This is a genomic window from Sorangium sp. So ce426 (assembly GCF_051475585.1).
GTDB lineage: Bacteria > Myxococcota_A > Polyangia > Polyangiales > Polyangiaceae > Sorangium > Sorangium cellulosum_B.
The window spans coordinates 7,689,709-8,151,081 of record NZ_CP150341.1 but is presented as its reverse complement, the minus strand read 5'-3'; the positions used below and the strand labels follow the sequence as shown (position 1 = coordinate 8,151,081).

Annotated in this window: 325 protein-coding genes and 4 pseudogenes (2 of these 329 cut by a window edge); 156 read left to right on the top strand and 173 right to left on the bottom strand. The window is 71.1% G+C overall.

Features of this window, described 5'->3' with window-relative positions; all coding sequences use genetic code 11:
- Both WMF44_RS30155 and WMF44_RS30150 read left to right on the top strand, forming a co-directional pair.
- On the top strand, positions 1-388 hold the end of the coding sequence (locus WMF44_RS30155) for a beta-propeller fold lactonase family protein (RefSeq protein WP_437293510.1). The gene continues 2,372 nt to the left of window position 1, outside the view; 388 of the gene's 2,760 nt are visible here — the last part of the coding sequence; its start codon lies beyond the left edge, outside the window; it ends in the stop codon at positions 386-388.
- Between the two features lie 291 nt (positions 389-679).
- A complete protein-coding gene (locus tag WMF44_RS30150; protein ID WP_437293509.1) occupies positions 680-2,038 on the top strand; it encodes an LLM class flavin-dependent oxidoreductase in 1,359 nt (452 codons plus the stop codon).
- A gap of 51 nt (positions 2,039-2,089) precedes the next feature.
- Here the strand turns inward: WMF44_RS30150 and WMF44_RS30145 are convergent, their stop codons facing one another.
- Complete coding sequence (locus tag WMF44_RS30145; RefSeq protein ID WP_437293508.1) at positions 2,090-2,260, bottom strand: hypothetical protein; 171 nt, start codon at positions 2,258-2,260, stop codon at positions 2,090-2,092.
- A gap of 677 nt (positions 2,261-2,937) precedes the next feature.
- Here WMF44_RS30145 and WMF44_RS30140 point away from each other — a divergent pair.
- Positions 2,938-4,683 (top strand): CHAT domain-containing protein, encoded by a 1,746-nt coding sequence (locus tag WMF44_RS30140; RefSeq protein WP_437293507.1) that lies wholly within the window; start codon positions 2,938-2,940, stop codon positions 4,681-4,683.
- Between the two features lie 240 nt (positions 4,684-4,923).
- On the opposite strand, the gene WMF44_RS30135 is transcribed toward WMF44_RS30140, so the two are convergent.
- Positions 4,924-5,583 carry a TetR family transcriptional regulator gene (locus WMF44_RS30135; RefSeq protein WP_437293506.1) on the bottom strand — a complete coding sequence of 220 codons (660 nt, stop codon included), beginning with the start codon at positions 5,581-5,583 and terminating at the stop codon, positions 4,924-4,926.
- A 47-nt stretch (positions 5,584-5,630) separates the two neighbouring features.
- On the opposite strand from WMF44_RS30135, the gene WMF44_RS30130 reads away from it, so the two are divergent.
- Both WMF44_RS30130 and WMF44_RS30125 read left to right on the top strand, forming a co-directional pair.
- A complete protein-coding gene (locus tag WMF44_RS30130) occupies positions 5,631-6,512 on the top strand; it encodes a CPBP family intramembrane glutamic endopeptidase (RefSeq protein WP_437293505.1) in 882 nt (293 codons plus the stop codon).
- A gap of 139 nt (positions 6,513-6,651) precedes the next feature.
- Positions 6,652-8,355, top strand: a complete 1,704-nt coding sequence (locus WMF44_RS30125) for an AAA family ATPase (protein ID WP_437293504.1) — start codon at positions 6,652-6,654, stop codon at positions 8,353-8,355.
- Between the two features lie 54 nt (positions 8,356-8,409).
- Here WMF44_RS30125 and lysA read toward each other — a convergent pair whose 3' ends face one another.
- The 4 genes from lysA to WMF44_RS30105 all read right to left on the bottom strand — a co-directional run bounded on the left by lysA (position 8,410) and on the right by WMF44_RS30105 (position 12,522).
- Positions 8,410-9,717 (bottom strand): diaminopimelate decarboxylase, encoded by a 1,308-nt coding sequence (gene lysA / locus WMF44_RS30120; RefSeq protein ID WP_437293503.1) that lies wholly within the window; start codon positions 9,715-9,717, stop codon positions 8,410-8,412.
- Between the two features lie 206 nt (positions 9,718-9,923).
- Positions 9,924-11,480, bottom strand: a complete 1,557-nt coding sequence (locus tag WMF44_RS30115; RefSeq protein WP_437293502.1) for a phospholipase D-like domain-containing protein — start codon at positions 11,478-11,480, stop codon at positions 9,924-9,926.
- A gap of 13 nt (positions 11,481-11,493) precedes the next feature.
- Positions 11,494-11,715: a hypothetical protein gene (locus WMF44_RS30110; RefSeq protein WP_437293501.1), complete on the bottom strand. Its 222-nt coding sequence runs from the start codon at positions 11,713-11,715 to the stop codon at positions 11,494-11,496.
- A gap of 264 nt (positions 11,716-11,979) precedes the next feature.
- Entirely contained in the window at positions 11,980-12,522 is a 543-nt protein-coding gene (locus WMF44_RS30105) for a hypothetical protein (protein WP_437293500.1), read from the bottom strand.
- A gap of 127 nt (positions 12,523-12,649) precedes the next feature.
- On the opposite strand from WMF44_RS30105, the gene WMF44_RS30100 reads away from it, so the two are divergent.
- Positions 12,650-13,018 (top strand): hypothetical protein, encoded by a 369-nt coding sequence (locus WMF44_RS30100; RefSeq protein ID WP_437293499.1) that lies wholly within the window; start codon positions 12,650-12,652, stop codon positions 13,016-13,018.
- Between the two features lie 271 nt (positions 13,019-13,289).
- On the opposite strand, the gene WMF44_RS30095 is transcribed toward WMF44_RS30100, so the two are convergent.
- The 4 genes from WMF44_RS30095 to WMF44_RS30080 all read right to left on the bottom strand — a co-directional run bounded on the left by WMF44_RS30095 (position 13,290) and on the right by WMF44_RS30080 (position 18,114).
- A complete protein-coding gene (locus tag WMF44_RS30095) occupies positions 13,290-14,072 on the bottom strand; it encodes a hypothetical protein (RefSeq protein WP_437293498.1) in 783 nt (260 codons plus the stop codon).
- A gap of 618 nt (positions 14,073-14,690) precedes the next feature.
- Complete coding sequence (locus WMF44_RS30090; RefSeq protein WP_437301632.1) at positions 14,691-15,755, bottom strand: glycoside hydrolase family 11 protein; 1,065 nt, start codon at positions 15,753-15,755, stop codon at positions 14,691-14,693.
- 529 nt (positions 15,756-16,284) lie between these two features.
- Complete coding sequence (locus WMF44_RS30085) at positions 16,285-16,437, bottom strand: hypothetical protein (protein WP_437293497.1); 153 nt, start codon at positions 16,435-16,437, stop codon at positions 16,285-16,287.
- 309 nt (positions 16,438-16,746) lie between these two features.
- Positions 16,747-18,114, bottom strand: coding sequence for a sigma-54 interaction domain-containing protein (locus tag WMF44_RS30080; RefSeq protein WP_437293496.1), 1,368 nt, complete (start codon positions 18,112-18,114; stop codon positions 16,747-16,749).
- Between the two features lie 187 nt (positions 18,115-18,301).
- On the opposite strand from WMF44_RS30080, the gene WMF44_RS30075 reads away from it, so the two are divergent.
- Together WMF44_RS30075 and WMF44_RS30070 are read left to right on the top strand one after the other, a co-directional pair.
- Entirely contained in the window at positions 18,302-18,643 is a 342-nt protein-coding gene (locus tag WMF44_RS30075; protein WP_437293495.1) for a 4Fe-4S dicluster domain-containing protein, read from the top strand.
- 70 nt (positions 18,644-18,713) lie between these two features.
- Positions 18,714-19,394, top strand: coding sequence for a hypothetical protein (locus WMF44_RS30070; RefSeq protein WP_437293494.1), 681 nt, complete (start codon positions 18,714-18,716; stop codon positions 19,392-19,394).
- On the opposite strand, the gene WMF44_RS30065 is transcribed toward WMF44_RS30070, so the two are convergent.
- Positions 19,391-19,867, bottom strand: a complete 477-nt coding sequence (locus WMF44_RS30065; protein ID WP_437293493.1) for a helix-turn-helix domain-containing protein — start codon at positions 19,865-19,867, stop codon at positions 19,391-19,393. The two genes, WMF44_RS30070 and WMF44_RS30065, sit on opposite strands and share 4 nt — an antisense overlap.
- Before the next feature lie 395 nt (positions 19,868-20,262).
- On the opposite strand from WMF44_RS30065, the gene WMF44_RS30060 reads away from it, so the two are divergent.
- Positions 20,263-22,518 (top strand): DUF2169 domain-containing protein, encoded by a 2,256-nt coding sequence (locus WMF44_RS30060; RefSeq protein WP_437293492.1) that lies wholly within the window; start codon positions 20,263-20,265, stop codon positions 22,516-22,518.
- Positions 22,519-22,600: 82 nt separating this feature from the next.
- Here WMF44_RS30060 and WMF44_RS30055 read toward each other — a convergent pair whose 3' ends face one another.
- Entirely contained in the window at positions 22,601-23,308 is a 708-nt protein-coding gene (locus WMF44_RS30055; protein ID WP_437293491.1) for a hypothetical protein, read from the bottom strand.
- Between the two features lie 70 nt (positions 23,309-23,378).
- Between WMF44_RS30055 and WMF44_RS30050 the strand changes: the two genes are divergently transcribed.
- Positions 23,379-24,566 carry a DUF2169 domain-containing protein gene (locus WMF44_RS30050; protein ID WP_437293490.1) on the top strand — a complete coding sequence of 396 codons (1,188 nt, stop codon included), beginning with the start codon at positions 23,379-23,381 and terminating at the stop codon, positions 24,564-24,566.
- Positions 24,567-24,593: 27 nt separating this feature from the next.
- Here the strand turns inward: WMF44_RS30050 and WMF44_RS30045 are convergent, their stop codons facing one another.
- The 4 genes from WMF44_RS30045 to WMF44_RS30030 are packed head-to-tail and all read right to left on the bottom strand — an operon-like array spanning position 24,594 to position 32,921.
- Positions 24,594-24,908 carry a hypothetical protein gene (locus WMF44_RS30045; RefSeq protein WP_437293489.1) on the bottom strand — a complete coding sequence of 105 codons (315 nt, stop codon included), beginning with the start codon at positions 24,906-24,908 and terminating at the stop codon, positions 24,594-24,596.
- Between the two features lie 2 nt (positions 24,909-24,910).
- The gene (locus WMF44_RS30040; RefSeq protein ID WP_437293488.1) at positions 24,911-29,074 is read right to left on the bottom strand and encodes a DUF6531 domain-containing protein; all 4,164 of its coding nucleotides are present in this window, start codon (positions 29,072-29,074) and stop codon (positions 24,911-24,913) included.
- A 13-nt stretch (positions 29,075-29,087) separates the two neighbouring features.
- Complete coding sequence (locus WMF44_RS30035; RefSeq protein ID WP_437293487.1) at positions 29,088-30,086, bottom strand: DUF2169 domain-containing protein; 999 nt, start codon at positions 30,084-30,086, stop codon at positions 29,088-29,090.
- A gap of 6 nt (positions 30,087-30,092) precedes the next feature.
- Positions 30,093-32,921 carry a type VI secretion system Vgr family protein gene (locus WMF44_RS30030; protein WP_437293486.1) on the bottom strand — a complete coding sequence of 943 codons (2,829 nt, stop codon included), beginning with the start codon at positions 32,919-32,921 and terminating at the stop codon, positions 30,093-30,095.
- 520 nt (positions 32,922-33,441) lie between these two features.
- Here WMF44_RS30030 and WMF44_RS30025 point away from each other — a divergent pair.
- Complete coding sequence (locus WMF44_RS30025; protein WP_437293485.1) at positions 33,442-34,098, top strand: FMN-binding negative transcriptional regulator; 657 nt, start codon at positions 33,442-33,444, stop codon at positions 34,096-34,098.
- Positions 34,099-34,151: 53 nt separating this feature from the next.
- Positions 34,152-34,457, top strand: a complete 306-nt coding sequence (locus WMF44_RS30020) for a hypothetical protein (RefSeq protein WP_437293484.1) — start codon at positions 34,152-34,154, stop codon at positions 34,455-34,457.
- A 264-nt stretch (positions 34,458-34,721) separates the two neighbouring features.
- On the opposite strand, the gene WMF44_RS30015 is transcribed toward WMF44_RS30020, so the two are convergent.
- From WMF44_RS30015 to WMF44_RS30000, 4 genes are all read right to left on the bottom strand, one after another.
- Positions 34,722-35,903, bottom strand: a complete 1,182-nt coding sequence (locus tag WMF44_RS30015) for a DUF3556 domain-containing protein (RefSeq protein WP_437293483.1) — start codon at positions 35,901-35,903, stop codon at positions 34,722-34,724.
- 184 nt (positions 35,904-36,087) lie between these two features.
- The gene (locus tag WMF44_RS30010; RefSeq protein ID WP_437293482.1) at positions 36,088-36,255 is read right to left on the bottom strand and encodes a hypothetical protein; all 168 of its coding nucleotides are present in this window, start codon (positions 36,253-36,255) and stop codon (positions 36,088-36,090) included.
- Between the two features lie 207 nt (positions 36,256-36,462).
- Entirely contained in the window at positions 36,463-36,627 is a 165-nt protein-coding gene (locus WMF44_RS30005) for a hypothetical protein (protein ID WP_437293481.1), read from the bottom strand.
- Positions 36,628-36,705: 78 nt separating this feature from the next.
- Positions 36,706-38,196, bottom strand: a complete 1,491-nt coding sequence (locus WMF44_RS30000) for a serine/threonine-protein kinase (protein ID WP_437293480.1) — start codon at positions 38,194-38,196, stop codon at positions 36,706-36,708.
- Between the two features lie 136 nt (positions 38,197-38,332).
- On the opposite strand from WMF44_RS30000, the gene WMF44_RS29995 reads away from it, so the two are divergent.
- The 4 genes from WMF44_RS29995 to WMF44_RS29980 all read left to right on the top strand — a co-directional run bounded on the left by WMF44_RS29995 (position 38,333) and on the right by WMF44_RS29980 (position 46,365).
- Complete coding sequence (locus WMF44_RS29995) at positions 38,333-42,328, top strand: serine/threonine-protein kinase (protein ID WP_437293479.1); 3,996 nt, start codon at positions 38,333-38,335, stop codon at positions 42,326-42,328.
- 195 nt (positions 42,329-42,523) lie between these two features.
- Entirely contained in the window at positions 42,524-43,399 is an 876-nt protein-coding gene (locus WMF44_RS29990) for a hypothetical protein (protein WP_437293478.1), read from the top strand.
- Between the two features lie 219 nt (positions 43,400-43,618).
- Positions 43,619-45,205 carry an SNF2-related protein gene (locus tag WMF44_RS29985; protein WP_437293477.1) on the top strand — a complete coding sequence of 529 codons (1,587 nt, stop codon included), beginning with the start codon at positions 43,619-43,621 and terminating at the stop codon, positions 45,203-45,205.
- A gap of 245 nt (positions 45,206-45,450) precedes the next feature.
- On the top strand, positions 45,451-46,365 hold the full coding sequence (locus WMF44_RS29980) for a hypothetical protein (RefSeq protein ID WP_437293476.1): 915 nt from the start codon (positions 45,451-45,453) through the stop codon (positions 46,363-46,365).
- Positions 46,366-46,494: 129 nt separating this feature from the next.
- Here the strand turns inward: WMF44_RS29980 and WMF44_RS29975 are convergent, their stop codons facing one another.
- The 3 genes from WMF44_RS29975 to WMF44_RS29965 all read right to left on the bottom strand — a co-directional run bounded on the left by WMF44_RS29975 (position 46,495) and on the right by WMF44_RS29965 (position 50,200).
- Positions 46,495-47,874: a cytochrome P450 gene (locus tag WMF44_RS29975; RefSeq protein WP_437293475.1), complete on the bottom strand. Its 1,380-nt coding sequence runs from the start codon at positions 47,872-47,874 to the stop codon at positions 46,495-46,497.
- Between the two features lie 67 nt (positions 47,875-47,941).
- On the bottom strand, positions 47,942-49,408 hold the full coding sequence (locus tag WMF44_RS29970; protein ID WP_437293474.1) for a hypothetical protein: 1,467 nt from the start codon (positions 49,406-49,408) through the stop codon (positions 47,942-47,944).
- 225 nt (positions 49,409-49,633) lie between these two features.
- Entirely contained in the window at positions 49,634-50,200 is a 567-nt protein-coding gene (locus WMF44_RS29965; RefSeq protein WP_437293473.1) for a hypothetical protein, read from the bottom strand.
- A 281-nt stretch (positions 50,201-50,481) separates the two neighbouring features.
- Between WMF44_RS29965 and WMF44_RS29960 the strand changes: the two genes are divergently transcribed.
- Positions 50,482-51,111 carry a hypothetical protein gene (locus WMF44_RS29960; RefSeq protein ID WP_437293472.1) on the top strand — a complete coding sequence of 210 codons (630 nt, stop codon included), beginning with the start codon at positions 50,482-50,484 and terminating at the stop codon, positions 51,109-51,111.
- Here the strand turns inward: WMF44_RS29960 and WMF44_RS29955 are convergent.
- From WMF44_RS29955 to WMF44_RS29945, 3 genes are read right to left on the bottom strand one after another with little or no spacing between them, the layout of a single operon-like run.
- Positions 51,108-51,716, bottom strand: coding sequence for a hypothetical protein (locus WMF44_RS29955; RefSeq protein WP_437293471.1), 609 nt, complete (start codon positions 51,714-51,716; stop codon positions 51,108-51,110). The two genes, WMF44_RS29960 and WMF44_RS29955, sit on opposite strands and share 4 nt — an antisense overlap.
- Positions 51,713-53,035 carry a restriction endonuclease subunit S gene (locus tag WMF44_RS29950; protein WP_437293470.1) on the bottom strand — a complete coding sequence of 441 codons (1,323 nt, stop codon included), beginning with the start codon at positions 53,033-53,035 and terminating at the stop codon, positions 51,713-51,715. The genes WMF44_RS29955 and WMF44_RS29950 overlap by 4 nt, the downstream gene beginning before the upstream one ends.
- Positions 53,032-54,495: an N-6 DNA methylase gene (locus tag WMF44_RS29945; protein WP_437293469.1), complete on the bottom strand. Its 1,464-nt coding sequence runs from the start codon at positions 54,493-54,495 to the stop codon at positions 53,032-53,034. The genes WMF44_RS29950 and WMF44_RS29945 overlap by 4 nt, the downstream gene beginning before the upstream one ends.
- A gap of 143 nt (positions 54,496-54,638) precedes the next feature.
- On the opposite strand from WMF44_RS29945, the gene WMF44_RS29940 reads away from it, so the two are divergent.
- From WMF44_RS29940 to WMF44_RS29930, 3 genes are read left to right on the top strand one after another with little or no spacing between them, the layout of a single operon-like run.
- Positions 54,639-55,370 (top strand): hypothetical protein, encoded by a 732-nt coding sequence (locus tag WMF44_RS29940; protein ID WP_437293468.1) that lies wholly within the window; start codon positions 54,639-54,641, stop codon positions 55,368-55,370.
- Entirely contained in the window at positions 55,367-56,281 is a 915-nt protein-coding gene (locus WMF44_RS29935; protein WP_437293467.1) for a DUF4159 domain-containing protein, read from the top strand. The genes WMF44_RS29940 and WMF44_RS29935 overlap by 4 nt, the downstream gene beginning before the upstream one ends.
- A gap of 6 nt (positions 56,282-56,287) precedes the next feature.
- Positions 56,288-56,710 carry a hypothetical protein gene (locus WMF44_RS29930; protein ID WP_437293466.1) on the top strand — a complete coding sequence of 141 codons (423 nt, stop codon included), beginning with the start codon at positions 56,288-56,290 and terminating at the stop codon, positions 56,708-56,710.
- A 34-nt stretch (positions 56,711-56,744) separates the two neighbouring features.
- Here WMF44_RS29930 and WMF44_RS29925 read toward each other — a convergent pair whose 3' ends face one another.
- Positions 56,745-58,058 (bottom strand): PAS domain-containing protein, encoded by a 1,314-nt coding sequence (locus tag WMF44_RS29925; RefSeq protein ID WP_437293465.1) that lies wholly within the window; start codon positions 58,056-58,058, stop codon positions 56,745-56,747.
- A gap of 248 nt (positions 58,059-58,306) precedes the next feature.
- Here WMF44_RS29925 and WMF44_RS29920 point away from each other — a divergent pair, with 248 nt between their 5' ends.
- Positions 58,307-60,691 carry a glutamine amidotransferase gene (locus WMF44_RS29920; protein ID WP_437293464.1) on the top strand — a complete coding sequence of 795 codons (2,385 nt, stop codon included), beginning with the start codon at positions 58,307-58,309 and terminating at the stop codon, positions 60,689-60,691.
- 34 nt (positions 60,692-60,725) lie between these two features.
- Here the strand turns inward: WMF44_RS29920 and WMF44_RS29915 are convergent, their stop codons facing one another.
- The 5 genes from WMF44_RS29915 to WMF44_RS29895 form a co-directional block, all read right to left on the bottom strand.
- Complete coding sequence (locus tag WMF44_RS29915) at positions 60,726-61,778, bottom strand: SMP-30/gluconolactonase/LRE family protein (RefSeq protein ID WP_437293463.1); 1,053 nt, start codon at positions 61,776-61,778, stop codon at positions 60,726-60,728.
- A gap of 622 nt (positions 61,779-62,400) precedes the next feature.
- Positions 62,401-63,945 (bottom strand): hypothetical protein, encoded by a 1,545-nt coding sequence (locus WMF44_RS29910; RefSeq protein WP_437293462.1) that lies wholly within the window; start codon positions 63,943-63,945, stop codon positions 62,401-62,403.
- 136 nt (positions 63,946-64,081) lie between these two features.
- Positions 64,082-65,164, bottom strand: a complete 1,083-nt coding sequence (locus tag WMF44_RS29905; protein ID WP_437293461.1) for an ABC transporter substrate-binding protein — start codon at positions 65,162-65,164, stop codon at positions 64,082-64,084.
- The gene (locus tag WMF44_RS29900; protein ID WP_437293460.1) at positions 65,164-65,946 is read right to left on the bottom strand and encodes an ABC transporter permease; all 783 of its coding nucleotides are present in this window, start codon (positions 65,944-65,946) and stop codon (positions 65,164-65,166) included. The genes WMF44_RS29905 and WMF44_RS29900 overlap by 1 nt, the downstream gene beginning before the upstream one ends.
- 183 nt (positions 65,947-66,129) lie before the next feature.
- Positions 66,130-66,261 (bottom strand): hypothetical protein, encoded by a 132-nt coding sequence (locus tag WMF44_RS29895; RefSeq protein ID WP_269454198.1) that lies wholly within the window; start codon positions 66,259-66,261, stop codon positions 66,130-66,132.
- Positions 66,262-66,461: 200 nt separating this feature from the next.
- Between WMF44_RS29895 and WMF44_RS29890 the strand changes: the two genes are divergently transcribed.
- The 6 genes from WMF44_RS29890 to WMF44_RS29865 all read left to right on the top strand — a co-directional run bounded on the left by WMF44_RS29890 (position 66,462) and on the right by WMF44_RS29865 (position 72,412).
- The gene (locus WMF44_RS29890; RefSeq protein WP_437293459.1) at positions 66,462-67,103 is read left to right on the top strand and encodes an HAD family hydrolase; all 642 of its coding nucleotides are present in this window, start codon (positions 66,462-66,464) and stop codon (positions 67,101-67,103) included.
- A gap of 160 nt (positions 67,104-67,263) precedes the next feature.
- On the top strand, positions 67,264-68,229 hold the full coding sequence (locus WMF44_RS29885; RefSeq protein WP_437293458.1) for a hypothetical protein: 966 nt from the start codon (positions 67,264-67,266) through the stop codon (positions 68,227-68,229).
- Positions 68,230-68,427: 198 nt separating this feature from the next.
- Positions 68,428-69,015 carry an RNA polymerase sigma factor gene (locus WMF44_RS29880; RefSeq protein WP_437293457.1) on the top strand — a complete coding sequence of 196 codons (588 nt, stop codon included), beginning with the start codon at positions 68,428-68,430 and terminating at the stop codon, positions 69,013-69,015.
- A complete protein-coding gene (locus WMF44_RS29875) occupies positions 69,012-69,788 on the top strand; it encodes a hypothetical protein (protein ID WP_437293456.1) in 777 nt (258 codons plus the stop codon). The genes WMF44_RS29880 and WMF44_RS29875 overlap by 4 nt, the downstream gene beginning before the upstream one ends.
- A gap of 10 nt (positions 69,789-69,798) precedes the next feature.
- Positions 69,799-71,070, top strand: coding sequence for a glycosyl hydrolase family 8 (locus WMF44_RS29870; RefSeq protein WP_437293455.1), 1,272 nt, complete (start codon positions 69,799-69,801; stop codon positions 71,068-71,070).
- 238 nt (positions 71,071-71,308) lie between these two features.
- A complete protein-coding gene (locus WMF44_RS29865) occupies positions 71,309-72,412 on the top strand; it encodes a purple acid phosphatase family protein (protein WP_437293454.1) in 1,104 nt (367 codons plus the stop codon).
- Positions 72,413-72,451: 39 nt separating this feature from the next.
- On the opposite strand, the gene plsY is transcribed toward WMF44_RS29865, so the two are convergent.
- Positions 72,452-73,099 carry a glycerol-3-phosphate 1-O-acyltransferase PlsY gene (gene plsY / locus WMF44_RS29860; RefSeq protein ID WP_437293453.1) on the bottom strand — a complete coding sequence of 216 codons (648 nt, stop codon included), beginning with the start codon at positions 73,097-73,099 and terminating at the stop codon, positions 72,452-72,454.
- A gap of 116 nt (positions 73,100-73,215) precedes the next feature.
- On the opposite strand from plsY, the gene WMF44_RS29855 reads away from it, so the two are divergent.
- From WMF44_RS29855 to pgm, 6 genes are all read left to right on the top strand, one after another.
- Entirely contained in the window at positions 73,216-74,493 is a 1,278-nt protein-coding gene (locus WMF44_RS29855; protein ID WP_437293452.1) for a patatin-like phospholipase family protein, read from the top strand.
- A 141-nt stretch (positions 74,494-74,634) separates the two neighbouring features.
- The gene (locus tag WMF44_RS29850) at positions 74,635-76,740 is read left to right on the top strand and encodes a bifunctional serine/threonine-protein kinase/formylglycine-generating enzyme family protein (RefSeq protein ID WP_437293451.1); all 2,106 of its coding nucleotides are present in this window, start codon (positions 74,635-74,637) and stop codon (positions 76,738-76,740) included.
- Between the two features lie 284 nt (positions 76,741-77,024).
- Positions 77,025-77,690 (top strand): STAS domain-containing protein, encoded by a 666-nt coding sequence (locus WMF44_RS29845; protein ID WP_437293450.1) that lies wholly within the window; start codon positions 77,025-77,027, stop codon positions 77,688-77,690.
- Positions 77,691-77,767: 77 nt separating this feature from the next.
- Positions 77,768-78,964 (top strand): oxygenase MpaB family protein, encoded by a 1,197-nt coding sequence (locus WMF44_RS29840; RefSeq protein WP_437301631.1) that lies wholly within the window; start codon positions 77,768-77,770, stop codon positions 78,962-78,964.
- 121 nt (positions 78,965-79,085) lie between these two features.
- Positions 79,086-79,988 carry a hypothetical protein gene (locus WMF44_RS29835; RefSeq protein ID WP_437293449.1) on the top strand — a complete coding sequence of 301 codons (903 nt, stop codon included), beginning with the start codon at positions 79,086-79,088 and terminating at the stop codon, positions 79,986-79,988.
- 184 nt (positions 79,989-80,172) lie between these two features.
- Entirely contained in the window at positions 80,173-81,819 is a 1,647-nt protein-coding gene (pgm, locus tag WMF44_RS29830; protein ID WP_437293448.1) for a phosphoglucomutase (alpha-D-glucose-1,6-bisphosphate-dependent), read from the top strand.
- Between the two features lie 127 nt (positions 81,820-81,946).
- Here the strand turns inward: pgm and WMF44_RS29825 are convergent, their stop codons facing one another.
- Positions 81,947-84,283 carry a DNA polymerase II gene (locus WMF44_RS29825; RefSeq protein WP_437293447.1) on the bottom strand — a complete coding sequence of 779 codons (2,337 nt, stop codon included), beginning with the start codon at positions 84,281-84,283 and terminating at the stop codon, positions 81,947-81,949.
- 482 nt (positions 84,284-84,765) lie between these two features.
- Between WMF44_RS29825 and WMF44_RS29820 the strand changes: the two genes are divergently transcribed.
- The gene (locus tag WMF44_RS29820) at positions 84,766-85,401 is read left to right on the top strand and encodes a DUF4142 domain-containing protein (protein ID WP_437293446.1); all 636 of its coding nucleotides are present in this window, start codon (positions 84,766-84,768) and stop codon (positions 85,399-85,401) included.
- 33 nt (positions 85,402-85,434) lie between these two features.
- On the opposite strand, the gene WMF44_RS29815 is transcribed toward WMF44_RS29820, so the two are convergent.
- From WMF44_RS29815 to WMF44_RS29805, 3 genes are all read right to left on the bottom strand, one after another.
- Positions 85,435-86,604: a zinc-dependent alcohol dehydrogenase gene (locus WMF44_RS29815; protein WP_437293445.1), complete on the bottom strand. Its 1,170-nt coding sequence runs from the start codon at positions 86,602-86,604 to the stop codon at positions 85,435-85,437.
- A 2-nt stretch (positions 86,605-86,606) separates the two neighbouring features.
- On the bottom strand, positions 86,607-87,353 hold the full coding sequence (locus WMF44_RS29810) for a hypothetical protein (RefSeq protein WP_437293444.1): 747 nt from the start codon (positions 87,351-87,353) through the stop codon (positions 86,607-86,609).
- Between the two features lie 278 nt (positions 87,354-87,631).
- Positions 87,632-87,982: a hypothetical protein gene (locus WMF44_RS29805; protein ID WP_437293443.1), complete on the bottom strand. Its 351-nt coding sequence runs from the start codon at positions 87,980-87,982 to the stop codon at positions 87,632-87,634.
- On the opposite strand from WMF44_RS29805, the gene WMF44_RS29800 reads away from it, so the two are divergent.
- The 3 genes from WMF44_RS29800 (at position 87,969) to WMF44_RS29790 (ending at position 91,414) form a co-directional block, all read left to right on the top strand.
- Positions 87,969-88,571 carry a hypothetical protein gene (locus WMF44_RS29800; RefSeq protein ID WP_437293442.1) on the top strand — a complete coding sequence of 201 codons (603 nt, stop codon included), beginning with the start codon at positions 87,969-87,971 and terminating at the stop codon, positions 88,569-88,571. The genes WMF44_RS29805 and WMF44_RS29800 overlap by 14 nt on opposite strands.
- A 222-nt stretch (positions 88,572-88,793) precedes the next feature.
- Positions 88,794-90,317: a sugar ABC transporter ATP-binding protein gene (locus tag WMF44_RS29795; RefSeq protein ID WP_437293441.1), complete on the top strand. Its 1,524-nt coding sequence runs from the start codon at positions 88,794-88,796 to the stop codon at positions 90,315-90,317.
- Positions 90,314-91,414 (top strand): sugar ABC transporter permease, encoded by a 1,101-nt coding sequence (locus WMF44_RS29790; protein ID WP_437293440.1) that lies wholly within the window; start codon positions 90,314-90,316, stop codon positions 91,412-91,414. Before WMF44_RS29795 ends, WMF44_RS29790 begins: the two co-directional genes overlap by 4 nt.
- Positions 91,415-91,645: 231 nt before the next feature.
- On the opposite strand, the gene WMF44_RS29785 is transcribed toward WMF44_RS29790, so the two are convergent.
- The 7 genes from WMF44_RS29785 to WMF44_RS29755 all read right to left on the bottom strand — a co-directional run bounded on the left by WMF44_RS29785 (position 91,646) and on the right by WMF44_RS29755 (position 100,853).
- On the bottom strand, positions 91,646-93,577 hold the full coding sequence (locus WMF44_RS29785) for an ABC-F family ATP-binding cassette domain-containing protein (protein ID WP_437293439.1): 1,932 nt from the start codon (positions 93,575-93,577) through the stop codon (positions 91,646-91,648).
- 221 nt (positions 93,578-93,798) lie between these two features.
- Entirely contained in the window at positions 93,799-97,080 is a 3,282-nt protein-coding gene (locus tag WMF44_RS29780) for a CARDB domain-containing protein (protein WP_437293438.1), read from the bottom strand.
- A gap of 245 nt (positions 97,081-97,325) precedes the next feature.
- Positions 97,326-97,520, bottom strand: coding sequence for a type II toxin-antitoxin system VapC family toxin (locus WMF44_RS29775; protein WP_437301630.1), 195 nt, complete (start codon positions 97,518-97,520; stop codon positions 97,326-97,328).
- A gap of 72 nt (positions 97,521-97,592) precedes the next feature.
- Entirely contained in the window at positions 97,593-97,721 is a 129-nt protein-coding gene (locus WMF44_RS29770) for a type II toxin-antitoxin system VapC family toxin (protein WP_437293437.1), read from the bottom strand.
- A complete protein-coding gene (locus WMF44_RS29765) occupies positions 97,718-97,963 on the bottom strand; it encodes a type II toxin-antitoxin system prevent-host-death family antitoxin (protein ID WP_437293436.1) in 246 nt (81 codons plus the stop codon). Before WMF44_RS29765 ends, WMF44_RS29770 begins: the two co-directional genes overlap by 4 nt.
- Before the next feature lie 167 nt (positions 97,964-98,130).
- On the bottom strand, positions 98,131-98,964 hold the full coding sequence (locus WMF44_RS29760) for an ABC transporter ATP-binding protein (protein ID WP_437293435.1): 834 nt from the start codon (positions 98,962-98,964) through the stop codon (positions 98,131-98,133).
- Between the two features lie 104 nt (positions 98,965-99,068).
- Positions 99,069-100,853 carry an SUMF1/EgtB/PvdO family nonheme iron enzyme gene (locus tag WMF44_RS29755; RefSeq protein ID WP_437293434.1) on the bottom strand — a complete coding sequence of 595 codons (1,785 nt, stop codon included), beginning with the start codon at positions 100,851-100,853 and terminating at the stop codon, positions 99,069-99,071.
- 102 nt (positions 100,854-100,955) lie between these two features.
- Between WMF44_RS29755 and WMF44_RS29750 the strand changes: the two genes are divergently transcribed.
- Complete coding sequence (locus WMF44_RS29750) at positions 100,956-101,741, top strand: aldo/keto reductase (RefSeq protein ID WP_437293433.1); 786 nt, start codon at positions 100,956-100,958, stop codon at positions 101,739-101,741.
- A 13-nt stretch (positions 101,742-101,754) separates the two neighbouring features.
- Complete coding sequence (locus WMF44_RS29745) at positions 101,755-102,729, top strand: D-2-hydroxyacid dehydrogenase (protein ID WP_437293432.1); 975 nt, start codon at positions 101,755-101,757, stop codon at positions 102,727-102,729.
- A 33-nt stretch (positions 102,730-102,762) separates the two neighbouring features.
- Here the strand turns inward: WMF44_RS29745 and WMF44_RS29740 are convergent, their stop codons facing one another.
- The gene (locus tag WMF44_RS29740) at positions 102,763-102,999 is read right to left on the bottom strand and encodes a hypothetical protein (RefSeq protein WP_437293431.1); all 237 of its coding nucleotides are present in this window, start codon (positions 102,997-102,999) and stop codon (positions 102,763-102,765) included.
- 517 nt (positions 103,000-103,516) lie between these two features.
- Here WMF44_RS29740 and WMF44_RS29735 point away from each other — a divergent pair.
- The 12 genes from WMF44_RS29735 (at position 103,517) to WMF44_RS29680 (ending at position 117,502) form a co-directional block, all read left to right on the top strand.
- The gene (locus WMF44_RS29735) at positions 103,517-103,924 is read left to right on the top strand and encodes a hypothetical protein (protein ID WP_437293430.1); all 408 of its coding nucleotides are present in this window, start codon (positions 103,517-103,519) and stop codon (positions 103,922-103,924) included.
- Between the two features lie 80 nt (positions 103,925-104,004).
- A complete protein-coding gene (locus tag WMF44_RS29730; RefSeq protein WP_437293429.1) occupies positions 104,005-105,009 on the top strand; it encodes a hypothetical protein in 1,005 nt (334 codons plus the stop codon).
- 9 nt (positions 105,010-105,018) lie between these two features.
- Complete coding sequence (locus WMF44_RS29725; RefSeq protein WP_437293428.1) at positions 105,019-107,001, top strand: tetratricopeptide repeat protein; 1,983 nt, start codon at positions 105,019-105,021, stop codon at positions 106,999-107,001.
- A complete protein-coding gene (locus WMF44_RS29720) occupies positions 106,998-108,038 on the top strand; it encodes a sialate O-acetylesterase (protein WP_437293427.1) in 1,041 nt (346 codons plus the stop codon). Before WMF44_RS29725 ends, WMF44_RS29720 begins: the two co-directional genes overlap by 4 nt.
- A gap of 9 nt (positions 108,039-108,047) precedes the next feature.
- Entirely contained in the window at positions 108,048-109,505 is a 1,458-nt protein-coding gene (locus WMF44_RS29715) for an MBOAT family O-acyltransferase (protein ID WP_437293426.1), read from the top strand.
- A gap of 9 nt (positions 109,506-109,514) precedes the next feature.
- Entirely contained in the window at positions 109,515-110,822 is a 1,308-nt protein-coding gene (locus WMF44_RS29710) for an alginate O-acetyltransferase AlgX-related protein (protein ID WP_437293425.1), read from the top strand.
- 1 nt (position 110,823) lies between these two features.
- Positions 110,824-111,783 carry an NAD-dependent epimerase/dehydratase family protein gene (locus WMF44_RS29705; RefSeq protein ID WP_437293424.1) on the top strand — a complete coding sequence of 320 codons (960 nt, stop codon included), beginning with the start codon at positions 110,824-110,826 and terminating at the stop codon, positions 111,781-111,783.
- Positions 111,784-112,827: a TolB family protein gene (locus tag WMF44_RS29700; RefSeq protein WP_437293423.1), complete on the top strand. Its 1,044-nt coding sequence runs from the start codon at positions 111,784-111,786 to the stop codon at positions 112,825-112,827.
- A 17-nt stretch (positions 112,828-112,844) separates the two neighbouring features.
- The gene (locus tag WMF44_RS29695) at positions 112,845-113,903 is read left to right on the top strand and encodes an NAD-dependent epimerase/dehydratase family protein (RefSeq protein ID WP_437293422.1); all 1,059 of its coding nucleotides are present in this window, start codon (positions 112,845-112,847) and stop codon (positions 113,901-113,903) included.
- Positions 113,900-114,619 carry a glycosyltransferase family 2 protein gene (locus WMF44_RS29690; RefSeq protein ID WP_437293421.1) on the top strand — a complete coding sequence of 240 codons (720 nt, stop codon included), beginning with the start codon at positions 113,900-113,902 and terminating at the stop codon, positions 114,617-114,619. The genes WMF44_RS29695 and WMF44_RS29690 overlap by 4 nt, the downstream gene beginning before the upstream one ends.
- Positions 114,606-116,651: an alginate O-acetyltransferase AlgX-related protein gene (locus WMF44_RS29685; protein ID WP_437293420.1), complete on the top strand. Its 2,046-nt coding sequence runs from the start codon at positions 114,606-114,608 to the stop codon at positions 116,649-116,651. The genes WMF44_RS29690 and WMF44_RS29685 overlap by 14 nt, the downstream gene beginning before the upstream one ends.
- Positions 116,648-117,502: a transglutaminase family protein gene (locus tag WMF44_RS29680; RefSeq protein WP_437293419.1), complete on the top strand. Its 855-nt coding sequence runs from the start codon at positions 116,648-116,650 to the stop codon at positions 117,500-117,502. Before WMF44_RS29685 ends, WMF44_RS29680 begins: the two co-directional genes overlap by 4 nt.
- 171 nt (positions 117,503-117,673) lie before the next feature.
- Here the strand turns inward: WMF44_RS29680 and WMF44_RS29675 are convergent, their stop codons facing one another.
- Entirely contained in the window at positions 117,674-118,315 is a 642-nt protein-coding gene (locus WMF44_RS29675) for a metallophosphoesterase family protein (RefSeq protein ID WP_437293418.1), read from the bottom strand.
- Positions 118,316-118,686: 371 nt separating this feature from the next.
- Between WMF44_RS29675 and WMF44_RS29670 the strand changes: the two genes are divergently transcribed.
- Positions 118,687-120,561, top strand: coding sequence for an alkyl/aryl-sulfatase (locus tag WMF44_RS29670; protein ID WP_437293417.1), 1,875 nt, complete (start codon positions 118,687-118,689; stop codon positions 120,559-120,561).
- A gap of 423 nt (positions 120,562-120,984) precedes the next feature.
- Here WMF44_RS29670 and WMF44_RS29665 read toward each other — a convergent pair whose 3' ends face one another.
- The 3 genes and pseudogenes from WMF44_RS29665 to WMF44_RS29655 form a co-directional block, all read right to left on the bottom strand.
- The gene (locus WMF44_RS29665; RefSeq protein WP_437293416.1) at positions 120,985-121,728 is read right to left on the bottom strand and encodes a hypothetical protein; all 744 of its coding nucleotides are present in this window, start codon (positions 121,726-121,728) and stop codon (positions 120,985-120,987) included.
- A gap of 180 nt (positions 121,729-121,908) precedes the next feature.
- Positions 121,909-122,658: a hypothetical protein gene (locus WMF44_RS29660; protein ID WP_437293415.1), complete on the bottom strand. Its 750-nt coding sequence runs from the start codon at positions 122,656-122,658 to the stop codon at positions 121,909-121,911.
- Between the two features lie 262 nt (positions 122,659-122,920).
- Positions 122,921-123,052, bottom strand: a pseudogene (locus tag WMF44_RS29655) (sigma factor); the annotation flags it as partial.
- A 297-nt stretch (positions 123,053-123,349) separates the two neighbouring features.
- Here WMF44_RS29655 and WMF44_RS29650 point away from each other — a divergent pair.
- From WMF44_RS29650 to WMF44_RS29635, 4 genes and pseudogenes are all read left to right on the top strand, one after another.
- Positions 123,350-124,456 (top strand): hypothetical protein, encoded by a 1,107-nt coding sequence (locus tag WMF44_RS29650; RefSeq protein ID WP_437293414.1) that lies wholly within the window; start codon positions 123,350-123,352, stop codon positions 124,454-124,456.
- An 88-nt stretch (positions 124,457-124,544) separates the two neighbouring features.
- Complete coding sequence (locus WMF44_RS29645; protein WP_437293413.1) at positions 124,545-125,615, top strand: hypothetical protein; 1,071 nt, start codon at positions 124,545-124,547, stop codon at positions 125,613-125,615.
- Between the two features lie 115 nt (positions 125,616-125,730).
- The gene (locus WMF44_RS29640) at positions 125,731-126,843 is read left to right on the top strand and encodes a hypothetical protein (RefSeq protein ID WP_437293412.1); all 1,113 of its coding nucleotides are present in this window, start codon (positions 125,731-125,733) and stop codon (positions 126,841-126,843) included.
- 171 nt (positions 126,844-127,014) lie between these two features.
- Positions 127,015-128,277 (top strand): annotated as a pseudogene (locus WMF44_RS29635) (DUF6544 family protein); the annotation flags it as partial.
- Positions 128,278-128,347: 70 nt separating this feature from the next.
- On the opposite strand, the gene WMF44_RS29630 reads toward WMF44_RS29635, so the two are convergent.
- The 5 genes from WMF44_RS29630 to WMF44_RS29610 all read right to left on the bottom strand — a co-directional run bounded on the left by WMF44_RS29630 (position 128,348) and on the right by WMF44_RS29610 (position 135,817).
- Positions 128,348-129,334: a hypothetical protein gene (locus WMF44_RS29630; protein ID WP_437293411.1), complete on the bottom strand. Its 987-nt coding sequence runs from the start codon at positions 129,332-129,334 to the stop codon at positions 128,348-128,350.
- Between the two features lie 234 nt (positions 129,335-129,568).
- Entirely contained in the window at positions 129,569-131,530 is a 1,962-nt protein-coding gene (locus WMF44_RS29625) for a hypothetical protein (RefSeq protein ID WP_437293410.1), read from the bottom strand.
- A gap of 171 nt (positions 131,531-131,701) precedes the next feature.
- Positions 131,702-134,524 carry a cation-translocating P-type ATPase gene (locus WMF44_RS29620; protein ID WP_437293409.1) on the bottom strand — a complete coding sequence of 941 codons (2,823 nt, stop codon included), beginning with the start codon at positions 134,522-134,524 and terminating at the stop codon, positions 131,702-131,704.
- Positions 134,525-134,537: 13 nt separating this feature from the next.
- A complete protein-coding gene (locus WMF44_RS29615; RefSeq protein ID WP_012238103.1) occupies positions 134,538-135,374 on the bottom strand; it encodes a PspA/IM30 family protein in 837 nt (278 codons plus the stop codon).
- Positions 135,375-135,427: 53 nt separating this feature from the next.
- Positions 135,428-135,817 (bottom strand): hypothetical protein, encoded by a 390-nt coding sequence (locus WMF44_RS29610; RefSeq protein ID WP_437293408.1) that lies wholly within the window; start codon positions 135,815-135,817, stop codon positions 135,428-135,430.
- A gap of 387 nt (positions 135,818-136,204) precedes the next feature.
- Between WMF44_RS29610 and WMF44_RS29605 the strand changes: the two genes are divergently transcribed.
- Positions 136,205-137,755: a serine/threonine-protein kinase gene (locus WMF44_RS29605; protein ID WP_437293407.1), complete on the top strand. Its 1,551-nt coding sequence runs from the start codon at positions 136,205-136,207 to the stop codon at positions 137,753-137,755.
- Between the two features lies 1 nt (position 137,756).
- Entirely contained in the window at positions 137,757-139,148 is a 1,392-nt protein-coding gene (locus WMF44_RS29600) for a sigma 54-interacting transcriptional regulator (RefSeq protein WP_012238100.1), read from the top strand.
- 38 nt (positions 139,149-139,186) lie between these two features.
- Here the strand turns inward: WMF44_RS29600 and WMF44_RS29595 are convergent, their stop codons facing one another.
- A complete protein-coding gene (locus tag WMF44_RS29595; RefSeq protein WP_437293406.1) occupies positions 139,187-140,989 on the bottom strand; it encodes a monovalent cation:proton antiporter-2 (CPA2) family protein in 1,803 nt (600 codons plus the stop codon).
- A gap of 44 nt (positions 140,990-141,033) precedes the next feature.
- Here WMF44_RS29595 and WMF44_RS29590 point away from each other — a divergent pair, with 44 nt between their 5' ends.
- The 3 genes from WMF44_RS29590 to WMF44_RS29580 all read left to right on the top strand — a co-directional run bounded on the left by WMF44_RS29590 (position 141,034) and on the right by WMF44_RS29580 (position 146,333).
- Positions 141,034-142,437 (top strand): B12-binding domain-containing radical SAM protein, encoded by a 1,404-nt coding sequence (locus tag WMF44_RS29590; protein ID WP_437293405.1) that lies wholly within the window; start codon positions 141,034-141,036, stop codon positions 142,435-142,437.
- Positions 142,438-142,742: 305 nt separating this feature from the next.
- Entirely contained in the window at positions 142,743-144,248 is a 1,506-nt protein-coding gene (locus WMF44_RS29585; RefSeq protein ID WP_437293404.1) for a hypothetical protein, read from the top strand.
- A gap of 522 nt (positions 144,249-144,770) precedes the next feature.
- Entirely contained in the window at positions 144,771-146,333 is a 1,563-nt protein-coding gene (locus WMF44_RS29580; protein WP_437293403.1) for a hypothetical protein, read from the top strand.
- Between the two features lie 33 nt (positions 146,334-146,366).
- On the opposite strand, the gene WMF44_RS29575 is transcribed toward WMF44_RS29580, so the two are convergent.
- Complete coding sequence (locus tag WMF44_RS29575) at positions 146,367-146,888, bottom strand: hypothetical protein (RefSeq protein WP_437293402.1); 522 nt, start codon at positions 146,886-146,888, stop codon at positions 146,367-146,369.
- Between the two features lie 527 nt (positions 146,889-147,415).
- Here WMF44_RS29575 and WMF44_RS29570 point away from each other — a divergent pair.
- Together WMF44_RS29570 and WMF44_RS29565 are read left to right on the top strand one after the other, a co-directional pair.
- A complete protein-coding gene (locus tag WMF44_RS29570) occupies positions 147,416-152,269 on the top strand; it encodes a hypothetical protein (RefSeq protein WP_437293401.1) in 4,854 nt (1,617 codons plus the stop codon).
- Between the two features lie 423 nt (positions 152,270-152,692).
- The gene (locus WMF44_RS29565; protein WP_437293400.1) at positions 152,693-153,847 is read left to right on the top strand and encodes a serine/threonine-protein kinase; all 1,155 of its coding nucleotides are present in this window, start codon (positions 152,693-152,695) and stop codon (positions 153,845-153,847) included.
- Positions 153,848-154,002: 155 nt separating this feature from the next.
- On the opposite strand, the gene WMF44_RS29560 is transcribed toward WMF44_RS29565, so the two are convergent.
- Together WMF44_RS29560 and WMF44_RS29555 are read right to left on the bottom strand one after the other, a co-directional pair.
- On the bottom strand, positions 154,003-155,238 hold the full coding sequence (locus WMF44_RS29560) for a glycosyltransferase (RefSeq protein WP_437293399.1): 1,236 nt from the start codon (positions 155,236-155,238) through the stop codon (positions 154,003-154,005).
- Positions 155,239-156,056: 818 nt separating this feature from the next.
- Positions 156,057-158,312 carry a hypothetical protein gene (locus WMF44_RS29555; protein WP_437293398.1) on the bottom strand — a complete coding sequence of 752 codons (2,256 nt, stop codon included), beginning with the start codon at positions 158,310-158,312 and terminating at the stop codon, positions 156,057-156,059.
- A gap of 644 nt (positions 158,313-158,956) precedes the next feature.
- Here WMF44_RS29555 and WMF44_RS29550 point away from each other — a divergent pair.
- Positions 158,957-159,487 (top strand): GNAT family N-acetyltransferase, encoded by a 531-nt coding sequence (locus tag WMF44_RS29550; protein ID WP_437293397.1) that lies wholly within the window; start codon positions 158,957-158,959, stop codon positions 159,485-159,487.
- A 584-nt stretch (positions 159,488-160,071) separates the two neighbouring features.
- Here WMF44_RS29550 and WMF44_RS29545 read toward each other — a convergent pair.
- From WMF44_RS29545 to WMF44_RS29510, 8 genes are all read right to left on the bottom strand, one after another.
- The gene (locus tag WMF44_RS29545) at positions 160,072-160,806 is read right to left on the bottom strand and encodes a DUF7873 family protein (RefSeq protein WP_437293396.1); all 735 of its coding nucleotides are present in this window, start codon (positions 160,804-160,806) and stop codon (positions 160,072-160,074) included.
- A 107-nt stretch (positions 160,807-160,913) separates the two neighbouring features.
- Positions 160,914-166,979, bottom strand: a complete 6,066-nt coding sequence (locus tag WMF44_RS29540; RefSeq protein ID WP_437293395.1) for an AAA family ATPase — start codon at positions 166,977-166,979, stop codon at positions 160,914-160,916.
- Positions 166,980-167,147: 168 nt separating this feature from the next.
- The gene (locus WMF44_RS29535; RefSeq protein ID WP_437293394.1) at positions 167,148-173,153 is read right to left on the bottom strand and encodes an AAA family ATPase; all 6,006 of its coding nucleotides are present in this window, start codon (positions 173,151-173,153) and stop codon (positions 167,148-167,150) included.
- Between the two features lie 233 nt (positions 173,154-173,386).
- Positions 173,387-173,959, bottom strand: a complete 573-nt coding sequence (locus tag WMF44_RS29530; RefSeq protein ID WP_437293393.1) for a hypothetical protein — start codon at positions 173,957-173,959, stop codon at positions 173,387-173,389.
- 58 nt (positions 173,960-174,017) lie between these two features.
- Positions 174,018-175,094: a hypothetical protein gene (locus WMF44_RS29525; protein WP_437293392.1), complete on the bottom strand. Its 1,077-nt coding sequence runs from the start codon at positions 175,092-175,094 to the stop codon at positions 174,018-174,020.
- The gene (locus WMF44_RS29520) at positions 175,091-176,659 is read right to left on the bottom strand and encodes a FecR domain-containing protein (protein ID WP_437293391.1); all 1,569 of its coding nucleotides are present in this window, start codon (positions 176,657-176,659) and stop codon (positions 175,091-175,093) included. The genes WMF44_RS29525 and WMF44_RS29520 overlap by 4 nt, the downstream gene beginning before the upstream one ends.
- Entirely contained in the window at positions 176,635-177,282 is a 648-nt protein-coding gene (locus tag WMF44_RS29515; protein ID WP_012238084.1) for an RNA polymerase sigma factor, read from the bottom strand. The genes WMF44_RS29520 and WMF44_RS29515 overlap by 25 nt, the downstream gene beginning before the upstream one ends.
- Before the next feature lie 100 nt (positions 177,283-177,382).
- A complete protein-coding gene (locus WMF44_RS29510) occupies positions 177,383-177,514 on the bottom strand; it encodes a hypothetical protein (RefSeq protein ID WP_437293390.1) in 132 nt (43 codons plus the stop codon).
- A 1-nt stretch (position 177,515) separates the two neighbouring features.
- On the opposite strand from WMF44_RS29510, the gene WMF44_RS29505 reads away from it, so the two are divergent.
- Positions 177,516-179,759 carry a DUF3160 domain-containing protein gene (locus tag WMF44_RS29505; RefSeq protein ID WP_437293389.1) on the top strand — a complete coding sequence of 748 codons (2,244 nt, stop codon included), beginning with the start codon at positions 177,516-177,518 and terminating at the stop codon, positions 179,757-179,759.
- A gap of 377 nt (positions 179,760-180,136) precedes the next feature.
- Here WMF44_RS29505 and WMF44_RS29500 read toward each other — a convergent pair whose 3' ends face one another.
- The 4 genes from WMF44_RS29500 to WMF44_RS29485 all read right to left on the bottom strand — a co-directional run bounded on the left by WMF44_RS29500 (position 180,137) and on the right by WMF44_RS29485 (position 183,460).
- Positions 180,137-180,493: a hypothetical protein gene (locus WMF44_RS29500; protein WP_437293388.1), complete on the bottom strand. Its 357-nt coding sequence runs from the start codon at positions 180,491-180,493 to the stop codon at positions 180,137-180,139.
- Positions 180,494-180,926: 433 nt separating this feature from the next.
- A complete protein-coding gene (locus tag WMF44_RS29495; RefSeq protein ID WP_437293387.1) occupies positions 180,927-181,853 on the bottom strand; it encodes a hypothetical protein in 927 nt (308 codons plus the stop codon).
- 150 nt (positions 181,854-182,003) lie between these two features.
- Positions 182,004-182,891, bottom strand: coding sequence for a hypothetical protein (locus WMF44_RS29490; protein WP_437293386.1), 888 nt, complete (start codon positions 182,889-182,891; stop codon positions 182,004-182,006).
- Positions 182,888-183,460 carry an RNA polymerase sigma factor gene (locus tag WMF44_RS29485; RefSeq protein WP_437293385.1) on the bottom strand — a complete coding sequence of 191 codons (573 nt, stop codon included), beginning with the start codon at positions 183,458-183,460 and terminating at the stop codon, positions 182,888-182,890. The genes WMF44_RS29490 and WMF44_RS29485 overlap by 4 nt, the downstream gene beginning before the upstream one ends.
- Between WMF44_RS29485 and WMF44_RS29480 the strand changes: the two genes are divergently transcribed.
- Positions 183,459-184,139, top strand: coding sequence for a hypothetical protein (locus WMF44_RS29480; protein WP_437293384.1), 681 nt, complete (start codon positions 183,459-183,461; stop codon positions 184,137-184,139). The two genes, WMF44_RS29485 and WMF44_RS29480, sit on opposite strands and share 2 nt — an antisense overlap.
- A gap of 65 nt (positions 184,140-184,204) precedes the next feature.
- Here WMF44_RS29480 and WMF44_RS29475 read toward each other — a convergent pair whose 3' ends face one another.
- From WMF44_RS29475 to WMF44_RS29455, 5 genes and pseudogenes are all read right to left on the bottom strand, one after another.
- Positions 184,205-190,261, bottom strand: coding sequence for an AAA family ATPase (locus WMF44_RS29475; RefSeq protein WP_437293383.1), 6,057 nt, complete (start codon positions 190,259-190,261; stop codon positions 184,205-184,207).
- A gap of 147 nt (positions 190,262-190,408) precedes the next feature.
- On the bottom strand, positions 190,409-196,495 hold the full coding sequence (locus WMF44_RS29470) for an AAA family ATPase (RefSeq protein ID WP_437293382.1): 6,087 nt from the start codon (positions 196,493-196,495) through the stop codon (positions 190,409-190,411).
- 215 nt (positions 196,496-196,710) lie between these two features.
- Positions 196,711-202,755 (bottom strand): AAA family ATPase, encoded by a 6,045-nt coding sequence (locus WMF44_RS29465; protein WP_437293381.1) that lies wholly within the window; start codon positions 202,753-202,755, stop codon positions 196,711-196,713.
- Positions 202,756-202,882: 127 nt separating this feature from the next.
- Positions 202,883-208,933, bottom strand: a complete 6,051-nt coding sequence (locus tag WMF44_RS29460) for an AAA family ATPase (protein WP_437293380.1) — start codon at positions 208,931-208,933, stop codon at positions 202,883-202,885.
- A gap of 134 nt (positions 208,934-209,067) precedes the next feature.
- Positions 209,068-209,771, bottom strand: a pseudogene (locus WMF44_RS29455) (P1 family peptidase).
- 501 nt (positions 209,772-210,272) lie between these two features.
- On the opposite strand from WMF44_RS29455, the gene WMF44_RS29450 reads away from it, so the two are divergent.
- Positions 210,273-211,268: a quinone oxidoreductase family protein gene (locus WMF44_RS29450; protein WP_437293379.1), complete on the top strand. Its 996-nt coding sequence runs from the start codon at positions 210,273-210,275 to the stop codon at positions 211,266-211,268.
- Positions 211,269-211,334: 66 nt separating this feature from the next.
- Here the strand turns inward: WMF44_RS29450 and WMF44_RS29445 are convergent, their stop codons facing one another.
- The 3 genes from WMF44_RS29445 to WMF44_RS29435 all read right to left on the bottom strand — a co-directional run bounded on the left by WMF44_RS29445 (position 211,335) and on the right by WMF44_RS29435 (position 213,760).
- Complete coding sequence (locus tag WMF44_RS29445) at positions 211,335-212,321, bottom strand: HTTM domain-containing protein (RefSeq protein ID WP_437293378.1); 987 nt, start codon at positions 212,319-212,321, stop codon at positions 211,335-211,337.
- A 4-nt stretch (positions 212,322-212,325) separates the two neighbouring features.
- Entirely contained in the window at positions 212,326-213,114 is a 789-nt protein-coding gene (locus WMF44_RS29440) for a DUF5819 family protein (RefSeq protein ID WP_437293377.1), read from the bottom strand.
- Between the two features lie 235 nt (positions 213,115-213,349).
- On the bottom strand, positions 213,350-213,760 hold the full coding sequence (locus tag WMF44_RS29435) for a hypothetical protein (RefSeq protein ID WP_437293376.1): 411 nt from the start codon (positions 213,758-213,760) through the stop codon (positions 213,350-213,352).
- A 574-nt stretch (positions 213,761-214,334) separates the two neighbouring features.
- Here WMF44_RS29435 and WMF44_RS29430 point away from each other — a divergent pair.
- The gene (locus WMF44_RS29430) at positions 214,335-214,628 is read left to right on the top strand and encodes a hypothetical protein (protein ID WP_437293375.1); all 294 of its coding nucleotides are present in this window, start codon (positions 214,335-214,337) and stop codon (positions 214,626-214,628) included.
- A gap of 166 nt (positions 214,629-214,794) precedes the next feature.
- Here the strand turns inward: WMF44_RS29430 and WMF44_RS29425 are convergent, their stop codons facing one another.
- Positions 214,795-215,274 (bottom strand): YbhB/YbcL family Raf kinase inhibitor-like protein, encoded by a 480-nt coding sequence (locus WMF44_RS29425; protein ID WP_437293374.1) that lies wholly within the window; start codon positions 215,272-215,274, stop codon positions 214,795-214,797.
- Between the two features lie 51 nt (positions 215,275-215,325).
- Complete coding sequence (locus tag WMF44_RS29420) at positions 215,326-216,669, bottom strand: erythromycin esterase family protein (protein ID WP_437293373.1); 1,344 nt, start codon at positions 216,667-216,669, stop codon at positions 215,326-215,328.
- A gap of 1,292 nt (positions 216,670-217,961) precedes the next feature.
- Between WMF44_RS29420 and WMF44_RS29415 the strand changes: the two genes are divergently transcribed.
- The 5 genes from WMF44_RS29415 to WMF44_RS29395 all read left to right on the top strand — a co-directional run bounded on the left by WMF44_RS29415 (position 217,962) and on the right by WMF44_RS29395 (position 223,262).
- On the top strand, positions 217,962-219,077 hold the full coding sequence (locus tag WMF44_RS29415) for a glucuronyl esterase domain-containing protein (protein WP_437293372.1): 1,116 nt from the start codon (positions 217,962-217,964) through the stop codon (positions 219,075-219,077).
- Between the two features lie 479 nt (positions 219,078-219,556).
- Complete coding sequence (locus tag WMF44_RS29410; RefSeq protein ID WP_437293371.1) at positions 219,557-220,363, top strand: hypothetical protein; 807 nt, start codon at positions 219,557-219,559, stop codon at positions 220,361-220,363.
- A gap of 226 nt (positions 220,364-220,589) precedes the next feature.
- Positions 220,590-221,747 (top strand): sensor histidine kinase, encoded by a 1,158-nt coding sequence (locus tag WMF44_RS29405; RefSeq protein ID WP_437301629.1) that lies wholly within the window; start codon positions 220,590-220,592, stop codon positions 221,745-221,747.
- Positions 221,744-222,400: a response regulator gene (locus WMF44_RS29400; protein WP_437293370.1), complete on the top strand. Its 657-nt coding sequence runs from the start codon at positions 221,744-221,746 to the stop codon at positions 222,398-222,400. Before WMF44_RS29405 ends, WMF44_RS29400 begins: the two co-directional genes overlap by 4 nt.
- A 130-nt stretch (positions 222,401-222,530) precedes the next feature.
- Positions 222,531-223,262, top strand: coding sequence for a DUF2306 domain-containing protein (locus tag WMF44_RS29395; protein WP_437293369.1), 732 nt, complete (start codon positions 222,531-222,533; stop codon positions 223,260-223,262).
- On the opposite strand, the gene xylA is transcribed toward WMF44_RS29395, so the two are convergent.
- Positions 223,243-224,574 (bottom strand): xylose isomerase, encoded by a 1,332-nt coding sequence (xylA, locus tag WMF44_RS29390; RefSeq protein WP_437293368.1) that lies wholly within the window; start codon positions 224,572-224,574, stop codon positions 223,243-223,245. The genes WMF44_RS29395 and xylA overlap by 20 nt on opposite strands.
- 830 nt (positions 224,575-225,404) lie before the next feature.
- On the opposite strand from xylA, the gene WMF44_RS29385 reads away from it, so the two are divergent.
- The gene (locus tag WMF44_RS29385) at positions 225,405-226,958 is read left to right on the top strand and encodes a hypothetical protein (RefSeq protein WP_437293367.1); all 1,554 of its coding nucleotides are present in this window, start codon (positions 225,405-225,407) and stop codon (positions 226,956-226,958) included.
- Between the two features lie 175 nt (positions 226,959-227,133).
- Positions 227,134-229,566, top strand: coding sequence for a substrate-binding domain-containing protein (locus WMF44_RS29380; protein WP_437293366.1), 2,433 nt, complete (start codon positions 227,134-227,136; stop codon positions 229,564-229,566).
- Between the two features lie 40 nt (positions 229,567-229,606).
- Here WMF44_RS29380 and WMF44_RS29375 read toward each other — a convergent pair whose 3' ends face one another.
- Entirely contained in the window at positions 229,607-230,050 is a 444-nt protein-coding gene (locus WMF44_RS29375; protein ID WP_437293365.1) for a DoxX family protein, read from the bottom strand.
- Positions 230,051-230,222: 172 nt separating this feature from the next.
- Here WMF44_RS29375 and WMF44_RS29370 point away from each other — a divergent pair, with 172 nt between their 5' ends.
- Entirely contained in the window at positions 230,223-231,167 is a 945-nt protein-coding gene (locus WMF44_RS29370) for a LysR family transcriptional regulator (protein WP_437293364.1), read from the top strand.
- Between the two features lie 159 nt (positions 231,168-231,326).
- Here the strand turns inward: WMF44_RS29370 and WMF44_RS29365 are convergent, their stop codons facing one another.
- Positions 231,327-233,210: a vWA domain-containing protein gene (locus WMF44_RS29365; RefSeq protein ID WP_437293363.1), complete on the bottom strand. Its 1,884-nt coding sequence runs from the start codon at positions 233,208-233,210 to the stop codon at positions 231,327-231,329.
- A 297-nt stretch (positions 233,211-233,507) separates the two neighbouring features.
- On the opposite strand from WMF44_RS29365, the gene WMF44_RS29360 reads away from it, so the two are divergent.
- The 5 genes from WMF44_RS29360 to WMF44_RS29340 all read left to right on the top strand — a co-directional run bounded on the left by WMF44_RS29360 (position 233,508) and on the right by WMF44_RS29340 (position 241,304).
- Positions 233,508-234,761 (top strand): hypothetical protein, encoded by a 1,254-nt coding sequence (locus WMF44_RS29360; protein ID WP_437293362.1) that lies wholly within the window; start codon positions 233,508-233,510, stop codon positions 234,759-234,761.
- Between the two features lie 83 nt (positions 234,762-234,844).
- The gene (locus WMF44_RS29355) at positions 234,845-236,542 is read left to right on the top strand and encodes a DUF1592 domain-containing protein (RefSeq protein ID WP_437293361.1); all 1,698 of its coding nucleotides are present in this window, start codon (positions 234,845-234,847) and stop codon (positions 236,540-236,542) included.
- 191 nt (positions 236,543-236,733) lie between these two features.
- Positions 236,734-238,446, top strand: coding sequence for a DUF1592 domain-containing protein (locus tag WMF44_RS29350; RefSeq protein ID WP_437293360.1), 1,713 nt, complete (start codon positions 236,734-236,736; stop codon positions 238,444-238,446).
- A gap of 148 nt (positions 238,447-238,594) precedes the next feature.
- Positions 238,595-240,067: a protein adenylyltransferase SelO gene (locus tag WMF44_RS29345; protein ID WP_437293359.1), complete on the top strand. Its 1,473-nt coding sequence runs from the start codon at positions 238,595-238,597 to the stop codon at positions 240,065-240,067.
- A gap of 307 nt (positions 240,068-240,374) precedes the next feature.
- Positions 240,375-241,304, top strand: coding sequence for a YkgJ family cysteine cluster protein (locus WMF44_RS29340; RefSeq protein ID WP_437293358.1), 930 nt, complete (start codon positions 240,375-240,377; stop codon positions 241,302-241,304).
- Positions 241,305-241,314: 10 nt separating this feature from the next.
- On the opposite strand, the gene WMF44_RS29335 is transcribed toward WMF44_RS29340, so the two are convergent.
- From WMF44_RS29335 to WMF44_RS29325, 3 genes are all read right to left on the bottom strand, one after another.
- Positions 241,315-242,823 carry a DUF1552 domain-containing protein gene (locus WMF44_RS29335; RefSeq protein ID WP_437293357.1) on the bottom strand — a complete coding sequence of 503 codons (1,509 nt, stop codon included), beginning with the start codon at positions 242,821-242,823 and terminating at the stop codon, positions 241,315-241,317.
- Between the two features lie 4 nt (positions 242,824-242,827).
- Positions 242,828-244,534: a DUF1592 domain-containing protein gene (locus WMF44_RS29330; protein ID WP_437293356.1), complete on the bottom strand. Its 1,707-nt coding sequence runs from the start codon at positions 244,532-244,534 to the stop codon at positions 242,828-242,830.
- Between the two features lie 599 nt (positions 244,535-245,133).
- Positions 245,134-246,366 (bottom strand): hypothetical protein, encoded by a 1,233-nt coding sequence (locus WMF44_RS29325; protein WP_437293355.1) that lies wholly within the window; start codon positions 246,364-246,366, stop codon positions 245,134-245,136.
- A gap of 514 nt (positions 246,367-246,880) precedes the next feature.
- On the opposite strand from WMF44_RS29325, the gene WMF44_RS29320 reads away from it, so the two are divergent.
- A complete protein-coding gene (locus tag WMF44_RS29320; RefSeq protein ID WP_437293354.1) occupies positions 246,881-247,630 on the top strand; it encodes a helix-turn-helix transcriptional regulator in 750 nt (249 codons plus the stop codon).
- A gap of 210 nt (positions 247,631-247,840) precedes the next feature.
- Positions 247,841-248,194: a DUF1428 domain-containing protein gene (locus WMF44_RS29315; RefSeq protein WP_437293353.1), complete on the top strand. Its 354-nt coding sequence runs from the start codon at positions 247,841-247,843 to the stop codon at positions 248,192-248,194.
- Positions 248,195-248,248: 54 nt separating this feature from the next.
- Here the strand turns inward: WMF44_RS29315 and WMF44_RS29310 are convergent, their stop codons facing one another.
- From WMF44_RS29310 to WMF44_RS29300, 3 genes are all read right to left on the bottom strand, one after another.
- Positions 248,249-248,746 carry a hypothetical protein gene (locus WMF44_RS29310; protein ID WP_437293352.1) on the bottom strand — a complete coding sequence of 166 codons (498 nt, stop codon included), beginning with the start codon at positions 248,744-248,746 and terminating at the stop codon, positions 248,249-248,251.
- 38 nt (positions 248,747-248,784) lie between these two features.
- On the bottom strand, positions 248,785-249,156 hold the full coding sequence (locus tag WMF44_RS29305) for a hypothetical protein (protein ID WP_437293351.1): 372 nt from the start codon (positions 249,154-249,156) through the stop codon (positions 248,785-248,787).
- Positions 249,157-249,224: 68 nt separating this feature from the next.
- Positions 249,225-250,139, bottom strand: a complete 915-nt coding sequence (locus WMF44_RS29300; protein WP_437293350.1) for an AraC family transcriptional regulator — start codon at positions 250,137-250,139, stop codon at positions 249,225-249,227.
- Positions 250,140-250,241: 102 nt separating this feature from the next.
- Between WMF44_RS29300 and WMF44_RS29295 the strand changes: the two genes are divergently transcribed.
- Positions 250,242-251,273, top strand: coding sequence for an NADP-dependent oxidoreductase (locus tag WMF44_RS29295; RefSeq protein ID WP_437293349.1), 1,032 nt, complete (start codon positions 250,242-250,244; stop codon positions 251,271-251,273).
- Positions 251,274-251,374: 101 nt separating this feature from the next.
- Here WMF44_RS29295 and WMF44_RS29290 read toward each other — a convergent pair whose 3' ends face one another.
- Positions 251,375-252,358, bottom strand: coding sequence for an aldo/keto reductase (locus tag WMF44_RS29290; RefSeq protein ID WP_437293348.1), 984 nt, complete (start codon positions 252,356-252,358; stop codon positions 251,375-251,377).
- A 52-nt stretch (positions 252,359-252,410) separates the two neighbouring features.
- Here WMF44_RS29290 and WMF44_RS29285 point away from each other — a divergent pair, with 52 nt between their 5' ends.
- On the top strand, positions 252,411-253,022 hold the full coding sequence (locus tag WMF44_RS29285; protein ID WP_437293347.1) for a TetR/AcrR family transcriptional regulator: 612 nt from the start codon (positions 252,411-252,413) through the stop codon (positions 253,020-253,022).
- Positions 253,023-253,326: 304 nt separating this feature from the next.
- Here WMF44_RS29285 and WMF44_RS29280 read toward each other — a convergent pair whose 3' ends face one another.
- The 4 genes from WMF44_RS29280 to WMF44_RS29265 all read right to left on the bottom strand — a co-directional run bounded on the left by WMF44_RS29280 (position 253,327) and on the right by WMF44_RS29265 (position 259,437).
- Positions 253,327-253,725, bottom strand: a complete 399-nt coding sequence (locus WMF44_RS29280) for a hypothetical protein (protein ID WP_437293346.1) — start codon at positions 253,723-253,725, stop codon at positions 253,327-253,329.
- A gap of 170 nt (positions 253,726-253,895) precedes the next feature.
- Positions 253,896-256,367 carry a helicase HerA-like domain-containing protein gene (locus tag WMF44_RS29275; protein ID WP_437293345.1) on the bottom strand — a complete coding sequence of 824 codons (2,472 nt, stop codon included), beginning with the start codon at positions 256,365-256,367 and terminating at the stop codon, positions 253,896-253,898.
- 5 nt (positions 256,368-256,372) lie between these two features.
- Entirely contained in the window at positions 256,373-258,571 is a 2,199-nt protein-coding gene (locus WMF44_RS29270; RefSeq protein ID WP_437293344.1) for a hypothetical protein, read from the bottom strand.
- Positions 258,568-259,437 (bottom strand): hypothetical protein, encoded by an 870-nt coding sequence (locus tag WMF44_RS29265; RefSeq protein WP_437293343.1) that lies wholly within the window; start codon positions 259,435-259,437, stop codon positions 258,568-258,570. Before WMF44_RS29265 ends, WMF44_RS29270 begins: the two co-directional genes overlap by 4 nt.
- Before the next feature lie 22 nt (positions 259,438-259,459).
- Between WMF44_RS29265 and WMF44_RS29260 the strand changes: the two genes are divergently transcribed.
- On the top strand, positions 259,460-259,729 hold the full coding sequence (locus WMF44_RS29260; protein ID WP_437293342.1) for a hypothetical protein: 270 nt from the start codon (positions 259,460-259,462) through the stop codon (positions 259,727-259,729).
- A 91-nt stretch (positions 259,730-259,820) separates the two neighbouring features.
- Positions 259,821-261,371, top strand: coding sequence for an outer membrane protein assembly factor BamB family protein (locus WMF44_RS29255; RefSeq protein ID WP_437293341.1), 1,551 nt, complete (start codon positions 259,821-259,823; stop codon positions 261,369-261,371).
- A gap of 73 nt (positions 261,372-261,444) precedes the next feature.
- On the opposite strand, the gene WMF44_RS29250 is transcribed toward WMF44_RS29255, so the two are convergent.
- The 7 genes from WMF44_RS29250 to WMF44_RS29220 all read right to left on the bottom strand — a co-directional run bounded on the left by WMF44_RS29250 (position 261,445) and on the right by WMF44_RS29220 (position 268,448).
- Positions 261,445-262,533 (bottom strand): HisA/HisF-related TIM barrel protein, encoded by a 1,089-nt coding sequence (locus WMF44_RS29250; RefSeq protein ID WP_437293340.1) that lies wholly within the window; start codon positions 262,531-262,533, stop codon positions 261,445-261,447.
- Positions 262,534-262,543: 10 nt separating this feature from the next.
- On the bottom strand, positions 262,544-263,092 hold the full coding sequence (locus tag WMF44_RS29245; RefSeq protein WP_437293339.1) for a tyrosine-protein phosphatase: 549 nt from the start codon (positions 263,090-263,092) through the stop codon (positions 262,544-262,546).
- A 19-nt stretch (positions 263,093-263,111) separates the two neighbouring features.
- Positions 263,112-263,420: an exodeoxyribonuclease VII small subunit gene (gene xseB, locus WMF44_RS29240; protein ID WP_437293338.1), complete on the bottom strand. Its 309-nt coding sequence runs from the start codon at positions 263,418-263,420 to the stop codon at positions 263,112-263,114.
- Positions 263,421-263,424: 4 nt separating this feature from the next.
- Entirely contained in the window at positions 263,425-265,068 is a 1,644-nt protein-coding gene (gene xseA, locus WMF44_RS29235; protein WP_437293337.1) for an exodeoxyribonuclease VII large subunit, read from the bottom strand.
- Positions 265,069-265,269: 201 nt separating this feature from the next.
- Positions 265,270-265,893, bottom strand: coding sequence for a glutathione S-transferase family protein (locus WMF44_RS29230; protein WP_437293336.1), 624 nt, complete (start codon positions 265,891-265,893; stop codon positions 265,270-265,272).
- Positions 265,894-266,099: 206 nt separating this feature from the next.
- Positions 266,100-267,464 carry an MATE family efflux transporter gene (locus WMF44_RS29225; RefSeq protein WP_437293335.1) on the bottom strand — a complete coding sequence of 455 codons (1,365 nt, stop codon included), beginning with the start codon at positions 267,462-267,464 and terminating at the stop codon, positions 266,100-266,102.
- Between the two features lie 6 nt (positions 267,465-267,470).
- On the bottom strand, positions 267,471-268,448 hold the full coding sequence (locus WMF44_RS29220; protein WP_437293334.1) for a phosphotransferase family protein: 978 nt from the start codon (positions 268,446-268,448) through the stop codon (positions 267,471-267,473).
- Between the two features lie 178 nt (positions 268,449-268,626).
- Between WMF44_RS29220 and lepB the strand changes: the two genes are divergently transcribed.
- From lepB to WMF44_RS29205, 3 genes are all read left to right on the top strand, one after another.
- Positions 268,627-270,072 carry a signal peptidase I gene (gene lepB, locus WMF44_RS29215; RefSeq protein WP_437293333.1) on the top strand — a complete coding sequence of 482 codons (1,446 nt, stop codon included), beginning with the start codon at positions 268,627-268,629 and terminating at the stop codon, positions 270,070-270,072.
- Entirely contained in the window at positions 270,023-270,397 is a 375-nt protein-coding gene (locus WMF44_RS29210) for a TetR-like C-terminal domain-containing protein (protein WP_437301628.1), read from the top strand. The genes lepB and WMF44_RS29210 overlap by 50 nt, the downstream gene beginning before the upstream one ends.
- A 169-nt stretch (positions 270,398-270,566) precedes the next feature.
- Positions 270,567-271,712, top strand: coding sequence for a DUF3500 domain-containing protein (locus tag WMF44_RS29205; RefSeq protein ID WP_437293332.1), 1,146 nt, complete (start codon positions 270,567-270,569; stop codon positions 271,710-271,712).
- 14 nt (positions 271,713-271,726) lie between these two features.
- Here WMF44_RS29205 and WMF44_RS29200 read toward each other — a convergent pair whose 3' ends face one another.
- Positions 271,727-272,776: an iron-containing alcohol dehydrogenase family protein gene (locus WMF44_RS29200; protein WP_437293331.1), complete on the bottom strand. Its 1,050-nt coding sequence runs from the start codon at positions 272,774-272,776 to the stop codon at positions 271,727-271,729.
- Between the two features lie 119 nt (positions 272,777-272,895).
- Here WMF44_RS29200 and WMF44_RS29195 point away from each other — a divergent pair, with 119 nt between their 5' ends.
- Positions 272,896-274,020, top strand: a complete 1,125-nt coding sequence (locus WMF44_RS29195; RefSeq protein WP_437293330.1) for an ATP-grasp domain-containing protein — start codon at positions 272,896-272,898, stop codon at positions 274,018-274,020.
- 167 nt (positions 274,021-274,187) lie between these two features.
- On the opposite strand, the gene msrB is transcribed toward WMF44_RS29195, so the two are convergent.
- From msrB to WMF44_RS29180, 3 genes are all read right to left on the bottom strand, one after another.
- Positions 274,188-274,586 (bottom strand): peptide-methionine (R)-S-oxide reductase MsrB, encoded by a 399-nt coding sequence (gene msrB, locus WMF44_RS29190; RefSeq protein ID WP_437293329.1) that lies wholly within the window; start codon positions 274,584-274,586, stop codon positions 274,188-274,190.
- Positions 274,587-274,691: 105 nt separating this feature from the next.
- Entirely contained in the window at positions 274,692-274,958 is a 267-nt protein-coding gene (locus WMF44_RS29185) for a hypothetical protein (protein WP_437293328.1), read from the bottom strand.
- A gap of 103 nt (positions 274,959-275,061) precedes the next feature.
- Positions 275,062-275,325, bottom strand: coding sequence for an ATP-grasp domain-containing protein (locus WMF44_RS29180; protein WP_437301627.1), 264 nt, complete (start codon positions 275,323-275,325; stop codon positions 275,062-275,064).
- 168 nt (positions 275,326-275,493) lie between these two features.
- Here WMF44_RS29180 and WMF44_RS29175 point away from each other — a divergent pair, with 168 nt between their 5' ends.
- Positions 275,494-276,108 carry a hypothetical protein gene (locus WMF44_RS29175; protein ID WP_437293327.1) on the top strand — a complete coding sequence of 205 codons (615 nt, stop codon included), beginning with the start codon at positions 275,494-275,496 and terminating at the stop codon, positions 276,106-276,108.
- A gap of 49 nt (positions 276,109-276,157) precedes the next feature.
- Here the strand turns inward: WMF44_RS29175 and WMF44_RS29170 are convergent, their stop codons facing one another.
- The 12 genes from WMF44_RS29170 to WMF44_RS29115 form a co-directional block, all read right to left on the bottom strand.
- Complete coding sequence (locus tag WMF44_RS29170) at positions 276,158-276,787, bottom strand: SGNH/GDSL hydrolase family protein (protein ID WP_437293326.1); 630 nt, start codon at positions 276,785-276,787, stop codon at positions 276,158-276,160.
- Between the two features lie 33 nt (positions 276,788-276,820).
- On the bottom strand, positions 276,821-276,955 hold the full coding sequence (locus tag WMF44_RS29165) for a hypothetical protein (protein WP_437293325.1): 135 nt from the start codon (positions 276,953-276,955) through the stop codon (positions 276,821-276,823).
- A 183-nt stretch (positions 276,956-277,138) separates the two neighbouring features.
- The gene (locus WMF44_RS29160; protein ID WP_437293324.1) at positions 277,139-277,546 is read right to left on the bottom strand and encodes a VOC family protein; all 408 of its coding nucleotides are present in this window, start codon (positions 277,544-277,546) and stop codon (positions 277,139-277,141) included.
- A gap of 167 nt (positions 277,547-277,713) precedes the next feature.
- Positions 277,714-278,130: a DUF6210 family protein gene (locus WMF44_RS29155; protein WP_437293323.1), complete on the bottom strand. Its 417-nt coding sequence runs from the start codon at positions 278,128-278,130 to the stop codon at positions 277,714-277,716.
- Between the two features lie 157 nt (positions 278,131-278,287).
- Positions 278,288-278,899, bottom strand: a complete 612-nt coding sequence (locus WMF44_RS29150) for a hypothetical protein (RefSeq protein ID WP_437293322.1) — start codon at positions 278,897-278,899, stop codon at positions 278,288-278,290.
- Positions 278,900-278,968: 69 nt separating this feature from the next.
- Positions 278,969-279,343, bottom strand: a complete 375-nt coding sequence (locus tag WMF44_RS29145; RefSeq protein WP_437293321.1) for a hypothetical protein — start codon at positions 279,341-279,343, stop codon at positions 278,969-278,971.
- 155 nt (positions 279,344-279,498) lie between these two features.
- Complete coding sequence (locus WMF44_RS29140) at positions 279,499-280,929, bottom strand: SPFH domain-containing protein (protein ID WP_437293320.1); 1,431 nt, start codon at positions 280,927-280,929, stop codon at positions 279,499-279,501.
- Positions 280,930-281,207: 278 nt separating this feature from the next.
- Positions 281,208-281,762 (bottom strand): hypothetical protein, encoded by a 555-nt coding sequence (locus WMF44_RS29135; protein WP_437293319.1) that lies wholly within the window; start codon positions 281,760-281,762, stop codon positions 281,208-281,210.
- 128 nt (positions 281,763-281,890) lie between these two features.
- Positions 281,891-282,430, bottom strand: a complete 540-nt coding sequence (locus tag WMF44_RS29130) for a carboxymuconolactone decarboxylase family protein (RefSeq protein WP_437293318.1) — start codon at positions 282,428-282,430, stop codon at positions 281,891-281,893.
- A 75-nt stretch (positions 282,431-282,505) separates the two neighbouring features.
- Positions 282,506-282,970: a MarR family winged helix-turn-helix transcriptional regulator gene (locus WMF44_RS29125; protein ID WP_437293317.1), complete on the bottom strand. Its 465-nt coding sequence runs from the start codon at positions 282,968-282,970 to the stop codon at positions 282,506-282,508.
- A 121-nt stretch (positions 282,971-283,091) separates the two neighbouring features.
- Positions 283,092-283,832, bottom strand: coding sequence for a HEAT repeat domain-containing protein (locus WMF44_RS29120; RefSeq protein WP_437293316.1), 741 nt, complete (start codon positions 283,830-283,832; stop codon positions 283,092-283,094).
- Positions 283,833-283,914: 82 nt separating this feature from the next.
- Complete coding sequence (locus WMF44_RS29115) at positions 283,915-284,310, bottom strand: type II toxin-antitoxin system PemK/MazF family toxin (protein WP_437301626.1); 396 nt, start codon at positions 284,308-284,310, stop codon at positions 283,915-283,917.
- 316 nt (positions 284,311-284,626) lie between these two features.
- On the opposite strand from WMF44_RS29115, the gene WMF44_RS29110 reads away from it, so the two are divergent.
- Positions 284,627-285,994 (top strand): serpin family protein, encoded by a 1,368-nt coding sequence (locus tag WMF44_RS29110; protein WP_437293315.1) that lies wholly within the window; start codon positions 284,627-284,629, stop codon positions 285,992-285,994.
- Between the two features lie 7 nt (positions 285,995-286,001).
- Here WMF44_RS29110 and WMF44_RS29105 read toward each other — a convergent pair whose 3' ends face one another.
- From WMF44_RS29105 to WMF44_RS29095, 3 genes are all read right to left on the bottom strand, one after another.
- Positions 286,002-286,388 (bottom strand): DUF5615 family PIN-like protein, encoded by a 387-nt coding sequence (locus tag WMF44_RS29105; RefSeq protein WP_437293314.1) that lies wholly within the window; start codon positions 286,386-286,388, stop codon positions 286,002-286,004.
- Complete coding sequence (locus tag WMF44_RS29100) at positions 286,385-286,621, bottom strand: DUF433 domain-containing protein (RefSeq protein ID WP_437293313.1); 237 nt, start codon at positions 286,619-286,621, stop codon at positions 286,385-286,387. Before WMF44_RS29100 ends, WMF44_RS29105 begins: the two co-directional genes overlap by 4 nt.
- Positions 286,622-286,698: 77 nt before the next feature.
- Positions 286,699-288,216, bottom strand: coding sequence for a xylulokinase (locus WMF44_RS29095; protein ID WP_437293312.1), 1,518 nt, complete (start codon positions 288,214-288,216; stop codon positions 286,699-286,701).
- A gap of 136 nt (positions 288,217-288,352) precedes the next feature.
- Between WMF44_RS29095 and WMF44_RS29090 the strand changes: the two genes are divergently transcribed.
- Both WMF44_RS29090 and WMF44_RS29085 read left to right on the top strand, forming a co-directional pair.
- Positions 288,353-289,387: a zinc-dependent alcohol dehydrogenase gene (locus WMF44_RS29090; protein WP_437293311.1), complete on the top strand. Its 1,035-nt coding sequence runs from the start codon at positions 288,353-288,355 to the stop codon at positions 289,385-289,387.
- Between the two features lie 158 nt (positions 289,388-289,545).
- On the top strand, positions 289,546-290,304 hold the full coding sequence (locus WMF44_RS29085; RefSeq protein ID WP_437293310.1) for an SDR family oxidoreductase: 759 nt from the start codon (positions 289,546-289,548) through the stop codon (positions 290,302-290,304).
- 55 nt (positions 290,305-290,359) lie between these two features.
- On the opposite strand, the gene WMF44_RS29080 is transcribed toward WMF44_RS29085, so the two are convergent.
- The gene (locus tag WMF44_RS29080) at positions 290,360-290,629 is read right to left on the bottom strand and encodes a hypothetical protein (RefSeq protein WP_437293309.1); all 270 of its coding nucleotides are present in this window, start codon (positions 290,627-290,629) and stop codon (positions 290,360-290,362) included.
- A gap of 107 nt (positions 290,630-290,736) precedes the next feature.
- Between WMF44_RS29080 and WMF44_RS29075 the strand changes: the two genes are divergently transcribed.
- Positions 290,737-291,348, top strand: coding sequence for an RBBP9/YdeN family alpha/beta hydrolase (locus WMF44_RS29075; RefSeq protein WP_437301625.1), 612 nt, complete (start codon positions 290,737-290,739; stop codon positions 291,346-291,348).
- A gap of 141 nt (positions 291,349-291,489) precedes the next feature.
- Here WMF44_RS29075 and WMF44_RS29070 read toward each other — a convergent pair whose 3' ends face one another.
- Together WMF44_RS29070 and WMF44_RS29065 are read right to left on the bottom strand one after the other, a co-directional pair.
- Positions 291,490-292,614 carry a glycosyltransferase gene (locus tag WMF44_RS29070; RefSeq protein ID WP_437293308.1) on the bottom strand — a complete coding sequence of 375 codons (1,125 nt, stop codon included), beginning with the start codon at positions 292,612-292,614 and terminating at the stop codon, positions 291,490-291,492.
- Between the two features lie 635 nt (positions 292,615-293,249).
- Entirely contained in the window at positions 293,250-301,439 is an 8,190-nt protein-coding gene (locus WMF44_RS29065) for a CARDB domain-containing protein (protein ID WP_437293307.1), read from the bottom strand.
- A 211-nt stretch (positions 301,440-301,650) separates the two neighbouring features.
- On the opposite strand from WMF44_RS29065, the gene WMF44_RS29060 reads away from it, so the two are divergent.
- The gene (locus WMF44_RS29060; RefSeq protein WP_437293306.1) at positions 301,651-302,478 is read left to right on the top strand and encodes an SDR family oxidoreductase; all 828 of its coding nucleotides are present in this window, start codon (positions 301,651-301,653) and stop codon (positions 302,476-302,478) included.
- 241 nt (positions 302,479-302,719) lie between these two features.
- Here WMF44_RS29060 and WMF44_RS29055 read toward each other — a convergent pair whose 3' ends face one another.
- Positions 302,720-303,649 carry a hypothetical protein gene (locus WMF44_RS29055; protein WP_437293305.1) on the bottom strand — a complete coding sequence of 310 codons (930 nt, stop codon included), beginning with the start codon at positions 303,647-303,649 and terminating at the stop codon, positions 302,720-302,722.
- Between the two features lie 320 nt (positions 303,650-303,969).
- Here WMF44_RS29055 and WMF44_RS29050 point away from each other — a divergent pair, with 320 nt between their 5' ends.
- The gene (locus tag WMF44_RS29050) at positions 303,970-307,005 is read left to right on the top strand and encodes a PEP/pyruvate-binding domain-containing protein (protein ID WP_437293304.1); all 3,036 of its coding nucleotides are present in this window, start codon (positions 303,970-303,972) and stop codon (positions 307,003-307,005) included.
- Positions 307,006-307,021: 16 nt separating this feature from the next.
- On the opposite strand, the gene WMF44_RS29045 is transcribed toward WMF44_RS29050, so the two are convergent.
- On the bottom strand, positions 307,022-307,867 hold the full coding sequence (locus WMF44_RS29045; RefSeq protein WP_437293303.1) for a hypothetical protein: 846 nt from the start codon (positions 307,865-307,867) through the stop codon (positions 307,022-307,024).
- Positions 307,868-308,241: 374 nt separating this feature from the next.
- Here WMF44_RS29045 and WMF44_RS29040 point away from each other — a divergent pair, with 374 nt between their 5' ends.
- A complete protein-coding gene (locus WMF44_RS29040) occupies positions 308,242-309,282 on the top strand; it encodes a Gfo/Idh/MocA family protein (RefSeq protein ID WP_437293302.1) in 1,041 nt (346 codons plus the stop codon).
- 7 nt (positions 309,283-309,289) lie between these two features.
- Here WMF44_RS29040 and WMF44_RS29035 read toward each other — a convergent pair whose 3' ends face one another.
- Positions 309,290-312,841 (bottom strand): AgmX/PglI C-terminal domain-containing protein, encoded by a 3,552-nt coding sequence (locus WMF44_RS29035; RefSeq protein WP_437293301.1) that lies wholly within the window; start codon positions 312,839-312,841, stop codon positions 309,290-309,292.
- 274 nt (positions 312,842-313,115) lie between these two features.
- On the opposite strand from WMF44_RS29035, the gene WMF44_RS29030 reads away from it, so the two are divergent.
- Positions 313,116-313,766, top strand: coding sequence for a hypothetical protein (locus tag WMF44_RS29030; RefSeq protein ID WP_437293300.1), 651 nt, complete (start codon positions 313,116-313,118; stop codon positions 313,764-313,766).
- 51 nt (positions 313,767-313,817) lie between these two features.
- Positions 313,818-314,906 carry a Kelch repeat-containing protein gene (locus WMF44_RS29025; protein ID WP_437293299.1) on the top strand — a complete coding sequence of 363 codons (1,089 nt, stop codon included), beginning with the start codon at positions 313,818-313,820 and terminating at the stop codon, positions 314,904-314,906.
- A gap of 113 nt (positions 314,907-315,019) precedes the next feature.
- On the opposite strand, the gene WMF44_RS29020 is transcribed toward WMF44_RS29025, so the two are convergent.
- Both WMF44_RS29020 and WMF44_RS29015 read right to left on the bottom strand, forming a co-directional pair.
- Positions 315,020-315,337, bottom strand: coding sequence for a sensor histidine kinase (locus WMF44_RS29020; protein ID WP_437293298.1), 318 nt, complete (start codon positions 315,335-315,337; stop codon positions 315,020-315,022).
- Positions 315,338-315,599: 262 nt separating this feature from the next.
- A pseudogene (locus tag WMF44_RS29015) lies at positions 315,600-316,802 on the bottom strand (PAS domain S-box protein); the annotation flags it as partial.
- Between the two features lie 442 nt (positions 316,803-317,244).
- Here WMF44_RS29015 and WMF44_RS29010 point away from each other — a divergent pair.
- Positions 317,245-318,471: a sigma-54-dependent Fis family transcriptional regulator gene (locus WMF44_RS29010; protein ID WP_437293297.1), complete on the top strand. Its 1,227-nt coding sequence runs from the start codon at positions 317,245-317,247 to the stop codon at positions 318,469-318,471.
- 156 nt (positions 318,472-318,627) lie between these two features.
- Positions 318,628-319,407, top strand: coding sequence for a hypothetical protein (locus WMF44_RS29005; protein ID WP_437293296.1), 780 nt, complete (start codon positions 318,628-318,630; stop codon positions 319,405-319,407).
- Positions 319,408-319,488: 81 nt separating this feature from the next.
- Here the strand turns inward: WMF44_RS29005 and WMF44_RS29000 are convergent, their stop codons facing one another.
- On the bottom strand, positions 319,489-321,399 hold the full coding sequence (locus WMF44_RS29000) for a DUF4215 domain-containing protein (RefSeq protein ID WP_437293295.1): 1,911 nt from the start codon (positions 321,397-321,399) through the stop codon (positions 319,489-319,491).
- A 268-nt stretch (positions 321,400-321,667) separates the two neighbouring features.
- Between WMF44_RS29000 and WMF44_RS28995 the strand changes: the two genes are divergently transcribed.
- Positions 321,668-322,420: a TVP38/TMEM64 family protein gene (locus WMF44_RS28995; protein ID WP_437293294.1), complete on the top strand. Its 753-nt coding sequence runs from the start codon at positions 321,668-321,670 to the stop codon at positions 322,418-322,420.
- Positions 322,421-323,052: 632 nt separating this feature from the next.
- The gene (locus tag WMF44_RS28990) at positions 323,053-324,798 is read left to right on the top strand and encodes a glycoside hydrolase family 5 protein (RefSeq protein WP_437293293.1); all 1,746 of its coding nucleotides are present in this window, start codon (positions 323,053-323,055) and stop codon (positions 324,796-324,798) included.
- Between the two features lie 265 nt (positions 324,799-325,063).
- Here WMF44_RS28990 and WMF44_RS28985 read toward each other — a convergent pair whose 3' ends face one another.
- Positions 325,064-326,479, bottom strand: coding sequence for a right-handed parallel beta-helix repeat-containing protein (locus tag WMF44_RS28985; protein ID WP_437293292.1), 1,416 nt, complete (start codon positions 326,477-326,479; stop codon positions 325,064-325,066).
- A gap of 488 nt (positions 326,480-326,967) precedes the next feature.
- On the opposite strand from WMF44_RS28985, the gene WMF44_RS28980 reads away from it, so the two are divergent.
- Positions 326,968-327,975: a hypothetical protein gene (locus WMF44_RS28980; protein WP_437293291.1), complete on the top strand. Its 1,008-nt coding sequence runs from the start codon at positions 326,968-326,970 to the stop codon at positions 327,973-327,975.
- Between the two features lie 63 nt (positions 327,976-328,038).
- Here WMF44_RS28980 and WMF44_RS28975 read toward each other — a convergent pair whose 3' ends face one another.
- From WMF44_RS28975 to WMF44_RS28955, 5 genes are all read right to left on the bottom strand, one after another.
- Positions 328,039-328,413: a DUF4406 domain-containing protein gene (locus WMF44_RS28975; protein WP_437293290.1), complete on the bottom strand. Its 375-nt coding sequence runs from the start codon at positions 328,411-328,413 to the stop codon at positions 328,039-328,041.
- A 9-nt stretch (positions 328,414-328,422) separates the two neighbouring features.
- A complete protein-coding gene (locus WMF44_RS28970) occupies positions 328,423-329,457 on the bottom strand; it encodes an aspartate-semialdehyde dehydrogenase (RefSeq protein WP_437293289.1) in 1,035 nt (344 codons plus the stop codon).
- Positions 329,458-329,618: 161 nt separating this feature from the next.
- On the bottom strand, positions 329,619-330,881 hold the full coding sequence (gene glgC, locus WMF44_RS28965) for a glucose-1-phosphate adenylyltransferase (RefSeq protein WP_437293288.1): 1,263 nt from the start codon (positions 330,879-330,881) through the stop codon (positions 329,619-329,621).
- Positions 330,882-330,977: 96 nt separating this feature from the next.
- The gene (locus WMF44_RS28960; protein WP_437293287.1) at positions 330,978-332,648 is read right to left on the bottom strand and encodes a serine hydrolase domain-containing protein; all 1,671 of its coding nucleotides are present in this window, start codon (positions 332,646-332,648) and stop codon (positions 330,978-330,980) included.
- Between the two features lie 203 nt (positions 332,649-332,851).
- A complete protein-coding gene (locus WMF44_RS28955; RefSeq protein ID WP_437293286.1) occupies positions 332,852-333,679 on the bottom strand; it encodes a TIGR02452 family protein in 828 nt (275 codons plus the stop codon).
- Between the two features lie 660 nt (positions 333,680-334,339).
- Between WMF44_RS28955 and WMF44_RS28950 the strand changes: the two genes are divergently transcribed.
- From WMF44_RS28950 to yddG, 3 genes are all read left to right on the top strand, one after another.
- Positions 334,340-335,170, top strand: coding sequence for a matrixin family metalloprotease (locus WMF44_RS28950; RefSeq protein ID WP_437293285.1), 831 nt, complete (start codon positions 334,340-334,342; stop codon positions 335,168-335,170).
- 132 nt (positions 335,171-335,302) lie between these two features.
- Positions 335,303-336,103, top strand: coding sequence for a helix-turn-helix domain-containing protein (locus WMF44_RS28945; protein WP_437293284.1), 801 nt, complete (start codon positions 335,303-335,305; stop codon positions 336,101-336,103).
- Between the two features lie 139 nt (positions 336,104-336,242).
- A complete protein-coding gene (gene yddG / locus WMF44_RS28940) occupies positions 336,243-337,238 on the top strand; it encodes an aromatic amino acid exporter YddG (RefSeq protein WP_437293283.1) in 996 nt (331 codons plus the stop codon).
- 43 nt (positions 337,239-337,281) lie between these two features.
- On the opposite strand, the gene WMF44_RS28935 is transcribed toward yddG, so the two are convergent.
- Complete coding sequence (locus tag WMF44_RS28935) at positions 337,282-338,688, bottom strand: serine/threonine protein kinase (RefSeq protein WP_437293282.1); 1,407 nt, start codon at positions 338,686-338,688, stop codon at positions 337,282-337,284.
- A 184-nt stretch (positions 338,689-338,872) separates the two neighbouring features.
- On the opposite strand from WMF44_RS28935, the gene WMF44_RS28930 reads away from it, so the two are divergent.
- On the top strand, positions 338,873-339,757 hold the full coding sequence (locus WMF44_RS28930; RefSeq protein ID WP_437293281.1) for a hypothetical protein: 885 nt from the start codon (positions 338,873-338,875) through the stop codon (positions 339,755-339,757).
- A 7-nt stretch (positions 339,758-339,764) separates the two neighbouring features.
- Positions 339,765-343,772 carry a serine/threonine-protein kinase gene (locus tag WMF44_RS28925; protein ID WP_437293280.1) on the top strand — a complete coding sequence of 1,336 codons (4,008 nt, stop codon included), beginning with the start codon at positions 339,765-339,767 and terminating at the stop codon, positions 343,770-343,772.
- Positions 343,773-343,774: 2 nt separating this feature from the next.
- Here WMF44_RS28925 and WMF44_RS28920 read toward each other — a convergent pair whose 3' ends face one another.
- Positions 343,775-345,838 carry a hypothetical protein gene (locus WMF44_RS28920; protein ID WP_437293279.1) on the bottom strand — a complete coding sequence of 688 codons (2,064 nt, stop codon included), beginning with the start codon at positions 345,836-345,838 and terminating at the stop codon, positions 343,775-343,777.
- 445 nt (positions 345,839-346,283) lie between these two features.
- Here WMF44_RS28920 and WMF44_RS28915 point away from each other — a divergent pair, with 445 nt between their 5' ends.
- The 5 genes from WMF44_RS28915 to WMF44_RS28895 all read left to right on the top strand — a co-directional run bounded on the left by WMF44_RS28915 (position 346,284) and on the right by WMF44_RS28895 (position 351,996).
- Positions 346,284-347,018 carry an alpha/beta fold hydrolase gene (locus tag WMF44_RS28915; RefSeq protein ID WP_437293278.1) on the top strand — a complete coding sequence of 245 codons (735 nt, stop codon included), beginning with the start codon at positions 346,284-346,286 and terminating at the stop codon, positions 347,016-347,018.
- Positions 347,019-347,135: 117 nt separating this feature from the next.
- A complete protein-coding gene (locus tag WMF44_RS28910) occupies positions 347,136-348,644 on the top strand; it encodes an NfeD family protein (protein ID WP_437293277.1) in 1,509 nt (502 codons plus the stop codon).
- The gene (locus WMF44_RS28905; protein ID WP_437293276.1) at positions 348,641-349,114 is read left to right on the top strand and encodes an NfeD family protein; all 474 of its coding nucleotides are present in this window, start codon (positions 348,641-348,643) and stop codon (positions 349,112-349,114) included. The genes WMF44_RS28910 and WMF44_RS28905 overlap by 4 nt, the downstream gene beginning before the upstream one ends.
- Before the next feature lie 50 nt (positions 349,115-349,164).
- Positions 349,165-350,157, top strand: coding sequence for a flotillin-like protein FloA (floA, locus tag WMF44_RS28900; RefSeq protein WP_437293275.1), 993 nt, complete (start codon positions 349,165-349,167; stop codon positions 350,155-350,157).
- 180 nt (positions 350,158-350,337) lie between these two features.
- Positions 350,338-351,996: a hypothetical protein gene (locus WMF44_RS28895; protein WP_437293274.1), complete on the top strand. Its 1,659-nt coding sequence runs from the start codon at positions 350,338-350,340 to the stop codon at positions 351,994-351,996.
- Between the two features lie 273 nt (positions 351,997-352,269).
- On the opposite strand, the gene WMF44_RS28890 is transcribed toward WMF44_RS28895, so the two are convergent.
- The 6 genes from WMF44_RS28890 to WMF44_RS28865 all read right to left on the bottom strand — a co-directional run bounded on the left by WMF44_RS28890 (position 352,270) and on the right by WMF44_RS28865 (position 359,812).
- Complete coding sequence (locus WMF44_RS28890; protein ID WP_437293273.1) at positions 352,270-353,166, bottom strand: fatty acid desaturase; 897 nt, start codon at positions 353,164-353,166, stop codon at positions 352,270-352,272.
- 737 nt (positions 353,167-353,903) lie between these two features.
- Positions 353,904-354,875 (bottom strand): FAD-dependent oxidoreductase, encoded by a 972-nt coding sequence (locus WMF44_RS28885; protein ID WP_437293272.1) that lies wholly within the window; start codon positions 354,873-354,875, stop codon positions 353,904-353,906.
- Between the two features lie 151 nt (positions 354,876-355,026).
- Positions 355,027-356,373, bottom strand: coding sequence for a formylglycine-generating enzyme family protein (locus WMF44_RS28880; RefSeq protein WP_437293271.1), 1,347 nt, complete (start codon positions 356,371-356,373; stop codon positions 355,027-355,029).
- A gap of 229 nt (positions 356,374-356,602) precedes the next feature.
- Complete coding sequence (ilvD, locus tag WMF44_RS28875; protein ID WP_437293270.1) at positions 356,603-358,519, bottom strand: dihydroxy-acid dehydratase; 1,917 nt, start codon at positions 358,517-358,519, stop codon at positions 356,603-356,605.
- Positions 358,520-358,743: 224 nt separating this feature from the next.
- On the bottom strand, positions 358,744-358,980 hold the full coding sequence (locus WMF44_RS28870) for a hypothetical protein (RefSeq protein WP_437293269.1): 237 nt from the start codon (positions 358,978-358,980) through the stop codon (positions 358,744-358,746).
- Between the two features lie 100 nt (positions 358,981-359,080).
- Positions 359,081-359,812, bottom strand: coding sequence for a class I SAM-dependent DNA methyltransferase (locus tag WMF44_RS28865; RefSeq protein WP_437293268.1), 732 nt, complete (start codon positions 359,810-359,812; stop codon positions 359,081-359,083).
- Positions 359,813-360,752: 940 nt separating this feature from the next.
- Between WMF44_RS28865 and WMF44_RS28860 the strand changes: the two genes are divergently transcribed.
- The 3 genes from WMF44_RS28860 (at position 360,753) to WMF44_RS28850 (ending at position 364,392) form a co-directional block, all read left to right on the top strand.
- Positions 360,753-361,271 carry a hypothetical protein gene (locus tag WMF44_RS28860; protein ID WP_437293267.1) on the top strand — a complete coding sequence of 173 codons (519 nt, stop codon included), beginning with the start codon at positions 360,753-360,755 and terminating at the stop codon, positions 361,269-361,271.
- A gap of 204 nt (positions 361,272-361,475) precedes the next feature.
- Positions 361,476-363,320 (top strand): type IV pilus twitching motility protein PilT, encoded by a 1,845-nt coding sequence (locus WMF44_RS28855; RefSeq protein ID WP_437293266.1) that lies wholly within the window; start codon positions 361,476-361,478, stop codon positions 363,318-363,320.
- 1 nt (position 363,321) lies between these two features.
- Entirely contained in the window at positions 363,322-364,392 is a 1,071-nt protein-coding gene (locus WMF44_RS28850; RefSeq protein WP_437293265.1) for a type IV pilus twitching motility protein PilT, read from the top strand.
- Positions 364,393-364,473: 81 nt separating this feature from the next.
- Here the strand turns inward: WMF44_RS28850 and WMF44_RS28845 are convergent, their stop codons facing one another.
- Positions 364,474-370,494, bottom strand: a complete 6,021-nt coding sequence (locus WMF44_RS28845; RefSeq protein ID WP_437293264.1) for an AAA family ATPase — start codon at positions 370,492-370,494, stop codon at positions 364,474-364,476.
- A gap of 252 nt (positions 370,495-370,746) precedes the next feature.
- On the opposite strand from WMF44_RS28845, the gene WMF44_RS28840 reads away from it, so the two are divergent.
- Complete coding sequence (locus WMF44_RS28840; protein ID WP_437293263.1) at positions 370,747-371,562, top strand: arylamine N-acetyltransferase family protein; 816 nt, start codon at positions 370,747-370,749, stop codon at positions 371,560-371,562.
- Between the two features lie 96 nt (positions 371,563-371,658).
- Here the strand turns inward: WMF44_RS28840 and WMF44_RS28835 are convergent, their stop codons facing one another.
- Both WMF44_RS28835 and cysS read right to left on the bottom strand, forming a co-directional pair.
- Positions 371,659-374,340 (bottom strand): LamG-like jellyroll fold domain-containing protein, encoded by a 2,682-nt coding sequence (locus tag WMF44_RS28835; protein WP_437293262.1) that lies wholly within the window; start codon positions 374,338-374,340, stop codon positions 371,659-371,661.
- Positions 374,341-375,083: 743 nt separating this feature from the next.
- Positions 375,084-376,622, bottom strand: coding sequence for a cysteine--tRNA ligase (gene cysS / locus WMF44_RS28830; protein WP_437293261.1), 1,539 nt, complete (start codon positions 376,620-376,622; stop codon positions 375,084-375,086).
- 177 nt (positions 376,623-376,799) lie between these two features.
- Here cysS and WMF44_RS28825 point away from each other — a divergent pair, with 177 nt between their 5' ends.
- Positions 376,800-377,858, top strand: coding sequence for a class I SAM-dependent methyltransferase (locus WMF44_RS28825; protein ID WP_437293260.1), 1,059 nt, complete (start codon positions 376,800-376,802; stop codon positions 377,856-377,858).
- Between the two features lie 180 nt (positions 377,859-378,038).
- Here WMF44_RS28825 and WMF44_RS28820 read toward each other — a convergent pair whose 3' ends face one another.
- Entirely contained in the window at positions 378,039-379,598 is a 1,560-nt protein-coding gene (locus tag WMF44_RS28820; RefSeq protein ID WP_437293259.1) for a serine/threonine-protein kinase, read from the bottom strand.
- Positions 379,599-379,803: 205 nt separating this feature from the next.
- Between WMF44_RS28820 and WMF44_RS28815 the strand changes: the two genes are divergently transcribed.
- The gene (locus tag WMF44_RS28815) at positions 379,804-383,703 is read left to right on the top strand and encodes a serine/threonine-protein kinase (RefSeq protein WP_437293258.1); all 3,900 of its coding nucleotides are present in this window, start codon (positions 379,804-379,806) and stop codon (positions 383,701-383,703) included.
- Between the two features lie 202 nt (positions 383,704-383,905).
- Positions 383,906-384,820: a hypothetical protein gene (locus WMF44_RS28810; RefSeq protein ID WP_437293257.1), complete on the top strand. Its 915-nt coding sequence runs from the start codon at positions 383,906-383,908 to the stop codon at positions 384,818-384,820.
- Between the two features lie 51 nt (positions 384,821-384,871).
- Here the strand turns inward: WMF44_RS28810 and WMF44_RS28805 are convergent, their stop codons facing one another.
- The 5 genes from WMF44_RS28805 to WMF44_RS28785 all read right to left on the bottom strand — a co-directional run bounded on the left by WMF44_RS28805 (position 384,872) and on the right by WMF44_RS28785 (position 390,727).
- The gene (locus tag WMF44_RS28805; RefSeq protein ID WP_437293256.1) at positions 384,872-386,917 is read right to left on the bottom strand and encodes a protein kinase domain-containing protein; all 2,046 of its coding nucleotides are present in this window, start codon (positions 386,915-386,917) and stop codon (positions 384,872-384,874) included.
- 93 nt (positions 386,918-387,010) lie between these two features.
- On the bottom strand, positions 387,011-387,649 hold the full coding sequence (locus tag WMF44_RS28800) for a hypothetical protein (protein WP_437293255.1): 639 nt from the start codon (positions 387,647-387,649) through the stop codon (positions 387,011-387,013).
- 26 nt (positions 387,650-387,675) lie between these two features.
- Complete coding sequence (locus tag WMF44_RS28795) at positions 387,676-388,197, bottom strand: hypothetical protein (protein WP_437293254.1); 522 nt, start codon at positions 388,195-388,197, stop codon at positions 387,676-387,678.
- 83 nt (positions 388,198-388,280) lie between these two features.
- On the bottom strand, positions 388,281-389,378 hold the full coding sequence (locus WMF44_RS28790) for a fibrinogen-like YCDxxxxGGGW domain-containing protein (RefSeq protein ID WP_437293253.1): 1,098 nt from the start codon (positions 389,376-389,378) through the stop codon (positions 388,281-388,283).
- Positions 389,379-389,497: 119 nt separating this feature from the next.
- Positions 389,498-390,727, bottom strand: a complete 1,230-nt coding sequence (locus WMF44_RS28785; protein ID WP_437293252.1) for a PAS domain-containing protein — start codon at positions 390,725-390,727, stop codon at positions 389,498-389,500.
- 303 nt (positions 390,728-391,030) lie between these two features.
- Between WMF44_RS28785 and WMF44_RS28780 the strand changes: the two genes are divergently transcribed.
- The 8 genes from WMF44_RS28780 to WMF44_RS28745 all read left to right on the top strand — a co-directional run bounded on the left by WMF44_RS28780 (position 391,031) and on the right by WMF44_RS28745 (position 401,020).
- Positions 391,031-391,930, top strand: a complete 900-nt coding sequence (locus tag WMF44_RS28780; protein WP_437293251.1) for a 1,4-dihydroxy-2-naphthoyl-CoA synthase — start codon at positions 391,031-391,033, stop codon at positions 391,928-391,930.
- A gap of 197 nt (positions 391,931-392,127) precedes the next feature.
- Entirely contained in the window at positions 392,128-394,083 is a 1,956-nt protein-coding gene (locus WMF44_RS28775; protein WP_437293250.1) for a glycoside hydrolase family 9 protein, read from the top strand.
- 258 nt (positions 394,084-394,341) lie between these two features.
- Positions 394,342-396,270 carry a DEAD/DEAH box helicase gene (locus WMF44_RS28770; RefSeq protein WP_437293249.1) on the top strand — a complete coding sequence of 643 codons (1,929 nt, stop codon included), beginning with the start codon at positions 394,342-394,344 and terminating at the stop codon, positions 396,268-396,270.
- Positions 396,271-396,531: 261 nt separating this feature from the next.
- Positions 396,532-396,933, top strand: coding sequence for a DUF4398 domain-containing protein (locus WMF44_RS28765; protein ID WP_437293248.1), 402 nt, complete (start codon positions 396,532-396,534; stop codon positions 396,931-396,933).
- Between the two features lie 17 nt (positions 396,934-396,950).
- Positions 396,951-397,922, top strand: a complete 972-nt coding sequence (locus WMF44_RS28760; RefSeq protein ID WP_437293247.1) for an OmpA family protein — start codon at positions 396,951-396,953, stop codon at positions 397,920-397,922.
- 54 nt (positions 397,923-397,976) lie between these two features.
- Complete coding sequence (locus WMF44_RS28755; protein ID WP_437293246.1) at positions 397,977-398,819, top strand: CPBP family glutamic-type intramembrane protease; 843 nt, start codon at positions 397,977-397,979, stop codon at positions 398,817-398,819.
- 157 nt (positions 398,820-398,976) lie between these two features.
- Positions 398,977-400,311: a B12-binding domain-containing radical SAM protein gene (locus WMF44_RS28750; protein ID WP_437293245.1), complete on the top strand. Its 1,335-nt coding sequence runs from the start codon at positions 398,977-398,979 to the stop codon at positions 400,309-400,311.
- A complete protein-coding gene (locus tag WMF44_RS28745) occupies positions 400,298-401,020 on the top strand; it encodes a hypothetical protein (protein ID WP_437293244.1) in 723 nt (240 codons plus the stop codon). The genes WMF44_RS28750 and WMF44_RS28745 overlap by 14 nt, the downstream gene beginning before the upstream one ends.
- 53 nt (positions 401,021-401,073) lie before the next feature.
- On the opposite strand, the gene WMF44_RS28740 is transcribed toward WMF44_RS28745, so the two are convergent.
- Positions 401,074-401,835 (bottom strand): SDR family oxidoreductase, encoded by a 762-nt coding sequence (locus tag WMF44_RS28740; protein WP_437293243.1) that lies wholly within the window; start codon positions 401,833-401,835, stop codon positions 401,074-401,076.
- Positions 401,836-402,144: 309 nt separating this feature from the next.
- On the opposite strand from WMF44_RS28740, the gene WMF44_RS28735 reads away from it, so the two are divergent.
- Positions 402,145-402,342, top strand: a complete 198-nt coding sequence (locus WMF44_RS28735) for a hypothetical protein (protein WP_437293242.1) — start codon at positions 402,145-402,147, stop codon at positions 402,340-402,342.
- Positions 402,343-402,400: 58 nt separating this feature from the next.
- Here the strand turns inward: WMF44_RS28735 and WMF44_RS28730 are convergent, their stop codons facing one another.
- Complete coding sequence (locus WMF44_RS28730) at positions 402,401-403,657, bottom strand: SLC13 family permease (protein WP_437293241.1); 1,257 nt, start codon at positions 403,655-403,657, stop codon at positions 402,401-402,403.
- A 54-nt stretch (positions 403,658-403,711) separates the two neighbouring features.
- On the opposite strand from WMF44_RS28730, the gene WMF44_RS28725 reads away from it, so the two are divergent.
- Together WMF44_RS28725 and holA are read left to right on the top strand one after the other, a co-directional pair.
- Positions 403,712-404,263 (top strand): hypothetical protein, encoded by a 552-nt coding sequence (locus WMF44_RS28725; protein WP_437293240.1) that lies wholly within the window; start codon positions 403,712-403,714, stop codon positions 404,261-404,263.
- An 88-nt stretch (positions 404,264-404,351) separates the two neighbouring features.
- A complete protein-coding gene (gene holA, locus WMF44_RS28720) occupies positions 404,352-405,437 on the top strand; it encodes a DNA polymerase III subunit delta (RefSeq protein ID WP_437293239.1) in 1,086 nt (361 codons plus the stop codon).
- 42 nt (positions 405,438-405,479) lie between these two features.
- Here the strand turns inward: holA and WMF44_RS28715 are convergent, their stop codons facing one another.
- Together WMF44_RS28715 and WMF44_RS28710 are read right to left on the bottom strand one after the other, a co-directional pair.
- On the bottom strand, positions 405,480-406,463 hold the full coding sequence (locus WMF44_RS28715; protein ID WP_437293238.1) for a hypothetical protein: 984 nt from the start codon (positions 406,461-406,463) through the stop codon (positions 405,480-405,482).
- Between the two features lies 1 nt (position 406,464).
- A complete protein-coding gene (locus WMF44_RS28710; RefSeq protein WP_437293237.1) occupies positions 406,465-408,405 on the bottom strand; it encodes a MutS-related protein in 1,941 nt (646 codons plus the stop codon).
- Between the two features lie 121 nt (positions 408,406-408,526).
- Between WMF44_RS28710 and WMF44_RS28705 the strand changes: the two genes are divergently transcribed.
- Both WMF44_RS28705 and WMF44_RS28700 read left to right on the top strand, forming a co-directional pair.
- The gene (locus WMF44_RS28705; RefSeq protein WP_437293236.1) at positions 408,527-409,918 is read left to right on the top strand and encodes a cytochrome P450; all 1,392 of its coding nucleotides are present in this window, start codon (positions 408,527-408,529) and stop codon (positions 409,916-409,918) included.
- A gap of 24 nt (positions 409,919-409,942) precedes the next feature.
- Positions 409,943-411,403 carry an alkaline phosphatase D family protein gene (locus tag WMF44_RS28700; protein ID WP_437293235.1) on the top strand — a complete coding sequence of 487 codons (1,461 nt, stop codon included), beginning with the start codon at positions 409,943-409,945 and terminating at the stop codon, positions 411,401-411,403.
- 72 nt (positions 411,404-411,475) lie between these two features.
- Here WMF44_RS28700 and WMF44_RS28695 read toward each other — a convergent pair whose 3' ends face one another.
- On the bottom strand, positions 411,476-413,821 hold the full coding sequence (locus WMF44_RS28695) for a GMC family oxidoreductase N-terminal domain-containing protein (RefSeq protein WP_437293234.1): 2,346 nt from the start codon (positions 413,819-413,821) through the stop codon (positions 411,476-411,478).
- Positions 413,822-414,733: 912 nt separating this feature from the next.
- On the opposite strand from WMF44_RS28695, the gene WMF44_RS28690 reads away from it, so the two are divergent.
- From WMF44_RS28690 to WMF44_RS28680, 3 genes are all read left to right on the top strand, one after another.
- Positions 414,734-416,566 carry a hypothetical protein gene (locus WMF44_RS28690; protein WP_437293233.1) on the top strand — a complete coding sequence of 611 codons (1,833 nt, stop codon included), beginning with the start codon at positions 414,734-414,736 and terminating at the stop codon, positions 416,564-416,566.
- Positions 416,567-417,032: 466 nt separating this feature from the next.
- Positions 417,033-417,518, top strand: coding sequence for a sugar dehydrogenase complex small subunit (locus tag WMF44_RS28685; RefSeq protein WP_437293232.1), 486 nt, complete (start codon positions 417,033-417,035; stop codon positions 417,516-417,518).
- A 40-nt stretch (positions 417,519-417,558) separates the two neighbouring features.
- Positions 417,559-419,172: a GMC family oxidoreductase gene (locus WMF44_RS28680; RefSeq protein WP_437293231.1), complete on the top strand. Its 1,614-nt coding sequence runs from the start codon at positions 417,559-417,561 to the stop codon at positions 419,170-419,172.
- A 255-nt stretch (positions 419,173-419,427) separates the two neighbouring features.
- Here WMF44_RS28680 and WMF44_RS28675 read toward each other — a convergent pair whose 3' ends face one another.
- Positions 419,428-420,111, bottom strand: a complete 684-nt coding sequence (locus tag WMF44_RS28675) for an HAD family hydrolase (RefSeq protein ID WP_437293230.1) — start codon at positions 420,109-420,111, stop codon at positions 419,428-419,430.
- 1,282 nt (positions 420,112-421,393) lie between these two features.
- Between WMF44_RS28675 and WMF44_RS28670 the strand changes: the two genes are divergently transcribed.
- Both WMF44_RS28670 and WMF44_RS28665 read left to right on the top strand, forming a co-directional pair.
- Complete coding sequence (locus tag WMF44_RS28670; RefSeq protein ID WP_437293229.1) at positions 421,394-422,188, top strand: hypothetical protein; 795 nt, start codon at positions 421,394-421,396, stop codon at positions 422,186-422,188.
- 250 nt (positions 422,189-422,438) lie between these two features.
- Positions 422,439-423,236, top strand: coding sequence for a helix-turn-helix domain-containing protein (locus WMF44_RS28665; protein ID WP_437293228.1), 798 nt, complete (start codon positions 422,439-422,441; stop codon positions 423,234-423,236).
- On the opposite strand, the gene WMF44_RS28660 is transcribed toward WMF44_RS28665, so the two are convergent.
- Complete coding sequence (locus WMF44_RS28660; RefSeq protein WP_437293227.1) at positions 423,202-423,942, bottom strand: methyltransferase domain-containing protein; 741 nt, start codon at positions 423,940-423,942, stop codon at positions 423,202-423,204. The genes WMF44_RS28665 and WMF44_RS28660 overlap by 35 nt on opposite strands.
- 231 nt (positions 423,943-424,173) lie before the next feature.
- Here WMF44_RS28660 and WMF44_RS28655 point away from each other — a divergent pair, with 231 nt between their 5' ends.
- Together WMF44_RS28655 and WMF44_RS28650 are read left to right on the top strand one after the other, a co-directional pair.
- Complete coding sequence (locus tag WMF44_RS28655; protein WP_437293226.1) at positions 424,174-425,493, top strand: efflux RND transporter periplasmic adaptor subunit; 1,320 nt, start codon at positions 424,174-424,176, stop codon at positions 425,491-425,493.
- The gene (locus tag WMF44_RS28650) at positions 425,490-428,672 is read left to right on the top strand and encodes an efflux RND transporter permease subunit (RefSeq protein ID WP_437293225.1); all 3,183 of its coding nucleotides are present in this window, start codon (positions 425,490-425,492) and stop codon (positions 428,670-428,672) included. The genes WMF44_RS28655 and WMF44_RS28650 overlap by 4 nt, the downstream gene beginning before the upstream one ends.
- Here WMF44_RS28650 and WMF44_RS28645 read toward each other — a convergent pair.
- The 3 genes from WMF44_RS28645 to WMF44_RS28635 form a co-directional block, all read right to left on the bottom strand.
- The gene (locus WMF44_RS28645; RefSeq protein ID WP_437293224.1) at positions 428,649-430,013 is read right to left on the bottom strand and encodes a Vgb family protein; all 1,365 of its coding nucleotides are present in this window, start codon (positions 430,011-430,013) and stop codon (positions 428,649-428,651) included. The two genes, WMF44_RS28650 and WMF44_RS28645, sit on opposite strands and share 24 nt — an antisense overlap.
- Positions 430,014-430,173: 160 nt before the next feature.
- A complete protein-coding gene (gene mxcH / locus WMF44_RS28640; protein ID WP_437293223.1) occupies positions 430,174-432,732 on the bottom strand; it encodes a TonB-dependent siderophore myxochelin receptor MxcH in 2,559 nt (852 codons plus the stop codon).
- 86 nt (positions 432,733-432,818) lie between these two features.
- Positions 432,819-434,036: a hypothetical protein gene (locus WMF44_RS28635; protein WP_437293222.1), complete on the bottom strand. Its 1,218-nt coding sequence runs from the start codon at positions 434,034-434,036 to the stop codon at positions 432,819-432,821.
- Positions 434,037-434,592: 556 nt separating this feature from the next.
- Here WMF44_RS28635 and WMF44_RS28630 point away from each other — a divergent pair.
- The 6 genes from WMF44_RS28630 (at position 434,593) to ribA (ending at position 439,982) form a co-directional block, all read left to right on the top strand.
- Positions 434,593-434,760 (top strand): hypothetical protein, encoded by a 168-nt coding sequence (locus tag WMF44_RS28630; protein WP_437293221.1) that lies wholly within the window; start codon positions 434,593-434,595, stop codon positions 434,758-434,760.
- A gap of 101 nt (positions 434,761-434,861) precedes the next feature.
- Positions 434,862-436,466 carry a PepSY-associated TM helix domain-containing protein gene (locus WMF44_RS28625; protein ID WP_437293220.1) on the top strand — a complete coding sequence of 535 codons (1,605 nt, stop codon included), beginning with the start codon at positions 434,862-434,864 and terminating at the stop codon, positions 436,464-436,466.
- Positions 436,459-436,806, top strand: a complete 348-nt coding sequence (locus WMF44_RS28620; protein WP_437293219.1) for a hypothetical protein — start codon at positions 436,459-436,461, stop codon at positions 436,804-436,806. Before WMF44_RS28625 ends, WMF44_RS28620 begins: the two co-directional genes overlap by 8 nt.
- Positions 436,799-437,077 (top strand): hypothetical protein, encoded by a 279-nt coding sequence (locus WMF44_RS28615; RefSeq protein WP_437293218.1) that lies wholly within the window; start codon positions 436,799-436,801, stop codon positions 437,075-437,077. Before WMF44_RS28620 ends, WMF44_RS28615 begins: the two co-directional genes overlap by 8 nt.
- Positions 437,078-437,144: 67 nt before the next feature.
- Positions 437,145-438,947, top strand: coding sequence for an acyl-CoA dehydrogenase (locus WMF44_RS28610; RefSeq protein ID WP_437293217.1), 1,803 nt, complete (start codon positions 437,145-437,147; stop codon positions 438,945-438,947).
- A gap of 357 nt (positions 438,948-439,304) precedes the next feature.
- Positions 439,305-439,982 carry a GTP cyclohydrolase II gene (gene ribA / locus WMF44_RS28605; RefSeq protein ID WP_437293216.1) on the top strand — a complete coding sequence of 226 codons (678 nt, stop codon included), beginning with the start codon at positions 439,305-439,307 and terminating at the stop codon, positions 439,980-439,982.
- A 15-nt stretch (positions 439,983-439,997) separates the two neighbouring features.
- Here ribA and WMF44_RS28600 read toward each other — a convergent pair whose 3' ends face one another.
- The 4 genes from WMF44_RS28600 to glmU all read right to left on the bottom strand — a co-directional run bounded on the left by WMF44_RS28600 (position 439,998) and on the right by glmU (position 443,185).
- Positions 439,998-440,801 (bottom strand): family 1 encapsulin nanocompartment shell protein, encoded by an 804-nt coding sequence (locus WMF44_RS28600; protein WP_437293215.1) that lies wholly within the window; start codon positions 440,799-440,801, stop codon positions 439,998-440,000.
- A gap of 2 nt (positions 440,802-440,803) precedes the next feature.
- Positions 440,804-441,190 carry an encapsulin-associated ferritin-like protein gene (locus tag WMF44_RS28595; protein ID WP_437293214.1) on the bottom strand — a complete coding sequence of 129 codons (387 nt, stop codon included), beginning with the start codon at positions 441,188-441,190 and terminating at the stop codon, positions 440,804-440,806.
- An 18-nt stretch (positions 441,191-441,208) separates the two neighbouring features.
- Entirely contained in the window at positions 441,209-441,388 is a 180-nt protein-coding gene (locus tag WMF44_RS28590; RefSeq protein ID WP_437293213.1) for an FmdB family zinc ribbon protein, read from the bottom strand.
- A gap of 375 nt (positions 441,389-441,763) precedes the next feature.
- On the bottom strand, positions 441,764-443,185 hold the full coding sequence (gene glmU, locus WMF44_RS28585) for a bifunctional UDP-N-acetylglucosamine diphosphorylase/glucosamine-1-phosphate N-acetyltransferase GlmU (RefSeq protein ID WP_437293212.1): 1,422 nt from the start codon (positions 443,183-443,185) through the stop codon (positions 441,764-441,766).
- 168 nt (positions 443,186-443,353) lie between these two features.
- Between glmU and WMF44_RS28580 the strand changes: the two genes are divergently transcribed.
- Both WMF44_RS28580 and WMF44_RS28575 read left to right on the top strand, forming a co-directional pair.
- On the top strand, positions 443,354-447,214 hold the full coding sequence (locus WMF44_RS28580; RefSeq protein WP_437293211.1) for a hypothetical protein: 3,861 nt from the start codon (positions 443,354-443,356) through the stop codon (positions 447,212-447,214).
- Complete coding sequence (locus tag WMF44_RS28575) at positions 447,214-448,716, top strand: OmpP1/FadL family transporter (RefSeq protein ID WP_437293210.1); 1,503 nt, start codon at positions 447,214-447,216, stop codon at positions 448,714-448,716. The genes WMF44_RS28580 and WMF44_RS28575 overlap by 1 nt, the downstream gene beginning before the upstream one ends.
- Here the strand turns inward: WMF44_RS28575 and WMF44_RS28570 are convergent.
- The 3 genes from WMF44_RS28570 to WMF44_RS28560 form a co-directional block, all read right to left on the bottom strand.
- The gene (locus tag WMF44_RS28570; protein WP_437293209.1) at positions 448,682-449,182 is read right to left on the bottom strand and encodes a host attachment protein; all 501 of its coding nucleotides are present in this window, start codon (positions 449,180-449,182) and stop codon (positions 448,682-448,684) included. The two genes, WMF44_RS28575 and WMF44_RS28570, sit on opposite strands and share 35 nt — an antisense overlap.
- Before the next feature lie 270 nt (positions 449,183-449,452).
- On the bottom strand, positions 449,453-450,415 hold the full coding sequence (gene pip, locus WMF44_RS28565) for a prolyl aminopeptidase (RefSeq protein WP_437293208.1): 963 nt from the start codon (positions 450,413-450,415) through the stop codon (positions 449,453-449,455).
- A gap of 156 nt (positions 450,416-450,571) precedes the next feature.
- A complete protein-coding gene (locus WMF44_RS28560) occupies positions 450,572-452,416 on the bottom strand; it encodes an AMP-dependent synthetase/ligase (protein WP_437293207.1) in 1,845 nt (614 codons plus the stop codon).
- Between the two features lie 291 nt (positions 452,417-452,707).
- On the opposite strand from WMF44_RS28560, the gene miaB reads away from it, so the two are divergent.
- The 4 genes from miaB to WMF44_RS28540 all read left to right on the top strand — a co-directional run bounded on the left by miaB (position 452,708) and on the right by WMF44_RS28540 (position 456,521).
- Complete coding sequence (gene miaB, locus WMF44_RS28555; protein ID WP_437293206.1) at positions 452,708-454,198, top strand: tRNA (N6-isopentenyl adenosine(37)-C2)-methylthiotransferase MiaB; 1,491 nt, start codon at positions 452,708-452,710, stop codon at positions 454,196-454,198.
- 1 nt (position 454,199) lies between these two features.
- Positions 454,200-454,784, top strand: coding sequence for a gamma carbonic anhydrase family protein (locus WMF44_RS28550; RefSeq protein ID WP_437293205.1), 585 nt, complete (start codon positions 454,200-454,202; stop codon positions 454,782-454,784).
- Complete coding sequence (gene thiS, locus WMF44_RS28545) at positions 454,781-454,981, top strand: sulfur carrier protein ThiS (RefSeq protein WP_437293204.1); 201 nt, start codon at positions 454,781-454,783, stop codon at positions 454,979-454,981. The genes WMF44_RS28550 and thiS overlap by 4 nt, the downstream gene beginning before the upstream one ends.
- 100 nt (positions 454,982-455,081) lie before the next feature.
- Positions 455,082-456,521: a VanW family protein gene (locus WMF44_RS28540; protein ID WP_437293203.1), complete on the top strand. Its 1,440-nt coding sequence runs from the start codon at positions 455,082-455,084 to the stop codon at positions 456,519-456,521.
- A 97-nt stretch (positions 456,522-456,618) separates the two neighbouring features.
- On the opposite strand, the gene phhA is transcribed toward WMF44_RS28540, so the two are convergent.
- The 3 genes from phhA to WMF44_RS28525 all read right to left on the bottom strand — a co-directional run bounded on the left by phhA (position 456,619) and on the right by WMF44_RS28525 (position 460,089).
- A complete protein-coding gene (gene phhA, locus WMF44_RS28535) occupies positions 456,619-457,485 on the bottom strand; it encodes a phenylalanine 4-monooxygenase (RefSeq protein WP_437293202.1) in 867 nt (288 codons plus the stop codon).
- A gap of 494 nt (positions 457,486-457,979) precedes the next feature.
- Positions 457,980-458,942, bottom strand: a complete 963-nt coding sequence (locus tag WMF44_RS28530; RefSeq protein ID WP_437293201.1) for an MBL fold metallo-hydrolase — start codon at positions 458,940-458,942, stop codon at positions 457,980-457,982.
- A gap of 175 nt (positions 458,943-459,117) precedes the next feature.
- Entirely contained in the window at positions 459,118-460,089 is a 972-nt protein-coding gene (locus WMF44_RS28525) for an aldo/keto reductase (RefSeq protein ID WP_437293200.1), read from the bottom strand.
- A gap of 267 nt (positions 460,090-460,356) precedes the next feature.
- Between WMF44_RS28525 and WMF44_RS28520 the strand changes: the two genes are divergently transcribed.
- Entirely contained in the window at positions 460,357-460,926 is a 570-nt protein-coding gene (locus tag WMF44_RS28520; protein WP_437293199.1) for a hypothetical protein, read from the top strand.
- 64 nt (positions 460,927-460,990) lie between these two features.
- On the opposite strand, the gene WMF44_RS28515 is transcribed toward WMF44_RS28520, so the two are convergent.
- Positions 460,991-461,373, bottom strand: partial view of a LysR family transcriptional regulator gene (locus WMF44_RS28515; protein ID WP_437293198.1) — the end only. The gene runs 598 nt beyond the window's last position; 383 of the gene's 981 nt are visible here — the last part of the coding sequence; its start codon lies beyond the right edge, outside the window — the gene reads right to left on this strand; it ends in the stop codon at positions 460,991-460,993.

The window sequence follows — 461,373 nt, the reverse complement described above, 5'->3', positions numbered from 1 at the left end:
GCCGTCGAACGCGGCGGTGGCCGGCCCGCGCGTCGATCTGCTCATGGCGCGCGCCGACGCCGGCGACTGCGATCTCGTGGTCAAGGGCTGGTCCCATGGAGACGAGCTGGGCTTTCTGTACACCGGCGATGGCCGCTTCGACGCCGACCGCGCGCGCGCGCCGCGGCGGTGGGACGGCGAGCTCCGCTGGCTGGCCACGAGAGGCGGGAGCGAGCTGACGTATACCTGCGTGCCGCCCGGGTCGGGCGAGCGCATCGGCGTCGACCGCGACGGCGATGGCTTTCTCGACGGTGACGAGCGGGACGCCGGCAGCGACCCGGCCGACCCGGAGAGCGTTCCGCGGCGGGGACCGCACGGGCCGCACCCGCACCCGCACCCGCATCACTGAGCGGAACGATCGCGCCCGCGCGCTCACCCGCCCATCGACCGGTGAGCTGCCGTGGACGGGTGCTTCCCTGACAGCAATGCTTCCGCAGCGCTGGTGATCCGTTGCTGCCCTCGCAGCACGTCGCGGGGGCAGGGGAGGGGCGGCGCTTCGATCTCCGCCGCTGCGCCCGTGGCTCCGGCGCCGGGCACGGCCTTTGCGCTCTGGCGTGGTGAGCGCGCGGTGATCGCGTGCGGCGGTCGCGCGGCGACGTGCCCGCGCGCGCACGTGAAGGACCGAGACCGAGGACACCCCATGAGCGACAATCAGCGGAAGATCCGTTTGGGCGCCTTTTTGCCTGGCGCAGGCCACCACGTGGCGGCCTGGCGGCACCCGCAGGCGCAGGCGGACGGAGGCATCAACTTCGCGCATTACAAGCGCATCGCGCAGGCGGCGGAGCGGGCCAAGTTCGACGCCGTGTTCCTGGCGGACGGGCTCGCCTTGCAGAACCGGCCCGGAGCGCAGGGCCGCACCGCTTATGGGGCCAGCTTCGAGCCGGTCACCTTGTTCTCCGCGCTCGCGGTCGTCACCGAGCGCATCGGCTTCATCGCCACCGCGTCCACCACGTACGAGGAGCCTTACCTGCTGGCCCGCAAGTTCGCCTCGCTGGACCATATCAGCCAGGGGCGGGCAGGCTGGAACGTGGTCACCACCGGCGGGGGCGAGGCGGCGGGGAACTTCGGGCTCGACGCCCACCCCGACCACGCGCAGCGCTACGTCCGGGCGCGCGAGTTCGTCGACGTGGTCACCGGCCTCTGGGACAGCTGGGAGGACGACGCCTTCCTCCGCGACAAGGCGTCCGGGGCTTACTACGATCCGGCGAAGCTGCACAGGCTCGATCACAAGGGGAAGTTCTTCTCCGTTCGAGGGCCGCTCAACATCCCGCGCCCGCCCCAGGGACACCCGGTGATCGTGCAGGCGGGATCGTCGGAGGCGGGCAGGGAGCTCGCGGCCGAGACCGCCGAGGTGATCTTCACCGCGCAGCAGACGCTGGAAGACGCGCAGGCCTTCTACGCCGACGTCAAAGGCCGGATGGCCAGGTACGGGCGGCACCCCGACCAGCTGAAGATCATGCCGGGGGTGTTCCCCGTGGTCGCCAGGACGGAGTCGGAGGCCAGGGCGAAGTACCAGGAGCTGCAGGACCTCATCCTGCCGGAGGTCGGGCTGTCGCTGCTCTCGGGCCTGTCGGGCGGGGTCGATCTGTCCGCGTATCCGGTGGACGGCTCGCTCCCCGAGCTGCCCGAGACCAACAACAACAAGAGCCGGCAAGCGCTGATGTTCGACATCGCGCGCAAGCGCAACCTGTCCATCCGTGAGCTCTACCTCTGGGTGGCTGGAGCGCGCGGGCACTGGACGATCGTGGGCTCGGTGGAGCAGATCGCGGATCAGCTGGAGGCGTGGTTCACGCAGGGCGGCGCCGACGGGTTCAACGTGATGCCGCCGTGGCTCCCGGGCGGGCTGGACGACTTCATCGAGCTGGTGATCCCGGAGCTGCGGCGACGCGGGTTGTTCCGAACGGAGTACGAGGGCCGCACGCTGCGGGAGAACCTCGGTCTGGCGCGGCCGGCGAACCGCCACGCGGCCGGCGCGAAGCCGAGGGCCTCGGCGGCCTGAGGGCGCATTTTTCGTGCAAGGGGCGCCCTGCCGAGAGCCAGGGCCAGTCCCTCACTTCGCAGCCACGTAGCCAGCAGAAGGTGCGGCAAGCGCAACGAAGGCGGCGCGCTTGCAGGGCGCCTTCTTGTTGCGCATGGCGAAGCGGCGGAAACCCTCGAGCAGGTTGAACGTGCACTCGACGGCGAAGCGCTCCTTGTACCCGTGGCGGTCGTAGGGGAGCACGGGGATACGGCCAGAGTTGGGGGGATGACGACGACCGAGCCCACCGCCTCGATTTGGGTGCGGATGGAATTCGAGTCGTAGGTCTTATCGGCGATGAGGTATCCCGGCGCGGAACCCTCAATGAGCATGCGGGCTGGGGGTTGTGGCGTTGCCCCTCGGTGAGTTCGAACTCGAGGGGGCAAGCCCAGGGCGTCGACGAGCCGACGGATCTTGGTGGAGAAACCGCCTCGGGATCGACCCATGCCTTGCCGCAGCGGTCCCCCTTTAGCGCCGGCAGCGTGCAGCTGGGTGGGGGGGTGAAGGACCCTCTCGATGGAATGCGGTTGAGAACCCGGACGGCAGCCTCGCGTCGCGGCCTCGTGCGAACTGGGGACCGGCTTCCCTCGCCGGAGGCTTCCTCGGCGCCAGGCGAACCTTCCTCGACCGCGCTCGCCAGACGCGAAGATCGGCCTTCCAGACGCCACAGACCCCTGTAGTATCGTCCACATGCTGGCTGCTCAAGGGGCGGGGGGGCGACAGGCTGGCGGCGCTGTAGGCAGACCAGCGCCAGCAGAGCTGGACGGGGATGCCCTTCGGGGAACTCGGCATGGCCCGGGCGAACGAGTTCGGTCGGGCCATGCTTTGCGCGTTGGGCGGGTTGAGATGAACACGAAAGCTCTTACGATAGGCACTCCACGATGAAAACGCTCAAAGTTCTGCTGCTTGCGGCAAACCCCTCCGGCACGACCAAACTTGCCCTGGACGAGGAGGCCCGATCAATTGCTGAGAAGGTGCGTCTAGCGGAGTATCGCGATTCGATTGAGCTAGTGCCTGGCATGGCGACAAGGCCAGACGACTTGCTTCAACTTCTGAACGTTCACCGACCGCACATCGTTCACTTCAGCGGTCATGGTGGCTCCGGAGGGATCTTCTTGGTCGGTGACAGCGGTCAAGCCCAGTTGGTGTCTACTGCAGCTCTGAAGGCGCTCTTTCAAGCGCTCAAAGGTAATGTCCGTGTTGTGCTTCTGAGCTCATGCTATTCGGAGGCTCAGGCGAAGGCCATTACGGACTGTATTGATGTGTGTATCGGCATGAGTAGCTCGGTTGATGACAGGACTGCGATCGCCTTTGCTGCATCATTCTACCGAGGACTGGCATTTGGTGAGTCCATTGACAATGCATTTGATCAGGGTCGCGTTGCCATCATGTTGGCTGGTCTTCCTGAGCCAGATGCGCCCAAGCTCGCCACCAAATCCGGTGTAATTCCGAGTAGCATTGTTCTGGTCCAAGCCCCTGTCGCCTCCAAGTCTCACACCAGTTCGATCCCACATAGCGTACCGGCAGCGTCGCTTGCTCAAGAGATTCCGCGCGCTCCCGAGAGGGCGCGCCACAACGATTCGGGGTCTGAGGCCGGCGAAGCGCCAGGATCCACGGCGGTTGACGATGAGAACTGGCGCTACGAGGTTGTTCCATCGGCCGCACTCCGTCTCTATCGGCTGAGCTGGCAGCTCGAAGTGTGGCTTCGCACGCTTGTGTACGTCGAATTGCGTGCGGCAAGACTAGAATGGGGCGAGTTGCTGAAGCCACATGTTCAGGAGTGGCCACCCCAACCACAAGCGGGCGAGGCCGGCGTTTCTCACGTGGCCGCATCAGATCTCTGGGCGCTCTCTTCTCTCTCTTTTCACGACCTAGCCAGAGTCATCCTGGGCCCGAGCAATTGGCCTCTCTTTTCGCCATACTTCCCACCAAGGCGAAACACCGAGGTGAAGATGGAGGAGATTGGAACCGTCCGGGATCGTGTAGTGCAGTTCCGCGAACCGCAGGCACAGGATGAATCCCGCCTGAAGCTATTTCTCCAGGAATGGGATCCCGGACTCCAGCGCTTCTGTTCAAGGTACACAACGGGCAAGGTTCCACGAGGTCCGATAGACGATCCTGTGACAGAGTACCTATCAGCGAAGTGGAACCGAGTGGGCTACGGAATCGAGCTCAATCGGCCAGATCTCGATTGGCTCTATGCGCCGCCGCCATACCGGGGAAGACCAATGTTTCATGCGAGCCTGAGGCTCCTGACGCACGAGAGGTACACCGCCGGTTCAGCGGTAGGCGTTATCTATCGTTTGATCTGTCATCCGATGAGCGCCGGAAGGATGAATCTGGCTGACTTTCTTGACAGTACGCGTGCGTTGCACAAGCATATCATTCACATTGTGGTCTCGCCAGTGGATGACGAAGTCGCGGTCACGGTGCCCGCGGTGCATGGCGTCGAAGGAACTGGAGACATCCTGGGCGCCTTTCTCAACGCGGCCAGAGATTGCAGCAGATCGCACGTCGTTCCCAAGCTCACCAGTAAGCTCGATTGGCCGCAGTACGTCGTGTGGCCGAGTGACTTCTTGGCGCCTTTTGTTGGCGGCTACTCAGGCCCCGTCTTCGACTACGAATGAGTCGGAAATCGCCCAGCCAGAGATCGGATCTGGTGGTCGGCCTTTGTTCGCCTGAAGCTCAATTCGCACTAGGTGGAACCACGTTGAAGAAGTGACTGGGCTATCGAATGATGTTGAGCAGACGCAGTGCCGGGAGAGTGCGTGAGCGAATAGAATTTGGGGGGATTCGGAGAGTGTGACCCCTCGTACTATGCAGGCGCGCGCTGGGACCCCGATAATCCGTGAACCCGCCTCACCGCGTCACGCGCTCTCCCCTGTCCGGACCGCCGGCTCGATGTACGGCGCGAGGTAGCGGCAGACCGCCTTCTTCGCCTCCTCGACGTAGAGCGCGCCCTGCTGCTCGTCCTGCTGTGCGGCGAGGGCGAGCAGCGTCGAGGCCATGTACAGCGTGCTCTGCGCGACGATGCGCCGCCCGGCGGGCGCGAGCGCCGGCGTCAGCGGCGTGAGGATCGCCTCGACCCGCGCCGAGAACTCGTCCCCCCACGCCGCCGCCGTCGAGAGCAGCGCGCCGGACAGCTGCACGCCGAACCATAGCTCCCGGTAGCCAGGCTCCGTCCGGTAGAACGCTGCGAGCGCGTCGATCCAGCGCTCGGTGAACTCCGTCCACGAGCCCGGCGGGGCCTCCGCGAGCGCCGCCTCGGTGCGCGCCCGTAGCCGCTCCAGGTAACGCCCCGTCAGGGCGTGGAGCACGGCCTCCTTGTTCGGGAAGAACTCGTAAACCGAGCCGATGGACGTCCGCGCCCGCGCCGCGATGGCGTTCGTGGTGACTGCGTCGAGCCCGCGCGACGCGAGCAGCGCCGCCGTCGCGTCGAGGATCCGCTCCTTGCGCCGCTGGCTCCTCGCCTGCAGCGGCACCCGGCGGGGCGCAGTCGACGGCGGCTTCTTGCGCTTCGTGGCCATGGGCCGAGCGTACTTGACAACCTGAGCAAAAGCTCGACTATATCCGAGTGAAAGCTCAACTTCTGGAGCGGCTCGGCCAGGTGGGGCAGATGGAGCCGTCTGGCGCAGCGCCGGCCGGCGCTACGCCGGTCGGCGAGGCCGCCGGGCGGGTGGGGGCGCCTCGCCTTGGCTGGCCGGGGCTCTGCGCCGTCTCTGCCGCGACGCTCGCCTACACCGCGTACCCGTCTGCCGCGGCGGATCGCGCCCTCGGCCTGGCCTGCTTCGGCGTCGCGCTCGCCTCCCTGCTCGCCGTGGCGCGTGCGCCGGACCGGGCGGCGCTCCACGCGCCTCTCCTGGCGGTGCTCACGCTCGCGCCCGTCGCGGTGGGGCTCGCCGCGCCCTGGCCGCTCTCCCTGGCCGCGCCGCTCGTCGTGTTCGCGCTGCTCGCGCGCGCCGTGCCGGCGCTGCGGTCGTCGATGCCGCCGCTGCGGCGCGGGGCGTTCGGGCCCGTGGTCCTCGGCTGGATCGCGGCGGTCGTCCTCGTCTCCGCGCTCGCGCTCGTGCTCTGGGTCCGGCTGATGCGCCCCGATCTATCGCAGATGCGGGCCATGCTCCCGCCCGTCTCGCTGCCGCTGTTGCTCCTCGGCGGCCTGGGGTTCGCGCTCTTCAACGCGCTCCTCGAGGAGGCGGTCTTTCGCCTGGTGTTCCTCGGATCGCTGGACGCCGTGACGACCTCCGGCTGGACCGCGGTGCTCGTCCAGGCGGCCGCCTTCGGGCTCCTCCACCTGAGCGGCTTCCCGAGCGGGGCCGTCGGCGTCGGCCTGGCGGCCATCTACGCGGTGATGCTCGGCGTGCTGCGGCGCCGCGCGGGCGGCCTGCTCGCGCCGTATGTGGCGCACGTCGCCGCCGATCTCACCATCTTCGCGCTGCTGCTGACCTGGACGCGGTGAACCGCGGCTCCGTCGCTTCGCCGGCGGGCTCGGCGGAGGAGTAGGACGCCTGGCCGCGTGCGCAGGCCGCTCGGAGCCCTTGCCGCTGGCGGGCGGCGGAGTAGCGTCCGAGAGGGCACGCCGCCCCGCCTGAGGCACCATGAGCATCCAGGTCCCCATCGGCATCGACGACTTCCGCCGGCTCCGCGAGCTGGGGCTCGAATATGTCGACAAGTCGCACCTGATCCAGGAGCTCGTCGACAGGCCGGGCACCGAGGTCGTCCTGCTCCCGCGCCCGCGGCGCTTCGGCAAGACGCTCAACCTCTCGATGCTGCGCTGTTTCTTCGAGCGGCGCGCACAGGATCTATCCCCGCTGTTCCGTGATCTTCGGATCTGGCAGGCCGGCGAGCAGTACCGCGCGCACTTCCAGCGCTACCCGGTGCTCCACCTGACCTTCAAGGGCGTGAAGGCCGAGAGCTTCGATGCGTTCTGGGAGGGCGTGCAGGATAGGATTGCGCGCCTCTTCGACGAGCACCGTGACCTGCTCGGCAGCGGCGCGCTGAGCGAGCGGGAGGCCCGGCGGTACCGCGAAGTCCTCGACGGCACGGCCGGCAGGATCGCGTACGAGACAGCGCTGCTCGACCTGTCGAGCTACCTCCACCGCTCCCACGGCGAGCGCGTGGTCATCCTCCTCGACGAGTACGACGAGCCCCTCCACGCCGGGTATCTCCACGGCTACGCCGCGCAGGTCATCGGCTTCTTCCGCGCGTTCCTCACCGAGGGCCTCAAGGGCAATCCGCACCTGTTCAAGGCGGTGCTCACGGGCGTCCTGCGCGTGGCCCGGGAGAGCATCTTCTCAGGTCTCAACAACGTGGCTGTCTACTCGCTGCTCGCGCCGGAGTTCGACACCTGCTTCGGGTTCACCGAGCCGGAGGTCGAGTCGCTCCTCGCGAGGTTCGGCCGGCCCGAGCGGCTCCCGTCTCTGCGCGCCTGGTACAACGGGTATCTCTTCGGCGACACCGTCGTCTACAACCCGTGGAGCGTCCTGAACTTCCTCTCCCGCGAGGACGGCGCGCCGCAGCCTTACTGGGTGAACACGAGCTCGAACGATCTGGTGCGCGAGCAGCTCGAGCGGCGCGCGCTCGCGCTCGAGCCGGCGTTCGCGACGCTGCTCGACGGCGGCAGCGTCGAGCGCGTGCTCGACGAGAGCGTGCCGCTCGGGGAGCTCGACCGGAGCGATGAGGTGCTGTGGAGCCTCCTCGTCTTCACGGGGTATCTCAGGGCCGAGAAGCGCTCGCGCGGACCGATGGAGCAACCTTCGCACCTGCTCTCGATCCCGAACCGCGAGGTCCGGGGCGTGTACACGACGACGTTCCGGCGATGGCTCGGCGCGCGCCTCGAGCGGCAGAGCGGTGGGCTCGTTCGGCTCCTCGATGCCCTCCTCGCGGGCGATGCGGCGCGCTTCGAGGCGCAGCTCCAAGCGTTCGCGACCGACGTGCTGTCGTACCACGACACGGGCCGTCCCGATCCAGAGCAGGTGATCCAGGGCTTCGTGCTGGGGCTCCTCGCTGCGCTGGAGCCGGACTACCAGGTGCGCTCGAACCGCGAGTCAGGGCGCGGGCGGCCGGACGTGATCATCCGGCCGGCGCAGCCGGAGAGGCCGGGTGTGGTGCTCGAGCTGAAGGTGGCGCGAGCGGGCAAGACGCTGGAACAGGCGCTCGACGAGGGGATCGAGCAGATCCGGCGGAACGACTACACGGCGGAGCTGCGGGCGGCGGGGGCGTCGCCGGTCCTCGCGCTGGCGGTCGCGTTCGATGGGAAGGTGGTGCGGGCGGCGAGCGTCCCTTTCGCGGTCTCGCCGTGAAGCTCAGGTGCGCTGGAGCAGGGCGCACCCTCGTGCGCCCCGGCGATGTTCAGCTCACCCGCAGCCGCTCGCGCCTGGCGGCTCTCCCGCCGCCGCGCGCAGGCGCTCCTTGATGTCGTCGGACAGGCACATCCGCGAGACCATGTCCTCGAACGTGTCGCGCCGCCGGATCAGCCGGCTCTTCCCGCCGTCGATGAGCACCTCGGCCGGCCGCAGCCGGCCGTTGTAGTCGTAGCTCATCACGTGGCCATACGCGCCCGCGTCCATCAGGACGACAACGTCCCCCTCGGCGACGTCCGCGGGGAACTCGCGCTCCGGGATCCACATGTCCGTGTTCTCACAGACCTGGCCCGTCATCGCCATCGGGGCCGTCTGGCCGCGGCGGCCGTTGATCCGGACCTCGTGGTAAGCGCCGTACATCACCGGGCGCGCCATCGTGTTCATCGAGATGTCCGTGCCGATGATCGTCTTGTATCCCTGCTTGATCGAGATCACCCGCCCGAGCACGTAGCCCGCGTCCCCGACGAAGTAGCGCCCCGGCTCCATGACGAGGCGCGGCTCCTTCAGGCCGTGCTCCGCGCACTTCTTCCGGACCATCGCGGCGATCCCGCGGGCGACGGCCTCCACGTCGAGCGGCGGCTGCTCCCGCCGGTAGGGGATGCCGAGCCCGCCGCCGATGTCCACGAAGGCGAGGTCGAAGCCGAGCTTCCGGGCCACCGGGCCGATCAGGTCGAGCAGCTTGCCCGTGACGTGCGCGAAGTTCTCCGGCTTGTGCGCCTGCGAGTGAGGCATCATGTGCACCCCGAGCCGCTCGACCCCGTTCTCGAGCGCGGTGCGATAGGCCTCCTCCACGTGGCGCGGGTGGATCCCGAACTTCGCGGACGGGCCCGCGAACGGCTTCAGATCCGGGGTCGCGATGTCCTCGCCGCTCGGGTTGATCCGGAACGACATGCAGCGCGGCTTCCCGAGCGAGAACAGGCGCTTCAGGATGCCGTGATCATCCACGTTGAAGTTCACCCCGGCGCGCAGCCCCGCGGCCAGGTCCTCGTCCGAGAGGCTGTTGCCCGTGTAGATGATCCGCTCGCCCGACAGCCCGAGCGCCTGCGCCAGGCGGATCTCGTTCGGGCTCGCGGCGTCCACGCCCGAGCCCTCGTCGACCAGGAGCTTCGCTATCTCCAGGTTGTTGCACGCCTTGATGGCATAGAAGACGGACACCTCCGGGTAGTTGCCGCGCAGCGCCCGCGTGAGGCGACGGAAGTTCTCCCGGATGCGCTCGGCATCGTAGGCATAGAGCGGTGTTCCGTAGTGCTCCGCGAGGTCGCGGACCGAAATGCCCCCGATCTTGATCTCTGCCTCTTGCATACTCCTCGTGGCGTCAACGCTTCAACTTTGAGAGACAACCTGAAGAAACCGTTCGCAATTCCGCGGTACAGCCTACCATGCGCCCCTCTCGGCCGGAAGGGGCGCGCCCTGCCTCGGGGTCCGGGAAGGCCGCCGGTCCCGGCGACCGCGCGCCCCACCGCGCCCGCCCCTCCCAGGCGCGCTCGCCCGGAGCGCCTCGCGCGCGGCTACTTCGTGGGGTCCCGGCTGGTGAACAGGTGCCGCCAGAGCGCGCCCAGCCCGCCCACGAAGAGCGAGCCCTGGCGCTGGTCGATGTCCTCGACCGCGGCGGGGTCGAACGGCAGCTGCTGCGGGTCGATCACCGCGAGCAGGGCGCGCTCGTCCGCCGTGGGCGAGGGGTGGAGCCGGAGCCGGCACGAGCTCCCGGGCGTGCGCGGCCCGGTCGCCGGGCTCGCCAGCCCGTCGAGGCAGGCGACGAGGTCGTCCACCCGATCGAAGTCGGCGTCCCCCAGGTGCTCGCCGATGAGCGACGCGCGCGCCGCGCGGATCGAGCGGCCCAGCGCGTCGTCGGGGTCGTCGGTCTCGACCGAGGCGTTGATCTCCGTGTCGATCGACAGGCTGCGGTTCGTCATGTTGGCGGAGCCCACGGTGAGGAAGCGGTCGTCGACGATCATCACCTTCGAGTGGATGTACGTGGCGCGCTCGGCGGTCTCGTCCTCGCCGCACGCCGGCAGGGTGTAGTAGACGCCGAGGCGATGGCCTGTCTCGGCCGCCACGTCGCGCAGCCCGCCGAGCACCTTGGCCTGGGAGAGGCCGACGGCGATCTGCTCCTTCATCGTCTCGGCCTCCATGTTGAGAAGGAGCACCACGTCGAGGAGCGGCCGGCCTTCGGCGCGCATCCGCCGCGCGAGCCCCTCGGCGATGACGTGAGAGCTGAAGTACTGGGTCTCGATGTAGATGAAGCGCTCCGCGGCGTCGATGGCGTCGAGGAAGAGGTCGCGTATCTCCGTGCGGTGCGGGGCGCCGGTGGGCGCGCCGTGCGGATCGGTGCGGCTCAGCGTGACGCGCGCCGCCGCGAGCGGGATGCCGCCCTCGGGCCGGTAGTCGGGGAACGTCGGATCGGCCTCGTCGAGGTCCGGCAGCGTCATGTCCACGCCGCCCGCGCGCCGCCAGCGATCCGTGAAGATCTCGGTCAGCGCCCGCGCCACCGCGCGGCCGCGCAGGTACGCCTGCACGTCGTGAAACGGCTTGTGCGGCTCTCCTCGGCTGACGCGGAGCGGGTTCTTGTTCGCGTGGCTGCGGTCGTCCCAGCGGTGATCGCAGAGGTCGAGGCCGCCGAGGAACGAGAGCTCGCCGTCCACCACCACGAACTTCTGGTGGTGCGAGGCGCGCTCGACGTGGGTGGCGTCGAAGAGGAAGCGCAGGCGATGGTTCGTCCACTCGAAGACGAGCTGCTGGAGCCACTCGCGCTCGAGCGCGAACACGAGGTGGAAGTCCCACGCGAGGATGAAGATCTGGAGATCGGGGCTCTGCTCGCAGAGGTGGTTCAGGAACTTGAGCAGCGTGATCGGGCTCGACACCTGCTCCTCCCTCCCGCCCCGGAGCAGGGCGACGTCGCTGTCGAACTGCCAGCCGGCGAGGAGCAGGTACCGCCGCGCCCTGGACGCGACCCTGTAGAACTCGGGGTAATACTCGTCGGCGTCGACAAGCAGGCCGATGTCGTCCACCGGGGTGTCGCACCACGTGTGGCGACGCGGATCGATGATCGTCCGTGCGCTCGTCATCGCGATCGCGCGCCTACGGCTTCAGGTGCTCCTCGATGAGCCGCTTCAGGCCCGCGACGTCGGGCCGGCTCCCGCTCGCCTCGCCGATGGCGGCGAGCCGCTCCGCCTCGTCGCGCGAGAGATCGGGGCATATCCACTCCAGCAACGCTGCCCAGTCCGGCGCGCCGTCGCAGCTATAGCAGTCATCGGGGATGGGCGTATTGTCGGGGAAATTCCGGAAAACCAGGTACGGCATCACATCTACCTTCGTGCCGGGATCGCGGTCGCGTCGTCCTTGCATCGTCACCGCGGCGCGCGTCCGCCGAGCGCTCGCCACCCCGGCTATGGCGCCGGCGGCGCCAGGGAGCAAGCGTGCCCGGGGCCGCTCCGCCGGCGGGGCCGTGCCCGGAGTGGGGGCCGGCGCGTGTTCAGGGGAGAAGCTGGAGGGAGGCCACGTGGCGCGCGCGATGGCGGTCAGGCCATCGCGCTGGCATCACCCACGCGCCGGCGCTCGGCCGTGTCAGGGGGCGCAGCCGATCCGCTCCGGCGCGACCGCCACATCGTCATACCACATCGTCCGCGCCGGGCCGTGGAAGCCGAGGTAGCCGAAGCTGAACGACTTGTAGTCGAGCATCTTCCAGCCGGCCTTGTCGATGATCTTGGCGCCGTCGGCATAGACCTGGACGTCGCCCTTGGCCCCGTCGAAGTAGGCCTCCATGCAGTGCCACTGGTCCTTCGGGAGCTTCACTCCGCCGCTCCCGCACTGGGTCTGGCCGCCCGTGGACAGGACGACCTCGTCGTGGTGGTTCAGCACGATCTGGCAGTACTGCTCGGAGACCTCCATGTTGTGGCCCTCGTTCGGCTCGCCGCTGCCCGTCATGGCCTGGAAGTAGCTGTTGTGCCCGGACTGGCCGATATCGACGCTGCTGCGCACGTAGAGGCGGACCCAGAATGTCGGCCCGGGCGCCGGGACGGAGAGCATCCTCCAGTCGTAGCCGCTGACGCCGGGGTTCACGCGCAGCGCGCGCGTGCCGGCGTAGAACACCGAGGAGTCGATCGCCATGTTCTTCAGCGCATCTTGCGCCTGGTACGACGGGCGGTAGGTCGCGCCCGCGGGCAGCCCTTCGCCCTCGAAGTCGGCGCAGAACGTAGCGCTCGCCGGGCACCCGCCGGTCGGCGTCCCGCTGCCGGTGCTCGACGTTGCGCTCGTCTCGGGCGTCCCGGTGCTCGTGGTGCTGGTGCTGCTGCTGGCGTCGCCGCCGCCGCCGCTGCTGGTGCTGCTGCTGCTGGTGCTGCCGTTGCTGGTGGTGCTGCCGTTGCTGGTGCTGCCGTTGCTGGTGGTGCTGCCGTTGCTGCTGCTGGCGGCGGGATTGCCCGAGCTCACGCTCGAGGCGCCGCCGGTGCCCGCGCCGCTGCCGCCCGCGCCGCCGGTTTCCGAGGAGTCGCCTCCGCCGTCCGAGCAGCCCGCCGCCGCGGCGGACAGGGCCAGACAGGAGATCCCAACCCACGTGAAGCGTGCGATTTCGCGATGGAAAGTCATGTTGATGCCCGAAGGGTGAGCGGCCGTTCGCCGGGGCTGCGCGCTGCCGCAGCGCGGCACGTCCGCTGGTGATCTTTAAGGAACTGCTGCTGCGCCGGGGCGCGACCAGCGCCCGACGTGGCTCACAGCTCTAGCAGAATTCACCGCACGTCGGGAGGCGTTCTTCCGGGTCCAGAGAGGCCGTAAACTTCTGGCAGCGGTTCCGGCGACGTGGATGCGCGGAGCAGGGCCGCGGCGGGGGCGCGCTGCCTCGTCGAGCGCGGCGCTGCCCCGCAAGGCGCCGCGGCCCGTCACAGCATGCGGGACCTCAGGTGCACGGAGCGCACCAGATGATCGGCGTCGCCGTGCATCTGAACGACCACGGCCCCGACCGCGGCCTTGACCACGTAAGCTGTGCTGTGGACGTTGCCCATGCCACCGGGGACATTCACGTCGACGTTGCTCACCTTCCACGCTTCGATCGTCTGGCACAGCGGCTCGATCCGGTAAACCAGGGTGTCGACCCAGATGTTCATCCCGACCATGACCTGGCCCGCAGGGCAGATCACGCTGGCCGGCGATCCGCCGTTGCCGCCGGCGGTCACGGTCTGGAAGGCTGTGCCCAAGGTGCCGTCGCTGGCGAGCGGCGCGCAGATCAGGCCGATTTGATCGAGCGAGCCGCCGCTCCGGCCGTGGACGCCGACAGCCACGTTGCCGTTCCCACAGGCGATGTCGTAAGCGATGTCGCTGCCCGCGCCGCCCATGCCGCCAGCGCCGCCGATGCCGCCAGCGCCGCCGATGCCGCCAGCGCCGCCCATGCCGCCAGCGCCGCCGATGCCGCCAGCGCCGCCGGTACCGCCAGCGCCGCCGGTACCGCCAGCGCCGCCCATGCCGCCGCCGCCCGCGTCACCGCCGGCCGTACCGCCGCCGGCGCCGCCAGCGCCGCCGCCCGTCGCGCCGGCGGAGCCCGAGAAGTCGAGATCGTCGACCCCGGAGATCGCGTTGCATGCCGCGCTCCAGCACACGAGGGCGAGCGCCGCGGCCATGACCGTCGCGAGAGGCGTCGTCGTCCGGACTGCTGCGTGTTCTCTCATCGGAAGCTCCCGTGGCGGATGAGCTGGCCGGGCCGGAAGCTCGCCTGGAGGGCTGACGAGGCCGGGGGACCGAGGCGCGGGGTGGGATCAACCAGGGGGGGTCGGGTTGGCGGCATGAGGTCTGCCCTTCGGGGATCGAGGTCTCGGTGCGGGCGATGGTCTGCTTTGCCGAGGTCAGGCTGACCCGGAGGGTGCGGTCGTCATGGCGGGCGGTCAACGACGAGGGCAGCCAGGACGTCCGGCGTGACCATACCTGCGAGAATGGCCGGAAGGAACCTGAACCTCGCCCCGAAGGCCTTCGCGAAAGCGTTGCCGGCGAGCGGCAGGCCTTTGCCGGGGAGGCAAGGACCGGGGCGTGCGCGGGCGATGCCCCTCTCGCCGCAGATGCATGGCGATGCCGTGGCGGAGCTGCGACGCCGCGGGGAGCGGCGGGATCAGAGCGGCGAAGGGCCGGCTCCGAGGTGGGAGAGCCGAGCGCGCCCGCGCGCTGCTCGAGCGTGCGCCGCATGTCTGTCAGATGGGTGGGGAGTCATGCCTGGGGCTGAAGAAGCCCGGGCGCGTGGCGCGCGGGATGGCCATCCCGCGCGCGTTCATCCTGCGATGCTCAAGGCCGAGCGCTCACTTCATCGACACGTTCACGCTGGCGCTCCCGCTGCTCTGATAGCCCTCCACGACCATCGAGACCTCGTACAGGTTCCCGAGCTTCATCCCCAGGCGATCCCAGGCGTTGAAGTGGTTGGCGACGCTGATGGTCCCGCTCGTGCGCTTCTGCTGCCGGACGCTCCAGAACTGATAGAAGGTCTTGGTGCCTTCGATGGACGGCTGGTTGACCCGCTCGGTCCGATAGATGTCATAGGTGCCTCCGTCGCTGGTGACGGTGCCCATGAACCCCTGGCCGCCCGGCGGACGCCAGGTGCCCCAGCTGTCGATGATGTAATACTCGATGAGCGGGCCCTTCGTCCACCCGTAGACGCCCAGGTACGAGTTGCCGTTCGGCCGGTAGTCGGCCGAGTAGGTCACGACCTGGTTCTTCGACCCGGGCCTCAGGCCTTTACGGCCCAGCAGGTTGTTGATGTTGTTCCACTCGACGTTGAAGCCATTCGCCGTGTTGGTCTGGCATCCGTTCCCGTTGTCCTTCCAGTACTCGAAGGTGTAGCCGCAGTGGGTGCCCGTCTGATTGGCGCAGACCTGCTGGTTGGGCGACGTGCACGTGCTGCCGCCGCCGCCGGAGCCGCCCGACCCGCCGGAGCCGCCCGACCCGCCGGAGCCGCCGGCACCTCCCCCGCCCGAGCTGCTGCTCGACGCGCTCGAGCTGCTGGACGAGCTGGAGCTGCTAGACGAGCTCGAGCTGCTGCTCGACGATGAGGCCGAGTTCGAGCCGGTGATCGTGCCGCCGGAGCCGGTGACCGAGGCGATCGTGGGCCGCCCGCTGCCGTTCGCGCAGAAGCCCCACTGCGTCGAGGAGCCAAGGCCGACCGCGCCGTTGAAATCCACGTTCGTGGCGCTGAACTGGCCGTTCGACTCCGTGAACTTCACGTTCCACGGGGTGGGCTTCGTCGAGCCGTTGAGCGCGACGACGACGTTCCAGCCGGTGGTCGCCTGGCTGCGGGAGTTGTTCTTCACCGTCACGTTCGCGCAGTAGCCGCTTCCCCAGTCCGAGGTGACGGCGACGCTCGCCGACATCGAGCGGTCCGCGCTGTCCAGCGCGCCCTCCTGAGCCTCGATGTCCTCGTCGACGATGTTCTCGACGCTGCACGCCAGCAGGCCGCACGCGATCGAAGCGGATAGGTAGCCAAGTAAGGGAACGATGCGCATTTAAGATTCTCCATGATCGGTCCGGCGGAGTCGCGGGCCTCTGCTCGAGATGGATGGATGAACCATCGAGACAGACGCGAGCCCTCCGAGCCCTTGGTTAAAGTTCAACATTTCCGGCCAACGTGCTCGTGATCCGGAGATCACGGATGCGCCCGCGGGCCTGCGCCGACCACATGCCTGGCAATCACGATGTTTGTCGGACAGATGCTCACATGCAAACACCCCGTGTGACGGGGCCGGGCATCAACTCGGAAAAAGCAAGAACAACTCGAACGCGTAGCTGCAAGAAGCAAGTAGCCCCGGCAGATTCACCCGGAGTAGGCCCCTGTACGATCCTGCAACCGACTGCGGCCCCCGGCCGAGAGCGGTCCGGATCGTCAAGGGACGATTGGCATCTTCACACAAACAGGAGGGCAAAGTCAAGACTCTTTTCTAAGTCGCGTTTGCTTTTGCGTTGTTTGCCTGGCTGCCCGGCTGCGCGGCTGCCGGGCAGCGCCTTGGCGTGCTGCGGTTGTCCCGTGAGCGCGAGATCCAGCCACGTTGCGCGCATGGGTCCGAAGATGGAAACCAGATTTGTTCACCCTCCTGGAAAAGCGACGATCACTCGGAAAAAATACGGCATCCGGCCGATCCGGTTCATCCGATCTCGTCTCGCGGTGAAACTCCACGAGGAACAGGGCCTGACCGTCGTGGTCGAACTGATGCAGCACCTCTGGCACGACCCTCCTGGGGCGCTCCGGATCCAGCGGCGACTCTCGACAGCCGGGCCCGTCGGTGCGAGAGCGGAGCCGCCTGGAGACCATGTGGAACACAGTCCCACACCGGGTCTTGTCGCATGCTTTGACGAGCCTCTCGGCCGTCAGCCCTTCTCTCCGTCCTTCCGGATCCCGAGCTTCCGCATCTTGCTTTGCAGCGTCGTCGGCTTCAGCCCCAGCGCCGCCGCGGCCCCGTCCTCTCCGTAGATCTTCCCGCCCGCGGCCCGCAGCGCGTCCTCGATGCATCGCTGAGCCGCCTCTCGGTACGTCATCACGCGCCCTGTCGCGCCGGGCGCCGCGGAGAGCGGCGCTGACAGGATGAGCTCGTCTCCTGTCGACATCACCATCGACCGCTCGATCACGTTCTCCAGCTCCCGCACGTTGCCCGGCCAGCCGTGCGCCCGCAGCCGCGCCATCGACTCCGCGCTCACCCGCGGCGGCGTCCGGCCGAAGCTCGCCGCCACCTTCTCCACGATGACGCGCGTGAGCGGCTCCAGGTCCTCTGGCCGGTCCCGCAGCGGGGGGACGATGATCGGGAATACCTGCAGCCGATAATAGAGGTCCTCGCGGAACCCCCCGCTCGCCACCATGTCCTCGAGCGGCCGGTGCGTCGCGGCGATCACGCGCACCGAGACGCGCACCGCGCCCTCGCCGCCGACGCGCTCGATCTCGCCCTCCTGGAGCACGCGCAGGAGCTTCGCTTGCGCCGCCCTGGGCAGCTCGCCGACCTCGTCGAGCAGCAGCGTCCCGGCGCTCGCGCGCTCGAACAGCCCGTGGTGCCGCGCCGCGGCGCCCGTGAACGCGCCGCGCTCGTGGCCGAACAGGGCGCTCTCGACGAGCCCCTCGGGCAGCGCTCCGCAGTTGACCGCGAGGAACGGCCGCTCCGCGCGGCGCGACAGCGCGTGGATGCGGCGCGCGATCACCTCCTTGCCCGTGCCCGTCTCGCCGCGCACCAGCACGGTCGTGTCCTGCCGCGCGACGAGCGGCACCATCTGCTGGAAGATCGCCCGCATCGCCGGGCCCACCGCGACCACCTCCCTCGGCAGGGCGACGCGATCGAGCTCCTCCTTGAGCGTCCGCTTCTCCCCCTGCGCGCGGCGCGCGATGGCCGCGACGCGCCCGAGGACCTGCACCTGCCGCAGCGCCACGGCGAGCAGGCGGCCAATCGCCTCGAGCAGGGCGGGCGAGACGTCGAGCGCCGCGCCGCCGCCGAGCGCCATCGTGGCGCAGCCGACGGCGCCCTCCGCGTCGCGGAGCGCGAAGACGGCGATCGCCTCGCCGCCCGCGCCGCGCCGGACCTCCGGCGCGCCCGGCGCGGCCGCGCCGCGGCGCAGATCGAGCCGCCGCAGCGGGAGATGGCGGGAGAGCGCGGCGCTCACCGCGGGGACGAGCGTCGCCTCGGTGTGCGCGCGGGCCGAGGCCTCGCCGAGGTCGGCGAGCAGGAGCAGGGCGTGATCGGCGGAGGCGGTCATCGTGCGCGGAGCGAGGCCGACGAAATGGCGTTGCGCGGCACCGTAGGGGCGTTGCCTGGACCGCACAAGGCCGGCGAAAGCCCGGGAAAAGCCGCTCGGGCCGCGGGCACGCGCCCTGCTCCCTGCCCGAGGAGGGAGAGGAGAGCGCGCGGGCGACCGCGCGCCACGGAGAAGGAAAGGAACCCTCATGGCCTACGTCATCGCCGAGCCCTGCGTCGCCACGTGTGATACCGCCTGTGTCCCTGTCTGCCCCGTGGACTGCATCCATGGCCCGCTCGCGGCGGACGAGATCTCGCGCATCCCCGAGGGAGAGCGGAAGACACGCCTCGCCGGTCTCCAGCTCTACATCGATCCCGAGTCGTGCATCGGCTGCGGCGCCTGCGAGAACGAGTGCCCGGTGGGCGCCATCTTCGATGAAGACGAGCTGCCGGCCGAGTGGCAGCGCTACCGGGAGATCAACGCCCGCTTCTTCGACGATCGCGCGAAGGAGCGCGCTCCGGAGGAAGCGGGGCAGCGCGCCGGCGGGTAGCGCGCTGCAGGTCGTGGGATCGCGTCCGCGACGCGGTAGTAGGATGGCGCGCGATCACGAGGAGGCATCCATGAAGGCCGCGGCCGCGCTGGTGAAGGACATTCGCGAAGAGCTCCGGAGCATCGACGATCAGCTGAGGGCTCACCCCTATCCGGACGCCATCGAACGGGGAGAGGTCACCGTCGAGGGATTGAGGGCCTTCCCGGGCCACCAGCACCACGTGGTGCTCAGCGACCTGCGCTCGATGGCGATGATGCTCCAGCGCTTCGGGGACACGCCCTGGCGCGATTTCTGGAGCGGCGTCCTCCAGGGCGAGCTCGTGGCGCCGGACGGGATCGCCGCCATGGGCCGGAAGCTCGGCATGACGAAGGACGACCTGGATCGGTACGAGGTCACCGCGGAGGGGTTCGCATATGCCGTCCAGATGGCCTGGGCGGCGGCCAACGCCTCGGCGGCCGAGATCGCGTGCGCCCTGCTCATCAACTTCCCAGCCTGGGGGTTCAACTGCGGCAGGATGGGGAAGGCGCTCCGCGACCGGTACGGCTTCGGCCCGGAGCACACCGCCTTCCTGGACGCGTTCGCGGCCCTGCCATCGTTCGAGGACACCGCGGTCGCCATCGTGCAGGACGGGCTCGACCGCGGCGTGGAGCCCCGGGCGATCCGCCGCACGACCCGGCTATTTCAGGCGTATGAGAAGATGTTCTGGGACGCGATGATGGCGCTGGGAGCGCAGAAGCGCGCGGCCAGCTAGCGCCGCCCTTCCTCGCGTTCACACCCGTACTTCTCGCGGATCTCCACCGCCATCCGGTGAATCACCGCGCCGGCGTCGGCGCGCACGTGCAGCTCCAGCCCCGGCATCAGCTCCACGCGCCGCCACGCCCGGCCGAGCTCCGTGGCGTCCGCGCGCTCCCCGGCGCCGGGCGCTGCGCTCTCGGGCGGCTCCGGCGGCAGCACCTCCTTCGCCAGCTCCTCGAGCGGGATCGCGGCGAGCTTCCGCTTGATCTCCGGGAGCAGCAGGTTGTGCTCGCGCAGCTTCTTGATCGCGAGCGCCCGCACGAGGTGCTCGCGGCCGTACGTCGTGCGGCGGCCGTGGAACGCGGGCTTGTCCATCAGACCCTCCGCGAACCAGTGCTTGATCGTGCCGGTGCTGACACCGGCGGCGCGCGCCAGCTCGACGGCGCTGTAGCCGCGCGGGGCGACAGGGGGCGTGGGGACCAGGGGCATCGAGACATCCTAGCCAAAGAACAAGACAAATGTCGACAGAATCTAGGCAATAGTTTCTGGTTTCTAGGTGGATAAGGGCTAAATAGAGAGTTTTTTCGGCTGAATCTGGATAAATTCGGGCTGGATCCAGAAAATTGATTCAAAAAATGAGGTCCGATCACCCTGAATCTAGAAAAACAGCTCAGAAATCGAGCAAGTCGAACCGCTCTTCGTGCCCGCTGGACGAGGAACATGGCCCGGCTCGACTTCCGGATGCCGGCCTCTCGACGCGCTGCTGCCGTTGCCGAGTCGCGCGCCGAGCTCGGGCCGTCCGCGAGGATTTCCGCAGGTATCCTCTCGTCCTCGCCCGAAATCCCAGGCGCTCTCTCGGGGATAGGTCCTAAGCTCTCCGGCCGATGGATGTCGTCTCCGACGCTCCCCTGCGTGTCGCCTCCATTCTCTGGCAGCCCCAGCCAGGCGCGTTCGCGCTGACCGTCGTCTGCAAGGCGACGTTCTCGCTCCGGCCCGTCGCATCGCCGCTTGCGCTCGAGCAGGACGAGACGCAGGAGGCCGACGCGTTCTGGGGCGACGACGCGCGGCGCAGCCTGCGCGCGGCGAGCGATCTCGCGCCGTTCAAGCGGCGAGCGGACGTGCTGCTGGTCGGCCATGCCCGCGCGCCGTCGGGCAAGCCGGCGCGCTCGCTCGTGGTCGGGCTTCACGTCGGCGAGGTGCGCAAGGTCGTCGAAGTCCATGCCGATCGGGCCTGGACCGCCGACGGGCAGCTCCGGACCGGGGCGCCCTTCGTGCAGATGCCGCTGCGCTGGGAGCGAGCGGCGGGCGGGCCGGGGACGCCGAACCCCGTCGGGGTGGCCGCGGATACGCCGCGCGACGGCCGAGGGCTCCGGGCGCTGCCGAACCTCCAGCCGGCGGGCGTGGTGATCGCGAGCCCGAAGGACAGCATCGCGCCGGTCGGGTTCGGACCGATCGCGGCCGAGTGGCCGTGGCGCGTGGGCAAGCTCTACCGCCACGCCGCCGCGTGGGATCACCGCGCGTGGAACCTGAGGCCGCTGCCGCCGGACATCGACGCGGCGTACTTCAACGCGGCGCCGCCCGATCAGCAGGTGGAGCAGCTGCGGGGGGACGAGCGGATCGTGCTGGTGCACCTGCGCGCGGATCACGCCCGGCTGGAGACGCAGCTCGAGCGGGTGCTCCCGCGCGCCGTGGTCCAGCGGAGCACGGGCGCGGCCGGCGAGATCCGGCTGCGGTGCGATACGCTCTGCATCGACGCGGATCGCGGGACCTGCGCGCTGACATGGCGGGGCGTGGTGCCGCTGCAGCACCCGGCGGAGCGGGGGTGGGTGCGGATCTCCCTGGAGGGGGCGAAGGCGCCGCGGCTGCAGGGCGCTGCGCCTCCGCAGACAGCGGACACGCGGGCGCTGCCGGCTACGACGCACCAGCTGGCAGACGAGGAGGATGCGGATACACGGACGCTGCCGGTCACGGCGCGCGTGCTGTCGGATGGGGAGGGAGCGGTCCGCGAGGCGCCAGCGGGGCTGCCCTTCGTTCCCGGGGCATCGGCGCTCTGGCCGTTTCCGGATGCGGAGCGTGCCGCGAAGTCTTTTGCGGCGGCGACGCCGGAGCCTACCGACGAGGACGAGGGCACAGGTACTATCACCGGGCCGGTCGTGCGTGGGAACAGCGCGCTCCTTCCCTTCTTGCCGGCGCCGCGGCCGCTCGACATTGCCTCCGGTGGAACAGGGCTTGAGGGTGCGCGAGACGAAGCCGCCGGGCCCCGCGCAGCGCCGACCCCGGAGCAGCAGGACGAGGACGAGGCGGATGCCGGAATCTCCACCGTCCTGCTGCCACAGCTGTCTGCTGCGGCGCTTCAGGCTTTTCTGGCGCCGTTTCCCCTGCAGGCGCCGAGCGCCTCGGCCCCGGAGATCGCGGAGCCCGTGGACGACCCGCGTGTCGAGCGCGGCGCTGACCCGCGCGTCGAGCGCGACGCTGACCTCCGCGTTGGGCTCGACGCTCCGCGTCGGCGCCCCACCCCGCCGCCTCCGCCGCTGCTCGGGATGCCCCTTCTTCAGCAGCCCGCGCGCGACGAGCCCCAGGTGGCGCAGCCCGCGCCGGCACCGGATCTCGCGGCGGCGGCTGCAGCCGCAGAAGACACCGCGCCTGCGCTCGCGCCGCCGCCCTCGCCTTCACCAGGGGGGCGCTCGCAGCCAGGGCCGCCCCAGCCCTCCGTGAATCCGGCCGAGATCCCGGTCGAGCGCTTCGCGTCCCTCACCGCCGAGATCGCCGAAGGCCGAGCGCCGCGCGCCGAGGTGCTGCGTACCCATGACCTGAGCGAGCACGCGTGGACCGCCGTCGAGCGTCACTGGCGGGCGGCGCTCGATCAGGATCTCGCGCGCGGCGGCGGCCGCCTCAGCGGTGCCTACGACCTCGCCTACGTGGCTGCGGTCGAGCGCTTCCGCGGGCCCATCGCGGCGCCGGAGTACGCGCGGCTCGCCGTGGCCCAGGAGCGGGGGCAGGCAGGTGAAGCGCTCGACGCGCTCAGGATCCAGCGGCCTGCGCTGATGCCCATCCTTCGGCTCTGGACGAAGAAGGTGGCGCGCGATGGGAAGCTCGTCCGGGAGGTCACGGCGATGCTGGCGGCGCTGCGGGCAGAGTAGGACAGCAGGGCGGAACGTGCAGGGCGAGGCCGAGCAGGGCGCGCTCGATTCGCCGGGGCGCGGGGTGGTGCCTGCAGGGTCCTCAAGAGCCCGTGGCCTCGCCTGCCGCACCCCCGGGCTCGTCGGAGGCGTTCCGGGGCTTTTCTTCCGGGCCCCCGAGCGACGGCAGCGCGCCCCCTCCTCCGGTGTCCGGCCCCGCCCAGGCGAGCTGCGGCCGGGTCGCCGCGGCGGCGCGCCGTGCGCGGTGCTCCTCCCAGGAGAGCGGCATCGGCGGATCGTCGGAGTTGAGCCGGACGCGCTCGCCGGTGATGGCCACGTCGTCGTTCGCCTGGATCACGACGCCGCCCGGGGAAGCGTCGACCTGGACCTCCTGGGCCGAGATGCGAGCCGACCTCCCCGCGTCGCGCGCCACGCTGCCGCGGACCCGCTCGCGCAGGCTCCCGCCCACCTCGATGTCCGCGTCCTGCGCGGCCTGGATCCGGAGCGTGTCGCACGACAGCGCGAGCGCCTTCGTTGCGGCGATCTCCAGCGACGCCCCCGAGATCGAGAGGACGGGCCCCTCGTCGGTGAGCCGGATGGAGAGCAGGAGCTGACCCTCGGCGGAGCGGATCTGGACGCGCTCGGCGGCCTCGTCCTCGGCGATCTCGAGCGACCGCCCCGAGGCGAGCGGCACGATGCGGGCGGGGCTGGCGAGCGTGGTGGCCCCCGGGCCGAGCGCTGGCGGCGCGGCGCCCGGCTCGGCCGCGGTGCCAGGTGCCGGGGACAGGGGGGAATCGGGCGTGTCGCTCATGGCGGCATCCTATCTCAGAAGACCACGCTGGCGCTTGCGCCCGCCCGCCCCCTGCGGATACCGGTCAGCTATGGAGACGCCGAGGGACGCCACGAGCGAAGCCGAGCCCACGCCGCGCCTGACCGAGACCGTGCGCTGCATGAAGAGCGCCGACGGCAAGCTGTGGATGGTATGCGTGGCCAAGCGGACCTACTCCTTCGCGGGCGGCCGGGTGACGCTCGCGGACGAGCAGGCGCCGATCGTCCTCGATCCCGACATCGAGGCGGACGAGCATGATCGCTACCGGACGCTGCGGGACGACACGGACCTGTTCCCGCCGAAGCTCGCGACCGACGTCGTGGTGACGGGCCGCGCGCACGCGCCGGGCAAGGCGCGCGAGCTGACGGTCGGCGTTGCGTTGGGCCGGAGCGCGCGCGTGCTCAAGGTGCTCGGCGAGCGGCGCGCGGAGGTGTCGATCGAGGGGCGGGTGCGGTTCCCTGAGCCGGCGCCGTTCGAGAGCGTGCCGCTCGCGTGGGAGCTGGCCTATGGGGGCTACGACGCGTACGCGCACGACGAGCTCGATCCTCCCGAGCGGCGGAACGGGCGGCGGATCGAGCCTTCGCCGCGCGAGGAGGGGGTGTTCGCGTACCCGCGGAACAAGGTGGGCCGGGGCTACTTCCTCGACGTGGACCGCGACCGGGCGGACGGGGAGCTGTTGCCGCAGATCGAGGATCCGGGGGATCCGCTGACGCCCTCGCGGTTCTTCGTGCGCTCGCCCCTCGCGTGGATCGACGCGCCGGCGTCCGGTGGCTTCGGCTGGGTGGCGCACACCTGGTATCCGCGGATCATGCGGGAGCTCGGGGCGTTCCTGGAGCACGATCCGCCGGCGAAGCCGATCCGGGAAATGGCGTTTGCGGACGGGGAGGACCTCGCGGGGCCGTTTCGCAAGAACGAGGTGCTGCCGCGGCTCACGCAGGGGGCGGCGCCGGGGCTCGCCGTCGAGCGGCTGCGGGGGGATGAGCTGGCGATCTTGCAGAACCTGGTGCGGGGGCAGAAGGAGACGCAGGTCGCGCTGCCGGGGGAGCGGCCGGTGATGTCGGTGCGGCCGCCGGGATCGCCGAAGGCGTTTGCGCCGGAGGCGGCGCTGCAGACGGTGCGGATCGATGGGGAGAAGAGGACCGTGGCGCTGACGTGGTGCGGGGCGGTGAGGTTGATGGCGCCGATGGGGGAGGAGCAGCTCGCGGAGACGGTGCTCGGGGTGCAGTGGCGGCGGTGGTGATCCTGCGAAGGCGCGCAACCAGACCCCTTATTGCGTGCCTGTTTTGTACGAGATCCGGTTGTCTCGCGTGATCTGAAGATCGGTGATCGGCGTGCGCACGCCGGAGCCCTCCTCCAGCACACCGAGCCCGACAGCGTCAAGCTCGAGCTCAATTCTATCGAGGGCAGCAAAGACCTGGTTCTCGACAAGATCCTGATATTCGTCGCACAGCGCTCTGAGCTCGCTCGGAAAATCTTGCGGCTCGAATCTTCCCACGCGCAAATTGCCGTGTGAATGCTCGATCGTGATCTTCCCGAGTGCTCGCATGCTCTTATCGATTAGCAGCAACGCTTCGGTGCTCATGTCTAGTGACCCCCCGTCGTGGTGAACGCCTTCGAGAGAGCATCCAAATTTTTCGGCGTGAAACCGGCAGAACCCTCTGGATGGATGACGCGTGCATGATTCGGGAATTTTCGCGTCGGATCCGACATCACGTCGAACCCCGCCGCGCGGATGTCTCCCACCGTGGCAGTTCCGACTGTCCTCGAAGCTTCATGCAACCCGGTCGCGTTGGGAAATGCCTGTCTCATCGCCAGCGCAGCGTCGTCCGCCGTGCCTCCTGTGAGCACAGAGAATCCTGGCGGATTCAACTTCAGCTCCGCGGGCTTAAGTGTGAGGTTGCTCGCGTCGCCGCCACCAATACGATGGACGATGACGTCATCCGCGAACTCGCACTGTAGTCCGAGCGGGTCCACGACGACCCCAGGACTTCCGTTGAATCCGTAGATGTTTATGCCGCCCGCGATGCCCAGCGGATCCGGACTGCACCACCTCCCCACGTCCGCGTCGAAGTACCGGAACCGCGTGTAACAGAGCCTCGTCTCCTCATCCGCATACTGGCCCAGCAGCCGGAACGGCGACGTCACCGCAGGTTCGGGGCGTCCCTCTCGCTCCGGATCGACGACCACGTCCGTCACGTCCCCCCACGCCGAGTGAGCCGCCGACCAGGCGACCTTCCCCTTGCGGTCGATCAGCTCCTTCGGCACCCCTACGTGGTCGCAGACGTAGCTGAACACCTCCCCATGCTCCGCCTGGAGCAGCGGCGTGAACGTCCCCGGCGCGTGAACAAAGCACCGCGCCCCCTGCCGGCTGTCGATGTCCGCCGCCAGCACGTTCCCATCCCAGATGAACTCCACCGCGCGGCGTCGCGCGTTATCTTCATCGAAATTCTCCTTGCGCACGCGCCGCCCGAAGGCGTCGTACGCAAAGGCGACGCTCTTCCCGGACGGGAGCTTCACCTCCCGCAGCCGATCTCGTGCATCCCAGACGTACTCCGTCCGCTGCGCCTCCGGCCCTTCCCCTCCCACCAACTTCAGGACCCGCCGCCCCCGCGCGTCATAGGCGTACTTCTCCCGCTCCGTGCGCAGGAGCAGGTTGCCTTTCCCGATCTCCCACGGCTCCTGCTCTGCCGCTTGCTCCGGGCCGGCATCGAGCCCCTCCAGCATCTTCTGGAGCGAACCGGCCGCGTCGTAGGCGAACACCTCCCGCCGCCCGCCCCGACGCGCCTCGATGAGCCCCCCGATCGCGTCATGGCGGTAGCTGGTCGCTCCCCACCGCCGATCCTCGACCAGCTTCACTCGCCCCAGCGGGTCGTATTGCCAGAGCCGTTGCACCACGCAGTCAGGCACACCCCCGCCCGGCGCGCGCACATCGACCTGCTGCTCGATGACGCGGTCCATCGAGTCGTATTCGCTCCGGATCGAGAAGCGCCCTGCGGCATCCCCGCGCGAGATCTCTCGCCCAAGCTTGTCGCGCTCGAGGACGAGCTGGAAGCCGTCGTGCTCCACGCGCGTCAGATCGTTGAGCGCGTCGTACGCATACCGGGTCGTCGCCCCGTCCGGCATCACCCGCTCCGTGCGCTGGCCGCGCGCATCGTAGCGGTAGCGGAGCGTCCGGTCGCCCTGGGTCTCAGCGACCACCCGCCCGAGGGCGTCCCGCTCGAAGCGCGTGACGATGCGCTCTCCCCCGTGATCGACCTCCGCGCGGAGCAACCGGCCTGTCCGGTCCCGGTGGAAGCGGATCGGTCCATCGGAGGAGAGCTCCTCGAGGACGTTGCCGAGCGGATCGTGCGCGAAGGCGCGAAAGCTCCGATCCGGATAGTCGATGCGGGCCAGGCGCCCGCTCGGCGCGTAGCGGTACTCGAGCACGCGCCCATCGAAGGTGGCCTCCGTGGTGACGCGCCCCGCGGTGTCATAGGCGAACTCGTACGCCTCGCCCCGCGGGTTCTCGATGCGGCGGAGCTTCTCGCCCGCCGTGTACTTGAAGCGCCATTGCCGTCCATCCGGCTGTTTCGACGCCGCCAGTGTGCCGGTCCCGGCATACTCCATCTCGGTCGTCTGACCGAGCGCGTCGATGATCCGGATCGGGTTGCCGAGCGCGTCGTACTCGGAGTGCGTCACGGTTCCATCGGGTCGCTGGACAAGGAGCGGCTGCCCGAGGCGGTCGTACTGCACGGAAGTACGCCGTTCGAGCGCGTCTGTTCGCGATGTGGGGCGTCCCAGCAGATCATAGCCGTACGAGGTCCTCGCGCCACGCGCGTCCACCTCTTCGACGACGTTGTGCTGCGCGTCGACCGTGAACGACGCCAGGAGCCCCTCTTCTCCCTGGATCGCCCGCAAGCGACCGCGCTCGTCATAGGTCAGGTTGTAGTGCAGCTTCGACGGGTAGGTCACTCCGACCAGCGAGCCTCGACGGTCATGCTCGTACCGCGTGACGAGGCCGTCTGGCCTCACGTGGAGAACCAGCAGATCCTCCTCGTACTCCCACTGCATAACGTTGCCCGCCGGATCGACCTCCCTGATCTTGTTCCCCCGCGCGTCGTACTCGTACCGCGTCGCCTCGCCCGCGCCGTTCGCCTCGGCGATCAGGTATTGATCCTCATCGTACTCGCACGTCTTGAGCAGGATCCCGTCCAGGGTCTCCTCCCGGACGACGAGCCCATCCTCGTTCCAGTGTAGGATCCGCGGCTCGTCGTTGCCCGTCAGCCAGGTGATCCGCTGCTCGAGATCCACCCGGAGCTCGCCCGTGTGCAGCCCGCCGTCACCCCAGCTCCGCTTGCACCATCCGGTCTCGGGATCGTACTCGTAGTAGAAGCTGACGCCGTTCTTCAGCGTTTTCTTCACCATCCGATGGTCGTCGTCGTACGCATACTGCTGGGCGTGCCCGAGCGCATCGGTCGCGCTCATCAGCTCACCCATCTTCGTGTAGACGTGGTCGACCCACTGTTCAAGGCTGTCTCCGGCCCAGACCTCGAGACGAGCGATCCGCCCGCCGTGCGTCATCTTCACGCGAACTTCGCGTCCTGCCGTGTCGATCACCCGGTGAAGCCGCTCCCCGGTGTACTCGAGGGTGATCGCGTTGCCGTGCGCGTCCCGGATCGCTCGCAAGAGCGCCCTGCCTCCGGCCACCGCGGGCGCGAAGTGGCGCGTGAGCCGGGTCTCGTGGCCATACACCGTGAAGCCGCCGTCCTGGAGCGCGGTGAGCGTGAGCCGGTCCGGCCGATGGAAGCAGCGCTCGCCCGGCTGGAGCGCCGGGAAATAGAGGTCGCGCCCCTCCTCGTCGCGGAGCGTGAGCCCCTCCTCGTCCCGCTCGATCCACTGCTCGAAGCTGTGGGTCCACCCGCCGCGGCCGAGCGACGTCCGCTCCAGCGCGCGGCCGGAGGAGTAACTCCGTTGCCAGACGAGCGGGATCACGCCGGGGAGCGAGAGATCAACCTCATCATCGATCACCCGGCCCGCGGTCAGATCGACGGGCTCTAGGCCGACGGCGCACCTTATGCTTCTCAACGCCGACATCGCACGCCGGCCGAGCGACCGCGCCCCCCGCGCCAGCGACCGCCCCGCGCGCCTCAACCCGCGAACGGCTGCCCGAAGCCCCCTCGCGACGAGCGCCCTCACCCGCCTGAACAACGGCATCAGCAGCCTGCGGCCCAAGGCCCTGAGAAACCTGCCAGCGAGCCTGAACGCGCCCTGCAAGAGGAGATCGATGACCAGGTCGATCGCCAGCGTCACTGCCCCCATCAGGAAATCACCGAACGAGGGCGTCGTCTGCACCGTGCCCGGGTCGAGCACCATCGATGACGGCCATCTGCCAAGATCCCAGCAGTCGGCGTTGACCGAGCTCGACCCGAAGATCACGCAGCACGTCGCCTTCTCGCCGCAGATCTCGACCGAGCCCCGCGGCAGCCAGCACTTCTGCGTGCCGAAGGCGACGTGGAGCGGCGTCAGCAGATCGAGCGGATCGGGGATGATCCCGAGGTGAGGCCAGAGGTACTTCGGCGCGTGCTCGTGTGTGACCGAGGGCACCCCGTTGAAAAGGACCTTGGGCTGCTGCTTGTCCCCCATCGTGAACGGGTGGAGCAGCGTGATCTTCCAGAACTTCATCGGCACGATCGGGAAGGCGTGGAGGCCCTGGTGCATCTCGATGCCGAAGAGCAACCACCCGTTGATGTCGTGGAAGTTGTGCGGCACGGCGTTCCTCCGCTCACCCAGGGGGGAAATCGTCGGTCGGGACGAGCCGCGCCCGGCGAAGATCGTACTGGATCAGGCCGTAAGTGACCGTGGCCCGCCAGAGCAGGCGGACCTCGGCGGCATCGGCGTCGATGTCGACCGCATCGAGCGCCGGCAGGCTCCGCTCCGACGCGCGGCCCACGGCGATCTCGACCGCGACAGGGGCCCGCGGCGCCTCGAAGACGAGCGCCGCGCCGCCGGGCCGCATGCCAGCGAGGGCGACGCGGGTGCCCGGCGGGAGGGCATCGACGGTGGTCCGGGGGGCGGCGCGGCTCGCGAGCTTGCCGGCGCCGGCCAGGTCGAGCTTCTGGTCGTGCCACACGTGCACGGCGCGCAGGCCGCCCCACAAGGGATAGGGGGCGAAGCAGACGGGCTCGGGGTGGTCGTCCCAGCGGCGGATGCGCTGGTCGGGGTGCTCGAGCTGAGGCAGGGGCCGGTCCAGGGCCTGCCCCGGATCGGTGTAAAAGCCCTTGCCGTCGAAGTTCATCGGATAGCCGCTCTCGTGCTCGGGGACGAACGCCTCCTCGCCGTCGAGCTCGACGACGCGCGCGGGCTCGTCGTTCGTGCCGCCATAAGCGTTCTGCCAGGTCATGGCGACGCGATCGAACGGCAGCGGGCTGCTCGGCGTCAGGCCGCCCCCGATCCCGCGCTGCCAGACGCGCGGGCCGACCGCGACGATCGTCGCGTCGCGGTCGCCCACGCGCAGCGTGGCCGTCGCCTCGCGTGACTGACCTTGCGCCGGGTAGACGAAGCCGGTCGCACAGACCGAGGCGGCGGTCTTGAGGAACATGCCATCGTGCGGGTAAGGCAGGTTCGGATCGAGCAGCAGGGGGCGCTGGGCCGGAGCGACGGTCAGGCCGCCCGCGGCGACGCGGTAGGTGACGGCGCAGAGGAAGAGCGCCGTGATGCGGTCGTCCTCGTCGCCGTTCGGGATCATCGCCGCAGGCAGCGGGGTCTCGTTGGCGAAGCGCATGGGCCGTCAGTTCAGCTTGATCAGGCCGGCGGTCACGCTGACGTTGGCGCCGCCGTCCATCTCGATGGGCGATCCGTTCACCGTGACCTTTCCACCGCGGATGTTGATCTCGCCATCCTCGACGGTGACCTGACCGCCCTTGATCAGGATCTGGCCACCCTTGAGCTCGATTCGCGATCCGTTCACCTCGAATGTGGGCGTGTCCACCTTCATCTCGCTGCTGGCGTCCACGGCCAGGCGCGTCGATTTTAGCGTTTGCGTGCCGCCCGCCTTGATCTCCTGTTCTGGTGCCTCCATCTTCTGGCTCACCGTCGACGTCAGCGCCTGGGCTCCTATCGCCTCGAAGGTCTGCGTGCCGCCAGCGTGGATCTTCTCGTTGCCAGTCACGTTCACATCATGCGTGGCCAGGTAGGTGGTCGTCTGCGCGCGCGTGACGGTGATGGTCTGCGTACCGGTGACGGACTCCTCGTCGTTGCTGATGACCGTGATCTTGCGGTTGCCGGCCACGCACTCGGACTGATCCGCGCCGACGATGAGCGTCTGGTTTGTGGCGATCGAGGCCGTCTGGCTGGCGCCGATGAACACGTTCTGGTTGGCGCCCACGATGACCGACTCGTTGCCGCCGATCAGCTCGGAATTGTTCCCGCCGACCATCGTGCTCCGGTCCGCACCGGTGGACTCGTTCCGGTTGCTGCCGACCGTGGAGCTGGAATTCACGCTCACCTGCTCGCTCCGGTCGTTGCCGACCTCGCTGTTCCAGTCATGCGGCGTGTGCAGGAGGATCTGCTGCGCTCCTGCCGTGTCGTCGAACCGCAGCTCGTTGTGGCTGCCGCCGCCGGGGCTCGTCATGCTCTTCAGGGTGCTGACCGTCGGCGCGCCGCCCGGCGGCCGGTTCTTGCCGTTGTAGACGCGCCCGACGACGATCGGACGGTCGGGGTCGCCCTCTTCGAAGTCGACGATCACCTCGACGCCCACGCGCGGGTGCCACACTCCCCCTTCACCCGCGCCCGCAGAGACCTGGCTGACCCGCACCCAGCACGAGGTCGGCTCCTTGGCGTGGCGCTCCGTCTCCTTGTCCCAGTGGAACTTTACGCGCACGCAGCCGATCTCGGCGCCTGGCGGGCCGCCGACGTTGATCTCGGCGCCCTGCGCGCCGGGATCGGCCGTGACGAACGCGGTCTGCGTCCCCTGGACGCGCGGCTTCGGCGTGACGCGCGCGGGGCGAAAGCGTGAGTCTGCCACGGCGCCCTCCTTGCCACGGCGGGCGCACTCGAACGTGACCGCATAGGGCCTGTCGAGCGCGGCTGTCGACAAGGTCGCGGCGAGCGCGCCTGGCGGCAGCGCGCCGTCCTGGCGGGCGCGCACGTCGAGCTGCGTGACGAGGTACTCGCCGTCGTGGCGCGGCCTGAAATTCTCGAGCGCGAAGATGGAGCCAGCCGAGAGCAGCCGGCAGGACCCTTCGCCGACCGCGTAGCTCGCCTCGACGCCGAGCCTGTCCAGGCGCGCGGCGGCCAGCGGCTGGCCCTGGTCGGGCTTGTCCGGGTAGCGCCCCGGGTACTCATGGTCGACGAGCTCGGCCGGGCTGGGGCGCGCCGGGGCGGCGACGGACAGGTCGAGCCCGGGGTTCTTCCAGTTGTAGTCGACGAGCGAGACTTTCCTGGGGCGCAGGCGCGCGCCGAGCTTCATGCCGCTCACAGCGCGGCCGAGGACGTTGGGGCCGAGGGGCGTGGCGGGGTCGAGCGGCGCCCGACCTTGGTCCGTGTCGGCGAGGACGAGGAGACAGACGCCGTCACCGTGCTCGAAGTGGTAGGCGATCCCCTCCTCCTCGAGGAGGCGCGCGATGAAGGCGAGGTCGCTCTCGTTGTACTGGACGCAATAGGGCCGCGCTGCGACCTGGTCGATCCGCGACGTATCCGCGACGCGCCACGCGAAGAACTCGCGGGCCGGCGTGAAGAGGGGATCGACATCGGCGGCCGGCGCGGTGGCGTCGTCCTGGCGGCGGAGCTCGGGGTCGCCCTGGAGGACGGCGTCGATGATCTGCCGGGTGGTCTTCTGGTGGAAGATACGGCAGCGCGTGCGGTGCAGGGCGCGCGCGAGCGGCGGGACGAGGGCGACGCGGTAGACGGTCCCGCCCTGGACCCAGCCGAGCTCCTCGGCCTCGGCGATGATGCCGTGAACGAGGCGGACGCTGGGCGTGTCGTGCGTGACGATGCGCAGGGTGGCCCGCGCCTGGATGAGCTCCTCGGGGTCCACCTCGGGCGAGGGGTCGCGCGCGACGAGGACGATCTCATAGCGGTAGAGGCGCGAGAGCGCCTCGGTGCCTCGAATCTCGACGACCCGAAGGTGATCCCAGGGCCCGATCTCCTCGGGGGCGCCCTCCCACGCGAACGCGAAGTCGTCGACGCGGAGCGGGTCGAGGGCACCTCGGATCAGACCACCGGCGGCCTGGGCAGCGGCCGGGGCGCTCTCGAGGGCGCGGCGGGCGATGGAACCGCCCTGATCGAGGAGCTGTGAAGGCTCGCGGCTACCGAGGGCGGCAGCGGCTCCACGCACAGCGAGACCGGCGAGCTGAAGGGGGTTAACGTCGTCTCCCCTCATCAACCCGACAATGTCGCCGCTGGCGGCGAGCGCCGTGCTCAGGTCAGGGGTGGAGAAGGATTGAATGTCTTGACGCGCCACGAGGTGGTCGCCCGGAACCGGTCGTTGGGGGGGCTCTATTCCGCGTCGGGCGGTGACCAGCTCGCTCGGAGCTGGGATTCTGGGGGATTCCCGGTCGCTCGCTGCAACCTGGTCAAGCTCCTCGGGCTGCCCGGGTGATTTGGGAAAGGAAGTCATCCTGGAATCCTCGAGCGAACGGCAGGAGACAACCCCAAGACGCGATGTTCCTCGCCGAGACGCCCGCGGATCAGCGCGCCGGTGTTCTCCGTTGAGAGTGACTTGTTACAGAAAACACAGACGACAGTGGGCCGTCAAGAGCCCTCAGACGGCCGGTCCTAAAATAACCGGGGTGGCGCCTGGAGCTCGCCGCAAGCGTCCACATCGTTCAATGTAGACGGTATTCTGTCATCAAGTCTGGTGCATCCACGGCCGTACCGGTGGGCATCTCGATGGAGGACCAGAGCAACTCTCGCTCGCGCCCTGTCCTCTGCGCCGGGGGCTGGGCACGTCTTCGAAATCTGGGCCAGATGTTTCATGCGGCAGCAAGGTTGGATCGCCCATTCAATCCGTTAATCCGTGGGGCACAGGGCGAGGCGTACGGGATTCACAAGGATAGCACAGCTGTCGTCCCGGCCGGGAACGAGGAGAGCTTCGAGCTCCTTCGCCGTCGGCGCGGGCGGTGGTACACCCTGCCGTCATGACGACGACGGGCGCGCCGCGATCCATCTACCTCCCCAGAGCCTTCGAGGCACCCGACCTCGCCGACCTCCACGATCTCATCGACGCGCACTCCTTCGGCATGCTCATCGCGCCCGGGGAGGACGGCGTGCCCATGATCGCGCACCTGCCGTTCCTTCTGGAGCGCGACAGCGGCCCTCACGGCACCTTGCTCGCGCACGTCGCGCGGGCCAACCCGATCCGGCGCGCGCTCGACGGGAGCACGCTGGTCCTGGCCGTCTTCCGCGGGCCGCACGGGTACATCTCGCCCGGGTGGTACGCCTCGCGCGACGACGTGCCGACCTGGAACTACGCCGTCGTCCACGCGCACGGCGCGCCGCGGGCCATCGAGGACAAGGGCGCGCTCCTCGCGCTGCTCGCGCGCCTCTCCGACGTGAACGAGCGCGGGCAGCCCGAGCCCTGGAGCGTCGCGGAGCTCTCGCCGGAGAAGCGATCCGCGCTGCTCCCCGCGATCGTGGGCTTCTCGATGGAGATCACGCGGATCGAGGGCAAGCTCAAGCTGTCGCAGAACCGCCGCCCCGAGGATCGCGACGGCGCCATCGCCGGGCTGCGCGCGCGGGGCACGCCCGACGACCGCGCGCTCGCGGAGGCGATGGAGCGCGCCCGCCCCCGCTGAGCCTCAGGCTTTGCGCGCTTGCGACCCCCACGATCCGCGCGACCGGACAGGAAATGACGAAGCAGTACGTCAATGCGGTGATCCAAGGGGACTTTCAGGATGCCCAGCGCATCTTCGAGCGGCTCCCGCAGAAGGGGCGCCTGCGCTCGTTCGATCCCGGACAGATCCTGGTCGAGCACAGGGCCGACTACCACGATCGTGCACTTACCTGGCTTGGCGTCGAGGGAATGAAAGGCGCTTGGCGTGCTGCAGTGAATGGGAGGTGGGTCCTCTACGGTTTCGATGATGCTATCGCCTTGAGCCCATTCGCGTCCGCCGATGACCAGCAGGCCCTGGCGCGCCACGGGTTTGTGGATTGACCGGGCAAGGAACAATCCCCCGTGTGGGCGCCAGTAAACAGCAACCGTACCCCCCTACGCCCCGCGCCTCGAGGAGTTGACGAACACCGAGAATGGCTCGAGGAGAGGGCTCCCCTTCGCCCTCGGCGGCGGTCCGGTATGGGCGGACCGCCTCGGGCTGCGCGTGAGCAGTCGCAGCCTCTTGGCCAGATAGGGGTGAAAGCTGGTCGAGCCCATAGGATCGCAATCCGCTGCGCGGACCGACGACGGCGGCGTCCACGTCGGTCACGGGCCCGCCCACGGCTGGCGCCCGCGCAGCTCGCGCACGTCGAGCTCGCCGGCGTCGAGCAGGCCGGAGGCAGCGTCGTGGATCTGATACGCCATCTTCGCGCCGCCGAGCGGCTGGCTTTCGACGAATATGCAGCGCAGCTCGCCTGGGGCGAAGCCGCACTGGTCCTGGATCGCGCGCAGCAAGCCATCGCGGTGCAGGTGGCCGTCGCCGAAGTTCCAGCCGAGCGCGAGGCCGCCGACGAGCTCGCCGTCGAGGTACTCGTACTCGTGGAGCGGGCCCTCGATCGCCTTCGGCAGCAGGACCGGCAGCGCGCGGCCCTGGAGGTGCATGAGGCGGAACGCGAGCACCTTGCCGACGAGGCCGACCGACGTGGCGCGGTCGTAGAACCGGCCGAGCTGGTCGTAGATCCACGGCGCGGCCTTCACGAGCCGGTCGAGCTTTCGATAGCTGTCGCCGTGGAACAGCCACACGCTATAGGGCCAGTTTCCGGCGTAGTACCGCATCGCGAGCAGGAACGAGAGCCGCCCTGGCGCGATGTTGCCGAGGAGCGGAACAGCGACAAGCATGATCGCGAGGAGCGCGCCGAGCCGAGGTGGGCCGACGTCGAACGGGTACGCGCCGGGGTGGGCCCAGAACAGCGCGAACACGCCGTAGACCACCATCAGGTTCCACTCGATCGGCGCGCCCATCGGCACATTGCTCGTGATGAAGGCGTGGAGCGCGAGCGCCATCGCGATGCCGACGGCGATCGCCGTCTCGCCGGTCGAGCACGCGAGCACGACGGGCACGCCGAGCTCGAGCGCGGTGCCGGCGTGGCTCATCGCGAGCGCGAGCCGCGACGGGCGCAGGTCGTCCGGATAGCGGACGTACATGCGCCGCCGCAGCCATGCGAAGCGGGCGAACGGGCTATTGCTCGTCATCACGCACACGACGGTCGGGAAGTGGTGGTTGAGCTTCGAGACGCCGGCCCAGAGCCAGAGCGCGAGCTGGACCGCCTTTGCGCCGCCGATCCAGTCGGCGGTGGCCGCGAACACGACGACGGTGGTCCAGTAGTGTTCGGCGCGCAGCGCGAGGAAGATGGTGCGATCGGCGACGGCGAGGACCGGCACGAGCGCGGCGATCGGCACGAGGTGCGTGGCGCCGAGCGCGGGGGCGAGCGGACGCAGCAGGGCCACGGCCGCGATGCTAGCCGAACGCGTCCCCCGGCTCACGAAATCGCCGCGCGGCGGGCCTGCCATTCGTCGCGGGAGAGCTTGCGTTCCGGCGAGCCCCTTTTGTGGCTCGCCTGCGCTCCATCCTGCGAGCCCCTTTTGTGGCTCGCAGGAACGCAAGCCCCTCCGGTGAGCACCCCGCCGCCGGTTACTCGACCAGTTCGGCAGAGACGACAGCCGCCTCGCTGCAGAAGTGCGCCGGGTTGCCTCCGGCCGCCTTGGTAACGCAGTATCCTTTGCGGACCTTCTGGCCCTCGATCGATAGATAGGAGCGATCAAGATACGCTAACAGCGCTTCGCCAGAACGGCGGATCACGCCTGTATCCTTCGCCTCGCCGTACATTCTCCACATGTCTGCATGATGGCACCCTGGCCCGTCTCCGGGGGGCTCCTGGCATCCGTCGATCTCTCTCATGGGTCTTTTGTCCAAGTCCCGGGCCAATAGGATCTCTGCGGCTTTAAGATTTCGTCCGTGTCCACCTCATCGTCGCAGAGATCTTGGCGGGATTTCTGACGCGTGGAATCAGTCTCTCGGCTCCCACGACATCGCGAGGTCGCCGATGGCGAGCTCCACCACGCCGTCGAGGTCGATGATCCAGGTCGGGGTCGAGTGATCCACGAAGCTCCCCATCCCGAGCTGCCCCGCCTCGGCGCTGCCCCAGCAGGCGACGTGACCGTGAATGCCCACGACGCAGGTGTTGTCGCCGCCACGGGGAGCGCCGTGTCGGGTCCGCCTCGGCGCGGGCGCCGAAGGGTACGCCCGCTGCTAAGGGTCCAGCACCCGGAGCAGCGCGCTCGACCCCGGCGAGGTGGGCGCGGGGTGCGCGGCGACGCCGAGCCCGTCGAGCAGGGCGGGCGACGCGAAGAGCCCCTCCGCCGCTCCCTCGGGCACCCACCCCGAGAGCTCCAGCAAGTCGCCGCCCGTCAGCGCGCCTTCGCCGCTCGCCTGGAGCTCGCCGACGTGCACGCAGAGGCGGACGTGCACCCGCCGGTCGCGCCCCGCGCGCGCCCCGAGCCGCCGCCTCAGCGAGAGCGCCGCGCCGAGCGCATCGCGGCGCGCGGCCTCGTCGCCCGCCGGATCGAGGGGCCGGTCGGCCGTCACCAGCGCGGTCGTGCCCGTCTCGACCGCGGTCGAGAACCCCGCCTTCGCGAGCTCGGACAGCGCGAAGGGCAGGACGGACTCGAGGTCGTCGAGCAGCTCCGGCGTCGGCTCGTCGAGCGCGCCCGGGTCGGCCTGCACCTCCACGTGGATGCCGATGGCCGATCGCCGCGGCGCCGCGGCCGCCCCCGCCGCCCGCGGCGCCGCGACGGCCGCGCGCAGCTCGGTGAGCAGCTGCCCCGCCGACGGCTGGCGCTCCGCCGGGTCCTTGCTGAGCGCCCGCAGCACCACGTCGTCGAGCGACGGGCTCACGCGCGCCTGCGCGCTCGGGCGGGGCGGGCTCGCGAAGAGGTGGAGCTGGCGCAGCACCGGAAACGACGCGCCGGCGAACGGCGGCTCCCCCGTGAGCATCGCGTACGCCAGCGCGCCGAGCGCGTAGACGTCCGTCCGCGCGTCCACGGGGCGGCCCGTGAGCTGCTCGGGCGACATGCTGGAGGGCGAGCCCAGGACGTGCCGCGACGTGGTCAGCGCGGGCCCCGGCGCGTCGAGCAGCTTCGCCACGCCGAAATCGAGCAGGACCACGCGGGGGCCGCGTCTCTGCATGTCGCCCGAGCACAGGAAGACGTTGGACGGCTTCACGTCGCGGTGCACGATCGCCTGCGCATGGGCCGCGTCGAGCGCGCTGCAGAGCGGCTCCAGGACGGCGAGCGCCTCCTCCAGCGGGAGCCGGCCGCGGGCCTCGAGGTGCCTCTCCAGGCTGACGCCGTCGAGCAGCTCCATGACGAAGTAGGGGCGGCCATCCTCGAGCCTGCCGACGTCGAGCACCTCGACCACGTTCGGGTGCCGCACCCGCTGCATCACCACGACCTCGCGCTCGAAGCGGAGGCACACGTCAGGGTGCAGCGCGAGCTCGGCGTGCAGGACCTTGATCGCCGCCTTCGTGCCGCGCGTCGCGTGCTCGCCGCGGTAGACGACGCCGAAGCCGCCCTCGCCGAGGACGCTCTGGAGCACATAGTCTCCGGCGGGCGAGGGCACCTCGGCGCTGCGCCGGCCACGCGCGGTGGGTTCCTCCCCGGCCGAGAGGGTGACCGTCTCGTCGGTGGGGCTCACCACCCCGCGCGGCGCGCTTGGGATGGTGTCGTCATCGACGTGTACCATGCTGGCCCCCGACGATAGCATAGGCGTGGTGCGCGCTCGCGCTCGCGCGCGCGCCTTGCGTTAGCGCGCCCGTGCGCCTGCGTCAGAGAGAGGCCGAGTGCATCGCTGCCCTTTGTGTCACCGGCGTCGCGAGGGCGTGGCGCCGTGCCCCTTCGACGGATGGACGCCGCCGCCCGGCGAGCCGTCCGCGCCCGCTCCGCCGCGCGTCCCCGGTGTCTCGCTCGGCGAGCGCCTGGGGCAGGGCGGCTTCGCCATCGTGTGGGCGGGGGTCTCGGACGAGGACGGCGCCCCGGTCGCCGTCAAGGTCGGCATGTCCACCACGCCGATGCTGGAAGAGCGCTTCCGCCGGGAGGCCGACGCGCTCGAGCGCATCGGTCCGCCGCACGTGGCGCGGCTCCACGGGTGCGGCCGGCTCGACGATGGTCGCCCCTACCTCGTGATGGAGCGGCTCTTCGGCCGCACCCTCGCCTCGGAGCTCGCCGCCCTCGCCGCCCCGCCCCATCCGGGCTGGGTCGCGGCGCGGGCCGACGCCGTGCTCGCCGCGCTCGAGGCCGCTCACGACAAGGGCGCGATCCACAGGGATCTGAAGCCGGAGAACCTCTTCATCGAGCGCCGCTCCGCGGCGGCGGACGAGCGCGTCGTGCTGCTCGACTTCGGGCTCACGAAGCGCGCCGAGCGCACGCCCGGCGATGCGGCGCGCGAGGAGCTGCTCACCCGCAGCGGCGTGGTCCTGGGGACGCCCGAGTACATGGCGCCGGAGCAGTTCCGCGGCGAGGCGGTCGACGCGCGCGCCGACGTCTACGCGTTCGGCGTCATCCTCTTCGAGCTGCTCACCCTGCGGCTGCCCTTCGCGGGCGACGGCGCCTCGCTCGAGCATGGGCACCTCACGCTGCGCCCGGAGCGCCCGGGTAAGCTCGCGCCGGTGCCCGCCGCGCTCGAGGAGCTCACGCTGGCGTGCCTCGCCAAGGATCGCGAGCGCCGCCCGGCGGACGCGCCCTCGCTGCGGCGCGCGCTCGCCGCGGCGCGCGCCACCTTCGCGCCGGCCGAGCCGGGCGCGCCGGTCGAGCCGGGCGCGCCGCGCAACCGCGCCGCGACGCCGGCCGAGCCGGCCGAGCCGCCCGCGCGCGCCGCGGCGCCGGCGGACTCGACGGGCGCCAGGCTGATCGCCGGGGGGCGGAGCTCGGTCGTGCTGCTCGTCGCCGACACGACGGCCGCGGCGTCGCCCGTCATCGCCTCGGTGACCGGCCGCAAGGGGTTCGTCACACGGCAGCGCGGCAGCCGCTACGTGGCCGTCTTCTCCGGCAAGGACGCCGAGCACCCGGCGCAGGCCGCGCTCGCCGCCGCGCGTGAGCTCGCCGGGAAGCACGGCGCGCGCGCGGCGCTGCACCTCGCGTCGGTCACCCTCCGCCGCAGGGCGCGGGGCGCCGTCTCGGCGTACGGCGCCGCCGTCGAGCGACCCGAGACATGGCTGCCGCCGGAGCCGTGGTCGGGCGTCGCCCTCTCCGCCGAGATCGAGCGTGTCCTGCCGGCGCGCGAGGACAGCGACGGCCGGCCCGCCTCGGCCGAGGCCGAGCCTTCCGTCGAGATCGAGGTCCCGCTCGCGGGCCGCGACGACGTCCTCGCGGCGATCGCGGAGAGCGCGCGCGCGGCCTTCGACGGCACGTGCCCGGGGCTGTTCACGCTGATCGGCGATACCGGGCTCGGGAAGAGCCGCCTCGCGGCGGAGGCCGCCTCGGCGGCGCTCCGCTGCGACGCCGGGGCGCTCGTTGTCTCGCTCCGCGCGGCGCAGCCGCTGCTCGGCGACGCGGCGCGCGACGCGGCCGAGCTCCTCGGCCGTGTCCTCGACGCGCCCGCGGAGGCGCCGCCGGACGTCGCCGCGTTCTGCCGCGAGCGGCTCGGCGCCGCGCTCGGCGAGGCGACGTGGCCGTCGGTCGCGGCGGCGCTCGGCTGGTCGCCGCTGCCCGCGCGCGGCGCGCCCGCTTCGCTCCACCACGGCGTGGTCCAGGCGCTCGGCGAGGCGCTGCGCCGGCGCGCCCAGCGCGGGCCGGTGGCGGTGATCGTCGACGACGCGCACTGGGCCGACGACGCGCTGGTCGACGCGCTCGAGTACGCCACGCTCGACGGCTCCGGCGTCGCGCTGTGGGTGCTCGTCGCCGCGCACCCCCGCTTCGAGCAGGTGCGCCGCGCCTGGGGCGCGCGCACCCAGCGCCACGACCGCGCGGCGCTCGCGCCGCTCGACGACGCGGCGGCGATGGCGCTCGCCGCCGAGCTGCTGCGGCCGGCGGAGTACCCCCCTGCCGAGACGCTGCGCCGGCTCGCGCGCTGGGCGGGCAACAACCCGGCGTGCCTCGTGGAGCTCGTGCGCTCGCTCAAGCGCGCCGGCCTCGTGAAGCGCCGCGTGAACGCCGGCAGCCACTACGTCGCCACGGCCGAGCTCGACAGCCTCCCCCCGTCGCCCGCGTGGCAATGGCTCGCGGAGCGGCGGCTCGACGCGCTCTCGCCGGAGCTCGCGGCGTGCGTCCGGCTCTGCGCGGTGCTCGGCGACGCGTTCGCCCGCGCGGAGCTCGAGCAGATCCTGGACTCGATCGCCCGGGTGGGGGAAGCCGGCACGCCCATCGACGCGGGCTACGGCCTGAGCGCCCTCGTCGAGCACAGGATCCTGGAGCGCGGCGCGGGCGAGCGATACTCGTTCCAGAGCGCCGTCTTCCAGGACGCGGTGGTCGAGCTGCTCGATCCGGCGGAGCGCGCGCAGATCCACCGGCGCGCGCTCGCGTATTTCACGGCCAGGGCGGAGGCGGAGGGGCCTCGCCCGGAGCTCCTCGCGCCGCTCGCGCGGCACGCCGGCGGGTGCGGGGCGCGGGAGGCGGCGGCGGACGCGTGCCTCACGCTCGCCGATCTCGCGTTCGCGCGGCACCGCCACGTCGAGGCGGACCGGCACTACACGGCGGCGCTCTCGTTCGCGGCGGCGGACGACGCCCGCCGGCGGGCGCGCGCGCTGGCGGGGCGGGGCAAGAGCCGCTACCGCGTCGACCGGACGCGCGAGGCCACGGACGACCTCGCGGCCGCGCGGGCGCTGGCCGCGGAGCTCGGCGACGGCGCCTCCCTCGCGGACGTGCTGCTCGAGGAGGCGGCCGCGCTCGACTGGGCGGGCGAGTTCGATCGCTCGGCCGAGCGCGTCGGCTCGGCGCGCGCGCTCGTCGATCGGCTCGGCGCGCGCTCTCTCGAGGGCCGCGCGCTCGTCGCCGAGGGGCGCACCTGCTTCCGGCGCGGCCGGGTCGCCGAGGCCGTCGAGCTGCTCACGCGAGGCGCCGCCAGCGCGGAGGCCGAGGGCGACTACGGGACCAGGATCGTCGCGCTCCTCCTGCTGTCGCCCGCCTTGATGTGGCTGGGAGAGCTCGATCTCTCGAACGCCCGCTTCGACGAGACGTTCGCCCTGGCGTCGTCCGCCGAGGACTGGCCTCACCTCTGCGCCGCCTGCGCGTGCCGCATCCCGCTGAGGGCGATGCGGCGCGAGCTCGACCTCGCCATGGCGGACATGCGCCACGCCATCGCGCTGGCGCGCGAGCTAGGAAACCCTGTCCTGGAGCGCCACGTGACGCTGAACGCGGCGGAGCTGCTCCACGCCAGCGACCACGGGGAGGAGGCGCTGGAGCTGGCCCGCCGCGCGCACGTGCTCGAGCGGCGGTTCTTCGAGCACGCCGCGCCCGAGTGCTCCCTGCTCCTCGCGCGCATCCTCGTCTCGAGGCGCTGCCACGACGAGGCGAGCCGCCACCTCTCGTGGATCGAGCGGAGCTGCCCGCCCGACCCCTCGGCGCCCTCGCTGTGGGCGTTCTACCGCGCGCTCCACCTGGTGCTCTGCGAGCAGGGCCTCCGCGCGCGCGAGCCGTCCGCGAGCGCCGATCCGTGGGAGGACGTGCTGTCGCGGTGCCGGGGCGGGCTCCTGGCCATCGAGCTCGTCGAGCTGCTCTCGATGCGCGCCGAACTGGCGATCGCCGGCGGGCGGCCACGGGAGGCGGCCTGCGCTCTCCAGGAAGCGGCGGCGCAGCTCGACGACGCGCCGGGCTTCCGCGCCCGCCTGGCGCGGCTCGCGGCCCAGCTGGATCGGATGGCGGCTCCGGGCATCGGCGGGTGAGGGGCAGCGCCTCCACCCGATGCCCCGGGGCGCCCGCCCTCGCGCCGGAGTCGGTTTGTAAATAGTGGATATAATTGTGGATTCTTCATGAAAGGGCGCGCCGGCGTCCCGTGCGGGAGGGGGGTCGACCGCCTGGCACGAAACCTGGAATTAGCCGGTCAGAACGCGCCGCACGGCGTCGCTCAGGAGAAAATCATGTCGAGCTTTGGAGCCCCGGTGACAGCGCTGCTCGGTACGTGCCTGTTCGCAATTGGATGCGTGGTGACGCCGGCGGCGGATCACGACAGCGAGGAGGACCTCGCGGCCGAGGGCGATGTGGCGTCGGTCGAGCAGGCCTATGTCTTTCCCAACGGCGACGATCCGGAGTTCTTCTGGGAGCCGCGGACGATACAGATGCTCCAGCGGCTCGCCATGGCCCCGCTCGCGGACGGCGCTGGCAAGCTCGCGAGCACGCCGCTCCTGGAGACAGCGCAGGGCCGCAAGCTCCTCCACTATGTCGTGGGCTGCGCGCTCCGCCCGGACACGACGGTGACGGGCGTGGTGGGCGCGTCCTCCTACGTGTACAAGGGGGCGCTCGGCCTCGCGGCGCCGTGGCGGAGTCAGGCGCTGTCCTTCACGTCCCCGCAGCGCTGGGTGACGGCGTGTCTCCTCCAGACCTTGAACGGCTTCCTGGAGGAGGTGCCGATCCGCATGGTGGGCAAGCACCCGGGCCTCGCGGACGCGCCGTGGATGAGCCCGGCGCAGTACACGTTCCCGGACGCGACCATGTTCGGCAACATCTTCGTCCCGGGCCAGGAAGTCGCTTATGCCTGCGCGGATGAGGGCGCGCAGCTCGCGTGCGGCGATGTGTGGAGCCAGTTCGCGAAGCTGCGCATCTGCGACTCGTCGCCGACGTGCAAGCTCACCCTCCTCGGACCGTGCAAGGGCTCGCTCCCGAACGAGACGGACTGCACAACGAACGCCGCTGGTCATCCGACGTGCCACGCGGACGGTGTGTCGTACCTGGAGTCGATCTCGTCGAAGCTCGACGCGGAGGGTGTCTTCAACCTCTACCCGAGCTGCCCGCAATGAGGCGCGGCGGCCCTCCACGCCCTCGGACACGCCGCTCCAGATCCTGCACCTCGGCGCCGCCATGCGCGGCGTCTTCTAGCGCGGGCGCGCGTCCGCGCTGGTATCAGGGTCGTCATGACGACGATGCGTGCCAAGCGAACGGTGTCGGCCCCGCGTAGAGCTTCCGGAGCGGCCCCGCCAGCGGCCCCCGCTCCGCGTGCGGCGCCGGAGCGAGCCCATGTGCTCGACGTCCCGTTCGCGATGCGCGCGGTCGCGTCCGCGAGCGGCGCGCGCTGGGACGCGGAGCACGGCGTGTTCGTCGTTCGCGCAGAGACGCTCCCGCCGGCCCTCGCGCCGTTCCGCGCCGCGCCGTACTCGTGGGAGCGACGCATCGAGCACGAGCTCAACGACGACCCCGCGCCCGCGCCGGCCGCCCCCGCCGGGGCGGTGATCCTCCGCCCGCACCAGCTGGACGGCGTGCGGGCCATCGCCGCCGCGAAGGCCGCCAGGCGCGCCGGGTTCCTCCTCGCCGACGACGTCGGCCTCGGCAAGACGATCACCGCCTGGGCAGCGGTCCTCCAGATGCCGGACGTCACGACGGTGCTGATCGTCTGTCCGCTCGCCGTCGTCGCGCACTGGCGCCGCACGGTCCAGGCCATGGGCGACGCAGGCAAAGAGATCGTGATCATCAACTATGATCGGCTGGGCAAGCTCTTCGAGGTGACCCCGGAGGCGCGGCGGAGGATCCGATCGAAGAAGGGCCTCGCGCGCGCCGGCAGCGCCGCGGAGTTCGACGTGGTGATCTGGGACGAGAGCCATCGCTGCAAGAACCCGGCGGCGGCGCGCTCCAAGCTCGCGGTCAAGCTCAACGCACGCGCACGGTTCGTGCTGTGGCTCTCGGCCACCGCGGGGCAGAACCCGCTGGAGCTGTCGTATCTCGCGCCGCTCCTGGCGAGCGCGACCGGGAGCCGCTCCGCGGATCTGAAGGACTTCGAGCAGTGGTGCGAAGGCCAGGGGCTCGGGGTTGCGCGCGGCGCGTTCGGCAGGTGGGACTGGCGCGGCGATCCGGCGGACTGCGAGAAGGTGCGTGCCCTCCTGTTCGACGGCCGTCCGGCGGTCGGGATGCGGCGTCGGCCGGAGGACGTGGCCGGCTGGCCCGAGATCAACCGCATCCTCACCCCGCTCGAGCTCGACGCCTCCGCGCGCGAGCTCTACGCGCAGGCGTGGACCGCGTTCCGCCGGGAGATGGATCTCCTGCCAAAGGGCGCGAACCCGAGGTCGGCGCTCGCCGCGATGCTGCGCCTGCGACAGAAGAGCTCGCTCATCCGCGTGGCCGGCACCGTGGAGCTGGTGCGTGAGCTGCTCGACAACGGGCATCAGGTCGCGGTCTCCGTCGCCTTCATGGAGACGCTCGAGGCCGTGGAGGCCGCGCTGGCCCGGGAGCGCGTCCCGTGCGCGCTGATCCACGGCGCGCTGCCGGCCGGCGAGAAGGAGGCCGAGCGCCTCCGCTTCCAGCGCGGCGAGCCGCGCGTCGTGCTCTTCACCGTGGAAGAGGGGATCTCGCTCCACCAGGGCGAGCACAACGAGGTGCCGCGCTCGGCGGTGATCCACGATCTGCGGTGGTCGGCGATCCAGATGGCGCAGATCGAGGGCCGCTGCCACCGCGATGGACGCTTTGCGCAGGTCTACTGGGCGTATGCCGATGATACCGTTGAAGACAAGATCGCTGCGATCGTGTGCCGCAGGATCCGGTCGATGAAGGCGATGGTCGGCGATGACGTCGAGACGATGCACGAGATCGAGCGGTTGCTCGCCGGAGCCGAGTGAGAGACGCGCCACGTACCGTGGCCATGGTCGTCGCCTGCGAGCGAGAGACGAACACTTCGTGCTTGCCCTGCACGCTGCGCGCACCCACGCGCGGCAGAAGACCAAGTCGTTGGGTCGGGCTGCCATGGAGGGATGCGTCGTGGCCGCCTCCATCCGCCATGGCGCCGCCACCCCCTGAGGTGGATCTCTCCTCGCGTTTTCCCGTTGTTTCGTGTCGGCACGGGGTGTGCTCGAGGCCGAGCGTCATGCCGACGCTCGAGCACAACGCCCTCGTCGAGATGTTCCGTGAGCACCCCGAGCTCGCGCCCCACTGGCTCGCGACGCTCTTCCGCCTCGAGGTGCCGCCACACACCTCGGTCGGGGTCGTCGAATCGTCGCTCGACCAGCTCCTCCCGGTGGAGTTTCGCGCTGATCTGGTGCTCGAGCTTCGAGACGCGAGCGGCGCGCTGGTGCTTGCGATCGTCATCGAGGTCCAGCGCGACATGGATCCGGACAAGAAGTTCTCGTGGCCGACGTACGTCACGGTCGTGCGTGCCAGGAAGCGCTGCGGCACGGTCGTCCTCGTGATCGCGCCGGACGCCGGGGTGGCCGCCTGGGCGGCGGAGAACATCGACCTCGGCCTGGGCCTCGGCCACGTCGAGCCGCTGGTGCTCGGTCCGGCCGTCGTCCCCGAGATCACCGACCCAGCCGACGCGGAGAAGGACGCCGAGCTGGCCGTGCTCTCGGCGGTGGCGCACGGCAATGGGCCGAGCGGGCTCACCGTGGTCAAGGCCGCGCTCGTTGCGCTTGGGCGGCTCGACCAGGAGCACGCGATGGTCTACTTTCAGGTCATCTGGAGCGGGTTGCGTGAGCCCATGCGGCGGGCTCTGGAGGCGTTGGTCATGGAACGGCAGATCGAAGACGAGGCGAGGTTTCCGTTCGTGCGGGAGCTGATGGATCGCATCAAGCTCGCGAGCCTACGTGAGGGCGAGCTCAAGGGTCTACGTGAGGGCAAGCTCGAGGGCAAGAGGGACACGCTGCTGCGGCTGCTGGCGCGTGCAGACATCGCGCTCACCGAGAGCGAGAGCGCTCGCATCCAGGCGTGTACGGACATTGCGACCCTCGACCGCTGGATCGATAACGTCCTTGCGGCGAAGAACGCCGCCGAAGTGCTCTCCTGATGGTCAACAGATGCGGCCCGACAAGGCGATGAATCAGATGGGCTTTGCCAGCTGATCATCGCGGCCTGTACGATCGCGCCATCAACCGCGCAACGGACCGCTTGTCATGGTGTCGCCGGACGCGGCGCTTCAGCCGTCGAATCGGACGCGCGTGCCCCCCGACGGGCGGAGCACCGGGAGGTAGCGCGAGGCGGGGAATCCGCCCTGGAGCCTGGGGCCAGAGGCCGGGAGCTCCCGCCCGAGCGCGACGAGGAACTGGACGATCTCCATCCAGGCGAGGTGATAGCCGAGGCAGAAGTGCGCGCCGCCGCCGAACTGGGCGATCTCGAGCGGCGAGAGCGCCTCCTTGCGGCCGAGCCAGCGCTCGGGGCGGTAGCTGTCCGGATCCGGGTAGAGCTCGGGATCGCGCGAGAGCAGGATCAGCGGGATCGCCACGTGGGTCCCTGCGGGGACGGCGCGGCCGTCGAGCTCGAAATCGGCGACGGCGCGGCGGGCGTCGTGCGGCACCGGCGGGTGGAGGCGGAGCGCCTCGCGGAACACGGCCTCGGCGTAGGGGAAGCGGCGGAGATCCGCGGGGGAGCGCGGGAGATCCGGCGCGCTCGACGCCTCCTCGCGGAGCGCGCGCCAGACCGCGGGGCTCTCGGCGAGGTGGGCGACGCACCAGGCCATGACCGAGGCCGAGGTCTCGTGGCCGGCGAGGAGGAGCAGCCGGAGGTTGCCCACGAGATCCTGCTCCGAGAGCGGCTCGCCCTGCTCGTCGCGGGCCGTGAGCAGCGCCGGCAGGAGGCCCTTCGCGTCGCCGCGGGCGCGCACGCCGGCGAGGATCCGGCCGATGCGCTCGTCGAGCCAGGCGCGGGCGCGGAGGCCGCGGCGCCGCGGCGAGCCCGGCACGTCGAAGGGCAGGCTGAGGATCACGAGCATCAGATCCTCGTAATAGTGGCGCCACTCGGGCAGCTCGTCGTCCTCGACACCGGTGATCTTGAACATCACCTCCAGGGCCAGCTCGCGGGTCTCGCGCAGCAGCTGGACGTCGCGCCGGCCGAGCCACGAGCGGACCTTGCGCTCGACGCTGGTCGCGACGATCGCGCCGACCTCCGCGGCGTCGAGGCCCTTCGGCGAGAACGGCCCGTTCATCGCGGTGCGGAGGCGGCGGTGCGAGGCGCCGTCGTGGGCCATCAGCGTCTGACCGAAGAGGTGGCCGACGCCGCCCTCGGTCAGATACGAGGAGTCGACGGCCTTGCTCTTGAAGAGCGAGAAGGCCTCGTTCGATGCGTAGATGAGCTGCCAGGCGTCGACGCCAGGAGCCCAGAAGAAGAGGGAGCCGAAGCGGCGCTGGCCCTCGCGGAGCAGGCCGAGCTCGTCGACGGCGATCGCCGGCATGTGGCCCACGACCGGGAAGCGGCCGGGGAGGATGGGGAATCCATGCCGCGTCTCGATGCGGCGGGCGAGGGGGTTGCGGCCCTGAAGGAGCGGGAGATCGGCGAAGGAGGCGGGGAGGGCGGTGGTCATGGCGCGTGGGACCTCCACGTGTATCATCACGCTGGCGCGGCCTGGGCGCCCGGAGAGGGGCGCGCCGTCATCTCCGGATCTCGGACACGAGGACGAGCCGCCCGCCGTCGTATCGGGCGCACACATGGTAGTCGGGGTCGGTCCCGGGGCCCTGCTCGAGCACACGTGCGATCACGCCGAGCAGGTTCAGCCATGGGCCGCCGGCGGCGATCAGATAGGCAGACCAGCCTGCCTCCTCGAACGCGGTGACGACCTTCTTCGGGTCGTCGAAGCCCTTCCCCGGATCGCCGACCGCCGCGCGGAGCGCCGGCAAGAGCTCCTTGACCGCCGCGTCGCCGGCGGCGCATCGCTCGGCGGCGAACGCCCTCTCGACGCCGGCGCGCGAGGCGTCCGTCAGGGCCCACGACGCGACGAAGCGGCTCCGCTTGCCCTGCACGGCGATCCCGAGGGTGCCGTCGCTGGCGAGGCTGCGCGCCGGCGCGGCGAGCCGGAGGTTCTGCCGGGCCTCGGCGAAGCCCTGGGCGGCGATCGTCGGGATCACCCTTGGATCGACGTGGCCTCCGGAGAGCGCCCTCGCGATCTCGCCGTAGCCGTCGGTCGCGCCCAGCTCGCCCATCCGCTCGGGATCGAGGCACACCGACACCACGGGGCTCGCGTCGAACCTGGAGCACCTGCCCTCCGGGCCCCCGACCTCTTCGCTGAACGCGACGAGCGCCTTCAGGGCGGCCGGATCGCCGCCGGACCCGAAGAGCGACATCACGACGTCGAGCCGGAGGTCGGCGCCGTCCGCGTGGATCGCGACGGCGGCGATCCCGCCCTGCGCCACGCCGAGCGGCGCCCTGGCGCCGAAGCCGGCGCAGCGCGCGGCGCCCGGGCACGCCTCCAGCGGGGCGCCGCCGGCGAGGACGTCCACCACGCCCGAAAGGGCGCGCCGCGGGTCCGCCCCGCTCACGAGCGGAACGAGGAGCCGCACCCGCGTCACGTCCGCCGCGTGCTCGCGGACGACCTTCTCGAGCGCCTTGCCCGAGGCCCCCCTGGCCATGGCGTCGACGACCGCGCGCGCGCTCTTCTCGGACGCGGGCACCACGGCGCCCAGGATCGGCCTTCGCGGATCGACGCCGGCCTTCGCGAGCGTCACGTCCGGCGGATCCTGGCTGCCGAGCGCGCGGTTCGCCTCGATCAGGACCTCGGCGATCTGGGGCACGTACTGGACGGCGACGTCGAGGGCGCTGTTGCGAAGCGAGGCGTAGATCGCGGCGCCCGGCGGGAGCCGCGCGATCTGCTCGGCCGACGGGGGCGGCGGCTCGGGCGTCGCTCCCCCGGGCGCGGCCGGGTCGCTCGCCGCCGGTTGCGCCGGCGCCGCCGCGGGCGCGCTCGCCGGTGCGCTCGGTTGCGCCGGTTGCGCCGGTTGCGCGGCGGCGCTCGACGAGCTCGCGCCGGTCGAGCCTTGTCGCGCGGCGCAGGCCGCGCTCCCCGCCCCGAGCGCGATCCCTGCGCCGAGGAGGACGATGGGGAGGAGCTCTCGAAGGGGCATGAGCGGGCTTCATGTACTGGAGGAGCGGGGACCACCTGACAGTCCCGCCGCCCCGTCCAGGTTTGCAAGGTCTCGTACTGGACCGGCGTCGGCTCGGATACCCAGGTGAACGTGCAGTGCTACGACCATCTCGGCAACCCGGTCGACAGCCAGTTCTCGAGTACGTATCTCGGCGCGGAGATGTTCACGCCCTGCTGAGCGAGCGCTGATACAGGGAGGCCGAGATCACTCGCCCGTGTCGAACTCGCACGCGGCGACCTCCGGCGCACACTCGCCCTCCACCTCGGCGGCCGCGGAGGCGAGGCAGTCGTTGCACTCGGCGCTCCGCGCCTCGCCGGCGCCGCACGCGCCATAGCAGGGCAATTCCTCCACCAGGCCGCAGGCAAAGCAGAGACAGTCCATGAGCGCCTCGTAAATTTCGGCCGAGGCCTCGCACATGTCCGCCGGATCGTCGGTGTCGTACGGGGGCAACGAGCAGGTCGCGCACTCGGCGCCGCCACCGGCGCCGACCTCGCCGCCCGCGCCAGCGCCCGCCTCGCCTCCCGTCGAGCTGCTGGCCGCGCTGCCGCCGGCCTCGCCACCCGCCGAGCTGCTGGCCGCGCCGCCGCCGGTCCCGCCTCCCGTCGAGCTGCTGGCCGCGCTGCCGCCGGTCCCGCCTCCCGTCGGGCCGCCGCCTCCGCCCACCAGATGGTAGCTCTCGTCCAGCCCCGCCAGCGCGGTACACCCGCCTGCCGCCGCAAGCCCGAGCAGCGCCATCGCCAGGGACGCGTTCACACGCTTCGAGCCCGCCATGGCGCCGGAGCATCACTCGCTTACGCCTCCGGCGTCAAGTGACCGTACGGCTGGTTCGACCTGGGGCCGTGGCTCGATGCACGCACGACACGCGTGCTCGTCAAGTCTGTTACAATCGTAGTAATCGCATGTCCATGGACGACGGCACGCATGACCGCCGCCCCCGAACTCGGCCTGATCACCTTGCCGTGCGCTGCAACGTCGTGGCCCGCCATGGCACAGAAAACCAGCGGGTTTCTCTCGTGCCGGAGCAGGCATGTCCCGTGCTCGACGCGGCGGCCATGACACACAAGTGCTTTCTCTGGTTGGCTCGTGGTTCCTTCATTGCGTGGGCGACGCTGGGCGGCGCGGCGTGCGGCGAAGATGACCATGGACATGCGAGCGCGGAATCCATCAGCACCAGCGGCGCGGGCGCGGGCGCGAGCGGCAGCGCCGGCGCTGGCGGCTCCGGAGGCGGCGGCGGAAGCGCCGCGAGCGGCGGAGCCGGCGGCTCCGGGGGCGGGGGCGGCAGCGCCGCGAGCGCCGGCGCTGGCGGCTCCGGGGGCGGGGGCGGTAGCGCCGCGAGCGGCGGGGCTGGCGGCTCCGGGGGCGGGAGCAGCCATGGCCTGGCGTGCCGCGACTCGAGCTTTCCGGCGTTCAGCAAGGCCTGCGAACAGGCGAGCGACTGCATCGTGTTGCCGCACGTCACGACCTGCTGCGGAGATGTCCTGTTCGTCGGCGTGGACGCGGACGAACAGGACGCGTTCGAGGCCGCCGAGGCGGCGTGCCTCGCAGGATGGCCGCTGTGCGATTGCGCGCCGCGTCCGTCGCTCGCGGAGGACGGCCGGCGGCTCGAGAGAGAGAGCGAGCAGGCGGTCGCGGCGCGCTGCGACGAGGGCTCGTGCACGTCGGAGATCAGAGATTTGCCCTAGCTCGACCTTCGTTCGCGGGACACGGTGTCAGAGACGGATCGCTTCAGGCCGAGGCGAGAGAGCCGGGCCGGGGCGTCCCCGGGCGCGGGGTGCCGGATCGTCCCTTCCGGATCGAGCGGCGGCGCGGCGGGCTCGTTGCCGGTGATCTGCTTGAGGCCGTAAAAGCCGTTCATCGCCGCCGACAGCATCATGGCGCCGCGGCTCAGCGACCGCGCGCCGCGCGCCAGGCGCTCGAGCACCGCCGCGGGGCCGAAGGCCCGATTCCACATCTGGCGGTGGGCGGCGAGGAGCTCTTCGGGGGACATGCGCGCCGGCCGGAAGGCGACGCCGTAGCCGCTGTAATGGGGCCAGTCACGCTCCTCCAGGATGCGCCCGTCTCGCCGGTGCTCGTCGTACAGCGGCGTGCCCCGGAACGGCGTGAGGATGCTCAGGAACGGGACGTCGACGCCGATCTCGTTCAGCCGATCGGCCGTGGAGGCGATGACCTCCGGCGTCTGATCGTCGAAGCCCGAGATGAAGCCCGCCATCACGCAGATCCCGCGATCGTGCAGCTTCCGGATGGCCTCGCGGTACTCGCGCGCGCGGTTCTGGCGCTTGTCGCTCACCCCAGCCCCCGGACGCGGCGCAGCAGCGCCTCCGCCGGCTCGTAGCCCCGCCCCTCCGCGCGAGCCAGCGCCGCCTCGGTGGGGACGAGCTCTCCGGAGAACGCCCTCGCGAGGATCGTGTGCGGCAGCCTGTCGGCCCGGGCCGCGGCGCGGGCCACGCGCTCCTCCACCTCGCTGGCGAGCGCGAAGAGCGCCTCGGCGCGGCGGACGATCTCCGCCTGCTCCTCCGCCGGCGGCACCGGCACGGGGATGCCGTTGAGCGCCGCCTGCGTGAGCTTCGGCTGGGCCGAGCCGGTCACGTGGTGCTGCAGGTCGAGCGAGTTCAGGAGCAGCTCGAGGTACCCGAGGACCACGCCGGCCTTCGGCTGGACCACATGAGCATGGTTGTTCACCCAGAACCTCCCGCTCGCGGCGAACGCCACCCGGGTGTTCCTCGACAGGAGGTTCGCGCCGTCCTCGGCGATCAGCAGGTAATCGCCGTCGAACAGGTAGCTATCGATCGAGTCGATGACCCCCGACGCGCCGTAATACGGATACGGCCCCCGGCGCCTCGCTCGAACCGCGGAGCTCACGGGGACGCGTCGGCCATCGTGGTTGTCCACCAGGGCGCCGAACGGGCCGCGGACCCAGGACGGCGGCAGGGGACGCTCCGGACCGTCGCTGCGCGCCCCGGGCGCGGCCGGCGCCGGCGTCGAGCAGCGCGGCGGGGGCTCCGCCGGTCCCGCGGCCGGCGCGGCGGCGCCCGGCGCGCGCAGGTCCGCGGTGAGCCTCCCCGAGCACGCCGCCGCCAGCACGGCCTGCCGGAGCCGCCGGAGGAGCAGCGACGACCTCGCCAGCCGGGCCTTCGCCGCGTCCACCTCGCCGAGCAGGGCATCGGCCTTCGCGACGATGCGGCGCTGCTCGGGGAGGGGAGGCAGCGCGAACGGCCGCTCGAACGTCTCGCGCACCTTCACGAACGGCTGCGCGGAGCCGCCCTTCACCCAGAACCCCTCGTCGTTGAGGTGGAGGAACAGGTAGCCGACGTCGATGGCCCGCTCATCCGGCCAGACAACATGGGTGTTCGCGATCGCCGACCACCGCCCGCGCGCCTTGAACGCCTTCCCGCACCGCGTCCCCACGGCGGAGACGACGATCGCCTCGCCCTCGTGCTCCCAGCCGTCGCACCACACGTCGGGGCCGGCGGCGCTGAACCCCTGGTAGCGCCCTGGCCGCTGCTCGGCGTGGAGCTTCCCTTTGATGAGCTTCGAGCTCCCGCTCCGGTGCGAGCAGATCGACGCGAGCGTCGTCTCGGCCCACCCCTCGGGCAGCGGCCCGCTCACGCCTCCGCCGCCTTCGCCCCGCCCTCGAGCAGCGCGAGCACGCGGTTCAGCGCGGCGACCGCCTCCGTCAGCTCCTGGACGGCGTCGGTCGCCAGCTCCTCCGGCTCGGGCATCTCGCCGGCCTCGTCGAGCGACTCCTCCTTGAGCCACCTCAGCCCGTCGAGCTTGAACTCTCGCTCCTTCACCTCGCGGAGCTCGAAGCTGCGGAATCGACCCTCGCTGGAGCTCGCCGCCTCGCGCGCGCCGCGCCCGTCGGGGTCGCCGCCGTAGCACCGCTCGAACTCCGCGAAGTGCGCCGGGGAGAGCGGCCGGCCCTTCTTGGTGATCGACGGGACGCCCGTCCGGGCGTCGTAGATCCAGACCCTCTCCGTCGCGCGGCCCTTCGTGAAGAAGACGACGTTGGCCTTCACCCCGGCGCTGTACGGCGTGAAGGTCCCGTGCGGCAGGCGGAGCACCGTGTGCAGGTCGCAGCCCCTGGCGAGGATCTCCAGCACCGCGCCTGCCTGGTCGGCGAACAGGCAATGGTCCGGCAGGACCATCGCCGCCCGGCCGCCGGGCCTCAGGATCGTCAGCACGTGCTGGATGAAGTTGAGCTGCTTGTTCGCGGTCGCGATCGCGAAATCCTCGCGGCGCGGCGTCTCGTAGGCCCCCTTCGTGCCGAACGGCGGGTTCGTCAGGATCACGTCGAACCGCTCGTCCGGCGGCGGGGCGTCGAGCGAGTCGCCGAGGGTGATCCTCGGCTCGATCCCGTGGAGGACCAGGTTCATCAGGGCGAGCCGGCGGGGGCGCGCGACGAGCTCCTGGCCGAAGAACGCCCCGGCCTTGATCCGGCGCGCCGCCTCCCGGTCGAGCGCCCCCCGCGCCTCGGCCTCGATCCACTCCCAGGCGGCGACGAGGAAGCCCCCGGTGCCGCACGCCGGGTCGCAGAGCGCGAAGCCCGGCTTCCCCTGCGGATCGGGCCTGATGCACCGCACGATCGACTGGATCAGGGCGCGGGGCGTGAAGTACTGCCCCGCGCCCTTCTTGCCCTCGGCGGCGGCCTTCTCCAGGAGGCCCTCGTACGCCGCGGCCTGGATGTCCACGCCGAGGCGCGTCCACGCGATCTCGTCGATGAGGTCGACGAGCTTCCCGAGGCTCGCGGGGCTCTTGAAGCGCGGCTGCGAGCCCGCGTAGATCTCCCCGAGGACGCCGGGGGCTCCGTCGAGGGATCGGAGGACGTCGGCGTAGCGGTCGAGCAGCGCTTGCCCGCTGCGCGCGCGCAGCGCGGGCCAGGAGCAGTCGGTCGCGTCGACCTCGCCGCGGGGCGTCCTGTGCTCGACGCGCGAGAGATCGATGCCTCGCTCGGCGGCCATCTTCAGGAAGAGCAGGTAGGTGATCTGCTCGATGTAGTCCCCGTGGTCGATGCCGTCGTGGCGGAGCGTGTGGCAGAACCCCCAGAGCTTTCCAACAACGTCGATCATGCGGCGGCGGCTTCGTTCGGGTCGTGGAGCGGGAAGGCGAGGCGCGGGAGGAGCCGGCTTACCACGGCCGGGCGCCTCACGGCGGCCGCCGCGCTCGTCCATGGCGCTGGGACGCGCCGCCGCCGATGTACTAGGCTCGTCCCGTGCCGCGCGCCCTCACCTCGCTGCTCGCGCTTCTCTTGCCGCGATCGCTCCGATCGTCGCTGCCGTCGCTGCCGTCGCTGCCGTCGCTGCCGCCGCGGCTGCCGCTGCCGCTCCTGTCGCTCTTGCCGCTCTTGCCGCTGTCCGGCCTCGCCTGCGCGTCGCCCTCGCTCCCCGATCCCAAGGAGGCGGTGCAGGTCTACGCCGACGCGGCGGCGCGCGGCGACGCCGACGCCATCTACGGCATGCTGAGCGACAAGAGCCGCACCGCGATGTCGCGCGACGAGGTGCGGCGGCGCGTCGCCGAGGCGCGCGCCGAGCTCGCGGAGCAGGCGCGGAGCGTCACGGCGCCCGGGGTCGTGGTCAAGACCCGCGCCCGCGTCCGCTACCCGGACGGCGAGATCGCGACCCTCGAGCTCGACGAGCGCGAGCGCGCCTTCCGGATCTCGGCCGCCGACGCGCTGCCCGCGGGCGGCCGCACCCCCGAGCAGGCCCTCGAGCAGCTCCGCCGCGTCCTCGCGCGCCGCAGCTACGCCGGCCTGCTGCGCGTCCTCACGCCGGCCACGCGCGCCGCCATCGAGAGCGACCTCCGCTCGCTCGTCGAGGGGCTCGCTCAGCCCGAGGGGCTCGAGGTCCGGATTGCAGGCGACTCCGCGACGGTGCACATCCCGGGTGGGCACGAGGTGAAGCTCCGGCGCGAGGCGGGCGTATGGCGGGTCGAGGACTTCGATTGAGACGATGGCTCGTCCGGCTCGGCGCTCGCCGGCCGCGCGGCCGGGGCGGTGAGGCGGCGCCGCCGCCCGCGCGCCCCGCCGCCTCGGCCCGGCCGCGGCGCCTCGCCATGGCGCGGCCGCGGCGCCTCGCGGCGGCGGCGCTGGTGCTCGTCTCCGCGCTGCTCCTCCTCGCGGTGCCGCGCCCCGTGCGCGCCTTCGGCGAGGAGGGGGCGTGGAACCCGCGGCCGCTGCTGACGGGCGACGCGCGATGGGAGGGGGTGCGCGCCACCGCCCCCGCGCGCTGGTCGTTCGAGCTGGAGCGGCGGACGAGCGCGCCGGCGCGCCGCAACCCGACCACGGTCCGCGCCGACGACCCGGCGCTGCTCGCCGAGCCGTTCGCGCTCTGGGGCGGCGAGGGCGACCTCCCGCCGCTCACCGAGCGCGAGGTCTTCGGCCTGCGCCGCTTCCTCGCGCTCGGCGGCGTGCTCCTCGTCGACGACTTCGCCCCGGGCAGCGGCGCGTTCGGCCGCGCCGCGCGGCGCGAGCTCGCCCGCGTCCTGCCGGAGGGCTCTCCCATCCCGATCGGCACGGAGAACGTCGTCTTCCGCTCCTTCTATCTCCTCCCGCGCGCCGTCGGCCGCGTCGAGGGCCCGCCGAAGCTCTCCGCGATCGTGCGCGGCGGCATGCCGCAGGTGATCTTCTCCGACCACGACCTCGCCGGCGCCCTGGCGCGCTCGGAGGGCGGGGGGCCGAGCGTCGAGGTCACGCCCGGGGGCGAGGCGCAGCGGGAGCGCGCGTTTCGCCTGGCCGTGAACATCGCGATGTACGTGCTCTGCTCGAACTACAAGGACGACCAGGTGCACGCGCCGTTCCTGATGCGCCGCCGCGCCATCGACGACAACCGACCCCGCTCCGCGCCTGCGCGGCCGTGAGGCACGATGACCCCGGGTCGCCTCGCCGCTGCGCCGAAGCTGGTCTGGCAGGACGACCATTTCACCGTGCTGTTCGACGCGTCCCTGCGCGTCGTCTGGACCGTCCGCAGCTCCAGGCCGTTCGCCTCGCTGGAGGAGATCGAGGCCGTGATGGGCGAGCTCATCCGCGTCCTCGACAGGCTGGGCCGCGCCCATCACGCCCTCTTCATCGACATCCGCGCCGTCCCCGGAAGGAACGACCCGTCGTTCGAGGCGACGATGAAGCGCTTCCGGCCGCACTGGCTGCGGGGCTTCCGGCGGGTCGGCGTGCTCGTGCAGAGCGTCGCCGGCGCGCTCCAGATCCAGCGCTTCGCGAGGGATGACGGCATCGAGCGGCTGATCACGAGCGATGAGGCCGCGCTCCTCCAGTACCTCACGCAGGAGGGCTGAGCGGCCAGGAGCTCTGGTGTCTGGCCGCGCTCAGCTACCGTCTGGCGTGGCGGAGGGCGTGCGCGATGCCACTCTGCAGCGTGCTCAGCGTGGTGATCCCGGAGAGATCCACGCCGAGCGTGACGAGCGTCTGCGCCACCTCCGGGCGGACGCCGGTGAGCACCACGCGGGTGCCGAGCAGCTGGGCGGCGCGCGCGGTGCGCGTCAGCGCGTCCGCGACGTGCGTGTCGACGGCGCGCACGCCCGTGATGTCCAGGATCGCCGTGTGCGCGCCCTGGCTGCTGATGCCGGAGAGCAACGTCTCCATGATCTGCTCCGCGCGCCCGCTGTCGATCGTCCCGACGAGCGGCATCGCGACCACCCGGTCGGCGAGCGGGATGAGCGGCGTCGACAGCTCCCGGAGGGCGGTCTGCTGCGCGGAGATGATCTCCTCCTGCAGCGCGGCCCGCTCCGCCTCCGCGCGCTTCAGAGAGGTGATATCGGTCACGATGCCGCCCATGCCTATCGGCGCGCCGCGCTCGTCGTGGATCGGGAATTTGACCGTGAAGAAATGGTGTTGAGCGTCGCCTATCGGCACCACCTCCTCGAACTGCATGACCTGCCCGCCGGTCATCACCTCGCGCTCCTTCGCCACGATCATCTCGGTGGCCACGGCGTCCACGGCGGCCAGCTCGAACTCATCTCGGCCGATGACCTCGAGGACGTGCCTCTCCATCAGCTGCGCATGCAGCCGGTTGGCGAGGACGTAGCGCCCCGCGGTGTCCTTGACGAAGATGGAGCTGCGCGCGTTGTCCACCAGCTGCAGGAGCAGCTGGTACCGCCCCTGCACCGTCTTCTCCCTCCGCTGCCGGTCGCTGATGTCATCGACGAGCGCCGCGATCTCGTGCGCGTCGCCTCGGCCGTCGCGCAGCACGGCGTAGGTCCACCGGCAGAGGAACGCGTGACCTCCCTTCGTCCTGCACTCGCTCGTGGCCGCGGCGAAGCGGCTCTCCTCCCGGGCGAAGTCGAACGCCCGCGCCGCGGCGGCGGACACGGGGACCGCGCCCACGAGGTCGGCCAGCCGGCGGCCGACGGCCTCGCTCGCGCTCCAGCCGAAGAGGCGCTCGGCGCTGTCGTTCCAGTACGTCACCGCGCCGTCCAGGCGCCACTGGATCACCGCCGGCACCGCCGTGGGCAGCCCCTCGAGCGCGTCGAGGGCCTCCACGTCTGCCGTGCCTTCCGGCGCGGCTGCGCTCCGCGCATGACCGTTGGAGCGCTCCGCCAGCGCCTTCTCCAGCGCCTCGACGCGCGCGCGCAGCGCTGCGTTCTCTGCCCTGAGCCGCCCGGCCTCGTCCAGCTCTTCGCGCATCGTCACAAGAGTTCGAGCCTACGCGCGGCGCACCCGGCGTTTCAAGGTGGCGCATCGGTCGTTCGAGATCGCCCGAGAGGTCGCAGCAACGGCGCCGGGCTGGGACACCCCGCTCCGATGTACTAGGCTCCGCGCGTGTCACGCGCCCTCGACTCGCTGCCCGCGCTGTCGCTCTCCCGCGCCGGCGCGGCGAGCGGGACCCCCTCTCCTCGCGCGCTTCCCGCGCTCCTCTCGCTCCCGGAGCGGCCGTGACCCGGAGCTTCGCGCCCTCGGGCGACCTCTCGTCGCCCATCGTCGCCGTCGCCTGCGTCGTCGCGGCCCTGAGCTTCGGCCTGCTCGTGCTCGAGCTCGTCCGCGCGCGCGGCCGCGCCGCCGGGGCGGTGGGCGCCGCGCCCACGCGCGCGGCGCTCGGCACGGCGCTCACGGGCGCGCTCGCCGTGCTCGGCCTGCTCGCCGCCATCCTCCGCCCGGTCGCGGTCACGTCGCGCGGGAGCCTCGTCGGCCCCAAGGTCGTGGTGCTGGTCGACGGCTCCCGATCCATGGACCTGCCGGGCGTCGCGGGGACCCGCCGCGAGAGCGCCGAGCGCGCGCTCGAGGAGCTCGGGAAGCGCGCCGACGTCCGGCTCTCTCGCTACGTGTTCGGCGAAGGGGCGCCGCTGCCGGCCGACGGGCAGGCAGGCGAAGGCGGCGGCGCCGCGCCGGCGCCGGGCGCGAGCGCTGGCGCCGCGACAACGCCCGACAGGGACGCGGGGGCGCCGGCCGCCGCCTCCGGGCCGGCCGCGGCGCCCGCGTCGCCCGCGCGAGGCCGGCCGCAGCGCCGCTCGGATCTCAGCGCCGCGCTCGAGGCGCTCGCCCGCGCCGCCGACGAGCGGCCGTCGGCGTTCGTCGTCGTCTCCGATGGCCGGCTCGATCGCCCGGGCCCCGACGACACCGCCGCGGCGACGCGGGCCGCGCTGGAGGGGCTCGACGTCCCGGTGCACACGGTCGCGGTGGCGACCGAGTCCGTGCGCGACGCCGGCGTCCGCGCGGTCCGGACCTCCGGCGCCGCGGTCGCCCACCAGCCGCTCTCGCTCCGCATCGACATCGGCTGCAGCGGCGGCCTCGCGTGCGACGCGGTCCCTGTCGTGGCCCGCGAGCTGCGCGAGCAGGGCGCGCCCACGACGCTCGCCACGGGCACGGCGCACGTCGAGGGCGGCGTCGGCACGGTCGAGCTCGGCGTGACGCTCGACCGCGCCGGCACCCGCATCCTGGAGGTGTCGATCAAGGCGCCGGAAGGCGACGAGCTCCCCGAGAACGACGTCCGGTACATCACGCTCGACGTCGCGCGCGACCGCATCCGGGTGCTCCATGTGGCGGGCCGGCCGACGTACGACGTGCGCGCGCTCCGGATGTGGCTCAAGGCCGACGCCTCTGTCGACGTCGTGGCCTTCTTCATCCTGCGCACGCCCGGCGACGAGGTGAACGCGTCGTCGGACGAGCTCGCGCTGATCCCGTTTCCGGTCGACGAGCTCTTCAGCGTCCACCTCTCGAGCTTCGATGCGGTCGTCCTGCAGGACTTCGACGCCGCGCCGTACGGCCTGACCAAGCACCTCCCGGCGCTGGCCCAGTATGTCGACAAGGGCGGCGGGCTCATCATGGTGGGCGGCCCGAACGCCTTCGTGTCGGGCAACTATGCGCGCACGCGGCTCGCCCGCGTCCTGCCGGTGGATCTCGACATCGGCCGCGCGCCCAAGGTGGATCTCGGCGCCTTCGTGCCGCGCATCACCGCCGCCGGCCGCGCGGCGCCGGTGCTCGCGCCGCTGCTCGCGCTGATCGGCGACGAGATGCCGGAGATGCCGGGGACCAACGTCGTCGGCGATCCGCTCCCCGGGGCGACGGTGCTCATGACGCACCCGACCCGCACGACGGCCTCGGGCGCGCCGATGCCGGTGCTCTCGCTGGGCGAGCACGAGAGCGGCCGCACGATCGCGCTGACGCTCGACGGCAGCCACCGCCTGCTCTTCAGCGCGTTCGCCTCGAGCTCCGCGGGCCGCGCGCACGGCGCGTTCTGGGACGCCCTGCTCGGCTGGCTCATGCGCGATCCGCGCTTCGAGCCTGCCGCGATCGAGCCGCGCGGCGGATGCCTCGCGGGCGAGGAGACGGCGCTCGTGCTGCGCCCCCTCGCCGGGCAGCGCGGCGAGGCCAGGGTGACCATCGCGCGCCTCGGCAGCGGCGCGGTCGTGAAGACGTTGACCGCGCCGATCGGCGAGGGCGGCGAGCCGGTCGAGCTCGCCGCCGGTCGCCTCGAGCCCGGGGGCTATTCGGCCACGGTGGAGATCGTCCCGGAAGGCGCCGCTGGTGACGGAGGCGACCAGAAGCGGGCGACGACGCGGCGCGACTTCGCGTGCGAGCGCGGCGGCGACGAGTGGGCCGATCCCCGCCCCGACGTCGCCCGCCTGGAGGAGATCGCCCGCGCGACGGGCGGCGCGTCGGTGCTCCCGTCGGGCGCCGGCTCGCTGTCGCTGCCTGCAGCGACGCAGGTGGCGGCCGAGCGCCACGTCGCGCCGCTCCTGCCCCCCTGGGCCTGGACGCTGGCGGCGGCCGCGGCGCTCGGCGCGCACTGGATCGTGCGCCGGCGCGGGGGCCTCGCCTGAAGGGGAGGGCGCCGGCCGGCGCCCTGGTCTCGTCTCAAGGGAGCGACGGCTTCTCGAGCGGATCGGCCTTGTCGCCGACCCAGACCCGCAGCACCCCGAAGTGCGCGGGGTTCATGGTGAAGCTCGCGTGATTCACGATGAGCAGCGTCTGCGCCGGGTCGTTGAACGCCACGTTGGCGGGGGCGTCGAGGGGCATCTCGTCCCCTGGTGCGCTCTCGATGCGCGACACCTCGACCCCGTGCTTGTTGAGCACCGAGATCGCGTTGGCCGCCGCGAGCGTGACATAGAGCTTCCCCGACTTGCCGAACGCGAACCCGTCGGGCGCCTCGCCAGCATCGTAGTCGTGGACGAGCTCCAGATCGGCCTCTTCGGGGGCCTCGACGAGGGGGAGCCGGTAGATGGACCCCAGGCTCGGGTCCGACGGGGAGAACGACACCGAGAAATAGACGTGCTCCCGCTCCGGATCGAGCCGGATCCCGTTCACGCCGATCGGCACGTCGCCGCTGCCGACGAGGGCGGAGCTCTGGAACCAGATCTCCGGCGCGCCGCCCCCGGGCGGGTAGCGGAAGATCGTCGCCTGCATCGAGTCGGTCACATACGCATAACCCTCCTCGTCGAAGGCGATATCGTTCGGCAGCGGCGGCGCCGGGAAGGGCGCCGGCGAGCACGCCTCTCCCGGCGCGGCCATCACGCACGGAGGCAAATCCGGCAGCGGATCGCCGTAGCTCTCCTGGACATATCCGTGTCCAGTCTTCGTGAAGCGCAGGAGGCCGAGCTGCGTGCTGAGCGCGTAGACCCGGCCGTCGTCGTCGACGGCGATGCAGCTCAGCGCATGCTCCTCGGCGAGCATCTCGCCCGCCACGACGATCGTGCTCTTCTGGATTTTGGTGTCCCTGTCGAATACGATGATCTTCGACGGGCCTTGACCTGCGGTGCCGAACATCGCCGGGCCGGAGACGTAAACCCGATTCCCATGGACCGCGATGCCTTCGGGGAACCCCGGAGCCGCGGGGAACGTCGCGAACGTCTTGATCTCGCCGTAGTACCCCCCCTGCGCCAGCGCCGGACCCGGGATCAGCGGCGACACGGCGGAGAGGATCGCCAGCGCGCCGCAGGCCAACCATTTTCCGTTGGAGTGTGATGATTTTGACGTGACGGATTGCGACATGTGCCCTCCAGGGGTCCATGGTTGCCGGACCGGGGTTGTCGAAATAGGTCGCGTCCAGAAGCCAACGTGCAAATTGCCTGGCTTCGTCAGGCTGACGACGCGGCCATGATAGCTGGAGTATATGCGGTTGAGCTGATTGGCTGTCGAGTCGAAATTCTTCGGTTCATGAAATATCAGGGAGGCCGCTGCCCGGCTGACTCGTCCCGCGTCGCCCGACTCGGCCACGTCGGCCACGTCGCCCGCGTCGGCCACGTCGCCCGCGTCGGCCACGTCGCCCGCGTCATGTTTCACATGTGTGTCCGCGTAGTTGCGCGCTTGCGCCCTGCCTGCACAGCGCAGTCACGTCAGTCCAGGTTGGTCCACGTCAGTCCAGGTTGGTCCACGTCAGTCCACGTCAGTCGACGTTGGTTACGTAGTGCACGTGGCGACGAATGTGTGCAACGGTCGGAGCGCGCGTCCTGGTGGCGTGTTGGTGAGCGCTGCCGGATGTTCCCGAAGGCAGCCTCTGGCGCGCGGCGGTCCCCGCGGTCGACGTGTCGCGCTAAGGCTGCGCCGGCCAGGCGACGCGCGTCGGCACGAGCCGGGGCTCGACGGTCCCGTCGCCCAGCTCGCCGTTCGTGTTGTCACCCCAGCAGAGCATCTCGCCCGTGCGCTTGAGCGCGCAGCTGTGGTCATTGCCGAGGGCCAGCTCGACCACATCGGTCAGCCCGATCGGCTCCGGAAGGAGCACCGGATCCTGCGTGCCGTTGCCGAGCTGCCCCTTCGCGTTGTCGCCCCACATGAGCACCTCGCCGCCCGCCAGCACCGCGCCGGAGTGCCTCGCGCCGAGCGCGATCCGGGTCACGTCCACGAGGGCCGGGATCTTCCGGGGATTCGCCTCGGGGTTCACGACGCCAGTCCCGAGGCGGAACTGCTCTCCCTTGCCCCAGCAGGAGGCCACGCCGCGCGCCGGCGCGGCGCACGTGTGCAAGGCGCCCGCGGCCGTCAGCGCGACGCTGGTGAGGCCCGCGACGGGCTGCGGGGTGTTCTGCTGGTTGAAGGTGCCGAGGCCGAGCTGGCCGCTCTCGTTGTGACCCCAGCAGTTCATCGTGCGCTCGCCCATCCGCTCGATCATGCCCGCGCAGGTGTGCGAGAGGCCGGCGCTCACCGAGTCCACGCCGTCCAGCATCACGGTGGGCTCGACCCGATCGACCTCGTCGCCGTAGCCCAGCTGGCCGGAGCTGCCCTCGCCCCAGCAATAGAGCTCGTGCGACGCCGTCACCGCGCAGGTATGGGTCCCGCCGACGGCGACCTGGGTCGCGCCCGCGAGCTCCTTGGCGCGCACGGGGGAAGGGGAGTTCGTCGCCTCGCCGTCGCCGAGCTGTCCGCTGTTGCCCGCGCCCCAGCACGCCACCGCGCCGTCGGTCAGCACCGCGCAGGTGTGCGCGCGCCCCGACGAGATGCTCGCCGCGACCCTGGCAGCGCCGCTGAGGCCCATGACCGGCCTCGGGACGCGTCGATCCTGCTGCAGTGTCCCGTCGCCGAGGTTGCCCCAGGTGTTGCTGCCCCAGCACCAGACCGAGCCGTCGCTGAGCACCGCGCACGTGTAATCCGTGCCAGCCGCGATGTGCGTGGGCGCGACGCAGGCGCCCCGCACGCATTGGCCGCCGCAGGGCTTGTCGCACCTGCCGCAGTGCGCGGTGCTCGTGAGGAGGTCCACCTCGCACGCGTTCTCGGGGTCCTTGTCGCAGTTGCCGCGGTTCTCCTCGCACGCCGGCGACTGGCAGACCCCGTCCTGGCAGGTCGGCTCGCCGCCGAAGGTCGGGCAGGCGACGTCGCACGCGCCGCAGTGCTGCGCGTCCGTCATCGGGTCAACGCATGCGTCGCCGCAGGCCATGCCGCCTCCAGGACACCCGCCGCCGCTCCCGCCGCTCCCGCCGCTCCCGCCGCCGGTGCTCGAGCTCGTCGACGCGTCGGGCGGGCGCGCCGTGAACTCGTCGCCGCACGCGGCAAAGGCGATGGCGACGGCGGCAGGCACGTACGCCGCCGCGAGGGGCAGCGAGGCGAACGGGAGCCAGCTGGCCCGAGGTCGATGCGTGGAAGCCATGGAGGGCGCTCTTCCCTTGCGTTGAGGCGCGGCTGCGCCACGAGGCGCGGCGGCCGTGCGACATTCTAGACGAAGTCGCGCGCCGAGATCTCTCGCCGCGCGCCGCGCCTGTCGCGCCGCGCGCCTCTCGCGCCGCTCAGCGCGTCGCGACGAGCACCTCGTCGATCGGCGGCGCCTTCTCGAGCACGCCGAGGTCCACGAGCTGCTTCGCGAGCGTCTCCCAGCGCTCGCTGGTCATCACGCCGAGGCCCTTCTCCTTGGTCTCGGTGGTCTCGATCAGCGGCCGCTGCGCCTCGGCCGCGGCGACGAAGGTCTCCGCGTCCATCGAGGTGTTGAGCTTGGCCATGATCTCGTTGGACCGCGTCGGATCTTGGAGGTATGTGCGCCAGCCCTCGCGCGTCGCGCGGACGAACGCGCGGACGCGCTCCGGGTTCTCCTTCCAGAGGGCTGCGCGCGTGATCACGACCACGACGTACGGGTTGAACCCCTCGCTGGCCACCAGGAACGCGGCGGGATCGCTCCCCTTGCGCTTGGCCGCGATCGGCTCGGCGGTGATGAAGCACTGCTGGGAGAAGGCTTTGTCGGCGACGAAGCGGGCGACGCCGCCGTCGTACGGCACGACCTTCACCTTGTCGAACCCGTACTTCTTCTTGAGGTACGCGGCGTAAGGCAGCCCCGGCTCGATCGCGAGCGTGCCCGACTTGAGGATGTCGGCGATGCCCTTCGCGCCGCGGCTCTCGTGGGTCATGATGGCCTGCGGCGAGGTCTGGAACACGGCGAAGAGGGGGAGCACGTCCGCGCCGCGGGCGCGGGCGGTGAGCACCTCGTCGGCGCCGGAGATGCCGAAATCCACCTGCCCGCCGGCCACCATCTGGACGACCGGCACGCCGGCGCCGCCGCCGAGGATCTCGACATCGAGCCCCTCCTTGGCGAACGCGCCCGACTCGCGCGCGGCGTAGAACCCGCCGAACTCGGGCTCCGGGACCCAGTTGAGGGCGAGCTTCACCTTCGCGGCCGGCGCGCTGGGGGCAGCCGCGCCGGGCGCGCTCTGCGAAGGCGCGGCCGGCGCGCTTCCTTGCGGGGACGCGGACGAGGCGCGCCCGTCGCCCTCCGGCGACTGCGAGCGCGAGCAGGCGGGGGCGAGGAGGGGGACGGCGGCGAGGGAGGCGAGGCGTGCGAGGCGTCGGAGGAACGACCGGCGGCTGTCGGGGAAGTGCATCAGCGATTGATCTCCGAAGGATGCCAGCGCCGCAAGAGCCGCCTGCCGGCGAGGTCGACGGCGCCGAACAGCGCGAGGCCGAGCCCGGAGGCGAGCAGCACGGCGGCGAAGAGCAGATCCGTGCGCAGCTGGCGGTAGGCGGAGAGGACCAGGATGCCCAGGCCGGCGGCGTCCTCCGAGAAGCCGGCGACGAACTCCCCGACGATCGCGCCGATGACGGCGAGGCCCGCCGCGATCCGGAGCCCCGTCACGAGGTGGGGGAGCGCCGAGGGCAGCTCGAGCTTGCGGAGCGTGGCGAAGCGGCCCGCCCCGTAGAGCCGGAAGAGATCCCGCAGCGCGGGCTCGACGGAGCGCAGGCCCGCGAGCGTGTTCGCGATGACCGGGAACACGGAGACGATGAACGCCGAGACAGCGACCGCGCGCAGGCCGGGGCCGCACCAGAGCACGAGCAGCGGGGCGATGGCGACGATCGGGACGGTCTGCAGGAAGACGGTATAGGGATAGAGCGCCCTCTCGAGCGGGCGCGACGAGGCGAGCGCGATGGCGGCGAGCACGCCGACCGCGGCGCTGAGGACGAAGCCCGCGAGCGCGGCCTTCGCCGTCGTGACGGCGCCGGCGAGCAGGGTGGCGGCGTTCACCGCGCCCGCCCGCGCCACGTCCGAGGGAGGCGGCAGGAGGTAGGCAGGGACGCTGAGCGCTCGGGCGAGCGCCTCCCAGAGCGCCAGAAGGATCACGAGCGCGGCGAGCGGCGGCGCGACGGCTTGGAGCGGGGTGGGTCGCACGGCTCGGCCTTCTCTAGCGCGAGGCCGCCGCGCCAGGAAGATGCTGCGGTGGAAGAAATCAGGCTCGTCCGTGGCCCGGCGCCGAGCGACGCGCGCGCCGAGCCACGGGAGAGGCGAGGTGGGGTGGGGAGCTTTGTCGAAGCGGGGTGTGAACCGCGCGGAGCGCGGCCCCGCTCGATCCGGCTACTTGCCCTTCTTGGCGGGCGCGGCCGGAGCAGGCGACGCCTTGGCGGTCGCGGCTGCCTTCTTCTGGTTCTTCTCCGCCGTGTCCTGCTTCTTCTGTCGCTCTTTGGCCTTCGGAGATTTGTCACCCATGGGAGCACCGCCTCGGTGGATGTGTTGGTGTTATCCGCCTTGACCGAGGCTAGCACCATATCTCGTGGCGCCGTCACGAACTTTGTACTTCGCGAGCGCTTATGTCTCGGCTTCTCCGCCCGAGGCGTGTCCGAGGCGTGGCGCCCGCGGCCGCCGGGCTCGCTTGCCGGCATCGAGGGGCGGCGCTACGAAGGCGCCGCGTGTTCAAGGCCATCCTCTGGGACAACGATGGAGTCCTCGTCGACACCGAAGGGCTTTACTTCCAGGCAACGCGCGAGACGATTGCGTCGGTCGGCGTCGATCTCACCCTCGACGACTATCGCCAGCTGTTCCTCGTCGAGGCGCGCGGCGCCTGGCACCTCGCGAGCGCTCGCGGGGTCGACGAGGCGGGCGTGCGGCGGCTTGCCGACGAGCGGGATCGCCGGTACCTCGAGCTCGTCGCGGGCGGAGACACGCTGTTGCCGGGCGTGCGAGAGGTCGTCACGGAGCTCGCCGCGCGCTTTCGCATGGCGATCGTCACGAGCAGCAAGCCCGAGCCGTTCCACCGAGCGCACGCGGCGACGGGCCTCCTCGGGTGGTTCGAGTTCGCGCTCACGCGGGATCAGTACGCGCGCGCCAAGCCGGATCCCGAGCCGTACCGGATCGCCTGCGAGCGGCTGGGGCTCGCGGCGCGCGATGTCCTCGTGATCGAGGACTCCGAGCGCGGGCTCCGGTCGGCCAAGGCCGCGGGCCTGACGTGCTGGGTCGTCCCGTCGCCGCTCACGGCGCTGTCGGACTTCACCGGCGCGGACGCGGAGCTCGGATCGCTGCGCGAGGTGCTCGCTCGCCTCCGAGGAGCGTGAGCGCGACCTCACGTTCGCGCGATGAGATAGCTCACCGCGCCTGTGTGTGCGCGCCGCCACCGCGCTGCGTCGCCCCCTCCCTGGATTTTTGCACGCTGCACATCTGCTGGGTGCAGGAGCATCTGGCGGTTCACGAACGGTTCGTGGCACCTTCGGGCCCGTGGCTTCCGGTGACGGCATCTCGCTCATCGAGCTCGTCGTCCTCGGCTGGTCCTCGGCCACCGCGGCGCCGGCGCCGATCCCTATTCGCATCGACTTCGATGCCCCGGCGGAATGCTCGACCGCTGACCAGTTCTACGACGGCCTCCGTGCCCGGTCGGACCGCGTGCGCCTCGCGGCTGACGGAGAGGACGGCTGGGGTGTCCGCGTCCGGCTGAGCCGCGGCGGAGCCGGGGTCCACGGCGAGCTGCGCGTCGTTCACGCAGGCGGCGAGACCGACACGCGGATCGTCGATGCCACGTCGTGCGACGTCGTGGTCCAGGCGCTCTCGCTCACCGCGGCGCTCGCGCTCGACGAGGTGGTCGAGGTGACCGCGCCCCTCGCTCCCCCTGCGCCGCCGCCCGCTGTCCCCCCTGCGCCGCCGCCCGCCCCGCGAGAGGTGCCTCCGCTCAGGTTCGCGCTCGGCGCGCACGTGGTGGTGGCCCACGTCGTCGCACCTCATGCGAGCCTGGGCGCCGCCCTCGGTGCCAGGGTGACCCCGCACGTCGAGGGCCCATTGAGCCCTTCGTTCGGTCTCTCGCTGATGTACGCGCGGAACGACCTGCTGTCGGGCGGCGACAGCGCCCTCATCCAGTGGGCGGCCGCGGCCCTCTCCGCGTGCCCGGTGCGCTGGCAGCTCGGCCCTATCGTCAGCGCAGAGCCGTGCGTCGTCGCCGCCGGCGGCTGGCTCGCGGCGACGGGACGAGGTATCTCGAACCCGGAGTCCGCGGTGCGATCGTGGTGGAGCGCGGGAGGCTTTGCGCGCGCCGCTGCGCTCCTCGGCGGGGGCACCGCCCTCGAGCTCGAGGCCGGCGCCCTCGTGCCGCTCGTTCACCGGCGGTTCACCATGGGGTGGTCTGCAGAGACCGTCGGCGAGACGCCGGTGATCTCGCCGCTCGTTGGCGTTGGAATCGTGCACAACTTCTAAGCCAGGATTCTGTGATCACTCCGACTCGCGCTGGGAATTATGACCCATGGACGGCATCCGGAAGCTGGGCCGCAGGCACGCTGCCCCCCCCGACGCTAGCAATTTGTTCCGCTCCGGCTGTCGCCCATTGCTTCCCGGTAGTGTCCGTTCTTCACTGGTCTCATGCCTCGCCTCGCGGTGAGTATGGTCGCCGACGTCATGGCATCGCCTGCTTTGCCTGAAAGCGAGCCGGCGAGCGTGGCGCCATCGGCGGCCAACGTGAAGCAGCGGGACGCGCGTCTGCGACGGATGGTGGACGCTCATCTTGACTTCATCGGGCGGGTGCTCCGCAACGCGGGGACCCCTGCTGCCGAGATCGACGATGCGGTGCAGCGCACCTTCATCGCCGCCGCGCAGCGGCTGGACGACGTCCGGCCCGGCGCCGAGAAGAGCTTTCTTCTCCAGACCGCGCTTCACGTAGCCGCCCACGCGCGCCGCAGCGCCGCGCGCCGGCGAGAGTTCCCCGCGGCCGAGCCGCCGGAGGTTGTGGACGCTGCGACACCCGAGCAGCTCACCAGCCAGAAACACGCGCGACAGATGCTCGATCAGGTCCTCGACCAGATGGAGTCCGATCTGCGGACCGTGTTCGTGCTGTACGAGTTCGAGGAGATGAGCATGGTGGAGATCGCCGGCGTGCTGGGGATCCCGCAGGGCACCGTGGCCTCTCGGCTGCGAAGGGCCAGGGCCGATTTTCGTGAGCGCGTCCGCGCGCTGGAGCTCGTTTCGACGAGCGAGGTGAGACGATGATGGAACCACGTCGCCTACTGGAGGAGAGCGACAACCCGCTCGAACGCGCGCTGCTGAGCGCAGGCGCGTCGTATCCCACGTCACCGGAGACGCGCGCGAAGACGCTGGCGGCGCTGGGGCTCGCCGGCGCTGCCGCCCTGTCGGCCAGCGTGGCGGCGCCTGCGGCGCTCTCCGCGGCAGGCGGGGCCGCTACGTCCTCGTCGCTCGCCGTGAAGCTCGGCTGGACCAAGATCCTCGTCGCGCTCTCGACGGTGGGCATGCTCGCCGGCATCCCGGCGGGCTACCTCGCCTGGCGCGGGCAAGACGCGCCGGACGTCGCCGCGGCGCACCGCTTCGGCCCCGCGCTCGCCGACCCGGTCGTGCAGACGGCGGCGCGGCCCGTGCAGGCGCCTGTCTCGGCGCCAGCGCCGGTGGAGGCTCTCGCGGAGGAGACGATGGCCCCGGCGCTCGCGGGTGGCAGCAGCGCTGCGGCCACGAAGCTCGAGCCGAAGCCGTCCGGTGCGGGCGCCGCCCTGGAGGCGGAGCTCGGCGCGCTGGACGCGGCGCGCACCATGCTCGCGAGCGGGAACGCGCGAGGCGCGCTCTCGCTGCTGGACGCCTACTCCAGGGCGCATCCGCGCGGGCGGCTGAGCCTCGAGGCCGAGGTCCTGCGGATCGACGCGCTCGCGAAGAGCGGCCGCTCCGACGCTGCCTCGCAGCGCGCCGCGGCATTTCTTCGCCGGCATCCGAACAGCGTGCTTGCTTCCCGGGTACGGCGCTATGTAAACAACTAAACTCTGGGTCATGCGTTGCCCTGCCCTCCTCCGTTCGTTCCGCGCAGCTTCCGGCGTCGCCGGTGCCTGGATGGCGGTGTGTGTGCTGCCTGGGTGTGTGACCACGGTGGATTCGCTCGGCTACGACCGGATGAGCAGCGATGAGCTCGGCCCGCTGACGGGCCCTTCCGAGTATCCCAACGCGTTCCGCGACGTGCTCGGCAAGACGGACGAGGAGATCGCGGCGAAGATCGAGGACAGCTTCGATCAGCTCTTCTACGGCGATCGCGACGAAGAGACCGTCTACTACCCGGTGCCCGGCACCGAACAGGCCTACATCTGGGACGACTACCACAATAGCGTGCGCTCCGAGGGCATCGGCCTCGGGATGATCATCACGGTCGAGCTCGACAAGCGAGACGAGTTCGACCGGATCTGGAGATACGCCAAGTCCACTCTCCAGCTCAAGTCCGGTCCCGGCCAGGGATACCTCATGTCATGGTGCGACGTCCCGGGGGGCACGGCGGTGGCGTGCTTCGATCCCTTTGGCCTCCAGCAGGTCGCGATGGCGCTGTTCTTCGCCCATGGCCGCTGGGGGAGCGACACCGGGACCATCGACTATGGGCAGGACGCGATCAGCCTGCTCGAGGTGATGCGCCACAAGGAGGCCCTGAACGGGGGGGTCGCCTCGGGGGTGACCAACACGTTCGATTCGACGACGAAGCTCGTCTACGACTACCCGCACGTCTCGGCGGCGGACGTCACCCGTCCTTCCATCGAGATGCCAGCCTATTACGAGCTCTGGGCGCAGGCCATGCGCGACCCCTTCTGGTCCGAGGCTGCCGCCAGCGCGCGCACCCACTGGCAGGAGGCCGCGCACCCGAGCACGGGGCTCATCCCAGTGCGCACCCATTTCGACGGCACGCCGGTGCTCAACTGGGACTACTTCGGCTCCGAGGCCTACCGCACGCAGCTGAGCCTCGCGCTCGACCACGTCTGGTTCGGCGTCGACCCGTGGCAAGTGGAGGAGGCGGACCGGCTGCTCGGGTTCTTCTCGAAGCTGGGCATCGACAAATACGGCGCGGTCTTCAAGATCAACGGCGCGATGCTCAGCGCCACGCCGGAGTCGGCGCTCATCTTCATGAACGGGGTCACCGGGCTGATCGCGACGAACGACGATCGCGCCGCCTACATCGAGGCGGTGTGGACGACGCCGCCGGCGACCGGGGAGACCCGCTACTTCTCGAGGTTGCTCCACATGCTCTCGCTGTTGACGCTGAGCGGGCAGTTTCGCGTGTACTGATCCGGCGCGCGGGCATCTCCGCGCGGCGCGTTGGCTTTGTTGTTGATATTGAAAGTGATGTTCAACTTCAGTACACGGTGATCTCGCTGACGTCAAGCGAAAACGGGCACCGTCGAAAGGGCCGCTCCGATCGCGGGCGACGGCATGGGCGCCGGCGGGAGGATCATCGGAGACCGGCGTTGGTTACAATGAGCGCCAGATGAAGCCTCTCCGCGCAGATCGTCCTCTCGCGATCTCCATGAAGTCCGTTGTTGCCCTCGTCCTCTCCGCGTCGCCGGCCGTCGCGCTCGGCGCGGGCTGCGGCGTGGCGGACAGCGTGCCGATCCCGAGCGCCGGAGCGCACGAGGGGACAGGCCATGAGCCGACCAGCACGGGCGCCGCGAGCAGCGGCGCCGGGCCGAGCGGCGGGAGCGCCGCGGGTCCCGGAGCGAGCTCGGGCGCGGGGCGCGAACAGGTCATCGGGACCGTCGTCTCTCGCCATGATGTCGTCAGGATCATCGCGATCGGCGACACCGGCGAGGGAAACCTCGCGCAGAACCAGGTCGCCGATCGGATGAGCGAGAAGTGCATCGAGGTCGGGGGCTGTCACGCCGTGATGATGAACGGCGACAATTTCTACGACCACGGCGTGGTCGACACGATCGATGCGCAGTGGGGCCCCAAGTTCGAGCAGCCCTACGACAGACCGGGGCTGAACGGCCTCCCGTTCTACGCGGTGCTGGGGAACCACGACTACGGCCCCAGCAGCAGCGGCGTGCGGCAAGCGCAGATCGACTATTCGCAGCTGCCCGTGGGCGACGGGCCCGGCATGCGGCTGACCGATAAGTGGCACATGCCCGCCTCGTATTACGACGTTCGCGTCGGCGACGTCCATCTCTTCGGGATCGATACCGTCGACTTCACGTCCGATGACCAGGCGCGCTACATGAGCGCGCGGGTCGCCGCCTCGGACGCCACGTGGAAGATCGTCTTCGGCCATCACCCCCGCTACACGTCCGGAGCTCACGCCGCGGACAACCCGTCGCTCGGGATGAGCGGGATGTTCGCCATGCAGCAGGCCATCTACTGCGGGGCCGACATGTACATGGCGGGCCACGACCACAACCTCGAGTTCATCGACAAGGGGCGAGACGAGGGCTGCCCGAACACCTATTTTCCCATCAGCGGCGCCGGCTCGAAGACCCGCCCGGTCGCCTCCTCGATCCCGACCGAGCCGAGGCAGCTCTTCTTCACGGACAAGACCGAGGGCTTCGCGTATCTGCGGTTCGAGGGGAGGAGCCTGCTGTTCGAGTTCATCGACAAAGAAGGCGCGGTGATCTTCACGAAGATCATGACCAAGTGAGCGGGCGCCGCGCTCTGCGGCCGAGCGACGCCGCGGCCGTCAGCGGCGCTCGCCGTCGCGCGGCGGGCCGTCGTGCTCGTCGTGGCGCCGCCTCCCGAACGAGATCGTGCTCTCGGTGCCCGCGAGCATCCGCCGGATGTTCGGGATGTGCTTGAGCCAGACGAGCGCGGCGAGGAGCAGCGAGAGGCAGAGGGCCGGGGCGCCCCGCTCGCCGAGGAGCCAGAGGAAGAGGGGCAGGGCGAGGGCGCCGGCGAGGGAGCCCGCCGAGACCATGCGGGTCGCCCGAACGACGACCGCGAAGACGGCCAGCGTGGCGAGCGTGGACCGCGGCGCCAGCACGAGCAGGACACCGCAGGACGTCGCGACGCCCTTGCCGCCCCGCATCCCGAGGAAGACCGTGTAGTCGTGGCCCAGCACCGCGGTGAGGCCGCCCGCCGCGGCGACCCACCCGCCGGGCGCGACGGAGAGCCACGACGCGAGGGGCCCGGCGACGAGCGCGCCCTTCGCCACGTCCGCGGCGAGGACGGCCAGGCCAGGCCCCCAGCCGAAGGCGCGCAAAACGTTCGTCGCGCCGATGTTCCCCGAGCCGACCTCGCGGAGGTCGACCCCTTTGACGAACCGCGCGAAGAGGTAGCCTGTCGGGATCGCTCCGAGGAGGTAGGCAAGGGCCAGGTAGATTGCCGTCATCTGCCGTCACCGCGCGCCTCCATGCCCGCGCTCACGGCGGGTGTAGCACGCCGCGGCGACGCGTGAAGCGCGCCAAAGAGACCATGTCGCGACGGCGATCATGGTATTCTGCGAGCATGCCTGACCTGGCGCCCGTCTCGACCCGGAGTGGCCGCGCCCCCAAGATCGCGCTCGTCCTGGCCGGCGGCGCCGCGCGCGGCGCTTACGAGGTCGGCGTGGCGCAGCACATCCTCGAGGACGTCTCTCGCGATCTCGGCCGCGAGGCGCCGCTCGACATCCTGTGCGGCACCTCGGTCGGCGCCATCAACGTCTGTGGGCTCGCCGCGTTCGCGGACGAGGCGCGGAGCCGCGCGCGGCGGCTCGCCGCGGTGTGGACGCGCCTGCGCATCGACGACCTCGTGCGCCTCGACGTGCGCGGCGTGCTCGCGGTGGGGCACGACCTGCTCCGCGGGGGCGCCGCGAGCGCGCCCTCGAGCGGCGGCCGCGCCGCGCTCCTCGACACGTCGGGCCTCGAGCGGCAGATCGCGGAGGCCGTGCCCTTCGAGCGGATCGACGGCCACCTCGAGAGGGGCCTCCTGTCGGCGCTTACCGTGTCGACGACGCTGGTCAAGAGCGGCCGCACCGTCGTCTTCGTCCACCGCCGCGAGCCTGGCCTGCCGCCCTGGAGCCACGACCCGACGATCTCCCCGCGCGCAACCGCGATCCGCGCGCAGCACGCGCTCGCCTCGTCCGCGCTCCCCATCCTGTTCCGCCCGGTGAACATCGACGGAGAGCTCTACTGCGACGGCGGGCTGCGCCAGAACGTCCCGCTGTCGCCCGCGCGGCGCCTCGGGGCCGACGGCGTGATCGTGGTCAATCCGCGGTACATCGAGCCCGCGTCGAGCGCGGCCGAGCGCGACGCGCCGGGCCTCCCCGGGCCCCTCTTCCTGCTCGGCAAGACGCTGAACGCGCTGATGCTCGACCGGATCGACAACGACCTGGCGCGCCTCGAGAGCATCAACGGGATCCTGGAGGCGGGGCGGCGGCGCTATGGCGAGGGCTTCATCGACGGACTCAACGACGAGCTCGGGCTGCCGCCGGGGCGCGCGCTCCGGCCGATGCGGTCGCTGCTCATCCGCGCCTCCAAGGACATCGGCAGCCTGGCGGCGGAGTTCGTGCGATCCCCGGCGTTCCGCGCGCGGACCACGAGCGTGCTCGGCCGCGTGATGCGGCGCCTCGCCGAGGGAGACGAGCAGCGCGAGGCCGACTTCCTGTCCTACCTGCTGTTCGACGGGGAGTTCGCCGGGGCGCTCATCGAGATCGGCCGCGCGGACGCGCGCGCGCGGCACGAGGAGCTGTGTGCGTTCTTCGAGCGGGCGCTGAGGCCGGGCGGGTTCGAGGAGCGGGCGCCCTGAGGGGGCTCGGAGACACAGGGACGCTCTGGATCCGTCCGGATCCTCTCGGGCGCTGAGGCTCAGACGCCGTGGGGCGCTCGGCGCCTGGCTGGGCGCGAGCTCCGCGCGGCCGCGGCGCCCGGTGTAGACTCGCGCCGCGAGATGGCACCTTCGGATCCCTTCGGCTGGGTGGGCGCGACGATCGACGGCAAGTACCGGCTCGACGCCGTGGTCGGCGAGGGTGGGTTCGGCGTCGTCTACCGCGGCCAGCACCTCGGGTTCGACGAGCCGGTCGCGGTCAAGTGCCTGAAGCTGCTCGGATCGCTGGCCCCGGCGGAGCGCGCGTCGTTCCAGCGGATGCTCCTCGACGAGGGGCGGCTCCTCCACCGCCTCTCCCGGGCGAGCGCCGGCATCGTGCAGGCCCTCGACGCCGGCGCCGCGGTCTCGCCGTCGGGCGAGTGGACGCCTTATCTCGTGCTCGAGTGGCTCCATGGCGTGCCGCTCGACCGCGAGATCGCCGAGCGGCGCGCCCGCGGCGAGGCGGCGCGCCCGCTCGCCGAGGCGATCGCCCTGCTCGCGCCCGCTGCGTACGCGCTCGAGATCGCGCACGCGCAGGGCGTCGCCCACCGCGACGTCAAGCCGGCCAACCTGTTCCTCGCCGAGATCGGCGGCCGGCGCACGCTGAAGGTCCTCGACTTCGGGATCGCCAAGGTGCTCGGCGAGCTCTCGAGCATGACGCAGGCGATGGCCGAGACAGGGAGCGCGCTCCGGGCCTTCACCGTCCATTACGGCGCGCCCGAGCAGTTTCACCACCGCTTCGGCGCGACCGGGCCGTGGACCGACGTCTTCGCGCTCGCCCTGGTGCTCATCGAGGTGGCCTCGGGCAACCGCGCCCTCCTCGGCAGCGACGTCACGCAGCTGTACATCGCCGCGACCGATCCGGCGTTCCGCCCGAGCCTGGGCGGCGCGGGCGTGAGCGCGCCCGACGCCGTCGAGGCGGTGGTGCGCCGCGCGCTCGCGATCGACCCGCGGGAGCGCTACCGCACCGCAGGCGAGCTCTGGGGAGCGCTCGAGGCCGCGATGGCGACGGCCGCGCCCGCCGGCGCGGGCGCGCTCGCAGCGGGCAGCCCGCCAGCGGGCGCGGCGCCCGGCGCTGCGGCGCTGGGCACGGCGGGGACGGAGCGCGTGGCCGCTGGCCTACCCGCCGGCGAGCTGCCCACGTCTGTCGGCGCGCCGCCAACGTCCGCCGGCGCGCCGCCCACGCCGTCGCTCACGACGATTCGCGGCCTGGCGACGAGCGCGCCGCCGCAGGCTGCCCCGCAACCGGCGTCGCCCCCTCCCACGCCCCAGGCCGCCAGGGCCGCTCCGCGGCGGCGCCTGTTGCCCGCGCTCGTCTCGGCGGCCGCCCTGGCCGCGGCCGGCGCAGGCGCCGTCGCGTTCGTCCGCCACCGCGCCCCCGACGGCGCGCGGCCGGCGCGCGCGCTCGGCGGCCTGAGCGCGCCCCCGATGAAGGCGCCGTCCCCGCCCGACATGGTCCGGATGCCGGCGGGCCGCTTCACGATGGGCAGCGCGAAGGGCGGCAAATCCGAGCGCCCGCCCCACGAGGTGACGCTGACCCGCGCGTTCGACGTCGATCGCACCGAGGTGACGGTCGCCGCCTACCAGCGCTGCGTCGAGGCGGGCCGGTGCACGCCGAGCGGCCTGCACGGCCCCCGCGCGACCGACGCCGACGTCGCGCAGCGCGGCGCGCTCTGCACCGCGGCGGATCCCGCGAAGTCGCAACACCCGATCTCGTGCGTCGACCAGGCGCAGGCGGCCGCGTACTGCGCCTTCGCCGGCAAGCGGCTCCCGACCGAGGCCGAGTGGGAATACGCCGCGCGCGGCGCCGACGGCCGCGAGTATCCGTGGGGCAACGAGCCGCCAGGGTGCGCGCACGCGGTCGTGTCCCGGCCTCCTGGGCAGGGCTGCGGCGGGCGCGGCAGGGGCACCCAGGGCGTCGGCTCGGCCAAGGCCGGAGCGAGCCCGTCGGGCGCGCTCGACATGGCGGGCAACGTCTGGGAGTGGGTGGCCGACGGCTGGGACCCAGGCGTGTATGCCAGAGGCGCCCAGACAGATCCCCAGGTGCCGGCGACCGGCAGCAGGGGCGTGCTCCGCGGAGGATCGTGGGACTTCTCCGCCAGCACGGCAAAAGCGACGTTCCGGCTGGCGTATGATCGTGAGGCAGGCGACGTCTCGACCGGGTTCCGTTGCGTTCGCTCGGTCGATTGAACATGAGGTCCCGAGAGCGGGCAGCAGGGAAGCGCGGATCAGCCGCGCCGGGCTCATTTCAGCCGCGCCGGGGATAGGCTATCTATCCCATCTTGGTCGAACGTCGATTCACACGCCCGATCGCGAGGTAGGATGTTGGGATACGTAGAGCCGTGCGATCGGGCGCACAAGCCCAGGTCACCGCGAGCACGTCCTCCCGTGCGGGCCGGCGAGGTCCACCCCGCGCATGAGCCCGGTGACTCCGCTTCCTCACCGGTCAACCCCTGCTGCGCCCACAGGAGCCCATGCAAGAATCCGAGAAGTTGATCTCCATCGAGGAAGGCCGGATGCAACGCGTCATCGACGCGGTTGCGCTCGCGTCCACGGGAGAGGTCGAGCTCGCGCTGAAGCAGCTGGCGGCGGTCGAGCACGACGCCTTCGGGGTGATCGAGGAGGCGCTGCGCGTCTTTCTCTCCGAGCTCTCCGCGACCACGCAGCAGAAGAGCCAGGCGCTCGCCGCGCTCGCCGCCTCGAAGCGCGAGCTCGAGCATCAGCTGGACACCATCCAGCGCCAGGAGTGCGCGATCCGGGAGCTCTCGGTGCCGATCATCGACATATGGCACGGCATCCTCACGCTCCCGCTCGTCGGGCTGTTCGACTCGGTGCGCGCCGTCGAGGTGACCGAGCGGCTCCTCGTGCGCGTGGCGGAAGACAGCGACGTCGAGTGGGTGATCCTCGATCTGACCGGCGTCACGCTCATCGACTCCATGACCGCCCAGCACCTCATCAAGCTCGCTCAGGCGGTGCAGCTCCTCGGCGCGCGCTGCGTCCTCACCGGCCTCGGCGGTCATGTCGCGGAGACGCTCGTCACGATCGGCGTCGCGTTCGACGAGCTGAACCCGATGCGCAGCCTGCGGGAGGGGCTCAGGTTCTGCCTTGCGCAGCGGGGGCGCACGATCGCGCAGCGGTGATCCGCGGAGCTCCGCTTCGCGCGGCGTCGCCTTTGCGGAGCGCGGCCGGTGTGCCAAGGGATATCCTGTTGCAGCTCATGGAGAACGCGACGATCCCCGCTCGCTTCCAGGACACCGCAGACGCTCGCCGTCGCTTCGGCGACCAGCTCGATCGCCTGGGGCCCTTCCTGCTCCGCGTCGATCCGGTCGCCGACGCCGTCGTGGACGCGTTCGCGTCGATGCCGCCGGGCCAGGGCTTCCGCCTCCTGGAGGCCGCCCTCGCGCGCGGCATGCGCGGCATGGACGATGACCGCACGGCGAAAGAGGCCCCGGCCGAGCTGCGGGCGCTCTTCGCGTCGGTCGATCACGTGCCCCTCTGGGTGGACTGGGAGGCGGTGAACCGCGGCGGGGCGGCGTTCCTGCGCACGGGCGTCCTCGGCGGGATCCTGCTCGCGATGCAGTCGCTCATCCTCGGGTACGCGTCGCCCGGCGGGAACAAGCCGCTGGTCTTCTCGGGGAGGCTCCGCGAGCAGGCCGAGCGCCGCCTCGCCGAGACGAGCCGGTTCGTCTACGCCGTGAGCCAGGCGAACGGAATGCGCCGCTCCGGCGAGGGCTTCGCGATCACCGTCAAGGTGCGCGTCATGCACGCGCAGGTGCGGCGCCTCATCCGCGCGAGCGGCCGGTGGCAGGCGGCCCTCTGGGGCGAGCCGATCAACCAGCACGACATGGTGGCGACGGCGCTGCTCTTCTCGGTCGCGGTCATCGACGGCCTCGACAAGCTCGCCTACCGCTTCGCGCCCGCCCAGAGGGAGGACCTCGTCCACCTCTGGCGCTACGTGGCCCACGTCATCGGCGTCGAGCCGGAGCTCATCCCCGGGTCCTACGCCGAGGCGCGACGGCTGGCCGAGATGATCTTCGCGACGCAGGGCGCGCCGGACCACGACTCGCGCATGCTCGTGGACGCGCTGCTCACCCGCAGGGTACGCAGCGCGCGGACCGACGGCGAGCGCCGGAGCGCCGAGCGGTTCATGGCCATCTCTTGCGGCCTCTCCCGGGCCGTTCTGGGCGACGAGCTCGCCGAGCAGCTCGGCGTGCCCCGGCAGCGCTCGCCCCTCGTCGTGCCGCTGCTCCGCGCGATCGCCGCCGCGTCGAGCCGCGCGCACGCGCTGCCGCCCCTGCAGGATCTCGCGCTCGACCTCGGCGACCTCCGCTGGCGGCGCGTCATCTCGATGGGCCTCGGCGGCCGCCCGGCCGACTTCGCGCCCCCGGAGCGCCTCGCCGGCAGCGGCACCTGAGCGGTCGCGCCGCTCGCGGGGCGAGGCGGCGCGGCGCCGGATGTCCAGGGCGATGGCGCAGGAGCGGGCTCGGCAGTCGGGGTTGAACCGCCCTCCGGTTCTGCGCTACGAGACCTCCGGCATGGAGATCATCCCTTACGGCGGTTGGAAGCGCGCCGCGCGCCTCGTCTGCGGCGACACGGAGCTCGTCGTCACGCTCGACATCGGCCCGCGCATCATCCGGTACGGCGTCATCGGCGGTCCGAACGAATTCGCCGAGATCCCCGAGGACATGGGCGCGACAGGCGGGACCCACTACAGGTTCTACGGCGGTCACCGGCTCTGGATCGGCCCCGAGGACGAGCAGCGGACGTTGCAGCCCGACAACGATCCCGTGCAGCACCGGGAGGAGAACGGCGCGCTCGTGCTGCGGACCGCGCCGGACAGGTACGGAATGCAGAAGGAGGTCCGCATCGCGGCGGACGCGGCGGCGGGCAGGTTCGTCGTCGATCATGCGATCGAGAACCACAGCGCCTATGCCGTCGAGTTCGCCCCGTGGTCGCTCTCCGTGATGGCGGGCGGCGGCGAGTGCCTGTTCCCGCAGGCGCCGTTCGTCCCGCACCCCGATCGCGTCCTGCCGGCGCGGCCGCTCGTGCTGTGGTCGTACACCGACATGGCCGAGCCCCGGTGGACCTGGGGCAAGCGTGTGATCCGCCTGCGGCAGGTCGCGGGCAAGGGGCCGCAGAAGGTGGGCGCGCTCGTGACCCAGGGCTACGCGGCGTACGCGAACCACGGGAACGTGTTCCTGAAGCGGTTCCCGTTCATCGAGGGCGCCACGTACCCGGACATGGGGTGCAACTTCGAGACGTTCACGAACGCGGACATGCTCGAGATCGAGTCGCTCGGCCCGCTGCAGCGCGTTTCGCCCGGCGCCCGCGCGGAGCACCGGGAGGCCTGGTATCTCCTCAAGGGCGTTCAGCCGCCCGCCGAGGACGGCGCGTGCGCGGACTGGCTCGAGGCGGCGGCGAAGGACAGGCCGCTGTGAACCGCTGATCCTGAGCGCGTGGCGGTCGCGCCCTCCCCGCCGCCGCCACGGCCTCCCGCGGGGGGCGGCGAGGCGAGCGGCGCTCAGGCCTCCACCTTGCCGGCCCAGCCGCGCCCCTGCGCGGCGCCCGGGGCGCCCCGTGGAAGGGTTGGCTCGTCCCGCGCGCTCGACTATGCGGAGGCTCATGCCGCTACACCCCCTCGCAGGCCGCAAGGCCCCTCCCGATGTGCTGATCGATCCCGACGCGCTGCGCGCGCAGTACTACAGCGAGCGCCCCGACATGGCCGATCCGCAGCAGCGCGTCGCCTTCGGCACCTCCGGCCACCGCGGCTCGGCCGCGCGGCGCAGCTTCAACGAGGCGCACGTCCTCGCGATCGCGCAGGCCATCTGCGACTACCGCGCGAAGGAGGGCACGACGGGCTCGCTCTACCTCGGCATGGACACGCACGCGCTCTCGGAGCCGGCGCAGCGCAGCGTCATCGAGGTCTTCGCGGCCAACGGCGTCGACGTCCTCATCGCCGAGCGGAACGGCGTCACGCCGACGCCGGCCATCTCGCACGCGATCCTCACCGCCAACCGCGGGCGCACGTCGGGGCTCGCGGACGGCGTGGTGATCACGCCGTCGCACAACCCGCCCGACGACGGCGGCATCAAGTACAACCCGCCGAACGGCGGGCCGGCCGACACCGCCGTCACCGGCTGGATCGAGGCGCGCGCCAACGAGCTGCTCCGCGCCGACAACGCGGGCGTGAAGCGCACGCCCTACGAGGCCGCGCTGCGCGCGCCGACGACCCACCCGTACGATTTCATCGGCCCCTACGTCGCCGATCTCGGCAACGTCGTCGATCTCGAGGCCGTCCGCGGCGCGAAGCTGCGCATCGGCGTCGACCCGCTCGGCGGCTCGAACATCGCGTACTGGGCGCCGATCGCCGAGAAATTCGGGCTGGACATCACGGTGGTGAACCAGGCCGTCGACCCCACCTTCAGCTTCATGCCCCTCGATCACGACGGCAAGATCCGCATGGACTGCTCGTCGCCGCACGCGATGGCGAACCTCATCGCGCTCAAGGACGACTACGATCTCGCGTTCGGCAACGACGCCGACTCGGATCGCCACGGCATCGTCACGCGCAGCGCCGGGCTGATGAACCCGAACCATTACCTCGCCGTGGCGGTGTCCTACCTGTTCCGGAGCCGCCCGCTCTGGCGGCCCGACGCGGCCGTGGGCAAGACGCTCGTCTCGAGCAGCATGATCGATCGGGTGGCGAAGGACCTCGGCCGCCCGCTCCGCGAGGTGCCGGTCGGCTTCAAGTGGTTCGTCGACGGGCTGCTCGACGGCTCGCTCGGCTTCGGCGGCGAGGAGAGCGCGGGCGCCTCGTTCCTGCGGAAGAACGGCCAGGTGTGGTCGACGGACAAGGACGGTATCCTCCTCGACCTGCTCGCCGCCGAGATCCTCGCCCGCACCGGGCGCGACCCGGCCGAGCACTACCGCGACCTCACCGCGCGGTTCGGCGCGCCGATCTACACGCGCATCGACGCGCCGGCCACGCCGAGCCAGAAGAGCGTGCTCAAGAAGCTCTCCCCCGACGCGGTGCGCGCCGAGACCCTCGCGGGCGAGCCGATCACCGCGAAGCTCACGCGCGCGCCCGGCAACGGCGGCGAGATCGGCGGGCTCAAGGTCGTCGCGGAGAACGGCTGGTTCGCCGCGCGGCCCTCGGGCACCGAGGACGTCTACAAGATCTACGCGGAGAGCTTCAAGGACCAGGCGCACCTCGATCGCGTGCTCGACGAGGCGCGCGCGATGGTCACCGACGCGCTGTCGGCCAGGTGAGCTCCCCGGGCGCGCCCGGGAGCTATCGATCTCCCGGCGCTCCTCCGGGCTCTCGGCGCTCCTCCGGGGACTCCGCCACGCGCCCGCCCGCCCGCCCCCGGGTTCGCCTCGCGCGACGAGCGCCGGGTCAGAACAGCGAGAGCTGCCGCCGCGCGCCCGTCATCTCATCGAAATCGGCCCCGCCCAGCCACCGCAGCACCGAGTCCGCGATCGGCTTGAGCTGCTGCGACACGTAATGATCGTAGTCCGGCGGCGCCGTCGTCTGGCCCGCCGGCTCCGGGCCAGCGCGCGTGATCACATAGGCCACGATCCGCCCCGCGTCCCCGCCCAGCTTGCGGGCCGCCTTCACGTGCGGCGGCGTCGTCTTCGTGTAAGCGCCGAGCGGCTTCCTCAGCGCCTTCTTGTACACGAGCTCCGCGTCGAACCGTCCAGCGCGGAGCTCCGTCACGAAGCTCCGCACGAAGGCCTCCACCGGGCGATCGTGGAAGACCAGGTCGAGCAGCTCCCGCTGGAAGCGCCGCGCGACAGCGCTCGCGTCCCGCCGGACCGCCTCGAGCCCGACGATCTCGAGCTTGTCGCCGCCCTCCCCGGCGACGAGGCCCGCATAGCGCTTCTTGCTGCCCTGCGCGGCGCCGCGCAGCTCGGGCAGGAGGAAGCGCGCATAGACCTTCTCGAACTCGAGCTCCAGCCGGCTCTCGCAGCCGAACGTCCTCGCGATCTCGGCGGCGACCGCCCCGGAGATGGCGTCGCGCAGCTCCTCGGCCCGGGCGACGGCGCGCGCCGCGTCCGGCTCGCCGATGTCGACGAAGAGAGAGTCGGTGTCTCCGTAAAGCACCCGGTGCCCGGCCCTCCGCACCGCCTCGGCCGTGAGCCTGATGACGTGCTGCCCGGCACGCGTGATGGCGTTCGCGACCTCGGGGGAGAACAGGCGCGACGCGGGAGAGCCGAGCACGCCGAAGAGCGAGTTCATGAGGATCTTGATGGCCATCGCGCCCCGCTCGTCGCCCGCCCGCCGCGCCTCGGCCCGCTCGTCCCAGAGGCGCGCGACGAGCTCGGGCAGGATGCCCGGCTCGCCGCGCCGGAACGCCGCGCCGCCCGGCGTCACGATGAGCGCCTCGGGCGGCCCGTCGCCCCCGGCGACGAACGTCAGCGGGTCGATGTTGAAGGTGCGAATGAGGCTCGGATAGAGGCTCTTGTAATCGTACACCACGATGTTGCGGTAGAGCCCCGGCAGCGAATCGAGCACCAGGCCGCCGGCGATCTCCGCCCCTCCCTCCGACCCCTCCCTCGCTACCGAGGGCGCGACCTTGCCGCGGGCGCGGAGCGCGGGCAGGTAGAGGGAGTCGATCGCGGCGATCTGCGCCCCCACGCGGTCGAGCTGCATGCCGGTGAGCAGGCTCCTCCGCACCGAGAGCTCGATGAGCCCCGTCTTCTCCAGCAGATCCCGGACGAGGCGCGCGTCCTCGAGGTTGTACTCCGCGAGCCGCGCCGGGTCGTCGCGGTACGACGCCTCGATCTGCTCGCCCCGGTCGTCTGGCCCGAACAGCTTGCCGCGCCCGAGGATCGTCCGAGCGGCGGTCTCCAGACGGTAATCGTCGAGCCGCAGGAAGGCGCCGCGGAGGAGCGCGAGGCCGTCGAGCACCACCCGCCCCGGCAGGACGGCGCGCGCCTCGCGCGAGAAGCCCGGATCGCGCAGGATCGCGATCTCGTCATCGCCCCTCCCGAGCGCGCACCGGAGCCCGGCGCGCCGGCAATAGCGCTGGAGCGCGGGCAGATCGAAATCCGGGATGTTCCAGCCGGTGAGGACGTCGGGGTCCGCCTGCGCGACGAGCTCGAGGAAGCGCTCGAGGAGCGTCCTCTCGTCAGGGAAGCGCTCGACGAAGGCGGGGAGCCCGCCGGGCACCGGCTCGTCGCGGACGAGGAGGCAGCGCTCGCCGCCCGCGCCCGCCACAGCGATGGCATAGAGGTGCTCGCCGTCGAGGCTCGTCTCGATATCGAGCGAGAGCACGCGGAGGCGGGGGACGAAGCTCGCGGGGACGAGCGTTGGATTGCGGTACACGCGCCCGACACCCGGGTGGAGCTCGAAAGGCCCGGAGACAGCGAACGCCCCGCGGATGCCGCGATCGATGAGAAAGCGGTAGGGAAAGCGCACGTCCGCCTCGAGGGCGTCGGCGCCGGCCTCGGCCAGCCTGTCGCGCAGCGCCGCGACGTCCCGCGGGAGCGCGGCCTCGACGCGCAGGACCGGCTCTCCGTCGAGCGTCTCGAGCGCCTGCGCAGAGACGCGGCGGTCCGCGAGCCGCCGCGCGACGTCCTCGTCGCGGGCGCGCACGAAGAAGTAGGGCCTGAACCTGTCCTCGATGACGAGCGCCGGCGCGCCGTCCTCCATCACCGCGTGGAGATGGAGCTCCGGGCACCCGGCGACGACCCGGGTCGTGGGCGTGAGGATGAAGCCGCGGTCAGGCATGTGCGAATTCGCGGAGGCCTCCGGGCGAGCTCTTCGCCAGCGCGCGAGGCGGCCCGGGGGCCGCGCCACCCTGCACTTGACCACCGGGACCGGCGCCCCGCAAGCCCCTCTCGCCCCGGGCGCAGGGGATTTCCCGGAGGAGCGCGATTGCCGAGGGAGCCGGGCCTCCGCCGGAGAGGGCGCCTTTCGAGGAGGCGAGCGCCTTTGCAGGGTTGCACGCTCGATTCGACGGGGGATGGCGAGCCCTCTTGGCTTGACGTGGAATCCCGAGACGCGGCGCGGACGACTCCCCGGGTGTGCGGCGATCGCCCCGCGAGCGCGCCCGCGCGCAGCGCCATGAGCACGGCAGTCCCTCGGATGACGTCTCGGATTACGTCGAGAGCGGGTCCGCCGCTTGCTTGACGTTCGAGACGTCGTGAGCCGCGGGCATCCACGGATCGGCCGGTGATGCGCGCCGCGGAAATCCAGGAAGGAAATTCACCATGATGCGCCATCATTTCAAGCATCACGTCGCCGTGATCGCCGCGCTCGCCGCGAGCGTCATCGGCAGCTCCGCGCACGCGGCTGGGCGTGGAGGTCACGTCCATCAGGACGCGCAGATCTCCCAGCTGCAGCAGCGGCTGGAGGAGGTGAGCCCGCGGTCCGAGGAGACACAGATATCGGACGGCGCCCTCGCGAAGGTGATCTCCGCGGCCAACGACGTGGAGATCTCCCTTGCGATGATCGCCCGCAAACAGGCGCGGTCGCGCGAGGTGAAGGATTTCGCCAGGGAGATGATCGAAGCCCACACCCAGGGGGACAGCCGCCTGAGCGCGCTCCTCCGGCGTCTCCGGATCAAGGCGGAGCCGACGCGGGCGAGCGCGATGATCGCCGGGCACTCGTCCATCCTCGCGGCGTACCTCCAGAAGCAGCCGGCCGAGAAATTCGACCAGACGTACATGGCCATCCAGGTGAGGATGCATGCCCATGCCGTGCGGATGCTGGACGAGCAGGCCATCCCGAGGGTGAAGAACCGGGAGCTGAAGCAGGAGATCCAGCGCATTCGCGATGATGCGGCGAGCCACCTGAAGCGGGCGCAGGCCATCCAGGCGACGCTGGCGAAGGGGCGGGAGCGCTAGCGCTCGCGGTCGGGGGCGGCGGCCCCGCCAGGGTCAGGGGGCGAACACCGCGCGCACGCACGCCTCCGCGCGCGCCTCGAAGAGGCGGTATCCGCGCGGCCCGTCGTCGAGGCACATCCGGTGCGTCAGGAGGTACGACGGATCGATGTCGCCGCGCTGGATGTGATCGAGCAGCCGCGGGATGTACCGCTGTCCGTGCTGCTGGCCGGTCCTGACGATGAGCGCCTTGTTCATGAGCGCGCCGAGCGGGATCTTGTCGGCGAACCCGGAATAGACGCCCACGATGGACACCGTGCCTCCCTTGCGGCAGGCCAGCATCGCCTCGCGCAGCACGTGCGGGCGGTCGTTCTGCATCCGGAACGCCTGCTTCACCCGATCGACCGCGTGCTGCAGGCCCGTCCCGTCGGCTTCCATGCCCACCGCGTCGATGCAGGCGTCGGGGCCGCGCCCGCCCGTCATCTCGCGGAGCGCCTCCTGGACGTCGACCTCGGCGTAGTTCAGGGCGTCGGCGCCCCCGTGCGCCTTCGCCATCGCCAGGCGGTCCGCGATCCGGTCGATCGCGATGACGCGCTCGGCGCCGAGGAGATAGGCGCTCTTGATCGCCATCTGACCGACGCCCCCGCACCCCCAGACGGCGACGACCTGGCCCGGGCGGATGTCGCAGAGCTCGGCCGCCATGTAGCCCGTCGAGAGCGCGTCGGAGGCGAACAGCGCGCTCTCGTCCCGCACCCCGTCGGGGACCTTGAACGCGCCGTGATCCGCGAACGGCACGCGCACGTACTCGGCGTGGCTGCCCGCGAAGCCCCCGAGGGCATGCGAGTAGCCGAAGATCGCGGCCGTCGTGTCCCCGAACAGCCTGTCCGTCGCCACGTGATGAGGATTCGAGTTCTCGCAGAGCGACCACAGATCGCGCTGGCAATACGCGCACCGCCCACACCCGATGATGGACGACACGACGACGCGATCGCCCCGCTGCACCCGCTTCACCTCGGCGCCCGTGTCCACGACCTCGCCGAGGAACTCGTGCCCGAGGATGTCGCCCTGCTTCATCGTCGGGACGTACCCGTGGAGCAGGTGCAGATCCGAGCCGCAGACCGACGACAGCGAGACGCGGACGATGGCGTCGTGCGGGCTGATGAGCTTCGGCTCGGGCACCGACTCCACGACGATGTCATCCACCCCATTCCAGCAGATCGCGCGCATGGTCACTCCCTCTCACGGTCTGCCCGGCCGGACGGCTGCCCCGCCGTCGTCGGGATCTCGCCGATCTCGATCCATTGCCTCAGGCGCCGCAGCTCGCCCCGCAGCTGCCGCCTGGGCAGCTCCGCCAGCAGGTCGCCCGCCGCGCGCGCGAGCCGCCTCCGCGGCCGCGCGCCCGGCAGCACCACCTTGATCTCCGTGCCCCCGTCGCCCGGCGCGGTCGCGAGCGAGACGACCCCCGCCGGCGTGCGCTCCGGGCCACCCGCGCCGGCCGCGCCGGCCGCCCGGACCGTCGAGGCTTGCCTCTTCGCGCCGGCCTCCACGCGCCCGATGCTCGGCAGGAGGCGCCGCACGCCCGCCGCGTCCTGCAGCGCGTGCAGGACCGCCGCCCGCGCGTGGCTCACCGTGACGCTGCTCACGACCCGCGGCGCGCGCGCCCCGAGCGCCCGCAGCGCCGACGCCGCGATCTCGACCCCGAGCGCCGGCCGCTCCTCGGACAGCCCGGCGACCCGCCCGTAGATGCGGTATGCCGCCGTCTCCAGCCGGCTCAGGAGCAGCCCCGCGATTCCCCTCCTCCCCGGCAGCCGCGCGCAGCTTCCGCGCTGCGCCGCCGCGCTCTGCCGCTCTCCCTGCGGGGCTCTCTCCTGCTCCGTCGGGGGCGCGCCTTCGCCGCCGCTCCGCTCCCGGTCCGCGCTCTGCGCGCTCCTCTGCGACGCGGCGCGCGCTCGCCGGCCAGCCTTCGCCCGTGCCATCTCTCCTCCTTCGAGCCTCGCCGAGAGAGCCCGCGAAGGCGCCTTGCAAGCAGGCGGCCACTCGCGCTGATCCAGGCGCTCACGTCTCAACGACGCTCCGAACATGCCACCGCCGTTGCGAGCGGCCCCAACAAGGACATTCGCGCGAGCCTCGCCTCCAGGGCGAACGACGGCGAGCGAGGGCGAGCGATGACAAAGATGGATTGCAGCGAGGAAAGAAGAAGGTTGCAGGGCCTGAGCTTCCAGGCGATACTCGCCGCGCCAGGACGCTCCTTGATTCAATCGACGTCCGGCCCAGAGCGAGCGCTGATTAGAATAACGTAGATACGGAGATGTGAACGTATGAAGACTAGAATTTTCTTGCGTGCTTTTAGCTTGGCGGTCTGTGGACTGGCTGTCGCGGCGTGCGCCAGCGGCGACGATGGTGGCGGGAGCGGGAGCGGGAGCGGAGGCGCGGGCGGCTCCGGCAGCGCCGGCAGCACCACCTCCTCTTCGGGCACCGTGGACCCGTCGACCACGACGGCGAGCACGGGGACCATCGATCCCGCCACGACCTCGACGGCCGCGAGCACCTCGGCGTCGACGGGCTCGGGCGCGGGCCCCCAGACGATCGAGATGATCGATGACATGGAGGACAACGACAACGCCATCCTCGCCAAGGGCGGGCGGGTCGGTTACTGGTACACCTTCAATGACGGGTCGGAGGGGGCCACGCAGACCCCGCCGCCCGATCCGGAGGGGACCGGGGAAGAGCCTTTCACGATGGCGGCGCTCGCGCCGGCGCGCGCGCAGAGCATGTACGCGGCGCGCTCGTGGGGAGAGGGCTTCGAGACGTGGGGCGCTGGCTTCGGCTTCGAGCTGAACAGCCCCGAGGGCGTCAAGACCGCCTATGACGCCTCGGCGTACACGGGAATCACGTTCTGGGCCAAGATCGGCGCGGGCTCTGCCACGAGCGCGAGCGTCATGCTCTCGGACCCGGGCACGGATCCGGCCGGCGGCTCCTGCTCGGACCAGTGCGACAAGTGGCAAAAGTCGCTCGCCCTCACCGAGGAGTGGCAGCAGTTCACGATTCCCTTCGCGGACCTGAAGCAGGGCGGCTGGGGTGATCCGGCGGGCACCGACCAGATCGACGCGACGAAGCTCTACGCGATCCAGTTCCAGGTCGGCATCGCGCCCAAGTTCGACCTCTACATCGACGACCTCGGCTTCTACAACTGAGGGCCCTCACCCGGGCCGCTCCGGGAGCCCCCGCGCAGGGGGCTCTCCACCACTCCTCTTCGCCCCCGGCGCTTCCCAGGGCACATGCGTGATGCGCGACACGCGACACGCGGCGACCTGCGCGCCTGGATCCTCTTCTGCGCGCTTCCAACAAAGTGCTTGCATCGCAGGCCCCTCCCAGGCGAACGTGGCCGCGCGCTGACGCCCCTTGCGCCCAGGACAATGCCTCTCCTCGAGCTCGCATCGATCACGAAGCAGTTCCCCGGGGTGAAAGCCCTCGATGGCGTCTCGTTCGACCTCCAGGAAGGCGAGATTCACGCCCTCTGCGGCGAGAACGGCGCGGGTAAGAGCACCCTCATCAAGATCCTGTGCGGCTACTACCCCGCAGGCACCTACGGCGGCGAGATCCGCTTGAACGGCGGCGTCGTGCAGTTCAGCAGCATGCGCAGCGCCGAGGAGCACCGCATCGCGCTGATCGCGCAGGAGCTCGCGCTCGTGCCCGATCTCACCGTCGCCGAGAACCTCGTGCTCGGGCGGGAGCCCCTCCGCGGGGGGCTCATCGACTGGGACGCGGTGCGGGCCCTGGCGCGGGAGGCGCTCGCGCGCGTCGGGCTCGACATCGATCCCGAGCGCCCGATCAAGGACCTGGGCATCGGCCAGCAGCAGATGGTCGAGATCGCGAAGGCGCTGCTCAAGGACGCGAAGATCCTCGTCCTCGACGAGCCCACGGCGGCGCTCACCGAGTCCGGCGTGAGGACGTTGCTCGGCCTGCTCGGCGATCTGCGCGCCCGCGGCGTCTCCTGCATCTACATCAGCCACCGGCTCGAGGAGGTCTTCGAGATCGCCGACCGCATCACGGTCCTCCGTGACGGGAAGTCGATCACGACCCAGCCGCGGACCGCGCTCTCGCCCGACAGCGTCATCTCGTACATGGTCGGCCGCGAGGTGACGAACCTCTACCCCTGCCCCCCGCCGCCGGAGGGCCCCGTCGCGATGTCGGTCCAGGGCTGGTCGGTCGAGGACGCCGGGCACCCCGGGCGGTTCGTGCTGCGCGACGTGAGCTTCGAGGTGCGCGCCGGCGAGGTGCTGGGCGTCGGCGGGCTCATGGGCGCCGGCCGCACCGCGCTCCTCTCGACGATCTTCGGCGCCGCGACGAGCCGCGTCACCGGCGCGATCTCGGTCCGAGGCGGGCCCGCGACGCCGCCGTACACGGCGCCCGCGCAGGCGATCGACGCGGGCATCGCGCTCGTGAGCGAGGATCGCAAGCGCTACGGCCTCGTGCTCGAGGCGACGCTCCTCGACAACATCACGCTCGCGACCCTGCGGCGGTTCGTGAAGGGGCTCTTCCTCGATCACGCCGATCGCGAGGTCACGGCAGTCGAGCAGATGAAGGCGCTCAGGACCAAGGCGTCCGGGCCGCTCGCGCTCGCGAACCAGCTCTCGGGCGGCAACCAGCAGAAGATCGTGATCGGCAAATGGCTGATGACGGGGCCGCGGGTGCTGCTGCTCGACGAGCCGACCCGGGGAATCGACGTCGGGGCGAAGGCGGAGATCTACCAGCTCATCCACAAGCTCGCTTCGGATGGGCTCGCCGTGGTGCTCGTGTCCTCCGATCTGCCGGAGCTGCTCGGCATGAGCCACCGTGTGCTGGTCCTCAACCAGGGCAGGCCGACGGCCTGCCTCGACCGGAAGGACGCGACAGCGGAGCGCGTGATGGCTGCTGCAACGAGGAAGGTGACGGAATGAGCGAGGCCAAGCTTCGCGTGCGTATCCCCTGGCGCGCCCTCTCGATGGTGGGCTCGCTCATCGCGATCTGGATTGCCTTCTCCATCACGACCGATGGGACGTTCGTGACGCCGCGCAACCTGACGCTCCTCGCGCGGCAGATGTCGGTGACGTCGATCCTGGCCATCGGCATGGTGATGGTCATCGTCGCGGGGCAGATCGATCTCTCGGTGGGCGCGCTCGCCGGTCTGCTCGGCGCCTCGTCGGCGATGATCTACGTGAGCCTCGGCTGGCCGCTGCCGGCCGCCTTCATCCTGCCGCTCCTGCTCGGGGCCGTCCTTGGCTTCGTGCAGGGCACCCTCGTGGCGCGGCTGCGGATTCCCCCGTTCATCGTCACGCTCGGCGGGATGCTCATCTTCCAGGGCTGCATCCTCGGCTTGACAGGCGGTGTGTCCATCTCGCCGGCGCGTCCTTACCTGTTCGTGGGCCAGGCGTACGTGCCGCACACCCTCGGCTGGGCGGGCGCTGGCATCCTCTGCGTCGGGCTGCTGTACAAGGCGGTGCGCGCGACCGGCACGGCGCGCTACCCGTGGATCGGGCTCGCCGTGTTCTCCCTCGCGTTCGCCGCCCTGATGAACTCCTACGAGGGTGTCCCGTTCCCCGTGCTTGTCGTGCTCGTGCTCGCGACCGTGTTCACGGTTCTCGCGAAGCACACGACGTTCGGGCGGCACCTCTACGCGATCGGCGGCAACCGCGAGGCGGCCTTCTACTCCGGCATCAGCATCGATCGTCACCTCATCGCCGTGTTCACGCTGATGGGCGTGATGGCGGGCATCGCGGGCGTTGTGCTCACCGCGCGCGTCGGCTCTGCGACCTCGGACGCCGGCCGGATGATGGAGCTTGACGCCATCGCGGCCGCCGTCATCGGCGGCACGTCGCTCCTCGGCGGGCAGGGCACCATCTGGGGCGCGCTGCTCGGCGCGCTCGTCATGGCCTCGCTCGACAACGGCATGAGCCTGATGAACACGGAGAGCTTCTGGCAGCCGATCATCAAGGGCATCATCCTCATCCTGGCCGTCGGCATCGACATGGCCAGCCGCAAGACGCGAGGCCACTGAGCCGCCGCTCGCGGTGCGATGAGGGTGAGTTGCCGCCTCCCGGCTCCGCGAACACGTAGGCCCCGGGAGAGGGGGTCCGCCGCACGGCGCGGGGGATGGGCCGATGTTTGAGCCTGAGACGACGCCCCTCCGGCGAAGCCGGAGGGGCGTCGTCTCAGGCGAGTTCGGCGGGGCCCCCGCGCCGCGCGGCGGACCCCCTCTCCCGGGGCCGGGCAGCCCGGCAGGACCTCACTACTGCGCCTGAACCGCCCCGAGCTCCGCGATCTCCTGCTCGATCTGCTCCCACTCGGCCATGAGCGCGTCGATGCGCGGGCCGAGCGCCTCGTCCTCGGCCTGGAGCGCCGCGATCTCGGCCTGTCCGGTGCGCTCGAAGAAGCCGTCGCTGCAGTAGAGGTCGTGGATCGCCTTCTTCCGCGCCTCGGCCGCCTCGATGGACGCGAGCACCTTGTCGCGCCGCGCGGGCAGCTCCTTCTGCCGGTTGCGACGCCGCTTCTGCTCCTCCCAGGAGCCGCCCGCCTCCGCAGGCGTGGCCGCCTTCTGGTGCTCGCGCTTCGCCTTCAGCACCACCGTGTCGGCGTCGAGGTGATCGTCGCCGCAGCCGGCCAGGTACTCCTCGTAGGTGCCGGGGAAATCGCGCGGCCCGCTCGGCGTCACCTCGAGGATGCGCGTCGCCAGCTCGGAGACGAAGTAGCGATCGTGGGAGACGAAGAGCACCGTCCCCTCGAACGCCTTGAGCCCCTCGACGAGCCCCTCGATCGCCTCGAGATCGAGGTGGTTGGTCGGCTCGTCGAGCACGAGCACGTTGGGCCGCTCGACGATGATCCGGCAGAAGATGAGCCGCGCCGCCTCGCCGCCGGAGAGCGAGCCGACGCTCTTCTCGACGTCGTCGCCCGAGAACAGCGCCCTGCCGAGCTGGCCGCGGACGTAGCTCGGCGACTCGTCGGGGCACGCCGCCCACAGGAAGGAGAGCGGCGTCATCGACCCGTCGACGAGCAGCTCGCGGTGATCCTGGGCGAAGTAGCCGACGCGGGCCTCGTGCCCCCACGAAGCGCCGCCGGCGTCGGCCGCGAGCCGGCCCACGAGGATCTTGAGCAGCGTCGATTTGCCGAGCCCGTTCGGCCCGATCACCGCGACCCGCTCGCCCCGTCGCACCGATAGCGACACGTCGCGCAGCACCTGCTTCGCGCCGTACGACTTCGAGATCCCCTTTGCCTCGAGCACGTCGCGCCCGCTCGGCCTCTGGATCGCGAACCGGAACAGCGGCGAGCGGCGCGACGTGTCGGCGAGCTCCTCGACCTCGATCTTCTCGATCTGCTTGAGCCGGCTCTGCGCCTGGCGCGCCTTGGTCGCCTTCGCGCCGAACCGCTCCACGAACGCGCGCTTGTCCGCGATGATCTTCTCGGCGCGGGCGATCTCGGCCTGCTTGCGCTCGCGGATCGCCCGCTTCTCGACGACGAAGGCGGCGTAGTTGCCCGTGTAGAGCGTGATGGTCTCGTAGTCGACGTCGAGGATGTGCGTGGCGACGTTGTCGAGGAAGCGCTGGTCGTGGGAGATGACGACCGCGCAGCCCTTGTAGCCGGCCAGGAACCTCTCGAGCCACCGGATGGAGAGGATGTCGAGGTGGTTCGTGGGCTCGTCGAGCAGCAGCACGTCCGCGCCGCCGAGGAGCACCTGCGCGAGCAGCACGCGCAGCTTGAAGCCGCCCGAGAGCGTGGAGAGCGGCCTCCGGTGCGCCTCCACGGGGATGCCGAGCCCCTCGAGGACGGCGCTCGCGCGCGCCTCCAGCGTGTAGCCGTCGTGGGCGCGGATGCGATCCTCCAGGTCCGCCACCCGGCCGGCGTCACCGCCGCCCTCCGCGAGGCGGCGCGACTCGACGAGCGCCTCCCACACGACGCGATCGCCCATCATCGCGAGATCCAGGATGATCTGGTCGTCGCTGAGGAACCGGTCCTGCCGGAGCACACCCACGCGGGCGTCCTTCGGGATGCTGACGCTCCCGTCGCTCGCGGGCTCGTCGCCCGCCACGATCTTCAGGAAGGTGGTCTTCCCCGAGCCGTTCGCGCCCACCAGGCCGTAGCGGGATCCGCCGTTCAGCTTGAGCGAGACGCCCTCGAAGAGGGTCCGATCACCGAATGATTTCGCGAGGTTCGAGGTTCCGAGCATGACGCTGTGGGGGCTTGGGTCGCCGCGCGCGGGGCGCGGGGTGCAGCGCGCCGGGGCGGCGCGCCGTCAGCGGCGCGGCGGGACGGCGGGGCGCACAGGCATAGCACCGCGCCCCGGGCGGGAGCCGATGATCGTGCGCCAGCGCGCGCCAGCGCGGCGCGCGGCGCCGGCGTGGCGCGCGTCCGGCTGGCGGGGAGGCCCGCCGGCCGGACGCCGGCGCGTCAGTTGATCTCCGGGCACAGGATCTTGTCCGAGGCCGCGTCCTTGTTGTTCCCGTCGTTGCACTCGTCGATCGCCCCGTCCGGATCGACGACGGCGTAGATCAGGATCGACAGGTTCGACGGGAACTTCTCGATGGTGGCGGTGAGGTTCACGCTCGCCCCGGGCGCGATCGGCCCCGGGATGACCTCCTCGTGGAGCGCCGTCCCGCCCTGGCCGGGATCGCCCGCGTAGTACTGGATCCGCACGTCGCTGGCCGGCGCGGAGCCGGCGTTGGTGACGGTCGTCGGGACGTCGACCTGCTTCACGGCGCACTTCGTTGTGTTCACCCGGCCGACCTCGATCTCGAGATCCGGGCGCGCGCTGCCGGCGTCGAGGGGCGCGGTGAACGCGTTGTTGTCCTCGTGGCACTCGCGCTCGACGGCGTCCTCGTCCACGACCGCGCGCACGCGGGCGGGCAGCGTCCCCTGCGCGTTGTGCGCGGCGCTGTAGCTCACCGTCAGGAGCAGCGAGCTGTGCGGCTCGATGCTGCTCTGGAGGACGAACTTCAGCGGGGCGAGGTCCTCACCGTAGAGCGGCTCATCGACCTCCGGCGTGTCCCACTCGCCGTAGAAGTTGATGGCGACGCCGGGGCCCACGCGGAGATCGCCGAGGTTCTCGACGCGCACGGTGATGGCGACCTCGTCGGTGAGCTCGCCGCAGGTCGCGTCCGGGGACGAGACCTGGATGCCGCTCAGCGCGAGATCCGGCGCGATGCCGTACGACCGCGGGTTCGAGCGGTACGTGTTGTAGACGCGGCCGCCGTACGGCTTCCAGCTCTCGGGCTCCTTCAGGGGGATGCCGCCGCTCTCGAGCACGTTCGTCACGTGGTAGCTGTGCTGGTTCCAGATGCGGCGCGCCGAGACCCAGAGGTCGTTCTGCGCGCCCCAGACCTCGAGGCCGTTGTTGTAGTCGGTGCCTTGCGAGCAATAGGTCGATTCGTTCGAGGTGCCGAACACGATCTCCGCGTTGCCGTCGTTGTCGACGTCCGCGACGATCGGGTACTCGGACCGGGTGCGGCTCGGCGAGGGCACCTTGAACAGGACGTCGGCCGTGACGCCGTCGTAGATGCGGAAGTAGCACTCGTCGTTGTAGATGACCTCGGCGGCGCCGTCGCCGTTGAAGTCGAACACGCTCGACCCGGTGGTGCGGCTCGAGTCGTCCTCGGTCAAGCGCTGCCAGCCGTTGTGGTAGCAGACGCAGGTGCCCCGCTGCTGGTTGCACGTCGCAGCGCCCGGGGCGCCGCATTCCTCGTCCGTGGTGCACGGCTTCCCGTTCGGGGTCCGCTCCGGGTTGCCCTGCAATCCGGTGACCCCGTCGGTGAGCGCGTTGGGCCACGCCGGGCACTCGGCCGTCGGCGCCTGGAGATCGAACATCATGTAGCGGAGGCCGAACGCCGTGCCGACCTCGGGGAAGCCGTCGCCGTCGAAGTCGTCCACGTTCGGGGCGCCGCCGTCGAAGGTGGTGCCCGAGGCCTTCATCTCCTCGTGGCGCTGGATGGTGCCGTTCTGCCCGTTGAGCACGAAGAAGTGCCCGTTGTTGAACAGGATCACCTCCGGGCGCTGATCGAGCGGGTTGTTCGGCCCGGGCGCGGCGTCCTGGTCCTCTCCGAGGACGTCGGCCACGGCGCAGAGGCCGTCGCGCTGTTCGGACGGGATCCCGGCCGTGCCGTTGACGGTCTGCCCGTCCCAGACCTCGATGAGCTTCCCCTCGCAGTACGCCGTCGCCTCTTTGTCGGTGTACGGCGGCGCGCACCCGGCCCTGCTCGTCACGCCGGGCGGCGGGCGGGGCAGCCCATAGGCGGTGCTGCCCGCGACGATCTCCAGCCGGGGGTCGTCGTTGAGGTTCGCGACGCACGCGATGGGCCCGAGCCGGTTGCTCGCGTTCCCCGGTGACCCCTGCATGCCCTGGGCCTTGTCGCCCTTGAAGTGGTCGACGATCGAGAGCTCGCGGGTGTCCTTGTTGACGTCGAGCGTGAACACGTTCGGCCCGACCACGATCTCCGGGAGCCCCTGTCCGTCGATGTTGGCGAGCGCGGGCGACGGCTCGTTGTAGCCCGTCCAGATCTCGTTCATGAGGACCCTGGTCTCGCCCGTGTTGCTGAAGATCTGGAGCCCTGTCTTCGTCACCTCCGTGGCCCCAGACCCCGTCACGACGGCGGTGATCGCGACGATCTCGGGGACGCCGTCGCCGTCGAGATCGCCGACGGCCAGCCCGGCGGTCGGCATCAGCGTCGCGTCGGCGCAGGCGTAGGGCGCGTCGATGGGCTCGCCTTCGTGCCAGACCTGCGCGCCGAGCACCGCGAAGTAGTTCTCTCCCTTGCGGGGCCCGCCGCCGTGGATCGCCCGGAGGACGCCCTGCTTGCCGAAATTCGAGCCGCAGAACGTCGTGAAGATGATCTCGGGGAAGTCGAGCTCGTTGATGAGCCCGTCGCCGTTGTCGTCGTCGAGGTTGGCGACGAGCGGCGTCATGACGGTCTGCGCCGAGGTCTTGAACGGGCTGTTGGCGGCGTCGGAGCTGGCGCGGTTCTCCCCTCCCCACTGGATCTCGTTCTGCGGCAGGGCGCCCGCGAACGGCTCCGGCGGCAAGAGGCACGTGGGCGCGGCGCCCGTGCCGGAGCAGGAGCCGACCTCGCAGGAGGCGTAGGTGGGGCAGTCCCAGTCGTCCTCGCAGGGGCAGCTGGCGTTCCCGGCGCCGTCGTCGGTGCACTTGCTCTCGAAGTAGGCCGATCCGCCGCACGTGAAGAGCTCGCTCGTGGTGCTGCCGTTCGACACGCACAGCTGGAGGCTGTCGCCGTCGCACGTCCGCGCGCCGGCCGTGCAGGCATCGACGACGCAGATGGTGCCGTTGCAGTACTGGTTGAAGGCGCACTCGAGGTCGCTCTGGCAGGCGATATCGACGCAGCGCGCGCCTGCGTCCGGGGGCGTCTCGCACACCTCGGTCGCGTCGCAGCTGAGGTCGTCGCACGTGTTGTCGACGCAGGTGCCCTGTCCGTCCTCCTCCTCGCAGTGCTGGTCCTCCCGGCAGCTCACGCCCTCACAGCCGCTCTCGCCGCCCGCGCCGCCCGAGGCGGCCATCGACCCGACGAACCCGCCGCCATCGCCCGAGCTGCTGCTCGTGCCGCCGTTGCCCCCGCCGCCATCGCCGGGTGGCAGGACGACATCCGGATCACCGCCGCAGGCCGCTGCAGCGAGCAAAAACCAAGGAAGGGCGCGGGGAAGCAACCGCCGGGGGCACGTGGGCATGAGGCGATTGTACGAGCGCGCTGTCGGCATGGAAGCGCGTTCGCGCGCGGGATCGTGCGGCGAGTGGGAGCTCTGCCCACGATGGCCACGATGGACGGCGCTTCGCGGCAGGGGGCAGCAGCGCGGTGGAATGGGCGCGCGGACCGCCCCGGGGGTCGTGGGGACGGCCGTGCCGGGGAGGGGCCGGGCTCAGCGGGCGCGCGGGAACGACGGTTCGACGTGGCGGCGCCGGCGTCGCTGCCCTGTCACGATCCGGCCCAGAGCACCGTGGCGCCGTAGCGAGTGAGCAGCTCGTCCACGGTGACGAGCGCTGCCCCTTCGCAAAGCGCCTGTGCCACGAGGAGGCGATCGAAGGGATCTCGGTGATGGTACGGCAAGGCCGCGGACGAGATCGCGTGACGGGAGGTCACGGGGAGCTCGATCCCTTCGAGCGCGGCGATGACCCGCGGGACGAGGAGCTCCGGCTTTTCGGGGAGCGGGAGCTTGCCGATCGCATGCTTGACCGCGATCTCTCAGGCGCTTGCGGCGGAGATCAGGAGGGTGTTGTGAGGATCCTCGATGGCCTGCCGGGCCGTCGTGGCGATGCGCTCCGGCGTGAGCGCAGCCCAGAGCCACACATGGGTGTCGAGGAGCAGCTTCACGTCTCTCCATCTCCCTCGAAGGCGTGAAGCATGTCCTCGGGCAGGGGAGCGTCGAAATCGTCAGGGACGTCGAACAGGCCTCGGAGCGCCCCGAGCTTGCGCGCCGGCGGCGTGAGGCTGCGCGGGGCCGACTCCTCCTCGAGGATGATCACCTCGACGTTCTTGCCCGCGAGCGCCGAGAGCTCCGGGATGTGGAGGATATCGGAGGTGACCTGGGTGCGAATGCGGATCGCGTTGGCCATGGTGGGCAGGAGGGACTGTAGCGCACGTCAGGAGTCGCGCGGCGCGCCGCCGTAAAGTGCGCGGCGGCAAACGGGAGCGGCAGGGACCTCCGGCGCGCCGAGCTGCCGCATCCTCGTCCACCTCGACCCGTGAAGCAGTGGGAATGCCGGGCTCGTCGGTCCGCGCCTCACGCCCCGCCGCTCTCCAGCGCCTCCTGCAGCGCGCGCACCTCGCGGGCGAACGCGGGCTCGGTGCGCAGCGCGGCCGTCCGCCTGTCCGGCAGCGAGAGCGTGCGGTCGGCGACGACGCGCGCCGGCCGCGGGGACAGGACGACGGCGCGCTCGGCGAGGTAGGCGGCCTCGGTGATCGAGTGGGTCACGAAGAGCACCGTCATGCCGAGCTCGGCCCAGAGCGCGCGGAGCTCGTCGTCGAGCCGGCTCCTCGTGAGCTCGTCGAGCGCGGCGAACGGCTCGTCGAGCAGCAGCAGCCGCGGGCGCGTGACCAGCGCGCGGGCGAGCGATACGCGCATGCGCATGCCGCCGGAGAGCTCGGCCGGGTACCGCGCGCCCGCGTCGGCGAGGCCGACCTGGAGGAGCGCCGCCCGCGCCGCCGCGCGGCGCTCGTCGAGCGGCGCGCCGGCGAGCTCGAGCGGCAGGGCGGCGTTCTCGAGGACGCTCCGCCAGGGCAGGAGGTGGGCGTCCTGGAAGACGTACGCGAGGGGGGCGCGCGCGCCGCCTGCGCCGCCCGGCGCCTCCTCGGCCTCCACGACGGCCGCGCCGGCGTCGGCGCGGTCCAGCCCGGCGACGAGCCGCAGCAGGGTGGATTTGCCGCACCCGGAGGGCCCGAGCAGCGCGACGAACGCGCCAGGCGCGATGTCGAGATCGATGCCGTCGATCGCGACGACGCCGGGGGCGCCGTCCCGCGGCGCGCGGCCCGCGTCGTCCAGCACCGGGAAGACGCGCCGGACGCCGGTCAGCCGCACGCGGACGCCGCCGCTCGTCCTGGCCCTGTTCGTCTGCATCTGCGCCCGGCGTTCTATCCGCGCCGCCGCCGGTTGACCAGGCGCTCGTGCGCCGCGCGCGTGAGCCGAGCGGCCGCGCGCCGAGCAGCCGCCGCGCCCGCGCCTCAGCTCGACGAGGCCGTTCGCACGCAGCGGAAGCCGCCGCCGGCGAAGCGGTAGTGCGCCTCGAAGCTCGTGCGCGCCCAGGTGCGGAGCGACTGCGCGCCGTACATCCACGAGCCGCCGCGCATCACGAGCAGCGGCCGATCCGAGGGCCGCGTGTTGCGCGGGTTGTGGGAGGGGCCGTCCGCATAGAAGTGCGGATCGTCGTAGTCCTCGCACCACTCCCACACGTTGCCGGCGAGGTCGAGGATGCCATAAGGAGAGGCGCCCCCCGGCAGCGAGCCGACGGGCACCGTCCCGCCCTCGCGGTTGTCGTAGTTCGCGCGCGCGGGCCCGGGCTCGGCGCGCCCCCACGGGTATTTGCGGCCGTCGGTGCCGCGCGCGGCCTTCTCCCACTCGGCCTCGGTCGGCAGGCGCTTGCCGGCCCAGTTGGCGTAGGCCCGCGCGTCGTCCCACGACACGTACACCACGGGGTGGTCCTCGAGGCCCGCGGGGATCTCGCCACGCCTGAAATGGGCGAGGAGCCGGCTCGCGTCGTCGTCGTCGGGGCGGTACCCGGTCACGTCGAGGAACGCCTTGAACTGGCGGTTCGTGACCGGCGTGCGATCCATGTAGAACGCGTCGACATGGACCTTCCTGCGCTGCTGCCCGCTCAGGAACGGCCCGCCGGGGACCAGGATCATCTGCTCGCCGGTCTTCTCGCGGACCGTCGGCGCGAGCTCGCGCCCGTCGGACGAGGGCCGCGACGGGGCGGGCGAGAACTCCGAGAGCGCCTCGTCGAGCCGCGCCCGGAACTCCGCGCACGACGCCGGCCTCCCCGCCGGGTCCTTCGACAGCGCGTCGAGCACGAGCTGGTCGAGGGCCGGCGGGAGGTCGGGGCGCAGCGACGAGGGGGGCGCCGGGGCGTCGGCGACGTGGGCCATCATCACGGCGAAGTGGTTGGGGCTGTCGAACGGCACCTGCCCTGTCGTCAGCTTGTAGAGCGTCACGCCGAGAGAGTAGATGTCCGAGCGCCGATCCGCGGCGTGGGGGCTCTTCACCTGCTCTGGCGACATGTAACAGCACGTCCCGAGGAACGCGCCGCTCAGCGTGTACGTCGTCCCCTCCAGGATCTTGGCGATGCCGAAGTCGACGATCTTGGGGGAGAGGCCGTCTTTCCCGGTCGTGACGAGGATGTTGTCGGGCTTGAGATCGCGGTGGATGATGCCCATGCGGTGCCCCTCGTCCATCGCGTCGAGGACGCCGCCGAACAGCGCGCGGATCTCCTGGAAGGGGATGCGCCCGCGCCACCGCTCGAGGTGCCGCACCAGCGTCGACCCGTCGACGTACTCCATGACGATCGCGAGCAGGTGATCGCGCTCGACGAAATCGTAGACGGCGACCACGTTCTCGTGGCTCCAGGACCGGAGCACCCGCGCTTCCCGCGCGAACCGCCGCCGGATCTCCGGGTTGCCGCAGAGGTTCGAGTGCAGGCATTTGACGGCCACGACGCGCTCGCGCGCCCGGTCGTAGGCGCGGTAGACGACGCCCATGCCGCCCTCGCCGAGCGTCGATTCGATGCGATAGACGCTGATCTCCGTCCCTGGCAAGAGCCGGACCGGCGGCAGCGGCAGGGAGGCTTCCGGCAGCCCGACGGCGCCGAGCTGCGTCGCGGGGAACGCCGTCGCGGCGAGGGCGGCGCTGGGATCCGGCGCGGCGACGAGCTGGCCGCACGAGGGGCAGAAGCGGGCGTTCTCCGGGAGCGGAGCGCTGCAGCCGGCGCACCGGGGAGAGGTGTCCTGGCCCATCGGTGGCCGGGGAGTCTGGCACAGGTCGGGGCGGCCGTGGGCGGCGAATGTGCGGCGCGCGGGGGCCGGTGACATCGACGGAGGTGAGGTAAGATCCGCCCCATGGACGACTGGCTCCACCGCGCGCCGACCGCCTTTGGCGGCAAGCGCGTCTTCCGGCTCGGGCTCGCGGCGAACTACGGCATCGACGAGGGCGGGGTGCGCGCGGCGATGGACCGGGGGGTCAATCTCTTCCTCTGGACGATGCGCTCGGGCGGGCTCGGCAACCCGCTGCGCGAGGCGCTGAAGGGGCGCCGCGACAGCGTGGCGGTTGTCGGCTTCGCGCAGCTCGGCTGGTTCGGCTGGGGCGTGCGCCGGGGCGCGGAGAAGCTGCTCCGGGAGCTCGGGACCGACCACCTCGATGTCTATCTGCTCGGCTGGCTCGGCGTCGGGTCTGCCTGGACGAGCGCGACCGAGCGAGAGCTCGTGCACCTGCGCGAGAGCGGCAAGGTGCGGGCGCTCGGGGTGAGCATCCACGACCGCCCGCGGGCAGGCGGCCTGGCCGGGTCGTCGCCGCTCGACCTGCTCATGATCCGCTACAACGCCGCGCATCCCGGCGCGGAGCGTGACATCTTCCCGCACGTGCGCGACGCGAAGCCGAGCATCCTCGCCTACACGGCGACGGCGTGGCGCCGGCTGCTGAAGCGGCCGAAGGGCTGGGATCGCCCGGCGATGACGGCCGGCGACTGCTATCGATTCCAGCTCTCCAGCCCGCACGTGGATCTCGCGCTGACGGGGCCGAAGAGCCGGGCCGAGGTGGAGGAGAACCTCGACGCGCTCGCGAGGGGGCCGCTCACCGCGGACGAGGAGGCGTGGATGCGGGAGTTCGGGCGCGCCGTGCACGGGTGAGGAGGAGGCGCCTTTGGATCGGCTGATCATCGCGAGCACCGTTGTTCTGCCGCCGGAGGCGGCGCGCTCGCTCTCGGGGGGCGTCGCGCCGCACGCGCTCGAGCTGGCAGCGGCGCGCTCCGCGAAGAACCTCGCCGTCGTCGGGCCGGATCCGCTCGTCCTGGGCGCCGAGGTCGTCTTTGGCCAGCCGCACCCGGACGACGTGCGCGCGGCCCCGCGGCTCCGCTGGGTGCACCTCAGCACCGCGGGGTATGCTCGCTACGACGTGCCGGCGATGCGCGCCGCGCTCGCCGCCCGCGGCGCCGCGCTGACGACGAGCAGCGGCGTCTACGCCGATCCCTGCGCGGAGCACGCGCTCGCGTTCCTGCTCTCGGCCTCGCGGCGGCTGCCCGAGTGCCTCGAGAACCAGCTCGGCCCGCGCGGCTGGCCCGACGCGCACGTGCGGTCGCGGAGCGCGCTCCTGCGCGGCCGGCGGGTGCTCCTCCTCGGCTTCGGCGCGATCGGCCGCCGCCTCGCCGAGCTCCTCGCCCCGTTCCAGGTGGAGCTCTGCGTCCTGCGCGCCCGCCCCCGCGGCGACGAGCCTTTCCGCGTGGTCGCGAGGGAGGAGCTGGGCGACGCCTTCGCCTGGGCGGATCACGTTGTCTCGAGCCTGCCCGAGGCCGAGGGCACGCGGCGGCTGGTCTCGGCCGCGCTGCTCGCGCGGATGCGGCCGGACGCGTGGTTCTTCAACGTCGGCCGGGGCGTCACGGTGGACCAGGCCGCGCTGATCGAGGCGCTCGAGGCGCGCCGGATCGCGGGCGCGTACCTCGACGTGACGGATCCCGAGCCGCTGCCGCCCGACCACCCGCTCTGGCGCGCTCCGGGCTGCGTCATCACGCCGCACTCGGCCGGCGGGCGGCGCGAGGAGCCGATGGCGCTGGTGGAGCATTTCCTCGCGAACCTGCGGCGGTTCGAGCGGGGGGAGCCGCTCGCGGACCGGGTGATCTGAGGCGGCCGCGCGCGCCGGGCAGCGGGCGGCGCGTCACGCCAGCTGGATCTGATACCGAGGCAACGGGTCTCTGCTCGTCCCCTGCAGCCACCTGGCGTCGTGCCGCCACGCGCCGTTCACCTCCTCGCGGCAGCGCGTCTCGACCGTCATCATCCCCCCGGAGAACAGGAGGAGATTGTACTGGAGCGGGTATCCCGACACCCATTGCCGCGCGGGCGCGCCGAAGGTGCCGGCGGAGACGAGCTCGAGCCGCCTGCCGCCAGGGCTCATGTCGTACCGGTAGATCTCCTTTGATGATCAGCTCGGCGATCATGACGTCCTTCTGGCGATCCATCTGGATGATCCGGAATCGACCGGAGAGGTCGGGTAGCGCCTTGGTGAACGAGCTGCCGATCGGGTTGATCCGCCCGGGATGTTATCGCGATGCGCACCGCGGCATCGCCGAGCGCCTTGTGGCGCAGAACTGTGCTCTTCCAGTACGGCGGTTCCCGGTCGGGTGAGCGACCAGGAACGTCGGTCAGCTCGCCGAGCGCGGAGAGGAAGCGGGAGATGCGGCTTGGCTCGGTCACCATGGCGGCTCTCGCGCACTTCGCCGTGAATTACCAGCGATAGTGCTGCCCCCACGGTGGCCTCACGGTGGAAAGATGCCGACAGCCTGCAGCGATCTCCGGCGTGGGTTGCTTGATTTCGAGAATCGGTGCGTGCCTTGTTGCAAGATCGACCTTTCTCGCCCTATTCTGCGAAGATGATTCATTCAACCCGACGCCACTTTGGTCACCAAGTGTTGATGAGCGCGCTGCTGCTCGCGATAGCCGGTGTCGAGCGGAGCGCCCGGGCGGACGCGGGTGAACCTCTGGAATTGACGGCAAAGCTCGTTGAGATTCCCTCCAAGATGCCCCCCGATGACCTGTACGATTACGCCTACGTGATGCGCTACCAGGTCGAGGGCGGGGCGCTCGACAAGCAGTTCATCCTTGTCGCGCACTACAAGCCGCTCGTGCCGCGCTCCAAGATCAAGGACAAGATGAAGGAGCAGGTCGGCGGAAAGCTGCGTAGCTTCAACCAGGGCGACGTTCACAAGCTTAAATTGAAGGCCGATCTGAAGGCCATCTGGAAAGGTGCACTCGTGGACGAATATGCCGCTACGGATCGCGGGAGCGTTCGCTACTGGTGCCTCCAGGTCGACCCGGCTTGACCTTGCGCCTGGGAGAAACTCGCTTGAACTTCATACGACTACGTGCCCCGGGCGCCTGGCTGGTAACATGTGGTTTGGCCGTGGTCGCCAGCTTTCCGTTCATTGCGGCCGAGCGCGCGGCTCGGCAAAACGATGTGCGAGTGGCCCGCCTGGAGGCGACCCTCGGCGAGCGAGGCGACGCGCTCGCCGAGCTCGGACCAGCGCTGTCTTTACGAGTTTCACGGCTGGAAGGCCTGCTCTCGAGCTGGGAGACGATCGGCGGCTGCGGAGCCGGTAGCTCCACGGGCGCGGGGGGCGGAATCAAGTGGATCGGCCACAGCGTGACCGGGGGGCTATTCGAGCTGCAGACGCTCGGCACGTACACGCACCTGGACGACGGCTACAACCTCAGCTTGAGTCCTCAAGTCTCGCGCAATTTGAACGAGAAATGGAACGTGGGGCTCGTGGTTCCGCTGCTCTACAAGTACTACCGCGACTACTACGGCCTGCCCGTGGACGTCTCGAACTCCGGCGTGGGTGACGTCGCGGGGTTCGTCACGCGGCGCTTCGGCGAGATCAACTCCACCAGCCTGACGTTGCTGGTCGGCGTCCCGACCGGCGTGCACGACGCCCAGTACAAGAACGACTATCTCACGCAGGAAAAGCAGCTTGGCCTTGGCAAGGTGAGCGGCAGCCTGACGCTCGACCATACGATCGACAAGACGTGGGGGCTGATCGTGCTCGGCGGCTCGTTCGGCTACCGCGGCGGGGAAAACGAGCTGGGCAACTACCGCGCACCGGCGGCCGCGATCTACGGCTACTCGGGCTATTTCTGGGGGCCGCTGGTGCCGTCGGTCGGCCTGTCGCTGTCGCATTTCTTCGGTGCGGATCGTGACCGTGGGCTTGACCAGGAGGTGCAGCTGTGGGCCGTCACCGGCACGCTCGCCGTGGAGTGGTCGAACGCCTGGCTGGCGATCCTGGGGGGCGTGTCGCTGCCGCTCGGCTGGGACAAGCGCGGAGTCGTCGACGGCGCCGAGAGCAGCAGCCAGGGCGTGGGCCTGCAGCCGTGGACGGCAGGCATCGGCTTCACCGTCTCACCGTTCTGAGAAGTGGCCATGTTGCCCGTCGCCGCCCTGCTCCGCCATCGCACGCCGCTCGTCGCGGCGTTGCTCGGCCTGGGTGCGGCCTCGACGGGGCTCGCGCCTTCGGCCGACGGTGACATCTGGTGGCACCTCGCGGCAGGTCGCGAGATGGTCGCTCGGCGTGGGCTCCTGTTCACCGATCCCTTCTCGGTCAGCGCGCAAGGGCGTGCCTGGGTCGACGTGCACTGGCTTTTTCAGCTCGCGGTGTACGCGGTGCACCAGGCGGTCGGCCTCGTCGGGCTCGTTTTGGTCAAGTGCGCGCTGATCGGCCTGGGCGCGGGCTTCCTCTACTTCGCGCTCGAAGCGCGGCGCGGCTCGTGGGCGAGGGGGCTCCTCGTGACGTCGCTGGTCGGCGGGCTCCTGGCGGCTCGCTCGCTCTTGCTCGTCCGGCCCGTGATAGGCACGCTCGTCCTGCTCGCGTTCTTCTTGTTCGCGCTCGAGCGCTTTCGGCGCGACGGCCGGGTCCGGCACCTGCTGGGGTTGCCCTTGGCGCAGCTGGTTTGGGCGAATTTCCAGGGCCTTTCGGCGCTTGGCCCCGCGGTGATCGCGGCGTACGCGGTGGCGGCGCTCGGCTGGGCGAGCTTTGGCCAGACGCGTGCGTGGCCGTTTGCGCGCGAGCACGCTGGTGCGCTGGCACCGTGGGCGCGGGTACAGCAGCTGTTCGCGACGCTAGGGGGGTGTTTGCTGGCGACGTGTCTCACGCCGTTTGGCTTGCGCGGCGCAGCGTTGCCGGCGGTGCTGCTCGGGCGCTTGTTGCCCGGCGAGCACCAGGTCTTCGCCCACGACGTGGCGGAGAACCTACCGCCCTTCGAGCTCGAGCGCCTGTCAGACGGCGAGTTCTGGCACTTCAAATGGTGTTTGGCCCTGCTCGCTCTCTCCGTGCTCCTGGCCGGGCGCCGCTTGAGGCTGAGCCATGCGCTGCTGCTGCTCGGCTTCGCGGGGCTGGCCTTGATGAGCAACCGCAACGTGCTCCTGCTGTACTGGGTCGGGGCGCCGATCTTCGCGGTCAATCTGGCCCCGGCGCTCCGGCGGTTTTGTGTCTCGAGCTTTCGCCGCGCGGGCGTGCGCGTGGCGGTGGGCCTCAACGCGGCGCTCCTGAGCGCGCTGCTGCTCGTCTCGGCGTCGGCGGCGGCGCGCGAGCCGCCGCTGGCGGATCCGAGCCCGTTCCGGGTGCCGGCCGAAAGCGCTGTGCGCCTCGACGCGCTGCCCGGGGGCGACGTCTTTGCGGCCGATCATTACGGAGGCTACCTGATCTGGCGGCTCTATCCGCGGTTTCGGCCGTATATCGACACTCGGCTCGTGTTGCGCACCGCCGACGAGTTCGCCGAATACCTGAGGCTCGCGGACGAGCCAGAGCGTTTCGAAGCTTTTCAGGCGCGTCATTCCTTCGCCTACGTGGTCTTGCCGGTGATGTTCCCCGAGCGCTACCAGCGCTTGATTGGCCACCTCTACGCGAGCGCTGATTGGAAGCTACTCTACACGGACGGCTCGGAGGTGCTGTTTGCTCGCCGCGACCTCACGCCCGGCGTCGCGGAGCAGCCGTTCCGTGAAGCCAGCGAGACGGACCGCACCTTGGTCCAGCTGGAGCAGCGCTTCGCGGATTCCCCGAAGGTGCATGCCGCGGCACGTCTGAGCCTGGCCACGTTGCACGGCGTGCTCGGCCAGTTCGAGCAAGCGCAGCGTACGCTCGCGAGCCTCGACACGCCGCAAGCCCGAGCCCTCGAAGCGCGTCTTCGCTTTGCAGCGGGTGAGCTCGATGCCGCCGAGCGGCTCGCCCGGCAGAGCCTGGTTTCCCAGCACGACGACGTCGGGAGCCTGAATCTCATGGCGTTGATCGCCCTGCGAAGGGGCGAATCGGCGCAAGGCCTGGGCTTTCTACGGCGTGCCTTGCGCGTCCGGCCTTTCGACCCCGAAGCGACGCGGATCTTGGTGAACTTGGAGGAGAGTCGACGATGAAACCACTTCTCAACGTGAGCCTGTCCAAGTCTCGGTGGGCGCTCGTTTCCTTGTTCGCGCTGGGCGGCGGGCTCGCCTGCGGGGTCGTCGAGCACCCGCACGACACGCAGGCCGCCGGGACGGGTGACGACTTCGGGCCTTCGAGCGGCGCTGGAGCGGCGACCACCACGGGTGGAGCTTCGGTCGGCGGCGCCATGACCGCGGCGAGCGGGAGCGGCGGCGGCGGGAGCAGCGGGACCAGCGACGTGGGGTCCGGCGGAGGGCCGGCGCCTTCGGGCGTGACCATCAACCTTGGAGGCGTCGACGTCCCGAGGGAGCGCGCGATCGCCTTCATTCACATCGGTCACTCCAACATGGCCGGTCGCGCCACGAGGCCCCAGAGCTCACGCCCGTTCCATTTCACGGAGACCCACCCGCACGCCTTCATGTACCACCCTGGCTCGGCGCCGGAGCTCGCGATCGAGCCGAAAACCGCGGGTGACACCGCCGCCGGCGGGCCGGGTACGGCGCTGGTCAAGGAAGCCGCGATGCTCGCGCCCGACAACTATTTCATCTCGCTCGGGTTCGGGTGGCCCTCGGCCTACTGCTCCCAGTTCATTCCGGGCGGCCTCTACTACGACCAGCTGATCGCCGCGCCGAAGGCCATCAAGGGGCGGGTGACCTTCGGCGGTATCTTCATCTATCTCGGGATCACCGAGCGACACGGCACTGCCGCCGATCGCACCGGTTTTCCCGACTGCATCAATACCCTCGTGACCGCCATTCGCAACGACGTCGGCGAGCCCACGCTGCCTGCGTTGATGAACGACTACGAGGTGGAGAGCTCGGGCGAGTTCGTGGTCGGCGGCGCCGTGGCGAACGCCATCCGTCCCGAGATCGAAAGGTGCCCGAGCGTGGTGTCGAACTTCGCGCTCGTCTCGGCCGAGGGCGTGGGCATGCAAGATGACCATCACTTCAATCTGGACGGCCATCGCACCTGGGTGCAGCGAGCGCTCGCGACGATGAAGGACAAGGGCTGGCGCCCGTGGGCCCCGTGAGCCGCTGATATGGTCTTTTCCAGCCATATCTTCCTGTTCTACTTCTTGCCGCTGGTACTGGCCGCGTACTACGCCCTGCCGGGCCGGGCCCGCACGGCCCTCATCGCCGTGTCGAGCTACGTATTTTACGGCTGGGCGAACCCGAGCTGGGCCGTGATCATGTTCTTCGGCTCGAGCGTCGACTACGTGTGCGGCCTCTTGCTCCTGAAGATGTCACGGCTGCCCGACGTCGACGGCCTACCGCCCGTGATTGGCCCCGAGGTCGTGCGGACCCGCCAGATGAAGCTGGTGCTGGCGATCTCCATCGTCACCAACCTCGGGCTGCTCGCGGCGTTCAAATACACGGGCTTCGTCGCCGAGAACATCAACGCGCTCGGCGCGCTCTTCGGCAGCTCGACGCAGATCGTGCCGGTCTTGCACGTCGTTTTGCCGGTGGGCATCTCCTTTTACACGTTCAAGGCGATGAGCTACGCCATCGACGTGTACCGCGGCGACGCCCGACCGATGCGGCGCTTCACGGACTACATGTGTTTCGAGGCCTTCTTCCCCGACCTGGTGGCGGGCCCCATCATCCGTTATGCGGCGATCGAGGAACAGATGCGCGTGCGCCAGCACACGCTCGAGAAGTTCGCGCGCGGCGTCGCGTTCTTCTCGCTGGGGATGGGCAAGAAGATCCTGCTGGCCAACCCGATGGGGCACATCGCCGATACGGCGTTCGCCGGTGGCGCCAAGCACTTCTACGACGCGTGGTTCGGGCTGGTCGCCTACGCGTTCCAGATCTACTTCGATTTCTCCGGCTACTCGGACATGGCCGTGGGCTTGGCGCTGATGCTCGGCTTCGTGCTGATCCAGAACTTCGACTCCCCCTACAAGTCGCGCAGCATCACGGAGTTCTGGCGGCGCTGGCATATCAGCCTGTCCACGTGGCTACGCGACTATTTGTACATTCCGCTCGGTGGCAACCGCAAAGGACCCCTGCGCACGTACGCCAACTTGATGGTTGTCATGTTGCTCGGCGGGCTCTGGCACGGTGCCAGCTGGAACTTCGTGATCTGGGGCGGCATTCACGGCGGCATGCTCGGGGTGGAGCGCAGGCTCGGTAAAGCTCATCCGCTGCGCCGCCTGCCACCTGCTGTCGGCGTCGCCTTCACCTTCTTGATCGTGTGCTTGTCGTGGGTGTTCTTCCGCGCCAAGACGCTCGATCAGGCGGTGACCTACCTGGGCTCGCTGTTTGGGCTCGCCGCCGTTTCGCCGGCGGCGGACGTCGTGGCGGGCGCGCTCCACCCGCGGTACTACGTGGGGCTATTCGCGTTGGCCGCGGTGGTGATCTTCGGCATGCCCAACAGCTGGGAGCTCACGCGGCGCTTGTCCTTGCCCCGTACCGCGTTCGTGGCGGCCACGATGGCGCTCGCGACGTTGATGATGTGGACGCAGACCATCAACCCGTTCCTGTACTTTCAGTTCTGAGGCCGCGCGATGCAAAGTACCTTGCCTCCCTCGTCCTCCGCCATCGAACGCAGCGGCGGTCCGACCGACCCCACAGGCGACGAGCAGCTGCGCCGCGGTATCATCGCGACCGACGTGAGCCGCGGCGCGGCCTGGCTGCTCACGCTGCTGTTTCTGGGGGCGATCTACGCTGTTCCGCTCGCGCAGGCCTACCTCGAGAAGCGCGAGGATGAGGAATCGCCTCTCGTGGATCTGGTGCGTCGCCCACCGACGGCCGAGAACCTGCGTCAGCTCGAGAAGGGCATCGAGGATGCCTCGTACGCCAAGTCCTGGGTCCAGCCCCGCGTGCAGCTGCTGCTCACTCGTCTAGCTCGTGTGGGCAACAAGCTCGCGGTCGTCGGACACGGCGGCTGGCTCTATTACACGCCCGGTGTGCAGCACGTCGGCGGGCCCGGATTCTTGGAGCCCGAGGTGCTGCGGGGCCGCGCCAGGGAAGCCCTCGACGCAGGCCAGGAGCCCATTTACCCGGATCCGCGACCCGCCATCTTCGCGTTCCAGCAAGCGCTCGCGCAACGGGGGATTCGCCTCGTGCTCCTGCCGATGCCGGACAAGGCTGGGATCGAGCCGGGTCCACTTCTTGGGCGTGATGGGCGCGTCGAGATGGCGCAGAATGTCGACTACGACCGCTTCCTGAGCGAGCTTCGAGCAGCCGGCGTGGCCGTGCTCGACGCGCGCCGCAGCGTGCCCGAGCCCCGTACCGAGCCGCTCTTCCTGGCTCAAGATACGCATTTTACGCCCGGCTACATGGAGCGCATCGCCGCCGACCTCGGCCAGCTCGTGATCGGGCTTGGGGTATTGCCAACGCTGGCAGAGAAGCCCGTGCTGCGCGGCGTCCCGCAGCCGGCTTCGCGCGTCGGTGATCTGGTCGACATGCTCAAGCTGCCCGACGATCAGAGCCTGTTTCAAGCGGAGAGCGTGGTCGTGCGCCAGGTGCAGGACGCGGCCGGCGCGCCCTGGGAGCCTGACGAGAGCGCCGACGTGCTCCTGCTCGGCGACAGCTTCACCAACATCTTCACGCTCGAGGGAATGGGCTGGGGCAACGCGTCCGGCCTGGCCCCGCACCTGGCGCTGGCGCTTGGTCGCCCCATCGACGTGATCGCGCAGAACGACTCCGGCGCCTTCGCTACGCGCCAGGCGCTCGCGCGCGAGCTGAACGCCGGCCAAGATCGCCTGGCGGGCAAGCGCGTGGTGGTCTGGGAGTTCGCTGCGCGCGAGCTGTCGGTCGGAGATTGGATTCCGCTGGATTTCCCGACTCCCAAGCCTGCGGAGGCTCGGTAGGATGGCGACAGCCCTGGTGACTGGCGCCGCCGGCGTGATGGGCGCCCGCTTGACGGCGCGGCTGCGCAGAGCGGGCTGGCAAGTGCGAGCGCTCGTGCTGCCCGGTGATCCGTCGCGAGCGCGCGTGGATGCGCTGGGCTGCGACGTGCGCGAAGGCGATATCAGCGATCCGAGCACCTTGGCCGGCGTGTGTCGCGGCGTCGACCTCGTCTACCACCTGGCCGCCATCATCATTACCCACGACCCCACGATGTTTCAGCGCGTCAACCGCGACGGCACGGCGCACCTTGTCGCGGAGGCGCGAAGAGCGGGGGTGCCGCACTTCGTGTACGTCTCGTCGGCCTCCGTCGTTTACCCCCGTCGCACGCGCTATGCCGAGTCCAAGCTCGAGGCCGAGCGTCTCGTCCAGGGCTCAGGGCTCGCCTACACGATCGTGCGGCCCACGCTGGTTTACGACCAGGGTGGCGGTCAGGAGCTCCTGATGTTCCTCGACTACTTGCGGCGGTTTCCGGTGGTGCCGTTCATCGGCGCCGGGGGCGCGCTCAAGAGGCCCGTTTGGGCCGAGGATGTCGTCGACGGCCTGGTGCGGCTCGCCAACGCGCCGATCGCGCACGGCAAGACCTACAACTTTAGCGGCGCGGAGGTGATTTCGATGCGCGAGCTCGCGGAGCTGCTGCTGCTTCATCACGATCGGCCTCGGCCGTTCTTGCACCTGCCGGTGTGGGCGTGCCGGGCGCTGGCGGCGGTGCTCCCGGTGTTCATGAAGCGGCCCCCGCTCACCTCGAGCGCGATAGCCGGCATCGTCAACGACGCCGATCTCGACCCGACCGAAGCCATGAGCGACCTCGGCTACGCGCCGCTCGGCGTGCGCGCCGGGTTGCGTCGCTGTTTTCCTTCGCCCGCCGTCGAGGCGGCCACCCTCGCACCCCGCGCGAGTGAAGCTCGAGAAAGGACAATTTAGATGAGCCTGCGTTTCCCACTGCAGCAAATTGGTACTCTGTGCTGCTCGGCTGTGCTCGGATGCTCGGCCTTTTCGGGCGAGCCCCCGAAGGGGGCCGACGAAGCACCGCCCGCGGAGGACGTCGCGCTGATGCGCGAGGTCGGCGAGAAGGCCAGCGGCACCATCGTCTGGTCCAGCTCCCGCGTGGGGAATCACGACCTGTTCACGATGAAGACCGACGGCTCGGACGTCAAACAGATCACCAAGGGCGACGAGGTCGACTGGTTCCCGAGGTTCTCTCCGAGCGGCGAGCAAATCCTGTTTTGCCGCAGCAAACAAGGCTGGGTGAGCGAACGCGACGCCAACGCCAGCGACAAATGGGACATCTACACGGTCAAGCCGGACGGCTCCGAGCCGAAGAAGGTCGTCGAGGGCGCGAGCTGGGGTAGCTGGATCTCGGAGGATGAGATCCTGTTCGTACGCGGCACGAAGGTCTTTCGCAGCAAGCTCGGCAGCGGCGAAGAGACGCAGTTGATGGACAGCGAGGGCGTATCCGATCTTGACGGCGCTTTGCTGCAGCAGCCGGAGATTTCGAGTGACGGCAAGTACCTCGCCATCACGCTGCGCGGTTCGAAGCGCGAAACAGGCATCTGGAACATCGCCAAGAAGGCCTGGACCCAGACCGGGCTGGGCTGCCAGGTGAACTGGACGCCGGATCACACGGCCATCTACTGGGTTCACCCGACCGGGAATGGCGATAGCCGGGTGCTGCGCATGCCGATCGATGACGGCACGCCGCCGAAGGACGTCGACCTGGACAAGCTCCAGTTCATGGACTTGCCGGGTCGCCGCTCGCACGAGTACTTCCCGCAGCTGTCGCGCGACGGCAAATGGATGGTCTGGGGCATCACCCAGCGCGGTCACGACCACGACACCGCCGACTACGAGATTTACCTGTGGGAGGTGGGCACGCCGCCCGAAAAGGCCGCGCGCCTCACCTACAACTCGGCCAATGATCGCTGGCCCGACGTCTTCATTCCGTCCGCCGGGAGTGCCTCACCGTGAGGGAAACGCGCATCGCCGTGGTCGGCGCGGGCGGCTTCATCGGCTCGCACCTGGTGCCGGCTTTGCTTGAACGCTTTGCCTGCCAGGTCGACGCCGTCGACGTGGATTTGACCAAGCTCGAGTGCTGGGACCCGCGCGTACGGCGCATCGAGGCGCGCGTCGAGGCGCCGGGGCTCGTCGAGGACGTCACCGAGCGCTGTCAGGTCGTGATCTCGCTCACGGCGCTTTGCAACCCAGCCCAGTACTCGACCATCCCGCTGGAGGTCATCGACGCCAGCTTCACGCACCTGCTGCCGCTCGTGAAGCGCTGCGCGGAGCGCGCCGTGCGCTTGGTTCATTTCTCGACCGCCGAGGTTTACGGGCGCACCGCGCTGGACGCGCAGGGGCTGCCGGCCGCGCGTATGCACGAGGATGACTCGTGCTTCTTGCTCGGCCCGGTGGGGCGCGAGCGCTGGACGTATTCGTGCGCCAAGCAGCTGCTCGAGCGGGTGATCTGGGCGCACGGTCAGCACGGCGCGTTGCCGTTCACGATCATCCGGCCCTTCAACACCATCGGCGCGCGCATGGACTTCCTGCCCGGCATCGACGGGGAGGGGACACCCCGCGTACTGGCCAGCTTCATGAGCGCGCTGCTGCGAGGGGAGCCTTTGCCGCTCGTGGGCGGCGGCGCGCAACGGCGGACGTTCATGGACGTGAGCGACATGGTCGAAGCCGTGTGCCGCGTGCTCGAGCGGCCGAAGCAAAGTAGAGGTCAGATCTTCAACGTCGGTAACCCAGACAATGACGTCAGTATCGCGGAGCTCGCTCGGCTGCTGGCCGACGCTTTCGCTCAGCGGTTACCCGAGCGCGCGCCTGCCCAGTTTCGCGCGGTGTCGGCCGCCGAGTTCTATGGCCCCGGCTACGACGACACGCAGGAACGCATCCCCGACGTTCAGAAGGCGCGGCAGCTGCTCGGCTGGAAGCCCCAGCGACGCCTGGCCGCCTCCTTGCCGCCGATCGTGCACGACTACGTCGAGCGCTACGGCGGTCGCGTCGCAGCGGCATCGTCGCTCTCCCAGCTCGCGAGCTCCGCATGAAGGTAACGGTCGTCATCCCTGCGTACAACGCTGCCCGGCACATCGAGTCGGTGCTGGAGCGCGTCGGCGGCCTGGCTTCGTCGGGGCCCACCCACGTGGTGGTCGTCGACGATGGCAGTCGCGACGACACGGCCCGTCGGGTCGAGCGCTACAGATCGTCGGCGTTTCGCCTTAGCTTGCTCCGGCGGCGCAACAACGGCGGTTACGGCGCGGCGATGAAAGACGGTCTGGCCAAGGCCCGCGCCGATGCGCCGGAGCTGGTCGCCTGTATCCACGCCGACGGTCAGTATGCGCCCGAGGCCTTGCCTGGGCTGATCGGGGAGCTCTCGCGTCGCGGGCTCGATCTGCTGCAGGGCTCGCGCATCGCTGCGGGCACGGCCTTGCAGGGTGGTATGCCCCTCTACAAGTACGTCGGCAATGCGCTGCTGAACCGCATCGAGAACCGGACGCTGTCGCTTTCGATGACGGACTACCACAGCGGCTACCTCCTCTATGGGCCGCGCGCGCTAGCGCTGCCGTTCCACGACCTGTCTGACAGCTTCGATTTCGATCTGGAAGTCATCGCCTCGGCGCGGGCACGTGGGCTTTCGGTCGGCGAGGCGCCGGTGCCCACGCACTACGGGGACGAGGTCTCGCACCTGAACCCGCTGACGTACGGGCTCCGGGTGCTTCGCGTGATGTGGAACTACCGTCGAGGTCGCTATGACGCAGCGTAAGCGCGCACTCGGGGTTTGGGGGTTGCTCGCCGCCGCATCAGCGCCTGGCATTGTCGCTTGTCACGCCGGGTCTGCGAAGTTCCCCTGGGGTGATGCGAGGGCGGGCACGCGCGTCGAACACGCTCACGTCCGTACGCTGAACGAAGGCTACGCGCGAACGCGCTCGCAGGTCTGGGTGCGTGAGGTGGCACGCCCGACGCGCGCCGCGTTGGACTACGCCGCCTATCACAGCAACTTCATGATCGCCGACCCGGAGCCAGAGACGCCCATGTCGGCTGCGGGCACGCCCGATACCTCGCGCGCGTTCGCGGGGCAGCTCGACCAGGGCAGCCTGACGAGCGATCTCGCGAAGACGCCGCTCTCGCCGGCCGAGCAGCAGCGAGCGCTGGCTTTCGCGCCGCTTTCGGAGTTCTTGCAAGCGCGCAAGGTAGCGGGGGCCGAAGCGCTGGCCGAGGTTGGCTCAGCCGTGCGCAGCGAGCGGTGGGGCCTGCAGTTGCCGCCCGGCACCTCCGGCCAGCTCCTGAGCGAGGTGTTCGTTCATCAGGCCGCGTCGGGCGCGGTGGAGCTGTGGGCCAAGGTGGAGTTTCAGCCTTGGTTCAAGCCTTTTGCGGGCTCCGCCGATCAGGACGGGGACGGCTTTCCCGAGATCTATGGCCGAGTGGCGCCTGGCGTCGTCACTCCCGTGCTTGTGGCTGCGATCCAGAAGGACTACGTGGCGCCAGTGCTGTCGCCGAGCGAGGTGAAGGCTTGGGCGAACCAGCTCTCGTCGTATTGGTACCCGTCCTTCAACACCGATCTCATGCCGGTGGGACAGAGCTTTCCGGACGCGCAGACCGAGCCCTACATCAAGCAAGAGCTGGGTGGGCGCGCGTTTCCGGCGCCGACCATCGTGCTGCGCGGCAAGCCGCAAGGCAAAGCCACGTACAACGTCTTTCTGGTGCGTGGCGAAGGCGCGGCGCTCGCGGCCGCTGCGCCCGCGAAGCCGGCGCTTCGGCTGAGCAAGACACGTCCGTCGCCGAACCCCGCGCCGGGGCTCGAGACCGTGCAGCGCGAGCTGGCCCAGGCGGGCGGCTCTTGGCCGACGTGGATGGCCAAGCTCACGCCGACCCATGACGCCCTGAAGAAACGGCTCAAAGGCATGCCGCCGAAGGTCAAGGCGCTGGCTGGGCGAGATGGCTTTCTGTTCTACCGCAACGACCTCGAATACGTCAGCGGTGGTGATCTCGAGAAGCAACGCAAGGGAAAGAACCCGCTACCGGTGATCCTCGAGTTCAAGAAGCTGCTCGACGAGCAGGGGGTCGACTTCTTGTTCGTGCCGGTCCCGACGAAGCTCGAGGTGTATCCGGAGAAGCTGGACCCCGCTTTCACGGCGCTCTCGGGTCAGGTCATCAATCCGGCTTTCCGCAAGCTGATCGAGAGGCTCAGCGAGGAAGGCGTGGAGACCGTGGACCTGCTGCCGGCATTCCTGCAGGCGAAGGTCACGAGCGCAGCGGAGCCGTTTCTGTTCCAGCGCCAGGACACGCACTGGACCGACCGTGGGCTGCGCTTGGCCGCAGACCTCTTGGCCACCCGCGTGAAGAAGTACCCCTGGTACGCCGAGCTCGCCAGGCAGAAGCGCGCTTACGACTTGCGCGAAACCAGCTTCACCCGTTTCGGCGATCTGCATTCGCGACTGCCGGAAGCTGACCAGAAGAAATACACGCCTGAGACGCTCGTGGCGCACCAGGTCGTTGCCGACGGCAAGCCGTACGACGACGACCCGGATAGCCCGGTCGTGCTCTTGGGCGACAGCTTCACCGCCGTCTATGAGCTGACGGACGCCGAGCACGCTGGCGTCTCGGCGCACCTGGCGCGTGGCATCGCGTATCCGCTCGACCTGGTCATGAGCTACGGCGGCGGCCCCAACGTGCGGCAAAAGCTACTGCGCCGCAGCGTCGAGGCGCTCGGCACGAAGAAGCTGGTCATCTGGATGATGACGGCGCGTGATCTCTACAACTACTGGGAAGACTGGGAGCCGCTGAAGAAGCCATGAAGCGCCGCTCGCTCCTGCTCTTGCTCGCGGGCAGCGGCTGCTGGCGCGCTCCGCGCCGAGAGCTTGCGTTCGGCCGCGCCCTGATCGGCCTGGCCCGTGACACCGCGTTTGTCGACGAGAGCCAGGTGACCTGGAGCCTGACGGAGCTCTCGCGTCTCGTCGACGAGGCGGAGAGCGCGCTCGCTTCGTCGCCCCAGCGCTCACCTGCTGCGGTGTTGAGTGAGCTCTTGTTCGGTCGCTGGAGCTTCGTGCGCGAGGTGGCCGACACGAATCTGGCCTTCGTGTGCCTGCCCGGCGTGCTGGAGCGCCGCCGCGGAAGCTGCGTTGGCCTTGGTACCTTGTTTCTCGCGCTGGCTGACGCGCTCGGCCATTCGGCGTCCGGGGTGACGATGCCTGGGCACTTCTACGTGCGGGTGCAGGAGCAGGGCGGCGCGCGCAACGTGGAGCTGCTGCGCGCCGGTGAGGCGATGCCGGACGCGTGGTACGGCCAGCGCTTTCCGGTACCGGGCGGCTCGGCGCGCGAATACGCGCGTCCACTCAGCCAGTCCGAGGTGCTCGGCGTCGTCGAATACAACGTCGGCAACGAACGGCGCCGGCAGCTGCGGCTGACCGAAGCGCGAGCAGCCTTCATCCGCGCCACCGGCTTGTTTCCGGAGCTGTCCGAGGCCCACGCCAGCCTCGGCGCCGTCGAACAGCTGCTCGGTAATCTCGAGAGCGCGGAGGCAAGCTACCGTCGCGCTTGCAACGCCAATCCGCACTTGCCCGGCATCGAGCAGAACCTTGCGCTCTTGGCAGCGGAGCGCACGACCGCGACGACTCTGCGGGCGTGCCCGCTGCCGCCGAGCTATTGATTGGCAAGGGAATGGCAACGGCGACGCGACCGTCCAGTCGGAGCTCTGCGCCACGGGGGTCACCACGTCCTCGGGCGGCGTCCGCCCGATGACCGGCAACGGCAACCTGTCACCGCTTCAAGGCTTGAAACGGCCGACTCGGTCGCCGAGCCCGCGGCGGGTGATGGCGCGTCACTGCAGCTGGATCTGATACCGCGGCAACGGGTCTCTGCCCGTCCCCTCCAGCCACCTGGCGTCGTGCCGCCACGCGCCGTTCAGCTCCTCGCGGCAGCGCGTCTCGACCGTCATCGTCCCCCCGGAGAACAGGAGGAGATTGTACTGGAGCGGGTATCCCGGCACCCATTGCCGCGCGGGCGCGCCGAAGGTGCCGGCGGAGACGATCTCGCGCCGCCTTCCGCCAGGGCTCATGTCGTACCGGTAGAGCTGGTTCTCGGCCCGGTGGACGTGGCCATGGAGCGCCACGCGGAAGCCGGCCACGGCGAGCTGCTGGAGGAAGCCCGCGTCGTCGAGGTGATCCGGCTCCGCGCTGGTGACCGGGTGATGCCAGACAGCGATCCGCAGGTCATCTCTCGCGACCCGATCGAGCTGGATCAGCGCCCGCGCGAGCGCGCCCGTGTGGACGCCGGCGCGGGCGCGGTGGTGATGTTCGATCTGCCACGCGGAGTTCAGGCCCAGGAAGAGCAGGCCGCACTCGGGCAGAGGATGGATCGTCGCCTGCTGCTCGTAATCGAGCGGATACTCTTCGCCCTTCACCTGCCGGTAGAACTCCGCGAAGTGCCGGAAGCGCAGCTTGTAGGCGTCCTCGTCCCGCACCTCGATGACGTCCGCGCCATGCGCGATGAACGTCCCGTCCTTCAGCTCGCCTCGATGGCGGGCGCGCCGCTCCAGCCGGTAGGCGTCCTGCGTCCTGCGCGAGGGCCTCGTCGCGGGAGGAGTGCAGCAAGACCAGGCGTGCCGGAGCTGGGGTCATAGGGGCCGCCGGCAGGGCAAGGTAGCACGGCGAGGGAGGCCGCTGGAGATGGCCGGAGGGTGGACGCATCCTGGCCGAGCCGTCGCGCCGGATGCGGTTCAGCCGTTCTGATCTCGTCTATCCGGCGAACGTAGGGGAGGGCCCCACCAGCGCGGCGGGTTGCGGGTGAGCGACGTCACAGCCAGGTTCGGACGTGATCGCAAAGGAGCACGTCATGACCACACCGATCGATCCGGCCCCGGCCGTCGAGGCCGCTCATGCGGCCTACCGCGCGCAGCTGCCCTTCTCCGACCGGAGGGACTTCAAGGCCGCTGACCGCGGCTTCCTGGGCACCGTCGCCGAAGCGCGATTCCGCGGACCCGACGGGGCTGTCGTCTGGGACGGCGAGAGTTACGCGTTCCTCCAGGGCGAGGCGCCGACCTCCGTGCATCCAAGCCTGTGGCGGCAGTCCTTGCTGGTCGCCAAGCACGGCCTCTACGAGGTCGTCGAGGGCATCTACCAGGTGCGCGGCTTCGACCTTTCGAACGTGACGTTCGTCGAGGGCGATACCGGCGTCATCGTCATCGATCCGCTCATCTCCAGCGAGCCGGCCGCGGCGGCCCTCGCGCTGTACCGCGAGCACCGGGGCGACCGTCCCGTCGTGGCCGTCATCTACACGCACAGCCACATCGACCACTTCGGCGGCGTCTTCGGCGTCACCTCGCAGGCGGAGGTGGACGGCGGGAAGGTGCAGATCCTCGCGCCCGAGAGCTTCGTCCATCACGCGGTCGCCGAGAACGTGTTCGCCGGCGTGGCGATGGGCCGCCGCGCCGGCTACATGTACGGCGCCGCGCTCGCCCGGGGGCCGCGTGGCCAGGTGGGGGCCGGTCTCGGACAGACCACATCGACCGGGAGCGTCGGTTTCATCGTCCCGACGCTCGAGGTGCGGTCGACCGGCGAGACGCACAGCATCGACGGTGTCGAGATCGAGTTCCAGATGGCGCCCGGCAGCGAGGCCCCCGCGGAGATGCACCTGTTCTTCCCCGGCTTGCGGGCGCTGTGCATCGCGGAGAACGCGACGCACACGCTCCACAACGTGCTCACGCTTCGCGGCGCGCTCGTCCGCGACCCGCACGCGTGGGCGGGCTACCTGACGGAGGCGATCGAGAGGTTCGGCGATCGCGCCGACGTCGTCTTCGCGTCGCACCACTGGCCGACCTGGGGCCGCGACGAGGTCCTCGAATACCTCAGCCTGCAGCGCGATCTCTACGCCTATCTCCACGATCAGACCCTGCGCATGATCAACCGGGGCCTCACCGGCGCCGAGATCGCCGAGCAGATCGTGCTCCCGCCGGCCCTCCAGAACGCCTGGCACGCGCGGGGATACTACGGTTCGGTGAGCCACAACGTGAAGGCCATCTATCAGCGCTACATGGGATGGTTCGATGGCAACCCCGCGCAGCTCTGGCCGCATCCGCCCGAGGCGCTCGCCGCGCGTTACGTGGACGCGATCGGCGGCGTCGACCGCGTCCTCGATATCGCGAAATGCGCGTATGACGCGGGCGACTTCCGCTGGGCGGCCACGCTCCTCAGCCACGCCGTGTTCGTCGCGTCCGACGACGCGCGTGCCCGCGCGCTGTACGCCGACACCCTCGATCAGCTCGGGTACGGCAGCGAGAACGGCACGTGGCGCAACTTCTTCCTCTCGGGGGCGACGGAGCTGCGGAAGGGCAACTTCGGCACGCCGACGGCCACCAATGCGCCGACGATCGTTGCGCGGCTCACCCCCGATCAGCTCTTCGACTCGATCGCGGTGAAGATCAACGGTCCGCGCGCGTGGGATCTCGACCTGCGCCTCGATATCGCGCTGATCGATCTCAAGGTGAACTACCGCGTCACGCTGCGAAACGGGGTGCTCGTCGACGTCGAGCGCCCGGCCGACGGCAAGGCGCAGCTCACCCTCCGCCTCAGCAAGGCGCGGTTGATCGCGCTGCTGAGCGGGGATTCGACGAGCGAGGGGATCGACGCCCGCGGCGACATGGGCGTACTCGAGCGGCTGATGTCGGTCATCGAGGAGGGGGATCCGAGCTTCGACATCGTGCTTCCGTGAGCGCGGCGCGCCTCTTTGGGTGAGCACGATGCTGTCGACCAGGCCTGTGGTGTTGCTGATGGGCGTGCCGAGCAGGCACCCGCGATCAGCCGGAGGGCTCGGCTGAAGGAGGAGACGGCGGCGGAGGAGCGCTGGGACCGCGCGCGCCGGTGTGGCGCGCCCTTGCGGAGGCATTCGCCTGCCTTGAGATCGCCTTCCCTGGCGCGCAGTCACTTGCTTCAAGGCTTGAAACGCCCGACTCCGTCGCCGAGCTGGCGATTTCAAGCCTTGAAGCGGCTCACTCGACCGTCGAGTCGGCCGTCTCAAGCCTTGAAACGGCCCGCTGGGCCGCCGAGTCGGCCGTCTCAAGCCTTGAAACGGCCGACTCGGCGACCGAGTCGCCCGCTGCAAGACTTGCATCAAGCCTTGCAGCGGGCCGCGGGCTCACGCGTCCGGCGAGGCCCCCGGCTGGGCGGCCGGCGCGGCCGCCGGCGCGGGCGGCGCGGCCGGCTGGCCCGGCGGGAGGGCGTCGCTCACGCCGGTCGTGCGGTGGACCTCGGCGAGATCGTCGAAGATGAGCGGCAGGAGCTCGGGCTTGCCCAGGTGGGCGAGCAGCCCGCGCACGAGGCTCTTGTTCGCGTTGTAGACACCCAGCCAGGCCTCGCGCGCGGTCGACACCTCGGGGCCGAGCTCGACGCGCTCGACGCGCGTGGCGCGCTGCTGCCGCTCGAGGATCCCGAGCTTCTCGTGCACCTCCCTGAGCTCGGCCAGCCACGCCTCCGCGCCCCGGACCTTCTCGCGCTGCCGCTCGAGCTCGTCGGCGATGTGCCCGACCGCGGCGGTGAGCTTCGTGATCCGCCGGCGCGCGAGGACGCTCGGCATCTCGCCGCGGAAGAACACCTTGGGCTCGACCGGCCTCCCCTTGAGCGAGTCGAGGTACGAGCCGAACCGCACGATGACGTCGCGCGCCTCGTCGAGCACCTCGGCGCTGTCGAGCTCCGGCGCCGGCTTGGGCTGGCGATCGAGGACGTCGGACATCGCCTGATCGGCGAGGAGCTGCTTGCCCATCGCGAACTCGACCATGCCGTCGAGGGCAGCGACCTTGCCCATCAGGACCGCGGCCATCTGCTCGCGCGCGAACTTGCCATAAATCTTCGTCTCGAAAGGATCGATGTAGGGGTCTGCCATAGGCGCCTCCTTGGGTTGAGCAAAACGCGCTGATGTTGGCAGAGCCCGAGGGGCCATGGCAACACCTCTCGGGCTCAACGGGACGGCATGGCACGAATCGGACGCTCTGCGGGGCCGACTGCGCCGGGGCGCGGGCTGCTGCTCCCTGTCTCCCTGTCTCCCTGTCTCCCTGTCTCCCTGTCAATTGCGGCGCGGCTTTGCCCGCAGCCGTCGCATGAGCTCCTCGCGGTCTCTCGCGTAAGCGCCTCGCGGGAAGTCGCGCCGGTGTTGCTCGAGCAGGAGCCGCACGGCGTCGTGGCGACCGGCGGCGAGCCCCGCGAAGGCCTGCCGCATCAGCCGGGACTCGGAGGAGGGCAGTTGGATGCCTTCGCCCCGACGAGGGCCGGGCGGGTATCGCGGGCTCGCCGGGGCGCGGCGCGCGGTCGTGAGGGCGCCGTTCGCCTCGCCTTGGGCCCGCTCCTCCGAGGGCACCTCCGGGCCCGAGGGGGCGGCGCTGCCGCGCTGAGCGGGCCATGCGGCCTGCGGGGAGCGAAGCGCGACCGCATGGGCGCTCGGCGGCGGGATCTCGCCGCGCCCGCCGGGGGCCAGCAGGGCGAGCGCGCCCGCCACGACGCCGGCCGCGGCGCTGGCCATCGATCGGCGGATGGCACGTGGGCGGGCCAGCGACGCGTTCCACGAGCTCGCCGCCGAGCTGGCCGCGCCGTGAGACGGCGCGCGCCGGAAGGCGCGGCGAGCCCGGTCGAGCAGCCGCCGCAGCCGGCCTCCGTGGAGCGGCCCCGATGAGGCGCGCGCTTCGGTCGCGCCGAACGCGAAGGCGAGCGGCGCAATCAGGGCGCCGCGGCCGCGCCTCCGCGCTTGCCAGCGCCGCGCGGCGGCGTCGAGGCTCAGCCGCGCGAGCCGGAGGTCGTTCCACACGGTATTGCGCGGCATCGCGAGCTCCTCGGCGATGTCCTGGACCGCCTCCTCCTGGAGGTCGTGCGCGACGAGGATCGCGCGGCGCCGCGGGGGGGACCTCCTGGAGCAGATCCGCGAGGATGTCGCTCTGTTCCGCCTCGATGAGCCGTGTCTCGGAATCCGGCGCTCGGCTGGAGAGACCGTCCAGCGCCTCCTCCGGCCACAGCTCTTCGTGCCGGCGATGGGCGCGCTTGCGCTCGTTGGAAGTCAGGTTGAACGCGATCCGCAGGAGCCAGGTGCGCACGGTGGCGATGCGGGGATCGAACCGGGGCAGCGACCGAGAGGCGCCGTGGAAGATCTCCTGGACCAGGTCGTCTCGATCCGCGCCGCGGAAGCCCTGGCGCTCCACGTAGCGGCGGACCGTCTCCATGTGCTCGGCCATGATCGCCTCGATGGTGAGCGGTGCTTCCTTGGCGGTGCTATCGGTTTTGCGAGAGGATTTCCCCATGCCTGCGTAGTTACCTGGCGAGCTCGTTCGACATTTGAAATTCGGCATGTCGGGCTGACCCGAGGCAGGCCTGTGGCGCGAGCGCTCGGGGCGCCGCGCAGCTGGGCGAGCATTCTCGCGGCGCGACCAGAATTGCCTGACAGTCGAGTCGATTCGTCACTTTCTCCGGCCCAACGCGGCTTGACAGAAAAGAGAGTAGACGCTTAGTATGCCGCGGAGATGGCGTCCACAGGAAGGTTGCTCCTCGCCGTGGTCGCCGCAGCTGTCGTGTGGAGTCGCGCGGCGGTGGCCGCCGGGGAGGAGCCTTCTGCTGGACCGTCCGGAGCGGCCACGATGCGCTCCGAGGCCGAGGAGGCATTCGCGCGGGGCGAGAGGGCGCGGCGCGCGGGGCGGTGGCAGGACGCGGAGGCGGCGTATCGCGCGGCGTGGAAGGCGGATCCGCGGCCGGAGCTCGCGGGGGAGCTCGGGCTTTCGGAGCTCGCGCTGGGGCGGCCCCGGGACGCGGCGGAGCACCTGTGGGAGTCGCTGCTGTATCCGGAGACGCTCCAGCCGGCGGCGCTGCGGCGCTTCCGGGCGGGGCTCGAGAAGGCGGAGCGCGTGATCTCGGTCGCGACCGTCGCGGTGAGCCGGCCCGAGGCCGAGGTGTTCATCGACGGCCGGTCGATCGGCCGCGGACAGGGGATGTACTTCGTCTATCTCGATCCGGGGCGGCACGAGGCGCGTGGCACGCTCGAGGGGTATGTCGATGACGTCTATCCGTTCGAGGCGCAGCGGGGGAGGGAGTCGATGGTCGGCCTCCACCTGGAGCTCAAGCCCCCGCCGCCGGTTGCGCCTGCGCCGGTTGCGTCTGCGCCGGTTGCGTCTGCGCCGGTTGCGTCTGCGCCGGTTGCGTCTGCGTCGATTGTGGCGCCGGCTGTGCCTGCGCCGGCCGCGACGCCCGGGGGACCGTCGGCGGGAACGGTGTTCCGCGTCGGCGGGGTCGCGCTCGCGTCCGCCGGGGTTGCGCTGGGTACGGGCTTCGCCGTGGCAGCGGCGGTGCGCGGCGGGGAGGCGGAGGCGCAGGCCGCCCAGATCCGCGAGCGCGACGGAGCGGCGGCGTGCTTGTCCAAGGCATACGCCGAGCCGTGCGGTGTGTTGCGCGAGATGATCGACGCGCGCGACACGCTGAAGGCCGCCGCATGGGGGAGCTTCATCGGCGCCGGCGTCGCCGGCGCGGTCGCGCTCTCGTCGCTCCTGTGGGCGCCGGAGCCGGGAAAGCGCGCCGTGCGCGCAGCGCCGCTCGCGGCTGCGCATGGCGGGGGCGTGATCTTCTCCGGCAGCTGGTGAGGCTGCGCCGGAGCCGGAAGGAGCGGTGCTGATGCGGAGCGTGCGGCAGAGAGGGCTGGCAGGGCTTTGGCTCCTCTGCTTCGGAGGGGTGGCGGCGGTCAGTGGGTGCAGCGGCGCCGGGGCGTACGACTGCGCGGAGGCGGTCGCGTGCGAGATCTGGAACGACGACGGCACCAGCAACGGGTACTGCTGGGGGCAGTGCGTCCACGCGCCGCCGGCCTCCTTCGGCGCGCCGACGCTCGTCTGGACGGGGCCCGATGTGCTCGCGCCGGCGTCGTGCGCCGAGCTCGTGCGGATCGTCCCCGGGACCGGCGAGCGGATCCCGTTCGGCGGCGCCACGCGGACGCTCTTCGCGCGGGCCATGCCGGAATCAACGCACGGCTGCCCCGCTTGCGCGTGCACGGCGCCTGCGTGCGCGCTCCCGCAGACCGTGACGGCGACGTCGATCGAGGCGTGCGGCGACGGCAGCGCAGGGACGCAGACGTCGTTCCTCCCGCCGGCAGGCTGGGACGGCTCGTGTGTGTCGCCCGGTACGGTGACGGCGGAGCAGCTCGGCTCGCTCACGATCGGCCCGGCGATCTGGGAGCCGTGCATGCCGATCGTGGCCGACGAGCCCCCGCGGCCCCTCTCGGGAGGCGTGGGCGCGGTCGCCGTCGCGTGCGACAGCGTGGTGGAAGACGAGCTGTGTCCGGGGCAGGGGGAGCTTTGCATGCTCGAGCAGCAGCCGGCCCATCTGCCCGACGGGTGGCGCCATTGCATCGTCGGGGCGGGGGATCTCGGCTGCCAGCAGCCCGAGGGAGGGGCGGACCCTCGGAAGATCTTTTCGGACAAGCTGGGGGTGTTCTATGTGAACCTGGAGACCACGCCGGGTTGCTCGCCGTGCACCTGCAAGGCGCCGGCGACCAGCCGGTGCGAGGCGCTCGTGGTCGCGTGGGAGGACGGCGCCTGCAGCGACGTGCTCGTCGGCATCGATGTGAACGAGAGACAAGGGATCTGTGTCGATCCTGTGTCGGGCTCGACGTTGAGCAGCCTGAGCGCGACGTGGCTCTCGAACGAGCCCGGGACGTGCAAGCCGACGGGTGGCGATCCCATCCACGACAAGGTGGTCGGCGACGCCAAGACGGTCTGCTGCCTGCCGAAGGCGCTGGAGGCGCCGTGAGGGCCTGGTCGAGAACACCGGCGGGCGGCGGGCGCGCCGCCCGCGGCAGGAGCCAACCGGTGGTTCAGCGTGCACGGGCTCCTCGGGAGCGCGCGGGGAAGGCGGTGAGGTCGCGATGATTTGGAACAGAAGGCGGTGGCTCCTGCGCGCGTCGATCACGCTGTCGCTGGGGGGCCTGGGCGGCGTGCTCGTCGCGAGCGGCTGTGGCAGCGCAGAGCCGCCGTGCGGCCTCCCGGGGAATCTCTGCCATATCACCAACGAGGACGGCACCAGCAACGGCGTCTGCGCCGGGAGGTGCGTGATACAGCCGATGGTCGGCTTCTACGATCCGCTGCTCCTGTGGATCGGAGACCCTGACGAGCCCGAGCCGTCGTGCGGGGACCTCACCGGATACGACCTTCAGCGTCGCAACACGCAGAAGATCGCTCCGACGGTATTCTCCCGGCTGCGGTCGTTGCGGCCGGGCGAGGAGCCCTGTCCCAAGTGCGGATGCAGCGTTCCGCTCTGCTACATGCCGGAGCTGGTTGCGGCGCACTCGCACGCCTCGTGCGAGAACACCCCGGCGGAGACGCACCGGCCGTTCAATCCGCCCCGGAACTGGCGAGGCGAGTGCACGTCTCCAGGGACCGTGCCGGCAGACGAGTTCAGCGCAATCTGGATCGCGCCGGGGCCGGATGGTTCGTGCACGCCGTTCACCGTGGACGAGCCTTCTCCGCCGGCGGGCCCTGCCAAGATCGCGATCGCGTGCAGTGGCGGGGTGGCCCACTTCGAGTGTCCAGTGGGCGGGGATGTCTGCATGATCAACCAGCAAGAGGCCAACGTGCCCCCCGGGTGGCGCTACTGCATGATCGGGTTGGAGGGGGATCGCGGATGCTACCCGCCCGCCGGTCCGGGGGAGCCGCCCACGTTTTCGGAAAAATTCATCTTTTATAACCGGGACCTCGAGCGGAGCTGCGAGCCGTGCGCCTGCGTGCCCAGCCGCACGCCGAGGGAGTGCGTCGCGCGCGTGAGCGCGTACTCGGATCGCGCGTGCAGCGAAGGCGCGCTCCTCGGGACGACGACGGTGACGGCCGGCGAGGTCGATCGCTGCCTGCGTCCCGAGGAGGATGGTGTGGCCCTCGGTAGCATCCGCGCCGAATGGGAGATCAACCATGTGGGGTTCTGCGAGCCGGCCGGCGGCGAGGCGCGCCCGACCACCGTCTGCTGCCTGCCGGAGCCCGCCGGATGACGCGGCCGTGAACGGCGGCGGCCACGCGTCGAGTGAGGCGGCGCCGTGCGGCAGGAATCTCTGACGCCTCGATTGGGAGCTTCGTCAGCAGCGTCCGCAACACCTCGTCGAAGTTGAGCCCAACAGGTGCAGCAGCGACGGCGAACGGGGCGCGCAAGATCTGCGTGGACGATGGCCGGGCTGCGCTTCTCGGCGCTCGGTTCCGCGCGAATCGACCGCGCCCTCGGCGTCGCTCCCGGTTTGGCACGCGGGCTGCAAATGCAAAAAGAGCACGTGAGAGATGGAGTTGGCTGCAGACGACCAATCGACGGCTGGGCGCAGCAGGCGATTCCGGGAAAGAGGCACGCCATGCGGCTCGGATTGGCCCTCCTTATCGCGCTCCACGGCGCGATTCACCTCATCGGATACCGCGAGTGGTCGAAGCTCGCAGCCGCCGGCCAGCCGAGCGATCGCACGCTCGTGCCCCTCTCGCCCGCCGGCAGTCGAGCCTTCGCTCTGCTCTGGCTGGCGGCGCTGACCCTTCTGCTCGCGGCGGCAGCGCTCCAGCTCCTGCGGCGCGACGCGTGGTGGGCGCTGGCGCTCATCGGCGTGCTCCTCTCCCAAGGCCTCATCATCCTCGCGTGGCCCCAGGCGAAGTTCGGGACGCTCGTCAACGTGCTCGTCCTCTTGCCGATCGTGGCCGCAGCCGCACACGCGCGCTTCCGCCATGAGGTCGTTTCGGAGGTCCGAGCGCTGCTCGCGCGCCCCGCCGAGCCGCGCGCTTCCAGCGTCGAGCCCTCCGAGCTCGAGCGCCTGCCCGCGCCGGTGCGCACCTGGCTGGAGGCCTCGGGCGTCGTCGGCCGGGAAAGGGCTCGGACGGTCCGTCTGAAGCAGCGCGGCGAGCTCCGGACCAGCCCCGACGCCGCCTGGATGCCCGCGGAGGCCGAGCAGTACTTCTCCGTCGACGAGCCTGCGTTCGTCTGGAGGGTCACCACGAAGATGATGGGCGTCCTCCCGATCGAGGGCCGCGACAAGTACGCCTCCGGCAAGGGCCAGATGCTCATCAAGGCAGCGTCGCTCGTCGACATCGTCGACGCGGCCGACGAGAAGATCGACCACGGCGCCATGCTGCGCTTTCTGGGCGAGATCGTCTGGTTCCCGTCAGCGGCGCTGAGCCCCTACATCGCGTGGGAGTCGATCGACGCGACGAGCGCGAAGGCGACGATGCGCCACGCAGGGAAGGTGGCATCGGCGGTGTTCACGTTCGATCCTCGGGGGCGCGTGGTCGGGCTGCAGGCAGAGCGTTATCTCGGCGGCGGCGCGGACGCGAAGCTCACGCCCTGGTCCGTGTCGTGCTCGGACTGGCGCACGTTCCGGGGTATCGGGGTTCCGAGCCGAGGGGAGGTCCTGTGGAAGCTCGAGAGCGGAAGTTTCAGCTACTACCGCTGGGAGATCCTCGACGTGGAGCACAACCCGGCAGGGCTGTACCCGGAGAGCGGCTCCCGCACGGAGCCCCTGCGCCTCGCTAGAGCGGGCGGCCGATCCGGGCGCGGATCTGCGCCCGCACATCCTCCGGAAGCGAGCGCAGGTAGTCGTCGGGCAGCAGCCGCAACGTCTCGTCAGGCGCGAGGAGGAGCCGCTCCTCGGGGGTGAGCCCTGCGACGCGCTGCTCGGGCGGAAGGCCGGCGAGCCGCTGCTCGGGCGGAAGGCCGGCGAGCCGCTGCTCGGGCGGAAGGCCGGCGAGCCGCTGCTCGGGGGTCAGCCCCGCGGCCCGCTGCTCGGGGGTCAGCCCCGCGGCCCGCTGCTCGGGCGGCAGCGCCGCCAGCAGCTCGTCCACCGGCAGCGCCGGCAGCAGCGTCTCGATCGGCAGCTTCTTCAGCAGCGTCCTCAGCACCTCGTCAAAGCCTTCCAGCTCGCGCATCGCCATCGCGATCTCCTCCGCACCGACCTGCTCGGCCAGCCAACGGCGCGCCTCGACCGTCCGCGCCGTGCCGTGACCGAGCAAGTGTAGCAGATCGTCGCCCTCGGCCTCGGCCACCGTGGCGAGCTCGACCACGTACAGCGCGAACGCTGCTCCCTGGAGCTGCCAGTAGCCGCCGGCGAGGTCGCGCCAGACCAGCCCGTGCGCCGCGGCATCGGCGTCAAGGGGGCGGGTGCGCGACGGTATCAGCAACACGCCGGCCAGGTCGCGGCGTGGCCCGAGCCGCTTCCCAGCGCCCGCGTAGTGCAGCGACAGGTAGCCCCAGAGCCGGTCGAGGTCGCGGCTGCGGTAGGTGCGCCGGACGCTCTTGAACTCGACGATCGTCTCCCTGGGCAAGAGCGACCAGAGCCTTCGCAACGTGCCGGCCGGCTCGTGGGCCTCGCCCGGAGCATCATTGCGCAGCAGGAGAACATCGGCCCGGGGCGGCTCCGTCGACAAGGGCACCTCGCTCTGGATCTGAAAATGGCGCGGGCGGTGCTGGCGCAGCAGTGCGGCGAGCAGCACGTGCCACGCGGTCCGAGTCGAGCCCATGGCGCTCTGTACGGGGCAACTCTGGTGCAGGACAAGAAAACATGAGCGTGCGAGGCGTCTCAAGGTCCTTGTCTCATCGCTTTACGAGGACAGGTAACCTTTCATCATGCTTTCTTCAGGAGCAGGCGAATCGTGACGACACCCGGGCAGCTCACCGCGCGTCACTCGCGGTGAGCCCCAGCGTTGTCTGACGTCGCACGTCGCGCGTCGCGCGCTGCGGCGCCCTCTTCCCACCTACTTGGCGAAGATCGACCCGTTCCAGACGTACCGCGCCGGCTGCGCTCCCCCCCACGGCAGCAGCAGCGGCTCGAAGCCGCCGACGGGCGCCTTGTCCTGGTTGAAGGGGTACGTCTGCTCCGTCCACTCGACGGCCTTCCCCGGGGCGAGCTCGATCCCCATCTTGTCGCCCACGCGAACGAACTTGAGCTCGCCGGCGATCTTCTTGTCGCCGATGCTGCGCGCGACCTCGGCCGCGAAGATCCGCTGGATGCTCTCGCCCTCGACCCGGAAGATCTGCACGACGTCGCGGTCCACGGTCCCGCCGCCCGCCTCCTTGGGCGCGGCCGCGCGGACGGTGCCGTGGACGATGATCTCCGCCTTGCCGTCGCCGGTGAGATCGAGCGCGCGCACCGAGCGGATGTCGGCCGGGGACGCGAACTGCGCGAGCGTCATGAACGCGTACCCCGCGCCGCCCCGGAACCCCTTGCCGAACACGACGATGTCGCGGTCGTGCAGCAGCACTCGCTCGGGCTCCTTGCCGCCGGCCACGTCGGCGCCGAGGTCGAACCGCGGCTTGCTCGACGAGGCGCTCCGGTCGCGCCGGTAGAGGGCGTACACCTTGTCGAGCATCTCGGCCGGCGAGAGGCCGGCCGGCTTCGGCGCGGCCCGCGCCTCCTCGGCCCTCGCCGGCGCCGGGCGCGGCCCCGCGACGCCCGCCTGCCGCTGCTCGCTCGCCTTGGTGAACACCCCGCCCGTCAGCTTGTAGAGCTGCGACTTGATCGACCCCCACGGCAAGAGCAGCGGGTCGTACGTCGTCTCGACCCCCTCCGCGTAGTTGCTCGCGTCGTACCGGGTCGCCTTGCCCGGCTCCACGCGGATCGCCATCTTCTCGCCGTCCGCCACGAAGTCGACGTCGTTGACGACCGATCCCTTGTCCGTCGCGATCGCGATCTCGTGCTGGAAGATCGGCCTCGGCGTGTCGCCGGCGCCGAACTGGAGCACGTGGATCACCTCGCGGTACTTCGCGCTGCTGCCGGAGCGCTTCCGCAGGATGATCTCAGCCTGGCCGTCGCCCGTCAGGTCGCGCGCCGTGAGCGACGGCACCATCCCGTCCTTGGCGTCGACCCCGAGGTCCTCGAAGTAGTACTGCGCGCCCTTCCGGAACCCGGGGCCGAGGACGATCAGGAACCGCTCGTGGACGAGCACCCGCTCCCGCATCGCATCGCCGGCCACGTCGGCGACGAGGTCGTAGCGCGCGCGGCCCTGGATGCCCTTGCTCCGGAGGAGGCCGTCGGCCAGCGCGAGCTCCGGCTCGGTCACGAGCGGCGACAGCGACCCGTATGCCTCCGAGGCGGCGTTGCCGACGACGGCGTCGACCCCTCCGCCGTCGTCGTCGTGGACGAAGAGCCCCGCCCGCAGCCCGACCCGGGTCGTCGCCGCCTCGGGGAACGCCGTCCAGGGGACGCTCGCCTCCAGGGTGTACCCGCCGCTCCGGGGGGCCTCGATGACCCTCGCCCCGGCCACCGCCTTGCCGCCCGGGACCTTGACGCTGCCGGCCGTCTTGCCCGGCTGTCCCGGGTAGAGCGCGACCTCCTGGACCCTTCCGCCCGGGAACCCGATCACGACCTTCACGTGATCGGCGCCGCCTCGCAGCGCGTCGTCGGTCACGTCGGCCGCCACGTAGATCCGCGCGTCGTCGTAGGCGATGGCCACCTGCGCGGCCAGATCGGCCTTGCTGGGCTTGCCCTTGACCTTGAGGCCGAGGGAGGTGAACGCCACCGGCCACTCCTTCGGGATCCCGTCGAGCTTGAGCCATTTCGACTCGACGAGCGGCGCCGCGATCGGCGCGCCGGCGGCGAGGGCAGGGGAGGGGGCGGCGGCGGTCAGCGCCGCCAGCGCGACCGGCGCGAGCGCGGCGACGCGGGAGCCGGAGGCATGGGCCCCCGGCGCACGGAGGTGGTGTGATTTACGTCTCATAAGCTCGGGTTTGGACGCCTCTCCGCGCCCGCTTGTTCTTACCACGAGCACTTTCTTTCCGGATCGCTCCGCGTCGCCGACGTCGCCTACCCGACGCGGCTCCCTGGACGCCGCGAGGCGGCCGTCTGGCAGGCGAGGGAGCTCGGCGGCGCCGAGGCCCTCACCCGGCGGTCATCCGTGGGGCTTGGAGGCGGGCGTGAGGCGGGCGGGGCCGGCGCCTTCGGGGCGGATCCGGCGGTACACGAGCTTTGCGATCTCGACGGCCGGGACGATGAGCGCCGAGAGGACGAGCAGGAGCATCCACTCGTCCGACGACATCGCGTACGTGCGGAAGACCGGGCGCAGCGCGGGCACGAGCAGCGCGATCAGGTGGATCGCCGCGCTCGCCGCGACCGCCAGGAGGAGCGGGAGGCTGATGAGCGGCTTCGACGCGAAGAGCGAGATGACCGGGCTACGGCAGCTCCAGGCGTGGAAGAGCGGCGACAGCGCCAGCAGCGAGAAGGCGACGGCGCGCGTGCGCAGCAGCGCGTCCTCGGTCTGGTCCGACGTCGCGTAGAGCGCGACGGCGGCGAGCCCCATGATCGCGCCGACGTACAGGATGCCGAGGTAGTCGCGCTTGATGAGCAGGCCCTCGTCGCGCGGCCGCGGCGCCTCCGACATGAGCTGCGGATCCGGCGGATCGATGCCGAGCGCGAGCGCGGGCAGGCCGTTCGTGACGAGGTTGATCCAGAGGATCATGAGCGGCGTCAGCGGCGGCCACTTGCCGAAGAACGAGACGACGAACACGGCCACGAGCAGGCCCATGTTCGACGAGAGGAGGAAGAAGATGAACTTCTGGATGTTGCGGTAGATGGCGCGCCCCTCGCGCACCGCCTCGACGATGGTCGCGAAGTTGTCGTCCGCCAGCACGAGGTCCGCCGCCTGCCGCGCCACGTCGGTGCCCCCGCGCCCCATCGCCACGCCGATGTGCGCCTCCCGGAGCGCGGGCGCGTCGTTCACGCCGTCGCCCGTCATCGCCACGATGTGGCCGTGCGCCTTGAACGCCCGCACGAGCCGGAGCTTCTGCTCCGCCGTCGTCCGGGCGAAGACGCGCAGGTGCATGATCCGCCGCCCGAGCTCCTCGTCGCTCATCACCGCGAGCTCCGCGCCGCTGAGCGCCTCGTCGCCCTCGTCCCAGAGCCCGATCTCCTTGGCGATCGCCGTCGCGGTGAGCCGGTGGTCGCCGGTGATCATGACGGCGCGGATGCCGGCGCGGCGGCACTCGGCCACCGCCTCCTTCACCCCCTGCCGCGGCGGGTCCATCATCCCGACCAGGCCGAGGAACGTGAGCTCGCGCTCGACGTCGTCCTCGTCGCGGCTGACCCGCACCCGGCGGCAGATCGCGAGCACGCGCAGCGCGGCCGCGCTCATGCGATCGGCCTCGGCGACGATCGCGACGCGGTCGTCCTCGGACAGCGCGCGCACGCCCTTGTCGTCGGCGAACTTCACGCAGAGCGGCAGGAGCACGTCGACGCTCCCCTTCACGTGCGCGATCTCGCGGCCGCGCTCGTCCCGCGTGATCACCGTCATGCGCTTGCGGTCGCTGTCGAACGGCAGCTCGTGCACGAACGCGTGCGACGGCGCCACCGACTCGCGCGAGTAGTTGCCCTTCGCGGCCAGCGTCAGCAGCGCCCCCTCGGTCGGATCGCCGACGATGTTCCAGCGGCCCGTCGCGTGGTCCTCGTCGAGCGACGCGTTGTTGCAGAGCGCGACCGTCGCGAACAGGTACGTGAGGGGCGCCGAGTGCTCCACGACCTCCGCGCCGTGCTCGTCCCGCAGCGCGCCCTCCGGGTTGTACCCCTCGCCGGTCACCGTGTAGCGGCGGCCGCCCGCGTACACGTTGCGCACGGTCATCTCGTTCTGGGTGAGCGTGCCCGTCTTGTCCGACGCGATGATCGTCGCGGCGCCGAGCGTCTCGACCGCGGGCAGCTTGCGCACGATCGCCCCGCGCCGCGCCATGCGCTGCATCCCCAGCGCGAGCGTGATCGTCGTGATCGCGGGCAGCCCCTCGGGGATGGCGGCCACGGCGAGGCTCACGCCCTCGAGCAGGAGCTCGTGCCACGGCCGTCCGCCCCGGATGAACCCCCAGCCGAGCAGCACCGCGGAGAGGGCCAGGCACACCCGCAGGATCACCGCGCCGAAGCGATCGAGCCGCTCCTCGAGGGGCGTCTTCTGCTCGCCGACCGAGCGGATCATCTCGCCGATCCGGCCGAGCTCGGTGCTCACGCCGGTCGCGGTCACCACCGCGCGCCCCTTGCCGCGCACGACGCTCGTGCCCGTGAAGACCATCGTGACCCGGTCGCCGAGCGGCGCGTCGCGCGCCACCGGGGCGAGCGCGTCCTTGACCGCGGCCGCGCTCTCGCCCGTCAGCGCCGCCTCCTCGGTCGCGAAGCTGATCGTCTGCACGAGCCGCGCGTCGGCCGGGATCGAGTCGCCCGCCTCGAGCTCGAGGATGTCGCCGGGCGCGACGTCCTCGGCCGCGATGATCACGGTCTTGCCGCCGCGGCGCACGCGCGCGTTCGGCGCGCTGAGCTTCTGGAGGGCCTCCAGGGCCGCCTCCGCGCGCCGCTCCTGGTAGTAGCCGAGGAAGGCGTTCAGGATCACGATGAGCAGGATCGCGATCGCGTCGCCGAACCGGTGGAGGAAGCTCGCGTCCTGGTCGGCCGTGAAGCCGACGACCACGGCGATCGCCGCCGCGGCGAGGAGCGTGAGCACGAGCGGGTTCGCGAACTGCTCGAGGATGCGGACGAGCGCGCTCTTCTTCTTCGTCTCGGGCAGGCGGTTCTTGCCGTGCTCCTCGAGGCGTCGCTGCGCCTCGGCGTCGGAGAGCCCGCCGGACGAGCTGACCCCGACGCGATCGAGGAAGGCGCCGACCTCTTCGGCGTGGACAGGGATGGGAGCGGAGGGAGGGGCGTTCGGTCCGGCCGGGCGGAGCGCCGTGGCGGCTTGGCTCATGGGCGGGCGTGCTCTAGCGCTTCATCCTGGCTTGTTCACGTTGTTCTTCGGCTTCGAGCTCCGCGAGCGCCGCCGCGAGCTCGTCCTGCTCGGCCTGGGGCGCGGCGGCCGGCGCGCCGCCCGCGCCGGCCACGCGCACCTGCGGCGGCGGCGCCGCGGCGGGCGGCGGCTCGGGCGGGAGCACGCCCATCTTCCGCTTGAGCGCGAGCAGCTCGTCGTCCGCGCCCGCCGTCGCCTCGAGCTGCCCGAACTTGTGCGCCAGCGTGTCGCCCGTGTACTGCTCGGCGATCTCCCCGGCGGCCTCGGCCTCGGCCTCGATCTGATCGATCTTGTTCGACATCCGGTCGAACGTCTCGAAGGCGGAGGCGTTGTTCAGGCCGCTCATCGTCTCCTGGATGGCCTTCTGCGCCTCGGCCCGCTTCTTCCGGGCGATGAGCACGTTCTTCTTGCGCTTCGCCTCCTCGATCTTGTTGTTCAGGAGGCGCAGCGCCGTCTTCAGCTGGTCGACGGCCTGCTTCTGCTTCTGCCACTGGTCCTTGTAGGAGGTGGCGAGCTGGTCGTGCTCCTTCTTGCGGTTCAGGGCCTCCTTGGCCAGCGCGTCGTCGCCCGCCTTGATCGCGAGCATCGCCCTGCGCTCCCACTCCGCGGCGTTGGCGGCCTCCTGCTCGGCCTGCTTGGCCAGCCGCTTCTCGTCGGCGATCGAGACGGCGACCTGCTTCTTCGCCTCGATCAGCTGGTTTGCCATGTCGATGACGACCTGGTTCAGCATCTTCTCGGGATCCTCCGAGCGGCTGATGAGGTCGTTCAGGTTCGACTTGATGAGGGTCGCAAGGCGCGCGAAAATTCCCATAGATCAGCTCCAACTCTCGGGGTGCGCAGGGTCGAAAGGCGCGGCGGGTCTGCTCAGCTGAGCGCGAGATCGTGCAGCACGGGGACATGGCGGGCGAGCGCGAGATCGATGTCGCTCAGGATCGCCTCGAGCTCGTTCATGTCGAGGTTCTCGAGCTCCAGCGCCGCCGACAGGACGACGGTGCCCGCCTCGATCCCATACGAAGCATGCATCAGATCCGTCGCGTTGTACTCGAGCAGGCGGCGGAAGAGCCTGGTCTGGTGTGCGTCGTCCCCGGGGACGGGGCCGATCGAGACCCGCACCGCCACGATCGGCGGGTCGATGCGGATCGCGATCGGCGGCGTGTCCGGGCCCCCCGAGACGAGGTAGGTACCGGCGTCGTTCTCGAACCGGCGATCGAGCTGCAGGAGGTAGGTTTCGACATCCTCGGCTGTGCGCGGCATGGCGCGGCGAGCCTACAGAATCATGTCGCGTCGGGCTAGTGCCGCGTCCCTCGGATTCTTTCCGGGATTCCGCGCCGCGGGCCGCGGCCCACGGCCTGCGGCCTGCGGCCGCCACCATCGAGGGCGCGCGGCTCGCCGTGGTCCTCCGAGTGGTCCCCCGAGTGGTCCCCCAAACCATGGCGTCCCCTTCGTTGGGTTCGTGCTCCGATCGCACCGGCGCGCTGTCACGCCGTGAGCCCGCAACACGCGCCGCGAGCCGCAACGCGCGCGGCGAGCCGCGTTCTGCGATCGGTTCCGCTCGCTCCCGGAATCACCGCGTTTCCCCGGACGCTCGCTTTTTTCTCACCCGTTCGAGAGTCGCGGTGGTACGGTCCCGATCCAGGTTACGTGGCGATCCACCCGGGCGACGTCGTTGCTGGCTACCGTGTCTCCCGCCTGCTCGGGCGGGGCGGCATGGGCGAAGTCTGGGCAGCAACACGGGAATCGGACAATCAGCAGGTCGCCATCAAGGTCCTGCTCGCGCGCGCCGCGATGAAGCCGGATCTCGTGCGGCGCTTCGACCGCGAGGCGAAGATCGCCTCGGCCATCCAGAGCCCGTACGTCTGCCAGCTGCTCGAGGTCGGCCAGACGGACGAGGGCGAGCACCTGCTCGTGTTCGAGCAGCTCGACGGCGAGTCGCTGGCGGATCGGCTGAAGCGCGAGCAGTACCTGCCGTTCAGCGAGGTCGGCCCGATCATCGACGACGTGCTCCAGGGGCTCGTGGCGGCGCACGCCGCGGGCGTCATCCACCGCGATCTGAAGCCGGGCAACATCTACCTCGAGCACCTCGGCCTGCCCGACCGGCGCGAGCGCGCGAAGATCCTCGATTTCGGCATCTCGAAGCTCACGCGGCGCGAGAAGGAAGAGCCCACGCTCACCGCCTTCGACGCGACGCTGGGGTCGTTCGCGTACATGGCGCCGGAGCAGGTGCGGGGCGCCGCGCGGGCCGACGAGCGGGCCGACATCTACGCGGTCGGCGCGGTGGCCTTCCGGTCGCTGTCCGGGCGGCTGCCGTTCGAGGGGGCGAACGCCGCGGTGCTCGTCGCGATGAAGCTCGACCGCCCGGCGCCGTCGCTCGCCGAGGCGACCGGCGAGAAATGGCCGGTGGGCATCGAGCGCTTCCTCGAGCGGGCGCTCGATCGCCGGCGCGAAGGGCGCTTCGGCTCCGCGGGAGAGGCGCTGTCGAGCTGGCGGGCCATCCAGCCGGCGAACATCACGCGCGCGACGCGCCGCACGCAGCGGAGCAGGTATCCCTCCGAGCTGCCCGACGCGTTCCTGGAAGACAACCCCACGGTCGTCGACGGCCCCCCGACGATGACGGAGAACGGCGGCTTCAGCGACGCCGGCCACAGCTCGCCGCCCCCTGCTTCGCTCGCCCCTCCCAGGGCCAGCACGGTGCCCCCGCCGCCCCCGAGCCGGGCCGCCGCGCCGCCGGCGTCGCCGAGCAGGACCGGCGTGGGCGCGCCGCCTGCGCCGCCGAGCAGGGCGGGCGCAGGGGCGCCACCGCCACCGCCGAGCAGGGCGGGCGCAGGGGCGCCACCGCCACCGCCGAGCAGGGCGGGCGCAGGGGCGCCACCGCCACCGCCGAGCAGGGCGGGCGCGGGCGCGCCGCCGCCACCGCCGAGCAGAGCGGGCGCGGGCGCGCCGCCTGCGCCGCCGAGCAGGGCGGGTGCGCCGCCGCCACCGCCGAGCAGGGCGGGCGCGGGCGCGCCGCCTGCGCCGCCGAGCAGGGCGGGTGCGCCGCCGCCACCGCCGAGCAGGGCGGGCGCGGGCGCGCCGCCGCCACCGCCGAGCAGGGCGGGCGCGGGCGCGCCGCCGCCACCGCCGAGCAGGGGCGGGGGCGCAGAGATTCCCCGGCCGGAGGGTCCGCCTTCGCGCCGCAAGACAGAGAGGCACTGAGTTGCTCGACGCGACGGTAGGCACGAAGAACCGGGTCGAGGTGCGCGGCGGGCGCATCCGCCTCACGAAATCGTCGGCCGCGCGCGGCGGCGGATGGATCGAGATCGGCACCGATCCCGTCATCGTGGGCCGCAACGCCGCCTGCCAGCTGGTCCTCGACGACGCCAAGGTCAGCGCGGTGCACGCCGAGTTCGTCGCCACGGAGCAGGGCGTCCGCGTGCGCGATCTCGACAGCCGGAACGGGACCTTCGTCGGCGGCGTGCGGGTCGGCGACATCTACCTGCTCACGAGCACGAAGCTGCGGCTCGGCGAGACCGAGATCCAGTTCGAGCCCCTGCGGCCCGAGCGCATCACGGTCTCGGCGATCCCGTCGTTCGGCCCGCTCGTGGCGAGCAGCCCCGGGATGCGGGCCATCTTCGAGCGCCTCTCCAAGATGGCGCCGACCGACCTCACGGTGCTCATCACGGGCGAGACCGGCACGGGCAAGGAGCTCGTCGCGCAGGCGCTGCACCTGGCGAGCGCCCGCTCGAAGAAGCCGTTCGTCGTCGTGGACTGCGGCTCGATCCCGCCGACCCTGGCCGAGGCGACGCTGTTCGGCCACGAGCGCGGCGCGTTCACGGGCGCGGTCGACAAGCGCCTCTCGCCGTTCATCGAGGCGGACGGCGGCACGATCTTCCTCGACGAGCTCGGCGAGCTGCCGCTCGAGGTGCAGCCGAAGCTCCTCCGCGCGCTCGCCGAGCGCCGCATCAAGAGCGTCGGCGGGTCGAGCTACCGCGAGGTCGACGTGCGCGTGCTCGCGGCGACGCGCCGCGACCTCGTGCGGGCCGTGAACGGCGGCAACTTCCGGAGCGACCTCTACTTCCGCGTCGCGCAGATCAAGATCGAGCTGCCGGCGCTCCGGCAGCGCGTGGAGGACATCCCCGTGCTCGTCCGTCGGATGCTGAAGGATCTCGGCGACGAGAGCGCCTACGAGCGCGTCTCGAACATGACGCTCGAGCGGCTGATGCGGCACGACTGGCCGGGCAACGTCCGCGAGCTGCGGAACGCGGTCGCCGTCGCGTTCGCGCTCGCCGCCGAGGGCGAGGAGATCGACATCGCGGCGCACCTCGGCGCCCTCACCGAGACGCCGGTGCACCCGAGCTCCTCGCCGTCGATCCCCCCGGGCGCCGGCGGCGGCGCGGCCAGCAGCTCGTTCGCGTCGATGAAGGGCCGCCAGTTCCAGGAGGCGAAGCGCGACGTCCTCGCGCGGTTCGAGCGCGACTACTTCGCCGCCCTGTCCGAGGACGCGAAGGGCAACGTGAGCGAGATGGCGCGGCGCGCGGGCATGGAGCGGGCGCACGTGCGGGCTTACCTCCGCCGCCACGGCATCGGCGCGAAGCAGGAACAGGAGTGAAGGCGTGAGCGAGCCGGCGGCGGCCCGCGCGCTCCGCTTCACACCGCCGCGGCCTCGTCGTCCCTGCCGGACGGCGCGATCTCGTCGGACGCGAACAGGCCTTCGAGCTCCTGCGCCGCCTGCTTCGCCGCCTCGATGAGCTTGACCTCGTCGTTGTGCACCGCGTGCCCGCGCAGGAGCACCTCCTCGTCGTGGGCCCTGAACCGCTCGATGGTCGCGCGGGCGTCCCGCTCCCGCATCCCGAGGCCCTCGAGCACGCGCGCCGCCACCTCGAGCGACGACAGGAACGTCTCCCGCTCCAGCACCGTCACGCCGATATCCATCAGCTGATACGCGTGCTGGCGGTTCCTGGCGCGCGCGTAGATCAGGAGGTCCGGGAAGTGCCGCTTCACCACCTCCGCCGTCTTCACCGACGACGCGACGTCGTCGATCGCCAGCACGAAGATCTTCGCCTTGTCGGCGCGCGCCGCGCGGAGCAGGTCGAGCCGGGAGGCGTCGCCGTAGTAGATCTTGTTGCCGTACTTGCGGACGAAGTCGACCTGCGTCGGGCTCGCGTCGAGCGCGGTGAAGGGGATCTTCCTCGTGCGGAGGACGCGAGAGACGATCTGGCCGAAGCGGCCGTATCCGGCGATGATGACCCTCGGGTCGTCGTCGTCGATCACGTCGAACTCGCGCGCTGGCCCGCCCCCCTGCCATCGCTTCACGAGCGCGTCGCCGAGCGCGATGACGAGCGGCGTGACCGCCATGGACAGCGTGACCACGACGACGAGGAGGTCGGCGAGGAGCCTGTCCATGAGGCCCTGTCCCGCGGCCATCCCGAAGAGGACGAAGGCGAACTCGCCCCCCTGCGGGAGCGTGAGCGCGAGGTCGCGCGCGGAGCCCTTCGCGTGCCCGGCCGCCCTGCCCAGGACGAGCAGGACGGCGGCCTTGAGCGCCATCACGCCGAGGACGAGCCCGAGGACGAGCAGCGGCCGCTCGATGACGAGGCCGATGTTCGCCGACATCCCGACGGCGATGAAGAAGAGCCCCATGAGCAGGCCCTTGAACGGCTCGATGTCCGCCTCGAGCTCGTGGCGGTACTCCGAGTCGGCGAGCAGCACGCCCGCCATGAAGGCGCCGAGCGACATGGAGAGGCCCACCTGCACCATGAGGAGCGCCGTGCCGAGCACGACGAGCAGGGCCGCCGCGGTGAAGATCTCGTGCGCGTGGGTGGCGGCGATGGCCCGGAAGACGGGGCGCACGAGGTAGCGGCCGCCGGCGACGACCGCGAGCAGCACGGCCACGGCCTTGAGCGACGAGGCGACGGCGCTCCCCTCGCCGGGGGCCGCGCCCGCGGGGCCGAGCAGGGGGAGCACCGCGATCAGCGGGATCACGGCGAGGTCCTGGAAGAGCAGGATGGCGAACGCGGAGCGGCCGTGCTGCGACTGCATCTGGCCCTTCTCGGCCAGGATCTGCAGGACGAACGCCGTCGACGAGAGCGAGAGCCCGACGCCCGCGATGGCCGCCGTGTCGGCGCGCAGGCCGAGCGCGGCGCCGATGAGCGCGATGAGCGCGCCCGTGACGGCGACCTGCGCGCCGCCGAGGCCGAACACGGCGCGGCGGAGCACCCAGAGCCGCGACGGCTGGAGCTCGAGGCCGATGAGGAAGAGGAGCAGCACCACGCCGAGCTCCGAGAAGTGGAGGGTGTCCTCGACGTTGGCGATGATCCGCAGCCCCCACGGGCCGAGCAGCGCGCCCGCGACGAGGTAGCCGAGCACCGCGCCGAGGCCGATCCGCTTGAACAGCGGCACGGCGACGACGGCCGCGCCGAGAAAGACTGCGGCGTCAGAGAGCAGGCTCATTCGTCGTGGGTCTCCTTGGGGCTCCGTGATAAGCACGATCCGCCATGCAGATCGAGCTCATCGCCACGGCGAGCGAAGATTCCGCGTACCTGCCTCGTGTGGGGCTCGGCACCCTCGCGGCGCTCACGCCCCCCGAGGATGAGATCATCTACACCGATGACGTCGTGCAGCCCTTCGATCTCCAGCGCGACGTCAAGGACGTCGACCTCGTCGGGATCAGCGTCGACAGCAAGACAGCCCGCCGCAGCTACGATATCGCCGCCGCTTACCGCAGGCGCGGCGTGAAGGTGGTGCTCGGCGGCATCCACCCGACGGCCTGCCCCGACGAGGCCCTGCAGCACGCGGACGCCGTCGTTGTCGGCGAGGCGGAGGACGCCTGGCCCGCCCTGCTCGCGGACGTGAAGCGCGGCGAGCTCAAGCCGTTCTACCGCCCGGAGCTGCCGGATCTCGCGGGCAGGCCCCCGCCGCGGCGCGACCTGTTCACCTCCAAGAAGTACATCCCGTTCCAGGTCGTGCAGACGATGCGCGGCTGCCCGTATCCATGCGAGTTCTGCAGCGTGTCGACGGCGAACGGCACAACGATGCGGTTCCGCCCGACCGACGAGGTGCTGAGCGAGCTCCGGTCGCTCGGCAAGCTCATCATGTTCGCGGACGACAACGTGATGATCCACCGGGCTTACTCGAAAGAGCTCTTCACCCGGATGATCCCGCTGAAGAAGCACTGGATTGGCCAGTGCTCGCTCGCCGCGGTCAAGCGCCTCGAGAACGTGAAGCTCATGGCCGAGAGCGGGTGCAAGGCGCTCTTCATCGGCTTCGAGAGCATCGACGAGGAGACGGTGAAGTTCACCGGAAAGCGGCAGAACCGTCCCTCCCAGTACAAGGACACGATGGCGATGCTCCACGATCACGGCATCTCGGTCTGGGGGAGCTTCGTCTTCGGGTTCGATACGGACGATCCCGAGGTGTTCGATCGCACCGTGGAGTTCGGCATCGACATGAAGCTGACGATGGCGCTGTATGCCATCCTCACCCCGTACCCCGCGACGCAGCTGTACCGCCGCCTCAAGGCGGAGGGGCGCCTCACGGACGAGCGCTGGTGGCTGCGCCGCGACCACGACGCCGGCTCGCCCTATTTCGTTCCCAAGCAGATGTCGCGGGAGCGGCTCCGGGAGGGGTGGGTGTCCGCGTGGACGAAATTCTACTCGCCGTCGTCGATATGGCGCAGGTTCACCCTCACACGGCAGTCGAGCTGGATCCAGCTGGCGGGCTTCTTTCCGCTGAATTTCATGCAGCACACGCTGGCGCACCGCAAGATCGCGGGCGGCGAGCAGCGCTTCCGCTCCGGCGTGCACATCGAGGAGGCGGCCGCGTCGTCCGTGGCGCAGCCGCAGCCGGAGCCGCAGCCCGCGAGGGCCAAGGGCGCTCGGCAGCTCCCGATCATCGGATAGGCGATCCCCTGGCGCCAGCTTCGCGTCCTGTGCGTGCGTGGGCGCCGTCCTGCACGCTGCGGGGCAATGGTACGCCGCGGCGCAATGGTGCCGTGCTCCGCGGCGCATCGGTGGATGTGGGCAATCGACCGCTCGTGGATTGACAGCAGCGCACGGTGAGCGAGCGACATTCTTCTGTCGCGCTTGCAGTGCGATTGTCGCTTGCTGATTTTGCTACACTCGCGTGAGCTCCTGGAATGCCGGGGTGTCGAGCGGGGTGTGAGCCCGCTTTGTCGCGGCATCGAGGATCCCCAAGCGGAGGTGTCATGGGTCGACGTCGGTTCTCCTTCTCGCTCCTCATCGTGGTTGGCGCCGCCGTGTACAGCGCCGGCTTCGCGGCCAGCTGCAGCGCGACGGGTTCGTCCAACGTGCTCGACTCGAGCGGAGCTGACGAAACAGGCGTGGGAGCGGGAGGCACGACCGGCGGAGGCGACGGGCTGGGTGGGTTCCTCGACATCGATGGAGGGGCGGAGCCGCACAGCGATGTGATGGTGAACCCTTGTGGGAGCGCGTGCGGCGACAAGGAGCTATGTACCGGCGCGACCCTCGGCCTGGACGACGACTGCGATGGTTCGATCGACGAGACGTGCGCCTGCATCCCCGGTCAGGCGCACTCCTGCTTCCGCGGCGATCCGTCGTTCCGGAACAGCGAGGGCTGCTTTCCTGGCACCCAGCTCTGCGACGAGACCGGCACCTGGGGCCCGTGCGTCGGCGGCGTGCACGCCGACGAGAAGTGCCAGTTGGATAGCGGCGCTCCGTGCCGCCCGATACAGGCGTCGCCCTTCGCCGATGTGAACCTCAAGGCGGGCACCAGCGCCTTCAGCGCGGACGCGGTCGCGGGCTCCGAGGTGTGGACGGTGGACTGCCCCGATGGCGTCGACCCGTGCCCGGAGGTGAGCGGCTCGGACCCAGCGGACGATTTCAAGCCGCTGCAGTCGGGGGAGTACACCGTCACGTACACGAAGCGCGTCCCGAGCGGCGACACCCAGAGCTGCCAGTACCCGCTCTTCGTCAGCGCGGGCGGCCTGCGCGTCGAGCTCGAGTGGGAGCACGACGTCGGCGACGTCGATCTCGATCTTCACCTCCACAAGCCGAGCAACACCCAACCCTGGAGCATGTCGGGCTCGTCGGTGGACTGCGGCTATTACAACTGCACCATCGAGCACTTCTCGTCAAAGGCCTCGGATATCCGCTGGTTCTTGAACAGCGCGAGGCTGCCGGACCCCGTGAACTGGTACCTCGACCCGGTGCCGGGCAACAACGGCTGCTTCAACGCCCCTCGGGGCGTGGGGAAACAATGGGAGGCCAACGGTCTTGGCTGCCACAACCCGCGGCTCGACCTCGACAACTGGAGGTGCGACCCCGTCGTGACGGACCCCAACGACCCGGACTTCTGCGCGCCGGAGAACATCAACCTCGACTATCCGCCGAAGGGTCAGTGGATGCGCATCGGCGTGTATTACTATGGTCAGGGCAGCGTGAAGCACGATGTCCACCCCCGGATCAAGATCTTCTGCGACAGCGCGCTCGGGGCCGATCTGGGGCACACGGGGTTCTACAGCCCGGAGCGGCGTGTCGCGTTCAAGCCCACGGACGGACACACCATGTTCTGGCTCGTCGCCGACGTGCTCTTCCCCGAGCCGGACGAGTGCGGCCAGGCGGCCTGCGTCGTGCGGCCGCTCTATGAGGACGCCAGCGCGAAGACGCCGCTGCTCACCACGCGGGACGACGCCGAGGCGAGCTTCGGTCCCGCTTACCCGACGCTGCCCTGACCCGCATCCCACCCAGCTCACCGGCCGGGCCTCGCGACGTCAGCGCGCGCGAACGCGTTGACGCGAGCGCACGAGCTCTGCCGGCGCCACCTCGCCCCATGCGCAGAGGTCGTGAGGCGCAACGCCACACCGGCCAGCAAGGCGAGCTTCGTGGTGATCTGTCCGAGGATGATTTCTCTGATTCATCGGGTAACCTGGTGGTTCGCCTGACTCCGCATCTGGCGAGAGCGCGTCTCGCCGGCTGAAGGCGGCTCATTGTGGCCATCGCCGGCCGGCGTCCGTGCTAGGGAGTCCTCCTCCAGCGACTCACCCTGCTGAGTCTGCATGGAAGGTGTTCTTGTTGCTCGATGAGGGTCGGGGCCTCGTGAACTGCCGTCCCGAGCCGCGCTTTCGCGCGCGCTGGGGACACCGGTATCCGCTTTGCTTCACGCTGTAGTGCCTGGTGAACGGCGCGCTTCGCCGTGGCGCGGAGCGGGCGCAGGCCGCCGCGACACCGCGTCTAGGTCTCCAAGTGGAGGTATCATGTCTCGTCTTCGTGTCTCCTCCGTGCTCCCCGTCGTGATCGCGATCGCGGCGTCGGGCGCCGGTTTCGCGGCCGGCTGCAGCGCGGAAGGCAAGCGGCTCACGTTCGATCTGACCACGGGCGGCAGCTCGCACGCCGACGAGGCGGCCAGCGCCGGCGGGGCGGGCGGCGCCGGCGTGGCGACCGCCCAGCCTGGCGACTCGGAAGGCTACGGCGGCTTCCTCGGCGATATCGATGGAGGGGCGCACGAGGGCTTGCCGGTGACGATCAACCCGTGCGGGAGCGCCTGCGGTCCGACGGAGCTGTGCGGCGTGGATGAGCTCGGCGTCGATCACGCCGGGCTGGACGACGACTGCAACGGGATGATCGACGAGCGCTGCGGGTGCATCGCCGGGCAGGCGCACTCCTGCTTCCGCGGCGATCCGTCGTTCCGACGCAGCCCGGGGTGCTTCCCCGGGACCCAGATCTGCGACGAGACGGGCACGTGGGGCCCCTGCGTCGGCGGCGTGCACGCGGACCAGGACTGCCACCGGAACGACGTGGCGGGCTGCCACCCGCTCCAGGCGGCGCCGTTCGCCACCGTCGATCTGAAGGAGGGCACCGGCTCGTTCAGCGAGGACGCGCGGCCGGACTCCGAGGTGTGGACGGTGACGTGCCCGCCGGGCGTGAACCCGTGCCCCTCGGTGGGCGGGCAGGGGCCGGCGGATGAATTCAAGCCGCTCCAGTCGGGCGAGTACACGGTCACGTACACGAAGAGGCTTCCGAGCGGCGAGACCGCGAGCTGCGTTTACCCGCTGTTCGTCGGCGCCCGCGGCCTCCGCGTCGAGCTCGAGTGGGAGCACGAGCCGGCCAGCGTGGATATGGACCTCTACCTCCACAAGCCGGACAACATGCAGCCCTGGACGGTCGGCGGCTCCAGCGCCGCGTGCGGTTACGGGAACTGCACGCTCGACAGCCTCTCGGGCGGCTCGGCCATCACGTGGTTCAGCGACACGGCGACGCCCCCCGAGCCGGTGAACTGGTACCTGGATCCGGAGGAGACCAACAACAGCTGCTTCTACGCGCCTCGCGGCGTGGGGGACGACTGGCGCGCCCACGGCAGGGGGTGCCATAGCCCGCGGCTCGATCTCGACAACATCTCCTGCTCCCACCGCACCACGGACCCGGACGACCCGACCTTCTGCGCGCCCGAGAACATCAACGTCGATTTCCCGCCCAAGGCCAGCTGGATGCGCATCGCGGTGCACTACTTCGGCGGCAGCGTGTCGTTCGACGTGCACCCGCGGATCAAGATCTACTGCAACGGCGAGCTCGGGGCCGACCTTGGGCCCACCGGCTTCTACGACCCCGAGGTGCCCGTCGCCTTCGTTCCGGAGGACTCGGGCGACAGGTTCTGGCTCGTCGCCGACGTGATCTTCCCCGAAGCGGGGGAGTGCGGAGACGATACGTGCGTCGTCCGGCCGATCTACCGGGACGAGACCGTGAAGACGCCGTACCTCTCGACGGTCCGCGACGTCCGCAACGACTTCGGTCCGGCCTACCCCAGCCTGCCGAGGCCCTGACGGCGCGGCGGTGGCCGGCGGCGGGCGCGCCCCTCACGCCTCGACGCCGGCCCGTTTGAGGAAGGCGAGCGCGGGTCCGAGCGCGTAGGCGGGCGCCCTGCCCAGGCGAAGCTGCTCTCCGGTCGACAGGTGGAGGAGCAGCCAGCGCGGCGCGAGGCCCGGCTCGTCGACGTCCGTGTCCGAGGCGGGCGGGGTCGAGACGCCGACGATCGTCTGGATCGGCAGGATCCGCCGGAAGCCACGGCCGTCCTGGATGAGCTCGTCGCGCTCGAAGTCGAGGCGGAACAGCCCGTGGAGCCGGCGGCGCCGGCGGACGGCGAGCAGCGCGGCGGCGGCTCCGGCGGTCCACGTCCCCGCGATGAAGAGGATGGGAAAGGGGGCCGCGCGCGCCGCCACGATGCCCGCCACGACGAGCGAGGCGACGAGCGCGAACGCGGCGACGCGACGGACGGCGAGGTCGAGGCCGTCGCCACGGCACTCGCAGACGAGCACGGCGGGGCCTTGCGCCAGGATGGTGCCGTCGGTGTTCGAGAGCAGGACGTCTCCGTCAGGCACTGCGGTCCTCCCGATCGGGTGAGGTGGTCGAATACCGCAGCCTCGCGGGCGAGGCGAGGGGCGACGGGAGAGAAGCTCGCGCCGGGCATCCTGGACGTCAACCAAGCTTCGCGCTGCGTTCTCCTACCTCCGAACGTTTACGTTTACGTTCACGTTCACTTTGGTGATCGATGGCGGGGTGGAGGGGCACGCGCTTCGTGCCCTGAACGTGACCGAATCCGTCCCCGCCCGGAGAGGCTCGGCAACAGGCGGCGGCGGCCGTCAATCGCCTAACGCCCGGCGGCGCAGCGCGGCCGCGCCGTGAGCGGGGCGCGAGGCGAAATGGCATTGAATGCCCGTGGATTGTCCAGGAATGGCGAGGGTGTGGCGCGCGTGGTACGTGGTATGCCGCGGTGCCGGCGTGGGCGAGCAGGCCCGCCCCCCGCGCGACCGGGGCGGTCGTCGCGGCGACTCGGGCCGAGGTTCTCATGGGGGCATTCGCGCTCGGGACCGAGCTGCCAGAGGAGGACTCTGCGATGAGGTGGATCGTGAGACAGGCATTGCTCGCGGCAGCGGTGTGCTCGATCGCGGGCTGCGCCGAGGAGCGGCCGGCCATCAGCCAGGTTCAGGCGAACGCGCTGGCGAAATCGTTCTTCGTCGGCGCCGATCTGCAGAGCAGGGAGGACGATCCCGAGTTCTGGGCGCGGACCACGGTGGTCGACGTGGGCTACGGCGCCTCGCAGGACGGGCTCTTCTCCTCCTCGTACGCTCAGGCCGATGTCGCGCGCATCAAGTGGATCATCCAGGAAGACCTCCTGCTCGGGCGCCTCACCTACGAGCGCGTGAACGACAGCGACGGCAAGGGCGCCGGCTCCGCCACGGACGATGGCGTCGTGGTCGTCGCCTACAAGATCCTCTCCCACTTCGACGTCCAGCGCGATTACAACCGAGCGACGGGGGAAGAGAGCAACGTCATCGTCGAAAATACGACCGACCGTCCATGGGTTGAGCGCGAGTACATGCGGGTCGACTGGTCGAAGAACCTGAACGTCGACTCCTACGACTTCGACACGCTGTCGCTCATCGGCGTCTACGGCGGCGTGCAGTACGAGCCGCTCTCCTACTACGTCAGCGACCCGAGCCACCCTGACGCGCCCCATTTCGACCCCGAGGAGGGGTATTTCGACGTCACCAACAAGGCCTTCGCGGTGCCCCAGCTCGTCGATCTCAGCCACCTCGGGTGGGGCATCGACAGCTTCCCGGCCTGCATGCTCGACACGGACTTCACGGGCGGCACCGCGCCGGTCGGATCGTGCAACCCCGTCGAGATCACCCTCCGGCAGTCGTTCCGGCGCGTCGTCGATCGGGACTACGAGCCGGCCGAGTGGGACGGGTACCGGTTCCGGGCGTTCGGCGCCTTCGTGCGAGAGCGCTTCGGCTACGCCCGCAACTACGGCATGAGCGACGCCAAGTGGCACCGCATGATCTCCCGTTACAACATCTGGGAACGCAGCCACTACTACGACGATCCAGAGAGCATGACGGGCGAGATCCCGTGCTTCACCCCCGAGACCACCCCCGCCGGCGCAGATCCGCACCGCGACCAGGACCGGAACGGGACCGAGGACGAGTGCGAGGTCGTCACCGGGGCCTCGATGGCCCGGGATGGCGGGATGGAGGCGGTGGGGCCCGGCTCGCGGTGCGACACCTTCAAGCAACGGTGCACCCTGCCCTACCAGCGGCGCGAGGCCGTGCCGCAGGCGTGGTACGTCACCTCGGACAGCAACCCCGACTATTTCGTCGCCACGGACATGGCCGCCCACGAGTGGGACGTCGCCCTGCGCAGCGCCGTCGTGACCGCCAAGTACACCGAGTGCGTCCGGACGCACGGGGACGCGGCGCGCTGCGGCGAGGCGTTCCCTGTCTACGACGGGCAGATGGACGATGACGCCGACGCCATCGCGCTCTCGCGCGAGGTCGACGCGTGCCGGCGCGGCGCGGCGCGCGAGGGGCAGCCCTGCGAGGCCCTCGCCGACGAGATCGGCGCGCGGCGCGGGACCTCGAGGGGCGTCATCGCGCTCGCGAAGATGCCCGAGATGATCGTGCTCTGTCACAGCCCCGTCGAGGCGGACGACCCCGAGGCGTGCGGCGGTCCGCGGCTCCCGGCGGGCGTGACCGCCAGGATGTGCAGCGACGAGCGCCGCAAGGAAGCAGGGCGGGACCCCGCGCTGATGGGGGCGTGCCGCGAGGCGCTGAACGCGCGGATCGGCGACCTGCGCTATCACCAGATCAACAACTTCGAGGCGCCGCAATCGCCCTCCGCCTGGGGCATCTACAGCGACTCGGAGGACCCGCTCACCGGCGAGAAGGTCGCGGCGAGCATCAATGTCTGGACCCACGTCAGCGACATCTGGAGCCAGGGCGTCGTGGACACGGCCCGCTACATCAAGGGAGAGCTCAAGACCGAAGAGGTGACCGACGGCGATTACGTCCGGGACTGGGCGCAGGCGAGCGAGGGCGCCTCGCGGGGCGGCGCGCTGCCGCGGCTGACGCGGGAGGAGCTCGGGCGGCGGATCGCCCGGTCCGCCGGGGTGGACGAGGCGGCCGTCTCCGAGGGCACCGGCCAGATGGCGCAGAACCCGGCGCTGCGCGAGAGCCTCCGGCGGCTCTCGAAGGAGGTGCGCGGCATCGCGGCCGACGCCACGGCGCCCGACAGCATGCGCGGGATCTACGAGGCGCGCCGCAGGGCCGCGGCGGGCACCGAGCTCGAGGCCGAGCTCACGACGAAGGCGATCCAGGAGCTCACCGGCGTCGCGGGGCTGCCGCTCACGGACGAGGTGATGCGCCTCGCGTCGCCGCTCCGAGGGGCGAACCCGAGCGTGCGGCGCGAGCTCGCGAACCTGAAGGAGATCGCGCTCGCCGAGCGCGGCGCGTGCGTGATGCACGAGGCGCCGGCGCCGCTCGCGACCGCCGACCTGGCGGACCTCCTCGAGGAGAAATTCGCGAGCAAGCACGGGCGCTTCGGCGAGGGGGACGCCGCGCAGAAGGCGCGGCGCGCCGAGGCCATGCGGCGCTACCTCGCGCAGCGGGCGCACACCTCGGTGATCCTCCACGAGATGGGCCACTCCGTCGGGCTGCGGCACAATTTCGTGAGCTCCTCCGACGCCTGGGGCTACCGGCCGCAGTACTGGCAGCTCCGCACGAGCGATGGACGGGTGAAGACGCCGTGCGAGACGCTCTCGGAGGACGGCGAGGCCTGCGTCGGGCCGAGGTATTACGACCCCGTCACCGAGAACGAGCGGAAGAACCTGATCTGGATGTTCATGCAGTCGTCGGCGATGGATTATGCCGGCGAGCCCACGCAGGACCTCATCGGGCTCGGCGCCTATGATTTCGCCGCGGCCCGCCTCTTCTACGGCGATGCCGTCGCCGTGCACGCCGACCCGAGCTACAAGGCGACCACCCCGCGCGGCAAGGGCGTGCTCGCGAAGATCGACGATTTCGGCGGCGTCCTCGGCATCCAGCCCGAGTACGACGACGAGGACATCCATTACTCCGAGCTGCAGAGCAAGTACGAGCTGATCACGCCGCGCAGCTGCGTCGAGGTCGACCCGAGCGCGTTCGTGCCCTCGGACTGGGACGAGGAGCTGGACGGCGTCTGGCACCCCTTGCTCGACGGCCTGCTCGTGTCGATCGACGGCAAGACCACGCGGTGCCGGCAGCAGAAGGTCGATTATGTCACCTGGCGCGCGCTGGAGACGCCGGAGGACGTGAAGGGACCCTCGGTGGACCCGGCGGGGCGGACCCGCCTGCCCTACGGCTTCGCGACCGACCGGTGGGCCGACCTCGGCAACCTGAGCGTGTACCGGCACGACAACGGGGCGGACGCCTACGAGCTCTTCAATTTCTTCGTCACGCAGCAGGAGGTGAACCACATCTTCGACAACTACCGCCGCGGCCGGCAGGCCTTCAGCGTGCGCGCGGCGTCGGAGCGGACCCTGAACCGGTACAACGCGAAGATGCGCGACGGCGCGAAGGGCCTCGGGCTCATCATGAACATCTACCGCGAGTTCGCGCTGGACCGCGGCTACGATTTCGACACGTTCTGGGTCCAGGCCGCGAACAGCCTCTTCAAGGAGAACACCCTTGCGGCCGGGATCGCGTTCGATCACTTCTCGCTCCAGATGGCGCGCCCGCAGCCGGGGGAGCACTTCCTGCCGGACGGGGACAACGTCCTCCGGTCATCGAGCGACGTGTTCGGCGATCCCGGGGAGCCGCTGGTGGTCGTCCCGAACGGCGCGACGGGCTATTTCGGTGATATCGCCGTCGGGGGCAAGCCGCTCGAGAACGCGCTCGCGGCGGACAAGGGCGAGTACGACTCGTCGTACACGATGAACGCCGGGGCCTATTACGACAAGGCGTGGGTGTCGATGCTGATGACCGAGTCGGTCGACAACTTCATCAGCGACTCGCGGCACGACTTCCTCGACGCGCGCTACCGGGCGGTCTCGCTCGCCGACGTCTTCCCGGAAGGGTACCGCCGCTGGCTCGCCAACAACCTCACGGGCGACGACGCCCTCAAGGGCGTGCGCGTCGAGGCGGACCAGCGCGGCCGGCCGGTCCGGGACGCGAGCGGGTATCCGGCCGGCGCGCTCGGCTGGACCTCGTGGTGGGCCGAGAGCGGGCCGGAGAGCTGCTTCCCCGCGGCCGGGAGCATCGTCTGCAGCTCCTATGGCGCGCCCGACAGCGCGCCGTGGAACCCGCGGGCCCCGGCCAAGGTCGCCATCCTCGACCCGCAGATCGGCTGGGAGCAGCAGAAGTTCCTCATCGCGTGGACCCTGCTCTACCTGCCCGAGAACCAGAAGCAGAAGTGGCTGGACATGATGCACGTCTGGGAGGCCGGGGCAGACGCCGATCCCGGCTTCCCGGACCGGATCGAGCTCCACCACCCGTCCGGGAAGGTGTTCGTGGCGAAGGCCTACGGGACCGAGACCGTCTTTGGCAAGATCGTGCAGAAGGGCATCGGCGCGCGCGTCCTGGAGTATGGCAATGAGCTCCTGGCCAAGGCGTATGTCACCGAGCCGGGGCCCGACCTCGACGGCGACGGCAAGGCGGACTGGCACAAGGTGAAGCCGAACCCGGAGACAGGGCAGCCGATCGTGCGGTGGGATCCGACGATCGCCGCCATCGCGGACGACGGCGAGGTCCTGCGGGAGGGCGTGGACGGCTGCAAGGCGGACGCCGACGCGGACGACGACGATTTCAGCGATTTCTACGCGTGCACATGCTCCTCGAACCGCGCTTGCGGCGCGCTCGAGAGCTACCTCTCGGTGCCCGCCTTCATCCGGCAAGCGCTGGGGGCGTTCAAGCTGGGTGATCCGACGATGAAGGGCCTCCACTGAACCCAGGCCTCACGATACCGAGCACATCCGAGCACATCCGATGGCAGTCTCACGATGACGAGGCGGACCGCCTGGCGACGCCACAAGGGTCGGGGCATTTTGCCGCAAGGGGGCGATTCGCCACACGCGGTGGCGCGTTCACCGCGGCGCTCCGGGTGCGCCGGCGTGGCTCGGGTTTTGCTGAACTTTTCCATGAAATGACGTGCTGCTGGAGAGCGCCCACCCCATGCGGCTCCTGTGTCGGTGACGCAGGACGGCCGGGCGGGTCGCGGTGCCGACGAGCTGCAACCCGGGCCTGCCGTCGTGGCGCGCGGATTCGATCGTAGCGCCGCCGCCGGGACACGGGAAACGCAGAGCAGAGTGGCTCTCCCGCGCCGCGAGCGCCGGGGGCGCCGCTGGCTCGAGGTACGGAGAGGACCAGCGATGGAGTTCGAGAATGTCACGCACGTCCAGAGAGCGCAGGCGCGGGTGGGAACGTCGCTCAACGGCGCGTGGCGGCTGGACGCGCTGATCGGCCTCGGCGGGATGGCGGCCGTCTATGCCGCGACGCACCGCAGGGGCCAGCGGGCCGCGATCAAGCTGCTGCACCCCGAGCGGGCGAGGGATCGGGGCGATCGCGCGCGGTTCCTGCGCGAGAAGGCCATCGCGCAGACCCTCGATCACCCGGGGGTCGCCGCGGTGATCGCGGACGACGTGACCGAGGATGGATCGCCGTTCCTCGTGATGGAGCTCCTCGAGGGAGAGAGCCTCCTCCAGCGCTGGAAGGCGCAGAGGGGCCCGCTCCCGCCGGCCGAGGTCCTCTCCGTGAGCGAGCAGATCCTGGAGGTGCTCGAGGCCGCGCACGCGAGGGGCGTCGTTCACCGGGATCTGAAGCCTGACAACATCTTCCTCACGCGAGAGCGCGGGGTGAAGATCCTCGATTTCGGCATCGCGCGCCTGCGGGCCCCCTCGGGGCAAACCTCCCTCGTGGGGCTCCGCGCGATGGGCACGCCGGCGTACATGCCGCCCGAGCAGGCCCGCGCGCGCTGGGATCTCGTCGATGCGCGGACAGACCTCTGGGCGCTGGGCGCGACGATGTTCTCGCTGCTGACGGACCGATACGTCCAGGAGGCGCCGACCGTCAACGAGCTCTTCTTCCTGAGGATGACCTGCCCGATTCCGTCGCTCGCGCGGATCGCGCCGTCGATGCTTCCGGCCGTTGTGCGGGTGGTGGACCGCGCGCTCGAGTTCGCGCAGGCGGATCGCTGGCCGGATGCGCGGTCGATGCTGGCCGCTGTGCGCGAGGCGCATGCCGCGCTCGCGCTCGCGCCACCCCGGAGCACGCTGGTGCCGCCGCCCCGGAGCACGCTGGTGCCACCACCCCGGAGCACGCTGGTGCCGTCACCCCGGAGCACGCTGGTGCCGTCACCCCGGAGCACGCTCGCGCCGGTGACGGACCTGCGCGACCCCTGCGCGCTGGACGAACGGCCGCCTTCGGGTCGTCCCCAGGCGCGGCTTTCTCGTGCGGCGGCGCTCTCGTCGCCGCCGTCGCTCGCGACGAACGCGCGCGCGCGCTCGACGATCCCTCGCGTGCCGTGAAGCGAGCCCGAGGCGGCGACGGCCTGCCCGCGGCGGCGGGCGACGCGCTTGCCGCGCCGTTTGCGTTTCGCCCTGGGTGTGTGGCCGGGTGATGGGGGCGAGCCTGCGAGCGGCTCGCCGGGTGATGGGGGCGAGCCTGCGAGCGGCTCGCCGGGTTATGCGCTCAGGCCTGCGAGCAGCTCGCTCGGCCGCAGCACGCCTCGCCGCTCCGACTCGCGCCGGGCGAGGAGGGTCTCGTAGATATCCATGTAGCTCGCCATCATGCGTTCGGCCGAGTAGCGCCGCAGCGCGAGCTTCCTTCCGCGCTTGCCCATCGCCGCGGACTGCACGGGATCCCCCTTGAGCGCGGCGAGCTTGGCGGCGAGCGCGCCCTCGTCGTCCGACGGGACGAGGAAGCCCGTCTCCCCGTCGGCGATCAGGGCAGGGATGCCACCCACGGCGGTCGAGACCACCGGCAACCCGGTCGCCATGGCCTCCACCATGGAGAGCGGCAGACCCTCGGACTTCGACGACAGGACGAAGACGTCGCTCGCGGCGAGCAGCCCCGGCACGTCGTGCCGTTCGCCCGCGAAGACGACGCGGTCGCTGATGCCGAGCTCTTCGGCGAGGGCGCGCAGCGAGGCGGCTTCCGGCCCGTCTCCGACCAGGAGGAGGCGCGCGTTGCCCGAGTCGCCCGACAGGATCCCCGCGGCCGCGCGGAGCAGGAGCGCGTGGTTCTTGACCTGCGACAGGCGGCCGACCGCCCCGGCGACCCACGCGTCCTGGGGGATCCCGAGCTCGGCCCGGATGCGGTGCCGGGCTGCGGCGTCCGGCCTGAAACGGGAGAGGTCGATTCCATTCAAGACCACATGAAGCTTCGAGCTCGGTACCTCTTTGTGCTTCAGCATGAAGTCGGCCGTGGACTGCGACACGGCCACGTGCGCGTCGGCGAGCCTGGCGGCCATGTGCCGCAGCCACGCCCTGCGCCCCTGATCGAACATGGCGCCGTGCAGCGTGTGGCACACAGGCACACGGTGCAGCCGGCCCGCGGCCGTGGCGTAGATGAGCGGCAGCTGATTGTGCGAGTGCACGATCGAGACACCGTGCTTGGCGAAGAACGCCGCGAGCTTCCCGGGGAGCTTGAGGTCGAAGCCGGAGCGCTTCGGCAGCATGTGCACCGCGACGTCGCGCTCCCGGAGCTGCGCCGCGCGCGGCCCGTCGGGGTTCGTCTCGATGCCCACGACCATCACCTCATGTCCCGCGGCGCGCTGCAGCGCGGCCAGATCCACCACGACCTGCTCGGCGCCGCCCACCTGGAAGGAGTTCAGTACGTGTGCGATCACGAGGCGGTCGTGGCGTGCTCCGGTCATCGTCGCATGCTCGGTGGTCTTCATATCGTAATCTATGCTCATGGTTCCCCTCTGGGGTGCGCTTCGGGCGCATGTGGTCCGACCTGAGAGAAACCCCTCCTTCGTGTCCGCGTGCCCAGGGGGGCAAATTACCACAGCATCTACGGAGCGAGGAGATTTCTCTGTGTGTCCCCTCGATATGCTGGGTACCGCTGGATTGACGTGAGGGGATGTCTTCATCGGCCCGTCCGGTGACTACGTGTGATCGCGCCTGTGGCAGATGGCAACAGCTGTGACAAAGAGCGTCGCGGCGGCTCCACGTGCGTGCCAGGGCGGCTCTCCCTGATCCAGGACAGCAGCGATGCCACGCCGATGTTCCGGTAGAAATGCCGGAAACCGCGCATTTTTTTCGGAACGTGGAAGAGTCCGATGTTCATGCAGGCCACCGGCAGGAATTCATGCGAAAAGCGTGCAAGCTGCCTCACGCGTGCCGGCAGGACATCTGCACCCTCGATGCCGCGACGGTGAGGGTGTCGTCTTTTGTGGGTGTATGTGCGGGTGATGGTGTCCCCTGGGAACGCGGGCCGCTGATCCGGCGGTGTAAGGGGTTCGGGGGAGGGCTGCGATTGGGCCCGGCGGCGTCGCGGATCGTGCTCCTGGGAGCACGGGCGGACCGCGGTGCTCTATGCGGGCGGGGTGGCAGGTGGGGCTGTGCGGCGATGGCACGGTGGGCCGCTGTGCGGCGTGCGGCGTGTGGGGAGCACCGGTGAGGTGCGGAGCCAGCTGTCCCCCGCCCTCGCGGTCACGGTGGACGGGCGGGGGACAGCTGCTCGACAGATGGGCTCGTGCTCACGCGAGCATGGCCCGCCGGTCTTTCGGGATCAGCGCTCGGACAGCTCGGCGCACACGGCGTAGGTGGTCAACGACACCGTCTGCGCCTTCTTGCCGAAGCCGCTCTCGAACACGGCGGTCGATGTCCAGCCCGCGCGGCCTTCGGTGGGGTCGAACGGCGAGTTCTCGACAACCCTGCTCGTCGCCTGGGCGCTGCCGGAGATCGAGAATCCGCCGCCGAGCACGAATTCACCCGCGTCGCAGAGCGCCTTGACGTTGACGGACGCGCTCGCGGGCGACGCCTCGCGCGTCACGGAGACCACGCGGATCTTCACGAGCCCAGGCGCTCCGGCCGGCCCCTGGGGGCCACGCTCGCCCCTGGGTCCAGTGAGGCCCTGAAGACCGCGCGCGCCGTCGATGCCCTTGAGGCCCTGGAGACCCTGGAGACCGGCGATCCCCGCGGGGCCCGCGGGGCCGCGCTCGCCACGCTCGCCCTTGGGTCCGGCCGGCCCCTGGGGGCCGACCTCGCCCTTGGGTCCGGCGGGGCCCTGCGGACCGCGCGCGCCGTCGGCGCCCTTGAGGCCGTGAGCGCCGTCGGTGCCCTTGAGGCCCTGGAGGCCCTGAGGACCGACGATCCCCGCGGGGCCGCGCTCGCCGCGCTCGCCGCGCTCGCCCTTGGGTCCGGCCGGCCCCTGGGGGCCGACCTCGCCCTTGGGTCCGGCGGGGCCCTGCGGACCGCGCGCGCCGTCGGCGCCCTTGAGGCCGTGAGCGCCGTCGGCGCCCTTGAGGCCCTGGAGGCCCTGAGGACCGACGAGCCCCGCGGGGCCGCGCTCGCCCTTGAGGCCCTGGAGGCCCTGAGGACCGACGAGCCCCGCGGGGCCGCGCTCGCCCTTGGGTCCGGCCGGCCCCTGAGGACCGACCTCGCCCTTGGGTCCGGCGGGGCCCTGCGGACCGCGCGCGCCGTCGGCGCCCTTGAGGCCGTGAGCGCCGTCGGCGCCCTTGAGGCCCTGGAGGCCCTGAGGACCGACGAGCCCCGCGGGGCCCTGGAGGCCGCGCTCGCCCTTGGGTCCGGCGGGGCCCTGCGGACCACGCGCGCCGTCGGCGCCCTTGAGGCCGTGAGCGCCGTCGGCGCCCTTGAGGCCCTGGAGGCCCTGAGGACCGACGAGCCCCGCGGGGCCCTGGAGGCCGCGCTCGCCACGCTCGCCCTTGGGCCCTGCCGGCCCCTGCGGACCGCGCGCGCCGTCAGCGCCCTTGAGGCCCTGAGGACCGATCTCGCCCTTGGGCCCCATCGGCCCCTGAGGACCGATCTCGCCCTTGGGCCCTACCGGCCCCTGGGGACCCATCTCGCCCTTGGGCCCTACCGGCCCCTGCGGACCACGCGCGCCGTTAGCGCCCTTGAGGCCCTGAGGACCGATGTGCCCCACCGGCCCCTGAGGACCGATCTCGCCCTTGGGACCCATGGGCCCCGCGGGTCCCTGCGGACCACGCGCGCCGTCAGCGCCCTTGAGGCCCTGAGGACCGATGAGCCCCGCCGGCCCCTGAGGACCCATCTCGCCCTTGGGACCCATGGCTCCCTTGGGACCCTGTGGACCACGCGCGCCGTCAGCGCCCTTGAAGCCCTGGAGGCCCTGGGGGCCGATGAGCCCCACCGCCCCTGCCGGCCCCTGCGGACCACGCGCGCCGTCAGCGCCCTTGAGGCCCTGAGGACCCATCTCGCCCTTGGGACCCATGGGCCCCGCGGGTCCCTGAGGACCACGCGCCCCGTCGACGCCCTTGAGGCCCTGGAGGCCCTGGGGACCGATGATCCCCGCGGTGCCTGCCGGCCCCTGCGGGCCGGGCTCGCCGCGCTCACCCTTGGGCCCCTGCGGACCGCGCGCGCCGTCGACGCCCTTGAAGCCCTGGGGACCGATGATCCCCGCGGCGCCTGCCGGCCCCTGCGGGCCGGGCTCGCCGCGCTCACCCTTGGGCCCCTGCGGACCACGCGCGCCGTCGACGCCCTTGAAGCCCTGGAGGCCCTGGGGACCGATGAGCCCCGCGCTGCCTGCCGTCCCCTGCGGGCCGGGCTCGCCGCGCTCACCCTTGGGCCCCTGCGGACCCTGAGGACCGCGCTCGCCCTGCGGCCCAGCGGGCCCCCGCTGCCCCATGGGCCCCTGGGGACCGCGCTCCCCCTTCTGATACTGCTGAAACTGCTGTCCCACGAACCCCTTGCCCTTGCCGGGTACGTGGTGCCCGACCTCGTCGGACGCCCTGGCCTCCGCCTTGACGTCTCGCGAATCGCCGGCCCAGCTCGCGCCTGCGCTGGCCATCACTCCGGTAAACCCGGCGAGGATTCCAGCAGAAACCGCACTCGCTCGATACTTTCGCATGTGACTCCGCCTTTCTATCGATTCCGAGCTTCAATGCGCTCGATCCCGCAGACAGCCGCGTTCAGATGAGGTGGAGCCCAGCAGGCGAGTGATTCGGGCGAAGGCCGACTCCGGGACGGATCTCCGCCCGTGCCCCGCACCGACTTCTCGATGAGAGTCCCACCAATTGCCGGCACGAAAAGTCAGGGCGATTCGTCGATGCGGCACCCGACAGGCCACGCCACGACGCGGGCGTGACCAGGTGCCGCCAGCGCTCGAAGGCTCCAGTCGCCAACCCGCTGTGTCTGGAGCGATCCTAAGTTGATGGGGGCGGTTCACCAAGCCCCCGAGGAGGGGTTGACAGCCGCGATCCGTGTCGAGCAATCGGCGCTGATTCGCGCTCGCTCCGGGGAAATGCCGCGCCCGCGAGCGAAGTCGGGGTATTGCAGATATCGAGAGCAGAGCAGGGCGAACGCGTGGAAAGACAGCAGCTCGCGCACGGGAGCACGCAATGGCGCGGAGGGAGCACCAACGCGAGAATCAGGAGACGGCCGCGCACGCGACAGGAAATGGCGAACACGTGGCGGACCGGGTAACATCGCCGGGTGCCCGGCCTCGACACCGACGACGACGCCCTCCTCTTGACGGAGCGCCTGCGCCTCCGCCCCCACCGGCGGTCGGACGTCCCGTTCATGATGGAGCTGAACTCGGATCCCGAAGTGGTCCGCTACACCGGCGATGCCGCGTTCGCGTGCGAGGACGAAGCGCGCGCGGTCGTCGAGCGGCTCGCGCGCCAGTTCGAGGACTTCCGCATGGGCCGGTTCATCGTCTCGGACCGGAAGACGGCGGAAAAGCTAGGCTGGTGCGGCCTCAGGTGGCACGACGACCTCGAGGTCGCGGACCTCGGGTACCGCTTCTTCCGCGAGCACTGGGGCAGAGGCTACGCCACGGAGGCGGCCGCCGCGTGCATCCGGTACGCGGTCGAGGAGCTCCGGCTCTCACGCCTCGTCGCGCACGCGATGCTCGAGAACGTCGCGTCGGTCAGGGTGCTGGAAAAGCTAGGATTCCGCCGGACGGGGCCGACCGTGTTCAAGGGGCTCGTGGCCGAAGGGTTCGAGCTCCTCCTGAAGGCCTGAGCCGCCGGCGCGCTCCGCCCGACCCGGAGGCCCCTGAAATAGGTGAGACCCGGGACTGTGGCCTAGCCCCGGGCCTCGGTTTGCCGCCATCTGCGCACACCCACACGTTTAAGGTCGAAGGTCAGTCCTTACACCGCCGTGTTCTGCCATTGAACTACCGGCCATCATGGACCGCGCGCCGGGGCGGGAGCGCCCCGGCGCCGCGCGAGGAGAGGCGACGCCTCACCGTGGCGCGGGCTGGCCAGGCTGGAATTGAACCAGCATCCGACGATTCAAGCCTCCTCCCGTTCGATTGGGTGATCGGCGGCGAATGCTCGAGCCTGGAGTGAGAGCTTGAGACCATTGAACGGGCCGGCGCTGCCTCTTCCGAGCTGGGCTACCCCGCCGCGAGAGAAAATGAGGTGGCGGGGGCAGGATTCGAACCTGCGCTTGGGCGCCGTGCCCATCAAGCTGAGCTTGAGCTTCAACTTGCACTCCGCGGCCACGATATCGCTCCGGCGGCCGCGGCGCAAGCGCGGCCGGGGCCGGGGCCGGGGCCGGGGCGGCGAGCGTCAGGTGCGCGTCAGGCACGCGTCAGGCACGCGTCAGGCGCCAAAGAGGAACCCGAGGACGGCGGCGCCGACCTTCTGCTCCTCGACCGTCTGGTTGTTCGCCTCCTCGCGGGCGAACTTGACCGCCTTTTGCAGCTTCTCCACGCGATCGAGCAGCTCGTTGATGCGCCGCGCAGGCAGCGCGCCCGAGAACTTGACCGTCTTCCAGTAACCGACGACCACGTCCTCGTGATAGACCTCCACCTGCGCCGGGTGTTTGTCCGTCGCCTCGGCCTTGACGTGGTTGCGCGGGATCTTCTTGGTCCGCGCCGTCTGCACCGGCTCCGTCGCCCAGGAGTCCGCGGAGGGATCGAACGTCCAGCTCTCCGACGCGTCGAGCACCGGCAGCTTCTTGATGAAGGTGTTCATGTCGACGAGCTGCTTCTCCAGGAAGAGCAGGTAAGTCACGGGCGCCCCCGCGAGGAGCACCTTGCCGTCGACGACCACGTCCGCGCGGGCCTTGCAGTTCGCATAGTCCTTGGTGGCCGTGACGTCGAAGAGCTCGCCCAGGATGTCGGCGGTGCTCCGGATGATGTCCTCGGCCTTCGCCTGCACCCTCGTCGCCTCGGGCGGGAGCTGCTCGCCCTCCTCGTCCTTCGACCGGTAGGTGCGCGAGATCCCGGAGAGCAACGCCGGCTTCTGCAGCGCGTGGTGCGCCTCGGTGAGGCGCTGGTGGGAGCGGGCCTTGACGCCCTTCTCGATGGCGATGATCTGGTTCAAGCGAGGCATGGCGGTCTCCTGGGAGGACCACCCTATCAGAGGAGCAAAGCGCCTGTCAGCGCCGTCGCGCGAGCCAGCAATGGGCCCGGGGAGCGCTGTCGTGAGCGCGTGAGCGCCTAGGCCGATGGGAGCAGGGCGCCTTCTCCTTGGCCTGCGCCCTCGGCCGCCGTCTCCGCCTCGGCCGGGCGCAAGGGGAGCTCGACGATGAACGCGGCGCCCGCGCCCGGCTCGCTCTCGACGCGGATGGTGCCGCCGTGGGAGGTGACGATCCACCGCACGATGTAGAGGCCGAGGCCGAGGCCGCCGAAGCTGCGGGCAGAGACGGCGCGCTCGAAGCGCTCGAAGATCCTGGCCTGGTCGGTCTCCGTGATGCCGATGCCGTGATCGCGGACGGCGAGCAGCGCGCGATCGCCATCGCCGCGCACGACGACGTGAATGGGGGCCCCGGCGCCGTACTTGATCGCGTTGGACAGGAGGTTGATGAGGACCTGCTCCATGCGAGAAGCGTCCCAGTTGCCCACCACAGGCCCTTCCAGCTCGAGCTGGGTGCGGCAGCAGGCGTCGTCGAGCTGCTGGTGCATCCGCTCGACGACCTCGCGCGTCAGGGCCGCCAGGTCGAGGGGGGCGCGCGCGAGGGTGAGCCGGCCGGCGTTGAGGCGGGTGACGTCGAGCAGCTCGTTGACCAGGTGGGCGAGGCGCGCGATCTGGCGGCTCAGGACCTGGATCGCGGCGTCGATGCGCTCCGGAGCGACCTCGGCGCGCTGGAAGCGGGGCAGGAGCCGGGCGAGGAGGTGGGCCTGCATCTTGAGCGAGGTGAGCGGGGTCTTGAGCTCGTGCGAGGCGACGAGGAGGAACTCGTTCCGGCGCTCGATGGCCTCCTGGGCCTCGGCGAACAGGCGGCTGTTGTCGAGGGCGAGCGCGGCGCGGCTCGCCAGCTCCTGGGCCAGCCACAGGTCGGCGGGGCCGTAGCGGCGCCGGGGCGCGGTCGCCAGCAGGGTCATGACGCCGAAGCACCGGTCGCGCGCGAGGAGCGGAGCGCGGAGCAAGGAGTGAACGCCGAGCGGCTCGAGGAGGGGCGCGGCGCGGACGTCGCCCACCTCGGGGCGTTGCAGCGACGCCGCCGAGAGCGGCTGCAGCGCGTCGAGCACCGCCCCCGCGAGCTCGGCAGGTGCGCCCGTGGCGATCGTGTGTCCCGGGGCGCCGCGAGCGAGATCCACGTCGATGACGCACTGATCGGCCAGCTCGGGCACGGCGAGCTGCGCGACGCTGTCGAGGGTGGCGCCGTAGCCGAGGGCCATGAGCTTGCGGCTCGCCTCGGCGAGGAAGCGCTCGGCGAGCTCGGCCCGCCTGCGCTGGGTGATGTCGGTGGAGATGCCGCAGAGCACGCCGGGCATGACCCGCTCGCCGAGCGGGAACTTGACCGACAGGAAGGTGTGCGGCCCGTCGTTCAGCAAGATCTCCTCCTCGCACTGCAGCGGCTCGCCCGCGTCGAGCACCTTCCTGTCGTTGTCACGGAGCAGCTCGGCGGTCGAAGCAGGAAAGACCTCGGCGTCGGTCTTTCCGAGCAGCTCATGGCGCGGCAGCCCGACGGCGCTCTCCGCGTGGCAGTTGGCGAGCAGATACCGGCCGTCGCGATCCTTGAGGTAGATGGATGCAGCGGAGTTGTCGACGATGGCCTGGAGCGTCTTCTGGTTGGCCTGGAGCTCCCGCTCCGCCCGGCGCCGCTCGGCGTTCTCCTGCTCGATGTCGGCATAGAGGATGGCGTTCTCGAGCGAGATGGCCGATTGCGAGGCGAGCAGCTCGAGCACGGTGAGCCGCCCGGGCGTGAACGCCCCGGTGATGAGCCTGTTCTCCAGGTAGAGCAGGCCGAGCAGCCGCGCCTGCCGCACGATCGGGAGGCACAGCGCCGATCCCGCCCCCCGCTGCTTGAAATAGGCGTCCTCCGAGAACGGGTGCCGCCCGGCGGCGTCGTCGAGCAGCACGCGCTCGTGGCTGCGGCGAACGTAGTTGAGGACCGACTGCGGCAGCGCGGTCGCCGCCGCTTCGCCCGCGTCGAGCAGCCGCGCCGCGCTGCCGGACGTCGAGCGCGACGTCGAGATCGCCGCCGCGATCGACAGGCGATCCTCCCGGACCAGGAGCACGACCCCCTCTCCGGCGCCCGCGTGCTCGACCACGATGCGCAGCAGCATCTCCAGCAGGCGCGGGAGCTTGAGCTCGCCGGAGATGCTCTGAGAGGCGGTGACGACCGACAGGACGTCGAACTGCTCGGCCCGCACGGCGAAGGTGACGGTGGGCGCGATCGGCTTGCGCGGGGCGAGGTGGGGGTAGCGCTGGTCGAGCTGCTCCACCTTGGCGTGGGCGCCCCAGCGAAAATAGCCGGCGCGGGCCTCTCGCAGGTAGGCGTCGGCGGACGTGGAGAGGCCGCACGCGCGGTAGAACCCCGCGGCGAGCTCGCAGGCGATGGCCTCGTGCTGGACGAAGCCGTTCTCCCGCGCCGAGGAGATGGCTTGCTCGTAGAGCCGCATCGCCTGCGGTTCCTGCCCGCGGAGCCGGGCGATCTCGGCGCGGACCAGGGCGTGCTTGTGGAGGAAGTTCTCGGGGCAGCTCCTGGCCCAGGCGCCGAGCTGCCGCTCGCAGTCGAGCAGCTCCTCGGGGAGGTCCCCCCGCGGGGCGGGCCGCGCCTCATGCGCCTCGCTGGAGAGGGCCGCGAGCGAGAGCGCGAGGTAATAAAAGCTCTCGGCGATGATGACGTTCGACTCGACCTTGTAGGGGTGCTCGGCGCGCCCGCGGGTCACCGCGGCGAACGCCGCTCCGGGAGGGCCGATCAGGAAGCGCGCCTGCGCCTTCAAGTTGTAATGGATGGCGCGGACGAGCGGAGGATCCCCTTCCTCGAGCGACGCCTCGAAGGCCGGCGGATCCAGCGCCGAGCCGTCCACCGCCGAGAGGCGCGCCGGCCTCCCGCGCAGCGCCTGGATCATGGCGTAGATGCTGAAGAGGACGCGGTGCGGTAACGCGTAGCCGGCCCTGCGCACGAAGCCGAGGCGCTCTTCGACCGCGCGGAGCACGTCCTCCAGCGGCTCCCCGGAGAGCAGCGGGAAGATCTCGGCCCACATGCAGTTGTAGCAGGCGTCGTTCAGGTTGCCGGACTCGACCGCGGCGCTGAAGCCGGCGCGCGTGTACGGATACGTCTCTCGGTAATGGCGCGTCCAGAAGACGATGTGCTGTCCAAACATGGTGAGCACCACCGATCTCGTGGTGAGGAGGCCGCTCCTCTGCGCCAGGTCGTGACCGAGCTTGCCGAACAGATATCCTTCCTGATACCGCCCGTACCTCGGGCCGATCACCCTCGCGAAGAAGGTGTACGCGTTGGAGGAGCTGTCGGCGTTGCCGTGGCGCAGGCTGAGCTGGACCATGCGCAGGACGATGAGGTAGTGCAGGTTCGCGTCCATGAAGAACGCGGGGAGGGACACCCCGTTCAGCACGCCCATCGCGCTCTCGATCTCCGGACGCGTCATGCGGGGCAGGTGGACCAGGTCCGCGATCGCGCGATCGCCCAGGTCCCGCCAGACGTGCTCGGTCTCCTCGTCGACCTGCGCGTCGCTGGGGCAGAGCGGAAGCGCGATGTCGCAGGCGCGGAGCCACCCGAGCCCGATCTCCACCGCGCGAGCGTGCCGCCCTCGGGTGACGTTCAGCGCGACGGCGAGCTCGACGGCGGCGGCCGTCTCGGTCCTGGTCCTCGCGCGCTCCATGAGCTCTTCGAGGAGCCGCTCGGCCTCGTCGAAGCCGCCGGTGATGTACGCGACGTGCGCGCGCTCGAAGGTCAGCTCGTAGGTCAGCTCGTGCCGCGCCTCCCAGCGGCCTGGCGCGAGCAGGGAGAGGCCCGCGGCGAGGAGCGCGGCGGCGGACTGGAAGGCCGCGGCGGCCTTGGCCTTCCTGCCGGCGCGGAGGTTCAGCGCGGCGAGATCGTCCCGCTCCACCTGGGAGCGGAGGAGCGCGGCGCCGCGGTTGAGGTGGCCGACGACGTCGAAGAGCGACTCGTCGCGCTCGCCCGGGCGCTGGGCCTTCACGAGCAGCTGGCCGATGCGCAGGTGCACCTCGGCGAGCTGCTCGGTCGGGATGAGCGAATACGCGGCCTGCTGCACCCGGTCATGGAGGAAGCGATAACCAGAGTCCCGGCGGAGCAGCAGCCCCTCCCGCACGGCCTCCTCGAGCGCGCCCCGGAGCGCTTCCGCCGACCTTCGCGCGACGATCGCGAGGGTGTCGAGGTCCAGGCTGCTGCCGAGGCAGGCGCCGAGCTTGAGCGCGTCCCGCGCCGGGAGGGAGAGCCGCTTGAGCTTGCCCACCATCAGCTCGACGACGTTGTCGGTGAACCCCTTGTCGTGGATGGCGGCGATGTCCCATCGCCATACGCGCCGCTCGGCGTCGAAGGTGATGAGACCTTCCTGGTGCAGCTCGAAGAGGAACTGGAGGACGAAGAAGGGGTTGCCGCCGGTCTTCTCGTGGACGAGCCGGGAGAGCGGCTCGACCTCCTCGGTCCGGGCGTGGACCGCCTCGGCGACGAGCGCCCCGACGTGGGCGGCGGAGAGCGGCGCGAGGACGAGCTCGGAGACGGCGGCGCCGCGCTTCTGCACCTCGGCCAGCGTGAGCCGGAGCGGGTGCGCGGGGCCTACCTCGTTGTCGCGGTAGGCGCCGATCAGCAGGAGGTGCTCGGACCCGGTGTAGGTGGCGAGCTGCTCGAGCAAGAGGAGGCTGGCCGCGTCGGCCCATTGCAGATCGTCGAGGAAGAGCGCGACGGGGTGCTCGTTCCGGGCGCACGCCGCGACGAGGCGCTGGAGCGCCGCGTGCAGCCGGCCCTGCGCCTCGGTGGGCGGGAGCTCGGGCACGGGGGGCTGCGGGCCGAGGAGCAGGGCGAGCTCGGGGAGCACGTCGGCGAGCAGACCGCCGTCCTGGCCGACGGCCTCGCGGAGGCGCTCTCGCCAGCGCTCGAGCTGCTCCTCGCTCGCGCACAGGATCTCCTGCAAGAGCGCCCGGAACGCCTGGAGGAAGGCGTGGTAAGGGACGTCGCGCTTCAGCTGCTCGAACTTGCCGAAGAGGAAGGCGCCGCGCTCGCGCACGACGGGCCTGTGCAGCTCGGCGACGAGCGAGGACTTGCCGATGCCCGAGTAACCCGACACGAGCGCGAGCTCGGGCCGGCCGTTCGAGACCACGCGCTCGAACGCGGCGAGCAGCGCCTCGATCTCGCGCTCGCGGCCGTAGAGCCGCTGCGGGACCCGGAACCGGTCGGAGAGGTCGCGCTCCCCGAGCGGGAACGGCTCGATCGCGCCGGTCGCCCGCAGCTGGGAAGAGCACCGGTCGAGATCGTGGCGCAGGCCGAGCGCGCTCTGGTACCGCTCCTCGGCCGCCTTGGAGAGCAGCTTGAGCACGACCGCCGACAGGAGCGGGGGAATCGAGGGGACGAGCGCGTGGGGCGGCCGCGGCGCCTGGGCGATGTGGCAATGCACCCACGCGACGGGATCGCTGGCCTGGAACGGCAGCGCGCCCGTCAGCATCTCGTAGAAGGTGACGCCGAGGGAGTACAGGTCGGTCCGCTCGTCGATCCAGCGGTTCATCCGGCCTGTCTGCTCCGGCGCCATGTAGGCGAGCGTGCCCTCGATGAGCCCGTCGCGGGCGAGGTCCTGGGACCCGCGGGGCAGCAGGCAGGCGATGCCGAGATCGGTGATCTTCACCTCCCCGGTGTCGGGGTTGCAGAGCAGGTTCTGGGGCTTGATGTCCTTATGGATGATGCGATGGCGGTGCAGTTCGGCCAGCGCGTCGGTCAGGCGGAGGGCGAGGGGGACGAAGCGCTCGATCGACATCCCGCACATCGGCCGCATCGGGCGCATGGGCCCGTCGCCATCGAGCAGCCGGTCGATCGAGCGGCCGCCGAAGTCCTCCAGGACCAGCGCCACCTGATCGCCGAACACCTCGATCGCGCGGGCCTTGACCACGGCCGTCGTGTCGAGCGCCCTGGCGAGCTCGTGCTCGTGGTGCAGCCGGCCGAGGGCGCGCGGGCTCGCGTGGTCGCGCCGCAGGACCTTGAGCACCACCGGCCGGCCGTCCTCCGCGCGCCGCGCTCGGTAGAGGATCGTCTCCGCACCTTGGTGCAGGACCCCCACCACGAGGTAGCGCGGACTTTCTGGCATGGGCAAGATCGTCGGCAGCCGGAGCCGCCTCCGAAGGCGTCGGCGTCTGGCCTGATGGTGCCAAAAGCGGCGTGCTTCGCCACGGGAAATGGCGGCATGCCCTCGCGCCGGCTCGCCTGGAGAGCGCATGCACCGGTCGCCCCGGGGGGGCCCCTGTGAACGTCGATGCTATGTCGATGCGAGGGAGGCGCCCTGGACGTCCGTCTCCGCCTCGGTCGGGCGCAAGGGGAGCTCGACGATGAACGCGGCGCCCGCGCCCGGTTTGCTCTCGACGCGGATGGTGCCGCCGTGGGAGGTGACGATCCAGCGGACGATGTAGAGGCCGAGGCCGAGGCCGCCGAAGTTGCGGACGGAGACGGCGCGCTCGAAGCGCTCGAAGATCCTGGCCTGGTCGGCCTGCGCGATGCCGATGCCGTGATCGCGGACGACGAGCAGCGCGCGGTCGCCATCGCCGCGCACGACGACGTGAACGGGGGCCCCCGCGCCGTACTTGATCGCGTTGGACAGCAGGTTGATGAGGACCTGCTCCATGCGAGAAGCGTCCCAGTCCCCGATCACGGGCCCTTCCAGCTCGAGCTGGGTGCGGCAGCGGGCGTCGGTGAGCTGCTGGTGCATCCGCTCGACGACCTCGCGCGTCAGGGCCGCCAGGTCGAGGGGGGCGCGCGCGAGGGTGAGCCGGCCGGCGTTGAGGCGGGTGACGTCGAGCAGCTCGTTGATCAGGTGGGCGAGGCGCGCGATCTGGCGGTTCAGGACCTGGATCGCGGCGTCGATGCGCTCCGGAGCGACCTCGGCGCGCTGGAAGCGGGGCAGGAGCCGGCCGAGGAGGTGGGCCTGCATCTTGAGCGAGGTGAGCGGGGTCTTGAGCTCGTGCGATGCGACGAGGAGGAACTCGTCGCGGCGCTCGATGGCCTCCTGGGCCTCGGTGAACAGGCGGCTGTTGTCGAGGGTGAGGGCGGCGCGGCTCGCCAGCTCCTGGGCCAGCCACAGGTCGGCGGGGCCGTAGCGGCGCCGGGGCGCGGTCGCCAGCAGGGTCATGACGCCGAAGCACCGGTCCCGCGCGAGGAGCGGAGCCCGGAGGAAGGAGTGAACGCCGAGCGGCTCGAGGAGGGGCGCGGCGCCGACGTCACCCACCTCGGGGCGTTGCAGCGACGCCGCCGAGAGCGGCTGGAGCGCGTCGAGCACCGCCCCCGCGAGCTCGGCGGGCACGCCCGCGGTGGCCGTGCGCTCCGGAGCGTCCGGATCGAGGCGCACGTCGACGACGCACTGGTCGGCCAGCTCGGGGACGGCGAGCTGCGCGACGCTGTCGAGGGTGGCGCCGTAGCCGAGGGCCATGAGCTTGCGGCTCGCCTCGGCGAGGAAGCGCTCGGCCAGCTCGGCCCGCTTGCGCTGGGTGATGTCGGTGGAGACGCCGCAGATCACGCCGGGCATCACGTCCTCGCCGAGCGGGAACTTGACCGACAGGTAGGTGTGCGGCCCGTCCTCCATGATCAGCTCTTCCTCGAACTCGAGCGGCTCGCCCCTGTCGAGCACCAGCCGGTCGTGCGCGTCCAGCGCCACGGCGCGCGCGGCAGGCAGGAGCTCGGCGCTCGTCTTTCCGATGATCTGATCGAGCGGCCTGCCGAGGGCGCGGCTCACCCCGCGGTTGGCGAGCAGGTGCCGGCCGTCGCGATCCTTGAGGAAGATGGCCGCGGCGGAGTTGTCGATGATGGCCTGGAGCGTGGCCTGGCTCCCGCGGAGCTCGCGCTCCGCCCGGCGCCGCTCGGCGTTCTCCTGCTCGATATCGGCGTAGAGCATGGCGTTCTCGAGCGAGATGGCCGACTGCGACGCGAGCAGCTCGAGCACGGTGAGCCGCCCGGGCGTGAACGCCCCCGCCACGAGGCGGTTCTCCAGGTAGAGCACGCCGATCAGCCGCGCCTGGCGCACGATGGGCAGGCACAGCACCGACCTCGGCTTCTTCCGCGTGAAATACTCCTCTTCGAGGAAAGGGTGCCTCCCGGCGGCGTCGTCGAGCAGCACGCGCTCGTGGCTGCGGCGAACGTAGTTGAGGATGGACTGCGGCAGCGCGGCCGCCGCGGCCTCGCCCGCGTCGAGCAGCCGCGCGGCGCCCCCGGACGCGGCGATCGCCGCCGCGGTCGACAGGCGATCTTCGCGGGCCAGGAGCACGTAGCCTTCCTCGGCGCCCGCGTGCTCGATCACCGTGCGCAGGAGCATCTCGAGCAGGCGCGGGAGCTTGAGCTCACCGGAGATGCTCTGAGAGGCCTTGACGACGGAGAGGACGTCGAACTGCTCGGCGCGTACGGCGAAGGTGACGGTGGGGGCGATCGGCTTTCGCTCGACGAGGAAGGGATACCGCTGGTCGAGCTGCTCGACCTTGGCGTGGGCGCCCCAGCGGAAGTAGGCGGCGCGCGCCTTCTGGAGGTGGGCGTCGGCGGCGGTGGTGAGGCCGCACGCGCGGTAAAACGCCGCGGCGAGCTCGCAGGCGATGGCCTCGTGCTGGACGAAGCCGCCCTCCCGCGCGGCCGACGCGGCCTGCTCGTAGAGCCGGGCCGCCTCCGGTTCCTGCCCGCGGAGCCGGGCGATCTCGGCGCGGACCAGGGCGTGTTTGTGGAGGTAGTTGTCGGGGCCGTTGCTGGCCCACTCGCCGAGCTGCCGCTCGCAGTCGAGCAGCCCGTCCGGCAGCTCCCGCTCCGGCGACGGCGGCGCCTCGCGCGGGCTGTGCGCGTCGTCGTCGTCGACGAGCGCCGCGAGCGCGAGCGCGTGGTAATAGAAGTCCTCCGCCACGAGCGCCTGCGGGGCGGTCCTCCAGGGCCTGTCGACGATCACCCGGCGCGTCGCCTCGCGCGCCTCCCCGGGGGAGCCGAGCAAGAACAGCCCCTGGGCCTTCAGGCTGCAGGAGAAGCCGAGCATGCCGTCCGTGTCCCCGGGAGGCAGCCGCGCCTCGAACGCGCCGGGATCCAGCTCGGATCCATCCATCATCGGGAGCCGGGCCGGCCTGCCTCGCAGCGCCTGGACCAGCGCGTAGGCGCTCAGGAGGATGTTGTAGACGAACTCGTATCCGGTCTTGCGCACGAAGCGGAGGCGCTCCTCGACCTCGCGGAGGACGTCCTCCAGCGGCTCGCCGGCGAGCAGCGGGAACAGCGGGGCCCAGATGCAGAGGAAACACGCGTCGTTCAGGTTGCCGGTCTCGATCGCGGCGTTGAAGCCGGCGCGCGTGTACGGGTACGTCTCTCGGTAATGGCGCTTCCAGAAGATGATCATATTGCCGAACAAGGAAAAGACCATGGCCTTCATGGCGAGGAGGTTGTCCCGCTCCACCAGGTCATGACCGAGCTTGCCGAACAGATATCCCTCCTGGTATCGCCCGTATTTCGGGCCGATCACCTTCGCGAAGGCCGCATAAGCGTGAGGCGAGCTCGCGGCGTTGCCGTGCTGCAGGCTGAGCTTCACCATGCGCGCGACGACGAGGTAGTTCAGGTTCGGGTGCACGAAGTACGCGGGGACAGACACGCTCGCCAGGACGTTCATCGCGATCTTGCACGTCGGGTGCGTCATGGGAGGCAGGTGGATCAGGCCCTCGATCACCCGATCGCCCAGGGTCTGCCAGACGCCCTCGGTCTCCTCGGCGAGCCGCGCTTCGGTGAGCGGGATCGACAGGTCGATGTCGCAGGAGCGGAGGAACGAGAGCCCGATCTCCACCGCGCGGGCGGACTGCCCGCGGGTCACGCTCAGGGCGATGGCGAGCTCGACGGCCGCGGCTCGCTCGGCCTCGGTCCTCGCGTGGTCCGTCAGCGCTTGCAGCAGCCGCTCGGCCTCGTCGAAGCCGCCGGTGATGTACGCGGCGTGCGCGCGCTCGAAGGTCAGATCGTAGGTCAGATCGTGCCGCGCCTCCCAGCAGCCCGGCGCGAGCAGGGAGAGGCCCGCGGCGAAGAGCGCGGCGGCGGACTGGAAGGCCGCGGCGGCCTTGGCCTTCCTGCCGGCGCGGAGGTTCAGCGCGGCGAGCTCGTCGCGCTCGGCCTGGGAACGGATGAGCGCGGCGCCGCGGTTGAGGTGCCCCACGACGTCGAAGAGCGCCTCCTCGCGCTGGCCCTTCAGGAGCAGCCGGCCGATGCAGAGGTGCACCTCGGCGAGCTGTCCGGCGGGGATGAGCGCGTGGGCGGCCTGCTGCACCCGGTCATGGAGGAAGCGGTAGCCCGAGCCCCGGCGGAGCAGCATCCCCTCGCGCACGGCCTCGGCGAGCGCCTCGTCGAGCTCGGCTGCCGGGCGGCTCGCGACGAGCGCGAGGGTGTCGAGGTCCAGGCTGGCGCCGAGGCACGCGGCGAGCTTGAGCGCGTCCTGCGTCGGGACGGGGAGCCGCTTCAGCTTGCCCACCATCAGATCGACGACGTTGTCGGTGAAGCCCTTGCCGCGGATCGCGGCGATGTCCCAGCGAAAGGCGCCCGCCTTCGCGTCGAAGGTGATGAGGCCTTCCTGGTGCAGCTCGAAGAGGAACTGGATCGCGAAGAAGGGGTTGCCGCCGGTCTTCTCGTGGACGAGCCGCGCGAGCGGCTCGGCGCGCTCGGCCGCGGCGTGGACCGCCCCCGCGACGAGCGCCCCGACGTCGGCGGCGGAGAGCGGCGCGAGCACGAGGTCGCTGAAGGTCGCGCCGCGCTTCCGCGCGTCGGCCAGCATGAGCGGCAGCGGGTGCGCCGGGCCGACCTCGTTGTCGCGGTAAGCGCCGATGAGCAGGAGGTGCTCGGTCTCGGTGTAGGTGATGAGCTGCTCGAGCAGCTGGAGGCTGCCGGCGTCGGCCCATTGCAGGTCGTCGAGGAAGAGCACCATGGGGTGCTCCTTCTGGACGCACGCCGCCACGAAGCGCTGGAGCGTCGCGTGGAACCGGTGCCGGGCCTCGACGCCCGGGAGCTCCGGCGCGGGCGGCTGCGGGCCGAGGAGCAGCGCGAGCTCGGGGAGCACGCCGGCGAGCAGCGCGCCGGTCGCGCCGACGGCCTCCCGGAGGCGCTCGCGCCAGCGCACGAGCTCCTCGTCGCTCACGCACAGGATCTCCCGCAAGAGCGCCCGGAACGCCTGGAGGAAGGCGTGGTAAGGGACATCGCGCCTCAGCTGATCGAACTTGCCGGAGAGGAAGAAGCCCCGCTCGCGCACCACCGGCCCGCGCAGCTCGGCGACGAGCGACGACTTGCCGACACCCGAGTAGCCCGACACGAGCACGAGCTCGGGGCGGCCGCTCGCGACCACGCGCTCGAACGCGGCGAGCAGCGCCTCTATCTCGCGCTCGCGGCCGTAGAGCCGCTGCGGGATCTGGAATCGATCGGAGAGATCGCGCTCGCCGAGCGGGAAGGGCGGAATCGCCCCGCTCGCTCGCCACCTGGCGAAGCACTCGTCGAGGTCGCGCTGCAGGCCGAGCGCGCTCTGGTAGCGATCCTCGGCGGACTTGGAGAGCAGCTTGAGCACGACCGCCGACAGCTGCGGGGGAATCGAGGGGACGAGCGCGTGGGGCGGGGATGGGTGGAGGGCGACGTGGCAATACACCCATTCCACGGGATCGCTCGCCTGGAAGGGCAAGGCGCCGGTCAGCAGCTCGTAGAACGTGACGCCGAGCGCGTACAGGTCGGTCCGCTCATCGGTGGAGCGGTTCATCCGGCCCGTCTGCTCGGGCGCCATGTACGCCAGCGTCCCCGCGATGAGCCCGTCGTGGGAGGCGGCGTGGCATTCGCGGGGTGAGAGGCAGGCGATCCCGAGATCGGTGATCTTCACCTCCCCGGTGTCGGGGTTGTAGAGCAGGTTCTGGGGCTTGATGTCCCTGTGGATGACGTGGTGTCGATGCAGCTCGGCGAGCGCGCCGGAGAGGCGGAGGGCGAGGGGGAAGAAGCGCTCGAGCGGCGTCGGCCCCTGGATGAGCCGGTCGAGCGAGCGGCCGCCGAAGTCCTCCAGGACCAGGGTCATCTGATCCCGGAACGCCTCGATCCCGTGGGCCTTGACGATGGCCGTCGAGTCGAGCGCCCTGGCGACGTCGTGCTCGTGGCGCAGCCGGCCGAGGGCGCGCGGGCTCGCGTGGTCGCGCCGCAGGACCTTGAGCACCACCGGCCGGCCGTCCTCCTCGCGCCGGGCTCGGTAGAGGATCGTCTCGGGCCCGTCGTGCAGGACCTCGATCACGAGGTAGCGTGGACTATCGGCCATAGGAGGGTCTTCGAAGGCCAGTGCGGCGGCCTCCGAGGCGTCGAGCGTCGGTGCATGTTGCCAAAAGCGCCGCGCTCCGCCATGGGAAATGGTGGGGTGCCTTCGCGCCGGCTCGCCTGCGATGACGAGGGGGAAGGGAGGGAATCCGCGGAGGATCCTCCGGCGCCTGCCGCGCGGGCGCGCTGTGCCGTTTCTGCCGGAGCCTGGCGGCCAGCCGTCGTGCGACCGTGGCGTTATGTGCCGCAGCGCTGGACCGTGTGATCGCCGTCGACCGGCCAGTGCTGGTCGCCCGCGCCGCGCACCTTCACGAACAGCGAGGTCTCGTCGCTGCTGACGATCTCGAGCGTGCCCCAATGGCCGATGCCCCCGCCGCTCCCTCCACCGCAATTGGAGAAGATCACGGATTTGGAAAAGAAGATCTGCATGGCGTGGAGATCGATGAGGCCTGGCTTGTTGAGCTCGGGCGGGATCGTCAGGATGAATTGCCAGATCCCTGCCTTGTCACAGTTGACGCCGACCTTGAGATCGATCACGGGCTGGGCGCACTGCTCGACAGCGTTGCTGAAGTACAGGACGAGCCCTTCCGGGGTCTCCTGCGCGATGGCGTGGATGCCCGAGGCGCCGTCGTCCACGTCGTCCACGTCATCGTCGTCCACATCATCGTCCTCCTCCTCATCGCCGTCGTCGGGCACGACGGGGCCCGGGGGGCTCTCCCAACCCCCATTTTGAATGGGATTGAAGATGAACTCGTCACATCCGCTGTTCATCACCGCCATCGCTCCGAGGACCATCAACCATCGTTTCATTCGAACGACCTCCAGGCCAGGTTCCAGAGGTGAAGTCCCTCCGGCGCGCGACGGCGGCTCACAAAATCAGATCGATCTCGATGCCGGCTGAAGACAGGATGAACGGTTTGCCCCAGGTGGCTGTCTCTCGGTCGACGAACCGGACGGAGACGCCCTCGACGAGGACGCTGGCGAGGGCGTCGGCGCGCAGGCGGAACGTGGGGGTCAGGGCGAAGGAGAGGCCGGCGCCCGCGAAGGGGCTGGCGGTCACCGCGGCGGCTGCGCTCGAGCGGAAGCCTTTGCTGGCCACCCCGGTGCTCCAGAGCAGCACGGCCGAGAAGCCGAGATCCGCCGAGGCCGTCCACGGGCTGCCGCGCGGGGCCAGCTGGAAGCGCGCGCCCCCGCCGGCGAGCAGGACGGAGAGCTCGGCGGTGCCTTGCGATCGCTCGATTTGGTGGGCGCTGACCGGGATCGCGGCGAACGCGATCGCGCCGGCGTGCTCGCTCGGCAGCCAGGAGAGGCCGACGTCGATGCTGACCGCCGCGCCGAAGCCGCCTGGGCTCAGCAGCGCACCGGGAGCGAGCGAGAGGCGGAGCGCCGCCGGCGGCCTCCGGGCCGGCGCGGGCAGCGTGTCCGGCGCGCGGACCCGCAGCTTCTCGCGGATCTCGGGCGTCGCGGGCACCTCTCCGGGCGGGGGCGCGGGCAGGCCGGCCTCGAGGAGGCTGGCGCGCAGGAGCTCGACAGCGCGGAGCGCGAGCGCGGCGTCGTCGTCGGGCGTGCCGCCGTCGTCCGCCATCTCGCGGAGGACGGTCTTGCCGGTCACCCGGTCGGCGATCCAGATCTCGACGCCGCGCTCGGAGGGGACGGCGCGGATCGCGGCGATGGCGCTCACCTCGCGCGCCGAGGCCTCGAGGGACGCGCGCGACGCCGGCTCGGCCGCGGGGTCGAGGCGCTCCGCCCGGAAGCCCAGCGACTCGATCTCGGCCACGATCCGCAGGCCGAAGCGATCGCCGGGGGCGCAGAGGACGGCGATGGTCGAGGGGGCCTCGGTCCGGGTCTCGTCGGCGCGCGCGCCCTGCGCGAGCGCGGCCCCTGCCGCGAGCGTGGCCCCGGCGAGGAAGGCGAGGGAGAGGAGCGTCGCGGCGCGGCGTCTCACGGCGAGGGAGGCTCGGCGGCAGGGCCCGGCTCGCCGGGCGAGCCTCCGGAGGGGACGGGCCTGCCAGGCGAGCCTCCGGGGGGGACCGCCTTCGATCCGCGCGCGAGCACGTGCTTCGCGTACCCCGCGTGCGAGCCGCCCGGATGAGCGGCGAGGTACTGCTCGGCCGCCCTTCGGGCGCCCGCCTCGTCGCCCCGCCTGTCCTCCGCCTCGACGAGGCGCCCCGCGGCATCCGCGGCGAACGCGCCCGCCGGCTGCTCGTTCAGGTACCGGGCGAACCAGCGCGCGGCGGCCGCGTGGTCCTTGCTCTGGTCCTGGGCGATCCTCCCCAGGATGAACGCCGTCGACGCGGCCTCGGGCGAGCTGGGGAACCGGGCGCGGAGGGACGCGAAGGCCTGGGCGGCGCGCGCCGGGCTCCCGCCGAGCCGGGCCGCGTCGCCGAGCGCGTGCAGATCGCTCGCGCTCGCGGCGTCGCAGATCGCGTCGAAGCCCTCGCCCTCCGCGGCGGCCAGGGCGTCCCTGTACCTGGCCTCGAGCGCCAGGGCGCGCCACGACGGCGTCTCTCGGCGCGCGGGCAGGGGAGCGACCGAGCCCTCGCCGCCTGCTTGCCCTTCCAGCGCGGCCGCCCCGGCGTCCGGGGCGCGGGCGCTCGCAGACGGCCCGCTCGTCGAGGGCGCAGCCGCGCCCGGAGCGGCTTCGCTCGTGGCAGCCGCGCCTGGAGCGGCCGTGATCGAGGCACCTGGGCCGGGATCGGCTGCGGTCGGAGAAGCCGCGCCGGGATCGGCCGCGTTCGGGGCGCCTGCGAGAGGGGCGGTTGCTGTCGACGTGGGGCTCGAGGCGGCGTCGATCGCGCCCACCTCGAGGGTGTTCGTCGCGGGCGAGATGGTGAGCCGCTCGCCGGCGCGGACGGCGCGCGAATCGCCCACGACGGGCCCGGAGACCGTGATCGCCCCCTCGTGCAGCGCGACAACGAGCTGCTCGGTCACCGGGTCCCATCGGGTCTCGAAGCGCGTCCCGATCACGCGGACCTGGAACGGCCCGACCCGCACCGTCCAGCGCGCGCCCTCGCGGTGGACGACCGAGAGATCGAGGGCGCCTCGCTCGAGGGAGAGCTCCGCGCCGTCTGCGCCCACCGAGGCGACGCGGGCGCGCCCCCCCGGCGCGAGGCGGAGCAGCGAGCCGTCGGAGAACCGGATCGGCAGCTCCGCCGTGGCCGGCGCGGCGAGCCACGCGCCGACGACCCCTGGCTCGGCCGCCCCGAGCTCGAAGCGCATCGGAGCGCGGGGGCGCGCCACGAGCGCGACAACGAGCGCGGCGGCGAGCAGGGCCACCGCCGCCAGCGAGGCGGCGAGCCGCACCGCGAACGGCCTTCCAGGCCTCGTCCGCCGCCAGGAAGACTCGCGGCGGGGCCGCTCGCGCCCGGCCGGCTCGGCATCGGGCACCGGCGCCGCCGCGAGCAGCCGCGCTCGCCCGCGCTCGCGATCGAGCCGCGCCGCCGGCATCCGGTCCTGAAGCCCGGCCACGTGCCGCCCCAGGGTGGTCAGCGGGCGCTCGGATTGCCCCACCGGGTACCTCCATCGAGCCACGCCTCGAGCGCGGGTTGCTTGCGGGCTTCGGCCTCGAAGCGGGCGCTGGCGCGGGCGAGCCGCCGCTTGATCGTCGCGAGCGAGGTCTCGCACGCCGCGGCGACCTCGGTGAGCTCCATGCCGTCGATGAACCGGAGCGCGAAGGCGATCCGCTCGTCCACCGGGAGCGCGTCGAGGACCGCGTAGGTCGCGCGCAAGGCGTCCAGCACGTCGCCCGACGCCGCGCCGGACTCGACCTCGGGCAGCTCCTCGCTCGGCAGGAACCACAGCCAGCTGCGCCGCTTCCTGCGGGTGATCGAAGAGCGCGCCACGTGCACCGCGATCATCGTGAGCCAGCCCTTGAGCGCGCTCGGGTCCTCCAGGCCCGGCAGCGAGCCGAGCGCGCGGACGAAGACGTCGTGGTGCAGGTCGGCCAGATCGTGGCTGAAGCCGAGGAGCCGGTAGAGCACCCGGTGGACGTGATCCGCGAACCGGTCGTAGAGCGCGGCGCGCGCCCCGGGGTCGCCCCGCCGGAACGCGTGCACGAGGGTCGCGTCGTCGCCGGCGAAGGCCCGCTTCGGGGCGGGCGGCGGCGGTCGGACGAGCTTCAAGGGGCGGGTCAAGCGGGGCTCCTCTGCTGAAGTCCCGCGAGGGGAGGCGCACGGCTCAGGGGGTCGCACGATCGTCCCCCGAGGCCCGAGGAGCGCCTGAAGAGCCGTGGTTTCACGCGAGCGCCCTGACCCTGCGCTCCGTCGCAGGAGCGATCTTCGCGCCGAGGCCGCGCGGCCTCGGCACCACCTTTGCTTTCAGGGCCGTCGCGCCCCGGCCGAGGGGCACGCTTTCAAAGGGGAGCACGATGCGCAACCTGCTTCTTCGCCTTCACGTCGTCCCGATCCTCGCCGCCCTCGCCGCCGGCTGTTCGGGCGAGGGGAGCCGGCCCCCGCCCGGCACCGACGGCACCCAGCTGCCCTCCACGGAGCTCGGGCCCGAGCAGCAGGCGGAGCTCACCGCGCTGCTCGCCGAGAAGGAGGCCTCGGCGAGCATGAGCGCCGAGGATTTCGCCGCGCGCTACCCCGTCCCCTTCGCGTCGGGCCTGTCCTATGCGCCGGCGGACGCCGCGGGCCTCTCGCTGCTCCAGGGCACCGCGCTCGCCCTCGACGAGGACGAGCTCGCGAAGCTCTCAGCGAACGGCTTCGTCATCTCGAGCAAGAAGTCCTTCCCGACCTTCGTCTACGGCTACGAGAGCATCTACTCGCTCGACCTGCCGCTCTACGTGTCCGCGGACTCGGTCCTCTTCGCGGTCCACCGCTCGTACGACGCGATCCTGAAGGCGGTGGAGCTGGCCTCGCTCGCGCCCGAGCTCGGGACGATGCTGAAGCAGATGCGCGCGCGGCTCGCCTCGGGCGCCGGAGCGGAGCTCGGCGCCGAGGCGCGCGCGGACGCGGATCTCTTCACGGCCGTCGCGCTCGCGCTGCTCGACGGCGCGCCCGTCGCCCCCGTCGCGGGCGCCAGCGCCGCGGCGATCGACGCGCTCGTCGCGGGCGCCGAGGCCCACGACGGCATGGGGGAGGTCCGCCTCTTCGGCACGGACCGGCTCATGGACTTCTCGCAGTTCGAGCCCCGCGGCCACTACCTCGACGAGGAGCGCCCCGAGCTCGCGCGCTACTTCCGCAGCATGATGTGGCTCGGCCGCGTGGATTTCCGCTTCCTCGAGACCCAGCAGGACGGCACCCAGCGCTTCCAGCGGCGGCACCTCGAGGGCGCGTTCGTGCTGCGCGCCCTGGCCGACGCGGAGACCGTCGCCCGCTACAAGCGCATCGACGACGCGATCCAGGCCTTCGTCGGCGAGAGCGACTATATGACCCTGCCGGAGCTCGACGACCTGCTCGCCGACCTCGGCCTCAGCGACGCCGCCGGCCTCGCCGGCGTCCCGGACGCGCGGATCGCCGAGGTCATCGTGAAGGAGGGCCACGGCACGCAGCGGATCTCGAGCCACATCATGATCAACGGGCTCGGCAAGGGCACGCTGCCCCTCTCGTCGAGCTTCGCGCTGCTCGGCCAGCGGTACGTCGTCGACGCCCACGTCTTCTCGAACGTGGTCTTCGACCGGGTGCAGGGCGGCGCCGTCAAGCGCATGATGCCGGACCCGCTCGACGTGGGCTTCGCCGCGCTCGGGAACGATCAGGCAGGCCAGCTGCTCGCGCCGGAGCTCGGGAAGTTCCCCTACGCGCCGGACCTGCACATGATGCGCGTGCTCGTCGATGCGCACCCCGGGGATTTCTGGGGTAAGAACCTTTACAATCGCTGGCTCGGCGCGCTGCGGGAGCTGTCGCCGGCGCGGGCGATCGGCGACGGCGAGGGGCTGCCCGGCGTGGCGAAGACCGAGGCGTGGGGCCGGCGCCTGCTGAGCACCCAGCTCGCCTCCTGGGCCGAGCTCCGCCACGACACCCTGCTCTACGCCAAGCAGTCGTACACGGGCGGGGACACGTGCGAGTTCCCGGACGCGTATGTCGACCCGTACCCGGCGTTCTTCGCGCGCATCGCCGAGCTGGCCGAGCACGGCGCCGGGATCGTCGGCGCGCTCGATCTGTCGAGCGATCCGTGGCTCGAGAAGGCGGCGCCGGCGTACTTCTCGCAGCTCCACGACGTCGCGCGCACGCTGGGCGAGATGGCCGCGAACGAGCGCGCCGGCCTGCCCCTCACCCAGGAGCACCTCGATTTCATCAACCAGGCCGTGCAGATCGAATGGGAGGGGTGCGGCGGGCCCACGGGCGTCCACGGCTGGTACAGGCAGCTCTTCTTCGACGAGCTGAAGAGCCTCGAGCAGGACCCGACGATCGCCGACGTGCACACCCAGCCGACCGACGAGGGCGGCGCGCCGGTCGGCCGCGTGCTGCACGTGGGCACCGGCCTGCCGCGGCTCATGGTCGTGACGGCCGATCCCTGCGGCGGCGCGCCGCGCGCGTTCGTGGGGCTCGCCTCGTCGTACTTCGAGGCCGTCACCGAGAACTTCGAGCGCATGGACGACCGGCAGTGGGCCGGCACGGTCCTGAAAACGACCCCCGACGTGCCCTGGATGGCGGACCTCGTCGCCCGCTGATCCGCTGATCCGGCGACGCAGCGCTCGGCGCTGGCCGTCCCGTGAATTTGTGCCGAACTGTGTCGACTTGTGCCGATCCGACGCTGCTGCGCGCCAGCGGGATCATGGTGCTCGATCGATCCCGTCAGCTCCGGGAACGTACCGCCGTCATGCGCTCGTCGCCATGTCGATCTCGAGCTCGAGGTAAAGCTCGCGGACGATCCTTCCAATTGTCTGCTCCGGTTACTTCGATTACGTCGGTCCGGCAGGTCGCCCGGAATCGTCCGGTCCCGGCTGGAAGCGCCGGATACTACGCCGACGACACGATCCCGTGATCACGGCGATCCACGGGGCGTCGAGGCGCTCGGGACCGCGGCGACACGCACCGGGTCAGCGCGTCAGCGCGGCGTCCAGGTGCCATTCGTCGCTTCGCAGATCGGCTTGACGACATCCGCCGTGACGAACTCTGTTTCATCATGGTACGTCGTCATGGTCTCGCCTTCGCCGGTGAGGACGCAGGTGCCGAGCACGTCGTCGGTAGAGCATCGATCGACGAGCTCGGCCTCGAGGGTTGACGTGTCCGCGCACTGGCTCTCGTGTTTGTCCGGGTCGTCGGTCTCGAGCTCGGCGCAGCTACGGACCGTCACGCCGCCCGGGGTGCTGCTGGTGAACTCGCAGGCCACCCAGCGCGCGGCCGGAGCCTCCCCGCCACATCCCACGATGAGCACGAACACGACGATGAGAACGTTGCGCATGGCCAATCCTCCTTGAAGAGCGCTCGAAGGAGCGCGAAACGATGACAATCACTGCTGTGTCCCCGGGCTCCTCCAGAGGTCGACCCGGGAGACACGAGCGCGATGGCGGGCCACGACAGGGCCTGCAGGAGCGCTGGTCCCGGAGCGAACTCCCCTGGAGGCGCTCGGGGGATGACCCGCCAGAGCACCGATCGGCTTGGAAACCGGAGAAATGAACCGCCAAGCGCGCCAAGGACGCCAAGGGAAATGAAAGAATCTTGGCGTCTTGGCGGTTCGACTCCTCGCTGTTCGCATGTGGCTTCCGCCGCAGAGCGGCGGTCACCCGCACAGGAGACGGGTCCAGATCGGCGTTTTCGGCGCGGAAGCGCACTCCGGTGCGCTGAGCACCGAAAACGTCGAGATGGGCCCGTATCCGAAGCGGGTGACCGCCGCTCTAGAACTTGCCCGAGACCGTGAGGCCTGCGTTGCCGTCGGGTCCTGAAGGCGCGACCTGCAGGCCGGCCCTGCGCAGGTCCCGCTGGTAGGACTGCGCCGGATGTTCGAGATCGAACATGGCGCCGAGCGACCACACGGAGGCGAGGAGACCGGACGTCAAGCTCAACATCCGCCTCTCTGCTGGCAGATCGCCGTCCCACGCGGGCGCGGTGGCGGCGACCCCGCCCAGCGCGACCGGGAGGTAGATGGCCCAGCTAGGGATCGCAGGCGCGGTGGCCAGCAGATCCCGCTCGATGCTCGCGATCTGCGCGCCTGACAGCCGCGCGCGCCACTCGGGCGTCGCCACCAGCGCGTGGTCGGCGCGCAGGCGGGAAACAGGAGTGTAGTCGGACAGCGCCAGGTTCAGCCCGGAGAGCAAGCCGGACACGTAATATCCCGACGACAGCGCGATCGGCGTCACCCTCGCGAGGCCGCTGTCTGTGAAGAACGCGAGCCCGAGCCAGAAGCTGCCTTGTGAGAGCTGCGCGGCGGCCCCCAGCGTGTCGCGCCGGTACGCCTCCGGCACGGCGAGCGAGGCGATGCCTCCCGCGAGCAACGTCGCGGAGCCGGCGGTCCAGGCGAGGAAGCGAGGCTCGGCCGGGGCTACGGTCAGGCTCAAGGCGAGGCTCGCCCCGCCGATACCGCTGACGAGGACGGGCACCGCTTTCCCGGCGGAGCGCAGCCTGATCGCGTCGTGGAGGTGCGTCGCAAGGAGCGCGGCGCGCTCGCGCCGCTGGACGATGTCTTCCCGACGCTCGGTCTCGTCCCGCGCCGGGGCGATCGCCTCCTGCGCCGCGGCGCTCGCCGGCAGCGAGAGGCGCGCCATCGCCGCTCCCACGAGGACCGCCTTCCGCGCGTGGCGCTTGCTCCATGACGACCAGACCATACGAAACCTCTCTGTTGAACACGCTCACGCTGAAAGCGCTCGAACCATTCGACGAACCGAACACGACAGGCACGCTCTCCGGCGCCCTCGAAAGCACGTTTGCGCAGGCGGGCGAGCAGGTCGCGCGAGGCGCGCGCGCCGCTCGATCGATCATGGCTCGTCCGCCGCGCCGAGGAGGGCGCGCACGCCCGAGGCATGCGCGCTCGTCGGGCGCGAGGCGAGGAAGCGCTGGCCCAGCGCGGCCGCGCGGGCCCGATCGCCGAGGCGGATCAGCGCCTCGATGCGGAGCACGGTGGCCTCCTCTCCCATCGCGCTCCGAGGAAACTTGCTGTCGTGGGCGTCGAGCGCCGCGAGGCACCCCGCCGCGTCGCCGGCGGCGAGCGCGTCGCGCGCGCGATCGATCATGGCGACCTGCTCGCCGAGCGCGTCGACGGCGGCCTGCTCGCCGAGCGCGTCGCCCGGCGCGCCGGGAGCGGATCCCGCGCGCGGCGCGGCGCTCTTCGGGCGCGGCGGGCTCGCGGCGGCGGGCGCCGGGATCGGCGGGGCGCTCGCCTGGAGCGGGAGCGGCGCGCGCGTCGCGGGCCCGGAGGGAGCCGGCGCGGGCGCGGCCGGCGGCGCGGTCGCGGCCGGCGGCTCGCCGGCGGTGGGCGGCGTGAGCGTGGCCTGCGGCTCGCTCGACGGTGCCCCCGCGGAGGGAGGCGCCGACGGCCGGAGGAGCGCGACGCCCGCGCCGATGAGGCCGACGCCGATCGCCGCCCCGAGGCCCCACTTCGCGAGCGCCAGCAGCTTGCCGGCGCCCGCCTTCGGCGCGGGCGCGGCGGACGGGGAAGGCGCGGCGGTTGTCTCCCCTGCGGCCCCGCCCCCTGCGGCCCCGCCCCCTGCGGCCCTGCCCCCTGCGACCCCGCCCGCGGCGAGCCCGGCGATGGCGAGCGCGCGTGCGCGCGCCGACGAGGACGGAGACTCCTGCTTCCACGAGCGGAGCAGCGCGCGCTCGAACTCGGTCGTCTCCTCGTCTCCAAGCGGCTTCGGATCGGTCATCGCTCGCCTCCCCGGTGCAGCGCCCTCGCCTGGACGCGCCTCGCGATCGCGCGAAAGTCCTCTCGCGCGCGGCGGAGGCGGGAAGCGACGGTGCCCTTCGCGAGGCCGAGCATCGCGGCGATCTCCTCGGTCGGGACGCCCTCGAGCTCGAAGAGGACGAAGACGACGCGGAGGTCCTCCTCCATCGCGTCGAGCACGTCGTCGAGCAGCGCGCGCGCCTGCTTCATCTCGATGAGCTGCTCCGGGTTCGGCGCGTCGTCCGCCGCGGCCGCCATCGCGCCGTCGTCGCAGAGCTCGCGCCGCCGCGCGCCGGCGCGGCGCGCGTTCGCCGCGACGCCCAGCGCCGTCCCGAAGAGGAAGGACCGCTCGCGATCGGGCGCGATCTCGGCGAGCTTCTGGTAGGCGATCAGGAAGACGTGCTGCGCGGCGTCGTCGGCCGAGCCGGCGGGCACGCCGAGCCCGCGCAACGAGCGCCAGATGAAGTCGAAATGCGCGTCGACCAGCGCGCGGTAGCGCTCCGCGGAGGGCGACGGCGCGCGCTGCTCGGCGCGCTCCGCAGGCGCCGTCATGGCCGCGTCGCGCACCACCTCTGCGCGCGCAGGGGGTCGGGATCGAGTCGCGCTGATCATCGTCTCCTGCCGCTGCCGAGATGCGCGCGCCGAAGGAGGGGAGGCCGATCATCTGGCCGACGAGGAGCTGCGCGCCGAGCACCAGGTGCGTCGTGGCGTCGGGCTCCGGCGCCGGCGGCCGCGCCCGCGTGTTACCGGCCGGCGGGGCGCCCGCAGGCGGGGCGCTGGCAGGCGGCGCGCCGGCCGGCGGGGGCGGCGCGGCGACGGCGCTCGGGGACGCGGAAACCGCGGGTGTGGCGGCCGCTACGGGGGCGTCCCGGGCCTGGGTATCGACGGCGAGCGCGGTCACGACCGCGAGCGCGGCGACGACATCGTCGCAGGTGTCCCCCGCGACATCGCGGTCGGACGCCGTCCCGTCGGCCGCGCGGACGCCGAGGCGCCCGATGAAGCGGCGATCGCGCTGCTCGATGATCACGACGTACGCGCTCGCTGCGTCCGTCTCCGCGATGTTCCGCCGGAGGCGCGCGCCGACGCGCGCACGAAACTCCGCCTCTGCCGGGCATCCAGCCTCCGCGCGGTACTCGATACGCAAGGGCGCCGCGGTCGGCTGGGCGTGCGCGACCGCGCTGCCGCCGAGCGCCGCGGAGATCATGAAGAGCGGCGCTGCCGAGGAGCGTGACCTCACCCGGAGGCCAATGTGGCGTCCCGGCGCCCGGAGCGCCACTCCACATCGTCGCGCTCGTCCTAGGCCTGCGGGAACAGGTCCCCTCGGCCGTCCGCCGCCGTCTCCGACTCCGCCTCGGCCGGGTGCAAGGGGAGCTCGACGACGAACGTGGCGCCCGCGCCCGGCTTGCTCTCGACGCGGATGGTGCCGCCGTGGGAGGTGACGATCCACCGCACGATGTAGAGGCCGAGGCCGAGACCTCCGAAGTTGCGAACGGAGACGGCGCGCTCGAAGCGCTCGAAGATCCTGGCCTGATCGGCCTCGGCGATCCCCATGCCGTGATCGCGGACGACGAGCAGCGCGCGATCGCCATCGCCGCGCACGACGACGTGAACGGGGGCGCCCGCGCCGTACTTGATCGCGTTGGACAGCAGGTTGATGAGGACCTGCTCCATCCGAGAAGCATCCCAGTCCCCGATCACCGGCCCTTCCAGATCGAGCTCGGTGCGGCAGCGCGCGCTCGCGAGCTGCTGTCTCATCCGCTCGACGACCTCGCGCGTCAGGGCCGCCAGGTCGAGGGGGGCGCGCGCGAGGGTGAGCCGGCCGGCGTTGAGGCGGGTGACGTCGAGCAGCTCGTTGATCAGGTGGGCGAGGCGCGCGATCTGGCGGTTCAGGACCTGGATCGCGGCGTCGATGCGCTCCGGAGCGACCTCGGCGCGCTGGAAGCGGGGCAGGAGCCGGCCGAGGAGGTGAGCCTGCATCTTGAGCGAGGTGAGCGGTGTCTTGAGCTCGTGCGATGCGACGAGGAGGAACTCGTTCCGGCGCTCGATGGCCTCCTGGGCCTCGGCGAAGAGGCGGCTGTTGTCGAGGGCGAGCGCGGCGCGGCTCGCCAGCTCCTGGGCCAGCCACAGGTCGGCGGGGCGGTAATGGCGTCGGGGCGCGGTCGCCAGCAGGGTCATGACGCCGAAGCGCCGGTCGCGCGCGAGGAGCGGGACGCGGAGGAAGGAGTGAACGCCGAGCGGCTCGAGGAGCGGCGCGGCGCGGACGTCGCCCACCTCGGGGCGGTCCGGCGAGGTCGCTGCGAGGGGCCGCAGCGCGTCCATCACCGCGTCTGCCAGCTCGGCCGGCACGCCCGCGGTGGCCGCGGTGACCGTCCGCCCCGGGGCGTCCTGGGCGAGGTCCACGTCGATGACGCACCGGTCGGCCAGCTCGGGCACGACGAGCTGCGCGACGCTGTCGAGGGTGGCGCCGTAGCCGAGGGCCATGAGCTTGCGGCTCGCGTCGGCCAGGAAGCGCTCGGCGAGCTCTGCGCGCTTGCGCTCGGTGATGTCGGTGGAGATGCCGCAGAGCACGCCGGGCATGACGCTCTCGCCGAGCGGGAACTTGAGCGACAGGTAGGTGTGCGGCCCGTCCTCCATCATCACCTCCTCCTCGAACTCGAGCGGCTCGCCCGAGTCGAGCACCCGCCGGTCGTTGTCCGCGATGATATCGAGGTTCGTGGAAGGGAAGAGCTCGGCGCTCGTCTTGCCGACGATCTGATCGAGCGGCATGCCCAGGAGGCGGGCCACCTCGCGGTTGACGAGCAGGTGCCGGCCGTCGCGATCCTTGAGGTAGATCGTCGCAGCGGAGTTGTCGACGATGGCCTGCAGCGTGGCCTGGCTTCCGCGGAGATCGCGCTCCGCCCGGCGCCGCTCGGCGTTCTCCTGCTCGATGTCGGTGTAGAGCATGGCGTTCTCGAGCGAGATGGCCGACTGCGAGGCGAGCAGCTCGAGCACGGTGAGCCGCCCCGGGGTGAACGCGCCGGCCACCAGCTTGTTCTCCAGGTACAGCAGGCCGAGCAGCCGCGCCTGGCGCACGATCGGGAGGCACAGCACCGATCTCGGCCGCTTCCGCGTGAAATACGCGTCCTCCGAGAACGGGTGTCTGGCGGCGGCGTCGTCGAGCAGCACGCGCTCGTGGCTGCGGCGAACGTAGTTGAGGATGGATTGCGGCAGCGCGTCCGCCGCGGCCTCGCCCGCGTCGAGCAGCCGCGCGGCGCCCCCGGACGCGGCGACCGCCGCCCCCGTCGACAGGCGATCTTCCCGGAGCAGGAGCACGTACCCCTCTCCGGCGCCCGCGTGCTCGACGACGATGCGCAGGAGCATCTCGAGCAGGCGCGGGAGCTTGAGCTCGCCGGAGATGCTCTGAGAGGCCTTGACGACGGAGAGGACGTCGAACTGCTCGGCGCGTACGGCGAAGGTGACGGTGGGGGCGATCGGCTTTCGCTCGACGAGGAAGGGATACCGCTGGTCGAGCTGCTCGACCTTGGCGTGCGCGCCCCAGCGGAAATAGGCGGCGCGGGCCTTCAGGAGGTAAGCGTCGGCGGGCGTGGACAGGCCGCGATCGCGGTAGAGCCGGGCGGCGAGCTCGCAGGCGATGGCCTCGTGCTGGACGAAGCCGCCCTCGCGCGCCGAGGAGATGGCCTGCTCGTAGAGCCCGATGGCCTCCAGGTCCTGCCCGCGGAGCCGCGCGATCTCGGCGCGGACCAGGGTGTGTTTGTGGAGGAAGTTGTCGGGGCCGCTCGCGGCCCACTCGCCGAGCTGCCGCTCGCAGTCGAGCAGCCCGTCCGGGAGCTCCGGCCGGGGCGACGGCGCCGCCGCGCGGTCCTCGTCGACCAGCGCGGCCAGCGCGAGCGCGCGATAGTAGAAGCACTCGGCGTACAGCGCGTTCGTGTCCATCTTCCAGTCGCAATCGACGATCACGTGGGCCGTCGCCGCGACCGTCTCCCGGGGCGCGCCGAGGACGAACGTCGCCTGCGCCTTCATGCTGAAGTGGAAGCATGAAGGGACGAGCCCGCCCTCCCGGGCGAGCCGCGCCTCGAAGGCCGCCTGATCCAGCGCGGCGCCGTCCAGCATCGCGTAATGGACCGGCCGCCCGCGCAGCGTCTGGATGAGGTGCCGAGCGCCGAGGAGGATGTCATGGACGAACGCGTAACCGGCCTTGCGCACGAAGCCGAGGCGGTCTTCGGTCAGGTGGAGGGCGTCCTCCAGCGGCTCGCCGGAGAGCAGCGGGAACATCGCCGCCCAGATGCAGTTGTAACATGCGTTGTTCCAGTCGCCGCCCTCCAGCGCGGCGTTGAAGCCGCGGCGAGCATAGAGGCCGGTCTCCCGGTAGTGGCGCGTCCAGAACACGATCTGCTGCCCGAACAGGGTGAACACCGCGCCCTTCGTGGCGAGGGCGTGGCCCCTGTCCGCGAGGTCGTGACCGAGCTTCCCGAACAGGTACGCCTCACGGTACCGCCCGAACAGCGGGCCGCACATCCGCGCGAAGGCGGTGTACGCCTGGGCGGAGCTCTCCGCGTTGCCGTGGCGCAAGCTGAGCTTGACCATGCGCACGAGCAGCAGATAGTGCAGCTTCAGATCCACGAAGTAGGCAGGGATCATCACGCCGAGCAGGATGCGCATCGCGACCTTGATCTCGGGGTGATCCATGCGCGGCAGATCGACCAGCGCCTCGATGTCCCGGTCGCCCAGCGCCTGCCAGACGCTGTCGGTCTCTTCCTTGACCTGCGCGTCGGTGACGGGGAGCGACAGCTCGATGTCCCAGGCGCGGAGGCACGAGAGCCCGAGCTCGACGGCGCGGGCGCACTGCCCGCGGGTGACGCTCTGCGCGACGGCGAGCTCGACGACGGCTGCGCGCTCGATGTTGGTCCTCGCGCGCGCCATGAGCTCGTCGAGCAGCCGCTCGGCCTCCTCGAAGCTGCCGGTGGCGTAGGCGGCGTGCGCGCGCTCGATGCTCAGCTCGTAGGTCAGATCGTACCGAGCCTCCCAGCGCTCGCGGGGATCTTGCGCGAGGAGGGAGAGGCCCGCGGCGAAGAGCGCGGCGGCGGTCTCGTAGGCCGCGGCGGCCTTGGCCTTCCTGCCGGCGCGGAGGTTGAGGGCGGCGAGCTCGTCGCGCTCGGCCTGGGCGCAGAGGAGCGCGGCGCCGCGGTTGAGGTGACCCACGATGTCGAAGAGCGCGTCCTCGCGCTCTTCGGCGCGCTGCGCCTTCAAGAGCAGCTGGCCGATGCAGAGGTGCACCTCGGCGAGCTGCCCGGGCGGGATGAGCGAATAAGCGGCCTGCTGCACCCGATCATGGAGGAAGCGATAGGCGCTGTCCCGGCGGAGCAGCAGCCCCTCCCGCACGGCCTCCTCGAGCGCCGCGCGGAGCGCGTCCGCCGGCCTTCGCGCGACGACCGCGAGGGTGTCGAGGTCCACGCTGCCGCCGAGGCAGGCGGCGAGCTTGAGCGCGTCGCGCGTCGGGACCGAGAGCCGCTCCAGCTTGCCCACCATCAGCTCGACGATGTTGTCGGTGAAGCCCTTGTCGCGGATGGCGGCGATGTCCCACCGCCATGCGCCCTCGTCGGTGTCGAAGGTGATGAGCCCCTCTCCGTGCAGGGCGATGAGGAACTGGAGCACGAAGAACGGGTTGCCGCCGGTCTTCTCGTAAACCAGCCGTGAGAGCGGCTCGACCTCGGCTTCGGGCGCATGGACCGCCTCGGCGACGAGCGCGCCGACGTGGGCGGCGGAGAGCGGCTCGAGGACGATGTCGCCCACGGCGGCGCCGCGCTTTCGGATCTCGGCGAGGGTGAGCCGGAGCGGGTGCGCGGGGCCGACCTCGTTGTCGCGATACGCGCCGATCAGCAGCAGGTGCGCGTCGCCGGCGAGGGTGGCGAGCTGCTCGAGGAGCAGGAGGCTGCCGGCGTCGGCCCATTGCAGGTCGTCGAGGAAGAGGGCGACGGGGTGCTCCTTGCGGGCGCATGCGGCGACGAAGCGCTGGAGCGTGGCGAGCAGCCGGCTCTGGGCCTCGGCGGGCGGGAGCTCTGGCACGGGGGGCTGCGGGCCGAGGAGCAGGGCGAGCTCGGGGAGCATGTCGGTGAGCAGCCCGCCGCTCGCGCCGACGGCCTCGCGGAGGCGCTCGCGCCAGCGCTCGACCTGCTGCTCGCTCGCGCCGAGGATCTCCTGCACGAGGCCCCGGAAGGCCTGAAGCAAGGCGCGGTAGGGGACGTCGCGCTTGAGTTGCTCGAACTTGCCGGAGAGGAAGGAGCCGCGCTCGCGCACGACGGGCCCGTGCAGCTCGGCGACGAGCGAGGACTTGCCGATGCCCGAGTAGCCCGAGACGAGCACGAGCTCTGGCCGGCCGCTCGCGACGACGCGCTCGAACGCGGCGCGCAGCGCCTCGATCTCGCGCTCGCGGCCGTAGAGCCGCTGCGGGATCTGGAACCGATCGGAGACGTCGCGCAGTCCGAGCGGGAAGGCCTCGATGGCGCCGCGCTGGCGCAGCTGGGAAAAGCACGTGTCGAGGTCGTGGCGCAGGCCGAGGGCGCTCTGGTACCGCTCCTCGGCGGCCTTGGAGAGCAGCTTGAGGACGACGGCGGAGAGCTGGGGTGGGATCGAGGGGACGAGCGCGTGGGGCGGCCGCGGCGCCTGGGCGATGTGGCAATAGACCCACGCGACGGGGTCGCTGGCCTGGAAGGGCAGGGTGCCAGTCAGCATCTCGTAGAAGGTGACGCCGAGGGAGTACAGGTCGGTCCGCTCGTCGACCCAGCGGTTCATGCGGCCGGTCTGCTCCGGCGCCATGTAGGCGAGCGTGCCCTCGATGAGCCCGTCGTGGGCGAGCTCCTGGGCCTCGCGCGGCGAGAGGGAGGCGATGCCGAGATCGGTGATCTTCACCTCGCCGGTGTCGGGGTTGTAGAGCAGGTTCTGGGGCTTGATGTCCTTGTGGATGACGTGGTGTCGGTGGAGCTCTGCGAGCGCGGCGGCGAGGCGGAGGGCGAGGGGGAAGAAGCGATCGATCGACATCCCGCGCATCGGGCGCATGGGCCCGTCGCCATCGAGGAGCCGGTCGAGCGAGCGGCCGCCGAAGTCCTCGAGGACCAGCGTCACCTGGTCGCGGAACGGCTCGATTCCGTAGGCCCGGACGACGACGGGCGATTTCAGTGCCCTGGCGACCTCGAGCTCGTGCTGGAGCCGGCCGAGTGCGCGGGGGCTCGCGTGATCGCGCCGCAGGGCCTTGAGCACCACCGGCCGGCCGTCCTCCTCGCGCCGCGCGCGGTAGAGGATCGTGTCCGCACCCTGGTGCAGCACCTCCAGCACGCGGTAACGTGGACTATCGAGCATAGGAGGATCTTTGAAAGCCGGGGCGCCGGCGGCGTGTCGCCGTTCAACCCGGTACACTGCCAAATGCGCCGCGCCTCGTCACGAGCAAACGGCGGCGCGTCAGCGCCGGCTGAGGTAGCAGTCGGGTAGTGAGCACACAGCGCGCTCCTACGCTTTCGGGAGCAGGGCGCCCTGGCTGTCCGTCTCCGCCTCCGCCGCATGCAATGGCAGCTCGACGATGAAGGCAGCGCCCGCGCCTGGCGCGCTCTCGACGCGGATGGTGCCGCCGTGGGAGGTGACGATCCACCGGACGATGTAGAGGCCGAGGCCGAGGCCGCCGAAGTTGCGGACGGAGACGGCGCGCTCGAAGCGCTCGAAGATCCTGGCCTGGTCGGCCTGCGCGATGCCGATGCCGTGATCACGGACGACGAGCAGCGCGCGGCCTTCCAGGCCGCGCACGACGACGTGAATGGGGGCGCCTGCGCCGTACTTGATCGCGTTGGACAGCAGGTTGATGACGACTTGCTCCACGCGAGAAGCATCCCAGTGCCCGACCACGGGCTCTTGCAGATCGAGCTGGATGCGGCAGCGGGCGTCCGCGAACTGCTGCCTCATCCGCTCGACAGCCTCACGCGTCAGGGCGGCCAGATCGACGGGCGCGCGAGAGAGGGTGAGCCGGCCGGCGTTGAGGCGGGTGACGTCGAGCAGCTCGTTGACCAGGTGGGCGAGGCGCGCGATCTGGCGGTTGAGGAGCTGGATCGCGGCGTCGATGCGCTCCGGGGCGATCTCCGCGCGCTGGAGGCGGGGCAGGAGCCGGGCGAGGAGGTGGGCCTGCATCGTGAGCGAGGTGAGCGGTGTCTTGAGCTCGTGCGAGGCGACGAGGAGGAACTCGTTGCGCCGCTCGATCGCCTCCTGGGCCTCGGCGAAGAGGCGGCTGTTGTCGAGGGCGAGCGCGGCGCGGAGCCCGAGCTCCTCGGCGACCCACAGGTCGGCGGGGCCGTAGCGGCGCCGGGGCGCGGCCGCCAGCAGGGTCATGACGCCGAAGCGCCTGTCGCGCGCGAGGAGCGGGACGCGGAGGAAGGAGTGAACGCCGAGCGGCTCGAGGAGGGGCGCGGCACGGACGTCGCCCACCTCGGCGCGGTCCGGCGAGGCCGCTGTCAGGGCCCGCAGCGCGTCCACCACGGCGCCCGCGAGCTCGGCCGGCACGCCCGCGGTGACCGCGTGTCCCGGGTCGCCGTCAGCGACGCCCACGTCGATGACGCACCGGTCGGCGAGCTCGGGCACGACGAGCTGCGCGATGCTGTCGAGGGTGGCGCCGTAGCCGAGGGCCATGAGCTTGCGGCTCGCGTCGGCCAGGAAGCGCTCGGCGAGCTCGGCGCGCTTGCGCTCGGTGATGTCGGTGGAGATGCCGCAGAGCACGCCGGGCATGACCTCATCCCCGAGAGGGAACTTGAGCGAGAGGAAGGTGTGCAGCCCATCCTCCATCGTCACCTCCTCCTCGAACTCGAGCGGCTCGCCCGCCTCGAGCACCTTTCGATCGTGAACGCCGATGATCTCGGCGAGCGCAGCAGGCAAGAGCTCGGCGTCGGTCTTTCCGAGGAGCCGATGGCTCGGCAGACCGGCGATGTTGCTCGCCTGGCGGTTGACGAGCAGATACCGGCCGTCGCGATCCTTGAGGAAGATGGCCGCGGCGGAGTTGTCGACGATGGCCTGCAGCGTGGCCTGGCTCTCGCGGAGCTCGCGCTCGGCCCGGCGCCGTTCGGCGTTCTCCTGCTCGATGTCGGTATAGAGCATGGCGTTCTCGAGCGAGATGGCCGACTGCGAGGCGAGCAGCTCGAGCACGGTGAGCCGCCCCGGGGTGAACGCGCCGGTGACGAGGTTGTTCTCCAGGTAGAGCAGGCCGAGCAGCCGCGTTTGCCGCACGATCGGGAGGCACAGCACCGATCTCGGCTTCTTCCGCGTGAAATACGCGTCCTCCGAGAACGGGTGTCTGGCGGCGGCGTCGTCGAGCAGCACGCGCTCGTGGCTGCGGCGAACGTAGTTGAGGATGGACTGCGGCAGGGCGGCCGAAGGCGCCTCGCCCGCGTCGCGCATCCGCACCGCGCCCGTCGGCGCTTCGATCGCCGCGCAGGAGAGGCGTTCACCCCGGACCAGGAGGACGCACCCCTGCTCGGCGCCCGCGTGCTCGAGCATCGTGCGCAGGAGCATCTCGAGCAGGCGGGGGAGCTGGAGCTCGCCGGAGATGCTCTGAGAGGCCTTGACGACGGAGAGGACGTCGAACTGCTCGGCGCGTACGGCGAAGGTGACGGTGGGGGCGATCGGCTTTCGCTCGACGAGGAAGGGATACCGCTGGTCGAGCTGCTCGACCTTGGCGTGGGCGCCCCAGCGGAAGTAGGCGGCGCGGGCCTTCAGGAGGTAAGCGTCGGCGGGCGTGGACAGGCCGTGATCGCGGTAGAGCCGGGCGGCGAGCTCGCAGGCGATGGCCTCGTGCTGGACGAAGCCGCCCTCGCGCGCCGACGAGATGGCCTGCTCGTAGAGCCCCATCGCCTCCACGTCCTGCCCGCGGAGCCTGGCGATCTCGGCGCGGACCAAAGCGTGTTTGTGGAGGAAGTTGTCAGGGCCGCTCGCGGCCCACGCGCCGAGCTGCCGCTCGCACTCGAGCAGCTGCTCGGGGAGCTCCCGCGCCGGGGAACCCCGCTCCGCGCGCGGCGCGCGGGGTGCGCGGGGTGCGTGCGGTACGTGCGGTACGTGCGGTACGTGCGGTACGTGCGGTACGTCGACGAGGGCCGCGAGCGAGAGCGCGAGGACATAGAAGCTCTCGGCCATGAGCGCGTGCGGCTGGTTCCAGAAGGGTTGCTCGGTGACGACGCGGGTCGCCGCCTCGCGCGCCTCCCTGGGCGCGCCGAGCACGAAGAGCGCTTGCGCCTTCAGGCTGTAATAGAATTCGCGCGTGGTCTCCAGCGCTCCCTCCTGCAGCCGCGCCTCGAAGGCCGGAGGATCCAGCTCGGAGCCGTCGAGCATCGCGAAGCGGACCGGCCGCCCTCGCAGCGCCTGGATCATGGCGCGGGCGCTGAGGAGGGCGCCGTGCGCGAACGCGAAACCCGCGCGGCGCACGAAGCCGAGGCGCTCGTCGACCTCGCGGAGCACGTCCTCGAGCGCCTCGCCGGAGAGCAGGTGGAACAGCGCGTCCCATACGCAGTTGAAGCACGCCATGCTCATCGCGCCGGACTCGACCGCGGCGCTGAAGCCGGCGCGCCCGTACGGATACGTCTCTCGGTAGTGGCGTGTCCAGAAGACGACATGGTGTCCGAAGGTGGCGAACACCATCGATTTCGTGGTGAGGCGGCCGCTCCTCTGCGCGAGGTCGTGGCCGAGCTTGCCGAACCGATAGGCCTCCTTGTATCGCCCGAACCTCGGGCCGAACATCCGCGCGAAGGCCGTGTACGCGACAGCGGAGCTCTCGGCGTTGCCGTGGCGCAGGCTGAGCTGGACCATGCGCAGGAAGGTGAGAAAGTACAGGTTCGGGGTCATGAAGGACGCCGCGATGCCCGCGCCCTCCAGCACACCCATCGTCAGCTTGACCTCCCGGTCGGTCATGGGGGGCAGATGGATCAGGTCCTCGATCGCCCGGTCGCCCAGGGCCTGCCAGACGCTCTTCGTCTCCTCTTCGAGCTGTGCGTCGGTGGGGAGGCGTGGAAGATCGATGTCGCAGGCGCGCAGCCACGAGAGGCCGATCTCCACCGCGCGGGCAGATTGCCCGCGGGTCACACGGAGCGTGACGAGGAGCTCGACGGCGGCGGCCGTCTCGGTCCTGGTCCTCGCGCGCTCCATGAGCTCTTGCAGCAGCCGCTCGGCCTCGTCGAAGCCGCCGGTGATGTACGCGGCGTGCGCGCGCTCGAGCGTCAGGTCGTAGGTCAGCGCGTGCTGCGCGTCCCAGGGAGCCTGCGCGAGCAGGGAGAGGCCCGCGGCGAAGAGCGCGGCGGCGGCCTCGTAGGCCGCGGCGGCCTTGGCCTTCCTGCCGGCGCGGAGGTTGAGGGCGGCGAGCTCGTCGCGCTCGGCCTGAGAACGGAGGAGCGCGGCGCCGCGGTTGAGGTGGCTCACGATGTCGAAGAGCGACTCGTCGCGCTCTTCGGCGCGCTGCTCCTTCAAGAGCAGCCGGCCGATCCGGAGGTGCACCTCGGCGAGCTGCTCGGCCGGGATGAGCGAATAAGCGGCCTGCTGCACGCGGTCATGGAGGAAGCGATAACCAGAGCCCCGGCGGAGCAGCAGCCCCTCCCGCACGGCCTCCTCGAGCGCCTCGCGGAGCTCCTCCGCCGGACGGCCCGCGACGACCGCGAGGGGGTCGAGGTCGAGGCTGCTGCCGAGGCACGCGGCGAGCTTGAGCGCGTCGTGCGCAGGGGTCGAGAGCCGCTTGAGCTTGCCGGCCATCAGCTCGACGACGTTGTCGGTGAAGCCCTTGTCGCGTATGGCGGCGATGTCCCATCGCCATGCGCCCTCGTCCGCATCGAAGGTGATGAGCCCCTCGTCGCGCAGGGCGATGAGGAACTGGAGCACGAAGAAGGGGTTGCCGCAGGTCTTCTCGTAAACCAGCCGTGAGAGCGGCTCGACCTCGGCTTCGGGCGCATGGACCGCCTCGGCGACGAGCGCCCCGACGTGGGCAGTGGAGAGCGGCGTGAGGACGACCTCGGAGACGGCGGCGCCGCGCTGCTGCACCTCGGCCAGCGTGAGCCGGAGCGGGTGCGCGGGGCCTACCTCGTTGTTGCGGTAGGCGCCAATCAACAGGAGGTGCTCGGAGCCGGAATAGGTGGCGAGCTGCTCGAGCAACAGGAGGCTGGCCGCGTCGGCCCATTGCAGGTCGTCGAGGAAGAGGGCGACGGGGTGCTCCTTGCGGGCGCATGCGGCGACGAAGCGCTGGAGCGTGGCGAGCAACCGGCTCTGGGCCTCGGCGGGCGGGAGCTCTGGCACGGGGGGCTGCGGGCCGAGGAGCAGGGCGAGCTCGGGGAGCACGTCGGTGAGCAGACCGCCGTCCTGGCCGACGGCCTCGCGGAGGCGCTCTCGCCAGCGATCGAGCTGCTCCTCGCTCGCGCACAGGAGCTCGCGCAAGAGCGCCCGGAACGCCTGGAGAAAGGCGTGGTAAGGGACGTCGCGCTTGAGTTGCTCGAACTTGCCGGAGAGGAAGAAGCCGCGCTCGCGCACGACGGGCCCGTGCAGCTCGGCGACGAGCGAGGACTTGCCGATGCCCGAGTAGCCCGAGACGAGCACGAGCTCTGGCCGGCCGCTCGCGACGACGCGCTCGAACGCGGCGCGCAGCGCCTCCACCTCGCGCTCGCGGCCGTAGAGCCGCTGCGGGACCTGGAACCGGTCGGAGAGATCGCGCTCTCCGAGCGGAAAGTGCTGAATGGAGCCGCTCGCCTGCCACCGTGAGAAGCACGTGTCGAGGTCGTGGCGCAGGCCGAGGGCGCTCTGGTACCGCTCCTCGGCGGCCTTGGAGAGCAGCTTGAGGACGACGGCGGAGAGCTGGGGTGGGATCGAGGGGACGAGCGCGTGGGGCGGCCGCGGCGCCTGGGCGATGTGGCAATAGACCCACGCGACGGGGTCGCTGGCCTGGAAGGGCAGGATGCCAGTCAGCATCTCGTAGAAGGTGACGCCGAGGGAGTACAGGTCGGTCCGCTCGTCGACGCGGCGGTTCATGCGGCCGGTCTGCTCCGGCGCCATGTAGGCGAGCGTGCCCTCGATGAGCCCGTCGTGGGCGAGCTCCTGGGCCTCGCGCGGGGAGAGGGAGGCGATGCCGAGATCGGTGATCTTCACCTCGCCGGTGTCGGGGTTGTAGAGCAGGTTCTGGGGCTTGATGTCCTTGTGGATGACGTGGTGTCGGTGGAGCTCTGCGAGCGCGGCGGCGAGGCGGAGGGCGAGGGGGAAGAAGCGATCGATCGACATCCCGCGCATCGGGCGCATGGGCCCGTCGCCATCGAGCAGCCGGTCGAGCGAGCGGCCGCCGAAGTCCTCGAGGACCAGCGTCACCTGGTCGCGGAACGGCTCGATGCCGTGGGCCTTGATGACCACGGGTGAATCGAGCGTTCTGGCGACCTCGAGCTCGTGCTGGAGCCTGTCGAGTGCGCGGGGGCTCGCGTGATCGCGCCGCAGGGCCTTGAGCACCACCGGCCGGCCGTCCTCCTCGCGCCGCGCGCGGTAAAGGACGGTATCTGCCCCTTGGTGCAGCACCTCCAGCACGCGGTAGCGCGGACTATCGGGCATAGGAAGAGCTTTGAAAACCGAGGCGCCAGCGGCGCATTGCGGCTCAACTCGCTACACTGCCAAAAGCGGTGCGCCTCGTCACGAGCAAACGGCGCCGCGTTCTCGCGCCGGCTCGCCCGCGGCGACGCCGTCGTCCATGCATGGCGATAGCGGGGACGGAAAGGGAGCTGCTGAGGCGCGGTCGGGTAAGCGAGCACGCAGCGCGGAGCGCGCGCCTACGCCTGCGGGAGCAGGGCATCCTGGCCGTGCGTCTCTGTCTCCGCCGCGTGCAAAGGCAGCTCGACGACGAACGTGGCGCCCGCGCCCGGCTTGCTCTCGACGCGGATGGTGCCGCCGTGGGAGGTGACGATCCAGCGGACGATGTAGAGGCCGAGGCCGAGGCCGCCGAAGTTGCGGACGGAGACGGCGCGCTCGAAGCGCTCGAAGATCCTGGCCTGGTCGGCCTCCGCGATGCCCATGCCATGATCGCGGACGACGAGCAGCGCGCGAGCGCCCTCGCGGCGCACGATGACGTGAATAGGGGCTCCCGCGCCGTATTTGATCGCGTTGGACAGGAGGTTGATGAGGATCTGCTCCATGCGGAAAGCGTCCCAGTCGCCCACCACGGGCTCCTGCAGGTCGAGCTGGGCGCGGCAGCGGGCGCTGTCGAGCTGCTCGTGCATCCGCTCGACGACATCGCGCGTCAGGGCGGCCAGATCGACGGGCGCGCGAGAGAGGGTGAGCTGGCCGGCGTTGAGGCGGGTGACGTCGAGCAGCTCGTTGACCAGGTGGGCGAGGCGCGCGATCTGGCGGTTGAGGAGCTGGATCGCGGCGTCGATGCGCTCCGGAGCGACCTCGGCGCGCTGGAGGCGGGGCAGGAGCCTGGCGAGCAGGTGGGCTTGCATCGTGAGCGAGGTGAGCGGTGTCTTGAGCTCGTGCGAAGCGACGAGGAGGAACTCGTCGCGGCGCTCGATGGCCTCCTGGGCCTCGGCGAACAGGCGGCTGTTGTCGAGGGCGAGCGCGGCGCGGCCCGCCAGCTCCTGGGCCAGCCAGAGGTCGGCGGGGCCATAGCGGCGCCGTGGCGCGGTTGCCAGCAGGGTCATGACGCCGAAGCGCCTGTCGCGCGCGAGGAGCGGGACGCGGAGGAAGGAGTGGACGCCGAGCGGATCGAGGAGGGGCGCGGCGCGGACGTCGCCTATCTCGGGCCGGTCCGGCGACGCCGCCGCCAGGGGCCGCAGGGCGTCCATCACCGCGCCTGCGAGCTCGGCCGGCACGCCCGCGGTGGCCGCGTGTCCCGGGGCGTCCTGGGCGAGGTCCACGTCGATGACGCACCGGTCGGCGAGCTCGGGCACGATGAGCTGCGCGATGCTGTCGAGGGTGGCGCCGTAACCGAGGGCCATCAGCCTGCGGCTCGCCTCGGCGAGGAAGCGCTCGGCGAGCTCGGCGCGCTTGCGCTCGGTGATGTCGGTGCAGATGCCGCAGAGCACGCCGGGCATGACGCTCTCGCCGAGCGGGAACTTGAGCGACAGGTAGATGCGTGGCTCGCCCTCCTTCGTCATCAGCTCCTCCTCGAACTCCAGCGGCTCGCCCGCGTCGAGCACCCGCCGGTCGTTGTCTCGGATGACCTCGACGTCCGCGCCCTCATAGAGCTCGGCGTCGGTCTTTCCGAGGAGCTCATGGCCCGGAACGCCGGCGACGCTCCCTGCGTGGCGGTTGGCGAGCAAATACCGGCCTTCGCGATCCTTGAGGAAGATGGCCGCGGCGGAGTTGTCGACGATGGCCTGCAGCGTGGCCTGGCTCTCGCGGAGCTCGCGCTCCGCCCGGCGCCGCTCGGCGTTCTCCTGCTCGATGTCGGTGTAGAGCATGGCGTTCTCGAGCGAGATGGCCGACTGCGAGGCGAGCAGCTCGAGCACGGTGAGCCGCCCCGGGGTGAACGCGCCGGTGACGAGGTTGTTCTCCAGGTAGAGCAGGCCGAGCAGCCGCGTTTGCCGCACGATCGGGAGGCACAGCACCGATCTCGGCTTCTTCCGCGTGAAATACTCGTCTTCCGAGAACGGGTGCCTGGCCGTCGCGTCGTCGAGCAGCACGCGCTCGTGGCTGCGGAGGACGTAGTTGAGGATGGATTGCGGCAGCGCCGCCAGGGCCTCGCCCGCGTCGAGCAGCCGCGCGGCGCTCCCCGACGCGGTGATCGCCGCCGCGGTCGACACGCGATCTTCCCGGACCAGGAGCGCAACCCCCTCTCCGGCGCCCGCGTGCTCGACCACGATGCGCAGCAGCGTCTCGAGCAGGCGCGGGAGCTGGAGCTCGCCGGAGATGCTCTGAGAGGCCTTGACGACGGAGAGGACGTCGAACTGCTCGGCGCGTACGGCGAAGGTGACGGTGGGGGCGATCGGCTTTCGCTCGACGAGGAAGGGATACCGCTGGTCGAGCTGCTCGACCTTGGCGTGCGCGCCCCAGCGGAAGTAGGCGGCGCGGGCCTTCTGCAGGTGGGCGACGGCGGGCGTGGACAGGCCGCGGTCGAGGTAGAAGCGGGCGGCGAGCTCGCAGGCGATGGCCTCGTGCTGGACGAAGCCGCCCTTTTGCGCCGACGAGATGGCTTGCTCGTAGAGCCGGATGGCCTCGGGCTCGCGCCCGAGGAGCCGGGCGATCTCGGCGCGGACCAGCGTGTGTTTGTGGAGGTAGTTGTCGGGGCCGCTCGCGGCCCACACGCCGAGCTGCCGCTCGCACGCGAGGAGCCCCTCGGGGAGCTCCCGCTCTGGCGAGGTCGCCGCGTCGCGCGCCTCGTGCGCGTCGTCGAACACCGCGGCGAGCGCGAGCGCGTGAACATAGAAGGTCTCGGGGATCTCGGCGCCCGCGTCCATCCTCCAGTCGTAATCGACGACGACGCGGGTCGACGCCGCGAGCGCCTCCCTGGGAGAGCCGAGGAGGAACAGCGCCTGCGCCTTCAGGCTGTAGTACAAGCTATGAGCCCCGTACGAGGATCCCGGAGGAAGCCGCGCCTCGAAGGCCTCCTGATCGAGCTCGGAGCCATCCAGCATCGCGTAATGGACCGGCCTCCCGCGCAGCGTCTGGATGAGGTACCGGACGCTGAGGAGGATGCCATGGATGAACGCGTAGCCGGCCTTGCGCACGAAGCCGAGGCGCTCCTCGGTCAGGTGGAGGACGTCCTCCAGCGGCTCCCCGCAGAGCAGGGGGAACACCGACGCCCAGACGCAATGGTAACATGCGTTGTTCAGATCGCCGCATTCCACGGCGGCGTCGAAGCCGAGGCGATTGTAAGGGTAGGTCTCCCTGTAATGGCGCGTCCAGAAGACGGTCAGCTGCCCGAACAGGAAGAACACGGTGGGCTTCGCGGCGATGTGCTCGCTCCTCTCCGCGAGGTCGTAGCCGAGCTTGCCGAACAGGTAAGCCTCCTTGTACCTCCCGAACCGCGGGCCGAGCACCCGCGCGAAGGCGGTGTAGGCATGGGCGGAGCTCTCGGCGTTGCCATGGAGGAGGCTGAGCGTGACCATGCGCTCGAGGACCAGGTGATGCAGGTTCTGGTCCACGAAATACGCAGCGACGGACACGCTCTTCAAGATGCTCATCGCGATCTTGGTCTCCGGGTGCGTCATGGGGGGCAGGTGGATGAGGCCCTCGATCGCCCGGTCGCCCAGGGCCTTCCATACGCTCTCGGTCTCTTCGTCGATGCGCGCGTCGGTGAGGTGGGTTGGCAGATGGATGTCGTAAGAGCGCAGGAAGGAGAGACCGAGCTCCACGGCGCGGGCGCTCTGCCCGCGGGTCACGTGCAAGGCGACGGCGAGCTCGACGACGGCGGCCCTCTCGATCTTGGTCATCGAGCGATCCGTGAGCTCCTCGAGCAGCCGCTCGGCTTCATCGAAGTTGCCGAGGATGTACGCGCAGCGCGCTCGCTCGAAGGTCAGGGCGTGGGTCAGCGCGTACTGCGTCTCCCAGCGTTCCTGGGGCTCGTCCGCGAGGAGGGCCATGCCGGCGGCGAAGAGGGCGGCGGCGGATTCGTACGCCGCGGCGGCCTCGGCCTTCCTGCCGGCGCGGAGGTTGAGGGCGGCGAGCTCGTCGCGCTCGGCCCGGGAACGGAGGAGCGCGGCGCCGCGGTTGAGGTGGCCCACGATCTCGAACAGCGTGTCCTCGCGCTCGTCCGGCCTCCGCCCCTTCAAGAGCAGCTGGCCGATCCCGAGGTGCACCTCGGCGAGCTGCCCGGGCGGGATGAGCGAATAAGCGGCCTGCTGCACCCGGTCATGGAGGAAGCGATAGGCGCTGTCCCGGCGGAGCAGCAGCCCCTCCCGCACGGCCTCCTCGAGCGCCTCGCGGAGCTCCTCCGCCGGCCTTCGCGCGACCACCGCGAGGGGGTCGAGGGTCAGGCTGCCGCCGAGGCAAGCGGCGAGCTTGAGCGCGTCGCGCGTCGGGACCGAGAGCCGATTGAGCTTGCCCACCATCAGCTCGACGACGTTGTCGGTGAAGCCCTTGTCGCGTATGGCGGCGATGTCCCATCGCCATGCGCCCTCGTCCGCATCGAAGGTGATGAGCCCCTCGTCGTGCAGGGCGATGAGGAACTGGAGCACGAAGAACGGGTTGCCGCCGGTCTTCTCGTGGACGAGCTGCGAGAGCGGCTCGGCCTCTGCTTCGGGTGCGCGGACCGTCTCGGCGACGAGCGCGCCGACGTGGGCGGCGGAGAGCGGCTCGAGGACGATGTCGCCCACGGCGGCGCCGCGCTTTCGGACCTCGGCGAGGGTGAGCCGGAGCGGGTGCGCGGGGCCGACCTCGTTGTCGCGATACGCGCCGATCAGCAGCAGGTGCGCGTCGCCGGCGAGGGAGGCGAGCTGTTCGAGGAGCAGGAGGCTGCCGGCGTCGGCCCATTGCAGGTCGTCGAGGAAGAGGGCGACGGGGTGCTCCTTGCGGGCGCATGCGGCGACGAAGCGCTGGAGCGTGGCGAGCAGCCGGCTCTGGGCCTCGGCGGGCGGGAGCTCGGGCACGGGGGGCTGCGGGCCGAGGAGGCGCTCGATCTCCGGGAGCATGTCGGTGAGCAGCCTGCCGTTCTGGCCGAGGGCCTCGCGGAGGCGCTCTCTCCAGCGCTCGACCTGCTGCTCGCTCGCGCCGAGGATCTCCTGCACGAGGCCCCGGAAGGCGTGAAGGAGGGGGCGGTAGGGGACGTCGCGCCTGAGCTGATCGAACTTGCCGGAGAGGAAGAAGCCGCGCTCGCGCACGACGGGCCCGTGCAGCTCGGCGACGAGCGAGGACTTGCCGATGCCCGAGTAGCCCGAGACGAGCACGAGCTCTGGCCGGCCGTTCGCGACGACGCGCTCGAACGCGGCGCGCAGCGCCTCCACCTCGCGCTCGCGGCCGTAGAGGCGTTGCGGGATCTGGAACCGGTCGGAGACGTCGCGCAGTCCGAGCGGGAAGGCGTCGATGGCGCCGCGCTGGCGCAGCTGGGAAAAGCACGTATCGAGGTCGTGGCGCAGGCCGAGGGCGCTCTGGTAGCGCTCCTCGGCGGCCTTGGAGAGCAGCTTGAGGACGACGGCGGAGAGCTGGGGCGGAATCGAGGGGACGAGCGCGTGGGGCGGCCGCGGCGCCTGGGCGATGTGGCAATAGACCCACGCGACGGGGTCGCTGGCGTGGAAGGGCAGGGTGCCAGTCAGCATCTCGTAGAAGGTGACGCCGAGGGAGTACAGATCGGTCCGCTCGTCGACGCGGCGGTTCATGCGGCCTGTCTGCTCTGGCGCCATGTAGGCGAGCGTGCCCTCGATGAGCCCGTCGTGCGCGAGCTCCTGGGCTCCGCGTGGGGAGAGGGAGGCGATGCCGAGATCGGTGATCTTCACCTCGCCGGTGTCGGGGTGGTAGAGGAGGTTCTGGGGCTTGATGTCCTTGTGGATGACGTGGTGTCGGTGGAGCTCTGCGAGCGCGGCGGCGAGGCGGAGGGCGAGGGGGAAGAAGCGATCGATCGACATCCCGCGCATCGGGCGCATGGGCCCGTCGCCATCGAGGAGCCGGTCGAGCGAGCGGCCGCCGAAGTCCTCGAGGACCAGCGTCACCTGGTCGCGGAACGGCTCGATTCCGTGGGCCTTGATGACCACGGGTGAATCGAGCGTTCTGGCGACCTCGAGCTCGTGCTGGAGCCTGCCGAGTGCGCGGGGGCTCGCGTGATCGCGCCGCAGGGCCTTGAGCACCACCGGCCGGCCGTCCTCCTTGCGCCGCGCGCGGTAGAGGATCGTGTCCGCACCCTGGTGCAGCACCTCCAGCACGCGGTAACGTGGACTATGGGGCATAGGAGAATCTTTGAACCCGGGACGTCAGCGTCGTGCTGCGGTTCAACTTGGTACACTGCCAAAAGCGCTGCGACCCGTCACGAGCAAACGGCGCGGAGCAGCGCCGGCTTCGGCCCCCGGTGAACGCTCACGCCGGCGGGAGAAAGGTGCCCTGGCCTTCCGTCTCCGCCTCCGGCGGGTGCAAAGGCAGCTCGACGATGAACGTGGCGCCCGCGCCCAACCTGCTCTCGACGCGGATGGTGCCGCCGTGGGAGGTGACGATCCACCGGACGATGTAGAGGCCGAGGCCGAGGCCGCCGAAGTTGCGGACGGAGACGGCGCGCTCGAAGCGCTCGAAGATCCTGGCCTGGTCGGCCTCCGCGATGCCCATGCCATGATCGCGGACGACGAGCAGCGCGCGAGCGCCCTCGCGGCGCACGATGACGTGAATGAGGCCCCCCGCGCCGTATTTGATCGCGTTGGACAGGAGGTTGATGAGGACCTGCTCCATGCGAGACGGATCCCAGTGTCCCGTCACGGGCTCGTCCAGCTCGAGCTGGGTGCGGCAGCGGGCGTCGGTGAGCTGCTGGTGCATCCGCTCGACGACCTCGCGCGCCAGGGCGGCCAGATCGACGGGCGCGCGAGAGAGGGTGAGCTGGCCGGCGTTGAGGCGGGTGACGTCGAGCAGCTCGTTGACCAGGTGGGCGAGGCGCGCGATCTGGCGGTTGAGGAGCTGGATCGCGGCGTCGATGCGCTCCGGAGCGACCTCGGCGCGCTGGAGGCGGGGCAGGAGCCTGGCGAGCAGGTGGGCTTGCATCGTGAGCGAGGTGAGCGGTGTCTTGAGCTCGTGCGAAGCGACGAGGAGGAACTCGTCGCGGCGCTCGATGGCCTCCTGGGCCTCGGCGAACAGGCGGCTGTTGTCGAGGGCGAGCGCGGCGCGGCTCGCCAGCTCCTGGGCCAGCCAGAGGTCGGCGGGGCCGTAATGGTGCCGTGGCGCGGCCGCCAGCAGGGTCATGACCCCGAAGCGCCGGTCGCGCGCGAGGAGCGGGACGCGGAGGAAGGAGTGAACGCCGAGCGGATCGAGGAGGGGCGCGGCGCGGACGTCGCCTATCTCGGGCCGGTCCGGCGACGCCGCCGCCAGGGGCCGCAGCGCGTCCGTCACCGCGCCCGCGAGCTCGACCGGCATCCCCGCGGTGACCGTCCGCCCCGGGGCGTCCTGGGTGAGGTCCACGTCGATGACGCACCGGTCGGCCAGCGCCGGCAACGCGAGCTGCGCGACGCTGTCGAGGGTGGCGCCGTAGCCGAGGGCCATGAGCTTGCGGCTCGCGTCGGCCAGGAAGCGCTCGGCGAGCTCTGCGCGCTTGCGCTCGGTGATGTCGGTGCAGATGCCGCAGAGCACGCCGGGCATGACGCTCTCGCCGAGCGGGAACTTGAGCGACAGGTAGATGCGTGGCTCGCCCTCTTTCGTCAACACCTCCTCCTCGAACTCCATCGGCTCGCCCGCGTCGAGCACCCGCCGGTCGTTGTCTCGGATGACCTCGACGTCCGCGCCCTCATAGAGCTCGGCGTCGGTCTTTCCGAGGAGCTCATGGCCCGGAACGCCGGCGACGCTCCCTGCGTGGCGGTTGGCGAGCAAATACCGGCCATCGCGATCCTTGAGGAAGATGGCCGCGGCGGAGTTGTCGACGATGGCCTGCAGCGTCACCTGGTTGGCCTTCAGCGCCTGCTCTGCCCGGCGCCGCTCGGCGTTCTCCTGCTCGATATCGGCGTAGAGCATGGCGTTCTCGAGCGAGATGGCCGACTGCGAGGTGAGCAGCTCGAGCACGGTGAGCCGCCCGGGCGTGAACGCCCCCGCCACGAGCCCGTTCTCCAGGTAGAGCACGCCGAGCAGCCGGGCCTGCCGCATGATCGGGAGGCACAGCACCGATCTCGGCCTCTTGCGGCTGAAATACTCGTCTTCCGAGAACGGGTGCCTGGCCGTCGCGTCGTCGAGCAGCACGCGCTCGTGGCTGCGGCGAACGTAGTTGAGGATGGATTGCGGCAGCGCCGCCGCCTCGCCCGCGTCGAGCAGCCGCGTCGCGCCCCCGGACGTCGCGATCGCCGCCGCCGTCGACAGGCGCTCCTCCCGGACCAGCAGCACCACCCCCTCTCCGGCGCCCGCGTGCTCGACGACGATGCGCAGGAGCATCTCGAGCAGGCGCGGGAGCTTGAGCTCACCGGAGATGCTCTGAGAGGCCTTGACGACGGAGAGGACGTCGAACTGCTCGGCGCGTACGGCGAAGGTGACGGTGGGGGCGATCGGCTTTCGCTCGACGAGGAAGGGATACCGCTGGTCGAGCTGCTCGACCTTGGCGTGGGCGCCCCAGCGGAAGTAGGCGGCGCGGGCGTCCCGCAGGTAGGCGTCGGCGGGCGTGGACAGGCCGCGATCGCGGTAGAACCGGGCGGCGAGCTCGCAGGCGATGGCCTCGTGCTGGACGAAGCCGTTCTCCCGCGCCGAGGAGATCGCCTGCTCGTACAGCCGGATGGCCTCGGGCTCGTGCCCGAGGAGCCGGGCGATCTCGGCTCGGACCAGGGCGTGTTTGTGGAGGAAGTTGTCGGGGCAGCTCGCGGCCCACGCGCCGAGCTGTCGCTCGCTCTCGAGGAGGCCCTCGGGCAGCGCCTGCGCTGGCGACCGCCGCGCTTCGTGCGGCTTGGGCGCGCCACCGTCGGCGTCGACGAGCGCCGCGAGCGAGAGCGCGTGAACATAGCAGTTCTCGGCGATGAGCGCGTAGGGCTCGTTCCTGAAGGGGTGATCGACGATCACGCGCGTCGCCGCGGCGAGCGCCTCTCTGTAAGAGCCGAGGGCGAAGAGCGCCCGGGCCTTCATGCTGAAATGGAGGCCGCGGGCGCCCCGCATATCCCCCTCGTCGAGCCGCGCCTCGAAGGCCGGCGGATCCAGCTCGGAGCCGTCGAGCGTGGAGAAGCGGACCGGCCTCCCGCGCAGCGTCTGGATGACGGCGTGGGCGCTGGCCAGGACGCCGTAGGCGAACGCGTAACCGGCCTTGCGCACGAAGCGGCTGCGCTCCTCGACCTCGTGGAGGACGTCCTCCAGCGGCTCGCCGGCGAGCATCGGGAACAGCGGAGCCCAGACGCAGTTGAAGCACGCCATGCGCATATCGCCGGACTCGACCGCGGCGCTGAACCCGGCGCGCGTGTAGGGGTACGTCTCCCGGTAGTGGCGTGTCCAGAAGACGACTTGCTGTCCGAAGAGGGTGAATACCAGCGACTTCACGGTGAGGAGCTCGCTCCTGTCCGCGAGGTCGTAGCCGAGCTTTCCGAACCTGTAGGCCTCGCGGTATCGCCCGAACCGCGGGCCGAACATCCGCGCGAAGGCCGCGTACGCGTGGGCGGAGCTCTCCGCGTTGCCGTAGCGCAGGCCGAGCTTCACCTGACGCAGGACGATGAGGTAGTGCAGGTCCTGGTCCACGAAGATCGCGGGGCCGGCCACGCTTTGCAGCACGGCCATGGCGACCTTGCACTCCGGGTGCTCCATGGGGGGCAGGCGGATGAGGTCCTCGATCGCCCGGTCGCCGAGGGCTTGCCAGAGGCTCTCGGTCTCTTTTTTGACCTGTGCGTCGGTGGGGTGGAGTGGAAGATCGATATCTCGGGCGCGGAGCCACGCGAGCGCGAGGTCGACGGCGTGGTCGGACCGCCCTCGGGTCTGGTAGAAGCTTACGGCGAGCTCGACGACCGCGGCGCGATCGAGCTTGTTCCTCGCGCGCTCCAGGAGCTCCTCGATCAGCCGCTCGGCCTCCTCGATGTTGCCGGTGGCGTAGGCGGCGTGCGCGCGCTCGAGGCTGAGGGGATAGACCAGATCGTACCGAGTCGCCCAGCGCTCGCGGGGATCTTGCGCGAGGAGGGCCAGGCCGGCGGCGAAGAGGGCGGCGGCAGACTGGTAGGCGGCGGCGGCCTCGGCCTTCCTGCCGGCGCGGAGGTTGAGGGCGGCGAGCTCGTCGCGCTCGGCCTGGGAACGGAGGAGCGCGGCGCCGCGGTTGAGGTGGCTCACGATGTCGAAGAGCGCGTCCTCGCGCTCGTCCGGTCTCCGCCCCTTCAAGAGCAGCCGGCCGATCCCGAGGTGCACCTCGGCGAGCTGCCCGGGCGGGATGAGCGAATACGCGGCCTGCTGCACCCGGTCGTGGAGGAAGCGATAGACGCTGTCCCGGCGGAGCAGCAGCCCCTCCCGCACGGCCTCCGCGAGCGCCGTGCGCAGGGCCCCCGCCGGCCTTCGCGCGACGATCGCGAGGGTGTCGAGGTCCACGCTGCCGCCGAGGCAGGCGGCGAGCTTGAGCGCGTCGCGCGTCGGGACCGAGAGCCGCTCCAGCTTGCCCACCATCAGCTCGACGATGTTGTCGGTGAAGCCCTTGTCGCGGATGGCGGCGATGTCCCACCGCCATGCGCCCTCGTCCGCATCGAAGGTGATGAGCCCCTCGTCGTGCAGGGCGATGAGGAACTGGAGCACGAAGAACGGGTTGCCGCCGGTCTTCTCGTGGACGAGCTGCGAGAGCGGCTCGACCTCTGCTTCGGGTGCGCGGACCGTCTCGGCGACGAGCGCGCCGACGTGGGCGGCGGAGAGCGGCTCGAGGACGATGTCGCCCACGGCGGCGCCGCGCTTTCGGACCTCGGCGAGGGTGAGCCGGAGCGGGTGCGCGGGGCCGACCTCGTTGTCGCGATACGCGCCGATCAGCAGCAGGTGCGCGTCGCCGGCGAGGGAGGCGAGCTGTTCGAGGAGCAGGAGGCTGCCGGCGTCGGCCCATTGCAGGTCGTCGAGGAAGAGGGCGACGGGGTGCTCCTTGCGGGCGCATGCGGCGACGAAGCGCTGGAGCGTGGCGAGCAGCCGGCTCTGGGCCTCGGCGGGCGGGAGCTCGGGCACGGGGGGCTGCGGGCCGAGGAGCAGGGCGAGCTCGGGGAGCATGTCGGTGAGCAGCCCGCCGCTCGCGCCGACGGCCTCGCCGAGGCGTTCTCGCCAGCGCTCGACCTGCTGCTCGCTCGCGCCGAGGATCTCCTGCACGAGGCCCCGGAAGGCCTGAAGGAAGGGGCGGTAGGGGACGTCGCGCCTGAGCTGATCGAACTTGCCGGAGAGGAAGGAGCCGCGCTCGCGCACGACGGGCCCGTGCAGCTCGGCGACGAGCGAGGACTTGCCGATGCCCGAGTAGCCCGAGACGAGCACGAGCTCTGGCCGGCCGCTCGCGACGACGCGCTCGAACGCGGCGCGCAGCGCCTCCACCTCGCGCTCGCGGCCGTAGAGCCGCTGCGGGATCTGGAACCGATCGGAGACGTCGCGCAGTCCGAGCGGGAAGGCGTCGATGGCGCCGCGCTGGCGCAGCTGGGAAAAGCACGTGTCGAGGTCGTGGCGCAGGCCGAGCGCGCTCTGGTACCGCTCCTCGGCGGCCTTGGAGAGCAGCTTGAGGACGACGGCGGAGAGCTGGGGTGGGATCGAGGGGACGAGCGCGTGGGGCGGCCGCGGCGCCTGGGCGATGTGGCAATAGACCCACGCGACGGGGTCGCTGGCCTGGAAGGGCAGGGTGCCAGTCAGCATCTCGTAGAAGGTGACGCCGAGGGAGTACAGGTCGGTCCGCTCGTCGACCCAGCGGTTCATGCGGCCGGTCTGCTCCGGCGCCATGTAGGCGAGCGTGCCCTCGATGAGCCCGTCGTGGGCGAGCTCCTGGGCCTCGCGCGGCGAGAGGGAGGCGATGCCGAGATCGGTGATCTTCACCTCGCCGGTGTCGGGGTTGTAGAGCAGGTTCTGGGGCTTGATGTCCTTGTGGATGACGTGGTGTCGGTGGAGCTCTGCGAGCGCGGCGGCGAGGCGGAGGGCGAGGGGGAAGAAGCGCTCGATCGACATCCCGCACATCGGGCGCATGGGCCCGTCGCCATCGAGCAGCCGGTCGAGCGAGCGGCCGCCGAAGTCCTCGAGGACCAGGGTCATCCGGTCGCGGAACGGCTCGATACCGTAGGCCTTGACGACTGCAGGCGACTTCAGCGCCCTGGCGACCTCGAGCTCGTGCTGGAGCCTGCCGAGGGCGCGGGGGCTCGCGTGATCGCGCCGCAGGGCCTTGAGCACCACCGGCCGGCCGTCCTCCTCGCGCCGCGCGCGGTAGAGGATCGTGTCCGCACCTTGGTGCAGCACCCCCAGTACGCGGTAACGTGGACTGTCGGTCATAAAGGGAGGGTGTCCAGAGCCGGATTGGTCTCCGAGGCGCCCGGTCGATTCGTGATGTTGCCAAAAGCACCTCGCTGCGCCACGGGAAACGGCGGCGAGCTCTCGCTCCGGCCCGCCCGCAGCGGTCTCCTGCGTCATGCAGGGCGGGAGCGGCCGGACGGACGCTGGACGCCGTGCCTCGACAGCACCTCACGGACGCGATCCAGCGGAATGGCGTCCACGGTGCGACCGCTCCCCGTGGTGGTCTCGGCCGTGAAGAGCGAGTTGTAGATGGCCTCCTCCGTCGCCTCGATCACGGCCTGAAAGAGGGCGGACGTCTCCTGGTTCGAGAGCTCCGTGATCGCGAGCCGCTTCGCGCCGGAGCGGCGCCGCACCGAGGCGCTCGTCGAGAAGGCGATCGCGTAGTCGCCGGAGCCGTTCGCGCCGGAGGATCCGGTGCGCGCGAGGCCCAGGATCGCGCGGGCGGCGAGCCGCCCGAGGTTGCGATCCGACAGCGGCGCGTCGGTCGCGACGAGGATGATGAGGATGGAGCCGTCCCCCGCCGCCGCCTCGACCTGCGACCGGAAAGCGTGGCGGCCCGGAACGCGCAAAGCGTGGTCGTGAGGAGAATGGGAGTCTCCAGCTCACCCAGCTCGCGGACCTGGGTCGCGCCGACGAGCTTGCCAAACCCGTTGCCCACGTGGATCGCCCCGGGGACGCGGTCGAGGTAGAGGTTCCCCCCGTGGGGGAATACGGCGGTGACGCCGGTGCGGATCGCGTCTCCCTCGATCAGCGTCGCGTGCCCGACGCGCACGCCGCCCACGTCGGTGATCGCGTTCAGCGGGCCCGCGTCGAAGATGCCAGGCGCGACGCCGAGATCACGCGCGCGCACGGCGTCTCCCGCGCGCTTCGTGGATCCGGGCGCGAAGGGCGCGCTGCCCGCCTCGTCCGGGCGGCGAGCGATCGGGCAGCGGCAGGACGAGGCGGCCAGGCGCGACGTGCGGCCCGGTGACGGGACGCGGCCGAGAGAGGGTTTCGGCATCCACGGGGAGCGGCGATATCAACCTCCGTGCCAGGCGCGTCGGACGCCGCCCGAGCAGGCCGTGTCCTTGGCGGTGCGCCGCGAGCGATCCGAGCCGCGGTGCGAGCCGAGATCGCGCGCCTGAGCAGGGGTTGACCAACTCGGGGTGAGCGACCGCGCTCCCCACTCGATATTGTTAAATGTATTACATAATGGTGAGTGCATGGCGATTCCCGGAGAGCGCAGATCGCGACGAACCGGTCGGGACAGGGCCGCCGCCGGCGGCCACACTGCGCCCGAGCGGCCGCACGCCGGCGTCGCTCGAGAGGACTGCAACGCATGAAGGCAATCGGAATCCATCAACATGGCGACGCCTCGCAGCTCGTGCCGCTGGAGCTGCCCGAGCCGGCGCCCGGACCCCATCAGGTGCGCGTGCGCGTGATCGCGTCGTCGGTCAACCCGGCGGACATCCGGGCGCGCTCGGCGGCGCTCGGGCCGCGCCGCATCGAGCGGCAGTTTCCGCTGGTGCTCGGCTATGACGTCTCCGGGATCGTCGACGCGGTCGGCCCCGGCGTCGACGATCTCGCGGTCGGAGACGAGGTGTTCGGCTCACCCAGCCTGTTCGGGCAGGGCGCGAACGCGGAGCGGGTGGTGGCCGACAGCCGCACCCTCGCGCGCAAACCGGCGGCCCTCTCCCACGAGCAGGCTGCCTGCCTGTCGCTCGCGGGCGTCACGGCCTGGGAATGCCTCGCGCGCGCGCGGCCCGCGCCCGGCGCCGCGGTGCTGGTCACCGCGGGCGCGGGCGGCGTGGGCCATCTGCAGCTGCAGCTCGCGCGTCACCTCGGGCTGCGGGTGGTGGCGACCGCCAGCCGACCGGAGTCGACGGCGCTCTGCCGCGACCTCGGCGCGGCGGTCGTGCTCGATCACACGACGCAGGACGTGGGCCAGGCGTGCCGGGACCTGACCGGTGGGGCGGGCGTCGCGGTGGCCTTCGACAACGCCGGCGGCCGCGCGCTGGATCAGGCGCTCGACGCCGTGGCGCCGATGGGCACCGTGGTGAGCATCGTGCCGACGCCCGCGCCGGTCGCGGACAGGCTGTTCATGAAGGCGGCGTCGCTCCTCTATCACGTGATGGGGGCTGCCACGATCTGGCGGCTCGACCCGCACGCGCAGGGCCGCGCGCTCGCCGCGGTGGCGGAGCTGGCGGCGCAAGGCCACATCAGGCCCATCGTCAGCGCGAGCTACCCGGTGCGCGAGCTCTCGCAGGCGCACCGCGCCATCGAGTCGGGCCGCACGATCGGGAAGATCGCGATCCGCGTGGCGGAAGGCTGGTGAGGCCGGGCGGGGATCGCTGGGAGGCAGGGGGAGATCGGGCGGGCGCTCGAGCGCGCCCGCGCCGCGCTACTTCGTCTGGATCCGGCGCGCGGGCAGGAGGCGCCGGAGCGAGGGCGCCTCGAAGGACACGAGCCGCCTGGCGAACGCGCCGATCGCCCGGTATTCCGCGTCCGCGATGAGCGCGAGCTCGACGCTGATCATGAATACCGCGAACGTGCCGAGCCCCATCATGACGGCGATGCCGGCGTGGAACAGGAACGCCGCGGCGAGCGAGAGCCTGCGTGTGTGCCGGTTCAGGGCGAACAGGAACGGGAAGCTGAGCTGGAACCCGACGGTCGCGTAGGTCAGCGCCGTCACCACCGCCACGCTGCGGGAGAGGCTGTCGCTGTGGCCGGGCCACGTGAACTCGCCGACGCGGGTGATGTAATAAAGGGCCGTCCCGTTCTGCCACAGCTCCCCCTGCACCTTGTAGAGCCCCGCGACCCCGTAGACCAGGCACACCTGGACGGCGCAGGCGAGGATCGCCGCGTTGTGGAGCATCGCCTTCATCCGCTGGAGCTCCCCGCCGCGCTCCCGCTGCGCGCGGAGGCGATCGGCGTCGAGCGAGAAGTACGCGCCGAGCTCGGCGAAGATGCCGTACAGCAGCGCGAGCCGGACGAGGTTGTCGCCGCCGTCGAGCAGGACGGGGTTCCGCTGATGCAATGACCAGAGCCCGACATAGGTGAGCAGCGACATGAGCCGCGTGCGGAAGCCGATCACCCACAGCGCCGTGAACAGCATGGCGAGGTGGAAGACGACCTCGAAGTAGAGCGGCGACCTGCTGAGCAGGTAGATCGAGAACGCGCCGGTGTTGTGGGCCTCCTCGAGCGACCGCGCGAAGGGCCACACCCCCTCGGGGCCATAGAGATAATGGCGCTGGAAGTAGTTGGCCAGGTAGAGGTGGAGGATGGTCAGTCCGGCGACGATCCGGAAGAGGCTGGCCCCGATCAGGCAGCGCTCGCGGCTCGCGAGCGCCACGATGCGGTGCCAGCGTGCGTTCAGCTTGCTCAGCATGGCGTCACCTCTCCTCCGCGGCCGCCGCCTGGAGGGCCACGGGCGTCTCTCGTCTGTCCTCGGTCGTCGCGTCCAGCGGCGCCACCGGTCGATGGGGAGCCCAGTCGAAATCATAGTACGTCAATTCACCCTTCGAGTCGGGCAGATCGCGCCGGGAGAAGCGCGGGAATTTCAGCACCGCCAGGCGCATCCGCACCGCGGCGGTGCGGCTCGGGCCGTACAGGCTGTCACAGTGCGCGGAGCCGGCCCGCTCCAGGACGCTCTTGCCGAGCTGAACGACGGCTTCCTGCTCCTTCTTCACCTCGTCCCTGAGCATGTCGGCCACCTGCGCATCGGACGCCTCCGCGCCGCCTCCGCCCGCCTGCGCGCGCGTGCGCTGCTGATCGAGCTTCTTCGCCATCTGCAGCGACGTCGGATCGACGGTGTAGATCATGCGCGCCGCGCCCGTCACCGATCGTCCGAGGCGCGTCGCGGGGCCGAGCCGGTTCTCCAGGTGGGATTCCCAGTAGGGGGTCGTGATATCGGTCCACCCGGTCTCGGTCGTGCTCCCGTCCGGCTCGCGCAGGCGGCAGGCGACCATCACGAGGCGCGTGTCGGTGATGGGATCGGGGGCGAAGAGGTGCCAGTTTTGCTCGAAGAACGGGTTCATGTAGCCGCTGATGAGCCGCGCGAAGCGGAGCTGGAGCGGGTTCTGCGGCGTCAGGTAGCCCAGTGTCATCGCGAAATGAAAGCAGAGCGCCGCGGCGAGCAGCGCGGGCGCGGACGTCGAGAGCACACGGAGTAAACGGCGCATGGTTTCGTCCATCCCGGGTTCGGGGTCGTCGGAGAGGAGGCCGCGCGCGGCCGGAGCGCCGCGCGCGGCCCGTGGATGCTCCGGCCCCAGCGGGCCGGCCGGGGCCGTTCGAGGCCGCCGGGGTGCGGAGCGGGGCGGAGCCCCGAGGAAACCAGCCAGGTCTGCCCGCGCGAGGCCGCGGCGAAGCGGCGCAGAGGTCCGGCCATCCCTGGCCGGACCTCTGGCGGGCGGAACGCTAGTTGTCGAAGAGGATGTCTGCTTGACCGGACGCCGGTGCGTCGTTCAGCGCGATCCTCCTCCAGCCTCCGTGGCCACGGCCGTGGCCGCCGCGGCCGTGGAAGCCCCCTGCGTTGGCCGTCGCGACACCGACGTTGCCGTACCCGCCGGCCTGGGCGACCGACGACTGGGCGACGGACCCCGAGGTCCCGATGGCGATGCCGGCGAGGCCGATGTTCGTCGAGGTGGCCACGTTGGCTCCAGGGTACCCGCTGTAGTACGCCACCTTCTCGGGGATCCCGGCGCTCGCCTCGGCGTTGAGGACTGAGCGACCCCTCAGGCTCGAGGTGGCGGGCGTCGCCGCCTGCGCCATCGCCACGCCGACGAACAACGACAACCCAGCGACCGCGGTGATGATCTTTCGTGTCATGTTCTTCCTCTTTCGTTCGATCTCGTGATGGTTGATGGTCAGAGAGGCCAGACACGCCAGCTGCGTTTGCCGACCGCGCGGAGCCCCTGCGTTCGAGCAGCTCCACCGGGCTCGGTGCATCAAGCCAGCTCGCGGGTCATGTGCCCCTGTGTCCTGCTTGCGGTCGAACGTAAGAGCACCCGTCGTGCCAGCCGCGTTCTCCGCTGGCCAGCGCGCGCCGCGCCCTCTCACAGCGCCAATGTGAGGCAGCGGCCGCTCGGCGGCGCCATTCACCGGCGGCCGGCTTGCGTGTTCGAGCAAACCATCGCGCGCAACCCTTTGCTCGGATTGTCGCGTTCGAAGCGACGATCTCGCCGCCCGTGGCGAGGATACGGCAGGACAGGCGAGCTCAACCCGCGCGGCCGGGCTGGCTCCGCCGTGCGAACACCGCGGACGCACGCGGGGCAGCGCTCCCGTACCTGCCGCGGCGCCGCGAGCTCGGCCGCCGGCCGCGCCGTTCGGCACGCCGCGTGCTCGGCCCCTGCCCATCAAGGATGCCCATTCATGGAAGCATCGCTGACCAGGAGGAGTGAAGATGCGCGGTACGCTGTTATCGGTGTTCGTGTTGTCGGTGCTGCCCGCTTCCACGGCGCTCTGGAGGAGCGCGGCCGCGGAGGCGGTGGACGGCAGAGCGGGGGTGTTGGTCGAGGCCAATGAGCCTGACCTTTCGCAGGCCAGCGAGGCCGAGATCGCGGCGGGCGTCGAGGGGGTCTCGGTCGCCTCGTGCGTCGCCACCTGCCCGAAGGGCGATAAGGTCGTCACGTGTCCTGATGGAGTGTGTCAATGCTACTGTGACGATGACGGTCGCCCGGTCTGTACATGCGAATGAGCGCGCGCCGGAGGCGCGTTCATGGCGAGGTGTAGATTCGTGGTACGGGCTCATCCGCCGGGCAGGCGAGCGAGGCGTACGGAGGTACGCCGCAGCGAGTCGAGCGACGCGGATGAGCCCGTGGCGCACGAAGGCGAACGCGCGCGGGGGCCGGCGGCGCTCGGCTCTACGAGCCGCCCCGCTTCTGGTACGTCCCGACGAGCTCGACACGCGCGAGGACGTGTCCTTCCATCGCCTTCTCGAGCTCCACCTTCGTGAGCCCGCCTCGCGGGGGCAGCACCGTGTCGAGCGCATACAGCTTGAAGAAGTAACGGTGCTTGCCGATCGGCGGGCACGGGCCGCCATAGCCGGCGCGCTTCCAGTCGTTCCTTCCCTCGAGCGTGCCTGTCGGCAGATCGGCCTTGCGCGCGCCCTCGGGCAGGCCGCTGGCGTCGGGCGGGATGTTGTAGAGCACCCAGTGGACCCACGTCGTCTTGGGGGCGCGCGGATCGGGCGCGTCCGGGTCGTCGACGATGAGCGCAAGGCTCCTCGTGCCGCCGGGGATACCCGACCAGGAGAGCGCGGGCGGCACGTCCTTCCCCTCGCAGGTGTGCACGATCGGGATCACGTCGCCATGGTGGAAATCGGGAGATTGTAACGAGAGCATCGGTTCACCTCGCCCAGCGCGCTTTGCACTGCGCGCGCCATGCAGCCGGCGTCAGACGCCGGAGGGGTAGGTCTCCGGCGGCTCCTTCTCGGCCCGCGGCGCGAGGTGCAGCGGCCGGACGGCCTGTGACTCATCGACGAAGAGGAGCGCGTCGTAGCGGCGCGGCAGCACCGTCGGCACGTAGTTCCCGTACCCGTCGTACTCGGGGTGGTAGACGACGCCGACGGCGCGGTGGCCGCGCCAGGCCAGCGACTCCTCCGGCAGCCGCCCCGGCTCGAAGATCAGCAGCTGATCCCGGCCGCCCGCCTCGTGCAGCAGGTCTTCCCAGCTCTCGGGCCGCCCGACCGGCAAGCGCATCACCTCCATCGGCGCGTCCCACGCCCGGGCGGCGATCACGGTTCCGCGGTGGGCGCCGAAGGCGACGAGCGCGACGCGCTCCTCCCCGTGGCGCTCGCGGGCGAGCTGGCCGAGGTTCACCTCGCCCCGCTCCGCCATGTCGGTGAAGCGCGCGTCGCCGATGTGCGTGTTGTGCGCCCAGACGATCGCGCGGCCGCGCGGGCCGTGCTGCTCGAGCAGCCGATCGAGCGTCTCGGCCATGTGCCGATCGCGGACGTTCCACGACGCCGCGTCGCTGCGCACCATCGCCCGGTAGTAGGCCTCGGCGTTCTTGACCACGAGCGCGTTCTGCTCGGCGACGAAGTGCCCGTCGCGCCCGTCGGCGCCGAACTCCGGCGCTCTCTCGCGCACCTCGGCGAGCAGCTTGACGGCCTCCGCCTGGCACGACTCCGGCACGAGCACCGTCGCCCGGGCGTACTCCTGGGCGTCGTCGGCGTACGGCTCGAAGCAGCGCAGCGCGCGCCGCGCGGCCGGCAGCGCGTCGGGGGCGGCCCCCTCCAGGTAGCGCATGACCTCGCGGAGCGAGTCCCAGAGGCTGTAGACGTCGAGCCCGTAGAAGCCGACCCGCTGCTCCTCGGGCCGACCCTCGTTGTGCCTGCGCAGCCACTCGACGAGATCGGCGACCTCCTCGTTGGCCCACATCCAGGTCGGCCAGCGATCGAAGGCGCGCAGCACCGCGCGGGCGCTGCTCCCCGCGTCCGCGTAGCCCTTCACATAGCGGTTGACGCGGTAGCAATCGGGCCAGTCGCCCTCGACGGCGATGAAGGAGGCCCCCGCTTCGACGATCAGCCGCCTGGAGAGCGCTGCCCGCCACGTGTAGAACTCGCGCGTCCCGTGCGTCGCCTCGCCCAGGAGCGCGCAGCGCGCGCCGCCGATGCGCTCGATCAAGGGGTCGAGATCGGCCGTGGAGCGCAGCGGCCGAGCCAGCGCGCGGAGCGCGGCCACGAGGTCGGGCGTCGCGCGCGTCCGCGGCTCGATGAGGCGTCGCAGTCGAGCCATGATGGGATCCTCCTGGGGCGCGGCGCCGGAACGGCAAGCTCGCGCGGGGTGTGCAGGCCGCCTGGCGGCGGAAGAAGGGCCGCCCGGCGCCGTTGAGCCCGCGCCTCCGCCGGCACATCGCCGCCGCAGTCCGGTTCGTCCTCCGACGATGAGCAGATGACCAGACTCTGCGTCAACGCGACGCGACGAAAAAAGTCTCGCCAACGAGCGTCGCTTCCTCGGATGCCCCGCAGGTGCGAGCTTTCGCGAGGTGTTCCCGGAGACGATCCGGATCACATCGACTGCAAGCTTGTTGAATATTTGCATCCCGACCAGATGCTGCCTGCTCCGGTCGTACGATTCCCAGCGATAAGCGTGATCGAACTGCCCTCGGCTGGGAATGGGCATCTGGTGATGTCGTTCCGGCCAGCCTTCTCCAGACCTCTCCCCCGAACGGCCCTCCTCCCCTGTTCGTCGCGTGCGGCCCGAGCGACAGCCCCGAGACCACCGGCTCCGAGGCTCTTTCCTCCGGACCCGGCTGGAACGGAGGCGTCGTCCGGGAAGAGCTTCTCCTCATCATCGAGCGACGTCCGCCCGCCGCAGGCGACTGCAGAGAGCACAGCGAGGAGGCGAAGAGCTCGAGCGGAGCGCAGAGCCAGATCCGGGACTGGCTCCCCCGATCCCCGAGAGCGCCGTTCTCATAGCTCGATTGACGGGTCCTCGGCTTGACGGCGAACGACTCGCATCGCGCCCTGGAGTTTCTCGTTCACGTGCCACTGGCATAGTCAGCGCGCAAGTTCGCACACGTCACGAAAGCATCGTCACCAACGCGAAAAACGCACAAATTTCCCTATCGTCTGCTATAAGTACGGCGGTTTGCCCGCGTGTCACGTACTACGTGTCAAGGACCGCGTGTCGCATTCCGCCACTGCACTCGAAACATGGAGGCCTTCATGTCTGTCCGTTCTCGTGCCTCGCGCAAATTAACCGCTCTCGCGATCCCCGTCCTCGCCCTCTTGAACTTCCCTGGCTGCGCTTCAGAAGTAGGAACCGGCGGTGCCGGGGGAGATGCTTCGGGCTCAGGCGGCGGGACACCGAGCGGGAGCGGGGGGGTCACCACGGGTGCGGGCCCCGCGAGCAGCGGTGCTTCCACGGGCGGCGGCGCCGCGACGAGCGGAGCCGGCACGGGCGGCGGCGCCGCGACGAGCGGAGCCGGCACGGGCGGCTCCCCGGCTGGCGCGACCAGCGGGACTGGCGGGGCCAGCGCGACCAGCGGGACTGGCGGCGGCGAGTTCAACTGTGTCCTGCCCACGTTGCCCGAGCCGAGTGGTCTGACCGAGGTCAACCGGAAGCTCCCGGATCCGTTCACGTTCTTCAACGGAACGAAGGTCACGACCAAGGAGCAGTGGGAGTGCCGCCGCAAGGAAATCCTGGCCATGGCGGCCAAGTACCTTTACGGTCCGGTTCCTCCCGAGCCGGATGAGGTGACCGGAACCGTATCCGGAGGTACCGTCTCGATCACCGCCAAGGCAGGTGGAAAGACAGAGACCTTCTCGGCGAGCATCAGCGGATCCGGCAGCGCGATCGCCCTCAAGCTGTCGGGTGGGATCTTCCCGTCGAGTCATAAAACGCTGTCGTTTGGGAGCGGCTTTCAAGACAAGATAAAGAATCTTTTCGGCCTGTCCGAGGTCAACACCAACATCGCCAACGGGTGGATGATCGACCGGGTGATGGACGTGCTGGAGAAGAACCCGGGCAGCGGACACGATCCCACGAAGGTGATGGTGTCGGGGTGCTCCGGATGTGGAAAGGGTGCTTACCTGGCGGGTGTCTTCAGTCGTGCGCCGGTGGTCGTCATCGTGGAGTCGGGCGGTGGTGGTGTAGCCAACCTGCGCCAGGCGGAGTGGTTCAGGCACGGTGAAGGTGGTTCTGTCTGGCAGTGCCGGGATGCCAAGCCTCAGAGCATCGACAACCTCGAGGACAACGGTATCTGCGGACCCTGGGTGACCGGCGCGGCCCGCTGGCTCCGGAGCGACCCCTCGAAGGTGTACAACCTCCCCTTCGATACACACATGCTCCTGGCGACCATCGCTCCACGGCACCTGGTGCACTTCACGAATGCCAACGGCAAGGACTCCTGGTGCCACCTGGGCGGGACCTGCGAGGCGCTCTCCGCATGGGCGGCGAAGCCGGTGTGGAAGGCGCTCGGCGTCCCGGAGCGCATGGGTTTCCAGATGTACAGCGCGAGCCACTGCGCCGCCTCGGGCTCTCAGACCGCTCTTGCAGGCGAGATGTTCAAGCGAGCGTTCGACGGCAATGCCAGCGCAAACACGGACGTGATGGGCATCCTGGACAATGGCGTTCAGCAGCCGGTCAGCGAATGGGAAGACATGTGGATTGACTGGGATATGGATACGGTGCTGCAGTAGTGATGCCCTTGGGGGGTATGAACGCCATTCTGGCCTTGCCCCCCCCCATTGGGCGTGATTTCCTGGCGTCGATCATTCGAAGCTTCCCTCCCCGAGAGCCCCCGGTCTCCGTGCCATTCCGCGAGGCCCGGCCCCCTCACCACCATCGGTCACCCACGTGAACGTGGTCGTGGTCGTCAACGGTACGCCGTGAACGACCACGACCACGTAAACGTTCGGATGTAGCAAAACGCGGCGCGAAGCTTCAACGCCTGTGCGGGCGCCCGGCCCGGCGGCATTCCGGCGCGGACGGAGGTAATCGAGGTCGTTGCAGTTCGCCGTCGCCTCGGGCGCCGTTGTGGGCTTGACGCTCCGGGAACGTTTCGATTTCCTCCTCTCTCATGAACGGTGTGAATTCAGCTGCCGGAACTGCCGGAGAAGGCGCAAGAATCCGACGGTCGGCTCGATCGTGGCTTGACCGGCTCACGTCGATGGTCGCGGTGTCGTTGCTCGTCGCGTGCGGGTCGGGCGATGGGAACAGCGCCGGCGCGGGCGACACGATCACGGGGGGCTCGGGCGGCGCAACGAGCGGGGCGTCTCACGGTCCGTCGGGAGGTCTGGGCGGGGGCGGCGACGGCGGCGGCGCGGGGGAGGGCGGCTCGGGCGGAGACACGGACCCTGGCGCGACGTCGGGCGCCTCTGCCGGGGGCGCAGGGGGGGCCGGAGAGGGCGGCGCTGGAGATTGCGAGAGCGGCCCGGAGGCGCTCGAGGGCAGCGTCCATCAAGGCGATCTGCTCATCGCGTCGGACGCGGACGCCCTCGCGGCGCGCGCTTACTCCACGATCAACGGCACGATCTCGGTCAGCCCCGACTTCGCCGGAACGCTCGACTTGCCCAGCTTGCTCGAGGTGGGCGGTATCCAGGCCGAGGGCAGCGCCTCGAGCGGGGAGCTGGTCACGGCGCAGATCAAGGCGATCCGCATGCCGAACCTGGTGCGCGTTCGCGGTACGTTGTGGATCTATCTGGCGTTCGAGCTGCTGGAAGCCGACTTTCGCAAGCTCGAGGCCGTCGACGAGCGGTTCTGGATCCATCGAAACCCGGAGCTCGCGACGCTGCGGCTCGACGCCTTGCGCAGCGTGGGCGAGGACGTACAGATCACCGACAACTTCAAGCTCCCGGCATGCGCCCTCGAGAGGATCGAAGCCAACCTGAGCGCGGCCGGCACCACCAGCATGAACATCTCCGGAGGCTTCCAGGAGACCGGCTGTGAATGCAGGCTCGTCTGCGGACAGGGGCTCTGCTTGTAACGAGCGCCGGTCCGTGGCCGAGTCGAGGACGTGAGCCACCGGACAGGGGAGGCCTCCCTGCCGGCGGCTTCGGGGCGTCGATCCGCGCGGCGCGACGGACCATCGCGAGAGCGCCCCCATCGAGACCTCGTGCACGGCGTCCATCCGGTCTATGCTGCGACCAGCACGCCAGGTCGTCGTGCTGGTTCGCTCGAGCGATGGGCATGGAGTCAACCCGGCCCTCATCATGAGGCAGGTGCGCGCGTTCTTTCGATCCGTGTGGTCCGAGCCGCGAGCGCCGCACCCCCCTCGACGCGTCCGGATGGACTGGGTGCTCGTGGCCGTGTTCGCCGCGCTCGGGTCGCTCGAGGTCGCGATCCGGCGCGACCTGCCGTGGCGGATCGCATCGCTGGTGCTCTGCATCGGGCTCTTGCCGACGCTGCTCTGGCGGAGGACCAGGCCGCTGCAGGTGGTCGTGATCGCGTTCGGCCTTCTCATCGCGAACCAGCTCGCCGTGATGGCGACCGGCAGCGCGTCGCCGGGGCTCTACGCGATGGTCTACATGGTGCTGCTGCCCTATTCGTTGTTCCGGTGGGGTACGGGGCGTGAAGCGATGATCGGGCTGCCGATCATGGTGACCTCGGCGGCGGTCGACATGATCCGTTCTCATGCCAGGACCGGCGATGTCATCGGGGGCTACGCCGTCCTGCTCTCCACGATGGCGCTCGGCGCGGCCGTGCGCTACCGGGATGGCGTGCGCCTGCGAGAGCTCGATGAAGCCAAGCTGGCCGAGCGAGAGCGGATCGCCCGCGACCTGCACGACACCGTGGCCCACCATGTATCGGCGATCGCGATCCGCGCGCAGGCTGGCCTCGTCGCCGCGTCGGCTCGCCCCGAGGCGCCCGTCGACGCGCTCCGCGTGATCGCGGACGAGGCGTCTCGCGCCCTCGGCGAGATGCGCGCGATGGTCCGGCTCCTGCGTCGCGGCGAGCCGGCCGAGCTCGCGCCGAGCCCGCGGGTCGCCGACCTCGGACAGCTCGCGGGCCCATCCGCCACAGGCGCTCCCGTCGAGGTGAAGTTGACAGGGAGCTTCGATGATCTGCCATCGTCGGTCTCCGCCGCGATCTTTCGCCTCGCGCAGGAGGCGATCACCAACGCTCGCCGACACGCTCGCCACGCGACCCGGATCGACGTGGAGGTCACGGCCGACGACACGTCCGTGCGCTTGCGGGTCACCGACGACGGCCAGGGGGCCCACGCCGGCGATCCCACGTCGGCGGGATACGGGCTGGTCGGCATGATCGAACGAGCGACGCTGCTCGGCGGTACGTGCCACGCGGGCCCGGGCCCACGGCGCGGCTGGACGGTGACGGCCGTGCTGCCTCGGAATGGACGGACAACATGAGCATTCGCGTCATCGTCGCCGACGACCAAGAGATCGTCCGCACCGGGCTCACCATTCTCCTCGACGCCCAGCCTGACATCGAGGTCGTGGGCGTCGCCGACGACGGACACAAGGCCGTCGAGCTGGCGCTCGCCCTCCGCCCCGACGTGTGCCTGTTCGACATCCGCATGCCCGGGATCGACGGCATCGAAGCTACCCGACGGCTCGCCGGCCCGACCGTCGACCGCCCTCTGGCGGTCGTGGTGATCACCACCTTCGATCATGACGACTACGTGGTTTCTGCCCTCAAGGCCGGCGCCCGCGGCTTCTTGCTGAAAGACGCCGGTCCCGAGCTGCTCGCGCAGGCCATCCGCGCCGCCGCGAGCGGCGACGCCTTGATCGCGCCGCGTGTCACCGCCCGCCTGCTCTCCTCGTTCGCGGCCTCTCGCCCCCAGCTGCCACGAGCACAGCCCGGGGAGGCCCTCACCACCCGCGAGGAGGAGGTCCTCCTCATCGTGGCCCGCGGTCGAACCAACGCCGAGATCGCCGACGAGCTCCACATCAGCCTGAGCACCGTCAAGGCGCACATCGCCAGCCTCATGACCAAGCTCGGCGCGCGCAACCGGGTCGAGATCGCCATCTGGGCCTACGAGACCGGTCGCGTCCGCGACTGACCCGCCGGCCCGGGGCCAGGTGGCGGTGCGCCTGGCCGAAAGTACGATCGCCCCATCGGGCAATCGGCCGACCCAGATCCGACATTTGCGCCAATTGCGAGGCAACGAGGGCCGTCCCTAGCTTTTCGGCATGACGAACGAGAGCACCACGACCCCCTCGGCGAAGCGAGACTGGCTCGTACCCGCGCTGCTGCTCGGCCTCAGCGCGGTCCCCGTGGTGGCCGGCGCCTTCCGCCTGGCCGAGCTGAGCGCCGGCGCCAAGGTCACCCCGGACAACGCCCGCTTCTTCGCTGCGCCCGTGCCCATCGTGCTGCACATTCTCAGTGTCAGCGTATTCTCGGTGCTGGGTGCGTTCCAGTTCTCCTCGGGCGTTCGCCGCCGGAAGCCTCGCTGGCATCGCGCGGCGGGGTGGGCCGTGGCCCCGTCAGGGCTCGTCGCTGCCGCCTCGGGTCTGTGGATGCAGGCGTCCTACGAGCTCCCCAAGGGGGACGGCGACGCCCTCGCCGTCCTCCGGGTGCTGTTCGGCTCTGCCATGTTCATGTCGCTCGTGCTCGGCCTCGTCGCCATCTCGCGGCGCGACTTCGTCCGTCACGGCGCCTTCATGCTGCGCGGCTACGCGATCGGCCTGGGCGCGGGGACTCAGGTGCTGACCCACGTGCCGTGGGTGCTGCTCTTCGGCGCGCCGGGCGAGGGCGTCAGAGCGGTCCTGATGGGCGCCGGCTGGGTGATCAACGTCGCCGTCGCGGAGTGGATCATCCGCAGGAGAGCTGCATCTCTTCGGAAAGAGAAACAGCCGGGCGCGCAGCTGCGTCGCCCGGCTGTCGTCCCCGCGATCGCTCGGCTTATCGGATCCAGCGATTGACGATGTTCTCGTAAAGCTCTTGCTGACCGCTCGTGAGCTTGACCTCACCGCCGGCGTTGCCGATCTCGGCCAGCTGCTCCAGCGTCAGCTTGCCCTGCTCGAACTCGGCGCCCTTGCCGCCGTCGAAGGACGCGTAACGCGCCTTGCGCATCGCCTCGAGCGGCGACTTGCGGATCAGGTCATCGGCGATGAGGAGCGAGCGGGCGAACACATCCATGCCGCCGATGTGCCCGTGGAAGGTGTCGATGAGATCGCTCGAGTTGCGGCGGCGCTTGGCGTCGAAGTTGACGCCGCCGCCCTGGAACCCACCGCTGCGGAGCAGGATGAGCATCATCTCGACCGTCTCGTTGATGTTGTAGGGGAACTGATCGGTGTCCCACGCGTTCTGGTAGTCGCCCCGGTTGGCGTCGATGCTGCCGAGCATGCCGTTGTCCGCGGCCACCTGCATCTCGTGGTCCATGGTGTGGCCGGCGAGCGTCGCGTGGTTCGTCTCGAGGTTGAGCTTGAAGTCCTTGTCCAGGCCGTGCTCGCGCAGGAACCCGATCACGGTCTCGGCGTCGAAGTCGTACTGGTGCTTCGAGGGCTCCATGGGCTTGGGCTCGATGAAGAAGACCCCCTTGAAGCCGCGCGCGCGCGCGTAGTCGCGGGCGATGGTCAAGAAGCGAGCGAAGTGCGCCTTCTCGCGCTTCATGTCCGTGTTCAGCAGGCTCATGTACCCTTCGCGGCCGCCCCAGAACACGTAGTTCTCACCGTTCAACGCGATGGTCGCGTCGAGGGCGTCCTTGAGCTGGGCGCCGGCGTAGGCCAGCACGGAGAAATCCGGGTTCGTGGAGGCGCCGTTCATGTAACGCGGGTTGGAGAACAGGTTCGCCGTGCCCCACAGCAGCTTGACGCCCGACTGCGCCTGCTTCTGCTTGGCGTACTCGACGATGGTCTGGAGGCGGCGCGACGTCTCGGCGCGGTTCTCGCCCTCCTCCACGAGGTCGATGTCGTGGAAACAGTAGTGCGTCGCGCCCAGCTTGGTGATGAACTCGAAGTTCGCGTCCATCTTCATGCGAGCGCGGGCCAGCGCGTCCTTGCCCTCGTCCCAGGGGAAGTTGATCGTCCCCGGACCGAACGGATCGTGCCCGCGCCCGCAGAACGTGTGCCAGTAACACACGGCAAACTTGAAGTGATCCTTCATGGCCTTGCCGGCGACGACGCGGTTGGCGTCGTACCACTTGAAGGCGAGGGGGTTGTCGGACTCAGGCCCCTCGTAGGGGATCTTGCCAACACCCGGGAAGTACTCTCTGTCTCCAGTGACAACGGTCATAAACGGATCTCCAGCTCGTGGTTTGCGTGTGCCTTAGTTCAGAGGGCGCTTTCGACAACGGTGTCCGCGGGGGTTGCCCCAGGGCTCTGGTCTCCGGGCCAGGGTGGAGGCGGCGTCTCCACGCCCGCGCTGGGCTTCCAGGCATGTTGCGTTTGTTGTGGCTCCGGCGCTCCTCAAGTCAGAACCACCGGCGCGCATCAGTTGCGCGCGTGGCGGAATCGGCGGGCTAGCAATAACATGGTGCCGGGTCGGAGGCTAGGGTGGGCCTCCGGCGCCTCGCACCGTCGACTCTGGCTAGCTGTGCCGCGTCAACCTCCCCGCAGGGGCGAGCCGCGAGACCTCACCGAGGTTGCCTGCGCTGCCCTCGCTGGATCCGCCAAGGCGCTCGTGCTGCCGCTCCCTGCGACGCCGGCCGTGTTGAGCGAGCCGGTCCACGGCGGCGGCATGTTACAGCGACATGGCATTCAAGCGCCTGGCGGCGGAACGTCGACGTGGGCGGTGCCCGAGAGGGGCCTAGCCCTGCGCGTCCGTCGCTTCGCGAGGCAAGGACTCATCCGCGTGGCTTGCCGCCAGCCGCGCTCGTACGGACGCTTCGCTCACCTACCAGGTCAGCGTGTGCGTGTCAACGCTCGCCAGGACCGGCGTGACGGGGGGCGGTCGGTGGTCTGGAGCGGGCGAGACTGCGGCCATCGCGGCGGATCGCGAGCGACGGTCGGCGCCGCAAGCGCGTTGCCCAGGGGCGCCTCGGGTGGCGCAGGAGGCCTTGCCGAGCCGCCGGACCCCTCACCGGGGGCCTGCGGGGGTAACGTGGCGAGATGTCGAGACGAACCATGCGAGTCATCTGGTCTTTGGTTCTTATTGCCTTGCCCCCGGGCTGCGCTGGCGAGTCGGGCGGCAAGGTGTCGAGCAGTGGCGGAGGCGCATCGAGCGGGAGCGGCGGCGGGGCGTCGAGCGCGAGCAGCGGAGAGGCGTCGAGCGCGAGCGGCGGCGGGGCGTCGAGCGCGAGCAGCGGAGAGGCGTCGAGCGCGAGCGGCGGCGGGGCGTCGAGCGCGAGCGGCGGCGGGGCGTCGAGCGCGAGCGGCGGCGGGGCGTCGAGCGCGAGCGGCGGCGGGGCGGGCGGGGATCCGGGCCCAGGCGCGTGCGGCGTCACCCGCGACCGCATTCGCATCACCCAGGTCGACGTCGGGGGCCGCGTGATCAACAACGAGGATGAGGCCGCGCTGAAGCCGCTCGTCATCTCGCCGATACCGTCCGGCGGGTCGCGCCTGGCATGGATGAGCGACGACGGACAGGTCCACGTGCTCGAGCTCGACGCCGATGACAAGGCCGTGGGGCGCTCGTTCGGCTTGCCGGCGAACGACTTCGCCGACCTCTACGCGGATGACAGCGGCGGCGTGCTGCTGCTCACCCGCGATGCGGAGGGCGGCGGGACGCTGAATTGCGGCGCGCCCTCGAACCTGTGCGGTACGCCGCCGTCCCCTCCGATCGCCTGTCACGACATGTACATGGTCCGCTTCGACGGCGAGCGCGCCACCTGGGCGACGAAGCTCACGAGCTCGAGCGCCGCGCTGCCGCCCTACTCGACCGGCCCCACCGGGCCCGCGGTGTACATGATCTGGTGGTACGCGCACCACGGCCGCATCGCCTTCGACGGCTCGCGCTACGCGGGCTATTTCGGCGCCGCGATCAGCGTCTCGCAAGGCGGGTGCATCAACATCCACCAGGGCGATCGCATGAAGGTCGTCGACGCGAACGGCGCGCTGCAGAGGGACGGCTTCGACTGGGGCTGCAGCCACAGCGGTTACGAGCGCATCCTCTGGGACGACAGCGCCCGGAAGTTCGTGACGGTGTGCAAGACCGACAACAACAACCGCATCGCGTTCGCGCCGGATTACAAGACCATCTATCCGGTCGATCTCGCCTACTCGAACCTTGGGAACCTCGTCACGGCGGCCGGCGGCGGCTACTGGCTCACGACGAGCAATATCCGCTCGGGCCAGCCGGCGGGCGCGAACGGGCTCGCGGAGGTCCGGCTGCTCCACTTCACCGACGGCGCCCCGGACAAGGACCTCACGATCGCCAGCGACGCGGGCATGAACCACCGCGCTCCGCACCTGGCCGCCTACGGCCGCTCCCGCATGCTCGCGGCCTGGGAGACCACGACGAGGGCCGGCGATATCGCCCGCAACGACGCGGCGCGCGCGCTGTTCCTCCAGACGCGCGATCGCGCCACCGGCGAGGCCGAGGGCGAGCCGCTCGAGGTCGACGTGCTCGGCAATCGTTACCAGGACTTCGTCGCGTTTCCCGACGGGAGCGTGGCGTTCGCCGCGCCCGGCGGCTCGAACACCTCGATCCGGGTGCTGCGCATCCTGCCCTGCGAGTAGCGCGCGCCGCGCGGGCGACTCGCCCCCTCCCTGGCGACCTCGGCCGTCGACGGCGGGCCGCGAGCCGGCCCACACACCGGGGGAGATGGGCAAATCGACCTTGACAGAACTGTGGCTCATCGCGCCTTCTGGGCACCGCGTCGCGCGTCGTGACGGCGGATCGAGCGGGACCCGTATGCGCCATGGAGTGGATCTCTTCGCGACATTGCAGCAGATCGTGCGACGGGCCATGGCGATCGCGCCGCGCGCGCCGCGCGGCAGCCTGCTCCTCTGCGAAGGGCACCGCCTCGTCTACAGGGCGCTCGAAGGGTTCGACGCGTTCGCTCGGCAGGGGGTGAACCTCCCGACCGACGCGGGCCTCGCCACCGCGAGCGGCCCGCGCGCCCCGCGCGCGGCGCCCGAGGCGGCGAGCGGGATGTGCGTTGTCGGTGCACATGCGTGGTATGAAGCGCACCTGCCTCTCGCGATCGCGGCAGAGGGCGCGGTGCCCGCGGGCGCGGGGGTGCTCGTCGCGCCCGTCGTCGTCCGGGGAACGCCGGCGGGCTACCTCGCGCTGGAGCAGGCGACCCTCGAGCCTCCGCAGGGCGAGCGTCGCGCGATGCTCGAGGTCTTCCTGGACGCCGCCGGGGCCGCGCTGGAGCGGCGCAGGCTCTATGACGAGAAGGCGAGGTTGGCGCAGGAGATTCGCCTTCTCGAGCAGGTGCTGAACGCGGTGGGCACCACGGTGGAGCCGGACCACCTGCTGGACACGCTCGCCCACGGCATCAAGGGCGTGCAGATCGACCAGCAATGGGCCTCGGTGGAGCTGTGGCTCGTCGAGGACGCCGGCGGCGGAGAGGGCGCCGCGGCCGCTTCGGGCGCGCTGGACGCCCGCGTGTTCCGGGCCGGGCGGTCGGCCCCCATGACGTACTTCCACACCCTGCGCGACGGCGCGGTCGACGCCGCGCGCGGCCTCGGCATCTCCGTGGATTTCCGCCTCGGGCCCCCGGGCGGCCCGGGAGGCCAGGGCGAGATCCTCGAGGACGGCATCCGGCGGGGTGTGGACGGCATCATCATCGCTCCGGGCGCCCCCGAGGAGGCGGAGGAGGGGTTCCGGCGCGCGGCGGAGGCGGGGATCCCGGTGATCGTCGTCGACACGCCGCCGGTCCCGGGCAGCCGGGCCCCGCTCTATATCGGCACGGACAACGTGGCGGCGGGCAGGCTGGCGGGCGAGGTGATGCGGCGGCTGCTGCCGCGCGGCGGGGTCGTGGCGTCGCAGCGGCCCACGAAGGACGCGATCAACACGCGCGAGCGCATCGAGGGGTTTTGCGCGGCGATGGAAGGGGCCGAGTTCACCGTGCTGCCCCCCCACGAGGACAGCGAGCACGATCAGGAGCTCGGGACGGAGCTCGCGCGGGCGGCCCTCCAGCGGCGGCCGGACATCGCCGGCGCCTTCGGGGTGGCGGTCGGCGGCGGGCCGGCATGGGGCCGCGCCGCGAGGGAGATCGGCAGGGGCGGGGAGCTCAAGATCGTCGCGTTCGATCTCTTCTCCGCGACGGTCGCGCTGCTCCGCCGGGGCGCGATCCACGCGACGATCGTGCAGCGCGAGTACGACATGGGGTACCGCGCCGCCGAGATCGTCCACCGGATGATCACCCGGGGCGTCGAGCCGACGCTCGCGGAGCTGCCGGCCTCGCGCATCATCCACACAGGCGTCGATTGCGTCACCCTCGAGCACACGCCGTGGTCCACGATGCTCAGCGATCACCTCGCGCTCGACGCGGCCCGCCGCGTCGCGAGCCGGCGCGTCGAGGGCGACGCCGCCGGCCGACCGATCGAGGTGCTGTTGATCGGCGTGGCGGCGCGCAGGGAGCCGGTCGTCGAGGAGCGCGTGTCCTTCTCGCCGCGCTCGCTGGTCGGCCGGGTGCTCGACGGAGGCCGCCCGCTCGTGATCGATCCGGCCGGGCACGACGGGCGCGAAGACGCCTCGCTCCTCCGCGGGCACGCCGGCGCGCGGACGCTCGTCGGGGTGCCGCTGCGGGCGCGGGGCAGCGTGGTCGGCGTCCTCGTCCTGAGCAGCGAGCGTGAGGACGCCTGCGGGAGCGACGACGTGCCGTTCCTCGAGCGCGTGGCCGGCACCGCGGCCGTGGCCCTCGAGAACGCCCGGCTGTTCAGCCGGATCTCCGAGCGGAGCGTCGCGCTGGAGCGGGCCAACCAGCTCCAGGAGTCGATGCTCCGGACGATCCATGAGCTGTCGAGCCCCGTGGTGCCGATCGCCGATGGAATCCTGGTCATGCCCGTGGTGGGCACGATGGATGCCCAGCGCTCGGGCCGCTTCATCGCGTCGCTGCTGGAGGAGATCCACGAGCACGACGCGCAGGTGGTGCTGATCGACGTGACGGGGATGGCGGTGGTCGACGCCACGGCGGCGAACCAGCTCGTCCGGGCGGCGCAGGCGGCGGCGCTGCTCGGCGCGGAGGCGGTGCTCGTCGGCGTGACCGCGGGGGCGGCGCAGATGATGGTCGCCCAGGGCCTGGACGTCGGCGCGATGGTCACGCACGTCGACCTGGCGCGCGGCTTCCGGTACGCCCTGAGAAAGACCGGCGGCCGCATCCTGTATCAGCGCTGACGGCGACGGCCGCCGATCGGGTCGGCGCGAACGGGGCGGCTCAGGCCGCGCTCTCGACAGGCCGGAGCTTGCTCTGCTCCGCGCCGGCGCTCGCGTCGACGCGCGCGGCGAGCATCGGGCGGAACGCGGCCCGGTACGCGAAGGCGAGGTAGAGCTCGAGGGCGAGGACGAGCCATGTGACCGGGTTCGCCGGCGCGAGGAAGGTGTGGAAGGCGACGATGTTCACGACGATGGGCGCGAGGAGCGCGAGCGCGAGGGGCACGTAGCGGTTCGAGAGCAACAGCGCGCCTGCGACGACCTCGGTCCCCTTGATGAGCGGGAACATGTACCCCGTCGCCGCGAGCGCGCCCGCGAAGCTGGCCGCGGCCTCCGGGGCCGGGGGCTGCGGCAGGAACTGCAAGAAGCCGTTGAGCCCGAACACGAAGAACACGAGCCCTTGCAGGACGCGGGCGGCGGTGGGGGCGAAACGCTTGACGTTGTTCATGATGAGCCTCGCTGAGGTGTGGCGGGCTCTCCCGAATCGGAGCGCCCACGCCTTTCCAGATGCGCCCTCGCGGCGCCCGGTGCTATCGTGCAACGGCTCAACACAACGTTGCGCTGGCGCAACCTGGCGAGAGCCCCCGATCGGCGCCGTTTACCCCTCGTGAGGTCCTACCATGCCCAGCCCCAGCCCCAGCGCGGCAGCGCGAGCGCGCCCTGCCCGGGCGCCCCAGCTCGATGAGATCGCCGCGTTCGCCAGGGTGGCGGAGCTGGGCTCGTTCACCGCCGCGGCGGAGCAGCTCGGCGTCCCGAAGTCGACGGTGAGCCGCGCTGTGACGCGGCTCGAGGACGGCCTCCAGGTGCGTCTCCTCCAGCGGTCGCCGCGCGCCGTGGCGCTGACCGAGGCGGGCCGTCGCTTCTTCGGCGACGTGGCGCCGCACATCGCCGGTCTCCGCGACGCGGCGCAGGCGCTGGACGCCTATCAAGGGCAGCCCCAGGGCACGATACGGCTGAGCGCTCCCCCGGATGGTGGGGAGTCTTTCCTCGGAGAGATGCTCGTCGAGTTCGGGGCGCGTTACCCGCTGCTGTCGCTCGAGGTCGACATGTCCACGCGCCGGGTGGACCTCTTGCGCGAGGGCTTCGACGTGGCGCTCCGGGCGACGGGCGAGCTCCCGGACTCCTCGCTCGTCGTGCGCAAGCTGCTCGACTCCTACGTGCAGCTCTTTGCTGCGCCGGCGTACCTCGCGCGCCGCGGCCTGCCCCGCGCGTTCGAGGAGCTCGCCGACCACGAGCGGGTGGTGTTCCTCCCCAACAGCCGGCGCGGCCAGCAGCCCGTCGACGGCCCCCGCTCGGTGCGCGACGCGATGGCGACCGGGCGCATCGCGACCGACGATTTCCAGCTCATCCGCTCGGTGCTCCGGGCGGGGGGCGGTATCGGGCCGCTCCCGCGCGTCCTCGCCGCGCCCGAGCTGGCGAGCGGCCGCCTCGTCCACGTGCTGCCGGAGTGGTCGCAGCGCGCAGGGACGCTGTACCTCGTCTATCCGAGCGCGCGGCACGTGCCGCGGAACGTGGCGGTGTTCCGCGACTTCGTCCTTGCCTGGGTGAAGCGCCTCGCCTGCTAGAGCGGCGGGCACCCGCTTCGGATACGGGCCCACCTCGGCGTTTTCGGTGCTCAGCGCACGGGAGTGCGCTTCCGCGCCGAAAACGCCGATCTGGGCCCGTCTCCTGTGCGGGTGACCGCCGCTCTGGGACGCTCGTACGAGGCTCAGCTGAAGACCGCTCTAGGGCTGGTTGTCGATCATCTTTTGAAGGGTCGCCGCGATCTCGAGGAGATCGGCGTCGGCGCCGGTCGTGTTCGCGGCGAGGACGGTCTCCCGGGCGGCCGAGAGCGCGCTCGCGCGTTCGAAGGGGCCGAGCTCGACGAGCTGCTTGAGGGCCTCGGCATACGCGATGATCGCCGCCGCCTTCGTGAGGTTGCCGTCGTCGATCCCGAGCCCTCCGAGCGTGGTTTGCTGCACGGCCTCCCTGGCCTCGCCGGTCGTCGCGTCGCGCCAGGTGACGCGGACCCGATACGGGTCGTTCGCGCTCGGCAGCGACGGGTCGCACGGGCGGAGGATCTGATACAGCATCATCGAGTCGCTCGGGGCGAGGTGCTGCGTGCGCACCTTGGCCGGATCGGGCGAGTACTCCTCTCCATAGAACTTCTGGATGCCGAAGTACGGCGGGAGCGTCAGCTCGATCCTCACGTCGCGCGCGGCGACGAGGACCGTCTCGGCGAACCGGTCGACGAAGACGCGCCTCGCCTCGTCGGCGCTGTCGAGGTAGACATACGCGCCGCGGCCGGCGTCGGTGACCACGTCCATGAGCGTGTCGTTCACGCCGTCGCCGACGCCGACGCCGACGAGGTAGACGCCCTCTCCGTCCGCGTCCTCGGCGTTCTCTCCGATGAGCTCCTCCTCGGTCACCCCGACGTTGGCCTGTCCATCGCTGATCAGCACGACGCGGTTGATGCCGCCCGCGGTCCTGTGCGCGTTGGCGAGCGCGTACCCCGCGGCGAGGCCGCTGTACAGGTCGGTGCCTCCGTCGGCCTCGATCGCGCTCGCGACCCCGAGCAGCACGGGGTCGTCGGGGCCCGAGACGACGTGGCCTTCGAGCACGGGGCTCTGCCCCGTATTCCAGGTGACCGCGTTCACGACGTCGCCCGCGATGAGCGTCGACGCGATGGCCCGGACGGCCGCCCTCTCGAGCTCGATCGGCTCTCCCGACATCGATCCCGACGTGTCGAGCACGAGCGTGATCGTCATGGGCTCGCGCGCGGCGGGCGCCCGGCTCGACTGCACCGCGATCTGGAGCGCCAGATCGCCCGTGAGCACGCAGGAGCCGAGCTGCGATACGATCGAGAGCTCTCCCGGCTCGGCCGGGGCGAACGAGTACCGGTAGTAATTGAGGAACTCGTGTGTGCGGATGACATAGGGGTCGATCAGCGGCGCGCCGCGCTCGATCTGGCGGCGGACGATGACCGGAGATGCCATCGAGTTGGAGTCGTCGGACGAGAGGTACAGCGTGAGCGGCGTGGAGAGGTTGACCCCCGCGCACGAGCCGCCGCTGGCCTGCGGCGCGAGCCGGGGCCCGGCGTCCCGCGAGCTGCCGGCCCCGCCGCCCGCCGTTGTGCTGCCGCCGGTCGCCGCGCCGCCGGCCGATCCGCTGCCGCCGCCGGCCGATCCGCTGCCGCCGCCGGCCGAGCCGCTGCCGCCGCCGGCCGAGCCGCTGCCGCCCTCGTCGCCGCACCCGCCGGCGCCGTCGCCGCCACCGCCGCCGGCCCCACCTTCGGCGCATCCGCCCCCGGAGCCACCGCTGGCGTCTCCGGAACCCCCGCTGCCCGCGGCGCCTCCTTCGCCCGCGGGCGGCTCTGCGTTGGGGTCCGTGGAGCCGCCGCTCGAGCCCACGCCCGCGCTCGCGCCCGTGCCCGTGCTCGCGCCCACGCCCGCCACCGGGTCGCGGCCGGAGCCGTCCCCCTCGCGGGTCGCGCCGCCGCCGCAGATCGCCGCCGGCGCCTCGCCCAGCTGGAGCGGCTCGTGCGGCGGCGGGTCGCTCGACGAGGAGCAGGCGATCGACAACGAGGCGGGGATGATGAGAGCGAGCGCTGTACGCTGAAACTGTGCCATGAACACCTCCACGGGCCGGCGCTCTCGCACGGGCGGTGCCAGGGAAATCATCAATTGTTCCGCCGATGGATGCCTCGTTTGCGCCACGGTGTTCGGCTCATGTTGGCCTGAATCGTCTCGAGGTGTGCCAAGGTGCGATGGGGCGCGTCCGCGGCGCGCCGGCGATGGAAGTGCGCCGAGCGCCCTCACGGCTCTGGGCCGCGCGGAGGGGGCAAATGGCCCTGGATCGAGCCCGAGAAGCGCACGGCGATGACCGCAATGCCGCCGCGGACGATGGCTCGGTGTACCCTCCGCGCCGTGCGTGCGTTCGAGAGTGCCGTGCTCCACCACCCGCGCTGGCTCGCAGCCGTCGTCGTGCTCGCCGGCGCCCTGACCGGGGGTGACGCCTGGGCGGAGGTCCAGCGCCTGCGCATCGCGTACGAGGCGCACGACGGCTGTCCCGGCGCCGGGGCGTTCCTGCGCGAGGTGACCGCGCGCACGGACCTCGCCCGCGCCGCCGTGGCGGACGAAGCGGCGCTCGACGTGCGCGTGCGCATCACCTCGAGCGCGGGCAGGAGCCGCGGCCGGATCACGCTCGGCAAGGGCGAGGACGCGCGCGTCCGCGAGGTCGACGGCTCGACGTGCGGCGAGGTCGTCGCGGCCCTGGCGCTCATCACGGCCCTCCGGGTCGACCCCACCGCGTCTCTCGATCCGCAACCGCCGGCCGTCGGGTTGCGCTCGTCCGAGGCGCCGGAGGCTGGCGGGGCCCGGGATGCCGGCGGGGCGCCAGCGCCGGCCGAGGATCCCGTCGCGGCCCCGCCGCCCGCCGCGGATCCCGCCGCTCCTGCGCAGCCGGCCGGGGCCGCGCAATCCGCCGGGGCTGGCGTCCCTGGCGGCGCAGCGCCAGGCGCGGGGACCTCGCCGCAGCCGCCCGCTGCCGCGCCGGCCCCACCGGCGCCGGCCGCGCGCCCCTTGCCGATCCGCCCGCCGTCGCCGGTCGCGGGGGCCTCGCACCCTCCGCGGCCGCGACGGCCGCCCGTGGAGCAGCGCCCGTGGACGCTCGGCCTCCAGGGGAGCGCGGCCTCCGGGGTCGCCCCCGAGGCGCTGCTCGGCGGGGGGCCCTTCGTCGAGCTGCGCGCCGATCTGGGCCTCGGCGCGGCGTTCCGCGTCGCCGCCGAGGTGGCCGCCACCGGCGCGGTCGACGCCGGGCCGGGCGGCGCCCTCTTCCTGCGCGGGATCGGCCGGGTCGACGCCTGCGCGGATCTCTTCCGCCCGACACGCCGGCTCTCGCTCGGGCCCTGCGTGGGCGCGGAGGGCGGCTTCCTTCACGGCACCGGGCTGGTCGGCGAGGCGATCTCCGACGTGGACGAGGGCACCGTCCCCTGGGCCAGCCTCGGGCTCCTCGCGCGCGTGACCGCCACGCTCGGCTCCCTCGTGCGGATCGACGCGCAAGGTGGACCGGAATTTCCGCTGGTGCGGCGATCGTTCATGTTCGAGCACCCCGCGCAGCTCATCCACGAGGTGCCCGCTGTCACGTGGACGCTCCGCGTCGGCGCCGGCCTCTCGCTCTGATCGCCGGCCGCAGGGAGCGACGCGCGGCGAAATTGTGATCCCGGGGGAGAGACTCGGAGATTGCTACGGCGGGAGGCTTTGCCATGAGACCTTTGAAAGCCGTACCTTCACTCGGCTTCTTCGCGGTGCTCTCGCTCATCGTCGCTGGCTGCGAGATCACGATCGTGGGTGACGACACCGGCGGCAGCGGTGGAGACGGCGGCGGCGGCGCTGGCCACGGCACCACGGTCAGCGTCGGGGAGGGCCCAGGCAGCGGCGGGGGGGATCCCTGTGTCCCCGGCGTCCCGGCGACGTCCCAGATCCCGCGCCTGCTCAACCGGGAGTACGACGCGGCGGTGCGGGATCTGCTCGGCGTGACCGCGCTGGCGAGCGCCGGCAACGGCCCGCCGTCGACGCTGCTCGCCCCCGACTTCGAGGGGGACATGACGGGTGTCGCATGGAACGCCTACCTCGCGGTCGCCGAGCAGATCGCCGCCGAGGTGATCGCCGGGCCGAACAGGTCCAGGTTCGTCAGCTGCGATCCGGCGGCGTCCGGGTGCCTCGAAGAGACGATCATCGACTTCGGTCGCAAGGCCTTCCGTCGTCCTCTGCTCGAAGAAGAGGTGCAGAGCTTCCTGCGGCTCACCGCGGTCGAGCCCCAGGGCACGCCCGACGAGATCGCCGAGGCCATCCTCTTCACCTTCCTCGCCTCGCCCTCGTTCATCCTGCGCCCCGAGCTGGCGGAGGAGCCGGAGGGAAGCGCCGTCAAGCTCTCCAGCTACGAAGTGGCGGCGAGGCTCTCGTTCCTGCTCTGGGACTCCGTTCCAGATGACATCCTGAACGCCGCGGCCGACGCTGGCCAGCTCGCCACCAGGGAGCAGATCCTGGCGCAGGCGCGGCGGATGATCCGGATCCGCGAGAAGACGGCGCCGGTCGTTGTCGCCTTCCATCGCGATTACGCGGAGATTCGCCAGAGCTCGCACTGGGGAATCCACGATCACGACACGACCCTGTACCCCGACTATTCCCCGGACGCGGTCGCTCCCATGATGGCGGAGATCGACGCCCTCTTCGAGGAGGTGGCGTTCGAAGGGGGGTCGTTCGAAGACCTCTTCCTGAGCAACGTCGCCTTCGTCAACGAGGACACCGCGGCGCTCTATGGGCTCGATCCAGCGAATTTCGGCGCGGAGCTGACGCGGGTGGAGCTCGACCCGGCCGAGCGGCCTGGGTTCTTGACCCGCGTCGGGTTCTTGAGCTCCTACTCGTCCTACGCCGCCACGAGCCCGATCCTCCGGGGCGCGTTCATCTCGAGGCTGCTCGGGATCAGCCTGGTGCCCCCGCCTGTCGCGGAGCCGGTGCCCCCTCCGGGCGAATACACAACGCAACGCCAGCGCGTCGAGGCGCTGACCTCTCCGGCGGCGTGCGCCGCGTGCCACGTCCCTTACATCAATCCGCCGGGCTTCGTGCTCGAGCGGTACGACGCCGTCGGCAAGCTGCAGACCACCGATCCGCTCGGCGGCCCCATCGATGGAACCGCCGACGTCCGCTTCGGCATGGACATCACCGAGACGATCGAGACACCGCTCGAGCTGATGAACGAGCTCGCCGCTGCTCGGGCGGCGAAGCACCACTATGCCGAGCGGTGGGTTACCTTCGCCACCGGGCGGCAGCCGAACCCGAACGACTTCTGCGACGTCGATGAGCTCGACGCCAAGCTGTCTGCCGACGGTTACACCATTCTCGACCTGCTCGCCGATCTTACCCAGACAGATTCGTTCCGTCTGCGCGTCCGCGGAAACTGAGGCCGGCGGCGGGGCGCGGCGCAGCGCTCGTGGCGGAGCGGCGCGGCGCTCGGCGTGACGCGGCGCTCCCTCGAAGCGCGCCCCGGCAGACCTCACGCTGGCCGCATCGAAGCGGGCGCCGCGCCGACATGCGCGACGCAATTGTGATCGCGGGGAAGCTCCCTGGGAATTGTACGCCGGGAGGCTTTGTCATGAGGCTCTGGCGCGCCGTATTCTCGCTCTGCTGCTTCGCGGCGCTCTCGCTCGTCGCCCCTGGGTGCGGGATCACGATCCTGGGCAAGGGCACCGACCGCGACGATCAGAGCGGCGGCGGCAGCGGCAGCGGCGGGGGCAGCGGCACCACCGCCGGCGTCGGGGGGGGATCGGGCGTCGGAGGGGGGGAGTACTGCGTGCCCGGCATCCCGGTGACGTCGCAGATCCCGCGCCTGCTCAACCGGCAGTACGACGCGGTGGTGCGGGATCTGCTCGGCGTGACGGCGCTGGCGAGCGCCGGCAACCTCCCGCCGTCCGCGCTCCTCGTCCCCGACTTCGACGGAGACATGACAGAGCCCGCATGGAACGGCTATCTCGCGGCCGCCGAGCAGATCGCCGCCGAGGTGATGGGCGGGCCGAACAAGCCCAGGTTCCTCGCCTGCAATCCGGCGGCGTCCGGGTGCCTGGAAGAGACGATCAGCGCCTTTGGTCGCAAGGCTTTCCGCCGTCCTCTGCTCGAAGACGAGGTGCAGAGCTTCCTGCGGCTCACCGCGGTGGAGCCCCAGGGCACGCCCGAAGAGATCGCCGAGGCCATCCTCTTCACCTTCCTCGCTTCGCCCTCGTTCATCATGCGCCCCGAGCTGGCGCAGGAGCCCGAAGGAAGCGCGATCAAGCTCTCCAGCCACGAGGTGGCGACGAGGCTCTCGGTCCTGCTGTGGGACTCCATTCCAGATGACATCCTGGACGCCGCGGCCGACGCTGGCCAGCTCGCCACCAAGGAGCAGATCCTGGCGCAGGCGCAGCGGATGATCCAGGACCGCGAGAAGACGGCGCCGCTCGTGGCCCGGTTCCATCGTGCTTATGCGGACATTCGCCCGGGGTCGCGCTGGGGAGCCGTAGAACACGACACGACCCGCTTCCCCGACTACTCCCCGGACGTTGTGGCTCCGATGATGGCAGAGATGGACGCCCTCTTCGAGGAGGTGGCGTTCGAGGGGGGGGCGTTCAAGGACCTCTTCCTGAGCAACGTCGGTTACGTCAATCAGGACACAGCGGCGCTCTATGGGCTCGATCCAGCGAATTTCGGCGCGAATCTGGCGCGGGTGGAGCTCGATCCGAACGAGCGGCCTGGGTTCTTGACCCGCGTCGGGTTCTTGAGCTCCTACTCGCGTCATGACGCCACGAGCCCGATCCTTCGGGGCGCGTTCGTCGTCAACAGGCTGCTCGGGATCGACCTGGCACCCGTGCCCGGCGCGAGCGAGGCGCCGCGGCCTCCGGGGCCGTTCTCCACGGAGCGTGAGGCCATCGAGTCCATGACCTCCCCGGCGGGGTGCGCCGGATGCCACGGCACGTACATCAACCCGCCGGGCTTCGTGCTCGAGAGGTACGACGCCGTCGGCAAGGTGCAGACCACCGATCCGCTCGGCGGCGCCATCGATGGGACCGCGGACGTCACCTTTGACGTCGGCAACGTCAAGACGATCACGTCACCCATCGAGCTGATGAGCGCGCTCGCCGCCGATCCGGCCGCCGTGCGCCACTATGCCGAGCGGTGGGTCGCCTTTGCCACTGGACGGGAGCCGAACGGGAGCGACCAGTGTGACGTTGACGGGCTCCGCGTCAACCTGCTTGTCGACGGCTATACAATCCTCGATCTGCTCGCCGATCTCACCCAGACGGACTCTTTCCGCCTGCGCGTCACCGGGAACTGAGGCGGGAATACGACAGGACGAGGAGCCTGTTCGCTCGCCTTCGCGCGAACGGCTCAGCGTCGCTCGCTCCCGCGGCGCCGTGGCGCGGCCCTCCGGCGGGCTCTTCCGGCGGCTTGAGCGGCGGCACCTCCGCGCGTAAGGTTCGCCGATGAAGCTCCCGTTCGACAACACCTACGCCCGCCTTCCCGACCGCTTCCACGCGCGCGTCTCCCCCGCCCGGGTCCGCGCGCCGCGCGTCGTGAAGGTGAACCGCGCGCTCGCGGAGGTGCTCGGGCTCGACGCGGATCAGCTCGCCTCGGCGGAGGGGGCGGAGGTGCTCGCGGGCAACGCGCTGGCCGAGGGCGCGGAGCCGATCGCGCTCGCGTACGCGGGGCACCAGTTCGGCAGCTTCGTCAGCCAGCTCGGGGACGGGCGGGCCATCCTGCTCGGCGAGGTCGTGGGCAGGGACGGCAAGCGGCGCGATCTCCAGCTCAAGGGCGCGGGGCGGACGCCGTTCTCGCGGGGCGGAGACGGGCGAGCGGCGCTCGGGCCGGTGCTGCGCGAGTACGTCGTGAGCGAGGCCATGGCGGCGCTCGGCGTGCCGACGACGCGCGCGCTCGCCGCGGTCACGACGGGCGAGCCGGTCTATCGCGAGGAGGTGCTCCCCGGCGCGGTGCTCACGCGCGTGGCCGCGAGCCACATCCGCGTGGGCACGTTCCAGTTCTTCGCGGCGCGGGACGACCGAGAGGCGCTGGCCACGCTCGCTTCGTATGCGCTCTCCCGGCATTACCCCGAGGCGATGGGCAGCGGCAATGACGCGCTGGCGCTGCTCGAGCGTGTCGTCGACGCGCAGGCGTCCCTTGTCGCGCGCTGGCTCGGCGTCGGCTTCGTGCACGGCGTGATGAACACCGACAACACGTCGATCTCCGGGGAGACCATCGATTACGGGCCGTGCGCGTTCCTCGACGAGTACGATCCCGCGAAGAAGTTCAGCTCGATCGATCGGGGCGGCCGGTACGCCTTCGGGAACCAGCCGCGCATCGCGCAGTGGAACATGGCGCGGCTAGCCGAGGCGCTCCTGCCGCTCCTGGCCGAGGGCGAGGAGGAGGCCGTCCGTCTGGCGACCGAGCGCGTTGAGCGCTTCTCCGCGCTCTTCGTCGCGGCCCACGCGCGCGTCCTGCGGGCCAAGCTGGGGCTCGCGCGCGAGGAGGAGGGAGATCTCGCGCTCGCCGCGGATCTGCTGGAGCGGCTCGCGTCGAACGGCGTCGATTACACGGTCTTCTTTCGGCGGCTGTGCGCGTCGGCGGCCGGTCCAGCCGCCGACGCGCAGGTGGCCGCCCTGTTCGCGGAGCCCGGCGCCTTCCGCGACTGGGCCGAGTCGTGGCGCAGGCGGCTCGCCCGGGAGGAGATCACGCCCGAGGCGCGCGCGAGCGCGATGCGGCTCGTCAACCCGGCGTTCATCCCGCGCAATCACCGGATCGAGGCGCTCATCCAGGCGGCCGTTCTGCGTGACGACTTCGAGCCGTTCGAGACGCTGGTGCGGGTGCTCGAGCGACCGTACGACGATCAGCCGGAGAACGCGCATCTGAGCGAGCCCCCGCAGCTGGACGAGCGAGTGCAATACACGTTCTGCGGGACCTGATTCCCCTTCAAGGGTGCAGCATCGCAGTAAATCGATCCTGGTGGTGGGGTACTTTGCCCGAAGGTGAGGTCATTTGAACGCCAAGACGCCATAAGACGCCACAAGACGCCAAGAAAAATACAAAAATTTGGCGTCTTGTGGCGCCTCATGGCGTCTTGTGGCGTCCTCTCGGTTCCTGCTTCCCGGCACGGTGGGAGAGTTCGCCCCCAACCAGACGAGGGGAGGTCTGGCGGACGGTTCGGCAGCGTGATAAACTACCGTTTCTTCAAGCGCTCGGGCGGCAACCACCCTCCAGGAACCGGCCACCATGAGTCAGAGGAAAGGCAAGCCGTTCCTCGCATCAGGAAAGAAGGCCCGTCGAGCCGCCCGCAAGGACGGCGCGGGCCGCGTGCATCTCACCGTCCTTCGCGACCCCGCGAGCGGGCATGAGCGCGTCGCGCTCAGGACCCCGGTGTTCCGCGAGGCGTGGCAGAACGACATCGCAGCGGCCGCGGCCAACACGGCGTATTCCGCCCTGCGTGGGGAGCCGAGCGTGGATGGCGCGGTCGAGCTGGCGCGGGACGCGATGGCGGCCACGTCGCGGCTCGCTGCGGGGCTCCTGGCGCGCGCGCCCGACGGCGCGGTGGCGTGCAGGGCGGGCTGCGATCACTGCTGCCATCAATCGGTCGGGGTCACTCCGCCGGAGGCGCTCGCGATCGCCGACCACCTGAAGTCGACCCTGTCCGACGCGGAGCTCGCGCGCGTGGCTCAGCACGTGTCCGGGTGCCACGAGAGGACACGAGGCCTGCCGTCGACAGAGCGGTTCTCGCCGGACCACCCTTGCCCCTTCCTGCGGTCGGGGCGGTGCTCGATCTACGAGGTTCGACCGCTCTCCTGTCGAGGGATGAACTCGCTCGACGCGGGAGAGTGCGCGACCAGGCTGCGGGACCCCGAGGCGCGCGCCGCGTTCCTGGCGCGGGGCGTGGGGGGCCGCTCGTTCATGGAGCCCATTCGCGGCGTCCACGCCATCAGCGCCGGCCTGCAGCTCAGCCTCTCCGAGCTCTTCCGCCTCGACATGCGCCCCCTGGAGCTGACGGCGGCGATGCACCTGCTCCTGAACGGGCCGGACTCGCTCGCCGACGCGTGGATCCGCGGGGAGCGGCCGTTCGAGTCGGCGCGCAGCGCCGACAACGCGACGGATCCCGGCCTGGGCGAGCTCATCGAAGCGGTGGGCCTCGCGCCCGGCCGGGAATCGTGAACGCCCCGCGTCAGGCCTTGAGATCGGTCAGCTCGCCCGGCTTGGTGATGCCGGCCTCGGCGTTCCTGCTGTCGAGCTTGCCAAACTGCTCGACGGGCCCGCCGCCTGCCGCCGTGCACCCGACGGCGTTCATCAGCGTCACGTAGAGCTTGTTGATGGGGACATTGCCTGTGTTCGAGCCCGTGCCGAAGCCGACGCTCGTGTCGCCGCCCGTGCAGTCCGCCTCGCTGTTGCCGGTGCCGAGCTTCCCGCCGTCCACGTTCACCACGTGGCCCTGCTTGAGGTAACCCCCCGCGCTGCCCGCGATCACGATCGGCAGGTTGTTCGTGTTGTGGGCGTTGCCGTCGGCCAGCTCCGGGAGCCACATCGTGGCGGTGTTGTCGAGCAGCGTGCGATCGCCCTCGGCGATGCTGTCGAGCAGGGTGACGAGCCGCACGTACTTGGCCGCGTACCAGGCGTCGATCTGCGCGATCATGTCGAGCACGCCGTTCTTGCAGGTCCCGCCCACCGCGAACGAGCCGTTCCGGTGCGAGAGGCCGTGGTGGTCGGCGTCGTGCTCGATGCCATCCCAGTCGAAGGTCACGTAGCCGGGATAGACGAGGATCATCGACCGGTTCATGTCGCAGATCATGCTCAGCGCCATGAGGTTCATCATCATGTCCCCGCCGGCCGTGAACGACGTGCCCAGGCCCGCGCCGAACCCGCCGCCCGAGCTCGCGGCGTCGACCTGCGCGGCCGTGACGCCGACCTTGGTCGCGGTCGCCTCGTTGCACGCCGTGGGCGCGACGTTCTGCTCCGTGCTGCGGAGCAGATCGAGCCAGTCGCTGATCCGGCGCTGGTCGGACTTGCTCATGGTGAGCCGCTGGTAGCTCTGAAGGTCGTCCTTGACGAGATCGATGGCGCTCTGCCCGCGCTTGACGCGGTAGTCGGCCTCGGTCTCCTGCCCGCCCCCGAACAGCCCGGTGAGCTGCTGGTACACCGTCTTGGGGTTGACGACGGCCGGGAAGGCGGTGTTCGGCGCCGAGAAGGACAGCACCTCCTTGATGCTGCTGCTCGACGGGCCGACCGAGAGCACGAGCGGGCTCGCCTTGCCGGGGTTGATCTGCTTCGCGATCTCGTGGTCGAGCGAGTGGGACGTCGCGTACCGCGTCTTGTCGTCGCTGATGAGCGCGCATGTGAGCTTGCCCCCCATCGCCTGATCGTGCGGGTCGATGGACTGGATCTCCGCGTACGAGTTGAACATCTTCAGGCCGCGCGGGAACAGCAGCTTCGACACGAACGGCGTCAGCCCCGCCAGCGTGGTGCCCTTGATGTGCTCGGCCGTGAGGGCGCCGCTCTCGATGGTCGGGAACCAGCGGTTGGTGAGGCACCCGTTGTGCGTGTAGAAGATCACGAGGCGCCGGGGCGGCGACGACTGGGGCGCGGACTGCGCCTTGACCTCCCGCTCGTGGACGGAGCTCAGGAACGGAGCCGCGAGAGCGGCGCCAGCGACACCCTTCAGGAAGACTCTGCGCTTCATTCGCCTACTCCAGTTCTACGGCTCGGGTTCGGAACGACGGAGACTGCGTGAGGTCCGTGACGAGGTTGAGGACCGTGTACCCCCCGGCGGTGATCTTCGCGGACACGTCGCGCACCGTGCACGAGTCGAGCGGGTGGCCGTCGCGCTCGTAGGCGTACGAGACCCACTTCTGCGCGTACTGGCGCTGCGCGTTCGGGGAGACGGCGAGCTTCGCCATCAGGTCGGCCGGGCTCGTGACCCGCACGGGCTGCCCGTCGATGCGCACGTCCGCCACCGTGTCGATGGGCGCGCCGGTCAACGCTTCCTGCGTCTGCCACGACCCCATGGCGTCGTACGCCTCCATCACGAAGCCCGGCGGGTTGATGAAGTTGTGGTGGCACGCGGCGCAGGTGGCGCCCGCCGTCTGCGCGTCCACGCGCTTGCGGTTCGTGTCGAGATCGTCCCCCTCTGGCAGCGGCGTCTCGAGCGCGCCGGGAGGTGGGGTGCCCGGGTCGATGCCGAGCACGTCCTTGGTGATGAACACGCCCCGGAGGATCGGCGAGGTGCGGTTGTACGACGAGTACGCGTTGAGGAAGCCCACCCGCGTCAGGAACCCCGGCCGCTGCGTCGGGTCGAGGGACACCTCCTCGAGATCCGCCCCGAACTCGGCGGGATCGAGCCCGTAGAGCGGCGCGGTCGCCGCGTTCACGAAGGCGACCGGGCTGAGGAGGAACTCCTGGAACGTCCCGCCGCGCGTGAAGACCAGATGATCGAAGAAGCGCTCGGTCTCTTCCGCCATGATCGGGATGAGCGCGCGATCGAACATGGGGAACATGGTCGTGTCCCGCTGCGCCGAGTCCCAGCGCGTGTTCGGCCCCAGCTCCAGGTAGTATCGATGGAAGGCGGCCACCATCTGCCGGGCCCTCGGGTCCTCCAGCATCCGCTGGGCCTGCGCCAGGACCTGCTCCGCGGTGGACAGCTGGCCCTGATCGGCCGCCTGGTTCAGCGCCTCGTCGGGGATCGTCCCCCAGAGCATGTAAGAGAGGCGCGACGCCACCTCATGGTTCGAGAGGGTGAACCCCGCGGCGCCGCCGGGCGTCTCGGTGATCTCCGCGCGCTGGATGAACGTGGGGGAGATCAGGAACATGAACAGCAGCGCCTCCGCGACCTCCTCCGGGGCCCCGCTCTCGGTGATCTCCGGCCCCTTGGCCACGATCGCGTCGAACCTGGCCACCTCCGCGTCCGTCAGCGGCCGGCGGAAGGCGCGCCGCCCGAAATCGAGGATCGTGTCGTGCAAACACGCGGCGCCGTCGCCGCTGGGCGTGCACTTCAGAAAGTTCTTCTTGAGCGCGGGGTCCGCCATCACCTGCGCGGCGATCATCTCGGCCACGGACCTGTAGGCGCTCCAGCCCAGATCCGTGAGGCTCCCTGCCTGGTCCGTCGCCAGCAGCGTCGAGGGCGCCACGTTGCCGGAGGCCGTCAGCGCCGTGACGCCCAGCAGATCGCGGACCGTCCTGTCGTACTGCGCGTTCGTCAGGCGCCGGATCTGCGATGTCGGCGCGATTCCAGGCTTGCACTCGCCGCTCGCGCCTGGGCCGTCCGGCGTGCCGTCCGTACCCCCGGTGGGGTTTTGCCCGCCCGACTCCGAGTCGACCTCGGCGTCTCCCACGGAGCCCACACAGCCAGCCGCGAACGCGGTGGCGACGATGATGCCGCTCCTCCACGTATGCATCGCACTCACCTCAGGTGGTATGTTCCAGATCAAAGAACCCAGACGGAAGCAGCAAGGGCGTCTTTGCGACCGACGCGCGACGTCCGGTGGCTGCCCTGCTCCCCGTGTACCACATCCTCTCATGTCGAGAGGATGTGGTGCAATGATGTGTCGGTGAGGGCTCTCATTTTTTTTCTGTGATTGATGCTCTAATTTTTCATCAAAGGCATGCGGGAACATTTTGGTGTTCACCCATGTGCGCTTTTCGTCAAAGGCATGAGGGAACATTTTGGTGTTCACCCATGTGCGCTTTTCGTCAAAGGCACGAGGGAACCCATGGATGTTCACCCATGCGCGCCGCGCGGCCTCTCGCGCGAGCTCCGCGAGCAGGCTGCCGCCCACCGGCCGTGGCCGCGGTTCGCAGCGGCCAGAACGGAAGGCCGGCGACGACTCGGCATGTCCAGCGTGGTGATGGCGCGCCTGTCGCGCTGTACGTCCGCGCCGCCGCGCCCGATGACGCGGCGTGGGACACATGTTGCTCTATTGCCGCGCTGCTCCTGAACGAAGCCGCCCTGCGTCATTCACCCCGTGCGGGCCTGCACGGCGGAGAGGCCCTCCGCTCAGAGGAGCTTGAGATAGGCGACCATGTCCGCCTCTTCCTGGGCGGTCAGGGTCGCGCGTCCCCCGAGGATCGGGGCGGCCAGGATCGGGGCGGCCTCGAAGGCCAGCTTGTAGTGGTGGATGACGTCCTCCAGCGTAGGGGCCGAGTTGTCGTGGAAGTAGGGCGCCGTCTCGTTGATGCCCCAGAGGGAGGTCGTCTTGCCGTCCCCCAGGACGTCGAGGGTGCCGAAGAAGAGAGCGGCGCCCGGATCGGCGGCCAGCATCGAGAGGACGCCGTCCTCGATCCTCGGCTGGTAGACGGCGATGAGCGGGAGCAGGTCCGGATTGGAGCAGAGGAGGCCGCTCCCGTCCGACGGGCAGGCCATGGCGTAGCGACGCATCGGGTTCGGCGTCGGCCGCACCTCCGGGGTGCCGAGGACCTCGCCCGAGAAGCCGGTCAGCACGCCGGTGATCCTGGTGAAAGCCCCGAAGGGGAACTGCTCGCTGCTCGTGTTGAGCATGGGCCCGCTGTGGCACTGGCCGCAGACGCCGTTCGGGAGAAAGTGCTTGCGCCCGCGCTTCTCGGACCGCGTGTGGCCGCGAGGCAGCTCGGGCTCAGGCCCGCCGTGCGCGTAACGGCGCAGCTCTCGTGAGCTGAACAGCGTCCGCTCGTAGTCGGCGATCTTCTCGAGCTGCCGCCGCGTGGGCGTGACCGTCGGCTCGAAGTGCGCCAGGATCGCGTTCGCGGCCTGCGTCTCGAGGTCGGGCTCCCGTGCGTCGAACGTGATGAGCGGATCGAGCGCGGGCGAGTTCTTGACGGAGGGGACGCCTCGGAAGACGGTCACGCTCGTGGCCGCGGGGTCGTCCTGGATCCAGACGTTCGGGGGCAGCGGGAACTCGAAGCGGAACGTGGCCTCGTTGAGGAGCCGCGTGTAGCTGTCGCCGACGCCATCGTCGCTGTCGATCGGGCGGAAGAGAGGATCGTTCGGGTTGGCCGCGTACCGCGCCTGCACTTCCGCCGGGGAGATCGTGCCTGTCTCCTCGCTGTGGCAGGTCACGCAGCGGCGCCCGTTGCCGCCGAATGTCGCTCTCTCGAAGAGCTGCTCGCCGCTCTGGAGCCGGTGCGCCTGGGCGGCGACCGCGACGAGCTCGCCTGTGTCCCACTCCTCCTGCCCCGCGCAACCCGCGGCCCCCAGCAGCGGGATGAGGAGGAAGAGACAGGCCATGAACATGCCTTGATGGGAATTGAACATGTGATTCATAAACCCTCCCTGGTAATGAGTCTGACAGGGGAGCATCGCCCGGAGCGACACGGTGTCGTGATCGCGCCGGTCGAGGGACGCGCGCTTAAGCCGAGCGCGCAGCCATCATGTTGGATCTAGATCGCGGTGATTCGGGCGTCCGCGCGAGGTTGCGGCGCGCCGCGAAGAGGACCCCCGGGTGACCTCGCAGTTTTCAGAAAAAACGAATCGGTCCCCGGCTGTCAAGGGAGCTCAGCCGTACCTGACCCGTTTGCCAGGGTGTGCGTGCCCGTGGGGTTCAGGTCGCCGATGCGCGCTGGGGGCCGCCGCTGTGTGACACCGCGTCGCCTGCTGGACCGAGGGAGCCGCGAGGGCCAGGGCGGTCCAGGAAGCCTGCCCCATCAACGCGTGTTACCCTGCGACGGTGGCCATGGAGTCGCAGCTTACAATTGACGCCCTCGAGAGCGGCGTGATCCACGTACATGCCTGTCGCGCGCCGGAGCTCCGCCCGATACAGCGCGCCGCCGTGCACACCTATTCGGTCCTCGCCTTTCACCTCGGCGGCCGGATGCGGGTGGAGCACCGCGGCGAGCTGGAGCTGACGGCTGGCCAGGTCCACCTCATCCCGGCCGGCGATGCCCACCGGTGGCTCACGGCGAGCAAGGTGGACATGCGCGGCGTGGCCTTCTGTCGCTCGTGCCTCCCTCAGGATCGGTTTCAGGAGCTGCTCGCGCCGCTCGATCGCGTCCGGCGCGGGGCTTTCCCGGTCGTCGAGCTGCCGACGAGCAGGCAGCCCCACGTGCTCGGCCTGCTCGAGGAGCTCGAGCGCGAGCTGTCGCGGTCGTCGGGCATGCTGCCCGTCGTGGCCGAGAGCCTGCTCGGGCTCGTGCTCGCCGAGATCGTGCGCGCCGCCCCGCGCGAGGTGGCTCTCCCCGAGGCCCCCTCGATTGTCGCCGAGGCGCTCACCGTGATCGAGGCGCGCTGTCTGGGTCCGCTGACCCTCGGTGAGGTGGCCCGCGCGGTGCACCGATCCCCCGCGTACGTCACGACCGCGGTGAAGCGGTCGACGGGCCGCTCCGTGGTGGCGTGGATCCTCGAAGGCCGCCTCGCCGAGGCGCGGCGACGCCTGCGCGACACGGACGAGCTCGTCGAGATCATCGCCGAGCGGGTCGGTTATGCCGACGCCAGCCAGTTCAGCCGCCTCTTCCGCCGCCGCCACGGCGTGGCCCCGGCCGCGTGGCGCGCCCGCGAGCGCGCGCTGCCTCGCCCTGGCTGACCGTCCGGCAGGCCTGTCGCGCCGAGCTCGCTGTCAGGCCGGATCGAGCGCCGTGAGCTCGCGGGCGCGGCCGCCAGGCGGCCTTGCAGCGAAGTTGCCTTCGCTGAGCGCGTGGGGCATCACCCCGACCCCCGAGCTGGTCGGCACGCCGCCGCGCGGGTCGCGGCGGCGGTCAATTCGGAGCGGGGCCAAACGAGAGGAGGACCCACGATGAGCTACGTCGACGGTTTCGTTGTTCCCGTGCCCGCGGGCAAGAAGCAGGCTTATCGCGATCTGGCCGAGAAGGTCGCGGCGGTGTTCAAGGCGCACGGGGCGATTCGCGTCGTCGAGTGCTGGGGCGACGACGTGCCCGACGGCAAGATCACCGACTTCAAGGGCGCGGTGAAGGCGGAGGAAGGCGAGGTCGTCGTCTTCTCGTGGATCGTCTGGCCGTCGAAGGAGGCGCGGGACGAGGGCAGCAAGAAGGTGATGGAGGACCCGCGCATGCAGATGAACAACGAGGACTCACCCTTCGACGCAAAGCGGATGATCTACGGCGGGTTCGACGTCCTCGTCGACGTCTGATCGGCGGGCTGCGGTCCTCGAGCACGCCCCCCGCTCAGGGGGGCCCCGGGCCGGTCACGGCGGGGTGGCGTCGATGGGGTAGGTATCGATGACCGCATCCCAGAGGTCAACGTGGTGGACGAGGCTCACGGCAAAGTGCGCCTCGTCCAGCTCCACGAGGATGGGGTCGGACTCGTCCCAGCTCGCTCCGGCGAGGACGGCGGCCACGCAGCCGGCGGCGAGCTCCTTGCGGCCGGCATCCTTGAGCGCGGAGACGCTGGCGCGAGCCCAGCCGGTCCGAGCATCGAGCAGCAGAGCGACAGTCGCGGACGGGAACGCGCGCTCAAGATGGGGGAGCGCTCGAGAGGCGGCTGACGGATCAGCTCCAGGCGTGGCGATCAGGACGAAGAACTCCGAGGTGCGGGGGTCGCCCTGGAACGCAGCGCTGTAGCGAAAGAACTGAGGGCTGTGCTCGACGCCAGGGACCGGAAGCATGACGAAGCGGCCCGCCGTGACCTCACCCGCCCCAGGATGTCCGGGCGGAACGAGGAACCCGTCCTCGATCGGCTTCACCTGGGCTGATACCGCGTGCTGGCGCGCCGCGCGCGCCGTCATCCGGGGCCCCGCAGCGCCTCGACCAGCGCCTCGACCAGCGCGCGCACCGGGAGCGAGGACGACCGCTCGCCGAGCAGCTCGAGCACATCCTCGTCGTCCTCGCCGCACGAGAGCTGCACGGCCGCGACAACGACCCCGTCGCGCTCGACCGCCAGATCGAAGATCCCCTCCTCGTCGCTCACCGGCGCGCCGAGCAGCGCCGACAGCCGGCGGCCCAGGAGCTCGGCCAGCGGCTCGTCACCGTCGAGGCTGGCCTGGTCGGGCTCGATGGTGGCCTGGACCGCGCGCGTCGGCGCCCCGCTCACCTCGGCGCCCTCCCGATCGAGCCGGAAACGAAGGCCACGCGCCTCGAAGAACCCCGTCGTCATGGGCTCGATCAAGGCATGCCGCGGGCGCGCCGGCAAGCGGGTCGGGTATCGAGCGATGGCGAACGGCCTCACGCCCGACGTCTACGTGCATACGCGCGTGGCGACTCGCCCATCGTCCTCTTGAACGCCGAGCTGAACGCGCTCTCCGACTCGTAGCCGACGGCGCCGGCGATCTCGAAGACCGAAGCGTTGGAATGAAGTAGCCTCTCGCCCGCGATAAGCATTCGCCACCGCGTCAGGTACTCCATCGGCGACTCGCCGACCGTTCGCCGGAAATGCTCTGCGAACGTCGTCCTCGACATGCTCGCCTGCTCGGCGAGCGTCTGCACGGTCCAGTCGTGCGCCGGCTTCTCGTGCATGCTCGTGATCGCGCGCGCTATCCGCGGGTTCGCGAGCGCGAAGAGCCAGCCGACGCCGCCACGCTCACCGCGCGCGAGGTACATGCGGAGGACGAGCACCAGCATCGAGTACGCGCTCTGTCGCGCGAGGAGGAAGCCGCCAGGCTGCGGATTCTTCATCTCCTCCATGAGCTGCTCGAGGTGGCCTCGCAGCGACGGCTGGTCCGCGCCCTTGCGCAGATGCACGAACGGAGGTAGCTCCCGGAGCAGGATCCCGGCGTTGCCTTCGAGCGCGAAGTGTCCGCCGATCAGCATGAAATCATCGCCGGGCGCGATCGAACGAAAGCCGTTGTAGCGGTCGATGGGGCCGGAGAAGAGCGTGCGCGCGTCGCGCGGACGTGCGTCCAGATCGCTGCAGAGGCGAAAGGAGCGGCCGTGCGGGAGCATCAGGCAGTCGCCGGTGCGCAGCTGCGCCGGTCTCTTCACGCCGTCGATCGCGACGAAGCCTTCGCCCTTCATGATGGCGTAGCACTTGATGCCTCCGTGCGCGGGGAACTCGAGCGCCCAGCGACCACCGCCGACGAGCCCTCCTGAGGCGTAGTTGTTGGGCCTCAGGAGCGACAGGACGTCAGAGAGCGGGTCCATCGAAGCCTCCGTACGAACGCGACAAAAACACGGACGATCCAGCATGGATCGTACGGGACAACGGCCATAGAAACAAGCGAACCCAAACGGGAGGTTTCATCCATGTCCGCTGACAAGAAGACCCGCACGATTCGCTTTCATGCTCACGGCGAGCCCGCCGACGTGCTTCGCCTCGAGGAGACGGAGCTGCCCGAGCCCGCCAAGGGGCGCATTCGCATCGCCGTCCATGCGTGCGGGCTGACGCCGGCGGACTACGGTCTGTGCAAGGGCCTGTTCCCATTTCCAGGCGCGCTTCCGCGCGGCATCGGGATCGAGGCCTCCGGCATCGTCGACGCGGTCGGCGAGGGCGTCACGGATGTCGCCGTCGGGGACCGCGTCCTCGGTGTGCCCGACTATGTGGGAGCACCGATCGGCGGCGCGTCGGACTTCGCCATCCTGAGCGCCTGGGCGCCGATGCCCGAAAACCTCGATTTCGCGCCCGCCGCGGCGCTGCCGATGGCGGTGGAAACGGCGTATCGCAGCCTCGATCAGCTCGGCGTGAAGGCGGGCAAGTCGCTCCTGGTTCACGGCGCAGGGACGACGGTCGGATTTGCCGCGGTGCAGATCGCGCTCCTCCGCGGGGCTCGGGTCTTCGCGACGGCCGGTGAGACGTACGCCGAGCGGTTGCGTGCGCTGGGGGCCAAGGTGACGTCGTACGACGCGGGCCTTGCCGACCGCGTCCTCAGGCTCGCGGGAGGGCCGGTGGAGCTCGCGCTCGACACCGCGCCGGTGAACGTGTCGAGCACGGTGAACAGCGCGCTCGCTGACCTCACCCGCGCTGTCGGCGGCAATCCGAAGCGCGTGCTCACGATCGCCGACTTCGCCGGCGCCGCGAAGCTCGGCGTCCGTACCAGCTTCGATCCGGAGGGCGCGACGATCGGCGGGTCTGACACACCGCAGCTCGACGAGGGAGCAGCTTCGATCATAACGAACACGCTTCGCTACGACGTGCTCGGCGAGTTCGCGAAGCTCGCCGCCGAAGGTCGCTTCTCGATCCCGATCGCACGCAGCTTCGCGCTCGAAGCGTGGCGCCAGGCGTTCGACATCCTCCTGACGGGCAACGCGCGCGGGAAGCTGCTGCTGCTCCCGCGTTGATGGCGGATCAGGTCGCGCAAGGCCCGCGGGGACGGCGCCTTTCGGCGGAACGTCACGACGTGACGTCCACCAGGACCTTGCCGACCGCGGCGTGGGGTCGCTCAGCGCGCCGCGTACTTCATGACGAACGAGGGGTATCGATCACCGACGATCGCGCCCGGCGCGAACGCAGCGTCGAGCTGCGCGAGCTCGTCCGGGGAGACGCGCACGTCGAGCGCCGAGAGGTTCTCGTCGAGCCGCGCGCGCCGGCTGATGCCGACGAGCGGCACGATGTCGTCGCCGCCGCGCGCGAGCAGCCACGCGATGGCCAGCTGGGCTGGCGTGCAGCGCTTCCGGGCGGCCATGTCGACGAGCGGGCGAGCGGCGCGGACATTCTGCTCCAGCGCGTGTCCTTCCATCCGCGGCGCCACGAAGTGCGCGCCAGGGCTCGGCGCCGTCGCGCCGCTGAGCAGCCCGTCGGCGAGCACGCGGTAGGCGACGATGCCGATCCCGAGCTCGCGCGCGGCCGGCAAGATCTCCGCTTCGATGAAGCGGCACGCGAGCGAGTACTCGATCTCGAGCGCCGTGATCGGATGCACGGCGTGCGCGCGGCGCAGGAGCTCCACGCCGACCTCGGACACGCCGATATGACGGACTTTGCCCTCGCGCACGAGGTCGGCGATGGCGCCGATCGTCTCCTCGAAGGGCACGTCGGGATCGGGCCGCCCGGGCTGGTAGAGGTCGATCTCGTCGACGCCGAGGCGCTGGAGCGAGTAGGCCGCGAACGTCTTCACCGTGGCCGGGCGGCCGTCCATCCCAAGGAACTTCCCGCCCGGAGTACGCAGCATGCCGAACTTCACGCTCACGAAGGCCCGGTCGCGCCGGCCCTCGATGGCGCGCCCGATGAGCGCCTCGTTGTGCCCCATGCCGTAGAAATCGGCGGTGTCGAGGAGGTTCATCCCGGCGTCGAGCGCCGCCTGGATCGTGGCGATGCTCTCGGCGTCGCTGCCGGCGCCGCGGCTGGGCGACATGCCGCCGCAGCCGAGGCCCAGCGCGCCGACGAGCGGACCGTTCTTGCCGAGATGAACGCGCGGTATCATGGGCATCTTTCGACCCCCCCTCAATGTTAGAGCGAACGCTCTATTAATGAATCGCCGCATGCGCACTGTCAACCCCGAACAGCACGAGAAGAAGCGTCGCGAGCTCCTCAGCGCCGCCCTGCGCCGCTTCGCCGCCGAGGGCGTGCAGGCCTCCATCGCGAGCATCTGCGCCGAGGCGGGCGTCAGCCCCGGGCACCTCTACCACTACTTCCCGAGCAAGGAGGCCATCCTCGAGGGCCTCTTCCAGCTCGTGCTCGACGAAGCGGCCACGCACCTGTCGGGCGACGTGCAGGCCGCGCGCGACCTCCCCGCGCTCGTGGCCGATCTCTACAGCGGCAAGGGGCCGAACCTCCTCTTCGACCTGCTCGCCGAGTCGCAGCGCAACGCCGCGATCGCGGATCGGCTCCGGCGCCACAGCGCCGAGATGAAGCAGCTCCTCGCGAGCGCGATCGCGCGCGGGCAGGCCGCCGGCCTCGTCGACGACACGTTGCCGGCGGCGGACCTCGCGACCATGCTGCTCGCCGTGCTGGACGGCAGCAAGGCGATCCGGCTACGCGATCCAGCCGTCGACCGCGATCACGCGCGCGAGATGCTGCTCGCGCTCGTGTCGCGCGTGCTCGGCGACCGGCCCGCGTCGAAGGCCGCAGGCTCCGCGACGGCAGCGGATTGACCGCGCGCGATCGCGCTCGCGCGGCGCTTCACCGTGCGCGTACGCCTGCGCCGCGCGACTGCCCGACCCCGCTCCGCTGCTCGAAGCAGAGCTCCTCGCCAGCTCGCAGATGCTCATCGCGCGCCACCCCGATCTGCTGCTCCCCCCGACGTGGCAGCGCTTCGCCCTCCGCCGCCCCTGCGCGCCGCTCGCGCCCTCCTCGGCCTCATCGACACCCTGCTCGGCGACAGGCGAGGAATGGCGGAGCGCAGACGAGATGACGGGGGAAATGCGCAGACCGCGGTAAGGCGCCGGTACGGATGGGCTATGTCAGTCGTCGGATACCGACCATAGCAAGCGCGCCGCCAATCGCCATGGGGAGAAGCAGTTGCCATGTGAACTCGGGACGTGTCTCCCTCGTGGCGTTGATATAGAACGCTATGCCGGCAATCAAGGTGATGACACCCCCAAGGATCAGGCAGAAGTAGGCACCAAGCCTCTGCCAGATGGAGAGACTCGGCTTGGGCGCAGTGGCCGCCGGCGTGAGCTGGGGTAGAGCCAGACGCCGCAAGGCGACGAATGCGGCCGGAGCTCCGATCCACAGGAGACCGTACTCTCCCAAGAGCGGTATCCGAGAGAGCGCGCCAGCCACTGCGAGCCCAAGGAGCGCCGCAGGCACATCCCAGAAGTGTAGCGTCGGGTTCCTTGGGTTTCCGCTTGCCATGTCGATCTCCCTGCCAGATGTCATTCTGTTACGAAAACTCGATCTGGAGCCGGAAGCCAGGGCGAGTGGGGCCGACTCCATCAACTCGCCCACGAAGCATGGGGCGATGCCGGAACCGAGCGCCTCGCGGCGCAGGTGAGAAGGCGTTGACCCCGCCCGCGCCCGGCGCGTCACCCGCCTGTTCCACGGAGCCCCGCCTCGGTGACGGCCCGCTCCACGCGGTCGGGCGACCATGCGCCGGCGTGGCGCGTGAAGAGCGTTCGCCCCTTGAACGCGCGGCCCGCGAGCTCCGCGGGCATGTCGGGCCAGCGCGCGACGAAGCTCCCCTTCGGCGCCCCCTTGCGCGCGGCGACCCAGGGAGGGGCCCCGCCCTCGACGGTGAACCAGTCGATCACGCGCTCCACGTCCTGGGCCGCCTCGAGCCGCCCGATGAGCTTCGTGCTCGTGTTGCCGAACACGTTGTAATCCACCGATCGAGGGCTCTGGGTGCACAGCAAGCAGCCGACGCCGTACTTCCGGCCCTGGGTGAAGAGCCGGATGAGCGGCTGCTTGGCGGGCGGCTTGCTGCCGCCGGCCGGGATCCAGTCGCGCGCCTCGTCGATGTAGAAGAGCAGGTTCACGCCGCCGGAGGTCGCGTCCACGGTCGTGATCATCCAGCGGTACAGCTCCGTCGCGAGGGCGGCGAGGAAGAAGTGTTTCTCATCGTCGTTGCTGAGCGCGTTCAGGTAAACGACGTTGAGCGGCACGCGCCCCGGCTTCGAGGGCCGGAGCAGCTCGGTGAAGTCGAGGCGCGTCCCCCCCGAGAACAGCCGCGCGGACGGGCCCTGCACGAACGTGTTGAGCTTTCGCGCGAGCCGCTCGCGCTCGGACTTGCGGATCAGGCTGTCGACGTCGTCGATGCCGAGGTCCTCGGGCGCGGTCACGGCGGCCACGATGTCCCTCAGCCGGACCGGCGCCGCGCGCGGCAGGTGCCGCAGCACCTGGTAGAGGAACGTGCGCTGCGACTCCTCCTCGCCGCCGCACGCGCACAGGCTGACGAGGTTGGCCGCCACGGCCACGAGCAAGCCCTCCTCCTCCTCGGCGCGGAGCGCGGGGTTCGCGATGTGCGAGAGCTCGCCCGCGCTCGGGAGCCGCAGCGGGTCGAGGCAGAGACGCTGGCCGTGCGACGACCCGGGCGTGAGGATGCGCGGTTCCATGCGCTCCCGGAGCTCCTCCCACGCGCGGTGCAGCTCGGCCGGCACGTCGGACGGCGGGCGCGCTTCCATCATCTGGACGAGATCGCCCTGGGGGTCGATCGCGACGACGGGGACACCGGCGCGCAGCGCCTCCTCCGCGATGACCTTGGCCATCCACGTCTTGCCGCTCCCCGCCGCGCCGACGACCGAGACGTGCGTCCGGAGCACCGCGGGGTCCACGCAGACGGGCGAGCCGCCGTCGTCGAAGCCGAGGAGCATGCCGGTGACGCTCGCGGTGCGGGGCTGCGGCGGCGCCTCCGCGGCCTCCGGCGGCGCCTCCGCGGCCTCCGGCGGCGCCTCCGCGGGCGCCTTTCGCCCGCGGCCCCGCGCCGGCGCCGGCTTCGGGCGCTCGACGGCCGGCTTCACGACCGCCAGCGCCTCGTCGAGCTCGGGATCGTCCTCCACCATCGGCTCGTCCGTGGCCGGCCCGTCCGCGGCCGGCGCGCTGGCCGCGGCGGGCTCGCGCCCCTCCGGCGATCCGCCGCCGCGCGTGGCCTCGAGCGCCGTCCAGCGCCTGTCCCACGCGCCCACATCCTTGTGGCCGAGCTGCGCGACGCACGCCCCGGAGCGCTCGTGCTTGCAGCCGCCGCAGTACGCGCGGTCGCCCGGCGGCGCGAGCCCGCCCGCGCCCACCGCGTGGTCGGACCAGGCCACCATGCTGGCGATGAGCTCGTGGACCTTGCCGCGCTTCGCCTCGATCTCCTCCCAGCGCGCCTCGCGGACGCTGCGCGTGGGGTGCAGGTAGAACACCGCCACGTCCGGCCGGGTGCCGTGCTGGTGGTGGTGCATCAGCGCGTACGTGAAGATCTGGAAGAGATCGCTGTTCGGGGAGGTCGCGGGCGTGAGCTTGTAGTCCACGATGCGGTGCTTCCCGAGCCGCGGATCGAAGTACACGTAGTCGATCGCCCCGGTCACGTGGACGTGGACGTCCTCCCCCACGTGGAACGTCACGTCGACCCGCTTGCGCGAGTCCCCGAAGAGCTGCGCCCGGAGCTCCGCCGCGGGCAGGCCGGCGGCCCTCGCGTGCGCCGCGAGCCGCGCGAGCTCCTCCATGTAGAGCTGGACCGCGGAGATGAAGCCCAGCCGCAGCGGCACCGGGCGCGCCGCGAGCGCGTCGAGGTTCAGGCAGGAGGCGTTGAACCAGCGCATCAGCGCCTGCTGGAGGCCCGGGGCGTCGCCGGCGGCCTCGAGCGCCGCCAGCACCTCGTCCGAGCTCGCCGCGGCGGCGTTGAAGCGCTCCACCGCGGTGTGGAACAGCGCGCCGCAGCCGGGCGCGTCCCCGCCCTTGCGCCAGATGCGGCTCACGACCGTCCGCCCGTCCTGCCGCTCGGCCGTGGCGCGCGCGTCGAACCAGTGGAGCCTCGGGCACGTCGCCGCGACGCGGAGCTGGGTCACGTTGACGTGCACGAGCCTCACTTCTTGCCCCGCAGCTGGACGAAGAGGTCGTCGTCGGTCGCTGTCGCGTGGACGTGGCCCTCGTCATGGAGCGCCTGCGCCGTCTTCTTGATGTGCGACCACACCTCCGGGAAGCGCTTCTCGTGCAGCTTCTTGCGGCTCGCGAAGATCTGCGCGAGCTCCTTCGCCATCAGGCCGAGGCGCCACGACAGCTCGGCCATGATGTGCTCCCGCGTCTGCTGCGGATCCCACGCCGGGGGCGGCGTCGAGTCCCCGCCGCCCTTCACGATCTCCTCGGTGAGCAGCTCGCGCAGCAGCGGGTGCGCGAGCAGGAGGCTCTGGCGCTCGAAGGACGCCAGCACCTCGGCCTCGGTCACCTTGCGGTACTGCCCGCGCGGGTGCTCGATCTCGAGATCATGGCTCCTCGCGGCGCCGAGGAGCCCCACCAGCGAGTCGAGCTCCGCGTGCCCGGCGAAGTCGAGGTGGAGGTGGAGGAAGCGCTGGCGGCCCAGCTTGCAGAGCGCGTCGTACGCGGCCTTGCCGGCGCCCCCGAGCCGGAGCGGCCGGCGCTCCTCGTCGGTGACCAGGATGCGCTTGTCGGTGTGCTTCGTGTCCTCGACCATGCGCTGGAGCGGCAGCCGCGCGCCGTGCCCGCTCGGCGCGCAGAGGAACGTCACGCCGGTGGTCACGATGACGCCGTCCGCGCGCTTCTCCTTGGCCACGAGGTGGTGCGCGGGGGCGGCCTTGCCGCGCTTCCTCGCGGTGGCGTGCTCGACGCTCAGGAGCGTCGAGGCGCCCTTGCCGGCGCACCTGGCGAGCAGGTGGTGGGTCAGGCTCGCGAGGTTGTCCTCGTCGGGCGGCAGCGACGCCTGCTGCAGCCGGCGGCGGGTCGTGCCCTCGACGAGCTTCTTCTTCACCTCGGCGTCGATGACGTCCTCCAGCTTCGGAGCCGGCGGCTTCGGTTCGCTCCCGTCGAGGCCGGGCCACTCCTTGAGCCAGCGCTTGCCGCCGACGGCCGCGAGCCGGTCCTGCTGCGCCTCCCAGCGGTCGCGCGCCCAGAGGATCGCGTCCCGCGGCCGGAGCTCCTGCACGCCGTCGAGGCGCCGCTCGAGCCACGCGCTGCCGAGCGGGAAGAGCCGATCGCGCTTGCGCGCGGCGATGACCTCCTCGATCTCCTTCTCCTCGAAGCCGGAGAGCGCGGCGTCGAGCCGCCCCTCGAGGATGGCGCGGGCCTCCTCCGGCGAGACCATGTGCAGCTCGAGGATCCGCTCGGCGATGCGGTCCCACGCGGCCGCCGGGATCACCTCGCCGGTGCGCAGGGAGAGCATCGACTGCTTCACGCCCGAGACGATCACGACGAGGTGCTTCGCCCGGTCGAGCAGCGCGTGCGCGTACGACATCAGGGCGCGCACGGCCTCGGCGTCGAGGTTGTCGATCTGGTCGAGGCAGAGCACGAGCGGGAGCTCGGCGAGGGCGCACAGGTGCGCGAGGACGTGGAGGACGCGCTCCACCGCGGCGTCGTCCGCGAGGGCGAGGCCGTCCTCCCCGGCCGCCTGCTCGAGCAGGCGCGCCTCGTCGGGTCCGAGCGTCTCGCCGGAGAGCCAGAGCACCGCCGCCTGGGCGCGCTTCTCGGCGCTGGCGTCGCCGAGGCTCGCGTGCGACGTCCCGGTGAGGAACGCGTTGAGCACGGGGATGACGGCGCTCTGCGGGTCGATCTTGGCGCCGAGGCGGGCCAGCGCCTCCTTGCGCGCCTCGATCTCCCTGGGCCCCGTCATCATCCTGCGGCCCTTGAGCGCGCCCGTCCGGATGAGGGCGCGGTTGAGGACGGTGTAGAGGCGCGACTGCGTGTAGTCGCTGCCGCGGTGCCCTGCGAGGTCGCTGACGGTCGCGTTGAGCACGTACCGGAGCATCCGCTCGGGCGAGGCGAGGATGTTGTGCAGGTAGACGACCGTCGCCCTGTCTTCCCCGGCCCACTGGAACAGCCGCGCGAGCAGGTGGCTCTTGCCGACGCCGGGCGCGCCGATGAGCAGCGCGCCGATGCTGATCGGCTCCTTCGCGGCGTCCTGCACGACGCGCACGAGCCTGGTGAAGGCGCTCTTGTGGATCGACTCGACCGTGGCCTCGCCGCCCCCGACGTCGGTGATGCGGTGGCTGCGGAACGGGTTGGTGCCCCGGACCGCGGCGAGGAAGCGCTCGAACGTCGGCTCCTCGCTCATGCGTCGTCCCTCCGCGCCACGTAGACGAGCAGGTTCCCGGCCTCCATGATGCCGGCGTCGCGCTCCGCCTCGGCCATCTGGTGGTGGCGGCCGTCGGACGGGTCGAGCGAGTAGCGCCGCTGCCGCCGGAGCGCGCCGAGCTCCGCGTCGAACGTGTCGCGCGGGATGTCCGGCAGCGCGGCGCGGAGCGCGTGGAGGGTGACGTAGTTGAGGCGGCCGGAGGCGCGGTCGAGCGAGGAGAAGGCGGCGTCGAAGCGATCGGCGAAGGAGATGTCCGGCGCGCCGGCGCCGCTGGCGGCCGAGGTGCCGGGGCCGCTGGAGATCGCGTTGCCGGCGCCGTCGGGGGCCGCGCGGCGGGCAGCGCCGTCGGTCGCGATCGCGGCGGGCCGCGCCGGCGCGCTGGCGGCCGGGAGGACGGCGTCTGCGACGAAGAAGAGCAGCGGCTTCTTCCCGAGCAAGGCGCCGATGGTGCGGGGGAGCCGGCGCTCGGCGATGCGCTGATCGAGCGCCGCCTTGAACGCGCGGCTCAGGGCAGGAAGGAGGCCCTTGGGGAGCTGCGCCAGGTCGACCGCGGGAGCGTCGGCCGTCCGCGCCGACTGGAGCTGCACCTCCAGGAGCCGATCGGACTGCGCGATCGCCTCCAGGTCCTCCGCGAGCAGCACCAGCGTGGCGCCGGGGGCTGGCTTCTTCTTGCCTCCCGGGGCGCGGGAGAGCAGCACGCGCCCCTTCGCCTCCTTGGTCGTCAGCGCCTTGCTCGTCACCGCGAGCGTGTCACCGGTCAGCTCCGTCAGCCGCTCGAGCGTCGGCGGGTACGACGCGCCGCCGAGCTGCCTCTGGGACTCCAGGACGCCGAGGAGCTTCGGCACCGGCGAGGGCGGCGGCTCCTTCTTGCGCGCCGCGCCCTTCTGCCGCGCGGGAGCCTTCGGCGCGGCGGCCTTCCGCGGCGCGGCGGACTTCTTCGGCTCCTCGGCGCTGCTCTTCCTCGCTGCAGTGGTCTTCGTTGTCGTCGCCCGCGAGCGCGGACTCGATGCGCTGTTCCGGTTCGTGGCCCACCTCCCGAGGGGCCGAGATTACCCCGGTATCCAGCCATGGGAAGGGGCTCCGCGCCGCCGCGCCGCCTTTCTCTATCCGATTGACGCGCAGCTCGATTCCGCGTGACGTAGACTCGGGGCCTCGTGCTGCAGAGGCGACGGAACTGGCGTGTCGGGTGGCCGATCGCCGCTCACCTCGATGCCCCGGGAGGAGCACCATGAAGCGCATCTTCTGGGTCCGGTCCGCGATCGGGGCCGCCCTGTGTCTTGCCTTGCTCAGTGTCGTCCACGGGAGCACGGCCATGGGCACGGGCGCCGGGCGCTGGACCGTCTATGGCTACGATCTCGCCAACACCCACCACGCGCGCGACGAGCACGACATCGGGCCATCGAACGTCGCATCGCTCGCCGTGAAGTGGGCCTTCACCACGACCGGCATCGTCCCCGCGACGCCGGCCGTCGACCACGGCGCTGTCTACTTTCCGGACGGGGGCGGCAAGCTGTACAAGCTCGACGCCAGGACCGGGCACCCGATCTGGACGCGCACGATCGCCGGCCTCACGGGCACGGCCGGCGCCGTCTCGCGCACGACCCCCGCGCTCCACGGCCACACGCTCTTCCTCGGCACCCTCGCCGGCGCGCACATGGTCGCCGTGGACACGCGCACCGGGGCGCTCTTGTGGAAGAGGCAGCTCGACACGCACCCCGCGGCGATCATCACGCAGTCTCCCGTCGTGCATGGCGGCCGCGTGTACGTGGGCGTCTCCTCGCGCGAGGAGCTCTTCGCGGCGGACAACGCCTATCCGTGCTGCAGCTTCCGCGGCAGCGTGGTCGCCCTCGACGCGGGGACCGGGGCGGTGCTCTGGAAGCGCTACACGGTGCCCGCCGGCTACACCGGCGGCGCCGTGTGGGGCGGCGCGCCGTCGCTCGACCTCAAGCGCCGCGCGCTGTACGTGACCACCGGCAACAACTACACCGTGCCGCCGTCCGTGTCCGCGTGCGTGGAGGCCGCCGGCGACGACCCCGTCGCCGCCGAGGCCTGCCTTGCGCCGGACGACTATATCGACGCCGTCCTCGCGCTCGACCTCCGCACCGGCGCGCTGAAGTGGGCGCGGCGGCTCCAGGGCTTCGACGCCTGGACGGGCGCCTGCTACTTCGGCGGCGACTGGTGCCCCGATCCGGCGGGCCCGGATTACGACTTCGGCACGGGCGCCACGCTCTTCACGGCCGGCCAGGGGGCGGAGCGCCGCGATCTGGTCGGCGCCGGCCAGAAGAGCGGTATCTTCTGGGCGCTCGATCGGGACGACGGGAGCGTGGTGTGGAGCACGCTGGTCGGTCCCGGCGGGGAGCTGGGCGGCATCATGTGGGGAGTCGCCGTCGACGAGAGCAGGATTTACGTGCCGATCGGCAACAACGGCCAGGTCGACTACACGCTGCAACCCTCCGGGGAGGTCATCCACTGGGGTTCGTGGAGCGCGCTCGACGCCGCCACGGGCGACATCCTGTGGCAGACGCCCGATCCCACGCCGGGCGCGCAGACCAGGGGGCCGCTGACCGTCGCGAACGGCGTGCTCTACGGCGGCTCGATGAGCGGCGACGTCCACGCGCTCGACGCCGCGACGGGCGACGTCCTCTGGAGCCATCCGGCCGACGGCTCCGTCAACGCCGGCCCGGCGGTGGTGCGCGGTACGGTGTTCTGGGGGAGCGGCTACGAGAGCTTCGGCATAGGCACGCCGGGCAACACCCTCTTCGCGTTCGACTTGCCGTAGCGCTGCCCGCCGCCGGACGGCGGACACCGGAGCCCGGCCGTGCCGTGGTGCCAGGCGCGGGCGCCGGTGGCCGTCAGTCGGCCACGAAGCCTCTCCACCTCCGCAGGTACCCGGCGAACGTCTCCGAGACGCCGCGCTCGTACAGCTCGGCGCGCGTGAGCGGCGGTCTCCGGGGTTGCCAGGCGGGGTCGGCGATCCGCTGCGGCCAGTCGGGGTTGGTGATGGCGGCGCGCCCCAGCGCGACCCCGGTGGCGCCCTTGTCGAGGAGCGCCTCGGCCTCGGCGCGCGTCCAGACGCCGCCGGCGACCACGAGCGGCAGGCTCGCCCCCACCGCCTCGCGGAACAGCGGCAGCGGGTGTGTGTCCCCGCGCTTCTGCGAGGGCTTGCTCGAGTCCCACAGCGAGAGGTGCAGGAAGTCGGCGCCGTCCTCGGCCAGCCAGCGCGCGAGCGTCAGGTTCTCGTCCAGATCGAGCCCCTTGGCCTGGCCCCAGTCCTCGGGCGACAGGCGCACGCCGACCACGAAGGGCGCGGGCACCGCGGCGCGGACCGCCCGGAGGGTCTCTCGCAGGAGGCGAGCCCGGTTCTCCCACGCGCCGCCCCAGCGATCCGCGCGGAGGTTCTGGGTGGCGGACAGGAACTGGCCGAGGAGGTAGCCGTGGGCGCCGTGGAGCTCCACGCCCGCGAAGCCGGCGGCGTGCGCCCGCGTCGCGGCGTCGCGGAAGCGGCCTATCACCGCGAGGATGTCCTGCTCGGTGGCGGCGCGAGGCACGGGGAGGTCCGGCTCGGCGACGGCGCTGGCGCTCCACGTGGGCAGGCCGGAGATCTGGGGATTGGCACGGAGGCCCCCGTGAAAGAGCTGGACGAGGCCGAGCGCGCCCTGGGCGGCGATCTCGGTCGCGAGCCGGCGGAGGCCGGGCAGCAGCCGGTCGGCGAAGACGCCGAGCTCGCCCTTCCAGCCCTGGCCGTCCTCGGCCACGTGGGCTGCGCAGGTCTCGACGACGCCGAAGCCGCCTCGGGCGCGGTAGGAGAGCCAGCGCAGCTCGTCGTCGCCCAGGGAGCCGTCGTCATGGCTTTGCCCGTTCGTGAGCGGGGCGAGCCAGACGCGGTTCCTGGCGGTGATGCCGTTCGGGAACGAGAAAGGAGAGAGCAGCGGTGAGGTCACGGGGAGATGATTAGCACTCGCCCGAGGTCAGCGCGCCCCGCAGCCTTGCCCTGTCGACCTCGGCGGACGGCAGCCACTCCACGATGCCCTCGATGGCCCGATCGATGGCGATGCGGTCGGCGCCGTCGCTGAGCATGTACTCCTCCGCGACGACCTGCCGCGGTACGTCGATCGCCAGCAGGGCCGCCGCGATGACGACCCCGGTCCGATCTCTCCCCGACGTGCAGTGGACGTAGACAGGCCAGGGGAGGGCGGGGGCCGCGAGCGAGGAAAGCGCCTTTCCAATCCAGCTCCTCACCCGTCGCTGCCGCGTGTCGTAGTTCTCGATGTCGTCCTCCGCGGGGACGTGGACAACCCTGATTCCCTCGAGATGACCGGGATCGGCGCCGCGCCGGAGGTTCAGTATCGTCCCGGGGAAACCGAGATCGCTCGCCGCTGTCATGAGGTCGAATCGCCCGCCGCGGAGCAGGCGGCCGGCGGGGATCGGCGAGACGTCGAGCCAGAGCCCGAGCATCTCGCCGACATCCCGGTAGTTGGCGGGCCGGAACGTCGCGCTCATGGGGGTCGCCTGCGCCCTGCTACTCGTCGTCCTCGTCTTCGTCGTCCGCGTCCGTGGTCGTTGGCGCCTCGCGCTCGAGCTGCTCGGTGATGGTCTGCACCTGGATCTCCGCGGCGTGGATCTTCTGGCGGCAGAGCGTCACCAGATCCGCGGCCTCCTTCACGAGCGCGGAGAGCGCGTCGATGTCGACCTGACCTTCCTCGATGTTCTGCAAGATCTCCTCGAGGCGCGACGACGCCTCGCCATACGAGACCTCTTTCGTGGCGCGCTGCGGGCTTGCCGTGTCCCCTTCGGACAGCTCCTTCGTCCCGCGCTTCGGCTTTGCCATGACCCTATGTCTCCTCCGATCCGTCCGAGCGAAGCCGCAGCACGCCCTGCTTCAGCTCGGCGATGAGCGTCGTCCCCTGGGGCGCGCGCGCCGCGTCGGTGAGCACCGCCCCTTCCGTCGTGCGCAGGATCGCATATCCCCGCTCCACGACGCGCCGCGGATCGAGGAGGCGCAGGCGCCGTTCGCGCGACTCGAGGCGCTCGGATTCGAGCGCGAGCCGCCGGGACGAGCGCGGCCCGAGGAGCGAGGCCATCTCGTCGACCCGATGCGAGGCGGCGTCGAGATCGCGCCTCGCCCCCTGGCGAAGCTGGCGGACCGCCTCCTGGAGCTGGCCCGCGCGGCGCGCGATGAGCAGCGACGCGGAGCGCGGGACCCGGGCCGCCCGGCGGGTGAGATCCGACGAGGCCGACCGGAGGACCCGCCGGCCCTGGTCGAGGATGCTCAGCAGCGACGACTCGACCTCATCCCGCGCGTCCGAGACGCGTTTGACGAGCATCGCGGCCGCGGCGGTCGGGGTCTTCTCGCGAAAGCCCACGAAATCGAGCGCGGAGATGTCTCGCTCGTGGCCGATGCCGACGACCACGGGGAGCGGGAACGTGGCGACGGCGCGGGCGATCGGCTCCGAGTCGAACCAGGCGAGATCGGTGCGCGAGCCGCCGCCGCGGCAGATCAGCAGCACGTCGAGCTCCGCGGCGCGGGCCCGGAAGTAGTCGAGGGCGTTCAGGACCGACGGCTCCGTCTGCCGCCCCTGGACGCGCACGCCGTGCGCCACGACGCGGAACGCGAAGCCTGACTCCCTGAACGTGCCGAGCACGTCGTTGTAGGCGTCCGAGCCCAGGCTGGTCACGAGCCCCACGCGGAGGGGAAGGGCGGGGAAGGGCAGGGAGCGGTTCCGATCGAGCAGCCCTTCCTCGGCGAGCCGGCGCACGATCTCCTCTCTCCGCCGGGCGGCCTCGCCGAGCGTGTAGCCCACGTCGAGGTCCTCGATCAGGAACCGGTACGAGCCCCAGGGGACGTAGAGCTCCACGCGCCCGCGCACGCGGATCTGGATCTCGTCCTCGATCTGGAACGGGTGGCCCGCCGCGGCGAGGCGCCGCTCGATCTCGGCGCGCGCGCTCTCGAAGAGGGTCGCCTTGACCTGGGCGATCTCCTTCCCGAGGGCGTCGCGCTCGACGAGCTCGAAGCCGACGATGCTCTTGTGGGCGGCCCGGTTGTACCCGCAGACCTCGCCCACCAGCCAGATCGAGGCTGGAAACGCCGCCTCGAGCGCGGCGCGGACCTGTCCGTTGAGCTTCGAGACGGTGAAGTCGGACGCGGCCACCGCGGGCCTCGGCCGCGCGTCCCCGTTGCGCGGCTCATCGGCTCGGGCCGCCTCCACGGTGGGGATCGGCGTGACGCCCCCTTCGACGAGGGCGAGGGCCCCGCCGCGTTCCCGGTAGAGGCGCTGCGTCACCTCGCAGAAGCCGAACCCCTCGGTGTGCAGCACGTCCACCACCGCGACCACGTGCGTCTCCGGGACGCGCCAGGTCTTCTGTTCAGGATTCCAGCGGCGGGACGGGAGCGACTTCACGACCTCCACCAGCCTGCGATCGAAGGCGAAGTGGATCTGGAGGCTCCCGGTCCCGTCGCTGCTGACGCGGCGGCTCATCGCGCCACTCTATCACCGCGGGCGGGCGTCGCGCGTCGCGCACGGGCATCGCAGGGGATCTCCGGGCCGACCTGCCGGTGCGCGGCCGCGCCGCGCGGTGGCCGAGCGCGCGCTGCGTGGCGACCGGGCGCGCGCTGCGCCACGGCGGCGGCGAGCAAGCCCTCGGCCTGGAGGACGAGAGATCCTCCAGCGACCTGCCCCTCAAGCGTTGAGGCTGGCGAACGCCTGGGCGATGCGTGGGGCCGCGTGAGGGCGGGCGTACATCCGATCCATGTAGGCTCGCAGCTGCGGGAAGTCGTCCAGAAGATGAGCCTCGCTGGCCCAGTCGAGGGTGTAGGCCATCACGAGATCGGCGACCGTCAGGCGGTCGCCGACGACGAACTGCCGCTGATCCATGTGCTTCTCCAGCACGGCGGCCATGGCCTTGAAGTCCTCGCGGGCGACGGGGATGTCGCCCGGCTGGCGTTTGTCCTCCGGATACAGAAACTTGTGACGCGCGATGCGCCACAGCGGCTGCTCCAGCTCGGTCGCCGCGAACAGCAGCCATTGGTTGACCTTGGCCCGCTCCCTGGGGTCTGCCGGGAGCAGGCCCTTCTCGGGGTACTTCTCCGCCAGGTAGAGCACGATGGCAACGGACTCGGTGAGCACGAGGTCGCCGTCGACGAGCACGGGGAGCTTGCCGGCTGGGTTGAGCTTGAGGAACTCGGGGCGGCGATTCTCGCCGGCCCGGAGGTTGACCTGGACGGTCTCGAAGTCCACGCCGAGCTCCTGGAGCGCCCAGCGCACACGGATCGAGCGGGTAGGAGCGAACTCATAGAGCTTCATCAGTGCCTCCCTCCTCAGCCGCGCGCCGCGGCTGGTATCGTTGCTTCTGTTTACTTACGTCCGGACCTGCTATGTTTCGAGACGAGCGGTGCCAACCAGCAGGCGAATGGCCGAGTGTATAGCCGCACCGCGCGACGAGTGTCAATGGACACATTCGCGGTGCGCAGACGGCGTCTGCGCCGTTTTTCCGCGGTCTGGAGGCAGGCTCAGCCCGCGTCAGGCGCTCTTGCCATGCCATGCCCAGAACCGGCGTGGGCGTTCTTCAGCAGCACGAAGGAGACGATGCAAAGAATCAGCTCCGAGATCGCCTCGGAGGCCCAGATCCCGGTCAGGGAGAACAGGCGGGAGGCCAGCAGCAGCACCGGCAGCTTGACCAGCAGGATGCCCCCGAGGGTGAGCAGCAGCGCCTCCCTGGCCCGGCCGACCGACTGAAACGAGGCCGCCGTGACCATGGCCACGCCGGTCAGGGGGTAAGAGAGCGAAAGCAGCCGCAACGCGGCCTGCCCTTCAGCGATGATCGCGCTCTCCCTGGACAGCAGGGCGATCAGCGCGGCCGGCATCACCAGGCAGACGCCGCAGACGAGCGATCCATAGACGACCGAGGCGCCAAGCGAGAGCCGGATGGCCTCCCGCACCCGCTCGAGCTTCTTCTGGCCGAAGTTGTACCCCACCAGCGGCTGCATCCCCTGGACGATGCCGGTCAGCGGCGCGATCAGCCCGGAGTAGAGCCGGCCCACGATCGCGAACACGCCGAGGGCGCTGTCGCCGCCGATCCGCCGGAGCAGGTTGTTGGTGACGATGGCGATCAGGCTGACGCTGACATTCTTGATGAGCGAGGGGGACCCGATCTTCACCACCTCGATGATGATGGGCCAGTCCGGCTTGAAATAAGACGCCTTGATCCGATAGGAGCGGTTCTTCCTGAAAAAGAAGAAGTGGAGGCCCATGCCGGCCGAGGTGGCCTGGCCGCAGATCGTCGCCAGGGCGGCGCCGGAGACGCCCATCTGCAGGACGAGGATGAAGAGCCAGCACAGGACGATGTTGACGCAGATCGGGATGATCCACATGGCGGTCGAGTACCTGGCGTTGCCATCCGCCCTGACGATGGCCGAGTAGCCGGTGCCGGCGATGGCGCCGAGGAAGATGATCCGCCCGTACTCGATGGCATAGGGGGCGATGCTGCCGGTGGCCCCGAGCAGATAGACGATCGGCTCGATGAAGACCGAGCCCAGGACCGTGATGGTGATCGCCGCCGCCCAGAAGATCAGGAAGGTGCTTGCCACCGTCCGGGAGGCCTTCTCCACGTCCCGCTCGCCGAGCGCCCTGGAGACCACCGACGCGCCGCCGGCCCCGACGGTCGTGGCGACGGCGCCGAGGGCGATCAGGACCGGCGCGATGATCGAGGCCGCGGCGGCGGCCAGCGAGTTGACGCCCACGGAGAGAAAGTAGATGTCCGTCAGGCTGTAGATGGCAAAGACCAGCAGCGAGAGCGTGGTCTGGGAAGACATCTCCAGCAGCAGCTTCCCGACCCGCTCGGTCCCCAGACGTTCAACCCTGGAGCTCTCGCCCATGAGCGTTCAGTTTGCGCTCAGCCAGGCCATGTGTTCGCCCATCCACTGCCTGGAGAGGTTGAGGACGGAATCGGTGTCGTAGTTGCGGTAGTAACACTCCGTGTTCATGACCAGGGCGAGGTGCAGCGAGTACAGGCGGCATCTCCGCTCTTCCTCGAAGGTGAAGGAGGTCTTGCCGTAGCCGCGCATGCAGCTGGTGATGCCCTCGGCGGAGAGCAGCCGGAACTGGGCCTCCATCAAGGGATCGGCCCAGAGCGCCCTCTCGAAGTCGATGATGCCGGCGACCCTGCCTTCCTTGACGAAGACATTGGGGTTCCAGACGTCCCAGTGGACGAGGCAGGGCGTGGTGACCTCGTCCAGCGCGGGGGCGTGCCTGAGGACGGCGGCGCGGATCTCCTCGTAGCCCTGGTCGTACGCCACGCCTTTGCGGGCGCCGTCTTCCAGCACCGACTCCATGATCCTGGTGAACGCCTCGCGCCAGGTGCTCGCGCGCAGGTCCGGGTTCCCATCATAACCAAAATAGGTGCCGGTGAAGCCGTTGATCGCCCGGACGATCTCGCCGATGTGCAGATCGATGGACGCCTGCGTCTCGGGGGAGAGGCTCGATTTCACGTGCTCGAGGTTGTCCGCGGCGATCTTCTCCATGAAGAAGTAGTCCGAGTCGCACAGGTCGCGGGTGTCGTCGAAATGGTAGATCTGGGGCACCGGGATGGCCGGGTTTCGCCGCACCAGGCGCATGGCGGCGACCTCGGTGGCCATGATGTTCTTCTCATAGAACATGACCTCCGCGTCTCTCGGCGGCGCGATCTTGAGGATGACCTCCCGGCCATCGGCGAGCCGGACGCTGTAAGCCGCATTGAACCAGCCGTCTTTCAGCTCGACCACGGCGTCTTCGCCGTCCGCGAGCGCCATGCCGCCGAACGCCCTGGCGGCCATGGCCGCGATCTGCGGGCGTGTCTTCGTGTTCTTGGTCTTGCTCTCCACGGTCTTCCTTCGTCGATTGGCGGCCCTTGGGATGAGCGAAATGCCGTTCATTGTGCTGGATCCTGGGGAGCTGTCAAGTCGCGACCTGGAGTGTGCCGGGGCCCGGAGCGCGAGGGGGCTGAAGTCGCCGGCGTGGCCGGCGGGGGCTCACGCGGGTTATCGTGTTATCCTGCGCCCCATGCCGACCTACGATCCCGAGGAGAGCTGCAGTCGCGGGGTGCTCGCCATGCGCATCGAGGCGCCCCGCGCTCGTCGCATCTTCGGCGGTTCGTTCCTTGTCGCGTCCGCCCTCGCGGCGGGCCCTCTCCTCGCAGGCTGCGGCGGGAGCACACCCGGACCGAGCGCGGCGATCGGACCGTCGCCGGCGGGGCCGGCGGAGCTTCAGCCGGCAGAGGACCGGCGGACGTTCGCGGAGCGGGCGCCAGCACGGACGCGTTTGCTCGCGCAGATCGAGCTGAAGGCGCTGCCCGCCGCCGATGTCAGCGCCGTGATCGGATGGGGCGCCGCGCGGTGCGGGGTGGACGTCGAGCGGAGCATCTCGCGAGTTCAGATCGCCGTCGCCGAGCCATCGGAGATCCGCGCCGACATCCTGGGCTCGCTCACGATCGAGGACGTGGGCTGCCTCCTCGAAGCCGAGCAGGACGGCGGCAGGCTCCGCGCCGGTCCGCTCGAGATCGTCCCGCTGCCCCACGGCGGCGTGCGCGTCGCGACAGCTGGCGCCCTCGCTGACGGCCCAGGCGCGAAGGCGGCGCTCGCGCGGCGGCTAAACGAAGCGCTCTCCCGCAGCGGCGCCGCGGTGGTCGCCGACCTCGGGGCCGCCGATGCCCCGATCGAGCTCGTCGCGACCGTCACCGATCACCTGGAGGCGAGGCTATCGTCGCCCGGTCGCTCCGACGCGTCGCTCGCGGGAACGCGGCTCGGCGAGGCGCTGGCCACCGCCCGGCAGGGCGGGGCGGCGGGCCTGGAGGCGCTGGAGGTCGCGGCGGCTCCTCCCGACGGCTTCGTCATGAGGGTCGAGATCGCGACGGACCCTGCGCGCGCCGCGGGCACGGCGCTCGCCGTGCGGCGGCACGTGATCGAGTCGTTCAAGGTGCCTTCCGGGAGCATGAGCCCGACCGTGATCCCGGGCGACCACCTCTTCGTGCTGAAAGACAAGCGTGGCGAGCGGGCCGGCCGGGGCGATGTCGTCGTGTTCCGCTCCCCGGCGAACCCGAGCCAGCGCTTCATCAAGCGGATCATCGCCACCGGAGGAGATCGTGTTCAGATCGATGATCGCGGTCTACGGATCAACGGTCGCCAGGTGCCTTCGGAGCTCGTCGGCGCGGAGCACCGCATCTCAGGAGACGACGGGCAGATTCATGAGCTATGGCAAGAGACCCTCGACGGGAGGCGTTATCCGATCTTGCGCACCCCCGGCGTCCCCGCGTCGAGCGCCGCGATCGATGCGACGGTGCCTCGAGGGAGCGTCTACGTCATCGGTGATAACCGGGACAACTCGCATGACTCGCGGCATTTCGGCCCCGTGTCCGTCGACGCGATCGAAGGGACAGCCGCTGTGATCTACTTCTCCATCGATACGAAGGGCCTGGGCCGCTGGGAGCGCACCGGGCTCGCGGTGCGGTAGGGGGCTTCCCTCGAGGCGCCGGAGTCATCCAGAGCGCTGCCGCGCCATGTTCGGTGGCCTCTGGATGCCCACCCTGGGCGACAGTTCCGTGACCGAGCGGGACCTGACCACGCTCGGCCGGGAAGCCCTGCAAATCCTCATCGACGCCCTCGGCGGCTGCGTCACCGCCGGGCATTCCACCAGCGCCGACCCGGTCGCCGACGCGATCGCGCTGTGGTTCGGCCTGCACGGATTCGCACACCAACGTGCCGTGAGCCGCGTCTTTCCCTGGCCCGCCGACTCCGCCGAACGCATCATCACCGCGCTTGCGCACCTCGACACCTGAGCCGCGTACCGGCAGACGTGAGCGCCACACCTCGATCCGCGGGACATCGCCTCGCCAGCGCCCCGGTGACGGCACGATCGCGCGGGCCGCTGCGGCCCCGCGTGCGCTCCAGCCGCGCCGCGCCCGCCAGGCCGGGCCGGGTTCGTGGATCGCGATCCTGCTCGCGCTCATGACGACGACCTCGTGCAACAGCATGCGAACCCAGGAAGGCCCGGCCGGCGAGCCCGCTGCCGCGCCGGGCAGCCCGCCCGCGCCGGCACAGCGGGCCGCCGGGCAGGGCGCCCTGCCCGCCCTGCCCGCCCCGCCCGAGCCTCCGGCGCCCGCGGGGCCTCCGGGCGCCGCGCCTCCGCCCGGCGGCGCTGCGGGGCGCGCCACGGCCGAGGCGATCGCGGCCTCCGCGCGCGCCTTCCTGGACGGCCTCGGCGGCGAGGCGCGCGGCCGGGCGCTGCTCGCGTTCGAGAGCGGCGAGCGCGAGGACTGGCATTACGTCCCGCGCCGCCGCGCCGGCCTCGCGATCGGCGACATGGACGGCGCCGAGCGCAGCGCGGCGCACGCGTTGCTCCGGGCCAGCCTTGGCCCGGAGGGCTACCGCAAGGTCGAGGGCGTCCTTCTGCTCGAGGGCATCCTCGGGGGCATCGAGGGCAACCCGGCGTTCCGCGACCCGGGCCGTTACCACCTCGCCCTCTTCGGCCAGCCCGGGCCCGGGGCCCCGTGGGGCTTTCGCTTCGAGGGACACCACGTCTCGCTCAACTTCACCGCTGCAGGAGGCGGCGTGGCCACCACCCCGGCGTTCCTGGGCGCCAACCCGGCCGAGGTGCCCTCGGGTCCTCGGAAGGGCCTGCGCGTGCTCGCGGCCGAGGAGGATCTCGGCCGCGCGTTCCTGGCCTCCTTCACCCCCGCGCAGCGCCAGCGCGCCGTGATCGCCCCCGCGGCGCCGCCCGACCTCGTGACCGAGGCCTCCCGTCGGGCCGCGCTGGCGAGCTTCGACGGCCTGCCCGCCGCCGAGATGACCCCGGCCCAGCGCGCCGCGCTGCTGCGCCTCCTGGAGGTCTATGCCCGCAACTTCCCCGCCGACGTCGCCGACGGGCACCTCGACCGCATCGCGCGCGCCGGCGTGGAGCGCCTGCACTTCGCCTGGGCGGGCGGCGCCGCGCCGAAGCAGTCGCATTACTACCGGATCCACGGCCCCACCCACCTCATCGAGTACGACAACCGCGGCGGTGATCACATCCACACCGTGTTCCGCGACCTCCAGGACGACTTCGGCGACAGCCTGCTGGCGCGGCACCTCCAGGAGGGCCACGGCGCCCCCTGAGCGCGGCTGGCGGGTCAGGCGAAGCACCCCTTCAGGCGCGGATCGGTCCGGAGGATCGCCTCGACCTCGGATACGCAGTCGCGGGAGGAGAGGACCGTGTAGTAGCCGGGCTTGATCTCCGGCGCGACGCGGACCGCCTCGAGCCACTCGTCGAGCGAGAACGGGTCTGCCCGGATCGCCTCCCAGAAGCCCGTCGCGTCGAGGACGGCGGCGATGAGGTCCGTGTCCCGCCCCTGGAGCTGGCTGACAACGTAGGCGGCCGTGCCGACCTGCAGGCCGTGGAGCCGCGGCCGGCCGGAGGTCTGGTCGAGCGCGTGCGAGATGAGGTGCTCGCTGCCGCTCGCCGGCCGGGACGACCCGGCGATCTCCATGGCGATTCCGTTCAGCATGAGCGCCGTCGCGAGCAGGCGCATGCCCTCGAGGTCGCGCCGGGGGCGCGCCATGAACTGGAACACGGTCGCGTCCGAGAGCAGGGCGGCGAAGTCGTCGACCGGCTCGCCGCGCGCGCGGAACGCGAGCTTCCAGTCGTGGACCGCGGTGACCTTGGCCGCCAGATCGCCCACGCCGGAGAGCCACAGGACCTCCGGCGCGTGCAGGCAGACCTCGGTGTCGACCACCACGCCGAAGGGCACCGCGCACGGAAGCGAGCGGCGCCTGCCGCCCACCGTGAGGCTCGCCGAAGGGCTGCAGAAGCCGTCGTTCGAGAGCGAGGTGGGCACGGCGAGGAACGGCAGCCGGGCGAGGGACGCGAGGTATTTGGCCGTGTCGAGGGCCCGGCCGCCGCCGAGCCCGACGATCGCGTCGCAGCGCGCGGGGAGCGCGGGCAGGAGCGCCGAGGCCTCCTCGACGCTGGCCGAGGCGACCTCGCGCCGGGCCAGGACCTCGATCGCCTGCGCGTCCAGGCCCTCGCGCATCGCCGCCTCGATGGCGGCCGGCGTCCCCGCGCTCGAGAGCAGCAGGACGTGGCGGCGCGCCGCCCGCGCGAGGTAGAGCCCGCTGCGCGGGAGCGCCCCGGGCTTGATGCGCACCAGCGTGGGGATGCCGATCTGGGTGGCTGCGGCCATGCGCGGTCTCCTAGGCCCTCCGCCACGGCGCGGCTAGTCGCCGCCGGCTGCTCTACTTCCGGCCGAGCCTGAGGGGCGCCGAGTCGTCCTGATCCAGGGAAAAGTGCGATGCTCGACCCGTGTCCCGCGTCGCTCTCCTCTCCGACCTCAACCGTGCCTTCGATGCCCAGGCCGACCCCCGCAATGTGGCCATGATCCGGCGTCGCCATGCGTTCTGGGCCCAGCTCGCCCGCCTTCATGGCTGGGACCTCGCGGTCTGCGACGTCGCCCAGCTCGACGCGCCGCAGGGGGTCCGCGGCAGTCTGTCCTGGATCGATCTGCCGATGCTACCCCGCGCCGCATACCACGCCGTCTTCGCTCGAGCGGTCGCTGCCGGCGCCGCGTGCGTGCTCGACCTCCCCGAGCATGTGGAGCGGGTCCTCGGGCTCGATCGATTCTACTCGGTCCTCACGAACGCCGGTGTCCCCACGCCGCGCACCGCGCTGCTGCCCGTGGACGCCGCCGTCGCTGCCGCGATCGACTCTCCCGCGGCCGTGCGCCGTCTGTTGACGGAGGCGATCTACGGCGCCCTCTTCGATGCGGAGATCGATCCCCACGCCGGGGTCTTCGTCCGCGGCTTCTACTCGTCGGCCAAGTCCGCCAACCCCGAGCTCTACTACGGCAGCAACCAGGCGGAGATCGAGGCCACGGTCTTCGAGGTGGTCCGCCGCCTGCGTGTCGCTCTCGACGTCGGCGGCCTCGCCTTGCGCGAGCACCTCGACCTCGAGCGCATCGAGCTCGCCACCCTGCCCGGCGACCGCAACGCCATCCGGGTGCCCTTCGAAGTGCGGCTGACGGTGCTGGGTGGCCGCCTCCTCATGGCCAGCTACCACGGCCCCTTCGAGGTCCTCATCGACGACGCGCGCCGGCTCCTCGCCGATGAGCTCACTGCCAGGCGCGACGTGGTGCAGCGGGCGGTTCGCGCCGTCGTCCCAGCTCTCCTCACGGCTGATCTCCCGGCGAACTACGTGGCTGACGTGGCCTTCGTTCGAGGCGGCCAGCCAGTGGTCCTCGAGCTCAACCCACTCTATGCAGCGGGTTACAACGTGCCCTCGGCGCACGCCCTGCTTGTCGCTGCGCTCGGCGCCGACCTCGCCCACCGTGCCGGGTACGCAGCGTTGCCGTGGACCCAGATCCTCGACAGCGCTGCGATACTTGCCGGCGAACGTGTCGAGCAGAGCCCGGCGGTATGGCTGCTCGGGTAATCGGTTTGCCTGGCTGTCCAGCCGGCCGACCGGCCATGTAGCAGCTGGAGCGCCTCGTGGCCGAGGGCATCCCACTCCCCGGCGACACCCCGGGCGCTCCGAGCGGCGCTCGGCGGGACCTGCCGGTCACGGCCCAGCTGTTGACGTGACGTTCGCCGCCTAGCGCGTCATTCGCTCTCGAACTCGAGGCAGGCGGAATTGATGCAGAAGCGCTCGCCCGTCGGCGCTGGCCCGTCATCGAAGACGTGCCCCAGATGTCCATCACAGCGCGCGCATACGACCTCCACCCGATCGAGGCCATGCTTCCGGTCGGATCGGCGCTCGATCCGCTTCTCGTCGAGGACTGCGCCGAAGCTGGGCCAGCCCGTCCCAGAGTCGAATTTCGTCTGCGACGAAAAGAGCTGGGTGCCGCAGCCGGCGCATCGATAGACGCCCGTGCCGTGGTGGTTCCAGTACTGCCCCGTGTACGGACGTTCGGTGTTGCCGTAGCGGAGCATTCGGTAGCGATGCGGCCCGAGCAGCAAGAGCCACTCGGGTTCGGTCTTCGAGATCTTCTTGTCTGCCATCGCTGGATCCCATCGTTGAGTTCTGGTGTCACGCCCGTTCGGCTCGGCGTCGGCGGCCGACATGCGTCTTCTGGCGTCTCAGCTTCTCGCTGTTGGCGCGCGGCCTCAACCCGTTTGTCGCGCTAGCCAGGCTTCATCCTCGGGATCGCGTTCATAGTCCAGAGGTATCAGTCGGCCGTAGACCATGGACGCCTCCGCCCACCGCTCTCGGCCGTCAAGGTAGTCGGCGATCGACTCGAAGGCGCGCACGCGCTCCGCTGCTTCGGTCTCCGCCTCCGCAGAGCGAATGGCCCGCCCAACGAGCTCGTCGGCACGGGCCGGGTCGTCTCGGTGGTTCCATCGGGCATCATCCAGCAGAGTCTTCCACGCCATGGCTTCACCTGGTCACCGGCACCAGTCCAACGACCTTGCGCTGCGCCGCGGGCGCGACGCGCCCGTCGGCACCAGCGCCTGATTGGGCGGAGGTCGGCATGATCTAGGTTGCCCGCTCCTGATGCTCGGAGACGGTTCGTACGACGCGCTCCACGTCTGCCGAGTAAAAACGGCTTCCGTTGAAGCAGTTGCACTCGACAATCTTCCACGCGCCGTCGACCCGCGCCACGTCAAGAACGAACACGCTCGCCGGCGCCCATCGCGAGGCCGCTCTCTCCGCGAAGTCGATCAGCTCGCGAGGGAGGTGTGAATCGCCGCTCGGCCGGTACATGCTACCTGTCACAACTTCACCGTCCACGACGAACAGCCGCCATTATCCATCGATCTCACGCGGTTCGCCAAGCACGACCTCGGACGTGGGCTCCACCGGCCTCGCTGCACCTCGTAGAGTTTGAAACAGGGCCACGCACTCCGAGAAGCGAAGAACTTGTCCGGTAAAGCGCTTCAGATCGTCGTTCGGCCTCCTGGAACGTCGATGCCGGCACATCCGGAGCCGCCGCAGAAATTCATGTGGGGCGACCTGGGTTTCTTCGTGCGCGCTGCCCCTTTCCCTGCAACGTCGACGCCGGTGCATCCGGAGCGGCGGCAGAAATTCATGTGGGGCGACGGGGCGTTCTTCGTGCGCGCTGCCCCTTTCTGCGGCATCCGTTCGTGCTTGACGTCGGGGCCGCCGTCGTCGCAGGTAGCGGCGTGCTACAGCCGCCAGGAGCTCTGCGAAGCCGGCTACGAGTTATCTCGTGCGGAGGCGTATGGATACTCCGCCGCGCTTGAGCGAAGCTGGCTCTCGGTGACTACAGGAGAGAACGCAGGTGGCGTGACGGATGTTTCGAGGGAGTCATACCACGCACTCATCAGTGGATGCATGATCCGGGAAAGTGGACACGGCGAGGTATTCCTCCGCATCGAGCGACGGCGCGACGGGACCGGCATCGCGCGGGCCGAGGTGCGGGACGGTCTGGTGGAACCGGACCTGCTGTGCTGTCTACGCGAAGCCCAGAGCACGCTCGTGCGGGCGCTGCGCCCCGGCACGGCGCGCGCGCTCATGGTCCGCTTTGGCGGTCAGGATGGGTTTGAAGTGACATCCTTCTGACTGGCGCCGAGTCGAAACGGCGTTCGGCTCGCGCAGCCGCAACGGCTTTCTAGCCGGCGGTCACGGTCGTCGCTCGCTTCTGGACTGCGGCGGCGCCCAGCGCGCGGACGAGCGCCTGCGCGATCTTCAAGCCGCCGGCGCCCGACGGCTCGATGGCGTTCGCGAAGTCCCCCACCTCCGAGCAGACAAGGCGGAGGTCGACGACGTCGAGCGCGCGCGAGAAAGCTTGACGGAGGATGACGTCATTGAACGTCATCAAGGCGATGCGAGCTCGCTCCGCCTCACCGGGAGCGAGGTTGCCGTTGTAGATCGTGCAGACCGTGGTCGGTCGACCGAGCGCGACGACGGCCTCGAGCGCCCACGAGTAGGATTGCGCGAACGCGTCCACGCGTTCGCGGAATATGTCCAGAGCCTCGGCCGTCGACCGGACGGGCAGTCCGAGAATGTCGGCGTTCGAGAGCGCGTCGTTCCCGCCAAGCGAGAGGATGACGTGGGTCGCGTCCTTCGGTGTTCGATCGAGCTGGGGTCCGATATCAGAAGTGGTCGTACCGTCGACCGCACACAGGGTGACTCGCCAGGAGGGCAAGAGAGCGCGGAGGTGCGATGCGACATCGGGCTCGCCGTTGGTATACGAACCATTGTCGAAGATTGAATCACCCAAGAGAACGACAGACGACATGATTCTCTCCCGTGAAATGAGTCGCGTCCGCGATCATGCGCTCGGCCGTGGACGGGAGCGGGCGCGGCCCCGGACCCGCTCGTCGTTGCGGCGCGTGGTGCCGGCGGTCCGCGGACCGTCGCCGTCGAGCCCGCCGCGCTTGTTCTCCACGTACATGATCCGGCGCATGGCGACCCCTCTCGTCCGTTCTATCACGACTCGAGCTCGAACTCGTCCGCGAGTTCGTACGCCCGGCGCTCCAAGAGCCGCGGCGGCCGGACCGGCCGGAACGGCCGGGCTGGGCGGAGCCTCGATCGGCCTCGAGGCCCCCGCCCAGCAGGTTGGCGATCGAGCCGGCCGGCGGCCGCACGGTCAGCGTTCGTGCAGCACCGCCTCTAGCCGGTGGCCGTCGGGGTCGCGAACGAACGACGCGTAGTAGCCGGGATCGTAGTTCTCGCGAACGCCGGGCGGTCCTTCATCGACACCGCCCTTGCTGAGGGCCTCCGCATGGAAGCGATCGACCGCCTCGCGGCTCGGGGCAACGAAGGCGAGGTGGAAGCCTCGACCGGGCGCCTTCACGTCAGGACCGGACGCGACGATGGCGAAGGGCGGCTCAGCATCGTATCCCTCGGGCCCATACGCCACGTGACGGGCGTTCTGCGAAAGCCGGACAAAACCGAGCGGCGCCAGACAGGCGTCGTAGAAATCCGCAGCACGCTCGAGATTCTCGACACCGACCGAGACGTGATCGAACACGAAGACTCTGGCGTCTTTGGGCATGGGTGCGCGGTACCTCTTGCGGTCGTCCGTGGCAAGCGACAACGCGCGGGAGGACCTGTACGGACGCGCCGGAGAGAGCGGCGCTGAGCGGACAGCCAAAAACTACCGAGGACAAGAGTTGCCTGGCGCTCGCCGCCGAGCAGCGCGCGCCCGGCGAGCGCGCGGCCTCAATCGGAGTTGGGCCAAGTCAGTATCCCAGGGCGCGGGTACGGTCCGAACCCGGTGAAAGGGCCCGAGGCCGATTCGCCTTCTATCACAACGTGCACCCACGCTTCGTGCGAGTCTACGAGGCGTGCCCGGTCGGTCACAATGCCAACGATGCGACACTCGCGCAGGACGCGGTCGACGAGATCCGCGTCCTCTTGGTCGAGTCCGAGCATCGCGCCGCTGCCCATGTACTTCGGACCTTCGAAGTGCGCCGCGAGGGAGCGCCACCCGTCTTCGGCGTCGAGCGGAACGAAGACGCCTTCGATCTCGGGTTGCATGCAAATGTTCCCGCAGGTCTGGTTCGAGTAGATGACCCCGCTCGGGCAGGGGATGAGCAGGCCGAGGCCTGCGTCGTATAGCCTGATGATCTTGTTCATCGTCCTCGCCTCCCGAACGCCTGCGGCTCTGTCGCGCCGCCGATCGCCGCCGCTCGCTGGGCAGCTCGCGCGACGGTTCGTGAGCAATCCGGCCTATCCGGCTCCGCGATGTTTGCTCACGAAGCGATGGTTCCAGACCGTGGGCCATGGCGCAGGCTCAAGGTGAGAAGCTGAAGGAAGACTCCACCAGCTCGAGGCCAGGCTTCACATGCGTCATGTCGTCGTCATAACATTGCTCCACCGCGATGAACGAACGTTTGTCGTTCGCGTGCGAAAACACTCGAACCGAGCCCGCGCTCACGCCTAGCAGCTTCCCTTTCAGGAGCATGCCTTGTCCGGCGTACTTGCCCCACGTGGTAAACGGCGTGCGTGCGGGCGCAGAGAGCAACCTGGGGACGAACCCGTCGATCTGCGCTTGAACGTTGTCTGCGGGATCGGTCGGCACGTCAAGGACGAAGATCATCGTCATGCACGAGCCGGGGCTCTCGACGTTCACGTGGTGATCGGGATCATTGTCCGGTGGGTCCGCCTCGACCCTCCAGTTTCCCGGGTATTTGAAGGAGAAGCCGGGCCGCACGTAGCGCTGGGTATGCACCAGATCGGCGGGCGCCTCGCTCGACGCGAGATCTTCGAGGAACGCAGCGCCGGCCTTCGTCGCTCCGATTCCGGCGAAGAACCCCACCACGAGCCCGATGAACAGGAACAGGAAAGCGACGGCGGTCTTGCTCATTCCGCCTGCTGATCGCGACGGGCCGTTGGGTGTCATCATCGGTAGATCCTGCTGTCCCCCGGGCTGGCAACTACATCAGCCCGATGCCTTACCTTTCCAGCGACTCGCTCAGGCGCGCGTGTTTCGCGCGTCGATTGGCTCGGTGCCGCCTGCGGGGCTGTTTCTGGCGCCGAACAATGCGAGCATCACGAGGACGAGCCCGACCAGCTCCAGGAGGTGAGAAGCGAAGCCCGTCAGGGAGGCAATAAAAACCAGCTTGTGCGCTGCGCCGCCGCTCCGGATACTGGATATTTGCCAGTACAGGTGCACGGCATTGATGAGCCAGCCCATGACGAACAAGGAGAATCCGCAGCCCGCGAGGAGAGCCGGCTTGCCTTGCGTCGGATAGCGATAGAACGCGAGGGCGATCGCCGTGATGTAGGCGATGAGAAATGGCATGCGGAAAATCTGCGACCCCAGGAACGTCAGCATCGTCTCACCCATGATTGTGCGCAGCTCCTCTCGCGATCCGACCCCACCCCGTCGTGCCGCCCGCACTCATCGTGAAAAGGTAGCGTAGCTGACGGCTGCCCCGCCTTGTCAAGGAGGTCAACGCGTGATCGTGCGGCCTCCAACGCCGGACGACGGCGCGGACGGGCTCAACGCTGGCTGCCGTCCAGCGCGCTCTCCTCGGTCAGCTCCGCCTTCGGCGCGCGCGCCGGCGGCACCTCGAGCCCTGCGGCGCGAGCCAGCCCCATCACCCCCTCCACGGCCGCCGCGATGTATCCGAACGGGTTGGCGCCATCGACGGCCGTGACGTGCACCTCTCCCATCCGCTGCTGGAAAGCGGCGGCGAGCGCCGGCATCTGCTGCGCGACCGTCAACCGGATGACCTCCGGCGACACGGTGTTCTCAATCTCCCGGAGCGCCCGCGCGCGGTCGATCTCGAGCTCCTGCGTGAGGCGCGCCTTCTTCGCCTCGATCTCGGCGATGGCGAGCTCGGCCTCGGCCACGAGCCGGCGCGCGCCCGCGATCGCCGCGCGCTGCGTGAGCAGGTCGATCTCCTGGGCGCTCGCGGCCATCTTCGCCGCGTGGCGCGCCGCCGCCGCCTCCGCCTCGAGCGTCGTCTTCTCGATCTCGGCCCTCAGCGTGAGCGCCGCGATCTGCTGCTCGTGGGCCAGCCGCGTCTCCTTCAGCCGCGTTTCGGAGGCGAGCTCCTCGAGCCGGGCCTTCTCGCTGGTCTCCTGGCGTCGCGTGCGCAGCTCGACCTCGGCGGAGAGCCTGGTCAGCTCGATCGCGCGCTGCGCCTCGGCCTCGCCCTGCCGGACCGCGCGCTCGGTGATCAGCGACGCCTCCCTGGCCTTCCGCTCCTGCTCCTGGCGATAGTGCGCCTGCAGGTTGCCGAACACCGCCGGAGAGAGGATGCGCACGTCCTGGATCTCGATCGTATCGATGAGGACGCCCCACCCCTTGTCGGTGGCGTCCTCGGCGCTGCCGCGCCCGGAGACGACGGGCACGATCTCTCGTATCAGCTCGCTGGCGAGCCCTTCCTTCCGCCGCGTCAGGCATTCCTCGACGGAGAGGTTCGCGACCAGCCGGCGCACGGCGCCCGCAAACATGTCCACGAGGAGCGCCTCGAGCTTCTCCTGCGCGCGCTCGGGGAACGAGAAGTTCAGCATCCGGAACGCGATGAGCGGCTCCGCGATGCGGTAGACGGCGAGCCCCGTGATCTCCACGCCGACCTTCTCGAGGGTGACCTGGTCGGCCGTGAACTGGAGCTTCTGGACCGTGGTCGGCACGATGGCGACGCTGTCGCCCGGGAGCTTGAAGCACGAGGCGCCCTGACCGGAGGTGGGCCGGAGGCTGCCCCGCCGCATGTGAATCAGGTACTCGCTCGGCTTCGCGCTGACACGGCCCCATCTCTTGAGCTTCTCTGGATCTTCGGCCGGCTTGCCGGCGCGCCAGCCCTGATCGTACCGCCCGCGATGGGCCGCCCCGGTCCCGTGATCGTCCGCGTGGAGGACCGCCGCGGCGCCGCCCGGCACCCCGTTCTCGTGGATGATGACCCTGCGTTGCTCGATGTGCGTCATGACCTCTACCTCGCGAGAACGGCTTTCGCAGGAAGCGGGCCAGGCAGGAGAGGCGGCGAAGGAGGCGTCCCGGGGCCGCGCCGCGCGCCGGCGACCCGCGACAGGCGAGGCGCCGATCCGGAATGGAGCGCAGCGCCGATCCGGAATGGAGCGCTGCGCCGGTCCAGGATGGAGCGCTGTCGCCCGGCCGCGGCGGCGGCCGACCCCTCCTGCCGCGAGCCATCACGCCGATCTCGGCCACCCGCCACAACGCACGCTCCCGGGATCAGGAGACGACGTCAGTACTTGCGGGAAAAGGCACGCTCGACCCACGCCTCGATGTCCTCGTGGGAGCTCCCCGGGCCTGGCTCATCCGTGCCCGCGATGCGGCTGCGGATGTCGGCCATCGGCTTCGAGCAGTCGGTGACGCGCGAGATGCGTCCCGCCTCGAGCTCCACCTCGAGGACGTGGGCGTATTTCCACGCCGGGTGGAAGCCCATGTGAACATACAGATCGAGCAAGAAGTCGCGCGCGAGAAGCAGGCCGCCGCTGAACGGGACGTGGAGCCCGATCCCTTCGTAGACGGCCGTGAATCCCAGGGGCGTCGTCGGCTCCTGGGGCATCTTGTCCAGCAGGGGAGGAGCTTCGCCTTCGAGCGCGACGTCCAGGCCGTCGAGGTACAGGGTGTTGTCGCGGAGCTCATAACGACAGACGAAGCCACGCCAGCACGCGGTGCTCGCCGGGCGAACACGAAGTCCGTAGCTCGCCGGGTCGAACAGCTCGCCGCCGTTCACGCCCGCCAGGCTCCAGTCAGCGCCCGCATAGGCGACGTCGTCACCGATTTGCGCAGTCATCTATCTGCTACCTCGAACCCTTCTGTCGTGGAGAGCCAGCGTACCTGACGCTTCCCCCGCCTTGTCAAGGAGACCAACGCGAGGTCACCGCGGCGCTTCCGCTCTCGAGCCCCGCGCTCCTGTCGCGATCAGCGCAGCGCGTGGGAGCGGGTCATCCGGTTCGCGAACGTCGACAGCGTGTAGGTTCCGATGCCGACGATCACCTCGAGGGCCTGCTCGGCGGTGAAGCCCGCGCGGAGGAAGGCGTCGAGATCGGCGTCCGGCACCTGGCCCCGCTCGCGCAGCGTCGCCTCGGTGAACGCCGCGAGCGCCTGGAGGCGCGCGTCGGCCGCCGGCCTCCGCTCGAACAGCGCCGCGGCGACCTCGGGGGAAGCCCCCGCGCGGAGGAGCAGCCCGCGGTGCATCGTGCGGCAGAGATCACAGCCGTTCTCGCCGGCGATGACCATCACCACGACCTCGCGCTCCACCGGCGAGAGCGTCGCACCCTCGAAGACCGCGAGGAGCTCGTCGAAGGCGCGCACCAGGAGCGGCGAGGTCGCGAAGCGCGCCAAGGGCAGCGGCAGGAAGCCGAACTTCCGCGAGGCCTGCTCCAGCGCGGGGCGGGCCGCCGCGGGCGCCGTGGCGAGCGTGTGCGCAGGAAAGTGAGGGGAAGCAGCGGTCTGGCTCATGCGGGTCTCTCCTGAATTGGTTGTCTATGCAATTAATTGGCGATGAAGAAGGCGGCGTGGAGGGCGGGGCTACGTTCAGCCTTTGGGCTCGAGGTTCGCGAGGATGCGCTGCAGCGTGCGCCGGGTCGTGAGCAGATCGTCCTCCGGGATGCCGGCGCGCGACGTGTCCACGAGGGCCTTGGCCTCGCCCGACAGGGCCTTGCGCAGCGCTCGCCCGCGCGCGGTGAGGTAGACGAGCCGGGCGCGCCGGTCCGTCGGGTCGGGCCGGCGCTCGACAAGCCCGTCGCGCTCCATGAGCGCGACGATCCGGCTCATCGTGGGCACATCCCGGAAGGTGCGCTCGGCCAGGTGCGTCTGCGTGACGCCCTCCTGCTCCCACAGGCGGACGAGGACCATCCATTGCTCGGGCGTGATCTCGACGCCGTGCGCGCGGAAGCGCCGGTACATCTCGGCGCGGGAAGCGAGGTAGACGCGCGCCACCCAGTAGCCGAGCGCGTTGTCGAGGACGATCCCCCCTTCGGCGGTGAACTGGTCGCGCATGATGGCCGAGCATACCGCGCGGTATTTGATTGTCAATGCAACCAATCGTGCGATGCGCCGCGCTGCTTCGTGCGGCCAGGCTTGCCGGCGGGATCGACCGGCGAGGCCGCGGGAGGCGGCGTCAGGGGTTATCCTGGGTCGTACGAAGCTCCCGTACGAGTCGCTCGAGCGTGAACCTCGACTCATGCCACCAGGTGTCGCTCTGGCTGAGCTGGGAGGTTCGATCCAGGAGCTCGTTCAGCTCGGGCAACAGCGCGGACGCATCCCGTCCAAGGGCGGCGACCGCGCGCAGCCAGCGCTCGAGCTGATAGGGAGCAAGCCGAGCGTCGAGCCGTGGACGCGACGCCCCGAGGACCGGCGCCATCGGGTGTTCGTCGCCGCTGCGCGCGAGCGCCTCCACCGCCAGCCAGCGCACGGTGAAGAGCTCGTCGGAGAGCGCACGACGGAGCGCCGGAGCCTGCTCGGGACACGGCGCAGCGCGCGCGAGGACGCGGGCCGCGGCGATCCGAACGGTGGGCTCCTTGCTCGTGAGGGCATCGGCGACCGTTGTCAGAACAGGCCGCGCAGCCACCCCGGCTCTCTCGAGGGCGACGACGGCGGCTCGCTGGACGTTTGGATTGGATGCATGTACCCAGCGGGCCGCGCTCTTCACGCCCCGCTCGGTCGGGGCGACCGGCGGCAGCCACCTTCCGATCGGCGCCCGACATGGAACCGGGCGGCCCCACGCCCCGGCGAGCGCGAGCAGGAACCGCTCAGGCTTCGGCTCTTCCCCCGAGAGACGCTCGATCGCCGCATCGATTCGCGCCCGATCCTGCGCAAGCGCCTTCTTGAAGTCGTCCTCCGGGTCACCGTGGTGAGGCATTCATCGTCCTCCAGAGAAACCGCGCTCGTCCGACGTCGCTGCCTCGGTGAAGTCGACCTGCCCCACGAGGTGCACCCGCTCGCTACCGCCTGAAGAACGATGCCTGCTGGAAGCGCAGGCCGGCCAGGATCTGATCCACCCGTGCGTCGGACAGCGACCCGATCCGCTCGCCCAGGCGGGCCTTCTCGACCGAGGAGATCTGCGACACGACCACGACGCTCTGCCTGGGAAGGTTCCCCTCGCCCACGTCGAGCAGGATGTTCCCAGGCTCGTTCGCCCGGTGCAAGTTCGACGTCAGCGCGCACACGACCACGGTCGTGATCCGCGAGTGGTTGAAGACGTCGTCCTGGACCACCACGTGGGGATGAGAGTAGCTCGGGACAGGCCCCCGCGAATCATCGGGCCCTATCCAGAACACGTCGCCGCGATCGATCCGCGCTGAGCGCGTGCCTGTCGGTTCTCCTGCGCCCTCGTCCATCTTCATGTGCCTCGCGCGCCGGCACGAAGGATGGTCCGTGGCGCACCTCGGCGCAACCCGCTCCTGCTGCACGACCTTCCCAGCACACCACGGGGTCTGGCAAGGAGGCACAGTCGCATCGACACGTCGCATCGACCCCGCCGATCCATCGGTTTCGCCGTCACCGGAGGCTCCCAAGCTCACCCGTGAGCACCGTGCACGGCTCACCTTGGCACAATCTGCTCCAGACTTGCTGGCAGCGCGCGTCTCCCCGGGACAAACATGCGATTTGCGGCGCAAAAGCGCACTGGCACGCAGGCTGCAAAACCCTGGCATCATGAGAACATCAATTGTCTTGGCGACCGTGCTCATGTCGGCTCTCGTGGGGTGCAGCTCGAACGAGGGAGGCGGCAGCGGCGGTGGCCCGGACCAGGGAGAGGGCGGCTCGGGGCAGGGAGGGGGCGGCGGGGCCGTCGAGTGCTTCGAGAAGAAGGCTGGATGCGTGCTGCCGTCGGACGCGGCGCGGATCGAGAGCCCGGTCGTCTCGGAGGAGGATCAGGTGTTGCTGGCGCGCAACAACGCGAGCTTCGCGCTCGACCTCGGCCGCGCGATCTCCAGCGCGAACGCGAACGTCGTCTACTCGCCTTACAGCATCTCGACGGCGCTCGCCATGACGTACGCGGGCGCGCGGACCACCACGGAGCAGGCGATGGCCGCGGCGATGCGGTTCGAGCTCCCGCAGGAGCGGCTGCACCCGGCGTTCAACTACGTGGATCTCGAGCTCCACAAGCGCGCCGAGGGATCGAGCGGGTTCGAGGGAGGCGGCTTCCGGCTCCACACGGCCAACGCGATCTGGTCGCACGTCGACCTCGCGCTCGAGCAGCCGTTCTTGACGGTGCTCGGCGAGAGCTACGGGGCGCGCGTGCGGCTCGCCGACTTCAATGCCCCGGAGGAGGCCGAGAGCCTCATCAACGCGTGGGTGAAGGACCAGACGGAGGGCAAGATTCCGAATCTCCTCAACGGCAGCGTGACCCCGGAGACGCGCGTCGTGCTCACCAACGCCATCTACTTCGACGCCGCGTGGCACACGCCGTTTGACGAGGACTTGACGAAGCCCGGCGCGTTCCAGCGCGGCGACGGCACGAGCGTCACCGCCCAGATGATGCACGGTAGACAGGAGACGCGCTACGGCGCCGGCGACGGCTGGGAAGCGGTGGAGATCCCCTATGCGGGCACCCCGGTCTCGATGTTCGTCGTCCTGCCGGCCGAGGGGACCGCGGACGCGCTGGCGGAGTCGCTCGACGGCGCGGCGCTCGAGACGATCATCACCTCGCTGCAGTCGCGGTCGGTCGACATCACGATGCCGAAGTTCTCGTTCGGCACCGCGGCCGCTCTCAAGACGGCGCTCGAGGACCTCGGCATGGGCGTCGCGTTTGGCGACAGCGCCGACTTCTCGGGCATCATCGAGGACGGAGGGATCCAGATCCAGGACGTCATCCACAAGGCGGTCATCGACGTGGACGAGGCCGGGACCGAGGCCGCGGCGGCGACGGCGGTCGTCCTCGCCGTATCTTCCGCGGCCTCGGGCGTCTTCAACGAGCCCGCGGCGATCGTCCTGGACCGTCCGTTTTTCTTCTTCATCCGTGATCTGTACACAGGGGCGCTCCTCTTCGCGGGGCGCGTCAACGATCCGACCGCGCAGTGAGGAGACGTCAGCCAGGTCCTTCCAACCGTCGTCGGATCGGTAGGATCCTGACCCGCGAGGATGCCCCATCGAGCGAGACGATCGCGCCGCGGTCGAGCTCCTCGGCGTACTGGCGCAAGAGGCCGACGACATCGGCCCCGATGGCGCTCGGGAGCAGGTTGAGCGTTCGGACTTGCAGGACGCTGGGGCCGATGGCGCCCGTGGTGGCAATCAGGATGCTGAAGTCGAGATCGTGTGTGAAAACGACGTATCCGCCCTCGCGTGCCCACGCCATCAGCTCACGATCCGGCGCTCGTGGGTCACCCATTTCAGACCAGTGGACAGCCTCGAACCCGGCGTCGACAAGAAACGACACCCAGGTTGGCGACAGGTTCATGTCCACGAGGATCTTCATGACGCCTTCAGTGGAAGCTCGACCTCCTCGGTGCGCCAGGCTGCATACGTGAGCGCCGCCAGCACATCGTCCTTCTCGAGGTACGGGTAGAGATCCAGCACCTTCTCCACGGAGTGTCCGGCCGCCAGCAGTCCCAGGATCGTGCCCACCGTGACCCTCATCCCCCGGATGCACGGGCGGCCTCCCATCACTGCAGCGTCCTGAGTGATCCTTGCAAGCAGTTCCGTCGCCATGCCCTGGAGGTTACCCTGTCCTCGGACTCATGGCACCGGCCCGGCTCGCTCCTTCGCGAGCGGAGCGCGCGCCGCGCCTAATCCCTCGTGAAGGCCGAGAGGCGGCGCAGCAGCCCCGAGAGCTGCGGGTACATGTCCCGGTAGATCCCCAGCAGCGCCGCGTAGCGCCCCCGGCGCCCGGCATCGGGATGGAACGTCGCCGTGGCGGTCCCGCGCATCGCCCTCGCGGCCCCCTCGATGCTCTCCGCCAGCCCGGCGCCGGCAGCCGCGCACATGGCGGCGCCCAGGCACGCCGCCTCGACCGTCTCGGACCGTTCGATGGCGACGCCCGTCGCGTCGGCCATCACACCGCACCAGAGGTCGCTCGCGGCCACGCCGCCGACCGCGGCGAACTCCGCGACCTCGATCCCCGCCGCGCCGCGCATCAGGTCCAGCACCAGGGCCTGCTCGAGCGCGACGCCCTCGATCAGGGCGCGGTAGACGTGGCCGCGCCCGTGCGCGTCCGTGAGGCCCAGGATCGCGCCGCGGGCGTCGGGATCCCAGTGAGGGTTCATGGCGCCCTCCCAGTAGGGCAAGAGCAGCAGGCCGCCGCTGCCGGGCGGGAGCGACGCCGCCTCGGCCTCGAGCGCCGCCATCGCGGCCCCGTCGCGCGGATCGACGCCCAGCTGGCGGCGCAGGTACCAGTCCGAGAGCAGCGCCCCGCTGCGCAGGCTGCTCTCCAGCACGTAACCGCGGCCGGAGGCGCTGGTCATGGTCCGCCACGCCGGGTCCTGCCGCGGCTCGGCGCAAAAGACGCCGAAGACCACCGCCGTGCCGAGGTTCAGGTAGGCGCGCCGCGGGTCCAGCGCATCGACGCCGAGCCCGGCCATCTGGCCGTCGCCGCCGCCGGCCAGCACCGGCGTGCCCTCGCGCAGGCCGGTGGCCGCCGCTGCGGCCGCCGACACCGCGCCGAGCGGCGCGCCGGGAGGGAGCGCCTCCGGCAGCCGGTCGGGCGTGATGCCGGCGGCGGCGCAGAGCTCCTCGGACCAGCGGCGCGCGCCGATGTCGAAGAGCGCGAGCGGATCGGCGCTCGCCCAGCTGGTGCGGGCGCGCCCGGTCAGCGCCTGCACGAGGTACGCCTGCACGTCGCAGAAGAGGGCCGTGCGGCGATGGGTGTCCGGCTCCTCGCTGGCCAGCCAGGCGATCTTGGGCAGCGCCGGGCCGAAGTCCGCGGCCTTGCCGGACAGCGCCCGCAGGCGGTCTTGCCCGATGCGGTCGATCACGGCGCCGAGGTGCCCGCGCGCCCGGCCGTCCAGCCAGAGCATGGCGGGGCGGAGCGGCTGGCCGTCGGGACCGAGGCAGGCGAAGGTCTCGCGCTGGTGCGCGAGCGCGAGGCCAGCGATGCGGCCCGGGTCCACCGTGGCGGTGACGCCGGCGACCGCCTGGCACAGGGCAGCCCACCAGTCCCGGGGATCCTGTTCGAATCGGTCGGGGGCCGGCCGCGCCAGCGAGAGCGGCGCCCGGCCGGCGGCGTGCAGGCGCCCCTGGACGTCGAAGGCCGCCGCCTTGGCCGCGGTGGTGCTCAGGTCGATGCCGAGGACGAGGTCGGCCGGCATGGCGCCGTCAGCGCCCCGGAACGCAGGATTGACAAGCGATCACGGGCGCAGACTACAGTACGGAATCGCGCCGGCACAATCGTCCAGCGCGGCGCCGCCGGGGAGCCGGCGGCGCCTTGAAAGGGAGACTGGAACAGTGCGCGCAACGTTCATTCACGGCATCCGCGATGTCCGGCTCGGCGAGGTCGAACCTCCGCGGCCGCGCGAGGGCATGGTGACGATCCAGGTCGCGGGCTGCGGGATCTGCGGCAGCGATCTCCATTATTACCTGGAGGGCGGGATCGGCGCGGCGCAGGTCCGGGACCCCTTCGTGCCAGGGCACGAGTTCGCCGGCTGGGTCGTCGACGACCACCCGGCGCTGGGCCTGTCGAGGGGGCAGCTTGTCGCCGTCGACCCCGCGCACGCCTGCGGCCGCTGCGAGTGGTGCCACCGCGGCCACGTGAACCTGTGCCCGCACGTGGAGTTCCTCGGCGCGCCGCCGCTCCACGGCGGCATGGCGGAGCGGCTGGCGGTGCGCCCCGAGCAGGTCGTGCCGGTCCCCCGCGGCTTCTCGGTGCGAAAGGCCGTGATGCTGGAGCCGCTGGGCGTCGCCGTCCACGCGATCGACCTGGCGCGGCCCCACGTGCAGGAGACGGTGGTGGTGCTGGGGTGCGGGCCGATCGGCCTCTGCCTGGTCCAGCTCGCGCGCCTGGCCGGCGCCGGGCGCGTCTTCGCTGTCGATCCCGTCGCGTACCGGGCCGAGGCCGCGCGCCGGCTGGGCGCGCACGACGTGGCGCCGAGCTTCGAGGCCGTCGCGGGGTGGACGGGCGGCCGGGGCGTCGACCTCGTGCTCGAGGCGACGAACTCGCCCGAGGGCTTCCACCACGCGGCCGAGGCCGCCCGCATCGGCGGTCGGATCCTGCTGGCGGGCATCCCGGAGGGCGACCGCTATTCGCTGCCGGCGGCGCTGTGCCGCCGCAAGGGGCTCAAGATCAAGCTCTCCCGGCGCATGGGGCACGTGTACCCGCGGGCGATCCGCCTGGTCGCCGAGGGGGCGGTGGACGTCGAGTCCATCGTCACCCACCGGTTCGACCTGTCCGAGGCCGAGAAGGGCTTCCGCATGCAGGCGGATTGCCAGGACGGGGCGCTGAAGTCGATCATCGTTCCAGACGAAGGCGACACGCCGTTCTGATCGGGGTCGTCGCGCCGGATCTCCAGGCGAGGCAGCGCGGCTGTCATTTTTCCTTCGCCCCATGTCACACGAGCTAGACCCGCTTCGTCATCGAGGGCGAGCGCGGGGTCACAGGAGCAAGGCACCGGTCGCTCGCGTGATCGACAAGGGAGAAAGACATGAAGATCGTGGTTATCGGTGGAACCGGCCTGATCGGGACGAAGCTCGTACGCAGGCTCCGCCAGCAGGGCCATGAGGTCGTCGCGGCGTCGCCTTCCACGGGCGTCAACAGCCTCACGGGCGAGGGGCTCGCCGGAGCGCTCGCGGGAGCCGAGGTCGTGGTCGACGTGGCGAACGCGCCGTCGTTCGAGGACAAGGCGGTCCTCGATTTCTTCGAGACCTCGGGCCGCAACCTGCTCGCCGCCGAGGCCGCCGCGGGCGTCAAACACCATGTGGCGCTCTCGGTGGTCGGCACCGATCGAATGCTCGGCAGCGGCTATTTTCGCGCGAAGATGGCGCAGGAGGCGCTGATCGAGGCCTCCGGGATCCCCTACACCCTCCTGCGGGCCACGCAGTTCTTCGAGTTCATGGACGGCATCGCGCGCTCCAGCGCCGACGCGGAGCGGGTCCGCCTCTCGTCGGCGCATCTGCAGCCGATCGCGGCCGAGGACGTCGCCGACGCCCTGGCCGACGTCACGCTGAAGGCGCCCATGAACGGCATCCTCGAGGTGGCCGGCCCCGAGAGGCGCCCGCTCGCCGAGTTCGTCGGCAAGTACCTGAGCGCGAAGAAGGACCGCCGCGAGGTGATCGCCGACGCGGAGGCGCCCTATTTCGGTCTCCGGATCGACGATCGGTCGCTCACCCCGGGCGACGGCGCGCGCGTCATGCCGACGCGCTTCGACGACTGGCTCGCCCTGTCGCTGGCTGGCGCGCCGTGAGGCATCCGAGGGCACGCTCAAAGCGAGCTATCGATCGTATCCCTGCGGGGCGTGGTCAGCGCCGCTCGAGCGGCTTCACGACGAGCGCCCCGGTCTTGACATAGCGCTCGTAGACGACACGCAGCTCCGCGTCGTTGAGCCCCTGCTCGTCGTCGATGAGGTAGACCCCGCGCTGCGGGTCGCGGTAAACGTTCGCCTGGAACTCCTCCCAGCTCATGGTTTCGTCCCGGTCCGGCGCGGACTCGTCGGACTCGGACGAAGAGGAGGGCTCCGTGCCGCCGCAACCGGCGAGCGCGAGCGCCACCACGGGCACGCAGAGAAGCACGGACAGGGAGCTCGCGACGCGGCTCCTGGACAGACGTCTCGAAGACGATCCTTGATTCATTGAAACACCTCTCACGGTAAGGTCACACGTTGTTCGCAACCAAGAGAATGCTGCAGGCGGCGACTCGACATCCAGCGCCGACAGCATCTGGTATATTTACACAGGAATCGAGGGATATGGAAGTCCCATGCGGGAGTAGCAGGGCATTTTCATCGTCGCCGCATCGCCGCATCGCCGCATCGCCGCATCGCCGCGTCGCCGCCAGCGGGGGGTGCAGTCTCGGTGGTGACTGCGCCTTGCGAGCCAGGAGGATGAAAAGAAGCGCGCACAGCGTCTGCCACAGGTCGTGTAAATCGAATGAATCCGGCGCGTCTGGGCTACCTCGGCCCCATCACGGCGCGCGGCGGAGGGGGTCGACTTCGCGCCGGGGTCTGCGGGGTGGTGACGAATCGTCGAGCTACCCGCCTGACGCGTCGACGTTCCACCCGTTGCCCAGCGTCAGGCTCCCGTTCCCCTCGATGGTCGTCGCGAGCTCGGACGACCCCTACTGCACCCCGGAGCGAGCCGAAGCCTTCGCGCGCGCCTGGGGGAGCGAGCTGATCCATGCGGGGCCGTGTGGGCACATCAACGTCGACGCCGGCTTTGGGCCGTGGCCGGAGGGAGAGCGGCTCCTCGCGGGGCTGACCGGGGAGCCCATCTCACGCGTGTTTCGCGCGTGAGATGGCGAGTTTTTGCGTTGAAATCTCTCGCCGGATCCCTGGCCGGACCTCTGGCGGGCGGAACCAGGTTCGGGCCGGTGGGAGGGGGCGCCTCGGGGAGCGGGTCGCCGTCGGCGCGCGAGGCCGCCTCCGCCGGGAGACTCAATATCTCCCGGTCGCCGCCACCGCCCGCCTCACCTCTTCGATCTTCACATCCCAGCTCTCGTATCGCATCGACGCGCCCCGCTCCGGGCGCGGGCCGGGCAGCTTCAGCTCTTCCTCGATCAGCTCGATGAACGCCTCGGTCGTGTCGCCGATGCGGGCCTCCTTCACCACCTCGACCTCGGGGATCCGCGTCGAGACCACCGGCAGGCCGGCGGCGAGGTACTCGCGGACCTTGAGGGGGTTGGCGTTGAGGGTCATCTCGTTGATAGGGAAGGGGTTGATGGCCACGTCGAAGCCCTTGCAGTAGGCCGGCAGCTCCGAGAAGGGTTTGCGGCCGAGGACGTGGACGTTGGGCAGCGCGGTGAGGCGGGAGATGTCGGTCGTCACCTTGCCGAGCAGCACCATCGACCCGCCGGAGAAGTGCCTGGCGACCGCCTCCATGAGCGGGATGTCGATCCACTCGTCGGCCATCAGGCCGAAATAGCCAATCACCGGCTTGGGGAGGGCGGCGATGTCGGCCGGGATCTTCGTCTTGGGGGCGAGCGCCGCGCGGAAGTGCTCGTACTGCACGCCGTGGCGCACCAGGGCCGTGCGCGGGTTGTACTGCGATTTGGTGCGGAGCAGCTTCTCGGAGGAGACGATGCAGAGGTCGGCCTTCTCGACGAGGGATCGCTCGAGCTCCATCAGCTCGGCCGGGACATCGTGGAAGGCGGTGAACTCGTCGACGCAGTAATAGATCAGGAACGACTCGCCGAGCGCGCCGGCGATGACGGCGGCCGTGGGCGTGAAGACCCAGTTGACCACGTTGCGGAAGCCGAGCCGATCCGTCGCCCGCCGCACCTGGAGCTTGAGCAGCTCCCGGTTGACCTCGTGCATGGCCGGGTTGCCCCAGGCCGGGATGGCGAGCGGGTTGAGCACGAAGAGGTTCGGCTCGACCTCGCGCACCGGCTCGGTGAAGGCCTTGAGCTTGTCGAGGATGCGCCGGAAATCGCGGCCCGAGGCCTTGGGCGCGCGGTATCCGATGGAGCTCACCCAGAGGATGCGGTTGTCCTTCGACAGCCCGCGCATGAGGTGGGTCTTGGAGAGCGGATCTCCCGTCCAGTCGTGGGCGAAACACAGCATGTCGCGTCCGCGCAGGACGCCGCTGGTGTCAGAAACCGAAGAGAACGGGATGCTCACGGTTGCCATTTAAGAGAGATACGATGATCTCGGGCGAGCGTCAAATGACGAGGTTTCTGCGGAGAAACGGTGCGCGGGGCCTCGTGTCTCGGGCATAACGAGCGGCACTCGCCTCGGCGGAGGACGGAGGATGAAAGGATGCGTGCAATGGTGTTCCGATGAAGACGATCGGATTCGCCGGCGGCGGACGGGCAGCGGGGCATCGCCGACGTGGTCGTCGACGTTCGATCTGCTCGGCTTCATGCATCACTGGTGCAGGTCGCGGCGAGGCGACTGGGCGAACCGGCTGCTGAAGAGGTATCCCCTTCCGCAGCCGCGCATCACGCACCCCGCTCCTGCCCGGTCGTAGCAAACCCGTGTCCCGAAGAGCCGGATGCGGGAATTCCGTACGTCCGGATCTGTGGGGGGCCGAGGGGCAGTCGACCCCGGCCTACCCGACTAGGCTCGACGATGGGATCAAGCGCGCAACGGCGCCGCGCGGTGCGCCCTGGCCGGTTCGCCGGCCATATCGGCCACGCGGCCGCGCGCGACCCGCGTCGCGCGCAGCCGGCCTCTCCCGACGTGGAAGCGGGCGATGGTCAGAAGCTGACGACGAGCTCGCCGCCGGTCGTGGCGTTGTTGCCCTCGAGGAGCTCGGGGACCTCGCCGTAGGCGTCCACGATCGCCCCGAGCGTGTAGGTATCCACGGGGACGTAGGTATCTGCGGCGACGACGAGGCTCTCGCACTGGCCTACGGCGAGGCTCGGCACCCAGGCGCCTCCGGGGAGGAAGTCGGCCGTCGTGATCGTCGCGTCGGGCGACAGCCGGACCTCCACCATGGTGCCGTAGCTCGGGTCCGTCCCCTGGTTGCAGACGGTGATCGAGACGTCGAAGAGGCTGCCCTGCGCGACGCTCGGCGGGCCGCTCACCGCCGAGACGACGAGATCGGGGCCGTAACCGATGGCCATCAGCTCGCCGGCGGTGGTGTTGTTGGTCTCGATGAGCTCCTGGACCGGGCCGTCCAGGTCCACGATCGCGCCGAGGTGGTAGGCGCCGTCAGGAGCATAGGCGCCGGCGGCCACGGTGATGCTCTCGCACTGGCCAGGGCTCAGCCCGGGGACCCAGCCGTTGCCGACATGGATATCGGAGGGCGTGATCGTCCCGTCTGACGACAGCAGCACATCGACGCTCGTACCGCCGCTCGGGGTCGTGCCCTGGTTGCACACGGTGACGATGGCGTCGAAGCCGCTGCCGGGCGCGGCGGTCGATGGGCCGCTCACGGACGCGATGAGATCCGGCTGGTAGCCGACGCCGAACACGCCGCTTGCGTTGGTGTTGTTGGTCTCGATGAGCTCCTGCGTCGAGCCGAAAGGGTCCACGACGGCGGCCAGGCGATAGGCGCCGTCAGGCACCGCCGAGTAGGCGGGGATGGGCACGACCGTGCACTGGCCAGGATCCAGGGGTGGCACCGGCGCGCCCCCGGCGATCACACCGGTGCTGGCCGCCTGGTCGCTGGCCGCCAGGCGCAGCTCCACGTCGCTGCCGTAGCTCGGCTGCGTGCCCTGGTTGCAGACGGTGACCTCGGCGTCGAAGCTGCTGCCCGGGAGGGCGCTGGGCGGGACATCCACCGCGGAGACGATGAGGTCCGGTCCATAGCCGACGCCGAGCACGCTGCCCGCCGCGGCGTTGTTGGTCTCGATGAGCTCGGGAGTCCAGCCGGACGGATCGACGATCGCGCCCAGGTGGTAAGCGCCTTCGGGCATATAGGCGTTCGCCGGGAGGGTCACGGTGGCGCATTGGCCCGGATCCAGGTACGGCACCGGTCCGTTGCCGGCAGGGAAGTCGGCCGTCGTGATGGTCGCGTCCGAGGAGAGGTGGAGCTCCACGTCGGCGCTGCCCGCCTGCGTGCCCTGGTTGCAGACGGTGAGCTCGGCGTCGAAGCTATGGCCCGGGGCGACGCTCGGCGGCCCGCTCACGGCGGAGACGATGAAATCCGGCCCGAAGCCGACGCCGATCACGCTGCCCGCCGTGGCGTTGTTGGTCTCGATGAGCTCGGCGATCGATTCGCCTGGGTCCACGATCGCCCCGAGGCGGTGGGCGCCGTCGGGCCCATAGGCGCTCGCGAAGACGAGCACGGAGGTGCACTGTCCAGGGCTCAGGCCGGGCACATAGCCGATCCCCGCGCTGAGGTCCGAGGGCGCGAAGACGTCGTCGCTCGACAGGAACAGCTCGACATCGACGCCGTAGCTCGGGGACGTGCCCTGGTTGCAGACGGTGACGGAGGCATCGAACCCGCTGCCCGGCGGGGCGCTGGGCGGACCGCTGACCGCCGAGACGACGAGATCCGGCCCGAAGCCGACGCCGATGAGGTCACCCGGGGCGGCGTTGTTGGACTCGACCAGCTCTTCCTGCCAGTCAACCACATCGACGATCGCGCCGAGGCGATAGGTGCCGTCGGGAACATAGGAAGTTGCGGCGACTGGGACCGCGGCGCACTGCCCGGGTGCCAGGAAGGGGACCATGCCGCCGCCAGCGGGGGTGTCGCCTGCCGTGATCGTGGCGTCGGTGGACAGGTAGAGCCCCAGTTCTGCGCCGTAGCTCGGCTGCGTGCCCTGGTTGCAGACGGTGACGGAAGCGTTGAAGCCGCTGCCCGGCATGGCGCTGGGCGGGCCGCTGACCGCGGAGACGATGAGGTCGGGCAAGTTGCCGATGCCGATCATGGCGCTCGCGTCGGCGTTGTTCGTCTCGATGAGCTCGGGGATCCAGTTGTCGCGGTCGACGATCGCGCCAAGGTGGTATGCACCGTCGGGCACGTACGCGCTCGCCGGGAAGGTCACGGTGGCGCACTGGCCCGGATCCAGGTACGGCACCGGACCGCTGCCAGCAGGGGAGTCGGCCATCGTGAGGGTCGCGTCGGCGGAGAGGAGCAGCTCCACCTGGGTGCCATAGCTCGGCTGCGTACCCTGGTTGCAGACCGTGACCGACGCGTCGAAGCTTCCGCCAGGGATCACGCTCGGCGGCCCGCTCACCGAGGACACGATGAGGTCGGGCTGGTAGCCGACGCCGATCACGCTGCCCGCCGCGGCGTTGTTGGTCTCGATGAGCTCGGCGAGCGCGCCGCTCGGGTCCACGATCGCGCCGAGGTGGTGAACGCCGTCGGGCACATAGGCGCTCGCGAGGATCGTCGCGGAGAAACACTGCCCTGGGTTCAGGTAGGGCACATAGCCGCCGCCGATCGGGAAATCGGCGGGCGTGATCGCGCCGTCGGGTGAGAGCAAGAGGTTGAGATCGGTGCCGGAGCTCGGCTCCGTGCCCTGGTTGCACACGGTGACCGAGGCGTCGAAGAGGCTGCCCTGCGTGACGCTCGGCGGGCCGCTCACCGCCGAGACGACGAGATCGGGGCCGTGGCCGATGGCCATCAGCTCGCCGGCGGTGGTGTTGTTGGTCTCGATGAGCTCCTGGACCGGGCCGTTCAGGTCCACGATCGCGCCGAGGTGGTATGCGCCGTCAGGAGCGTAGGCGCCGGCGGCCACGGTGATGCTCTCGCACTGACCAGGGCTCAGCCCGGAAACGACCTCGTTGCCGACATGGATATCGGAGGGCGTGATGATCCGGTCGGACGAGATCAGCACATCGACGCTCGTACCGCCGCTCGGGGTCGTGCCCCGGTTGCACACGGTGACGACGGCGTCGAAGGCGCTGCCCGGCGCGGCGATCGATGGGCCGCTCACGACGGACGCGATGAGATCCGGCTGGTTGCCGATGCCGAACACGCTGCTTGAGGCGGTGTTGTTGGTCTCGATGAGCTCCTGCGTCCACGCGTAGGGGTCCACGATGGCACCGAGGTGATAGGTGCCGTCGGGGGCTGCCGCATACGTGGGGATGGTCACGACCGTGCACTGGCCAGGATCCAGGTACGGAACCGGCGCGCTGCCGGCGAAGAAGCCGGTATGTGCCGCCTGGTCGTCGGCCGCCATGCGCAGCTCCACGTCGCTGCCGTAGCTCGGCAGCGTGCCCTGGTTGCAGACGGTGACCTCGGCGTCGAAGCTGCTGCCTGGCAGGGCGCTGGGCGGGCCCTCCACCGCGGCGACGATGAGGTCCGGGCCATAGCCGACGCCGAGCACGCTGCCCACCGCGGCGTTGTTGGTCTCGATGAGCTCGGGAGTCCAGCCGTACGGATCGACGATCGCGCCGAGGTGATAGGCGCCCCAGGGCACGTATGACGCGCTCGCCGGGAAGGTCACGGTGGCGCACTGGCCTGGCGCCAGGTACGGCGCCGGCCCGCTGCCGGCCAGGAAATCGGCCGTCGTGATGGTGGCGTCCAAGGAGAGGCGCAGCTCCACGTCGCCGCCGTAGCCCGCCTGCGTGCCCTGGTTGCAGACGGTGACCTCGGCGTCGAAGCTATGGCCCGGGGCGAGGCTCGGCGGCCCGCTCACGGCGGAGACGATGAAATCCGGCCCGAAGCCGACGCCGAGCACGCTGCCCGCCACAGCGTTGTTGCTCTCGATGAGCTCGTCGAGCGATTCGCCCGGGTCCACGATCGCCCCGAGGTGGTAGGCGCCGTCGGGCCCATAGGCGCTCGCGGGGACGAGCACGGAGGTGCACTGTCCAGGGCTCAGGCCGGGCACATAGCCACTCCCCGCGAGGAGGTCCAGGGGCGTGATGACGTCGTCGCTCGACAGGAACAGCTCGACGTCGACGCCGTGGCTCGGGGTCGTACCCTGGTTGCAGACGGTGACGGAAGCGTCGAATCCGCTGCCCGGCGGGGCGCTGGGCGGGCCGCTGATTGCGGAGACGACGAGGTCGGGCTGGAAGCCCACGCCGATGACGTCGCCCGAGGCGGCGTTGTTGGACTCGATCAGCTCTTCTTGCCAGTCGTTCACATCGACGACCGCTCCGAGGTGATACGCGCCATCGGGCACATAGGCGCTCGCGAAGACGAGCACCGAGGCGCACTGCCCGGGTGCCAGGAAGGGGACCATGCCGCCGCCAGCGGGTGTGTCGTCTTCCGTGATCGCGGCGTCGGTGGACAGGTAGAGATCCACGTCGCTGCCGTAGCTCGGCTGGGTGCCCTGGTTGCAGACGGTGACGGAAGCGTCGAATCCGCTGCCCGGGATGGCGCTGGGCGGGCCGCTGACCGCGGAGACGATGAGGTCGGGCAAGTTGCCGAAGCCGATCATGGCGCTCGCGCCGGCGTTGTTCGTCTCGATGAGCTCGGGAACCCAGTTGTCCCGGTCGACGATCGCACCAAGGTGGTAGGCACCGTCGGGCACGTACGCGCTCACCGGGAAGGTCACGGTGGCGCACTGGCCCGGATCCAGGTACGGCACCGGACCGTTGCCAGCCGGGGAGTCGGCCATCGTGAGCGTCGCGTCGGCGGAGAGCAGCAGCTCCACCTGGGTGCCGTAGCTCGTCTGTGTGCCCTGGTTGCAGACCGTGACCGACGCGTCGAAGCTTCCGCCAGGGATCATGCTCGGTGGCCCGCTCACGGCGGAGACGACGAGATCCGGCGCGTGGCCGACGCCGAGCACGCTGCCCGCCGCCGCGTTGTTGGTCTCGATGAGCTCGGCGAGCGCGCCGCTCGGGTCCACGATCGCGCCGAGGTGGTGAACGCCGTCAGGCACATTGGCGCTCGCGGGCACGACGACGGAGGCGCATTGCCCGGGATTCAGCCCGGGGAGATAGCCGCTCCCGGCGTGGATGTCCGACGGCGTGATCGCCCCGTCGCTCGACAGCAGCAGCTCGACGTCGGCGCCGTAGCTCTGGGTCGTGCCCTGATTGCAGACGGTGACGGCGGCGTTGAAGCTGCTGCCGGGCGTCACGCTCGACGGCCCGCTCACGGCTGAGACAACGAGGTCGGGCCAGCTGCCGACGCCGATCAGATCGCCCGGCGCCGCGTTGTTGGTCTCGATCAGCTCGGGCTGCCCGCCGTACGGATCGACGATCCCGCCGAGGTGATAGGCGCCGTCGGCCGTGTAGACGCTGGCGGGGACCGTCACGGCCGCGCACTGGCCGGGATCCAGGTAAGGCGTCGGCGCGCCGCCCGCGAACGCGTCGGTCTCCGTGATCGTGGCGTCGGCGGACAGGCGCAGCTCCACCATGCTGGAGCCCGGGGTCGTGCCCTGGTTGCAGACGGTGATCTCTACGTCGAAGCCGCTGCCCGGCAGGACGCTGGGCGGGCCGCTCACGGAAGCGACGGTGAAGTCAGGCCCGTAGCCGATGCCGATCAGAGCGCCTGAGCCCGCGTTGTTGGTCTCGATGAGCTCGAGGACCCCGTCCTGCGGGTCGACGATCGCGCCGAGGTGGTAGGCCCCCTCGGGCACATAAGCGCTCGCCGGGAAGGTCACCGTGGCGCACTGGCCGGGATCCAGGTACGGCACAGGACCGCCGCCGGCGAGGGAGTCGGCGGTCGTGAGCGTCGCATCCGCGGAGAGGCGCAGCTCCACGTGGGTGCCGTAGCTCGCCTGCGTGCCCTGGTTGCAGACGGTGACCGACGCGTCGAAGCCGCCGCCGGGGAACACGCTCGGCGGCCCGCTCACGGCGGAGACGATGAGGTCGGGGCCATGGCCAACGCCGATCAGACTGCCCGCCGCCGCGTTGTTGGCCTCGATGAGCTCGAGGAGCGAGCCGCCCGGGTCGACGATGGCGCCGAGGTGATAGGCGCCGTCGAGCACGTAGGCGTTCGCGGGCACGGTGACGGAGGCGCACTGCCCGGGGCTCAGATCGGGCACATCGCCGCCCCCGGCGGGCGCGTCGAACGGCGTGATCGCCTGATCGTACGAGAGCACCACGGCGATGTCGCTGCCGTAGCTCTGCGTCGTGCCCTGGTTGCAGACGGTGACGGAAGCGCTGAATCCGCTGCCGGGCACGAGGGTCGGCGGCCCGCTCACGGCGGAGACGATGAGATCCGGCCGATCGCCCACGCCGATCCGCCCGCCCGACGCGGCGTTGTTGGCCTCGTTCAGCTCTTCTTGCCAGTCGTACAGATCGACGATCGCGCCGAGGTGATAGACGCCGTCTGGCACGTGAGCGTTCGCTGGGATGGTCACGGCGGCGCATTGCCCCGGATCCAGGTCCGGCGCCTGGGCGCCGCCTGCGGGCGGGTCGGTCCACGTGATGTTGTCGTCGGGTGACAGGCGCAGCTCCAGGGCGGCGCTGTAGCTCGGGATCGTGCCCTGGTTGCAGACGGTGACGGTGGCATCGAAGCCGCTGCCCGGAAGGGCGCTCGGCGGCCCGCTCACCGAGGAGACGATGAGATCCGGCCGGTCGCCGATGCCGACCACGTCGCCAGCTGCGGCGTTGTTGCTCTCGATGAGCTCGGGAACGCTGCCGTACCGATCGACGATCGCGCCCAAATGGTAGGCGCCGTCGGGCGCGTAAGCGCCCACGTGGAGCGTTCGCGTGGTGCACTGCCCCGGATCGAGGTACGGCACCGCATCGCCGCCGATGGGCACGTCGGCCGCTGTGATGATCGCGTCCGAGGAGAGGTACAGCTCCACGTTGCTGCCGTAGCTCGCCTGCGTGCCCTGGTTGCAGACGGTGACCGAGGCGTCGAGGGAGCCGCCGGACATCGCGCTCGGCGGCCCGCTCACCGAGGACACGACGAGGTCCGGCTGGTAGCCGACGCCGACCGCGCCGCCCGCCGCCGCGTTGTTCGTCTCGATGAGCTCGACGGTCCAAGCCGGGACGTTCACGATCGCGCCGAGCGTGTACGCGCCGTCGGGCACGTACGTGTTCGCGGGGATCGTCGCCGAGAAGCACTGTCCGGGGCTCAGGCTCGGCACATCGCCGGCTCCGATCGGGAAATCGGCGGGCGTGATCTCGCCATCGGGCGAGAGCAGGAGATCGACATCGGTGAGGTAGCTCGACTGCGTACCCTGGTTGCAGACGGTGACCGAAGCGTCGAACCAGGCGCCAGGCACCTGGCTTGGCGGCCCGCTCACCGCCGAGACGACGAGGTCCGGCTGATAGCCGACGCCGATCAGCCCGCCCGCCCGCGCGTTGTTGGACGTGATGAGCTCCGCGTACCAGCCGTTCTCGTGCGCGATCGCGCCGAGGTGATAGGCGCCTTCGGGGACAGTGGCGCTGGCGGGCACGGTCACCGACTCGCACTGGCCAGGTTCCAGCCATGGAACCGGGATGCCGCCGCCGAGGAGGTGATCCGACGGCTCGATCGCGGCGTCCGGCGAGAGGAGCACATCCACGAGCGCGCTCTGGGTCGACGTCGTGCCCTGGTTGCACACCGTGGCCTGGATCTCGAAGCCGCCGCCGGGGAGCGCGCTCGGGGGGCCGCTCACGGCCGAGACGATGAGATCCGGGGCGTAGCCGATGCCGATCTCGCCTGCGACGGCCGCGTTGTTGGTCTCCGACAGCTCGATCACCTGCTCGAACGAGTCCACCACGACGCCGAGCGTGTACGCGCCATCGGGCACGGCCGCGGCGGTCTGGACGCGGAGCTCGACGCATTGCCCCGCGTCGAGGTACCCCAGAGGCGCATAGCCGGTGATGGGATCCGACGGTGTGATGATGTCGTCGTCCGAGAGGCTCACCTCGACCTGGGTGCCGTAGCTGGCCGAGTTGCCCTGGTTGCACACCGTGACCGACGTCGTGAAATAGCCGCCCGGCAGGACGCTGGGCGGCGCGCTCGCGCTCGAGATCACGAGGTCGGGTTCGTCGCCTGTGAGCGCCCCGGTCGCGGCCCCGACCGGCTCGGGATCGTCAGGGGGTCCGCTGCTCCCGCACCCCACGGTCATCGCCAGCATGCCGAGCACGAAGCACGCCCGTCGCACCAGAGATACTCTCAGGCTGAGCATAGAGAATCAGGAGAAGCCGGGGGCGCGTCCACGTCAAGGGGGTCGCAGATTCTTGCCGGAGTTTCGCGGGATAGGGACGTTGCGCCGTCACGAGGTGGGGGGCGCCGCCGCTTCCCTGGCGTCTTCGGTGGCGAGGCGCGCGCGCGCTGGCCTTGCGCTCACCGCTGGAACCTGAGAGAGGAGCTCCATGAACGGGAAGGTCTGCATCGTCACGGGCGGCAACACGGGCATTGGCAAGGAGACGGCCCGCGGCCTCGCTCAGCGCGGCGCGAAGGTGGTCCTGGCGTGCCGCGACACGGGCAGAGGGGAGGCGGCGCGCGACGACATCGCGCGCTCCACGGGCCGCAAGGACGTGGAGGTGATCGCGCTGGATCTCGGGAGCAAGGCGAGCATCCGCGCCTTCGGCGAGCGGTTCCGCGCGGCGCACGAGCGCCTGGACGTCCTTGTGAACAACGCCGGGGTATGGCGGAACTCGCGCGGCACGACCGACGACGGGATCGAGGCGACGTTCGGGGTGAACCACGTGGGGACGTGGCTGCTCACGCAGGACCTCCTCCCGCTCTTGAAGAAGAGCGCGCCGTCGCGGGTCGTGGTCCTGTCCTCGAAGCTGCACTACCGCGGCCGGATGGACTGGGAGGACCTGCAGTTCGAGCGGCGGAAGTACGGCACGACCGCGGCATACGCCCAGTCGAAGCTCGCGAACGTGCTCTTCACCAAGGCGCTGGCCCGGCGGCTCGAGGGCACCGGCGTCACGGTCAACGCCGTCCATCCGGGCGTGGTCAGGACTGACCTGATGCGCGATTATCCAAAGCTCCTTACGAAGCTCTTCAACCTGTTCCTTCTCACGGCCGAGCAAGGGGCCGAGTGTTCGCTGCACGTGGCCACGGCGCCGGAGCTGGCCGGGGTGACGGGCGAGTACTTCGAGAAGAGCCGCATCAAGCCGGCGGCCGAGGCGGCGCTCGACGAGGCCGCGCAGGAGCGGCTCTGGAAGCTGACCGAGGCGCTGGCGGCGTAGCGCCGCGCGGCGGCCCGCGCTATCGCGTCTTTGCGCCTTTGCGTTGAACTCTCTCTCCGGAACCATGGCCAGGACTCCTGGTGGGCTAGAACGCCGATCACGTTGAACCCCGGAGAATTTTCACAGGGAGGCGGGGAGGAAGAAAAAATGAATTTCTCCCTCTTGCCGTCTCTCGCTCCCCGCCTCCCCGCCTCCCTGTGAAATTCTTGCTTTTTCTCGTGGTCTCAACCCGTTTGTCGCTCTAGGGGCAGCTCGGCCGCCAAGCGTCGTCGGCGAAGTACCTGGCGATGAGGTCGTGGAGCGGGCGATCGTAGTCGCGCAGCTCGGCCCGGGTGTCGATGTCGTTATGGATCCCGTTCGTGGGGATCGCCTCGGTGTTGGCGTCGAACCAGGACTGGACCCCCTCGGCCCAGTATTCGTCCTTGTTCGTCGCCGCGTAGGTGTTCTCCCATTTCCCCGCCTGGAGCGCGGCGTCGAAGACGTCCTCGAGCTCCCTGTTGAACGTCGGCTCGACGAAGGCGATGCCCATGATCGCGATGGCGTGCGAGAACTCGTGCACAAGGATGTCCTCCCCGAGGTACGGATCGCTCGGATAACACAGGACGTTCTCCTCGGCGCAGGAGCTCGCCGGCCGGGCGGGGGTCGCGCCGAGGCCGCGGGCCCGCGTGTCCCAGTCCGTCCCGGGGAAGGCCTCGTACAGGTCGCTGTGCTCGGGGATGTCGGTTGTCACCTCCGTCTCCGCCATCACGGCGACGCGCGTGTGGTTCTCGATCATCGCCTGACGCACGTCGTCGCGGTGGCCGAGCATGCGGACGACCACCGAGCAGGTGCGCAGCAGCGCCGCGTCAGGCACCTTCTCGGAGCTGATGACGGCAATCCCCGCGGCGTCGACGTACTTCTCGTAGAAGGGGTCGAACCCCAGCTCGGGCGGCACCTCCGAGACGCTCCCGCACTCGCCCTCGGGCTCTCCTCCTCCCCCGCCGCCGGCCCCGGCGCCCGTCGCGGCGCTGGAGGTCGCGCCCTCGGCCGCGCTCGAGCTGGCCTCGGCGGCGCCGCCGGAGCCGCCGGAGCCGCCGCCGCCGGCTGGACCCGCGCCACCGCCGCCTCCGCCGCCCTCGCCGGCCGGCGACTCGGAACAGGCGGCCAGGGCGCAGGTGAGGAGAGCGATCAAAGCAAATCGTCGATGCACGCTTTCACGCATGCGCGCGAGGCTACAAGAGCTGACGCCAGCATCCAAGTCGCGCGCCGGCCGAATGGGCAGTTGATGGTGTCAGCCGGCGCGGCCCCTGGCGGTGACGGCGCGGGAGCTGGCACAGCCCGGCGCACGGAGAGCCACGCCATGCGGCCGAAGGACTGGGTTCCACGAGCTTTCTGCGCCGCGCCAGGCGCCGGCGCGTGCGGCACGCCGCGTGCTGTCGGAGCGGGCATGACGGTGCAGGAACGACGGGAGCACGCATGATGGAGCGCTCACCCAGCGATCACGTTCACCCTTTGTCCCAGCCGCGCGTGGGCGCGGCCCTCTTGTCGCTCGCCCTTGGCGTCGGCTGCTCGGGCGAGACCCGGCTCCCGACGGAGGAGAACCCACCGGAGACGAGGGTGTGCGACTTCGAGCTTCCCGTGGCCGCCGCGCCCGCGCCGAGCGGCGATCTTCGCATCAACGAGGTGATGACCGGCAACGACGGCGCCTGGGTCGACGAGGTCGGCGAGACGGACGATTTCATCGAGCTGATGAACATCGGCCAGCGCGCGCTCGACCTCGGGGAGTACGCGCTGAGCGACAAGTCCGGCAAGGCGACACGGCTGCCGAAGCTGACGCTCGGGCCGGGGCGAACGGCGCTGTTCTGGGCCGACGACACGCCGGAGCAGGGCCCGCTGCACCTGCCGTTCAAGCTCTCGAACTCGGGCGCGCGCGTGGCGCTGTGGTCGTCGTCGTGCCAGCTCGCCGACCTGGTGAATGTGCCGGAGCTGCCGCGGTCCGAGAGCTACGCGCGCTTGCCCGACGGCACGGGCGAGCCGTCGATCTGCCGCTATGCCACGCCCGAGCGAGAGAACGGCGAGACCTGCGGTCCGCCGGATCCGCCGAACCTCGACGACAGCATCCGCTTCGCGCCCTTCCCGTGGCCCGAGCCGTTCCCGGCCATCGCCGGTCCGCTGGTCATCTCCGAGCTCTCGCTGCGGCCCGCGGGGTTCGTCGAGGTGCTGAACGCGAGCGGCGCGCCCGTCGCGCTCGACGGCTTCGCGCTGCGCCTCGCCGCGCTCTCCCCTGGGCAGGCGCCGCCCGGCGCCGATGCGGGCGTGCTGCTCGCGTGGCCCGAGCCGTCCGTCACGCTCGCGCCCGGGGAGCGGGTGAGCGTCCCGGTGGGCGCGAGCGACACGGCCGAGCTCGAGGCCTCGCCCGATTTCGAGGGCGTGGCGACGCTGTGGCGCGAGGACAGCCCGCAGCCGAGCGATCGCATCGACTTCATGGCCTGGCCCGAAGGCGCGTCGCTGGCCCGCGTGCCCGACGCCACCGGGGCGCCGCGCTTCTGCGCAGCGGCGAGCCCCGGCGCCGCGAACGAGGGCTGCGCCGAGCTCCCGGGGCGTGAGCTCGCGAGCGGGCGCGCGCACCGGCTGGAGACGGCCGCGGACTTCGCCGAGCTGGCCGAGGGCGGCACCGCTGTCGGTGAGCTCGGCGTCAAGTTCGTCGTCGACATGGCCGCGAACGACACGGTGCACCTCCTGAGCACGCGAACGTGGGCGCTCCACTACACGTTTGTCCGCGAGCAGATCCGGAAGGAGCCCCACCTCGATCGCTGCGATCCCGCGCAAGCCGCGGAGTTCAACGTCGGCTGGGGGGTGTTCAGCCAGACCGAGTATTTCCGGGCCGAGGGCCGTCGCTACCTCCTCGGCACGCTGGTCGAGCACACCAACGGAGCCAAGACCGTCGAGTTCTCGCCCGGCGACCAGATCGTCGGCGAGCAGATGCGGCGCGCGTTCTTCGCGGCGATGAAGGCGGTGCCCGACCCGGAGGCGTGGGCGATACGGCCCACCGAAGGGCGCCAGATCCTCGAGCTGCGGGCGATCGAGGGGACCGCGCCCATCGTGGGGCCGAACGCGCCGTACAAGGGGCTCACGTACCAGTCGCTCAACCCGGCCGAGGGCTTTGGCACGCTGACGTTCGTCCCGGCGCGCGATCTCGAGACGGCCGAGCTCGGGCCCAACGTGATCGTGGTGACCGACGACGTGCCGAACGAGACCGCGTTCATGGGCGGCCTCATCACCGAGGCGTTCCAGACGCCGCTCGCGCACGTGAACGTGCTGGCGCGCGGCCGGGGCACGCCGAACATGGCCCTGCGCGGCGCGCGCGACGACGCGCGCCTCAAGGCCCTGTTCGGCAAGCTGGTGCGGCTCGAGGTGCGCGCGTCGGACTTCGACATCCGCGAGGCCACCGCGCAGGAGGCGGACGCTTACTGGGAGAAGCGCAAGCCGACCGGCGCGCGGCTCTCGCCGGCGCTCGACCGCTCCGTGCGCGGGGTCGTGCCGCTCGACGCCGCGGGCTACGCCATGGGCGACAGCATCGGCTCCAAGGCGGCAGGCATGGCCGAGCTCTACCGGGTGAGCGGCGTGGGGCAGTATTGCCCGCTCGACCTGCTGCCGCTGTACGTGCCGCCCGCCGCGTTCGCGATCCCGTTCTCGCACTACATGGATCATTTCGAGGCGAGCGGCGCGGCGGAGCTCCTGGCCGAGCTCGAGCAGGATCCCGAGTTCCGCGCCGATCCGCACGCGCACGCCGAGGGCCTGGCCGAGGTGCGGGCGCGGATGCTGGCGCACCCGGTGGACCCCGCGATCTTGAGCGAGGTCACGGGCGCGATCGAGCAGCGCTTCGGCGGCGACCGCGTGCGCCTGCGCAGCAGCAGCAACACGGAGGATCTCGCGACCTTCAACGGCGCGGGCCTGCACACGTCGACGAGCGGCGACCTGGACGCCGAGTCGAGCTCCATCGAGGACGCGCTGCGCACCGTCTGGGCGAGCCTGTGGAACACGCGCGCTTACGACGAGCGCGAGTTCGGCCACGTCGAGCAGGCGCGCGCCGCCATGGCCGTGCTCGTGCACCAGGCATGGCAATCGGAGCGCGCGCAGGGCGTGGCGATCAGCCGCAACGCGCTCGACGCCACCCGCGACAGCCAGTACTACATCAACGCGCAGATCGGGGAGGCCTCGGTCACCAACCCCGCGCCCGGCGTGACGAGCGACGAGATCGTGTACACGCCGCCGCCTCGCACGATCAAGGCGGAGTACCTCACGCGCTCGAGCCTGTCGCGCGGGCGCGACGTGCTGTCGTTCCCGGAGGTCCAGCGGCTCGGGTGCGTGCTCGAGTCTGTCCACGCTCATTACCGGCCGCTGGTGGACCCGAAGGGGGAGAACCGGCTCTACGCGATGCAGATCGAATGGAAGCTGATCGGCCCGGAGCGCCGTCTGCTGGTGAAGCAGGCGCGGCCCTACAGCTTCGGCACGCTGGAGGCGCCTGGCGACTGCCGCGAATACTAGGCTCGACGCCTCCCTCTCATTCGAGGAACACCGTGATCGGCTGCAAGCTCATGGTGGCCGGGCGGTTCGCCGGATCCGTGAAGCAGGAAGGGTGGTAGATGCCGTTCTTGGGGGCAATGGGGTCGCAATAGCTGCTGCACGGGCCAAGGAGCTGGATCGCCCCGCACGGCTGGATGGTGCCAGTCGTCTCGTCGATGTGCCCGGCGGCGCAGTCGCGAAGCGCCGCGCGTGAGCTCGCCTCGTTCTCTGGAACATGGCAGGCATAGAGCGCCGGCGAGCTCCCGTAGATGTTGCCCCAGAACGCGCCCTCCTCCCGCGTGAACGTGGACACCTCCGGCGTGTTCTGTTTGTTGATCGCCTTCGTGGGTCCACGCGAGGAGAGCGTGACGGGGACCCCGTAGTAGTTGGTGCGCGCCGCGAGGCACGCCGAGACCCAGCGCTGTCCGTCACCATCCAGCGGGATCCACGCCCAGCTCCTCGCGAGCCCGAGCATGCCTGTGTAGATCTCGTCGTGATAGACGCCAGAGGCGTCGATCCAGCCGAAGCGGAATGATTGCGAGCTTTCGAGGGCGCATTCGACGGCGTACCTCAGGTGCTCGCGTGAGAGGGCGCCGTTCGGCCCGGGGTCGAGGATCGCGGTCAGCGCCTGCGAGCCAAGGGCGATGAGGCTCAAGGCGCCGACAGCCAGCGCGTTGGGGTTGAGCGCGTTGGGATTGAGCGCGTTGGGGTTGAGCGCGTTGGGGTTGAGCGCATTGCCGGCCTCCAGCGCGCTCCGCGCTTCGCCCAGGGGCTCTTCCAGCCACTCTCCGTCCTCGCCGCATCCGGTTCCGGCCAGAACGATGAGCGGTATCAGACCTACCATGGTATTTCGAGCCATATCAGTCCCCCACTGAAAGGCTGCAATTCTGGTAATAGTGGCAGAGTCTGCCGAGGGTGTCGAGCGCGCGGGTCGAAGTCGTGACGTGACGTCCGATGGTCAGACGTCTGGAGCGTGAGGGGGACTTCGATGGCGTGCTCTGTCTCGCCTGTTTCGCCTGTCTCGCCTGTCTCGCCTGTTCCGCCCCTGAACGATCCCGGGTACGTCATTGGCGGCGAGGAGATCGCGGGGCGCTCGTCGCCTCGTCGCCTCGTCGCCTCGTCGCCTCGTCGCCTCGTCGCCTCGTCGGTTCCGCCGGTGCTTGCCGAGCGTTTACAGGCGCGCCGTCGACCGTTAGTTTCGCGAGCAGCGAGGTGCCCATGTCCACATCTGCCGAACGTCCGACGTCCGAAGAATCCCTCACCCCCGTGCGCTGGGGCGTCCTCGGGGCGAGCAACTTCGCGCTGGCGGTCAGCCTGCCCGGCATGAAGCGGGGGCCCCTGACCCAGCTCGCCGCGCTGGCGTCGCGCGACATCGGCAAGGCGCGCGACGCCGCGCGGTCGCTCGGGATCCCGAAGGCGTACGGCAGCTACGATGAGCTGCTCGAGGATCCGGAGATCGAGGCCGTCTACAACCCGCTGCCCAACCACCTGCACGTGACGTGGACGGCGCGCGCCGCCCGCGCCGGCAAGCACGTCCTGTGCGAGAAGCCGATCGCCCTCAGCGCGAAGGACGCCGAGGCGCTCGTCGACGTCCAGCGCGAGACGGGCAAGCTGATCGCCGAAGCGTTCATGATCCGCAACCACCCGCAGTGGCAGCAGGCCAGGGACTGGGTGCGAGGCGGCCAGATCGGCGATCTGGTCAGCGTCCAGGCGGCGTTCTCGTATTTCAACCGCGACGCCACCAACATCCGCAACAAGATGGAAGTCGGGGGCGGCGCGCTCTACGACATCGGCTGCTACGCGGTGAACACGTCGCGCTTCCTGTTCGGACGCGAGCCCGTGCGGGCGATCGCGCTCGTCGAGCGCGATCCCGAGTTCGGCACCGATCGCGTGACCTCGGGCCTCGTCGACTACGGCGGCGCGCACCTGACGTTCACGTGCAGCACGCAGGCGGTGGCCTACCAGCGCGTGAACGCGCTCGGCACCAGGGGCCGCCTCGAGATCGAGATCCCGTTCAACGCCCCCGCCGACCAGCCGTGCAAGGTCTTCCTCGATGACGGCTCGACGCTGAACTGCAGCTCGGCCAGGGGCACCTCGTTCCCCGCCGTCGACCAGTACCACCTGCAGAGCGAGGCGTTCTCGCGCGCCATCCGCACGGGCAGCCCGGTCGAGAATTCGATCGAGGTCGCGGTGGGCAACATGCGGGTCATCGACGCGCTCTTCCGTTCCGTCGAGAGCGGGCGCTGGGAGAGGGTCTAGCGGCGCGTCAGCGCGTGACGGCGCCGAGCTCCACGAAGGCTCCGTCGGTCATGACCACGAAGGGGCGCTCGTCGAAGGTCAGACCGCCCTTGCCGTCGTGGTCGACGATCTGCAGCTTGCCCATGCCGTAGCCCATCGGGCCGCGCGCGTAGTAGTGCGCCTGCAGGGTGTACCGGTTCGCTCGCTGCTCCCGGGGCGCGCGGATGGTGAAGCACTCGGGCCCGTAGCCGGTGGTCACGTCGGCGTAGAGGCGCCCGCCGCCTGGCAGCGTCGGGTCGCCGTAATAGGCGTGGCCGCCGCGGTCGTCCCGGATGTGGAAGTCGACGTCGTTGGCGTCGGTCTCCCAGTTCAGCACGAAGCGGAGCGAGGGCGCGTTTTCGAGCGCGGCGCCGGCCTTCGCGAGCCGGGCCAGGATGGCCGCCCGGCGCGCGGGCTCCACCTTGAGCCACGCCGCGGCGACAAGGCCGAGATCCTCGCGCAGAATGCCCTCCACGCCCGCGAAGCGCCCCGGCGGGTAGCGGCGCGCGACGCCCGCCGCGAGCGCGTCGAAGGCGGCGGCGTGCTCGCCCCGCTTGAGGCGGGCGAACGCGAGCAAGCGGTGGCTCGCGGGGTGGTCGGGGCGCTGCTCGCGCGCCTTCTCGTACGTGTCGACCGCGAGCTCGAGGCCGGCGCCGCCCGCGAGCCGCTCGAGGCGCGCGCCGGCGAAGCGGCGGAGATCCGCGCGCGCCGGGAACAGATCGATCAGCGAGCCGTACGCGCGGGCGGCGCCCGGCGTGTCGCTCGCCGCCTCGAGCGCCTCGCCGAGCGCGACGAGCGCGAGCACGTCGCCGGGGGCCTCCGCGTGCCAGGCCCGGGCGTCGCGCACGGCGGCAGGCGCGTCGCCCCGGGCGAGGAGGTCGTGGATCTGCTTGAAGCGGCCGGTGTACGGCTCCGCTCGAGGGGGCGCGGCGTCGCCGGGCGCACCGGGGGCGTCGGGCGAGGGCGCGGCCAGCGCGGGCGCGTCGCTCGAGGACGGCGCGAACAGGATCGGGTACACCACGTCGGCGCTGCCGCCCTCGGGCGCGGGGAAGGTGAGGTCGCGGAAGGCGCGGACCACGCAGGAGACCGTGGCCGCGTCGGGCAGATCGGAGCCGCCGTCGCGCGCGTTGACGAGCGCGCCGCGCGGGGCGATGGTGAAGCGCACGACGACGCGGCCTTGCAAGCCCGCGTCGCGCTGGAGCCCTTGCTCGTAGCAGAGGCGGAAGCGGCCGAAGCTCTGGCGGACGATGCGCTGGATCACCTCCGGCGGGAGCCGGCCGCTCACCAGGGTGGCGCCCGCGCGGACCTGCGGCGCCCTGGCCCGGTGGCTGCCAGCGAGGCGGCCGTGCCCGCTGCCGAAGCCCTGGCCGGTGCTCGTGGCCGCCTCGGCGCTCGGCGCGGGCGCCGCGGCCCCGGCCGCGGCCCCGCTGCCGTGGCCAAGGGTGCCGATGTCGCCGAGGCCGATGCCCTCGCCGCGACCGCCGCCGCCCTCGCCGACGCCCGATAGCCCGAGCCCGCCGGCGCTCCCGCTGGCGCCCGTCGGCGCGACCCCGTCCACGATGAAGAAGTGTCGGGTGTCCGCGCCGGCAGGAGGCGCCGGCGGCGCGGGGGGAGGGCGCAGGGCGGCGCTCCCGCCAGGGGAAACGTCGGCGCTCTGCTCCGTGGAAACCTCGGCCTGCTTGCCAGGCGAAGCGCCGGCGACCGGGCGTTGGGCCGGCGCGGGGGCCGGCGGCTTCCCGGACTGCGGCCGCGAGCGCCTCTGCACGGCGACGCGGCCGCCCTCCACGGTCAGGATGTCGGAGAGCCCTCGCCGGGCGATGTCGAAGCGCGCGTAGTCGTGCTCGGTCTCCAGCACGAGCAGCGCGGTGTACGGGCTCAGCACCCGGTGCGCGATCGAGAGATCGATGATCTGCTTGCGGATCGCGTCCTTGTCGCCACCTTCGCCCTCTCGGGCGAGGAGGCCGTCGATCTTCGCCCGGGCCCAGGAGCGCTCGAGCAGCGGGCGCTCCACGCGGCGGAGGTCGGGCGTCGTGGCGCGGCCGTCGACCGTGAGCCGGACGGGCAGCTCGGCCGGCACCTCGGCGTAGACGAGCGCCTCGTCGCCGGGCTGCACGCCGTTCAGGGTGCGGGGCCAGACCCAGCGCGCGCCCTCGATGTTCACCGCGATCCCCGAGCGCGTGGCCGAGCCGAGGCGCCGCTCGATCTCGGCGGCGCCGCGCGCGCCGTCGACCACGGCGCCGTCGCGGGGCAGGCCCGCCGCGACGATCTGCCGCAGCGCGACCTCGTCGCGGAGGCCGCCGAGCGCGACCGCGTCGAGCCGCTCGACCCCCGCGCCCCGCAGCGCCGCCGCGGCGCCGCGCAGCGCGCCCGGCGCGACCTCGCCCGCCGTGGCGATGCCGTCGGAGAGCAGCACCACGCGCCGCTGGCCGCGGGCGCGCGCGCGTTCGCCGGCCCAGCGGAGCGCGCGCCCGAGATCCGAGGCGCCGAGCGCCTGCCGCTCGCGGATGCGCGCGAGCTCCACCTCGCCGAACGCCGCGGCCGCGCCGTCGAAGACGGGGGTGACGGCCTGGTCGTAGCAGGCGACGGTGAGCGGCGCGCCCGGGCCGCCTGCCTGGGCGACCGCCCGCGCGAGGGCCGCGAGCACGCCGAGCTGCTCCTCGAGCCCGAGCGCGCGGGAGGCGCTCGTGTCCACGAGGATCACCGCGGAGGCGAGCGGATCGGGCCGCGCGTCGACCGGAGCGCTCACGCGGGCGAGCACGAGCTCGCCGCTGCGCAGGCCGCCGCGCGCCTCGATCGACGCGAGCCGCGCGGGATCCACCACGAAATCGGCCTCGGGCGCGGCGTCGTTCCGGCGCAGCGCGTGGACGGGCGCCGCGGCGCCGGCGACGGTGGCCTCGATGTCGAGGCGGCTCACCGTGGGCAGGCCGCGCAACGGGACGGCGAAGGGCGCGTCCGGGCGGAGCTCCTGGGAGTACGACAGGACGATGTGCTTCACGCCGCGCGCCGGGATGGGGAAGACCCGCGCGCTCACCTCGTTGCCCGCCGCCTGCTCGAGCAGCGCAGGGTCCTGCTTGCGGTGGAGGAAATCCTCGTACGCCTCGCGCGCGCGCTGGCGCTCGACGACCTCGCCCTCCTGCCACCGGTCGTCGATCTTCATGGCGAGGCGCCCGACGCTCGCGCCGGGCGGCAGCGTCACGCTGAAGGTGCCCTCGAGCACGCGATCCTCCGGGTTCTCGAAGGTGAGGTGCAGCTCGGCGAGCGCGAGCGGCGCCTCGATCACCGCGCGGCCGGTGAGCGCGACGAGGCGCAGCCCGGTGCCGTCCGCGGCGGTGAGCCGGAACGGCGCGGCCTCGGCGCGGCGCGCCGCGACGGCGACGGCCGGCGCGGCGGGCAGGGGGCGCGGCGCGGCAGGCACGGGCCCGCGCGAGAGCGAGGCGGGGGTCGCGGGCGGCGAGGGGCTGTCGGCGCAGCTGAGGAGGGCAGGGACGAGGGCGGCGATCGCGGCGAGCGCAGCGCGGCTGCGGAGGAGGGCTCTGGGCACGGGGCATCTCCGGTCGTTGCGCGGTGGGCCGAGCCAGGGCGCGGGCCCGCCGGCGGTGGGGCTGGGCGATCGACAACCCGGGCGGGCCCGAGGTTCCCGCCTCGGCGAGCGCGGCCGAGCGGCGAATCCCACGGCGTGGTCGGTGCGGCGTGGAGACGCAGGGGACTTGCATCCTCTCGACGGACAGCATCACCGCGGGGGCGCGACAGGGGCGCCAGCGCCGGGATCGAGGCATGTGTCCAGCGTGCGCTTGAACTAGATTGCCGCGCACCTGATGCAGCTCCTGAACCTCCCTCCCGCCGAGCGCAGCTCGCTGCGTGTGCCGGGCGCGCCGTCGAGCCGCCGCCGGCTCGTCCCCGTTTTCCTGCTGGCGCTCGCGGCAGCCGCGTGCGGCGGCGGCGAGCGCGGGCGCGCCGGTGGCAATGGCGGTGCTGGCGGCAACGGCGGCGACGGCGGCGACGGCGACGCCGGGAGCGCGGGCCAGGGCGGCGCGCGTTGCCACGACTACACGCGCTTCGACGCCGGGCGCCCCGTGGAGTTCCGGACGGAGGTGCTGCCGCTCCTGCAACGCTCCTGCGCGACCGGCGCCGCTTGTCATGCCGACACGGGCGGCGACCCGACGCGGCCCTACCTGGGACCTACCGCGAGCACGCCGCCGGCGCAGGTCAGCGCGGAGGAGCTCGCCGCCATCCGCGAGCAGAACGTGAACGTCGACTCCGGCGAGGCCTCCGGGATGAAGCGCGTGGCGCCGGGGGACCCGGAGCACAGTTACGTCATGCACAAGATCGATGGAACGCTCGAATGCGAGCTCGTCTCGTGCGACGAGGGGTGTGGCCTCGCGATGCCGCCGACGCTGAAGCCGCTCTCGGCCGGCGAGAAAGACACCGTTCGCCGCTGGATCGCTCATGGCGCCGCGATCGATTGAGGAGGAGGCCGCCAGCGGTCCATGGCTTCACTCAAAAGGAGATCCGTCACGATGTCTCACTGGAACGGTTCGCTGTGGTTTACACGGTGCATGCTCGCCGCGGCGAGCGCTCTGGCAGTCCTGGGTTGCGGCGACGACGAGCAGCTGCAGCCGGCCCCGACGGCCCCAGCGTTCCGCTGGCTCCCCACGGTCCCCACGGGGGAGGCCCGGGAGCTCGATCTGCCGCGGGCTCAGCCCCCGCGCCGCTATCCCGACCTGCCCGAGGCCGTCAGCTCCTTCGGCGCCGCCCTCACCGACGACACGATCTATACCTACGGAGGGAACCTCGGAGGAGGCTTTGCAGCCGAGCACCAGTCGACCGGGTTCCGGCGGCTCTCCCGCGCGCAAGGCGGCGCCTGGGAGGACCTCGGGGCCGTGGAGCACCTGGAGAGCACCGCGCTCGTGGCGCACGGCGGCTTCCTCTACCGCATCGGCGGCCTTCGCGTGGACAGCGCCATCGACGAGCCCGAGGTCCTCACCTCGGTGGCGACGGTCCAGCGCTACGATCCACGCGAAGGGACATGGCAGGCCATGCCGGACCTGCCCGAGGGGCGCTCCGGGCACGGGGCCGTGGTGGTGGGCGACCGGCTGTACGTCGTGGGGGGCTGGACGCTCGCGGGCCCCGGCGAGCTGCTGACCCGGGGCGTCGTGCTCGACCTCTCGACGCCCGACGCGGCGTGGGTCCCCCTGCCCGAGGCGCCGTTCACGCTCCGCTCGCTGGGCGTCGCGAGGCGCGGTGACACGATCTACGCGCTCGGCGGCGTCGGCGAGGGGATGGCGTTCTCGGGCGAGGTCTACCGATTCGACACGAAGACCGAGACCTGGTCGCCCGGCCCGGCGCTCCCCTCGGAGATCCCGATTGCGGGCTTCGGCGCGACGGCGTGCAACGACGAACAGGACCTCTACCTCAACATCGCCGACGGCCTCTTCCGGCTCAACGCGGCGGGCGACGGCTGGGAGCCCGCGGGAGCCCTGGAGTTCACGCGGTATTTCAGCCCCCTGATCTGTCCTGGCGGCGGCGAGGTGATCGTCCTCGGCGGGCGATCCGCGGCGGACAACGAGCTGACCGCATCCGTCGAGTCCGTCGACGTGGCGCGGTAACGGCCGCGCGCCGGGCGCAGGAGCGCCGGCTCATCAAGTGGAGTTGGCTCCAGTTTGCTGGAGTCGTGCAACCCGTCGGGCATGCGGTGAGGAGCGGACTGGCCTCCCTGGGTTCAGCGCGTGACGGGGATCGTGCAGGAGAACGTCGTCCCCGCGCCGAGCTCGCTATCGACAGAGATCCGCCCCCCGTGCGCCTCGACGATGCCCTTGACGATGTACAGCCCGAGCCCCGCGCCCGCGCAGCGCGCCGCCCGCCCTTGCCAGTAGCGATCGAACAGGCGCGGGATGTCTTCCGGCCGGATCCCCGTGCCCGTGTCGCTGACGGACAGGCGGACAGCGGGCCCCTGGCGCTCCGCGCCGATCGTGATCTCCCGTCCTTCGGCGGTGAACTTCAGGGCGTTGCCCACGAGGTTCGACAGCACCTGGAGCATGCGGCCGCGGTCGCAGCTGAGCTCCAGGCCGCTCCCCGGAAGGAGGGTGTGGAGCTGGATCCGCTTCTGCTCGGCGAGCGGCGCGAGCATCTCGGTGACCTCGCGCACGAGCGAGCCCACCTCGCACGGCTGGATGTCGAGCTTCAGGCCCTTCGCCTCGATGATCGCGGCGTCGAGCAGCTCGCCGAGCATCTCGACGGCGCGCTCCGCGGCGCGCTTGATCTGCCGCGCCCGATTGCGGCTGCCCCGCCGCGTCCGCGGGGGCCGATCGCTCGAGCAGGGACGCGGCCAGGATGATCGACGACAGCGGGTTCCGGAGGTCGTGCGCCGCGATGGCCAGCGCCTCCTCGCGGAGCCGCCGCGCCCGCTGCTCGGCCTCGTAGAGGCGCGCGCGCTCCAGGGCCTGCGCGCATTGCAGGGCGAGCGTGGTCATGAAGCGCCGGTCGTCCTCGCTGATCCGGCAGGTGTCGCGGTACGTGACCCCGAGCACCCCGATGGTCACGTCGCCCAGCGTCATGGGGACGCAGATCAGGGTCTTGGCCCAGTCGCCTGCCGGCGCGTCGGGGTAGGCGGCCTGATACGCCTCGATCGACTCGAAGATCAGCAGCTGGCCCGAGCGGATGCAGTCGACGACGGGCATGCGCGCGGACATGGGAATGCGGCGCAGGCGCGCGACAACGTCCTCGGGGTAGCCGGGCGCGCGGAGGACCTCGATCACGTCGTCCTCCGCGAGGAGCGCGACGTACCCCGCGTCGGCGTAGAGCGCGGCGAGCCCGAGCGAGAGGACCACCTCGGCCACCTGCGCGGGCGTCACCGCGCGCGAGAGCTCGGACGTGAACGTCTGGAGGCGCGCGACGCGCGCCTCCGCCAGCTCGACCCGGATGCGCGCGACGCGCTCGCAGGCGAGCGCCCGCTCCCGCGCCTCCTCGGCCCGCTTGCGGCGCTCGATCTCGTTCACGACCTCGACGACGTACAGCGGCGCCCCCGCGCGATCGCGGGCGAGCGAGCGCGTGACCGCGACCCAGAGCATCGACCCGTCCCGCCGCACGCAGCGCTCTTCGGTGGTGGACGAGGGGATCTCCCCATCACCCAGCGCATGGACGTGCCGGAGCGCTCCCTCCGCGTGGTCCGGGTGCCGGAGATCCTGGGCGCGGAGCGCCAGCAGCTCCTCGACGGTGTATCCGAGCAGCTCACAGAGCTTCGGGTTCACGCGGAGCAAGCGGTCGTCGAGGGAGACGTGGGCCATCCCCACCGCCGCCTGATCGAAGGCCGCGCGGAACCGCTCGTCGCTCTCGGCGCGCGCGACGTTCGCCGCGCGCGCCGAGAGCAGAGCGCGTACGGCCGTCACCAGGAGCCGGCTCTCGGCCGGCCATGCGCGCGAGCCGGCACGACAGCAATCGTACGCGGAACCATACGCTGAACCATACGCGGAACCGCACGTCGGACCGAGCGTCGAGCTCGACATCGATGGCCGACCGACGGCCGCGTTCGGCCGGCTGGCGTGCAGCACCGGCGTGGCCGCCGCGCCCAGGGCCGCCTGGAGGCGCTGGCAGAGCTCGCACCGCTCGCCGTCCGGCAGATCGACGCCGATGAGCACCAGGTCCGGCGGTCGGTGGGCTCTTCGCAGGCTCTCCGCGATCGTCGCCGCGAGCTCGACCCGCAGCCCAGCGGCCTCGAGCGTGCGGCGGATCTCCTCTCGTTGGGCCTCGTCATGATCGACGATCAGGACGGTAGGTGCCTGCATACGGTCCGCGCTCTTCCTTCGGAAAATGGAGCATTGAAATAGCTCACTTCCTCGCGGCTCGCCTCTCGAGGAGGCGTGTCGAGGGTACGAACTGTGCAAGATCCCGGAGTCGAATCGCGGACGATGGCGGACGCAACCGCGCGCTTGAACGAGGGGTGGGCTCATGGCAGCATGGCTGGAATCAGCGCTCGAGGCGGGGCGCCTCTACCGCTCGATCGGCGCCCTGGAGGCGGAGCAGCTGCGCCCTCACGTGCACCGCGCCTGGGTGCGCTCTCACGGGGGAGGGGCCGATCCGCGCCGCCCCAAGGCCGAGTTCCTGAGCGCGCTCGACACCGAGCGCCTGCGCGCGCGGCACCAGGACCTCCTCCTCGCTTCCGAACCCTACCTTCACGCGCTCAGCCTGGCCTCGGGCGACGAGCGCCATGCGATCATGGTGGGGGACGCGCGGGCGATCCTCCTGGATGTCCGCGGTGACGAGCAGACGATTCACGGCCCCGAGCGCGTGCCCGGTCCGGGCGCGTTGCTCGAGGAGCGCGTCTGTGGCGCGAACGGCGTCGGTACGGCGCTCGCCGAAGATGGCTATACGGAGCTCGTGGGGCCGGAGCATTTCATTCAGGGATTCCACGCCTTCACGTGCCATGGGCTCCCGCTCCGGGACGGCGATGGGGCGGCCATCGGCGTGCTCAGCCTCTCGGTCAGGAGACCCGAGATTGGCTGTCGTCTCCGCGAAATTCTGCTCTGCGCCGCGCGCGCCATCGAGATGGATCTCCTCGCCATGCGGCTCGAGCGGGACATGGATCGTCTGCTCACTGCGCGGGACGTGCCCATGGAGGACCTGCGGCGGTTGCTCCAGGACATCCTCCAGGCGCGGGCCGCCGCGCGGCTCAGGATCGAGCTCGCCGCGGATCAGCTCGCCGGGAGCGTCCTCGCCCAGACGCGCGATCTGCTCCACCTCGCCGCCAGCGTGCTGCGCCGCTTCCAGCGCTCCGCCGCGCTGTGGCGGGCGCTCGCGCTGGGCGAGGCGGCGGCGCCGCGCCCGGTGGCGCTCGACGCGCTGATCCGCGATCTCGCGGAGCTGCTGGAGGTCGAGTCGGCTGTCTTCGACGTCACGACCAGCATCGAGGAGCTCGAGCCCGTGGTGGTCCTGGCGGACCACGACACCCTGGCGCGCGGGCTCTTTCGCGTGCTGGTGAGCGCCATCCGGGCTGCGCGCCGCGGCGCCGTGCACCTCGCGCTCCGGGCGAGGCCGACGGGCGGAGAGCTGTGCCTCACGCTCTCACCCGGCGCGGGCTTCGCCCCGCGCGCGCTGCGCCCCGTGCGTGTGCTGGTGCCGGCACACCCGGGAGCCCCGCAGCGCGCGGCGAACGATCGCTCGGCGTGCATGGCCTGAGCCGGCGGGTCCGCGCGCGCCGCTCACCGCAGAAGCGAGCCATCACCATCGCCGATCGAACGGCGTCGTCCCGGCGATCCGATTCTTGCTCCGCGCGCCGCGAGCGGTTCGACGCGCGTTATGCTCGACCGTCTTTTCGCTTGGAGGAGGTCCAGCATGAGTCGATCATCGCTCGTCAACGTCGGGTTCGCGGCAATGTTCCTTGCGGCGGCGCCGCTGCTCCCGGCGTGCGCCGTCGATCCGGACGGCACGGAAGAAGCGGAGTCCACCGGCCGCGCGAGCATCGCCCTGGTGGCGCAGACCAACGGGCGCGTATACCGGCTGAGCAACGCGATCTTCAGCATCGAGGGGCCGATCGTCACGTACCTCGGCACCTCGGATGATCCGGGCGAGACGGTGCTCAGCGCGGCATTGCCCACCGGCAATTACTCGAGCACCCTGGAGCAGGGCTGGGTCTTGCAGCGCGATGATGGGGGCACGTTTGTGCCCGTGCAGGCGACGCTGCTCTCGCCTCCCACCGTCTCATTCACGATTCACGATGGGGCCGTCACGCCGCTGGTCTATCAATTCCAGACGGACGGCACGATCATCACGATCGGGGATGGGCAGCTGGACATTTCCATCGATGTGACCGAGGTCGGCGGTGGCGGCGCGTGCACGCCGTTCGGCGCCGGCTGTGGCGGCGGCGAGTGGTGTGCCCCAGGAGCGCTGGTGGGAGGGGCTCCGGCCTGCCTCCCGGGAGGCACCATCCCTGTAGGAGGCACCTGTGGAGGCGTCGAGGCGTGTGTGTCCAACGCCGCGTGCGGCGACCTGACCGGGGAGGGCGTCACCCTCACCTGCATCGAGCTCTGCCCGGGGAGCAGCTTCGGCGCGCCGTGTGCCAGCGGCGGGAGCTGCATCGACATCGGCTACCCGGAGTTCGGGATCTGCTTCTGAGCGGGGTTCGCGGCGATCGTCGCCGGGAGCGCGCGGGCAGCTTCCGGCGACGATCGCATCGGGCGGCGACCCTCCGTCGGGTCAGCGCGGAATGAGGTTGCGGCAGCCGCTGCCGCAGGCGTCTCCGTCGCGGTTGTTGCCGTCGTCGCACTCCTCCACGGCCTGGACGACGCCATCACCGCAGTACTCGCCGAGCTTGCAGTCCTGCGCGCACTCGCCGTAGCCGCCGTCGTTCACGCCGTCGTCGCACTCCTCGCCCAGGCCGACGACGCTGTCGCCGCAGATGGGCTTGCACTCGCTGCGCGCTGTCGCGAAGCCCTGCAGCGTGAGCTTGAACGTCGACGCCGCGGTCTGGCGCTCGGCGTGGAACACGGCGATCTGGTAGACGCCGCCGTCCGTCAGGCCGAGGTCGACGTTCCGCGGCTGGATGACATCGTCTTCCTCCGTCGCGTAGGTCACCCTGCCTCCCCCGTTGGCGTTGATGACGAGGCGTCCGTTGACGGCGCTGTGGATGCCGCCGACGTCGACCGCGAGCCGATCGTTGATGAACACCCACACATCGTCGTCGCCGGTGAAGTCGAGCTCGTACTGCTCGCCCGCGTTGTACTGGAACCAGTAGCGGATCTCGCTCGTGAAATGGAAGTTGTGCTTCGGGCTGCCCTGCTCCTTCAGCCAGTCGCCGCCGCCGTAGCTCGGGAAGATGTCGGCCGCGACGCGCTCGGCCGCCGGGGTGAACGGATCGTCGTCGACAGGGAAGAATAGCGGATTCCCGTCGTAGGTCTCCTCGATGTACCTCGCCCAGTAGACCCCGTCGCGCACGTTGCAGCTGTGGAACGCCTCGCTGTGGATGTCGCCGCACTGCGGGGTGGCCTGGGCCGACGAGGTGCACTCCTCGTCGTTCACCTCGTTGCCCACGTTGCCGCAATAGTGCTCGCTCTCCTGGGACAGCAGGGTCCACTGCTCTCCGTCCTCGCCCCAGCGGTTCACGAAGCGGCCGTCGCCGGTGTCCCAGAGCGTGAGGGTGGTGACCGTGGTGCTGTTGGTGCCGGGCACGTCGTGGTACCACTGGGCGAAGGTCTGCGCGCTATTGACCAGGCTGTTTGCGGTGGTCATGTACGTCGGCTTCTTCTCGGCGTCGAGCCGGGGCGCGACCATGTTGAAGACCGGCGTGCTGCGGCCGGGACCATCCGGCTCGAAGTCGGGGTGGGCCTCCTTGAAGTCGCGGAAGACGACAGGCACGGCCATCGATCCCGAGGGCTGGGGAACGGCGCAGGTGTAGCCCGGCTCCTCCGTGCACGTCGCGGAGCAGCCGTCGCCGTCGATGTTGTTGCCGTCGTCGCAGTCCTCGCCGAGCACGAGGCCATCGCCGCAGGTGGACGCGCAGGAGCCCGCGGAGCAATCGGGCTCGGCCTGGCAGTTCGAGGAGCAGCCGTCGAAGGGCATCGTGTTGCCGTCTTCGCAGCTCTCCGCGCCCTCTTGCGTCCTGTCGCCGCAGGTCGTCCGCGTGCAGGCGCTCGGGCTGCCGCTGCACTTGAAGCCGACCTCCACCTTGCAGGTCGGCGAGCAGCCGTCGGTCGCCTCGGTGTTGCCGTCGTCGCACAGCTCCGGGAACACGACGGCGCCGTCACCGCAGCGCGCGATACGCGTGCAAGCGACCCCGGGCAGCGGGCACGACCAGCCGAGCTCGACCGAGCGGCAATCCGCCGCACAGCCGTCATCCCCCACGGTGTTTCCGTCGTCGCACGCCTCGTCGTTGGTCAGGCCCCCGTCGCCGCAACGGTACGCGCTGTCGCTGTCGCCGATGTCCGATCCGCTCCCCGTGGTGTCGCCGTCGCCGAGATCGCCGCCGGTCGTCGTGGTGGGATTGTCCCCGCCGCCACCGGGGCCACCGCCTCCGGAAGGGCGGTCGGCGCTCGCAGAGCAGCTCGCCACCAGGGCGGCGCAGCTCGTGATGAAAATGGTTGAACCAAGCCACGAAGATCGAGGACGCATGACCTGCTCCTTCCGGTTGCCCGGGACCTCTCGGGATGCGTGAATTGGCGACAGTCTCCCACGCGGGTGCCCTGAATTCGAGCCCTTCCTGCGCGCGCCGCGGTCTCCAGGGCTGTTGAATAAGGCGACTCCCCCTGTGCGTGGACAAATCCTGAACCAGCGTCTCTTTCCCCCGAGGGCGGACCGCGTGAGGGACGTATACTCGCGCGCCTGCTGGCTCGCTCCTCCTCGCAGGGCGGCCGGCCCGTCACCGGACCTGGAGCGCTGCATGTCGCGATCGTCTGACTCGACCCGTCCTCCGGGGGGCGCACGCCTCCCCGGCGCGACCGCGCGCTCCCGGCGCTCCTGGCCCGGGTGGGCCGGCTTCTCCGGCCTGCTCCTCCTGGTCATCCTCGTGCCGTTCTTCCTCTTCGCCGACAGCCTCGAGGCCGCGGCGCGAAGGCTGCTCGCGGCGCCGCCTTCGCCCGCGGCGACGGCGCTCGTCCTCGGCGGATTGCTCGCCGGCGATATCGTCCTGCCGGTGCCATCGAGCCTGGTGAGCACGGCGGCGGGCGGGCTTCTCGGCTTCTGGCGCGGGACGGCGGTCTCCTGGGCGGGCATGATGGTGGGCTCGGGGCTGGGTTATCTGGTCGGCGCGCGCGCGGGCGCGCCGGCCTTGCAGCGGATGGTGGGCGAGGCGGAGCTCGCGCGCCTGACGCGGGCCGCCGAGCGGCACGGCCGCTGGTTCCTGCTCCTCTTCCGCGGCGTGCCCGTGCTCGCTGAGGCGTCTCTCGTCTTCGCGGGCGCGGGCCGCATGCCCTTCTGCGCTTTCGTCACGGTGACGGCCCTGGCCAACCTGGGCATCTCGGCGACCTATGCCGCGGTGGGCGCCTCGGCCGCGCGGCTCACGTCCTCCCTGCTGCTGCTCGCAGGGATGGTGCTTCTGCCGGGGCTCGCGCTGCTCCTCGTGCGCCTGCCGGAGCGCTGGCGGAGACCGCGAGGGGAGGGCGAGGGCCGCGGAAGCGGAAGAGGAGGGGAGTAGCGTTACCCGCTCAGCCGCCGGCACACCCGCCGCCGTCAGGATCGATGAAGGCCGGAGCAGCGCGTCGACGCGTCGACGCGTCGCGTGCCCCCGTGACAGGCATCGTGGCGAGTCGTTGTCTTTCAGCGTGCCTTTTCCATTGACGAGCTCTGCCGATGTCCCCTTGTGTCGAGTTTGACGCTGTGCGCAGGATGGATGACGCTGCGCACCTATCGAATGACGCTGCGCGCCTTCCGGGAGCGCAGGGCGCCCAGGTGCTTCGGCAATTGATGTGCAATTCGAAAGTCAAGCGCCTCGTGGTGGTCGCCCGCTCGTGCAGCGCTCCTGCAGGATCCCGTTGGAGGAGAGCGCCTCCTGCGATCCACCGTCGTGGGAAAAACACCGCCCTATCGATAACCGGTCCGGGCATCGGGGGATGCGTCTCGTCTTGACCCTCTGTTTGGTGGCGGGTAACATGCGAGCCCGGTTGGCAACCCGTCGGTGTTGCTTGATTGCGAATTCTGCGCAGGGTCGACTGTAGAGCGTGACCAACCGTTTATCTGGCTGAGATTGTCTTACGGACGAGCCGTGGGGGTTGTCGCTCGAAGCAGTGCGCCGTGCTCTGAATTTGTGCTTAACGAAAGAACGAACCTATGAGAATCCGAAGAAGCCATATCTTCTTGTGTTCCTTCGCCGCCCTTGCTCTGATGGGCATCGCCTGCGGTGGTGATGGATCGACCGCGGCGACCGGGGGTGGGCTGACGGGCTCCGGCGGCGCGGGCAGCGGCAACGGCAGCGGCGCGGGCACCACGGTGGGCAACGGCGCCGGCGCGGGCACCACGGTGGGCAACGGCGCCGGCGCGGGCACCACGGTGGGCAACGGCGCCGGCGCGGGCAGCTCGACGAGCAGCGGCGACACCAGCGGCGCCGGCGCTGGAATCCCGAGCGGCAGCGGCAGCGGCAACCCGGACGCGAAGCCCACGCCGGACACCGACGGCTCGCCGACCGGCAGGTTCCGCGTCAACCTCGACAACGGCCGCCTGACGCAGGACGGCACGGAGATCCAGGTTCGCGGCGGCAACTGGTTCGGGCTCGAGGGACAGGACGATCTCGAGCGTCCCGGCGCCATGGAGCTCTTCATCGGGTCGATGTGGTGGGCGGAGAGCAGCGCCCCGCGCACGATCGCGGACACGATGAAGGAGCTCACCAGCTCCAACCTCAAGTTCAACACGATCCGTCTCCCCATCGCGCCGCAGACCCTGGTCGCCAATCACCCGGACGGCAACTACAGCACCACCGAGCCCCGGATCAGGAACAACGACGAGAGCGTCTACCCGTACGCCAACGCCCTCGAGGCGCTGGAGGACTTCCTCAAGCAGGCCGACCAGAACAAACTGAACGTCATCATCGGCATCCACTCCTGCTCGAACCACCTCGGGTGGCGCGCGGGCAGGCTCGACGATTCCCCGAAATACGTGGACAGCGATCGCGAGAACTACGATTACAAGGCGGACGACTACAACTGCCTCACGGGCGAGGACGCCTACAACTACGACAAGTGGCTCGCGGACATCCGTACGATCGCGCAGCTGCCCAAGAAGCTCGGGATCAAGAACATCATCGGCGTCGATTGCTTCAACGAGCCGTGGAAGTACAGCTGGCCCGAGTGGGCGGACATGGCCAAGGCCTGCTACGACGTCATCGCCGAAGAGAACGACGACATGATCGCGGTGGTCCAGGGCGTTTCCGGCAGCCACCAGCCCGCGGGCGCCAGCGGCCTGACGCTGGAGCCGGAGCCCCACGGCGACCCCGACCTCAACCCGAACTGGGGTGAGAACTTCTACGGACAGACCGCCTATCCGATCCAGATCCCCCGGAATCGGCTCTGCTTCTCGCCCCACACCTACGGGCCTGCAGTGTTCGTTCAGAAGCAGCACGTCGATCAGTCCAAGCCCGAGTGCGTCGGGCTCGAGGACGAGGCGGCCGCCAAGGCCGGGTGCGGGCTCATCCTGGAGCGGAGCAACGCAGCGGCTGTCGCGAAGCTGGAAGCGCAGTGGGACGAGCACTTCGGGTTCCTGCACGACCAGAAGTTCTGCGTGATCACCGGCGAGTTCGGCGGCGTGAAGGACTGGCCGAAGAACGAGATGGACCCGGCGCTGGCCCAGCAGTGGGCGCACCTGCCTGCCGGCAAGCGCTACGACTGGGAGTGGCAGAACATGTACGTGGACTACCTCATCAAGAAGAAGATGACGGACTTCACGTACTGGTCCATCAACCCCGAGTCGGGTGATACGGGTGGTATCTACAACCACAAGTACACCGATGCGGACAAGTCGGGCTGGGGCACCTGGACGGGGCTGGACACCGAGAAGGTCGAGATGCTGGCCCGCCTCAAGTAGGCCGAGCCGCTGACGAAGAAGACCGCCCGCGGGCCTGGACCTGCGGGCGGTTCTCTTTTGTGACTCCAGCTTTGTGCACCCCGCTCTACAGCGCTTTCCGCCCCCCTCTGCACCATCCAGAGCCGCAGCAGAGCGGCAGCAGAGCGGCGGTCACCCGCACAGGAGACGGGCCCAGATCGGCGTTTTCGGCGCGCAAGCGCACTCCAGTGCGCTGAGCACCGAAAACGTCGAGATGGGCCCGTATCCGAAGTGGGTGACCGCCGCTCTAATCGCAGCTGTTGTTGCGGGCGTTCACCAGCGTGAGGTTGCGGAAGGTGCTGTTCTCAGCGCAGGGGTTCTCGTTGACGGCCGTGTCCGTGATCGTGAGGTTCTGGATCGTGATGTCCGAGGAGTTCGCGAACTCGGCGCGTGCGGCCAGGCGGATGTCGCCGCCGCCGTCGACGGTCCCGGACTCGGCGGCGATGTTCACGTTGTGGCAGTTCTCGATCAGGATCGCGTTGTTGCCGGTGTCGGCGAGATCGATCCGGTCGATCGTGACGCCCCCGCTCTCGGACACGCAGAAGATCCCGCGCCCGCCGCCGCGGGCGATGACCTGGCCGACGTGGATGTTGGTGGGGTAGCCGCTGCCGATGCGCCCCGCGCGGTTGGCGAGCCGGAACGCCGCGTAGCCGGTGCCCGCGCCCGCGTTCACGGCGTCGACCTTCCCGACCTCGGCGTTGGTCGTGTCGTTCAGGAGGAGGCCGCATTCCCCTGTGTCGCGCGCGATGACGGTGCCGATGCGGATGTCGTCGACGCCGTAGGTCTCGACGGCGTGAGAGCTGGTCCCCTCGGCGTGGACATGGTCGATCTCGATGTTCTTCACCTTGTTGGCGCGGTCCGAGCGCCCATGGTTGTCGATGCGGACGCCGAGTCCGCTCGAGACGCGCAGCTCGACATGGCCGAGGCGCAGGTTCTCGACGTCGCGGAAGAACATGGCGTAGAGCGGGGTGCCGCCGATCGTGACGTTCGGGATCTCGATGTCGGTCCGGCCGCGCGCGTAGATGGGCGCGTTGTCGCCGGAGCCGGTGCCGGTGACCTCGATCGTGCCGCAGACGTTGAGCACGGTGTAGCTGGGCACGTTCAGCCTCGAGCTCGCGGCCACGGTCCCGGAGCCCTGGACCAGGACGCTCTGCTTGCTGGTGCGGCCGGAGCTCAAGCTGTCGAGCGCCGCCTGCATCGCGGCCCGCATGTCGCCGCCGCTGTAGACGTTGCGAGCGCCGTTCTTCGCGATCCAGTCGGATCCGGATCGGGTCACCACGGCGTTGTAGCCGCTCGTGTCTCCGTCGCACGGATACGCCGCGTCACCACCGCCGCTGCCGCCCGTTCCGGCCCCTCCGGCGCCGCTGCCGCCCGTTCCGGCCACGCTGGAGCCCGCGCCTCCGGCGCCGTTCCCGCCGGTGCTCGCCGCGCCGGAGTCCGCGCCTCCGCTGCCGGTGCTGCTCGTGGCGGCGGAGCCTCCCGAGCCCGCCGCGCCGGCGCCCGACGTCCCGCCGCTCGCGACGCCGCCGCCCGCGCCAGAGCCACCGCTTTCGGGCGAGCCCCCCGTCGCCGAGCTGCCGCTTTCGGGCGAGCCCCCCGTCGCCGAGCCGCCGCCGCCGCTCTCCGGGTCGCTGCCGGCGTCCGAGCCGCAGGCCGCTGCCATGAGCAATCCGATGAGGATTGCGGGTATCGCTGAGATGGTGCGCAATCGAGTCTTCATTCCAAGCTCCGGACGGTGAAAGAGACCTGGCGCCCCCTGCTCCGCGCTCGCGCTCGGGGCCCGGCGCCCGGACCCCCGAGGGGCAGCGTCGAGCGTCGACAGGACGGCCGTCGCCAGGAGGGTGTCGACGTGGGGGCAAGACCAATCACCGCTCTCGACCGGCGACGCGTTGTTCGCGTGCGAGCGCACGATTGCAGCGCTGCTCGTCACCGGATCGATGCTCGAGGCTTCCCCAGCCGCCCGCATCGATGGCGCCCGGAGCCGCCGGCGCGCCCGATGGCTCGCACGGCAGCGCGCTCGCCGATCGGCGGCAGCGGCGCGCTGCCGTGTTCCGCGGCGCTCCCGGCTTGGATACGCTGCTTCACGAGCTCCCCCGTCTCGTGTGTGCATCCGGGGCCGAGCGCGCTGCTGTTCGAAGCCCCGCACCCGCCATGTACCGTACCGCCGCTCCCCTGCCTCCCGAGCCGCCCCGCGAGTGGCAGCTCATCGTCGAGGCCTTCCTGTACGAGCACCTCTCCGTGCCCGAGGCATGGCTCGCGCGCGCCGGGGGCACCGTCGCGCTGCTCGTCGGCGCGCGGATGCTCGCGCCCGAGCACCACGGGGAGAACCGCGCCTGGCTGTTCGGCGATCTGCGGCGGATGGAGGGTCAGCGGCCGCCGCTCCTCGCCCCCGCCTCGTTCGGGCTGGAGCGCGTGTGTGCGCCGGGCGAGGCGGAGGCCCTCCCGCGGCACGTCGCCGTGTGCCCCTGGCCCGACGCGGCGGGGATGACGCTGGCGGGCATCGCGCGCCACCTTCCGGGCTCGCGCTTCGAGATCGGCGCGGCGGCGGAGGTCGCGGCGCAGCTCGCGCGCGTGCGGCTCGCGGTGCCGCACGCGCGCTTCACGTACGCGCGCGTCATCGTCTTCGAGAGCGGCGAGGTGCGGGTCGCGCCGCCCCTGCCCGAGACGGAGCGCTCGGCCGCGCTGAGCCATACGGGGTTCGAGTACCTCGATGATCTGGGAATCAGGGTCTCCCAGCCCCACGACCCCGGCGAGGTGGAGCCAGGCTTCGGCGTCGCGTCGGCGCTCTTCGAGCTCGTCGTGGGCTTCGGCGAGGCGGGCGGCGTGGCGAAGCGCCAGTTCCTCCACGCCGCGGTCACGGCGCAGCCCGCGCACCCGCTGCCGTCGGACTTCGGCGTGCGCAGCCGCGAGGTCGACGCCCTCGTCGCGCGGGGCACGTCGGGCGACGCGTCGCTCCCCGAGCTGGCGCAGGCGCTCGCGGCGCTCAGCCAGGCGTTCGACGGCGCAGCCGCGCTCGGGCGCGCGGTGCGCGCGAGCGTCGCCGCGGCCGCGCCCTCGCCGCCCCACGGGCAGACGTGGAATGGAAAGCGTATTTACATGCTCTTCCCCGACGTGCAGGCGCTCCCTGTCGGCGCTGGCTGGCCGGGGTCCGAGCCCTGAAGAGACCGCGCCGCCGCGGCGTCTCGTGCGCCTCCCACGTGTCTCTCGTGTGGCCAGCCGCGGCTAGGCGCAGCCCGGCACCTCGTCGAAGCTGAAGAAGACCTGCTTGCCCATGGAGCGGGACAGCTCGACCATCTCGTCGGCTCCCTTCGAGGGGCCGCCGATCCGCAGGCAAGCGTCGCAGCGCGCGACGAGCCGGCGGGCGACGGGATGGAAGATCTCATTGAAGATCTCGTCGCCGATCTGCCGCGACCCGGCGTGCTCGATGAGCGGCAGCGCGAACCATTCGCCGAGGACGGGGAGGTGGCCGGCCCGGAAGAGGCGCACCGCCATGTCGTTCATCGCGCGAACGTTGGCCGCGATCAGGACCGGATCATCGCCCGTGCCCGAGCGATACGGCCCGGCGACGAGGATCATGAGGGGCTGGGTGGCTTGCATCGTCTGCCGTCAGGGGGCCTGCAGGTCCCGATCGGCGCTCGGGAACCAGCGCGTCGCGGCGCGGACCGCGTTGGTGGCCGCGCCGAGCCGAAGGTTGTCCCCGACCACGGTCAGGCAGACGCTCTTCCGGTCGCGGTCCCGGTGATCGGGGCGGATGCGCCCGACCAGCGCGAGGTCGCGGTCGTGCACGCAGTGGAGCGCGCTCAGGCCCTCGCCGGCGGCGCCGGGCAGGTGCTTCACGAAGGGCGACTTCGCCGGATCGCCCAGGATGCTCGCGACCCGCTCGAGATCCACCGGGCGATCGAACGTGACCCACGCGTTCTCGTAGTGGCCGACCGCGACGCCGACCCGGCAGCACTGCGCGGAGACGCCGAGCTCCGGCATGCTCAGGATCTTGCGGCTCTCGAAGATGAGCTTCCGCTCTTCCGAGGAGAAGCCGCTCTCGTCGGTGCCGCCGTTGTGCGGGACGGTGTTGCCGGCGTAGCCCGACGGCTTGAACGGCAGGCCCAGGCGATCGAGGGCCTGGAAGCCGTCGCGCGCGTCCGCGAGGAACGAGTCCAGGGCGGCGATGCCGGCGCCGCTGACCGCCTGGTACGTGCTCACCGTGACCGCGCTCAGCCCGAACTCCCGGCGCAGGGGCGAGAGCGCGAGCATCAGCGGGATGGTCGTGCAGTTCGGGTTGGCCACGAGCCGGACCGAGTCGTCGACGATGCTCGAGTTCACCCCGGCGACGACGAGCGGCACCTTCGGGTCGGCGCGGTACGTGTTGCTCTTGTCGATCACGCGGTACCCGAGCTCCACGAGCCGCGGGACGTACCGCTTGCTGTGATCGTCATCCAGGGCCACGAACGCGAGGTCTCCGCGGGGGGCGTCCTGCGTCTCGAGGCGCGACGCGCCGAGCACCTCGTACGACTTGCCGTCGAGGGTGAGCTCCTGGTCCCGGCTCGCGAACAGGGCGAGCGTCGCGCCGGGCCAGGCCCGCGCGATGAGGGTGATGGTTTCGCGGCCGACAAGGCCCGTGGCGCCGAGGATGCAGATTCGCATAAGGGCGCTCTTTACCAGACCGGGGCCCAGCCGACGAGGGGCGAGTGGCCGGGCGCCGCGGCGGCGTTCTGCCTACCTACCTACAGCCTGGCCGCGCGGCGCGCCCCTTCCGCCCGCGCGCCCAGCCGCCGTCCCCTCGGCGGCCGGGGCGCGGCCCGCGCTCAGATGACCGTGCCCGGCGGGACGACGGCGTTCTTCGGGACGACCACGATGCCCTCCCGGGCCGCGTAGTACGGGGCGTCGCTGTCCGGCCGGTCGGGGATGTTGCGGATCACCACCCCGTCGCCGATGCGCGCGTTCTTGTCGATGATCGCGCCGTCGATCGTGCACCCCCGGCCGATGCCGATGGGCGGCAGACCCCGCGTGCTCTCGGGGCCGTGGGCCTGGAACAGCGACTCGTAGTCCGCGCCCATCATGACCGTGTTCGACATGGAGACGTGCGGCCCGATGGAGGAGAGCTGCCCGACGACCGACCGGGAGATCTTCGACTCGATGATCCGGCTCCCCTCGGCGAGGAGCACCTGGTCGAGGACCGAGCCGGCGGTGACGTGGGCCGGGGGGAAGAACTGCGGGCGCGTGTAGATCGGCCGCTGCGGGTCGTAGAACGAGAACGGAGGATCGGAGTCCGTGAGCGCGAGGCTGGCCTCGTAGTAGCTGCGGATCGTGCCGATGTCCTCCCAGTACCCGTCGAACGTGTAGGTCATCATCCGATGGGTGTCGAGCGCCCGGGGGAGGATGTGGCTGCCGAAGTCGGAGGCGTTGTCGTGCTCGAGCATCTCGTAGAGCGCCTTCGCGCTGAAGATGTAGACGCCCATCGAGGCGAGCCACGGGGTCGCCGGATCGGGCACCTGCCGCACGTTGTCGAGCAGCTTCATGTCCTTCGGCTTCTCGATGAACCTGACCACCCGCCCCGTGTCGTCGGTGTCCACGATGCCGAGGCGCGACACCTCGGCCGTCGGGACGGGGCGGACGGCGAGCGTGACGTCGGCCCGGGTCTCGCGGTGGTGCTCGAGGAAGGGCTCGTAGTCCATGCGGTAGAGGTGATCGCCCGAGAGGATCATGACGTCCCGCGGGTTCGGCGATTTCACCTCGACGAGCTGCTTGCGGACGGCGTCGGCGGTGCCCTGGTACCAGTCGCTGTGGGTCGGCGTCTGCTCGGCCGCGAGGATCTGCACCGCGCCGGCGGAGAAGACGTCGAATCGGTACGTCTGCGTGATGTGGTTGTGGAGCGAGACCGAGTTGAACTGCGTGAGGATGTGGATGCGGTTGAACCCCGAGTTGAGGCAGTTGCTGATCGGGATGTCGACCAGCCGGTACTTGCCGCCGGTCGGGACCGCTGGCTTCGAGCGCAGCTTGGTGAGCGGGTAGAGGCGGCTTCCTACGCCTCCGCCGAGGATCAAAACCACCACGTCGTTGTGCTTCAAGCGGGTCTCCGCGAGGTGAGGGGGACGGTTCGACGCCCGGGACGATGGGCGCGGTTACACTAGCAGGAGTGGCGAACCCACCGGGCTGCAGATCGCTCAGCGGCAGCGGGCTGGGCGGTCGCGCGGGCCGGGGGCTTCCCGGCCGATCGCCCCCGTCTGCTCCTCCACGCTGAGCGACGTGATCCGCGCGTCCGGCGAGGTGTCCACGCGCACGGCCAGCGAGAGCGCGCCGCGCTCGCAGCGCAGGCCGAAGCGCGCCGCCGTGGCGCTCTCCACCACGGCGGAGCCGTCGAGCGCGCACGCCCCCACCCGCGCGCCGGCGTCGCGCAGCGCCCCTCGCAGGGAGGCGAGGTGAGCCTCGGGGAACCAGCCGGGCCTGAGCCTGCGATCGAGCGCCCCCGTGCGCGCGCGGCCGATGACCGAGGCGACGGCCTGAGCGGCGCGGCGCACGGGCGGGGAGGGCGGGGCGACGCGCGCCTCCATGGCGCCGGTCGCCGCCAGCTGGCCGAGCACGTCCGCGTTGAGCGACTCGAGATCGGCGCCGGCGACGTTGGCGAGCGCGACGACGCCGACGCCCCGCTGCGGGAGGAGCGTCACCGACGCGGAGAAACCGTCGATCAGGCCATTGTGGAAGACCACGTGGCCGAGGTCGCAGTCCTCGCGCACGTGCCAGCCGAGCCCGGGGCCGTCGTCGCCGCCGCCGGCCGGGAACGCCGAGCCGTTGCGCGCCATCAGGTGCGACTCGCGCACCGTGCTCCGCCGCAGGGCCCCTGCCTCGGGCGCGTCGCGCGCGGGCCAGGCGGCGAGCTCGAACCCGACGAAGCGACCCATGTCGGCGAGGCTCGCGTAGAGCCCCGCGGTCGCCTCGGAGGCCCCGAGCCGCCAGGGCTGGATCGGCGCCACGGCGCCGTCGTCGACGCCGTCGACGCCGCGCGCGTGGGGTGACGCGAGCGCGCCGGGCGGCACCTGCGACGGGTCCCAGGCGGCGTCGCGCATGCCGAGCGGCCCGAGCACCGCGTCGCTCATGTACCGCCGGTACGGCACGCCGGCGGCGCGCGCGACGATCAGCCCGAGGAGCGAATAGCCGAGGTTCGAGTAGGAGGTCGCGGTGCCCGGCGCGCTCTCGAGCCCGAAGCCGTCGAGCGTGGCCAGGATCTCCCGCTCGGTGACGTCGCGCGACGTCGACGCCGGGGGGAACACCCCGAGCCGCGGCAGGCCGGAGCTGTGCGTGAGCAGGTCCCGGACCGTGATCTGCCGCGCGTCGCGCGTCGGGTAGACGACGCCGGTGAGCGCCGGCAGGTAGCGCGCCGCCGGGGCGTCGATCGACAGCCGCCCTTCGTCGCGGAGCCGCAGTATCGCCGCCGCGGTCAGCGGCTTGGTGACGGAGCCGATGCGGAAGCGCGTGTGCTCGTCGACCGCTCCGCCCGCCGCGGCGTCCCGCACGCCGAGCACCGCCTGGATCGCGAGCTCCTCGTCGATGACGACGCCCAGCGCGAGCGCCGGCAAGCGCTCCCTCTCCGCGGCGCGCCGCGCGAGCGCCTGCACGCCGGCCGCCGCCGCGCGGAGCTTCCGCCCGCGCTCCGGATCGGGGAAGCGCGGCGTCGGCGCGGGCTCGCTGGCGAAGCGCTGGTCGAGCGGCGCCGCGGCCCCCCGCGCGACGGCCCGCGGCGCGGGCGCGGTCGACGCGCACCCGCAGAGGAGCAGGGGTGACGCGGAGAAGACGGCCGCGGCGAGGAGCGCGGCGAGCCTGTCGTCGATCGTCCTCAAGTCGGAGCCATGACTCTCGCTCTTCGATCGCGACGCGACAATTCGAAACGGACCCGGCGGAAGGGGCGAGTCCTCGATTTTGGCGGTGGAGGTAGGCGGGGAGCGCGACGTGCACGCAGCTCTGGGGTGGGGATCCCACGGTGTGATCCGCGCGGGGCCGTGGCGGCGCGCGCGGGATCGGAGGCGCCGGCGGCGGTACGCGCCTACGCCTGCGCGAACCGCTCCTGGAAGGCCCGGTAGTTCGGCCGATCGGCGCCCCGGTCGTACACCGCGAACACCACGCGCGAGAACGCGCCGCGGAAGCGCGGGCGCTCGAGGCACTGGGCGAAGACGTCGGCGACCTCGCGCGGATCGTTGCGGAAGACGCCGCACCCCCACGCCCCGAGGACCAGGCACCGGTGCCCGTGCGCGCCCGCCGCGGCGAGCACCATGTCCGCGCGGCGCTCCAGGGTGGCCCGGATCTCCTGGTCCGTGGCGTCGTCGCGCTGGAACGCCTCGCCGGCGTTCGGCGCCGGCGCCGTGAGGATCGACAGCGCGAACGGCCGGTCCAGCAGGGCGTGCTGGTCGTCGCGGAAGAACGGCACATCCGGCGAGTAGATGATGTGGTCGGTATAGAGAAAGCTCCCGCAGGCCCGGTTCTGGTCGTAATACTCGCGCTGCTCGACCAGGGACGCGTACAGCGCCGAGCACCTGGCGAGGTCCTCCTCCTGGGCCTTGGCCCCGCGCAGGAACCCGCCCCCGGGGTTCTTGGCGGAGGCGAAGTTGAGGGCCATGACGCGGGCCTCGCCCTCCTGCTCGATGAGCCTCCGCCCCGCCGCCCCCGTGGTCTCGCCGGTGACCTCGATCGCCGTAGGGCGATCGAGGCGCTCCTTCGGCTCCCAGGCGTCGAGTGATCCGGGCCGGTAAAGCACGGTCCCCTTCACCGCGGCGAGCACGCGGTCGCGGATGCGAACGGTCGCGCCCGAGGGCGCGATGTACTCGCCGCGACTCGCGATCTGCACGGTCTCTGCGGCGATGCTGGTCAGCTTCATGCGCCCAAGGATTGGCGAGCCGCGGCCGCTCGTCCAGCGAAACGCGCGGCGCGGGCGCGGCGGGGCGCGCAGCGCCCTCTGCCGGAGGCGCAGGCGGGCCGGCGATTTCCTCCAGTCAGGGTTCTCCCTCGCTCCCCGCCCTGCGCCGCGTCGGCGCCGCACCGAGAAGAGCGCCCACTGCCCGTCGCGCGCGGCGAGCTCGAGCCGCCGGCGCGCGCGCCCCGCGGGGGTCGCCGCCGCGCGCGGGCGCGCCACCCCGCGCAGCGCACGATCACGACGCTCGACGCTGTTCGCGCGATGGAAGCTGCACGACGGCGGGACGAAGCCCGATCGATCCACCGCGTCGAACCGGTCCCGGCGGCGCGCGCTGCTTCGATCTCGATACGCAAGTCCTTGCACAGGTGCGCAAGCGCCCGCTCCACACGTGTGGACTCCATCGCTCCGCGCTTGACCTCTGGACCGCAAAGTCAAGCCATCGCGCGTGCGGCACGTCGCTTGCCAATATCGGACAGCGAAACCGGACGCCATCCGCGTCCGTACCAGCAGTCGAGTCGGCCCGACCCGCCGTGGGGTCCCGTGGCGCCGTCCGGCGGAGCTCACTGCGGCGCTGCGAGCCCTCGCCTGACCCGAGAGGGAAAGGCATGAACGAGAGGTACTTGTATGATGAGTCATCTGTCCACGAAGTCTCTTGGTCTCCTCGTCCTGTCGCTCGCGTCGGTCGGGTGCGCCGCCGGCGCGCCTGGGGGAGAGGAGATCTTTGAGCAGGTCGGCGATACGGAGGTGAGCTTCGACGAGTTCGAGGCGCGCACCTATCGTGAGCCGGAGAGCGGCATCTACATCGTCGATGGCGACATTCCCGTCGAGGGCCTCGACGGGCTCGAGCGGTTCTACGAGCGCCACGTCCAGCGCGGAGCGCTCATCGTCGATCAGAGCCGTGGGAGGGACGTGAGGTGGAGCGACAGGGAGAAGCGGAACCTCAGCTACTGCGTGAGCGAGGCGTTCGGTGACGACCATGGCGCGGTGGTCTCCGCGATGGAGAGCGCCGCCGCGGCGTGGGAGGAGGTGGCGGGCGTCCGCTTCGTTCACCGCGCGGACCAGGACGACGCGTGTGATGCGCGCAACAAGAGGGTCGTCTTCGACGTGCGCCCGGTCGAGGGGCAGCAGTACTACGCGCGCGCGTTCTTCCCCGACAGCTCGCGCCGCGCGCGCAATCTCCTCATCAACTCGACCGCCCTCGGCCCGCTGGATCTCTGGACGCTCACGGGCGTCCTGCGGCACGAGCTCGGCCACGCGCTCGGGTTCCGGCACGAGCACACGCGGCCCGAGGCGGGCGCCTGCTTCGAGGACGGCGGCTGGCGCGCCCTGACGCCGTACGACGCGGGCTCGGTGATGCACTATCCGTGGTGCAACGGCACGAACTGGGGCGACCTCGACCTGACGGAGCACGACGCGCGCGGTGCCGCGGCCCTGTACGGCCCGCCCTGCCGGTGAGCTCCGCCCCGCGGCGCGCGCTGCGTCCCGCGCGCGCTGCGTCCGGCGCGCCGCGCCGGCGGGAGCGCCGGCGAGGTAGGGAGCCCGAGGGCCCATGGCGCGCGCGCGCCGCGCGTGAGATCATGGCGCGCCATGGATGAGGTCGAGCTCGGCGTCCGGCGATACTCGGCCGAGGTGGTCGCGCACCGCCACGCGCACCACCAGCTGGTCTTGCCTCTGGAAGGCGCGATAGCGCTCTCGATGGACGGTCGAGAGCTCATGGCATCCGGGCTCTCGGGCGCTCTCGTCCCGTGCGAAACCCGCCACGCTTTCGCGGCGCCGGACCAGAATCGCTTCCTCGTCATCGATGTGCCGCCCGCCTCCGCGGAAGCGCTCGGCGCCGCGCCGTGGTTCGAGCGGATCGCCGGCGGGTCGATCGCCCTCGACGCCGCTGCCGCGCACCTGGTCCGGACCGCGGCGGACGAGCTCGACCGGGGCGGCTCGGTCGCGCTGCGCCGGCAGTGGGCGGGGCTGCTCGTGCTCACGCTGGCCGAGCGCGGGGCGGGCGGCGCGCTCGGCGCGCTCGGCCCGACGCACGCCCCGGAGAAGCTGCGCCGCGCGCTGCGCTTCCTCGAGGACCACGCGCACGAGCCGCTCACCGTCGCGGACGTGGCCGCGCGGGCGGAGCTGAGCCCGGGGCACCTCCACCATCTGTTCCGCACGGTCCTCGGGACGACGGTGCAGGAGCGCATCGCGGATCTGCGCCTCGCGCGCGCGACCGACCTGCTGTCCCGCACCGAGCTCGGGATCGCGGAGATCGCGATCCGCTGCGGCTACGCCGACCAGAGCTGCCTGACCCGCAGCCTGCGGCGCCGCCGCGGCGTGACCCCGGCGGCCCTGCGTCGCGCGGTCCGGGCCGAGCGTCGGGGCGAGCCGCGGCGCGGGCGAGCGTAGTCGCGCTGCTTACGCGCAGCCCGGGCACAGCGAGCCGGGGCGCGGGTGAATGTCGCTGGGGCGCGGGCCCGTAGTCCCAGCACACGACGCCGGAGCCTGAGCCAAGACGGCGGCCGGCCGGCGCGCCATGCTCGGCGCCATGTCGGACACGACGCACGGCGACGCCCTGTCGGACGCGGTGATGGCAGCGACGCCAGCGGCGCGCCCCTCGCGGCGAGCCGCCACCCTGGCGGGCGTCGCGGCGATCGGGCTCTGGGGCAGCCTCGCCCTGCTCTCGACCTCGGTGCGCCGGTTGCCGCCGCTCCAGGTGCTCTCGTCGACCTTCGCTCTCGCGGCGCTCCTCGGCGCGGCGCGGCTCGCCCGGCGCGGCGGGGGCGGCCTCGGCGCGCTGCGCCAGCCGCTCGGCAGCTGGATTCTCGGCGTGGGCGGCCTGTTCGGCTATCACGCCCTCTATTTCTATGCGCTCTCCGCCGCGCCGCCCGTGCAGGTCAGCGTCATCTCGTACCTGTGGCCGCTGCTCATCGTCCTGCTCTCGGCGGCGCTCCCCGGCGGGCGCCTGCGCGGCGGGCACGTGGTCGGGGCGCTGCTCGGGCTCGCGGGCGTCTGGACGCTCGTCGCCGGCGGGGACGCCGTCCGCCTGAGCGCCGCACACATGCCCGGTTACCTGGCCGCGCTCGGCTGCGCGCTCCTCTGGTCGACGTACTCGGTGCTCCAGCGCCGCTTCGCCGAGGTCCCTGCCGACGCCATCGCAGGCTCCTGCGCCGCGACGGCCGCCCTGGGCCTGGCCGGGCACCTCGCGTTCGAGCGCGCGGTCGTGCCGACGGCCGGAGAGGCGCTCGGCCTGCTCGCGCTCGGGCTCGGCCCCGTGGGGGTCGCGTTCTTCGCGTGGGATCACGCGACGAAGCACGGCGACGTGCCGCAGCTCGGGGTGCTGTCCTACGGCGCGCCGATCCTCTCGACGCTGCTGCTCTGCGTCGCCGGCCACGCCGAGGCGAGCGCCCAGCTGCTCGCTGCCTGCGCGCTCGTGGCCGTCGGCGGCCTCGTGTCGACCGCGCCCGCGGCGAACGTCAGCACCGGCACCCGCGGGCTGTCGACGTTCGCACGCTGGAGCACCCGCCCTCGATCGCGGCGCTGACGCGCCCGCGATCGAGGGCGCTCTCTTTCGTTGCGGATCGTGGCTACGTGCGGCGTGTGGGGGTCGGCTCGTCGTCCAGCAGGCCCGCGTTCGCGCTCGGCGTCGCGAACACCCCCCGCACGTCGTCGGCCGGAGCCCAGTGCCCCGCGCACATGAGCGCGCCCCCGGTGATCTCGGGCTGCGGCGAGAGGTGGGCCTGCACGTCGTCCGCGTGCACGCACACGTTGACGTGCAGGCGCGGGTCGGCTTCCCGTCGCTGGGTCAGCGCCCGGTGCACGGCGGTCGCGAGCTCGATCGCCGCGCGCCGCTCCCGCAGCGCCTCGGCTGCGTTTGCCGGGAGGAGGCGAACGCCGAGCACCTCGTTGCCGGTGATCGACGCGAGGATGAAGCCTGCGCGCGAGAGCTGCGACTCGGCGATGTCGAGCACCCGACCGATGTCGAAGGTCAGCGCGTCGTCCAGCTCGCCGGCGTCGCCGCGGGTCCGGACCTCCAGGTAGACCGCCACCGCGGGGTGCGTCGGGTCGGGCCCGCTCGGCATGCCCGACGCGGGCCCGCCGATGGCGTCCCTGAGCGCGCGCATCAGCTCCTCGACCGAGCCAAAGCGCCGCTCCCGCCGCTTCTCCATGCACCGCAGCACCACCGCGTCGAGCTCGATGGGCAGCGGGACCCGCAGGCTCGGGGGCAGCGGCTGCTCCTCCAGGTGCTTCCGCACCATCTCGTCCATGTCGTGTGTGTGGAACGGTAACCGGCCCACCAGCATACGATGAAGGAGGACGCCAAGCGCATAGACGTCCACCCGCGCATCGATAGGACCGCCGAGGATCTGCTCTGGAGCCATGATGGATGGCGTCCCGGGCATACGTCCGGCGGTGGTGAGCCATGTCGACCCCTCCTCGGGCGCCATCATCTTTGCGATACCGAAATCGAGCAGCTTCACGGTACGTGGCGGGCTCGAGCAGATGAAGATGTTGCTCGCCTTCACATCCCTGTGAACGATGCCCGCTGTGTGCGCGGCTGCTAGCGCTGCGCACACAGGCTCCATCAGCTCCAGGGTCTCGCGCGGCGTGAGCCGCGTCTGGGACCGGATCAGCGCGTCGAGAGTCTGGCCATCGAGGCGCTCCATGACATAGAATGGCTGATAGTTGTTCAGCTCACCTACCGCATAGATTTCCACGATGTTCGGGTGGGATATCGACCGCAGCACCTCGATCTCGCGTGCGAACCGATCGACAACGCGGCGAGAGTGCGCCACCGCCTCGCTCAGCACCTTGACCGCGGCGGGCCTGCCCGATCGGACGTGCCTCGCCCCGTAGACCACACCGCAGCCGCCACGCGCGATGAATCCTTCGAGGATGTACTCGCCCGCCAGGGTGCCCGGCGGGAACTCGCCGCGCGCGGTCGACCTCTCGAAATCCGAAAACGGCCTGGTCTCGTCCTCTTCGTCGCTCATCTGCTCCTCCGCGCCGTGCGTCGCGATGCGTCGCGGCGCGTTACAGCCCTGCTGCCAGCGAGCGCTCTGGATCGAACGCATCCTTTACTAAAGCGCTATGCAGAAGCATTTCGAAATGGTAACTTAAACTTTGCGGCTACTCGACCTTAAACGCCAAATCGCGGCGATGAAAAGGGGGACCATCATGGTTCTTTGCTGTTCACGAAGTGTCGCGGTCTTCGCATTACCTCTGCTTACCGCTGCCTGCATCGGCGCCGAGATCGACGAGCAGGCGGAGGAGCTCGTCGGGGAAGCCGAGAGCGAGCTCGTTGCCAACAACGGCTACCTCTGGAACGGGTTGACCCCAAACGGCCTGACCCCGAACGGCCTGACCCCGAACGGCCTGACCCCGAACGCGCTGAACCCGACCGCGCTGAACCCGACCGCGCTGGCGACCATCAAGAGTCCGGGAACGAACGGCGCCCTGGCGCGGGAGCTCATGCGCTATATCGTGAGCTGTTCTCTGCGCCCCGACCAGACGTTCGCGTTCTCATGGACCGACAGCAGCGGGGTCGCCCACCCGGAGTTGTACCGCGGCGATCTCGGCTACGCGCACTGGTGGGCGACCAGCCCCATCAGTAACGATACATATGTCCAGCATCAGATCTCGGCCTGCATCGCCGCGCGGGTAAACTGGTACGGTGTTTCGGTGAACATCTCCCTTCGAAACAACGAGCTGACGTCGACTTGGGCGGAGCGCGCGGCCTATCCGGTGAGAGAGGGCGCGTTCTGGGGCAACCTGTTCGCCGCGACGCCCTACCTGGGCGCCTGCTACGATTCGGTGGGCTACGTTCGTGCGCGACAGGTGCAACGCGACTGCGCGGCCGGCCACGTCGAGACCGACCCTACCACCGGGGAAGTCACCTGGCAGCAGTGCGGATCCATGGTGATCTGGGGCTCGTGCAATCAGCTGTGCAACGGGGTCGACACCAACGCCGGCTTCTTCAGGGGGTGCATCACGAACTATTTCGTCAGCCCTTATGTGCGCACGGACCAGGTGGTGACCACGTTCTTGACGCCCGCCCCCTAGGAGCGGAATGCGCTCGGAAGCCCTGCGAGACGAGGAGCCTGAACGCGCGACCCGGGAAGGGGGGCGCTGTCCGGCTTGCGGGCGGCGGAATCAGGGCGCGTGCCCCGAGTGCGCGCAGTCCGCTCGGACGCCGTCCGGCCAGTCGTCGATTCCTCCGGAGATCACGGAGGTCGTCCCCGTCGCTTTGCCTCGTTTCCCCGGCTACTGGACCCGCAGGACGCTGGGGCAGGGCGGCTTCGGGCTCGTCTTCGAGGCCGAGCCGGAGGGCGGCGGCGCGCGCGTGGCCATCAAGCTCGCGCGCGCCGATCGCCGCGGCGCAGGCCAGCGCCTCCGGGACGAGGTCGAGGCGCTCTCGGCCATCGGCGCCCCCCACGTGCCGGCCGTGCACGCGTGGGGGGCGCTGGACGACGGCTCGCCCTACGCGGTGATCGAGCACATCGCCGCGCCCACGCTCGCCTCCCGCCTCGCGGCGCGCCCTGCTCCGCGGCTCGAGGAGGCCGCCCGGCTCGGGCTCGCGACGCTCGCGACCCTCGAGGCCGTGCACGCGCGCGGCTACGTGCACTGCGACGTCAAGCCCGAGAACATCCTCGTCGACGAGGCGAAGGCGACGCTCATCGACCTCGGCATCGCCCGCGTCGTGGGGTGGCGCTACGACGGGCAGGACGAGGACCTCGCCGTGGGGACGGCCGAGTACATGGCGCCGGAGCAGTCGGCCGGGTGGCCCGATCTCGACGCGCGCGCCGACATCTACGCGATGGGCGTCATCCTGTACGAGCTCTTCGCGGGCAGGCCCCCGTTCTGGGGGCCGCGCGCGGCGGTGCTGGAGGACCACCGGAGCCGCAGACCGCCGCGCCTGTCGGCCAGCGCGGCCGTGCCGCAGGCGGTCGAGGAGGTGGTGCACCGCTGCCTCGCCAAGGAACGGAGCGAGCGGTTCGCGAGCGCGAGCGAGCTCCGCGTGGCGCTGGAGCGCGCGCTCCGGGACGAGGTCGCGGCGAGCGTGCGGGAGGGGTCGCGCTCCGGGGCCGGCATCGAGCGCCGCGTGATGGGGCTCCTGTTCTTCGAGAGCGCGGCCGATCGCATCGCGGTGCAGCGCAGGCTCCTGGCGCTCGGCGGCGAGCTCGCGCACGCCTCCGGCGCTCGTTACGTGGGCGTCTTCGGCCAGGAGGGGACGGCGAGCCCCGCGCGCCGCGCGCAGCGGGCGGCCGACGAGCTCCTGCGACGCGGGCTGTGTACGCGGGTCCTCATCGATCTTGCGCCCGTGTCGATCCAGGCGCGCCCGGACGGGACGCGGCGGTTCCTGAGCCCGCTCTTCTCGCGCGCCGAGCGGTGGCCGTCCGCCGCCGGGCCGCTGGGGCCTTTCCTCACGCCCGAGGCGTCGGCCGCGCTCCCGGAGCCGTCGCACCCCACAGCGGGCGACGAGCTCCCGCCGGGCATCGAGGAGCAGTCGCGGGACGCGACGCGCCCCGGCGGGTTCGTCGGCCGTCGCGACATCCTCGAGCAGCTCCTGCAGAGCGCCGAGGAGGCGCTCTGCATGAAAAAGCCCACGGTCGTCTCGGTGACCGGCGGGCCCGGTCACGGGAAGAGCCGCCTCTTCGTCGAGCTCGGCAAGCAGCTCCGCGAGCGCCTGCCGCACGCCCGGATCATCGAGCTGCGCGGGCAAGAGCCCACGAGCGGCGCGTCGGACGCGACGCTCCACGAGCTCGTGCGCAAGGCGCTCTGCGTGCCCGAGCAGCCCCCGGAGAGCGGCGTCCGCGGGGCGCTCCCGGAGTCGCTCGGTGCCGTGCTCGGCGAGGAGCTCCGCTTGGGGCTGGCGATGGCGCTCGGATGGGTGGACGAGCAGACGGGCGTCGACATCTTCCCCGAGCTCGAGGCGCTCCGGGCCGCGCCCGGCGCGCTTCGCTCGGCGCGCGTGCGGGCGGCGGGCGAGTGCCTGCGCCAGTGCGCGGCCGCGTCGCCCGTGATCCTCCTCCTCGACGATGCGCACTTCGCCCACGACGCGACGCTCGCCGCGATCGAGTACGCGGCGCTCGCGGACGAGGCCACACCGCTGTGGATCTGCGCGATGGGGCGCCCGGCGTTCGCCGAGGCGCACCCCTCCTGGGGCGAGCGCGCCGCGCGACACGAGGCCCTACGGCTCGAGCCGCTGGACGACGAGAGCGCGCGGGCGCTTTGCAGGCGGCTGCTCCTGCCCGCGCGGGACGTGCCGGAGCCGGCGATCGATCGCCTGCTCGAGCGCTCGCAGCGGGTGCCGCTCTTGCTCGTGGAGCTCGTGCACGGGCTCAAGCGCGAGGGGATCCTGCGCCGGCACCTGCGGGGTGACGCGTGGTACCTGGCGACCGACGAGCTCGAGCGCCTCCCTGTGCTGCCGTCGCTCGATCCGCTGGCGCACGCGGAGATCGCGGCGCTCGGGCCGGCGCTCGGGGCGCACGCGCGGCTCGTCTCGCTGCTCGGCGCAGAGGTGTCGATCGACGAGATCGCGGGCGTGCTGCGCCAGCTGGATCTCCGCGGCGACGGCGCGGCCTTCCCGCTCGATGCGCGCGTCGGGACCGAGCGGTTGCTGAAGGTGGGCGTGCTGGTCGGCGATCGGAAAGATCGGCTGCGCTTCCGGCACGCGCTGGTGCGGGAGGCGGTGGCGCAGGACGTCGCCGAGGCCGAGCGGCGGCGGATCCACCTGGCAGCGTACGAGCACCACCGCGAGGCGGCCCACGAGGGCCGGGAGCAGCGGCGGCTCAGGATCGCGCACCACGCGGCCGAGGCGGGGCTCGCGACGGTCGCGGAGGACGCCTACCTGGAGCTCGCCGAGCGGTCGCGGGCGCGGCACGCCTACGTGGAGGCGGAGCTCTACTACAGCCGGGCGCTCGCGCAGCCTGTCGAGGCGCCCGGGGTGCGGCGGAGGAAGGCGTACCGGGGCCGGGGGCTGATGCGCTACCGCCTGGGCCGCTACCACGACGCGCTCGGCGATCTCGATCGCGCGCGCACGATGGCGACCCTGGAGGGCGACGTGATCGAGCAGATCGAGATCCTGCTCGACGAGGCCACGGCGCTCGACTGGATGGACGACTACGGTCGATCGAAGCAGCGCGTGGAGGGGGCGGGGGCGCTCGCGCGCGGCGATCTGCCGCCCGCGCTGGCGGCGCGGCTCTCGATGGGGGTGGCGCGCTCGCTGCACCGTGAGAGCCGGGAGGAGGAGTCGGCGCAACAGTTCGAGCGCGCGGCGGCGCAGGCAGAGGGGCTGGGCGACGAGGGCTACGAGACGCTCGTCGTGTCGCTGCTCCTCCTGGGCGCCATCTACCCGGGGCTGGGAAAGCTGGACGAGGCAGGCGCCGCGCTGGATCGGGCGATCCACATGTGCGAGGAGCGCGGCGATCTCCTGCACCTCGGGCCGGCGTTCAACGGCCGGGCGCTGCTCAGAGCCTGCCAGGGGGACACCGAGGGGATGATCGCGGATCTGTGCCGCCTGCTCACCATCTCGCGCCAGCTGGGCCTCGGGATGCTGGAGCTCGTGAGCGAGTTCAACCTGGGCGAGTATCTCTACCTGATGGGCGCCCTGGACGCGGCCACGCCCCACGTGGAGCGGACCGTGGCGCTCGAGCGCCAGCAGCGCGGGGAGGACGCGCGGCCGGTGGTGCGTCTGCTCCTGGCGAGGGTGCTCCTCTACCGCGGCGAGGAGAGCAGGGCGCGCGAGCTCATCGAGGCGATCCGGGCTCAGCAGGCGAAGGCCGCGGCGGCGGGGCGCGAGGACATGGCGATGGCCCCCGCGGAAGAGGTGCACTGGTCGATGATCGACCTGGCGACGCGGGAGGCGAGCGCCGAGGAGTGGGACGAGCTGGAGGCGCGGTCTGCCCGGTTCTCCGTGGGGCAGGAGCGGATCGAGGTCATCGAGGCGCGGGCGCGCGCGCTGTCTCGGCGAGGCCGTCACGCGGAGGCGAGCGCGGCGCTCGCGAGGGCGATCGAGGCAGCAGGGAGCATCCCCAACATGATGCGGGCGCGGCTCGAGCGGCAGCGAGGGAGCTAGCCTCACCGCGGGACAGCGGCCGCGGCGCGGCGCGGTGGGTCCTCGCGGTGGGAGACGCCCGTGACGGCGCCCTTGGCGCCCGCGTGCGCAGCGAGGTCGCCCGTCGCGTCGAACAGGGCGAGCGCCCTCGAATAATCGAGCGCCGCCCCGGCGGTGTCGCCCCGCTCGCAGCGCAGATCGGCGCGCGCGTGGAGCACCGCGGCCTGGCCCGCGCTGTCCCCGAGCTCCTCGAAGAGCCGCAGCGCGTCCTCGTAGTCGCGCTGCGCGCCCGGGAGCGCGCCCCGCTGGCGGCGCAGGTCGCCGCGGGCCTTGAGCGCGGCGGCCTCGCCTCGGCGATCTCCGCTGTCCCGGTACAGCAGGATCGCATTGCCATAGTCGCGCGTCGCGAGCGCCGTCTGCCGCTCTCGCAGGCGCAGGTCGCCGCGGGCCTGCCACGTGCGCGCGTGGGTCTGCTCGCACCCGAGCGCCCGGAGGAGATCGGGCTGCGGGAGCACCTCGCGCGCGGCGCGGGCGCGTGAGCTCCCCCCGCGACGCTCATCGCGGCTGCTCGGCGGGGGCGAGCGCAGCTGGCTGAGGACGCGCTCCTCCACGCCCTCGAGGATGTAGAGCGCGCGGTCGTAGGCGCGCGCGGCGCCCGCGAGGTCCCCCTCCCTGAAGCACAGATCGCCCTGCGCCTTCAGCACGTTGGCCTCGCCCAGGCGATCGCGGCAAGCCCTGAGGAGCGTGAGCGCGCACCCGTAGTCGCTCGCCGCCCCCGCCAGCTCGTCCTGGTCGAGCCGGAGGTTGCCGCGCGCGAGCAACCCCATCGCCTCTCCGGCCCGGTCGGACGCCGCCTTGAACAGCGACAGCGCCCGCTCATGATCGCGCGAGGCGGCCGCAAGGTCCCCCTGCCGCCGGTGCACGTCGCCGCGGAGCAGGAGCGCCGTCGCCTGGCCACGCCCGTGCATGGCCGCCTCGAACCCGGCGAGCGCTTCGCCGTAGTCCGCCACGGCGGCCTCGAGCGCGCCCTCGGCGAGGCGCCGGTTGCCGCGCGCGAGCAGCTCCTTTGCGCTGCGGAAGACCTCGTCGTCGGCCGGCGGCGAGCTCCGCGCCGCCGCGCGCTGCGCGTTCGCGCGCACCGCCTTGCGGAGGACGTCGCGGTGACCCGGGCGGCCGCGCTCGCGGGCGGCCGGCGTCGCGCGGAGCGTCCCGAAGGTGCCGCGCCGCTTGCTCGCGAGCTCGGCGCGACGCGCGCTCTCGAGCGCCGCGAGCGCGCGCTCGCGCAGCTCGGGGAGCGCGTCGCCCGAGAGCCGCGCCGCCTCGTCGAGCAAGCGCTGCTGGAGCTCGGCCGGGAGCCCGAGATCGACCACCGTGCAGGCGTCGACGAGCGCCCGCGCCAGCACCTCGGCGCCGCGCTCGCCGTCCCGGAACGGCGCGAGGTCGAGGGCCGCGAAGAGCTCGCAGGCGACGCGCCGGCGCGACGCCGCCTCCGGCCGCCCCTCGGCCGCGGCCGTCCAGAAGAGCAGCGCCTGCATCGCGTCCGCCGAGCCCCGGTGGAGCGCGTCCCAGCGCCTCGCGTCGGCCGCCGCGTCCTCGCGGGCCGCGGCGCGCACGGGGGGCGTCATCGTGAAGGTCTGCGGCCCCTGCTCGAGCGACACCACCCGCCCATGCACGAGCAGCTGGAGCGGCCGCGCGGCGGAGGGCGCCGGCTTCCCCGCCGCGGCGGCGACCACCTCCAGCGGAATGCCCGCCGCAGGCAGCACGGCGAGCGCATGCACCACCCGGCGCGCCTCCTCGCCGAGCGACTCCAGCGCGTCGCCGAGCACCAGACCCAGGATCTCCCCCTCGGGTCCCCCCGGGTCCAGCTGCGCCGCGTTCTTCCGCAAATACGCCTCGACCGACATTCCCGTCCGCCGCAGCGTGGCCGCGGCGATCTCGATCGCGGCTGGCAGATACCCGAGCGCAGCGACGAGCGCATAGGCCCACTGGACCTCCGCTGCGGGCGGCGCGTCCGTCCCCCATGCACCCTGGGAGAGGACGGACATCGCAGCGGATACGGAGAGCGCCGAGACGCTGAGCTCGGCCATCTTCCGATCTCCGGACGTGGAGCGGAACCTCAACATATCGCCTCTGTCATTCCAGAAGAGCTGGTTGTCCGAGCAGGCGCCGTCCGGCTCTCGGCCCGCGGCGACATGCCAGCTGGCCCCCAATCAGCCTGGAGATTGATGTCTCGAAGCCTGTGTCGAGGAGCTTAGCGCGGCGCGCGACAGGCTCAACGGCCTTCCAGGTTTTCATGCGATCCCCGCGGCGGATTCGCGGCGAACCAGCCCGCGCTGGCACGCGTCCGGCAACGGCTCGCCGATCATGGGAAAGCGCGTTCGACGAAGCGGAACGACGGGATCCTGCGCCGGACGCTCGCTCCTTTTCGCCGGCTCGTATGTCCCCCGGTCGGGTCGAGGAGAGAAGATCCTGCCCATCTCCGCGGGCCCCGCGGCGAGGCGGAGGGCTCGGGCGGAAGGCTGTGGGCGTGAGATGCGGGTCGGAGGCGAGATCCTTTATGTGACCGAGACGGGCACCGGCGAGCCCGCGGTGCTTCTGCCCAGCATGCTGATCGACGGCGCGACCTACCAGCCAGCGGTCGAGGCGATGGCGCGCCACGCGCGGGTGCTCGTCCTGGAGCTGCCCGGCTCGGGCCGCGCCTCGCGGCTCCGCGCGCCGTGGACCCTGGAGCGGTATGCGCGCTGCGTCGCCGAGGCCTTGCGGGCTTTGCGCCTCGAGCGCGTCACGCTGATCGGCCACTCGCTGTCTGGCGCCGTGGCGCTGATCGTCGCGGCGCTCCACCCCGAGCGGCTAACCGGGGTCGTGCTCGTCGATTCCATCGGATTCAACCCGCAGGGCTCGGTCCTCTCGCTCGTCCTCGCCCGCGCGGCCGAGGCGCTGCTCGAGCCTCGCTTCGTCGCGCGGGGGACGCCTGCGCTCCTCCACAACCTGCTCTTCCACGCGCGGAGCGCGCTGAGCCTGCTGCGGATCGCCGCGACCGCGGACCTGAGCGGCCATGCGGCGCGGGTGCGCGTGAGGACGCTGCTCGCCTGGGGCGCGCGCGATCTCACGGTGCCGATCCGCTCGGCCCTCGCCATCCAACGCTTGATCCCCGACTCGACCCTTGTCGTCTCCTCGAAGGGAAGCCACGACTGGATCGTGGAGCGACCAGCCGAGTTCGCGGGCGCGGTGGCGAGGTTCATGGCGGGCAGCGGCGGAGCAGCCTGAGCAGGGGGGTATCGTGGAGCGCCGCCATGCGCTACCCTTGTCGAGGCGGTCTTCGGCGTGAACCTCAGGGAGCATGGCGCGCGGCGCGAGCCGAGCCGCCATGGCAGGGAGCGGGGCTTGACTGGTTTGTTGCGCCTGCTGGAACAGGCCGCGAGGCGGGCGCGGCGCGCGGCCTCGCTCCTCGCGCTCCTCGCGACGATTGCGCTGTGCCTCCCTGCCCGCGGCGAGGCGGCGGCGCCCGCCGCGGTCCCGGGCGGCGCGGCCGGAGCCCCCGCGCCGCCGGGCCCGCGGCCGCTCCCGCCGATCCCCGGCGCGGGGAAGGTCACCGTGGTCGCGATCTCCGGGACGATCGATCTCGGCCTCTCGCCCTTCCTGGAGCGCGTCGTCGCCGCCCAGCAGGAGGGCGACCTCCTCGTGCTCGACATCAGCACGCTCGGCGGCCGCATCGACGCTGCGCTCGCCATCCGGGACGCGCTGCTCCGGGCGCGCGTCCGCACGGTGTGCTGGGTCAACCCGCGCGCGATCTCGGCCGGAGCGCTCATCTCGCTCGCCTGCGACGTCATCGCGGTCGCCCCCGGCGCCACCCTCGGCGCGGCGACGCCCGTGCAGATCGGCGAGGGCGGCGAGATGAAGCCTGTCGCCGAGAAGGTCGTTTCCTACATGCGGAAGGAGATGCGCGCGACCGCGGAGGCGAAGGGGCGGCGCGGCGACATCGCCGAGGCCATGGTCGACGCCGACGTGGAGGTCCCCGGCCTCGACGAGAAGGGGAAGCTGCTCACGCTGGACGGCGCGCAGGCGCTCGCGTGGGGCGTCGCCGAGGTGCAGGCCGGCAGCGAGGCAGACCTCTTCGGCGCCCTGGGCCGCCCCCAGCCCGCGGAGATCCTCCGCCCGCGCCCCAGCTTCGCCGAGGAGCTCGCGCGCTTCCTCTCGGATCCCACGCTCTCCGGGATCCTCATGACCCTCGGGATGCTCGGTATCCTCCTCGAGCTCTACGCGCCGGGCCACGGCGTCCCGCTCGCCGTCGGGCTCTCGTGCCTCGCGCTGTTCTTCTTCGGGCACCACGTCGTGAAGCTCGCCGGCTGGGAGGAGCTCGCGCTCTTCGCGGTCGGCGCGATCCTCATCGCGGTGGAGATCCTGGTCCCGGGGCACATCGTCCCCGGGGTCGCGGGCGCCGCGTGCGTGGCGAGCGCCCTCCTCCTTTCGCTCCTCGATCTCGAGCGCGTGCCGGTCGACGTCGCCTGGCACGCCGGCTGGCTGCCGCGCGCCCTCGCCTCGGTGTGCGGCTCGCTCGCTGCGACGGCGGCGCTCGCCGTGGGCGCCGCCCGCGTCGCGCCGAGGACGCGCTTCGGGCGGCGGTTCGTTCTGGACGCGGCGATCCGCGGCGTCGCCGTCAGAGGACCTCCCGAGGGCTCCGCGGCGCCCGCGTCGCTGGTGGAGCGGCTCGGCACGGCCGCGACCGATCTGCGCCCCTCGGGCAAGGTCGCGCTCGACGGCCGCCGCGTGGAGGCGCTCTCGGAGCTCGGCTACGTCGAGGCCGGCGCCCGCGTGCGGGTGATCCGCGCGGAGGGGGGCCGGGTCGTCGTGAGGGCGATCGCGCGCAGCGCGGACGAGGAGCGCGGAGCGTGACGCCCGCGCTGCTCGTCGTCGCGCTGCTCGTGGTGGGGCTCGTGCTGCTCGCCATCGAGGTGCTGGTCATCCCCGGCGTCGGCCTCGTCGGGCTCCTCGGCGGCGCCGCCGTGCTCGGCGCGGTCGCGCTCGCATGGGCGGCCCTCGGGATCGGCTATGGCCTGCTCGCCCTGGGCGCCGGCGTCTGCGTGACGGGGCTCCTGTTCTGGGCTGTCCCGAGGACGCCGGTGGGCCGCAAGATGGTGCTGCTCGAGACCCAGCGGAGCGGGCGTGGCCCGGACGCGCGGCTCGCCGCGCTGGCCGGCAAGGAGGGCAGGGCGCTCACGCCGCTCCGCCCCGCCGGCACGGTCGAGATCGAGGATCGCGCGGTCGATGTCGTGACCGACGGCCTCTACGTGGAGGCTGGCACGCCCGTGCGGGTCGCGAGCGTGGAGGGGAATCGGGTCGTCGTCGAGCCGCGCAAGCCCTAGGGAGCGCGCGAGAGGCGGCCCTTCACGGACAGGGACGGGTGGAGAGGGATATGGAGATCATCTCGGTCATCGTGATCGGCGGGCTCGTGCTCGTCGCCATCGTCGCGACGCTGTACATGGTGCCGCTCCGGCTGTGGATCGCCGCGCAGGCGTCGGGCGCCGGGGTCTCGATGCTCACGCTCATCGCGATGCGCCTGCGCCGGGTGCCGCCCGATCAGATCGTCAACGCGCGGATCAGCGCCGTGAAGGCCGGTCTCGAGGGGGTGTCCGTCGACATGCTCGAGGCCCACTACCTGGCCCGCGGCCGGGTGGAGGCGGTCGTCAACGCGCTCATCTCGGCCGGCAAGGCGGGGATGGAGCTCGATTTCTCGCGCGCGGCCGCGATCGATCTCGCCGGCCGCAACGTGCTCGAGGCGGTGGCGATGTCGGTGAACCCGCGCGTCATCGAGACCCCGAAGGTCTCGGCCGTGGCCAAGGACGGCATCCAGCTCCTCGCGATCGCGCGCGTGACCGTGCGCGCCAACATCGATCGCCTCGTCGGCGGCGCGGGCGAGCAGACGGTGCTGGCCCGCGTCGGAGAGGGCGTCGTCTCGACCATCGGCTCGGCCGACGACTACAAACACGTCCTCGAGAACCCGGATACCATCTCGAAGAACGTGCTCAAGAAGGGCCTCGACGCGGGGACGGCGTTCGAGATCCTCTCCATCGACATCGCCGACGTCGACGTCGGCTCCAACATCGGCGCGAAGCTCCAGACGGAGCAGGCCGAGGCGGACAAGCAGGTGGCGCAGGCCAAGGCGGAGTCGCGCCGCGCGCTGGCGGTCGCGCAGGAGCAGGAGATGAAGGCCAAGACGCAGGAGATGCGGGCGAAGCTCGTCGAGGCGGAGTCGACGATCCCGCTCGCCGTCGCGGAGGCGCTCCGCACGGGCAAGCTCGGCGTCATGGACTACTACAACATGCGCAACGTCATCGCCGACACCGAGATGCGCCAGGGCATCGCCGGCACCACGGGGGGCAAGCCCGATCCCGTCGGGGAGTCGTGAGGTGCCGCCGCGCGACCCACCGAGCCCGCTCCTCGCGTGGCTCGGCCGCCGCGACGCGCTCGTGCGGCGCTTCGTCCTGGCCGAGGTGCTCGGCCCGCCCCGGGCGCTGTCGCCGCGCGCTGCGCGGCCGGAGAGCCGCGCGGCCGGAGAGCCGCGCCCCGACGACGCTGGAGGGGCGCCATGCGTGACATCGACCTCGAGAAATACGTCGGCGTCCTCATCGGAGTGATCTGGGCGATCGTCAAGCTCGCGAGCATGTACGGGAACCTGCAAGCCAGGCGCGCCGAGCGCGCTGCGCGTGCCGCCGCGCGGCCCGGCGGCGAGGACGCCCCGCGGAGCGAACCAGCGCTCGTCGACGTCGCGCCGGGGAGCGATACGGGGCTCGTCGATGTCGCGCCGTCGAGCGCTGCGCCGTGGGCGGGGATGCCGTTCGGCGCCCCGCGCGCGCCCGACGCCGACCGGCTGCGCGTGGTGCTCCTGCGGCTCGCCGAGATCGAGCAGAGCGCCGCGGCGCTCGGCGACGTGGTGCGTCACGAACGGGCGAACCGGCGCTTCACGGACGTGCTCGTCGGGGCCGTCCCGCACGAGATCGGGAGCCTGCGCGCCGCGGTCGACGCGGGCCTCACGGCGCGCGAGGCGGAGGCCGCGGCGGACACCATCGAGCTCGTCGTGGGCGAGATCGCGGTGCTCGTGCGGCAGCGCCGCGACCCGTCGCTCCTGCCCGATCTCGGCGACGCGGACGCCCTCGCCGACGCCTGCTACGCCCCCGTGATCGCGTTCGCGCGGGCGGAGGGGCTGCCGCTCCGGAGCGGAGCGCCGGCCACGCAGCTCACGGAGTTCGATCTCGCGATCTGGACTGGCTTCATCCCGACGTCGATCGCGCCCATCTTCCTCCCTGTCGACTTCTTCTCGACCCCGCTGCGCTGGCCCGCGCTCGCGCACGAGATAGGGCACGATTTCCTGGCCTCGGTCGACGGCCTCGAGCCGGCCCTGCGCCGCGAGCTCGGCCTGGGGGGCGAGCGGGCGCGCCCGCTCGCGCCGGACGGCGATCGCATCGGGGCTCCCGCGCTCAGGCGGGTGTTCGGCGTGTGGTTCGAGGAGATCTTCTGTGACGTCTTCGGCACGCTCATGTTCGGCCCCGCCTACGTGCTCACGATGAGCGAGCTGTTCTTCCAGGAGGACGAGCCGTACGCGTCCATCGCCGTCCAGACGGACGTGACCGGCGCGCGTTATGACGATCATCCTCCGCCGCACCTGCGCGTGCTCATCGGGTGCATGGTCCTCGAGCGGGGCGGGCTCAACGAGGACGCGCGCGCCCTGCGGGAGGCGTGGGCGCGCTGCCACGCCGAGGTGAGCCTCGATGACCTGCTCCTGCCCGTGAAGGGCGCCTGGCGACCGGTCCCGCTGGCGCCCTTCGCCGCCATGGCCGCGTGGATCGTGGAGCGCCTCTATGCCGGCCCGCTCACCGCCCTGTCCGGCTTCGGTCTGCAGGACATCAGCGGACTCGACTACGGCCCGCACGAGCGCCAGGAGGCGTCGCGCGCGCGCGACGCGCTGCTCGCCGGCCGGGTCCCCGCCGTCCTCGACGCCCGGGCGCTCCTCGCGGGCGCGGTCCTGGCGGCGCACCAGGCGCCCGCGCAGTCGCTGTCGATCCTCATCAGGGCGCGCGCCGCGATCCCGGCGCTCGGCACGAGCGAGCGACGGCCCGACGCGTTCGGGTCGCGCCTCGACGCGTCCAGCGTCGCGCTGGACCGCCGCGCCGTGGCGGAGGCGCTGCTCTTCCGAGAGGTCCTGCTGCCGCCGCGAGCGCTCCGCGCCCGCCGCCGCGCCCGCCTCTGAGCGGCGGTCACCCGCTTCGGATACGGGCCCACCTCGGCGTTTTCGGTGCTCAGCGCACTGGAGTGCGCTTGCGCGCCGAAAACGCCGATCTGGGCCCGTCTCCTGTGCGGGTGACCGCCGCTCTGCGACGGCGTACCCAAGGCGGGTCAGCGCGCTTGCGCGCCGAAGACGCCGAGGTGGGCCCGTATCCGAAGCGGGTGACCGCCGCTCTGCTGCGGGTCGGGATGGGGCAGAGGGGGGCGGAGACCGCCGTGGAGCGGGGCGCCGCTCGGATCAGATGGCGTCGAGCTCGGCCGCGCCCTGCGTGGGGTGAGCCGTCTGGATCGTGGGCGCCCGCGGCGCAACGAGGCTGCCCGCCGCGATCAGGGGCAGCGACGCCCGCGGCGGGGGGATGCTCTCCGAGCGGAGCTTCATGAGCTCCTCGCGCTGGTGCTTCCACACGGTCCGGTAGCGGAAGAACGGCACGGCCGGGTAGAGGTGGTGGATCAGGTGATACGTCTGCCCGAAGAGCAGCACGTTGAACAGCGCGCTGTCGACCGCGCGCGTCGCGCTGTACCGGTCCTGCGTCGCCGTGATCTCGTGGGGGTAGTGAGGCAGGTAGTCGAAGGCGAACGCGAGGAAGAAGATCGCCAGCCGCGCCGGCAAGATCCAGTAGAGGAGCGCGAGCTCGCCATAGCCGAGCCCGAAGGCCAGCGCCACGAGCGCGAGCATGGCCGCGAGCGACGCGACCGTCTCGATCCGCTCCGCGCGCTTCTGCGCGTGGTAGGAGCGCAAAAATAGATAGTAGTAGTGGAGATCCTGTGTCGCCCAGCGGAGCGGCAGGAGGTACCACGGGCCGCGCCCACTCCAGTGGTCGGGATCCCGGTCCGCCTCGTTCGTGTGTTTGTGATGCTCGAGGTGGAAGTGACGCACCGCCACGAACGGCGCCCCGAGCAGCAGCCCGGACAGCCGCCCGATCACGCCGTTCAGCAGCGCGGAGCGCGCCAGCGACCGATGCGAGGCCTCGTGCATCGGCGTGAAGGCGGCATACGCGGCGACCGCCGCTGCGAGCACGGCCGGAACGGTCGACACCGAGCCCGCGATGCCCGCGTAGACGGCCGTCGCCCAGAGGGCGTACGACCCGGCGAAGAGCGCCACCGTCGGCCACTCGATCGTCCGGGTCTGCAGCAAGCCGCTGTCGAGCGGCAGGACGCTCCAGAGGGCCGGCCGCCCGGAAGGTCTCCCCGACGGCCTGCTCCCGGGCCGCCCTGACGGCCTGCCTAAGGGTCTCCCCGACGGCCTGCCCGAGGGGCGGCTCGGACAACTCTCGTCGTCGTTCCTCGTGAAACTCCAGACGGCTGGCCGCCCCGATGGCCGACTGAGTCGATTCTCGTCGTTGTTCATGGCGCTCAAAACTCCCGGGGAAGCTTCGGATCTTCACGTTGGTGACAGCGAACGGCGGACACCGGATCAAGCGCAAACGAACGTTCGACCACTCGGGACCGCGTTCCAGGGATGGCACCGAGAGGTCGTCAGGGGTTAGCGACCTCCAAGGCGAGGCCGTCCACGGCCATTCCCTCGGACGAACAAAGGGGCGCCATGGGCGGTCCCACTGCGAGAGAAGGCGGGAAACGCTCGCAGACGAGCACGAATTCAATCTAGCAGCCTAGCAACAGGAGCACAACGGGACTTTCGGAGCGTTGCGTCGGGCTTTCTGGTTGGCTGGATTCCAGAGGCAGCGTCGTTTGTTTCGGTTCGTGGTGGTCGCGTGGGTTGCGTCGGTTGCGTCGGTTGCGTCGGTTGCGACGCTTACGACGGTTGCGACGCTTACGACGGTTACGACCGTTGAGACCGTTGCGATGGACGCAACCGTTGCGTCGGTTTGCGACGACTTGCGCGCGTCAAAACAGTGCGCTCGGCACATTCCGCTAGACATGGCCGTGTGTCGACGCGTTGCCGTCCCGCAGCATTGCGCTCACCTCGTGGGCACAACCCCATGCCAGCGTGTATCCCGAACCGCCGTGGCCGTAGTTGTGGATCACACGGCCTTCTCGCTCGACCCGCACGGTGCTCCGGTAAGGGCGCAGCCCGGCGCGTGAGCGGAGCGAGCGGCCCGGCTTGAGCCCGGCCGCGCGCACCCGCTGGAGCATTGCGTCAGCAAGCTCGGGATCAGGCGTCAGCGGGCGATCATCGGGCGACGGGATGAAACAACCGCCAATCACGATCTCGCGACGCCTTGGGATGACATAGACGAGCGCCAATTCGTCCCTTTCATCACCCAGTGCGACATCTGGGGGGATCTCGCCTGGTTCGACGATCGCCACCTGGCCGTACACGCCGATGAGCTCGCCATCGCCGGTGAGCGCGCGCGCCCCGAGCCCGGTGCAATTCACGATGCAGTCGCCCTCGACCTCGGCGAGCGATCGCACGTGCTCGGTGCGCACTGGACAGTCGAGCTGCGCCTCCAGCCAGGGCAGGTGCAACGATGGCTCGATGCGCGGCGCCGTGAATCGCAGGCTGTACGGCGCGCCCAGCGGGTGGGGTCCAGGCTCGAGCGCGAGGTCCGGGACGCTCGGAGCCCACCACGGCAGGCGCGTGTCGTCCGCCGCCTCGCGCGCGGTCAGGAGATCCACGCCCGCCTCCGGGTGTTCGTTCGCGATGCGCGTGAGTTCATCGAGGCTCCTCGAGGACCACGCGTTGACGCGCTCGGGCGGGTTCGCCAGGAATGGGTGCCACAGCGCCGCCGCGACCGCGGACGTCGTGCGCTCGCCGCGCGCCGCTGCGATCACCTGCACCCGGTGGCCGTCGCGCTGGAGGACGACCGCCGTGGTCAACCCGATCACCCCTGCGCCCACGACGGTGATCTGCTGCCCTTGAGCCTGGCCCCGCGATGACGCCACGATCGCGCGCTCTAGCACGCCGCGCCTCAGCGTCGACATCGCACACAACGCCCGGCGTCGAATCCGGTCGTGTAGACGTTCCGCGACGTCCCGCGACGTCCCGCGACGTCCGATCCGCGACGGTTTCCGCCCACCGCAGCTACATGCCGCTCTAGATGTCTCGCGCGCAGCGGGCGCCGATGTTGTTTACGCGGTCGATGGGATAACTGAAGTCGCGGTTGCCTGCGCGCACGTCCGTCGCCGGCGCGCGGTAGCTCCCGCCGCGGGTGACCCGCGTCGCGTCGCGATCGCCGTCCACGCGATGCACGCAGTCGATGCACGGCGTGGGGAGCGCATCCCGCCACCAGTCCATCGTCCACTCCCAGAGATTCCCGGCCAGATCCGAGTGCCCCCATCGCCCGTCGCCACGCGGCTTCGACCCGACCGGCAGGATGTCGCTCAGCGCGCAAGCCCCCGCGGCGCTTCCATCCCCGGTGCAGTTGTAGGAGGCGCGATCGCCGTCGATCCCGGAGCCCCAGGGGTAAGGTCGATGCTCGTCGCCACCGGCAGCCGCATAGTTCCACTCCGCCTCGGAGGGCAGGCGGCCGCCGTCCCACGCGCAGAACGCGAACGCCTCGAACCAGGTGATGCAATTGATCGGCAGGTCCTCGTTCGACCCGGGGGCGTCGGTCCACGTCCAGAGGCGATCGCCATTGCACTGCAGCGCCGTCCGGAGCGCCGCGGTGTTCGGCGCGAGCCGCGAGCTCCACCCCGCGATCCATCCGCTGCCGCTGACGTGGGGGTGCCGGCCAGCCCCGATGGCCGGCGGGCTCTCCTGCACGCCCTGCCCGGCATCCACGAACGCTCGGAATCGCCCCACCGTGATCTCGTACCTGTCCAGGCGGAAGTCGCTGACGGCCGCGGGGAACGCGTCGTCCGTGCTCGGCGTCCCGTCGTAGCCCCTCAGGAAAGTGCCGCAGGGGACCATCCTGTTGCCGCAGCAGCTCGCGTCGCCCGGCCCGCAGCTTTCCCCGGCGCCCGGCCCGCCCACCGCGCAGCTCGGGGGCATGACCATCACGTCCGTCGATCCGCACGTGTTCGGGCAACCCGGCTCCCCGCACTCGCATTGCATGCCGCCCGCGCACGTCACGCAGTCCCCGGTGCCATCACACGCCGCGCTGCCGTCTGCCCCGCAGGGGGTCCGCTCCGGCCTCGGCCGCTCCGCACACTCACCCTCGCTGCACACCGCTTCCATGCAGGCGCTCTGCGCTGGCGGGCAGTCCTCCACCGGGTCGACGCAGCCATCCGTCGCACCGCCGCTGCTGCTGCTGGCGCCGCCGCTGCTGCTGCCGAGGCCGCTGCTGGTGGTGGTGGCGTCACTGCTGCTTGCGGTGGCGCTGCTGCCGCCGCCGGCCCCGCTTCCACCGCTCCCGACGTCGTGGTCACCAGAAAAATCACGCACCTTCGGGCTGCAACCCGAGACGAGAGAGGTGGCCACGATGAGCGCCAATTTTCTCATGTACGGCATCATACGCGACCGGGCGTACCCCCGTCGCGGTGGATGCCGTAGCGGCCCGGAGCGTTGCTGCGCCCGAGCTGCGCCGGGCGCCGAGGCGCGCCGGGGGGCCGGGGCGGTGGCCGCCGTTCCACCGACGGCGGCCGCCGCGCTGCGGGCGCTGCGTCCTCGTCCGCGCCTCGTCCGCGCCTCGCCTGCGCGGCTCCGCGGCTGGACGCCGGCTGGAGCTCCGTTACTTGCGCTGCGCGGGGGCGGCCGCGGTCGCGCCGTCCCCGGCGCGCCGGCTGGGCTCGATCTGACCGACGTCGCGGACAGCGCCGTTGGCGGCGCTCGTGGCCATCAGCGCGTAAGCCCGCAGGGCAGGGGAGACCTTCCGGTCGCGGTTCGGCCTGAACGCATCGGCGCCGCGCGCCTCGGCGGCGCGGCGGCGGCGATCGAGCTCCGCCTCGCTGACGAGGACATCGATCGTCCGGGCGGGGATGTCGATCCGGATGCGGTCGCCCTCCTCGATGAGCCCGATGGTCCCGCCTTCGGCCGCCTCGGGTGAGACGTGCCCGATGCTCAGGCCCGACGTCCCGCCGCTGAACCGGCCGTCGGTGATGAGGGCGCACGCCTTCCCGAGGCCCTTCCCCTTCAGGAACGACGTCGGATAGAGCATCTCCTGCATGCCGGGGCCGCCCTTCGGCCCCTCGTAGACGATCACGACCACGTCGCCCGAGCGGATCTGGTTGTCCCAGATCGCGTCGCACGCCGCCTCCTGCGAGTGGAACACCCGCGCGGGCCCCTCGAACTTCCAGATCTCGGGATCGACGCCGGCGGTCTTCACGATGCAGCCGTCCGCCGCGATGTTGCCGTAGAGCACGGCGAGCCCGCCTTCGCGGCTGTACGCGTGGTCGACGTCGCGGATGCAGCCCTTCTGGGCGTCATCGTCGGTGTCGGCGAAGTACTTGTCTTGCGAGAACGCGACCGTCGTCGGCACGCCGCCCGGCGCGGCGAGCGAGCGCTTCTTCGCGGCGGCCGTCGCCGTGGGGCGGCGGATGTCGTTCTCGTCGATGGCCTCGCCCAGCGTGCCCGCGTGGACCGTGCCCACCTGCCGGTGGATGAGCCCCGCGCGGTCGAGCTCGCCGAGGATCGTCAGCACGCCGCCCGCGCGGTGCACGTCCTCGACGTGGTGATGCGACGACGGCGCGACCTTGCAGATGTTGGGCACCTTGCGCGACATCCGGTCGATGTCCGCCATCTTGAAGTCCACCTGCGCCTCGCGGGCGACCGCCAGGATGTGGAGCACCGTGTTCGTCGAGCCGCCCATCGCGATGTCGAGCGCCATCGCGTTCTCGAACGCCTCGAACGTCGCGATGCTCCGCGGCAGCACCGAGGCGTCGCCGTCGACGTAGTGCCGCTGCGCGAGCGCGACGACGCGCTTCGCCGCCGCCTCGAAGAGCTCCCAGCGCGCCGCGTGCGTCGCGAGCAGCGTGCCGTTGCCGGGCAGCGCGAGGCCGAGCGCCTCGTTGAGGCAGTTCATGCTGTTGGCCGTGAACATGCCGGAGCACGAGCCGCAGGTCGGGCACGCGGACCGCTCCATCGCGGCGAGATCCGCGTCGGTCACCTTGTCGTCGCTCGCGGCGATCATCGGATCGATGAGGTCGAGCTTCCGGATGAGCGGCTTGCCGTCGCGGTCGTGGGTCCCGACGATCTTGCCCGCCTCCATCGGACCGCCCGACACGAAGACGGTCGGGATGTTGAGCCGCATGGCGGCGAGGAGCATGCCGGGCGTGATCTTGTCGCAGTTCGAGATGCACAGGAGCGCGTCCGCGCAGTGCGCGTTCACCATGTACTCGACGCTGTCGGCGATGAGCTCCCGGCTCGGCAGCGAGTACAGCATGCCGGCGTGGCCCATGGCGATGCCGTCGTCGATCGCGATGGTGTTGAACTCGACGCCCCACCCGCCCGCGGCGTCGATGACCTTCTTCGCCCGCTGGCCGACGTCGTGGAGGTGGACGTGCCCCGGAACGAACTGCGTGAAGCTGTTGGCGATGGCGACGATCGGCTTCTCGAAGTCCGCGTCCTTCATGCCGGTGGCGCGCCACAGCGCGCGCGCCCCTGCCATGTTGCGCCCCTGGGTGGATGTACGACTGCGGTATCCGGCCATGCCGGGAACCTACTCCGTTCCGGCCTTCGCGCCTAGCCGGCAGGCGGGGCCGGCGCCAGGGCACCGCCGCGCGCGCTGCGTCCACCGCCGCGCGCTGCGTCGCTGCGTCGCTGCGTCGACCAGCGGCGAGGTCGCTCGAGCGGCCGAGGCGGCGCGCACCAGGTCTCTCGGGGGCCTGGGCCCGCGACTCCGGGCGTCACCGCAGCCCGGGTCCGGCCCTTCGATCATCGGCCCCGTGGCTTGGACCACCGATCCACGGCGACCATCGCGGCGCCCAGCCCGTCGATGTAGGTGCCGTGCCGGAACGTCGCGCGCTTGAGCGCCACGACCAGCGTGGCCAGGAGCTGGCGCGCCTCGTCTCGTTCTCGCCGCAGGTCCTGGACCTCATCCCGCGACGGCCGGTTGACGACCGCAGCTTGCCCGGCGTCGTTCGTGCCTGTCTGACTCGCATTCTCGGACATGGGTCTCATCCTCCCATATCAAGTTAGCGCCGCGTCGCCCGCGCCATCAACCTCCATGAAATGTATTTGAATGGGTGTTCGTATCCCGGCCCACGTCAGCTCAGGAGCGCGCGACGAGGGTGACGAGGCCGCGCGCGATCTCGCGATGGATGACGCGGAGTCCGGCCGCGTCGAGCCTGTCGCAGACCCACTCGGGGGCGAGGCGCAGCTTGCGATAGAAGCTCGCTGACAGCGTCCACCGGCCGTCCTCTCGGCCGCGCGTGTGAACGAGGTCGTGCACCTTGACGGTCTCGGGTTCGTACTCGAGGAAACAGGTCATGATCACATCCGCGGAGTCGTGTACTGGGATGAACCGGTCGGCGCCTTCGAGCTCGCGGGTGAGGTCACGGAACGTGAGCGCGAGGTGGCCACCGGGCGCGAGTCGCCGGGCGCAGCCGGCGAACATCCGCTCCACGTCCGACTTGCTGCCGAGGTGGGGGAGCGTGTCGCCCATGCACACGGCGAGCGCGCAGGGGGGCCCCGAGCGCTCCAGCGCGTCAAGGAGGTCCCCTCTCACGATCTCGACGGCGAGCGGCCCGCGGCGCGCCTCGAGCTCGGCGAGCAGCGTGTCCGACGTGTCCACGGCGGTCACCCTGAACCCGAGCTGCGCCAGCGCGAGGGACTGAAAGCCGGAGCCGCACCCGAGGTCGATGGCCTCGGGCGAGCCTTCCGGGCGCAGGCCGAGGCGCTCGAACAGCGCCCGCTGCTCGGCGACCTTGGCGTCGTAATCCCCGAACATCCTCGAATAGTGCGCGGCGAGGAGCTTGTCGTAGTGATCGGCGACCGTGGGCATGGGCTCTGTTCCTCCGCGGCCATCCTACAGCGGCAGGGCTCGCCGGCGCACGCTTGCGCCGGCACACATGGACGCACGCACACATGGACGCACGGGGGCTCACCAGAATCGACTGCGTCCGAAAATTTCTGCTCTGCTTTGACGAAGACATGATATCTTGGTTGAAACGCGACTCTTACTCCGACATCGATTTTCGGGTCGGCGGTGTTGGAAGGCACCGGGAAGGTTCCCGGAGCGAGGTTGGAGAGGGAGAGATCGCGTCGCTGTGCGCAGCTGGTTTCGTCGGACGGGTGGGAATGAGGTACGGCGGGCTTGGACCGAGCCAGCCTGTCGCTCGCGCGGGTGCTTTGCTCTTCGAGAGCGCGCCTCGCGAAGCGCGCTGATGGACCTGTCGGAGAACCAGCGAGGCGAGCCGGAGAGCCCAGGCAGGCGGTCACGCCGGGCGACCAGGCAGCCGGAACGACGGGCGAGCCAGAACGACAGGCAAGCCAGATGACCAGGTGAGCTCGGGCGAGCCGCGCCGCGCTCCTCGTGCGCCGCGCAGCCGGAGCCCGGTCGGCCTCGCCGACGCGGCCAGCACCTGAATCTGAGCGAGGCGCGCCCGAGCGCTCAGCGCGGAGAGAAGCGGAGAGACGCGGAGAGAACCAGACGAGCAGCTGACGAGCTGTCGGCGATGAACGACGGACGACGGACGACGGACGATGGACGACGGACGACGGATGAACGACGGACGATGAACGACGGACGATGAACGACGGACGATGGACGATGAACGATGAAGAAACGGCTCATGAGCGCAAACGCCGTCGAGATCGAGAAATGAGTTGCGGAAGGTGTCTGTTTGCGTCATGATGTGAAGTTTTGTAACTGCGGTGTTTGCGAACCTGCGGAGTTCGCGCGGGTCGTGGGATCGCGTCGAAGTAGCGAAGGAGCGTGGTGCATGAAGACGGTTGGTGATTGGCTCTCCAGGTGCTCGCGATCGCTCGTCGCCGCGGGCGCGGCCGCGCTCCTCTCCGCCACGCCGACCGCGGCCTCGGCAGATCACCCCGCCACGCCGCGGCAGGCTCCGCCGGCGGCGGCGGCCGGCGCGGAGAGCGCGCCTACGGCAGAGCCCGCCTCGGCCCCCGGCGCGGGCGAGTGGGACACCTTCTCCGTGGAGGTCTATGGCAGGCTGGTCTCGCGCGCGGGGAAGGTCGCGACCCTGCTGCCGCTCGTCTCCACGACCGAGAAGCCGGTCGCCGCGGGGACCAAGGCGGTGCTCTTCCGCAAGGTCGAGGACCCCGGCGGACCGAGATCCACGAAATGGGTCGAGATCGCCAGGGTGACCATGAAGAAGATCGAGTCGACCGGCAACATGCAGCTCACCATCGACTCGGAGCCGCAGGCGCCGCCCGGCGAGAAGGGCAAGACGCCTGGCCACTTCGTGAAGGGCGCTCGGCTCAAGCTCGCGATCCAGTAGCCCGGCGCCGCGCGCGGCGGAGCGCGCCGCGGGCGTGAGCCGGGTCGCACCGCTCCGAGGAAGGACCGCGCGGTCGCCGCGAGCGGGCACGGTGGGAGGGAGTCGGCGCGGGGGCCACGGCCGAATGTCGCCTCCGTCGCACGACATTTTGAAACGCGGCGCCTCATCGTTGATAGAGTCGGCTTGCGGAGACGAGCGACGACGATGAACGCCCTTCGATCCTGGCTCTCGCAGCTGAACCGCCCCGAGGTGACGGAGTTCGCCGTGGCCACCGGGCGCATGCCCAGCGTCAAGGTCTCGGGCACCTTCCAGGCCGTCGATCCCGGGGCCCTCTCGACGGAGGACATCCTCATGCTCCTCAGCGCGCTCGGCGGCGGCCGCCACATCGAGGCCCTCGGCGCGAAGCCGTCGCAGTGGCACATCCGCATCGAGGGCATCGGCGCCATCTCGGTCGTCGCCGCGCGCCAGGGCGACCTCGTGCACGCCCGCATGACGCGGATGCAGTCGTCCGCCGCATCGGGGACCGCGGCCGCCGCGCCTCCCGCGCGCCCCTCGCAGCAGCTCTCCATGCGGGAGCACCTCGCGCCCGAGGAGGGGCAGCGCCCACCGCCGCGCGAGCAGGACGCGAAGCGCACGAGCTCCTCGGAGGTCGCGCTCGACCTCCGCTCCCCGCCGCCGCCTGCGGAGCCCCGCGCCAGCCGGCCCTCGGTGGCCCGCTTCGAGGCGCGCGCCGACGATGCGCCGGCCGCCGAGCGCGCCGCGCCGGCCGCCCGCCCGTCAGCGCCGTCCCCGGAGCCCCGCGCCGCCGCGCGCGCGGTCGCCGCGGGCGGGCGCGCGCGGCCCTCCTCCGCCGAGGTGCCGTCGGCCGCCCTCGACGGGCTGCTCGCCATGGCGCGCGATCAGGGCGCGAGCGATCTGCACCTCGTCGCTGGCCGCCCGCCGCTCCTGCGCGTGGCGGGCGAGCTGATGCCGCACGGCGAGCCGCTCGACCCGGCGGCCGTCGAGTCCCTCCTCCTGCCGCGCGTCCCGGCGCGCCTCTCGCGGGTGCTCGAGGTCGAGGGCTCCTGCGATTTCGCCCTGGAGCTCGGCGCGCTCGGCCGCTTCCGGGTGAACATCTCGCGCCACCGGCAGGGGTACAAGGGCTCGTTCCGGCTGATAGCGCGCACCATTCCGACCCTCGCGTCGCTCGGCCTGCCCGACGCCATCGGGCTCGCCACCCGCCACCACCAGGGCCTCATCGTGATCACCGGGCCGACGGGCCACGGCAAGACCACGACGCTCACCGCGATCGTCGATATCCTGAACCGCGAGACCAGCCATCACATCATCACGGTCGAGGATCCCGTCGAGTTCGTCCATGCGCGCGGCAAGGCGATGATCAGCCAGCGCGAGGTCGGGACGCACACCCGCTCCTTCGAGAACGCCCTCAAGGCCTCGCTGCGCGAGGACCCCGACGTCATCGTCGTCGGCGAGCTCAGGGACACGGCGACGGTCCGCATGGCGCTGGCCGCGAGCGAGACCGGCCACCTCGTCCTCGGCACCATGAACACGCCGAGCGCGGCGAAGACCATCGATCGGCTGATCGATCTCTTCCCGCCCGGCGATCAGCAGCAGGTGCGCGTCACCCTCGCGGGCGGCCTCCGGCTCATCGTCAGCCAGCGGCTCCTGCCGAGCGAGGGCGGCAGGCGCATGGTCGCCGCCGCCGAGGTCCTGCCCGGCTCCGTCCCGCTCTGGAACCTCATCCGCGACTCCAAGACGTTCCAGATACCGAGCCTCCAGCAGCGGGGGAAGGGCCTCGGGATCATCCGCCTGGACGACTCGCTGGCCGAGCTCGTCCGCGCCGGCAAGACGACGCTCGAGGCCGCGCTCAAGGTGGCGGAGGCCCCCGACGAGCTCGAGGCCGTCCTCGCCGGCAGGCGGCAGCCCATGCTCACGCCGGACAGGCGGCCGCCCGCCCCCGCGCCCGACGCGTCGAAGTCCGCGCCCGTCGAGGCGGGCAAGGGCCTCTTCGAACGCGCGGGCGCGCTCTTCGGGAAGAAGGGAGCGTAACGTGGCCCGGATCGATCGCCTCTTCGACGAGCTGCTCGCCAGGAAGGGCAGCGACCTGCACCTCGGCATCGGCTACCCGCCGCTCGTGCGCGCCCGAGGCGAGCTCATCGCCCTGCGCGACACGCCCCTCGACACGGCCGAGATGGAGGCGCTCCTCTTCGAGATCACGACCCCCGAGGAGACGCGGCGGATCGTCGACGAGCTCGATCTCGACTTCGCCTATTCCTACGCGGACAGGGCCCGTTTCCGCGCGAACTACTTCTACAAGACCACCGGGCTCGCGGCCGTCTTCCGCACCATCCCGAGCAAGATCCTCTCGCTCGACGATCTCGGCTGCCCCGAGATCGCCCGCCGGCTGTCCGAGCGGACGAGCGGGCTCATCTTGATCACCGGGCCGACCGGCTCGGGCAAGTCCACGACGCTCGCGGCGATGATCGATCACATCAACCGCTCGCGCGCGTGCCATGTCCTCACGATCGAGGATCCGGTCGAGTTCGTGCACAGCCCCATCAAGGCCCAGATCACGCACCGCGAGGTCGGCCCCGACGCGGGCAGCTTCGCGAGCGCGATCCGCAGCGCCGGGCGCGAGGACGCCGACGTGATCCTGATCGGCGAGCTCCGGACCAACGAGACCATGAAGCTCGCCTTGCAGCTCGCGAGCTTCGGTGTCCTCGTCTTCGGCACCGTCCACACGAACAGCGCCGCCGCGACGATCGACCGTATCATCAACGCGTTTCCCGCCGACGAGCAGCTCCAGGTCCGCGGCATGCTCGCCGAGAGCCTCGCCGCGATCATCGCCCAGCAGCTGCTCCGCACGAAGGACGGCGCGGGCCGCGTCGCCGCGCACGAGATCCTCGTCGGATCGAGCGCGCTCTCCGCGATGATCCGCGAGGGCAAGACGTTCCAGATCACGAACCTGATGCAGGCGGGCCGCTCCGCCGGCATGCAGACGATGGACATGGCGCTGGAGCGGCTCGTCAAGAAGGACACCATCTCGGTCCAGGCGGCGCTGGAGAAGGCGATCGACAAGGACAGCTTCCAGAAGCTCTTCCCCGACGCGCAGGGGGCGTGACGCAGGATCGAGCCGCGGAGACGAAAGGGGGAGAGTGAACCGCTCGCTGCCGCTCTCCGGGCGTCCAGGCGCTCTGTCTCGCTAGGCCGCGACACCCCCGCTTTTCGGCGGGCCTCCCGAGGCAGATGACGTGGCGCCGTGACGCGGCAGATCCACGGTGAAGCAGGCGCCCTTGCCCTTCTCGCTCGACACCTGGATCGTGCCCCCGTGCGCCCGGACGATCTCGTTCGCGATGTAGAGCCCGAGCCCGAGCCCGCCGTAGGACCTCGACGAGACCGCCCGCTCGAACCGCTGGAAGATGCGATCCATGTCCTCCGGCGCGATGCCGGGCCCGTGATCGCGCACGACGACCCGCGCCGCGTCGCCGCGCTCGGCGACGGTCACCTCGATGGGCCCGCCCCTGCCGAACTTGATCGCGTTGTTGAGCAGGCTCCTCAGGACCTGCGCGACGCGGAGCCGATCGAAGCAGCCGAGCACCGGGGGCCCCGCCGCGATCTCGATCCGGCAGCCCGCCCGCGACAGGAGCTCGCGGAGCTCGCTCACGACGTCGCGGGTCAGCGCGGAGAGGTCGACCTCCGCGAGATCGAGGTCGAGCTCATGGCGCGCAATCTGGTTCACGTCGAGGAGGGCCTCGATGAGCCGCTCGATCCGCTCGACCTGCCCCAGGCTCACCGCGACCATGCGCTCGAGCGAGGGGTTCACGATCTCCGTCGCCAGCTTCTTTTGCATCATCCCGAGCTTCAGCCTGAGCGGCGTGAGCGGCGTGCGGAGCTCGTGGGACGCGACGGCGAGGAACTCCTCGCGGATCTGGACGGCCTGCTGCGCCTCGCGGTAAAGGCGCGCGTTGTCGAGCGCCATCGCGGCCCTGCGCGCGAGCTCCTCGATGAGCGGCGCATCGGCCCGGGTATAGCGCGGCGTCGCTCGGGTCCGCATCAGCGAGAGCACGCCGAGACAGCGGCCGCGGGTCACGAGCGGCGCGTTCATGTACGCCGCGGGCGCGAGCTCGAAGAGCGCCTCGGGGCGCGCTGCACCCGCGGCCCAGCGCCGCATCAGGCCGTCGTCCACGAGGCAGAGCTCGGCACGATCCGCGCCGAGGACACGGTGGGGATCCCCCGGCGCGCCCGGGGACGCCGCGGGATCGCCGGCGGGCGCGGCGAGCTCGCGCAGGCGCGCGGCCTTGGCCGGGGAGTCCGCCGCGACGGCCGCCGGCTGGAGCGCGCCTGCGTCGTCGAGCACGTAGAGCGCGGCGCCCTCGGCGAGCTCGGGCACCGCGATCCCCGTGATCGCGTCCAGCGTCGCCTCGTAGCCGAGATCGGCCGCCAGCCGCCTGCTCGACTCCGCCAGGAAGCGCTCGGCCATCTCCGCTCGCTTGCGCTCGGTGATGTCCGTCGAGATGCCGCAGAGGGCATAGACGGCTCCGGCGGCGTCGTGCAGGGTGAACTTGAGGGACAGGTATGTGCGCGGCTCGTCGTCCACGACCATGACCTCTTCCAGGTCCAGCGGGCTGTCCGCCTCGATCACCTTGCGGTCGTACGCGGCGAACGCGTCTGCCAGCTCCGGCGGGAAGAGCTCGTGATCCCTCTTGCCGATCACCTGCGCTCTCGACAGATGAACGAACTGCTCGTACCGCCGGTTGATCAGGAGCAGTCGGCCCTCCAGATCCTTGACGTAGATGGCGGCCGGCGAGCTGTCGACGATGCTTTGGAGCAATGCCTCGCTCTTCTTCAGGGCCGCGTAGAGCGATGCGTTCTCGAGCGAGATGGCGGCCTGCGACGCGAGCAGATCGAGCACCGAGAGCGTGTCCTCGGTGAACGCGCCGCGCATCGCGGCGTTCTCCAGGTAGAGGATCGCGTCGACCCCGGGGCGCCGCGCGATCGGCATGCACAGGACCGATCTCGGCCGGGCCAGCGCGATGTACTCGTCCGCCGAGAACCGCGTCTCCGCCGCGTCGTCGAGGAGGACCGGCTCGCCCGTCCGGACGACGTAGTTGACGACCGACAGCGGTAGCACCGCGGAGGAAGCGGGCGCGCGCGCCTCGCCGGCGAGCGACTCCACGAACGGCTTTCCTCCCTCGATCCTCGCCCTCGCCCGGATCGACGCGGCGCCGCGGCGAGCCTCCAGCAGGTAGCCCCTCTGCGCGCCCGCGTGCGCAAGGACGACCCTGAGCAGCGCTTCCTCGAGCCGGGGTATCAGGATCTCGCCCGAGAGGCTCTGAGATGCCCTCACGATCGCGAGCCGATCGAGCTCCTCGGCCGGCATCGTGACCGTGCTCGTCGCGGCGAGCGGGCGCGCCGCGAGGTGCGGAAAGAGCCTGTCGAGCTGCTTCACCTTGCCGTCGGCGCCCCAGCGGGCGTAGCAGCAGCGGGCCGCGCGGAGGTAGGCATCGGCGATCAGGTCGAAGCCGCGATCGCGGTAGAACGCCGCTGCGAGCTCCTGGCTCAGCGCCTCGCCGTGGACGAAGCCGCTCGCGCGCGCGGCCCGGATGGCCTGCTCGTAGAGGCGCATCGCGGAGAGCTCGTCGCCCGCGATGCGCGCGATCTCGGCCGACACGAGCGCGTGGCGGTCTGCCTGGTTCGCGGGCTGGACCTCCGCCCAGCGGCGGAGATCCGCCTCGTGCGCCCTCAGGGCGGGGACGAGCTCTCTTCGCTGCTCCTCTGGCAGGGCGCGGGCATGGCACGAGAGCGCGAGCGCGGCGACGTAGGCTTGCGTGCTGACGTGGAACTGGTCTGTCACGATCCCGAGCAGCTCGCCCGCCGCGCGCGACGCGGCCACGGCTTCGCCATGGCGACCGAACAGGAGCGCCGCCTCGGCGGCGTAGAGGCGCTCGTGGAAGCGCGTGATCCGCTCCGCCGCCCCGCCCGGCGGTCCCTCGATGTCATCGGCGCCCTCGCTCTCCCAGCCCGGATCGCGCCCGCGCAGGCGCTCCACGAACCGATGCACGACGGCCAAGGAATCGTGGATGACATCGTACCGGGCCCGGCGCGCGAAGTCCATGTGGCGCTCGGCCTCGGCGACGACGTCCGCCAGCGGATCGCCCGCGGCGAGGCGCAGCGTCACGCCCTGAAACGAGCAATACGACGCGTAGAGCAGCGCGCCGGTCTCGACGGCCTCGTCAAATGCCTTGTAGAGGAGGCCGACCACGTCCTGCAAGGGGCGGATCCAGGGGTCGATGAAGGTGCTGATCATATGGAGGATCTGTGCCCGGTTCCCGGCCCGGCCGCTGGTCTCCAGCAGCGCGCGGGCGAGCTCGCCGAAGCGGTAGCTCTCCCGGTAAAGGCCGAGGACGCGGCCGATGGTTCCGCCGAACGCGACGTATCCAGGCGGAGAAGCGTCCGAGTTGCCCGCGCGGAGGCTGAGCTGGACGATGCGGCACGCGATGAGGCTGTAGAGGTGCGGATCCGAGAAATAGGCTGACGGGAGCGCCGTCGACAGGGTGGTCGCCACGGCCAGCATGTCCGGATCGACCATGCGCGGCAGGCCGACAAGCTCCTCGATGCGGCGGTCGCACACCTCGCCCCAGATCGCGCGCGCCGCGCGCTCCACCGCGCCGCGCGTCGGGTGGAGCGGGATGTCGACGTCGAAGCGGCGCAGGCAGGAGAGGGCGCTCCGCGCCGCTCGCTCGAAATCGGCCCGGGTCGTGTGGAGGACGATCTCGATGCCGTGGACCTCCGAGAGCTCGATCCGGCTCCGGGCGCGCTGCATGAGCACGTCGACGAGCCGTTCCGAGGCGGCGAAGTCGCCGCTCAGGAAGGCGCAGCGCGCGCTCTCGCAGTGGAGGTCGAGCGCGAGCGCGCGCTCCTTGTCCCACGCGTCGTCGCCGAGCAGCGCCATGCCCGCCGCGAGGTAGCTGGCCGCGGCTGCGTAGGCTGCCGAGGCCTTGGCTCGCCGGCCCGCCGCCAGGTTGAGCCGGGCGATCCGGTCCTTCTCGTGCCGGTCGGTCACGAGGGCAGCGCCCAGGTTGAGGTGGCCGGCGATCTCGAAGACGCGCGCGTCGGCCGCGTCGGGAGGCGCGTGGGCGGCGAGCAGCTGCCCGATGCGGAGGTGCACCGCTGCCAGCTCGGCCTCCGGAATGAGCGCGTGAGCCGCCTGCTGGACACGGTCGTGGAGGAACCGGTACGTGTCGCCGGACCTGAGGAGCAGCCCCTCGCGCACGAGCTCCCGGTGCTCCTCGTGAATGGCGTCCTCGGACCGATCGCGGATGACGGCGAGGGTGCCGGCATCGACGGTATTCCCCACGCAGGCGGCCAGCGTGAGCGCCTTCTGGGCCGACGGGGAGAGGCGCTTGATCTTCGCGATCATGAGATCGACCACGTTGTCGGCGAGGCCCTTGCCGCGGATCGCGTCGATGTCCCACCGGAAGGCGCCTGCGCGCAGATCGACCTCGAACAGGCCCTCTTTGTGAAGCATGGTCAAGAACTGGGTGGCGAAGAACGGATTGCCGGCGGTCTTCTCGTAGACGAGGCGCGCGAGCGGGGCGGCGCGCTCTCCGCTCGTATGGACCGTATCGGCGACGAGCCGCTGCACATCCCCCTCGGACAGCCGAGAGAGCTCGATCTCGAGGAGCCTGGTGCCGGCGCCCCGCGCGCGCTCGATCATGCGCGTGAGCGGGTGGAGCCGATTCACCTCTTCATCGCGGTAGGCGCCGATGGCGAGCAGGCGCTGCGTCTCGGGGTGGGTGACGAGGTGCTCGAGGAGCGCGAGGCTCGCCGGGTCTGCCCACTGGAGGTCGTCGAGGAAGAGGCAGAGTGGGCGCTCCTCGCGGCAGAAGGCGCCGACGAAGCGCCGGAACACCATCGCGAACCGGCTCTCTGTCTCGGTCAGCGGCAGATCGGGGACGGGCGGCTGCTTGCCGAGGATGAGCTCCACCTCCGGGAGGACGTCGACGATGAGCTGCGCGTTCTTGCCGAGGGCCGCGGAGAGCCGCCTCCGCCACTCGTCCATGACGTGCTCGCTCCCGCTCAGGATCTCGCGCACGAGCTCGCGGAGCGCCTGGACGATCGTGCCGTAGGGCGCGTGTCGGCGCTGCTGGTCGAATTTGCCCGCCGCGAAGAGGCCCCGCTCCCGGACGGCCTTCCGGTAGAGCTCCTGCACCAGCGAGGTCTTGCCGACTCCGGCATTGCCGGAGATGAGGAGAAACTCGGGGGCTCCGCGCAGCGCCACGCGCTCGAAGGCGGCGACGAGCGCGCCGAGCTCGCGCTCGCGGCCGTAGAGCGCCTTCGGGATCTGGAAGAGACCAGAGAAATCGTGCTCTCCGAGCGGGAATGGGTCGATGCGCGCGCGCGTCGTGAGCCCCTCGAGGCACCGCTCGAGATCGAGCGTGAGGCCGCGCGCGCTCTGGTACCGATCCTCGGGGGCCTTGGCGAGGAGCTTCATGACGAGATCGGACACGGGCGAAGGGAGCCCCGGGACGAGCTCCGACGGAAGCCGGGGGAGCACCGCGGCGTGACGGTGGACCCACTCCAGGGCATCGCCGGCCGAGAAAGGCAGGACGCCAGTGAGCATCTCGTAGAGCGTGACGCCCAGCGAGTAGAGGTCGGTACGGAGATCGACCGCCCGGCTCGTGCGCCCTGTCTGCTCGGGCGACATGTAGGCGAGGGTGCCCTCGATGACGCTCGGGCGCCGCGCGTCGGGGTGGTCCTCGGGGAGGAGGGAGGCAAGATCGAAGTCCGCGATCTTCACCTCTCCAGACATGGAGTCGACGAGGATGTTCTGCGGCTTGATGTCCTTGTGGACGACCCCCTTTGCGTGGATGTCCGCGAGGGCTGTCGAGATGCTGGCGGCGATCGTCAAGAAACGTCCGAGATCCATCGGCGCCCCGAGCTCCCGATCGAGCGAGCGACCGTTGAAGTCTTCCAGGACGAGCGCCGGCCGGTCCCGGTACGTGGTGAGCTCACAGGGCCTGATCGCGGACCGGCCGCTGAGCCTCCGTCCGATCTTGAGCTCGTGGCGCAGCCGCGCGGCGTCCCGGCCGTCGAGGGGCTCTGCCCGGGGGATCTTGAGCAGGACCGGACAACCGTCCTCGTTCCGGAGGCCGCGATGGACGACGAACCTGGTCCCCTCGCGGAGGATCTCCGTCACGGTATAGCGGTCGGGCGCGGGCATGTCGTTCGACCGGCGGCGACCAGGCCGCGCCGGGCGTGCTGCCCAGTCCGCCGCCGCTCGGGGTTGTGATCATCCCGGCGCTCCACGGACCGACCTTGCGCAGAGAGCCATCGAGCGCTCTCCGCAGCGAAGCCACGGAGCGGCCCAGCGCAGCCTGCATGGGTTCGATGGTCCTGCTCCACCGCCGTCAATGTGCTGACCGGCGCGTTGACGGTCAAGCGAGGGGCCGCGTATCCTCGCTGCACCGATCCAATGCTACCTTCCACACAGGACAGCGCATCGCTCGACCTCGACGCTTACCTCGCCCGCATCGGCTACCGCGGCGCGCTCGCCGCCACGCGGGAGGTCCTCGACGCGCTTCACGCGGCGCACGTCTACTCCATCCCTTTCGAGAACCTCGACGTCCTGCTCGGCCGGCCGATCCGCCTCGACCTGGCCAGCGTCCAGGCGAAGCTCGTCAGGGCGCGCCGCGGCGGCTATTGCTTCGAGCACAACACGCTGTTCGCCGCGGTGCTGCGCCGGCTCGGGTTCAAGCTCACGACGCTCATCGCGCGGGTGCGGTTCCAGCGCAGCGACACGGGCCCTCGATCTCACATGCTGTCGCTGGTCGAGCTGCCCGAGGGGCCGTTCATCGCGGACGTCGGCTTCGGCGGTCCGGGGCTCTTGCGGCCGCTCCCGCTCGTCGAGGGCGAGGGGCATGCGCGGGTGTTCGACGTGATCGGCTTGCGCCGGGAGGGCTCGTCATGGGTGCTCGCCTCCAGGGCGGGCGAGGTGTGTCAGGACATCTATGCGTTCACGCTCGAGGAGAACCTCCCGATCGACTACGAGGTGGCGAACCACTACACGTCCACGCACCCGAGCTCGCTGTTCGTGAACAACCTCATCGTGGCGCTCCCGTCGCCGGAAGGCCGGGTGACGCTGCGCAACCGCGAGCTGGGGTTTTGGCGGGTGGAGGGCGTCGAGCGCGTCTTGCTGCGCGACGACGCGCTCCTCGACGTCCTGAGAGAGCGCTTCGGGCTGGAGCTCCCGGCCGGGACGCGGCTCTCCTGCGCGGGACTCGATAGCTGAAGGGACGGCGCGTCCTCCTCGGGGCCCGCCCGGGAGGCCGGGCGGGCGCGGCTCGCCGTCCGCGCCCGCCGCCCCTCGCGCCGGGGCGCTACCGGATCAGTGGACGCGCCCGATGCCGTGGCGGATGAACGCCGAGCGGCTCGCGGCCGCGCTGGCCGCCGCGCCGCCCGTCGGCGCGGCCCTGAGCGCCGCGAAGGCCGGGGCGGGCTCGCAGACCAGCGCCGTCAGATCCTGATTCCGGCGCCTCAGATCGTTCAAGGTGCGCGGCTCACCGCTCACCGGGTCACCGACCGTGATCCCCGTCATGAAACCCGACAGCGACGCTTCGTTCCCGAGCGACCTCGGGTTCACGTGCAGGAACCCCGTCCCGGTCTCCTGCGCGCCGTGGCACCCGTTGCAGGTGTTGAGCGAGAACTTGTGCCGCGCCTCGTTGTTGAGGATGCCAGGAGCGGTCCAGGCCGTGAGGTTGTTGAACGACGAGCCGCCGAGGAACGGGTTCCCCTGGAACGTGTCGGGCACCGTGTGCTGCTCCGCGATGATCGCGGCCTCGTTCTGGTTCACGAAGTCAGCGAGCGTGGGCGATCCGTCGAAGCCGAGATCCGGCGTCAGCTTGACGGTCTCCGGCCGCAGGAAGCCCGTGTCGGGCGAGAGGACGAACTCGCGCAGCTCCCACGGCCCCGCGAGCGCGATCTCGTTCGTGCGGAGCTGCCCGAGCGAGCTCCCGTTCGGCTTGCCGGGCGCGGCGTTCCGGCCTGCGAACCGCGTTGTGATGTCCTGGAGCGCCGCGTTGTAGTCCTCGGACGGGAAGGGCAGGCTGCCGAGGGCGTGCCAGGAGCTCGCCCAGTCGAGCACGTCGGCCTCGGTCGACGCGGGGAGCTTGTACTCCAGGATCACGGTGAACTGCTGCGGGAAGCCCTGGCTGACGACGCCGAACACGAACCTCCCTTCGCCGGCGTGGCCTTCGGCGAGGTTGCGCACGTCGATCCTGTTGACGATGCCGAGCAGCAAGAGCGGCGCCTGCTGCAGGTCGAGCGACCCGTCAGGGCTCCTCGGCCACTCGTCGAGCACGACCTGCTGGATCGCCGTGCGCGCCGGCACGGTGAAGCCGTTCACGACCTGATCGGTCAGCCAGGTGCTGAAGAGCTCCTCGACCATGGCCGGCGCGTCGGCGGGCGTGGGCGCCATGTCCTCCATCAGGCGCGCGAAGGTCCATGCGCCCGTGCGGGGATCGCCCGGCGGTCCGTTGAACGTCGTGCGGAGGGGATCCTCGACCACGCTGAGGTCCTTCACGAAGATCTCCCGGCTCGTCCGGACGAAGCACCCCGTCGGCTCGGCCAGCTCGAAGTCGAGGGCCCCGGAGGCGACGATGAACTCGGGCGAGTTGAAGTCGATCACGGAGAAGGGGATCACGTGGGCGCCGGGATCTGCGTCCTCGGTGCCGGTGACGGTGACGGGGAACGTCGCCGTGCTCCCGGGCAGGACGCCGGGGAAGAACGAGGGATCGCTGGAGACGTCGATGCCCGCCGAGGGGCTGAAGATGTCGAGGAAGTAGTCGCGGCCCGCGCACGAGCCGACATCGTTGTTGGTGACGGCGATCTGGTACGCCACCGGCGTGTTCGGGGCGACCAGGCCGCTGCTCTGCGGCGTGACGACGGCCGTCGTGGGGCGCCTGAGGCAGGAGAGCTGGGCGATCTCGAAGGCGGTCGTCGGTGAGGCGGAGAGCCAGACCTCGTCGAGCAGGCCGGTGAAGCGCTCTTTCTGCACGTTGTTGCCGATGCGGATGGGCGCGTCGATGTCGTGGAGCGTGCCCGCCGCGCTGATCTGGCCGGCCTGCTCGCCGTTCAGGAAGAGCCGCACGAATGTGCCGTCGTAGATCCCCGCGACGTGGGTCCACACGCCGGCCTGGATGGGGGCCCGGGAGGTGACCGTCCGCCCGTTGGTCAAGGTCACGGTGAACCGCGCGTTGCTGTTCCGGATGTCGAGCGAGAAGCTCGTCTCTCCGCCGCCCTTCTCCTGCACGATGGTCCGCGGCGTCGACCCTGAGACCGCGGTCGGCTTGACCCACGCGGCGACGGCGAGGTGCTGTCCGAACGTGAAGCTGGCATCGTCGTCGACGAGGATCTTGTCGTTGTCCTTGTTGAAGGCGACGCCGAGGCCGCTGACACCCTGAGCGCACGCCACGTTGGCCGAGCGGGTGGCCGTGTTGCCGTTGCCCGAGGAGTCGAACAGCGCCGTGGTCGCGGCGTTGCAGTCGTCGAGCTGCCAGAAGCCGACGGCCGGCGGCCCCACCGGGGGCGGATCGTCGGGGTTGCCGCCGCCGACGCCGGTGGTGGTGGCCGAGCTGCTGCTGAAGCCGCCGGTGCCGACGCCGGTGGAGCTGGTGACCGAGCCGCCGCCGAAGCCGCCGGTGCCGACGCCGGTGGAGCTGGTGACCGAGCCGCTGCCGAAGCCGCCGGTGCCGCCGCCGCCGACGCCGGTGGTGGAGGTGGCGACCGCGCTGCTGCCGAAGCCGCCGGTCCCGGTCGCGCCGACGCCGGTGCCGACGCCGACGCTGGTGCCGACGCCGGTGCCGACGCCGGTGCCGACGCCGGAGACGGTGCCGCTGATGGCGCTCGACCCGCTGGCCGCCGCTTCGAGCGCTAGTTCTGCATCGTTGAGTGAACCTTCATCGACGTCATAGCTTCCGCACGCGGCGCCCGAGGCGAGCAGGGCGAGGATCGCGGCCGAGCTGGTTTTGATTGAGAAAGGATGGGTGAAGCCGAAGGAGAGGTTCCGCATCTGCGTTCTCGTTGGGTAAGAGTTGACTGCACGAGCGCCGTCCGGCCGCAGCTCGAGCTGCGGCCGGCGACGCGAACAGGCGTCTGTCTGACCCGACCGGGCCGTTCGGGTTTGGGCGCTGGTGCGGAGCACCCGATTGGCAATTGATATGCCCGGTCCCAGATCGTGATTTTCGCCTTGTCGCGTCGAACCCAGCGTGCCTGGGCATGTCGGCGGACTCCGACACTGGCACATCTGGCACACCCATTTTGCGGCCCCAGGCGGGGGCTCGAGATCAAACAAGCACGCTTCCGACGCGTCCGAATGGTGCGCGGCGGAGCGCGGCAAAGGGAGACAACAAGGTTCCTTCTCGCAGCCGCACGCCCGTCGCACTTCGTCCCGGCCGCAGCCCCGCCGTCTAGCGGCCATCCATTGCGCCGCTTCTATATGCCGCGCCGCGCCGCCTCCTCCACGCATCGCGCCACCATCTCAATGCATCGCGCCGCGCCGCCGTCGCGCTATGCCGACATCTCTCTATAAGGAGGTGGGCTGCAGCCGTCTCCAGCTTGCGCCCTCCGCCGCCCCCGGCAGGTTTCCGCCGCGCGATCCTCTCCGCTCTTTCTCCGAGCTCTGATACAAGCGTTAGCGGAGCTCTCCCGCACAGGAGACGGGCCCAGATCGGCGTTTTCGGCGCGGAGGCGTACTCTGGTACGCCGAGCACCGAAAACGTCGAGATGGGCCCGTATCCGAAGCGGGAGAGCTCCTCAGGAGGAGGACCAGCGGGGGCCCTGGGGGGTATCTTCGAGCACGACACCTGCCTCGGTCAGCAGGTTGCGGATGGCGTCCGCCTTGGCGAAGTCCTTCGCCTTCCGAGCCTCCTGGCGCATCGCGATCAGCCGGTCGATCGCGGCGTCACCCCCGCGCCCAGCGGCGCCCTCGGCAGGGGCGAGCGCGTAGTCCGGAACGAGCTCCGGATAGAGCGCCGGCTCGGCGATCTCCACCCCGAACACCGCGAGGTGACGCACGATGGCCCGGTAGACCGCGAGCAGCGAGGGGCGGTCCTCACATTGCTCGATCCTCGCCGAATAGAGCGCGCTCACGTAATCGAAAAATGCAGCCACGGCGTTCGGCGTGTTCAGATCGTCATCCATCGCCTCGATGAAGCGCGCGATGAACCGCTCGGTGAGCTCCCCGAACTGGCCGTGAACGTAGTGGTGGCGCATCCTCGGGAACCGCTCTTCCTCGGGTCGCTGCGACGCGTACGCGCCCGGGGCGAGGGGGGCCTCCGTCGCGCCGCTCAGCTTCTCGGCGAGGACCGTCGCGAGCTTCTTGATGCGCGCATAGCCCTGAGCGGACTGCTGCAGCAGCTCCCAGCCGAACGGGAGCTTGCAACGGTAATGCTGCGTGACGAAGAACCACCGCGCCTCGTCGTGCCCGTGCCTCGACAGGAGCTCCTCGACGGAGATGACGTTCCCCAGGCTCTTCGACATCTTCATGTCCTTGAGATCGAGGTGCTCCGGGTGCAGCCAGTAGCGCACCCAGGGCCGCCCGCAGAGCGGCTCGCTCTGCGCGATCTCGTTCTCGTGATGAGGGAACATGTTGTCGATGCCGCCCCCGTGGACGTCGAAATGGTCGCCAAGGAGCGCCGTGCTCATCGCCGAGCACTCGATGTGCCAGCCGGGGCGCCCGGTCGGCCACCCCTCCTCGCCGGTGCGCCAGCTCGGCTGGCCCGCGCCTGTCGGCTTCCAGAGGCTGAAGTCCGCCGGGTGCCGCTTCCGAGCGAAGTCCTCCTCGACGCGGCCGCTCGCCCCGACCTCCTGCTCGTCGACCTTGCGCCCCGAGAGCTCACCGTAGGACGCCCACGTGCCGACCTCGTAGAAGACCTCGCCGTTCACCGTGTAGGCGTGGCCCTTCTCGATCAGGCGCTTCGCCATGTCGACCTGCTCGTCGACGAAGTCGGTGGCGCGCGTGTAGACGGCGTAGTCCTTGATGTGCAGCTTGCGGCAGTCGCGCCGGAACGCCGCGATGTTCCGCTCGGCGACGTCGACGGCACCCTCGCGCTCGCACGCGCGCTGCATGATGCGATCGTCGATGTCCGTGTAGTTGATGATGCTCAGCACGTGATAGCCGCGGTACTCGAGGTAGCGGCGGAAGACGTCCCAGAAGCAGTACGTGCGCGCATGGCCGATGTGCATCGGGGCGTAGACCGTGAGACCGCACGTGTAGATGCGCACGACCTTCGGCCGGGCGGAGACGAAAGGCTCCTTCTTCCTCGTGAGCGTGTTATGAACCTTGAGCGGCATCGGCCACCTGCGTGAGTGTGCGAGCTCCCCCCGGGGCCGCGTACGCTACCCTGGCCCCGCCGCCCGGTCAACGCGGAACCTCGCCGGTTTTCCCTGTGGTTTCGCGGTGTCTCGCCACGTCTCGCCACGTCACGCCACGTCTTGCGGCCGTCCTGCCTCCGGTCTACGCAGCCGCGCATGCACATCACTTCAAGGACCTTGCTGTTCGTCCTCGCTGGCGCGCTCTCCGCCTGCGCGGGGAGCCCGCCGCCCGTCGAGAGCGCCCCGCCGCCCCCGCCGCCGGCCCCCACGCAGGCGCCGCCGGCCGCGCAGCCCGAGGCGGCGGCGCCGCCCAAGGCGGACCCGGAAGCCGAGAAGAAGCAGGCGGAGCTCGCCAAGCTCGCCGAGGACATGAAGGCCATGGAGGCCAAGGCCGACAAGGAGGCGGCGCGGTTCGACGACGCGCTCAAGGCCGAGGTCAAGGCGCTCATTGCGGCCAACTACCCGAGCGCGGGCGCCGCGCTGCGGGCGGCGCTCAAGGGGAAGCACCGCGCCCCGGGCAACGCCGAGCGCGACGCCGCCCGGCACCCGGTCGAGAACCTGGAGTTCTTCGGCCTCAAGCCGACGAGCACGGTCATCGAGCTCGGGGCCGGCGAGGGCTGGTACACCGAGCTGCTCGCGCCGGTGCTCGCGAAGAAGGGCAAGCTCATCATCACGTCGCTCGATCCGAACGGCCCCGCGGACTCGCGGAGCACGCTCTATGGCAAGCGCGTGAAGCGCCTGATCGACAAGTCGCCCGAGCTGTTCGGCAAGGTCGATGTCGTCGTGATCGATCGCGACAGCCCGAAGCTCGGGATCGAGGGCAAGGCCGACCTCGTCATCGCCATTCGCGAGGCGCACGGCTGGCACCGGAACGGCAAGTTCGACGCCTACGTCGCCGAGGCGTTCAAGGCGCTCAAGCCGGGCGGCGTCTTCGGTCTCGTGGCGCACCGGGCGAAGCCCGACGCCAACCCCGATGAGAGCGCGAAGCAGGGATACCTCCCGGAAGCGTGGGTGATCCAGAAGGTCGAGTCGGCGGGCTTCAAGCTCGGCGGCAAGTCCGAGATCAACGCGAATCCGAAGGACACGAAAGACTACCCGGAAGGGGTCTGGACCTTGCCGCCGAACTTCCGGCTCGGCGACAAGGACCGCGCGCACTACGCCGCGATCGGCGAGAGCGACCGCATGACCCTCAAGTTCGTCAAGCCCGCCCGCTGACCCATCCCGCGCTAGAGCGACGGTCGCCCGCTTCGGATACGGGCCCACCTCGACGTTTTCGGTGCTCAGCGCACAGGAGTGCGCTTGCGCGCCGAAAACGCCGATCTGGGCCCGTCTCCTGTGCGGGAGACCGCCGCTCTGCTCTGCATCTCGATCTCGCGGAGGTGGGCGGAAACCGCTCTAGGCGGGGGCCGCGGCGCGGCCCGGCGGCCTCACGAACACGCGGCGCATCGGGATCGTGGCGCCGGCGGCCCCCGAGACCCGGTGGGACAGGAAGGCGACGCCATCGAGCATCGCCGGCGACGCGTACACGCCTGGCTCCGCCGTCTCCGGGAGGCACGAGGAGAGCTCGAGGAGGTTCCCGCCCACCAGGGCGCCGTCCTCGGTGAGCACCACGTCGCCCGCGTGGAGGCAGAAGCGGACGCTGATCCCGGGATCGCGCTGGCCCGGCACGGCGAGCCGCGTGTGCAGCGCGACGGCGGCCGCGATCGCGCGGTGGCGCGCCTCTTCCTCCGGCGTGCCGCGCTCGCCGCGCCGGAAGGGCGCCGCGAGCAGCACGCTGGTGCTCGTGATCGCGAGCGGCGAGAACCCCGAGCGCGCCAGCGCGGCCACGGTGTCCGGGACCACGGCCTCGAGCTCGGCCAGGAAGGCGTCGGTGGGGGCCTCGAGCGCGCGGCTCTCGGCGAGGACCTCGACGAGCAGCCCGATGGCGAGGCGCCGGATGTGCCCCGCCTCCACGGCGCCGGTCCGCGCGATCCGCGCCGTCGCGGCCCGCACGTCGCCCAGGAACGCGGCGACGTCCGGGTGGCGGCCGGCGGGATCCTTGCTCATGGCCCGCACGACGATATCGTCGAACGCCGGGTCGACCGGCGCGTGCAGGCTCGGGCGGGGCGGCGCCTGGTGCAGGTGCAGGTGGCGCAGCACCGGGTACGTCGTCGCCAGGAACGGCGTGGATCCCGCGATCATCGTGTAGAGCAGCGCGCCGAGCGCGTAGACGTCGGTCCGCATGTCGACAGGCCGGTTGAGGAGCTGCTCGGGCGACATGAACGCCGGGGTCCCCACGACGTGCCGCGACGACGTGAGCGAGAGATCCGTCGCGCCGAGCAGCTTCGCGATCCCGAAGTCGAGCAGCACCACCCTGAGCTCTCCGCCGTGCTCGCACAGGATCACGTTCGAGGGCTTCACGTCGCGGTGGATGATCCCGAGCGCGTGGACCGCGGCGAGCGCGCTGCAGAGCGGATCGAGGATCGCGAGCGCCTCGTCCGCCGGGAGCCGGCCGCGCGCGAACAGGTGCTGCTCGAGGCTCTTGCCCTGGAGGAGCTCCATCACATAGTAGGGGCGCCCGTCGTCGAGCTGCCCGACGTCGAGGATCTCCACGACGCTCGGGTGCCGGATCCGCCCGATCGCGTCCACCTCGCGCTGGAAGCGGAGCACCACGTCGGCGCGCGAGATCAGGTCGGCGTGCATGATCTTGACCGCCGCCGGCGCCCCGCTCGTCGCGTGCACCGCGCGGTGCACGACGCCGAACCCACCCTCGGCGATGACGCCGTCGAGGAGGTACTCGCCTGCCCGCAGCGCCGCGGCGCGCGGGGCGCCAGGACCCACGCCCTCGCGATCGCGCGTGTCGGGCGTGCGTTGTTTGCATGTCCGCGACGTGACGATCGGCGGCTCGCCCGTCGCGGGGGCGCCGGCCGGCGGCGCGGCGGGGAACGGCTCATCGTTCTGGCCAGGGTTCTTCATGGGATATGCGACAGCCGCTTACTTCCTCAATGACAACTGCTGAGCCCGCACATTACAGTACGCGTAAGCCGGTATCGAATGCGACCCCCGGCTGCCGGCAAGCAACCGAATCATGCACCGTTGCTCCGTATGTCACGGGCGGCTCGCCGCTGACGCTCCGTGCGTCAGAGATGGCTTTATCCCCCCGCCCGGTGAGCTTGACATCGTGGCGCGCGCGGCGCCCGAGATAGAGGGCTTCTCGCTGCTCGGTCCGCTCGGTCACGGCGGCTTCTCCGACGTCTGGGCCGCTCAGCAGGACTGCGATGGATCGCCGGTCGCCATCAAGGTAGGGAGGCACGCGGCGTGGAACCTGCGCGAGCGGTTCCGGCGGGAGGCCGCGCTGCTCGAGCGCGTCGGCGCGCCGCACGCCCCGCGGCTCGTCGCTCGCGGCGAGCTCCCCGGGGGGCAGCCCTATCTCGTGATGGAGAGGCTCTTCGGCCAGACCCTCGCCGAGGAGCTTTCGGCGCTGCGCGCGCCGCTCGATCCGGAGCTCGCCGCGGGGCGCGCGGACGCGATCCTCGCTGTGATCGAGGCGGCGCACGCGCGCGGCGTCATGCATCGCGATCTCAAGCCGGAGAACCTCTTCCTCCTCGGCTCGAGCGGGCGCGCGGCGCTGCTCGATCTCGGTCTGGCGCGGCTCGCCGATGGCGGCGAGCCGCCGGCGGTGTCCGCCGGCGTGACGCGCGCCGGCGACATCGTGGGGACGCCGGAGTACATGGCTCCGGAGCAGCTGCGGGGCGACGCCGCGCGGATCGACGCGCGCGCGGACATCTATGCGTTCGGCGTGATCCTGTTCGAGCTGCTCACCCTGCGCCCGCCGTTCGTCGGCGGCGAGACGGCCGTCGAGCACGGCCACCTGGCGCTGCGCCCCCCGCGCCCGAGCGATTTCGTGGACGTCCCCGAGGGGCTGGAGGCGCTGACGCTCGCCTGCCTCGCCAAGGACCCGAGCCGCCGCCCGGACAGCGCCGCCGCGCTCCGGCTCACCCTGCACGCCCTGCGCGCGCGGCCTCGCGCCGACTCGATCCCGCCTCCGTCCGCGCCGCGATCGCAGCGGCAGGACGACGGCGCCGCGGCGGCCGTCGCCGAGGGGCGGCAGCCGGTCGCGCTGCTCTTCGCGGAGGGCGGCGCGGGGCCGGTGATCGCGGCGATCGGCGGCCGCCGGGGGTTCGTCGCGCGGCAGCGGGGGCAGCGCTGCCTCGCCGTGTTCTCCGCGCGGGACGTCGACGATCCGGCCCGCGCGGCGCTGGCCGCGGCGCGCGATCTTGCGCTGAGCGGCGGCGTGCGCGTGGCGCTGCACCTCGCCAGCGTGCGCCTGCGCAGGATCGCCGGCGGGCTGCACGCCGCCTACGGCGCGCCGGTCGAGCGCCCCGAGGCGTGGTTGCCGGCCGAGCCCTGGGGCGGGCTCGTGATGACCGAGGAGTTCGAGCGCGCGCTGCCCGACGACGAGCTCGCCCCCACGCCGCCGGACGACCCGGAGAGCCTGCGCGAGCCGGCGCTGCTCGGCCGCGACGACGTGCTCTCGGCGCTCGCGGCCAGCGCGACCGACGCCTTCGACGGGACGTGCCCCGGCCTGTTCACGCTCATCGGCGACGCCGGTCTGGGCAAGACGCGCCTCGCGGCCGAGGCGGCCAGCATCGCCGGCGTGCCGGTCCCGGACGTGCGCGTGGTGGCCGCGCGCGCGCTCCACCCCATCCACGGCGGCGCCGCGCAGGCCGTGCGCGCGCTCCTCTCCGTCGCGCTCGACGCGCCGAGGGTGAGCCCCGGAGACCCGCGGCAGTTCTGCGTGGAGCGGCTCGGCGAGACGCTCGGCGGCGCGACGTGGGAGGCCGTCGCCGCGGCGCTCGGCTGGGCCGGGCCCCGCGGGGGGCGCCTGTCCAGGGAGGCCCGCAACGGCCTGATGCTGGCGCTCGCCGAGGCGCTCCGCCGCGGGGCGCGCCGCGGCCCCCTCGCCGTGATCCTCGACGACGCCGACCAGGCGGACGACGTGCTGCTCGACGCGCTCGAGTACGCCACGCTCGACGGCGAGGGCACCCCCCTCTGGGTGGTCGTGGCCGCGCGCCCTCGCTTCGAGCAGGCCCGCCCCAGCTGGGGCCAGCGCAACCAGCGCCACACCCGCGTGACGCTCGCGCCCCTCGCCGAGGAGGCGGCGATGGATCTCGCCGCGCGCCTGCTCTTGCCGGCCGAGTACCCGCCGGCGGAGATCCTCCGCCGACTGGCCGACTGGGCGGGCGGCAACCCGGATTGCTTGCGGCAGATCGTCCGGTCGCTCAAGCGGGCGGGCGTCGTGCGCCGGCGCGCCGGCGGCGGCTCGTACGTGGCGACCGCGGAGATCGAGGCGCTGCCGCCCGCGCCGGCGTGGCAATGGCTCGCGGCGCAGAGGCTCGACGATCTGCCGCCGGAGCTCGCGACGTGCGCCCGGGTCTGCTCGGCGCTCGGCATGTCGTTCGATCGCGCCGAGCTCGAGGCGGTGCTGGACGGCCTGGAGCGCGCGGGCGGCGCCGGAGCGATGGTCGACGCGGGCTTCGGGCTCGCGGCCCTGGTCGAGCGGCGGATCCTGCTGCGCGACGGCCAGGGCCGCGGCGGCGGCGTGGACGACCGGCACGCGTTCCAGAACGCGGTCCTCCAGGAGGCGGTCTACGAGATGCTCGACCCGGCGCACCGCGCCGCGATCCACCGGAGCGCCCTCGCGTACTGGCGGGCGCAGGTGGCGGCCGGCTCGACCGGCGGCCTCCGCGCGCTCGCGCGCCACGCGGCCGTGTGCGGCGAGCGCGCCGAGGCGGCCGACGCCCACCTCGCGCTCGGCGATCTCGCGTCCGCGCGGCACGACGCCGTCGAGGCGGACCGGCGCTACGACGCCGCGCTCCAGATCGCCGAGCCGGGCGACGCGCCCCGGCGCGCGCGCGCGCTCGCGGGCCGCGGCAGGAGCCGGTACCGGATGTGCCGCGTCCGGGAGGCGCGCGGCGATTTCGGCGACGCGCTCGCGCTGGCCGAGGCGCTCGGCGACGCGCAGGCGAGGGCGGGCCTCCTGCTCGAGGACGCGACCGTGCTCGACTGGGCCTTCGAGTTCGAGGCCTCGGCGCGCCGGGTGGAGGAGGCGCGGCCGCTGGTCGACACGCACGCGCGCGCGCAGGGCTCTCCCGAGCTCGCGCTGCGCCTCCGGGTCGCCGAGGCCCGCACCGCGTGGCGGCGGGGGAGGACCGAGGAGGCCATCGCGGAGCTCACCGCGTGCGCCGATCGCGCCGCGGCGTCGGGAGACTACGACGCGCGCGTCCCTGCCCTGATCATGCTGTCGTTCCAGCTCGCGAGCGCGGGTCGCCGCGACGAGGCCGAGCGCGCCTCCGAGGACCTGATCGCCCTGGTCACGGCGGCCGGCGATCGGTTTCACCTCTGCGGGGCGTACATCAACCGCATCGCGCTGTGGGCCTGGCGGTGGTCGCTGCCGGGCGCGATCGGCGACCTGCGCCGCGCCGTCGATCTCGCGCGCGAGATCGGCAATCCGTGGCTGGAGAAGATGGCGTCGTACAACGTCGCCGTGCTGCTCCACTGGAGCGACAGGCAGCGCGAGGCGCTCGCGCTCCTGCGGCGCGCCCGGTGGCTGGAAGAGCAGGCCTCCGAGCGCCCGATGCCCCAGACGGCGATGCTGCTCGCGCAGATCCACCTCGCGCTCGACGAGTACGAGCAGGCCAGCCAGCTCGTCGAGTGGATCCAGCGATCCTGCGCCCTCGAGCCGGGCGACCTCACGGAGTACGGCTTGCTCGAGCTCGTGCTCTCGGAGATCGGGCTCCGGCCGGCGCCTCCGTCGCCTCTCGCGTGGGACGAGGCGATCCGGCTGGTGAAAGACCAGTCGATCGCCGAGCAGACGCTGATGTTCCTTTACTGGCGTGCTCGCATGGCGCTCCGTCGCGGACACGCGCGCGAGGCGGAGGAGGCGCTCGCGAGCGCGCGGGAGCACCGCGGCGAGAGCCCCCTCTGGCTGTCCCGCTTCGTCGAGCTGGAGCGCGGGTTGGCGGAGGCGGAGGCGGAGAGAACGCGGGCTCCGGACGCTCATCCACCCGTGCCGGACTGATGGGAGCCTGTCGCGATAGGGTTTATTCCGCGTCGTGCTCAGGCGAGTCCGTACTTTCACACAACCGCCGTATACCGATTTTCAGCATTGCGCGTCTTCATCGACGATGGGAGACTGCCAATTTAAGAAAGATCGATATTGCTGGTCGATGTCTGAACCTGGCCCCGTGCCTGGCTGCGCGACCACCTCGGAGGAGAGCTGAATGTCATCGACCCGTTTCATCGCGGTTGGTCTCCTTGGCGCCGGTGTGTTCACGGCGGGATGCGCCGCCTCGTCGGATACCGACCCCGACGCCCCGTCCGACGCCGACCCCGTCGAGACGGCGGAGCTGCCAATACGGCGCACGGCGGTGCCCATCGGATGCAACGGCCTGCGCCCCAGGGATTTCTGGGCGCCGGCGAACCGCACGGCGTTCCGCGCGCTCGGCCAGGGCGCGCTCGCCGACGCCGACGACGTCGTGGTCCCGACGGCGCTGCTCGACACCTCCGGCGGAAAGAGCGTGCTCGACTACACCGTGCGCTGCGCGCTGGCCTCCGACCAGGTCGTCTACGGTCCGGACGGCCGTGAGTTCCACGGCTCCTTCGGGTTCGCGCCGGAATGGACCGAGCGTGCTCTCACCCCCTCGGAGCAGCGCTGGGTCTCGGCGTGCATCTTTCAGCACCTGAACGGCACCGGCGAACATGTGGATATCTTGCTGCAGGGCAACCATCCGGCCCTCGATGGCCCCTTGAAGGAGGAGCCCTACACGGAGTTCGTCGTCAACGACGCCACGATGTACGGGAACGCGTTCCTCTCCGGGGCCATCGCCGGGTATGCCTGCATCGATCCCGATCTCACCGGGCAGCTCTCGGCGCTCTCGCTGAGCTGCCCGCTCGATCTCAGCCTCCTCTCGCTGGAGCGGCTCTGCGGCCACGTGCCGACGTGCGGTATCGCCTTCCTGGGGCTCTGCGACCTGACCTGCCTGGAGGACGCCTCCGGCAACCAGACGTGCCACACGCTGCCGCTGCTCGGGCCGCTCCTGGGGTCGCTGCTCGGGCCGAGCTACTCGGAGACGATCCGGAGCGAGGTGCGCGACAGCGATCTCCTGCCGCTCTACAAGGGCTGCGGCCTGCTCTGAGCGGCGCCGCCGCGGCGGCGCCCGGCTGAAAGGAGGCGCGCCGCGCGCCGGTCACGTCCCGAGGCGCGTCTTCAGCTGCTGAATCGCGTCGGCGATCGCCTTGTCGTCGCGGAAGCAGCACGGATCGTTCCGCCTGCACCGCGCGCCGTGCAGCACCTGGAGCTCGAAGAGCATGCGCTCGTCGCCCTCGGTCGCGGCGCGGCCGAAGAGCGCCCGCTTGCCGCCGCAGCTGGCCTTGCGGAACGCGAAGAGGACGCGGAGCGCGGGGGTCGCCCGCGCCATCACCTCGGGCCGGGCGAGGATCTCGCTGGCGCGCCGGGCCGCCTTGGTGCCTCCGCGCGCGCGCACGAGGTCGAGCAGCACGTCCAGGCCGCCGCTGCCGAGCCGTTTCGTGAGCAGGTCGAAGACCTCGTCCGCCAACGGGTTGTCTTCCTCGAACCCGATGCCCGCCACGGTGGAGAGCACCTCTTCGCGCAGGCCCCTGCTCAGGGCGAGCTCCGGATCGGCCTCGGCGAGGGCCAGCAGCGACCGCGCTCCGAGCACCCAGTTCCTGGTCGCCACCGCCCGGCTGAGCTGCGCGCGCGGGCTCGGGGCGCCGCGGGCGTCGTCCTCGGGCGCCGCGCTCGCCGACGCGGGAGGGGGCGGCGCCGCCGGCGCCGGCGGGGGCTCGACGGAGGCGACGGCCGACGCCTCCGTGGTCGCCGCGGGCCGCCGGACGACGCGCCAGAGCGCGACGCCGAGCGCGAGCGCCGCCAGGGCCGAGAGCGCCGCCGCGAGGGGCACCCAGCGCGCCGAGGCCGTGGGCCCGCGGTGCGCGCGCGCGAGCAAGGTCGCCCGGGGCCCCGGCCAGGCCGACGGCGCCTGCTCCCTGGGCGCCGCCTTCGCGGCCAGCGCGGCGGCCCCGCCCGCCGCTGTGCTCGCGCCCGCCGCGATGCTCGCGCCTGGTCCCGCCACGGCGGCCCCGCTCGCCGCGCTGTTCCCGCCCGACGGGGGCTGCCCAGCCGCGGCGATCCCGCCCCCTGCCGGCGCCGGCGGCGCCGCCGAACGAGCGATCGCCGCGAGCCCCTCATCGAGCGCCGCGATGGCGTCGGCCGCCGTCTGGAAGCGGAACGACGGATCGTGTTCCATGAGCCGCATCACGGCCTGCTGGACCTCGTACGGCACCTCCAGATCCGGAGCGCGCACGCGGAGGGCCGGCGGCCCTCCCGGCCCCTGCTGCTTGAGCCGCTCGACCACGTTCTTCGTGTCGAAGGGGTGCAGTCCGGTGAGCATCTCGTAGAGCACGAGCCCGAGCGCGTACAGATCCGCGCGCGCGTCCACCGCGTCCATCCCGCGCAGCGCCTCCGGCGCGAGGTACGCGAGCGTGCCGAAGACCTCGCCGGCGCTGGTCAGGGCGGGGCTCGGCGTCGCCGTCTTGCGGCTCTGGCTGGACAGGAGATCGACGTTCACCTTCGCGAGCCCGAAATCGATGAGCCGGACCTGATCGTGCGCGTCGAGCAGCACGTTCTGGGGCTTCACGTCGCGGTGGACGATGCCCTTCTCGTGCGCCGCCGCGAGCGCCGACGCGATCTGACGCGCGATGCGGAGCGCCCGCGCGGGCGGCAGCCGTCCCCCCGCGATCGCCTCCTTGAGCGGCGTCCCCTCGACGTACTCGAGGATCAGGAAGAACGACGCGTCGTCCAGCTGACCGAAGTCGATGGCCGCGACGACGTTCGGATGCCGGATGTGCGCTCCCGCGACGGCCTCGCGCTCGAACCGCACCACGAGCTCCGGCATCCGCCGGGCCAGGGGCCGGAGCAGCTTGATCGCGACCTGCTTGCGGAGGTGCACCTGCTCGCCGCGGTAGACGGCGCCCATCCCGCCCTCCCCGATGAGCTCGTCGACGCGGTAGCGCCCCGAGATCAGGCTCCCGATCAGCGGGTCGCCGCTCGCGCCCCCGGCCGCGGCCGCCTCGATCGCCTCGATGTCCTCGGTGAGCGCCGAGCTCGAGAGCTCCTCCATGGGCTGCGCGGCCGGCGCGCCGAGCCTCGGTACCGTGAGGTCCTCCTCGACGAAGGCCGAGCCGAGCGTCTCTTCGGATCGCGGCGTCTCCGGCATGCGGCGCAGGATATCAGGTCGGCCGGCGTCGCGGGGAAGCGGTGAGGAGGGGCGCGGGGGCGCGCGACGCGGGCGTCCGCGAGCGCGCGAAATTCACAGGAGGAACGAGACGCCCAGCGAGAACGCGGGGTATCCGAGCCGCATCGTGAGCGTCACCTTCTCCGTGAAGTGGAAGCGCCCGCCGACGAACAGGGCCGGTGCGACCCCGAAGACCCCGTTGCGGCCCACGTCGCCGAGGTACAGCGACAGCCCCGGCTCGCCGAAGACCGACCACTTCCGGTGGAGCCAGAAGTTCCACTGCATCACGACCGAGCCGAACACGTAGTTCGAGGGCGCCCCGTACCGGTCGACCTCGGTGCAGATACGCGTGCCCGCGGGCCCGTTCTCGAAGCGGGTGCACTCGCCGCGGTAGTCCGCGTCCCCTCCGTAGTGGACGCCGTCAAGGCCAAAGCCTATCCCGACCGAGTCGTTGATGCGCTTGATGAAGCCGTCGGGCGCGATGTCGATGGTGGCGCGCATCCCGGCGCCGAGGCCGTTCCCGGCGCCGGGGCCGCTGAGCGGCTCGAACGGCGTGAGGAGGAGGTGCGGCTCCAGCTCGACCTTGTAGTCGGGGCGATCGCCGGGGCGCTTGATCGTCATCTGCGCCTCGCCGACCTCGGTCCACCCGATCGTCAGCGCCGCGAACGAGAGCGCGGCGGCCATGAGGCGCGGCGCGCGAAGCTGCGATGTCATCGCTCTCTGCATCGGTCTCGGTCTCCTCAGCATCCGCCGCACGAGCGCGAGCCGTTCGGGCACACGACCGCAGCCTCGCCGCCGGGGCAGGTGACGCGGCACTCGCCGCCCACGTTGTCGCAGAACACCTCGCATGAGCCCCGGCACTCGACCTCGCACGTCGCCACGTTCCGGCAGGTCACGACGCTGCCCGAGCCGACGCTGACGCCGCACCGGCTCGTGTCGTGGCACTCGTACCGGCAGCCGCGGTCGCAGATGGCCCCGCACGCCGTGGTGTTATGGCACCGCAGATCGCAGTCGTCTCCGCAGGAAGCCGAGCACTCGTCGACATCGAAGCACTCGAACGAGCACCCGTGCTCGCAGACGGCGCCGCAGCGGTTCATCTGGAAGCAGCGCTGGTCGCAATCGTCACCGTCGCAGCCCAGGTAACACTCGTCACCCTGGGAGCACTCGCACGCGTCGCCCTCGACGCAGCCGCCGTTGTTCCAGCAGCTCGCCAGGCAGAGGCTCGCGAAGAGCGTCAAAAAAGTCAGTGCATAGAAGCGCATGGCCGGGCGAGCATACCCGACCCTCCCGGAAATTGTCACGAAATCCGCGAAGGTACGCGCGGGGGTACGCCTGAGGGCCCGGCTCACCACCGTGTCCAGCGAGAGATTCGCCGCACCCGGGTATACCGCGTATTGTCGTTCGCGAGCCTGGCCTGATCCGCGATGTGCGTGCCGAGGTGGGGACCCCAGCCGCCGTCGTCGAACGGTACGTCCCCGTCCGCGCCGAGGTTGTATTCCCAGCACTGCGCGTAGTGCTGCGTGACGTTCAGGGCTGCGATGGCGCAGTTATTGTCCGGGGCAGTGTCGCCGTCGTGATCGGCCGACGACCACCCCGAGAGGAAATGGGAGAAGAAGACGTCGGCGTCCCCGGAGACGTGCAGGGGGCGGAGGAGCTTCATGGTCGTCGTGTCGATGCCCTCGGCGGTCGCCCGCATGACCTCCGCGACGGTGCCCTCGATATCCGCGATCTCGTCGCGGTACTCCCGGCCGACGAGGTAGAGGGAGCCCTTGTAGAAGTTCCGCTCGAGCGCCGGTTCGCCCTTGGTCCCGAGCCGCTGGGCGTACGGGATTTCCCAGAACGACAGCGTCGTTCCCTCCGCCGAACCGACGCTGTTGTAGACGAGCGCCCACCCTCCGCCGTCCGTCTCCAGATCGCACACCACGGGGAACTCCGGATCTCCCCCGGCCCCGTCCAGATCGAGGGAGTACACGCCGCTCGGCAGGCCGCGGGGGACGTCGGCGCACCGGGCGTAGGCGCACCCCGCGTTGACCGCGCCGTCGCAGTCCTCGTCCTCGGCGGTGTCGCAGCGCTCGGCGGCGGGCAGCACCTCTCCGGCGCACGGGCCGAACCCGTTCCCTTCCTCGTCGCAGATCTTCATGCCGGCGCGGCAGGCTCCGCGGTTCAACGTGGCCGGCGGACCACCGTAACAGGCCTCCTGGCGACCGGGCTCGCACCCGCCCCCGCCGCTCGACGCAGAGCCGCCGCCCGCGCTCGAGGCAGAGCCGCCCTCGCCGGCGCTCCCGGCCGAGCCGCCGCCGGCGCTCGACGCCGAGGCGCTCCCGCCGCCTCCGGCGTCGCCGTCTCCGAACCTCCGCACCCTGGTCGAGCAGGCCGACACGGCGGTGAGCAGCACGATGGCCGCGCAGCAGGCTCCCGCGACCGAACCTTGGCCGAGCGACATGCGACCTCCGGGGACACGAACACACGCCACGCGGCCTTATACACCAGCCCCCCCGGCGCGCGCATCCGCCCCGCGCGGCCGGCTGCTCCGCCGCTGCGCGTCGGCACGTTTCCGACGCTTTATTGGGCGAGGGCCCGTGGCGCGCCCTGGTCGCTTTGCAGCGCAAAGGCGATGGCGCTCTGGAGCGTGCTCTTGGTCAGGAGGCCCGCCAGGTCGAGCGAGAGCCCGACGAGCGTCTGCGCCACCGCCGGCCGGATGCCGGTCAGGATCGTCCGTGCGCCGAGCAGCTGGAGCGCCTTCGCCGTGTCGACGAGGCCGGCGGCGACCCGCGTGTCGATCTCCTTGAGCCCTGTCACGTCGAGGATGACCGCCTGAGCCTGGGTGGACTGGACTCCAGCGAGCGCGGCCGACATCACCTGATCGATCCGCTCCGAGTCCATCTGGCCCACGAGGGGCATGACCATGATGCGATCGGTGATCGGGATGAGCGGCGTCGACATCGCCTGCATCGTGTCGCGGAGCCGCGCGAGCGTCCGCTCGAGCCTGTCGAGCAGCTCCCTGTACGGCGTGACGTCGTGGGCGGTGCCATAGACGAGGCGGCGCGACGGCTCCTCGGCCGCGTCCAGGTGAGCGGTCCACGCGAGCCACCTGTAGGAGCCGTCCTTGCACGCGTACCGGTTGTCGAACTTGATGGTCGTGTGGCCCTGGAAGAGCGCGGCGGCCTCGGCGAGCGTGGCCTCGCGGTCGTCGGGGTGGACGAACTCGATGAACGGCTTCGCGATCATCTCCGAGGGGGACCAGCCGAGGGTGCGCTCCCAGGCCGGGTTGGCGTGGCGGAAGTACCCCTCTGCGTCCAGGGTCACGAGCAGGCCCACGGAGACCCGGAACAGCTTCTCGTAGACCGTGGTCAGATCCATCGCCTGCGTGAGCTGCTCCGTCCGCTCCCGGTCGCTCGTCAGGTCGAGCGCCGTGGCGACCATGAGGCGCTCGGAGGGCGCTTCGGCCATGTCCACCCGGGCGGTCCAGCCGAGCCAGCGGTACGAGCCGTCCTTGCACACATAACGGTTGTCGAACCGGCCGTTCGCGCGACCCTGGAAGAGCGCGGTGGCCTCGGCGAGCGTGGCCTCGCGGTCGTCGGGGTGGACGAGCTCGATGTAGGGCCTGGCCCTGAGCTCGTCGAGGGACCAGCCGAGGGTCTGCTCCCAGGCAGAGCTCAGATCATGGAAGTAGCCACGCGCGTCCGCGGTGGCGAGGAGTCCTGACGAGACCTGGAAAAGTCGTTCATAGCTCAAGCCCATGTCGTCCCCCGCGCGGGCAGACGCGCGCCCGTCGTCGAGGCCGCCCGCCATCAGCGATTCTCCTGTCCGAACGCCGGCGAGCGCCTCGCGCGCCGCCTGGCCAGTGCGCGCACGCGCAATCCCCAGGCGGCGCGACGTCGACCCCACCGCGCGTCGAAGCCTGCTTGTCCACGAGAACGGCAATTGTGTCAAGGGTATCTGGAGGCTCGTTAGCGGGCGTGCAGGGCCGGCTGAGCCAGAAGGGACGCCCTGGGCTGGCGAACACGCGCGCGCCCGGAGGTCGCCACTGTCATGTCGCCGAGGTTGCCAGCCCACGATGAGGCGAGTACGGTCCGCGCCCCAAAGGAGTGGACCATGACCGTCTCTGCGATTTTCAACCCGGCGCGCTGGCGCGAGGTCGATGGGTTCTCGTTCGAGGATCTCACCTATCACCGCGCCGTGGACCAGGGCACCGTCCGCGTCGCGTTCAACCGCCCCGAGGTCCGCAACGCGTTTCGTCCCCGCACCGTCGATGAGCTGTACACAGCGCTCGAGCACGCGCGCACGACCTCGGACGTGGGTTGTGTGCTGATCACCGGCAACGGGCCTTCTCCGAAGGACGGCGGCTGGGCGTTCTGCTCCGGCGGCGATCAGCGCATCCGCGGGAAGGACGGGTACAAATACGAGGGTGAGAGCGCGGGGCAGGCCGACCCGGCGCGGCTCGGCCGGCTCCACATCCTGGAGGTGCAGCGGCTCATCCGGTTCATGCCCAAGGTCGTCATCGCGGTGGTGCCCGGCTGGGCGGCGGGCGGCGGCCACAGCCTCCACGTGGTCTGCGACATGACGCTGGCGAGCCGCGAGCACGCGATGTTCAAGCAGACGGACCCGGACGTCGCGAGCTTCGACAGCGGGTATGGCTCGGCGCTGCTCGCGCGGCAGGTCGGGCAGAAGAAGGCGCGGGAGATCTTCTTCCTCGGGCTCGATTACACGGCGGAGCAGGCGGCGGCGATGGGGATGGTCAACGCCGTCGTCCCTCACGCGGAGCTCGAGGAGGAGGCGCTGCGGTGGGGCGCGATCATCAACTCGAAGAGCCCGACCGCCATGCGGATGCTGAAGTACGGCTTCAACCTGCCTGACGAGGGGCTCGTCGGACAGCAGCTCTTCGCCGGCGAGGCGACGCGGCTCGCCTACGGCACGGAGGAGGCGAAGGAGGGTCGAGACGCCTTCCTGGAGAAGCGCCGCCCGGACTTCACCCGTTATCCCTGGCACTACTGACAAGGGCGCGCCGCCCGCTCCCACGCCAGGCGGCCACCATCGCGCTTGACACCGACATCCACTTCATCGATGGTGGCGGCGCTGTAAGATTCCGTGCGCGCCGCCTGGCCGCGCGGCTTCAACTTCACCTGGAGATACGCATCATGCTTTGTTCTTTTGCTGCGAAGTCGGCTCGTCGGGAGCGTTCCTGGCTGTGTTTGGGTGGGTCTCTTCTTCTGGCGCTCGCGGGCGGCCTCACCGCTGTTGGCTGCGGCGACGATAGCCCCTCGGACGGCGCGGGTGGCGCGGGGGCTTCCGGTGGCGCGGGGGCTTCCGGTGGCGCGGGCGGCGATGGCGGCGCTGGCGGTGCGGGGGCTTCTGGCGGCGCGGGCGGCACGGGCGGCACGGGGGGCGAGGCGCCGATCGAGACGGTGCCGCCGTCGGGCACCGAGCTGATCCGCGTCAACCAGGTCGGGTACCTGCCGGCCGCCGCCAAGGTCGCCACGGTCGTCGCCGCGGCCGACGAGCCGCATGCGTGGGAGCTCGTCGACGCCGGCGGCGCGGTGGTCGCCAGCGGGGCGACCCGCGTCGTGGGCGACGACGCGAGCTCCGGCGAGCACGTGCACACCATCGACTTCAGCGGTTTCACGACCGTCGGGGAGGGGTACACCCTCCGTGTCGGGGAGGTGTCGAGCCACCCGTTCGACGTGGGCCCGACCATCTACTCTCAGATGAAGTACGACGCGCTCGCGTACTTCTATCACAACCGCTCCGGCATCGAGATCCTGGAGCAGTACGTCGGCCCCGACCACGCGCGCCCGGCGGGGCACCTGCCGGACGAGGCCCCTTGCGGCGCGGATATCGGCTGCACGTACACGCTCGACGTCACCGGCGGGTGGTACGACGCCGGCGACCACGGCAAGTATGTGGTCAACGGCGGTATCTCCGCCTGGACGTTGCTGAACCAGTACGAGCGCTTCGTCGCGCTCGGGTCCACGGCGGACGACTTCGGCGACGGCAAGCTGAAGATCCCCGAGAACGCGAACCAGATCCCCGACCTCCTCGACGAGGCCCGGTGGGAGATCGAGTTCATGCTCGCGATGCAGGTGCCGGAGGGCCAGGCCAGCGCGGGCATGGTGCACCACAAGATCCACGACCTGGAGTGGACCGGCCTGCCGCTGCCGCCGCACGAGGATCCGCAGCCGCGCTTCCTGCGCCCGGTCAGCACGGCGGCGACGCTCAACCTGGCCGCCACCGCGGCCCAGGCCGCGCGCATCTGGCGCGAGCTCGATCCCACGTTTTCGGCCCGGTGCCTCGAGGCCGCGACGCGGGCGTGGACCGCGGCGAAGGCGAACCCGAAGGTCGTGCCGGACGAGAGCGGCGTCGTGGGCGGCGGCGGCTACGGGGACGCGGAGCTGAGCGACGAGTTCTACTGGGCGGCCGCCGAGCTCTTCCTCACCACCGAGGACGCCGCGGTTCAGGCCGAGCTCGCGGCGTCGCCGTACAGCCAGGAGCTCGGCGGCGTGGACGGCACGTTCAGCGCCATGACGTGGGGGCAGGTCGACGGGCTGGGCGCCATCTCGCTCGCCGTTGTCGAGGCCGAGCACGCCGCGGCGGAGCGTGAGGCGGCCCGGACGAAGCTCGTCGCCATCGCCGACAAGTACCTCGAGGTCATCGGGGCGGAGGGCTACCGGGTGCCCTTCAAGGCGAACGAGAGAGGGTATCCCTGGGGCTCCAACTCCTTCGTGCTCAACAACATGCTGGTCCTGGCGCTCGCCCACGACTTCACCGGCGAGCAAAAGTACTTCGACGGCGTGGCGTCGGGCGCGGATTACCTCCTCGGGCGCAACCCGATGGACAAGTCCTATGTCTCCGGCTACGGCGAGAACCCGCTCGAGAACCCGCATCATCGCTTCTGGGCGCACCAGCTGGACGCGTCGTTCCCGTCCGCTCCGCCCGGCGCGGTCTCCGGTGGGCCGAACTCCGGGCTGGAGGATCCGGTGGCGAAAGAGGCGCTCGACGCGACGGCCGACCGCGCGAAGTGCGTCCCGCAGAAGTGCTACATCGACCACATCGAGGCGTGGTCGGCGAACGAGATCACGATCAACTGGAACAGCCCGTTCGCGTGGACGGTGGCCTGGCTGGACGAGAAGGCCAAGGCGAGCGCCCAGTGACATTCATCCGGAGCGCGGCGGTGAGGCACGTCGACTGAACGTCGGGGCTTTTGAGCCGCCAAGGACGCCAAGGACGCCAAGGACGCCAAGAAAATCTCAATAATTTTGGCGTCTTCTGGCGCCTTGGCGGTTCCATCCTCCCGGCAGGGCGGGGGAGCTCCCCACCCCAGGCGTGGCGCGGCGTGGCCGCGCTGCGCCACGCTCGGTACGCGATTGGCCGCGACAACCGTCCAGGTTCTGCTAGGTTGCGCGGCTTTCATGAATCCAGCCTCATCGCTCGACGCCTTGCCCGCGCCGCTCGCGGGCGCCCTCGCCCGCCGCGGCTTCACCTCCCTCACCCCCGTCCAACAGGCTGTCCTCGCCCCTGAGCTCGCCGGGCGGGACCTTCGTGTCTCATCGCAGACCGGCTCCGGAAAGACCGTGGCCATCGGCCTCGCGCTCGCCCCCCGCCTCGAGCGCGCCCTCGCCGATCGCGCCGCCGCGGCCGCGCCCGACGGCGCGCCCCGGGCCGCGGCGGCTCCGGCCGCGGTGATCATCGCGCCGACGCGCGAGCTCGCCGCGCAGATCGCCGGCGAGCTCAGCTGGCTCCTCTCGCCCCTCGGCGCGCGCGTCGCGTGCGTCACCGGCGGCACGAGCTTCGGCGCCGAGGCGCGCTCGCTGCGGCGCGACCCCCTGGTCATCGCCGGGACGCCCGGCCGCCTGCTCGATCACCTGGACCGCGGGACCCTCGACCCGCGCGGCGTCCTCGCCCTCGTGCTCGACGAGGCGGACCAGATGCTCGACCTCGGCTTTCGCGACGACCTCGAGGCGATCGTCGGCAAGATGCCCGGGGATCGCCAGACCCACCTCGTGTCCGCCACCTTCTCCCGCGAGGTCCGGGCGCTCGCCGATCGCTTCCAGCGGGACGCGGTGAGCGTCGAGGGCACGCGCCCCGGCGCTGCGAACGGCGACATCGCCCACGTCGCCCACCTCGTGCTGCCGGCGGAGCGCGACGCGGCGGTCGTGAACCTGCTGCTCCTCGCGCCCGGCGAGCGCACGCTCGTCTTCGTGCGCACCCGCGAGGGCGCCGCCGAGCTCGCCGACAAGCTCACCGCGCTCGGCCTGCCCGCGCGCGCCCTGAGCGGCGACCTCGAGCAGCGCGAGCGGACCCGTACGCTCGACGCGTTTCGCTCGGGCGCCATCACGACCCTCGTCGCGACCGACGTGGCCGCGCGCGGCATCGACGTCCCCGAGGTCGGGCGCGTCATCCACGCCGATCCCCCGGGCGATCCGGAGATCTTCACGCACCGGAGCGGCCGCACGGGCCGGGCGGGCCGCAAGGGGACGAGCGTGCTGCTCGTCGCGCCGTTCGCGCGAGAGCACGCGCTGAGGCTGCTCCGTCGCGCGCGCGTCGAGGCCACGTTCCGGCCGGCGCCGTCGCCGGACGACGTGCTCCGCGCCGCCGACGAGCGGCTCGCCGCCGAGCTCGCCGCGGTGCGCCTGGAGGGCGCGGCAGCGGGCGATGCGGTCGCGGGCGACGCGGCCGCGGTCGACGCGGCCGCGGTCGATGCGGCCGTGGTGGATGCGAACGTGCGCGGCCCCCGCGAGGCGTCCGGCCCCGCGCCCGAGGCGCGGCACAGGCAGCTCGCTGCGCGCCTGCTCGCGGACATGGACGCGACCGAGCTCGTCGCGGCCCTCCTTGCGCGGGCGAAGCACACCGGCCCCTGCGCTCCGCAGCCCGTCACCGCCGTCGCGCCGCCCCGCTCCGAGCCGCCTCCGTCGCGCGCCCGGCCGCCTGCGCCGCCCTGGTCCGGGGCCCCGTCGCGCGCCCGGCCGCCTGCGCCGCCCTGGTCCGGGGCCCCGTCGCGCGCCCGGTCCTCCGCGCCGTCCTGGTCCGAGGCGCCGACGCGCGCTCGCCCCGCCGCTCGTCAAGGCAACGGGGAGCAGCCCCCGCGCCTCCCCTTCGTGCCTTTCCAGGTCAACTGGGGGGAGCGCCACGGCGCCGACCCCCGGCGCCTGCTCGCGCTCGTGTGCCGCCGCGGCGGCGTGTCGAGCCAGCAGATCGGCGCGATCCGCATCGGCTCCACCGCGTCCGTCGTCGAAGTGGCGTCCCCCGCCGCGCCCGAGTTCGCGCGCGCGGTCAACCAGCCCGACGCGCGTGACGCGCGGATCCGCATCGTCCGCGCGAGCTCGATGCGCGTCGAGTAGCGCCGCCCGCCGGAAGGCCGGCCAGGCATCCGGAGAGAGAGCCGGCGCGAAGGCGCGAAGGGCGCGAAGACGCAAAAATTCACGGCAATTGTTCTTTCTTTTGCGCCTCTGCGTCTTTGCGCCTTTGCGTTGAACTCTCTCCCTCTCCTCTCCCTCTCCCGCTCCGCTTGCGAGGCAGATCCCGCGCTACGGCTGTGATCGCCTGCGAGGCCGTGGGGTTTCCTGATTTCTCGGAGACCTCGGGTGTTGTACAACGGCCGGGTGAACCGAAGCTCGAACAACAAGCCACCCCTACGCCGCCTCGCGAGCCCGGCCGCGGTGCTCGCTGCAGTGCTCGGTCTTGCGCTCGCCGCGTGCGGCGGCGCCGTGCCTCCGCCGAACGACCAGCTCGCCTCGTCCCAGGCCGCCATCCGCGCGGCCGACGAGATGGGCGCCGGGTCCGACCCGCAGGCCACCCTCCACCTGAAGCTCGCGCGCGAGCAGCTCGAGAAGGCCAAGCAGCAGATGCAGGCCGAGGACAACGAGTCTGCCACGCGCCTCCTCCAGCGCGCCGAGGCCGACGCCGAGCTCGCGCTGGCGCTCGCGAAGGCGCGCTCCACGCAGGCCGAGGCGCAGGAGGCGCTGAAGCAGGTCGAGAAAATGAAGCAGGCGGGGGTCAAGTGAAGCGCGAGGTGATGGTGATGGCTTCCCTGGTGAAGAACCCGTCCTGGCCTGCCCGGTCTCTCGCCCTGTGCGCCGCGCTCTACGCCGCGTCGGGGTGCGGCGCGGCGGTCCCGCCGAAGGAGCTCGTCGACGCCCGCGCGAGCTACAGGCGCGCGGCGGAAGGCGCCGCCTCGCGCCTCGCGCCCGCCCAGCTCGACACGGCGAAGCAGGCGCTCTCCCGCGCCGAGGGGGCGTTCGGCGAGGACGCCGAGGCCCCGCAGACGCGCGATCTCGCGTACATCGCCGACCGCAAGGCCCAGGAGGCCGAGGCGGCGGCGGCGCTGCTGCAGGCGCAGCGCGACAAGGCCGCGGCCGAGGACGCCTTCAAGGACCTCTCGCAGCAGCAGCTCGCCAGCGCGAGGGAGGCGCTGCACAGCGGCCAGCAGCAGATCGAGCGGGAGCGGCACGCGCGCGCCCAGGCCGAGACCGCGCAGCAGCAGGCCGAGAGCGCGCGGCTCCAGGCCGAGAGCGCGCGCACCGCGGCCGAGAAGGCCCGCCAGGAGGCCGAGGCGGCGCGGCGGGAGGCCGAGCGCGTCGCGAACGCGGCGCTCGCGAGCCTCAAGGAGATCGCCGCGGTGAAGGAGGAGAAGCGCGGCGTGGTCATCACGCTCTCCGGCGCGGTGCTCTTCGCCTCGGGCAAGTCCGATCTCCTGCCGATCGCCAAGGAGAAGCTCAGCCAGGTCGCGGCCACGCTGAAGGACCAGGGGTCGCCGCCCATCAGGATCGAGGGGCACACCGACTCGACCGGCTCCGCCCAGGCGAACCGCAAGCTCTCGCTGGAGCGCGCCGACGCCGTGAAGGCCCACCTCATCACGGCGGGCCTGCCCGGGGACAAGATCGCGACCGTCGGCCACGGGCCGGACCGCCCCGTGGCGGACAACTCGAGCACCGAGGGCCGGGCCAACAACCGGCGCGTCGAGATCATCGTCAATCCCACCACCCAGCAGTAGAAGCGCCTGCCCCACGGGTTGTGCCGGGGGCGCCGGCGGTGATAAGCACGGCGCGTGATCGGACGCTTTTTCCGCCGGATCTGGCAGGAGTACGTCATCGACCTGCGCGACCGGCTCGACGCCGAGGCGGCGCACCACCGGGCCACAACGCCCGCGGGGGAGGTCACCCGCCAGGTGGCGTGCGTGTTCCTCACCGTCATCGGGGTGCTCATCTTCGTCCGGTTCGCTGGCAACGAGCACGACACGCGCTGGATGGTCGATGGCCTGCGCGCCGTGGGCCTCGACGGCGCCGCGGCGAGGCTCCACGACGCGCTGAACACGTCGCCGGATCGCCGCTTTCACCAGCGGATCGTCTGGGCGGCCGGCCGCCTCGTCGGTTATCTGATACCGACCCTCGTCGTCGCGAAGCTCGTGCTGCGGGCGCCGATCCGGAGCTTCGGCCTGCGCGTCCGCGGGACGGCGCGGCACCTGCCCGTCTACGGCTTCCTGTTCGCCGTCATGGCGCCGTTCCTCTACGCCGCGTCGCTCTCGCCGGCCTTCCAGGCGAAGTATCCCTATTACAAGCTCGCGCCGGGCGAGGGCCCGTGGCCCTGGCTCTGGGCGTGGGAGGCGCTCTATGCCGCGCAGTTCGTGGCTCTCGAGTTCTTCTACCGCGGCTTCTTCCTCCACGGGATCCGCCGCGCGCTCGGCTACTCGTCGATCTTCGCCATGATGGTGCCTTACGCGATGATCCATTTCGGCAAGCCGCTGCCCGAGGCGCTCGGCTCGGTGCTCGCCGGGTTCGTCCTCGGCACGGTGAGCCTGAAGAGCGGCTCCATCTGGGGCGGCTGCGCCATCCACATCGTCGTCGCGACGTCGATGGACCTGCTCTCCCTGTGGCATCAAGGGCGTCTATGACGGCGCGCGGCCGCCGCCTCGCCGCGTAGAGCAGGCGTCTCGCGGCTGGCTGCGCTGCGCGCTCCTCGCACGAACTCCATTTCCCGCCGGGAGGGACCGCGATATGCCTCCTGCGACGACGATGGGGCGAAGGTCGCGACGCGCGCTTCTTCTCGCGATGAGCGGCGTCCGGGTCAAGGACGAGGAGCTCGCGCGCCTGGGGCTGACGCTGCCGGGCTTCGTCGAGCGCAGCGAGGTCATCGCGTCGCTGCCGAGCCTGGGCCTGCTCACGATCGCCGCGCACACGCCCGAGGGCTGGGAGGTGGAGTACCGCGAGCTCGACGCCATCGCCGACGCGGACGTCGCGCGCATCGTGGACGGCCGGTACGATGTCGTCGCCATCTCGTCGCTCGCGGCGCGCGCGCTCGACGCCTACGCGCTCGCCGACCGGCTGCGCGCCGAGGGCGTCACCGTGGTCCTCGGCGGCCTGCACGCCTCCGCGCTCCCCGACGAGGCGGCGCAGCACGCCGATTCGGTCGTCCAGGGCGAGGGGGAGCTGCTCTGGCCGGCGCTGCTCCACGAGCTCGGCGAGGGCCGGCTGCGCCCGCTGTACAGCGCCCGGAGCGGCGCGTGGCCCGCGTTTCAGATAGAGGGCGCGCGGGTGCCGCGTTATGACCTGCTCGACGTCGCTCGGTACAACCGGTTCACGCTCCAGACCACGCGCGGCTGCCCGCTCGCCTGCACCTTCTGCGCCGCCTCGCGGCTCATCAGCCCCTACAAGCGCAAACCCATCCCGCTCATCCGCCGCGAGCTCGACGCCATCGTCGAGGCGTGGCCGCGGCCGTTCCTCGAGCTCGCCGACGACAACACGTTCGTGCAGAAGCCCTGGGCGCGGGAGCTCGCGCGGCTCTTCGTCGAGTACAACGCGCGGCGAGCGCGCCCGATCGCGTGGTTCACCGAGACGGACATCTCGGTCGCCGACGATCCGGAGCTGCTCGATCTGCTCGCCGAGTCCAACTGCGCCGAGCTGCTCATCGGCCTCGAGTCGGTCAACCCGACCGCGCTCCGGGCCGCGGAGCCGCGGGGGTTCAAGGCCGCGGAGCGGGCCCGCTACGTCGACTCGGTCGGCCGCATCCAGGAGCGTGGGATCCCGGTGAACGGCTGCTTCGTGCTCGGCTTCGACGAGGACGATGACGGCGTCTTCGAGCGCACGCTCGCGTTCGCCCGGGAGTGCGATCTCGCCGAGGTGCAGATCACGGTGCTCACGCCGTTCCCGGGCACCGCGCTCCACCGCGCGCTCGAGGCGCAGGGGCGGCTGCTCCGCCCCGTGTTCTGGGACGCGTGCACGCTGTTCGACGTGACCTTCAGGCCAGCGCGCATGAGCGTGGAGGAGCTCGAGCGAGGGTTCCGCTGGCTGATGGGCGAGCTCTACAGTCCGGGGGAGACCGCGCGCCGGCGCAGCCGGTTTCGCCGCGCCACACGCGCCCGCAGGGGACGGCATGCGCGATCCTGATCGACCGTCGTTCGCCCGCGCCGCGGGGCGGCTGCTCACCTTCCGGCTCTCGCGCGACGACCTCGCGCGCCTCGACGGGCGGCACCTCGCGCTCGGCCTGGCCTGCACCTGGCTCGTCGGCGTCGGGCGGTTCTGGGACGATCCGGTCGCCAGCGCCTGGCGCAAGACGGGCCTTGGCTCGGTCGTCTATGCCATCCTCCTGAGCGCGTTTCTCTGGATCGTCGTGGCGCCGCTCCGGCGCCCGGACGAGCCGCGGCTCTCGTACGCGAAGCTCCTGACCGTCATCACGATGACGGCGCCCCCGGCGGCGCTCTATGCGATCCCGGTCGAGCGCTTCACCTCCATGCCCGTGGCCATCCAGCTCAACCTCGGGTTTCTCTCGGTCGTCGCTGGCTGGCGCGTCGCGCTGCTCGTCCACACGCTCCGGCGTGGCGTGGGGTTGCGCTGGCCCGCGGTGATCACCGCGACGCTCCTGCCCCTCGCGCTGATCGTGACGGGGCTCACGTATTTCAACCTGGCCACCGGCGTGATCGAGATCATGGGAGGGCTGCGCGATCGCGCCAAGAGCCCGGACGACGGCGTCAACGGCGTGCTCCTGGCGCTCGCGCTGCTCTCGCACCTCGCGGTGGGTCCGCTCCTTGTCGTCTACGGGGTGCTCGTCGTGAAGGCGCGGTGGTGGCGCGGCGGAGCGGTTCGCCGGAATCGCTGACCCGATCCACGGGGCAGGGGACGCGCGGGTCCTGCGCTCCCTCCCTGGGGCCGTCAGGCCAGGGTCCTGCCGCCGTTCACGGACAGCTTCTGGCCCGTGATGAACTCGGCGGCGTCGGACGCGAGGAAGGCGACGGCCTCGGCGATGTCGTCCGGCGTGCCCATGCGCCGGAGCGGGTTGCTCGCCCGGTAGGCCTCGATGGCCTCGGCGCTCGCGCCCTCCTGGAGGTGGCGCTCGACGACGACCCAGCCGGGGGACACCTGGTTGACGGTGATCCCGTGCGGGCCGAGCTCCATCGCCCAGGAGCGCGTGAGGCCGAGCTGCGCGCCCTTCGCCGAGACGTAGCTGGAGAACTCGGGGACGCCCTGCTCGAAGACCTCGGACCCGACGTTGATGATCCGCCCCGACCGGCGCTCCTTCATCCCCGGGACCACCGCCTTCGCGAGGAGGAGCGGGCTCTTCACGAAGAACTCGAGCTGGTCGAGGCAGTGCTTCCAGGTCAGGTCCTCCAGCTTGACGAACGGCTGCGGGCCCGTCGCGTTGAGCACGAGCACCTCGACGGGGCCGAGTCGGGCCTGCACCTCGCCCACGAGGCGGGCGACGTCCTGCTCGTCGCGCACGTCGGCCCGGAACGCCTCGGCCTCGCCGCCGCCCTTGCGGATGTCCTCGACCACGCGCGCCGCCTGCTCGCCGCTGCCGAAGTAGTTGACCGCCACCCGCGCGCCCGAGGCCGCGAGCTTGCGGGCGATGGCCGCCCCGAGGCCGCGGGAAGCGCCGGTGACCAGGGCGACTCGTTTGGATAGTTGGTGCGCCATTCAGGCTTCTCCAGGAGATGGGTGACCGCGGTTCGCTCGCCGCTGCGAAGGAGATCGGCCGCACAGGCGCGCCTCCAGGGGCCTCCCTGCCGCGCGGGCGCGGACCGCTCGCCGCGCGGGCAGAGAAGCAGAGAAGACGAGGACCGACAGCGGGTCGAGGTCGGCCACCCCCAGCTGTAGACGAGCACGATCCAGCAATACAAGATTTTTCCGCGCTTGGACTTGATAAGGGGTCTTTCCGGCAGCATAATTGAAGTTTTTCAATTCAATCGCTGCTGGGCCCACCGGGGATGGTGTACGCTGGGCCACATGAACAAGCGTGCGATCCGGCAAGCCTTGCGGCTCCTGGTGATGCTCGCCATGGGGCCTGTGTTCTGTGCGGCGGTCGGGATCACGGTGATCCACGCGTGGCTCGACGTGCGGCGCAGGCCGCCGGGGCGGCGTCCTTTCGCGCGCGCCGGGGTGCGGTATCGCCGCCTGCGCCTGCGCGAGCAGGCGCCGCTGTGATCGGCGCGGCGCCTGCTCCGCGTGGCGGCGGGGCGGGGTCGCGCCGCGCCGGCGCGGCTCAGCGTACGAGGAGGAGCCAGGCCAGCGCCGCGGCGGTCGAGGCGAGCGTCACGGGGACACCCACCCTGGCGTAAGCGCGGAAGCCGATCTCGCGCTCGGCGCCCACCGTCTCCACCACGATGATGTTGGCCACCGAGCCCAGCAGCGTGAGGTTGCCCGCGAGCGTGGACACCAGCGCCGTCGTGATCCACGCGAGGTGCGGATCGGGCTGGCTGCGGATGTACGAGTCCGCCAGGAGGATGAAGGGGACGTTCGAGACGATCTGGCACCCGGCGAGCATCGCGATGCTCAGCCCGAGCAGGCCCATCGTCGGCCCGGCGGGGAGGAAGGGGCTGGCCGCGCGCAGCGCCTGCTCGGGCATGCCGGTCTTCTGGAGGCCCGCCACGACGATGAAGAGGGCCCCGAAGAAGACGAGCACGGTCCACGACACCCGCTCGAACAGGGCGTTCGCGTCGCGCCGGTGGAGCAGGATGACCGCGGTCGCGCCGCCGATCGCCGTCCACGCGAGGTTCGCGCCGAGCACGAACATCACGGACACGACCACGATGCAGGCGAGCGGCGCCAGGGCGCTCGGCCGGGCGCCTCCCGCCGGCAGGGGCGCGGGCGCGGGCTCGGGCGCGGGCGCGGGCGTCCGCACCGAGATGCGGCGCCGGAGCAGCAGGTGCAGCGTCACGGCCGTGACGGCGAGCCCGATCAGCGCGGCGGGGCCCGCCTCGAGCAGGTACGTGCGGTACGAGATGCCGGAGAGGTGGCCCACGAGCATGTTCTGCGGGTTGCCGGCGAGCGTGAGCGCGCTGCCGGCGTTGGCGCCCATCGCGAGCGCGAGGAGGTACGGCGCCCGCTCGAGCCCCGCGCGCCGGGCGGTCCGGTCGACGAGCGGCGCCAGCATCACGCAGACCGAGTCGTTCAGCAGCACCGCGGAGGCGAGCCCGGAGCCCACCGTGACGAGGTAGAGCAGGCGGACCGGCGACAGGTCCCGCTGCGCGACCCACGCGGCGGCGCGCTCGAACACCCCCGCGGCGTCGAGCGACGCCGCGAGCAGCATCATGCCGAGCAGGAGGCCGATGGTGTTCGGCTCGATCGCGGCGAACGCTTCATGCGGGTCCAGGCCGGCGCCCGGCTGGATCGCGCTCAGGAAGACCATGGCGCACGCGCCCGCGAGCGCGCCGGCCGGGCGCCCGATGGGCAGGATCGACAGGCGCCGCGCCGCGATGAGCATGTACGTCACGGCGAATACGAGCAGGACGGACAACACGGCGCGGATCTAGAGTGGTCGGGGGGGATCCTGTCAAACTGGGAATGCCAAGGCATGGGCAGGCAGCTCTCGACCCCCACCGCGATCCTCCTCGGCAGCGCCATGATCGCCGCCGCGGTCTACCTCGGCCTTCGCCACGGCCCAGCCGGCGTCCCCGCGGACCCGCGCCCCGCCGGGGAAGCGCCGTCGCCGTCTGCCGGTGCGGCGTCCGCCGCAGGGTCGGCGGCTCGGGCGGCTGGAGCGGGCGCGCCGGCGCGGGCGGCTGGACCGGACGCGCCGGCGCGCCACGTCCAGCCGCCCGCGCCGAGCGCGGCGCGCGGCGAGGTCGCGACGCAGGCCGCGCGGGCGCTCGAGGCGCACCGGCCCGCCTTGATCGAGCGCTGCTACAAGCCGGCGGTCGCGGCGCAGCCGGCGCCGCGCGGGGTGAAGTACGTCTTCAACCTCACGTTCGACGCGCAGGGCCGGCAGCTCGCGCGCGGCATCATCGAGGACCGCGAGGCGTCGCGCCCCGAGGTCACGGCCTGCCTGGTCGACGCGCTGCCGCCGGTCGCCGTCGCGCCGCCAGGGGCGAACGTGCGCGTCGATGTCCCGTTCTCACTGCCGTGATCGAGCGGAGGGCCGGGCGCGCGGGCTCGCCGCCGGGCGTGAGCGCGGCGCCCTTGACGCACCCGCCTGAACGCCCGATGCCGGAGCGGTGACGCCCGACCAAGCCTTGAAGGAAGCGGCCACCGGCGCCCTCCGCCCCGTCTACCTCGTGCTGGGGGAGGAGCGCTGGCTGGTCGATCGCGTGGTGACCGCGATCCGGGAAGCGGCGGCCAAGGGGGGCATCGCCGGCTTCAACGAGGACAAGTTCACCGCGGGCGACGCGCCTGTCGAGTCGATCCTCGGCGCCGCCCGCATGCTCCCGATGATGGGCCCGCGCCGCTTCGTGCTCGTCCGCGGCGTCGATCGCTGGGAGAAGAAGGACGAGGGCGACGACGGCGAGGGGGACGACGACCGCGGCGCGAGCGGCGCGAGCGGCGCGAGCGGCAAACGGGGCGTGTCGAAGCAGCTGAGCCCGCTCGACGCGCTCGCCGAGTACGCCAAGGCGCCGTCGCCGAGCGCGGTCCTCGTGCTCGTCGCGACGAAGCTCCACGGCCAGCGCCGCCTCGTGACCGCCGCCAAGAAGGGCGATTTCCTCGTCGGGTGCGAGCCGCTGAACCGCCGCGCCTTGCCCGGCTTCATCGCGACCGTCGCCCGCGAGAAGGGCAACCCGATCGCGCCCGACGTGGCCGATCAGCTCGCCGAGCTCGCCGGGCCCGAGCTCGGCTACGTGGTCGACGCGCTCGAGCGGCTCTCGCTGTACGTCGGGCCGAAGCAGCCGATCACCGAGGACGCGATCGCCCAGGTGGTCATCCGCGTCCGGCAGAGCACCGTCTGGGAGCTGATCGACGCGCTCGGGAAGCGGCGCCTCGACCGCGCGCTCGCGGCGCTCGCCGACGCCTACGATCCGCGCGACGGCGGGCTGCGGCTGCTCGGGGCGGTCTCGTGGTCGGTGCGGCAGATGGTGAAGTTCGAGTCGGCGCTCGCCGGGGGCGCGAGCCAGGCCGAGGCCGCCCAGCGCGCGGGCGTGGCCCCGTTCAAGGCGAACGACGTGGCGCAGTCGGTCCGCCAGCTCCCGAAGGGCGCGCTCGCCGGCTGGATGCGCGTGCTCGCAGAGACGGATCTCGCGCTGAAGAGCAGCCGCCGCCCGGCGCAGGCGGTGCTGGAGGCGATGCTGATGGAGATGTGCGCGCGCTGAGCTGAGCTCGGTGACCGCCTCGCAATCCGGGGCTCGAAGCCTTCACTCCTCGACGCTGCGCCGCACTGCGAAGGCGAGGCCGCAGCCCTCGATCTGCTCGCGATGGAGCACGCCCGTCGGCGAGAGGCCTTGCTGGTCGACCCGCCGGCCCAGGCGCAAGAGGACCTTCTTCGCCGCGAGATCCACGAGCGAGACGCGCGCCGAGCTCGCGGACGTCGTGCGCTCGACCGGGCTGTCGGCCACGACGATCAGCACCTCCGCGCCGGCCGCCTTCTTCGCCAGCTCCATCGGGGAGTGGTCCAGCTCCTTGCGGTGCCTCTTCACGGCCGCGACGTCGCGGGCCGCGCGCACCGAGCCCTCGAACGCGGGGCCGAGCACCGCGAGGCCGAGCCGCGCCTCGGAGAGCCGGCGGACGTTCGCTGTCTCCTCGTCGACCTTGGTCCCGCCGAAATACACGCCTCGCACCTTCGTGAGCAGATCGCGCTCCTCGGACGAGGGCGGAGGTTTCAGGAGGCACAGGAGGAACGCATCCTTGTCGGAGCCGCGCGCGGCGTCGTCGATGCCGCGCGCGTCGCGCAGCTCGGCGCGAGGAGCGCGCACGTACACCGCGGGCCGGCGGAGCAGGGCGTCGAGCGCCCCTGGGGCGCGGAGCGAAGGGTCGACGACATCGGCCGGGTCCCCCTCGCTCGCGGCCTCGCCGATCCAGCGATCCGTCGCCTCGACGAAGCCCTCGTGGCCCGCCGGGAACTCCGCGCGGCGCTCGTCGAGCGCGGCCAGCAGGGCGCGCCGCTCGGCCTCGACGGCGCGGCGATCCTGGACGTACATCGCGATCGCGAGGAGCACGACGGCCGCCGCCGTCAGCAGCGTGAGCAGCCGCGCGCGCCCGAGCCGCTTGTCGCTCGCGAACGTGCCCTTGATCCCGGCGCGAGCCGCGTGATGGCGCGCGCGCGCCCGGTGGCTGGCGGCCCGCTCCACGCGCGCGCGGAGGGCGGGGTTCATCCGCTCCGTCGTGAGGAACGTCGCCACGTCAGCTCTCCCGACCCACGACGGAGGGACCCGCGAACGCGGAGTCCCGACCCACGACGGAGGGACCCGCGAACGCGGAGTCCCGACCCACGGCGGAGGGACCCGCGAACGCGGAGTCCCGACCCACGGCGGAGGGACCCGCGAACGCGGAGTCCCGACCCACGGCGGAGGGACCAGCGAACGCGGAGTCCCGACCCACGACGGACAGCGCCCGGGAGGCGAGCTGATTGCGATCGATGTTGCGATCGATGAGGCCCTCGAGCTCGCCGCGGGTCACGCCGAGCCGCGCCGCGGCCTGGGCCGCGAGCGAGGTCGCGGCCACGCCGTCGACGAACTGGTACGTGGGCTTCTGCGCCGCGTCGAGCTCGACCTGGACGAACCGGAGGTTCCTTATCGCCTTCTCCCGCTCGAGCCGCGCCGCGAACGTCAGGAAATGCGTGGTGATGAACGCCTGCGGGCGGAGCTTCTCGAGCAGCGTGACGACGAGCTCGAAGATCTCCTCCCCCTCGGACGGGTTCGTCCCCGAGCAGAGCTCGTCGAGGATCACCATCGCTCCCGGGCCGAGCTCCTCGAAGAGCGCCCGGATCCGGAGCAGCTCCATGCCGAGCCGCCCCTCGCTCTGATCGAACTTCGTCTCCTGGATGAGCGACACGACGAGCCCCGGGACGCGGGCGACGCTCGCCCTGCGCGCCGGCACGAACATGCCCGCCTGCGCGAGGAGCTGCGTCAGCGCCACCGACTGGAGCAGGCGCGTCTTTCCGCCCGAGTTCGGCCCCGTGACAAGGAGCGTCGTGTCGGCCCGATCGGTCACGACGTCGCACGGCACCGCCTTCCCTCCGCCGGCGACGAGGAGCGGATTGAAGAGGCCGAGGAGCACGCGCTCGCCCTCCGCGGCGGACCGGAGCTCCGGCAGGCAGACCTCGAGCCCCGCCGCTTCGGCGAGATCCCGGAAGCCGAGCGCTCCCAGGTAGACCTCCATCTCTCCGACGAGCGGCACCAGCTTGACGACCTGATCCTCGACGCCCTCGAACACCGCGTCGACGAGCCTCGCCATGACCTCTCCGTCGCCGAAGCTGTACCCGCGGAAGAACATCTCGAGCTTCGCGAGCCAGCGCCGCACAGGCGACAGCACGAACGGGTTCTCCTGCCGCTCCCGGACGGTCACGACGTCGAAGCCCCGGATGCGGCCGTCGGCGCCGACGCGGATGTCCAGGCGGAGCGTCGCGAGGTGCTCGTCGTAATCGAGGAGATCGGCCATCGATCGATATCCCTCGGTCGCCTGCACCGCCTGGCCGAAATCGCGCAGCCGGGAGAGGCCCGATCGCGCGCCCTCGAACGACCCGCTCATCAGGTCGAAGACCTCTTTGACGATCGCGAGCACGTCGAGCTGCCGCCGCGTCGGATCGAACTTCTTCCCTGCCACCGCGCCCTCGAGCGCGCCCCGCATCCGGCACGAGGCCGTGTAGAGCCGCTCGAGCTGCGTGCGAAACGTGGGTGAGCCCGAGAGCTCGTGGAGGACCCCCCTCCGGAGCTCGGTCACGCGCGTGTCGCTCGGGGGCCGGGAGAGGACGCGGAGGATGAACCCCCGGTTGACGACGGCCTCGTGCCCCCCGACGCGGACGCGGAAGCACCGGGCCACGAGCTCCTCCAGGAACAGATCCGGCGCGAAGCTCTTCGGATCCCACGTGGAGGGCGCGATGGGCGCCCGATCGAGCGCCTGGCTGAAGAGCCCGCCGGAGACGCCGCTGGTGAACGCGAACGAGAGCGACTGTCTCAGCTCGTCGAGATCGGTCCGCGCGGGCGGGTCCACGAAGAGCAGGCTGGGGATCTTGTCCGTGGACGGGAGGGCGGGCGCGTGGGGCACGTCGGGCGCGCAGGGCTTACCGGGCTCGGGCGGGCGGGCAATGCTCTCGGCGGGGACCTGCGCGCGGATCGGGTGCATGAGCAGACGACCCGCGCGCGCGGGAAAAGTTCCCCGTCTCCCGCGAAAACCCGCGCCTCCCCCGGTGCCGCCGTGGGACCGCCTCCGCGACCGCGCTGATGTACCCTCGGGCGAGCCGCCCATGACGACCGCAGCCCCCTCGCCGCCCGCTCGCCCCGCTTCCGAGATCCCTGTCGCTCCCTCGATCCCGCTGCTCGGCAGCCTGCCGTGGATGGCGGTCGACGCCGCGGGCTTCCTGGAGCGCGTCGCCATCGAGAAGGGGCCGATCGCCCGGATCCCGTTCGGGGCCGCGGGCATGGTGATGCTCACCCACCCGGACGACGCCCGCTACGTGCTCCACGAAGCGGCCAGGAAGTACCTGCGCGGCGACAAGTCGAGGGAGACCGTACAGCCCGTCTTCGGCAACGGCCTGGCGATCAGCGATCCTCCGTTCTGGCTGCGGCAGCGGCGCATCATGCAGCCGAGCTTCTCTCGCGCGCGGATCGCCAGGATGACGGCCGCGATGAACGCGGTGGCCGAGCGCCACCTCGCGCGCCTCACCGATGGCCAGGAGCTCCACGCCCACGACCTCATGCTCGGCATCACGCGCGACGTCATCGTGGAGACGATGTTCTCGCAGCAGCTCCCGTCGGACATCGCCGCGCTCGACGGCGCGCTCGCGGAGATCGACCGCTACATCAAGATCCGGATGCTGCTCCCGTTCCGGGTGCCGCTGTCCTGGCCGCTGCCCTTCAACGTGCGCATCCGGGAGGCGACAGCGGCGTTCGACCGGGTGGTGTACGGCATCATCGACCGGCGCGAGCAGGGCGGAGAGCGGCCGGGGGACCTGCTCGACGCGCTCCTCGACGCGCGCGACGAGGAGACCGGCGAGCGCATGTCGCGGAAGGAGCTGCGCGACGAGGTGCTGCACATCTTCTTCGCCGGGCACGAGACCACGGCGAACACGCTGACGTGGGCGACTGTCCTGTTCACCTTGCACCCGCGCGAATGGGAGCGGGTGCGGGGCGAGGTGGACAGCGTGCTCGGAGGCCGCGCGCCCGAGGCGGAGGACGTGCCCAGGCTGACGCGGACGGCCATGGTCCTGCGCGAGACGCTGCGGCTCTACCCGCCGGCCTGGATGATCGTCCGCGAGGCGACGGAGGACGACGAGATCCGCGGTTATGCCATCCCGCGCGGCACGTCGGTCCTGATCTCCCCCTTCGCGATGCATCGCCACCCGTCGCTCTGGCCCGAGCCGCGCCGCTTCGATCCGGAGCGCTTCGCGGGCGATCCGGCGACGACGGGCGCCGGCAAGAACTGGGCATACATGCCGTTCGGGGGCGGGCCGCACGTATGCATTGGCAACCACTTCGGGCTGACGGAGATGGCGATCGTGCTGGCGCGGCTCGCGCAGCGGGGGAGGCTCGTCGCGCTGCGGCCAGAGGAAGCGCGACCGCGCGGCACGACCGCGCTCGGGCCGTCGGGTCGGGTGCCGGCGCGATTCGAGGCGCGGAGGCCCACGGGCGCATGCTGACCGGCTCAAGGTGGAACAAGAAAAATGACCTTCAAAAGCGCAGTCATTGGACACACGGCGCAGACAACCAGCAGGATCTTGGCCATCTTCGAGAGGCCCAAGGCAAAAGCACAACTGGCATACCAGGATGACAATGGCATTCGCACGCTCGACGTACCAATCCACAGCGCACCTCCCTACGGGCTCGCCACGTTCGAGCTGAGCGAGCTGAGCGGAGAAAGGATCCGTTACGGCATCGTCGAGCACGATACAGGAGAGCCGCTCCCGACGCCCGCGGACAGCCTGAGTGTCAACGGCTCCGCCTTCCGCACCGTGCCGGACGGGCCGATGCGAATCGGCCTCGTGAGCTGCAACAACATCGACGATCACGCGTTTCCCAAGGAAAGGCGGACGGCGATGTGGCGAGCGCTCAAGGCCCTCGTGGACGAAGGCAAGGTGGACCTCCTGGTTCACGCCGGAGATCAGATCTACGGCGACGGCGACCCAACGGGCTGGTCGCCCTCGGAGGGACGAGCCGCCGCGTACCGCAGGCACTACGTGCAAACGTGGTCGCACCCCGACGTGGCGGCCGTCCTCGGCAGCTGCCCGAGCGTCATGATGTGGGACGACCACGAGATCTACGATGGGTGGGGGTCGAACCCCGAGGACGGCACCCCTCCGACCGTGGAGCGCTACAGGGCCGCGGAGCAGGCATTCAAAGAGTTTCAGATGCCTCTGAATCCGAACCGCCTGAGCAAGTCAGGGTTCGGTTGGCTCGCGCAGCACGGCGACATCGCGATTCTCGCGGTCGATGGGCGGTCGCAGCGCTCATGGAAGAGCGGGACGATACTCGGCAAGCAACAGCTCGACGACCTCGAGACCCAGCTCGGTCAGCTCGCAGGGCTTCATCTCAGGCATCTTTTCGTCGTCGTCGGCGTGCCCGTCGTCACCGTGCGACTCGCCCTCGCCGAAACGGTCGCGAGCGCGTTTCACTTGGAGATAATCGACGACGTTCGGGATGGCTGGGTAGCCTCCAACAACCAGAACGAATGCAGGCGCTTCCTGATGTCCCTCATGAATTTCGCCGGCTTCAGTCCCAACACCCAGGTGACCCTCCTGGGCGGCGACATCCACGTGGGTACCCTCGCGCAAATCGACACGGCGCTCGGATTCGGACAGCCACGCTCTCAACCGCACATCTTCCAGGTGACTGCATCCGGCATGTCGACCGCCCCTCCCCGGGGACTGGAAGCCACGTTCTACTCCGCGCTGATGAACGGCAAATCCATGAACCTGGTCAACAAAGACATTACCGGATTCCTTCACAGGATCGCTGGCTCTGATCACAGGTATTGCGTCATTCAGCGCAATTTTGCCATCATCGATCCGACCGATGGCGGGGCAGGTTGGGATAGAAACAACAACCTGACGGTGCGCTTTCACGCGGAGAGGAACAGCGGCGCCATCGGCGTCCTCGAACAAGTCCTCCAGAGAACCCACAGGTGAGCGCCGGATCGGCTCTTTAGACGATGAAGAGGGGCTTGCCGAGCGCGCCGTACGGCGGTCCGGACAGTGCTCTCAATCGTCGGCGTCGCCTTCACCCGGGATCTGGTGCTTGATGTACGTGTCCCAGAGATCGCCGAAGAAGAACGCGCCGAGGCGCGACACCGCTGCCGCGCGGCCGCTGAGGGTGGGCACGTTGCGCGCCCTGAGGGTGGCGAGCTGCCGCAGGAAATCCGCGAAATGGACGTGCAGGATGCCCTGCGCCACGGGTCTGCCCTCGACGCTGGATCCCTCTCGGATCGTCGTGAACAGCGTCGTCGTGTCGGGCCAGACGTCGAAGCCGGGATGGTCGTGGATCGTCTTGAACCCGTCGAGGAGGTAGCGCTCGCCGTCCTCGCCCGTGAACTCCAGGCGGTAGATCATCCGCTTCGTGCGGGCTTCCGGATCCTCGATGAACAGGTTGAAGCGCCCTCGCTCCACGAGCGCGCGCGAGCCGAAGCCCGCGCCGTCCACGTAGCCCTCGCACGTCACCTCGTGCTCGCGCGACTCGATGAACTTGTGGAGATCGTCGATCACGATGGTCAGCCGGAACTCGAAGGCTCTCCCTTCGCTCTTCGCCAGCGCCTCGGCCGCCCCGTATTCCTCGGGCGTGCTCGCGGTCGTGACGGACCGCGTCAGGTGCCCGCGCATCTTCTCCGTGAACTCGACGCCGGGCGCGGGCTCGGCGAAGGCGGGGACCTGGAGCGAGACGGTGGTCGGTACCTCGATCCGCCCTGTAGCGCGGCCGTGGATCGCGTCGGCGACGCGCTCGGCGAACGCGGAGATCGTGAGGAAGGGGTTCACGCCCAGGCTCGTGGGGATGATGGCGCCATCGGCGACGAAGAGGCCTGCGTGCGTGTCGCCGCTCTCGCGGAACGCCTGGCCTGCGTGCGTGACGGCGCCTAGCTCCGCGGTCTCCCCCATCGGGCAGCCCCCCAGCGGGTGCACGGTGATCGGGTTCTTACCGAGCGCCTTGCTCCAGCGAGGGTTTGCGACGTACGTCCCGCCGTGCGTCTTCGTGAGCTCGTACATCGCGCTGGAGATAAGCTTGAAGACGTCCCGGTGGCCGACTGCGCCCCAGATGACGCGAGGGTTGCCCTCGGAGTCGAGCGTGACGCGCCCGTCCGCTCCGTCGTGCCCGATCCCGAGGTGGACGAGCGAGTGGTTCAGCGCGCCGCTCCGCGTCGCCGAGAAGGTGTCGGCCACGACGCGCTTCAGCTCACCGGCCTCGTCGAGCCAGCCGCTGTCGGTGTCTCGGCCGGAGAGCGCGGAGATGCTCGCTATCTTCCGCGCTGCGTCCACGAACGCGGATGGAATCGCGCCCTCCATCACGATGAAGTCGGCCGCGCCTGTGCCCCCTGGGCGGCGGAAGTCGACGAGGCGCATGATCGTGGGGCCGACGTCCGCGTGGCCTTGCTGGCGGCCGAAGCCGAGCGAGTCCTTCGGTGGACCGTCGGTATTGTAGGCGCAGCCGAACTGGTCGGCGTTCGAGCTGAAGTGGTGACCGATACGCCCGGAGAGGTCCAGCCCGCGCTCGCGGGAGCGGAGGAGGACGCCGGTCGAGCCCAGCGACCCGGCGCCGAGGACCACCGTCCGCGCGAAGACGATGCGATCCAGGGGCGGCGAGGACGGGTCCGCGCGGTGGCTCAAGAAGACGTAGTAGCCGTTCTTCGCCGGCGCCTCGACGAGGAAGCGGACCTCCGTCTGCGTGAAGATCCGCGCCCCCGCGGCGCGCGCCATCGGGAGGTAATTCATCATCAGCGTGTTCTTCGCGCCGACATTGCACCCCGAGACGCAGTCCCCGCACTTCGTGCACATGCGGCGGTGGACGCTGTGCGCGTCGAGACCCTCGTGCGTGGAGTTGATCGCGAGGTTGGGGACGAGGACCGGCCTGCCGAGCTTCTGGCCCGACAGGGCGTGGGCGTCGGCCTTCGCGGTCGAGAACGCGGCGGGCGCGATGCCGAGCGTCTTTTCGGCCTTCTCGTACCAGGTCCAGAGCTTGCCGCTCCGGGCCTCGGCCTGGATCGCAGACGGGAAGCGAGCGCTCGCGAACACCTCGACCAGCGGCCGTATGGCCACGTTGGCGTTGATGAGGGACGTGCCGCCGAGGCCGTTCCCCGAGAACACGTCGAGGTCGTGGCCGAATTGGTAGTCATAGAGCCCCAGCGGGTTCGCCGAGGTCCGCAGCTCGAGCGCCGCCTGCGCCGGGTCCTCGGGGAACGTGCCGACAGGGAACTCCTTTCCCCGCTCGACGATGCACACCGAGTGTCCGTGCGCGGCGAGGCGCGCCGCGACGATCGCTCCCCCGTAGCCGGACCCCACGACGACCACCCCGTAGCGATCCTGCAGGTCCAAAATGGACGAAGAGAGACGAGGCCACATCACACACCTCCCGCCCGCCGGTGCCGGAGTCCATTCCCACAGCACGGCGCGTGCACCCGACCCGACTCTACAGCGGTGCGGGCCCCCGCGTATACGCCGATGATCGAGGAAGGGCGGGAGAGGCAGCCAGGGGGTGGGGCGCGGCACCACGCCTCCGCCGCCGCGGGGCCCGGCCGCGAACCGCCCGACTACGCCCCCTCTGCCCACGAGCAGCATCGCCTGTCCGAGGGGGCCGATTCCAAAGGCCGAGCCGCCGCACTTGTCGTGGGAAGGAACGAGTACCGCGCGTCGCGCCCAATCGAGAACGACGTCCGCTTGCCGAACGAGACGCCCAGCGAGAACGGCCAACTATCATGACACCCCCGCGGCGTGCAGCGCGATGTGGCGCATGTCCTTGAGCCCTTCCTTGCACTGGCGCTTCGGCGCGTACATGCGGTCCGCGTGCGTCCACGTGGCGAGATGTCCGCCAGTGCACGGTCGCACCCCGGCCAGTGCACGGTCGCACCCCTAAGGACGACGACGGGCGGTGTGCTTCCGTGCTAGCGTTGCAAGGCGTGGGTGCCTTCCTCAGAGGAGACGTGACTGCGGTCGCGGAGCACGCCACGCGGAAGAGGGCCCGCGATGGATGAGCCCTTATTGGAGGGAGACGGCGATGATGCGGCATCGAAATGACATTCCAGGCGCGCCCGCGCGCGGGCTCCTCGGTGGTCCAGAGCATGAGCATGACCCGATCGGGGTTCGCCCTGCTCTCGAGGCCAGGCTGCGTCGCGCGCCGTGTATCCGGCGAGGGTCGCGGTTGGCTGTCGCCCGTAAGCCCGTCACGTTGAGAGGGGACACGCGGCATCCTCCCTGTCCTCGCGACGGGCATCGCTGAGCGGTATCGCCGTGCTAAGCGCCTTCCAGTACGCGCTCATGGCCCTCGTGCAGGTCACGCTCGGCGTCGCCCTGGTGTACAAATGGAAGTTCGATTATCCCGAGCAACCCTTCGGTGAGTTCGCTCAGAGCGCTCCCACCCTGGTCAGCGGCATGCTCGGTGTGCCCCTGCTGTTCGGAGCCGTGTACCTCTGGATGCGCTATGGTAGCCAGGAGGTGTGGCCCAAGTTACGAGAGCTGTTTGTTGTCCTTGCTCAGAGTATCCGAGCCGTCGTCGCTTCATGCGTGATCTTGGCAGCCGTCACTCTCTGGTTGGTGGTGCGGCTCGCCACCAGTGGTCCCATCGAGATCAAGCTCAACTCGGGCCTGAGCGCGCGCGCGTACATCGATTGCTCGGACACCAGCGCCCCAGCGACGACGTGCGCGCCAGCGCGCGAGGTGAAGGAACGCGTCGTCCTGCGAGTCGGCCGGGGCGGGATCGACACTGTATGGGACATGGGCGAAGAGAAGATCTTCCGGCGCATCACGGAATCTACGCTGATCGAGCCCAACGTGAGCATCGCCGCGCCGAGCGGCTCGACCAAGCTGGCCATCCTGCTCTGGCAGCTCCAGAGCAAAGCGCGGTCGAGCAATTTCGGGGAGCTGGTCAAAACGGTGGCCAACGATCTGGGCACCATAGCGCGAGACTCGGACTCGGTCGTCGAGTGTATTGAGATTAATCATACATACTCCGATGCTGCCTTGACGGTCTGGAGGAAAGCTCACCCCGAATTGAGCGTTGTGTCCGTCTCTGGGACCTTTGATGACGGGCTGATCAACATCGACATAAATTCCGAAAGGTCGTCGTTCCGCATCCGGCTTAACAACCCGCCTGACGGACGCGAGCTGGGCAGCTCCAGCCAGGCCGACGTGCAGGCCGAGCCCGGGCGGAACAGCGGGTCGGAGCAGGGCGGTGACGAGGAAGCGCAAGGATCGCTCATCGGTCTGTTCCTGGATATCTCACTTCGTAACAAGACCTCGTTGAACTTCGCTCTCGGAAGTCATGGTGGTCCGGTCGCGAAGTCCCCTGAGGAGATCGGGGCCAAGATCGGCACGCGCGTCGCCCTGGAGCGCCTCGCCTCGGGCGAAGTCAAGGAGGCGCTCGCGTGGCTCGATGGCGCGACACGGTGGCAGCCGGCCAGCGACATGCGAACGTACGATGAAGATCTTCGCGACGCGCTTCGCATCATCGCGGTCAGCCGTCTGGCGAACCCTGCGCGATCCTCGATATCTCCTTGGTCGGATCTGCTCGCTGCTTACCGTAAGGACCGGCGTCGACCGGTGCTTGTCGGAAAGGCGGCGGAGGAGAGCCTCGCCGTTCTCGTTCGGGCAGCCTCCGTCATCGCATGGAGTCGTGTTACCGCGCGCGTCCAGCCATTGTTGATTCAAGCTCTTGAAGGGAACCCTTCGGTGAGTCCACGTGATATAGCGCCTGCCTTCCGAAGGGCCCTCAGAGAGGAGCTTGGGGCGAGCGAGCCGCAGGCTGTGGAGTACATGATCGATAATTACCATTTGGTAATTGCCGACAATGTTCGAAACATCTCCGCGTATTTCGAAGCACAGGATGATAAGGAGCGGTACGCGAGGCATATGGACAATTTGAAGCACGTCGCGGCCGATCTGGCGGAGGACGTTCGTGAAGGTGGTATGTTTCGGTGTGGAGAGGCGTTTTCGGTTGGCGGCACGAGAACCTCGCCAGTCGTGATCTACCCTCGAGACGTTATTGTTCGTGTGCTGGACAATGTCATCGCTTGCCCCGTGTCAATGTGCGGATATCCCGAGTGGGTGGGAGAGCTGGCGAGAGCGATGAGAGGCATGCCGGGATGCAACTGAGCGGTGAGCGCGATCTTGCGTCGGGGCGCCGCCCATGTGGAGCCCTCACGTGGCGATCTGCAAGCGGATCTGCGCTCCGTGCGCATCGGAGGTCCGTTACGGCGGACCCGAGGCCGCGCAGGGGGGCGGCCTGCGCCACGGCGGCCAGCGCACGTGCAACCTGACCGGCACGGCGCGGGGCCCGGCAGCGGCGAGATGAGGCCCGCGACGTGTCGAGCAGCTCCCCGTCGAGCAGCCGTCCCCGGTGGGGCGAGCTGAGGCGACCACGACGGACGGGCAGCGGTCGAGCAGAGACGGTCAAGCAGAGGATGGCTGAGAGCGAACCTCGTGGGCCAGGGGAGATCGTGATTGACGCCGGGCACCTCGTCCCTCATGCCACCATGGCCTGCGCCACGAGCCTCCTCGTGTCAACAGCAGCATCCAGCAGCTCAATCCGGGGCGGATCCCCCAGAGAAGCATCCTCCGCATGGGCCGGCGCCGTTTCGCCCTCTTCATCTTCGCGCTCCTCGCCGCCGCCGCCGGCCTTGCAAGGCACGTGGTCCGCGGCCGGGCCGCCGCGCCGCTCGACCGGTTCCTCGCCTTGTCCACGGTGCTCACCGGGGTTGGCGACCTCGCCCGGGACCACGCGCAGATCTACCTCGACTGCCTGCTCGCACGTCCGGAGCAGGCCGCGGCGCTCGAGGACCTCTATACCAGGGTGGGGCTCGCCGGCGACGCTCCGGCGTGCCCCCTCGATGACCTGACCGCGCGGGGCGTCTTCGCCGACGCGCGCCTGCGGGCGCTCGCGGACGAGATCCTCCTGTTCTGGTACACGGGCCAGTACCACGCGGCCGGCGGGCGCGCGCTGGCGACCTACGTGGGCTCGCTCGCGTGGAGATCGCTCGCTTACACCAGCGCACCGGGCACCTGCGGCGGGGCGATGGGGTCCTGGGGAGAGCCGCCCGCGGGGTGAGGCGGCGGGGCGCGCTGCCGCCGCCCGGATGGAGCTCGGTATGGGGGACAGGCTGCAAGCGGATGTGGTCATCGTGGGCGCGGGCATCGCGGGGACGCTGGCCGGCTACCGGCTCGCGAAGGCGGGCGCCAGGGTGCTTGTGCTGGAGTCGGGGCCGCGGGTCGACCGCGACAGGGCCGCCAGCGCCTACCGGAGCGCCGTGGTCAAGACGCTGGAGGCCCCTTTCCCGCGCTCCATGGCCGCGCCTGCGCCCAGCGAGGGCGCTCCCCGCGGGTACTACGTGCAGGAGGGCCCGGACCTCTTCAAGAGCACGTACCTCCGCGTCGTCGGCGGGACGACCTGGCACTGGCTCGGGACCGCGCTCCGCTTCCTGCCCGACGATCTCCGGATGAAGACCCTTTATGGAGTCGGCGTCGACTGGCCCATCGGGTACGACGTGCTCGAACCCTGGTACGTCGAGAGCGAGATCGAGATGGGCGTGGCTGGCGATGACAGCCTCGGCTCGCCGCGCAGCGCGCCTTACCCCATGGCGCCCATCCCCCACAGCTACTCGGATCTGCGCATCGCCGACAGGATCTCGGCCCTCGGCTATCCGGTGACCGCGACGGCACAGGCGCGCAACAGCGCCGCGTACGGCGGCCGGCCCGCGTGCTGCGGCAGAAAATCCTGTATCCCCATCTGCCCGATCACGGCCCGTTATGACGCCTCGGTGCACGTGAAGAAGGCCGCGCTGGCCGGCGTGCGGATCGTGGAAGAGGCCATCGCCACGGCCGTCGGCATCGGCCCTGACGGGCGCGTGTCGCGTGTCCTGTTCAAGCGCCCGGACGGCACCGATCACGAGGCCTCGGGCAAGGTCTATATCGTGGCGGCGCACGGGATCGAGACGCCCAAGCTGCTCCTGATGTCCCGGACCGACGCGCTGCCGGACGGGGGCGCGAACAGGAGCGGCCAGGTCGGGCGCAACCTCATGGATCACCCCATCCAGCTGAGCTGGGCGCTCGCCGGGGAAGCGCTCGGGCAGCCCCGCGGACCGCTCTCGACGGGGGGTATCGACGCCACGCGGAACAGCGCCTCTCGGGGGGTGCACGCCGCGTTCCGCGTGGAGCTCGGCAACAGCGGGTGGCAGTGGCCGATCGGCGGGCCCGAGGTCGCCGCGGCCGATCTCGTGCGCAAGGGGCTACGTGGCCAGCAGCTCGCTGCCGAGCTCGCGTGGCATTGCACCCGGCAGCTCTGCGTGTCCAGCTTGATGGAGCAGCTCCCCGATCCCGACAACCGCGTCACGCCTGCCTTCGATCAGCGCGACGCGCTCGGGTTGCCGCGGCCGCGCCTTCATTACCGGATCGACCCCTATACCCGCGACGGCATGACGGCCGCGCGCGCGATCCACGACCGGATCTTCGACGCGCTCGGGGCCACGTTCCGCGAGCACCGGCTCGAGCACGAGGGCGCCGGGCACATCATGGGCACCTACCGGATGGGCGATGACCCGAACACCTCGGTGGTCGACCGGAATCTGCGCGCGCACGACCACGACAACCTCTACCTGCTTGGCAGCGGCGTTTTCCCCACCGGCGGCGCCGTGAACCCCACGCTCACCATCGCCGCTCTCGCGCTGCGCGCCGCGCATTCCATCGCGACCGCGCTCGGGCGCTGACCCCGGGCGTCGCGAGGAACATTGCCGGCGCTGGATGCAACATGTCGTACAGAGTTGTCTCCGCCCCGATGCGCCGCTCCCTCACCCTGGGCATGCTCGGCCGTTCGGTATCCCGGGGGGTAGGTCATCTTGGAATTTTCGCGGACTTGTGGTCTGAGATCAAACGGCCGGTTATGCGCGCTTCATGTCGCAGAGGCACCCTGTCGTATCGGCGCCGCAGCGGTCAGCCGGCCGCTCGTCGAGAGATCTCGGATCTCAACCGAGCAGCGCCTCGAGCGCGCCCCGCGCCCGGAGGTCGGTGAAGCTGTGGGTCGGGGCGCATGCGGCGAGCTCTGCGAGGGCGTAGGTGCCGGTGGCCACGGCGATCGACTCGGCGCCGATCGCCCGGGCCGCCGCGATGTCCTTCGGGGTGTCGCCGATGACGACGACGCGGCACGCATCGAGCGGCGCCTCGAGCATCGCCGCCCCGCGCGCCGCGCCGATGCGCAGGAGCTCGTCGCGGCGCTCGTGGTCGCAGCCGAAGCCGCCGAACGCGAACCGATCGTAGATGCCGACCCGGGTGAGCTTCGCCTGCGCCCCGGCGCGGACGTTCCCCGTGCCGAGGCCGATGGCGCACTTCGCGCGCCGGGCGGCGGCGTCGAGCGCCTCGATGACGCCGACGTGGACCCGGGTGTCGCCGGCGAGCGACATCTCCTGCGCGAGGATCTCGACGTAGATCGCGAGGAGCGCGTCGATGGCGTCCTCCGTGGCCTCGCGCCCGACCGTCTCGAGCCCTGTCCGGATGATGGCCCGGTCGGTCATGCCGGCAAACGAGAACGCCGCGCACGCGTCGCGCCGGTCGGCGTACCGGGCGAACGCGTGCTCCATGGCGCGCCGGCCTGCGCCGCCGGTGGAGAGCAGGGTGCCGTCGATGTCCCAGAGGAGCACGGTGGGGCGCATGTCCCCATGGTATAGACCGGCGCCGCCTCAGGGCGAGCGCGGAAGGGCGGCGGGCGCGACGGCCTCGTCGCGGCCTCGACAGGCGGCTGGGCCGGGGACCGGGCGTCCAGCCAGCGGAGCGCCGGTCCGCCCGATCGCGGCGCGGCTGTGACGTCGGCGCGGGGCTTCCAGCGGCTGGTCGAGGGGCCGCTGCGTCGGCCGCCCCGCGCCAGCTTGTCCAGGCTGGGAATTTCTGGAGCGGCGGCTCACCCAGGGTGAGGAGCCGCCCCGCCAGCTCACCCAGGTTGAGGCGCCAGCGCACCCAGGTTGAGGAGCGGCGTCGCGTTGAGGCGCCAGCGCACCCAGGTTGAGGAGCGGCGTCGCGTTGAGGCGCCAGCGCACCCAGGTTGAGGAGCGGCGTCGCGTTGAGGCGCCAGCGCACCCAGGTTGAGGCGCCAGCGCACCCAGGTTGAGGAGCGGCGTCGCGTCGAGGCGCCAGCGCACCCAGGTTGAGGATTTTTGATTTTTGGAGCCTTAGCTCATCAAGCGCGAGAAATTTATCTCGATCGATGCAATGCAATGTGCTCGTGCTGGTGTCCAGCCTACATATTGAGTGGTTCGAACGCAGCTGTTCGGTGATCTCGGGCGTCAGCTGGCCCAGGGTGAGAACACAGTCAAAATTTTGGAGCGAAATCTCACCTAATGTGAGAATTTTTGTTCGATGAACGCAATGCGTGTCGCGGATCCTGGCACGTTCTTGTCGTGTCGCTCGTCCTCACATCTTCTGTTGGTGTCGAGCGTTTCGAGCGCAACCGTGCGGTGATCTCTGGTAAGAAAGGCGCTGGAAATCGAGAGAGCGCGTTGCCCGAGCTCCCGTGCCCAGCCTCGACCCTGAGCCCGAGGCGCACCGCGCCTGCGACGCCCTCGCGAACTCTGCAGGGCGACCTCGCCGCGCGGAGGACCCCCGGAACACAAGATCATGCGATGCCCGCCGCTCAGCCCGATCACCGCGCTCCTGCTGCTGCTCACCTGCGCAGCGCCGGCGACGGCAGCGCCGCTCCCGCGGCGGCCGCCGCCGACCGGGCCTGACGGCTACAAGCGTCGGTTCAACGAGAACTGCGAGGGGGGCATTGGCTTCGCGGTACGTGTCAACTGGGCACTTGCAGCGACGGCCGGCGGAATGGGCCTGAGCCGAAGGAGGAGAGATTCGCTGCAATCCAGCCGCGAAGGAGGAGGGGCCTCACCCGAGCAGAACTGGCGGCGCAGCCGTCTCTCACAAACACATCGGAGGGTGGAGGAAATCATGCGCGACATCATGTGGCTGGCTTTGATCACCGTCCTGGGTCTTTCCGGGACTGCGTGTGGCCCGGACGAGTACCGGCCCCTTGCGGAGAACGAGGCGGTCGTCTTCCGGGTCTACGGATACAACGAGCCGATCGTCCGCGATGGCGCCGAGTACCTGGGCGAAGCGGAGGCCTTCGTCCGGAAGGTGGACGCCAGCAGCGCGTTCGGCGTCCGAGACCCCGGGGACGGGGAGTACCTCCCCGACAGGTTCATCGTGAGCAACGGCTCGGAGGAGGCGGAGCTCGCCTGCTACTGGTGGCATGACAGCAATCCGGACGACGACCTCATCGCCGCCAGGTGCCGCGGTTATCTCAAGCACGCCGAGCCGGGCCGCGCGATCCGCGCCCGGTTCAACGATCTCGACGGCTGGGAGATCGTGATGCCCGAGCTCTCGGAGCTCACGTCTCCCGAGCCGGAGAGCGTGTTCAGCCTCGGCTCCGGCGAGGATCTCGTGCTGGCGTGGGAGCCGCTGGGCAAGGACGACATGATGAGGTGGTCCATCGGACCTGTCAGCTTCGATGAGCCGGGTCCCTGTCTGGATGACGTATCCTGGGTCGACTCGTCGGGGGACCTGGACGACACCGGCTCGTTCACCGTTCCCGAAGGCTCGTACCCCACGGGGCTCCCCGCCGAAGGGTGTCAGGCCTTCGTGCGCTTGAGCCGCGGTCGGGACGGGACCATCGATCCTGCCGCCCCGGAGGGCGTGATGTTCGGCATGCAGGTCTACAAGATGCGGATGACGCTGAAGCCGTAGCTCCGTCCGGCAGGCGCGCGCGCAGGTCGGGCCCGCCAGATCTTCGCCGGCCTTTCGCTGGCGCAGCGAAGGGAAGAGCTCCTTACTATCCAGCGGCCTGCTCGGCGGAGAGCGCCGGCGCTCGCCTCCTGCTTCCGCCGATGTCATCATGGCGCTCATGCCCCCCGCGCCGGCGATCCAGCGAGAAGACCTTGTGGGCGGGGGCCGAGCGATCTTTTGCTGCCGGCAGCCCTCACCGGTGCAGCCGGTCATGCGGGCGCCCGTGACCCACGCCTTCGCCGCGCTGGCGTTCTACACGAGCGGCGCTTCTCGGATCGATCAGCGCGGTCGATGGAACGTCGAGGCCGGAGACGTCCTCCTCGTGCCTGCCGGACAGCCGCACCGCTCGATCGAGAAGGCGGCCCCGGACTGGATCGGCGTTGGCTTCTGTGTCCCCTGCTTGGCCGCCGAGGAGGCGGGCAGCTTGCTCGAGCCGTTCGAGCGCGTGCGCTCCGGCGCGTCCCCCGTCGTCCGGGTGCCCGCGGATCGTCACGCGCACATCGACATGCTCCTCCGCGAGCTGATGCGCGCGACGGAATCGCGCGATGGCGGCGCTCCCGACGTCGTCCAGCGGAGCCTCCTTGTGCTCATCCTCGACGAGGTTCGGCAGGCCGCGCGCTCGCAACACCCTGCCTCGCCGTCGCCGGGAGTCGTCGTCGATGCCCTTCGCTTCATCGAGCGAAACTGCCTTCGGCCGCTCTCGCTGAAGGACGTCGCGCGAGCGGTCGGGCGGAGCCCGGCGTACGTGACGACGGCGCTCTCCCGGGCGACGGGCCGGAGCGCGGTCGAGTGGATCGTGGCCGGGAGAATGGCGGAGGCTCGCCGCATCCTCCTCCACTCCGACGAGAGAGTCGAACTCATCGCCGAGCGCGTCGGCTACGCGGACGCGACGCACTTCATCCGCATGTTCCGTAGAGAGCACGGGGCGACGCCGGCGGCGTGGCGCGCCGAAGCGCAGAGCAAGGGCCGCACGCTCACCCAGGAGACGGTGTCCGGCCGCACACGCTGAAGACGAGGTCGCCGACGAAGGTGGTATTGGCCTTCGTCCGTTCGGCGGCGAGGCGTTCTTCCAGGGTGTCCACGTCGACCTCGGCCTCCGACGCCACGCCTTGCTGGACGATCCGCGGGAGCATCGCGCGAACGATGAGCGCGAGCGGATGCTGGAGCTTCGGCGTCTGCACGATGGCCTCGGCCCTCACGAGCTGCACGGTCAGGCCCGCTTCTTCGAAGACGCCCGGCATCTGGAGTCCCATGTGGAGGCTCGCGCCCTCACGCTCGACGGTCCGCCAGATCCACTGGTGCAGCTGGCGATGTAGATCCATGGGCACGAGGCTGCCCTGGCCCATCGTCGGGTCGTTCTCCTGAAGCAGGATCAGGCCGCCGGCGCGCACGGCGCCGGCCATGGCACGGACCGCGGCGACAGGATCCGGCTGGTACATGAGCACCCTCCGGCCGACGGCGGCATCGAAGCGCTCGGCGGTGGGGGAGAGCGCGCCGAGGTCCCGCTCTTCGAAGGCGACGTGGCGGAGTCCCAGCTCGGCGGCCCGCCGGCGAGCCACCGCGATGGGCGCCGGATCGCGGTCTACGCCGAGCACACAACCCCCTTCGCCGACGATGCGGGCGACCATGAAGCTCACGTCGCCTCGGCCGCACCCCACGTCGAGGACGCGCATGCCGGGAGCGATGCCGGCATCGCGCAGAAATCGTTCGGTCATGTCGTTGACCAGGTCTGTCATCGTCGACTCCGCCAGCTCGTGTCAGCTCGCCCGTCGTTGCTGGTTTCACGCCGGGCTCGTGGGTCAGCATCCCTGCTGTCTGCGGGACTGTACGGGGTGTCTGTCCTGTGCGGCAGGGCGTGTCTTTGTGCTGGATCGGCGTGGTTTGCGATCGGTCACCCCGCTCGGCCCCGCGCACCGCGGCTCAAGTTGCGCTACTCCTCCACCTAGATGGTGCTCCAACCGATTCGCGTGCCCGCGCTCGCCCTGGTGGCGGCGCTTGTCTTCCTCGGATCTCCGGCGTGCAAGAAGGGCGGGGAGGCCTCGCCCGAGCAGGGGCGCAAGCCCGCGAAGCAAGGGCTCAGCTTCCCGGTCGAGGTCGTGCCCGTCGCGGCGGAGCGGGTCGAGTACGCCGTGCCGGCCGTCGGCGCGGTCGAGGCGTTCGAGCAGGTGCAGCTCACCGCGCGCGTCGCCGGCGTCGTCGAGGCGGTGCGGTTCATGGAGGGCGCCGAGGTCAAGGCAGGGCAGGTGCTCGTCGAGATCGACCCGGCCCGGTACAACCTCGCCGTCCGCGCGGCGCGCGCGACGCTCGAGCGGATGACCGCCACCCAGGCCGAGGCCGCCGCGGGGCTCGAGCGGCGCGAGGCCGAGGGCGCCGACGGCGTCTTCAGCAAGGAAGACGTCGCGTCCTGGCGCTCGAGGGCGGCGACGACCGCCGCGCAGGTCGCCGAGGCGAAGGTCGCCGTCGACCAGGCGCTCCTGAACCTGCGCGACGCCTACGTGCGCGCCCCCATCCAGGGGAAGATCCAGACGCGCACCGTGCAGACCGGCCAGCACGTGCCTGTCGGCACCGTGCTCGCGACGCTCCTGCGCCGCGACCCGCTCCTGCTTCGCTTCCAGATCCCCGCCGCCGACGCCCCGCGGGTCAGGCCCGACATGGAGGCGCGCTTCACGGTGAAGGGCGACGCGCGGACCTACAACGCCAGGCTGACGCACGTCGCCGACGCGGCGGATCCGGCGACGCGCATGGTCGCCGTGACAGGCGAGGTGCAGGGCGAGGGCAAGGAGCTGCTCCGCCCCGGCACCTTCGCCGAGGTGACCGTGCCCGTGGGCGCGAGCGGCGACGCTCCCGTCATCCCACTCACGTCCGTGCGACCGAGCGAGCGGGGGTTCCTCGCGTACGTGGTCGACGGCACCACCGCGCGCGAGCGCGTGCTCTCGCTGGGCCTGCGCACGCCCGACGGGCGCGTCGAGGTCAAGTCGGGCCTCTCCGTGGGAGAGCTCCTCGTGGCGCGTGGCGCGGAGGCGTTGCGCGAGGGGGCGCAGGTCCGCATCGCGGCGCCCGGCAGCGTGCCGGGAGGCCAGGCCGCGGGCCACCCCCCCGAGGGAGGCGCAGGCGCCAGCGCGTCCGCGGCCGGCGCGTCGCCGCCGCCCGCCGCGTCGTCCGGCGCGTCGCCGCCCGCCGCGTCGTCCGGCGCGTCACCGCCCCCCGCCTCATCCGGCGCGTCGCCGCTGACCGCTCCCGCCAGCTCGTCACGGAGCGTGCCGTGAGCCTCACCGAAGCCTGCCTCAGGAAGCCGGTCTTCGCCTGGATGCTGATGGCCGCGACCATCGTCTTCGGCCTCGTCGCCGTGTCGCGCATCGGCATCAGCCAGTTCCCCGACGTCGACTTCCCCACCATCACCATCTCCGCCACGCTGGAGGGCGCCGCCCCCGAGATCATGGAGCACGACGTGGTCGAGCCGCTCGAGGAGGCGGCCGTCCAGGTCGAGGGGATCCGATCGATCACGTCGACGTCGCGCCAGGGGAGCGCCTCGGTCACCATCGAGCTCGACCTGTCGCGCGACGTCGACGTCGCGCTCCAGGACGTTCAGACGAAGATCTCCCAGGCGCAGCGGCGGCTGCCGCTCGACCTCGACCCGCCCGTCGTCTCCAAGACGAACCCGGAGGACCAGCCGATCATGTGGGTCGGGCTCTCCGGCCCCTTCTCTCCCCAGCTCGTCGCCGACATCGCGCGTTACCGGCTGAAGGAGAAGCTCCAGACGGTGCCCGGCGTCGGAGAGCTCACGCTCGGCGGCTACCTCGAGCGCAATGTCCGCATCTGGATCGACGCCGATCGACTCGCGGCGAAGGGGCTCACCGTCGCCGACGTCACCGAGGCCCTGCGCCGCCAGCACATCGAGCTGCCCGCCGGCCGCATCGAGACCGAAGGGCGGGAGCTCAACGTGCGGGTGATGGGCGAGGCGCTCGATCTCGCGACCTTCAAGCGGATCGTCCTCCGCGAAGGCAACGCCGTCGCGGCCGCCCAGCCGGGCGCGGCCCCCCAGGCGGCGGGGCCGCCGTCGTCGGCGCGCGCCACGGTGTACCTGGAGGACGTCGCGCTCGTCGAGGACGGCTTCGAGGACGTGCGCCGCCTCGCCCGGGTGAACGGGGAGCCGGCCCAGGGCCTCGGCGTGAGGAAGCAGCGGGGCTCGAACGCGGTCGAGGTCGCCCGGGGGGTCCGGGCCGCGCTTGCCGAGGTCCAGAAGTCCCTGCCCGAGGGGATGGAGGTCGGCGTGAACTTCGACTCGACGAAGTTCATCGAGGAGTCGGTCCACGAGATCGAGCTCGAGCTCGGCATGGCCATCGCGCTCACGGCCCTCGTCTGCTGGATGTTCCTCGGCTCGCTCTCGAGCACGCTCAACGTCGTCCTGGCCATCCCGATGTCGCTGCTCGGCACGGTCGCCGCGATCTACTTCCTCGGCTTCACGCTGAACACCTTCACGCTGCTCGGGCTCTCGCTCGCCGTCGGCATCGTCGTCGACGACGCGATCATGGTGCTCGAGAACATCCACCGGCACGCCGAAGGGGGGAAGGACCGCGTCCGCGCCGCCCGCGAGGGCACGGCCGAGATCACCTTCGCGGCGCTCGCCGCGACGCTCGCCGTCGTCGCGATCTTCCTCCCGATCATCTTCATGGAGGGGGTGGTCGGCCGGTTCTTCCTCCAGTTCGGCGTGACCCTCTGCATCGCCGTGCTGCTCTCGTACCTCGAGGCGATCACCCTCGCGCCCGCCCGCTGCGCGCAGATCCTCGACGTCTCCCGCGAGGGCCGGAGCCGCCTCGGGCGGCTCGTCGATCGCGGCTTCGAGGCGCTCTCCCGCGGCTATGGCTGGCTGCTCGCCCGGGCGCTCCGGTTCCCGGTCGCGGTCGTCCTGCTCGGCGCGCTCCTCTTCGCCGGCGCGATCGTCGCCATGCAGCGCCTCCCGACGGAGTTCGTCCCGTCGCAGGACCAGGGGCGGCTCCTTGTCCGCCTGCAGACGGCGGTCGGCTCGGACATCGAGGAGACCGACCGGCTCTTCCGCCGCGCCGAGGCGGCCGTGGGCGCGCACCCGGCGGTGGAGCGGGTCTTCGCCGTCGTCGGCGGCTTCGGCGGAGGGGGCGGCGTCAACACGGGCATCCTGTTCGTCACGATGAAGCCGGCGGACGAGCGGGCGCTCTCGCAGGCCGATCTCCAGGGCGCGCTCCGCAAGGAGCTGAACGGCTACCCCGGCCTGCGCGCCGTCGTCCAGGACCTCTCGCAGTCGGGCTTCACGGCCCAGCGCGGGTTCCCTGTCGAGTTCTCGATCCGCGGCCCCGACTGGGACGAGCTCACGAAGCACAGCGAGCGCATCCGGGCCGAGCTCGCGCAGAGCGGCGTCGTCGTGGATCTCGACTCCGACTACCAGCTCGGCATGCCCGAGCTCCGCATCGTGCCCGACCGGGCGCGCGCCGCGGATCTCGGCGTGAGCGTCGAGGCCATCGCGACGACGCTGAACACGCTGATCGGCGGCGGGCGCGTCGCCAAGTACAACGACAGCGGGCGCCGCATCGACGTCCGCGCGCGCCTGCTCGCGGAGCAGCGGAGCCGGCCCGAGGATCTCGCGCGCATCCAGGTGAGGAGCGCGTCGGGCGCGCTGGTCCCGCTGACGTCGGTCGTCACCTACGACGAGCGCCCCGCGCTCCAGGCGATCACGCGGCGCGACCGCGAGCGCGCGATCTCGGTCTTCGGCAACGTCGCGCCGGGGCGCTCGCAGGGCGAGGCGGTGGCCCGCGTCGAGGAGCTCGGCCGGGACCTGCCGGCCGGCTACCGCCTGGTGCTGGGCGGCGCGAGCGTGACGTTCCGCGAGTCGATGGGCGGCCTCCTCTTCGCGCTGGTGCTCGGGATCCTCGTCGCTTACATGGTGCTCGCGTCCCAGTTCAACTCGTTCCTGCACCCGGTCACGGTGCTGACGATCCTGCCGCTGTCGATCGCGGGCGCCGCCTTCGCGCTGCTGCTGACGGGGCACACGCTCAACATCTTCAGCATGATCGGGATCCTCCTGCTCATGGGGATCGTGAAGAAGAACTCGATCATCCTCGTGGATCACGCGATCGAGGTGAGGCGCGGGCACGGCGAGGGGGCAGGGGAGGTGATGGACGCCCGCGAGGCGATGCTCCGCGCCGGCCCGGTGCGGCTTCGCCCCATCCTGATGACCTCGATCGCGACGCTGATGGCCGCTGTCCCGTCCGCGCTGGCGCTCGGCCCCGGGGCCGAGATCCGGGCCCCGATGGCCGCCGCGGTGATCGGCGGCCTCGTCGTCTCGACGGCGCTCAGCCTCCTCGTCGTGCCGGCGTTCTACGTGGTCGCGGACGACCTGCGGGCGCGCCTTGCGCGGCTCCGGCGGCCGGGGTCCACGGCCGCCACGAGCTCACTTGGGGCCGTGGATCGGTGACCAGTCGGGGGGCGGGTTGAAGGCGAGGTCGATGAGCGATCCGAACGCCTCGCTCGTCAGGACGGTGGCTCCCGCTTCCACATCGCCGCCCGCGACGAGCTCGGCCTTGGCGATCGCCGCCGCCGAACCGGCCCGGGAGGGCAACCACAGGTTCCCCTGCTGATCGAAGGCGATGCTCTCCGGAAGCGCCAGCACCCCCACTCCGAGTTGAACCTCCGGGGTGAGCTCCGCTGACGCTTCGAGATCGCGGGGCTCGAACTTTGCGATGGTGTTCGAGGCCCAGTAACCCACCCAGAGCGCGCCCTGCTCGTCGAACGCGAGCCCCGTCGGCTGGCCCAGCGGCCCGATCACCGGCTCGGGGGTGAGCGCCTTCAGCACCACGTCGGCGGGATCCCCGTCGTCCGCGGCGAGCCGCTCGGCCGCGTACATCAGCACCGCGTCCTGCTCGGCGCTCGCCACCCACAGGTTGCCCGAGCCGTCGAACGCGAGCGCTTGGACGTTCTCGATCTCGTCTCCGGTGATGGTCACGGAGGGCTCCACCACGCCGGAGCCTTCGAGATCGGCCGCGTCGATCCTCAGCAGATGGTCGCGGATCCCGACCCAGAGGTTGCCCGCCGCGTCGAACGCGAGGCCGCCCGCGGCGCAGGGGATGACGCCCGCGCACACCTCGGACACGTCGAGCACGCGGTCAGGGGCGGCCTCGCTGCTCTCGCCCAGCGTGTCGACGAGCCGCGCGGTGATCTGGCCCGCGTTGGCCGAGACCCACAGGTTGCCGGCCCCGTCGAAGGCGATCGCGCCCTGGTTGATGATCTCGGCGCTCCCCTGGAACGCGACGCTCGGCGTGACCTCGCCCGACTCGAGCAGCGCCTCGCCGTCGAGCGCGCCGACCAGCTGGTCGCCGTTCTGCGCGGTGAACCAGAGCTTGTGGCTCCCGGGCGTGGGCTCGTAGTTGAAGGTGACCTCGGTGGTCGCGCCGTCGGCGACGCAGGCGGTCTGCTCCGGGTCCTCGGGCCGATAGACGAAGCCGACGCGTTCGCCGTCCGGGTAGTCGGCCACGCTGCTTGCGCGCAGCGTGTACTCACCCGCCGGCGTGTCGAGGGACGCGCTCGAGACCACGCGCTCGTCCGGCGCTCCCGGCGAGGTCACGGCGACGTCTCCGGCGTCGTTCGGGCTCACGATCTCGACGTCGAGCGTGCCGTCGCCTCCGGCTTCGCAAGCCGCGCCGCCACCTGCACCGCCGCCGCCGTCACCGCCCGAACCCGCCTCCGACGGGTCGCCGCCGTTGTCCCCACAGCCCACGGAAACCAGCGCCGCGAGCAGCACCCAGGAAAGTCGTCTCATGGGTCACGAGTCTAGGAACCCCGGGCAAACACCGCAAAGGGCGCGTGCCCCCCCGAACGCTCGATTTCGAAAAAAAAGCGTGGATCCGCCGCCGATCCTCCCGCCCCTGGGCGCTCCCGTGTGATCTGGACGTCCGCGCCGGGGTGCGGCGCGGCCGGCTTCAATACTCCACCGTCCCCTTGAAGAACAGCGCGCGCCCAGGCTTCTGCGCGCCGAAGAAGTCGTACGCTCTGGCGTCGGTGAGGTTCTGCAGCTCCATGCTGGAGCTCACCTGAACGACGCTCCGCACGAGGTAGGTGAGCGCGATCGAGTGAATCGTCTGGCTGTCGATGATCTGCTTGTCCTTGCGGAACCCGGCGCTCTCCCAGCCGCGGAAGAAATCATGGACATAGCGGGTGTTCCAGGTGAGAGACAGCTCGTCGTTCACGGCGTTCACGCCGGAGAACTGGAGCCGCAGGGAGGCGTTGGCGAAGAGCCACGGGCGATTCGGGATGCGATCCCCCTCGAACTCCGAGAACTCACCCTCGTCGGATGTGTTCCTGAACTCGACCCACGTCATGTTGCCGTCCAGCCAGAGGTAATCGCCGGGCGATGTCCAGCCGGCGGCGGCCTCGACGCCGAGCGATCTCGCTGTATAGACGTTCATGTACTTGCTCAGGTTTGTGTTGACCGGCTGCAACGCGATCAGCTGCTGCGTGCCGCGGAGAAAGCCGTTCAGCTCGCCACGAAACGCTCCTGCAGCGGTGTCCTTGGCGTCGATCATGACGCCGATGTTGGCGTTGTGGCTCGTCTCCGGCTCCAGCGCGAGGTTGGGCACGATGGCGGTCCCGCTGCCGAAGACCTCGTCCGGGCGGGGCAGGCGTGTGGCGTACTCGTAGGATGCCTTCGTCCAGAGCCAATCGAGCGCGCGGAAGCGCAGCGCGTCGCCGAAGCCCTGCGTGTGTGTGGCTCGCTCGACGGGCGTGATGGCGCCCCCGGGGGACGTGCGCTCGCCCGACGCCCGGTAGAGGTAATCCTTGGCGAAGAGGACGTTCTCGATGCGGCCGTCGAGGGCGGTCAGCTTGTGGTCGATCCCGCCGACGACCGTGAAGAGCTCGCGTTCGACCGACAGGGGATCACGGACCGCGGACGAGGTGTGCAGCCGGTTCCTTCCATCGCGCGTGGAGAAGCCCGGAGATACGGCGACGTGCAGCTCTTGACGGTACGGAAGCGAGTAGCTCACCTCCAGCCGACCGTGGACGCGGTGCTCCAGGTAGGTCGCGTCGGTCGCGTCGCCGATCTCGGCGAGCGGCTGGCTGCTGTCGAGGCGGGCGACGCGCCGGCCGAACCAGTCGACCCGCCACGGTGATCTGTCGACGAAATCGATGGTTCGGCGCGTATATCCGCCGAGCAGGGCCAACCTGAGGCCGCGGACGAAGAGATTGGGCTTCTCGTAACGCAGGGTCCCCCCCTGCGCGAGCTCTCCCGACGTCACTTCGCCGTAGGGCACCTCCATCACGGGATTGTTCTGGAGCTCCTTGTCGTGATCGGCCACGAAGAGCCGGAGGAGCAGCCGCTTCGCCCACGGCCTGTCGATGACGCCGAGCTCCAGGTTGCCGCCGTAGGCCCTGTAGTCGTCGTGGAAGCGACGTACGCGCGCCGGATACGGCCTTCCGAGCTCGTCGGCCGCCGTGACGTCGACGAGGTAGTTGTTCTTGGTGGCGTCGAAGAAGGCGCTGGCGCTCGCGAAGACGCCTGTCGGCTCGAAGAGATGCCGGCCAGAGGCGGTGAGCCGGTGCGTGCCGAAGGACCCCAGCTGGTACGAAGCTGCGGCGCGCGTGCCCCTGTAGCCTTGATCCGTCACGAGGTTCACGGCGCCGCCGAGCGCATCGGCGCCGAAGCGGATCGGGACCACGCCGCGGTAGATCTCGACCCGTTCGATGAGGTTGACAGGAACGTTCTCGAGGCCGAGCCCGTAGCCGGCGAGCTCGAGCGGGACGCCGTCGAGGAAGAAGCGCACCTGGTCGTCCGTGAGCCCGTTCAGCGAGAAGCGGGCCCTCGTGCCGAGCCCGCCGCCACGCCGCACGCCGACTCCCTGGCTGCGGCTCAGGACCTCCCCGAGGTCGGCGCTCTGGCGCCGTGCGTCCTTGGTCTCGATCACGTGCACCGCCTCCGCGGACCGGCGCAGCTGATCGGCCTTTGTCTCGCCCTGCACCTGCACTTCGATGGGGCGTAGAGGAGGCCCTCCTGCCTGGGGGGGCGGAGATCCGGCCTTGTGCTCCGTCGCGGCCGGTCCTCCCGGGGGCGTCCCCTCGGGGACATTCGAGGCCCCGCTCGGCGGCGCCGGCTCGGGCGCCTCGGTCGCCGGTTCCAGGCGGAACGCGTAGTCATAACGGATCTTCGCCGCGACGGGCCGCCCCGCCCGGCGCGCCGGCTCGAACCGGAACCTGAGCGCGGCGCCCTGCGCTGCTTCGTCGAAGCCGTACCCCTGCGGCTCGATCACCTCGGCCTTGATGACCGCTCCCTCGCTGTCAATCGTGAGGTGGAGCGGGACGACGCGTTCGAGCCCGGCGGTCTTGGCCTCGATCGGATACTCCGCTGGCACGAGCTCGAGGAGACGGGGCATCTCCACCTCGGGCCTGGACGGCGCAGCCTCGGCCGCCGGTGCTTCCGGCGCCGGCGGCGGAGGTTCTTGCGCCGACGCGTCCTGGAGCGCCAGAACGACGGCCGGCACCGCCATCAGGGCGAGGCATCGCTCGATAGCGCGTGGACGATGAAGCGGCTGTGGGGTGGGTCTGCAGGAGCCAGACCTGCGCATGTGACGGCTCATCGCAGGCGAGCGAACATCGTCACGAAGCCGTTGAAGGTGAACGTCGGCACAGGCTCGGCCGCGCTCGTCAGATCGAACAGCGTCGTGTCACGCCTGAACGTCGGGTCGGTCGGCTGTTTTCCGATGCTGGCAAAGACCTGCCCCTCGGGCAGCTCGTAACCGTTCGGCCCTGATGAGCTGAACCAATCGATCGAGCTCACCTCGCGCCCCGCGCCCGTCTCGAGGTCGATGTTCCACAGGCGCCAATCGTTCGCCGCTTTATCCCAGAGCTCCGAACGATCCGTCACGTCCACCCGCTCTTCGTAGAGCACCTGGACGTACGCGGTGCCGCCCGGGCCCTGCGTCCCACAACAGCCGATGCGCCCGCCGGTCGCCTCCGAGATGTTCAGCAGGAAGTCCGGATCGAACTCGTCTTCGCCGGCGCGAATGCGCAGCGCGCACGCCGGGATCGACGGGTCGGCCGCGTTCACGTTGAGGATGGCCGCCGAAGGGAAGAAGTACATGTCTCCCGAGGGCGTCATGGCAGAGGACTCCAGGCCGACGCAGCGGGTATCCGTGATCAATTTGACGACCTCATCGCGCGCCGTGTCGATCACCAGCATCCCCGGCGTGGAGTTGAGCTGCGTGTCGTTGCTGTACCAATCCACCGGCACGAACAGGAGGTCGTCGCGTTCCCGCGCGGCGTCGCGATCGGTGAAGACGTAAGGCGTGAACCCTTCGCGCTGGATGAGGGAGATGTCGATCCGCGTTCCGGTCAAGATCATCTCCGCCGGGTCCCAAACGAAGATCGTCGACAGGTCGACGTCGAAGGTATATGCCTTGTCATCGCTCAGGACGATGCTTCTGCCGCGTCTCGAGCCGAGGGCGGAGAAGTCCAGGGCAGGGCCTTCCTGGAGACCGCCGTCCGCCGTGGCGGTATAGCGGGTGATCCGCGGGGCTTCCGAGCTGTAGACGAAGACAGAGTCCTTGTGAGCAAACGGATAAATCAGGCCCTGGAACTCGATCCCGTTCTGAAGAACGTCGATCTCCTGCTTCTCGGTGCTCGACACCGTGAGAAGGTAGGTCTGGCACGACTCGGTCCCGCAGAGCCCCGACGCGGCGGCGTAGAGCGGCCCGTCGCCGCCCCCGGTCCCCGTGGTCCCCGTCCCCGGGCGATCCGCGTCGGGATCGCCGCTGCATCCCACTACCGCGAGGACCGCGACGACTGCCCCCATAACGTGGCGTGACTGGTTCATTGCTGGGTTTTCCGGGTGGGCTGGGTGATCTTACTGAAAATGACAGTCAAATTCACACGGAACGTATTGTTCCTACATGCTGCTCGCCTCGGCGTCAACCGGGAATTTCGTCCACCGGAGGGGGCGGTTTCACCCCGATCGGCGCTCCGTGAACCGCCTTCCCGCGTGTCACCGCCGCGCCGCCGCGGCGCGCTGCGAGCGCCGATGACGGCGCCACCCGGCGAGCGCCGCGCGACATGTCCGAGGAGGGCCGCAGCCGCCGGAGGCCCGACAGGGCGGCGCACCTCCTCGGGAAGGTGATCTTGATTTTTGCTTTCAAATTGGCTACGGCCAAACTCGTCCATGGACGTCAGCTCGGTTTCCTGGCGCCTGCATCCCGAGCCGCGGGTCGGGTCCAAGATCGACGGGGGCGGGCGAGATCCTTCCGCGCTTCGGAGCCCGCTTGCAGGCGTGTTGACCTCCCTGCGTGCCGGCGTGCACGCGCCGGCACGCGCTCAGGACGGCGGCCTGCCGGCGGGGCGCGCGGGGGAGGGCCGTGAGGCGAGCCCGCGCGCGCCTGCTGTCGGCGCGACGGGGGGCGAGCGTCCGCCGGCCGCCGGGGCGGCGGAAGCAGCGGGCCATCGACGTGGACGGCGGGGGCTTCACCCTCGGCGAGGAGAGCGGCTCCACGGAGAGCGCGCTGCTCGAGCTCACGGCCGAGTGAGGCCCGACGATGGGCCTGACGGTGCCGGGGTGCCTGCACGGGTTGGCGAGGGGGAGCTGAGGTCGCGCGGCGCGCTGCGCGACGGGACAGGGTGACTCGCGATGGCCAAGAAGCTCTCCCGACATGCCTTCACGACCTTCTGGGACGTGCACGCGTGGGCAGGTGTGATCGGTGGGCTCTTGCTCTATGTGATGTTCCTGACGGGGGGGATCGCGCTCTTCCGAAAGCAGCTCGAGGTGTGGGAGGAGCCCCTGGCCCAGCAGCGCTCCTCCGTCGAGCAGGCGGGGCTCCAGGCCACGCTCGATCTGGGGCTCGCCGCTGCCGGCACGGCACCGGAGGAGATCTGGTTCGACCTGCCGGCAGGCGGGCTGGGCGCCGCGCGGCTCGCGTATTCCTCGCAGGGCGAGGCGGTCTCATCGTGGGTCCACGAGGGGCTGGTGCCCGAACGAGAGTGGCTGTCCGCCTTCCTTTACCGGCTGCATTTCCTCCAGCACCGGGTGACGGGCGTCTGGCTGTTCTACACCGCCGGTCTCCTGTCCGTCGCGCTGCTGCTCGCGCTGGCGACCGGCGTGCTCATCCACCTGAAGGACCTCGTCCGTCAGTTGCATCAGTTCCGACCGGACAAGGCGCGACGTGTCCTGTGGTCGGACATGCACAAGGTGCTCGGCGTGATGGGCCTGCCGTTTCAGCTCGTCTACGCTTATACGGGCGCGTTCCTGGTGTTCGTGGGGTCGCTCGTGCCGGTGTTCACCGGGCCCGTGTTCGGTGGAGACGCGGGGCGGGCGGACCGGGCGGTCTGCGGGGTGCCGTTCGTTGATCTGCCGGCGCGCGGTGCGCCCGCGCGCGGTCTCTCGCTGGACGAGCTCATGGCCCGCGCGCGCGCCGCGGAGCCCAGGCTCGCCCCCGAGGGGTTTTATCTCCGCCACCACGGCCTCGACAGCGGGACCGTCGATATCCGCGGAGCGATCGAGGGCGTCCCGTTCGGGCGAGGCGTCGTGCGCCTGCGGGCCATCGACGGGGCGGTCGTCGCGCGCGACGCGCCGGGCGCCGAGGGCGCGCGCAGCGGCGTGTTTCGCTGGATCTATGGCCTCCATTTCGCCGATTTCGGCGGCGCCACGCTTCGCGTCGTGTTCTTCGTGCTCGCCCTGGCGACGTGCGCCACGATCCTCACCGGTAACTGGATCTGGCTCGCTCGACGGGAAGCGCGGCGAGAGCGGCTCGGCAACCGCCTCCTCGCGCGGCTCACCGTGGGCTTCGGCGCGGGGACCTTCGTCGCGATCGCGGCGCTCTTCCTGGCGAGCCGGGCGTTCCCGCTCGACTGGAGCCACCGCGGGGCGGCCGAGGAGCTGACGTTCGTGGGGGTGCTCGGGCTCTGCATCACGTGGGCGCTCGCCGCGCGTGAGGGCGGGCGCCTCTGGTGGCAGCAGCTCGGGCTCGCCGGGCTCTTGCTGCTGCCGGTCCCCGCGCTCGCGGCGCGCTGGTCGGGGGCGGGGCTCTTCGGCGCGGGGCCGAAGGTCGGAGCCGTCGTCGCCGTCGACGTCGCGCTCCTGATGACGGCTGCGGCGCTCTGCGCGTCGGCCTGGGCGCTCCGCCGGGCGACCTCGCGACCTGCGGTGCAGCTCCTGATGACGCGCCGCGCGCCGCCTTCGCTGGCGCACGGCGCGGCGGGGCTCGTGGCCAGGCGGCAGGCGGCACCTCATGGTTGAGACCGCGTCGGTCCTCTCGGCGTACCTCGCCTTCGCGTTGCTCCACGGGGCGCGGCCAGAGCGCCTCCCGCTCGTCATCGCGGCGCGGCTGCGCGCGTGGCGCGCTTGGCGCGCCGCGGCCCGGGTCCTCTCCGTCGCCTCCTTCTCGCTGTCGGTGTGGCTGTGGAGCCGAGCCGAGGCCGGCGCGGCGGCGTACCTCGTCCCCCTCGCGGCGCTCCTCTGCGCCGCGAGCCTGTTCGTCCTGCTCGCGCCCGTGTGGCCGCGCGTCGTCTGGGGCCTCGCTTTCCTGTGCCCGCCGGCCATCGCCGCGCTCTCGCTCCTCGGAGCGCGCCATGGCTAGCCACCGCCTCGCCCGGCTCGACGGCACGCTGCGCGTGCTTGCGGCGCTGATCGGGACCCTGCCGCTCGCCGTCCTGGGCGGCGTATGTCTCGCGCGGTTCGCGCCGCTCGCCGAGGCCACGCGATCCGCCCTCGGCTTTGCGCTCGTGGTCCCGCTCTGGCTCGCGGCGATGTGCGTCGCCTTCCTGGCCCGCAGCGCGGCCCGCGCGTGGAGCGTCTGCGCGGCGATCGGCGCCGTGCTGCTCGCCCTGGCCTACGCGGTGCCGCCGTGACAGGCGCGCCCCCTGGACACCCCGCTTCCGGCGCGCCTAGCCTGCACCAGGTTCGGCGAGAGACCGCATGACCGCTCCCCAGAATCCCCTCATCCACGATCGCGACGTCGAGTTCCTTCTTTACGAGGTGCTCGACGCGCCGCGCCTCTGCGCGCTCCCCTATTTCGCCGATCACGCGCGCGACACGTTCGATCTCTACCTCCAGAGCTGCCGGCGGTTCGCGCGGGAGGTGCTGTTCCCGACCTACAGGCAGGTCGACGAGGCGCCGCCGCGCTTCGAGGGGGGCGCCATCGCGGTGCACCCCGCCATCCAGCGGGTCTTCCGGCCGATGGTCGAGCTCGGGGTGCTCACCGCGGCGCGGCCGGCCGCGGTGGGGGGCCAGCAGCTCCCGCTCGTCGTCGCCACGCTCGCGGGCGCCTACCTGCAGGCGGCGAACCTGAGCGCGTGCGGCTACCTCAGCCTGACGACCGGCGCGGCGCACCTCATCGAGACGTTCGGCGACGACGCCCTGCGGTCCACCTTCATGACCCGGATGTACGCCGGCGAGTGGACCGGGACGATGGCGCTCACCGAGCCCCAGGCCGGATCGAGCCTCGCCGACGTGCAGGCGAGCGCGGTGAAGACCGACGCGGGCCACTACCTCGTCCGCGGGTCGAAGATCTTCATCTCGGGCGGCGACCACGACCTCACCGAGAACATCGTCCACCTCACGCTCGCGCGCATCGAGGGCGCGCCTCGGGGCATCAAGGGCGTGAGCCTGTTCGCCGTGCCCAAGCGGCGGCCCGAGGGCGGGCAGCTCGTCCCGAACGACGTCGAGGTCGCCGGCATGATCCACAAGCTCGGCTGGCGCGGGCTCCCCAGCCTGTCGCTCAGCTTCGGCGAGAAGGGGGACTGCCACGGCTACCTCGTGGGCAGCCCCCACCAGGGCGTCGCCTGCATGTTCCAGATGATGAACGAGGCCCGCATCCTGGTCGGCGCGAACGCCGTGGCGACCGCCTCCGCGGCCTACCACGAGGCGCTCGGCTACGCGCTCGTCCGGCCGCAGGGCCGGCCGCTCGGCGCGAGGGACCCGGGGGCGCCGCAGGTGCCCATCATCGAGCACGCCGACGTGCGCCGGATGCTGCTCCGGCAGAAGGCCATCGTCGAGGGCGGCCTCGCGCTCGTCTCCACGACCGCGCTGTACGCCGATCTCGCGGCGCACGCCGCGGACGCGGCGGAGCGGGAGCGCGCCCAGCGGCTCCTCGACCTGCTCACCCCCATCGCCAAGACCTTCCCCGCCGAGAAGGGCTTCGAGTCGAACGCCCTCGCGCTCCAGGTCCACGGCGGCTACGGCTACTCGAGCGAGTACCTCCCGGAGGCCTGGCTCCGGGATCAGAAGCTCAACGCGATCCACGAGGGCACGACGGGGATCCAGGGCCTGGACCTGCTCGGCCGCAAGGTCGTGGCCGGGAACGGCGCCGCGCTCATCGCGCTCGGCGGCGAGATCCGGCTGGCGATCGCCCGGGCGCAGCGGGCCGGCGTCGAGCCCGCGTGGGGCGAGCGCCTCGGCGCGGCGCTCGCGCTGCTCGGCGAGGTGACGGTGCAGCTCGCCGAGGCGGGGATGCGCGGCGACACCGAGCGGATGCTGCGGCACAGCGCGGATTACATGGAGCTCGTCTCCGTGGTCGTGGTGGCCTGGCAATGGCTCGCGATGGCCGCGGCCGCCCGCGAAGGGCTCGCCAGGGGCGCCGCTCCGGCCGACTTCTACGAAGGCAAGCTCTGCGCGGCGCAGTACTGGCTCTCGACGGAGCTGCCCCGGGTCGAGGCGCTCGCCGCGCTCTGCCGCTCCGGCGAGGACTCGTACGCCAGGATGCAACCCGGGTGGTTCTGAGGCGGGCGCGCGGCCCCCGGCCTCCCCGGCACCCCCGGGTGCTTCCGAAGCGGCGGCCCTCGGCTTTCTCGCCGCTCGGACGGCCCGCCGGCGCCTCGTTGGTGAGTTGGCTCACGGCCAGCGGTGCGGCGGATCGCGCGGGGACGAAGCAGATCGGCTGCTCCTCGTCGCTGACCGGCTGCTCCAGGTATGTCCTTGGAGCAACATCTTGGAGAGCTTACCTTGTTCCGGCCGGGTGCTTACGCTACCTGATTGACGCCACCTTCAGGGGTGGCCGGACAAGGGCAGGGCAGCGGGTTACCCAGGCGCGCTCCTTGCTTGACAGGCGACCCAGGATTCCTCCACCAGGAGAGCGAGATGCACGTCCCGACGACGGCGATCCGGCCTCAGCTCGATATTCGTGCCCAGGCGCCCGTGCCCACGAAGCACGGCGTCTTTCAGATGTTGGTGTTCCACTTCGGTGGGACGACGAGCCCCGACCAGGGGCTGTCTCCCGATCACGTCGCGCTCGTCATGGGCGACGTGCGCGGCCGGTCGGACGTGACCCTGCGCGTCCACTCCGAGTGCCTCACGAGCGAGGTGTTCGGCTCCCTCAAGTGCGACTGCCGCGAGCAGCTCGAGGCGGCCCAGGCCGAGATCGGGCGCCGCGGGCTCGGCGTTGTGCTCTACCTCCGGCAGGAGGGGCGCGGCATCGGGCTCGCCAACAAGATCCGGGCGTACCAGCTCCAGGCGTTCGGCCACGACACGGTCGACGCGAACCGCATCCTCGGCCTGCCGGACGACGCCCGCGGCTACGAGCCCGCGGCCGCGATGATCGAGCACCTCGGCATCGAGTCGATCCGGCTCCTCACGAACAACCCCGACAAGGTCGACGCGCTCCGCGCGCTCGGCGTCCGGATCGCCTCGCGCTCGGCGGCCATCGTCCCGGCCAACCCGTTCTCCGCGCCCTACCTCGAGGCGAAGCGCCTCCGCATGGGCCACGTCATCCCGTCGCTGCGGGACGGCGAGGGCGCCGCGGTCAGCGACGCCGAGTAGCCGCGGCGGCTGATCTCAGCCCCGCCGCAGCGCCACGGCCGCGGCGCGCTCGAGCACGCGGAACGTGAAGCTCTCGGTGAGGAAGAGCTCGACGACCTGTCTGTCGTGCCCGTCGTAGCCGATGGACAGGTCTTCCCCCACGGTCAGCTCGAAGTCGCCGCCTCGCGTGCTCAGGAGCACGCCGCCTTCGAGCGCGGGCGCCCACACGATCGGCCCGTCGATGAGCTGGCGCTCGATGTGCTTGAGGAGCGGATAGCCGTCCTCCGCGGCCGCGGCCAGCTCGTCGTACGCCTTCGGGCCCAGCGCGAGCGCATAGGGACCGTCGACGCCCGCGGCGCGGAGCACCTCTCTCGCCGCCACCACGGCGCGCGGCCACGCCTCCGGCGCGGGGATCACCACGGGGTTGTGCGGCGAGACCTCCAGGATCCCTTCGATCCCGGCGGCCGCGAGCCCGTTGAAGATGGCGCCGTCCTCGAAGCGCGCGGCGTGCTCGGCGGCGCGCACGACGTCCTCGATGTTGGGCTCCTGCGCGCCGCGCCCGACGGCGTCGAGCTCGGCGAGATCGAGGCGGATGGGCGCGCGGAACTCGACGAGCGGCCGCACGAGGCGGACGGCCGCGCTCACCGAGGACGCCTCCTTCCGCTCGATCGCGCGCAGGCGGCCCGTGTTGACGGCGGCGTATTCCCAGCCGAACGGGCCGCGGAAGTCCACGACCTTGCGGCCGGCGAGGTGCAGCTTGAGCACGCGCGTCGCCTCGTGATCGATGAGGTCCCACGCGGCGGGGAGGATGGGAGCGAGCTCGCGCTTGAGAAGATCCATGATCATGCCCCCTTCAGGCTCCCGATGCCGAGCGCGCCGCTCGGCGGCGCCGTGGCGCCCGTCTTCGCCGCGGCGCCGAGCTTCGCCGCCTCCTCGGCCGCTTCCACCTCGGTGATCGGCCCCTGGCTGTTGAGGTAGATGTCGATCTTCTCCTGGAAGACGCGATCGTTCCGCCGGAGCCACTCGAGGTTCATCATCGCGTGCTCCACCTCCTCCTCGAGGTGGTGGAGCAGCACGGCACGGAGCTCCGCGTCCGAGCACGCCTCGGCGCGCTGCTGGTACCAGTCGATCGCCTCGAGCTCCTCGATCAACGAGACGATCGCGCGGTGCCGTTCCTTGGTCGCCTCGGACAGGAGCTCAGGCAGCTCGTGGTAGTTCTCGCTCGACACGTCGCTTCGTCCTTCTGCCTAGGCGCTCTTTCGCGCCGTTTGCACCTGGAACGCCACGATCTCCGGCTCGACGTTCGAGCGGCCGCAGGCCGTGCACTGGACCGTGCGCTCCCGCTTCAGGCGCTCGAACTCGGAGAGCGACGCGACCACCTCGAACTCGGCGCCGCAGTCGTTGCACTTGAACTCGTACGTCGGCATGGGGCTCCCTGTCCTGTAAATGTGAACTGAATCACATACGTGGGCACAAGCGAGATCCGTGCCCTCCCAGGATTCGAGCCGACCCAGGTTGCAGCCGGACGAGCACGGGTGTCTCCGGCGTCGCGCGAAAATGACCTGCGCGGTCGCTGCCGGAGGCCGAGCTACAGCCGCGGCCGGAAGCTCGGGCCGGATCGCCGATGCGCTCGCCGCGCGGCTCCGGCGCTGGGAGGTGTGATCCCGGCGGGTCGGCCGGTCGCCTCGCTACCGGCCCTCACCGTGCGTGAACAGCACGGGCCGCGTCGACCTCGCCCGCTTCTGGTCGGTCATCTGCGCTTCTCGGCGACGCCATCCACGTGCGATAGGGCGATTCCGGGCCTACTTCTTCGCCGCGTCCTTCAGCCGCGCCTTGAGCCGCGTCGCGTAGCCCTCCTTGTTCTCCTGCTTCACGCGGCCGATCGCCAGCGCCTCGTCCGGCACGTCGCGGGTGACGGTCGTGCCCGTCGCCACGTAGGCGCCCGCGCCGATCTTCACCGGGGCGACGATCTGCGAGTCGCTGCCGATGAAGGCGCCGGCGCCGATCTCGGTCCGGTGCTTCCGGAAGCCGTCGTAGTTGCAGAAGATCGTCCCGGCGCCGACGTTCGCGCCCTCGCCGATGTCGCCGTCGCCGAGGTAGGCGAGGTGGTTCGCCTTCGCGCCCTTCCGGACCACGGTCTTCTTGGTCTCGACGAAGTTGCCGATGTGCGCGTCGGCCTCGATCTGGCTCTCCGGGCGGAGGTGCGAGAACGGCCCGATCTGCGCGCCGGCGCCGATCGACGACTGCGAGGCGACCGTGTACGGCTTCACCGAGGCGCCCGCCTCGACGACAACGTCCGTGAGGACCGAGCCCACGTCGATCCGCGCCCCCGCGCCCACGCGCGTCCGGCCCCGCAGGACCACGGCGTGCTCGATCACGGCGTCCGGCTCGACGACCACGCCCGCGTCGATGCGGGCGTTCGTGCGGATCGTGACGCCGCTCTTGCGCAGCCGGTCGGCGATGCGGCCGTGGAGCACCTCCTCGGCGGCGGCGAGCTGGGCGCGGTCGTTGATGCCGACGAGCGAGCCGACGTCCCTGGCCACCACCGCCGCCGCGCCGCCGGCCTTCGCCGCCTGCGCGACGATGTCGGTCAGGTAGAGCTCGCCCTGCGCGTTGTCCGTCGTCAGCCCGGCCAGCGCGCGCCCGAGGAACCCGCTGCGGGCGAGGTACACGCCGGGGTTCACCTCGGTGATCGCGCGCTCCTCGGCCGTCGCGTCCTTGTGCTCGCGGATGCCGATCACGCGGCCCGACGCGTCGCGAAGGATCCTGCCGTACCCCGTCGGATCGGAGACCTCCGCGGTCAGCATCGCGATCGGCGCGTCGCCCGCGCGGTCGAGCGCCCCGCGGAGCTGCGTGAGCTGCTCCGGATCGAGCAGCGGCGTGTCGCCGCACAGGATCAGGATCGCCTCGGAGGTCGCGTCGATGTGCGGCATGGCGCACCGCACCGCGTCGCCCGTGCCGCGCTGCTGGGCCTGGAGCGCGGTGCGGACCTTCTTCCCCTGGGCGCCGAACGCCTTGTCCAGGGCCGCAGAGACCTCTTCGCGGCCGTGGCCGACGACGACCACGACGTCCGAGGCGCCGGCGGCCAGCGCCGCGTCGACGACGTAATGGAGCATCGGCCGGCCGCAGAGCTCGTGGAGCACCTTCGGTCGGGCGCTCTTCATCCGAGTCCCTTGTCCAGCAGCGAGAACGACAGCGGTGAGCGGGGTGGGTTGGGTCGCCATCGCTCCACAGCGTATACCCACGAGCCCGCCGCCGTCCTCGTCGCAGCGCAGTGAGCCTGGAGAACACGCGCTCCGGCGTCGCCCACCTGACACCCGCAGGGGCGCCAAGCCCCTACGCACCTGGAGTGGAATAGTCTACCCTGGAGGCAACTGGGGGAGGTTGTCGTCATGCGCAGGCGCGCGCTGGGTTCCTCGGCCGCTGTCGTACTCCGGCTGGTCGCGCTCATCGCGGCCGGGGGGGCGATCGCCTCGTGTCACGAGCCGCTCGACACGACGCGGGTGGCGCCTCCGAAGGTCACGGAGGGCGGCGGGCTGGGCGACGACGTCTTCGGCATGCTCTGCGACCGCGTGGGCGCGTCGAGCCTCCACGAGGACCACACGGGCGCCTCGTACCAGCGCGTCTGTCACTACGACCGCGAGGGCCGGTACGAGGACGAGGTCGACGTCTCGCTGCTCCCGCCGGTCTCGGGCGAGCGGGCGGAGCAGGCGCGCAGGCTGGGCGTGGCCAAGGTGGAGGCGATGGCGCGGTGGCGCAACGCCCTCGTGGACGCCGTCAACGCCGCGGTGCCGGACATCGAGATCGACAACGTCGCGCCCGGCGAGGGGGGCGGCAAGATCCGGCTGCACGATGCCGTCCTGAGCCTCTCGCAGACCCTCGCGCCGCTCTACGAGACGAACCCGTTCGACGCGGCGGGGCCGGCGGTCCTGCCCGCGTCGACCCGGGGGATCGCCCGGCTCCTCGACGCGCTCATCCACGGCGGCGAGGAGAGCGCGCGGCCGGAGGAAGAGGAGGGCGACAAGAAGAGGCAGCGGGAGCGGGCGCCGATCGCCTGCGACAGGGCAGAGGGGCGGGAAACGCCCGTCTGTGCGCTCGCGAGCATCTGGGGGCGCCAGGGCTATCGCCCGGCGGAGGTGGGGCTCGGCATCGCGGGCGCGGCGCTCGCGTACCCGGGGCTGCGCCCGATGACCGTGGCGGCGCTCGACGTGCTCGGCCCCGGCGGCCCGGGGGCGCCCGCGCTCCAGGCGCTGCTCGCGGCCGGCGAGCAGGAGCTGGCCGCGCTGTCGCTGCCGGAGCGGGCCCCGCTCGCGATCGACGCCGCCACCGCGCAGCCGAGCCGCCCGCGCACGACCCTGGAGCTCGCGCAGGCGGCGCTGCTCGCGGAGCACCCCGAGCTCGCCGAGCCGCCGTCGATCTTCATCGCCCGCCGCGATGGGCGCGGGTGGGTCCTCCCCCACGGCGATGGGGTCCCCGCGCCGTTCGCCGACGCGGACGGCGACGGCCTCGCCGACGTCGACGCGTCCGGCAGGTTCGTGGACCGGACCGGCGCGCCGCTCGCGATCGACCCGCCGTTCGCCATCCCCGGCGTCACCGAGCCGCCGCGGGACCCGTTCGGGGGCCTCGCGCCGGAGCTCTACGCCTACGTCGACACCTCCCGCACCGTCCTCGGCGCGGCGCTGCGGTCGATCGTGCCGCTCGTCGACGGGACCCGGTACGCGGGCAAGGGCGATCCGGAGCCGTGGAAGACCGAGCACGAAGGGCTCATGTACGCGCTCTCCGGCGCGTACCTGCTCTTCGGCGACCGCGAGGAGGCCCGCTACGACGTCCGCCGCGGCAGGATCGTGCCGGCGGACGAGCGGTGCGACGGCTGCCTGTCGTACCGCCGCTTCCGCGGCGAGGACTCGCCGCTCGCCGACCTCGCGCACGCGGTCGGCCAGGTGCTCGCCGACAAGGACTCGGACGTCCTCCTGCTCACGTTCATCGATCTGCTCGAGAACCGCGAGGCGGAGCTCGCGCGCATGACCGCCGCGGCGCTGCGGATCCGGGGCGTCGCCCGCGAGCACGACCGGCTGGCCGCCCAGGGCAAGGAGGCCTCCGCGCGGATCGACGACGAGGCGCCGCTCTGGGACGAGCTCGCGGCGGTGCTCGGCGGGGCCGTGGAGCACCCGGGGCTCGTGGCGCGCTTGCTCGAGGCGATCGCGGGCGGCGCGCTCCTCACCCCGCACGGCGGCGCGCGGCACGCGGGCGACGCGATCGCGGCGATGCTCACGACCCGCGACAAGTACGCGTACAACCCGGCGGACCTGAACGGCCCGGCCATCAACCTCACGGTCGGGGCGCCGTCGACGGCGGCCCCGAAGACGCCGATCGACCCGAAGAAGCCGAGGGGCGGCGACAACCGCTCGGGCATGGAGCGGCTGATGCAGCTCATGCACGACACCGCCGGCGTCAGGCAGTGCAACAAGGAGGGCGCCGTGGTGAGCGCCTTCGAGGTCACGGTGCCTTTCGTCGAGTTCGCCGAGTGCGAGCTGTTCCAGATCGACGACCTGGCGGCCTTCTACCTCGACTCGCTCCTCCCCGACGGGGATCCGAAGCGGGCCGAGCTCGAGGTGAAGCCCTCGGCCCTGGCGCTGCTCGTGACCGACTCGGTGCTCGTGGACTCCAGCGGCATCGGCGGCCTGACGAGCCGCCCCACGCCGGCCGCGCTCAGCCGGCTCATCTACTTCGGGGCGGACTCGGACAGGTTCCCGGGGCTGCCGGACCTGGATCCCTTCCGGGCCGGCGCGAACCTGCCGACGAACCTGTTCATCTCGGGGACGCTCGAGCCGGCCGGCACGATCCATTGCCCCAGGAACGCGCTCGGCGTGAACGAGTGCAGCTCCCCGGAGAACCTGATCCGGGTGCGCCACCCGGGGACGACCTACCTCCTGGAGCAGCTCGGGCTCGCCGCGTACCTGGGCCCCATCGTGAAGGCGTTCGCCGACGTCGACCCCGGCACCACCGGCGAGGCGATCCTGACCGATCTCTTCAGCACGGCGTACCGCCACTGGCCGGGCAAGGAGCACGGGCCGGAGTGCATCAAGGCCGGCTCGCCCGAGGCCAACACCGCGTACTGCTCGGAGGCAGGGGTCAACAGCTACGAGCCGCTCCTGGCCGACGCGCTCCGGGCCGAGGACGTCCTGGCGTCGTCGGTGGCGTTCGCCCGGATGGCGCGCGACACGTCCGTGACCGCGCGGCGCGGCCCCGCGGCAGATCGGCCGCTGACGAAGGCCCAGGTCATCGAGAAGCTCGCGCGCATCCTCTTCAGCACCCGCTACGCGGCCGGCGTGGGCATGGTCGACCGCTGGGGGAAGAAAAAGGCCACGTGGGTGAACGGTCGGGTCCAGGACCAGCTCACCGTGTTCACCCTCCTCGCCGGCGCTCTGAACGGCATCGACGCGCGCTTCGCGCAGCGCAATGCGCCCGACGCCGCCGAGCGAGAGGGCCAGTGGAAGCGCGGCGTGGACGAGCTCGTCGATGCGCTGCTCGCGGTCGAGGGGTCGGGGCCCGAGGCCCGGTTCAAGAACCGCGCGCTCCCGAGGATGGGCGCCCTCGTCCTGCGCGTCCTTCGCGAGCAGCTGAACGCCCGCTGCCCCGATCGCGAGGCGACGGGGCGGTGCGCCTGGGCGCAGAAGGAGCTCGGCGCCACGGTGAGCGACCTCCTGAGCCACCCGCTGTTCGCCGCCGCCGTCGACGTGATGGAGGCCGTCCGCGCCCACGAGCCGGCGCGGCGGGAGATCGAGCGGTTCCTCACCTACCTGCTCGACGCGGACGCAGCCGGCGCCCCGTTCCAGGCGCTGCCGACGACGCTCGCCGACGGCCTCCAGCTCCTCGCCGACGACGACGCCTTGCGCCGGATCCTGAAGGCCGCGTCGACCGCGCTGACCCCGGCGGGGGGCGCCGGCGGGCCGGGCGCGGCCGACGCGGGGCTCAAGGCCCTGAAGGCGCTCAACGACGATCGCTACGACAGGTACCGCGCGATGGAGCGCGTGCTCCCGGCGCTCGTGACGCCGATGGCGGACGGCCGAGCGCCGCTCGACGTGTTCCTCGACGCGTTCGCGGACGTGAACCGCATCGAGGCCGGGAGCGGCGCGCCGCTGACGGCGGAGGACTACCGGCAGCTACTTGTCTCGGCCAGGGACTTCCTGACGGACGAGACCCGCGGGCTCGAGCAGATCTACGCCATCGTCAAGAACCGGCCGCACGAGTGATGCACGTGCAAACGCCCACGATCCGCGCCGTGCTCTCCGTGGCGTCCGCCGCGGGGGCGCTCCTCCTGCCCGCGGGCGACGCCGGCGCCGCCGGGCTGTACTTCACCGACCGCGGCGTCCGCCCGTCGTCCCGCGGCGGGGCGTACATCGCCGGCGGCGACGATCTCGGGGCGATCGCCTACAACCCCGCGGGCGTCTACGAGGCCGGCACCCAGGTTCTGTTCGACGTCGGGCTCTTCGAGTGGCGCAGCCGGCACACGCGCCAGGCGATCGTACGGCAGGTCGACCCGAACACCGGCGAGCCGACGGGCGCGAGCTTCGTGCAGACGATGGATCCGGTGACCGGCAGCGCGCCGGTGCTGCCGATCCCCACGCTGGCGGCGTCGTTCAAGGTCGATCCGCGGTGGGTCGTCTGGGGCGGGGTGTGGGCGCCGTACGCGGCCCTCTCCAGCTACCCGGAGCAGGTGGACGGCATGCCGGCGCCCCAGCGCTACGCGCTGCTCACGCTCGAGGGCTCCGCGCTCGCCCTCGTGGGGGTCGGGGCGGCGTACGCGCCGTCGCCCGAATGGCGCTTCGGCGCAGGGCTCGGCGCGCTGGTCGGCGCGTTCAACAGCCGGATGGTTGTCTCCGGGTGCCTCCCGGAGCGGATGTTCTGCGCGCCCGAAGATCCGGAGTGGGACATCCATTCCGAGCTCAGCGTCGCGCCCATCGTGGCGCCCACGGGCCAGCTCGGGGCGCTCTTCGTCCCGACGCCGCGCTGGCGCGTCGGCCTGGCCTTTCAGCTGCCCATCTGGGTGCGCGCGCCCGCCAAATTCAGGGCGCGGCTCCCGGCGGCGCCCGTCTTCGAGCGCGCCGTCCAGGAGGGCGAGGACGCCGACGTCGCGTTCGACCTGCCGTGGGTCCTCCGCGCCGGCGTGGAGGCGCGGGTCGTGGACGACCTGCGCGTGGAGCTCGGGCTCGGCGTCGAGGGCTGGGGCATGCACGACGACATCCTCGTCGAGCCCGACGGCGTGGTGCTCCGGAACGTCGCCGGCTTCCCGGAGGAGTTCCGCGTGCCAGCCGTCTCGTTCCCGCGGCGGTTCCAGAGCTCGCTCTCGGCGAGGCTCGGGGGCGAGTATTCCTTCGATCTCGCGGGCGCGCGGTGGGATCTGCGCGCCGGCGTGAGCCTCGAGCAGAGCGCCGTCCCGCCCGAGTACCTGTCGGTCCTCACGATCGACGCGACGAAGCTGACGACGGCGGCCGGCCTCGGCGTCCACCTCGGCCGGTGGCGCCTCGACGCGAGCTACGCGCACGCCTTCGCCACGGACGTGAGGGTCGATCCGAGGGAAGCGCGGCTCCCGCAGGTGAGCCCGGTGCGGGCCAATCCGCCGGAGAGCCCGAACACCATCAATGGCGGCGCCTACAGCGCCCGGGCGAACGTCGTCGGGCTCGGCGTCGCCTACACGTTCGAGGCAGCCGGGAGCGACCCTATCCGGCCCGCAGCTCGCGCAGCCGCTCCGTGAGCCGGGGGCCGTCCAGCCAGCTCAGGTCCTTGTCCACGCTCGTCTCGATGTGGTTACTGACCTGCTTGCTCACCGTGCCGCGGAGCAGGCCGAGGAAGTGCGGCGGCGCGACGAGCACCAGCGTCTCGTAGGCGTGCTCGTTCAGCCCCTTCTCCAGCACCTCCGCGAGCTCCTGGGCGAACTTCTGCTTCTCGACCTCCTTGGGATCGGTGTCGGGGGCGGCGCCGGGACGGCCGAGGTACTGACCCCCCGGGCCGCCGCCAGGGCTGCCGTTCCCGCCGGAGGTGCCGTTCGGCTTGCGGCCGTGCGCGTCGGCCATCAGATCCCGCACGCGCGCCCGGCTCTCGTCATGGTTGTAGGACTCGAGCAGGGTAAAGCCCTTGCCAGCAGGCTCTTCACGATAGAGCTGGGCACGGCTTGCGTCGGAGACCAGGATCCATGTCTTCCGTGCTGCCTTCTTTGCCATAAGCCTCCACGGGGGAATCAACCCTTCCCTCGGTTTACGTTAAAGACCGACCCCACGCGGCGCAAGCGGCCGGAGGGCCGAGTCCGGCGTAATTCACCCGGATCGCACCCCGAGCGGCGGGCTCCAGCAGACTCGACAACCTGCGCGCGGCCTGAATTCGTGGAGAGCGAGAGGGGGCGATCGGCGCTCGGGAGGTGGTTGACCGCGAAATACGGTGTTTGGTGTACCGGGCGTATCCACCGAGCTCGGCCGCGCCGCCGCGGCCGCGCGTCAACGGAACCGGTCGGTCGCCTCGACCAGCTCGTGCAGGATGCCCGGCTCCATCGCCGAGTGCCCCGCGTCGGCCACGATGCGCAGATCGGACTCGGGGAACGCGCGGTGGAGCGCCCACGCGCTCTCCGGCGGACAGACCACATCGTAGCGGCCCTGCACGATGACGGTCGGGATATGGCGGATCCGCTGCACGTCGTCGAGCAGCTGCGTCTCCGTCGTGAAGAACCCCTTGTTCATGAAATAGTGGCACTCGATCCGGGCGAACGCGAGGGCGAACTCATCACCTGACGTCTTCGCGACGAGCTCATGGTTCGTGAACAGGCAGCTCGTCCGCCCCTCCCAGACGCTCCACGCGCGCGCCGCCCGCTGCTGCAACCCGGGGTCCGGGCTCGTGAGGCGCCGGTGGTACGCCGTGAGCAGGTCGCCCCGCTCGGGCTCGGGGATGAACGCGAGGTACTCCTCCCACGCGTCGGGGAAGATGGCGCTCGCGCCCCGCTGATAGAACCAGTCGAGCTCCTGCTTCCGCAGGAGGAAGATGCCGCGCAGCACGAGCTCCGTCACCCGCTCCGGGTGCCGCTCGGCGTAGGCCAGCGACAGCGTGCTCCCCCACGAGCCGCCGAACACCTGCCAGCGCTCGATCCCGAGGTGCTCGCGGAGCTTCTCCATGTCCTCGACGAGGTGCCAGGTGGTGTTCTCCGAAAGGCACGCGTGCGGCGTGCTCCTGCCGCAGCCCCGCTGGTCGAAGAGCACGATCCGGTAGGCGGCCGGGTCGAAGAAGCGCCGCTGCTTCGGCTCCGTGCCGCCCCCGGGGCCGCCGTGCACGAAGACCACCGGCTTGCCGCGCGGATTGCCCGACTCCTCGAAATAGATCTCGTGAAGATCGGAGACGCGCAGCCTCCCGGCGCGGTACGGCTCGATCTCGGGATACAGCGTTCGCCTCTGGGTGCCTGTTGTCGTCATGCCGCTCCCGTTCGTCGGTCGACGCCGGCGCGCCGGCGCGCCGGCGCGCTCAGCGTACGCGAAGGCGCGCCTGGAGGGGAGAGGGAGGACGTGGACGGGGGGACGGCAGGTGGCGGGGGAGGGGCGAGGGATCGCCGGCAGGGAGGTGCGGGAGGCTCAGCCGGGCTGCGCGGCGTCGCGCGCCGTGGCCTTCTCCGCGCCGCCCGCGCCGCCGTAGAGCGCCTCGAGCGCGGGCCCGTATTTCTGGAGCGCCACGCGCCGCTTCAGCTTCAGGGTCGGCGTGAGCATCCCGTTCTCCGCCGTGAAATCCTCGGCCGCGAGGGTGATCTGCTTGATCTTCTCGAAGGACTTGAAATCGGACGCGTACCTGTCGACCTCCGCCTTCACGTGCGCGACCACCCGCGGGTGCTTCAGCATCGCCTCCGTCGACTCGAACGAGAGCCCCTCGGCCCGCGCCCATTCCGTGAGCGCCGTCATCTCGGGCGCGATCACCGCCACGTTGAAGGGGCGGTTGTCGCCGTAGATCATCGCGCCGTTGATCAGCGGAGACAGCTTGATCTTCTCCTCGAGCGGGGCCGGCGCGACGTACTTGCCGTTCTCCAGCTTGTACTGCTCCTTGATGCGGCCCGTGACGAAGAGGTACCCGTCGTCGTCGAGGTAGCCCAGATCGCCTGTGCGGAAGCCGCCATCCTCCGTGAAGACGGCCTTGTTCTCCTCGTCGCGCTTGTAATAGCCCACCATGACGTTCGGGCCGTAGACGACGATCTCTCCCTGCTTCGGGTCGTGGGTCTCCGACCTGTCGATGACGATCTTCACGCCCGGGATCGGCTTGCCCACGCTGCCGAGGCGGCGGGCCCCCGGGTAGTTCACGGTGGCGACGGGCGATGTCTCCGTGAGGCCGTAGCCCTCGTAGACGGTGATGCCGAGCGCGTCGACGAACTCGGCCACCTGATAGGCGAGCGCCGCCCCGCCGCTGACGGCGTACTTCAGCTTGCCGCCGACACTGGCGCGTATCGTCGAGAAGATGACGCGGTCCGCCGCGGCGAGCGTGAGCCGCTCGACGAGGCCGAGGGGCTCGCCCTTCTGCTTCTTCGTCGCGGCGCGCATCCCGGCGCGGAACAGGGCCTGGATGACGGCGGGCTTCCCCGCCATCTTCTTCTGCACGCCCTCGTAGATGCGGTTGAAGATCCGCGGGACGCTCATCAGCACGGTGGGGCGCACCTCGCCGAGGTTCGCGAGGATCTTGTCGACCGACTCGCTCAGCGCCATCGACGCGCCCACCGTGATCATCACGTGGAGCTCGCCGGTGTGGCCGAACGAGTGGGCCCACGGGAGGAACGACAGGCTCCGATCGCCGCCGCCGAAGGGGATGAGGTCCAGCACCGCGCAGACGTTGGAGGCGATGTTGCCGTGCGACAGGATCACCCCCTTGGGGTTGCCGGTCGTGCCCGACGTGTAGATGAGGCACGCCGTGTCCTTCGATGTCGGCTGGATGGACGGGGCCGGGCTCGCCTCGCCCGCGGCGAGGAGCTCCTTGTACGAGCTGGTCTTCGCCCCGGGGACGCCGTCCCTCGCCCCGTCGGGGTCGAACAGACAGACAACGTGCTTCAGCGAGGGCGCCTTCTCGGCGAGATCCTTGCATTTGCCGTAGATCTGCGGCGTGGCGACGATCGCGGCCACGGCCTCGCAATCGTTGATGATGAACGCCCACTCGCTCGGGAGCTGCGCCTCGTACATCGGCACGACGGCGACTCCCATGCTGAAGCAGGCGTACGCCGAGACCGCCCACTCGACGCGGTTGTTGGAGATGAGGGCCACCCGATCCCCCCGCTGGACGCCGAGCGACGCCAGGCCACCGCGGAACCTGGCGACGAGCTGCCCGAACTCGGCATACGTGATCCAGTCCCAGCGGCCATCGGTTTTTGTCCCGAACAGCGGCCGGTGGCCATGAAGCTTCAGCGCGCGATCGAGCAGGTCTACCAGGTTCTCCAGTTTCGCCATCGGTCTCCTCCCGAGCCGATTGTTAACATGGTACTGCGCCGCGTCAGTGTCCTTTTGGTGGTGCGTGGCGCCGGCTGTTGTCGCGCCGACGCTGGGGCTGCTGTCGGGCCGAGCCTGGGGCTGCCCAGCGCGCGGCGCTCGGCGCGGGGTCGGGGTGCCCTCGCGGGGGTTGACGATGGGGGGAGCGGGAGCGCTCGCGCGGCGTGCCGGCGTCGATGGCGTCGATGGCGGGGCCCCTGGCGCGCGAGGTGGCGGCCTCGGGCCCCTTCTGTTAGAGCGTTCATCGCTTCGATGCCCCGGTATTCCATCACGACGTTCGGCTGCCAGATGAACGTGCACGACTCCGAGCGGATGCACGACGTGCTCCGCTGCGCCGGCTACACGGAGGCCGGCAGCGCCGACGAGGCGGACGTGCTCGTGCTCAACACGTGCAGCGTGCGCGAGAAGGCCGAGCAGAAGCTGCGGAGCGAGGTGGGCCGGCTCGCGCGCTGGAAGCGGGAGCGCGCGGACCGGGTGCTCGTCGTGGCGGGCTGCGTGGCGCAGCAGGAGGGGGAGCGCCTCCTCAAGCAGATGCGCGCGATCGACGTCGTGGTGGGGCCCGACAACATCCCGGAGCTGCCCGGCCTGCTCGGCGACCTCGCGATCGGCGGGCTGCCGATCGCGCGCACGGTGTTCGACCTCGACGCGCCCCGGTTCCTCGTTGCGTCGCCGCCCTCGCCCTCCTCCTCGCCGCGCGCCGCGCCGACGGCGTTCGTGACCGTCATGAAGGGCTGCGACGAGCGCTGCTCGTTCTGCATCGTCCCCCACACCCGCGGGCCGGAGCGGTACCGGCCGAGCGACGAGATCGTCGCCGAGATCGCGGCGCTCGTGGCGGCGGGGACGCGCGAGGTCACGCTGCTCGGCCAGACGGTGAACAGCTACCGCGACCCGCTCGGCGCGCTGCCGCGGGCCCCGGGCGCGAGCGCGGACGACCCGGACGAGAGCGAGTTCGCGGCGCTGCTCCGGCGCGTCGCGGCCGACGTCCCCGGCCTCGCGCGCCTGCGCTACACGAGCCCGCACCCGCGGCACCTCACGCCCTCGCTCGTCCTCGCCCACGCCGAGCTCCCGGTGCTGCCGCGCCACGTGCACATGCCGGTGCAGTCGGGCAGCGATCGGGTCCTCCGGCGGATGATCCGCCGCTACACGCGCGCCGAGTACGTCGCGCGGACGCGGGCGCTCGTGGAGGCGGTCCCGGGCCTGACGCTCTCGACCGACATCATCGTCGGCTTCCCGGGCGAGACGGAGGACGACTTCGCGGCGACGCTGTCGCTCGTGCGCGAGGTCGGGTTCAAGGGGCTGTTCGGCTTCAAGTACTCGCGCCGGCCGCACACGCCCGCGCTGAAGCTGCCGGACGACGTGCCCGAGGGCGTGAAGGGCGAGCGGCTCGCGCGCCTGTTCGAGGAGAGCGAGGCGCTGCTCGCGGCCCACCTGTCGGCCCTCGTGGGGACGACGCAGGAGGTGCTCGTCGAGGGGCGCGACAAGGAGCGCGGTCACGGCGGAGCCGGCGGCGCGCTCTGGTCCGGCCGGACGGGGCGCCACGAGATCGCGCACATCGACGGCGCCGGGGAGCTCGATCTGCTCGGCGAGGTCGTCGAGGTCTCGATCGCGCGGGCGAACAAGCACTCGCTGCAGGCCGAGCTCACCGAGGCGGCGCGCGCCGCGGCCCGGCCGCGGCAGCGGGGCGGCCTTGAGGCGCGGCCCGCCCGGCGCTCGCTGCCGGTGGTCGCCGCCGAGGGCGGCTGAGGTGGCGCTCGTCCTCGACCTCGGCGGGGTGTCCCCGCGGCTCGGGCGCGACGTGTTCCTCGCGCCGAACGCGACGGTGATCGGCGACGTCGAGCTCGGCGACGAGGCGAGCGTGTGGTTCGGCGCGGTGCTGCGCGGGGACATCGGCGCGATCCGCGTCGGCCCGCGGACCAACGTGCAGGATCTCGCGTGCCTGCACCTGACGGGCGGCGTCTCGCAGACGATCGTCGGCGCCGACGTGACGATCGGGCACAGCGCGATCCTGCACGGCTGCCGCGTCGGGGACGGGTGTCTGATCGGGATGGGCAGCATCGTGCTCGACAACGTCGAGATCGGCGAGTGCTCGGTGATCGCGGCGGGCGCGGTGGTGCCGCCGGGGCGGGTGATCCCGCCGCGCTCGATGGTGCGCGGCAACCCGGCCCGGGTGGTGGGCGAGGTGCGGCCGGACCAGGCCGAGCTCGGGAAGCTGGGCGCCGCGGGCTACGTGGAGAACGCGCGGCGCTTCCGGGCGGCGCTCGCCGGGGAGGCCGTCGAGCCGCCGGAGGTCGCGGCGCGCTTGGTGATGCGAGAGGTGAGGAAGCCATGAACATCACGGTGAACGGGGAAGCGCGCGACGTGCCGGCGGCGCTCACGGTGCGGAGGCTCGTCGAGCTGCTCGGGCTGACCGAGGGGCCGGTGGCGGTGGAGCGCAACGGCGAGGTGGTGCCACGCGCCGAGCACACGGCCGCCGAGCTCGCCGAGGGGGACGTTGTCGAGATCGTCCATTTCGTCGGCGGCGGCTGAGGCCGCTCGGCGCCCTTGGCGCCATGGCGGTTCTTTTCTCTTCTCGACGGTTTAGCGATCTTCCAGGTCGTCCGCGATCCGGCTATCATGGCGAGCTGCCGTGGATACGAGGGCCCTCGTTCTGGTCTTGGCGCTCGGCGGGTCGGCCGGCGTGGGCGCCGCCCTCGCGGTTCGCCACGCGTTGCCGGCCTCTCCGGTGGTCCGAGGCCTCTCGGTCGGCGAGCGTTTCCTGCCGGACGGCGCCGCGCCGGCGGCCTGGCTCGCGGCGCGGCGCGACGTGCTCCGCGAGCGCGTGGTCCGGCTGCGCCACGACGACGTGGAGCTCACCGCCACGCTCGGTGAAACGGGCGTCGAGGTCGACGTCGACGAGACGCTCGCGGCAGCGCAGCGCGTCGGCCACGAGGGGCCCTGGGCGCGGCGGCTCCGCGAGGCCCGGGGGGCGCGGCGCGGCGAGATCGACGTGCCGCTCGCCTGGGCCGTCGATGAGCCTCGGGCGCGGGCGTTCCTCGAGCGGCTCGCTCCGCAGATCTACCGGGCGCCCGTGGACGCGCGGCTCGACCTCGCGAACCGGCGCAAGATCCCGGAGCAGGCCGGCCGGGCGCTCGACGTCGACGCCTCCCTCGCGGCGCTGCGGGCCGGGGAGCACGGCGACGAGGAGCTCATCGAGCTCGCCGTCCGGCAGATCTTGCCGCAGGTCGTCGTCGCCGACCTGGTGAGCGTCGACGTCACCCGCGTCGTCGCGGCCTACGAGACGAAGTTCAAGCACCACGGCAAGGAGGCGGGGCGCGCCCGCAACATCAGGAACGCCGCCTCCAAGATCGACGGCACCATCCTGGCCCCGGGCGATACCTTCTCGTTCAACACCCATGTCGGCCCCCGGACGGCCAAGAACGGGTTCACCATCGCCCCGGAGATCCTGGGGGACGAGACAGTCCCCGGCTACGGCGGGGGGACGTGTCAGGTCTCGAGCACGCTCTACGCCGCGTCGCTCTTCGGCGCGCTCGACACGCCGGATCGCCAGAGCCACTCCCGCCCGAGCGCTTACATCCCCATGGGCCTCGACGCGATGGTGACCTATCCGGAGTCGGACCTGAAGATCAGGAACACGCTCCCGTTCCCGATCATGATCCACGCGTATCTCCCCGAGCCGACGGTGCTCCGCGTCGAGATCCTGGGCGGAGACCCCGTGGCGGAGGTCGAGCACCACGTCTCGGCCGAGCACACCGACGATTTCATCCGGCGCATCTACGTGAAGTCCGAGCTCTCCGAGGGCAAGGTGAAGCGCCACCAGAAGGGCTCGTGCGGATACGACGTGAGGTCCTTCGTCACCGTCCGTTACAAGGACGGCAGGGCCTCGGAGCGCAGCTATTCGAGCGAGTACAGGCCCGCGCCAGAGGTCTTCTGGGTCGCGCCCGACTACGACCCGCAGGCGCTGCCGGCGCTCTCCGAGCACGCGAAGGCGGTGGAAGAGCTCCGCGAGGGGGAGTCCCCCGCCGAGGCCCCCGCTGCGGCGGGGCAGGGCGGCGCCTACTCGATGTGAGCCCGGTCGAGCGCGCCGGCCCCCAAGGGAGGCCGTGACCGCTTCCGCGCCCATCTGCCGTGGGAGCTTGCTCTTCGAGGTCGAATCAGGGGATGCCTTATCCCGCCACCCCCTTCGCGAGCGCATAGGCCTGCGTGCCGCGTGTGTAGATCCGATCCTCCGGCAGCACGTCGGCCGGCGCGATGTCCGTCAGCTGGGCGGCCTGTTCGTAGAGGGGCGCGAAGTCGGTCTCGAGCGTCTGGCGGAGAAGATCCTCGAAGCTGTCGATCAAGAAATAGCTCTGCTGGTAATCGTCGATTCGATAGCGGGTGCGCATCAGCCGCAGCAGATCGAAGCCGAGCCGATTGGGCGAGGGATCGTCGAGCGCAAAGATCGATTCGCCGTGCGAGGAGACGATCCCTGCGCCATAGATGCGCAGGCCCTCTGCGCTCTTCATCAGCCCGAACTCGACCGTGTACCAGTAAAGGCGCGCCAGCCGCTGGATCGCGCCGAGCCCGTTCGCCCGCTGGCCGCCCTGGCCATAGGCCTGCATGTAATCGGCGAAGACGGGGTTCGCCAGCAGGGGGACGTGGCCGAACACGTCGTGGAAGACGTCCGGCTCCTGCAGATAGTCGACCTGCTCGGGCGTGCGGATGAAGTTGCCGGCGACGAAGCGGCGGTTCGCCAGATGTTCGAAGAACACATTGTCGGGAATCAGGCCCGGCACCGCCACCACCTGCCAGCCGGTCGCTTTCATCAGGCGATCGGAGAGCGCGTCGAAGTTCGGGATTCCGCTGTCGCCTAGACGCAACACATCGAGCCCGGCCAGGAACTCGGGCGCGGCGCGGGCCGGGAGCAGCTTGGCCTGCCGATCGAACAGCCGGTCCCACAGCGCGTGCTCGGCCGCGCTGTAGCGCTCCCAACGCTGGGGAATCGTCCAATCCGCTGCCGCGCCTTCGGGCGGGGTGCCGTCTGCATAGCTCATGGTGGGGGAGAATGAAGTCCAGACGCTTCGGGAGACAAGGCATCATAAGAACATGGCGTCCGCAAGGGCAATCCTGCTGGTTCCCGCGCCTGCTGACGGTGGCCGCGCAACCGGACACGTCGGAGGAGCTCCGCCGTCGCCTGGTGAGGGTCGCCACCGTGCTCGCGCGCCTCCAGGCGCTTCGCCCCGCCGCGCGGGCGCCTGCGGCGGCCTGGATCCGCGCTGCGCACGGCGCCTGCACGGTAGGCGGCGCGCCGAACGCCGGCGCGACGGCAAGGACATTGGCTGTCCGCGCGCCCCCGGCGTCGCTTGACCAGGAATCGTCCTCAGGGGAAACTCTGTGTCCATGGCGGCGGGCGGCGCCCCTCTGTGCGCGGCCGAGGCGCCGAGGATCGCCTGCTGCCAGGGACGACGACGGGCGTGATCTTCGCTTAGCTTAACTTCGCTGCTCGCGACGACAGACTCATGATGAGCGTCATCTTCTTCTGGCTCGCTCAACGTGGCCGGCGCGCGAGCTCGGCCATGAGGCCGAAGAGCTCGATCGGGCCCGGCGAGGGGAGCTTCCCGCCGCTGAACTCGCGGTAGAGCGTGTGCACATTGACCACGATGCGCTCGGCGTCGCTCCAGCTCGCGTAGTCGGCGAGCGCGATGTCGCGGGCGGCGTCCGCCGGGGGCATGCCGGCGTCGTAGCGGCGCCGGGCCTCGTCGCGGATGTACACGAGGTAGTCGCGGACCGCGCGCACACCCGCGCGATCCGTGATGGGGCCATGCCCCGGCACGATGACGTCGACGTCGGCCGCGAGGAGGATGTCGCAGGCCTTGAGCCAGTTGCCGACGGGCCCTGCCCACATGATCGGCGTCGCGTCGACGAAGAGGACGTCTCCCGTGTAGATCACCCGGTCCGCCGGCACGTGCACGAGCAGATCGCCCTTCGTGTGCGAGGGGCCCACCTCGATGAGGTGGACCTCCTTGCCCCCGACCGCGACGGTCAGCTCCCCGTCGAACACCCGGGTCGGCGGCGTGGGGGCGATCCCGTCGAAGTCGAAGGCGCCGAAGCAGTGGACGAGGTACTCGCCCAGCGCGCCCGCGGCGCCGCTGCGCGCCTGTCGCATCAGCATGGCCAGCATCGGCGCGGGGACCTCGTCCATCTCGGCGGCGCCGGCGCGCGTGGCGATGAAGGTCGCGCCCTCGACGAGCGCGTTGCCGTAGCAATGGTCGCCGTTCGCGTGGGTGTTCACGACGGTGCCTATCCGCGCCGCGGCGGGGGCCGCCGCGCGCATGGCGTCGAGCATCTCGCGCGTGCGCTTCAGGTCGAAGAGCGTGTCGACGAGCAGGGCCTCGCCGTCCGAGGTGACGAGCCCCGCGTTGCTGAGCCCCCAGGTTCCGGCCGGCTGGAGATAGGCAAAGCAGCCATTGCCGATGTCCTCCAGCCCTCGTTCATACCGCCATCGGCTCATGGCCACTCCCTCGTTCCCGGGCGCCGCCTGGCGCTTCTCCGAGCCTCGAAGGTAGGCCATCCGCTGGCCGCCATGGAATCGAAATCAACCCCCGCGCGCCGCCGTGAGCGCGGGGGCCGGGGGATTGGTCAGGAGGCGGTCGCGGTCGCGGTCGTGGTCGTGGTCGTGGTCGTGGTCACCACGCGTACGCTTCCGGCGCCTCGCCGCCGGGGCCGGGGAACATCGCGTCGAGCCGCCCGAGGTGCTCGGGCGTCAGCGTGATCTCGAGGGCGCGCAGGCTCCCGTCGAGCTGCTCGGCGGTGCGCGGGCCGAGGATGGGCGACGTCACGACCGGGTTCCTGAGCAGCCAGGCCACGGCCACGTCGGCGGGCCGCTCTCCGATCTCGGCGCAGAACGCCTCGTACGCCTCCAGCTTGGCGCGGTTCTTCTCGATGCGCGCCAGCGCGTCGGCCGAGGAGCGCCGGCCCTCGCGCGCCTTCTGGAGGGCGCCGCCGAGCAGCCCGCCGGCGAGCGGGCTCCAGGGCAGGACGCCGAGGCCGAGCGCGCGGCACGCGGGCAGGACCTCCAGCTCGACGGTGCGCGCGTTGAGGTTGTACAGGCTCTGCTCCGAGACGAGGCCGAGGAAGTGCCGCTGCGCGGCGAGGCCGTTCGCCTGCGCGATCTGCCATCCAGCGAAGTTGCTGCTGCCGACATAGAGGACCTTCCCCTCGCGGACGAGCTGCTCCATCGCCTGCCAGATCTCGTCCCAGGGCGTCTCGCGGTCGATGTGGTGCATCTGGTAGAGGTCGATGTGGTCTGTCTGCAGGCGGCGCAGGCTCCCCTCGCAGGCGCGCCGGATGTGATAGGCCGAGAGCCTCTTGTCGTTCGGCCCTTCGCCCATGAGGCCGTAGACCTTCGTGGCGAGCACGATGCGGTCCCGGCGCCCGTCGCCCTGGGCGAGCCAGCGCCCGACGATCTGCTCGGTGATCCCCTCTCCGCGCTTCCGCCCGTAGACGTTGGCCGTGTCGAAGAAGTTGATCCCGTGTCCGAGCGCTCGGTCCATGATGGCGAAGCTGTCGGGCTCGCTGGTCTCCGGGCCGAAGTTCATCGTGCCGAGGCAGAGGGGGCTGACCTTCAGGCCGGTGCGTCCGAGATTGCGGTAGTCCATGGCGCCGGAGGGTAGCAACGCGCTCCGCGGGCCGTCCACACCGCAGGGCTGAACGCGTCGTAGGGTTTCGCCGGAGTCGCGGCGTCATGAGCCGGCCCGGCGGGCGGCGGCGCGCGGCGTGTGGCGCGCGATAGGCGCCGCGCGCCGCGCGCCGCGCTGGAGGCGTTGCCGCGATGTGGCGGCGGCGCGGATCCAGCGCGGAGGGCCGCTTCCTTGATGCGCAACGGTGCTTCACTTATGCTCGCTCGCCGGGGCGAGGAGACGACCATGTGGCAGCAGGAAGACACGGAGATCGCGTACGCCGAGAGCGTCCACGACGAGGCGCGGGGCATGCGCGGCGTCCGGTTCGTCATCGATATCGGGAACATCGACCCGCTCGACGCCGCCGCCATGTGGTGGGATCAGCAGGGCTGCGCGCGGGAGCTCTTCCCCGGGACCGGGTGCGAGATGCAGTCGGGATCGTACCGTGAGCCGCGCTTCGTCGTCCGGATGAGCGTGCCTCTCCCGGGCGTCGGGCATTTCACGCAGACGTTGCGCTTCTCCGCGGAGCGCGTCTCGCCCGAGATCTTCGTCATCGTCGTCGATGCGTTCGAGGAGAACGTGCTGTGGACGCGGGGGCTCGGGACTTACCGCTTCTCGCCGGGCTCGGGCGGCACGACGCTGATCGAGGTGACGAGCCTGCATGCGCCCAAGGTGCCGATCATCGTCCTGAATCAGGCGTCGCTGGCGGCGGCCCGCGCGCACCAGCGGCGCTACCTCTCGGGCCGGCGCCCGACGGACGAGGAGAGAGCGCAGTTCCTGTCGGCGATCGGCGCTGGCCCGCAGGCCGACGCCTGAAGCGCGCCGCTCGTGTCGGCAGCGGCCGGCAGCGGCCCCGCCTTGCCCGCCGCGGGGGTGCTCCTCAGGCGCGTCGCTCGCCACGAGGCGATGGCGGCGGTGAAGGCGAGGACGGCGGCTCCGCGCGCGGCGTCGAGGCGGCCAGCACCGCGGCCTCGTGCGCGGCGAAGCGCTGCTGGAGGAAGTCGACGAACAGCCGCGCCCTCGCGGGCAGGAAGCGCCGGCTCGGGTAGATGACGTTCACGGCCGAGCCCGGCGCGGGCAGGTCGGTGAGCAGCGGGACGAGGCGCCCGGCGTCGATGTCGGCGGCGACGTCCCAGATCGACTTGAAGGCGAGCCCATGGCCGGCCACGGCCCAGTCGCGCACCAGGTCGCCGCTGTCGGCCACGAGCCGTCCCGAGGGCCGGACGGTGTGGAGCCCCTGCTCGGTGCGGAAGGTCCACGAGA

Excerpts from the sequence above, each read along its gene's own strand:
- thiS (WP_437293204.1), top strand. The coding sequence starts at position 454,781 with ATGAACATCACGGTGAACGGGGAAGCGCGCGACGTGCCGGCGGCGCTC.
- WMF44_RS28950 (WP_437293285.1), top strand. The coding sequence starts at position 334,340 with ATGATGAGTCATCTGTCCACGAAGTCTCTTGGTCTCCTCGTCCTGTCG.
- msrB (WP_437293329.1), bottom strand. The coding sequence starts at position 274,586 with ATGGCAGACAAGAAGATCTCGAAGACCGAACCCGAGTGGCTCTTGCTG.
- WMF44_RS29615 (WP_012238103.1), bottom strand. The coding sequence starts at position 135,374 with ATGGGAATTTTCGCGCGCCTTGCGACCCTCATCAAGTCGAACCTGAAC.
- WMF44_RS28835 (WP_437293262.1), bottom strand. The coding sequence starts at position 374,340 with ATGCGGAACCTCTCCTTCGGCTTCACCCATCCTTTCTCAATCAAAACC.
- WMF44_RS29700 (WP_437293423.1), top strand. The coding sequence starts at position 111,784 with ATGAGCCTGCGTTTCCCACTGCAGCAAATTGGTACTCTGTGCTGCTCG.
- WMF44_RS29305 (WP_437293351.1), bottom strand. The coding sequence starts at position 249,156 with ATGACGACGGGGTTCTTCGAGGCGCGTGGCCTTCGTTTCCGGCTCGAT.
- WMF44_RS29625 (WP_437293410.1), bottom strand. The coding sequence starts at position 131,530 with ATGAGACGTAAATCACACCACCTCCGTGCGCCGGGGGCCCATGCCTCC.
- WMF44_RS29155 (WP_437293323.1), bottom strand. The coding sequence starts at position 278,130 with ATGAACAAGATCATCAGGCTATACGACGCAGGCCTCGGCCTGCTCATC.
- WMF44_RS29680 (WP_437293419.1), top strand. The coding sequence starts at position 116,648 with ATGAAGCGCCGCTCGCTCCTGCTCTTGCTCGCGGGCAGCGGCTGCTGG.
- WMF44_RS29315 (WP_437293353.1), top strand. The coding sequence starts at position 247,841 with ATGAGCTACGTCGACGGTTTCGTTGTTCCCGTGCCCGCGGGCAAGAAG.
- WMF44_RS28695 (WP_437293234.1), bottom strand. The coding sequence starts at position 413,821 with ATGTGGCCTCGTCTCTCTTCGTCCATTTTGGACCTGCAGGATCGCTAC.
- WMF44_RS29115 (WP_437301626.1), bottom strand. The coding sequence starts at position 284,310 with ATGGACGAGGGCGCAGGAGAACCGACAGGCACGCGCTCAGCGCGGATC.
- WMF44_RS29445 (WP_437293378.1), bottom strand. The coding sequence starts at position 212,321 with ATGCTGAGCAAGCTGAACGCACGCTGGCACCGCATCGTGGCGCTCGCG.
- WMF44_RS29295 (WP_437293349.1), top strand. The coding sequence starts at position 250,242 with ATGTCCGCTGACAAGAAGACCCGCACGATTCGCTTTCATGCTCACGGC.
- WMF44_RS29565 (WP_437293400.1), top strand. The coding sequence starts at position 152,693 with ATGGAGTTCGAGAATGTCACGCACGTCCAGAGAGCGCAGGCGCGGGTG.
- WMF44_RS28675 (WP_437293230.1), bottom strand. The coding sequence starts at position 420,111 with ATGCGCCCCACCGTGCTCCTCTGGGACATCGACGGCACCCTGCTCTCC.
- WMF44_RS29910 (WP_437293462.1), bottom strand. The coding sequence starts at position 63,945 with ATGGCTTCCACGCATCGACCTCGGGCCAGCTGGCTCCCGTTCGCCTCG.
- WMF44_RS29840 (WP_437301631.1), top strand. The coding sequence starts at position 77,768 with ATGGAGAACGCGACGATCCCCGCTCGCTTCCAGGACACCGCAGACGCT.
- WMF44_RS28525 (WP_437293200.1), bottom strand. The coding sequence starts at position 460,089 with ATGGACTACCGCAATCTCGGACGCACCGGCCTGAAGGTCAGCCCCCTC.
- WMF44_RS29630 (WP_437293411.1), bottom strand. The coding sequence starts at position 129,334 with ATGGGCTCGACTCGGACCGCGTGGCACGTGCTGCTCGCCGCACTGCTG.
- WMF44_RS28745 (WP_437293244.1), top strand. The coding sequence starts at position 400,298 with ATGCGCGATCCTGATCGACCGTCGTTCGCCCGCGCCGCGGGGCGGCTG.
- WMF44_RS29880 (WP_437293457.1), top strand. The coding sequence starts at position 68,428 with ATGGCATCGCCTGCTTTGCCTGAAAGCGAGCCGGCGAGCGTGGCGCCA.
- WMF44_RS29105 (WP_437293314.1), bottom strand. The coding sequence starts at position 286,388 with ATGAAGATCCTCGTGGACATGAACCTGTCGCCAACCTGGGTGTCGTTT.
- WMF44_RS30095 (WP_437293498.1), bottom strand. The coding sequence starts at position 14,072 with ATGAGAGAACACGCAGCAGTCCGGACGACGACGCCTCTCGCGACGGTC.
- WMF44_RS29365 (WP_437293363.1), bottom strand. The coding sequence starts at position 233,210 with ATGGCACAGTTTCAGCGTACAGCGCTCGCTCTCATCATCCCCGCCTCG.
- WMF44_RS30140 (WP_437293507.1), top strand. The coding sequence starts at position 2,938 with ATGAAAACGCTCAAAGTTCTGCTGCTTGCGGCAAACCCCTCCGGCACG.
- WMF44_RS28750 (WP_437293245.1), top strand. The coding sequence starts at position 398,977 with ATGAGCGGCGTCCGGGTCAAGGACGAGGAGCTCGCGCGCCTGGGGCTG.
- WMF44_RS29705 (WP_437293424.1), top strand. The coding sequence starts at position 110,824 with ATGGCGACAGCCCTGGTGACTGGCGCCGCCGGCGTGATGGGCGCCCGC.
- yddG (WP_437293283.1), top strand. The coding sequence starts at position 336,243 with ATGTCGGACACGACGCACGGCGACGCCCTGTCGGACGCGGTGATGGCA.
- WMF44_RS30070 (WP_437293494.1), top strand. The coding sequence starts at position 18,714 with ATGAAGGCCGCGGCCGCGCTGGTGAAGGACATTCGCGAAGAGCTCCGG.
- WMF44_RS28560 (WP_437293207.1), bottom strand. The coding sequence starts at position 452,416 with ATGGCGAAACTGGAGAACCTGGTAGACCTGCTCGATCGCGCGCTGAAG.
- WMF44_RS28580 (WP_437293211.1), top strand. The coding sequence starts at position 443,354 with ATGCGCAGGCGCGCGCTGGGTTCCTCGGCCGCTGTCGTACTCCGGCTG.
- WMF44_RS28895 (WP_437293274.1), top strand. The coding sequence starts at position 350,338 with ATGCGTGACATCGACCTCGAGAAATACGTCGGCGTCCTCATCGGAGTG.
- WMF44_RS28635 (WP_437293222.1), bottom strand. The coding sequence starts at position 434,036 with ATGGGGGCAGTCGTCGCGGTCCTCGCGGTAGTGGGATGCAGCGGCGAT.
- WMF44_RS29285 (WP_437293347.1), top strand. The coding sequence starts at position 252,411 with ATGCGCACTGTCAACCCCGAACAGCACGAGAAGAAGCGTCGCGAGCTC.
- WMF44_RS29805 (WP_437293443.1), bottom strand. The coding sequence starts at position 87,982 with ATGTCATCGATCATCTCGATCGTCTGGGGGCCCGCGCCCGAGCCCGTC.
- WMF44_RS29610 (WP_437293408.1), bottom strand. The coding sequence starts at position 135,817 with ATGCCGCGCACAGCCGAGGATGTCGAAACCTACCTCCTGCAGCTCGAT.
- WMF44_RS29795 (WP_437293441.1), top strand. The coding sequence starts at position 88,794 with ATGCCTCTCCTCGAGCTCGCATCGATCACGAAGCAGTTCCCCGGGGTG.
- WMF44_RS28780 (WP_437293251.1), top strand. The coding sequence starts at position 391,031 with ATGACCGTCTCTGCGATTTTCAACCCGGCGCGCTGGCGCGAGGTCGAT.
- WMF44_RS29620 (WP_437293409.1), bottom strand. The coding sequence starts at position 134,524 with ATGAGCCAAGCCGCCACGGCGCTCCGCCCGGCCGGACCGAACGCCCCT.
- WMF44_RS29595 (WP_437293406.1), bottom strand. The coding sequence starts at position 140,989 with ATGAGCCTGCTCTCTGACGCCGCAGTCTTTCTCGGCGCGGCCGTCGTC.
- lepB (WP_437293333.1), top strand. The coding sequence starts at position 268,627 with ATGCCGACCTACGATCCCGAGGAGAGCTGCAGTCGCGGGGTGCTCGCC.
- WMF44_RS28735 (WP_437293242.1), top strand. The coding sequence starts at position 402,145 with ATGAACAAGCGTGCGATCCGGCAAGCCTTGCGGCTCCTGGTGATGCTC.
- WMF44_RS29010 (WP_437293297.1), top strand. The coding sequence starts at position 317,245 with ATGGCAGCATGGCTGGAATCAGCGCTCGAGGCGGGGCGCCTCTACCGC.
- WMF44_RS28600 (WP_437293215.1), bottom strand. The coding sequence starts at position 440,801 with ATGGATCTTCTCAAGCGCGAGCTCGCTCCCATCCTCCCCGCCGCGTGG.
- xylA (WP_437293368.1), bottom strand. The coding sequence starts at position 224,574 with ATGACCGTTGTCACTGGAGACAGAGAGTACTTCCCGGGTGTTGGCAAG.
- WMF44_RS28825 (WP_437293260.1), top strand. The coding sequence starts at position 376,800 with ATGCACATCACTTCAAGGACCTTGCTGTTCGTCCTCGCTGGCGCGCTC.
- WMF44_RS28610 (WP_437293217.1), top strand. The coding sequence starts at position 437,145 with ATGACCGCTCCCCAGAATCCCCTCATCCACGATCGCGACGTCGAGTTC.
- WMF44_RS29395 (WP_437293369.1), top strand. The coding sequence starts at position 222,531 with ATGACGAACGAGAGCACCACGACCCCCTCGGCGAAGCGAGACTGGCTC.
- WMF44_RS29380 (WP_437293366.1), top strand. The coding sequence starts at position 227,134 with ATGCGCCATGGAGTGGATCTCTTCGCGACATTGCAGCAGATCGTGCGA.
- mxcH (WP_437293223.1), bottom strand. The coding sequence starts at position 432,732 with ATGGCGGTGCCGGCCGTCGTTCTGGCGCTCCAGGACGCGTCGGCGCAA.
- WMF44_RS29800 (WP_437293442.1), top strand. The coding sequence starts at position 87,969 with ATGATCGATGACATGGAGGACAACGACAACGCCATCCTCGCCAAGGGC.
- WMF44_RS29825 (WP_437293447.1), bottom strand. The coding sequence starts at position 84,283 with ATGCCTGACCGCGGCTTCATCCTCACGCCCACGACCCGGGTCGTCGCC.
- WMF44_RS29355 (WP_437293361.1), top strand. The coding sequence starts at position 234,845 with ATGAGACCTTTGAAAGCCGTACCTTCACTCGGCTTCTTCGCGGTGCTC.
- WMF44_RS29480 (WP_437293384.1), top strand. The coding sequence starts at position 183,459 with ATGGCCGCGTCGCGCACCACCTCTGCGCGCGCAGGGGGTCGGGATCGA.
- WMF44_RS29710 (WP_437293425.1), top strand. The coding sequence starts at position 109,515 with ATGCAAAGTACCTTGCCTCCCTCGTCCTCCGCCATCGAACGCAGCGGC.
- WMF44_RS29500 (WP_437293388.1), bottom strand. The coding sequence starts at position 180,493 with ATGCGCAACGTTCTCATCGTCGTGTTCGTGCTCATCGTGGGATGTGGC.
- WMF44_RS28705 (WP_437293236.1), top strand. The coding sequence starts at position 408,527 with ATGACGACCGCAGCCCCCTCGCCGCCCGCTCGCCCCGCTTCCGAGATC.
- WMF44_RS29060 (WP_437293306.1), top strand. The coding sequence starts at position 301,651 with ATGAACGGGAAGGTCTGCATCGTCACGGGCGGCAACACGGGCATTGGC.
- WMF44_RS29255 (WP_437293341.1), top strand. The coding sequence starts at position 259,821 with ATGAAGCGCATCTTCTGGGTCCGGTCCGCGATCGGGGCCGCCCTGTGT.
- WMF44_RS29345 (WP_437293359.1), top strand. The coding sequence starts at position 238,595 with ATGAAGCTCCCGTTCGACAACACCTACGCCCGCCTTCCCGACCGCTTC.
- WMF44_RS28700 (WP_437293235.1), top strand. The coding sequence starts at position 409,943 with ATGACCTTCAAAAGCGCAGTCATTGGACACACGGCGCAGACAACCAGC.
- WMF44_RS28725 (WP_437293240.1), top strand. The coding sequence starts at position 403,712 with ATGGGCAGGCAGCTCTCGACCCCCACCGCGATCCTCCTCGGCAGCGCC.
- WMF44_RS28800 (WP_437293255.1), bottom strand. The coding sequence starts at position 387,649 with ATGACATCGCAGCTTCGCGCGCCGCGCCTCATGGCCGCCGCGCTCTCG.
- WMF44_RS29530 (WP_437293393.1), bottom strand. The coding sequence starts at position 173,959 with ATGAAACGATGGTTGATGGTCCTCGGAGCGATGGCGGTGATGAACAGC.
- WMF44_RS29590 (WP_437293405.1), top strand. The coding sequence starts at position 141,034 with ATGCAGATCGAGCTCATCGCCACGGCGAGCGAAGATTCCGCGTACCTG.
- WMF44_RS29660 (WP_437293415.1), bottom strand. The coding sequence starts at position 122,658 with ATGCCGCGCAATACCGTGTGGAACGACCTCCGGCTCGCGCGGCTGAGC.
- WMF44_RS29160 (WP_437293324.1), bottom strand. The coding sequence starts at position 277,546 with ATGCCCAAAGACGCCAGAGTCTTCGTGTTCGATCACGTCTCGGTCGGT.
- WMF44_RS28570 (WP_437293209.1), bottom strand. The coding sequence starts at position 449,182 with ATGGCAAAGAAGGCAGCACGGAAGACATGGATCCTGGTCTCCGACGCA.
- WMF44_RS29785 (WP_437293439.1), bottom strand. The coding sequence starts at position 93,577 with ATGCTCGGAACCTCGAACCTCGCGAAATCATTCGGTGATCGGACCCTC.
- WMF44_RS29165 (WP_437293325.1), bottom strand. The coding sequence starts at position 276,955 with ATGCGCCGGATCATGTACGTGGAGAACAAGCGCGGCGGGCTCGACGGC.
- WMF44_RS29130 (WP_437293318.1), bottom strand. The coding sequence starts at position 282,430 with ATGAGCCAGACCGCTGCTTCCCCTCACTTTCCTGCGCACACGCTCGCC.
- WMF44_RS29120 (WP_437293316.1), bottom strand. The coding sequence starts at position 283,832 with ATGCCTCACCACGGTGACCCGGAGGACGACTTCAAGAAGGCGCTTGCG.
- WMF44_RS29755 (WP_437293434.1), bottom strand. The coding sequence starts at position 100,853 with ATGGGCCAGGACACCTCTCCCCGGTGCGCCGGCTGCAGCGCTCCGCTC.
- WMF44_RS29465 (WP_437293381.1), bottom strand. The coding sequence starts at position 202,755 with ATGCCCCATAGTCCACGTTACCGCGTGCTGGAGGTGCTGCACCAGGGT.
- WMF44_RS28655 (WP_437293226.1), top strand. The coding sequence starts at position 424,174 with ATGGTGCTCCAACCGATTCGCGTGCCCGCGCTCGCCCTGGTGGCGGCG.
- WMF44_RS29350 (WP_437293360.1), top strand. The coding sequence starts at position 236,734 with ATGAGGCTCTGGCGCGCCGTATTCTCGCTCTGCTGCTTCGCGGCGCTC.
- WMF44_RS29150 (WP_437293322.1), bottom strand. The coding sequence starts at position 278,899 with ATGATGACACCCAACGGCCCGTCGCGATCAGCAGGCGGAATGAGCAAG.
- WMF44_RS29170 (WP_437293326.1), bottom strand. The coding sequence starts at position 276,787 with ATGTCGTCTGTCGTTCTCTTGGGTGATTCAATCTTCGACAATGGTTCG.
- WMF44_RS30075 (WP_437293495.1), top strand. The coding sequence starts at position 18,302 with ATGGCCTACGTCATCGCCGAGCCCTGCGTCGCCACGTGTGATACCGCC.
- WMF44_RS29030 (WP_437293300.1), top strand. The coding sequence starts at position 313,116 with ATGCAGCTCCTGAACCTCCCTCCCGCCGAGCGCAGCTCGCTGCGTGTG.
- WMF44_RS29735 (WP_437293430.1), top strand. The coding sequence starts at position 103,517 with ATGAGCGCGCTGCTGCTCGCGATAGCCGGTGTCGAGCGGAGCGCCCGG.
- WMF44_RS28665 (WP_437293228.1), top strand. The coding sequence starts at position 422,439 with ATGCGGGCGCCCGTGACCCACGCCTTCGCCGCGCTGGCGTTCTACACG.
- WMF44_RS29400 (WP_437293370.1), top strand. The coding sequence starts at position 221,744 with ATGAGCATTCGCGTCATCGTCGCCGACGACCAAGAGATCGTCCGCACC.
- WMF44_RS29905 (WP_437293461.1), bottom strand. The coding sequence starts at position 65,164 with ATGCACTTCCCCGACAGCCGCCGGTCGTTCCTCCGACGCCTCGCACGC.
- WMF44_RS29405 (WP_437301629.1), top strand. The coding sequence starts at position 220,590 with ATGAGGCAGGTGCGCGCGTTCTTTCGATCCGTGTGGTCCGAGCCGCGA.
- WMF44_RS28930 (WP_437293281.1), top strand. The coding sequence starts at position 338,873 with ATGGTTCTTTGCTGTTCACGAAGTGTCGCGGTCTTCGCATTACCTCTG.
- WMF44_RS28660 (WP_437293227.1), bottom strand. The coding sequence starts at position 423,942 with ATGACCGAACGATTTCTGCGCGATGCCGGCATCGCTCCCGGCATGCGC.
- xseB (WP_437293338.1), bottom strand. The coding sequence starts at position 263,420 with ATGGCAAAGCCGAAGCGCGGGACGAAGGAGCTGTCCGAAGGGGACACG.
- xseA (WP_437293337.1), bottom strand. The coding sequence starts at position 265,068 with ATGAGCCGCCGCGTCAGCAGCGACGGGACCGGGAGCCTCCAGATCCAC.
- WMF44_RS29280 (WP_437293346.1), bottom strand. The coding sequence starts at position 253,725 with ATGGCAAGCGGAAACCCAAGGAACCCGACGCTACACTTCTGGGATGTG.
- WMF44_RS29100 (WP_437293313.1), bottom strand. The coding sequence starts at position 286,621 with ATGGCGACGGAACTGCTTGCAAGGATCACTCAGGACGCTGCAGTGATG.
- WMF44_RS29640 (WP_437293412.1), top strand. The coding sequence starts at position 125,731 with ATGATTTGGAACAGAAGGCGGTGGCTCCTGCGCGCGTCGATCACGCTG.
- WMF44_RS28785 (WP_437293252.1), bottom strand. The coding sequence starts at position 390,727 with ATGGCGGGCGGCCTCGACGACGGGCGCGCGTCTGCCCGCGCGGGGGAC.
- WMF44_RS29865 (WP_437293454.1), top strand. The coding sequence starts at position 71,309 with ATGAAGTCCGTTGTTGCCCTCGTCCTCTCCGCGTCGCCGGCCGTCGCG.
- WMF44_RS30080 (WP_437293496.1), bottom strand. The coding sequence starts at position 18,114 with ATGACCGCCTCCGCCGATCACGCCCTGCTCCTGCTCGCCGACCTCGGC.
- WMF44_RS30050 (WP_437293490.1), top strand. The coding sequence starts at position 23,379 with ATGGAGACGCCGAGGGACGCCACGAGCGAAGCCGAGCCCACGCCGCGC.
- WMF44_RS29650 (WP_437293414.1), top strand. The coding sequence starts at position 123,350 with ATGGCGTCCACAGGAAGGTTGCTCCTCGCCGTGGTCGCCGCAGCTGTC.
- WMF44_RS29075 (WP_437301625.1), top strand. The coding sequence starts at position 290,737 with ATGCTGCAGGCGGCGACTCGACATCCAGCGCCGACAGCATCTGGTATA.
- WMF44_RS28710 (WP_437293237.1), bottom strand. The coding sequence starts at position 408,405 with ATGCACCCGATCCGCGCGCAGGTCCCCGCCGAGAGCATTGCCCGCCCG.
- WMF44_RS28790 (WP_437293253.1), bottom strand. The coding sequence starts at position 389,378 with ATGTCGCTCGGCCAAGGTTCGGTCGCGGGAGCCTGCTGCGCGGCCATC.
- WMF44_RS29375 (WP_437293365.1), bottom strand. The coding sequence starts at position 230,050 with ATGAACAACGTCAAGCGTTTCGCCCCCACCGCCGCCCGCGTCCTGCAA.
- WMF44_RS30150 (WP_437293509.1), top strand. The coding sequence starts at position 680 with ATGAGCGACAATCAGCGGAAGATCCGTTTGGGCGCCTTTTTGCCTGGC.
- WMF44_RS29810 (WP_437293444.1), bottom strand. The coding sequence starts at position 87,353 with ATGGCACGGGCGAAGGCTGGCCGGCGAGCGCGCGCCGCGTCGCAGAGG.
- WMF44_RS29740 (WP_437293431.1), bottom strand. The coding sequence starts at position 102,999 with ATGAGCCCTGGCGGCAGGCGGCTCGAGCTCGTCTCCGCCGGCACCTTC.
- WMF44_RS30025 (WP_437293485.1), top strand. The coding sequence starts at position 33,442 with ATGACGACGACGGGCGCGCCGCGATCCATCTACCTCCCCAGAGCCTTC.
- WMF44_RS30105 (WP_437293500.1), bottom strand. The coding sequence starts at position 12,522 with ATGGCGATCGACTCCTCGGTGTTCTACGCCGGCACGCGCGCGCTGCGC.
- pgm (WP_437293448.1), top strand. The coding sequence starts at position 80,173 with ATGCCGCTACACCCCCTCGCAGGCCGCAAGGCCCCTCCCGATGTGCTG.
- WMF44_RS29110 (WP_437293315.1), top strand. The coding sequence starts at position 284,627 with ATGAGAACATCAATTGTCTTGGCGACCGTGCTCATGTCGGCTCTCGTG.
- WMF44_RS29815 (WP_437293445.1), bottom strand. The coding sequence starts at position 86,604 with ATGCGCGCGATCTGCTGGAATGGGGTGGATGACATCGTCGTGGAGTCG.
- WMF44_RS29045 (WP_437293303.1), bottom strand. The coding sequence starts at position 307,867 with ATGGTAGGTCTGATACCGCTCATCGTTCTGGCCGGAACCGGATGCGGC.
- WMF44_RS29540 (WP_437293395.1), bottom strand. The coding sequence starts at position 166,979 with ATGCCAGAAAGTCCGCGCTACCTCGTGGTGGGGGTCCTGCACCAAGGT.
- WMF44_RS30090 (WP_437301632.1), bottom strand. The coding sequence starts at position 15,755 with ATGTCGGCGAGCGTCGCCGTCACCTCGGACTGGGGAAGCGGCTACTGC.
- WMF44_RS29425 (WP_437293374.1), bottom strand. The coding sequence starts at position 215,274 with ATGCTCTCGTTACAATCTCCCGATTTCCACCATGGCGACGTGATCCCG.
- WMF44_RS29370 (WP_437293364.1), top strand. The coding sequence starts at position 230,223 with ATGCCCAGCCCCAGCCCCAGCGCGGCAGCGCGAGCGCGCCCTGCCCGG.
- WMF44_RS30085 (WP_437293497.1), bottom strand. The coding sequence starts at position 16,437 with ATGCGCGCAACGTGGCTGGATCTCGCGCTCACGGGACAACCGCAGCAC.
- WMF44_RS30135 (WP_437293506.1), bottom strand. The coding sequence starts at position 5,583 with ATGGCCACGAAGCGCAAGAAGCCGCCGTCGACTGCGCCCCGCCGGGTG.
- WMF44_RS30030 (WP_437293486.1), bottom strand. The coding sequence starts at position 32,921 with ATGACTTCCTTTCCCAAATCACCCGGGCAGCCCGAGGAGCTTGACCAG.
- lysA (WP_437293503.1), bottom strand. The coding sequence starts at position 9,717 with ATGCAAGAGGCAGAGATCAAGATCGGGGGCATTTCGGTCCGCGACCTC.
- glmU (WP_437293212.1), bottom strand. The coding sequence starts at position 443,185 with ATGGCGACCCAACCCACCCCGCTCACCGCTGTCGTTCTCGCTGCTGGA.
- WMF44_RS28530 (WP_437293201.1), bottom strand. The coding sequence starts at position 458,942 with ATGAGCCGATGGCGGTATGAACGAGGGCTGGAGGACATCGGCAATGGC.
- WMF44_RS28855 (WP_437293266.1), top strand. The coding sequence starts at position 361,476 with ATGAACGCCCTTCGATCCTGGCTCTCGCAGCTGAACCGCCCCGAGGTG.
- WMF44_RS30065 (WP_437293493.1), bottom strand. The coding sequence starts at position 19,867 with ATGCCCCTGGTCCCCACGCCCCCTGTCGCCCCGCGCGGCTACAGCGCC.
- WMF44_RS29855 (WP_437293452.1), top strand. The coding sequence starts at position 73,216 with ATGCCTGACCTGGCGCCCGTCTCGACCCGGAGTGGCCGCGCCCCCAAG.
- WMF44_RS29665 (WP_437293416.1), bottom strand. The coding sequence starts at position 121,728 with ATGGCAGACCCCTACATCGATCCTTTCGAGACGAAGATTTATGGCAAG.
- WMF44_RS29085 (WP_437293310.1), top strand. The coding sequence starts at position 289,546 with ATGAAGATCGTGGTTATCGGTGGAACCGGCCTGATCGGGACGAAGCTC.
- plsY (WP_437293453.1), bottom strand. The coding sequence starts at position 73,099 with ATGACGGCAATCTACCTGGCCCTTGCCTACCTCCTCGGAGCGATCCCG.
- WMF44_RS29325 (WP_437293355.1), bottom strand. The coding sequence starts at position 246,366 with ATGTTCAATTCCCATCAAGGCATGTTCATGGCCTGTCTCTTCCTCCTC.
- WMF44_RS28970 (WP_437293289.1), bottom strand. The coding sequence starts at position 329,457 with ATGCGAATCTGCATCCTCGGCGCCACGGGCCTTGTCGGCCGCGAAACC.
- WMF44_RS29175 (WP_437293327.1), top strand. The coding sequence starts at position 275,494 with ATGCCGGCACATCCGGAGCCGCCGCAGAAATTCATGTGGGGCGACCTG.
- WMF44_RS28935 (WP_437293282.1), bottom strand. The coding sequence starts at position 338,688 with ATGAGCGACGAAGAGGACGAGACCAGGCCGTTTTCGGATTTCGAGAGG.
- WMF44_RS28615 (WP_437293218.1), top strand. The coding sequence starts at position 436,799 with ATGGCTAGCCACCGCCTCGCCCGGCTCGACGGCACGCTGCGCGTGCTT.
- WMF44_RS29460 (WP_437293380.1), bottom strand. The coding sequence starts at position 208,933 with ATGACCGACAGTCCACGTTACCGCGTACTGGGGGTGCTGCACCAAGGT.
- WMF44_RS29975 (WP_437293475.1), bottom strand. The coding sequence starts at position 47,874 with ATGACCACCGCCCTCCCCGCCTCCTTCGCCGATCTCCCGCTCCTTCAG.
- WMF44_RS30115 (WP_437293502.1), bottom strand. The coding sequence starts at position 11,480 with ATGACGAGCGCACGGACGATCATCGATCCGCGTCGCCACACGTGGTGC.
- floA (WP_437293275.1), top strand. The coding sequence starts at position 349,165 with ATGGAGATCATCTCGGTCATCGTGATCGGCGGGCTCGTGCTCGTCGCC.
- WMF44_RS28990 (WP_437293293.1), top strand. The coding sequence starts at position 323,053 with ATGAGAATCCGAAGAAGCCATATCTTCTTGTGTTCCTTCGCCGCCCTT.
- WMF44_RS29560 (WP_437293399.1), bottom strand. The coding sequence starts at position 155,238 with ATGAGCATAGATTACGATATGAAGACCACCGAGCATGCGACGATGACC.
- WMF44_RS29340 (WP_437293358.1), top strand. The coding sequence starts at position 240,375 with ATGAGTCAGAGGAAAGGCAAGCCGTTCCTCGCATCAGGAAAGAAGGCC.
- WMF44_RS29095 (WP_437293312.1), bottom strand. The coding sequence starts at position 288,216 with ATGCCGGCCGACCTCGTCCTCGGCATCGACCTGAGCACCACCGCGGCC.
- WMF44_RS29145 (WP_437293321.1), bottom strand. The coding sequence starts at position 279,343 with ATGGGTGAGACGATGCTGACGTTCCTGGGGTCGCAGATTTTCCGCATG.
- WMF44_RS28685 (WP_437293232.1), top strand. The coding sequence starts at position 417,033 with ATGGGCCGGCGCCGTTTCGCCCTCTTCATCTTCGCGCTCCTCGCCGCC.
- WMF44_RS29330 (WP_437293356.1), bottom strand. The coding sequence starts at position 244,534 with ATGCATACGTGGAGGAGCGGCATCATCGTCGCCACCGCGTTCGCGGCT.
- WMF44_RS28620 (WP_437293219.1), top strand. The coding sequence starts at position 436,459 with ATGGTTGAGACCGCGTCGGTCCTCTCGGCGTACCTCGCCTTCGCGTTG.
- WMF44_RS29140 (WP_437293320.1), bottom strand. The coding sequence starts at position 280,929 with ATGACGCACATCGAGCAACGCAGGGTCATCATCCACGAGAACGGGGTG.
- WMF44_RS29005 (WP_437293296.1), top strand. The coding sequence starts at position 318,628 with ATGAGTCGATCATCGCTCGTCAACGTCGGGTTCGCGGCAATGTTCCTT.
- WMF44_RS28770 (WP_437293249.1), top strand. The coding sequence starts at position 394,342 with ATGAATCCAGCCTCATCGCTCGACGCCTTGCCCGCGCCGCTCGCGGGC.
- WMF44_RS29580 (WP_437293403.1), top strand. The coding sequence starts at position 144,771 with ATGTCTCGTCTTCGTGTCTCCTCCGTGCTCCCCGTCGTGATCGCGATC.
- WMF44_RS29040 (WP_437293302.1), top strand. The coding sequence starts at position 308,242 with ATGTCCACATCTGCCGAACGTCCGACGTCCGAAGAATCCCTCACCCCC.
- WMF44_RS28985 (WP_437293292.1), bottom strand. The coding sequence starts at position 326,479 with ATGGCAGCGGCCTGCGGCTCGGACGCCGGCAGCGACCCGGAGAGCGGC.
- WMF44_RS28575 (WP_437293210.1), top strand. The coding sequence starts at position 447,214 with ATGCACGTGCAAACGCCCACGATCCGCGCCGTGCTCTCCGTGGCGTCC.
- WMF44_RS28880 (WP_437293271.1), bottom strand. The coding sequence starts at position 356,373 with ATGAGAAAATTGGCGCTCATCGTGGCCACCTCTCTCGTCTCGGGTTGC.
- WMF44_RS29000 (WP_437293295.1), bottom strand. The coding sequence starts at position 321,399 with ATGCGTCCTCGATCTTCGTGGCTTGGTTCAACCATTTTCATCACGAGC.
- WMF44_RS29925 (WP_437293465.1), bottom strand. The coding sequence starts at position 58,058 with ATGCGCGAAGAGCTGGACGAGGCCGGGCGGCTCAGGGCAGAGAACGCA.
- WMF44_RS28865 (WP_437293268.1), bottom strand. The coding sequence starts at position 359,812 with ATGCCCACGGTCGCCGATCACTACGACAAGCTCCTCGCCGCGCACTAT.
- WMF44_RS29420 (WP_437293373.1), bottom strand. The coding sequence starts at position 216,669 with ATGGCTCGACTGCGACGCCTCATCGAGCCGCGGACGCGCGCGACGCCC.
- WMF44_RS28995 (WP_437293294.1), top strand. The coding sequence starts at position 321,668 with ATGTCGCGATCGTCTGACTCGACCCGTCCTCCGGGGGGCGCACGCCTC.
- WMF44_RS28915 (WP_437293278.1), top strand. The coding sequence starts at position 346,284 with ATGCGGGTCGGAGGCGAGATCCTTTATGTGACCGAGACGGGCACCGGC.
- WMF44_RS29135 (WP_437293319.1), bottom strand. The coding sequence starts at position 281,762 with ATGACTGCGCAAATCGGTGACGACGTCGCCTATGCGGGCGCTGACTGG.
- WMF44_RS28820 (WP_437293259.1), bottom strand. The coding sequence starts at position 379,598 with ATGAAGAACCCTGGCCAGAACGATGAGCCGTTCCCCGCCGCGCCGCCG.
- WMF44_RS28860 (WP_437293267.1), top strand. The coding sequence starts at position 360,753 with ATGAAGACGGTTGGTGATTGGCTCTCCAGGTGCTCGCGATCGCTCGTC.
- WMF44_RS30035 (WP_437293487.1), bottom strand. The coding sequence starts at position 30,086 with ATGCGCTTCGCCAACGAGACCCCGCTGCCTGCGGCGATGATCCCGAAC.
- WMF44_RS29450 (WP_437293379.1), top strand. The coding sequence starts at position 210,273 with ATGAAGGCAATCGGAATCCATCAACATGGCGACGCCTCGCAGCTCGTG.
- WMF44_RS29270 (WP_437293344.1), bottom strand. The coding sequence starts at position 258,571 with ATGAGCGAGGAGCCGACGTTCGAGCGCTTCCTCGCCGCGGTCCGGGGC.
- WMF44_RS29760 (WP_437293435.1), bottom strand. The coding sequence starts at position 98,964 with ATGCAGACGAACAGGGCCAGGACGAGCGGCGGCGTCCGCGTGCGGCTG.
- WMF44_RS29765 (WP_437293436.1), bottom strand. The coding sequence starts at position 97,963 with ATGGCCAACGCGATCCGCATTCGCACCCAGGTCACCTCCGATATCCTC.
- WMF44_RS28870 (WP_437293269.1), bottom strand. The coding sequence starts at position 358,980 with ATGTCCGAGAATGCGAGTCAGACAGGCACGAACGACGCCGGGCAAGCT.
- WMF44_RS29960 (WP_437293472.1), top strand. The coding sequence starts at position 50,482 with ATGACACACAAGTGCTTTCTCTGGTTGGCTCGTGGTTCCTTCATTGCG.
- WMF44_RS29495 (WP_437293387.1), bottom strand. The coding sequence starts at position 181,853 with ATGGTCTGGTCGTCATGGAGCAAGCGCCACGCGCGGAAGGCGGTCCTC.
- WMF44_RS29820 (WP_437293446.1), top strand. The coding sequence starts at position 84,766 with ATGATGCGCCATCATTTCAAGCATCACGTCGCCGTGATCGCCGCGCTC.
- WMF44_RS30045 (WP_437293489.1), bottom strand. The coding sequence starts at position 24,908 with ATGAGCACCGAAGCGTTGCTGCTAATCGATAAGAGCATGCGAGCACTC.
- WMF44_RS29335 (WP_437293357.1), bottom strand. The coding sequence starts at position 242,823 with ATGAAGCGCAGAGTCTTCCTGAAGGGTGTCGCTGGCGCCGCTCTCGCG.
- WMF44_RS29980 (WP_437293476.1), top strand. The coding sequence starts at position 45,451 with ATGCCGACGCTCGAGCACAACGCCCTCGTCGAGATGTTCCGTGAGCAC.
- WMF44_RS29185 (WP_437293328.1), bottom strand. The coding sequence starts at position 274,958 with ATGGCGTGGAAGACTCTGCTGGATGATGCCCGATGGAACCACCGAGAC.
- WMF44_RS29545 (WP_437293396.1), bottom strand. The coding sequence starts at position 160,806 with ATGCCTCGCTTGAACCAGATCATCGCCATCGAGAAGGGCGTCAAGGCC.
- WMF44_RS29850 (WP_437293451.1), top strand. The coding sequence starts at position 74,635 with ATGGCACCTTCGGATCCCTTCGGCTGGGTGGGCGCGACGATCGACGGC.
- WMF44_RS28625 (WP_437293220.1), top strand. The coding sequence starts at position 434,862 with ATGGCCAAGAAGCTCTCCCGACATGCCTTCACGACCTTCTGGGACGTG.
- WMF44_RS29780 (WP_437293438.1), bottom strand. The coding sequence starts at position 97,080 with ATGCCCACGTGCCCCCGGCGGTTGCTTCCCCGCGCCCTTCCTTGGTTT.
- WMF44_RS28980 (WP_437293291.1), top strand. The coding sequence starts at position 326,968 with ATGTACCGTACCGCCGCTCCCCTGCCTCCCGAGCCGCCCCGCGAGTGG.
- WMF44_RS29685 (WP_437293420.1), top strand. The coding sequence starts at position 114,606 with ATGACGCAGCGTAAGCGCGCACTCGGGGTTTGGGGGTTGCTCGCCGCC.
- WMF44_RS28945 (WP_437293284.1), top strand. The coding sequence starts at position 335,303 with ATGGATGAGGTCGAGCTCGGCGTCCGGCGATACTCGGCCGAGGTGGTC.
- WMF44_RS29300 (WP_437293350.1), bottom strand. The coding sequence starts at position 250,139 with ATGGACCCGCTCTCTGACGTCCTGTCGCTCCTGAGGCCCAACAACTAC.
- WMF44_RS30000 (WP_437293480.1), bottom strand. The coding sequence starts at position 38,196 with ATGGTACACGTCGATGACGACACCATCCCAAGCGCGCCGCGCGGGGTG.
- WMF44_RS29585 (WP_437293404.1), top strand. The coding sequence starts at position 142,743 with ATGGGTCGACGTCGGTTCTCCTTCTCGCTCCTCATCGTGGTTGGCGCC.
- WMF44_RS29965 (WP_437293473.1), bottom strand. The coding sequence starts at position 50,200 with ATGGCGGGCTCGAAGCGTGTGAACGCGTCCCTGGCGATGGCGCTGCTC.
- WMF44_RS29200 (WP_437293331.1), bottom strand. The coding sequence starts at position 272,776 with ATGGCCGCAGCCACCCAGATCGGCATCCCCACGCTGGTGCGCATCAAG.
- WMF44_RS29945 (WP_437293469.1), bottom strand. The coding sequence starts at position 54,495 with ATGATCGACGTTGTTGGAAAGCTCTGGGGGTTCTGCCACACGCTCCGC.
- WMF44_RS29230 (WP_437293336.1), bottom strand. The coding sequence starts at position 265,893 with ATGAAGCTCTATGAGTTCGCTCCTACCCGCTCGATCCGTGTGCGCTGG.
- WMF44_RS30020 (WP_437293484.1), top strand. The coding sequence starts at position 34,152 with ATGACGAAGCAGTACGTCAATGCGGTGATCCAAGGGGACTTTCAGGAT.
- WMF44_RS28740 (WP_437293243.1), bottom strand. The coding sequence starts at position 401,835 with ATGGCGCACCAACTATCCAAACGAGTCGCCCTGGTCACCGGCGCTTCC.
- WMF44_RS28690 (WP_437293233.1), top strand. The coding sequence starts at position 414,734 with ATGGCCCTCGTGCAGGTCACGCTCGGCGTCGCCCTGGTGTACAAATGG.
- WMF44_RS29485 (WP_437293385.1), bottom strand. The coding sequence starts at position 183,460 with ATGACGGCGCCTGCGGAGCGCGCCGAGCAGCGCGCGCCGTCGCCCTCC.
- ribA (WP_437293216.1), top strand. The coding sequence starts at position 439,305 with ATGCACGTCCCGACGACGGCGATCCGGCCTCAGCTCGATATTCGTGCC.
- WMF44_RS29435 (WP_437293376.1), bottom strand. The coding sequence starts at position 213,760 with ATGACACGAAAGATCATCACCGCGGTCGCTGGGTTGTCGTTGTTCGTC.
- WMF44_RS29845 (WP_437293450.1), top strand. The coding sequence starts at position 77,025 with ATGCAAGAATCCGAGAAGTTGATCTCCATCGAGGAAGGCCGGATGCAA.
- WMF44_RS29690 (WP_437293421.1), top strand. The coding sequence starts at position 113,900 with ATGAAGGTAACGGTCGTCATCCCTGCGTACAACGCTGCCCGGCACATC.
- WMF44_RS28845 (WP_437293264.1), bottom strand. The coding sequence starts at position 370,494 with ATGCCCGCGCCCGACCGCTATACCGTGACGGAGATCCTCCGCGAGGGG.
- WMF44_RS29020 (WP_437293298.1), bottom strand. The coding sequence starts at position 315,337 with ATGCTCCAGGTGCTGTCGAACCTCGTGGGCAACGCCCTGAAGTTCACC.
- WMF44_RS30055 (WP_437293491.1), bottom strand. The coding sequence starts at position 23,308 with ATGAGCGACACGCCCGATTCCCCCCTGTCCCCGGCACCTGGCACCGCG.
- WMF44_RS30060 (WP_437293492.1), top strand. The coding sequence starts at position 20,263 with ATGGATGTCGTCTCCGACGCTCCCCTGCGTGTCGCCTCCATTCTCTGG.
- WMF44_RS28760 (WP_437293247.1), top strand. The coding sequence starts at position 396,951 with ATGGCTTCCCTGGTGAAGAACCCGTCCTGGCCTGCCCGGTCTCTCGCC.
- pip (WP_437293208.1), bottom strand. The coding sequence starts at position 450,415 with ATGACGACAACAGGCACCCAGAGGCGAACGCTGTATCCCGAGATCGAG.
- WMF44_RS29895 (WP_269454198.1), bottom strand. The coding sequence starts at position 66,261 with ATGGGTGACAAATCTCCGAAGGCCAAAGAGCGACAGAAGAAGCAGGAC.
- WMF44_RS29555 (WP_437293398.1), bottom strand. The coding sequence starts at position 158,312 with ATGGCCAGCGCAGGCGCGAGCTGGGCCGGCGATTCGCGAGACGTCAAG.
- WMF44_RS28680 (WP_437293231.1), top strand. The coding sequence starts at position 417,559 with ATGGGGGACAGGCTGCAAGCGGATGTGGTCATCGTGGGCGCGGGCATC.
- WMF44_RS29790 (WP_437293440.1), top strand. The coding sequence starts at position 90,314 with ATGAGCGAGGCCAAGCTTCGCGTGCGTATCCCCTGGCGCGCCCTCTCG.
- WMF44_RS29875 (WP_437293456.1), top strand. The coding sequence starts at position 69,012 with ATGATGGAACCACGTCGCCTACTGGAGGAGAGCGACAACCCGCTCGAA.
- WMF44_RS29715 (WP_437293426.1), top strand. The coding sequence starts at position 108,048 with ATGGTCTTTTCCAGCCATATCTTCCTGTTCTACTTCTTGCCGCTGGTA.
- WMF44_RS29835 (WP_437293449.1), top strand. The coding sequence starts at position 79,086 with ATGGAGATCATCCCTTACGGCGGTTGGAAGCGCGCCGCGCGCCTCGTC.
- WMF44_RS29430 (WP_437293375.1), top strand. The coding sequence starts at position 214,335 with ATGCGCGGTACGCTGTTATCGGTGTTCGTGTTGTCGGTGCTGCCCGCT.
- WMF44_RS29970 (WP_437293474.1), bottom strand. The coding sequence starts at position 49,408 with ATGCCCCTTCGAGAGCTCCTCCCCATCGTCCTCCTCGGCGCAGGGATC.
- WMF44_RS29670 (WP_437293417.1), top strand. The coding sequence starts at position 118,687 with ATGACCACACCGATCGATCCGGCCCCGGCCGTCGAGGCCGCTCATGCG.
- WMF44_RS29125 (WP_437293317.1), bottom strand. The coding sequence starts at position 282,970 with ATGCGCGACCAGTTCACCGCCGAAGGGGGGATCGTCCTCGACAACGCG.
- cysS (WP_437293261.1), bottom strand. The coding sequence starts at position 376,622 with ATGCCGCTCAAGGTTCATAACACGCTCACGAGGAAGAAGGAGCCTTTC.
- WMF44_RS29990 (WP_437293478.1), top strand. The coding sequence starts at position 42,524 with ATGTCGAGCTTTGGAGCCCCGGTGACAGCGCTGCTCGGTACGTGCCTG.
- WMF44_RS28645 (WP_437293224.1), bottom strand. The coding sequence starts at position 430,013 with ATGAGACGACTTTCCTGGGTGCTGCTCGCGGCGCTGGTTTCCGTGGGC.
- WMF44_RS29245 (WP_437293339.1), bottom strand. The coding sequence starts at position 263,092 with ATGAGCGCGACGTTCCGGCCCGCCAACTACCGGGATGTCGGCGAGATG.
- WMF44_RS29475 (WP_437293383.1), bottom strand. The coding sequence starts at position 190,261 with ATGCTCGATAGTCCACGTTACCGCGTGCTGGAGGTGCTGCACCAGGGT.
- WMF44_RS29490 (WP_437293386.1), bottom strand. The coding sequence starts at position 182,891 with ATGACCGATCCGAAGCCGCTTGGAGACGAGGAGACGACCGAGTTCGAG.
- WMF44_RS29870 (WP_437293455.1), top strand. The coding sequence starts at position 69,799 with ATGCGTTGCCCTGCCCTCCTCCGTTCGTTCCGCGCAGCTTCCGGCGTC.
- WMF44_RS28955 (WP_437293286.1), bottom strand. The coding sequence starts at position 333,679 with ATGAAGCTGACCAGCATCGCCGCAGAGACCGTGCAGATCGCGAGTCGC.
- WMF44_RS28795 (WP_437293254.1), bottom strand. The coding sequence starts at position 388,197 with ATGCGCTTCTATGCACTGACTTTTTTGACGCTCTTCGCGAGCCTCTGC.
- WMF44_RS28805 (WP_437293256.1), bottom strand. The coding sequence starts at position 386,917 with ATGCCGGAGACGCCGCGATCCGAAGAGACGCTCGGCTCGGCCTTCGTC.
- WMF44_RS30110 (WP_437293501.1), bottom strand. The coding sequence starts at position 11,715 with ATGCCGTACCTGGTTTTCCGGAATTTCCCCGACAATACGCCCATCCCC.
- WMF44_RS28975 (WP_437293290.1), bottom strand. The coding sequence starts at position 328,413 with ATGCAAGCCACCCAGCCCCTCATGATCCTCGTCGCCGGGCCGTATCGC.
- WMF44_RS29290 (WP_437293348.1), bottom strand. The coding sequence starts at position 252,358 with ATGCCCATGATACCGCGCGTTCATCTCGGCAAGAACGGTCCGCTCGTC.
- WMF44_RS29070 (WP_437293308.1), bottom strand. The coding sequence starts at position 292,614 with ATGCTGTGTTTCGCCCACGACTGGACGGGAGATCCGCTCTCCAAGACC.
- WMF44_RS28840 (WP_437293263.1), top strand. The coding sequence starts at position 370,747 with ATGCTACCTTCCACACAGGACAGCGCATCGCTCGACCTCGACGCTTAC.
- WMF44_RS29440 (WP_437293377.1), bottom strand. The coding sequence starts at position 213,114 with ATGCGCCGTTTACTCCGTGTGCTCTCGACGTCCGCGCCCGCGCTGCTC.
- WMF44_RS29505 (WP_437293389.1), top strand. The coding sequence starts at position 177,516 with ATGCGCAACCTGCTTCTTCGCCTTCACGTCGTCCCGATCCTCGCCGCC.
- WMF44_RS29720 (WP_437293427.1), top strand. The coding sequence starts at position 106,998 with ATGAAACCACTTCTCAACGTGAGCCTGTCCAAGTCTCGGTGGGCGCTC.
- miaB (WP_437293206.1), top strand. The coding sequence starts at position 452,708 with ATGCCCCGGTATTCCATCACGACGTTCGGCTGCCAGATGAACGTGCAC.
- WMF44_RS28925 (WP_437293280.1), top strand. The coding sequence starts at position 339,765 with ATGCGCTCGGAAGCCCTGCGAGACGAGGAGCCTGAACGCGCGACCCGG.
- WMF44_RS30125 (WP_437293504.1), top strand. The coding sequence starts at position 6,652 with ATGAGCATCCAGGTCCCCATCGGCATCGACGACTTCCGCCGGCTCCGC.
- WMF44_RS29535 (WP_437293394.1), bottom strand. The coding sequence starts at position 173,153 with ATGGCCGATAGTCCACGCTACCTCGTGATCGAGGTCCTGCACGACGGG.
- WMF44_RS28590 (WP_437293213.1), bottom strand. The coding sequence starts at position 441,388 with ATGCCGACGTACGAGTTCAAGTGCAACGACTGCGGCGCCGAGTTCGAG.
- WMF44_RS29725 (WP_437293428.1), top strand. The coding sequence starts at position 105,019 with ATGTTGCCCGTCGCCGCCCTGCTCCGCCATCGCACGCCGCTCGTCGCG.
- WMF44_RS29750 (WP_437293433.1), top strand. The coding sequence starts at position 100,956 with ATGGACGACTGGCTCCACCGCGCGCCGACCGCCTTTGGCGGCAAGCGC.
- phhA (WP_437293202.1), bottom strand. The coding sequence starts at position 457,485 with ATGAGCTATGCAGACGGCACCCCGCCCGAAGGCGCGGCAGCGGATTGG.
- WMF44_RS29025 (WP_437293299.1), top strand. The coding sequence starts at position 313,818 with ATGTCTCACTGGAACGGTTCGCTGTGGTTTACACGGTGCATGCTCGCC.
- WMF44_RS29225 (WP_437293335.1), bottom strand. The coding sequence starts at position 267,464 with ATGGGCGAGAGCTCCAGGGTTGAACGTCTGGGGACCGAGCGGGTCGGG.
- ilvD (WP_437293270.1), bottom strand. The coding sequence starts at position 358,519 with ATGGCCGGATACCGCAGTCGTACATCCACCCAGGGGCGCAACATGGCA.
- WMF44_RS29385 (WP_437293367.1), top strand. The coding sequence starts at position 225,405 with ATGCGAGTCATCTGGTCTTTGGTTCTTATTGCCTTGCCCCCGGGCTGC.
- WMF44_RS28810 (WP_437293257.1), top strand. The coding sequence starts at position 383,906 with ATGTCATCGACCCGTTTCATCGCGGTTGGTCTCCTTGGCGCCGGTGTG.
- WMF44_RS28920 (WP_437293279.1), bottom strand. The coding sequence starts at position 345,838 with ATGGCCGAGCTCAGCGTCTCGGCGCTCTCCGTATCCGCTGCGATGTCC.
- WMF44_RS29205 (WP_437293332.1), top strand. The coding sequence starts at position 270,567 with ATGACGACGACCTCGTGCAACAGCATGCGAACCCAGGAAGGCCCGGCC.
- WMF44_RS28670 (WP_437293229.1), top strand. The coding sequence starts at position 421,394 with ATGCGCGACATCATGTGGCTGGCTTTGATCACCGTCCTGGGTCTTTCC.
- WMF44_RS29470 (WP_437293382.1), bottom strand. The coding sequence starts at position 196,495 with ATGCCCGATAGTCCGCGCTACCGCGTGCTGGAGGTGCTGCACCAAGGG.
- WMF44_RS29930 (WP_437293466.1), top strand. The coding sequence starts at position 56,288 with ATGACCCCGGGTCGCCTCGCCGCTGCGCCGAAGCTGGTCTGGCAGGAC.
- WMF44_RS28520 (WP_437293199.1), top strand. The coding sequence starts at position 460,357 with ATGTGGCAGCAGGAAGACACGGAGATCGCGTACGCCGAGAGCGTCCAC.